This window comes from Rhodoferax sp. XS2R6, assembly GCF_056521365.1.
Map to the genome: position 1 here is coordinate 340,857 of NZ_JBWMAY010000001.1, position 450,581 is coordinate 791,437.

Annotated in this window: 424 protein-coding genes, 3 tRNA genes, 1 other RNA gene and 4 riboswitches (2 of these 432 cut by a window edge); of the genes, 189 read left to right on the plus strand and 239 right to left on the minus strand. The window is 62.1% G+C overall.

Features of this window, described 5'->3' with window-relative positions; genetic code table 11:
• The 3 genes in view from AC097A_RS01595 to AC097A_RS01605 are tightly spaced (each overlapping or abutting the next) and all read right to left on the minus strand, a layout consistent with a single transcriptional unit that may run on beyond the window.
• Nucleotides 1–491: the 5' portion of a glycosyltransferase family 4 protein gene (locus AC097A_RS01595; protein WP_479619496.1), read on the minus strand. It extends 580 nt beyond the left edge of the window; 491 of the gene's 1,071 nt are visible here — the first part of the coding sequence; it begins with the start codon at nt 489–491; its stop codon lies beyond the left edge, outside the window.
• Entirely contained in the window at nt 488–1,357 is an 870-nt protein-coding gene (locus AC097A_RS01600; protein ID WP_479619497.1) for a UDP-2,3-diacylglucosamine diphosphatase, read from the minus strand. Before AC097A_RS01600 ends, AC097A_RS01595 begins: the two co-directional genes overlap by 4 nt.
• The gene (locus AC097A_RS01605; RefSeq protein ID WP_315494797.1) at nt 1,357–2,184 is read right to left on the minus strand and encodes a GNAT family N-acetyltransferase; all 828 of its coding nucleotides are present in this window, start codon (nt 2,182–2,184) and stop codon (nt 1,357–1,359) included. The genes AC097A_RS01600 and AC097A_RS01605 overlap by 1 nt, the downstream gene beginning before the upstream one ends.
• 142 nt (nt 2,185–2,326) lie before the next feature.
• Between AC097A_RS01605 and AC097A_RS01610 the strand changes: the two genes are divergently transcribed.
• The 5 genes from AC097A_RS01610 (at nt 2,327) to arsH (ending at nt 5,266) form a co-directional block, all read left to right on the plus strand.
• On the plus strand, nt 2,327–2,671 hold the full coding sequence (locus AC097A_RS01610; protein WP_315849667.1) for an ArsR/SmtB family transcription factor: 345 nt from the start codon (nt 2,327–2,329) through the stop codon (nt 2,669–2,671).
• A gap of 112 nt (nt 2,672–2,783) precedes the next feature.
• A complete protein-coding gene (locus tag AC097A_RS01615) occupies nt 2,784–3,284 on the plus strand; it encodes an arsenate reductase ArsC (protein ID WP_479619498.1) in 501 nt (166 codons plus the stop codon).
• Nucleotides 3,281–4,135 carry an aquaporin gene (locus AC097A_RS01620; RefSeq protein ID WP_479619499.1) on the plus strand — a complete coding sequence of 285 codons (855 nt, stop codon included), beginning with the start codon at nt 3,281–3,283 and terminating at the stop codon, nt 4,133–4,135. Before AC097A_RS01615 ends, AC097A_RS01620 begins: the two co-directional genes overlap by 4 nt.
• Nucleotides 4,132–4,551, plus strand: coding sequence for an arsenate reductase (glutaredoxin) (gene arsC / locus AC097A_RS01625; RefSeq protein ID WP_479619500.1), 420 nt, complete (start codon nt 4,132–4,134; stop codon nt 4,549–4,551). The genes AC097A_RS01620 and arsC overlap by 4 nt, the downstream gene beginning before the upstream one ends.
• The gene (gene arsH, locus AC097A_RS01630) at nt 4,529–5,266 is read left to right on the plus strand and encodes an arsenical resistance protein ArsH (RefSeq protein ID WP_479619501.1); all 738 of its coding nucleotides are present in this window, start codon (nt 4,529–4,531) and stop codon (nt 5,264–5,266) included. Before arsC ends, arsH begins: the two co-directional genes overlap by 23 nt.
• 730 nt (nt 5,267–5,996) lie before the next feature.
• Here the strand turns inward: arsH and AC097A_RS01635 are convergent.
• Entirely contained in the window at nt 5,997–6,158 is a 162-nt protein-coding gene (locus AC097A_RS01635) for a hypothetical protein (protein ID WP_479619502.1), read from the minus strand.
• Nucleotides 6,159–6,342: 184 nt separating this feature from the next.
• Here AC097A_RS01635 and AC097A_RS01640 point away from each other — a divergent pair, with 184 nt between their 5' ends.
• Entirely contained in the window at nt 6,343–7,911 is a 1,569-nt protein-coding gene (locus AC097A_RS01640; protein ID WP_479619503.1) for a putative bifunctional diguanylate cyclase/phosphodiesterase, read from the plus strand.
• A gap of 122 nt (nt 7,912–8,033) precedes the next feature.
• On the opposite strand, the gene AC097A_RS01645 is transcribed toward AC097A_RS01640, so the two are convergent.
• From AC097A_RS01645 to AC097A_RS01665, 5 genes are all read right to left on the minus strand, one after another.
• On the minus strand, nt 8,034–8,534 hold the full coding sequence (locus tag AC097A_RS01645; RefSeq protein ID WP_479619504.1) for a GNAT family N-acetyltransferase: 501 nt from the start codon (nt 8,532–8,534) through the stop codon (nt 8,034–8,036).
• Between the two features lie 5 nt (nt 8,535–8,539).
• Nucleotides 8,540–9,871: a phosphoglucosamine mutase gene (gene glmM / locus AC097A_RS01650; RefSeq protein ID WP_479619505.1), complete on the minus strand. Its 1,332-nt coding sequence runs from the start codon at nt 9,869–9,871 to the stop codon at nt 8,540–8,542.
• Between the two features lie 29 nt (nt 9,872–9,900).
• A complete protein-coding gene (folP, locus tag AC097A_RS01655; RefSeq protein ID WP_479619506.1) occupies nt 9,901–10,776 on the minus strand; it encodes a dihydropteroate synthase in 876 nt (291 codons plus the stop codon).
• Between the two features lie 69 nt (nt 10,777–10,845).
• Nucleotides 10,846–12,759: an ATP-dependent zinc metalloprotease FtsH gene (gene ftsH / locus AC097A_RS01660; protein WP_105259692.1), complete on the minus strand. Its 1,914-nt coding sequence runs from the start codon at nt 12,757–12,759 to the stop codon at nt 10,846–10,848.
• Nucleotides 12,760–12,892: 133 nt separating this feature from the next.
• On the minus strand, nt 12,893–13,579 hold the full coding sequence (locus AC097A_RS01665) for an RlmE family RNA methyltransferase (protein WP_105259693.1): 687 nt from the start codon (nt 13,577–13,579) through the stop codon (nt 12,893–12,895).
• Between the two features lie 18 nt (nt 13,580–13,597).
• On the opposite strand from AC097A_RS01665, the gene AC097A_RS01670 reads away from it, so the two are divergent.
• Nucleotides 13,598–14,071, plus strand: coding sequence for a YhbY family RNA-binding protein (locus tag AC097A_RS01670; protein ID WP_105259694.1), 474 nt, complete (start codon nt 13,598–13,600; stop codon nt 14,069–14,071).
• Nucleotides 14,072–14,120: 49 nt separating this feature from the next.
• Here the strand turns inward: AC097A_RS01670 and AC097A_RS01675 are convergent, their stop codons facing one another.
• The 21 genes from AC097A_RS01675 to rpsB form a co-directional block, all read right to left on the minus strand.
• Nucleotides 14,121–14,561, minus strand: a complete 441-nt coding sequence (locus AC097A_RS01675; RefSeq protein ID WP_479619507.1) for a DUF4149 domain-containing protein — start codon at nt 14,559–14,561, stop codon at nt 14,121–14,123.
• Complete coding sequence (greA, locus tag AC097A_RS01680) at nt 14,561–15,037, minus strand: transcription elongation factor GreA (RefSeq protein WP_105259696.1); 477 nt, start codon at nt 15,035–15,037, stop codon at nt 14,561–14,563. The genes AC097A_RS01675 and greA overlap by 1 nt, the downstream gene beginning before the upstream one ends.
• 113 nt (nt 15,038–15,150) lie before the next feature.
• Entirely contained in the window at nt 15,151–18,405 is a 3,255-nt protein-coding gene (gene carB / locus AC097A_RS01685; RefSeq protein WP_479619508.1) for a carbamoyl-phosphate synthase large subunit, read from the minus strand.
• Between the two features lie 37 nt (nt 18,406–18,442).
• Complete coding sequence (leuE, locus tag AC097A_RS01690; RefSeq protein ID WP_105259698.1) at nt 18,443–19,111, minus strand: leucine efflux protein LeuE; 669 nt, start codon at nt 19,109–19,111, stop codon at nt 18,443–18,445.
• A gap of 5 nt (nt 19,112–19,116) precedes the next feature.
• Nucleotides 19,117–20,286, minus strand: a complete 1,170-nt coding sequence (gene carA, locus AC097A_RS01695; RefSeq protein WP_479619509.1) for a glutamine-hydrolyzing carbamoyl-phosphate synthase small subunit — start codon at nt 20,284–20,286, stop codon at nt 19,117–19,119.
• A gap of 146 nt (nt 20,287–20,432) precedes the next feature.
• Nucleotides 20,433–21,209 carry a TrmH family RNA methyltransferase gene (locus tag AC097A_RS01700; RefSeq protein WP_479619510.1) on the minus strand — a complete coding sequence of 259 codons (777 nt, stop codon included), beginning with the start codon at nt 21,207–21,209 and terminating at the stop codon, nt 20,433–20,435.
• Nucleotides 21,206–21,841, minus strand: coding sequence for a ribonuclease HII (rnhB, locus tag AC097A_RS01705; protein WP_105259701.1), 636 nt, complete (start codon nt 21,839–21,841; stop codon nt 21,206–21,208). The genes AC097A_RS01700 and rnhB overlap by 4 nt, the downstream gene beginning before the upstream one ends.
• Nucleotides 21,813–22,988 (minus strand): lipid-A-disaccharide synthase, encoded by a 1,176-nt coding sequence (gene lpxB, locus AC097A_RS01710; protein WP_479619511.1) that lies wholly within the window; start codon nt 22,986–22,988, stop codon nt 21,813–21,815. Before lpxB ends, rnhB begins: the two co-directional genes overlap by 29 nt.
• A gap of 18 nt (nt 22,989–23,006) precedes the next feature.
• Nucleotides 23,007–23,801, minus strand: a complete 795-nt coding sequence (gene lpxA, locus AC097A_RS01715; protein WP_479619512.1) for an acyl-ACP--UDP-N-acetylglucosamine O-acyltransferase — start codon at nt 23,799–23,801, stop codon at nt 23,007–23,009.
• A 9-nt stretch (nt 23,802–23,810) separates the two neighbouring features.
• Nucleotides 23,811–24,251, minus strand: coding sequence for a 3-hydroxyacyl-ACP dehydratase FabZ (fabZ, locus tag AC097A_RS01720; protein WP_479619513.1), 441 nt, complete (start codon nt 24,249–24,251; stop codon nt 23,811–23,813).
• Complete coding sequence (gene lpxD, locus AC097A_RS01725) at nt 24,248–25,237, minus strand: UDP-3-O-(3-hydroxymyristoyl)glucosamine N-acyltransferase (RefSeq protein ID WP_479619514.1); 990 nt, start codon at nt 25,235–25,237, stop codon at nt 24,248–24,250. The genes fabZ and lpxD overlap by 4 nt, the downstream gene beginning before the upstream one ends.
• Before the next feature lie 30 nt (nt 25,238–25,267).
• The gene (locus tag AC097A_RS01730) at nt 25,268–25,777 is read right to left on the minus strand and encodes an OmpH/Skp family outer membrane protein (protein WP_479619515.1); all 510 of its coding nucleotides are present in this window, start codon (nt 25,775–25,777) and stop codon (nt 25,268–25,270) included.
• Nucleotides 25,777–28,074 carry an outer membrane protein assembly factor BamA gene (gene bamA, locus AC097A_RS01735; RefSeq protein ID WP_105259705.1) on the minus strand — a complete coding sequence of 766 codons (2,298 nt, stop codon included), beginning with the start codon at nt 28,072–28,074 and terminating at the stop codon, nt 25,777–25,779. The genes AC097A_RS01730 and bamA overlap by 1 nt, the downstream gene beginning before the upstream one ends.
• A gap of 47 nt (nt 28,075–28,121) precedes the next feature.
• Nucleotides 28,122–29,498, minus strand: a complete 1,377-nt coding sequence (gene rseP / locus AC097A_RS01740) for an RIP metalloprotease RseP (RefSeq protein ID WP_479619516.1) — start codon at nt 29,496–29,498, stop codon at nt 28,122–28,124.
• Nucleotides 29,499–29,516: 18 nt separating this feature from the next.
• Nucleotides 29,517–30,716, minus strand: a complete 1,200-nt coding sequence (gene ispC / locus AC097A_RS01745) for a 1-deoxy-D-xylulose-5-phosphate reductoisomerase (RefSeq protein WP_479619517.1) — start codon at nt 30,714–30,716, stop codon at nt 29,517–29,519.
• Entirely contained in the window at nt 30,713–31,558 is an 846-nt protein-coding gene (locus tag AC097A_RS01750) for a phosphatidate cytidylyltransferase (protein WP_479619518.1), read from the minus strand. The genes ispC and AC097A_RS01750 overlap by 4 nt, the downstream gene beginning before the upstream one ends.
• 11 nt (nt 31,559–31,569) lie before the next feature.
• Nucleotides 31,570–32,295, minus strand: coding sequence for a polyprenyl diphosphate synthase (gene uppS, locus AC097A_RS01755; RefSeq protein ID WP_479619519.1), 726 nt, complete (start codon nt 32,293–32,295; stop codon nt 31,570–31,572).
• 14 nt (nt 32,296–32,309) lie between these two features.
• On the minus strand, nt 32,310–32,870 hold the full coding sequence (frr, locus tag AC097A_RS01760) for a ribosome recycling factor (RefSeq protein ID WP_105259710.1): 561 nt from the start codon (nt 32,868–32,870) through the stop codon (nt 32,310–32,312).
• A gap of 42 nt (nt 32,871–32,912) precedes the next feature.
• The gene (gene pyrH, locus AC097A_RS01765; protein ID WP_105259711.1) at nt 32,913–33,635 is read right to left on the minus strand and encodes a UMP kinase; all 723 of its coding nucleotides are present in this window, start codon (nt 33,633–33,635) and stop codon (nt 32,913–32,915) included.
• A gap of 42 nt (nt 33,636–33,677) precedes the next feature.
• The gene (gene tsf, locus AC097A_RS01770; protein WP_105259712.1) at nt 33,678–34,601 is read right to left on the minus strand and encodes a translation elongation factor Ts; all 924 of its coding nucleotides are present in this window, start codon (nt 34,599–34,601) and stop codon (nt 33,678–33,680) included.
• 84 nt (nt 34,602–34,685) lie between these two features.
• Nucleotides 34,686–35,438, minus strand: a complete 753-nt coding sequence (gene rpsB / locus AC097A_RS01775; protein WP_315478390.1) for a 30S ribosomal protein S2 — start codon at nt 35,436–35,438, stop codon at nt 34,686–34,688.
• Between the two features lie 282 nt (nt 35,439–35,720).
• On the opposite strand from rpsB, the gene AC097A_RS01780 reads away from it, so the two are divergent.
• Genes AC097A_RS01780 through AC097A_RS01795 form a run of 4 tightly spaced genes read left to right on the plus strand, consistent with a single transcriptional unit; the run spans nt 35,721 to nt 40,226 of the window.
• Entirely contained in the window at nt 35,721–36,980 is a 1,260-nt protein-coding gene (locus tag AC097A_RS01780) for an FAD-dependent oxidoreductase (protein WP_479619520.1), read from the plus strand.
• 59 nt (nt 36,981–37,039) lie between these two features.
• Nucleotides 37,040–37,882, plus strand: a complete 843-nt coding sequence (locus AC097A_RS01785) for an HDOD domain-containing protein (RefSeq protein WP_315473270.1) — start codon at nt 37,040–37,042, stop codon at nt 37,880–37,882.
• A gap of 12 nt (nt 37,883–37,894) precedes the next feature.
• On the plus strand, nt 37,895–38,782 hold the full coding sequence (locus AC097A_RS01790) for an MBL fold metallo-hydrolase (protein WP_479619521.1): 888 nt from the start codon (nt 37,895–37,897) through the stop codon (nt 38,780–38,782).
• Nucleotides 38,766–40,226 (plus strand): NAD(P)H-hydrate dehydratase, encoded by a 1,461-nt coding sequence (locus tag AC097A_RS01795; RefSeq protein ID WP_479619522.1) that lies wholly within the window; start codon nt 38,766–38,768, stop codon nt 40,224–40,226. Before AC097A_RS01790 ends, AC097A_RS01795 begins: the two co-directional genes overlap by 17 nt.
• A 107-nt stretch (nt 40,227–40,333) precedes the next feature.
• Here AC097A_RS01795 and rnr read toward each other — a convergent pair whose 3' ends face one another.
• Nucleotides 40,334–42,592 carry a ribonuclease R gene (gene rnr, locus AC097A_RS01800; protein ID WP_479619523.1) on the minus strand — a complete coding sequence of 753 codons (2,259 nt, stop codon included), beginning with the start codon at nt 42,590–42,592 and terminating at the stop codon, nt 40,334–40,336.
• A gap of 269 nt (nt 42,593–42,861) precedes the next feature.
• Between rnr and AC097A_RS01805 the strand changes: the two genes are divergently transcribed.
• Nucleotides 42,862–42,948: transfer RNA gene (locus AC097A_RS01805), tRNA-Leu, on the plus strand.
• Nucleotides 42,949–43,043: 95 nt separating this feature from the next.
• Here AC097A_RS01805 and rimO read toward each other — a convergent pair.
• From rimO to AC097A_RS01820, 3 genes are all read right to left on the minus strand, one after another.
• Nucleotides 43,044–44,447 (minus strand): 30S ribosomal protein S12 methylthiotransferase RimO, encoded by a 1,404-nt coding sequence (gene rimO / locus AC097A_RS01810; protein WP_479619524.1) that lies wholly within the window; start codon nt 44,445–44,447, stop codon nt 43,044–43,046.
• Nucleotides 44,448–44,497: 50 nt separating this feature from the next.
• Nucleotides 44,498–44,947: a polyhydroxyalkanoate synthesis repressor PhaR gene (gene phaR, locus AC097A_RS01815; RefSeq protein WP_105259720.1), complete on the minus strand. Its 450-nt coding sequence runs from the start codon at nt 44,945–44,947 to the stop codon at nt 44,498–44,500.
• 118 nt (nt 44,948–45,065) lie between these two features.
• Nucleotides 45,066–45,142: transfer RNA gene (locus AC097A_RS01820), tRNA-Val, on the minus strand.
• A 153-nt stretch (nt 45,143–45,295) separates the two neighbouring features.
• On the opposite strand from AC097A_RS01820, the gene AC097A_RS01825 reads away from it, so the two are divergent.
• Entirely contained in the window at nt 45,296–46,054 is a 759-nt protein-coding gene (locus AC097A_RS01825) for an SDR family NAD(P)-dependent oxidoreductase (RefSeq protein WP_315478396.1), read from the plus strand.
• Between the two features lie 30 nt (nt 46,055–46,084).
• Here AC097A_RS01825 and AC097A_RS01830 read toward each other — a convergent pair whose 3' ends face one another.
• Nucleotides 46,085–46,984, minus strand: coding sequence for a DMT family transporter (locus AC097A_RS01830; protein WP_479619525.1), 900 nt, complete (start codon nt 46,982–46,984; stop codon nt 46,085–46,087).
• A 30-nt stretch (nt 46,985–47,014) separates the two neighbouring features.
• Nucleotides 47,015–47,797, minus strand: coding sequence for an SDR family oxidoreductase (locus AC097A_RS01835; protein ID WP_479619526.1), 783 nt, complete (start codon nt 47,795–47,797; stop codon nt 47,015–47,017).
• A gap of 136 nt (nt 47,798–47,933) precedes the next feature.
• Here AC097A_RS01835 and AC097A_RS01840 point away from each other — a divergent pair, with 136 nt between their 5' ends.
• Nucleotides 47,934–49,625 (plus strand): electron transfer flavoprotein-ubiquinone oxidoreductase, encoded by a 1,692-nt coding sequence (locus tag AC097A_RS01840; protein WP_479619527.1) that lies wholly within the window; start codon nt 47,934–47,936, stop codon nt 49,623–49,625.
• Between the two features lie 25 nt (nt 49,626–49,650).
• Here the strand turns inward: AC097A_RS01840 and AC097A_RS01845 are convergent, their stop codons facing one another.
• The 4 genes from AC097A_RS01845 to AC097A_RS01860 form a co-directional block, all read right to left on the minus strand.
• Entirely contained in the window at nt 49,651–51,168 is a 1,518-nt protein-coding gene (locus AC097A_RS01845) for a SpoVR family protein (protein ID WP_479620184.1), read from the minus strand.
• 113 nt (nt 51,169–51,281) lie between these two features.
• Nucleotides 51,282–52,550: a YeaH/YhbH family protein gene (locus AC097A_RS01850; protein WP_479619528.1), complete on the minus strand. Its 1,269-nt coding sequence runs from the start codon at nt 52,548–52,550 to the stop codon at nt 51,282–51,284.
• Nucleotides 52,551–52,574: 24 nt separating this feature from the next.
• Nucleotides 52,575–54,497: a PrkA family serine protein kinase gene (locus tag AC097A_RS01855; RefSeq protein WP_105259727.1), complete on the minus strand. Its 1,923-nt coding sequence runs from the start codon at nt 54,495–54,497 to the stop codon at nt 52,575–52,577.
• A gap of 168 nt (nt 54,498–54,665) precedes the next feature.
• On the minus strand, nt 54,666–55,382 hold the full coding sequence (locus tag AC097A_RS01860; protein WP_479619529.1) for a lysophospholipid acyltransferase family protein: 717 nt from the start codon (nt 55,380–55,382) through the stop codon (nt 54,666–54,668).
• A 154-nt stretch (nt 55,383–55,536) separates the two neighbouring features.
• Nucleotides 55,537–55,639: riboswitch (glycine riboswitch) on the plus strand.
• Between the two features lie 16 nt (nt 55,640–55,655).
• Nucleotides 55,656–55,777: riboswitch (glycine riboswitch) on the plus strand.
• A gap of 63 nt (nt 55,778–55,840) precedes the next feature.
• On the opposite strand from AC097A_RS01860, the gene gcvT reads away from it, so the two are divergent.
• The 6 genes from gcvT (at nt 55,841) to AC097A_RS01890 (ending at nt 63,886) form a co-directional block, all read left to right on the plus strand.
• Nucleotides 55,841–56,989: a glycine cleavage system aminomethyltransferase GcvT gene (gcvT, locus tag AC097A_RS01865; protein ID WP_479619530.1), complete on the plus strand. Its 1,149-nt coding sequence runs from the start codon at nt 55,841–55,843 to the stop codon at nt 56,987–56,989.
• A gap of 90 nt (nt 56,990–57,079) precedes the next feature.
• Nucleotides 57,080–57,448, plus strand: coding sequence for a glycine cleavage system protein GcvH (gene gcvH, locus AC097A_RS01870; RefSeq protein ID WP_315473283.1), 369 nt, complete (start codon nt 57,080–57,082; stop codon nt 57,446–57,448).
• 20 nt (nt 57,449–57,468) lie between these two features.
• Complete coding sequence (gene gcvP / locus AC097A_RS01875; RefSeq protein ID WP_479619531.1) at nt 57,469–60,360, plus strand: aminomethyl-transferring glycine dehydrogenase; 2,892 nt, start codon at nt 57,469–57,471, stop codon at nt 60,358–60,360.
• Between the two features lie 58 nt (nt 60,361–60,418).
• A riboswitch (glycine riboswitch) is annotated at nt 60,419–60,513 on the plus strand.
• A gap of 11 nt (nt 60,514–60,524) precedes the next feature.
• Nucleotides 60,525–60,637, plus strand: a riboswitch (glycine riboswitch).
• Between the two features lie 61 nt (nt 60,638–60,698).
• A complete protein-coding gene (locus AC097A_RS01880) occupies nt 60,699–61,979 on the plus strand; it encodes a D-amino acid dehydrogenase (RefSeq protein ID WP_479619532.1) in 1,281 nt (426 codons plus the stop codon).
• Complete coding sequence (locus tag AC097A_RS01885) at nt 61,960–63,348, plus strand: L-serine ammonia-lyase (protein ID WP_479619533.1); 1,389 nt, start codon at nt 61,960–61,962, stop codon at nt 63,346–63,348. The genes AC097A_RS01880 and AC097A_RS01885 overlap by 20 nt, the downstream gene beginning before the upstream one ends.
• Nucleotides 63,349–63,436: 88 nt before the next feature.
• Entirely contained in the window at nt 63,437–63,886 is a 450-nt protein-coding gene (locus AC097A_RS01890; protein WP_479619534.1) for a hypothetical protein, read from the plus strand.
• A 28-nt stretch (nt 63,887–63,914) separates the two neighbouring features.
• On the opposite strand, the gene AC097A_RS01895 is transcribed toward AC097A_RS01890, so the two are convergent.
• From AC097A_RS01895 to AC097A_RS01920, 6 genes are all read right to left on the minus strand, one after another.
• Entirely contained in the window at nt 63,915–64,124 is a 210-nt protein-coding gene (locus AC097A_RS01895) for a hypothetical protein (protein WP_479619535.1), read from the minus strand.
• A 233-nt stretch (nt 64,125–64,357) separates the two neighbouring features.
• Nucleotides 64,358–65,062, minus strand: coding sequence for a CPBP family intramembrane glutamic endopeptidase (locus AC097A_RS01900; RefSeq protein ID WP_479619536.1), 705 nt, complete (start codon nt 65,060–65,062; stop codon nt 64,358–64,360).
• Nucleotides 65,063–65,723: 661 nt separating this feature from the next.
• Nucleotides 65,724–66,857 (minus strand): methyl-accepting chemotaxis protein, encoded by a 1,134-nt coding sequence (locus AC097A_RS01905; protein ID WP_479619537.1) that lies wholly within the window; start codon nt 66,855–66,857, stop codon nt 65,724–65,726.
• Between the two features lie 101 nt (nt 66,858–66,958).
• Entirely contained in the window at nt 66,959–68,662 is a 1,704-nt protein-coding gene (locus AC097A_RS01910; protein WP_479619538.1) for a cation:proton antiporter domain-containing protein, read from the minus strand.
• Nucleotides 68,663–68,668: 6 nt separating this feature from the next.
• On the minus strand, nt 68,669–69,223 hold the full coding sequence (locus AC097A_RS01915; protein ID WP_479619539.1) for a helix-turn-helix domain-containing protein: 555 nt from the start codon (nt 69,221–69,223) through the stop codon (nt 68,669–68,671).
• A 202-nt stretch (nt 69,224–69,425) separates the two neighbouring features.
• Nucleotides 69,426–70,205, minus strand: a complete 780-nt coding sequence (locus AC097A_RS01920) for a DODA-type extradiol aromatic ring-opening family dioxygenase (protein WP_479619540.1) — start codon at nt 70,203–70,205, stop codon at nt 69,426–69,428.
• Nucleotides 70,206–70,348: 143 nt separating this feature from the next.
• Between AC097A_RS01920 and AC097A_RS01925 the strand changes: the two genes are divergently transcribed.
• The 3 genes from AC097A_RS01925 (at nt 70,349) to AC097A_RS01935 (ending at nt 73,201) form a co-directional block, all read left to right on the plus strand.
• Nucleotides 70,349–71,434: a calcium:cation antiporter gene (locus AC097A_RS01925; RefSeq protein ID WP_479619541.1), complete on the plus strand. Its 1,086-nt coding sequence runs from the start codon at nt 70,349–70,351 to the stop codon at nt 71,432–71,434.
• An 18-nt stretch (nt 71,435–71,452) separates the two neighbouring features.
• Nucleotides 71,453–72,355, plus strand: a complete 903-nt coding sequence (locus AC097A_RS01930) for a LysR family transcriptional regulator (RefSeq protein ID WP_479619542.1) — start codon at nt 71,453–71,455, stop codon at nt 72,353–72,355.
• Nucleotides 72,356–72,481: 126 nt separating this feature from the next.
• A complete protein-coding gene (locus AC097A_RS01935) occupies nt 72,482–73,201 on the plus strand; it encodes a substrate-binding periplasmic protein (RefSeq protein WP_479619543.1) in 720 nt (239 codons plus the stop codon).
• On the opposite strand, the gene aroQ is transcribed toward AC097A_RS01935, so the two are convergent.
• From aroQ to aroC, 3 genes are read right to left on the minus strand one after another with little or no spacing between them, the layout of a single operon-like run.
• Nucleotides 73,198–73,647 (minus strand): type II 3-dehydroquinate dehydratase, encoded by a 450-nt coding sequence (gene aroQ, locus AC097A_RS01940; protein ID WP_315496177.1) that lies wholly within the window; start codon nt 73,645–73,647, stop codon nt 73,198–73,200. The genes AC097A_RS01935 and aroQ overlap by 4 nt on opposite strands.
• Nucleotides 73,648–73,671: 24 nt before the next feature.
• Nucleotides 73,672–74,883, minus strand: coding sequence for an MFS transporter (locus tag AC097A_RS01945; protein WP_479620185.1), 1,212 nt, complete (start codon nt 74,881–74,883; stop codon nt 73,672–73,674).
• A gap of 5 nt (nt 74,884–74,888) precedes the next feature.
• Nucleotides 74,889–75,983 carry a chorismate synthase gene (gene aroC / locus AC097A_RS01950; protein ID WP_479619544.1) on the minus strand — a complete coding sequence of 365 codons (1,095 nt, stop codon included), beginning with the start codon at nt 75,981–75,983 and terminating at the stop codon, nt 74,889–74,891.
• A gap of 114 nt (nt 75,984–76,097) precedes the next feature.
• Here aroC and AC097A_RS01955 point away from each other — a divergent pair, with 114 nt between their 5' ends.
• Nucleotides 76,098–76,520, plus strand: coding sequence for a cupin domain-containing protein (locus AC097A_RS01955; protein WP_105259746.1), 423 nt, complete (start codon nt 76,098–76,100; stop codon nt 76,518–76,520).
• Nucleotides 76,521–76,603: 83 nt separating this feature from the next.
• Here the strand turns inward: AC097A_RS01955 and AC097A_RS01960 are convergent, their stop codons facing one another.
• Entirely contained in the window at nt 76,604–77,260 is a 657-nt protein-coding gene (locus tag AC097A_RS01960; RefSeq protein WP_315494752.1) for a glutathione S-transferase C-terminal domain-containing protein, read from the minus strand.
• 124 nt (nt 77,261–77,384) lie between these two features.
• On the opposite strand from AC097A_RS01960, the gene AC097A_RS01965 reads away from it, so the two are divergent.
• Nucleotides 77,385–78,602, plus strand: a complete 1,218-nt coding sequence (locus AC097A_RS01965) for a polyhydroxyalkanoate depolymerase (RefSeq protein ID WP_479619545.1) — start codon at nt 77,385–77,387, stop codon at nt 78,600–78,602.
• 111 nt (nt 78,603–78,713) lie between these two features.
• Here AC097A_RS01965 and AC097A_RS01970 read toward each other — a convergent pair whose 3' ends face one another.
• Nucleotides 78,714–79,175, minus strand: a complete 462-nt coding sequence (locus AC097A_RS01970) for a CBS domain-containing protein (protein WP_479619546.1) — start codon at nt 79,173–79,175, stop codon at nt 78,714–78,716.
• Between the two features lie 102 nt (nt 79,176–79,277).
• On the opposite strand from AC097A_RS01970, the gene AC097A_RS01975 reads away from it, so the two are divergent.
• The 6 genes from AC097A_RS01975 to AC097A_RS02000 all read left to right on the plus strand — a co-directional run bounded on the left by AC097A_RS01975 (nt 79,278) and on the right by AC097A_RS02000 (nt 85,364).
• The gene (locus AC097A_RS01975; RefSeq protein ID WP_479619547.1) at nt 79,278–80,591 is read left to right on the plus strand and encodes an O-acetylhomoserine aminocarboxypropyltransferase; all 1,314 of its coding nucleotides are present in this window, start codon (nt 79,278–79,280) and stop codon (nt 80,589–80,591) included.
• The gene (locus tag AC097A_RS01980; protein WP_479619548.1) at nt 80,591–81,412 is read left to right on the plus strand and encodes an alpha/beta fold hydrolase; all 822 of its coding nucleotides are present in this window, start codon (nt 80,591–80,593) and stop codon (nt 81,410–81,412) included. Before AC097A_RS01975 ends, AC097A_RS01980 begins: the two co-directional genes overlap by 1 nt.
• Nucleotides 81,413–81,480: 68 nt before the next feature.
• The gene (locus tag AC097A_RS01985) at nt 81,481–81,822 is read left to right on the plus strand and encodes an Mpo1-like protein (protein WP_479619549.1); all 342 of its coding nucleotides are present in this window, start codon (nt 81,481–81,483) and stop codon (nt 81,820–81,822) included.
• Nucleotides 81,823–82,242: 420 nt separating this feature from the next.
• Nucleotides 82,243–83,754, plus strand: coding sequence for a DUF2779 domain-containing protein (locus AC097A_RS01990; protein WP_479619550.1), 1,512 nt, complete (start codon nt 82,243–82,245; stop codon nt 83,752–83,754).
• Nucleotides 83,755–83,764: 10 nt separating this feature from the next.
• The gene (locus AC097A_RS01995) at nt 83,765–84,736 is read left to right on the plus strand and encodes a helix-turn-helix transcriptional regulator (protein WP_479619551.1); all 972 of its coding nucleotides are present in this window, start codon (nt 83,765–83,767) and stop codon (nt 84,734–84,736) included.
• The gene (locus tag AC097A_RS02000) at nt 84,720–85,364 is read left to right on the plus strand and encodes a hypothetical protein (RefSeq protein WP_479619552.1); all 645 of its coding nucleotides are present in this window, start codon (nt 84,720–84,722) and stop codon (nt 85,362–85,364) included. The genes AC097A_RS01995 and AC097A_RS02000 overlap by 17 nt, the downstream gene beginning before the upstream one ends.
• A gap of 129 nt (nt 85,365–85,493) precedes the next feature.
• Here AC097A_RS02000 and AC097A_RS02005 read toward each other — a convergent pair whose 3' ends face one another.
• The 4 genes from AC097A_RS02005 to AC097A_RS02020 all read right to left on the minus strand — a co-directional run bounded on the left by AC097A_RS02005 (nt 85,494) and on the right by AC097A_RS02020 (nt 89,253).
• On the minus strand, nt 85,494–85,643 hold the full coding sequence (locus AC097A_RS02005) for an HAD domain-containing protein (protein WP_479619553.1): 150 nt from the start codon (nt 85,641–85,643) through the stop codon (nt 85,494–85,496).
• Between the two features lie 337 nt (nt 85,644–85,980).
• Nucleotides 85,981–86,826: a hypothetical protein gene (locus AC097A_RS02010; RefSeq protein ID WP_479619554.1), complete on the minus strand. Its 846-nt coding sequence runs from the start codon at nt 86,824–86,826 to the stop codon at nt 85,981–85,983.
• A 362-nt stretch (nt 86,827–87,188) separates the two neighbouring features.
• On the minus strand, nt 87,189–88,415 hold the full coding sequence (locus tag AC097A_RS02015; RefSeq protein WP_479619555.1) for a YihY family inner membrane protein: 1,227 nt from the start codon (nt 88,413–88,415) through the stop codon (nt 87,189–87,191).
• 46 nt (nt 88,416–88,461) lie between these two features.
• Nucleotides 88,462–89,253: a substrate-binding periplasmic protein gene (locus tag AC097A_RS02020; RefSeq protein ID WP_479619556.1), complete on the minus strand. Its 792-nt coding sequence runs from the start codon at nt 89,251–89,253 to the stop codon at nt 88,462–88,464.
• Between the two features lie 148 nt (nt 89,254–89,401).
• Here AC097A_RS02020 and AC097A_RS02025 point away from each other — a divergent pair, with 148 nt between their 5' ends.
• From AC097A_RS02025 to AC097A_RS02045, 5 genes are all read left to right on the plus strand, one after another.
• Nucleotides 89,402–89,818: a DUF2069 domain-containing protein gene (locus AC097A_RS02025; protein WP_479619557.1), complete on the plus strand. Its 417-nt coding sequence runs from the start codon at nt 89,402–89,404 to the stop codon at nt 89,816–89,818.
• Complete coding sequence (locus tag AC097A_RS02030; protein ID WP_479619558.1) at nt 89,815–91,239, plus strand: FAD-binding oxidoreductase; 1,425 nt, start codon at nt 89,815–89,817, stop codon at nt 91,237–91,239. Before AC097A_RS02025 ends, AC097A_RS02030 begins: the two co-directional genes overlap by 4 nt.
• An 86-nt stretch (nt 91,240–91,325) precedes the next feature.
• The gene (locus AC097A_RS02035; protein WP_479619559.1) at nt 91,326–92,483 is read left to right on the plus strand and encodes an MFS transporter; all 1,158 of its coding nucleotides are present in this window, start codon (nt 91,326–91,328) and stop codon (nt 92,481–92,483) included.
• 43 nt (nt 92,484–92,526) lie between these two features.
• Nucleotides 92,527–93,375, plus strand: a complete 849-nt coding sequence (locus AC097A_RS02040) for a thymidylate synthase (protein WP_479619560.1) — start codon at nt 92,527–92,529, stop codon at nt 93,373–93,375.
• A 2-nt stretch (nt 93,376–93,377) separates the two neighbouring features.
• Entirely contained in the window at nt 93,378–93,887 is a 510-nt protein-coding gene (locus AC097A_RS02045) for a dihydrofolate reductase (RefSeq protein ID WP_479619561.1), read from the plus strand.
• Nucleotides 93,888–93,900: 13 nt separating this feature from the next.
• Here AC097A_RS02045 and AC097A_RS02050 read toward each other — a convergent pair whose 3' ends face one another.
• Nucleotides 93,901–94,116 carry a glycine zipper 2TM domain-containing protein gene (locus AC097A_RS02050; protein WP_315473315.1) on the minus strand — a complete coding sequence of 72 codons (216 nt, stop codon included), beginning with the start codon at nt 94,114–94,116 and terminating at the stop codon, nt 93,901–93,903.
• A gap of 188 nt (nt 94,117–94,304) precedes the next feature.
• Here AC097A_RS02050 and AC097A_RS02055 point away from each other — a divergent pair, with 188 nt between their 5' ends.
• Nucleotides 94,305–94,706, plus strand: coding sequence for a response regulator transcription factor (locus AC097A_RS02055; RefSeq protein ID WP_479619562.1), 402 nt, complete (start codon nt 94,305–94,307; stop codon nt 94,704–94,706).
• A 5-nt stretch (nt 94,707–94,711) separates the two neighbouring features.
• On the opposite strand, the gene AC097A_RS02060 is transcribed toward AC097A_RS02055, so the two are convergent.
• Nucleotides 94,712–95,344: a response regulator gene (locus tag AC097A_RS02060; RefSeq protein WP_315473317.1), complete on the minus strand. Its 633-nt coding sequence runs from the start codon at nt 95,342–95,344 to the stop codon at nt 94,712–94,714.
• 56 nt (nt 95,345–95,400) lie between these two features.
• Here AC097A_RS02060 and AC097A_RS02065 point away from each other — a divergent pair, with 56 nt between their 5' ends.
• The 6 genes from AC097A_RS02065 to AC097A_RS02090 all read left to right on the plus strand — a co-directional run bounded on the left by AC097A_RS02065 (nt 95,401) and on the right by AC097A_RS02090 (nt 102,090).
• Complete coding sequence (locus AC097A_RS02065) at nt 95,401–96,756, plus strand: CHASE3 domain-containing protein (protein ID WP_479619563.1); 1,356 nt, start codon at nt 95,401–95,403, stop codon at nt 96,754–96,756.
• 120 nt (nt 96,757–96,876) lie between these two features.
• Nucleotides 96,877–97,041: a DUF1328 domain-containing protein gene (locus AC097A_RS02070; protein ID WP_105259781.1), complete on the plus strand. Its 165-nt coding sequence runs from the start codon at nt 96,877–96,879 to the stop codon at nt 97,039–97,041.
• Between the two features lie 87 nt (nt 97,042–97,128).
• On the plus strand, nt 97,129–97,443 hold the full coding sequence (locus tag AC097A_RS02075) for a BON domain-containing protein (protein WP_105259782.1): 315 nt from the start codon (nt 97,129–97,131) through the stop codon (nt 97,441–97,443).
• Between the two features lie 58 nt (nt 97,444–97,501).
• The gene (locus tag AC097A_RS02080; protein WP_479619564.1) at nt 97,502–97,726 is read left to right on the plus strand and encodes a CsbD family protein; all 225 of its coding nucleotides are present in this window, start codon (nt 97,502–97,504) and stop codon (nt 97,724–97,726) included.
• Nucleotides 97,727–97,846: 120 nt separating this feature from the next.
• On the plus strand, nt 97,847–101,197 hold the full coding sequence (locus AC097A_RS02085; RefSeq protein WP_479619565.1) for an EAL domain-containing protein: 3,351 nt from the start codon (nt 97,847–97,849) through the stop codon (nt 101,195–101,197).
• Between the two features lie 119 nt (nt 101,198–101,316).
• Nucleotides 101,317–102,090, plus strand: a complete 774-nt coding sequence (locus AC097A_RS02090; protein WP_479619566.1) for an exodeoxyribonuclease III — start codon at nt 101,317–101,319, stop codon at nt 102,088–102,090.
• A gap of 93 nt (nt 102,091–102,183) precedes the next feature.
• On the opposite strand, the gene ntrC is transcribed toward AC097A_RS02090, so the two are convergent.
• The 7 genes from ntrC to AC097A_RS02125 form a co-directional block, all read right to left on the minus strand.
• The gene (gene ntrC / locus AC097A_RS02095; protein ID WP_315478433.1) at nt 102,184–103,731 is read right to left on the minus strand and encodes a nitrogen regulation protein NR(I); all 1,548 of its coding nucleotides are present in this window, start codon (nt 103,729–103,731) and stop codon (nt 102,184–102,186) included.
• A gap of 28 nt (nt 103,732–103,759) precedes the next feature.
• Entirely contained in the window at nt 103,760–104,830 is a 1,071-nt protein-coding gene (gene glnL / locus AC097A_RS02100; protein WP_105259786.1) for a nitrogen regulation protein NR(II), read from the minus strand.
• Nucleotides 104,831–104,878: 48 nt separating this feature from the next.
• Nucleotides 104,879–105,391 carry a hypothetical protein gene (locus AC097A_RS02105; protein ID WP_105259787.1) on the minus strand — a complete coding sequence of 171 codons (513 nt, stop codon included), beginning with the start codon at nt 105,389–105,391 and terminating at the stop codon, nt 104,879–104,881.
• A 182-nt stretch (nt 105,392–105,573) separates the two neighbouring features.
• The gene (gene glnA / locus AC097A_RS02110) at nt 105,574–106,989 is read right to left on the minus strand and encodes a type I glutamate--ammonia ligase (RefSeq protein WP_105259788.1); all 1,416 of its coding nucleotides are present in this window, start codon (nt 106,987–106,989) and stop codon (nt 105,574–105,576) included.
• Between the two features lie 222 nt (nt 106,990–107,211).
• Nucleotides 107,212–108,021, minus strand: coding sequence for a competence/damage-inducible protein A (locus AC097A_RS02115; protein ID WP_479619567.1), 810 nt, complete (start codon nt 108,019–108,021; stop codon nt 107,212–107,214).
• Complete coding sequence (locus AC097A_RS02120) at nt 108,018–108,869, minus strand: EI24 domain-containing protein (RefSeq protein ID WP_479619568.1); 852 nt, start codon at nt 108,867–108,869, stop codon at nt 108,018–108,020. Before AC097A_RS02120 ends, AC097A_RS02115 begins: the two co-directional genes overlap by 4 nt.
• Nucleotides 108,870–108,872: 3 nt before the next feature.
• On the minus strand, nt 108,873–109,622 hold the full coding sequence (locus AC097A_RS02125) for a 16S rRNA pseudouridine(516) synthase (RefSeq protein WP_479619569.1): 750 nt from the start codon (nt 109,620–109,622) through the stop codon (nt 108,873–108,875).
• Between the two features lie 69 nt (nt 109,623–109,691).
• On the opposite strand from AC097A_RS02125, the gene AC097A_RS02130 reads away from it, so the two are divergent.
• Both AC097A_RS02130 and AC097A_RS02135 read left to right on the plus strand, forming a co-directional pair.
• Nucleotides 109,692–111,224 carry a DUF3369 domain-containing protein gene (locus tag AC097A_RS02130; protein WP_479619570.1) on the plus strand — a complete coding sequence of 511 codons (1,533 nt, stop codon included), beginning with the start codon at nt 109,692–109,694 and terminating at the stop codon, nt 111,222–111,224.
• Between the two features lie 70 nt (nt 111,225–111,294).
• On the plus strand, nt 111,295–111,993 hold the full coding sequence (locus AC097A_RS02135) for a DUF2726 domain-containing protein (RefSeq protein ID WP_105259793.1): 699 nt from the start codon (nt 111,295–111,297) through the stop codon (nt 111,991–111,993).
• A gap of 36 nt (nt 111,994–112,029) precedes the next feature.
• Here the strand turns inward: AC097A_RS02135 and AC097A_RS02140 are convergent, their stop codons facing one another.
• Together AC097A_RS02140 and AC097A_RS02145 are read right to left on the minus strand one after the other, a co-directional pair.
• Complete coding sequence (locus tag AC097A_RS02140) at nt 112,030–112,698, minus strand: transaldolase family protein (protein WP_479619571.1); 669 nt, start codon at nt 112,696–112,698, stop codon at nt 112,030–112,032.
• Between the two features lie 11 nt (nt 112,699–112,709).
• Nucleotides 112,710–113,147: an RbsD/FucU family protein gene (locus tag AC097A_RS02145; protein WP_105259795.1), complete on the minus strand. Its 438-nt coding sequence runs from the start codon at nt 113,145–113,147 to the stop codon at nt 112,710–112,712.
• Between the two features lie 334 nt (nt 113,148–113,481).
• Between AC097A_RS02145 and AC097A_RS02150 the strand changes: the two genes are divergently transcribed.
• Nucleotides 113,482–114,402, plus strand: a complete 921-nt coding sequence (locus tag AC097A_RS02150; RefSeq protein WP_479619572.1) for a PfkB family carbohydrate kinase — start codon at nt 113,482–113,484, stop codon at nt 114,400–114,402.
• Between the two features lie 2 nt (nt 114,403–114,404).
• Here the strand turns inward: AC097A_RS02150 and AC097A_RS02155 are convergent, their stop codons facing one another.
• Nucleotides 114,405–114,554, minus strand: a complete 150-nt coding sequence (locus tag AC097A_RS02155; protein ID WP_201740776.1) for a hypothetical protein — start codon at nt 114,552–114,554, stop codon at nt 114,405–114,407.
• 60 nt (nt 114,555–114,614) lie between these two features.
• Here AC097A_RS02155 and arfB point away from each other — a divergent pair, with 60 nt between their 5' ends.
• A complete protein-coding gene (arfB, locus tag AC097A_RS02160; RefSeq protein ID WP_105259798.1) occupies nt 114,615–115,019 on the plus strand; it encodes an alternative ribosome rescue aminoacyl-tRNA hydrolase ArfB in 405 nt (134 codons plus the stop codon).
• A gap of 52 nt (nt 115,020–115,071) precedes the next feature.
• On the opposite strand, the gene ssrA is transcribed toward arfB, so the two are convergent.
• From ssrA to ompA, 4 genes are all read right to left on the minus strand, one after another.
• Nucleotides 115,072–115,448: a transfer-messenger RNA gene (gene ssrA, locus AC097A_RS02165) on the minus strand.
• 12 nt (nt 115,449–115,460) lie between these two features.
• Nucleotides 115,461–116,132 carry an HAD family hydrolase gene (locus AC097A_RS02170; protein WP_479619573.1) on the minus strand — a complete coding sequence of 224 codons (672 nt, stop codon included), beginning with the start codon at nt 116,130–116,132 and terminating at the stop codon, nt 115,461–115,463.
• Complete coding sequence (gene ubiG / locus AC097A_RS02175) at nt 116,132–116,851, minus strand: bifunctional 2-polyprenyl-6-hydroxyphenol methylase/3-demethylubiquinol 3-O-methyltransferase UbiG (protein WP_105259813.1); 720 nt, start codon at nt 116,849–116,851, stop codon at nt 116,132–116,134. The genes AC097A_RS02170 and ubiG overlap by 1 nt, the downstream gene beginning before the upstream one ends.
• A gap of 73 nt (nt 116,852–116,924) precedes the next feature.
• Complete coding sequence (ompA, locus tag AC097A_RS02180) at nt 116,925–117,569, minus strand: outer membrane protein OmpA (RefSeq protein ID WP_479619574.1); 645 nt, start codon at nt 117,567–117,569, stop codon at nt 116,925–116,927.
• A 234-nt stretch (nt 117,570–117,803) separates the two neighbouring features.
• Here ompA and gyrA point away from each other — a divergent pair, with 234 nt between their 5' ends.
• From gyrA to crcB, 13 genes are all read left to right on the plus strand, one after another.
• Nucleotides 117,804–120,443, plus strand: a complete 2,640-nt coding sequence (gyrA, locus tag AC097A_RS02185; RefSeq protein ID WP_315473327.1) for a DNA gyrase subunit A — start codon at nt 117,804–117,806, stop codon at nt 120,441–120,443.
• Nucleotides 120,444–120,526: 83 nt separating this feature from the next.
• Nucleotides 120,527–121,654, plus strand: a complete 1,128-nt coding sequence (gene serC, locus AC097A_RS02190; RefSeq protein ID WP_479619575.1) for a 3-phosphoserine/phosphohydroxythreonine transaminase — start codon at nt 120,527–120,529, stop codon at nt 121,652–121,654.
• Between the two features lie 10 nt (nt 121,655–121,664).
• The gene (gene pheA / locus AC097A_RS02195) at nt 121,665–122,747 is read left to right on the plus strand and encodes a prephenate dehydratase (RefSeq protein WP_479619576.1); all 1,083 of its coding nucleotides are present in this window, start codon (nt 121,665–121,667) and stop codon (nt 122,745–122,747) included.
• Between the two features lie 21 nt (nt 122,748–122,768).
• Nucleotides 122,769–123,644 carry a prephenate dehydrogenase gene (locus AC097A_RS02200; protein ID WP_315473330.1) on the plus strand — a complete coding sequence of 292 codons (876 nt, stop codon included), beginning with the start codon at nt 122,769–122,771 and terminating at the stop codon, nt 123,642–123,644.
• A complete protein-coding gene (locus AC097A_RS02205; protein WP_479619577.1) occupies nt 123,644–125,641 on the plus strand; it encodes a bifunctional 3-phosphoshikimate 1-carboxyvinyltransferase/cytidylate kinase in 1,998 nt (665 codons plus the stop codon). Before AC097A_RS02200 ends, AC097A_RS02205 begins: the two co-directional genes overlap by 1 nt.
• A 132-nt stretch (nt 125,642–125,773) precedes the next feature.
• Entirely contained in the window at nt 125,774–127,456 is a 1,683-nt protein-coding gene (rpsA, locus tag AC097A_RS02210; RefSeq protein ID WP_105259820.1) for a 30S ribosomal protein S1, read from the plus strand.
• A gap of 119 nt (nt 127,457–127,575) precedes the next feature.
• Nucleotides 127,576–127,887, plus strand: a complete 312-nt coding sequence (locus AC097A_RS02215) for an integration host factor subunit beta (protein ID WP_105259821.1) — start codon at nt 127,576–127,578, stop codon at nt 127,885–127,887.
• 28 nt (nt 127,888–127,915) lie between these two features.
• Nucleotides 127,916–128,230 carry a LapA family protein gene (locus AC097A_RS02220; protein ID WP_479619578.1) on the plus strand — a complete coding sequence of 105 codons (315 nt, stop codon included), beginning with the start codon at nt 127,916–127,918 and terminating at the stop codon, nt 128,228–128,230.
• Entirely contained in the window at nt 128,220–129,377 is a 1,158-nt protein-coding gene (lapB, locus tag AC097A_RS02225) for a lipopolysaccharide assembly protein LapB (RefSeq protein WP_479619579.1), read from the plus strand. Before AC097A_RS02220 ends, lapB begins: the two co-directional genes overlap by 11 nt.
• A 17-nt stretch (nt 129,378–129,394) precedes the next feature.
• Complete coding sequence (gene rfaE1 / locus AC097A_RS02230) at nt 129,395–130,324, plus strand: D-glycero-beta-D-manno-heptose-7-phosphate kinase (protein ID WP_479619580.1); 930 nt, start codon at nt 129,395–129,397, stop codon at nt 130,322–130,324.
• A complete protein-coding gene (gene rfaD, locus AC097A_RS02235; protein ID WP_479619581.1) occupies nt 130,321–131,343 on the plus strand; it encodes an ADP-glyceromanno-heptose 6-epimerase in 1,023 nt (340 codons plus the stop codon). Before rfaE1 ends, rfaD begins: the two co-directional genes overlap by 4 nt.
• Nucleotides 131,344–131,370: 27 nt before the next feature.
• Complete coding sequence (locus AC097A_RS02240; RefSeq protein ID WP_479619582.1) at nt 131,371–131,661, plus strand: ComEA family DNA-binding protein; 291 nt, start codon at nt 131,371–131,373, stop codon at nt 131,659–131,661.
• The gene (gene crcB / locus AC097A_RS02245; RefSeq protein WP_479620186.1) at nt 131,661–132,056 is read left to right on the plus strand and encodes a fluoride efflux transporter CrcB; all 396 of its coding nucleotides are present in this window, start codon (nt 131,661–131,663) and stop codon (nt 132,054–132,056) included. Before AC097A_RS02240 ends, crcB begins: the two co-directional genes overlap by 1 nt.
• Here crcB and AC097A_RS02250 read toward each other — a convergent pair.
• Nucleotides 132,053–133,654, minus strand: coding sequence for a methyl-accepting chemotaxis protein (locus tag AC097A_RS02250; protein ID WP_479619583.1), 1,602 nt, complete (start codon nt 133,652–133,654; stop codon nt 132,053–132,055). The genes crcB and AC097A_RS02250 overlap by 4 nt on opposite strands.
• 116 nt (nt 133,655–133,770) lie before the next feature.
• On the opposite strand from AC097A_RS02250, the gene nhaD reads away from it, so the two are divergent.
• The 4 genes from nhaD (at nt 133,771) to AC097A_RS02270 (ending at nt 137,974) form a co-directional block, all read left to right on the plus strand.
• Nucleotides 133,771–135,054 carry a sodium:proton antiporter NhaD gene (nhaD, locus tag AC097A_RS02255; protein ID WP_315493851.1) on the plus strand — a complete coding sequence of 428 codons (1,284 nt, stop codon included), beginning with the start codon at nt 133,771–133,773 and terminating at the stop codon, nt 135,052–135,054.
• Between the two features lie 157 nt (nt 135,055–135,211).
• Nucleotides 135,212–135,751 carry a TRAP transporter small permease subunit gene (locus tag AC097A_RS02260; protein WP_105259829.1) on the plus strand — a complete coding sequence of 180 codons (540 nt, stop codon included), beginning with the start codon at nt 135,212–135,214 and terminating at the stop codon, nt 135,749–135,751.
• A gap of 76 nt (nt 135,752–135,827) precedes the next feature.
• Nucleotides 135,828–137,390, plus strand: coding sequence for a TRAP transporter large permease subunit (locus AC097A_RS02265; RefSeq protein ID WP_315473334.1), 1,563 nt, complete (start codon nt 135,828–135,830; stop codon nt 137,388–137,390).
• A gap of 71 nt (nt 137,391–137,461) precedes the next feature.
• Nucleotides 137,462–137,974 carry a hypothetical protein gene (locus AC097A_RS02270; protein WP_479619584.1) on the plus strand — a complete coding sequence of 171 codons (513 nt, stop codon included), beginning with the start codon at nt 137,462–137,464 and terminating at the stop codon, nt 137,972–137,974.
• A gap of 58 nt (nt 137,975–138,032) precedes the next feature.
• Here the strand turns inward: AC097A_RS02270 and AC097A_RS02275 are convergent, their stop codons facing one another.
• The 4 genes from AC097A_RS02275 to AC097A_RS02290 form a co-directional block, all read right to left on the minus strand.
• A complete protein-coding gene (locus AC097A_RS02275) occupies nt 138,033–139,112 on the minus strand; it encodes a TRAP transporter substrate-binding protein (RefSeq protein ID WP_105259832.1) in 1,080 nt (359 codons plus the stop codon).
• 204 nt (nt 139,113–139,316) lie between these two features.
• A complete protein-coding gene (dxs, locus tag AC097A_RS02280) occupies nt 139,317–141,212 on the minus strand; it encodes a 1-deoxy-D-xylulose-5-phosphate synthase (RefSeq protein ID WP_479619585.1) in 1,896 nt (631 codons plus the stop codon).
• Nucleotides 141,213–141,280: 68 nt separating this feature from the next.
• Nucleotides 141,281–142,234, minus strand: a complete 954-nt coding sequence (locus tag AC097A_RS02285) for a farnesyl diphosphate synthase (protein ID WP_315493854.1) — start codon at nt 142,232–142,234, stop codon at nt 141,281–141,283.
• Nucleotides 142,234–142,476 carry an exodeoxyribonuclease VII small subunit gene (locus tag AC097A_RS02290; RefSeq protein ID WP_479619586.1) on the minus strand — a complete coding sequence of 81 codons (243 nt, stop codon included), beginning with the start codon at nt 142,474–142,476 and terminating at the stop codon, nt 142,234–142,236. The genes AC097A_RS02285 and AC097A_RS02290 overlap by 1 nt, the downstream gene beginning before the upstream one ends.
• A 200-nt stretch (nt 142,477–142,676) precedes the next feature.
• Between AC097A_RS02290 and AC097A_RS02295 the strand changes: the two genes are divergently transcribed.
• Both AC097A_RS02295 and AC097A_RS02300 read left to right on the plus strand, forming a co-directional pair.
• Nucleotides 142,677–143,852: an aromatic ring-hydroxylating oxygenase subunit alpha gene (locus AC097A_RS02295; protein WP_479619587.1), complete on the plus strand. Its 1,176-nt coding sequence runs from the start codon at nt 142,677–142,679 to the stop codon at nt 143,850–143,852.
• A gap of 79 nt (nt 143,853–143,931) precedes the next feature.
• A complete protein-coding gene (locus tag AC097A_RS02300) occupies nt 143,932–144,819 on the plus strand; it encodes a DMT family transporter (RefSeq protein WP_479619588.1) in 888 nt (295 codons plus the stop codon).
• A gap of 110 nt (nt 144,820–144,929) precedes the next feature.
• On the opposite strand, the gene AC097A_RS02305 is transcribed toward AC097A_RS02300, so the two are convergent.
• A complete protein-coding gene (locus AC097A_RS02305) occupies nt 144,930–145,355 on the minus strand; it encodes a hypothetical protein (protein ID WP_479619589.1) in 426 nt (141 codons plus the stop codon).
• Nucleotides 145,356–145,568: 213 nt separating this feature from the next.
• Here AC097A_RS02305 and AC097A_RS02310 point away from each other — a divergent pair, with 213 nt between their 5' ends.
• Both AC097A_RS02310 and AC097A_RS02315 read left to right on the plus strand, forming a co-directional pair.
• Nucleotides 145,569–146,438 carry a sulfurtransferase gene (locus AC097A_RS02310; RefSeq protein WP_479619590.1) on the plus strand — a complete coding sequence of 290 codons (870 nt, stop codon included), beginning with the start codon at nt 145,569–145,571 and terminating at the stop codon, nt 146,436–146,438.
• A 57-nt stretch (nt 146,439–146,495) separates the two neighbouring features.
• Complete coding sequence (locus AC097A_RS02315; RefSeq protein ID WP_479619591.1) at nt 146,496–148,637, plus strand: ATP-binding protein; 2,142 nt, start codon at nt 146,496–146,498, stop codon at nt 148,635–148,637.
• 7 nt (nt 148,638–148,644) lie between these two features.
• Here AC097A_RS02315 and AC097A_RS02320 read toward each other — a convergent pair whose 3' ends face one another.
• The 9 genes from AC097A_RS02320 to polA form a co-directional block, all read right to left on the minus strand.
• A complete protein-coding gene (locus AC097A_RS02320; protein WP_315473343.1) occupies nt 148,645–151,749 on the minus strand; it encodes an efflux RND transporter permease subunit in 3,105 nt (1,034 codons plus the stop codon).
• Nucleotides 151,750–151,761: 12 nt separating this feature from the next.
• The gene (locus AC097A_RS02325) at nt 151,762–152,979 is read right to left on the minus strand and encodes an efflux RND transporter periplasmic adaptor subunit (RefSeq protein WP_479619592.1); all 1,218 of its coding nucleotides are present in this window, start codon (nt 152,977–152,979) and stop codon (nt 151,762–151,764) included.
• Between the two features lie 41 nt (nt 152,980–153,020).
• Nucleotides 153,021–154,436 carry an efflux transporter outer membrane subunit gene (locus AC097A_RS02330; RefSeq protein WP_479619593.1) on the minus strand — a complete coding sequence of 472 codons (1,416 nt, stop codon included), beginning with the start codon at nt 154,434–154,436 and terminating at the stop codon, nt 153,021–153,023.
• Between the two features lie 50 nt (nt 154,437–154,486).
• Nucleotides 154,487–155,206, minus strand: coding sequence for a CerR family C-terminal domain-containing protein (locus tag AC097A_RS02335; protein WP_479619594.1), 720 nt, complete (start codon nt 155,204–155,206; stop codon nt 154,487–154,489).
• An 82-nt stretch (nt 155,207–155,288) separates the two neighbouring features.
• Entirely contained in the window at nt 155,289–155,666 is a 378-nt protein-coding gene (locus tag AC097A_RS02340) for a hypothetical protein (RefSeq protein WP_479619595.1), read from the minus strand.
• Nucleotides 155,667–155,690: 24 nt separating this feature from the next.
• Nucleotides 155,691–156,518 (minus strand): ZIP family metal transporter, encoded by an 828-nt coding sequence (locus tag AC097A_RS02345; RefSeq protein ID WP_479619596.1) that lies wholly within the window; start codon nt 156,516–156,518, stop codon nt 155,691–155,693.
• The gene (locus AC097A_RS02350; RefSeq protein ID WP_201740801.1) at nt 156,515–157,390 is read right to left on the minus strand and encodes a dienelactone hydrolase family protein; all 876 of its coding nucleotides are present in this window, start codon (nt 157,388–157,390) and stop codon (nt 156,515–156,517) included. The genes AC097A_RS02345 and AC097A_RS02350 overlap by 4 nt, the downstream gene beginning before the upstream one ends.
• 121 nt (nt 157,391–157,511) lie before the next feature.
• The gene (locus AC097A_RS02355; protein ID WP_479619597.1) at nt 157,512–159,317 is read right to left on the minus strand and encodes a methyl-accepting chemotaxis protein; all 1,806 of its coding nucleotides are present in this window, start codon (nt 159,315–159,317) and stop codon (nt 157,512–157,514) included.
• A gap of 69 nt (nt 159,318–159,386) precedes the next feature.
• Nucleotides 159,387–162,203 (minus strand): DNA polymerase I, encoded by a 2,817-nt coding sequence (gene polA / locus AC097A_RS02360; RefSeq protein ID WP_479619598.1) that lies wholly within the window; start codon nt 162,201–162,203, stop codon nt 159,387–159,389.
• Nucleotides 162,204–162,365: 162 nt separating this feature from the next.
• Between polA and AC097A_RS02365 the strand changes: the two genes are divergently transcribed.
• The 3 genes from AC097A_RS02365 to AC097A_RS02375 are packed head-to-tail and all read left to right on the plus strand — an operon-like array spanning nt 162,366 to nt 164,892.
• Nucleotides 162,366–163,361 carry a homoserine kinase gene (locus tag AC097A_RS02365; RefSeq protein WP_479619599.1) on the plus strand — a complete coding sequence of 332 codons (996 nt, stop codon included), beginning with the start codon at nt 162,366–162,368 and terminating at the stop codon, nt 163,359–163,361.
• Nucleotides 163,358–164,137 (plus strand): BPSS1780 family membrane protein, encoded by a 780-nt coding sequence (locus AC097A_RS02370; protein WP_479619600.1) that lies wholly within the window; start codon nt 163,358–163,360, stop codon nt 164,135–164,137. Before AC097A_RS02365 ends, AC097A_RS02370 begins: the two co-directional genes overlap by 4 nt.
• On the plus strand, nt 164,134–164,892 hold the full coding sequence (locus AC097A_RS02375; RefSeq protein WP_479619601.1) for a FecR family protein: 759 nt from the start codon (nt 164,134–164,136) through the stop codon (nt 164,890–164,892). Before AC097A_RS02370 ends, AC097A_RS02375 begins: the two co-directional genes overlap by 4 nt.
• A 27-nt stretch (nt 164,893–164,919) precedes the next feature.
• Here the strand turns inward: AC097A_RS02375 and AC097A_RS02380 are convergent, their stop codons facing one another.
• Complete coding sequence (locus tag AC097A_RS02380; RefSeq protein ID WP_479619602.1) at nt 164,920–165,378, minus strand: tetratricopeptide repeat protein; 459 nt, start codon at nt 165,376–165,378, stop codon at nt 164,920–164,922.
• 136 nt (nt 165,379–165,514) lie between these two features.
• Here AC097A_RS02380 and AC097A_RS02385 point away from each other — a divergent pair, with 136 nt between their 5' ends.
• Complete coding sequence (locus AC097A_RS02385; RefSeq protein ID WP_479619603.1) at nt 165,515–167,731, plus strand: PhoX family protein; 2,217 nt, start codon at nt 165,515–165,517, stop codon at nt 167,729–167,731.
• A gap of 119 nt (nt 167,732–167,850) precedes the next feature.
• Here AC097A_RS02385 and AC097A_RS02390 read toward each other — a convergent pair whose 3' ends face one another.
• Nucleotides 167,851–169,728 (minus strand): serine/threonine protein kinase, encoded by a 1,878-nt coding sequence (locus tag AC097A_RS02390; RefSeq protein ID WP_479619604.1) that lies wholly within the window; start codon nt 169,726–169,728, stop codon nt 167,851–167,853.
• A 164-nt stretch (nt 169,729–169,892) separates the two neighbouring features.
• Between AC097A_RS02390 and AC097A_RS02395 the strand changes: the two genes are divergently transcribed.
• Together AC097A_RS02395 and AC097A_RS02400 are read left to right on the plus strand one after the other, a co-directional pair.
• Nucleotides 169,893–170,531, plus strand: a complete 639-nt coding sequence (locus AC097A_RS02395; RefSeq protein WP_479619605.1) for a choice-of-anchor C family protein — start codon at nt 169,893–169,895, stop codon at nt 170,529–170,531.
• A 20-nt stretch (nt 170,532–170,551) separates the two neighbouring features.
• Nucleotides 170,552–171,190, plus strand: a complete 639-nt coding sequence (locus AC097A_RS02400; protein WP_479619606.1) for a choice-of-anchor C family protein — start codon at nt 170,552–170,554, stop codon at nt 171,188–171,190.
• A gap of 55 nt (nt 171,191–171,245) precedes the next feature.
• On the opposite strand, the gene AC097A_RS02405 is transcribed toward AC097A_RS02400, so the two are convergent.
• The 3 genes from AC097A_RS02405 to AC097A_RS02415 all read right to left on the minus strand — a co-directional run bounded on the left by AC097A_RS02405 (nt 171,246) and on the right by AC097A_RS02415 (nt 174,827).
• On the minus strand, nt 171,246–171,560 hold the full coding sequence (locus tag AC097A_RS02405; RefSeq protein ID WP_479620187.1) for an antibiotic biosynthesis monooxygenase family protein: 315 nt from the start codon (nt 171,558–171,560) through the stop codon (nt 171,246–171,248).
• A gap of 34 nt (nt 171,561–171,594) precedes the next feature.
• A complete protein-coding gene (locus AC097A_RS02410) occupies nt 171,595–174,036 on the minus strand; it encodes a UvrD-helicase domain-containing protein (protein ID WP_479619607.1) in 2,442 nt (813 codons plus the stop codon).
• 491 nt (nt 174,037–174,527) lie between these two features.
• Nucleotides 174,528–174,827, minus strand: a complete 300-nt coding sequence (locus AC097A_RS02415) for a hypothetical protein (RefSeq protein ID WP_479619608.1) — start codon at nt 174,825–174,827, stop codon at nt 174,528–174,530.
• Nucleotides 174,828–175,169: 342 nt separating this feature from the next.
• Here AC097A_RS02415 and AC097A_RS02420 point away from each other — a divergent pair, with 342 nt between their 5' ends.
• Both AC097A_RS02420 and AC097A_RS02425 read left to right on the plus strand, forming a co-directional pair.
• Complete coding sequence (locus AC097A_RS02420) at nt 175,170–176,147, plus strand: GMP reductase (protein WP_479619609.1); 978 nt, start codon at nt 175,170–175,172, stop codon at nt 176,145–176,147.
• A gap of 106 nt (nt 176,148–176,253) precedes the next feature.
• On the plus strand, nt 176,254–177,123 hold the full coding sequence (locus AC097A_RS02425; protein ID WP_479619610.1) for an NAD(P)-dependent oxidoreductase: 870 nt from the start codon (nt 176,254–176,256) through the stop codon (nt 177,121–177,123).
• Nucleotides 177,124–177,193: 70 nt separating this feature from the next.
• Here AC097A_RS02425 and AC097A_RS02430 read toward each other — a convergent pair whose 3' ends face one another.
• Nucleotides 177,194–179,125 carry a DEAD/DEAH box helicase gene (locus tag AC097A_RS02430; RefSeq protein WP_479619611.1) on the minus strand — a complete coding sequence of 644 codons (1,932 nt, stop codon included), beginning with the start codon at nt 179,123–179,125 and terminating at the stop codon, nt 177,194–177,196.
• A 230-nt stretch (nt 179,126–179,355) separates the two neighbouring features.
• Complete coding sequence (gene orn / locus AC097A_RS02435) at nt 179,356–179,937, minus strand: oligoribonuclease (RefSeq protein WP_479619612.1); 582 nt, start codon at nt 179,935–179,937, stop codon at nt 179,356–179,358.
• A gap of 36 nt (nt 179,938–179,973) precedes the next feature.
• On the opposite strand from orn, the gene AC097A_RS02440 reads away from it, so the two are divergent.
• From AC097A_RS02440 to rsgA, 3 genes are read left to right on the plus strand one after another with little or no spacing between them, the layout of a single operon-like run.
• Nucleotides 179,974–181,266 (plus strand): M48 family metallopeptidase, encoded by a 1,293-nt coding sequence (locus AC097A_RS02440; protein WP_479619613.1) that lies wholly within the window; start codon nt 179,974–179,976, stop codon nt 181,264–181,266.
• A gap of 1 nt (nt 181,267) precedes the next feature.
• Nucleotides 181,268–181,606: a 4a-hydroxytetrahydrobiopterin dehydratase gene (locus AC097A_RS02445; RefSeq protein WP_479619614.1), complete on the plus strand. Its 339-nt coding sequence runs from the start codon at nt 181,268–181,270 to the stop codon at nt 181,604–181,606.
• 9 nt (nt 181,607–181,615) lie between these two features.
• Complete coding sequence (rsgA, locus tag AC097A_RS02450) at nt 181,616–182,545, plus strand: ribosome small subunit-dependent GTPase A (RefSeq protein WP_315493881.1); 930 nt, start codon at nt 181,616–181,618, stop codon at nt 182,543–182,545.
• A 111-nt stretch (nt 182,546–182,656) separates the two neighbouring features.
• On the opposite strand, the gene AC097A_RS02455 is transcribed toward rsgA, so the two are convergent.
• From AC097A_RS02455 to rpsP, 6 genes are all read right to left on the minus strand, one after another.
• Complete coding sequence (locus tag AC097A_RS02455; RefSeq protein ID WP_479619615.1) at nt 182,657–183,577, minus strand: cobalamin biosynthesis protein; 921 nt, start codon at nt 183,575–183,577, stop codon at nt 182,657–182,659.
• 13 nt (nt 183,578–183,590) lie between these two features.
• Nucleotides 183,591–184,226, minus strand: coding sequence for a CoA pyrophosphatase (locus AC097A_RS02460; protein ID WP_479620188.1), 636 nt, complete (start codon nt 184,224–184,226; stop codon nt 183,591–183,593).
• A gap of 141 nt (nt 184,227–184,367) precedes the next feature.
• Nucleotides 184,368–184,739, minus strand: a complete 372-nt coding sequence (gene rplS / locus AC097A_RS02465) for a 50S ribosomal protein L19 (protein WP_105260385.1) — start codon at nt 184,737–184,739, stop codon at nt 184,368–184,370.
• A 115-nt stretch (nt 184,740–184,854) separates the two neighbouring features.
• Entirely contained in the window at nt 184,855–185,601 is a 747-nt protein-coding gene (gene trmD / locus AC097A_RS02470) for a tRNA (guanosine(37)-N1)-methyltransferase TrmD (protein WP_479619616.1), read from the minus strand.
• A gap of 11 nt (nt 185,602–185,612) precedes the next feature.
• Entirely contained in the window at nt 185,613–186,176 is a 564-nt protein-coding gene (gene rimM, locus AC097A_RS02475) for a ribosome maturation factor RimM (RefSeq protein ID WP_479619617.1), read from the minus strand.
• A gap of 54 nt (nt 186,177–186,230) precedes the next feature.
• On the minus strand, nt 186,231–186,482 hold the full coding sequence (gene rpsP / locus AC097A_RS02480; protein ID WP_105259868.1) for a 30S ribosomal protein S16: 252 nt from the start codon (nt 186,480–186,482) through the stop codon (nt 186,231–186,233).
• A gap of 118 nt (nt 186,483–186,600) precedes the next feature.
• On the opposite strand from rpsP, the gene AC097A_RS02485 reads away from it, so the two are divergent.
• Both AC097A_RS02485 and AC097A_RS02490 read left to right on the plus strand, forming a co-directional pair.
• Nucleotides 186,601–187,134, plus strand: coding sequence for an N-acetyltransferase family protein (locus AC097A_RS02485; RefSeq protein ID WP_479619618.1), 534 nt, complete (start codon nt 186,601–186,603; stop codon nt 187,132–187,134).
• Complete coding sequence (locus AC097A_RS02490; protein WP_479619619.1) at nt 187,131–187,604, plus strand: TM2 domain-containing protein; 474 nt, start codon at nt 187,131–187,133, stop codon at nt 187,602–187,604. The genes AC097A_RS02485 and AC097A_RS02490 overlap by 4 nt, the downstream gene beginning before the upstream one ends.
• Here the strand turns inward: AC097A_RS02490 and AC097A_RS02495 are convergent.
• The 7 genes from AC097A_RS02495 to AC097A_RS02525 form a co-directional block, all read right to left on the minus strand.
• Entirely contained in the window at nt 187,585–188,595 is a 1,011-nt protein-coding gene (locus AC097A_RS02495) for an inorganic phosphate transporter (protein ID WP_315493887.1), read from the minus strand. The genes AC097A_RS02490 and AC097A_RS02495 overlap by 20 nt on opposite strands.
• Nucleotides 188,596–188,614: 19 nt before the next feature.
• Nucleotides 188,615–189,262 carry a DUF47 domain-containing protein gene (locus AC097A_RS02500; protein ID WP_315473374.1) on the minus strand — a complete coding sequence of 216 codons (648 nt, stop codon included), beginning with the start codon at nt 189,260–189,262 and terminating at the stop codon, nt 188,615–188,617.
• A 93-nt stretch (nt 189,263–189,355) separates the two neighbouring features.
• Entirely contained in the window at nt 189,356–189,724 is a 369-nt protein-coding gene (locus AC097A_RS02505) for a DMT family protein (RefSeq protein ID WP_479619620.1), read from the minus strand.
• Nucleotides 189,725–189,804: 80 nt separating this feature from the next.
• Nucleotides 189,805–192,402 carry a bifunctional aconitate hydratase 2/2-methylisocitrate dehydratase gene (acnB, locus tag AC097A_RS02510; RefSeq protein ID WP_315473375.1) on the minus strand — a complete coding sequence of 866 codons (2,598 nt, stop codon included), beginning with the start codon at nt 192,400–192,402 and terminating at the stop codon, nt 189,805–189,807.
• 65 nt (nt 192,403–192,467) lie between these two features.
• Nucleotides 192,468–193,043: a hypothetical protein gene (locus AC097A_RS02515; protein ID WP_315495830.1), complete on the minus strand. Its 576-nt coding sequence runs from the start codon at nt 193,041–193,043 to the stop codon at nt 192,468–192,470.
• Between the two features lie 14 nt (nt 193,044–193,057).
• On the minus strand, nt 193,058–194,107 hold the full coding sequence (locus AC097A_RS02520; RefSeq protein WP_479619621.1) for an HpcH/HpaI aldolase/citrate lyase family protein: 1,050 nt from the start codon (nt 194,105–194,107) through the stop codon (nt 193,058–193,060).
• Between the two features lie 12 nt (nt 194,108–194,119).
• The gene (locus AC097A_RS02525; RefSeq protein WP_315473378.1) at nt 194,120–195,106 is read right to left on the minus strand and encodes a malate dehydrogenase; all 987 of its coding nucleotides are present in this window, start codon (nt 195,104–195,106) and stop codon (nt 194,120–194,122) included.
• Nucleotides 195,107–195,294: 188 nt separating this feature from the next.
• Between AC097A_RS02525 and AC097A_RS02530 the strand changes: the two genes are divergently transcribed.
• The 19 genes from AC097A_RS02530 to accD all read left to right on the plus strand — a co-directional run bounded on the left by AC097A_RS02530 (nt 195,295) and on the right by accD (nt 214,742).
• Entirely contained in the window at nt 195,295–196,101 is an 807-nt protein-coding gene (locus AC097A_RS02530; protein ID WP_479619622.1) for a GntR family transcriptional regulator, read from the plus strand.
• Nucleotides 196,102–196,204: 103 nt separating this feature from the next.
• Nucleotides 196,205–196,648, plus strand: a complete 444-nt coding sequence (gene sdhC, locus AC097A_RS02535; RefSeq protein WP_315473379.1) for a succinate dehydrogenase, cytochrome b556 subunit — start codon at nt 196,205–196,207, stop codon at nt 196,646–196,648.
• 13 nt (nt 196,649–196,661) lie between these two features.
• Nucleotides 196,662–197,027: a succinate dehydrogenase, hydrophobic membrane anchor protein gene (sdhD, locus tag AC097A_RS02540; RefSeq protein ID WP_105259878.1), complete on the plus strand. Its 366-nt coding sequence runs from the start codon at nt 196,662–196,664 to the stop codon at nt 197,025–197,027.
• 27 nt (nt 197,028–197,054) lie between these two features.
• A complete protein-coding gene (gene sdhA, locus AC097A_RS02545; protein ID WP_479619623.1) occupies nt 197,055–198,845 on the plus strand; it encodes a succinate dehydrogenase flavoprotein subunit in 1,791 nt (596 codons plus the stop codon).
• Nucleotides 198,846–198,856: 11 nt separating this feature from the next.
• Complete coding sequence (locus AC097A_RS02550; RefSeq protein ID WP_105259880.1) at nt 198,857–199,561, plus strand: succinate dehydrogenase iron-sulfur subunit; 705 nt, start codon at nt 198,857–198,859, stop codon at nt 199,559–199,561.
• 21 nt (nt 199,562–199,582) lie between these two features.
• The gene (locus tag AC097A_RS02555) at nt 199,583–199,861 is read left to right on the plus strand and encodes an FAD assembly factor SdhE (protein ID WP_105259881.1); all 279 of its coding nucleotides are present in this window, start codon (nt 199,583–199,585) and stop codon (nt 199,859–199,861) included.
• 10 nt (nt 199,862–199,871) lie between these two features.
• A complete protein-coding gene (gene gltA, locus AC097A_RS02560; protein WP_315493892.1) occupies nt 199,872–201,182 on the plus strand; it encodes a citrate synthase in 1,311 nt (436 codons plus the stop codon).
• Between the two features lie 239 nt (nt 201,183–201,421).
• A complete protein-coding gene (locus AC097A_RS02565; protein WP_479619624.1) occupies nt 201,422–202,354 on the plus strand; it encodes a LysR family transcriptional regulator in 933 nt (310 codons plus the stop codon).
• Nucleotides 202,355–202,380: 26 nt separating this feature from the next.
• A complete protein-coding gene (leuC, locus tag AC097A_RS02570) occupies nt 202,381–203,829 on the plus strand; it encodes a 3-isopropylmalate dehydratase large subunit (protein ID WP_479619625.1) in 1,449 nt (482 codons plus the stop codon).
• Nucleotides 203,830–203,855: 26 nt separating this feature from the next.
• Nucleotides 203,856–203,984, plus strand: a complete 129-nt coding sequence (locus tag AC097A_RS02575; protein ID WP_105259885.1) for an entericidin A/B family lipoprotein — start codon at nt 203,856–203,858, stop codon at nt 203,982–203,984.
• On the plus strand, nt 203,981–204,631 hold the full coding sequence (gene leuD, locus AC097A_RS02580) for a 3-isopropylmalate dehydratase small subunit (RefSeq protein ID WP_315473384.1): 651 nt from the start codon (nt 203,981–203,983) through the stop codon (nt 204,629–204,631). Before AC097A_RS02575 ends, leuD begins: the two co-directional genes overlap by 4 nt.
• A gap of 80 nt (nt 204,632–204,711) precedes the next feature.
• Nucleotides 204,712–205,782, plus strand: a complete 1,071-nt coding sequence (gene leuB, locus AC097A_RS02585; RefSeq protein WP_479619626.1) for a 3-isopropylmalate dehydrogenase — start codon at nt 204,712–204,714, stop codon at nt 205,780–205,782.
• Nucleotides 205,783–206,093: 311 nt separating this feature from the next.
• Nucleotides 206,094–207,224, plus strand: a complete 1,131-nt coding sequence (gene asd / locus AC097A_RS02590; protein ID WP_479619627.1) for an aspartate-semialdehyde dehydrogenase — start codon at nt 206,094–206,096, stop codon at nt 207,222–207,224.
• A 272-nt stretch (nt 207,225–207,496) separates the two neighbouring features.
• Nucleotides 207,497–210,022 carry a motility hub landmark protein FimV gene (locus tag AC097A_RS02595; protein WP_479619628.1) on the plus strand — a complete coding sequence of 842 codons (2,526 nt, stop codon included), beginning with the start codon at nt 207,497–207,499 and terminating at the stop codon, nt 210,020–210,022.
• 40 nt (nt 210,023–210,062) lie between these two features.
• Nucleotides 210,063–210,845 carry a tRNA pseudouridine(38-40) synthase TruA gene (gene truA, locus AC097A_RS02600; protein ID WP_315493897.1) on the plus strand — a complete coding sequence of 261 codons (783 nt, stop codon included), beginning with the start codon at nt 210,063–210,065 and terminating at the stop codon, nt 210,843–210,845.
• A complete protein-coding gene (locus AC097A_RS02605) occupies nt 210,842–211,621 on the plus strand; it encodes a phosphoribosylanthranilate isomerase (RefSeq protein ID WP_479619629.1) in 780 nt (259 codons plus the stop codon). Before truA ends, AC097A_RS02605 begins: the two co-directional genes overlap by 4 nt.
• A gap of 76 nt (nt 211,622–211,697) precedes the next feature.
• Nucleotides 211,698–212,957: a tryptophan synthase subunit beta gene (trpB, locus tag AC097A_RS02610; RefSeq protein WP_479619630.1), complete on the plus strand. Its 1,260-nt coding sequence runs from the start codon at nt 211,698–211,700 to the stop codon at nt 212,955–212,957.
• A gap of 2 nt (nt 212,958–212,959) precedes the next feature.
• Nucleotides 212,960–213,784, plus strand: a complete 825-nt coding sequence (gene trpA / locus AC097A_RS02615; protein WP_479619631.1) for a tryptophan synthase subunit alpha — start codon at nt 212,960–212,962, stop codon at nt 213,782–213,784.
• An 85-nt stretch (nt 213,785–213,869) separates the two neighbouring features.
• Nucleotides 213,870–214,742, plus strand: coding sequence for an acetyl-CoA carboxylase, carboxyltransferase subunit beta (gene accD, locus AC097A_RS02620; RefSeq protein WP_105259893.1), 873 nt, complete (start codon nt 213,870–213,872; stop codon nt 214,740–214,742).
• A gap of 65 nt (nt 214,743–214,807) precedes the next feature.
• Here accD and AC097A_RS02625 read toward each other — a convergent pair whose 3' ends face one another.
• Nucleotides 214,808–215,380 (minus strand): YggT family protein, encoded by a 573-nt coding sequence (locus AC097A_RS02625; protein ID WP_479619632.1) that lies wholly within the window; start codon nt 215,378–215,380, stop codon nt 214,808–214,810.
• Nucleotides 215,381–215,495: 115 nt separating this feature from the next.
• Here AC097A_RS02625 and lysS point away from each other — a divergent pair, with 115 nt between their 5' ends.
• From lysS to AC097A_RS02640, 3 genes are all read left to right on the plus strand, one after another.
• Complete coding sequence (lysS, locus tag AC097A_RS02630; protein WP_479619633.1) at nt 215,496–217,043, plus strand: lysine--tRNA ligase; 1,548 nt, start codon at nt 215,496–215,498, stop codon at nt 217,041–217,043.
• Between the two features lie 61 nt (nt 217,044–217,104).
• Nucleotides 217,105–217,638, plus strand: coding sequence for a YgjP-like metallopeptidase domain-containing protein (locus tag AC097A_RS02635; protein ID WP_479619634.1), 534 nt, complete (start codon nt 217,105–217,107; stop codon nt 217,636–217,638).
• Between the two features lie 9 nt (nt 217,639–217,647).
• Nucleotides 217,648–218,208 carry a pseudouridine synthase gene (locus AC097A_RS02640; protein WP_105259896.1) on the plus strand — a complete coding sequence of 187 codons (561 nt, stop codon included), beginning with the start codon at nt 217,648–217,650 and terminating at the stop codon, nt 218,206–218,208.
• 3 nt (nt 218,209–218,211) lie between these two features.
• Here AC097A_RS02640 and AC097A_RS02645 read toward each other — a convergent pair whose 3' ends face one another.
• From AC097A_RS02645 to AC097A_RS02660, 4 genes are read right to left on the minus strand one after another with little or no spacing between them, the layout of a single operon-like run.
• Nucleotides 218,212–218,427, minus strand: a complete 216-nt coding sequence (locus tag AC097A_RS02645) for a putative quorum-sensing-regulated virulence factor (RefSeq protein WP_315473395.1) — start codon at nt 218,425–218,427, stop codon at nt 218,212–218,214.
• Nucleotide 218,428: 1 nt separating this feature from the next.
• Entirely contained in the window at nt 218,429–218,794 is a 366-nt protein-coding gene (locus AC097A_RS02650) for a translation initiation factor Sui1 (protein ID WP_479619635.1), read from the minus strand.
• A 20-nt stretch (nt 218,795–218,814) separates the two neighbouring features.
• Entirely contained in the window at nt 218,815–219,432 is a 618-nt protein-coding gene (locus tag AC097A_RS02655) for an OmpA family protein (RefSeq protein ID WP_479619636.1), read from the minus strand.
• Nucleotides 219,429–219,887, minus strand: a complete 459-nt coding sequence (locus tag AC097A_RS02660; protein ID WP_315478995.1) for a FecR family protein — start codon at nt 219,885–219,887, stop codon at nt 219,429–219,431. The genes AC097A_RS02655 and AC097A_RS02660 overlap by 4 nt, the downstream gene beginning before the upstream one ends.
• Before the next feature lie 168 nt (nt 219,888–220,055).
• Between AC097A_RS02660 and AC097A_RS02665 the strand changes: the two genes are divergently transcribed.
• Both AC097A_RS02665 and AC097A_RS02670 read left to right on the plus strand, forming a co-directional pair.
• Nucleotides 220,056–220,283, plus strand: coding sequence for a hypothetical protein (locus AC097A_RS02665; protein ID WP_315478505.1), 228 nt, complete (start codon nt 220,056–220,058; stop codon nt 220,281–220,283).
• A 409-nt stretch (nt 220,284–220,692) separates the two neighbouring features.
• Nucleotides 220,693–222,513, plus strand: a complete 1,821-nt coding sequence (locus AC097A_RS02670; RefSeq protein ID WP_479619637.1) for a S8 family peptidase — start codon at nt 220,693–220,695, stop codon at nt 222,511–222,513.
• On the opposite strand, the gene rrtA is transcribed toward AC097A_RS02670, so the two are convergent.
• Together rrtA and nagZ are read right to left on the minus strand one after the other, a co-directional pair.
• Entirely contained in the window at nt 222,445–223,050 is a 606-nt protein-coding gene (rrtA, locus tag AC097A_RS02675; protein ID WP_479619638.1) for a rhombosortase, read from the minus strand. The genes AC097A_RS02670 and rrtA overlap by 69 nt on opposite strands.
• A complete protein-coding gene (nagZ, locus tag AC097A_RS02680; RefSeq protein WP_479619639.1) occupies nt 223,043–224,146 on the minus strand; it encodes a beta-N-acetylhexosaminidase in 1,104 nt (367 codons plus the stop codon). The genes rrtA and nagZ overlap by 8 nt, the downstream gene beginning before the upstream one ends.
• A gap of 234 nt (nt 224,147–224,380) precedes the next feature.
• Here nagZ and AC097A_RS02685 point away from each other — a divergent pair, with 234 nt between their 5' ends.
• Complete coding sequence (locus tag AC097A_RS02685; RefSeq protein ID WP_146097282.1) at nt 224,381–225,025, plus strand: hypothetical protein; 645 nt, start codon at nt 224,381–224,383, stop codon at nt 225,023–225,025.
• On the opposite strand, the gene acpS is transcribed toward AC097A_RS02685, so the two are convergent.
• From acpS to AC097A_RS02790, 21 genes are all read right to left on the minus strand, one after another.
• On the minus strand, nt 225,022–225,429 hold the full coding sequence (acpS, locus tag AC097A_RS02690; protein WP_479619640.1) for a holo-ACP synthase: 408 nt from the start codon (nt 225,427–225,429) through the stop codon (nt 225,022–225,024). The genes AC097A_RS02685 and acpS overlap by 4 nt on opposite strands.
• A gap of 20 nt (nt 225,430–225,449) precedes the next feature.
• Nucleotides 225,450–226,199: a pyridoxine 5'-phosphate synthase gene (locus AC097A_RS02695; RefSeq protein ID WP_479619641.1), complete on the minus strand. Its 750-nt coding sequence runs from the start codon at nt 226,197–226,199 to the stop codon at nt 225,450–225,452.
• Nucleotides 226,200–226,213: 14 nt separating this feature from the next.
• A complete protein-coding gene (gene recO / locus AC097A_RS02700) occupies nt 226,214–226,963 on the minus strand; it encodes a DNA repair protein RecO (RefSeq protein ID WP_479619642.1) in 750 nt (249 codons plus the stop codon).
• Between the two features lie 124 nt (nt 226,964–227,087).
• Nucleotides 227,088–228,047, minus strand: a complete 960-nt coding sequence (gene era / locus AC097A_RS02705; protein WP_479620189.1) for a GTPase Era — start codon at nt 228,045–228,047, stop codon at nt 227,088–227,090.
• Between the two features lie 92 nt (nt 228,048–228,139).
• On the minus strand, nt 228,140–228,826 hold the full coding sequence (rnc, locus tag AC097A_RS02710) for a ribonuclease III (RefSeq protein WP_479619643.1): 687 nt from the start codon (nt 228,824–228,826) through the stop codon (nt 228,140–228,142).
• A gap of 1 nt (nt 228,827) precedes the next feature.
• Nucleotides 228,828–229,181 carry a DUF4845 domain-containing protein gene (locus AC097A_RS02715; RefSeq protein ID WP_479619644.1) on the minus strand — a complete coding sequence of 118 codons (354 nt, stop codon included), beginning with the start codon at nt 229,179–229,181 and terminating at the stop codon, nt 228,828–228,830.
• Nucleotides 229,182–229,215: 34 nt separating this feature from the next.
• A complete protein-coding gene (gene lepB / locus AC097A_RS02720) occupies nt 229,216–230,181 on the minus strand; it encodes a signal peptidase I (protein WP_315493915.1) in 966 nt (321 codons plus the stop codon).
• Nucleotides 230,181–231,992, minus strand: a complete 1,812-nt coding sequence (gene lepA / locus AC097A_RS02725; protein ID WP_479619645.1) for a translation elongation factor 4 — start codon at nt 231,990–231,992, stop codon at nt 230,181–230,183. Before lepA ends, lepB begins: the two co-directional genes overlap by 1 nt.
• Before the next feature lie 476 nt (nt 231,993–232,468).
• A complete protein-coding gene (locus AC097A_RS02730) occupies nt 232,469–233,938 on the minus strand; it encodes a Do family serine endopeptidase (RefSeq protein ID WP_479619646.1) in 1,470 nt (489 codons plus the stop codon).
• A 61-nt stretch (nt 233,939–233,999) separates the two neighbouring features.
• On the minus strand, nt 234,000–234,986 hold the full coding sequence (locus AC097A_RS02735) for a MucB/RseB C-terminal domain-containing protein (RefSeq protein WP_479619647.1): 987 nt from the start codon (nt 234,984–234,986) through the stop codon (nt 234,000–234,002).
• 5 nt (nt 234,987–234,991) lie between these two features.
• Nucleotides 234,992–235,579, minus strand: a complete 588-nt coding sequence (locus AC097A_RS02740) for a sigma-E factor negative regulatory protein (RefSeq protein WP_479619648.1) — start codon at nt 235,577–235,579, stop codon at nt 234,992–234,994.
• Nucleotides 235,580–235,590: 11 nt separating this feature from the next.
• The gene (gene rpoE, locus AC097A_RS02745) at nt 235,591–236,211 is read right to left on the minus strand and encodes an RNA polymerase sigma factor RpoE (protein WP_105259916.1); all 621 of its coding nucleotides are present in this window, start codon (nt 236,209–236,211) and stop codon (nt 235,591–235,593) included.
• The gene (locus tag AC097A_RS02750; protein WP_479619649.1) at nt 236,208–236,630 is read right to left on the minus strand and encodes a hypothetical protein; all 423 of its coding nucleotides are present in this window, start codon (nt 236,628–236,630) and stop codon (nt 236,208–236,210) included. Before AC097A_RS02750 ends, rpoE begins: the two co-directional genes overlap by 4 nt.
• Nucleotides 236,631–236,711: 81 nt before the next feature.
• A complete protein-coding gene (fabF, locus tag AC097A_RS02755; RefSeq protein WP_479619650.1) occupies nt 236,712–237,956 on the minus strand; it encodes a beta-ketoacyl-ACP synthase II in 1,245 nt (414 codons plus the stop codon).
• 95 nt (nt 237,957–238,051) lie between these two features.
• Nucleotides 238,052–238,291 carry an acyl carrier protein gene (gene acpP, locus AC097A_RS02760; RefSeq protein WP_094479684.1) on the minus strand — a complete coding sequence of 80 codons (240 nt, stop codon included), beginning with the start codon at nt 238,289–238,291 and terminating at the stop codon, nt 238,052–238,054.
• 100 nt (nt 238,292–238,391) lie between these two features.
• On the minus strand, nt 238,392–239,138 hold the full coding sequence (fabG, locus tag AC097A_RS02765; RefSeq protein ID WP_479619651.1) for a 3-oxoacyl-ACP reductase FabG: 747 nt from the start codon (nt 239,136–239,138) through the stop codon (nt 238,392–238,394).
• Nucleotides 239,135–240,085, minus strand: a complete 951-nt coding sequence (gene fabD, locus AC097A_RS02770; protein ID WP_479619652.1) for an ACP S-malonyltransferase — start codon at nt 240,083–240,085, stop codon at nt 239,135–239,137. The genes fabG and fabD overlap by 4 nt, the downstream gene beginning before the upstream one ends.
• Nucleotides 240,086–240,137: 52 nt before the next feature.
• Nucleotides 240,138–241,115: a beta-ketoacyl-ACP synthase III gene (locus AC097A_RS02775; RefSeq protein ID WP_479619653.1), complete on the minus strand. Its 978-nt coding sequence runs from the start codon at nt 241,113–241,115 to the stop codon at nt 240,138–240,140.
• A 27-nt stretch (nt 241,116–241,142) separates the two neighbouring features.
• The gene (gene plsX, locus AC097A_RS02780; RefSeq protein WP_479619654.1) at nt 241,143–242,168 is read right to left on the minus strand and encodes a phosphate acyltransferase PlsX; all 1,026 of its coding nucleotides are present in this window, start codon (nt 242,166–242,168) and stop codon (nt 241,143–241,145) included.
• 113 nt (nt 242,169–242,281) lie between these two features.
• Nucleotides 242,282–242,464: a 50S ribosomal protein L32 gene (rpmF, locus tag AC097A_RS02785; RefSeq protein ID WP_105259923.1), complete on the minus strand. Its 183-nt coding sequence runs from the start codon at nt 242,462–242,464 to the stop codon at nt 242,282–242,284.
• A gap of 110 nt (nt 242,465–242,574) precedes the next feature.
• The gene (locus tag AC097A_RS02790) at nt 242,575–243,123 is read right to left on the minus strand and encodes a YceD family protein (protein WP_315473419.1); all 549 of its coding nucleotides are present in this window, start codon (nt 243,121–243,123) and stop codon (nt 242,575–242,577) included.
• A 27-nt stretch (nt 243,124–243,150) separates the two neighbouring features.
• Between AC097A_RS02790 and AC097A_RS02795 the strand changes: the two genes are divergently transcribed.
• Nucleotides 243,151–243,753, plus strand: coding sequence for a Maf family nucleotide pyrophosphatase (locus AC097A_RS02795; protein ID WP_479619655.1), 603 nt, complete (start codon nt 243,151–243,153; stop codon nt 243,751–243,753).
• Complete coding sequence (locus AC097A_RS02800; protein ID WP_479619656.1) at nt 243,750–244,538, plus strand: SAM-dependent methyltransferase; 789 nt, start codon at nt 243,750–243,752, stop codon at nt 244,536–244,538. The genes AC097A_RS02795 and AC097A_RS02800 overlap by 4 nt, the downstream gene beginning before the upstream one ends.
• A 38-nt stretch (nt 244,539–244,576) precedes the next feature.
• Here AC097A_RS02800 and AC097A_RS02805 read toward each other — a convergent pair whose 3' ends face one another.
• Genes AC097A_RS02805 through AC097A_RS02820 form a run of 4 tightly spaced genes read right to left on the minus strand, consistent with a single transcriptional unit; the run spans nt 244,577 to nt 247,779 of the window.
• A complete protein-coding gene (locus AC097A_RS02805) occupies nt 244,577–245,560 on the minus strand; it encodes a S49 family peptidase (protein ID WP_479620190.1) in 984 nt (327 codons plus the stop codon).
• A 46-nt stretch (nt 245,561–245,606) separates the two neighbouring features.
• Nucleotides 245,607–245,987: a Rieske (2Fe-2S) protein gene (locus tag AC097A_RS02810; RefSeq protein WP_479619657.1), complete on the minus strand. Its 381-nt coding sequence runs from the start codon at nt 245,985–245,987 to the stop codon at nt 245,607–245,609.
• A 10-nt stretch (nt 245,988–245,997) separates the two neighbouring features.
• Nucleotides 245,998–246,672 carry an HAD family hydrolase gene (locus AC097A_RS02815; protein WP_479619658.1) on the minus strand — a complete coding sequence of 225 codons (675 nt, stop codon included), beginning with the start codon at nt 246,670–246,672 and terminating at the stop codon, nt 245,998–246,000.
• 24 nt (nt 246,673–246,696) lie between these two features.
• Nucleotides 246,697–247,779, minus strand: coding sequence for an RluA family pseudouridine synthase (locus tag AC097A_RS02820; protein ID WP_479619659.1), 1,083 nt, complete (start codon nt 247,777–247,779; stop codon nt 246,697–246,699).
• A gap of 495 nt (nt 247,780–248,274) precedes the next feature.
• Between AC097A_RS02820 and AC097A_RS02825 the strand changes: the two genes are divergently transcribed.
• Complete coding sequence (locus AC097A_RS02825) at nt 248,275–251,307, plus strand: Rne/Rng family ribonuclease (RefSeq protein ID WP_479619660.1); 3,033 nt, start codon at nt 248,275–248,277, stop codon at nt 251,305–251,307.
• Nucleotides 251,308–251,357: 50 nt separating this feature from the next.
• Here AC097A_RS02825 and AC097A_RS02830 read toward each other — a convergent pair whose 3' ends face one another.
• From AC097A_RS02830 to hemC, 5 genes are read right to left on the minus strand one after another with little or no spacing between them, the layout of a single operon-like run.
• A complete protein-coding gene (locus AC097A_RS02830) occupies nt 251,358–252,434 on the minus strand; it encodes a GGDEF domain-containing protein (RefSeq protein ID WP_105259931.1) in 1,077 nt (358 codons plus the stop codon).
• Nucleotides 252,435–252,466: 32 nt separating this feature from the next.
• Nucleotides 252,467–253,744: a heme biosynthesis HemY N-terminal domain-containing protein gene (locus AC097A_RS02835; RefSeq protein ID WP_479619661.1), complete on the minus strand. Its 1,278-nt coding sequence runs from the start codon at nt 253,742–253,744 to the stop codon at nt 252,467–252,469.
• Between the two features lies 1 nt (nt 253,745).
• Nucleotides 253,746–254,801, minus strand: a complete 1,056-nt coding sequence (locus AC097A_RS02840; RefSeq protein WP_479619662.1) for a uroporphyrinogen-III C-methyltransferase — start codon at nt 254,799–254,801, stop codon at nt 253,746–253,748.
• Entirely contained in the window at nt 254,798–255,592 is a 795-nt protein-coding gene (locus tag AC097A_RS02845; protein ID WP_479619663.1) for a uroporphyrinogen-III synthase, read from the minus strand. The genes AC097A_RS02840 and AC097A_RS02845 overlap by 4 nt, the downstream gene beginning before the upstream one ends.
• Nucleotides 255,593–255,596: 4 nt before the next feature.
• On the minus strand, nt 255,597–256,517 hold the full coding sequence (gene hemC / locus AC097A_RS02850; RefSeq protein WP_479619664.1) for a hydroxymethylbilane synthase: 921 nt from the start codon (nt 256,515–256,517) through the stop codon (nt 255,597–255,599).
• A 99-nt stretch (nt 256,518–256,616) separates the two neighbouring features.
• Here hemC and ppc point away from each other — a divergent pair, with 99 nt between their 5' ends.
• Complete coding sequence (gene ppc, locus AC097A_RS02855) at nt 256,617–259,439, plus strand: phosphoenolpyruvate carboxylase (protein ID WP_479619665.1); 2,823 nt, start codon at nt 256,617–256,619, stop codon at nt 259,437–259,439.
• Between the two features lie 3 nt (nt 259,440–259,442).
• Here ppc and AC097A_RS02860 read toward each other — a convergent pair whose 3' ends face one another.
• From AC097A_RS02860 to AC097A_RS02870, 3 genes are read right to left on the minus strand one after another with little or no spacing between them, the layout of a single operon-like run.
• On the minus strand, nt 259,443–260,213 hold the full coding sequence (locus AC097A_RS02860) for a substrate-binding periplasmic protein (RefSeq protein WP_479619666.1): 771 nt from the start codon (nt 260,211–260,213) through the stop codon (nt 259,443–259,445).
• On the minus strand, nt 260,210–260,974 hold the full coding sequence (locus AC097A_RS02865; RefSeq protein WP_315493935.1) for a response regulator: 765 nt from the start codon (nt 260,972–260,974) through the stop codon (nt 260,210–260,212). The genes AC097A_RS02860 and AC097A_RS02865 overlap by 4 nt, the downstream gene beginning before the upstream one ends.
• Nucleotides 260,971–262,008 carry a sensor histidine kinase gene (locus AC097A_RS02870; protein WP_479619667.1) on the minus strand — a complete coding sequence of 346 codons (1,038 nt, stop codon included), beginning with the start codon at nt 262,006–262,008 and terminating at the stop codon, nt 260,971–260,973. The genes AC097A_RS02865 and AC097A_RS02870 overlap by 4 nt, the downstream gene beginning before the upstream one ends.
• A 39-nt stretch (nt 262,009–262,047) precedes the next feature.
• On the opposite strand from AC097A_RS02870, the gene argH reads away from it, so the two are divergent.
• Nucleotides 262,048–263,481, plus strand: a complete 1,434-nt coding sequence (argH, locus tag AC097A_RS02875; RefSeq protein ID WP_479619668.1) for an argininosuccinate lyase — start codon at nt 262,048–262,050, stop codon at nt 263,479–263,481.
• A 7-nt stretch (nt 263,482–263,488) separates the two neighbouring features.
• A complete protein-coding gene (locus tag AC097A_RS02880; RefSeq protein ID WP_479619669.1) occupies nt 263,489–264,502 on the plus strand; it encodes a hypothetical protein in 1,014 nt (337 codons plus the stop codon).
• Between the two features lie 81 nt (nt 264,503–264,583).
• Here the strand turns inward: AC097A_RS02880 and AC097A_RS02885 are convergent, their stop codons facing one another.
• Complete coding sequence (locus tag AC097A_RS02885; protein ID WP_479619670.1) at nt 264,584–265,642, minus strand: threonine aldolase family protein; 1,059 nt, start codon at nt 265,640–265,642, stop codon at nt 264,584–264,586.
• Between the two features lie 82 nt (nt 265,643–265,724).
• Between AC097A_RS02885 and AC097A_RS02890 the strand changes: the two genes are divergently transcribed.
• Entirely contained in the window at nt 265,725–266,321 is a 597-nt protein-coding gene (locus tag AC097A_RS02890) for a helix-turn-helix domain-containing protein (RefSeq protein ID WP_479619671.1), read from the plus strand.
• Nucleotides 266,322–266,383: 62 nt separating this feature from the next.
• Here AC097A_RS02890 and AC097A_RS02895 read toward each other — a convergent pair whose 3' ends face one another.
• A complete protein-coding gene (locus AC097A_RS02895) occupies nt 266,384–269,428 on the minus strand; it encodes a bifunctional diguanylate cyclase/phosphodiesterase (RefSeq protein WP_479619672.1) in 3,045 nt (1,014 codons plus the stop codon).
• Nucleotides 269,429–269,566: 138 nt separating this feature from the next.
• A complete protein-coding gene (locus AC097A_RS02900; RefSeq protein WP_479619673.1) occupies nt 269,567–270,457 on the minus strand; it encodes a LysR family transcriptional regulator in 891 nt (296 codons plus the stop codon).
• 129 nt (nt 270,458–270,586) lie between these two features.
• Here AC097A_RS02900 and AC097A_RS02905 point away from each other — a divergent pair, with 129 nt between their 5' ends.
• The 3 genes from AC097A_RS02905 to AC097A_RS02915 are packed head-to-tail and all read left to right on the plus strand — an operon-like array spanning nt 270,587 to nt 272,410.
• On the plus strand, nt 270,587–271,453 hold the full coding sequence (locus tag AC097A_RS02905; RefSeq protein ID WP_479619674.1) for an MBL fold metallo-hydrolase: 867 nt from the start codon (nt 270,587–270,589) through the stop codon (nt 271,451–271,453).
• Between the two features lie 53 nt (nt 271,454–271,506).
• Complete coding sequence (locus tag AC097A_RS02910) at nt 271,507–271,755, plus strand: hypothetical protein (protein WP_315493942.1); 249 nt, start codon at nt 271,507–271,509, stop codon at nt 271,753–271,755.
• Nucleotides 271,756–271,774: 19 nt separating this feature from the next.
• Nucleotides 271,775–272,410, plus strand: coding sequence for a DsbA family protein (locus AC097A_RS02915; RefSeq protein WP_479619675.1), 636 nt, complete (start codon nt 271,775–271,777; stop codon nt 272,408–272,410).
• Between the two features lie 19 nt (nt 272,411–272,429).
• Here AC097A_RS02915 and AC097A_RS02920 read toward each other — a convergent pair whose 3' ends face one another.
• The 3 genes from AC097A_RS02920 to AC097A_RS02930 form a co-directional block, all read right to left on the minus strand.
• Entirely contained in the window at nt 272,430–273,083 is a 654-nt protein-coding gene (locus AC097A_RS02920) for a DNA-3-methyladenine glycosylase I (protein WP_479619676.1), read from the minus strand.
• A gap of 96 nt (nt 273,084–273,179) precedes the next feature.
• Complete coding sequence (locus tag AC097A_RS02925; protein ID WP_105259949.1) at nt 273,180–273,722, minus strand: DUF3455 domain-containing protein; 543 nt, start codon at nt 273,720–273,722, stop codon at nt 273,180–273,182.
• Nucleotides 273,723–273,726: 4 nt separating this feature from the next.
• The gene (locus AC097A_RS02930) at nt 273,727–274,125 is read right to left on the minus strand and encodes a c-type cytochrome (RefSeq protein ID WP_105259950.1); all 399 of its coding nucleotides are present in this window, start codon (nt 274,123–274,125) and stop codon (nt 273,727–273,729) included.
• Between the two features lie 435 nt (nt 274,126–274,560).
• On the opposite strand from AC097A_RS02930, the gene AC097A_RS02935 reads away from it, so the two are divergent.
• A complete protein-coding gene (locus tag AC097A_RS02935; RefSeq protein ID WP_479620191.1) occupies nt 274,561–275,154 on the plus strand; it encodes an RNA polymerase sigma factor in 594 nt (197 codons plus the stop codon).
• Nucleotides 275,155–275,164: 10 nt separating this feature from the next.
• A complete protein-coding gene (locus AC097A_RS02940) occupies nt 275,165–275,956 on the plus strand; it encodes an anti-sigma factor (RefSeq protein ID WP_479619677.1) in 792 nt (263 codons plus the stop codon).
• A gap of 6 nt (nt 275,957–275,962) precedes the next feature.
• Here AC097A_RS02940 and AC097A_RS02945 read toward each other — a convergent pair whose 3' ends face one another.
• On the minus strand, nt 275,963–277,390 hold the full coding sequence (locus AC097A_RS02945) for a HipA domain-containing protein (RefSeq protein WP_479619678.1): 1,428 nt from the start codon (nt 277,388–277,390) through the stop codon (nt 275,963–275,965).
• Entirely contained in the window at nt 277,387–277,695 is a 309-nt protein-coding gene (locus AC097A_RS02950; RefSeq protein WP_479619679.1) for a helix-turn-helix domain-containing protein, read from the minus strand. The genes AC097A_RS02945 and AC097A_RS02950 overlap by 4 nt, the downstream gene beginning before the upstream one ends.
• Before the next feature lie 448 nt (nt 277,696–278,143).
• Here AC097A_RS02950 and AC097A_RS02955 point away from each other — a divergent pair, with 448 nt between their 5' ends.
• Together AC097A_RS02955 and AC097A_RS02960 are read left to right on the plus strand one after the other, a co-directional pair.
• Nucleotides 278,144–278,683 (plus strand): HEPN domain-containing protein, encoded by a 540-nt coding sequence (locus AC097A_RS02955; RefSeq protein WP_479619680.1) that lies wholly within the window; start codon nt 278,144–278,146, stop codon nt 278,681–278,683.
• 64 nt (nt 278,684–278,747) lie between these two features.
• A complete protein-coding gene (locus AC097A_RS02960) occupies nt 278,748–279,122 on the plus strand; it encodes a hypothetical protein (protein ID WP_479619681.1) in 375 nt (124 codons plus the stop codon).
• Between the two features lie 25 nt (nt 279,123–279,147).
• Here the strand turns inward: AC097A_RS02960 and AC097A_RS02965 are convergent, their stop codons facing one another.
• From AC097A_RS02965 to AC097A_RS02975, 3 genes are read right to left on the minus strand one after another with little or no spacing between them, the layout of a single operon-like run.
• The gene (locus AC097A_RS02965; protein WP_479619682.1) at nt 279,148–279,810 is read right to left on the minus strand and encodes a cupredoxin domain-containing protein; all 663 of its coding nucleotides are present in this window, start codon (nt 279,808–279,810) and stop codon (nt 279,148–279,150) included.
• A gap of 10 nt (nt 279,811–279,820) precedes the next feature.
• Entirely contained in the window at nt 279,821–280,267 is a 447-nt protein-coding gene (locus tag AC097A_RS02970) for a group I truncated hemoglobin (protein ID WP_479619683.1), read from the minus strand.
• A gap of 24 nt (nt 280,268–280,291) precedes the next feature.
• Nucleotides 280,292–281,221, minus strand: coding sequence for a DUF3034 family protein (locus AC097A_RS02975; RefSeq protein ID WP_479619684.1), 930 nt, complete (start codon nt 281,219–281,221; stop codon nt 280,292–280,294).
• A 145-nt stretch (nt 281,222–281,366) separates the two neighbouring features.
• On the opposite strand from AC097A_RS02975, the gene AC097A_RS02980 reads away from it, so the two are divergent.
• Together AC097A_RS02980 and AC097A_RS02985 are read left to right on the plus strand one after the other, a co-directional pair.
• Nucleotides 281,367–287,372: an alpha-2-macroglobulin family protein gene (locus AC097A_RS02980; protein WP_479619685.1), complete on the plus strand. Its 6,006-nt coding sequence runs from the start codon at nt 281,367–281,369 to the stop codon at nt 287,370–287,372.
• 1 nt (nt 287,373) lies between these two features.
• On the plus strand, nt 287,374–287,751 hold the full coding sequence (locus tag AC097A_RS02985) for a hypothetical protein (RefSeq protein ID WP_479619686.1): 378 nt from the start codon (nt 287,374–287,376) through the stop codon (nt 287,749–287,751).
• On the opposite strand, the gene AC097A_RS02990 is transcribed toward AC097A_RS02985, so the two are convergent.
• Both AC097A_RS02990 and AC097A_RS02995 read right to left on the minus strand, forming a co-directional pair.
• Nucleotides 287,748–288,215 carry a hypothetical protein gene (locus AC097A_RS02990; RefSeq protein WP_479619687.1) on the minus strand — a complete coding sequence of 156 codons (468 nt, stop codon included), beginning with the start codon at nt 288,213–288,215 and terminating at the stop codon, nt 287,748–287,750. The genes AC097A_RS02985 and AC097A_RS02990 overlap by 4 nt on opposite strands.
• On the minus strand, nt 288,212–288,844 hold the full coding sequence (locus AC097A_RS02995; RefSeq protein WP_479619688.1) for a TetR/AcrR family transcriptional regulator: 633 nt from the start codon (nt 288,842–288,844) through the stop codon (nt 288,212–288,214). The genes AC097A_RS02990 and AC097A_RS02995 overlap by 4 nt, the downstream gene beginning before the upstream one ends.
• Before the next feature lie 86 nt (nt 288,845–288,930).
• Between AC097A_RS02995 and AC097A_RS03000 the strand changes: the two genes are divergently transcribed.
• Nucleotides 288,931–289,290, plus strand: a complete 360-nt coding sequence (locus tag AC097A_RS03000; RefSeq protein ID WP_479619689.1) for a DUF1304 domain-containing protein — start codon at nt 288,931–288,933, stop codon at nt 289,288–289,290.
• A gap of 21 nt (nt 289,291–289,311) precedes the next feature.
• Here AC097A_RS03000 and AC097A_RS03005 read toward each other — a convergent pair whose 3' ends face one another.
• Both AC097A_RS03005 and AC097A_RS03010 read right to left on the minus strand, forming a co-directional pair.
• Nucleotides 289,312–289,830, minus strand: a complete 519-nt coding sequence (locus AC097A_RS03005) for an SLOG cluster 4 domain-containing protein (RefSeq protein WP_479619690.1) — start codon at nt 289,828–289,830, stop codon at nt 289,312–289,314.
• A 26-nt stretch (nt 289,831–289,856) separates the two neighbouring features.
• Nucleotides 289,857–290,960, minus strand: a complete 1,104-nt coding sequence (locus AC097A_RS03010) for an NADH:flavin oxidoreductase (protein WP_479619691.1) — start codon at nt 290,958–290,960, stop codon at nt 289,857–289,859.
• A 10-nt stretch (nt 290,961–290,970) separates the two neighbouring features.
• Here AC097A_RS03010 and pbpC point away from each other — a divergent pair, with 10 nt between their 5' ends.
• A complete protein-coding gene (gene pbpC / locus AC097A_RS03015; protein WP_479619692.1) occupies nt 290,971–293,346 on the plus strand; it encodes a penicillin-binding protein 1C in 2,376 nt (791 codons plus the stop codon).
• A gap of 23 nt (nt 293,347–293,369) precedes the next feature.
• Here the strand turns inward: pbpC and AC097A_RS03020 are convergent, their stop codons facing one another.
• The gene (locus tag AC097A_RS03020; RefSeq protein ID WP_479619693.1) at nt 293,370–293,855 is read right to left on the minus strand and encodes an SRPBCC family protein; all 486 of its coding nucleotides are present in this window, start codon (nt 293,853–293,855) and stop codon (nt 293,370–293,372) included.
• On the minus strand, nt 293,830–294,165 hold the full coding sequence (locus AC097A_RS03025) for an ArsR/SmtB family transcription factor (RefSeq protein ID WP_479620192.1): 336 nt from the start codon (nt 294,163–294,165) through the stop codon (nt 293,830–293,832). Before AC097A_RS03025 ends, AC097A_RS03020 begins: the two co-directional genes overlap by 26 nt.
• 107 nt (nt 294,166–294,272) lie before the next feature.
• Here AC097A_RS03025 and AC097A_RS03030 point away from each other — a divergent pair, with 107 nt between their 5' ends.
• From AC097A_RS03030 to AC097A_RS03045, 4 genes are all read left to right on the plus strand, one after another.
• Nucleotides 294,273–295,037 (plus strand): hypothetical protein, encoded by a 765-nt coding sequence (locus tag AC097A_RS03030; RefSeq protein WP_479619694.1) that lies wholly within the window; start codon nt 294,273–294,275, stop codon nt 295,035–295,037.
• A gap of 65 nt (nt 295,038–295,102) precedes the next feature.
• On the plus strand, nt 295,103–295,633 hold the full coding sequence (locus AC097A_RS03035) for an anti-sigma factor domain-containing protein (RefSeq protein ID WP_479619695.1): 531 nt from the start codon (nt 295,103–295,105) through the stop codon (nt 295,631–295,633).
• Between the two features lie 9 nt (nt 295,634–295,642).
• Complete coding sequence (locus AC097A_RS03040; protein WP_479619696.1) at nt 295,643–296,194, plus strand: methylated-DNA--[protein]-cysteine S-methyltransferase; 552 nt, start codon at nt 295,643–295,645, stop codon at nt 296,192–296,194.
• Between the two features lie 195 nt (nt 296,195–296,389).
• Nucleotides 296,390–296,848: an RcnB family protein gene (locus AC097A_RS03045; protein ID WP_479619697.1), complete on the plus strand. Its 459-nt coding sequence runs from the start codon at nt 296,390–296,392 to the stop codon at nt 296,846–296,848.
• Here AC097A_RS03045 and AC097A_RS03050 read toward each other — a convergent pair.
• Both AC097A_RS03050 and AC097A_RS03055 read right to left on the minus strand, forming a co-directional pair.
• A complete protein-coding gene (locus tag AC097A_RS03050) occupies nt 296,832–298,259 on the minus strand; it encodes a DUF3999 family protein (protein ID WP_479619698.1) in 1,428 nt (475 codons plus the stop codon). The two genes, AC097A_RS03045 and AC097A_RS03050, sit on opposite strands and share 17 nt — an antisense overlap.
• The gene (locus AC097A_RS03055; RefSeq protein WP_479619699.1) at nt 298,256–301,150 is read right to left on the minus strand and encodes a DUF2339 domain-containing protein; all 2,895 of its coding nucleotides are present in this window, start codon (nt 301,148–301,150) and stop codon (nt 298,256–298,258) included. Before AC097A_RS03055 ends, AC097A_RS03050 begins: the two co-directional genes overlap by 4 nt.
• A gap of 146 nt (nt 301,151–301,296) precedes the next feature.
• Here AC097A_RS03055 and AC097A_RS03060 point away from each other — a divergent pair, with 146 nt between their 5' ends.
• A complete protein-coding gene (locus AC097A_RS03060) occupies nt 301,297–302,442 on the plus strand; it encodes an alpha-hydroxy acid oxidase (RefSeq protein ID WP_479619700.1) in 1,146 nt (381 codons plus the stop codon).
• Between the two features lie 34 nt (nt 302,443–302,476).
• Here the strand turns inward: AC097A_RS03060 and AC097A_RS03065 are convergent, their stop codons facing one another.
• Nucleotides 302,477–303,910, minus strand: coding sequence for an ABC transporter substrate-binding protein (locus AC097A_RS03065; RefSeq protein ID WP_479619701.1), 1,434 nt, complete (start codon nt 303,908–303,910; stop codon nt 302,477–302,479).
• A gap of 43 nt (nt 303,911–303,953) precedes the next feature.
• Here AC097A_RS03065 and dinB point away from each other — a divergent pair, with 43 nt between their 5' ends.
• Nucleotides 303,954–305,168, plus strand: coding sequence for a DNA polymerase IV (gene dinB, locus AC097A_RS03070; RefSeq protein ID WP_479619702.1), 1,215 nt, complete (start codon nt 303,954–303,956; stop codon nt 305,166–305,168).
• Here the strand turns inward: dinB and AC097A_RS03075 are convergent.
• Nucleotides 305,165–305,620, minus strand: coding sequence for a DUF1569 domain-containing protein (locus AC097A_RS03075; protein WP_479619703.1), 456 nt, complete (start codon nt 305,618–305,620; stop codon nt 305,165–305,167). The two genes, dinB and AC097A_RS03075, sit on opposite strands and share 4 nt — an antisense overlap.
• A 228-nt stretch (nt 305,621–305,848) precedes the next feature.
• Here AC097A_RS03075 and AC097A_RS03080 point away from each other — a divergent pair, with 228 nt between their 5' ends.
• From AC097A_RS03080 to AC097A_RS03095, 4 genes are all read left to right on the plus strand, one after another.
• Nucleotides 305,849–307,408 carry a methyl-accepting chemotaxis protein gene (locus AC097A_RS03080; RefSeq protein ID WP_479619704.1) on the plus strand — a complete coding sequence of 520 codons (1,560 nt, stop codon included), beginning with the start codon at nt 305,849–305,851 and terminating at the stop codon, nt 307,406–307,408.
• Between the two features lie 30 nt (nt 307,409–307,438).
• Nucleotides 307,439–310,057: a sensor domain-containing protein gene (locus AC097A_RS03085; RefSeq protein ID WP_479619705.1), complete on the plus strand. Its 2,619-nt coding sequence runs from the start codon at nt 307,439–307,441 to the stop codon at nt 310,055–310,057.
• Nucleotides 310,058–310,121: 64 nt separating this feature from the next.
• Complete coding sequence (locus AC097A_RS03090) at nt 310,122–311,207, plus strand: TRAP transporter substrate-binding protein (protein ID WP_479619706.1); 1,086 nt, start codon at nt 310,122–310,124, stop codon at nt 311,205–311,207.
• Nucleotides 311,204–313,861 (plus strand): bifunctional diguanylate cyclase/phosphodiesterase, encoded by a 2,658-nt coding sequence (locus AC097A_RS03095; protein WP_479619707.1) that lies wholly within the window; start codon nt 311,204–311,206, stop codon nt 313,859–313,861. Before AC097A_RS03090 ends, AC097A_RS03095 begins: the two co-directional genes overlap by 4 nt.
• Nucleotides 313,862–313,909: 48 nt before the next feature.
• Here the strand turns inward: AC097A_RS03095 and queF are convergent, their stop codons facing one another.
• From queF to yaaA, 4 genes are all read right to left on the minus strand, one after another.
• The gene (gene queF / locus AC097A_RS03100; RefSeq protein ID WP_479619708.1) at nt 313,910–314,755 is read right to left on the minus strand and encodes an NADPH-dependent 7-cyano-7-deazaguanine reductase QueF; all 846 of its coding nucleotides are present in this window, start codon (nt 314,753–314,755) and stop codon (nt 313,910–313,912) included.
• Nucleotides 314,752–315,651, minus strand: a complete 900-nt coding sequence (locus AC097A_RS03105) for an alpha/beta fold hydrolase (RefSeq protein ID WP_479619709.1) — start codon at nt 315,649–315,651, stop codon at nt 314,752–314,754. The genes queF and AC097A_RS03105 overlap by 4 nt, the downstream gene beginning before the upstream one ends.
• Before the next feature lie 240 nt (nt 315,652–315,891).
• Nucleotides 315,892–316,410 (minus strand): ATPase, encoded by a 519-nt coding sequence (locus AC097A_RS03110; protein ID WP_479619710.1) that lies wholly within the window; start codon nt 316,408–316,410, stop codon nt 315,892–315,894.
• 49 nt (nt 316,411–316,459) lie between these two features.
• Nucleotides 316,460–317,233: a peroxide stress protein YaaA gene (gene yaaA, locus AC097A_RS03115; protein ID WP_479619711.1), complete on the minus strand. Its 774-nt coding sequence runs from the start codon at nt 317,231–317,233 to the stop codon at nt 316,460–316,462.
• A gap of 173 nt (nt 317,234–317,406) precedes the next feature.
• Between yaaA and AC097A_RS03120 the strand changes: the two genes are divergently transcribed.
• From AC097A_RS03120 to moaC, 3 genes are read left to right on the plus strand one after another with little or no spacing between them, the layout of a single operon-like run.
• The gene (locus AC097A_RS03120) at nt 317,407–318,783 is read left to right on the plus strand and encodes an esterase-like activity of phytase family protein (protein WP_479619712.1); all 1,377 of its coding nucleotides are present in this window, start codon (nt 317,407–317,409) and stop codon (nt 318,781–318,783) included.
• A 37-nt stretch (nt 318,784–318,820) separates the two neighbouring features.
• Entirely contained in the window at nt 318,821–319,714 is an 894-nt protein-coding gene (locus tag AC097A_RS03125) for a MaoC family dehydratase (RefSeq protein ID WP_479619713.1), read from the plus strand.
• 22 nt (nt 319,715–319,736) lie between these two features.
• Nucleotides 319,737–320,249, plus strand: coding sequence for a cyclic pyranopterin monophosphate synthase MoaC (gene moaC, locus AC097A_RS03130; RefSeq protein ID WP_479619714.1), 513 nt, complete (start codon nt 319,737–319,739; stop codon nt 320,247–320,249).
• A gap of 19 nt (nt 320,250–320,268) precedes the next feature.
• Here moaC and AC097A_RS03135 read toward each other — a convergent pair whose 3' ends face one another.
• The 15 genes from AC097A_RS03135 to AC097A_RS03205 form a co-directional block, all read right to left on the minus strand.
• Nucleotides 320,269–320,760, minus strand: coding sequence for a cupin domain-containing protein (locus AC097A_RS03135; RefSeq protein ID WP_479619715.1), 492 nt, complete (start codon nt 320,758–320,760; stop codon nt 320,269–320,271).
• Between the two features lie 75 nt (nt 320,761–320,835).
• On the minus strand, nt 320,836–321,252 hold the full coding sequence (locus tag AC097A_RS03140) for a ribonucleotide reductase subunit alpha (RefSeq protein ID WP_479619716.1): 417 nt from the start codon (nt 321,250–321,252) through the stop codon (nt 320,836–320,838).
• A gap of 24 nt (nt 321,253–321,276) precedes the next feature.
• Nucleotides 321,277–322,536, minus strand: a complete 1,260-nt coding sequence (locus tag AC097A_RS03145; RefSeq protein ID WP_479619717.1) for an NnrS family protein — start codon at nt 322,534–322,536, stop codon at nt 321,277–321,279.
• Nucleotides 322,533–324,974 (minus strand): adenosylcobalamin-dependent ribonucleoside-diphosphate reductase, encoded by a 2,442-nt coding sequence (locus tag AC097A_RS03150; RefSeq protein ID WP_479619718.1) that lies wholly within the window; start codon nt 324,972–324,974, stop codon nt 322,533–322,535. The genes AC097A_RS03145 and AC097A_RS03150 overlap by 4 nt, the downstream gene beginning before the upstream one ends.
• A complete protein-coding gene (locus tag AC097A_RS03155; protein ID WP_479619719.1) occupies nt 324,971–325,429 on the minus strand; it encodes a putative zinc-binding protein in 459 nt (152 codons plus the stop codon). The genes AC097A_RS03150 and AC097A_RS03155 overlap by 4 nt, the downstream gene beginning before the upstream one ends.
• Nucleotides 325,377–326,087 carry a carbonic anhydrase gene (locus AC097A_RS03160; protein WP_315473486.1) on the minus strand — a complete coding sequence of 237 codons (711 nt, stop codon included), beginning with the start codon at nt 326,085–326,087 and terminating at the stop codon, nt 325,377–325,379. Before AC097A_RS03160 ends, AC097A_RS03155 begins: the two co-directional genes overlap by 53 nt.
• Complete coding sequence (locus tag AC097A_RS03165; protein ID WP_479619720.1) at nt 326,084–326,929, minus strand: peptidylprolyl isomerase; 846 nt, start codon at nt 326,927–326,929, stop codon at nt 326,084–326,086. The genes AC097A_RS03160 and AC097A_RS03165 overlap by 4 nt, the downstream gene beginning before the upstream one ends.
• Nucleotides 326,930–326,942: 13 nt before the next feature.
• Nucleotides 326,943–327,674 (minus strand): respiratory nitrate reductase subunit gamma, encoded by a 732-nt coding sequence (gene narI / locus AC097A_RS03170; RefSeq protein WP_479619721.1) that lies wholly within the window; start codon nt 327,672–327,674, stop codon nt 326,943–326,945.
• Nucleotides 327,671–328,348: a nitrate reductase molybdenum cofactor assembly chaperone gene (narJ, locus tag AC097A_RS03175; RefSeq protein WP_479619722.1), complete on the minus strand. Its 678-nt coding sequence runs from the start codon at nt 328,346–328,348 to the stop codon at nt 327,671–327,673. Before narJ ends, narI begins: the two co-directional genes overlap by 4 nt.
• 15 nt (nt 328,349–328,363) lie before the next feature.
• A complete protein-coding gene (narH, locus tag AC097A_RS03180) occupies nt 328,364–329,896 on the minus strand; it encodes a nitrate reductase subunit beta (protein ID WP_315473490.1) in 1,533 nt (510 codons plus the stop codon).
• 22 nt (nt 329,897–329,918) lie between these two features.
• Nucleotides 329,919–333,725 carry a nitrate reductase subunit alpha gene (locus AC097A_RS03185; RefSeq protein ID WP_479619723.1) on the minus strand — a complete coding sequence of 1,269 codons (3,807 nt, stop codon included), beginning with the start codon at nt 333,723–333,725 and terminating at the stop codon, nt 329,919–329,921.
• A 97-nt stretch (nt 333,726–333,822) separates the two neighbouring features.
• Nucleotides 333,823–335,451: an MFS transporter gene (locus AC097A_RS03190; protein WP_479619724.1), complete on the minus strand. Its 1,629-nt coding sequence runs from the start codon at nt 335,449–335,451 to the stop codon at nt 333,823–333,825.
• Between the two features lie 10 nt (nt 335,452–335,461).
• Nucleotides 335,462–336,730: an MFS transporter gene (locus tag AC097A_RS03195; protein ID WP_479619725.1), complete on the minus strand. Its 1,269-nt coding sequence runs from the start codon at nt 336,728–336,730 to the stop codon at nt 335,462–335,464.
• Nucleotides 336,731–336,889: 159 nt separating this feature from the next.
• Entirely contained in the window at nt 336,890–337,564 is a 675-nt protein-coding gene (locus AC097A_RS03200) for a response regulator (protein WP_479619726.1), read from the minus strand.
• 17 nt (nt 337,565–337,581) lie between these two features.
• Nucleotides 337,582–339,477: a type IV pili methyl-accepting chemotaxis transducer N-terminal domain-containing protein gene (locus tag AC097A_RS03205; protein WP_315473495.1), complete on the minus strand. Its 1,896-nt coding sequence runs from the start codon at nt 339,475–339,477 to the stop codon at nt 337,582–337,584.
• A 243-nt stretch (nt 339,478–339,720) separates the two neighbouring features.
• Here AC097A_RS03205 and AC097A_RS03210 point away from each other — a divergent pair, with 243 nt between their 5' ends.
• The gene (locus AC097A_RS03210) at nt 339,721–342,651 is read left to right on the plus strand and encodes a valine--tRNA ligase (RefSeq protein WP_479619727.1); all 2,931 of its coding nucleotides are present in this window, start codon (nt 339,721–339,723) and stop codon (nt 342,649–342,651) included.
• Nucleotides 342,652–342,717: 66 nt separating this feature from the next.
• Here AC097A_RS03210 and AC097A_RS03215 read toward each other — a convergent pair whose 3' ends face one another.
• The 3 genes from AC097A_RS03215 to cysM all read right to left on the minus strand — a co-directional run bounded on the left by AC097A_RS03215 (nt 342,718) and on the right by cysM (nt 344,518).
• Nucleotides 342,718–342,945, minus strand: coding sequence for a sulfurtransferase TusA family protein (locus tag AC097A_RS03215; protein ID WP_105259997.1), 228 nt, complete (start codon nt 342,943–342,945; stop codon nt 342,718–342,720).
• A gap of 31 nt (nt 342,946–342,976) precedes the next feature.
• The gene (locus AC097A_RS03220) at nt 342,977–343,528 is read right to left on the minus strand and encodes an NUDIX domain-containing protein (RefSeq protein ID WP_479619728.1); all 552 of its coding nucleotides are present in this window, start codon (nt 343,526–343,528) and stop codon (nt 342,977–342,979) included.
• An 87-nt stretch (nt 343,529–343,615) separates the two neighbouring features.
• Nucleotides 343,616–344,518 (minus strand): cysteine synthase CysM, encoded by a 903-nt coding sequence (cysM, locus tag AC097A_RS03225; RefSeq protein ID WP_315473498.1) that lies wholly within the window; start codon nt 344,516–344,518, stop codon nt 343,616–343,618.
• 41 nt (nt 344,519–344,559) lie between these two features.
• Here cysM and AC097A_RS03230 point away from each other — a divergent pair.
• The 3 genes from AC097A_RS03230 (at nt 344,560) to AC097A_RS03240 (ending at nt 347,531) form a co-directional block, all read left to right on the plus strand.
• Nucleotides 344,560–344,644 (plus strand) — tRNA-Leu (locus AC097A_RS03230).
• A 152-nt stretch (nt 344,645–344,796) separates the two neighbouring features.
• Complete coding sequence (locus tag AC097A_RS03235; protein WP_479619729.1) at nt 344,797–345,261, plus strand: (2Fe-2S)-binding protein; 465 nt, start codon at nt 344,797–344,799, stop codon at nt 345,259–345,261.
• Complete coding sequence (locus AC097A_RS03240; protein WP_479619730.1) at nt 345,258–347,531, plus strand: xanthine dehydrogenase family protein molybdopterin-binding subunit; 2,274 nt, start codon at nt 345,258–345,260, stop codon at nt 347,529–347,531. Before AC097A_RS03235 ends, AC097A_RS03240 begins: the two co-directional genes overlap by 4 nt.
• A 27-nt stretch (nt 347,532–347,558) precedes the next feature.
• On the opposite strand, the gene AC097A_RS03245 is transcribed toward AC097A_RS03240, so the two are convergent.
• Entirely contained in the window at nt 347,559–347,963 is a 405-nt protein-coding gene (locus AC097A_RS03245) for an META domain-containing protein (protein WP_315478586.1), read from the minus strand.
• A gap of 128 nt (nt 347,964–348,091) precedes the next feature.
• Between AC097A_RS03245 and AC097A_RS03250 the strand changes: the two genes are divergently transcribed.
• Nucleotides 348,092–348,802, plus strand: coding sequence for a phosphatase PAP2 family protein (locus tag AC097A_RS03250; RefSeq protein ID WP_479619731.1), 711 nt, complete (start codon nt 348,092–348,094; stop codon nt 348,800–348,802).
• Here AC097A_RS03250 and AC097A_RS03255 read toward each other — a convergent pair.
• Nucleotides 348,791–349,711, minus strand: a complete 921-nt coding sequence (locus tag AC097A_RS03255) for an NAD-dependent epimerase/dehydratase family protein (RefSeq protein WP_479619732.1) — start codon at nt 349,709–349,711, stop codon at nt 348,791–348,793. The genes AC097A_RS03250 and AC097A_RS03255 overlap by 12 nt on opposite strands.
• Before the next feature lie 44 nt (nt 349,712–349,755).
• Here AC097A_RS03255 and AC097A_RS03260 point away from each other — a divergent pair, with 44 nt between their 5' ends.
• A complete protein-coding gene (locus AC097A_RS03260; protein ID WP_479619733.1) occupies nt 349,756–350,808 on the plus strand; it encodes a CDP-6-deoxy-delta-3,4-glucoseen reductase in 1,053 nt (350 codons plus the stop codon).
• A gap of 16 nt (nt 350,809–350,824) precedes the next feature.
• On the opposite strand, the gene AC097A_RS03265 is transcribed toward AC097A_RS03260, so the two are convergent.
• From AC097A_RS03265 to AC097A_RS03305, 9 genes are all read right to left on the minus strand, one after another.
• Nucleotides 350,825–351,211, minus strand: a complete 387-nt coding sequence (locus AC097A_RS03265; protein WP_479619734.1) for a hypothetical protein — start codon at nt 351,209–351,211, stop codon at nt 350,825–350,827.
• Nucleotides 351,212–351,380: 169 nt separating this feature from the next.
• Nucleotides 351,381–352,100 (minus strand): ABC transporter ATP-binding protein, encoded by a 720-nt coding sequence (locus AC097A_RS03270; protein WP_105260006.1) that lies wholly within the window; start codon nt 352,098–352,100, stop codon nt 351,381–351,383.
• 9 nt (nt 352,101–352,109) lie between these two features.
• Nucleotides 352,110–352,880: an ABC transporter ATP-binding protein gene (locus AC097A_RS03275; protein WP_201740780.1), complete on the minus strand. Its 771-nt coding sequence runs from the start codon at nt 352,878–352,880 to the stop codon at nt 352,110–352,112.
• Between the two features lie 60 nt (nt 352,881–352,940).
• Nucleotides 352,941–354,026, minus strand: coding sequence for a branched-chain amino acid ABC transporter permease (locus tag AC097A_RS03280; RefSeq protein WP_201740781.1), 1,086 nt, complete (start codon nt 354,024–354,026; stop codon nt 352,941–352,943).
• A gap of 13 nt (nt 354,027–354,039) precedes the next feature.
• Nucleotides 354,040–354,969 (minus strand): branched-chain amino acid ABC transporter permease, encoded by a 930-nt coding sequence (locus AC097A_RS03285; RefSeq protein ID WP_105260009.1) that lies wholly within the window; start codon nt 354,967–354,969, stop codon nt 354,040–354,042.
• Between the two features lie 222 nt (nt 354,970–355,191).
• The gene (locus AC097A_RS03290; protein WP_479619735.1) at nt 355,192–356,487 is read right to left on the minus strand and encodes a replication-associated recombination protein A; all 1,296 of its coding nucleotides are present in this window, start codon (nt 356,485–356,487) and stop codon (nt 355,192–355,194) included.
• 20 nt (nt 356,488–356,507) lie between these two features.
• Nucleotides 356,508–357,140, minus strand: a complete 633-nt coding sequence (gene lolA, locus AC097A_RS03295) for an outer membrane lipoprotein periplasmic chaperone LolA (RefSeq protein ID WP_479619736.1) — start codon at nt 357,138–357,140, stop codon at nt 356,508–356,510.
• 57 nt (nt 357,141–357,197) lie between these two features.
• Nucleotides 357,198–359,522 carry a DNA translocase FtsK gene (locus tag AC097A_RS03300; RefSeq protein WP_479619737.1) on the minus strand — a complete coding sequence of 775 codons (2,325 nt, stop codon included), beginning with the start codon at nt 359,520–359,522 and terminating at the stop codon, nt 357,198–357,200.
• A gap of 45 nt (nt 359,523–359,567) precedes the next feature.
• A complete protein-coding gene (locus tag AC097A_RS03305; RefSeq protein WP_105260012.1) occupies nt 359,568–360,242 on the minus strand; it encodes a Crp/Fnr family transcriptional regulator in 675 nt (224 codons plus the stop codon).
• A 137-nt stretch (nt 360,243–360,379) separates the two neighbouring features.
• On the opposite strand from AC097A_RS03305, the gene trxB reads away from it, so the two are divergent.
• The 3 genes from trxB (at nt 360,380) to rpmG (ending at nt 361,975) form a co-directional block, all read left to right on the plus strand.
• Complete coding sequence (gene trxB, locus AC097A_RS03310; protein WP_315478595.1) at nt 360,380–361,330, plus strand: thioredoxin-disulfide reductase; 951 nt, start codon at nt 360,380–360,382, stop codon at nt 361,328–361,330.
• A 227-nt stretch (nt 361,331–361,557) separates the two neighbouring features.
• On the plus strand, nt 361,558–361,791 hold the full coding sequence (rpmB, locus tag AC097A_RS03315; RefSeq protein WP_315478596.1) for a 50S ribosomal protein L28: 234 nt from the start codon (nt 361,558–361,560) through the stop codon (nt 361,789–361,791).
• A gap of 13 nt (nt 361,792–361,804) precedes the next feature.
• Nucleotides 361,805–361,975, plus strand: coding sequence for a 50S ribosomal protein L33 (gene rpmG / locus AC097A_RS03320; RefSeq protein WP_029707149.1), 171 nt, complete (start codon nt 361,805–361,807; stop codon nt 361,973–361,975).
• Between the two features lie 280 nt (nt 361,976–362,255).
• Here rpmG and AC097A_RS03325 read toward each other — a convergent pair whose 3' ends face one another.
• Nucleotides 362,256–363,470: a DesA family fatty acid desaturase gene (locus AC097A_RS03325; RefSeq protein ID WP_479619738.1), complete on the minus strand. Its 1,215-nt coding sequence runs from the start codon at nt 363,468–363,470 to the stop codon at nt 362,256–362,258.
• A gap of 147 nt (nt 363,471–363,617) precedes the next feature.
• The gene (locus tag AC097A_RS03330; RefSeq protein WP_479619739.1) at nt 363,618–364,889 is read right to left on the minus strand and encodes an RsmB/NOP family class I SAM-dependent RNA methyltransferase; all 1,272 of its coding nucleotides are present in this window, start codon (nt 364,887–364,889) and stop codon (nt 363,618–363,620) included.
• A gap of 16 nt (nt 364,890–364,905) precedes the next feature.
• Between AC097A_RS03330 and AC097A_RS03335 the strand changes: the two genes are divergently transcribed.
• On the plus strand, nt 364,906–365,145 hold the full coding sequence (locus AC097A_RS03335) for a DUF1653 domain-containing protein (protein ID WP_479619740.1): 240 nt from the start codon (nt 364,906–364,908) through the stop codon (nt 365,143–365,145).
• 39 nt (nt 365,146–365,184) lie between these two features.
• Here the strand turns inward: AC097A_RS03335 and AC097A_RS03340 are convergent, their stop codons facing one another.
• Entirely contained in the window at nt 365,185–366,309 is a 1,125-nt protein-coding gene (locus AC097A_RS03340) for an ATP-binding protein (RefSeq protein ID WP_479619741.1), read from the minus strand.
• 170 nt (nt 366,310–366,479) lie between these two features.
• Nucleotides 366,480–367,220, minus strand: coding sequence for a response regulator (locus AC097A_RS03345; RefSeq protein WP_479619742.1), 741 nt, complete (start codon nt 367,218–367,220; stop codon nt 366,480–366,482).
• 244 nt (nt 367,221–367,464) lie between these two features.
• Here AC097A_RS03345 and xopAW point away from each other — a divergent pair, with 244 nt between their 5' ends.
• The 5 genes from xopAW (at nt 367,465) to AC097A_RS03370 (ending at nt 373,188) form a co-directional block, all read left to right on the plus strand.
• On the plus strand, nt 367,465–368,307 hold the full coding sequence (gene xopAW, locus AC097A_RS03350) for a XopAW family type III secretion system calcium-binding effector (protein WP_479619743.1): 843 nt from the start codon (nt 367,465–367,467) through the stop codon (nt 368,305–368,307).
• A 159-nt stretch (nt 368,308–368,466) separates the two neighbouring features.
• The gene (locus tag AC097A_RS03355) at nt 368,467–369,894 is read left to right on the plus strand and encodes an efflux transporter outer membrane subunit (protein ID WP_479619744.1); all 1,428 of its coding nucleotides are present in this window, start codon (nt 368,467–368,469) and stop codon (nt 369,892–369,894) included.
• Nucleotides 369,891–371,222, plus strand: coding sequence for an efflux RND transporter periplasmic adaptor subunit (locus tag AC097A_RS03360; RefSeq protein ID WP_479619745.1), 1,332 nt, complete (start codon nt 369,891–369,893; stop codon nt 371,220–371,222). Before AC097A_RS03355 ends, AC097A_RS03360 begins: the two co-directional genes overlap by 4 nt.
• Nucleotides 371,219–371,980: an ABC transporter ATP-binding protein gene (locus tag AC097A_RS03365; RefSeq protein ID WP_479619746.1), complete on the plus strand. Its 762-nt coding sequence runs from the start codon at nt 371,219–371,221 to the stop codon at nt 371,978–371,980. The genes AC097A_RS03360 and AC097A_RS03365 overlap by 4 nt, the downstream gene beginning before the upstream one ends.
• Nucleotides 371,980–373,188 carry an ABC transporter permease gene (locus AC097A_RS03370; protein WP_479619747.1) on the plus strand — a complete coding sequence of 403 codons (1,209 nt, stop codon included), beginning with the start codon at nt 371,980–371,982 and terminating at the stop codon, nt 373,186–373,188. Before AC097A_RS03365 ends, AC097A_RS03370 begins: the two co-directional genes overlap by 1 nt.
• 64 nt (nt 373,189–373,252) lie before the next feature.
• On the opposite strand, the gene purN is transcribed toward AC097A_RS03370, so the two are convergent.
• Nucleotides 373,253–373,843, minus strand: a complete 591-nt coding sequence (gene purN, locus AC097A_RS03375) for a phosphoribosylglycinamide formyltransferase (protein WP_479619748.1) — start codon at nt 373,841–373,843, stop codon at nt 373,253–373,255.
• A gap of 13 nt (nt 373,844–373,856) precedes the next feature.
• Here purN and AC097A_RS03380 point away from each other — a divergent pair, with 13 nt between their 5' ends.
• The 4 genes from AC097A_RS03380 (at nt 373,857) to AC097A_RS03395 (ending at nt 377,260) form a co-directional block, all read left to right on the plus strand.
• Nucleotides 373,857–374,522, plus strand: coding sequence for a YceH family protein (locus AC097A_RS03380; protein WP_479619749.1), 666 nt, complete (start codon nt 373,857–373,859; stop codon nt 374,520–374,522).
• A gap of 65 nt (nt 374,523–374,587) precedes the next feature.
• Nucleotides 374,588–375,769 carry an acyl-CoA dehydrogenase family protein gene (locus AC097A_RS03385; protein ID WP_479619750.1) on the plus strand — a complete coding sequence of 394 codons (1,182 nt, stop codon included), beginning with the start codon at nt 374,588–374,590 and terminating at the stop codon, nt 375,767–375,769.
• A 16-nt stretch (nt 375,770–375,785) separates the two neighbouring features.
• A complete protein-coding gene (locus AC097A_RS03390) occupies nt 375,786–376,901 on the plus strand; it encodes an acyl-CoA dehydrogenase family protein (protein WP_479619751.1) in 1,116 nt (371 codons plus the stop codon).
• 53 nt (nt 376,902–376,954) lie between these two features.
• The gene (locus AC097A_RS03395; RefSeq protein WP_479619752.1) at nt 376,955–377,260 is read left to right on the plus strand and encodes a DUF3892 domain-containing protein; all 306 of its coding nucleotides are present in this window, start codon (nt 376,955–376,957) and stop codon (nt 377,258–377,260) included.
• Nucleotides 377,261–377,407: 147 nt separating this feature from the next.
• Here AC097A_RS03395 and AC097A_RS03400 read toward each other — a convergent pair whose 3' ends face one another.
• The 4 genes from AC097A_RS03400 to AC097A_RS03415 all read right to left on the minus strand — a co-directional run bounded on the left by AC097A_RS03400 (nt 377,408) and on the right by AC097A_RS03415 (nt 380,558).
• On the minus strand, nt 377,408–378,319 hold the full coding sequence (locus tag AC097A_RS03400) for a restriction endonuclease (protein ID WP_479619753.1): 912 nt from the start codon (nt 378,317–378,319) through the stop codon (nt 377,408–377,410).
• Nucleotides 378,320–378,590: 271 nt separating this feature from the next.
• A complete protein-coding gene (locus AC097A_RS03405) occupies nt 378,591–378,983 on the minus strand; it encodes a VOC family protein (protein WP_479619754.1) in 393 nt (130 codons plus the stop codon).
• A 118-nt stretch (nt 378,984–379,101) separates the two neighbouring features.
• A complete protein-coding gene (locus AC097A_RS03410; RefSeq protein WP_479619755.1) occupies nt 379,102–380,130 on the minus strand; it encodes an AI-2E family transporter in 1,029 nt (342 codons plus the stop codon).
• A gap of 38 nt (nt 380,131–380,168) precedes the next feature.
• Entirely contained in the window at nt 380,169–380,558 is a 390-nt protein-coding gene (locus AC097A_RS03415; RefSeq protein WP_105260032.1) for a methylglyoxal synthase, read from the minus strand.
• Nucleotides 380,559–380,770: 212 nt separating this feature from the next.
• On the opposite strand from AC097A_RS03415, the gene AC097A_RS03420 reads away from it, so the two are divergent.
• Nucleotides 380,771–382,966 (plus strand): catecholate siderophore receptor Fiu, encoded by a 2,196-nt coding sequence (locus AC097A_RS03420; protein ID WP_479619756.1) that lies wholly within the window; start codon nt 380,771–380,773, stop codon nt 382,964–382,966.
• Nucleotides 382,967–383,030: 64 nt separating this feature from the next.
• Entirely contained in the window at nt 383,031–383,711 is a 681-nt protein-coding gene (locus AC097A_RS03425) for a Fe2+-dependent dioxygenase (RefSeq protein WP_479619757.1), read from the plus strand.
• Nucleotides 383,712–383,736: 25 nt separating this feature from the next.
• Here the strand turns inward: AC097A_RS03425 and AC097A_RS03430 are convergent, their stop codons facing one another.
• From AC097A_RS03430 to AC097A_RS03465, 8 genes are all read right to left on the minus strand, one after another.
• A complete protein-coding gene (locus AC097A_RS03430) occupies nt 383,737–385,149 on the minus strand; it encodes a sulfite reductase subunit alpha (RefSeq protein ID WP_479619758.1) in 1,413 nt (470 codons plus the stop codon).
• Nucleotides 385,150–385,184: 35 nt separating this feature from the next.
• Nucleotides 385,185–386,120: an FAD:protein FMN transferase gene (locus tag AC097A_RS03435; RefSeq protein ID WP_479619759.1), complete on the minus strand. Its 936-nt coding sequence runs from the start codon at nt 386,118–386,120 to the stop codon at nt 385,185–385,187.
• 160 nt (nt 386,121–386,280) lie between these two features.
• Nucleotides 386,281–387,177: a DUF4198 domain-containing protein gene (locus AC097A_RS03440; RefSeq protein ID WP_479619760.1), complete on the minus strand. Its 897-nt coding sequence runs from the start codon at nt 387,175–387,177 to the stop codon at nt 386,281–386,283.
• A 20-nt stretch (nt 387,178–387,197) separates the two neighbouring features.
• Nucleotides 387,198–387,710 carry a DUF2271 domain-containing protein gene (locus AC097A_RS03445; protein WP_479619761.1) on the minus strand — a complete coding sequence of 171 codons (513 nt, stop codon included), beginning with the start codon at nt 387,708–387,710 and terminating at the stop codon, nt 387,198–387,200.
• 22 nt (nt 387,711–387,732) lie between these two features.
• Nucleotides 387,733–388,371, minus strand: coding sequence for a PepSY-associated TM helix domain-containing protein (locus AC097A_RS03450; protein WP_315473536.1), 639 nt, complete (start codon nt 388,369–388,371; stop codon nt 387,733–387,735).
• Nucleotides 388,372–388,535: 164 nt separating this feature from the next.
• Complete coding sequence (locus tag AC097A_RS03455; protein ID WP_479619762.1) at nt 388,536–389,948, minus strand: efflux transporter outer membrane subunit; 1,413 nt, start codon at nt 389,946–389,948, stop codon at nt 388,536–388,538.
• A 2-nt stretch (nt 389,949–389,950) separates the two neighbouring features.
• Nucleotides 389,951–391,924 carry a MacB family efflux pump subunit gene (locus tag AC097A_RS03460; protein ID WP_315473538.1) on the minus strand — a complete coding sequence of 658 codons (1,974 nt, stop codon included), beginning with the start codon at nt 391,922–391,924 and terminating at the stop codon, nt 389,951–389,953.
• Nucleotides 391,921–393,660 carry an efflux RND transporter periplasmic adaptor subunit gene (locus AC097A_RS03465; protein ID WP_479619763.1) on the minus strand — a complete coding sequence of 580 codons (1,740 nt, stop codon included), beginning with the start codon at nt 393,658–393,660 and terminating at the stop codon, nt 391,921–391,923. Before AC097A_RS03465 ends, AC097A_RS03460 begins: the two co-directional genes overlap by 4 nt.
• Nucleotides 393,661–393,856: 196 nt before the next feature.
• On the opposite strand from AC097A_RS03465, the gene AC097A_RS03470 reads away from it, so the two are divergent.
• On the plus strand, nt 393,857–395,377 hold the full coding sequence (locus tag AC097A_RS03470; protein ID WP_479619764.1) for an ATP-binding protein: 1,521 nt from the start codon (nt 393,857–393,859) through the stop codon (nt 395,375–395,377).
• Nucleotides 395,374–396,057, plus strand: coding sequence for a response regulator (locus AC097A_RS03475; RefSeq protein ID WP_105260043.1), 684 nt, complete (start codon nt 395,374–395,376; stop codon nt 396,055–396,057). The genes AC097A_RS03470 and AC097A_RS03475 overlap by 4 nt, the downstream gene beginning before the upstream one ends.
• Before the next feature lie 4 nt (nt 396,058–396,061).
• Here the strand turns inward: AC097A_RS03475 and AC097A_RS03480 are convergent, their stop codons facing one another.
• The 6 genes from AC097A_RS03480 to AC097A_RS03505 form a co-directional block, all read right to left on the minus strand.
• Nucleotides 396,062–396,892: a metal ABC transporter solute-binding protein, Zn/Mn family gene (locus tag AC097A_RS03480; protein ID WP_479619765.1), complete on the minus strand. Its 831-nt coding sequence runs from the start codon at nt 396,890–396,892 to the stop codon at nt 396,062–396,064.
• A 107-nt stretch (nt 396,893–396,999) separates the two neighbouring features.
• Nucleotides 397,000–397,902: a metal ABC transporter permease gene (locus tag AC097A_RS03485; RefSeq protein ID WP_479619766.1), complete on the minus strand. Its 903-nt coding sequence runs from the start codon at nt 397,900–397,902 to the stop codon at nt 397,000–397,002.
• Nucleotides 397,902–398,648 (minus strand): metal ABC transporter ATP-binding protein, encoded by a 747-nt coding sequence (locus AC097A_RS03490; RefSeq protein WP_479619767.1) that lies wholly within the window; start codon nt 398,646–398,648, stop codon nt 397,902–397,904. Before AC097A_RS03490 ends, AC097A_RS03485 begins: the two co-directional genes overlap by 1 nt.
• Nucleotides 398,645–399,577, minus strand: a complete 933-nt coding sequence (locus tag AC097A_RS03495; RefSeq protein ID WP_479619768.1) for a metal ABC transporter solute-binding protein, Zn/Mn family — start codon at nt 399,575–399,577, stop codon at nt 398,645–398,647. Before AC097A_RS03495 ends, AC097A_RS03490 begins: the two co-directional genes overlap by 4 nt.
• 24 nt (nt 399,578–399,601) lie before the next feature.
• Nucleotides 399,602–400,213: a DUF6162 family protein gene (locus AC097A_RS03500; protein WP_479619769.1), complete on the minus strand. Its 612-nt coding sequence runs from the start codon at nt 400,211–400,213 to the stop codon at nt 399,602–399,604.
• Nucleotides 400,210–400,542, minus strand: coding sequence for a hypothetical protein (locus tag AC097A_RS03505; RefSeq protein WP_315473546.1), 333 nt, complete (start codon nt 400,540–400,542; stop codon nt 400,210–400,212). Before AC097A_RS03505 ends, AC097A_RS03500 begins: the two co-directional genes overlap by 4 nt.
• Before the next feature lie 168 nt (nt 400,543–400,710).
• On the opposite strand from AC097A_RS03505, the gene AC097A_RS03510 reads away from it, so the two are divergent.
• Entirely contained in the window at nt 400,711–401,847 is a 1,137-nt protein-coding gene (locus AC097A_RS03510) for an alpha-hydroxy acid oxidase (protein ID WP_479619770.1), read from the plus strand.
• A gap of 36 nt (nt 401,848–401,883) precedes the next feature.
• On the opposite strand, the gene AC097A_RS03515 is transcribed toward AC097A_RS03510, so the two are convergent.
• Entirely contained in the window at nt 401,884–402,441 is a 558-nt protein-coding gene (locus tag AC097A_RS03515) for an HNH endonuclease (RefSeq protein WP_479597334.1), read from the minus strand.
• Between the two features lie 177 nt (nt 402,442–402,618).
• Between AC097A_RS03515 and AC097A_RS03520 the strand changes: the two genes are divergently transcribed.
• The 4 genes from AC097A_RS03520 (at nt 402,619) to AC097A_RS03535 (ending at nt 408,790) form a co-directional block, all read left to right on the plus strand.
• Nucleotides 402,619–403,605, plus strand: a complete 987-nt coding sequence (locus AC097A_RS03520; protein ID WP_479619771.1) for a bifunctional riboflavin kinase/FAD synthetase — start codon at nt 402,619–402,621, stop codon at nt 403,603–403,605.
• Nucleotides 403,606–403,696: 91 nt separating this feature from the next.
• Nucleotides 403,697–406,585 carry an isoleucine--tRNA ligase gene (gene ileS, locus AC097A_RS03525; protein ID WP_479619772.1) on the plus strand — a complete coding sequence of 963 codons (2,889 nt, stop codon included), beginning with the start codon at nt 403,697–403,699 and terminating at the stop codon, nt 406,583–406,585.
• Nucleotides 406,585–407,091 (plus strand): signal peptidase II, encoded by a 507-nt coding sequence (gene lspA, locus AC097A_RS03530; RefSeq protein ID WP_315478633.1) that lies wholly within the window; start codon nt 406,585–406,587, stop codon nt 407,089–407,091. Before ileS ends, lspA begins: the two co-directional genes overlap by 1 nt.
• Nucleotides 407,092–407,131: 40 nt before the next feature.
• Nucleotides 407,132–408,790 carry a Na/Pi cotransporter family protein gene (locus tag AC097A_RS03535; protein ID WP_479619773.1) on the plus strand — a complete coding sequence of 553 codons (1,659 nt, stop codon included), beginning with the start codon at nt 407,132–407,134 and terminating at the stop codon, nt 408,788–408,790.
• 54 nt (nt 408,791–408,844) lie between these two features.
• On the opposite strand, the gene AC097A_RS03540 is transcribed toward AC097A_RS03535, so the two are convergent.
• Both AC097A_RS03540 and AC097A_RS03545 read right to left on the minus strand, forming a co-directional pair.
• Entirely contained in the window at nt 408,845–409,756 is a 912-nt protein-coding gene (locus AC097A_RS03540) for an outer membrane protein (RefSeq protein ID WP_479619774.1), read from the minus strand.
• A gap of 22 nt (nt 409,757–409,778) precedes the next feature.
• Entirely contained in the window at nt 409,779–410,774 is a 996-nt protein-coding gene (locus AC097A_RS03545; RefSeq protein WP_479619775.1) for a quinone oxidoreductase family protein, read from the minus strand.
• 105 nt (nt 410,775–410,879) lie between these two features.
• Here AC097A_RS03545 and AC097A_RS03550 point away from each other — a divergent pair, with 105 nt between their 5' ends.
• Entirely contained in the window at nt 410,880–411,782 is a 903-nt protein-coding gene (locus tag AC097A_RS03550) for a DMT family transporter (protein WP_479619776.1), read from the plus strand.
• 15 nt (nt 411,783–411,797) lie between these two features.
• Here the strand turns inward: AC097A_RS03550 and AC097A_RS03555 are convergent, their stop codons facing one another.
• Nucleotides 411,798–412,967 (minus strand): MFS transporter, encoded by a 1,170-nt coding sequence (locus AC097A_RS03555; protein WP_479619777.1) that lies wholly within the window; start codon nt 412,965–412,967, stop codon nt 411,798–411,800.
• A 172-nt stretch (nt 412,968–413,139) separates the two neighbouring features.
• Here AC097A_RS03555 and AC097A_RS03560 point away from each other — a divergent pair, with 172 nt between their 5' ends.
• Nucleotides 413,140–414,105 (plus strand): helix-turn-helix transcriptional regulator, encoded by a 966-nt coding sequence (locus tag AC097A_RS03560; RefSeq protein ID WP_479619778.1) that lies wholly within the window; start codon nt 413,140–413,142, stop codon nt 414,103–414,105.
• A gap of 431 nt (nt 414,106–414,536) precedes the next feature.
• Here the strand turns inward: AC097A_RS03560 and AC097A_RS03565 are convergent, their stop codons facing one another.
• Genes AC097A_RS03565 through AC097A_RS03575 form a run of 3 tightly spaced genes read right to left on the minus strand, consistent with a single transcriptional unit; the run spans nt 414,537 to nt 417,210 of the window.
• Nucleotides 414,537–415,331, minus strand: coding sequence for an SDR family oxidoreductase (locus AC097A_RS03565; protein WP_479619779.1), 795 nt, complete (start codon nt 415,329–415,331; stop codon nt 414,537–414,539).
• Nucleotides 415,332–415,353: 22 nt separating this feature from the next.
• Entirely contained in the window at nt 415,354–416,298 is a 945-nt protein-coding gene (locus tag AC097A_RS03570) for a DMT family transporter (RefSeq protein ID WP_479620193.1), read from the minus strand.
• Nucleotides 416,299–416,322: 24 nt separating this feature from the next.
• A complete protein-coding gene (locus tag AC097A_RS03575; protein WP_479619780.1) occupies nt 416,323–417,210 on the minus strand; it encodes a DUF808 domain-containing protein in 888 nt (295 codons plus the stop codon).
• Nucleotides 417,211–417,341: 131 nt separating this feature from the next.
• Between AC097A_RS03575 and AC097A_RS03580 the strand changes: the two genes are divergently transcribed.
• From AC097A_RS03580 to istB, 4 genes are all read left to right on the plus strand, one after another.
• On the plus strand, nt 417,342–417,872 hold the full coding sequence (locus tag AC097A_RS03580) for a 3'-5' exonuclease (RefSeq protein WP_479619781.1): 531 nt from the start codon (nt 417,342–417,344) through the stop codon (nt 417,870–417,872).
• 93 nt (nt 417,873–417,965) lie between these two features.
• Complete coding sequence (locus AC097A_RS03585) at nt 417,966–418,436, plus strand: SRPBCC family protein (RefSeq protein ID WP_479619782.1); 471 nt, start codon at nt 417,966–417,968, stop codon at nt 418,434–418,436.
• A 640-nt stretch (nt 418,437–419,076) separates the two neighbouring features.
• Nucleotides 419,077–420,600 (plus strand): IS21 family transposase, encoded by a 1,524-nt coding sequence (gene istA, locus AC097A_RS03590; RefSeq protein ID WP_479619783.1) that lies wholly within the window; start codon nt 419,077–419,079, stop codon nt 420,598–420,600.
• A complete protein-coding gene (gene istB, locus AC097A_RS03595; RefSeq protein WP_479619784.1) occupies nt 420,593–421,426 on the plus strand; it encodes an IS21-like element helper ATPase IstB in 834 nt (277 codons plus the stop codon). The genes istA and istB overlap by 8 nt, the downstream gene beginning before the upstream one ends.
• Before the next feature lie 183 nt (nt 421,427–421,609).
• Here the strand turns inward: istB and AC097A_RS03600 are convergent, their stop codons facing one another.
• Complete coding sequence (locus AC097A_RS03600; RefSeq protein ID WP_479620194.1) at nt 421,610–421,972, minus strand: hypothetical protein; 363 nt, start codon at nt 421,970–421,972, stop codon at nt 421,610–421,612.
• 713 nt (nt 421,973–422,685) lie between these two features.
• Entirely contained in the window at nt 422,686–423,702 is a 1,017-nt protein-coding gene (gene ahr, locus AC097A_RS03605; protein WP_479619785.1) for an NADPH-dependent aldehyde reductase Ahr, read from the minus strand.
• Nucleotides 423,703–423,869: 167 nt separating this feature from the next.
• Here ahr and AC097A_RS03610 point away from each other — a divergent pair, with 167 nt between their 5' ends.
• Nucleotides 423,870–425,003 carry a beta-ketoacyl-ACP synthase III gene (locus AC097A_RS03610; protein WP_479619786.1) on the plus strand — a complete coding sequence of 378 codons (1,134 nt, stop codon included), beginning with the start codon at nt 423,870–423,872 and terminating at the stop codon, nt 425,001–425,003.
• Here AC097A_RS03610 and AC097A_RS03615 read toward each other — a convergent pair.
• Nucleotides 424,984–425,511, minus strand: a complete 528-nt coding sequence (locus AC097A_RS03615) for a GNAT family N-acetyltransferase (protein WP_105260071.1) — start codon at nt 425,509–425,511, stop codon at nt 424,984–424,986. The genes AC097A_RS03610 and AC097A_RS03615 overlap by 20 nt on opposite strands.
• An 83-nt stretch (nt 425,512–425,594) precedes the next feature.
• Here AC097A_RS03615 and AC097A_RS03620 point away from each other — a divergent pair, with 83 nt between their 5' ends.
• The 12 genes from AC097A_RS03620 (at nt 425,595) to AC097A_RS03675 (ending at nt 438,628) form a co-directional block, all read left to right on the plus strand.
• Nucleotides 425,595–425,921, plus strand: a complete 327-nt coding sequence (locus tag AC097A_RS03620) for a 2Fe-2S iron-sulfur cluster-binding protein (protein WP_315473563.1) — start codon at nt 425,595–425,597, stop codon at nt 425,919–425,921.
• Between the two features lie 113 nt (nt 425,922–426,034).
• A complete protein-coding gene (locus AC097A_RS03625; protein WP_479619787.1) occupies nt 426,035–427,726 on the plus strand; it encodes an AMP-binding protein in 1,692 nt (563 codons plus the stop codon).
• Nucleotides 427,727–427,769: 43 nt separating this feature from the next.
• Nucleotides 427,770–428,504, plus strand: a complete 735-nt coding sequence (locus AC097A_RS03630) for a c-type cytochrome (RefSeq protein WP_479619788.1) — start codon at nt 427,770–427,772, stop codon at nt 428,502–428,504.
• Nucleotide 428,505: 1 nt separating this feature from the next.
• A complete protein-coding gene (locus AC097A_RS03635) occupies nt 428,506–429,816 on the plus strand; it encodes a c-type cytochrome (RefSeq protein WP_479619789.1) in 1,311 nt (436 codons plus the stop codon).
• 21 nt (nt 429,817–429,837) lie between these two features.
• A complete protein-coding gene (gene ushA / locus AC097A_RS03640; RefSeq protein ID WP_479619790.1) occupies nt 429,838–431,472 on the plus strand; it encodes a bifunctional UDP-sugar hydrolase/5'-nucleotidase UshA in 1,635 nt (544 codons plus the stop codon).
• Complete coding sequence (locus AC097A_RS03645) at nt 431,473–433,680, plus strand: hybrid sensor histidine kinase/response regulator (protein ID WP_479619791.1); 2,208 nt, start codon at nt 431,473–431,475, stop codon at nt 433,678–433,680.
• Nucleotides 433,664–434,329, plus strand: a complete 666-nt coding sequence (locus AC097A_RS03650) for an RluA family pseudouridine synthase (RefSeq protein ID WP_479619792.1) — start codon at nt 433,664–433,666, stop codon at nt 434,327–434,329. Before AC097A_RS03645 ends, AC097A_RS03650 begins: the two co-directional genes overlap by 17 nt.
• A gap of 22 nt (nt 434,330–434,351) precedes the next feature.
• On the plus strand, nt 434,352–435,206 hold the full coding sequence (locus AC097A_RS03655) for a 3',5'-nucleoside bisphosphate phosphatase (protein ID WP_479619793.1): 855 nt from the start codon (nt 434,352–434,354) through the stop codon (nt 435,204–435,206).
• Nucleotides 435,207–435,242: 36 nt separating this feature from the next.
• Nucleotides 435,243–435,866, plus strand: a complete 624-nt coding sequence (locus AC097A_RS03660) for an L-threonylcarbamoyladenylate synthase (RefSeq protein ID WP_105260078.1) — start codon at nt 435,243–435,245, stop codon at nt 435,864–435,866.
• 40 nt (nt 435,867–435,906) lie between these two features.
• Nucleotides 435,907–436,575, plus strand: coding sequence for a site-2 protease family protein (locus AC097A_RS03665; protein WP_315473569.1), 669 nt, complete (start codon nt 435,907–435,909; stop codon nt 436,573–436,575).
• A gap of 31 nt (nt 436,576–436,606) precedes the next feature.
• Nucleotides 436,607–437,911 (plus strand): tryptophan--tRNA ligase, encoded by a 1,305-nt coding sequence (locus AC097A_RS03670; RefSeq protein ID WP_479619794.1) that lies wholly within the window; start codon nt 436,607–436,609, stop codon nt 437,909–437,911.
• A 78-nt stretch (nt 437,912–437,989) separates the two neighbouring features.
• Entirely contained in the window at nt 437,990–438,628 is a 639-nt protein-coding gene (locus tag AC097A_RS03675; protein ID WP_479619795.1) for an FABP family protein, read from the plus strand.
• Nucleotides 438,629–438,686: 58 nt separating this feature from the next.
• Here the strand turns inward: AC097A_RS03675 and ppk2 are convergent, their stop codons facing one another.
• The gene (gene ppk2 / locus AC097A_RS03680; RefSeq protein ID WP_479620195.1) at nt 438,687–439,553 is read right to left on the minus strand and encodes a polyphosphate kinase 2; all 867 of its coding nucleotides are present in this window, start codon (nt 439,551–439,553) and stop codon (nt 438,687–438,689) included.
• Nucleotides 439,554–439,716: 163 nt separating this feature from the next.
• Nucleotides 439,717–440,754 (minus strand): diguanylate cyclase, encoded by a 1,038-nt coding sequence (locus AC097A_RS03685; RefSeq protein WP_315496640.1) that lies wholly within the window; start codon nt 440,752–440,754, stop codon nt 439,717–439,719.
• Nucleotides 440,755–440,892: 138 nt separating this feature from the next.
• On the opposite strand from AC097A_RS03685, the gene AC097A_RS03690 reads away from it, so the two are divergent.
• Nucleotides 440,893–442,128 carry an NAD(P)H-dependent flavin oxidoreductase gene (locus tag AC097A_RS03690; protein ID WP_479619796.1) on the plus strand — a complete coding sequence of 412 codons (1,236 nt, stop codon included), beginning with the start codon at nt 440,893–440,895 and terminating at the stop codon, nt 442,126–442,128.
• Between the two features lie 88 nt (nt 442,129–442,216).
• On the opposite strand, the gene AC097A_RS03695 is transcribed toward AC097A_RS03690, so the two are convergent.
• Together AC097A_RS03695 and AC097A_RS03700 are read right to left on the minus strand one after the other, a co-directional pair.
• Nucleotides 442,217–443,851: a GGDEF domain-containing response regulator gene (locus AC097A_RS03695; RefSeq protein WP_479619797.1), complete on the minus strand. Its 1,635-nt coding sequence runs from the start codon at nt 443,849–443,851 to the stop codon at nt 442,217–442,219.
• Nucleotides 443,852–443,869: 18 nt separating this feature from the next.
• On the minus strand, nt 443,870–444,616 hold the full coding sequence (locus tag AC097A_RS03700) for a 2OG-Fe dioxygenase family protein (protein WP_479619798.1): 747 nt from the start codon (nt 444,614–444,616) through the stop codon (nt 443,870–443,872).
• A gap of 165 nt (nt 444,617–444,781) precedes the next feature.
• Between AC097A_RS03700 and AC097A_RS03705 the strand changes: the two genes are divergently transcribed.
• Both AC097A_RS03705 and AC097A_RS03710 read left to right on the plus strand, forming a co-directional pair.
• Complete coding sequence (locus tag AC097A_RS03705; protein WP_479619799.1) at nt 444,782–445,285, plus strand: hemerythrin domain-containing protein; 504 nt, start codon at nt 444,782–444,784, stop codon at nt 445,283–445,285.
• A gap of 114 nt (nt 445,286–445,399) precedes the next feature.
• Nucleotides 445,400–446,440: an NADP-dependent oxidoreductase gene (locus AC097A_RS03710; protein ID WP_479619800.1), complete on the plus strand. Its 1,041-nt coding sequence runs from the start codon at nt 445,400–445,402 to the stop codon at nt 446,438–446,440.
• Nucleotides 446,441–446,523: 83 nt separating this feature from the next.
• On the opposite strand, the gene AC097A_RS03715 is transcribed toward AC097A_RS03710, so the two are convergent.
• Together AC097A_RS03715 and AC097A_RS03720 are read right to left on the minus strand one after the other, a co-directional pair.
• Nucleotides 446,524–447,546, minus strand: a complete 1,023-nt coding sequence (locus tag AC097A_RS03715; protein WP_479619801.1) for a methionine synthase — start codon at nt 447,544–447,546, stop codon at nt 446,524–446,526.
• 24 nt (nt 447,547–447,570) lie between these two features.
• On the minus strand, nt 447,571–448,434 hold the full coding sequence (locus tag AC097A_RS03720) for an ion transporter (RefSeq protein WP_479619802.1): 864 nt from the start codon (nt 448,432–448,434) through the stop codon (nt 447,571–447,573).
• A gap of 298 nt (nt 448,435–448,732) precedes the next feature.
• Here AC097A_RS03720 and AC097A_RS03725 point away from each other — a divergent pair, with 298 nt between their 5' ends.
• Together AC097A_RS03725 and AC097A_RS03730 are read left to right on the plus strand one after the other, a co-directional pair.
• Entirely contained in the window at nt 448,733–449,767 is a 1,035-nt protein-coding gene (locus AC097A_RS03725) for an amino acid ABC transporter substrate-binding protein (protein WP_105262545.1), read from the plus strand.
• Between the two features lie 114 nt (nt 449,768–449,881).
• Nucleotides 449,882–450,581 carry the 5' portion of an amino acid ABC transporter permease gene (locus AC097A_RS03730; RefSeq protein ID WP_479619803.1) on the plus strand. It continues 476 nt past the right edge of the window, so the window shows 700 of its 1,176 coding nt (coding positions 1–700); it begins with the start codon at nt 449,882–449,884; its stop codon lies off the right edge, out of view.

The window sequence follows — 450,581 nt, forward strand, 5'->3', positions numbered from 1 at the left end:
ACATCCACGCCATGGGTCCAGCTGCGCAGCTTGCGGAAACCCTGCGCATCCAGCATGCGCAGCACGCTGGGCGTGGGCACCATCACGCCCGACGATGGCTTGTGGAAGTGGCGGAACAGCGCATAGCCCATCCACAGCGGAATCTTGAGCGCGGCTTGCAATATTTCGGGAAAACGCGTGTGGTACGCCGTGGTGAAGGCCAGCTTGTGCTTGCGGCAGTAGCTGCGTGCAGCCCAGCCCAGCGGACCTTCAGTGGCCAGGTGGATGGCATCGTGTGCACCCGCGTCCAGCATCTGCGCCAGGGCCTTGCCCGGTCGTACCGCCAGATCAATGCCGGCGTAGCCCGGGCAGGGCCGGGTCTTGAACAGACCGGGGTGGATCACCTCCACCACATGGCCTAGCCCTTCAAGCTCGCGCACCAGTTCCACCAGGGTGGTCACCACCCCATTGACCTGGGGTTGCCATGCGTCGGTAATCAGGGCGAGTTTCATGCGTGGGTTTCCTGCAAAGCGGGGGTAGCCACCGCGGTGGCCGATGGGGTGGGCGTGCCCGCCCAGGTAATGAGTTCGAGCTGGCCGTCCAGGTGCTCCACCAGCGCAGTGCGGCTCTCCACCCAGTCGCCGTCATTGCAGTACAGCGTGCCGTCGATGGTGCGCATCTCTGCGCGGTGGATGTGGCCACACACCACGCCGTCATGGCCCCGTTGGCGCGCCTCGTGGGCCACGGCTTTTTCAAAGTCGGTCACGTAGTTCAGCGCCTTTTTGACCTTGTGCTTGAGGTAGGCCGAGAGGGACCAGTACGGCAAGCCCATACGGGCGCGCAAGGTGTTGAGGTAGCGGTTGAGCTTGAGGGTGAACTCGTAGGCGTTGTCACCCAGGTAGGCCAGCCACTTGGCGCACTGGATCACACCGTCAAAGTAGTCGCCGTGCGTGACCCACAGGGTGCGGCCGTCAGCCGTGGTGTGCACCGTGTCTTCGTGTACCTCAATGCCGCCAAACTGGTGGCCCACAAAGGCGCGGGCGAACTCGTCGTGGTTGCCGGGGATGAAGACTACGCGGCAGCCCTTGCGCGCGCGGCGCAGCAGCTTTTGCACCACGTCGTTGTGCGCCTGCGGCCAGAACCAGCGGCGGCGCAGCTGCCAGCCGTCCACAATGTCGCCCACCAGGTACAGGTGGTCGCTGGGGTGGTGCTTCAAAAAGTCCAACAGCGCCTTGGCCTGGCAACCCGCGGTGCCCAGGTGGATGTCGGACACAAACACCGCGCGGTAGCGGCGATGGCCCACCTCGTCGTCGTCAGCTTCGGCGCCTGGCGCCAAACCCTGCCAGTTGGCGCCCAGTGCGTCGAAGGCGGTGCGCATCAGGCCCCCAGGAAGTGTTTGCGGTAGCGGGCGGGCAAATCGGCGATGCGCATCAGCATCGGCAAGTCGGCCGAGTTGAAATCCGGGTCCCAGGCCGGCGCGCCCAGCACCTTGGCGCCCAGGCGCAGATAACCCTTGATGAGTGCGGGGGGCTCCACGTCCAGCGTGCTGTCCAGCTGCTCAATGGGCAGCGGCAGGCGGGGACGCACGTGGTATTCGATGGGGGCCAAGTGTGTGGCCTCTACCTGGCGCCAGATGCTGGCGGCTACGTCGCCACCGACCACACCGTTGTGCAGCATAGGGATGCTGGCGCAGCCAATCATGGTGTCGAGCTGGTTGCGCACCATGAACTCGGCCAGTGCGCCCCACAGCGCCATGATGACGCCGCCGTGGCGGTGGTCCGGGTGCACGCAGCTGCGGCCCAGCTCCACCATGCGCTCGCGCATGCTGCGCAAGCGGGTCAGGTCAAATTCGGTGTCGCTGTAAAAGCTTCCAACACGTTTGGCCTGGGTGGGGGTGAGCACGCGGTAGGTGCCGACCACCTGGCCGCTGGCCTGGTCGCGCACGATCAGGTGTTCGCAGTAGTTGTCAAACAGGTCCACATCGTGGCCTGCAATCGGGGTATTGAGGCGGGCGCCCATCTCGCCGGCAAACACATCAAAGCGCAGGCGCTGGGCGGCGCGCACTTCGTCCTGGTGGCTGGCCCAGGAGACTTCGATGCCGTTGCGCGCGGGCGCGGTCAGAGCCTCGGGGGCGGTTTGCACCGCGATCGGGTGCAGCGTGGGTGCGGCCAGTGTTGGCACGGCAGTGGCGGATATTGTTGGCATTCTTGTCCCCTTCCTTGAGCGTGATTGCACTGACCGGGAAGTGTGGGGAACCGCCGTGACCCATCTGCGGCAGCGGCGTGAAGTTTTTGTGACAGTCGGTCTGCGGCAATTTTTATTTCAATATTTCAAGTATTATTGAAACATGAACACCAGCACCTTCGACGAAACCCAGGCCCTCAAAGCCCTGACCGCCCTGGCACAGGCCCAGCGCCTGCGCGCCTTCAAGGCCTTGGTGGTGGCCGGCCCCGAGGGCCTGACCCCCGGCACGCTGGCCCAGCAGTTGGACAGCGCCCCCAGCGCCCTGTCCTTTCACCTCAAGGAACTGGCCCACTCCGGCCTGGTGGACATCGAACAGCGCGGGCGCAACCTGATCTACCGCGCCAACTTTGCCCAAATGAACGGCCTGCTGGCCTATATGACCATGCACTGCTGCCAGGGCGAAAGCTGCGCGGTGACCGAAAGTGCTGCAGGCTGCACCAGTTGTTAGCCCCAGACGTGCATTTACAAGCCAAATAGGCCTCTAGCCCTTGTTGAATATGCGCAAGCAGCTACTGAATTTATAGCAAATACCCCATTCCCTATTTGATACAGGAACCGCCATGTCCCCATCCCCCCTCAACGTTCTCTTCTTGTGCACCCACAATTCGGCCCGCAGCATCCTGGCCGAGGCCACGCTCAACCACATCGGTGGCGGCCGTTTCAAGGGCTTTTCGGCCGGCAGCAGCCCGCGTGACAACCAGCAGCCCAACCCCATCGGCCTGCAAACCCTGCGCAACGCTGGCATTGCCACCGACGGTCTGCGCAGCAAAAGCTGGGATGAATTCGCCCTGCCCGACGCACCGCACATGGACCTGATCATCACCGTGTGTGACAACGCGGCCGGTGAGGTCTGCCCATTCTGGCCCGGCAAACCGGCCACCGCCCACTGGGGGTATGCCGACCCGTCTGCCGGTGACGGTAGCGATGCGGAAAAAGCCGAAGCCTTCAAACACACCCTGCACGCCATCCGCCGCAGGCTGGACCTGCTGGTGAACCTGCCCGCCGACAAACTGGAAGCCATGGCCATCCAACAAACCGCGAAAGACTTGGCGAAAGCATGAGCGAACCCACGAAGATGAAATCGAGTCGCAACGCCACGCCGGGCGCCTGGGCGGCAGAGCGTTCTGCGCAGGTAAAGGAGGAGCCTGCGCAGCGGGCGGGGGACACGGAGCAGAACGCTCTGCCGCCCAGGCGCCTCGCACCGAAGGCACTCCCACAGCCACTCTCCCAACAGCTACTCGCCGAATTCACAGGCACAGCAGCCCTCCTCTGCGCCGTCATCGGCTCCGGCATCATGGCCCAGCGCATCAGCGGCGGCAACGACGGCGTGGCGCTGTTGGCCAACACCCTGGCCACGGTGTTTGCACTGTATGTACTGATTGAAACCCTGGGGCCGGTGAGTGGCGCCCACTTCAACCCGCTGGTGACGCTGGTTATGTGGTCAAAACGGCAGTTAGCGCCCGAGAACACTGCGCAAGCAGCTACGCTTTTCATAGCAGCACAACTCTCCGGCGCAGTCGCTGGTGCTGCCCTAGCCAACGCCATGTTCGAGCTGCCCCTGCTGCACATCAGCGAACACCTGCGCGGCGGCTGGGACGCTGCCGGCCAGTTCACCGGCTGGGGCCAGTGGGTGGCTGAAGCGGTGGCCACCGGTGGGCTGCTGTTCACCATCCTGCGTGCGCCGGAAGGCAAAGCCAGCGCGCTGGTGGCTTGTTACATAGGCGCGGCCTACTGGTTCACCGCCAGCACCTCGTTTGCCAACCCTGCGGCCGTTTTGGGCCGCATGTTCAGCGACAGCTTTGCCGGCATTGCACCAGCCAGTGCGCTGGGCTTTGTGCTGGCGCAAACCGTGGGTGCTGCGCTCGGCGTAGCCTTGGCCCAAGCACTTTCCTCCAAGAAACCCTCTGTATGACCATCACCATCTTTCACAACCCCGCCTGCGGCACCTCGCGCAACACACTGGCCATGATCCGCAATAGCGGCGTGGAGCCCACGGTCATTGAATACCTCAAGACCCCGCCCACCAAGGCCCGCCTGCAAGCACTGCTGACGGCCATGGGCACCGGCCCCCGCGAGCTGCTTCGCGAAAAAGGTACGCCTTACGCCGAGCTGGATTTGGCGAACGAGAAGTGGACGGACGACGAGCTGCTGGATTGCATGCTGGCCCACCCCATCCTGATCAACCGCCCCGTGGTGGAAACGCCCCTGGGCACCCGCTTGTGCCGCCCGTCCGAGCTGGTGCTGGACCTTCTGCCCAACGCACAACAAGCCGCCTTCACCAAAGAAGACGGCGAAGCGGTGGTGAATGACAAGGGCGAACGTGTCTGAGCTGACCCACACCCTTCCCCAGCTGGAGGCTGCGCACTTCCGCCTGCCCGATGCGGCGGCGCTACGCCCGGCACCATCCACCCACGCGCCACGCATTGCGCTGCTCTACGGTTCGTTGCGGCCCCGCTCGTTCAGCCGGCTGCTGACCGAAGAAGCCGCCCGCCTGCTGCAAGCCATGGGCGCCGAGACCCGCATCTTCAACCCCAGCGGCCTGCCCCTGCCCGATGACGCGCCTGACACCCACCCCAAGGTGCAAGAACTGCGTGAACTGACGCAGTGGAGCGAGGGCATGGTCTGGACCTCGCCCGAGCGGCATGGCGCCATGACCGGCATCATGAAAGCGCAGATCGACTGGATACCACTCAACAGCGGCGCGGTGCGCCCCACCCAGGGCAAAACGCTGGCGGTGATGCAGGTCAGCGGCGGCTCGCAAAGCTTTAACGCTGTCAACCAAATGCGCGTGCTGGGCCGCTGGATGCGCATGCTCACCATCCCCAACCAAAGTTCGGTGGCCAAAGCCTTTATGGAGTTCGGCGACGACGACCGCATGAAACCATCAAGCTACTTTGACCGCGTGGTCGATGTGATGGAGGAGCTGATGAAGTTCACGCTGCTCACGCGCGATGTGTCGCCCTACCTGGTGGACCGCTACAGCGAGCGCAAAGAGAGTGCAGAAAAACTGATGCAACGGGTAAATCAACGCTCCATCGGATAATTACGCAAGCGAATTTAGTTATTCGCTGACCTGCTAAAGTGCAGACATGACACTGCTATCCGCAAGGCTCATTTCGCGGCTGGATCGAAGCGCTTTTTTCAAGTCCGATGCCCATGTTGAACACAAGTCATATGTCCAACATGGCCGCACTGAATTTTGGCAGTCAACGCATGCGTAACTCTCTAGCCCTGTGCTTTGGTGACCCCAATGCGACTGCCGCCGTTGCTGCGCAATACCGCACACGCCAATTTCAAGAGGTTGCCAAACAGTTGCCACTCGCAACGTTTAGCACTTTCACGATTGTGATTGCTAGCTTGCTCGTTGCACTGCGTGCAGACCGACATGTGGCTCTGGTCGCTGCCTGCGGGCTGGTGTTGACCTTACTGGCCACCATCCATCTGATTACCTGGCGGCGCCACCGCAGACCGACAGAAGCTCAACCACAGAAGACGGTTTCACCAAGCACTGCGGTGTGGCTGAGCGCTAATTTGGGTACCGGCGCGTTCCTCTACGGCGTGATCACCTTGTGCATGTTTGACGCACTCACGGAGTCGGAGCGTGTGATTTTGACGGGCACCGTAGCCGCAGTCATTGCCATTGGCGCTTGGATGTTTTCTGCACTCCCGTTGGTGGGGCTGCTCTGGTCTTTCCTTTTCTGCGCAGTAGTCGGCGTTGGCTTGATCAGTTTTTTCTGGCAAGACTATGGTGTTCTGGCAGCGCTGCTAGCGTTTTATGCATTCTTTTTAATCAGCGGCGTACTGATGACGTCGCGGCGTTTTGTAGAAAGTTTGATCGCTGAAACTGAAATCTCCCGCCAACGAGAAATCGTTGGATTGCTGTTGCGCGACTTTGAAGAGAATGCCAATGACTGGCTATGGGAAACAGACTCCATGGGTCGCTTGTGCCATGCATCCGTCCACTTGGTCGAAGCAGCAGGCAGCAAACAGCCCCTTTTGGGTCGAAATTTTGTAGACGTACTGGGTTCACTCATACCGGTATCCAACCAAGAACAAGTGCGATTGCTGGCGCGCTTGGAGCTGCTCCTGGACCAGCGTAAGCCTTTCCGCGCAATCCTGGTGGAAATACGAATCCAAGACCAGCAACGCTGGTGGTCCCTCACCGGCAAACCCCAATTTGACTCGGCGGCCCGCTTTACCGGCTGGCGGGGGGTGGGCTCGGATGTCACCACCGCACACCTGCACGATCTGGAGATGACCCAGTTGGCGCGGTTTGACCCGCTCACAGGCCTGGCCAACCGGCACCAGTTCCACCAGCAGCTGGCGGCGTACTTTCCTGCCGATGGCGCTGCCCTGCCTTGCTCACTGTTCCTGCTGGACCTGGACAACTTCAAGACGGTCAACGATTCACTGGGGCACACCGCTGGCGACGAACTGCTGCGCGAAGTGGCCAAGCGCTTGCGCGCAGCCGCCGGTGGGCGGGGCCTGGTTGCACGCCTGGGAGGCGATGAGTTTGCTTGGCTGATACCAGGCAACCTGCCCCGTGAAGCCATCGAGGAAAGCCATCGCTACCTGCGCAAGGTGTTGTCGCAGGCTTGGCAATACCAGGACTACAGCATTGCGGTGCATGGCAGCATTGGCGTGAGCTTTGCCCCGGCAGATGCCCGGGCGGCGGCGGACCTGATGCGCAGCTGCGACATGGCACTCTATGCGGCCAAGGCCGCGGGGCGTGATGCGCTGTGCTACTTTGACCCCGCCATGGAGGTGCAGGCCAGCCAGAAGCTGGGCCTGTTGGGAGATATGCGCAAAAGCCTGGAAGCGGGCGACTTTCGCGTGTACTACCAACCCCAGATCGATATGGGCAGCGGGACCCTCTCCGGCTTCGAAGCCCTGGTGCGCTGGCAGCACCCCAAACGCGGGCTGGTGCCGCCCGCGGAGTTCATTGCACTGGCTGAGGACAGTGGCCTCATCGTGCCACTGGGCGCCTGGGTACTGGCCCGAGCCTGCCACGATGCAGCCACCTGGCCCCCCACGCTGCGGGTGGCGGTGAATGTCTCTGCGGTGCAAATCGAGCGTGCGGACATGTATGCCACCACACTGGCCGCCTTGCAGCGCAGTGGGCTGTCAGCCCAGCGGCTGGAGCTGGAGCTCACGGAGTCCAGCCTGATGCGGGATGCCGACGCCGCGCAGTCCCTGCTGCGGGCCCTGCGGGCCAAGGGCGTACGGATCGCGCTGGATGACTTTGGCACCGGTTACTCTTCGCTCTCTTACTTGCGCAGCTTCCCCATGGACAAGCTCAAGATCGACCGCTCTTTTGTTTGCATCCTCGATGAAGCGGGCTCCGACGGCAGCGCGGCGGCCATTGTCCAGACCATCGTCCAGTTGGCGCGCACGCTGCACCTGGAAACCACGGCTGAGGGGGTAGAGACCGAGGCCCAACTCGAGGCCCTGTCACAGATTGGCTGCACCTATGGCCAGGGCTACCTGCTGGCCCACCCCATGGCGGCTGACCAGGTCATTCCCTTTATTGAGCGCTGGACCGGGGAACGGGTGGCGCCCCTGTCCCGCCTGACAGCACCATCACCATCACCATTGGATGAAGCGGCGCTGCGCCAGGCATCGCAGGAGGCCCAACCCTCGCAATCACAGCGGCTGGTTTTGCACACCGGGTGGAGCCCCTTGATCTAGGCCCTGCGCGGGCAAGCGATCGAGATTACGCTGCTTGGTAGACCAAATATGCTATAGAAACAATAGCTGTTTGCGCAGCACCTACGGGCACCAGAGGCAAATAAGGCTTAAAAATCAGCCCTTCAAGCCAGCCACTTCTGCATAAACCCGGCCTGCCCCATGGCCGGGTCCAGTTCGTAATAGGCAAAACCCACACGCTCGTAGAGCTTGACCGCGCCGCCATTGCCCGACAGCACTTCCAGCGTCAGCTTGCAGGCGCCACGCTCCACGGCGATCTGCTCCACCAACGCCAGCATCTTCTCGCCAATGCGCTGGCCACGGTAGCCGGGCAACACGGCCACATCGTGCACATTCACTAGCGGCTTGCAGGCGAAGGTGGAGAAACCTTCGATGCAATTGATCAGGCCTACCGGCGTGGCGTCATCATCCGACGCAAACGCCAACACGCTGAAGGCCTGTGGGCGTGCCGCCAGCGATGGCACCAGGTTGGCCTTGGCAAAATCGTTCAGGCCTTCGCCACCACCCATGGGGTCGCTGGCATAGGCGTCCAGCAGCATCACCAGTGCAGCGGCGTGCACGGGGTTGGCGTAGTCAGCACGGACCACGCGGATCACATTCGTCATGGGATTCACACTTTCAGGGTATCGGCAATACGCTGGGCGCAGCTTTGGGCTTGTGCGGCATCGCGCGCTTCCACCATCACACGCACCAGTGGTTCAGTGCCACTGGCGCGGATCAACACACGGCCGCTGTCGCCCAACGCGGCTTCAGCCGCTTTGGTTTCCTCAGTCATACGGGCGTTGTTCTTCCAGTCCTGGCCGGGGGTCAGGCGCACATTGATCAGGGTTTGCGGGAACAGCGTCACGTCGCCCAGCAGCTGCGCCATGGTCTTGCCGCTGCGCACGCAGGCCTGCAGTACCTGCAGGGCCGATACCAGGCCGTCGCCCGTGGTGTGTTTGTCCAGCGCCAGCAGGTGGCCGGAGCCTTCGCCGCCCAAAATCCAGTGGTGCTTTTCCAGCTCTTCGAGCACATAACGGTCGCCCACCTTGGCGCGCACGAATTGCACGCCGCGTTTCTTCAGCGCCACTTCCACGGCCATGTTGGTCATGAGTGTGCCCACCACGCCGGGCACATGCTCGTCACGGCCCAGGCGGTCATCGGCCATCAGGTACAGCAGCTCGTCGCCGTTGTAAAGGCGGCCGTCCGCATCCACCAGTTGCAAGCGGTCGGCGTCACCATCCAGCGCAATGCCAAAGTCGGCCTTGTGGTCCTTCACGGCCTGCACCAGCGCCTCGGGGTGGGTCGCGCCCACACCCTTGTTGATGTTCAGGCCATCGGGTGCGCAGCCGATGGCAATGACCTCGGCGCCCAGCTCGTGGAACACCTTGGGCGCAATGTGGTACGCCGCGCCATGGGCCGCGTCCACCACAATCCTCAGGCCCTTCAGGGTCAGGTCATTGGCAAAGGTGCTCTTGCAAAACTCGATGTAACGACCTGCGGCATCGTCCAAGCGGCGCGCTTTGCCCAAGCTGGCAGAGTCCACCCAGACAGGGGGCTTTTCCAATTCGGCCTCTACCGCCAGCTCCCAGGCATCGGGCAGCTTGCTGCCTCTGGCGCTGAAGAACTTGATGCCGTTGTCGGCAAACGGGTTGTGGCTGGCGCTAATGACCACGCCCAACGAGGCGCGCTGAGCGCGCGTGAGGTAGGCCACGCCCGGTGTGGGCAGGGGCCCTAGCAGCACCACGTCTACGCCAGCGGAGTTAAAGCCGCTCTCCAGGGCGCTCTCCAGCATGTAGCCGGAGATGCGTGTGTCCTTGCCGATCAGCACCGTGGGGCGTGCCTCGGTTTCCTTGAGCACATGGCCCACGGCGTGCGCCAGGCGCAGCACAAAGTCGGGGGTGATGGGGGCTTGCCCCACGGTACCGCGAATGCCGTCGGTGCCGAAATACTGTCGTCCCATTTGAATTCCTGTTGTGTTGTTGTTGGTTGTTATGAACGTGCAGCTTGCATCGCGGCCAGTACCTTGAGGGCACTGACCGTGTCACGCACATCGTGCACCCGCACCACGTTCGCACCGTTCTGCACGGCCAGCACGGCAGCGGTCACGCTGGGTGCGCGGCGCTGGTCCACGTCCATGCTGGCGGCGTTGCTAAGCGACGTCTGGGTGACTGCAGCCAGCGACGACTTGCGTGACCAGCCCGCCAGCACCGGATACCCGGTGGGCACCGCCTGCGTCTGGCGCGCCAACAGCGCAAAGTTCTGCTGCACGGTTTTGCCAAAACCAATGCCCGGGTCCAGGCAAATACGGGTCGAATCGACCCCTAACCCATGTAAACGCTGCGCGAGTAGCTCTAAAAACGATAGCACCTGCGGCACCACATCCCCTTCCATGGGCGCCACCTGCATGGTCTGCGGGTCGCGGTGCATGTGCATCAGGCAGACGCCGCAGTTGGGATGGGCCGCCACCACGGATTCACCCGTGGGACCGCCCTGCCCGTCGCGCCAGCGCAGCGCCCAGACGTCGTTGACGATGTCCGCACCCAGGTCCAACGCCGCCTGCATCACCGCAGGTTTGTAGGTGTCCACCGACACCGGTACCCCCAAGGTCACGGCATGGCGGATGACGGGCAGCACCCGGTCGAGCTCTTCTTCCAGCGCAACCGGTGGTGCACCGGGCCGGGTGGATTCGCCACCGATGTCCAGCATGTGGGCACCGTCCTTGAGCATGCGTTCGCAATGCGACAAGGCGGCGCTGTGTGAGGCGTGCAAGCCGCCATCCGAAAACGAATCGGGCGTGACATTGACGATGCCCATCACCCGGGGGGTGGACAGGTCAATCGCAAAGCGGGTGGTTTGCCAATGCATGGGAGGGATTATGCAAGCCTGAAACGCACACAGGGCCCGAAGGCCCTGTGGGTTCAGCGCAGCCTGGGGTCAGGCGGCTGTGGGTGCTGGGTCTGCCGCCACGGCTGGGGCTCCGCCGCTGCCACCACCCCCGTTGTTCGGGGTGCGCGGTGTCCAGTCCTTGGGCGGACGGGGTTCACGGCCCGCCATGATGTCGTCCAGCTGCTCGCTGTCAATGGTTTCCCATTCCAGCAGGGCCTTGGCCATGGCGTGCATCTTGTCCTGGTTGTCTTCGATCAGTTTGCGCGCCAGGGCGTACTGCTGGTCGATGATGCGGCGCACTTCCGAGTCCACCTTCTGCATGGTCTGTTCGCTCATGCTGGTGGTCTTGGTCACGCTGCGGCCCAAAAACACTTCACCTTCGTTCTCGGCGTAGACCATGGGGCCCAGCGCGTCCGTCATGCCGTAGCGGGTCACCATATCGCGGGCGATGGAGGTGGCACGTTCAAAGTCGTTGCTGGCGCCGGTGGTCATCTGGTTCATGAACACTTCTTCGGCAATACGGCCACCGAACAACATGCTGATCTGGTTCAGCATGAATTCGCTGTCGTAGCTGTAGCGGTCTTGCGCGGGCAGGCTCATGGTCACACCCAGGGCACGGCCACGGGGAATGATGGTGACCTTGTGCACCGGGTCGCACTTGGGCAACAGCTTACCAATCAGCGCGTGGCCGGACTCATGGTAGGCCGTGTTCTTGCGCTCCTCTTCGGGCATGACCATGCTCTTGCGCTCGGGGCCCATGAGGATTTTGTCCTTGGCCTTCTCGAAGTCCTGCATTTCCACCAGGCGCGCGTTGCGGCGCGCGGCCATCAGGGCGGCTTCGTTGCACAGGTTGGCGAGGTCGGCACCGCTCATGCCGGGTGTACCGCGGGCAATGGTCATGGCACTCACGTCCTGGCCCAAGGGCACTTTGCGCATGTGCACGTTCAAAATCTGTTCGCGGCCGCGGATGTCGGGCAGCGTCACATAGACCTGGCGGTCAAAACGGCCGGGGCGCAGCAAAGCGGCGTCCAGAATGTCAGGGCGGTTGGTGGCAGCCACCACGATCACGCCGACATTGGTCTCAAAACCGTCCATCTCGACCAGCATCTGGTTCAGGGTTTGCTCACGCTCGTCATTGCCACCGCCCAGGCCTGCGCCACGCTGGCGGCCCACAGCGTCAATTTCGTCGATAAAGATGATGCAAGGGGCATTCTTCTTGGCGTTCTCGAACATGTCGCGCACACGGGATGCGCCCACGCCGACAAACATTTCCACAAAGTCAGAACCCGAGATGCTGAAGAACGGCACCTTGGCTTCGCCGGCAATGGACTTGGCCAGCAAGGTCTTGCCGGTACCGGGAGGGCCAACCAGCAACAAACCACGTGGAATACGACCGCCGAGTTTCTGGAACTTGCTGGGGTCTTTGAGGAAGTCCACGACCTCCTTCACTTCTTCCTTGGCTTCGTCGCAACCGGCCACATCGGCAAAGGTCACGGTGTTGGTGTTTTCGTCCAGCAGGCGAGCCTTGCTCTTGCCGAAACTGAAGGCTCCGCCCTTGCCGCCGCCCTGCATCTGGCGCATGAAATACACCCACACGCCGATCAGCAACAGCATGGGGCCCCAGCTGACCAGCAGGGTCATGAGCAGGGAACCTTCTTCGCGGGGTTTGACGTCGAACTTGACGTTGTTGGCGATCAGGTCGCCGACCAGACCGCGGTCCAGGTAGGTGGCGGTGGTACGCACCTTGCGGTCATCCGAGGTGACGGCCAAAATTTCGGTACCGCCCTGCCCCTCTTGGATGAGCACGCTCTTGATCTGGTTGTTACGCACCTGTTCCAGGAAGTCGGAATAACCAACTGTGCCCGACGCTGCAGCGCGCGTGTCAAATTGCTTGAACACGGTGAACAGCACCAAGGCCACCACCAACCACACTGCAATTTTAGAAAACCACTGATTATTCAAGCGAAGCTCCAATACTGGCGCAAGTAAACGAACCTTGCGTACTTGGGACCCATTTTAGGCGTTTCAAGCGATGAAAGCCGATATTTCAAGGTTTACGGCCTCAGAAACAGCATGGGAATAGGGTGACAGCCTGTCAGGCCTTTTTCAGGCCCATGCCCACCAAAAAAGTTTCTGACGAACGGTCCCGCGAGGCCTTGGGTTTAAACGGTTTGACCGTGACAAAGGCCGCCTTGAAACGCTGCACCACATCGTTGTAACTGCCACCGTGGAACACCTTGGCCACCAACGCCCCCTGGGGCTTCATGTGGTTTTGGGCAAATTCAATCGCCAGTTCCACCAGGTATTCAATACGCGCCGCGTCTGCGGACGATATACCCGACAGGTTGGGCGCCATGTCCGATACCACCAGATCGGCCTGTTTGCCACCCAAAGCGGTCTCCAGCAGCGCCAGGGTGTCGGCCTCGCGGAAATCCCCCTGGATGAAGGTCACACCCTCGATGGGCTCCATGGGCAGCAGGTCCAACCCGATGATGGTGCCATTCATCTCCCCCACGGCAGCCCCGTTGGGCGACATGCGGCGGCGCAGGTACTGGCTCCACGCACCGGGTGTGCAACCCAGGTCCACCACCAATTGGCCCGCCTTCACCAGGTGCAAGGTTTCGTCGATTTCCTTGAGTTTGTAGGCTGCGCGCGCGCGGTACCCCTCCTTGTTGGCCAACTTCACATAGGGGTCGTTGATATGGTCGTGTAACCAAGCCTTGTTGACCTTTTTGTTGCCGGCCCTGTTATCCGGCTTGCTACTTTTGCTCTGCGTATTCATTGCGTCGATAATACCCACATGCCCCAAATACAACTAACTCCCGCCCAGCGCAAGGATCATCGCGCTGAAGCCCACCACCTGGACCCCGTGGTCATGGTGGGTGGCGATGGCCTGACGGCCAACGTCAAAAAAGAAATCGATGCGGCCCTCAACGCCCACGGCCTGATCAAGGTCCGCGTGTTTTCGGACGATCGCGCCGCCCGCGAAGAGATGTTCAAAACCCTGGCGGACGAGCTCAATGCCGCGCCCATCCAGCACATCGGCAAGCTGTTGGTGCTGTGGCGCCCCCAGCCCGAGAAGGAAAAAGTCGTCTCCGAGGACCGCAAGCCGGGCCCACGTGATTTCAAGGTCTTGAAGTTTGGCCGCCCCGGCCAGCGCCCCGAGGTGAAAACCCTGCGCGTGCTGGGCAACCAGCGCCTCACGCCCGGTGGCAACGTCAAACGTGCCAAACCGAAGCCCAAAACCAGTCTGAAGAAACGCAGCCAGACCTGAAATTCGGGTCTGTTGAACATGACAACCGGAGCCTGGTGCTCCGGTTTTTTTATGCCGATTCGGAAGGTGTGTGTGGCGCGTGAATCGCAGCCGCCGCCAGTTTGCCAAACACGACCAATGCACACACCCACTGCCCCACATACATGGCCGTGCCCACCCGGTGCCAGAGCGCCAGGTTGTCGCGTGCCACGATGCGAGGCGCCACCGCCAGCTCCACCAGGAGCGCCAGCAAGACACCAGCCACTACAAAAAGAGTAGCTGCTCGCGCAGTATCCACGGGGGTTAGTGCACGATTTGATCTAAAAACCATGAGCAACAAGGCGCCACACACGACCGACACCCAGGTCTGCGCGGCAAACAGTTTGGCGGCCATCTGCCCCGCCAGGGCCGGTGTTGGCAGGTACACAAACAACATCGGCACCACCATCAAACCCAGCACACCCAGGCTCATGGCCCAAGCCGCAGCCAGCCAAACGGGCAGTTGGCGCATCAGATGTACTGAACCGCCACAACCTCGTAGGCACGGTCCCCACCGGGCGCCTGCACCACGGCTGTGTCGCCTTCCACCTTGCCGATCAGGGCGCGGGCAATCGGACTGCCGATGTTGATCAGGCCTTGCTTGAGGTCGGCCTCGTCTTCGCCCACGATCTGGTACTTCACGCGCTGGCCAGAGTCTTCGTCTTCCAGCTCCACGGTGGCGCCAAACACCACACGGCCGTCGGCCTGGATGCTGGAGGGATCAATCACCTGGGCGGCGGACAACTTGCCCTCCACTTCCTGGATGCGGCCTTCGATAAAGCCCTGGCGTTCCTTGGCTGCGTCGTAGTCGGCGTTTTCGCTCAGGTCGCCCTGGGCACGCGCCTCGGCAATGGCCTGGATGACGGAGGGGCGCTCGACGGTTTTGAGTTTGTGCAACTCGGCCTTGAGCATGTCAGCGCCGCGTTTGGTGATGGGATAGGTTGCCATGGAGTCTCTAACTAGGTATTTTGGTGGCCTCAAAGTACAAGGACAGTGCGGCGCTTGCGCGCGGCACTGTCCTATGCGGTTGGCAAGATTATGCCAACTTATCCGCCCATCATTCAAGCCTGAAGTTCAGCGTGCATTTCCTGCACAGAGATGACACCCAGGTTGTCCAGGTACTTCATGCCTTGCACCGCGGCTTCGGCACCGGCGATGGTCGTGTACGTGGTGACACGGGCCAGCAAAGCCGAGGTGCGGATCTGGCGGGAATCGGCGATCGCGTTGCGGCGCTCTTCCACGGTGTTGACTACCATGGAGATTTCTTCGTTCTTGATCATGTCCACGATGTGCGGGCGGCCTTCGGCCACCTTGTTCACCACACCACAGGCCACGCCGGCTGCGTTGATAGCGGCTGCCGTGCCCTTGGTGGCCACGATCTCAAAGCCCATGGCCGCCAGGCTGCGCGCCACTTCCACAGCGCGCGGCTTGTCGGTTTGTTTGACCGAGATAAAGGCCTTGCCGCCGCGTGGCAACTTGGCGCCTGCGCCCAGCTGCGACTTCACAAAAGCTTCGCCAAAGGTCTTGCCCACGCCCATCACTTCGCCGGTGGACTTCATCTCGGGGCCGAGGATGGTGTCCACACCGGGGAACTTCACAAACGGGAACACGGCTTCCTTCACGCTGAAGTACGGCGGTGTCACTTCCTTGCCGATGCCCTGGCTGGCCAGCGTCTGGCCGGCCATACAACGTGCGGCCACCTTGGCCAGTTGGATGCCCGTGGCTTTGGAAACGAAAGGCACGGTACGGCTGGCGCGAGGGTTCACCTCCAACACGTAGATCACGTCCTTGCCGTCCACGTTCTGGATGGCGAACTGCACGTTCATCAGGCCCACCACGTTCAGGGCACCGGCCATGGCCTTGGTCTGGCGCTTGATTTCGGCCACAGTGTCAGCACCCAGGCTGTAGGGAGGCAGCGAGCAGGCAGAGTCACCACTGTGCACGCCCGCTTGCTCGATGTGTTCCATCACACCACCGATGAAGGTGTCGCCCGAACCATCGCGGATGCAGTCCACATCGCACTCGATGGCGTCGTTCAGGAAACGGTCCAGCAGCACAGGTGAGTCGTTGCTCACCTTGACGGCTTCGCGCATGTAACGCTCCAGATCACGCTGCTCGTGCACGATTTCCATCGCACGGCCGCCCAGCACGTAGCTGGGACGCACTACCAGGGGGTAGCCCAGGGCGGCAGCTTTTTCCAGCGCTTCAGGCTCGGTGCGGGCCGTGGCGTTGGGCGGCTGGCGCAGCTTCAGTTCGTGCAGCAGCTTCTGGAAGCGCTCACGGTCTTCGGCCGCGTCAATCATGTCGGGTGTGGTGCCGATAATGGGCACGCCGTTGGCTTCCAGATCGAGTGCGAGTTTCAAAGGCGTTTGGCCACCGTATTGCACGATCACGCCAACGGGTTTTTCCTTGTCCACGATTTCCAGCACGTCTTCCAGCGTCAGCGGTTCGAAGTACAGGCGGTCGGACGTGTCGTAGTCGGTGGACACCGTTTCTGGGTTGCAGTTGACCATGATGGTCTCGTACCCGTCCTCGCGCATCGCTAGCGCTGCGTGCACGCAGCAGTAGTCAAACTCGATACCCTGGCCAATGCGGTTGGGGCCACCGCCCAGCACCATGATCTTCTTCTTGTCCGTCGGCGCTGCTTCGCACTCGGAGCCTTCGGCCTCGTAGGTCGAATACATGTAGGCCGTGTTGGTGGAGAACTCGGCCGCGCAGGTGTCCACGCGCTTGTAGACAGGGCGCACGCCCAGGGCGCGGCGCTTTTCGCGCACAGCCTTGTCAGTCGTCTTGAACTGGCGCGCCAAACGGCGGTCCGAGAAGCCTTTTTGCTTCAGGGCACGCAGGGTGGGCGCATCGATGTTGTCCAGGGCGCTGCCCACGGCAGGCTGGGGCAGGCGCTCGATTTCGAGCTCCAGCTTCACGATCTGCTCGATCTGCACCAGGAACCAAGGGTCGATCTTGGTCAGCGCGAACACTTCGTCCACGCTCATGCCCTGGGCAAACGCATCGCCCACATACCAGATGCGCTCTGGGCCGGGTTCGCCCAGCTCTTTTTCCAGCACTTCGCGGTCCTGGGTCTTCTCGTTCATGCCGTCCACGCCCACTTCCAGGCCGCGCAGGGCCTTCTGGAAGGATTCCTGGAAGGTGCGGCCCATGGCCATCACTTCACCCACGCTCTTCATCTGCGTGGTCAGGCGGCTGTCGGCAGTAGGGAATTTCTCGAATGCAAATCGTGGGATCTTGGTGACCACGTAGTCGATGGAAGGCTCGAACGATGCAGGGGTAGCACCGCCGGTGATGTCGTTGCGCAGCTCGTCCAGGGTGAAGCCAACAGCCAGCTTGGCTGCCACCTTGGCGATCGGGAAGCCGGTAGCCTTGGACGCCAATGCAGAGGAACGCGACACGCGCGGGTTCATCTCGATCACGACCATGCGGCCGTCGACCGGGTTAATGGAGAACTGCACGTTCGAGCCGCCGGTGTCCACGCCGATTTCGCGCAACACAGCCAGCGACGCATTGCGCAGGATCTGGTATTCCTTGTCGGTCAGCGTTTGCGCAGGGGCCACGGTGATGGAGTCACCCGTGTGCACGCCCATGGGGTCCAGGTTTTCGATGGAGCAGACGATGATGCAGTTGTCCGCCTTGTCGCGCACCACTTCCATCTCGTACTCTTTCCAGCCGAGCAGCGACTCTTCAATCAGCAGCTCGTTGGTAGGCGAGGCTTCCAGGCCGCGCTTGCAAATGGTCTCGAACTCTTCGGAGTTGTAGGCAATGCCGCCGCCCGTGCCACCCAGCGTGAAGCTAGGGCGAATGACGGTGGGAAAGCCCAGCGTCTTTTGCACAGTCCAGGCTTCTTCCATGCTGTGGGCAATACCCGAGCGTGCGGAACCCAGACCGATCTTGGTCATGGCGTCTTTGAACTTCAGACGGTCTTCGGCCTTGTCGATGGCCTCAGGTGTGGCACCAATCAGCTCGACCTTGTACTTGTCCAACACACCGTGGTGCCACAGGTCCAGCGCGCAGTTCAGCGCGGTCTGGCCGCCCATGGTCGGCAGGATGGCGTCGGGTTTTTCCTTGGCGATGATCTTCTCGACCGTCTGCCAGGTGATGGGCTCGATGTAAGTGACGTCGGCCGTGGCCGGGTCGGTCATGATCGTGGCGGGGTTGCTGTTGATCAAAATGACCTTGTAGCCCTCTTCACGCAATGCCTTGCACGCTTGCACGCCGGAGTAGTCGAACTCACAGGCCTGGCCAATGATGATGGGGCCGGCGCCGATGATGAGAATGCTTTTGATGTCGGTACGTTTTGGCATGGTGAGACTCGTAGCTTTTAGGCTCTTTACGTTTTAATTAATTCAGGCTCGCGGTGGCCAGCTTGGCGCCGAACCACACAAACAGGCCGCCCACGGCACTGGACAGGCTGGCGCTCAGGCGCTTGCGGCGACCAAAGCCCTGGGCCAGGCGGGCGCCGGCAAAAATCAGGGCAGACAAATACAGCGCGCTGAACACCATGATGATGGCGCTCAGGATCAGGAAGGGCACGGCCGGCGTGTCGTAGCTGGGGTCGATGAACTGCACGAAGAAGGACAGCAAGAACAGAATCGCCTTCGGGTTCAGCAGGCTGATGACCAGGGCGCGCTTGAAGGGCTGCTGCAGGTTGGCAGTAGCTTCTGCCACCGCGGCGTCTGCCGACAGATCCACCTTGCTGTGGCTGCGCCATTTCTTCACAGCAGCAATGAACAGGTTCACACCCACCCAGGTCAGGTAGGCCGCGCCTGCGTACTTCACGACCATGAACAGGGCCGGGTAGGTGCGCAGCAGGCTGGCAGCGCCCAGCGCGGTGAGCAACAGCAAAATCGTGTCACCCACAAACACACCCATGGCACCCTGGTAGCCTGCCTTGACGCCGCGCACGGTGGCCACCGACAGAACAAACAGCGAGTTGGGGCCGGGCAGCAAGATGATGCCCAAAGCGCCTATCACGTAGGTCCAAAGGTCGGTGACACCGTAGAAGCTCATGCTGCTTATCCTGCCTTCTTTTCCATCTCGGTGATGAAGCGGTCGAACAGGTAACCGATGTCGTGCGGGCCGGGCGATGCCTCGGGGTGGCCCTGGAAGCAGAACGCGGGCTTGTCGGTGCGCTCCAGCCCTTGCAGCGTGTTGTCAAACAGGCTGATGTGCGTGGGGCGCAGGTTGGTGGGCAGGGTCTTCTCGTCCACCGCAAAACCGTGGTTCTGGCTGGTGATCGACACGCGGCCGCTGTCCAGGTCTTTCACCGGGTGGTTGGCACCGTGGTGGCCAAACTTCATTTTGAAGGTCTTGGCACCGCTGGCCAAGGCCATGATCTGGTGGCCCAGGCAGATGCCGAAGGTGGGCGTACCGGTTTCGATCAGTTCTTTGGCCGCGGCAATGGCGTAGTCGCACGGCTCGGGATCGCCAGGGCCGTTGGACAGGAAGATACCGTTCGGGTTGAGCTTGAGCACCTCGGCAGCGGATGTTTGCGCAGGCACCACAGTGACTTTACAACCGCGCTCAGCCAGCATGCGCAGGATGTTTTTCTTCACGCCGAAGTCGTACGCGACCACATGGAACTTGGGGGCGGTTTGTTGGCCGTAGCCTTCGCCCAGTGTCCATTCGGATTCGGTCCAGCCATAACTCTCGGTGCTGGAAACGACCTTGGCCAGATCCAGGCCGGCCATGCTGGGTGCGCCCTTGGCAGCGGCCACAGCCTTTTCAATGGCTTCTTTGGTCACCGACTCGCCGGCAGCCAACGCCAAGATGCAGCCGTTTTGCGCGCCCTGGGTACGCAGCTGGCGCGTCAGTTGGCGGGTATCGATGTTGGCAATCGCCACGGTGCCCTCGGCGACCAGGTACTCGGTCAGCGTCTGGGTTTTGCGGAAGTTGCTGGCCACCAGCGGCAGGTCTTTGATGATCAAGCCGGCTGCGAAGACTTTGTGGGACTCCACGTCTTCGGGGTTGACACCGTAGTTGCCGATGTGGGGGTAGGTCAGGGTGACGATCTGCTGGCAATAACTGGGATCGGTGAGGATCTCCTGGTAGCCGGTCATGGAGGTGTTGAACACGACTTCACCGACGGTGGAGCGGGCGGCTCCAATGGAATTGCCAATGTAGACCGTGCCGTCTGCGAGCGCCAAGATGGCGGGTGGGGTAGTTCCCTTGAGAGACAAAAGCACTGGTTTCTCCGGATGGGTTACGGGTACGCCCAAACGCGCTCAAGAATGGCTCTTGGCGGGTGCTGCTGTGAGGGGAAGTTCAGAGGTGCGCTTGGGACGGCTGTTTTCTGGATAGCCTCCAATTATAGCCGAGGCCTCAGCGAAATTCAGTTGCAGGCAAGCTTCAAACTGCTTGCATGCAGGCAAATGGCTGCTGCTGCTGCCACGTTAAGCGACTCCTCGCCCCCGGGCTGACCGATACGCGCAAACACACTGGCGCGGGCCATCAATTCAGCCGAGACGCCCTGCCCTTCGTGGCCCATGGCCCAGGCGCAGGGGTGGGGCAAGTCCAGTTTTTGCACCAGATCGCCCTGATGGGAGCTGGTGACCACCAGAGGAACGGCCAAGGCATCCAGATCGGACAGCGCCAGCCCCTCCACCAAGTGCAGACCAAAGTGCGCGCCCATGCCGGCGCGGAGCACCTTGGGACTCCAGAGCGCCGCCGTGCCCTTGAGCGCCAACACCTGGCGAAAACCGAATGCCCCGGCGCTACGCAGGATGGAACCGACATTGCCCGCGTCCTGCACACGGTCCAGGATGACCGTAGCCGCGCCCGGCTGCAACACGGTGTTGAGCGGCAGGTCCAGCACAAAGCCCACCTTAGCGGGCGACTCCAGACCACTCAACTCGCGGAACAAGGCGTCCGGAATTACTATGATTTTTATAGCTGCTTGCGCATACTCCACGGGGGCTAGAGGCCAAAATGACTCTGAAACTACCAGTACAGAGGGCTTCAAGCCGCGGTGCAAAACAGCGCTACACAGGTGGTCGCCCTCCACCCAGAAGCGCCCCGCCTTGCGGTAGGCCGTGTTGTCGGTGCTGAGCTTGCGCAGCTCCTTGAGCAGCGTGTTCTCGCGCGAAGTGACAAAAACAGGTTCGCTCATGGGAAAGCCTGCAACACCTGGGTGACGGGAGCAAAAGTTTTGCGGTGCTCGGGGCAGGCGCCATGCGCCTTGAGGGCCGCCAGGTGCTCGGCCGTCCCATAGCCTTTGTGGCCCGCAAAGCCATACTGCGGGTACTGCTGATCCAGCGTGGCACACCAGCGGTCACGCGTCACCTTGGCCAGAATGGATGCAGCGGAAATGGCAGGTACCGTGGCGTCGCCGCGCACGATGGCCTCGGCCAGCACATCCAGCACCGGCAGGCGGTTGCCATCCACCAGCACCTTGGCGGGTTTAAGGCGCAGGCCCTCCACGGCGCGGCGCATGGCCAGCATGGTGGCCTGAAGGATATTGATTTCGTCGATTTCCTCCACGCTGGCCTGCGCAATCGAACAGCACAGCGCCTTGGCGCGGATTTCGTCGAACAGCTTTTCGCGCCGCAGTGCAGTGAGCTTCTTGGAATCGTTGAGGCCGGCAATCGGATTGAGGTCATCCAGAATCACCGCAGCGGCCACCACGGGCCCGGCCAGCGGGCCGCGGCCGGCCTCGTCCACGCCGGCAATTAACCCGGGCAAGTCCCAGACAAAGGCGACCTGCTGGGCAGGCTCAGGCTTGGAGGACTTTTTCGATGGCATCGGCGGCAAGGGTGGCGGTGTCGCGCTGCAAGGTGGCATGCAGCGCGGTGAAGGTGGTATGCAAGGCTGCTATTTTCGCAGGATCAGAAGTGCGCGCATCCAGCCAGGCCAACACTTCGCGCGCCAGTGCCTCGGGCGTGGCAGCGTCCTGCAGCAGCTCGGGCACCACAAAACGCTGGCACAGAATATTGGGCAAGCCCACCCAGGGCTGCAGACGCTTGCGCCGCATGATCTGCCAGGACAGCCAGGCCATGTGGTACCCGATGACCATGGGGCGCTTGAACAGCGCGGCCTCCAGCGTGGCGGTGCCGCTGGCAATCAGCGTGACGTCGCAAGCCGCCAGTGCGGTGTGGGACTGGCCAGTGAGCAACTGCAAGCGACCTTGCATGCCGCTCTGCTGCGCCAAAGCTTCGATCTCGGGTAGCAGGCCGGGCACGCACGGTACTATGAATTTTGTAGCTGGCTGCGCAGATTGGACGAGGGCTGCAGCCTGAAAGAAGCGTAAGGCCAGATGGCGAATCTCGGACTGACGGCTGCCCGGCAGGATGGCGACGACCGCATCGTCATCTGTGAGGCCCAAGGCGCGGCGAGCCGCAGCCCTATCCGGCTCCATGGGGATGACGTTAGCCAGAGGGTGGCCCACATAGGTGGCGGCAATGCCGTGGGCTGCCAACAACTGGGGCTCGAACGGGAAGATGCACAACACATGGTCGGTGCTGCGGCGGATTTTTTCCACCCGCTCGGGGCGCCAGGCCCAGATGGACGGGCAGACGAAATGCACGGTCTTGACGCCCTGCCCTTTGAGCCGCGCTTCCAGGTCCAGATTGAAGTCGGGCGCGTCCACGCCGATGAACACGTCGGGCTTGTGCGCCAGCAAACGGTCACCCAGCTGCCGGCGGATGCCCACGATTTCGCGGTAACGCTTGAGTAGCTCCCAGCTAAAGCCGTGCACGGCCAGCTTGTGGTGCGGCCACCAGGCCAGAAAGCCCTGCTTGGCCATCTGCGGGCCGCCTATGCCCTGTGCGACTGCTGTAGGCCAGCGCTGGTGCACACCACCGAGCAGCAAGCCGGCCAGCAGGTCGCCCGATGCCTCCCCCGCCACCATGGCCACCGTGGGGGCGCCAACAGGGGCGTGGGACGGGCTCATACCTGGACGAAACTGTGCTTAGCGAACGATGCCGCGCTGGGCGGACACGGCACTGAGGAAGCCATTCATCATGGCCACATCGGGTGCCGTTTCTGGTTGCATGGCTTCAAGTTCGGCAATGCGCTGCTTGGCCTGCTCCAGCGTCAGGTCGTCGCGGTACAGGGCCTTGTGCATGGCCTTGACCCCCGAAATGCGCTCAGGCGAGAAGCCACGGCGGCGCAGGCCTTCAAAGTTCATGGAACGGGCCGCAGCCGGTTGGCCCTGGCACATCACAAACGGCGGCAGGTCAGCGAACAACAACGAGCACATGGCCGTCATGCTGTGGGCTCCGAGGCGCACAAACTGGTGCACCACGGTAAAGCCGCCCAGGATCACCCAGTCGCCCACGTGCACGTGGCCAGCCAACTGCGAGTTATTGGCAAAAATCACGTTATTGCCTATCAGGCAGTCGTGCGCAAGGTGCACATAAGCCATGATCCAGTTGTCATTGCCCAGCACCGTCTTGCCCACATCGCCGGGCGAGCCGATGTTGAAGGTGCAAAACTCGCGGATGGTGTTGCGGTCACCAATGATCAGCTCGCAGGGCTCGCCCGCGTACTTCTTGTCCTGCGGAATCGCACCCAGCGAGTTGAACTGGAAAATGCGGTTGTCTTGGCCAATGGTGGTGTGGCCTTCGATCACGCAGTGCGGGCCTACCGTGGTGCCGGCACCAATGCGCACATGCGGGCCGATGACGGTGTAGGGCCCGACGGTCACCGAGCTGTCGAGCTCGGCCTTGGGGTCGATGATGGCAGTGGCGTGAATAGCAGACACGCGCACCTCTCAGGCAATCGCGCGCATGGCGCAGGTCAGCTCGGCTTCACAAGCCAGCTCATCACCGACGGTCGCGCGGGTCTTGAACTTGAAAATACCGGCTTTCATGCGCAGCAACTCCACGTTCAAAATCAGTTGGTCACCCGGCTCAACCGGGCGCTTGAAACGCGCGCCATCAATGCCCGCAAAGTAATACACCATCTGGTCATTGGGCGAGGTGTCCAAAGCATCAAAGGCCAGCAAGGCCGCGGCCTGGGCCAGCGCCTCCAGCATCAACACGCCCGGCATCACGGGACGGTGCGGAAAGTGGCCTTCAAAAAAAGGCTCGTTGATGGTGACGTTTTTCAAGGCCTTGATGGTCTTGCCCTTGTCCAGCTCCAGCACGCGGTCCACCAGGAGGAAGGGGTAACGGTGCGGCAGTTGCTTGAGAATTTTGTGGATGTCCATCATTTAGGTAACTCTTTTTCCAAGGTTTTGATACGGTCGCGCAGGCTGTGCAACTGCTTCAGCGTTGCAGCATTGCGCTCCCACGAGGCGTTCTCGTCAATCGGGAACATGCCGGTGTAATGACCGGGCTTCAAAATCGATTTACTGACTACCGTGGCAGCCGAAATATGCACATTGGCACCCAGCGTCAAATGGCCCAGCACAATGGCGCCACCGCCAATGGTGCAATTGGGTCCGATGGTGGCGGACCCCGCCACGCCCACGCAACCGGCCATGGCCGTGTTGCGCCCCACCCGCACGTTGTGGCCGATCTGGATCAGATTGTCCAGTTTCACGCCGTCTTCAATAACCGTGTCTTGCAAGGCACCGCGGTCGATACAGGTGTTGGCGCCAATTTCCACGTCGTCACCAATCTGCACCGCACCGAGCTGCTCAATCTTCTCCCAGCGCTCGCCATCCTGGGCAAAACCAAAACCATCCGCGCCGATGACCACGCCCACGTGCAGGATGCAACGTGCGCCCACCACGCAGTCTTCGCCCACGGTCACACGGGACTTGAGCACGGTGTGGGCGCCAATACGCGCTCCGGCCTCCACCACACACAGCGGACCGATGCGGGCCGTGGGATCCACCACCGCCGTAGCATCGACCACCGCACTGGGATGCACCAATGACACCGCCTTGCCGGACCCATCGCCCCCGGCCAAGTCCCGCTGCTGTTTCCACAACTGGGTGACCTTGGCGAAATACAGATACGGCTGGGCAGTGACGATGCAGGCACCGCGTGCCAGCGCAGCATCGCGCAGGGCTGGCGACACAATGACACAGGCGGCCCGGGAGGCCGCCAGCTGTTGTTGGTATTTGGGGTTGCTCAGAAAACTCAGGTCTTGGGGGGTAGCTGCCTCTAACGAAGCCAGCCTCGTGATGACGCATGCTGCATCACCGTGCAGCTCCCCACCCAACACCCGCACTATGGAAGCGAGGTCCATGCCTTCCCCCCGCATGCGGCAATCCAAGGCTTACTTGGCGCCAGAATTAAGAATCTTCAGAACCTTCTCGGTGATGTCATGGCGTGCATTGCTGTACACCACTTCCTGAATCACCAGATCGTACTTCTCGGCCTCCGCCACTTGCTTGACGGCCTTGTTGGCTTTGTCCAGCACCTGCTGCAACTCTTCATTGCGGCGGCCGTTCAGGTCTTCCTGAAACTCGCGCTGCTTGCGTTGGAAGTCGCGGCTTTGCTCAGCAAATTCTTTCTGGCGGGTGACACGTTGCGTCTCGGTCAGCGTAGGCGCATCACGTTCAAAACGGTCGCTCATGGTCTTCAGGGCCGTTTGCTGGTCGCCAAGCTCTTTCTGGCGCTTGGAGAACTCCAACTCCAGCTTGGCCTGGGCGGCTTTGGCAGGCCCAGACTCGGTGGTGATGCGCTGGGTGTTGATGTAGCCAATCTTGGAGTCTTGGGCATAGGCACCCACGGAGGCCAACGCCAGAACCAGTGCGACACCCCACATTGCTTTAACGTGTTTCATTAGAAAGTTGTTCCGATTTGGAATTGAAGACTTTGGATTTTATCGCCTTCAAATTTGGTGATAGGACGGGCGAAGGCCAAGCGCAGAGGCCCGACTGGAGAAATCCAGCTGATACCGACGCCAAACGAGGAACGCATATCGCCCAACTGAATGGACTCATCAGCGCCATAAATACCGCCTGCATCGACGAAACCGTAAACGCGCAGGGTGCGGTCGTTGCCGCCGCCTGGCAAAGGCGCCAACAATTCACCGTTGAAGGTAATCCGCTTGGTGCCACCAGTTGCAGTCAAAGAGCCAGCGCGTTGCGCTGCGGTGGTCAAGCTACCCTGCTCAAACCCGCGCACCGACCCCAAACCGCCTGCGTAGTAATTTTTGAACACCGGATAGGTGGTGTTACCAGTTGCAGCGCCCATGGCAATTTCCGAGTTGAAAGCAGCCGTCACCTTGCGGGAAATGGGAAAAAACTGCTGGTACTGGGCAGTACCACGTGCATAACGCAGATCACCGCCCACACTCCACTCCGCACTGGTGCGTAAAACCTTGCCGGTGCTGGGTACCAAGGCGCTATCACGCGTATCCCGCGACCAACCCAGCGTCAAAGGAAGCGCCGTGCTGCTGTAACCAAACTCGTTGGCATAGTCTTGGTACACGGTAGGCAGGAGTGTCCCTGGAATGATGCGGGTGCGGTCGGCGCCTACACCGAGGTAGATGGTGTCCGAATCGGTAAACGGAATACCAAACCGCACAGCGGCGCCGGTAGTTTCGATGGCATAGGTGTCAACGTCGTCATAAGGACGGGACGTGCGCTGGTACACATCAATAGAGCGTGAAACGCCGTCTTCGGTGAAGTAAGGATTGGTCGTACTGAACACCACCGTACGGTTGGTTTTGCTGGTGTTCACTTCAACTCCGAGGGAGTTGCCAGAACCAAAGGCGTTTTCCTGCTTGAAGCCGAAAGACAAACCTAGACCATCCGAACTCGAAATGCCAGCACCCAAGCTGATGCTGCCCGTGGGTTTCTCCGCAACGTTCACCGTCAAGTCCACCTGATCCGGCGCACCAGACACCTCCTGGGTTTCGATGCCAACTTCGGTGAAATAGCCCAACCGGTCCACCCGGTTGCGGGACTGGCGGATCTTCTCACCGTCGTACCACGCGGCCTCCAACTGACGGAACTCCCGGCGAATCACTTCGTCACGGGTTCTGTCGTTACCTGCCACATTGATGCGGCGCACATACACACGGCGCGATGGCTCCGCCACCAGAGTAAGCGCCACGCGGTTGGTGCTGCGGTCAATGTCAGTGCGTGCCTCAGTTCTGGCAAACGCATAGCCGAAGTTAGCGAAGTAATCGTTGAACGCCTTGGTCGTTTGTGTCACCTCACTGGCGTTATAAGCCTCTCCAGCCTTGATGGTAATTAGGGACTGGAACTCTTCATCTTTGGCCAAGTAGTTGCCGGCCAGCTTGATGCCGGACACAACAAAACGTTCACCCTCAGTCACGTTGATGGTGATGTCAATGTCTTGTTTGTTCGGCGAGATAGCAACCTGGGTCGAATCAACTTTGAACTCAAGGTAACCACGCGACAGGTAGTACGAGCGCAAGGACTCGATATCGGCATTGAGTTTGGTACGGGAGTAACGGTTGGACTTGGTGTACCAGCTCAGCCAATTGCCGGTATCGGAGTCAAACAAGTCCCGCAGAGTGCTTTGGGAAAAGGCCTTTGCCCCCGCAATCTTTATGTCATTGATCTTGGCGGTATCACCCTCAACAACCGCAAAGCTCAGGTTGACACGGTTGCGCTCAATCGGTGTGACTGTGGTGACCACCTCGGTCGCGTACATACTCTTATTGATGTACTGACGCTTCAGTTCTTGCTCGGCACGATCCACGAGCGCCTTGTCAAAAGGACGCCCCTCTGTCAAACCAGTCTCACGCAGTGCTTTTTTGAGCACGTCCTTGTCAAACTCCCGGGTACCTGTGAAATCCACATCTGCGACCGTAGGGCGCTCTTCCACAATGACCACCAACACCCCATTGTTGGCCTCAATCCGAACATCCTTGAACAAGCCCAAGCCAAACAGGGCACGAATGGAGGCTGCCGCCTTGTCATCGGTATAGGTATCGCCCACACGCACAGGCAGTGATGCAAAAATGGTTCCGGCTTCGACCCGCTGCAATCCTTCCACCCGGATGTCACGCACCGAGAATGGCTCCAATGCCATGGCTGCCTGGGCAAGCACACCAAGTGCCAAGGAACATGCCACAGCACGCAAAGAAGATCGTTTGAAATACATAGTTGCCAGTTCTAATAGTGTGGACTGCACGGCCTGGTGGCTCGCGCTCAACTCAACAGTTGTGCCACATCGTTGAATACCGCAATCGACATCATTGCCAAGAGCACACCCAAGCCAGCACGTTGCAGGTAACCCATCCAGGCGTCTGACACCGGGCGCCCTGTCAACGACTCCCAAAGATAATACATCAGGTGTCCTCCATCGAGCACGGGGATAGGCAGCAAATTGAGCACCCCCAGGCTGATGCTGATCAAGGCCAAAAACACCAGGTACTGGGACCACCCAACTGCAGCCGACTTGCCTGCGTAATCAGCAATCGTCAGCGGGCCACTCAGGTTCTTGAGGGACGCCTCGCCCACCACCATCTTGCCCATCATCTTCAGTGTCAACAACGACACCTCCCAGGTACGTGCCAAAGAGCGCGTGAACCCTTCCCACACACCGTAGCGTACAACCACCGTAGCGGGTTTGGCCCCCACCATGGCGTTCACACGTCCAATGGCCACCCCTTGCACCAACTCTCGGCGTGGTGTCACGGGCAGCAACAGCTGCCGCCCCCCGCGATCCAGCTGCCAACGCTGGGCAGCCATTGGCTCTTGCTCACCTGCAGTACGAATCAACTCGCGCAGCTGCGCTGCATCGGCCATCACCACACCATCCACAGAGATGACCAGATCGCCGGCTTGCAAGCCGGCCTCCGCCGCCGCACCATCAGGCATCACTTCACCAATCTGTGGCGCAGACAAAGGACCTTGCCATCCAATGGCCATGAACAAACTCGCATCAGCAAAACGGGTATCCAGCGTCTCCAGTTTCAGGGTTTTACGCAGCACCGTGTCTACCGCAGTCTGCGTCGGGCCAGGCTCACGGTGCTCGACAATCAAGCTGTTTTTTGCCAATGCCGCCTGCGTCAACCACCAGCGAAAATCCTCAAACGAACGCACGGGCTCCAGAGCACCTGCATCGGTCCCCGCAGCCAATACACGCTCGCCGCCCGTAAATCCGGCTTGGGCCGCAACGGAACCCGCCAAAGGCCGAGACAGCACCGCGTCCAGTTGGGTTGACCCCGACCAATACACAACGCAGTAAAGCAAGATTGCCAAAACCAAGTTCGCAATAGGACCCGCTGCCACGATGGCCGACCGCGTTCTCAGGCTCTGGGTGTTAAAAGCACGGTGTGATTCGGCAGGATCCACGGGGCCTTCCCGCCCATCCAGCATTTTGACGTACCCGCCAAGCGGCAAGGCGCACAGAACAAACTCCGTTCCCGTGCGCGCCGAGGTCTTGCCCCACAGCTTGGGACCAAAACCAATCGAGAAACGCAACACTTTGACGCCGGAGGCCACGGCCATGCGGTAGTGCCCCCACTCATGCACCGCAATCAGAATCGCGATGGCAAAGATGAAGGCGGCAATGGTCAGCATGGCGGCAATCCTTGGGGTTCAGCGCGCCAGTCTGCGCACCACTTGCTCAGCAATGCGTCTGGCAGAGCCATCAATTTCCAGAAGATCCTCAATCGAAACAGGGAGTCCAAACTGGGTTGCAGCCATCGTCTCCAAGTTCACTTGGTGGATGTGGTCAAAACGGATCTGGCGATTCAAAAAAGCTGCGACAGCAATTTCGTTGGCGGCGTTGAGTACTGCCGTAGTTCCCTGGGGTCCTGCCATCGCATCCCATGCCAGTTGCAAACCGGGAAAACGCTCCTGGTGCCCGTGCGCATGAATGGCCTCAAAACTCAAACCAGCCAGTTGGGAAAAATCGATGGCGGCGGAGCCAGAAACCACACGTTGTGGCCAAGACAACCCATAAGCGATGGGGCCACGCATATCGGGTGTGCCAAGCTGCGCCACCACCGAGTGATCAACAAACTGCACCATGGAGTGAATAACACTCTGCGGGTGAATCACCACTTCAATACGTTCCGGTGGCACACCAAACAGGTACCGTGCCTCTATCACTTCGAGTGCCTTGTTCATCATGGTGGCAGAGTCCACCGAGATTTTCCGCCCCATCACCCAATTGGGGTGGGCGCAGGCCTCTTCCGGAGAGACATCACACAACGTCGAGGGCGCTCGGGTACGGAAGGGTCCACCAGACGCCGTCAAGATGATTTTGTCCACAGTGGAGGCCCACAGTGAGCGACTCTCGGGCAAGGATTGAAAAATCGCCGAATGCTCACTGTCGATGGGCAACAGGGTGGCACCACCGGATTGCACCGCGTCCATAAACAACTGCCCGCCTACGACCAGTGCCTCCTTGTTGGCCAGGAGTAGGCGCTTACCCGCCCTGGCTGCTGCCATGCAGGATGGCAAGCCAGCCGCGCCCACAATGGCCGCCATCACCGTGTCGGCCTCTGGGTGTGCAGCCACTGTTTCAAGTGCGGCAGCGCCACTGAGCACTCGGGTAGGTACATCGACTGCCTGCAAACGGGTTTGTAATTCCAGCGCATGCTGCTCGCTCACCATCACGGCAAACTGCGGACGGTGGTTCACACACTGCGCCAGCATCACCTCTACATTGGTGGAGGCCGTTAGTGCGAACACCTTGAACTGGGCAGGATGCCGCGCGATCACATCTAGCGTATTCACGCCAATGGAACCGGTCGAGCCCAACACGACCACGTGACGTAACAAGGCACTCATAGCGACTGCAACATCATGGCCATGGGGAGCACAGGCAACAGCGCATCCAGACGGTCCAACACGCCGCCATGGCCGGGCAGAAGGTTGCTGCTGTCTTTGACGCCAGCGCTACGCTTGATCAGGGACTCAACCAAGTCCCCGACCACACTCCAAGCTGTCAACCATATGATGGCAATGGTCATGACCACCCCACCATGCTGCCATAACTTGCCGTAAATGCTGACGCTGTCCAGCACGACCCGCTGCTCCACCTGCATCCAGAACAACGCACACAGTGCCACACCTAGCAAACCACCCAAAACACCTTCCCAGGTTTTGCCTGGGCTGATGGACGGCGCCAATTTGCGCGTGAACAGTTTTCCACCCAGCAGGCGACCTGAAAAATACGCACCGATGTCGGCCACCCACACCAGAACCATCACCGAGAAAAGGAAGTTGATACCAATCACCCGGGCCTGGGTGACAGCCAACCAGGCAGCACACAGACAGGCCACCCCAACCAACCAGCGCACCACTTTATGCACCAGGACCCAACCCGCGGCACCACGGGCCAACAACCAGCTCCCGCCCAAAATCCAGACGGCAGTGACTGTGAGCCATAAAGCCCCGGCACGCACAGGCCCCTGCGTGTAATACAGGAACGCCGCACACACCGCACCGCAGACGGCGCCTGTGGCCAAGGCCCCTTGTGAGCCCAACTGATTCAATCGCGCCCACTCCCAGCCACCCGCGGCAATCAGCAGTGTTGCCACTGCAGCAAACGCCACTGGCTGAGGGTAAAAAACAGCGGGGAGCAGCACTGCCAAAAGCAGCACCGCGGTGATGACTCGTTGCCGCAGCATGGGCAGTCCTTTTAAACGGGGGAAACGCTAGCGTGCGTCACTTGCGCAGAGGTTTTACCAAACCTGCGCTCACGCGCATGGTATTCGGCAATCGCCTGGTCCAGTGCCTGTTCATCAAAGTCCGGCCAGAAAGCGGGGCTGAAATACAGTTCGGTGTACGCAGACTGCCACAGCAGAAAGTTGCTCAGACGGAACTCCCCGCCCGTGCGAATCAACAGATCGGGATCCGGCCCAGAGCCTAGTGCCATCGCCTGGGACAGGGAGGTTTCGGTGATCGGCTCGCCACGCGCAGCCAATTGGGCAGCCGCCTGGGCAATCTCCCATCGGCCACCGTAGTTGAAACACACATTCAGTGTCAGCACGTCATTGTCGGCAGTATCCAGCTCCGCACGTGACAAGCCCACGCGCACGCGCTCTGACAAACCAGACCGATCGCCCACAAAGCGCAGGCGCACACCGTCTTGTTTCAGTTGAGAAACTTCGCGAGCCAACGCACCCGCAAGCAGATCCATCAGACCCGAGACTTCTTCTTCGGGCCGATTCCAATTTTCTGACGAGAACGCAAACACCGTCAGGACAGCGATGTGTCGCTGGGCGCAGGCGCGCACGATCCGCTTGAGGGTGTCAACGCCTTGTTTATGCCCTGCAAGGCGCGGCAAAAATCGTTTGGATGCCCAGCGCCCATTGCCATCCATCACGATGGCCAGATGGTGTGGCCCGGCATCGGGGTGTGCCATAAAACGATGCGCCGTCAAACAGCCATAATGTCTTGCTCTTTGGACGCGACGAGCTTGTCTACCTCGGCAATGTGCCGATCGGTGAGTTTTTGCACATCCGCTTCCGAGCGTTTCTGGTCATCTTCCGAGGCCAGTTTGTCTTTCACGAGCTTCTTCACTGCTTCGTTGGCATCACGGCGCAGGTTGCGCACCGCAATTTTGGCCGCTTCGCCTTCGGAACGAACCACTTTGGTCAATTCACGGCGGCGCTCTTCGGTCATCGCGGGCATAGGCACGCGAATCAAATCACCCATGCTGGAAGGATTCAAGCCCAAATCGCTTTCACGAATGGCTTTTTCGATCTTGGCGCCCATGCCTTTTTCCCAAGGCTGAACGCTGATCGTGCGTGCATCGATCAAGGACAGGTTCGCGACCTGGCTCAAGGGCAACATCGAACCGTAATAGTCGACCTGCACCGTATCCAGCAGTGCAGGGTTGGCGCGCCCTGTGCGGACTTTGGTCAAGTTGTTCTTGAAAGCCGCGATGGATTGGTCCATCTTGTTTTCAAGGTTGGTTTTGATATCGGCGAGTGACATGGTGACTTCCTTGGGTACAGGCGAATGAGGCTTGTAGAGGTATCAAACGTGAACCAAAGTGCCTTCGTCCTCACCCATCACAACGCGCTTCAGTGCACCGTGTTTGAAAATAGAGAAGACCTTGATCGGCAGCTTTTGGTCGCGACATAGCGCAAATGCAGCGGCGTCCATGATCCCTAGGTTCTGGGTCATGGCTGCATCAAAAGTAATTTTCGAATAACGCGTGGCAGCAGGGTCTTTCTTTGGGTCCGCACTGTAGACGCCATCCACCTTGGTGGCTTTGAGCACGATCTCAGCACCGATTTCGGCACCACGCAGGGCTGCGGCCGTGTCCGTCGTGAAGAAAGGATTACCAGTACCGGCAGCAAAAATCACGACCTTGCCTTCTTCCAGGTACTGCAAGGCCTTGGGACGCACATAGGGCTCCACGACCTGCTCAATGCCAATCGCGGACATGACACGTGCAATAAGTCCCGCCTTGTTCATGGTGTCACCCAAGGCCAAGGCGTTCATCACCGTTGCCAGCATACCCATGTAATCGGCAGTGGCGCGGTCCATTCCGACAGAGCCACCAGCGACCCCCCGAAAAATATTCCCGCCACCAATCACCACCGCAACCTCAACACCCAGACGGGTAACTTCGGCAATTTCGTCCACCATGCGCACGATGGTGTTGCGGTTAATGCCGAACTGGTCGTCGCCCATGAGTGCCTCGCCCGACAGCTTCAGCAAAATACGCTTGTAGGCAGGACGGTCTTGGCTCATGGGTGACTCCGAAAGGTAGGGGTGGTAATTGGCAAGGCTGGATCAAGCCGCTTGCTTGGCAGCGGCAACTTGTGCAGCCACTTCTGCCGCAAAGTCGTCCACTTTTTTCTCAATGCCTTCGCCCACCACGTACAAGGTGAAGCCCTTAACAGTGGTACCGACTGCCTTGAGCATTTGCTCCACGGTTTGTTTGTCGTTTTTGACGAAAGGCTGGTTGAACAAAGAAACTTCCTTGAGGAACTTCTGCACACCGCCTTCAATGCGCTTGGCGACGATTTCAGCGGACTGAACAGGCTTGCCAGCAGCAGTGGCCACCGCAGCGTCTTCGGCAGCCTTGGCAGCGGCCACAGAACGCTCGCGCTCCACCAACTCGGCGGGCACTTGGTCAGAAGACAAAGACACGGGCTTCATGGCCGCCACGTGCATCGCCACGTCCTTGGCGGCGACTTCTTCACCATCAAACTCCACCACCACACCAATGCGGGTACCGTGCAAGTAAGAAGCCAGCTTGGTCGAACCGTCAAAATGCTTGAAACGGCGGAAGGTCATGTTCTCGCCGATCTTGCCGATCAGGCCTTTGCGCACGTCTTCCAGCGTGGGGCCAAAACCGTCTTGCTCGTAGGCCAGCGCGCTCAAAGCCGCCACATCGGCGGGATTGTGCTTGGCGACCAACGACGCTGCGGCATTGGCCAAAGCCAAAAAGCTGTCATTTTTGGTCACGAAGTCAGTTTCGCAGTTCACTTCGATCAGCGCCCCAGCAGCACCTTCAATGCTGGTGGCAACCACGCCTTCGGCTGTCACGCGGGCCGCAGCCTTGCCGGCCTTGCTGCCCAACTTGACGCGCAACAGTTCTTCAGCTTTGACCATGTCGCCTTCGGCTTCGGTCAATGCTTTTTTGCATTCCATCATGGGGGCATCGGTCTTGCCGCGCAGTTCTGCCACCATGCTTGCTGTAATTGCTGCCATTTGGATTCTCCGTAATTCAGTAGTTTAAGTAAGAGCTAAAAAAAAGGGGCAACAAAGCCCCCTTTTGAAGGGTGACGCAGCGCCTTAGGCGGAGGCTTCACTCACTTCAACGAATTCGTCTTCGCTTTCAGCAGAGACTGCCTTGACCACGTCGTCCACGGCGTTGGCGCGACCTTCCAGGATCGCATCGGCGATACCACGGGCGTACAAAGTCACCGCCTTGGAAGAGTCATCATTACCAGGAATCACGTAGTCGATACCTTCTGGGGAGTGGTTGGAGTCCACCACACCGATCAGGGGAATGCCCAGCTTCTTGGCTTCAGCGATGGCAATCTTGTGGTAGCCCACGTCGATCACGAAAATTGCGTCAGGCAAGGTGTTCATGTCCTGGATGCCACCGATGTCTTTTTCAAGCTTTTCCAGTTCACGGGCAAACATCAACTGCTCTTTTTTGCTCATGCTGTCCAAACCAGCTTCTTGCTGAACCTTCATGTCCTTCAAGCGCTTGATAGAGGTCTTGACGGTCTTGAAGTTGGTCAACATGCCGCCCAACCAGCGCTGATCCACAAAGGGAACACCTGCGCGCTGCGCTTCGGCCGACACGATTTCGCGAGCCTGGCGCTTGGTACCCACCATCAGAATGGTGCCGCGCTTGGCAGACAGTTGGCGGACAAACTTGGCCGCTTCCTGGAACATCGGCAGGGATTTTTCCAGGTTGATGATGTGAATTTTATTGCGGTGGCCGAAGATGAACGGTGCCATCTTGGGGTTCCAGAAGCGGGTTTGGTGTCCAAAGTGAACGCCGGCTTCCAGCATTTCGCGCATAGTAACTGCCATGATTAACTCCAAAGGTTAGGTCTTAAATCCGGTCCGCACATCGCCCCTGCTAAGCAGGCGCAACACCTTGGCTGGACCGGTTTGTGATTGCTATTGCCGGGCACGGATGCACCCCTAGCAAAGCCAGTCGAGTATACCACGCAGGCGCTTTGCGCAAAAGACCCGGCCGTGGGGGCTTTTTCATGTACAAACTGCGGCCACACGGCAGATCTGGCCCATGCTTGTGAAAAAATAGCCTGCAGCGCAAGCGCAAGGTTTGCGACAAAGTATCTGAAAGTAACGATGAAAATAGCAGTAGTGGGCGCCGGTGTAGTCGGTATCGCCACAGCCTATGAGCTGGCAGCGGACGGGCACACAGTCACAGTTTTTGACAAATCAGCGGCGGCCTGCGAGGAAGCCAGCTTTGCCAACAGTGGCCTGGTCGCCCCCAGCATGCAATTGCCCTTTGCCTTCCCTAGTGAAAAGGGGAATGCAACGATGCGTTTCCTGGACACGGGACGGCGACTGACCCGAAGCCCATGGCGCGCCCTACAAGAGATGAAGTCCTTGTGGCGCTGGACGCACCCCCACGGCCCATATACGCATGCGAAACAATATGCGTCAGCGCAACAGCTGGGACGTTACAGCGCGGAGCGCCTGCAATACGTCATCGAGCGCAGCCAGATGGAGATAGAACGCAGTGAAGGCCAGTTAGTGCTGGTGCGCACCGAACAAGCCTTACAACGCCTGCAGCCGACATTGGATGCCCTCAAAACCCAAGACATCGCCTGCAAGGTGCTGAGCCCCGAGGAGGCCCGCAAACAAGAACCATCCTTGCACAGCGAAGCCCCCTTTCACGCAGCCCTGTGGCTCCCCGGAGACCAGGTAGCCAACTGCCGCCAGTTCGCCCTGGAATTGAAAACCGTCACCCAAAAAATGGGGGTGAACTACCAGTTCGGCGCAGATGTCCAAGACCTGAACCTGCAGCCACGGCCCACTTTGACAGTAGCAAACAGCCAGGGCACCGAAGTGGTCACCGCAGACCATGTGGTGTTATGTACCAACCGGGCACCGCGGAATTTGTTGCTCAAGCACCCCCTGAATATCCCCATGGTGGAGTTGCATGGATACGCCTTGAGTGTTGCGATTCGCGAACCACTGAATGCCCCCCGCAGCGCAGTGCACGACTTGCACGACAACCTGGTCATCAACCGCCTGGGTAACCGCATCCGTGTGAGTGCGGGAGCAGAACTGGGCCCCAAGCCGGAAACCAAGAATGCAAAGGTTGTCAACGCCATGTACCGAGCGCTGGAGCTGTACTTCCCTGGTGCTGCCAATTACCCGGCGGGCACCCAAGTCTGGCATGGCACACGCCACACCATCGCCGACGGACTGCCAGCCATTGGCCCCAGCGGACTGCCTCACCTGTCGCTAAACATCGGGCATGGCGCCTGCGGTTGGACCTGGGCCTGCGGCTCAGCGCGCTTGCTGGCCGACCAGATAGCTGGGCGGCTCGCGGCTATGACGATGGATCCGATGCTGCCAACCCGATTTCTCCGCTAAAAACTGTTGTCGACGCCCGCACAGTGCTGACACAATGGGACGAGGGAGATGCTTTATCCATGAGTCCTGAACTTTCGCAAAAACTGACCGCTGCCGTGGACGGCATGCCCGCGTTTCCCAAAAGCGTGCAACGCATTCTGGAGCTGACGGGTGACGTCAACAGCACCCCCAAAGACCTCGTGGACGTCATCGACAAGGACCCTGTGGTGACCGTCAAGGTCCTCAAGGTCGTGAACTCGGCGTACTACAGCCTGCCCAAGCAAATCACCTCGATTGGCCACGCCGTGGTGTACCTGGGCTTCAACACCATCAAAAATCTGGCCTTGAGCATTGCGGCCATTGGCATGCTGCCCAAGGACAACGCGGCAGGCTTTGACGTGCAGCAGTACTTGCTGCATTCACTGGCCACCGCGGGCATCGCCAAGCAGCTGGCGCTCAAGGTGGACGACGCAGACCCCATGGACTGCTTCATTGCGGGCCTGCTGCACGACTTTGGCAAGGTGGTGTTTGCCCAGTTCATGCCCATCGAATTTCGGGCTGCACTGCACATGAGCGAGGATGGACAGAGCTCGCTCCACACAGCACTGCAAATGACGATTGGTGCGGACCATGCCGTTGTTGGCGCCATGCTGGTCGAGAAATGGCGCTTTGCCCCCCATTTGATCGATACCATACGGCACCAGCGGGTGGACGACCTCAAAGACACGGACATGATTGCCTGTGTGTTTGCGGCCAACCAGATCAGCAAGAAGTTGCAGTACGGCTTTGCCGGCAACTACAAGGTGGAAGAACTCCCGGCCGCAATTCAAAAGCGTCTGGGCGGCGATCTGGACACGGTGATTGCCTCCATGGGCAATCTGGACACCCTGTTTGCAGAAGCACAGGTTTTTGCCAAACTGTAAAAAGGAGACGGCATGAAGGTGAAGTTTTGGGGAGTTCGTGGGTCCATCGCTTCGCCGGGCCCGAAAACCGTGCGCTACGGCGGCAATACCACCTGCATCGAAATCCGCACGGACAACAACGAACTCATCATCCTGGATGCGGGTACCGGCATTTTCCCGCTCTCGCAAACGCTGCTGGCCGAGATGCCCGTCACCGCCAATGTGCTGATCACCCACTCCCACTGGGACCACATCCAGGGCCTGCCCTTCTTCATTCCCAACTTCATTCCTGGCAACACACTGCGCCTGCATGGTTGCTTCGACCCGGTATCGGGCAAGGGCATTGAGCAGGTCATGGCAGTGCAGCTGCAGTACAGCTACTTCCCGGTGCGCGAAGCTGAAATGAAGGCCCGCATCGAGTACGTCACCCTGATGCCGGACCAGCCCATCCAGATTGGATCGGCCACCGTGACGCCCTGCTTGCTGAACCACCCGGTCATCGACTTTGGCTACCGCATTGAATGCAACGGCAAGTCGGTATTTTTCACGGGTGACCACGAGCCGCCCTACAACATCTACGAACCTGGCGACGAGGCCTACGACGAGTACCAGGTGTTTGTCGATGAGAAAGAACGCGCCATCCAGGGGGCTATCCGCGGCGTGGACGTCTACATTGCCGACAGCTCCTATACCGACGCTGAATATCCCGCCAAAAAAGGCTGGGGGCACGGCACCTTCAGCACCAGCATTGCCAGCGCGCACGGCGCGGGTGCCAAGCTGCTGTTTTGCACCCACCACGAGCCCACGCGCAGTGACGATGCGCTTGAAGTGGCATTTGCCGAGGCACTGAGCACCAACGCTGCAATGGCGCAAGGCATGGACATCCGATTGGCCCGCGAGGGTGATGTCTACGAATTCTGAGTGGCTACTGGGCCCGCAAGGGCCATTGCGCCCCACGCCCTACCCGCTGCTGGGCACTGCCGCGCTGCGCGCGCTGGAGGCCCATGCCGCCAGTCTCCTACCCGCCCATACATTGATGCAGCGCGCAGGGCTGGCCTTGGCGCGGCTCACCCTGGCCTACGCGCCCCACGCCCAAACCGTTTGGGTGGCCTGCGGCCGTGGCAACAATGGGGGCGACGGCTTCGAGGCAGCCATGCACCTGCAACGCTGGGGCAAAACCGTGTGGCTGTCTTTGCCCGAATCTGCCCGCCCCCTGCCTGCCGATGCAGCAGCCTCTCTGCAAAACGCCCAGGCAGCGGGTGTGGCCATCCACTCCGGTGCACCACCGCACTGGGATGTGTGCATCGACGCATTGCTGGGTATCGGCCTACAGGCGGCGCCCCGCGGCGCAACACTGGACGCCATCCAGGCCATGCAGGCTGGTGATGGCCCCATCGTGGCGGCCGATGTGCCCAGTGGCTTGGTAGCCGACACGGGCCACACTCCGGGCGCCTGTGTGCGGGCGCGGGCCACGCTGTCGTTTCTGGCCCTCAAGCCAGGGCTATTCACCGCCCAGGGACGCGATGTCTGTGGCGACATCTGGCTGGACAACCTGGGAACTACCGTCCTCCAGACTCCCGATGCCTGGCTGAACACCGCCCAGCACAACACCCCGCGCCAGCATGCGTCCCATAAAGGCAGCTTTGGCGATGTGGCCGTGGTGGGAGGCGCCACCGGCATGGTGGGGGCAGCCTTGCTGGCAGGCACCGCCGCCCTGCATGGTGGTGCAGGGCGCGTCTACCTGACCTTGTTGGACCCGGAGGATCACCATGCGGTATTCGCCACCCACCCAGCCCTGATGCAGTGCGGCGCAGCGCAACTCGCCATCGAAAACATGGCTGTGGTGGCGGGGTGTGGCGGCGGGGACGCCATAGCCGCCAGTTTGCCCCGGCTCCTGGCTAGCGCCCGGCAACTGGTGCTGGACGCCGACGCCTTGAACGCCCTGGCCCGAAGCCCGGCCTGGCACCCTGCGCTGGTGGCCCGCAAGGCGGGCACCACCGCGCTCACGCCCCACCCCCTGGAAGCCGCACGCCTGCTGGGATGCAGCACCACAGAGGTGCAGGCCAACCGCCTCGCCTGCGCCCAAGCACTGGCACACACTTTCCAATGCGCCGTCGTGCTGAAGGGATCGGGAAGCATCATCACCAGCCCGACAGAAGTGCCACGCATCAACCCCACCGGTAACGCACGGCTGGCAACGGCCGGCACTGGCGATGTGCTGGCCGGACTCTTGGGCAGCCTGATGGCACAGGGCTACGGTAGCTTTGAGGCAGCCTGCCACGCCTGCTACCGGCATGGCCACGTGGCAGACCAATGGGCCATGACTTCAACGCTGACTGCCCCTGACCTGGCCCGCCATATTTAAGCAAAAGAAGCCTCTAGCCCAAGTGGCATATGCGCAAGCAGCTATCTTTTATATAGCACACCCAGCCTGAGCACCAGACGCCCCAGGCGCCTGGGGGCCGTCCCGACCTAGCGTCGTTGCTTCTTGGCTGCCTTTTTGGAGGCACCCGAGGCTTTCTCGTTGGCGCGGGCACTGCGTGGGGCCTTGGCGCTGGCGCGCTGCCGGGCTTTGCCCTTGAATGCCCCACCACCATCGGACTCCACGCGGTCGCCAAACTCCGGACGCCCTTTGGCTTCCCGCGGTGCGCCCTTGTCGGCCACCGCACGCGGCTGCAGACTCTGGCCTTCCTGCACCAGACGGAAGTCAATCTTGCGGCCATCCAGGTCCACACGGCTCACCTGGATACGCACCCGCGTGCCAATGGCATAACGGATGCCGGTGCGCTCACCGCGCAATTCCTGGCGCAACTCGTCAAAGCGGAAATACTCCCCACCCAGCTCGGTGATGTGCACCAAGCCTTCCACATACATGGCGTCCAACGTGACAAACAGGCCAAAGGTGGTAGCCGAGCTGACCACCCCCGCGTACTCCTCGCCCAAATGCTCGCGCATGTATTTGCATTTGAGCCAGGCCTCCACGTCGCGGCTGGCCTCGTCGGCGCGACGTTCGTTGGCGCTGCAATGCAGGCCGGCCGCTTGCCAGGCGGTGCCTTCGGCATTCATTTTCTTAGGCTTGGTGCCGGGTTCTGCCACGCGACCGGCCAGGTTTTTCTCCAGCCGGCGTGCCAACTTGGCATGCGCCTCGCCCGGTGTCGGCAGCGCAGGCAACTGGTACTTGGCCTTGGCCAAAATCGCCTTGATAACCCGGTGCACCAGCAGATCGGGGTAACGGCGGATCGGGCTGGTGAAGTGGGTGTAGGCGTCAAAGGCCAAGCCAAAGTGGCCGCTGTTGATGGGCGTGTAAATCGCCTGCGACATGGAGCGCAGCAACATCGAGTGGATTTGCTGCGCATCGGGCCGGTCTTTGGTCGCCATGGCAATGGCCTGGAACTCGCCGGGCGCGGGCTTGTCGCTGATGCTCATGCCAATACCCGAGGCCTTGAGGTAGTTGCGCAGGGTTTCCTGCTTCTCGGGTGTGGGGCCTTCGTGCACCCGGAACAAACCGGGGTGCTTGTTTTGCGCAATGAAATCAGCACTGCACACGTTGGCCGCCAGCATGGCCTCTTCAATCAGGCGGTGGGCCGTGTTGCGGGTGCGCGGCACAATTTTTTCAATTCGGCCGTTTTCATCGCACACGATCTGCGTCTCGGTGGTTTCAAAGTCCACCGCGCCGCGCTTGTGGCGCGACTTCAGCAAGGCCTGGTAGACGCCGTGCAGGTCCAGCAACTGCGGCACCAGATCGCGCCGCTTGCTGGCCTCTGGGCCACGCGTGTTGCCCAAGATGGCTGCCACCTCGGTGTAGGTAAAACGCGCGTGGCTCCACATCACCGCCGGGTAAAACTGGTAGGCATCCACCTCACCCTCGGTGGTCACGAACATGTCGCACACCATGCACAGGCGCTCCACCTCGGGGTTCAGGGAACACAGGCCGTTGGACAGCTTCTCGGGCAGCATAGGAATCACGCGGCGCGGGAAATACACGCTGGTCGCGCGGTCGTAGGCGTCCACGTCGATGGCCGAGCCGGTCTCTACATAGTGGCTTACATCGGCAATGGCTACCAGCAGACGCCAGCCCTTGAGGGCGGTCTTGCCACGGCCTTTGGTGGCAGGCTCGCAGTACACCGCGTCGTCAAAGTCGCGTGCATCTTCACCGTCGATGGTCACCAGCGGGATGTCGGTCAGATCAATGCGCTGCAGCGTGTCCTGCGGGCGTACCTTGTCTGGCAGCGTACGCGCCAGCGCAATGCAGGCGTCCGAAAATTCATGCGGCACGCTGTATTTGCGCACGGCAATTTCAATCTCCATGCCGGGGTCATCCACCTCGCCCAGCACTTCCTTGATACGGCCCACGGGCTGACCAAACAACGCGGGCGGCTCCACCAGCTCAACCACCACCACTTGGCCAGGTTTGGCCGCACTGGTTGCACCTTTGGGAATCAGTACGTCCTGGCCATAACGCTTGTCTTCAGGCGCTACCAGCCAGACACCACTCTCTTGCAAAAGGCGGCCGATGATGGGCTGCGTGGAACGCTCCATGATCTCCACCACACGCCCCTCGGGGCGACCCTTTCGGTCGCTGCGCACGATGCGCACCTTGACGCGATCCTTGTGGAGCACGGCGCGCATCTCATTGGGGGGTAAATAAATGTCGGAAGCACCATCGTCGCGCGACACAAAACCGTGTCCGTCGCGATGGCCTTGCACGACGCCCTCAACTTCGTCCAGCATTTCGCTGGAATGGTTAATGTTTTTGATAAAACCCTCGCTCTTTCCCAAGGTGCCGTGACGGCTGAGTTGGATACACGGTTATAAGTATGCGCTAGAAATGTTGCGAAATTGACAGCACACCAACGCCGCCGAACCGCAATGCTATTTTGTGGAAGCAGCCGCTGTGCCGCAACAAATCCATCCATCGGCACAGCGGTTCTACGTCAATCGCAAAAAAGTTGTGCGACCAGGCAAAAGAGCGAAAAGACTAGTGCTATAATTTGAGACTTGCCCAGGTGGCGAAATTGGTAGACGCACTAGCTTCAGGTGCTAGCGGTTGCAAGACCGTGGAAGTTCGAGTCTTCTCCTGGGCACCACTAAAAGATAAGGCCTGTGACGAAAGTCACAGGCCTTTTTCTTTTGCCTCATCCATGCCACTGACCGGTTGTTGTATCGGTCAGCAGCGCTGAATTTAGATGGGCAAGGCCACCAGATCGTGCCCTTGTGCACTCACAATGCGCGCCTTGGTGAACTCACCCACTTTGAGGGTCTTGCTGATCTTTTCGGGTGGCAGCAAACGCACCACACCGTCAATCTCGGGAGCATCCGCGTAACTGCGCCCCACCCCACCCTTGCGACCGAGAGCTGGTGCGGAATCCACGAGCACCTGCATCACCGAACCCACGCGACGCTGCAGGCGCGCAGCCGACACTTCTTCGGCTACAGCCATGAATCGGGCACGACGCTCCTCGCGCAACTCGATGGGCAACATGCCTGGCAAATCATTAGCCGTTGCCCCATTCACCGCGCTATAGGCAAAACAACCGGCGCGGTCGATCTGGGCTTCACGGATGAAGTCCAGCAAATGCTCGAACTCGGCTTCGGTTTCACCTGGGAACCCGGCAATGAAAGTGCTGCGCACTACAAGTTCAGGACACGCCTCACGCCACTGCTGCAGGCGATCCAGATTTTTCTCGCCACTGGCGGGGCGCTTCATACGGCGCAGCACATCCGGGTGACTGTGTTGCAGCGGCACATCCAGGTAAGGCAGCACGCCGCCGGTCGCCATAAAAGGAATGATGTCGTCCACACTGGGGTATGGGTACACATAGTGCAAACGCACCCAGGCGCCATAGGGTTCGGCAATATCGCCCAGCGCCTGCACCAGCTCCAGCATGCGGGTCTTGACGGGCTTGCCATCCCAGAAGCCTGTGCGGTATTTCACATCCACACCGTAGGCAGACGTGTCCTGGCTGATCACCAGCAACTCTTTCACGCCACCTTCGAACAGCGCCTTCGCCTCGCTCAGCACATCCCCAATCGGGCGGGACACCAAGTCTCCACGCATGCTGGGAATAATGCAAAAGGTGCAACGGTGGTTGCAGCCTTCGCTGATCTTCAGATAGGCATAGTGGCGCGGAGTGAGCTTGATGCCCGCCACACCGAAGGACTGCGGCACCAGATCCAAAAATGGATCATGGGGCTTGGGCAAGTTCAGGTGCACCGCATCCATCACCTCTTGCGTGGCATGCGGGCCGGTAACGGCCAAGACCTTGGGGTGCATTTGGCGCACCATATTCTCACCACCATCGGTGGTTTTGGCACCCAGGCAACCGGTCACGATCACGCGTCCGTTTTCGGCCAGTGCTTCACCAATCGTGTCCAGGCTCTCCTTGACCGCATCGTCGATGAAACCACAGGTATTCACGATGACCAAGTCCGCACCCTGGAAGGTTTTGGAGGTTTGGTAACCCTCCGCGCTCAGTTGCGTGAGGATCAGTTCAGAGTCGGTCAAAGCCTTGGGACAACCCAGGCTGACAAAACCGACTTTGGGCGCGGCGTGCGCGGGTTGGCTGGGGGTCAATATGTCTGTCATATCCATCAATCCATAGAAGCAACCCCGCCACCCACCCAACCTGAATACGACTAGCGCTTCAGGCCAAAGGTGCCGAGGAACTGCTCTGTTTGTTTCTGCATTTGTTCCTGCATTTGCTGGAACACGTTGTTGCTCATGACACCCTGCACCATGGGTGCCTGCATGTCCATCAGCGCTTGCATGTTCTTCTCCAAGTACCCACCCATCATGCCCTGCATGGCATGGCCATAAAAGCGAATGATGTGCGAAAGCACTGGTGTGGTGAACATGGGCGAACCATTCGCCTCTTCTTCCAGAATGATCTGCAACAAGATGCTGCGCGTGATGTCTTCACCCGACTTGGCATCCACCACAGAAAACACTTCACTGTCCATCACCAACTGCTTGATCTCTGCCAACGTGATATAGGTCGAGGTGTCGGTGTCGTAGAGGCGGCGATTGGGGTATTTTTTGATGACCCGCTGCGACTTCTTGGAATCTTTGGAAGAGGTTTTTTGCATTGCGATCGCTCGTCACTCAACGTGGGAGCCAAAATGGTGTTGCACTGCAGCACATTCTAGGGAGTGACCGCCTGGCATTGACCTAGGATAACCCTAGGAGCAGGAGATATTGGAAATTTGGTAGGCGCAATTGGACTCGAACCAACGACCCCCACCATGTCAAGGTGGTGCTCTAACCAGCTGAGCTATGCGCCTACATATATCCGAGAGGCCGAAGTATAGCAGCAAACTTGGCCCATCCCTGACTGACGCGTGCGAAAGCTGGCATTGGCCGCGCAACGCTGCGCCATAATTGACGTTTACGTAAACGTAAACGTAAACAAATCCAACTAACCCAAGGAGTTCTCTATGGAAATCGCAGGCAAAGTCTTTATCGTCACAGGCGGCGCATCCGGTTTGGGCGAAGGCACCGCACGCATGCTGGCGGCCAAAGGCGGCAAGGTGGTGATTGCCGACATGCAGGCCGAAAAAGGCGAAGCCATTGCCAAAGACATTGGCGGCGCGTTTGTGAAATGCGACGTGAGCAACGAAGCTGACGGCCAAGCCGTGGTGGCCAAGGCCGTATCCCTGGGCAAGCTCATGGGCCTGGTGAACTGCGCTGGCATTGCCCCCGCAGAAAAGACTGTGGGCAAAAACGGTGCGCACGCATTGGCATCCTTCAGCAAGACCATCACCGTCAACCTGATTGGCAGCTTCAATATGATTCGCCTGGCAGCAGACGCCATGAGCAAGAACGAACCCGAAGCCACGGGTGAGCGTGGCGCGATGATCTCCACCGCTTCGGTGGCAGCCTACGATGGACAAATTGGCCAGGCCGCTTACAGCGCTTCTAAGGGTGGCGTAGTGGGCATGACCTTGCCGATTGCGCGCGACCTGGCACGCAATGGCATCCGCAACATGACGATTGCCCCCGGCATTTTTGGTACGCCCATGCTGTTCTCTATGCCACAAGAAGTGCAAGATGCACTCGCTGCCGGCGTGCCCTTCCCTTCGCGCCTGGGCACACCGCAAGACTACGCCAAACTGGCGGTACACATTTTTGAAAACGACATGCTCAACGGCGAAGTCATTCGCCTCGACGGCGCCATTCGCCTGGCACCGAAGTAAGTCACCAGTGCCATCCGGGGCACTCGCTTTTTAGCGATGCGCCCGGATGGAAGCGACGATACCCAGCACAAACACTGCGCTGGCTACCAGTTGCAGCCAGTGCGGCCAGACGCCGTAGCCCACAAACGCGTAAAGCAAGGCGAACAGCGTCTCGCTCACAATCAACTGGCCGCACAGGCTGGCACTCAGTCGGCGGCTCGCGATGTTCCACAGTACCGTGGCCAGCCATGCTGACCCCACGCCAGTTGCTATACAAACCATAGCTGCTTGCGCAATATCCTCCTGGGCTAGCAGCACTTTTGGCTCTGAACCCAGCACCAGCCAGAGCGCAACCGCACCGAGTCCGGAGGCCACACCTAGCCAGTTGGTCCAGTCCGTCACGTTCACGTCATGGTGGTGTTTAAGCCAAGCCGAGTTCAGCACCGCAAACGCGGTCCAGCAGACCATGGACAAGAGCGCGAAGCCAATACCGTGCCAATACACCCAGCCCTGCGCGGCCTGCGCTGCGGCACCTGCCGTCTCTGTACCCATCATCAACAGCACACCGGTAATGGTGAGCAGCAAACCCGGCAGCAGGCTGCGCCACAGCAGATGCTCGGGCTTGCCCAGCAGCATCACCCAAATGGGAATGGTGCCAATGATGAGCGTGGGCACTTCTACACCCGCGTCGCGGATGGACAGCACCAGTAGCAGGTAGTAGCCCGAGAAGCCCAACACGCTCAAGCCCAGTGCTGCACCCAGCTGGCTCACAGTGGGCCAGCGCCGCTTGCCGCGTGCGAACAGCATCACCAGTAGCGCCGTGAGGCCATAGCTGGCAAAGCGGCCCGCGGCCAGATCTACCGCAGCCAAGCCCGGCGCCAGCGCCGGGGCCACAAACACCAGGCCCCACAACGCGCCCGCCGCCAACCCGGCCAGAATGCCGACTAGCAAACCCGCACCCGACGCTTCAAACGCAAGCCCTCAAATACCAAAACCATCGTCTGCAGCAATCACGGCTCCATTGATAAAGTGGCTTTGGTCCGAACACAACGTAACCAGAATGGCGTCCAGGTCTTGCGGGTGGCCAATGCGTTTGCGCGGCAGCATCTGCACCAGCTTCTGGCCCGCATCGGTCTGCCAGTGGTGGTGGTTGATTTCGGTATCGATGTAGCCCGGACACAGCGCGTTGACGTTGATGCCGAACTTGCCCCACTCCAGCGCCTGCGCCTTGGTCATCTGGATGATGGCGGCCTTGCTCATGCAATACACCCCGATTTGTGGCAACACCCGCAGCCCCGCCATGGACGCAATATTCACAATACGCCCGCCCGTGTAACTGCCAGGCGCCGAGCCCTTGGCGCGGGCCAGCATGCGTTTGCCCACCTCTTGCGCCACGAAAAAAGCGCCCTTCACATTGGTGTCGAACATGAAGTCATAGTCTTGGGGCGATACATCTTGCAGGCGCTGCGTGGTGCTCACGCCGGAGTTGTTGATCAGGATGTCGATCGAACCCACTCCCGTCTCCGCGTGGGCCACGGCTGACTTGATGGAGTCGTGGTCGGTCACGTCCAGTTCCACCACATGGGCATCGCCCCCCTGCCCGGTGATTTCGGCGCGCAGGTCTTTGAGCTTGTCCACTCGGCGACTGGCCAGCACCACCGCCGCGCCCGCGGCCGCCAAAGTTTTGGCGAACTGCGCCCCCAGTCCACCGGATGCGCCCGTGATGAAAGCGACACGCCCTGAGAGATCGATGCTGTAAGCCATTTAGAGTGCCTCCTCAAAATAAAAAGAACGACCGTTCTTTTTTGTGAATTCAGCGAATAAAATCCCACTCCAGTTCGGTACACCTTTGCATGCGCAGGCCGATCAGAAGACCACCCATTATTAAGCGAGACACCCCATGACAAACCAGGAAATTCTGGCCCAGTTCGGCCCCCGTGAATCCATGGAATACGACGTGGTCGTTGTGGGTGGTGGCCCTGGTGGCCTGGCCACCGCAATCCGCCTGAAACAAAGGGCGGCGGAGCAGGGCAAAGACATCTCGGTGGTGGTGCTGGAAAAGGGCTCCGAGCCCGGCGCGCACATTTTGTCGGGCGCCATCATGGACCCCAAGGCGCTGACCGAACTGATCCCGAACTGGAAAGAACTGGGCGCCCCGCTGAACCAACCCGTGACCGACGATGCCTACATTTTCTTGGGCGAAAAAACCGGCGTGCGCGTGCCCAATATGGTCTTGCCTCCGTTTGCCCACAACGATGGCAACTACATCGTCAGTCTGGGTGCCGTCACCAAGTGGATGGCAGAACAGGCCGAAGCCCTGGGTGTAGAAATTTTCCCCGGCTTCACAGCGGCCGAAGTGCTTTACAACGAGGACGGCTCTGTCAAGGGCGTAGCCACCGGCAATATGGGTGTGGGCAAAGACGGCGAACCCATGGAAAGCTTCCAGCTCGGCATGGAGTTGCTGGGCAAATACACCGTATTTGCAGAAGGTGCACGCGGCCACCTGGGCAAACAACTCATCGCCAAGTACCAACTCGACGAAGGCCGCGATCCGCAAAGTTTTGGTATCGGTATCAAGGAGCTGTGGGAGATTGACCCCAGCCGCCACAAGCCCGGCTTTGTGATGCACACCGCGGGCTGGCCGATGGAATCGGACACATACGGCGGCGCGTTCCTGTACCACCTGGAAGGCAACAAGGTGGCACTGGGCTTCGTTACCGGCTTGGGTTATACCAACCCCTATCTCAGTCCGTTTGAAGAATTCCAGCGCTGGAAGACCCACCCCAATGTGCGCTACTACTTTGAGAACGACAAAGGCGAAGTCACGGCCAAACGCTTGGGCTACGGTGCACGCGCCATCAACGCCAGCGGCATCAACGCGCTGCCCAAGACCGTATTCCCCGGCGGCTGCCTGATTGGTTGCAACGCAGGCTACTTGAACGTGGGCCGCATCAAGGGCAGCCACGCTGCCATCAAGACCGGCATGCAGGCCGCTGAGGCTGCGTATGACGCCGTGGTGGCCGGCCGCCAGCATGACGAGCTGAGCGCCTACCCCGAAGCGTTTGAGAAGAGCTGGTTGCACACCGAGCTGAACAAGGACCGCAACTTCAAGAACTGGTTCAAGTATGGCCTGACGGTGGCAACCCTCATGAACGGCTTTGAGCAGTTCGTGCTGCGTGGCCACATTCCCTGGACGCTACGCCGGGACAAGCCCGACCATGCCTACCTGAAGCCCGCGGCCGAGTGCAAACCCATCGTCTACCCCAAGCCCGACGGCAAGCTCACGTTCGACCGCCTCTCCAGCGTGTTCATCAGCAACACCAACCACGAAGAGCAGCAACCCGCGCACTTGACGCTCAAAGACGCGTCGGTGCCCGTGAGCATCAACCTGACCAAATATGCTGGCCCGGAAGCCCGCTACTGCCCGGCTGGTGTGTACGAGTTTGTGAAGAACGAAGACAACACCGACCGCCTGCAGATCAACGCGCAAAACTGCGTGCACTGCAAGACCTGCGACATCAAAGACCCCACACAAAACATCGTGTGGGTCACGCCCGAAGGTGGCGGTGGCCCCAACTACGCGGGGATGTAAAAAACGGGGCTGACAGCCCCTTTTTTTATGCCGGTGCCGCCACGCTCCACTGCCGCGTGACCTCGCCCGCACTGTTCACGCTCTCCAGCGCCACGCCAAAGCCCCAGAGCCGGGCCGTGTGCTTGAGCACCTCCAGCGTGCTCTCACCCAAAGGTCGGTTTTGGTACTGCGTGTGCCTCAGCGTGAGCATGCGATCACCGCGCAGATTCACGTTCCAGACCTGGATATTGGGTTCCTGCGTACCCAGGTCGTACTGCTGGGACAGCGATTGGCGCAGCTCGCGGTAGCCAATCGCGTCGTGGATGGCCGCCACTTCCAGCTGTGTATTTTTCTCGTCGTCGTGGACAGCAAACAGCCGCATGTCGCGCATCAACTTCGGGCTCAAAAACTGCCCGATAAAGCTCTCATCCTTGAAGTTGCGCATGGCGTGGTCCAGCGTGGGCAGCCAGGGACTTCCGGCAATGTCGGGAAACCACGCGCGGTCTTCGTCAGTCGGTGCGTCGCAGATGCGCTTGATGTCGGTGTACATGGCAAACCCCAACGCATAGGGATTAATGCCGCCGTAGGCCCGGTGTCCCACGGGGGGCTGAAAGATCACGTTGGTGTGCGAGCTCAGCCACTCCATCATCATGCCGTTGCTCAGGTGGCCATCGTCATACAACGTGTTGAGCAGCTTGTGGTGCCAGAACGTGGCCCAACCCTCGTTCATCACCTGGGTCTGGCGCTGCGGGTAAAAGTACTGCGCGATCTTGCGCACCAGGCGTACCACTTCACGCTGCCAGGGCTCCAGCAAAGGCGCATTCTTCTCAATGAAGTACAGCAGATTCTCCTGCGGCTCTGGCGGAAAGCGCTGGCTCTCGGGCGCATCGTCAGGCTTGTCTGCCCCTTTGGGCACGGTGCGCCACAAGTCATTGACCTGTTGCTGGGCATAGGCTTCGCGGGCCTTGCGCGCACTGAGCTCCTGCGCCAAGCTCTTCTTGCTGGGTCGGCGGTAACGGTCCACCCCAAAGTTGGCCAGTGCGTGGCAAGAATCCAAAAATAGCTCTACCGTCTCCAGCCCATAGCGTTCCTCGCATTCGCTGATGTAGCGGCGCGCGAACACCAGGTAGTCGATGATGCTGGAGGCGTCCGTCCACATGCGGAACAGGTAGTTGCCTTTGAAGAAGCTGTTGTGGCCATAGGCCGCGTGCGCAATCACCAGCGCCTGCATGGCCGTGGTGTTTTCCTCCATCAGATAGCTGATGCAGGGGTCGGAATTGATGACGATTTCGTAGGCCAGGCCCATGTGTCCACGGCGGTAACGTTTGTCGGTGGCGATGAACTCTTTGCCGTAGCTCCAGTGCCGGTAGTTGATGGGCATGCCCACGCTGGCGTAGGCGTCCATCATCTGCTCGGCCGTGATGATCTCCAGCTGGTTGGCGTAGGTGTCCAGGCCAAAGCGGGCCGCGGTCTCGCGGATCACATCGTGGTAGCGCTCGATCAGCTCAAAGGTCCAATCGCTGCTATCTGGTAACGGCTCCTTCGCGCGCGGCGGCGCTGGCATGGGCTCTTGCAAGACGATGCGCGTACGGCGCTCGCCGCTGGGCGGAATGCGGGCTGGGTCGTCCAGATGCCGATGCTCCACCGGGCGCTGGGCAAGGATGGGAAGCAGGTCGCTCATGCGGTTTCTCCTTCCTTCTTGAACAGGTCGCGGAACACCGGGTAGATGTGCTCGGGTTCGGTCACCTTGCGGATGGCAAAGTTGGCGTGTTCCTCCGCCAGTTGGGCGTACTCCTGCCACAGGTCTTGCTCGGTGTCGGCCACCTGCACATAGGCAAAGTAGCGGCACAGCGGCAGCAGCGCGTCAGCCAGCAGATCGCGGCAGCGCTCGCTGTCGTTGCTGAAGTTGTCACCATCACTGGCCTGGGCGCCATAAATGTTCCACTCGGCCGCCGGGTAGCGTTGCTCCAGAATCTTTTGCATTAGCTCCAGCGCACTACTGACCACCGTGCCGCCGCTCTCGGTGGCGTGGAAGAAGGTGTTCTCGTCCACCTCTTGCGCCTGCGTGTGGTGGCGGATGAAAACGATGTCGATTTTTTCGTAGTGGCGCGTCAGAAACAGATACAGCAGAATGAAAAACTGCTTGGCAAGGCCCTTGCGCTCCTCGTCCATGGAGCCGGACACATCCATCAGGCAAAACATCACCGCCTTGGAGGTAGGCACGGGCGTTTTGACCCGGCCGCGGAACCGTAAATCCACGGGATCCAGAAATGGAATTTTCTTGATTCGCAGCTCTAGCTCCTGGATTTCCTGGCGCAGCGTGCGTATCTCGCGCTCATGCCCCCCAGGCGTGCGTTCCAGCTCTGCCAGCAGCCGCTTCTTTTGTGCCAGCTCACGCCGTGCGCCGGTGCCCAAGGCCAGCCGACGGCCCAGCGCACCGCGCATGGAGCGCAGGATGTGCAGGTTGTTGGGCGTGCCGTCGCGTGTGTAGCCCGCACGATGGGTTTTCCATTCGGGCGTATCGCCAATCTGGGTACGCATCAGGTGGGGCAAGGCCAGTCCTTCGAAGAACACTTGCATGAACTCTTCTTTGCTCAGCGTGAAGACAAAGTCGTCTTCACCCTCCCCCGAATCGCTAGCCTGCCCCTTGCCGCCACCTGCACCACCCTGCGGGCGCTTGATGCGGTCGCCACGCAGGTGATCGGTATTGCCGGGGTGCACGGTGTCGCGCACGCCGCCCTCGCCGTGGTGAAAGACAGGCTCGCTGATGTCTTTCTTGGGGATGGTGATGTTCTCGGCCTGCTCGATGTCGCGGATGCCGCGGCCTGTCACGGCCTTGCGCACGGCCTCGCGGATCTGCTCCTGATGGCGACGCAAAAACCGCTCCCGGTTGCCAATGGACTTGTTCTTGCCCGCCAGCCGGCGGTCAACAATTTGCAGGGCCATTTTCAACCTTTCGTACCGGACTCCTTACGAACTCTTGCGCACCCGCAGGTACCACTCGCACAGCAGGCGCACCTGCTTGGCGGTGTAGCCCTTCTCCACCATGCGCGTCACAAAGTCTTCGTGCTTCTTGGCCTCGTCCGCACTGGCCTTGGCGTTGAAGCTGATCACGGGCAGCAGCTCTTCGGTGTTGGAGAACATCTTCTTCTCGATCACCTGGCGCAGCTTCTCGTAGCTGGTCCATGCCGGGTTTTTGCCCTGGTTGTTGGCACGCGCCCGCAGGACAAAATTGACGATCTCGTTGCGGAAGTCCTTGGGGTTGGCAATGCCCGCAGGCTTCTCGATCTTCTCCAGCTCGGCATTCAGAGCCACGCGGTCAAACACTTCACCCGTATCGGTGTCGCGGTACTCGTTGTCCTGGATCCAGTAGTCGGCGTAGGTCACGTAGCGGTCAAAAATGTTTTGCCCGTATTCGCTGTAGCTTTCCAGATAGGCTTTCTGGATTTCCTTGCCGATGAACTCGGCATAGCGCGGGGCCAGCAGCTCCTTGATGAAGCCGGTGTACTTCTGCTCCAGGTCAGCTGGGAACTGCTCGCGCTCGATCTGTTGCTCCAGCACATACATCAGGTGCACCGGGTTGGCCGCCACCTCGGCGCTGTCAAAGTTGAACACCTTGGACAAAATCTTGAACGCAAAGCGCGTGGACACGCCGTTCATGCCCTCGTCCATGCCCGCGTAGTCGCGGTACTCGTGGTAGCTCTTGGCGCGCGGATCGGTGTCCTTCAGGCTCTCGCCGTCGTACACCTCCATCTTGCTGTACAGGCTGGAGTTTTCCGGCTCCTTCAGCCGGGTCAGGATGGCAAACTGGCTCATCATCTTCAGCGTGCCCGGGGCGCATTTGGCCTGACCCAGTGAGGAATCGCGAATCAATTTTTCGTAAATCTTGATCTCTTCGCTCACGCGCAGGCAGTACGGCACCTTGACGATGTAGATGCGGTCCAGAAACGCTTCGTTGTGTTTGTTGTTGCGGAAGGCCTTCCACTCGCTCTCGTTGCTGTGGGCCAGCACAATGCCATCAAACGGAATCGCCCCAAAGCCCTCGGTGCCTTTGAAGTTGCCCTCCTGCGTAGCAGTCAGCAAAGGGTGAAGCACCTTGATGGGCGCCTTGAACATCTCCACAAATTCCAGCAGCCCCTGGTTTGCCAGGCAAAGACCGCCCGAGAAGCTGTAAGCATCGGGGTCGTCCTGCGAAAAGCTCTCCAACTTGCGAATGTCCACCTTGCCCACCAGGGATGAAATATCCTGGTTGTTTTCGTCGCCAGGCTCGGTCTTGGCCACGCCAATCTGGCGCAAGGTGTTGGGGAACCGCTTGACCACCTTGAACTGGCGGATGTCCCCACCAAACTCGTCCAGACGCTTCACGGCCCAAGGCGACAAAATGCGTTGCAGGTAGCGCGGCGGAATGCCATAACTCTCTTGCAACACCGGGCCGTCTTCCACCGCATCAAACAGGCCCAACGGACTTTCGTTCACCGGCGAGCCTTTGATGGCATAAAACGGCACTTGCTGCATGAGGTGTTTGAGGCGTTCGGCCAGCGAACTTTTGCCGCCGCCTACCGGGCCCAGCAAGTAGAGGATTTGCTTGCGCTCTTCCAGCCCTTGCGCCGCATGGCGGAAGTAGCTCACCACCTGCTCGATGGCGTCTTCCATGCCATAAAACTCGGAGAAGGCGGGATACACCTTGATGAGCTTGTTGGCAAAGATGCGCGAGAGCTGCGGGTTGTTCCGCGTGTCCAGCACCACCGGTTCACCGATGGCAGCCAACATGCGCTCAGCCGCTGTGGCGTAAGTGAGCGGGTTGCGTTTGCACTCAGCCAGATACTCGTCCAGAGTCATCTCTTCTTCGCGGCTGCGTGCGTGGCGGGCTACGTAGTTACCAATGGCGTCCATAAGACCTCCGGGCTGGAACAACAAACCTGAATCCCTAGCGGCAGATTCTCGATTTCAGTATATGCCTTGGACTGCGGCGCAGTCCAGTTGGTTCCCCACCCGGATGTTGTTTGGAAAGCGAATAAACGCGCTGCAATGCCCCCGCTTATTGCAGGACTCTGTGGCGCACTAGGCCAGCTGTGCGTCCAGTGTGTCCAGGCAGGCCGCCATCTGTGTGCGGCAGCGCTCCATCAGCGCGGGCATGTCGTCCAATGTCATGCCAGTGGTGACGATAGGCGGCAAGGTGTGGATGACGATGGTGCCGCTGTGCCAGCGGTTGAGATTCATGCTGTTTTTGTAGTTGCTGCAGCACAGGGGGATGATGGGAACGCCCGCATTGATGGCCATCTGGAAGGCCCCTTTCTTGAACGGGAGCAAACCCTGGCCCAGGTTACGTGTACCCTCCGCAAACACCCAGATCGAGGTGTCCTCGTGCTGCATCACATCGGTGGTTTTGAGCATGGCCTGCTTGGCCTTGAAGGCATTGCCCCGGTCAATCAGGATATTGCCAGCCAACCAGTAGATCTGGCCAAAGAAGGGAACCCACTTCAGGCTCTTCTTGCCCAGCGACACCGTGCGCCGTGGCACCGAGCAGCCCAACACAAACAGGTCCCAGTTGGACTGGTGGTTGGCCACAATGACAAAGGGATTGGGCTGCGCCAGCATGCCAGCAGTCTCCAGCCGCACCCTGAGCCCCAGGATGCGCAAGGCCGGCGCCGAATACATCCAGCCACACAGGCGCGAGTTGTCGGGGTTGAACGGGCGGGCAAAACAAATGACGAAATTGATCGCCGAAGCCACCAGAAAGTAGAGGCCCAGCATGGCAAGGCGGAGGATGTGGAGCATGCAGGCGCGGCCCGTAAGGAAGATGAAATGCCGCTGGCGATGTGGCGGCGCGAACGTACAGGAGTTTAGGCCAGCCCGCGTGGGCAGACTTTGCGGCACATCAGATCAGCCGCGCCCAATTGGGGCCGATACCCAACAGCGGCTGGTTTAGAATCCTGCCCAGTCAGGAGAGAGCTTCCCCCGCGGAAGCCGCCGAAGGCGCAGGACGGCTGATTGCAGCGGTCTGAACGCTCAGGCAAAAGGACTGACACCCGTTGGCGGCTTGGCTACCAACGACACCCCACTGGAGAGAGGCTGCAGACCTTGCAGCCCACCGAAGGAGCAACCCGCAGTCTGCGCACACCGTGCACGCAGGCCCGGCGAATCTCTCAGGTAAAGCGGACAGCGGGGGCAGCACCGGGCGGGCGCAGTCATGCAATCGCCCCGGGTTTTGACTTGCCCCTACCTGGATTGCCGCCATGTCCGCCACCGACACCGCTTTGTTGACCACCCCGCTGAACGCGCTGCACATTGAGCTGGGCGCCCGCATGGTGCCGTTTGCCGGCTATTCCATGCCCGTGCAGTACCCCGCCGGCCTGATGGCCGAGCACCACCACACCCGCAACGCCGCGGGCCTGTTCGATGTGTCCCACATGGGCCAGCTGCGCTTGGTCGGCCCCGATGCGGCGGCGGCGTTCGAAACGCTGATGCCCGTGGACGTGATGGACCTGGCCGTGGGCAAGCAGCGCTATGGCCTGCTGCTGACCGACGAAGGCACCATCATTGATGACCTGATGTTCTTCAACAAGGGGAACAACGAGCTCTTCGTCATTGTCAACGGCGCTTGCAAGGTGGGCGACATCGCGCACATCCAGGCCAAGATTGGCAGCCGCTGCCAGGTCATTCCCCTGCCCGACTACGCGCTGCTGGCGCTGCAAGGGCCGCACGCCGTGACCGCCCTGTCCCGCCTGGCGCCCGGTGTGGAGAAGCTGGTGTTCATGACCGGTGGCAATTTCACCGTCGACACCGGCACGCAAAAGATTGATGTGTTCCTGACCCGCAGCGGCTACACCGGCGAAGACGGCTTCGAAATCTCGGTCCACAACGACCACGCCGAAGCCCTGGCCCGCGCCTTGTTGGCCCAACCTGAAGTCAAGCCGATTGGCCTGGGCGCACGCAACTCGCTGCGCCTGGAAGCGGGCTTGTGCCTGTATGGCAACGACATTGACACGACCACCACGCCAGTCGAAGCCAGCCTGCTGTGGGCCATGCAAAAGGTGCGCCGAGCCGGTGGTGCGCGTGAAGGTGGCTTTCCAGGCGCTACAAAAATACTAGCTGCTCTCGCAGACTCCACGGGGGCTGGAGCCCGGAAACGCGTAGGACTGATCGCCCTGGAACGTATCCCCGTGCGCGACCACACCGAGCTGCAGGACGGCGCCGGCAACAAGATCGGCGAAGTGACCAGCGGCCTGCTCGGCCCCACCATCGACAAGCCCGTGGCCATGGGCTATGTGGATGCGGCCTGGGCGGCTGTGGGCAGCAAAGTGGTGGCCATCGTGCGCGGCAAGCCCGTGCCCATGGAGGTCAGTGCCATGCCCTTTGTGCCCACGCATTACTACCGCGGCTAAACCCGGCGCCGGGGCGGCTAAAGTCTGTCCTGGCAGGTTCGTTTTTATTGTTTTTATTCCTTTCAATCATCCGTTTTTCAGGAGCTCTCCATGCCCATCCAGTACACCCCCGACCACGAATGGCTCAACGTTGAAGGTGGCATCGCCACCGTGGGCATCACCCACCACGCGCAAGACGCGCTGGGCGACGTGGTGTTTGTGGACCTGCCCGAAGTGGGCGCCTCTATCGACGCCAAGGCTGTGGCCGGTGTGGTGGAGTCCGTCAAGGCCGCTGCCGACGTCTACATGCCCGTGACTGGCGAGATCACCGAAGTGAACGAAGCCCTGCGCGCCGATCCCAGCCTGGCCAACACCGACCCGCTGGGTGCCGGCTGGTTCTTCAAGGTCAAGCTGTCCAACCCCTCTGAGTTGGACGGCCTGATGGACGAAACCAGCTACACCGCCTTCTCCGCCAGCTAAACACTTGCCCCCTGCCTGCCATGCCAACGACCTCTGCCCCCACCCTCGCCCAGCTGGAAAACGCCAGCGAATTCCACGCCCGCCATATCGGCATTGATGCCGCCGACGAAGCGCTGATGCTCAAGGCCATTGGCGAGACCTCGCGCCGTACGCTGATCGACAGCATCGTGCCGCGCTCGATTGCGCGATCCAGCAAGATGGACATTCCCGCTGCGATCACTGAAGCCGCTGCGCTGGCCGAGATCAAAGTGCTGGCGGGCAAGAACAAGGTGCTCAAGAGCTTCATTGGCCAGGGCTACTACGGCACGCACACGCCCGGCGTGATCCTGCGCAACATCCTCGAAAACCCCGCCTGGTACACCGCCTACACACCCTACCAGGCCGAGATTTCCCAGGGCCGCATGGAAGCGCTGGTGAACTTCCAGACCATGGTGTGTGACCTGACCGGCATGCCCATGGCCAATGCGTCCATGCTGGACGAAGCCACCGCCGCCGCCGAAGCCATGACGCTGGCCAAGCGCAGTGTCAAAAGCAAGAGCAACGTGTTTGTGGTGGCTGGCGACTGCCACCCGCAAACCATCGAAGTGATCCAGACGCGCGCTGCGCCGCTGGGCATCACCGTCCTGCTTGCCAACTCCGCACCCGAGTGGGAAGCCGCGCTGGCCGGTGACTACTTTGCCGTGCTGGCGCAATACCCCGCCACCAGCGGCCGTATTGACGACCTGCGCGCCGACGTGGCGCTGGTGCACGGCAAACAGGCTGCCTTCATCGTGGCCGCCGACCTCCTGGCGCTCACGCTGCTCACGCCACCCGGCGAGTTTGATGCCGACATTGTGGTCGGCACTACCCAGCGCTTTGGCATGCCGCTGTGCAACGGTGGCCCGCACGCCGCCTACATGGCCTGCCGTGACGAATACAAACGCTCCATGCCCGGCCGCATTGTGGGCGTGAGCATCGACACGCATGGCAACCCAGCCTACCGCCTGGCGCTGCAAACGCGCGAGCAACACATCCGCCGCGAAAAAGCCACCTCCAACATCTGCACCGCGCAGGTGCTGCCAGCCGTCATTGCCAGCATGTACGCCGTGTACCACGGCCCCGAGGGCCTGACCCGTATCGCCCAGCGCGTGGCCAAGTTCACCGCCATTCTGGCCAAGGGTCTGGAGCAACTGGGCGCCCCGGTGCGCGCCCAGGCTACCTTTGACACGGTCACGCTGAAGACCGATGGCGCTACGAATTCGATAGCTGCTCGCGCAGTATCTGCGGGGGCCAACCTGCGAATTTACTTTGAAAACTACCTGTGCATCAGCTTGGACGAAACCACCACGCGTGACGACCTGGCGCTGGTGTGGAGCCTGTTCGCCAAGCCCGGCCAGGCCCTGCCCAGCTTGGAAGCGCTGGAAGGCACGGCCGAATCGCTGATCCCCGCCGCGCTGCGCCGCACCAGCAAGTTCCTCACGCACCCGGTGTTCAACACCCACCACTCCGAGACCGGCATGCTGCGCTACATCCGCATGCTTTCCGACAAGGATCTGGCGCTGGACCGCAGCATGATTCCGCTGGGCTCCTGCACCATGAAGCTCAACGCCACCAGCGAGATGATCCCCATCACCTGGCCCGAGTTCGCGAACATCCACCCCTTCGCCCCCGCCGACCAGCGCCAGGGTTACACCGAGCTGGACGCGCAACTGCGCGCCTGGCTGTGCGCGGCCACCGGCTACGCCGGCATCAGCCTGCAGCCCAACGCGGGCAGCCAGGGCGAGTACGCGGGCCTGTTGGTCATTCAGGCGTACCACGCCAGCAAGGGCCAGGCACACCGCAACATCTGCCTGATCCCCAGCAGCGCGCACGGCACCAATCCGGCCAGCGCGCAGATGGTGGGCATGCAGGTCGTCGTCACGAAGTGCGACGACAACGGCAACGTGGACATGGCCGACCTGCAAGCCAAGTGCGAACAACACAGCGCCAACCTGGCCGCGGTGATGATCACCTACCCCAGCACCCACGGCGTGTTTGAAACCAGCGTGAAAGAGCTGTGCGCCCTGGTGCACCAGCATGGCGGCCGTGTGTATGTGGACGGCGCCAACATGAACGCACTGGTGGGGACGGCTGCCCCCGGCGAGTTTGGCGGCGATGTGAGCCACCTGAACCTGCACAAAACCTTCTGCATCCCCCACGGCGGTGGCGGCCCCGGTGTTGGCCCTGTGTGTGTGGTGGCCGACCTCGTGCCCTTCCTGCCTGGCCACGCCACCGGCGGTGTGCCTGGCACCGGTGCGGTCAGCGCGGCGCCCTTGGGCAACGCAGCCGTGCTGCCGATCAGCTGGATGTACTGCCGCATGATGGGCGCTGACGGCCTGCAGCACGCAACCGAAGCGGCCATCCTGGCGGCCAACTACATCAGCGCGCGATTGACAGACCACTACCCCACTCTCTACGCATCGGCCAACGGCCATGTGGCGCACGAATGCATTCTGGATCTGCGTGGCTTCAAGGACACCTGCGGCGTGATGGCTGAAGACGTGGCCAAGCGCCTGATGGACTACGGCTTTCACGCGCCCACGCTAAGCTTCCCCGTGCCCAACACGCTGATGGTGGAACCTACTGAAAGCGAAACCCTGGCCGAGCTGGACCGCTTTATTAGCGCGATGATCGCCATCCGTGGCGAAATTGCACAAGTCGAAGCCGGAAGCTGGCCACAAGACAACAACCCTTTGAAGCATGCTCCCCATACCGCCGCCAGTTTGCTGGGCGCCGAGTGGGATCGTCCTTACAGCCGCGAGGTGGGCGCCTTCCCGGTGGCCAGCCTGAAGGCGGTGAAGTACTGGCCCAGTGTGGGCCGGGTGGACAACGTGTATGGCGACCGCAACCTGTTCTGCAGCTGCGTGCCATTGTCGGAGTACGCTGAAAGCTAAGTTGGAAATTTCAGGGTGGCACTGCATTGCATGCAGCCGCCCTGGCCAGGTTGGACCTGGCATCGCAGCGGGAGAGCCTGGCGCCTAAACAGCGCCAGCGCCGAAGGAGCAACCACCCCGGAAACTCTCAGGCAAAAGGACCGCTGCGATAGGGATGTTGAATCCCAGAGCACTCTGAAGAGCTGCCGTGGCTTAGTCACCCGGCACACCGCAGGAGCAAGCCACTGGCCCACAAGGCCAGTGGTGAATCTCTCAGGTCTCAAACAGAGGGGGTCGTCACCTGCACATGGTGTGTGGGGCGGCGACTTCTATGTTTGCGACTGTTGTGCGAGAGCTCTATGAAACACATTGCCATCATTGGCGGCGGCATCACCGGCGTCACCAGCGCCTACACCCTGGCCCAGGCGGGTTACCAGGTCACCCTGATCGAAAAGAACCGCTACGCGGGCATGGAAACGTCGTATGCCAACGGCGGCCAGCTATCGGCGTCCAACGCCGAGGTCTGGACCCACCCCAGCACCATCATTAAGGGGCTGAAGTGGATGTTCACCAAGGACGCGCCGCTCTTGATGAACCCCACGCCCACCTGGCACAAGCTGAGCTGGATGGCGGAGTTTGTGGCCGCCATACCCAAGTACCGCGACAACACCGAAGCGACCACCCGCCTGGCCATCGCCGCACGTGAGCACCTGTTTGGCTGGGCCGAGAAAGAAGGCATTGACTTCGACCACAAACGCAAAGGCATCTTGCACATCTACCGCAACAAAGCGGGTTTTGACCACGCCGGCACCGTGTCCACCATGCTGGCAGCCGGCGGCCTGCCGCGCCGTGCCGTCACCCCCGATGAAATGCGGGCGATTGAACCTACGCTGCAAGGCCAGTACTACGGGGGTTACTACACCGAGAGCGATTCGACCGGCGATATCCACAAATACACCCATGGCCTGTCCCAAGCCTGCGCGCGCTTGGGCGTGAAGTTTCTGTACGGTCATCAGGTACACAGCGCTGCCGCCGATGGCCACAGTGCGCAGCTGGCGCTGCAGCACGAAGGTGGGACCGAGACGCAGGTGTTTGACGGTGTGGTGGTGTGCGCCGGTGTACACGGCCGTGGCATTGCCGCGCAACTGGGCGACCGGCTCAACATCTACCCGGTCAAGGGCTACTCCATCACCGTGCAGCTGGATGACGAAGCCAGCCGACAGGCCGCGCCGCAGGTGAGCCTGCTGGACGACGAAACCAAGCTGGTGACCAGCCGGCTGGGCCAAGACCGCTTTCGCGTGGCGGGCACGGCCGAATTCAATGGCCTGAACCAAGACATCCGCGCCGACCGCATCCGCCCGCTCATCCAATGGGTGAACCAGTGCTTTCCGGGCGTGAGCACGCGCCGTGCGGAACCCTGGGCTGGCCTGCGGCCCATGCTCCCCAACATGCTGCCGCGCGTGGGCCGGGGCAAGCGCGCCAACGTGTTCTACAACACCGGCCACGGCCACCTGGGCTGGACACTGTCGGCCATCACCGCACACCAATTGGTGGGGCATGTGCACCAGCACTTTGCAACGCAAGCCACTTCATCCACACTTCACCCATTAGGAGCACCCCATGGCAGTATCCGTATTTGACCTCTTCAAGATCGGTATCGGCCCCAGCAGCTCGCACACCGTGGGGCCTATGCGGGCGGCGCGGCAGTTTGTGGCGCGGTTGCAGCACAGCGGCGTGCTGACGCAGACCGCCACGGTGCGCTGCTGGTTGCATGGCTCGCTGGGCGCCACCGGCAAGGGCCACGCCAGCGATGTGGCCGTGCTGCTGGGCCTGAGCGGCCATGAGCCCGACACGGTGGAGGTGGACGTGATCCCCGCGCTGCTGGCCGAGGTGCGCAGCAGCCAGCAGCTCACGCTGGCCGGCACACACCGCATTGCCTTCCACGAGAAAGACGACCTGCTCTTTATGCGGGCGCCCCTGCCCTTCCACGCCAACGGCATGCGTTTTGTGGCGCTGAATGCCGCGGGGAACGAACTGTCGGAGCGCATCTACTACTCGGTGGGTGGTGGCTTCATCGTGAGCGACGAGGTGGCGGCCGACGGCACGCGGCAAAAGGTGATTGCCCCCGATGCCACCGTGCTGCCCCTGCCCTTTACCAGTGGCGACGCGCTGCTGGTGCTGGCACAACAGCATGGCCTGAGCATCGCGCAAATCATGCGGCGCAACGAGCAGCACTGGCGCAGCGATGCCGAGATTGACACAGGCTTGCTGCGCATCTGGCAGGTGATGCAAGACTGCGTGAAACGCGGCTGCGCCACCGACGGCGTATTGCCAGGCGGCTTCAAGGTCAAGCGCCGCGCCAAGGCCCTGCTGCAGGCCCTGACCGCCAACCCTGAACACGCCCTACGCGACCCGCTGCAGGTGATGGACTGGGTGAACCTCTACGCGCTGGCCGTGAACGAGGAAAACGCCGCCGGCGGCCGCGTAGTCACCGCGCCCACCAACGGCGCGGCAGGCATCATCCCCGCCGTGCTGCACTACTACACGCGTTTTGTGCAGGGTGCCACCGACGCAGGGGTGATCGACTTCCTACTCACCGCGGCGGCCGTCGGCATCCTCTACAAAGAGAACGCCAGCATCAGCGGTGCCGAAGTAGGCTGCCAGGGCGAAGTGGGCGTGGCCTGCAGCATGGCCGCCGCCGCCCTGTGCGCCGTGATGGGCGGCACGCCGGAGCAAGTGGAAAACGCCGCCGAGATTGGCATGGAACACCACCTGGGCCTGACCTGCGACCCGGTGGGCGGGCTGGTGCAGATTCCGTGCATCGAACGCAATGCGATTGCCTCCGTCAAGGCCATCAACGCCGCCCGCATGGCGCTGCGTGGCGACGGCAGCCACTTTGTGAGCCTGGACAAGGTCATCAAGACCATGCGCGAAACCGGCGCCGACATGAAGACGAAGTACAAGGAAACCGCGCGCGGCGGGCTGGCGGTGAATATTGTGGAGTGTTAAGGGCAGAGGTGGGCATGACCCGCGAGGTCATGGCGCGGATGCGCAGCAGCGCTGAAACTTGGTATTCGTTCACCACCCCAAGCCTCGTATGCACCAAGTGAAAACACCCATTCAGTTCTGGACCCGTTGGCTCCAAGTTGTCACGCTGGCGGTTATGGGGTTTGGCCTCATCCTCGTGCTCTTTCCACAGCTCACGCGCGCTGGTTTCTCTTTGCTGGTGTATGGCGACCCCGCGCGCATCGCTTCCTTCGACCCCAAGGCGGTGGAATACATCTCGCTCGTGCACGCGGTGCTGGGCGCTGTCATGGTGGGCTGGGGCACCGCCTTGTTGCTGGTGGTGCGCGGGCCCTTTGCGAGTGGCGCTATGGAGGGCTGGCACATCGTTGCCGTGTCAGTGGCCGTGTGGTTCGTCCCAGACACCCTGTTTTCGTGGTGGTCTGGTTTCTGGCAAAACGCCGTGTTGAACCTTGTGTTCGTTATCTTGTTCACCATACCACTGGCGGCGTCTTACAAAACATTCCACGCGGCCCCCACCTGACTCGGCGGGCCACCACACAACGCCCCGCTCAATCCTTGAGTTCCACCCCCAGGGCATTCAGCTTTTTTGCAAACGAATCCCGGCGTTTTGCGGCCTTCGCCGCTGTTTCTACAGCCGCCTGAATCGCCTTGGGCCCCTTGTTGGCAACCACTTGGATCAATCCGAACTTGTGCGCAGCATCGGCCTGTGCCCTCTTGAAAGTGGCAATGAGTTCGGCATGGGCAGGGGATGGATTCACAGGGGCCTCGTGGTGTAGAGCGCTATTTTCTGCGCTTTCTGGCGCTCACAACTGTTGAGTAGGGGGTTGTGTTGCAGAGTTGGAATTGGTTGGAAAGAAACACTCAGCCGCCGCGATTGGGCTGAAACGAATCTCTGCTTTGGGCCAGAACCTGAGGCTTCTACAGACTGACAGCGGGCATTTGCAGCACTAAACAGCAGTCGTCAACGTGGAAGGAAGGATGCGACGCGGTTTCATCCCGGCGCGTGCCATCTACTGTAGGGTTCGGCACCAAAGCGCCACCAAGCAACGATGAAGGCGAGCGCCGAGCATAGGAACACTGGCCGCAACACATCTGGAATTGGAGTGCTGAGATAAGGACCGAAGGGCCATATGCCGTCATAAAGTGCATGGATGGCCACAACCGTGAGCAGTGAGCCGCTGCGGATATAGATGAGACCGAGCAGTAGAGACATGCTCGTGCATTCGGTAAGCCAAAGTAAGGTGAAGGGTTGCGCGCCATAGTGGTACACGGTGAAGATGGCTGACGAGCAAAGCAGAGCGCCAATAACGCCAATACGTGGCTGCAGGAGATTCAGTAGTACAGCGCGATAAAGAAGCTCCTCGCGCGCGCCAACGGCGATGCTGGTTAGGCTAAAAACGATGGCCGTACCCAAGCCGCCCTCGGGTGACCAGCCGCTAAAGAGGAGTGGGATTGCCAACGCAGTGGCTATGCTGAGGACTAAGAGTGGATGCCGAAGTGTGTGCGACGCCTTGGCCCGAGACCGGACGAGGTCCTGAAACAAACCCCAATACACGACGATAGTTGCAATGCGAAAAGCCGATACGGTCAATTCAAGGTAAACCCCGTCAAAGTGATGGCGAAGCCAAGTGCGAGTGAAAACGGCGTAAGCAACTTCGACGGCAGTTGCGAAGATAACTTTGTGTCGCATCAGCATGTGAATTTCCTTGGTACCGGACTTAATGTAGCCCACAGAACTTGCGAGATATTTTGGGTACAAATTACGCCGAAAATTTTCTCGCAACGTCGATTTCAGAAATTTTCATGTGCGTTTGTACATGTATAAAAATTCCGATAAACCCCACAGGTTGTAAGAAATTTCATGTGTCGCAGATTGCGCAATTCTCAAGTCAGAGTCGATGTCTGAATATCCCCTGTTCGGGGGGATTGAGGCGGTGCCCAGGCCGACACATGCTTTCGGTTAGCGGAGCGGTGTCCGCAGCGGCTGGCGAACCAGCGCTATGTATTCTGTGACCGAGCTGGCGCAAGCGTGGCCTTGAGCGGCCTAACGAATAATCTGTGTGGCGCTCACCAGAATCGTATCAAACTGAGCCTTACTACTGGACGTCTGCTTCCGCCGCATTTCGGCTGTTGATCGTACCCGCTTGGTCTTCCAGTTCTGGAGGTCCGCTTTACGGTCATGAATCCAGGTTGTTCGAAGACCACTTTGGGTCGACTGATGAACCTATCTCTCCAGCATCACCTCACCCGCCATCGCCTGACGTGCATACCTCAGCAAACACCCACTCCTAATTCAATAGCTACTCGCGCATACGCCAAGCGGGCTAGAGCCCTAAATCATGCAAAATCGGGAGGCCTTACACCTTGAACTGATCCACCGCGCTCTGCAGCGCGCGCACGCGCTCGCTCATCGCGGTGGCGGCGGTGGCGGTGTGGCCCACCTGCTCGGTGTTGTGGCGTGTCTCGGCCTGCATGTGCACCACAGCCTGGCTGGCCTGCAACACGCTCTGGCTTTGCTGGGCCGACGCGGCAGAGATATCGCCCAGCAGGTCCGTCACCTGGCGCACCGCGGTGACGATGTCTTGCATGGTGGCGCCGGCGCGGCCCACCAGTTGGGAGCCCGCGTCCACCTGCTGGGCCGAGTGGCTGATGAGTTGGCGGATTTCCTTGGCGGCATCGGCGCTGCGGCCGGCCAGGCTGCGCACCTCGCTGGCTACCACAGCAAAACCACGGCCCTGCTCGCCAGCGCGGGCGGCTTCCACCGCCGCGTTCAGCGCCAGGATGTTGGTCTGAAACGAGATGCCCTCGATCACCGCAATGATGTCCACCACCTTGCGCGAACTGTCGGTGATGGCGTGCATGGTTTGCACCACCTCGCCCACCACCTCGCCGCCGCGCTGGGCAATGCTGGAGGCGTTGACCGCCAGCGCGCTGGCGCTTTGCGCGCGCTGGGCGTTTTCCTGCACGGTGGAGGTGAGCTCGGTCATGCTGGTGGCCGTGGCATGGAGCGCGTCGGCCTGCGCCTGGGTATGTTGCAGCAGGTCGGTGCTGGACTGCACGATGTCCGCGGACGACGCGGTCAGCGGCTCGGTGCTGTCCTTGATTTGGGTGACCAGGTCGGTCAGCGTGTCTTCCATGGTGCCCATGGCGTCCAGCAGGCGGCCAAACTCGCCGCCACGAGTGTTTTCAAAGTCGTGACTCAGGTCGCCCGCGGCCACGGTCTCGGCAATCTGGATGGCATCGGCCAGGGGCAGCGAGATGCTGCGCACTTGGCTCAGGGTGGACCACACCCCCACCACCACGGCCAGCACCGCCATTAGCACCATGCTGTTTTGCGCACTGTGCACCTGGGGTTGAAACTGGCTGGCCTGCCTGGCCACGGCACTGAGGGCGCTGTAGCCGGTGTACAGCACCGCGAGCAAGAGGGCGAGAACGGTGGCGGAGGTTAGCGATAACCGGGTGCCGACCGAGAGGGACTTGAGGAACTGCATACGCTTCCAATGCTGGGGTGAAAGTTCTTGGCGTTACCGCAGCGCAGTGTAGCCCCGCCCTGGACAGGCGGCGTGCAACAACCCCATGAGAGGGCTGCACCTCAGTGGCGTGAAGCCCCCACCGGCGGCACCACCTCCAGCACGCTGGCAATCATCGCCTTGGCCAGCTCGTTCTCGCCCACAAACACGGTGCCCGCCCCGTCGTTCTCCAGCCGCTCGGCCTCCTCCACGTTGTGGCTGCGCACGATGACATGGATCAGCGGGTTCAGCGTGCGGGCCACCTCCACCATGCCGCGCACCTGGATGGTCTCGGGCGTGGCGATGACCAGGGCACGCGCCTCGCGGATATGCGCCTGCACCAGCACCATAGGCTCCGTCGCATCGCCCCACACAGCGGGGATGCCCTGGGCGCGCAGCGCCTCCACCGCGTCACGGTTGGATTCGGCCACCACAAACGGAATACCCTGTGCCGTCAACGCCTTGGCAATGAGCTTGCCCACACGCCCCCAGCCGACGATGACCACCTGGTTGGCCAGGTACTTGGCATCGGTGCTCATGGGCAGCTCGGCCAGCGGGTTGGCAGCCAGCTCCAGCCGCGCGGCCAACCCGGGGTGGCGCTGCAGCCAGCGCAGCACCGGTTGCACCGCGCTAAACACCAGCGGGTTCAACGCAATCGAGATCAGCGCGCCGGCCAAAATCAGGCTGTTGCCCTCGGTGGGCAGCAGGCCCAGCGCCATGCCCAGGCCCGCCAGGATGAACGAGAACTCCCCCACCTGCGCCAGGCTGGCCGCCACCACCAGCGCCGTGCGCGCCGGGTAGCCCAGGGCCAACACCAGCACCACCGCGGCCAGGGTTTTGCCAAAAATAATGACCGCCACCGTGGCCAGCACCCGCAGCGGCTCCTGCACGATGACCATGGGGTCAAACAACATGCCCACCGACACAAAAAATAACACGGCAAACGCGTCTTGCAGCGGCAGCGTTTGCTCCGCCGCGCGGGCGCTGAACTCCGACTCGCGCAGCACCATGCCCGCAAAAAAAGCCCCCAGCGCAAACGACACGCCAAACAGCGCCGCCGAGCCATAGGCAATGCTGACCGCCGCGGCCACCACGCTCAGGGTGAACAACTCACGCGAGCCGGTTTTGGTGACCTGCCACAGGATCCACGGGAACAGGCGCCGCCCCACCACCAGCATGAAGGCGACAAAACCACCCACCTGCGCCAGCGTGATGACGATGGTCATGGCCGTGCTGCGGCCGGTGTCTATGGCACTGCCCCCCAAAGAAGGCGCCAGGGCCGGCAACAGCACCAGCACCAGCACCATGGCCAGGTCTTCCACCACCAGCCAGCCAATGGCAATGCGGCCATCGGTGGCGTCGGTCAGGCCCTGGCTCTCCAGCGCCTTGAGCAGCACCACGGTGCTTGCCACCGACAGCGACACCCCAAACACCAGCGCCGCACCCAGTGACCAGCCCCAGAACAAGGCCACGCCCGCGCCCAGCACAGTGGCCACCCCAATCTGCACCACCGCGCCAGGCAAGGCAATCTTGCGCACGGCCATCAGGTCGTCAATGGAGAAATGCAGGCCCACGCCAAACATCAGCAGCATTACGCCCACCTCGGCAAGCTGCGAGGCAATCTGCGCGTCGGCCACAAAACCCGGCGTGGCCGGGCCAATCACGATGCCGGCCAGCAGGTAGCCCACCAGTGCGGGAAACTTCAACTTCACCGCGACAAAACCCAAGATGAGCGCCAGGCCAAAGCCGGCGGCCAGGGTGGTAATCAGACTGACAGAGTGTTCCATGGCGATTCAGGGCAAAGGGGTTGGGCGCGGCGGCTGGGCGTGGGCACGCAGGTAGGCATCGACCGCCTGCTTGGCAATGCGGCGGTGGCCGCCCTCGGAGCGGGTCACCTCCCCCAGCTTGCCCTGGTCACACAACATGGACACATACGGCCGGCTCATGCCCAACTGGATGGCCACCTCGGCGGTGGTGAGCAGGTCGCCGGTGGCATCTGCACGGCGAGCGGTGCTTTGCGCCGGGGGTGTGCCGGCGGTGGCCTCCAGCAAGGCCAGGGCGCTCACCAGCTCCATGCGTTGCCGGGTGCCCTGGGCCGAGCCATCGGTCAGCGCCGTAGTGATGCCAAACGCTGCCACCTCCGCCAGCCGTTCACACACCGTGTCCACCAGGGTTTGGGAGCTGCCCACCGCGGGCGGCAGCGGCAGCTCCAGTCCGGCCACGCGCAGCACACGTGTTGGGGGGCCGTCTGCCACCTCCACGTGTTGCGCAAAGGTGGTTTTCAGTTGCTCAAACAGCCCGTGTAATGCGGGGAGCGTGTGGCTGGGTGCTGCGCTGGTGTGGGGCATGGACGAAGGCGCATGGTGTGCGCAAGGTGTTCAGGCCTCCATTTTCACAAAGAAATATGACAAATTCGAAATAATCGAAAATAAATCAAACCCTATGTGCCCAGTGGTAACCACCCCTCGCCTGCAAAAACGCTCCTGAATCAGGAGCTGCTTGCGCATATTCCACGCGGGCTAGAGGCACTTTTGTCACTTAAACCGGGGCTCACTGCAGCGTGAACGCGTCCATCGCCAGCATGCTGTACATCACCTCGCGGCTCAGGTAGCTGGGCCGCGCATCGGCCCCCGCGGCACCCAGCGCGAAGAACAGTGGCAGGAAATGGTCTTCACTCGGGTGGGCACGGCTGGCGTGCGGCGCTTGGGCGCGGTAGGCCAGCAGCGCGTCCAGGTTGCCGGTGCTCAGCTGCGTCTCGATCCAGCGGCTGAACTCGGTCACATAGGGCGCCACGGCGCGTTCGCCACCAAAAAACTCACCCAGGTTGTGCGTCATGCTGCCCGACCCCATGACCAACACCCCCTGCGCGCGCAGACCGGCCAGGGCCGCGCCCATGGCATACACCTCGCGCGGGCCGTAGCCTATGGGCAGGGCCACTTGCACCACAGGCACGTTGGCCTGCGGCAGCATGTGCATCAGCGGTACCCAAGTGCCGTGGTCCAGCGGGCGCTGGTCGTCGGGCTGGGCGGTGATACCTGCGACTTGGAGCGCCGCCATCACCTCCAAGCCCAGCGCAGGGCTGCCCGGTGCGGGGTACTGCAACTCGTACAACGCGGGCGGAAAGCCGCCAAAGTCGTGCCAGGTGCTGGGCTGCGGCGTGGTCATCACCGCGGGGCTGCGCGCCATCCAGTGGGGCGACATGATCACAATACCGCGCAGGTCGGCCGGCAACGTGGCGCCCCAGGCCTGCAGTGCGGGGCCGGTGGTGCCAGCGTCCACCGCAAACAGCGGCGCGCCATGGGAGACAAACAGGCTGGGCAAGGTGGTCATGGCAACATCCTTCAAGGGTTCAAAAGTGATGACTGCACTGTAAAAGCCCACAAACCAAAGATAAATAAGCAAACTATTGATTCAATGTCCTTGTTTTATTGACAATAGGCCTATCCAGCCCGTTTTCTGAAGAAAGACCACCCATGCAACAACAAGCCCCCCTCCCCCTTTGGTCCGTGGCCTGGCCCGTGGTGGGCTGGGTGTTGCTGGGTGGCAGCCTGCTGGGTGTGGCCGGTGGCTGGTGGGTGGCGCTGTTGGCGGCTGGGCTGGTGGGCACGGTGCTGTCCGCCGTGCACCATGCCGAGGTAGTGGCGCACAAGGTGGGCGAGCCTTATGGCACGCTGGTGCTGGCGCTGGCCATCACGGTGATCGAAGTGGCGCTGATCGTCTCCATGATGTTGGCCGGCGGCCCCGAAACCACGGCGCTGGCGCGTGACACCGTGTTTGCCGCGGTGATGCTGATCTTGAACGGCATCGTGGGCATTTGCCTGCTGGCCGGCGGCAGCCGCTACCGCGAACAAACCTTTGGCCAGCTGGGCGTGAGTGCATCCCTCACCACACTGGCCGCCATTGCGGTGCTCACGCTGGTGCTGCCCAACTACACCACCAGCGTGGTCGGCCCAGTCTACAGCCCCAGCCAGTTGGCCTTTGTCGCCATCGTCTCGCTGGTGCTGTACGGCACCTTTGTGCTGGTGCAGGCCGTGCGCCACCGCGATTACTTTTTGCCCCCCGACGCCAAGACCGACGAAGAAGCCCACGCCAACCCACCCAGCGGCAAACTGGCTGCCACCAGTGCGGGCCTGCTGTTGCTGGGCCTGGTGGCCGTGGTGCTGTTGGCCAAGGCGCTGGCCCCCACGATTGAGGCCGCCGTGGCCGGCGCCGGCGCACCCAAGGCCGTGGTGGGCATCATCATTGCCATGGTGGTGCTGTTGCCCGAAGGCCTGGCCGCCTACCGCGCAGCCCGTGCCAACCGCCTGCAGACCAGCCTGAACCTGGCGCTGGGTTCGGCCCTGGCCAGTATTGGCCTCACCATCCCCGCCGTGGCCATCGTGTCGCTGGCCACCGGCTGGACATTGACCCTGGGCCTGGACATCAAGTCCAGCGTGCTGTTACTCCTGTCGTTGTTTGTGTCCAGCCTGTCGCTCAGCACCGGGCGCACTACCGTACTGCAGGGCACAGTGCACTTGGTGCTGCTGGCCACCTATTTGTTCACCACCATCGTGCCCTGAGGCACAACAGCCGCAGCCATGGACCAGTTTCGCCAGATGCAGGCCTTTGTGGCCGTGGTGCAGGCCGGCAGTTTTGTGCAAGCCGCCCAGCGGCTGGATACCTCCAAAGCCGTGGTCTCGCGCCTGGTGTTGGAGCTGGAAGCGGCCCTCAACACCCGCCTGCTGAACCGCACCACACGCCGCCTCTCGCTCACCGATGCGGGCAGTGAGTATGTGGAGCGCTGCCGCCAGATTCTGGAAGACGTGAACGATGCCAACGCGGCCGTGAGCGCGGGTACCGGCGTAGTCAGCGGGCGCCTGAAGATCAACGCGCCGCTCACTTTTGGCAACCTGCACCTGGCGCCACTGTGGGGTGAGTTTTTGAAGCTGCACCCGCAGGTGGAACTGGACATCACCCTGACCGACCGCGTGGTGGACCTGGTGGACGAAGGTTTTGACATGGCGGTGCGTATTGCGCTACTGGCCAGCTCGTCCCTGGTGTCGCGCACGCTGGCGCACGACCAGGTGCTGCTGTGCGCCTCCCCCGCCTACCTGCGCGCCGCGCCGCGCATCACCACGCTGGACGATGTGGCGACGCACAGCGTGATGGCGTACTCGTGGTGGTCGGGTGGTGATGTGTGGACACTGACCGACGCCCAGGGCCAGCCTCACAGCGTGGCCACGCACCCGCGCCTGCGCGCCAACAGCGGCGACACCTGCCGCGCCGCCGCGCTCGCCGACCAGGGCCTGATTTACCAGCCCGGTTTTCTGGTGGGCGACGACGTGCGCGCGGGGCGATTGGTGCGGGTGTTGCCACATCTGCAAGGTCCCACGCTGGGCGTCCATGCGGTGTACCCCACGCGCAAACATTTGCCGGGCAAGGTGCGCGCCATGGTGGACTTTCTAGCCCAGGCCTTCCAGACGCCCGCGTGGAAACCCTGAGCCCTCTTCTGCCCACAGTTTTTGGTGCCAGAATGGCCCATCCATCGGTTTAATTTTTTGGAACGTCTGATACCCCGCCCGACTTGGTGCCAACCGCTGCGTTGGGCACTGCTGTGCAATGTGCTGTTGGCATGGAGCGGGATCACCGCCGCCAACGCCGAGGAAGTCCAACTCACCACCTTGGACTGGCCGCCCTACTCCGGCGCCATTGCCCAGCAAGGTTTTCTGTCCGTGGTGCTGCGCCAGGCCTATGCCCACAGCGGCCACACGGTGCAGGTACAGGTCTACCCCTGGAACCGTGCGGTCAAAGCGGCCATGAGCGGTGGCAACACCGTGTTGGGCTTCTACTCCGCCTCACGCGCCGAATGCAGCGCAGCCAAAGGGCTGACCTCCGACCCGATTGGCTACTACCAGTTTGGCCTGGCACAGCGCAAAGGCCACCGCCAGCAATGGCAAACCGCCAAAGACCTGCAGGGCAAACGCATGGGCGTGGTGGAGGGTTACGACAACGGCCCGGAGCTCACCGCGCTGATGGAAAACAAAGCGGTGCAGGTGGATGTGGCCATGAACGATTTGGCAAACCTGCGCAAGGTGCTGGCGCAGCGGGTGGACTATGCGTCGGTCGACACCCAGGTGTTCAACTACCTGCAGCGAGAACATGACCTGCACGGCCTGGAGCTGGCCAAGCAGCTCACCACGTCGCGGCTGCCGCTGTATGTGTGTTTTAACTCTGGCACACGCGCACAGACCATGCTGCAGGCACTGAACGCGGGGCTCAAAAAGGTGGACATCAACGCGCTGGCACAAGCCTATGTGCGCGCCACCACCGCGGGCAAGCGCCCTTAGGCCTGCATGCCGGCCAGACCGGCCACGGCCAGCGCATACCCGTTGACGCCAAAACCCGCCATCACGGCCTTGGCCGCGGGCGAGATGTAGGAGTGGTGACGGAAGACCTCGCGCGCATGCACATTGCTGATATGCAACTCGATCAGCGTGATGCCCGTGCCCTTGATGGCGTCATGCAGCGCCACGCTGGTGTGCGTGTAGGCACCCGCGTTCAAAATCACACCGGCCAGTTGGCCTTTGGCATGCAGCTGTCCGGCTTCGTGCAGCCAGTCCACCAGCGTGCCCTCGTGGTTGCTCTGGCGAAAGTCCAGCGTGAACCCATGGGTCTGGCAAGCGCGCTCACACAAGGCCTGCACATCGGCCAGGGTTTGCGAACCGTAGACCTGGGGCTCGCGGGTGCCCAGCAGGTTGAGGTTGGGGCCGTTGAGGATGAGCGCTGTTTTCATGAAAACGTCCTTGAAGAAAAAGGTTTACGCGGCGGGCAGTGCCGCCGGGTGGCGCAGGCGCCAAACTTTGTAGGCACAGCCGGTGGCCAGCACGGCCATGGCCGAGGTGCCCCAGAACACACTGTCCAGCCCCCAATGCTGGCTGAGCTGGCCACCCAGCAGCCCACCCAACACGCCGGGGATGCCATAACCAATGATGATGTACAGCGCCTGGCCCCGCCCGCGCAGGCTGCCCGGAAAGTGGTGCGACACCAGCGCAATGCAGGCACTGTGGTGGGCCGCAAAGGTGAGCGCATGCAGGGCCTGCGCCAGCACCAGCACCCACAGCACCGAGGCCAGCGAGGCGGTAACCGCCATGCGAAACACCATGACCACCGCACATAGCACCAGCCAGCCGGTCAGGCTGACCTTGGGCATCCAGCGGCTCTGGGTAAAAAACCAGCCAATCTCCACCGTCACCGACACCGCCCACAGCAGGCCAATCATGGTTTTGCTGTAGCCCAGCGAGTCCATGTAGAGCGAAAAGAAGGTGTAGATACCCATGTGCGAGAGCACATGGAAAAACACCGAGGCAAACAACCAGCGCACGGCCGGCTGCGCCAGCACTGGGCCGATGGGCAGCGAGGCAGCACCCGCCGTGGCGTGGTGCGCCTCTTTCACATCGGGCATGCGGTAGGCAAACACCACCAGCACCGCCAGACTCACCGTCACGATGAGCGGAAAGCTGCGCATACCCACGTGCTCAAACCAGGCCCCGGCCCCCAGCACCGCCAGCATAAAACCCAGCGAACCCCACAGACGCACACGGCCATAGAGCTTGGTGTCGAAGGTGCCGCCCTGGCTCACCACATGGGCCACCGCCGCCTCGGTCATGGGCATCATGCCGCTGGTCTGGGTGAACATCACCAGCAACACCACCGCCAGCCACCACACACCGCCGTCGAACCATAGCCCGGCCGAGGCCACCAGTGCAATCACCGCACCCCAGCGCAGCAGCTTGGCGCGCTCACCAGTGCGGTCGCTCAGCGTGCCCCAGGCATAGGGCGCAAACATGCGTGTGGCCGCCTGCACCGAGGTCAACACACTGATGACCACCAGGCTCAGACCCAGGTCTTTGAGCCAAAGCGGAAGAAAAGGATTGAAAAAGCCCGCGTGGGCGCAGTAGGCCGCGGTCAGCGCGGCAAACGGCAAAATCTGGCGCCGCTGCTGGCCGGGCTGCGCCGGGGACGCGGCCACCGTACTCAAATGCTGCCTGCGATGGGCGTGAGCGCAGGCACCACGTCACCGCACTGCGCGCGGTGGCGCAGCACGTGGTCCATCACCACCAGGGCCAGCATGGCCTCGGCAATCGGCGTGGCGCGTATGCCCACACAGGGGTCGTGCCGGCCTTTGGTGATCACCTGCGTGGGGTTGCCCTGCGAGTCAATCGAGTCGCGTGGCGTGATGATGGAGCTGGTGGGCTTGATGGCAATGCTCACCTCCAGGTCTTGCCCGGTGGTGATGCCACCCAACACACCGCCGGCGTTGTTGCTGGCAAAACCGTTGGGTGTGAGGCTGTCGCCGTGCGTGGTGCCGCGCTGCGACACGCTGGCAAACCCGGCGCCAATCTCCACGCCCTTGACCGCATTGATACCCATCATCGCGTAGGCAATTTCGGCGTCCATTTTGTCAAACAGCGGCTCGCCCAGGCCCACGGGCACGTTGGTGGCGCTCACACGGATCTTGGCGCCACAGGAGTCGCCCGCCTTGCGCAGCGCGTCCATGTAGTCTTCAAGCGCCTGCACATCGGCCATGGGGGCAAAAAACGGGTTGTGGGGCACATGGTCCCAGCTCTCAAACGCAATCGGCAGCTCGCCCACTTGGGTCATACAACCGCGGAATTCGGTGGCGTATTTTTCCTTGAGCCACTTTTTGGCCACCGCACCGGCGGCCACCATGGGCGCGGTCAGGCGCGCGCTGGAACGGCCACCACCGCGTGGGTCGCGGATGCCGTATTTTTGGAAGTAGCTGTAATCGGCATGCCCGGGGCGGAAGGTCTCCAGAATGTTGCCGTAGTCCTTGCTGCGCTGGTCGGTGTTCTGGATCAACAGCGCAATCGGCGTACCCGTGGTCTTGCCTTGGTAAACGCCACTCAAAATTTGCACCGCATCAGGCTCGTTGCGCTGGGTCACGTGGCGGCTGGTGCCGGGGCGGCGGCGGTCCAGGTCGATCTGGATGTCGGCCTCCGTCAGTTCCATGCCCGGGGGGCAGCCATCAATGATGCAGCCAATGGCCGGGCCGTGGGATTCACCAAAGTTGGTGACGGTGAAAAGGTGTCCGAAGGTGTTGCCGCTCATAGTGGCCGAATTATCCCAGACCGCGCCGCACCACCCTGCGGGCTGGAACACTTTATGCATCGTGCTGCAGCGCACCATTTCAGTATTTTCAGCTTGTTTGAACAGGAGTGAGCCATGCTAGACCGCACCACCACGCAGTTTTCCCACGTCAAGCCCGAAGACACACAGTTTGTCTCTGGCGGACTGCGCGATTTCTTTTTGTACAAGGACCTGGGCATTGCCGAGGCCACCCATGGCAAAGTGATTGCGCACCTGGTTAAGGCGAACATGGCACCAGAAACAGGCACCGGCTGGCACCGCCATGAGGCAGATTTCCAGATTGTCATCATGACCAAGGGCTGGGCCAAGTTCATGTACGAGGACAAAGAAACCCTGGTGCAGGCCGGTGACGTGGTGCACCAGCGCCCCGGCATTCGCCACTTCCTATTCGACTACTCGCCCGACATGGAGTACCTGGAAATTGTCTCCCCGGCAGACTTCAAGTCGATTGACGTGGACCCGGTGTGTGCGGTGCCAGCGCCCACGCCCTGGGCGTGAACGGCAATTCCGCGCCGGGCCGCCCCAAGCGGAATTAGCCCCCTCGGGGGGCAGCGACCCGCTCAGCGGTGGAGCGTGGGGGCTTAAAACTCCGCGTCGAGCTCGTCAATTTCCTCGGGCTCGGCCTTGGCTGCGGCCACCCACTCTTGCATGGCGGGCAGCGCCATGATGCGTTTGCAATAGGCCGCAGCCTCTTTGTCGATGGCCACGTCGTAGGTCAGAAAACGCGTCACCACCGGGGCGTACATCGCGTCGGCCACGCAGGGTTGTTTGCCAAACAGGTAAGGGCCGCCGTAGTGCTGCAAGCAGTCTTTCCAGATCGCCAGCACGCGGTCAACATCGGCCTGCGCGCGCGACCACACCTTGAACTTGGGAAAGTGCGCCTTCAGGTTCATGGGCAGCGAGCCGCGCATGGAGGCAAAGCCCGAATGCATTTCGCCGCACACCGCGCGGCAATGCGCGCGCGCCTTGATGTCGGCCGGCAGCAAACCAGCCTTGGGTTTGATTTCGTTAAGGTATTCGCCAATGGCCAGCGTGTCCCACACGGTCACGCCGTTGTGCTGCAAAAACGGCACCAGCATGCTGCTGGAGAGCAGCAACATCTCGGCCTTCATGGCAGGGTCGTCCGGAGAAATCACTTTTTCGGTGAAATCCAAGCCTGCCAGCTTGGCCATCAGCCAGCCCCGCAAAGCCCAAGCACCGTAGTTTTTGCTGCTGATGGTCAGTACTGCCTTGGCCATGGAAAACCCCTCCTGCGGGAAAGTGATGCCCATTCCGTCGCAAGGCTTGTGCCAACACATTGGCCCATAACTTGCCTGCGCATAGGCCATCCGGCCACAAGCCGCTTTGACCCCAGGACCCACCATGCTGTACCAGGCTTACCAAACCCAGTCCGACTTCACCTCTCCCCTGCGGCTGATGGCGCAAAGCCTGGGCGCCACGCTGTGGATGAACCAAACCGAAGGCAGCATGCTGCGCAAGATGGCGGCCAGCATGGAAGTGCTATCGCGCCTGCGCCTCACCCACACCCGCCCGGCCTATGGCATTGACAGCGTGAAGGTGGGTGAGCGTGACATCGCGGTGGCGGAGCAGGCCGTGCTGACCATGCCCTTCGGCACCCTGCTGCACTTTCAAAAGCAGGAGCCCACCGCCGAGCCCCAGCCCAAGGTGCTGCTGGTGGCACCGCTCTCCGGCCACTTTGCGACGTTGCTACGTGAAACCGCATGCACCCTGCTGCAAGACCACGACGTCTACATCACCGACTGGCACAACGCCCGCGATGTGGCGCTGCGCCATGGCGCCTTCGGGCTGGACGACTACATCGACCACATGATCCGTTTCACCCAAACCATTGGGCCCGGCACGCATGTGATTTCGGTGTGCCAGCCCTGTGTGGCGGCACTGGCGGCCACGGCCATCATGGCCGAGGACGACGACCCGGCCCAGCCACGCAGCCTGACGCTGATGGCCGGCCCCGTGGACTGTCGCGTGAACCCCACCGAGGTGAACAAGCTGGCGGTGAGCAAACCGATTGAATGGTTCGAGAAAAACCTCATCAGCCATGTACCGCTGCCACACGCGGGTTACATGCGCCGCGTCTACCCGGGCTTTGTGCAGCTCAGCGCGTTTTTGAGCATGAACCTGGACCGGCACAAGCAGTCCTTCAAAGACCTGTACCAGCACCTGGTGAATGGTGATGTGGAGAAGGCCAACATCATCCGTGTGTTCTACGACGAGTACCTGGCCGTGAACGACCTGCCGGCCGAGTTCTACCTGGAGACGGTGGAAAAGGTCTTCCAGACCTACGACCTGCCGCTGGGCAAGCTCAGCTACAAAGACCGCATCGTCAACCCCGCCGCCATCCGCCGCACGGCGCTCATGACGGTGGAAGGCGAGCGCGATGACATTTGCGCCGTGGGCCAGACGGTGGCAGCGCAAGACCTGTGCAGCAGCGTGCGCCCGTATAAAAAAACACACCATGTGCAAACCGGTGTGGGGCACTATGGTGTGTTCAGCGGGCGCAAGTGGAACCAGCAGATCTACCCGCGTGTGCGGGACATGATCCACGCCAGCGAAGGCTAAAGGATTGCCCCCACGCTCCGCCGCTGCGCGGGTCGCGGCCCCCCGAGGGGGCTAATTTGCCTTGGTGCGGCCCGGCGGCAAATTGCCCCGTGGCGTGGCAGCCAGGCTGGCTTAGTCGGCCTTGGCGGCGGCGTCTTCGCCTTCGGGCCAGTCACGGATGTAGGCCTTGAGCATCTTGTTCTCGAAGTTCTGGCTGTCCACCACGGCCTTGGCCACGTCGTAAAAGCTGACCACGCCCATGAGCATGCGGTTGTCGATCACGGGCATGTAACGCGCGTGGCGGTCCAGCATCATGCGGCGTACCTCGTCCATCTCGGTTTCCATGGTGCAGGTCAGCGGGCCGGGGTCCATGGCGCGGTACACAGTGGTGGTGCCGAAGCTGCCACCGTTTTTGACGACCGCCTGGATCACTTCGCGGAAGGTCAGCATACCGACCACCAGGCCGTGCGAAATCACCACCAGGGAACCAATGTCTTTTTCGGCCATGAGCTGGGCGGCATCGGCCAGGGTGTCTTCCGGCGTGGTCGTGTAAAGCGTACCGCCTTTAACGCGCAGGATATCGCTGACTTTCATGGGGACTTCCTCGTGACACTGGGGTTGAAACTGAGCATCAAATATAGCCCACAATGCCCCAGTTTCATCCCGATTACCAAGTGACTTTCACCGGAGAACCCCATGCCTGGTTACGCTGACCCCGGCTTTGACACCCTGGCCCTGCACGCCGGTGCCGCGCCCGACCCCACCACCGGTGCCCGCGCGGTGCCCATCCACCTGACCACCTCGTTTGTCTTCGAGTCCAGTGAACATGCGCAGTCACTGTTCAACCTGGAGCGTGCGGGCCACGTCTACAGCCGCATCAGCAACCCCACCAACGCCGTGTTTGAGCAACGCATGGCCGCGCTCGAAGGCGGCATTGGCGCCATTGCCACGTCCAGCGGCCAGGCCGCGCTGCACCTGGCCGTGGCCACGCTCATGGGCGCAGGCGGCCACATCGTCGCCAGCACCGCGCTGTATGGCGGCTCGCAAAACCTGCTGCACTACACGCTGCGCCGCTTTGGCATCGACACCACCTTTGTGAAACCCGGCGATGTGGACGGCTGGCGCGCCGCCGTGCGGCCCAACACACGCCTGTTTTTTGGTGAAACCGTGGGCAACCCCGGGCTGGACGTGCTGGACACGCCCACCATTGCGCAGATTGCGCACGAGGTCGGTGTGCCGCTGCTGGTGGACTCCACCCTCACCTCGCCCTGGCTGGTGCAACCCTTCACGCAAGGGGCCGATCTGGTCTACCACTCGGCTACCAAGTTCCTGAGCGGCCACGGCACGGTGATTGGTGGCGTGGTGGTAGACGGCGGCAGCTTTGACTGGGCCCGCGCCCATGCGGCGACGGGCCGTTTTGCCGAACTGGCCGCGCCCTACGAGGGTTTCCACAACATGAACTTCAGCGAGGAAAGTACCGTGGGCGCCTTTCTGTTGCGTGCACGGCGTGAAGGCCTGCGTGACTTTGGCGCCTGCATGAGCCCGCACAGCGCCTGGCTGATTCTGCAAGGCATAGAAACCTTGGGCCTGCGCATGGCGCGCCACATCAGCAACACCGAGAGGGTGGTGGAGTTTCTGGCGAGCCAGCCTTTTGTGGGCCGCGTGGGCCACCCGCTGCTGGAGAGCCACCCTAGCCACGCACTGGCGCAAAAGCTGCTGCCCAAGGGCGCGGGCTCCGTCTTCAGCTTTGACCTGAAGGGCAACCGCGAACAAGGCAAAAAGTTCATTGAAACCCTCAAGGTCTTCAGCCACCTGGCCAATGTGGGCGACTGCCGCAGCCTGGTCATCCACCCCGCCAGCACCACCCACTTCCGCATGAGTGACGAGGCGCTGGCGGCCGGGGGCATCACCCAGGGCACGATCCGCCTGTCCATTGGCTTGGAAGACCCGGATGATTTGATAGATGACCTGAAACGCGCGCTCAAGGCCGCAGAAAAGGCAGGTGCGTAATGCAGCTCACCGTCAACGGCGCCACCGCCTATTGCTACACCGGTGGCAAACCTTTTGATGCCGCCAAACCCACCGTAGTCTTCATCCACGGCGTGCTCAATGACCATAGCGTGTGGGCACTGCAGAGCCGCTACCTGGCAAACCACGGCTACAACGTGCTGGCCGTGGACCTGCCCGGCCACTGCCGCAGCGGGGGTGAAGCACCATCCTCCGTAGAAGAAGCGGCTGATTTCATCGTGGCGTTGCTCGATGCTGCAGGCATCAACAAAGCCGCGCAGGTGGGCCACAGCTGGGGCTCGCTGATTGCACTGGAAGCGGCTTCACGCCTGAAAGAACGTGCCACCCATCTGGTGCTGGTGGGCACGGCCTACCCCATGAAGGTGTCGCCCGCGCTGCTGGAGACCTCGCTCAGCGCCCCGATGAAAGCGCTGACCATGGTGAACGTGTTTTCGCGCAGCACGCTGGCCGCGCCGCCCTCCGCGCTGGGGCCGGGCACCTGGGTCTATGGCACCAGCATGGCGCTGGGCCGCCGGGTGCTGGCCAGCAACACGGCCGTTAATGTGTTCCACCGCGGTTTCTCGGCCTGCAACAACTACGCGCGGGGCGAAGAGGCCATGGCGCAGGTGCTGTGCCCGGTACTGTTTGTGCTGGGCGAACAAGACCAGATGACCACGCCCAAGGCCGCGCAGGTTTTGCTGGCAGCAGCCCGCCAACGCGCAGCCCGCACCGAGCTGCAGATGGTGCCCGTGGGCCACCACCAGATGACCGAAGCCCCGGAGCAAACCCTGTCCGCCATGCGACAGTTTTTGGCCAGCCCCTAGGGCAAGTGCGCTTGCCAAGTGCAAGCGCTGTGCACGACCATGGTGCACTACCGATCAGGAGAGCGACCATGGACGCCACCAACACCCCCAGCCCCACCGCCGTAGACCCGCGCAGCTTCCACAGCTTTGCGGAGTTCTATCCCTTTTATTTGGGCGAACACAGCAACACCACCTGCCGCCGCCTGCACTTTGTGGGCTCCACGCTCACGCTGGTGTGCCTGGCCATGCTGCTGGCCACCGGCAAACCGCAGTACCTGCTGTACGGCCTGTTGTGCGGCTACGGCTTTGCCTGGGTCGGCCACTTCGGGTTTGAGAAAAACAAACCCGCCAGCTTCAAACGCCCGCTCTACAGCTTTATGGGCGACTGGTGCATGTACCGGGACATCTGGACCGGGAAGATCAGGTTTTGAGACGGACAGCTGAGCAAATCTGATCGCACACACTGCTATTTATTTCGTAGCTGCTTGCGCATATTCCAAGGGCGCTAGAGGCTTGTTTTCTTTAAATTTGGAACAGTGAAACCTACGATCTGCGAACAAGGTTCAATGCTTGCTAGCCAGACGCCTTCTCCGGGCCAGTTGCCGACAGTCACGAATGCCCGGTATCTGGCAGCTGAAATATTTCTACGGAAGCGGGGGATGTCCACCTTTCAAGAATCCACACGCATCGATGAAGCTCCCTCGACCATGGAAATGACACCGCAACTTACAGTGGTTCTAAGCAACGAAATATGCGTCACAAATCGACGCATCATGAACGATACTTCAATCTATAAATGCAAAAACAAATGGAACTGGTCGTATTGACCACCCAATCAATCGAAGAGTGCAATGGGAGAAAATTTGCGTACGTTTTCGAAATCAAAGCTGTTGGCACTGCGCCAATGCCCCAAGCGCTTTTGGCTAGAGGTGCACCACCCCGAGTTACGAGACGACTCTGATTCCACGGAAACCAGCTCGCAGATTGGCCACCAGGTAGGTGAACTCGCACGTCAGATCTATGACCCAGAAAATCATGGTGCGCTCATTGATATAGAAGCTGAAGGCTTCAAACGCGCTTTCGAGCGTAGTCTTGAATTGCTACAGAATCGCCAACCTGTATTTGAAGCAGGCTTTTCCGTAAACGGCGCTTTAGCCTTTGCGGATGTCATGCTTCCTGTTCAACACGACGAAAAAGCCATGTGGCGCATGGTAGAGGTCAAGTCATCCACCAGTGTCAAAGACTACTACCGTGATGACATTGCAATACAGGCCTACTTGGCCCGGTCCGCTGGCGTTGCATTGCATCGTATTTCTTTGGCACATATAGATAGCAGCTGGGTCTACCCTGGCAATAAAGACTATCGCGGTCTGCTCAAAGAATGCGATTTGACTGACGAGGCGTTTGGTCGCGATGAAGAAGTCAAAGAGTGGATTGCGCAGGCACAAAGCATCTGCGCAAATCCTGCAGAGCCCACGCAGGAAACGGGCGTCCATTGCAGCCAACCTTTTGATTGCGGCTTTTACAGTTACTGCACCTGCAACGACCCCAAAGCCGAACAGCCCATCTTTTGGTTGCCACGCTTTCCGTCTGCCAAAGTACGGGAAATGGCGAAGCAGGGAACGATTGAGATGAAAGACGTTCCGGATGAAGCACTGAATGCAAAGCAACGCCGCGTTAAGGCGCACACGTTGGCCGGCACGATGTACTTTGATCAAACGGGGGCAGCCGCCGATCTTTCGGTCTATTCCTTGCCTGCCTACTTTCTGGACTTTGAAAGCATTAACCCGGCAATACCTTTCTGGGCGGGAACTCGGCCCTATCAGCAGAACTGTTTTCAGTTCAGCCTTCACATATTGGGCACCGACGGCCAATTGCTACACAAAGAGTTTCTGGATCTTTCAGGAAGTGATCCGTCTGCCGCCTTTGCTCAGGCATTGATTGTCTATTGCGGTAACAGCGGTCCGGTGTATGTGTACAACGCAGCGTTTGAAACCACACGCATATGCGAACTTGCGCAACGCTACCCGAACCACAGCGATGCGCTACTGGCAATCAACGCCCGCATAGTGGACTTGCTACCCATTGCGCGGGAGCGGTACTACCACCCCAGCCAAGAAGGAAGCTGGAGTATCAAAAAGGTATTGCCAGCCGTGGTGCCAGAGCTGAGCTACGCAGACCTGGACGGCGTGCAAGACGGCGGTAAAGCGCAAGAAGCATTTATGGAGGCTATCCACCCCAACACTAGCACTGAGCGCAAAAGCCAGCTGGAGCGCCAATTGCTCGCGTATTGCAAGCTAGATACCTACGCCATGGTTCGGCTGTGGCAGGTGTTTGCGAACCGCACCGAGTTGAAGCTCTGAAAGACGCAGCATGGCAGAACGCAAAGAAAACATGGAAGGCCTGGTCATGACGCTTGAACTACTCAAGCGAATACCGTCCAGCCGCTGGGTCACCATCAAAGACGTACAGGCAGAGCTGCAGGAACAAGACGCACGGTTTATTCGATCAGAGCGCAACTACCAAAAGATGTTTCGCAAGCTTGTCAACGAAGGTTTGATTGACGAAGACGACTCGTCCAAGCCGCACCGCTTCAAGAGCAACGAGACCAGCAAGCGCCTGACAGTGCGCAACCTGAATGCCAAAGAAGCGTTGCTATTGACGCTGGCGGAACGGCAGCTTCGTCCATTGTTGCCTGCCAAATTGATGAAATCGATGGACAGCTTCTTTGTTGAAGCGCGTAGTCAGTTGTCAGAAAAGGCACCAGCGCAGTTAGAGCGAGAGTGGCTTGCCAAGGTACGCACTATCTGCACGACACAGCCGCTGTTGCCGCCAAAGGTTGATGGAGAGGCTTTTCAGCAAGTAAGCGATGCGCTGTTTGGTAACCAATGGCTGGACTTGATCTACAAAAGCGCAAACGGCAAAAAGGCGAATAACTACAAAGTTATGCCCCTGGGTCTTGTGCAACAAGGGCCGCGCATGTATCTGGCCTGCCGGTTTGACGGATATGACGACAACCGCAGCTTGGCGCTTCACCGCATGTTTTCGGCCAAGGCATCAACCTTGAATTTTGAACGCCCCAAAGATTTTGATTTGGACAATGTAAATGAAGACCTGAGTTTTAGCGATGGACCACCAAAAATGGTTCGATTGAGCTTTGTAATTGACAAAGCAAATGGGTTGCACATTGTTGAATGTCCGTTGTCAACAGATCAGCAAGTTGTCGAGCTAGACGATGGGTACGAGATCACCGCTACGGTGGCGGATACCGATGTGCTTGATCGATGGTTGTCCAGTTTGAAGACCATAAAAAATATTAGGACTAAAAATGCAAAATTCACTTAAACAGTTACTTGTCGAACTTGAACGGACCTATCAAGGCTCTCAGATTTTCCGAGCAGCATCAGCTGAAAACAAAAGCTGGTCCTATTCACTTGTTGATGGATATTGCTCAACGAATCAGCCACTTCTGATCGGATTCAACTGGGGTGCCGGTAAGAATATTTCCTACAAACCTCAGAACCTGGACGACGACAAAGCCTTCGCGCCACCTGATCTTGGGGGGTCCATGTCCAGAGTCCGGCAGTACTTGGCAACGCACTTTCCAAATCATCAGATTGAGAATATGAATCAGACGAACTATTGCTTTTTTCGCTCTGAAACTGAAAGCCAAATTGATGAGTCCGATTTGGTGCGGTGCCAACCCATATTTAAAAAGTTGATTGATCTATTGAAACCCTCCGTTGTCATCTGCTTTTCGAGCAAACTTCGAGATTACTTGCTGAGTGCAAAACTAGTTTCTATCGAAGATTCCGACAAATTGACTATTAACTTCGACCGAGGTCGATTGAAATCCACCTACACGGTGATGAAGGGGCGGTTTGAATCTGGTGTGGTCGTAAATTTCTTACCACACCCCAACTACCCGATGACACGTGACGCCAGAGTTATGGCATGGGAATTTTGTTTTTGAGTTGTGCAGTGAAGTTGCTTCTGTCATCCCCCAGTTCGGACGAGGTAACGTCAATTAAAAATTGGTAGCTCGGTGCAACTCCAATAATGCGCGCTGCGATGTCAGGTGAAAACCTATTTTTCATATTAGTCAAGTGGAACTGATCACAACCTGTACCGCCGGGAAGTCACGCATGACACGTTCAAACCGAGACAGATGGCAGAAGGCCACATATGCCGGAACGACTTGGTCTTCGTATTGGGGATGAAGCACTCCATCGAAGTCCAGAAACAAAATCATCAGTAGGTTCGCTCCATGAATACCAAGTTACAGAGAGAGATTTTTCACCGCTACGCAAATCTCTATCGCGCTCCTGGTGAAGATTGCGTTAAGCCGATAGATGAGCCTTGAATTGAATGCGGGGATGCATGGTTTGCGCAGGTGGATGAACTCAGCTGCGCTTGCGAGGCCGAAATTCAGTCGCTCATTGGCAAAGGGATTTCTGCAAAGCATTGGCCACGAATTGCACAGATTAAAGAGAAATTGGGTGGTCTGCGCTTTTATGTCGTCGGCAATTTGTCGGAAGACCTGAGGGATCGAATCTTGTGGGTTGAGCAAGCTACAAGCTTTTGAGTTTTCACTCGCCACGGTTTTTTGTCGCCAGCACGGCGACCGTGTATTGGCTTTGTAGTGTGTTGTTTACCGTTGCCGCGTATATGACAAAGGCGTTGGGTTGCATCTGGGCGCGGACAAGACCCATCGAATTTCTAGCGATACGGGCTATACCGTGCATATTCATTGCAGGTGTTTCGACAATGACCAAGGCCGCAGTTGCTTGGTTTAGCCACTGCGGACCAGGTAACGGTTGTGATGTATCTACCAATAGATGCGCTTCGATTTCGTATGCACATTCACAGCCTTGCCGAAAAATCTGGGTGCACAGATCTTCGAAGTCAATTCCAATCAAGCTGGCATCCAATGCCGATTTAGCAATGGAAATACACACTCGAATTCCGTTGTTGATGCCTGCCTGGTCGCCGCCCCACGAAAGAGGGATGACCGCCTTCGATGCATTTCTGTAGGTATCTGCGTTTCTTCGCACTCCCACAAGTGGTTGCGCATCCAACGGATTGGTTGGCGATAGTGCTATGCAACAGGTGAAAACACTCTGCGCTTGTAGTGTTGTTGCCACAAGCACTGCGAGTGACAAGTCAGTTTCGAGGTCCGCAATCAGAAAGACAAAGTCGAGGTCGCCTGCGTGCAAAAACGATGCCTCTAGCGCTGTTTGAACTGTAAAAGCACGGTGAATGAACGGTGGGAAATCTAACGAAAGACTGTCTTTGTTCAGCGCACGACTAACGCAATCTCCGACAAAGACAATGCCAAACTGTTTTTCGCCCTGAAAGGCGGCAGACAGTGTTGCACTGTCTATTGGGTTCAGAGCATCGATGCAATGTTTGGTCTGGATGTTTGATTTTTTCACGATGTGCGTCCACGGTTTGAAGACGAACAATTGTCAAACGGGGTGCGTCGCAATGTGACGGGTGTAGCGAATGGTGAAGCGTAGATGCGAGAACTGTCACGATGCGTTCGTTGTATCTATGGATTTCAGCCACTTTCAGAGACGGCTCCTGGTCATCACGCGAAGTCCGGTATCCAAATCAAGCTTCTCTGAAGCGGTCGTTCATTGTCTGCAGTTCAGCGCACCTAAATGACCGCTGCCAGGCGACCAGTCGATCCATCGCTAGGACCGCTTTGGGGCGCTTGCCGTCGAACTCCGGTCAGTCCAAGTGAGAAGCGGGAACTACAGCCCTCTAAAAACCCCCGACTGCAGCCTAACAACCGCTACTCTTTCTGTAGCGCCTCGCGCAATGTAGTCGAGGGCCAGCGGCCAATTTTCCATAAATTCTCAGTCACCGCATCGGGCTTGAGCAGGGCCGCACGCATCAGCGGCTCCAGCACGGTGGTGTCCAGGTCTACCAGCAGCACGTAACGCGCCTGCACATCGTGCACGCCCTCTTCGCTGAGCTGCCCCACCCAGTCCAGTTCCACCAACATTTGCAGCACCGGCTCCAGCCGCAGCGGGTCCACCTGCATGGTGGTGCGGAGCTGGGTCAGGGTCAGGCCTCGGTCTACGCCACTCCGGGCGCGCTCCAGCAGTTGCAGTGATTCCAGCGCCAGCTGGAACTGCCAGCCATGGCCCAGGCGGCGGCGTGGCACACCGGCAATCAGGCTGGGCAGATAGGCCGTCAGCGCTGCGCCCAGCAACACAATCACCCAGGCCACGTAAATCCAGACCAGCAGAATGGGCACCGTGGCAAACGCGCCGTAGACCACCGAATAGGTGGGCACCTTGCTCAAATACAGGGCCAGGCCCTTGCGCGCCAGCTCCATGCCGGCGGACACAAACAGCCCGCCCATCCACGCGTGGCCCCAACGCACCTGGGTGTTGGGCACAAAGTGAAACATGGCCGCCATGCCCGACGCCACCAGCACAAATTGCAGGCTGTCCAGCAGCAGGCTCACCCCACCGGGCAAGCCACCCACCAGCCCCTTGGAAGCCGACACGGCGTACGACGTGAGCGACAGGCTGGCCCCCAGCAACAACGGCCCCAGCGTGATGGCGGCCCAGTAGATCAACACGCGCTGGCCCAGGGGGCGGCGTTTGCGCACGCGCCAGATGCTGTTGAGCGTGCGGTCAATGGTAAAAATCAGCGCCAGCGCCGTGCCCAGCAGCACCGCCAGGCCGGCCACGCCCAGGCGGCTGGCCTTGCCAGCAAACTGGTTGAGGTAACCCAGCACCTGGCGCGCAATGTTGTCGGGCACCAGGCTTTCGATCAGCCACTTCTGCAGCACATCCTGAAACTTGGCAAACATGGGAAAGGCGGTGAACACCGCCAGCGCTACGGTAATAAATGGCACCAGCGCAATGGTGGTGGTGAAGGTGAGGCTGCTGGCCGTCAGACCCAGGCGGTCTTCGCGAAAGCGCTCGCGCAGGGTGATGGCAGCGTCCCGCCAGGGGATGCTGGCCACGTCGCGCAGCCAGGGTTTCAGACGTTCGATCAGTTGCATCCCGCCATCATGCCATCAGCGCCGGCGCAGACGGCCGGGGGAAAACCTACTTCTCGGCCAGGGTGGGCTGAGACTTCCACTTCTGAAAACTCATACGAATCAACTCATCCAGCACACCGTTTTTCTTCAGCAAGGCCAGGCGCGCGTCGATCTGTTCCAGTTTGTCCGCACACTTGCCATTGCGCGTGAGCACGATGTAGTTGGGGCTGTCCACCAGATACGGCTCCTTGACCACGAAACGCTCTTCGTCCCCGCGCTTGAGCAGCAGCGCCATTCCGGTGTAGTAGCCGGTGATGAAGTAGTCGATGCGACCCAGCGCCAGCTTCTCAAAATTGCTCTCGGGGCTGTTGGACTCCTGGATGGTGAGCTTGTCCCTGAGGTACTCGTCCACCCCGCCGCCAAACACGTTGCCGCGCGTGATGCCTCCGCGCAGCTTGATCAGGTCGGCGCGGTCACGGAATTCAAACGGGTGTTCACGCGCGCCGAACACGGCCACCGGGTTGGAAAGGGCAGGCGTCTTGGGGTACAGCAAGAAGGCCTCACGCTCCGGCGTCTTTTTCAGCGTGGCAATCATGTCCACCTCGCCACGCTCAGCCAAGGTCATGATCCGTGGAAACGGCCCCTGGTAGCGCACCTCGTAGGGAATTCTCAGTTCGGTCAGCACGCGCTTGGCAATTTCAATGCTGGCGCCCTGCAGGGTGTTGCCGTCATACCAGTGCAGGGGCGGGTAAGACGGGTCGGCCGTGAGCACCACGCGGTTGCACTGCGCCTGCGCCCCCACGGCCAGCCCCAGCCACAGGCCACTGATCCATCCCCATTGACGCAGGTGCAAGCTCATTGCCAGTACTCCAAGCCACCGACGGTGCTGAGTCAGCCTATCCCTATCACCGGCTGCCAGCAAGAGGGGAAAACCGGCCCTCTGCCGGGGCTTGGCCCCGTGCTGCCCGGCCGCGGCTGGCATTTGTTTTAAGCTACGCGGCTTACCTATGCAAGCAACTCCCCCCACTCCCTCCTCTTCCCACACCGTGCAGCTCAGCCGATGGGTCGCCGTCACCAGCACCGTGGGCCTGATCCTGCTGGGCCTGCTCTGGGAGCTGTGGCTGGCACCTACCGGCACGGGCACCTTGGCCCTGAAGGTGCTGCCGCTCTGTATTCCACTGGCCGGCCTGCTAAAAAACCGCATGTACACCTACCGCTGGGTCAGCCTGATGGTGTGGCTGTATTTCACCGAAGGCGTGGTGCGCGCCTGGAGCGACAAGGCGCCCGGCAACTGGCTGGCGCTGCTGGAGGTGCTGCTGTGTATCGTGCTTTTTGTGGCGTGCACTGCCCATATCCGCCTGCGCCTCAAACACGCCAAGCTGGCCGCAGCCCCTGACGCACCAACCATCCGCCCTGCCCCATGACCGAACCCCAAGCCCTGCGCGCCACGTTGCGCACCCTCGTGGGTGATGCCCATGTGCTCACCGATGGCGACCTGACTGCGTATGAGCAGGACTGGCGCAAACGCGAACGCGGGCGCGCCCTGGCCGTAGTGCGCCCCGGCACCACTGCCGAGGTGGCTGCGGTGGTGAGCGCCTGCGCGGCCGCCGGCGTGAGCCTGGTGCCCCAGGGTGGCAACACTGGCATGGTGGTGGGTTCCATCCCCGATGCCAGCGGCACCCAGGTGCTGCTGAGCCTGCAGCGGCTGAACCGCATCCGCCACATTGACGCGGCCAACCTGACCGTCACGGTAGAGGCCGGCTGCGTGCTGCAGACGCTGCAAGAGGCGTGTGAGAAAGAAAGTTTTCTGTTCCCGCTGAGCCTGGCCGCCGAAGGCAGTTGCACCATAGGTGGCAACCTGGCCACCAATGCGGGCGGCACGCAGGTGGTGCGCTACGGCAACACGCGCGAGCTGTGCCTGGGCCTGGAAGTGGTGACGGCGCAAGGCCAGGTGTGGGACGGCCTGACCGGCCTGCGCAAAGACAACACGGGGTATGACCTGCGCCACCTGTTTATTGGCTCCGAGGGCACGCTGGGCGTGATCACCGCGGCCACGCTGCGCATGTACCCGCTGCCCGCGGCCCAGCTCACGGCCTTTGCCGCCGTGCCTTCGCTGGAAGCCGCGGTAGAACTGCTGGGCCTGGCCCACCAGCACCTGAATGCGGGGCTGACCGGTTTTGAAGTGATGGGCGACTTTGCGCTGGGCCTGGTGCGCAAACATTTTCCGCAACAGAACGTGCCGTTTGGCGGAATGAGCCCTTACTGCGTGGTGCTGGAAAACTCCGACCACGAGTCCGAGAGCCATGCGCGCGGCCAGTTTGAGCGCCTGCTGGAAGCCGCGCTGGAGCAAGGCTGCGTGCTGGACGCCGTAGTGGCCGAGAACATCGCCCAGGCCCGCGCCCTGTGGCACATCCGCGAGAGCATTCCGCTGGCGCAGGCCCAAGAGGGGCTGAACATCAAACACGACATCTCGATTGCGGTGTCGCGCATCCCCGCCTTTGTGCGCGAGACCGATGCATTGCTGGCGCAGCACTTTCCGGGCGCGCGACTGGTCAACTACGGCCACCTGGGCGATGGCAACCTGCATTACAACGTGCAGGCCCCGGATGGCGCCGATGCCGAAGCCTTTTTGCGCGACCAGGAGGGCCCCATCAACGCCTTGGTGTACGAGGTGGTCGACCGCTACCGGGGCTCCATCTCGGCCGAGCACGGCATTGGCAGCTTGAAGCGCGAGAAACTGGCGCACCACAAATCGCCGGTGGCGCTGCAAGCCATGCGTGCCATCAAGGGTGCGCTGGACCCGCACAACCTGCTGAACCCGGGCCGGGTGCTATCAATAGAGTAGCTGCTTGCGCATATTCCACGGGGTCTATAGCCTTATTTGATGCCTAAAACCTGCACTCCCTTTATTTGACTTTTCAGAGCGTCACCGTGTTACACCTCATTCTTCTGGGCATTGTGTATGTGTCCTTCATCAGCCTGGGGCTGCCCGACGGCATTCTGGGCGTGGCCTGGCCCGCCATCCGCGCCGACATGGGCCAGCCGCTGGCGGCCGTCGGGGCCATCACCATCGCCATGACCATCAGCTCGGCCACGGCCAGCTACTTTGCCGGGGCCATTGCCAAGCGCATAGGCACCGGTGCGGTGGTGGCCACCAGTTGCCTGATGACAGCGCTGGCGCTGATCGGTTTTGCCTATGCACCCTCGTTTGGCTGGCTGGTGGCACTGGCGGTTCCGCTGGGTCTGGGGGCCGGCGCGGTGGACGCGAGCCTGAACCACTTTGTGGCGGCGCACTATTCATCCCGCCACATGAACTGGCTGCACGGTTTTTGGGGCGTGGGCGCCACCACCGGCCCATTGATCATGGGCATGGCACTGGCTAGCAGCACCGGCTGGACGGCCGGCGCGCAAACCATTGGTCTGATTCAGCTAGGCCTGGCCGTGGTGCTGTGGTGCACCTTGTCGCTCTGGTCCAAAGAACACTCCAAGCCCCCGGCCGAGGACAGCGAACACGGTGCCACCACCTTCAAGCCGGTACGCACGCTGGCGCTGTGGCTGGCACCGCTGACCTTCCTGTTCTACGTGGCGGCCGAGATGGGCACCGGCCTGTGGGCCGCCAGTATTCTGATGACCGACCGCGGCCTGTCGCCCACCGACGCAGGCATCTGGGTGTCGGTTTACTTTGGCTCCATCACCGCGGGCCGTTTTGGTGTGGGCCTGGTGGCCAACCGCCTGGGCAACCGCAAGCTGGTGCAGCTGGGCTTGGCCGTGGCCACCGTGGGGGCGGCCGTGTTTGCCGCCCACGGGCTGCTGGGCGCGGCATCCCAGTTGGGGCTGGTGCTCATGGGCCTGGGCTGTGCGCCGGTGTTCCCCTCGCTGATGCACGAAACCGCACGGCGTTTTCCGGATGACATAGCCCGCACCGTGATTGGCCGCCAGATGACGTTTTCCTACATCGGCGGCTCCGTGGTGCCCGCCGCCTTTGGCCTGCTGGCCACCTGGGCGGGCCTCTCTGCGGTGATGCCAGTGGTGGTGGTCTTGCTGATCGCGCTGCTGGCGCTGACCACAGCCCTCAACCGAATGACCTAAGCGCCACAGGCGTACCCTTCCACCCTGCCTCTAGAATTCCGCCATGACCAGCCCATCCTCCGTGCGCCCGGTGCGCAGCCAATACGAAGACTTCATGCGCCATGTGTACACCACGGGCGTCTTCAAATCTGACCGCACCGGCACCGGCACCAAAAGTGTGTTTGGTTACCAGATGCGCTTTGACCTGAATGAAGGCTTTCCGCTGGTGACGACCAAGAAGGTGCACCTGCGCTCCATCATCCAGGAGCTGCTGTGGTTCCTGACCGGTTCCAGCAACAACAACTGGCTCAAAGAACGCGGCGTGAGCATCTGGGACGAATGGGCGAATCCCGAAACTGGGGACCTGGGCCCCGTGTACGGCGTGCAATGGCGCAGCTGGCCCACGCCGGATGGCGGCCACATCGACCAGATTGCCGACGTCATCAAGACCCTGAAGACCAACCCCGACAGCCGCCGCATCATCGTCAGCGCCTGGAACGTGGCCGAGCTCAACAAGATGGCGCTGATGCCCTGCCATGCGTTCTTCCAGTTTTACGTGGCACCGGCCGAGACAGAGGGTGGCAAGGGCAAACTCAGCTGCCAGCTGTACCAGCGCAGCGCCGACATCTTTTTGGGCGTGCCCTTCAACATTGCCAGCTACGCGCTGCTCACCCATATGGTGGCGCAGCAGTGTGACCTGGACGTGGGCGACTTCATCTGGACCGGCGGTGACTGCCATATCTACAGCAACCACCACGAGCAGGTGGAGCTGCAACTGAGCCGCGCACCCCTGGCCTACCCCACGCTCAATATCAAGCGCAAGCCCGAGAGCATCTTCGACTACCAGTTTGAAGATTTTGAGGTGCTGGGCTACGAGAGCCACCCCGCCATCAAGGCGCCCGTGGCGGTGTGAGCATGACGAACGCTGCTGCCTCAAGCCCGCGCCTGCACCTGATTTATGCGCGTGCCGCCAATGGTGTCATTGGCGTGAACGGCACCCTGCCCTGGCATTTGCCCGAAGACCTGGCGCACTTCAAGCGCACCACGCTGGGCTGCCCCGTGATCATGGGGCGCAAGACCTGGGATTCGCTGCCGCCGAAGTTTCGCCCGCTACCGGGGCGCACCAACATTGTGGTGACGCGCCAGCCAGATTGGCATGAAACAGGGGCCCAGCCCGCACCAGACCTGCGCAAGGCGCTACAACTTTGTGAGCAATCTGCGGATGTGTGGGTGATTGGAGGGGCCCAGCTGTACGCACTGGCCGAGCCGCTGGCCAGCACTGCGGTGGTGACCGAGATCGAGCAAGAATTTGCGGGTGATGCCTTTGCACCCACCTTGGGTGAGGCCTGGAAAGAAACCGCCCGCGAGCGCCACGTAGCGGCGAGCGGGCTGGCGTTCAGCTTTGTAACTTACACCCGCGGCTGATACCGTCGGCGGCTTACTTTTTGGTGGCTTGGTGGCCAATGACGCCACCGGCCGCCGCACCTGCCGCGGTGCCCAACACGCCGCCCCCGATGACATTGCCCGCCACGCCACCAATGACGGCACCAACGGCGGTGTTTTTCTCTCGGTTGGTCATGCCGGCGCAACCGCTCAAAACCAGCAGGGCCAGCACAACAGCAGTGCTACGCAGGGAAGTGGAAGTGTTTTTCATGGAACGACCTTGGTATAAAACATCAGCAAACTCTGATGCTTGAAGTATCTGTACGCCACAGTGCGGTGGGTAGCAGACAGCGCCGCAAATAGCCGTAGGTCTTGTCCTACACACAGTCGGGCTGGCGACCCATGGCCGGGGCTCCGGTTTGCAGGCACACTGGGCCACTAGACCAATATCAAGCCGCCATGCCCGTGCTCACCACGTTTCTCGTCGAAGACAGCCCGGTCATTCAGCAGAGCCTGATTGCCACGCTGCAAGAACTCACCCCCGTCACCGTGGTGGGTGTGGCGGAGGACGAACAGGCCGCCCTGCAGTGGCTCTCCGAGCCTGCCCACGGAGTGGATCTTGTGATCGTGGACATTTTTCTGCGCAGCGGCTCAGGCTTGGGTGTGCTGCGTGCGGCCCGGCAGCGCTGGCCACAGCGGCATCTGGTGGTGCTGAGCAACTACGCCACGCCCGACATGCGCACTGTCTGCCTGGCGCTCGGTGCCCAGCAAGTGTTTGACAAATCTACCGAGATTGAGGCGCTGATTCTGTACTGCCAAACCCTGGCGAGTGACAACGTGGCCAACGCGCCCGCCTTCTGATGCCACTACTGGATCAACCCGTTTTTGAGGCCGTAGTAGGTCAGGTCGCTGTTCGACTCCAGGCGCATTTTTTCCATCACCCGGGTGCGGTAGGTGCTCACCGTTTTCACACTCAGCGACATGCTGGTGGCAATGTGGCCCACCGTCTCGCCCCGCGCCAGGCGCAAAAAGACCTGCAGCTCGCGCTCGGACAGCTGGGTGTGCAGCGGTTTGTCGCCCCCATCGGCCAGGCCGTCGGCCAGCAGCTCCGCCACACCGGGCGTGATGTACTTGCGCCCGCGGTGCACGGTGCGGATCGCTTTGACGATGTCCTCGGGGTCGCAGTCCTTGTTGAGGTAACCGCTGGCGCCCTGGCGCAGCAGGGTGGTGGCGTAGTGCACCTCGGCAAAACCGCTCAAGATCAACACCGGCAGGTCGGGCGCCCGCGCCTTGATGGCCACCAGCGCGTCCACCCCGCTGTGGTCGGGCATGGAAATGTCCATCACCATCACGTCCACCTCGCCCTGGCGCACGATGTCCAGCGCTTCGCGGCCGTTCACCGCCTCGGCCACCACCTGAAAGTCCGGCTGGTCGGCAAAAAACTGGCGCAGCCCGGCGCGCACCATGGCGTGGTCGTCAACGATGGCAATCCGAATCATGGGCACGGGAAATTAGTCATGCGGCATGATCCCACAGTTCTCCCCGCGACCGGTCCATGAAAACACTCACCGTCTTTCAACGCAACCCTTGGGTCATGGGGCTGGCCTTCGCCGCCGCCGCCGCCACGGTGTTTATCAGTGAGGCTTCGTACTGGCGCTCGGCCGGCACCTTGCAAGAGCTTAGCGCCATGGGCGCGGCGCGCACCCAGATTCAGGTGTTGGAACGCAGCATGCTGGATGCAGAAACCGGCCAGCGCGGCTACCTGCTGACCCACCGCAAGGAGTACCTGGAGCCATATGCCCAGGCGCTGCTGCGCATTGAAGAGGCCTACCGGGTGCTGGACGCCTATTACGGCAACGACCCCGAATCCCAAGCGCTGCTGCAGCGCCTGCACGGCCTGACCGAGACCAAGCTCTCCGAGCTGGCCCTGACCCTGCGGCTCAATGAAGAAGGCCGCGGCAAGGCGGGCCAGGAAATTCTGATGACCGACATCGGGCGCGAGAAGATGGACGCCATCCGCGCTACCAGTGCCGAGCTGCTGGAGTACCAGACCCGCGCCGTGAGCGCGAGCCGTGCCGAGCTGGATGTCACGCTGGCGCTGGGGCGCTTTGGGGTGGCGCTGCTGAGTGCAATCAGCCTGCTGGCGCTGTTTTTCTACCTGCGCCAATCGCAGGCCCTGAAGCTGCAGCAAATGGAGTTGCAACGTGTGGTGCAGCTGGAACGTGACCGGCTGGAAGTGGAAGTGGCGCACCGCACGGCCGAACTGATCGAGCTGGCGCAGCACTTGCAAACCGCCCGCGAAGACGAACGTCAGCGCCTGGCGCGCAACCTGCACGATGAGCTGGGGTCGCTGCTGACCTCGGCCAAACTGGACGCCGCTCGTATCAAGTCGCGCCTGGCCAACACCGCCCCCGAAGCCCTGGAGTTGCTGGTCCACCTGGTGGGTACGCTCAATACCGGTATTGCACTGGGGCGGCGCATCATCGAAGACCTGCGCCCCTCGTCACTCAGCAACCTGGGTCTGGTGGCCACACTGGAGATTTTTGCCCGCGAGTACGCGGCCCAATCGGGCGTGGCGGTGCATTGCCAGCTGGAACCTGTGCCCCTGCGCCCATCGGCCGAACTGGTGGTGTACCGGCTGGTGCAAGAGGCCATTACCAACATCACCAAGTACGCCCAGGCGCGCAATGTCTGGATCGAGCTGTGCAGCCGCGCCGGCCAGGTGGAGGTGTCGGTGCGCGACGACGGTCTGGGTTTTGACACCGGCACCAAACCCCAGTCGGCCTACGGCCTGGTGGGCATGCGTTTTCGGGTGGGGGCCGAAGGTGGCAGCCTGCATCTGCAGTCCCGCCCCGGGCAGGGCACGCAGATTCTGGCGCGCCTGCCGCAGCACACACCACCGCCGGCCTGAGCCTGTCAGATTGGTCCTACGCGCACCTGCGCGCTTGGCCCACACGCACACGGCGGGCTGCCTGATCGCCATTCCAGCCCATGGCAAGCACACTGGGGCATCCCTTTTAGGAGCCCCGAAATGCTGCACTACGCCGTTGTCTTTTTTGTCATTGCCCTGATCGCTGCCCTGTTTGGCTTTGGTGGCATCGCCGCCAGCGCGGTCGAGATTGGCAAGATTTTGTTCTTTGTGTTCCTGGTGCTCGCCGTGGTGAGCTACCTGTTCGGGTTCTTCCGAAAAAACTGATCCCTTCCCGTGTGCCCACCGGTAGTGGGGCCCTTTCACTACCTTGTCCATCCGGACGTCTATTCACCCATCCATTGGAGATTCACCATGAACTTTCGCACTATCCTCGCCCTGACCTTTGCCGCCCTGCTCACCCTGACTGCCACCGGCTGCGCCGTCCAACGCGGGCAGTCCACCGTGGGCGCCTATGTCGATGACACGGCCATCACCACCGCCGTGAAGAGCCGCTTTGTAGAAAACAAGACCGTCGATGCCGCCGCCATCAGCGTGGAAACGCTCAACGGCACCGTGATGCTGTCCGGCTTTGCCAAGAGTGGCGACGAGAAAGCCACCGCCGCCACGCTGGCTTGGGGCGTCAAGGGCGTGAAGGCGGTCAAGAACGAAATCACCGTTCGTCCTTGATCCTGGGGGGCCGTCGGCCCCCGTTTTCCTCTCTCTATCACTTCACCAAGGGAACACCATGAACTGGGATCGCATTGAAGGTAACTGGAAACAACTGACCGGCCGCGCCAAAGAACAATGGGGCCAACTCACCGACGACGACCTCGACGTCATCGCCGGGCGCCGGGACCAGCTCGCAGGCAAGATCCAGGAGCGTTACGGCGTTGCCAAAGACGAAGCCGAGCTGCAACTGGCCGCCTGGGAACGCAAGGCGACCGACGCCTGGTTTGTCAAAAAAGACTAAGCCAGCCAGGCCCGCACGCCCTCCATACCGCAAGGCATGGAGGGCGTTTTTCCATGTTGGACCGCCCCGGGCATCTGATGCAGAATGGACGCGTCACACATTGCAGGTTGGGAACATTCTGTGTACTCACGCTCCAGCTTTGAAACCAAGGTGCTCGCCGCATTTGTGGCCGCTGCCTGTGTGGTCTCTGCACTCATCACAGCCGCCTGGAAGCTGGCCCAAGACGCCACCGACGCCGCCAGTTTGGTGGCGCACACCCACCAAGTGCTGGGTAATGTGGCCTACATCCGTGCGGACACCCTCCAGATTGAACTGAGCACGCAGAGCTTTCGGGTCTCTGGTGACCCAGCCCACATCACAGAGCGCGACCTGCGCATTGCGGCCCGCGAGAAGACACTGGCCCAACTGCAACAGCTGACCCTGGACAACCCGCCACAACAGGCGCGCTGGTCCCAGCTGCGGGCCGTGATCGACCAACGCTTGGCCATTTCCAGGCAGGTGGAGATGCTGCGCAAAACACAAGGCATGGAGGCCGCCAACGCCTTTGTCGCCAGCGCCCCCTTGCGCGAGACCCGTGCGCTGGTCAATCACTTGTTGCAAGCCCTGGAGCAGGAAGAAAACCGCTTGCTGTCGGCGCGTGACAAGGAGCAGTCCGCCACCCGGGCCGTGATGGTTTACATGGGGCTGCTGGTGGCTGGGCTGTTGTTCGCCTTGCTGGCGGCCACCTATGTGCTGATACGGCGCCAGCTGCAAGACACCCGGGCCAGCCAGCGCGCCCTGGCGGACAACGAAAGAAACCTGGCCACCACGCTGAATTCGATTGGCGACGCGGTGCTGGCGACCGATTTGCAAGGCCGTGTCAGGCGCATGAATCCGGTGGCGGAGCAACTGACTGGCTGGGACCTGGAGGCCGCTGTCGGCAAACCCGTGACCGAAGTTTTTTACATCGTCCACGAATACACGCGTGCCCCCGCGCCTGACCCGGTGGCCCAGGTACTGGCGACCAACGAAGTGCAGCAACTGGCCAACCACACGGTCCTGGTAGCGCGCGACGGGCGTGAATGCCCCATTGCCGACAGCGCAGCGCCCATCCGCAACGGCGAAGGCCAAATGACGGGGGTCGTGCTGGTGTTTCGCAATGAAACAGTGGCACGCCGGGCCCAGCGTGCCATTCATGACTACAACACCTTGTTGGAACAGCGGGTGCAGGAGCGAACGCTGCAATTGCATGAGAGTGAAGGCCATTTGCAAAGCGTGATCAGCAATGTGCCCGCCATGATTGCGTATGTGGACGCGCAGCAGCGGTATGTGTATGTCAACCAGCAGTACCGCGAACGGTTTGCCCCGGAGCACGCCGACATCACCTGCTGCACCGTGCGCGAAATTTTGGGGGAAGCACGCTACGCGATTGCCGCCCCGCTGATTGCCAAAGTGCTGGCGGGAGAAAACCAGACCTATGACTGGCAGCCCTTTCCCGGTGTGTGGCAGGTCATTCAATACATCGCCAAACGCAATGCCCCGGGCGAGGTGAGCGGCTACTACGTGCTGGGCAATGACATCACCGCACGCAAGCGGGCGGAGGAAGATATTCAGTCGCTCAACACCACGCTGGCACAGCATGTGCGCCAGCTGGAACATGCCACCCGCGCGCTGAAAACCCTGAGTGCAGGCAACCGCGCCATGTTGCGAGCCACCACCGAGCAAGACCTGCTGAACCATATGTGCGAGGCCATCGTGAACGCAGGTGGCTACGGCATGGCCGTTGTCTGGTACCGGCTGGATGATCCCCAGCAGTCGCTGCTGGCCATGGCCGAGAACGGCTACCCCGATGGCATCGCCGCCTTGCGGCAGCTCAAAGCCACCTGGGCAGACAAGCTCCACGGCCAGGGGGTCGTGGGTGCTGCCATACGCAGCGGCCAAACGCAGGTGGTGGCGGATATGGCCACCGATGCCAGCTACGCGCCCTGGCGCGCGCAGGTGCGCGGTGCAGCGTCGGCCCTGGCATGTCCTATTTGGGTAGACGGCATCGTCATCGGCGCCATGGCCATCTACGACGTGGAGGCCGACACCTTTGGTACGGACGAGGTGGCGCTGCTCGGCGAATCTGCCGACGACCTGGCCTTTGGCATTACCACCTTGCGGGCGCGCGCCGAGCAACAGAGAACCCAGGACGCGATGTACCAACTGACACGGTATGACGCGCTAACGGGGCTGCCCAACGAGACCCAATTCACCGAACTGCTGTCCACCACCATCGCGTCCAGCACACGCAGCGGGCAGTCTTTTGCCGTGCTGCAGGCCAATATTGAACGCCTGAGCGAAATCAACGATGCCCTGGGCTTCAGCCATGGGGACCATATGCTGCAGCAGTTTGGGGAGCGCATCAGCGCCGCAGCACCGGCACACGCCAGTGTGGCCCGGCTGCGCGGGGACGAGTTCGCCATCCTGCTGCCCGGCAGTGACACCGCGTCAGCGCTGGCAGTTGTGCAACGGCTTAACGACTTGCTGGCCCGACCATTCCCGGTGGCAGATATCGCACTGCAGGTGTCCGCCCGCATAGGGGTGAGCCTGTTCCCGGCGCACGGAAACACCCCACACGACCTGTACCGCCACATGGACATTGCGGTGCACCAGGCCAAGAAAACGGGCATGCCCCATGTGGTGTTTGACCCGCACCAAAGCCAGGACCAGACCCAACGCCTGAACCTGGCAGGAGAGCTGCAGCGCGCGATCGCGGCTGGCGATTTGATGCTCTACCTGCAACCCAAAGTCGAGATGCAGACCGGCCGTGTGTGTGGTGCCGAAGCCCTGGTGCGCTGGAAACATGCCGAGCGGGGGATCATTCCCCCAGGCGAATTCATTGGCTTGGCCGAACATACAGGCCTGATTAAGCCGCTCACGGAGTGGGTGATCCAGAGCGGTGTGCGGCTTCTCAAACAGTGGGAAGAGCAGCAAAGCGCCATGCCGATTGCCATGAACCTGTCTGCCCGCAACTTGCGGGACGAGACGCTGCTGGAGCAGATCCGGAACTGGCGTGCCGCTGCGGGGCTGCGCACCGGGCTGCTGGAGCTGGAGATCACCGAGAGCGCAGTGATGGAAGATGCCGAGCTGGCCCTGCGGGTGCTACAGGGCCTGCAAGCCGACGGTATACCGCTCTACATCGACGACTTTGGCACGGGTTATTCGTCCTTGAGCTACCTGCAGAAATTGCCCGTGAGTTACATCAAGATCGACCAGTCTTTCGTGCGGCAGATGCAGACCAACAAGGACTCTGCCCTGATCGTGCGCTCCACCATCGACCTGGTGCACGACCTGGGCCGCCATACCGTCGCCGAGGGCGTGGAGACGCAGGAACAGTGGGACCTGCTGCTCGCCATGGGCTGCGACATCGCGCAGGGCTACTTCATCGCCAGGCCCATGCCGGCGGAAATGTTTCAGGATTGGGTGCGCAGCTACCAAGCGCAACGCTGAGCCAGGCCACCAGGTCCGGGTAGCGGCAAGGGCCAGGTGCCTCTGGCATGGTGCGAAAATGCGGTGCTGATACTACATGCGTCGACCTCCACGCCCCTCACCCGATACTGCCCACCGCCATGAAACTTGCCACCTGGAACGTGAACTCTTTGGGCGTGCGCCTGCCGCAAGTGCTGGACTGGCTGGCCGCCAACCCTGTCGATGTGCTGGCCCTGCAGGAGCTCAAACTCACCGACGACAAATTCCCCGCCGACGCCTTTACCGCCGCAGGCTACCAGGCCCAGTGGTTTGGCCAGAAGACCTACAACGGCGTGGCCTTGCTCACCCGTACCCCCGCCACCGATGTGCTCAAAAACATCCCCGGCTTTGACGACGACATGGCGCGTGTCATCACCGGCACGGTGGACGGCATACGCGTGATTGGCGCCTACTTCCCCAACGGGCAGGAGCCCGGCAGTGACAAGTTTGAGTACAAGATGGAATGGCTCACCGCGCTGCGCCGCTGGGTCAAGGACGAGCTGACCCGGCACCCGCAGCTGGTGCTGATGGGCGACTACAACATCACCTTTGACGACGACGACGTGTGGGACCCCGAAGCCCTGTTCGAGACCATCCACTGCACCGAAGAAGAACGCTACCACCTGCGCGCACTCATCTCCCTGGGTCTGCACGACAGCCACCGCTTGTTCGACCATCCGCCCAAGAGCTTTAGCTGGTGGGACTACCGCGACGCGGGCTTTCGCCGCAATCGCGGCCTACGCATCGACCACATTCTGGTGAGCGAAGCCCTGCGCTCCCGCGTGACCGCCTGTGCGATTGACAAACAGCCCCGCAAAAACGAACGCCCCAGCGACCACGCGCCGGTGGTGGTGGAGATAGCGCCGGCCGCATAAACAAAAAGCCGACGCATGCGCCGGCTTTTTGCTATGGTTTCAGGAGCTGCTCGCGCAGTATCCATAAGGTCTAGAGCCCTAAATTGCTCTAAATTACTCCAAGCCCAACTCCTGGATCTTGCGGGTGATGGTGTTGCGGCCAATGCCTAGCTTGTGCGCCGCCTCGATGCGGCGGCCCTTGGTGTTGGCCAGTGCCGCCAGAATCAGGCGCGACTCGAAGCGGCGGGTCAACGTGTCCCACACCTCGGGCTGGCCGGAGCCCAACAAAGCCACGGCCTCGGTCTCCAGCTCGGCCTCCCAGCCTTCCAGCGGGCCATGCGCAGCCGCGGCCCGGGCCAGCACATGCGACAGGTCTTCGGACTCGTGTGCAGCGGCAGGCACATGGGTGTGCGGGTCCAGCGGCACATCCTTGAGCTGGGCTTCGGGCGCTGCGGTAAGCACAGGCTTGGCCTGCAGGGGCTCGCCGGACTCCGAACGGCCCAGGCTCACCTCAGGCGGCAAGTCCTTGCGTTCAATCACCTGGGCCGGGGCCATCACGGTGAGCCAGTGGCAGATGTTCTCCAGCTGGCGCACGTTGCCGGGGAAGCCAAAGCCCTCCAGCCAAGCCAGCGCCAAATCAGAAATACGCTTGGGCTCCACGCCCAGTTGTTTGGCGCTTTGCTGCAGGAAGTGGCGTGTCAGCATAGACACGTCTTCCTTGCGCTCGCGCAGCGCGGGCAGGCGCAGACGGATCACGTTCAGGCGGTGGAACAAGTCCTCGCGGAACACGCCGTCTTTGACGCGTTGTTCCAGGTCTTGGTGGGTCGCAGCAATCACGCGCACATTCGATTTAACCGCGCTGTGGCCACCCACGCGGTAGAAATGGCCGTCGCTCAAGACGCGCAGCAAACGCGTTTGCAGCTCAAACGGCATGTCGCCAATTTCGTCGAGGAACAGCGTGCCGCCATCGGCCTGCTCAAAACGACCACGGCGCATGGTTTGTGCACCGGTGAAGGCGCCGCGCTCATGGCCGAAGAGTTCGCTCTCCAGCAGGTCTTTGGGAATGGCGGCGGTGTTGATAGCCACAAACGGGCCATCGGCGCGCGGCGAATGTTTGTGCAGCGCACGCGCCACCAGTTCTTTGCCGGAGCCCGATTCGCCGGTGATCATGACCGTCACATTGCTCTGGCTCAGGCGGCCAATGGCGCGGAACACGTCCTGCATGGCGGGCGCCTGGCCCAGCATCTCGGGCGACTCGGCCATGCGCTCTTCGCTGACCTCTTCGCGCTGGCTTTCTTCCACCGCGCGGCGGATCAGCTCCACTGCTTTGGGCAGATCAAACGGCTTTGGCAGGTATTCAAACGCGCCGCCCTGGAAGGCGCTCACAGCGCTGTCCAGGTCCGAGAAGGCCGTCATGATGATGACGGGCAACCCAGGGTGTTTGGCTTTGACTTTCTCTAACAGGTCCAGGCCCGAACCACCGGGCATGCGAATGTCGCTGACCAGGATTTGGGGGCCTTCATCGTCCGCGGCCGTGGCCAGGGCACTCAGTACATCGCGTGGATTGGAAAAGCTGCGCGTGGGCAAATGCTCGCGCAACAGCGCCTTCTCCAGCACGAAGCGGATGGACTGGTCATCATCTACGATCCAAATCGGCTTCATGTTGTGGCGCACCCTTGTGTTCTTGTGTTTACGGTAACGGAATCAGAATTTTGAAGTCCGTTCGGCCCGGCACGCTATCGACTTCGATCAGACCGTGGTGTTGCTGAACAAAGGTTTGCGCCAATGTCAGCCCCAGCCCCGAACCACCCTCTCTGCCCGACACCAGCGGGTAAAAAATGCGGTCCCTGATCGAATCTGGCACGCCAGGTCCGTTGTCGATCACATGCAATTCCAATGCCAACCGATAACGCTGCTTACCGAACGTTACTTGCCGGGTCACACGGGTGCGAAACGTGAGGTTGGCATCCCCAGCGGCAATGCGCTCTGCGAGCGCCTGGCAGGCGTTGTGGGCGATGTTGAGCACGGTCTGGATCAGCTGTTCGCGGTCGCCTCGAAACTCGGGAATGGACGTGTCGTAATCACGCACGACACGCAAGCCGCGCGGGAACTCCGCGAGGATGAGGGAGCGCACACGCTCGCACACTTCATGGATGTTCACGTCGCCCACGAGGTGCGGGCGGCGGTGTGGGGCCAGCAGGCGGTCCACCAAGCTTTGCAGGCGGTCCGCTTCGTGAATGATGACCTGCGTGTATTCGATCAGCTCGGGCGACTCCATCTCCATTTCAAGCAGCTGCGCGGCACCACGGATGCCGCCCAACGGATTCTTGATCTCGTGGGCCAGGTTGCGGATCAGTTCTTTGTTGGTCTGGGCCTGCTCGGCCAGGCGCTCTTCGCGGTCCTGGCGGGCCTGCTGCTCCAGCGGCACCATCTCGATGATGATGTCTTCCGATTGTTCGGTGCGGGTCACGATCACATGCACGGGCATGGGTTCATGCGCAGCACGCTTGAGCCAGGCGTCGTAGCGCAGCGCGGCAAAGGCGTTCTCTGAGGCGCCTTCCAAGGCGCTTTGCAAAGACGCGGGCTCGGTAAACAGCTCGGCAAAACTGGAGCCCAACAGCATGCGGCGGGAGGTACCCAAGGCGTCCTCCAGGGCGGCATTGGAGAACAACACACGGGCATCCACATGGACCACGGCTACCAAAGTGGCGAGCAGGTCAAAAGACGCAAAGTATTCAGAAACGAATTCGGGTCGGTTCACGGCAAGAGACTTGGGAAGGCTGCGCGCAGTAGGCACGCAGCGACAGGCTTATTTGACGGAGGCCAGGGGCGCGTTGGATGCGGGCACACGGCCCAGTTCGCGGCGAATGCCGGCAATGTCGCTCTCGTTGCGGGCAATGGCGGCCTTAAGCTCGGCCACCCGGTCCAGGTATTTTTGGTGGTTGCGCGCCTCAGGCCCTAGCTTTTCGGGCTCGCCATTGTTGTATTCCTTGACGAGCTCAATCTGGCGCGCCTCGGCCTTTTTCAGCTCAGCTTCCAGAATCAAGCGGGCATCGGAGTCCTTGGCACGCTGGTCGGACGAATCAATACGTGGCGCCGCAGCTCCGCCACCGCTAGAAGCGACTTTGACTCCAGCGCTGGCCGCTGGCTTGGTGGACTGCACCACGGTCACATTGCCCCCGGAGACCAGCTTGCAGTTTTTGGCCTGCGCTTCAGTCACCGTGTTGGTGTACTCGTTACCACACCGGTAAATGCGGTCCTGCGCCAACGCAGAAGTGGCGCACGCCAAGGTCATCCAGGAAATCAAAAAGGTGGTTTTCATGCAGTGTCCGCGCCAACAGGGCCTAAGCGCTAGATTCAGTATGCGCCAAAAAGTGCCCAAAAACAAAAAGTGCCCCAGTATCCATGCGGATTGGACCGGAATCTGTGTCACTTTGTTCGCAAAAAAAAGGACGGCTTGCGCCGTCCTTTTGTCCTGCAGCGCTGCCATAACGGCAGCAGGCATTACAGGGAGTAGTACATGTCGTACTCAACAGGGTGCACCGACATGCGGTAACGGGTCACTTCTTGCATCTTCAAGTCGATGTAAGCATCGATCATGGAGTCAGTGAACACACCACCCTTGGTCAGGAACGCGCGGTCCTTGTCCAGATGCTCCAGCGCTTGGTCCAGGCTGTGGCACACGGTTGGGACTTTTGCATCTTCCTCGGGAGGCAGATGGTACAAGTCTTTGGTAGCAGCTTCGCCGGGATGGATCTTGTTTTCCACGCCGTCCAGACCCGCCATCAACAGGGCAGCAAAGCCCAGGTAAGGGTTCATCAATGGATCGGGGAAGCGGGCTTCCACGCGACGGCCCTTGGGGTTCGCCACAAAGGGGATGCGGATCGATGCGGAACGGTTCTTGGCGGAGTACGCCAGCTTGACCGGGGCTTCGAAGTGAGGAACCAGACGCTTGTAGCTGTTGGTGCCGGGGTTGGTGATGGCGTTCAGGGCACGTGCGTGCTTGATGATGCCGCCGATGTAGTACAGCGCGAAGTCGGACAGACCTGCGTAGCCGTCGCCGGCGAACAGGTTCTTGCCGTCTTTCCACACGGACTGGTGCACGTGCATGCCGGAACCGTTGTCACCGTGGTAAGGCTTGGGCATGAAGGTGGCGGTTTTGCCGTAGGCATTGGCCACGTTGTGCACCACGTACTTTTGCAGCATGGTCCAGTCAGCGCGTTCCACTAGGGTGGAGAAACGGGTGCCGATTTCGTTTTGGCCAGCGCCCGCCACTTCGTGGTGGAACACTTCAACCGGGATGCCCAGGGATTCGAGGATCAGGGACATCTCGGCGCGCATGTCTTGCGTGCTGTCGACAGGAGGTACGGGGAAGTAACCGCCCTTGGTGGTGGGACGGTGGCCGCGGTTGCCGCCTTCGAGCTTGGTGCCGGTGTTCCAGGGTGCTTCGTACTCGTCCACTTCGTAGAACGTGTGGTTGGGGTCAGTGCTCCAGCGGACGCCGTCAAAGATGAAGAATTCTGGCTCAGGACCGAAGTAGGCTGCATCGCCAATACCGGAGGCCTTCAGGTAGGCTTCAGCGCGCTTGGCAATGGAACGGGGGTCGCGGTCATAAGACTTGCCGTCCGAAGGCTCAACCACATCACAGTTCATGATGATGGTGGTTTCTTCGAAGAAGGGGTCGATGTTGGCGGTGTTGGGATCGGGCATGAGCAACATGTCCGACGCTTCAATGCCTTTCCAGCCAGCGATGGAAGAACCGTCGAATGCGTGGCCGGAAGTGAACTTGTCTTCATCAAAATGCGAGACGGGCACGGTGGTGTGCTGCTGCTTGCCACGGGTATCGGTGAAACGGAAGTCAACGAATTTGACCTCGTTTTCCTTCACCATCTTCATTACGTCTGCGACGGTCTTGGCCATCAAATACTCCTGTTGCACGGTTGTAAAAAGAATTGCCCTGCCCACAATGCAGCTTTTGTGCCAAAGGCCACGGCCCCGGCAATTAGGCAAACGTCCTTATTTTGCCCTGAGAAAACCCGCATTTTCGACAGTGCACCGTAAAGAAGCGCGCTGGTAACCCCCTGCGATGCCAACAAAGCACCAATTTGGTGCAATCAAAGAATGCACCAAAGGCATGCCTGTTTAGTTGCGCACCAATTCGGGGCCCAATGACATACCCATGTTTTGAAGGGCCATACGCAGTGCAGCAAAGGCCGGCTCCACCACTGCAGGTGCGCCCTTGACACCCAACTCGATGTGGCGCCCCCACTCGGGGTGGTCCACGCTGGGCAGACTGAACACCTTGATGGCGTAGTCGCGCTCCAGGGTTTCCATGAGCGGCGTGAGGGCCGACTCCATGGCACCAAAAACAATCACGGAACGCTCCAGATGCGCCTCACGCACAAACAGGTGGGCATAACGCGCATCCAGCACGGAGGCCACCATGGGCCAGGCCATCACCGGAAAACCGGGGACAAAGTGGACATGGCCGCCACCCTGGCCCAGACAACTGAAGCCCGGAATCTTGTTGTAGGGGTTGGGAATGATCTCGGCCCCCTGCGGAAACGTGCCCATGTTGAGCCGGTGCACATTGTCGGCACGGTCGGGTTCATATGGCAGGCCTTGCTCCTGGGCCACGTCTTGCATACGTTCGCGTATCAGCACCTCCGCCTGCGGATGCAGCACCAGCGGCAGGCCCAGCGCCCGGCCTGCACACTGGCGGGTGTGGTCATCGGGCGTGGCGCCAATGCCGCCAAACGAAAACACCACGTCCCCCGAGGCAAAGGCGCGCTGCAGGGTCTGGGTGATGCGTTCAGGGTCGTCGCCCACATAGTCGGCATAGGCGACAGACAGGCCTCGCGCCGACAGCAGCTCGATGGCTTTGGCCAGGTGTTTGTCGGCCCGTTTACCCGAGAGGATTTCGTCCCCGATGATGACCAGCCCAAAATTCATGGCAACTCCAACACATCCGCCACCGGCAAGGGTTCCTGCACAGCCACTGCGGCCTGTTCCAGCCGCAACTGCTGCAGCGCCGCCAGGCAATAGTGAGTGAACCAGAGCGACGAGAACGCAAAGATCAATGTGTACAGCCAAATGGAAAGGGGCACCAGCACCGGGGCCAGCGCCACCGCCACAAAACCGATCGACCACACCAGGCTGGGCGCAGCACCCAGGTAACCCGTGAAGATGCCCATGCCCAGCAACCACCAGCGGTGGCGGCGCATCAGGGTGTGGCGCTCCTCGGTCGTGGCGTGGTCTGCCAGCGCGTCAAACGCCAACACGCGGTAAGTGAGCCAGCCCCAAATGAGCGGAGGCAGCACCAGCACCAGCGGTGGCACAAACCACAGGGGCATGGACAGCAGCAAGAGCACCAGCGCGATGAGGCTGGCGCTCAGGCCCCACAACACGCTCACCAGGTACGACGCGCCCCCCGTGCGCTCCAGCGCGGGAAAGCGGCGTTGCGTGACCAGCCGCACGATCATGGGGGTCATCAAGGTAGCCACCAGCAGCAGGCTGGCAACCACAATCATCGGCGTGGCCAGTGCAATCACGATCAGCGGCACCAACACGGTCTTGAGCTTGCCCGCGCCAATGGATTCGAGCCAGGCCCAGAGCTGGTTGAGCAGGTCCGAGGATTCCAGCAGCCCCTGCACGGCGGCCAGCGCGGGGTCCATGTAGAAATAACCCAGGCCGGCGATCAGACCAATCACCAGCAACAGCGGCAGCAGGGAGAGCCCGATCACCTTGGGGTGCAGGCAGTAGGCAACCGAGCGCCAAAACGCATCGAGCATGGCATTCATGCTTTACTCCTTGGCTTGCACAGCCACCAGCTCTTCGGCGCTGAGCCAGCGCCATTGGCCAGGGGCCAGATCGGCAGGCAAGGCCACACCACCGATGCGGGAGCGGTGCAAGCCCTCCACGCGGTTGCCCACCGCGGCCAGCATGCGCTTGACCTGGTGGTACTTGCCTTCGGTCAGGGTCAGGCGCAGGTGAAATTCGCTCACAGCCTCGCAGGCAGCGGCGCGCACCGGTGCCGGGTCGTCGTCCAGCACCACACCGGCTAGCAGCTTTTGCACTTGACGCTCGTCCAGCGCATGCTTGACGGTGACTTCGTAGACCTTGGGCACATGGTGTTTGGGTGAACTCATGCGGTGGATGAACTTGCCATCGTCCGTGAGCAGCAGCATGCCAGTGGTGTCCTGGTCCAGCCGGCCCACCGCCTGCACGCCCTGCACTGCCGCTTTTTGCGGCCGCAGGCGCAGAGGCGATGGCAGCAAGGTGTAAATGCTGGGGTAGGTCGAAGGTTTTTGCGAACACTCGGTACCGGCCGGTTTGTGAAGCACCAGATAGGCCTTCTCAAAGTACTGCCAGTCCACACCCTGCACCTTGAAGCGCAGGCCCTCTGCTACAAATTCTGTAGCTGCTTGCGCAATAGTGACGGGGGCTAGAGCACTATCTGGCATATAAACCTGAACCAGACCCTGTTGGATCAAACCGGCGCAGACCCGGCGCGTGCCAAAGCCCTGTGAATAGAGAATTTCCTGAAGCTGCATGGTCCCTAGTATCGCAGCCACAATCCGATAAACTGCAAAGCGTCCCCCCGCCCAACGAAAGCCCGCCTCATGTCTGATGATTTGGTGTTTAGTGACGAGCAAGCCGAAACCAGCAGCCGCAAGGCCCTGCCGCCCTGGCAGATTCTGGTGGTGGACGACGAGCCTGCCGTGCACGAAGTCACCAAGCTGGTCATGTCGGACTTTGAAATGGACGGGCGTGGCCTGCACTTCACCCACTGCTACAGCGCCGCCGAAGCCCGCATCGTGCTGGCAGAACGCACCGACATTGCGCTAATCCTGCTCGATGTGGTGATGGAATCGGAACACGCCGGGCTGGAGCTGGCGCGCCACATTCGCGAAGACCTGGGCAACCTCAATGTGCGCATCATCCTGCGCACCGGCCAGCCCGGGCAGGCGCCCGAAGAGCAGGTGATCCGCGATTACGACATCAACGACTACAAGGAAAAAACCGACCTCACGCGGCGCAAGCTGATCACGGTGTTTTACGCCGGGCTGCGCGCCTACCGCGACCTGATGCGCATCGAACAGGCCAGCCTGGGGCTGCGCCGCTCCATCGAGGCCATCAGCCAGGTCTGCGACTCACGCAATCTGCGCAGTTTTGCATCGGCGGTGCTGGAGCAGGTGAATTACCTGCTGGACCTGCATGGCGAGGGCCTCTGCGCCAGCCGCGTCTCCGCCTACACCGCCAACGCCACCCAAGGGCAGCTCAAGGTGCTGGCCGCCACCGAAGCCTATTCCCAACTCATGGTGGATGAAGAGGTGCGCAACCTGCCGGAGGGTGTGCAAACGGCCATTACCCGGGCGCTGCTGGAGAAGGTCAGCCACCATGGCGAGCGTTATTACGCGGGTTATTTCAAAACCAAGGCCGGCAGCGAGAGCCTGATCTACATGGAGTTTGCCGAGGCGGTGAGTGAGCAGGCCCGGGAGCTGCTGGAGCTGTTTTCCCGCAACGTGGCCATCACCTACGACGGCCTGCTGCTGCGCGATGACACCGAAACCGCGCAACGCACCACCATCTGCATTCTGGGTGGTGCCATTGAGAAACGTTGCAATGAATCGTCGTCCTTGCATTTGCAGCGCGTGGGGGACATTGCAGCCCTGCTGACCGCGGCCACAGGCGGTACCGAACAAGAGGTGGAGCTGATGCGGGTTGCGGCCACCTTGCACGATGTGGGCAAGGCCTGCATTCCCGACCACATCCTGACCAAACCCGGCCCCCTGACACCGGAAGAATGGGCCACCATGCAAACCCACGCGCAAGAGGGCCATGCGCTGTTGTCGCACTCCCGCTCCCGCGTCCACACGCTGGGCGCCCAAGTGGCACTGGAACACCACGAGCGCTGGGATGGCAGCGGCTACCCGCAGGGCCTGGCTGGCAACGCGATCAGCCTGGCCGGGCGTATTGCGGCAGTGGCGGATGTGCTGGACTCGCTGGTCTGCGCCAGTTGTTACAAACCGGCTTGGCCCTTACCCGACGCGCTTAACTACCTGTTGGCGCAATCAGGCACCCACTTCGACCCCCAACTGGTGGCATTGGTACAGGCCCAGCGACAGGCCATTGAGGCTATATACGCGGGCTGAAGCGCCATGTAAACTTTCATCCAAATAACTGAGCCACACAAAGATGGCGTCATTTACAGGGTGGTGTTTGATGTTGCTTTCTTTTGTTTTGGGGGTTTTGGCGGGTGCCGCTCTGCTCTTGTGGCGCAACCGCTACGTGGAGCGACAGCGTCGCCGCATTCCCTCCAGTTGGCCCCTCAAAACCCGCCCTCTCGTCAACACCCAGGAACGGCGTGTCTGGATCTGGTTGACCAAGGTGATGTTCGACCAGCACATCCTCATCAAACTGCCCGTCACCCGCTTCACCGCCCCCGCCAACCAAGCCGAAGCGACCCACTGGTACAAGCTGCTGAACGGCGTGTACTGCACCTTCACCATCTGCAGCCTGGACGGCAAGGTCATCGGCTGTGTGGATGTTCCGGGCCCCAATGGTCTGTCCATGGGCAACCAGACCCTCAAGCACAGCCTGCTGGACCAGTGCAGCATCCGCTATTGGGTGGTAGACCCGAGCAACCTGCCGCACCTGAGCCAAATCCGCGCGGCCTTTTTGGGCGAGCAGGCCGCCCAGACCACAGCCAGCCAGCCACTGGACTCACGGTTTCAGGATGTGCGCGAGCACTTGCATGCGGTGGTGACACGCCGCCGTCAAAGCAAAGGCAACGACGCCACACCCTCGGGGCTCACGCCTTTGACCATGCCTGAATTCCCGGAGAGCCGCTTGGCCTCCGGCTGGGAGCTCAATTCCTTTGTGAGTCCCTTAGACAGCCGTATTGACGAACTCAAGCACTGAACAAGGCAGGCGGGGCGGCGCCTATTGCCTGCTCGGTCAGGCACTACGTAAGCTGGCCTGTACGTCCCGGTCAAACTGCTGAATGGCGGCCTGGGTCAAGGCATCGGTGCTCCAGGCCAGCAAGCTGGCGGGCGGCAAGGTCACCGCCGCAGCCCCCAATCCCATCAGTTGGGCCAATACGTCGGGAGACTTGATGCTCGCGGCCAGCAACTGTGGACCACTGCCCTGCTGCGCCACACACGCCTGCATCAGCGCCCACACATTGCGCCCATCGTTGACCAGGCGCCCCACATAGGGCGCCACGTAGTCGGCCCCCATGTCACGGGCCCAGAGCAGTTGGACAGGGTTGGACAAACCCGTCAGCAAGACATCTTGTCCCTGTGCCTTGACCCACCGAATACAAGCCTCCCAGTCGGGTGCGCAGGGCAACTTGACTGTCAGCTGCACGGACAAGCGCTGCGACAGCTCCCGCAAAGACCCCAGCCACGATTCCGCCTGTGTGAGGTCGCTGCTGGGGAGCTGCAGCATGAGCTCGGCAAATGCATGGTCCGCCGCCGCCCGCAGCAAATCGATATAGGTTGGCAGGTTCACGGGCAGCCCAGCCTGGTGCACCAGGCTAGGGTTGGTCGTGACACCACGCACAGCCGGGCAGCCCGAAGGCAGCTTCCAACTGCCCACGTGGGCTGAATCCAGGTAAATCTTCACAGCGCTGTCCTTTAAAGAATCACACCCTTGCAATACATCGCGTTGCCGTAGGCGGTGGCTTCACCACTCTGCACAATCAGGCTAGCACCCTTGATCTTGTCGTAAAACGCAAACCGCTCTACCGGCTCGACTCGCGCGGAAGGCAGACCCTGCGTCTGCAGCAAATGCACGATAGCCTGCTGTGCGTCCGTGCGATGGCTGTCGGGCTGGTGACACACCCGCATATAGGCAGCCGGGCTGGCCACATCTTCTGCCAGAGGAATGACCGACAACACCGCGCGGCTCACCCGCTCCAGCGAATGGCCCGGCAAACGCACCAGCGGTTTGCCGGCACTCAAAAAATCGGCCGTGAAGTTGGCATCCACCACGGCCACCCACTCCCCGTGCCCCATGGCAGACAAATGCATGAGAAGTTCCGGGGTCAAGAGCGGATCGATACCTTTTAACATGCGATAAGCTCCAAAGAAACCAGATACTGGATATTCAACGTATCAAAAGAGTAAGCGAGACGAATGAGGGTGGGATGCATGAAAAACCTGTGGTGAGATCGTGCCTGAGCATGCCAGACACAGCATTCCAATCATATTAGTAAAACTACTTGATTTATTTATAGGTTTTTTTGGTGTAATACACAACAACCTTTTATAAGGTCGATCAAGCGCACATTTGCGCAAAAGCGTACCAACAATCAAAGCCAGCGGCATAACCAAGTGCACAGTGCTGGTTTAAGCTGCAGCGCTTGGCCGGGCCACGCCACTGAGCAGCAAACAGAACGAGAAACACATGACCGCATCAATTTGGGTATTGGGCGAAGCCCTGATGGACTGCGTAGCGCAAGCAGATGGAACGCTACGCCCTTTTATGGGTGGCAGCCCTTTTAATATGGCACGTGCCGCTGCGCTGCGGGGTGCTTCGGTGGGATATGCCAACCCATTGTCGACAGACCAATTCGGGCAACGCATGCACCAGCAGTTGGTGCAAGACGGGGTAACTCCCATGAGCCCGCCCAGCGCTCTGCCCACCTCACTCGCCGTAGTGCAAATCAACAACGGCCAGCCAAGTTACGGCTTTTACCGCGAAGGCATTGCAGACCGGGACTACACGGTCAACGCGGTATTGCAACGCCTGCAAACGCAACCTCGCGGCGTTTTACACACGGGCTCACTGCTCTTGGTACCACCCGAACACCACAAAGTGCTGGAGATACTGCAAGGCGCCAAGTCACTGGGCTGGACCATCAGCGTGGATGTGAATCTGCGCCCCAAGCTGGCAGCCAACTTGGCGGAATACATCGAGGCCGTTCAGGCCATTGCCCAACATGCGGACTGGCTCAAGGCCAGTGATGAAGATCTGGAGTTGCTGGGCTTTACCAACCCGACACGGGCGGACGGCGCCAAAATTTCGGCCCATTTCACCGCACAAGGCACAAGCCGTGTGGCGCTGACCTTTGGTGCACAAGGCGCTTGGTTGGGCGTGGATGGCACGGCTGCACAAGCGGATGTTCCTGCCACGAAGGTGGTGGACACCGTGGGTGCCGGAGATACCTTCTGGGGGAACTGCCTGGGGGATTGGGTGTTGAACCCGGACGGTGCCAACCAACGAGTGGCCAACACCTTGCAAGAGGCCATGCGCGCTGCCGCCATCAACTGCGAACGCGCGGGCTGCCAGCCCCCGCGTTATGCAGAAGTACAGGCCACTGGCTAAACCTATTTGTTTTTGAGCTTCCCGCGGGGAATCACCGCAGTGGTGACCGTGGTACGCACGGGATCCACAATCCCGCTGGAAGGTTTAGGCGGTGAAGTGTCCTTTTTAGGCTTCTTCGATTCTTTGTTGGATTTTTGCTGACCTTTGGCCATGGTGGCCTCCTTGGTGTTGGTGGTAATGTCAAACCAGTTTAACTGCCCCAACCCCTGCCCATGCCAAAACAGATTCAAATTCAAGAAGCAGAGGTAGAAACTACAGCGATTCGTGCCCAAGGTGCCGGCGGTCAAAACGTCAACAAGGTGTCCAGCGCCATTCACCTGCGCTTTGACATTGGAGCATCGTCACTGCCGGACGATGTCAAAGAGCGACTCTTGGCGTTGCAAGACAGTCGTATCACACGCGAAGGCGTTCTGGTTCTCAAAGCCCAACAATTCCGCACCCAGGAACTCAACCGGCTGGATGCCTTTGAGCGCTTGCACACCCTGGTCAACAGCGTGGCCACGCCACCCAAGCCCCGCAAGGCAACCCAACCCACTTACGCCTCACGGCAGCGCCGCCTTCAGTCCAAAACCCAGCGCTCGGCGATCAAAGCCCAGCGCGGCAAACCTGTGGAGTAGGCAAGAAAAAAGCCACCAACTATTGCTAGCAGGCGGCTTTGGTCTGGGGGTATGGTGGAGCTGGGGGGATTTGAACCCCCGTCCGCAAACCTTCTTCGAACAGTTCTACATGTGTAGCCATCTGGTTTGGATCTCGCTCCTTGCATCGCGCAGTGGCACGCTATGCAAGACGCCAGCAACCTATTGTCTCGACCCACCCTAAGTTACCCAAGGCAGGCCCAGCCGAATGAAATTAGCCCACAGCCTGGATGGCTTGCGCCACCCTTGCCCAGCCTATCGGCTTGCTGTTGTGAGCCTCACGTGCAATTAAGCAGCGAGTGCGAAACGTTCGTCGTTTGCAGTTAGTTTGTTTGAATCTGTTTTACGAGCGCATTCAGCTCGACATGCCCTGCTGCGCGTCCGAATCCACGTCGAAACCAGTGCAGCCCCTCAGCCTCTATTTTAGGTGCCAGGCAGCAATTGCAAGAGGGCCAGGGGAGATTTAATTTCGGCGTCCGCCTGCCAGGCCGCCGTATCGAGTTGGCTGCCGAGGTAACCGTAGGTCGCGGCAACGGTGCGCATGCCAGCGGCACGCCCCGCCACGATGTCGCGCTCGTCATCACCGACGTAGATGCAGGCCTGCGGGTCTACCCCCAAGCGCCTGGCCGCTTCCAGCAGCGGGGCGGGATGCGGCTTGGCGTGGGGGGTTGTGTCTCCACTCACGATGGCGCCCGCACTGGCAAACAAGGGCATGGATTGGGTCAGCGGATTGGTAAAACGCTGGGACTTATTGGTCACCACGCCCCAAGGAAGTTGGCGCTGTTCCAAAGCGTGTAATAAGGCCGGAACGCCCTCAAACGCATAGGTGCTGTGCGTCATGCAGCGCTCGTAATTGACAAAAAACTCTTCCCGCATCGTCTCAAAATCAGGGTGTTGTGGTGACATGCCAAACGCCACTTGCAACATTCCACGCGCGCCGGCACCCGCCATAGGGCGGTAAAGCGCAGACGGCAGGGAGGGCAACTCACGGTCTACCCGCATCTTGTCGGCAGCGGCGCCCAGATCGGGCGCACTGTCGATCAACGTGCCATCCAGATCAAACAGCACGGCACATACGTTGGAAAATGTAGGCATCAGGTGGTCACCAGTGGTTTACGGGTCGCAACCAAGTAATTGACCTGGGTGTTGCTACTCATGGCATAACGACGGGTCAGCGGGTTGTAACCCAGGCCACAGCTGCTTTGCAGATCCAGGCCCGCACGCCGACAAAACAAGGCCAGCTCACTGGGACGGATCATCTTGGCGTACTCATGTGTTCCACGCGGCAACAAACCGAGCAAATATTCGGCACCCACGATGGCTTGAAGAAACGCCATCGAGTTTCGATTCAACGTCGAGAAGAACACCCAACCACCCGGCTTCACCAAAGTGGAACAGGCTTGCACGACGGAGGCTGGATCTGGCACATGCTCCAGCATTTCCATACAAGTCACTACATCGTAAGCCGCAGGCTGCTCGGCAGCCAAGGCCTCCGCACTGATCTCTTGATAACCAACATTGGGGGTTTGTGCCTCCAGCGCGTGCAGCTGAGCCACACGCAAAGCCTTGGAGGACAAATCAATACCGGTAACCAATGCACCTTTGCGGGCCATGGAGTCCGCCAGAATGCCTCCGCCACATCCAACATCCAGCGCCGTTTTGCCCTGTAGTAGTGCAAACGACTGAATCCAATCCAGACGTAAAGGATTGATCTGGTGCAGTGGGCGAAACTCACTTTCCAGATCCCACCAACGGTGGGCCAGTTCAGAAAATTTGGCCAATTCGGCCGGATCGGCATTCAAGGTGGGGTTCATAGTGCGATGGTGGCATAGACAAGAAAAAACCCGCCGAAGCGGGTTTTTTCAGAAAACCATGGGGATGGTCGAATTATTTGGCGCGAGTGCCAACCACTTCGATTTCCACGCGGCGGTTTTTAGCCTTGCCTTCTTTGGTCTTGTTGTCAGCAACGGGTTGCTTTTCGCCCTTGCCTTCAGTGTAAACACGGTTCTTTTCAATGCCCTTGGACACCAAATAAGCCTTCACAGCTTCGGAACGTGCCACAGACAGCTTTTGGTTGTACGCATCATCACCGGTGGAGTCAGTGTGACCCACTGCAATGATCACTTCCAGGTTGATACCCTTGACCTTGCTGACCAGATCGTCCAGCTTGGCTTTACCTTCAGGCTTCAACACAGACTTGTCAAAGTCAAAGAAAGCGTCAGCGGCGTAAGTGACTTTGCTGGCAGCGGCAGCAGCGGCTGGTGCTGCAGCGGCGGCTGGGGCAGCAGCTGCGGGCTTGGCAGCAGCAGGAGCTGTTGCAGCAGCGGGAGCGGCAGGAGCAGCAGCCAAAGCGCCATCACAACCAGCGGCTGCAGTGGCAGGAGTCCAGCTGGCATCACGCCAGCATTGGCCGGAAGCGTTCTTCCAGACATCACCAGCAGCACTGCGCCAGTTGTGGATTTCTTGGGCACCAGCGGCAGTCGCCAAAGCGGCGGTAGCGATCAGGATTGCTACTTTGTTCAATTGTTTCATGAGACCTTCCTTTATCGGGACAAACTGCAGCATGGCTGCGACTAATTGTGTGACGCCCTAGGCCTTGTGCACCAAAGACGTTCGCACTATTGTGCCATAGCGCAGGGCCGCTTTTGAAACATCTGTATCACGCATGTAACTCCATCAGCAGGGAGCCCGTGTTTGTTGCTCTGATGCCACAGCAAGGCGGCCGTAGAATCGAGAGCTGTCCATGACACCGTCCACAGTCTATCCATGACCCAGTTCGCCAAAGAAACCCTGCCCATCAGTCTTGAAGAGGAAATGCGTCGGAGCTACCTCGATTACGCCATGAGCGTGATCGTGGGCCGCGCCCTCCCCGATGCGCGGGACGGCCTGAAGCCGGTGCACCGCCGTGTGCTGTTTGCGATGCATGAGCTCAACAACGACTGGAACCGCGCCTACAAAAAGTCGGCCCGTATCGTTGGTGACGTCATTGGTAAATACCACCCGCACGGTGACCAGTCGGTGTACGACACCATTGTCCGCATGGCGCAGGATTTCTCCATGCGCCACATGCTGGTGGACGGCCAAGGTAACTTCGGTTCGGTGGACGGCGACAACGCAGCGGCGATGCGGTACACCGAAATCCGCTTGTCCAAAATGGCCCACGAACTGCTGGCCGATCTGGACAAGGAAACGGTGGACTTCGGGCCCAACTATGACGGTTCCGAAAAAGAGCCGCTGGTATTGCCCACCCGCATCCCCAACCTGCTGGTCAACGGTTCGGGCGGTATTGCCGTGGGTATGGCGACCAACATCCCACCGCACAACCTGAATGAGGTGGTGGATGCCTGCCTGCATTTGCTGAAAAACCCGGGTGCTTCCATCGACGAATTGATGGAAATCATCCCCGCGCCAGACTTCCCCACCGCCGGCATTATTTACGGCATCAATGGCGTGAAGGATGGTTACCGCACGGGCCGTGGCCGCGTGGTGATGCGCGCCAAGTGCCACTTTGAAGACATCGACAAGGGCCAGCGCCAGGCCATCATCGTGGACGAGCTGCCCTACCAGGTCAACAAGAAGACGCTGCAAGAGCGCATGGCCGAACTCGTACATGAGAAGAAAATCGAAGGCATCAGCCACATCCAGGACGAGTCCGACAAGTCCGGCATGCGCTTGGTGATTGAACTGAAGCGTGGCGAAGTGCCCGAAGTGGTGCTGAACAACCTGTACAAGCAAACGCAGTTGCAGGACACCTTCGGCATCAACATGGTGGCGCTGGTGAATGGCCAGCCCAAGCTGTGTAACCTGAAGGACCTGATCGAGGTCTTCATCGGCCATCGCCGCGAAGTGGTGACACGCCGCACCGTGTTCAACCTGCGCAAGGCGCGCGAACGCGGCCATGTGCTGGAAGGCCTGGCCGTGGCCATGGCCAACATCGACGAGTTCATTCGTATCATCCGCGAATCACCCACACCACCCGTGGCCAAGCTGGAGCTGATGAACCGCCCTTGGGACAGCAAACTGGTGCGTGAGATGCTGACCCGCACCCGCGCTGACGGCGGCGTGGTGAATGCAGACGACTACCGCCCTGATGGCCTGGAAAAAGAATTTGGCATGGGCAAGGACGGCCTGTACCGCCTGAGCGACACACAAGCGCAGGAAATTCTGCAGATGCGCCTGCAACGCCTGACCGGTCTGGAACAAGACAAGGTGGTGGCCGAGTACAAAGAGGTGATGGGCGAGATCGAAGACTTGCTGGACATTCTGGCCAAGCCCGAGCGCGTCTCCACCATCATTGGTGAAGAGCTGGGCCATGTGAAGCAGGAATTCGGCCAAACCAAACTGGGCGCACGCCGCAGCCTGGTCGAACACTCCTCGTTTGACCTCTCCACCGAAGACCTGATCACCCCCACCGACATGGTGGTGACGATGAGCCACAGCGGTTACATCAAGAGCCAGCCGCTCAACGAATACCGTGCACAAAAGCGTGGCGGCCGTGGCAAACAGGCCACCGCCACCAAAGAAGACGATTGGGTCGACCAGTTGTTCGTGGCCAATACGCACGACTACATCCTGTGCTTCTCCAACCGCGGCCGCCTGTACTGGCTCAAGGTCTGGGAAGTACCACAAGGCTCGCGCGGTTCGCGCGGCCGCCCCATCGTCAACATGTTCCCACTGCAAGAGGGCGAAAAAATCACGGTGGTGCTGGCACTGACCGGTGAAAAGCGCACCTTCCCGGCCGACCAGTATGTGTTCATGGCCACCAGCATGGGCACGGTCAAGAAGACGGCGCTGGACGAATTCAGCAACCCGCGCAAGGGCGGCATCATTGCCGTGAACCTGGACGAGGGTGACTACCTGATTGGCGCCGCACTGACCGATGGCAAACACGACGTGATGCTGTTCAGCGACGGCGGAAAGGCGGTGCGCTTTGACGAAGACGATGTACGTCCGCTGGGCCGCAATGCCCGTGGTGTACGCGGCATGTCGCTGGACGTGGGCCAAAGCGTGATTGCCATGCTGGTGGCTGAAGACGAACAGCAAAGCGTGCTGACCGCGACCGAAAACGGCTACGGCAAACGCACCAGCATCACCGAATACACCCGCCACGGCCGTGGCACCAAGGGCATGATTGCGATCCAGCAGTCCGAACGCAACGGCAAGGTGGTTGCCGCCACGCTAGTGCATGTGGACGACGAAATCATGCTGATCACGGACAAGGGCGTGCTGGTACGTACCCGTGTCAGCGAAATTCGTGAACTGGGCCGTGCGACACAAGGCGTGACGCTGATTGGCCTGGACGAGGGCTCCAAGCTCAGTGGCCTGCAACGTATTGTGGAAAACGACGCCAATCCGTCCGACGCAGAGTCGGGCGAGGATGCAAGCGACGAGGCCGAAGGCGCGTAAGCATAGCAAAACGCTCCTGAATTGATAGCTGCTGGCGCATATTTAACGTGGGCTAGCGCCCTATTTAACCCATAAACCTGCGAATGCAACGTCCCTACAATTTCTCGGCCGGTCCGGCCGCCATGCCAGCCGAAGTGCTGGCGCAAGCCGCCGACGAGATGCTGAACTGGCCCGACGCCAGTGGCCAGCGTTGTGGCATGGGCGTGATGGAGATGAGCCACCGCGGCAAAGAGTTCCAGAGCATTTACGAGGCCGCAGAAGCCAGCCTACGTGAGCTGCTGGCGGTGCCCGCGCAGTTCAAGATCCTGTTCATGCAGGGTGGCGGGCTGGCCGAAAACGCCATCGTGCCGCTGAACCTCAGCGCGTTGCGGGCGCCAGCGGGACAAGCCGGTGTGACGAACTTTGTGGTGACCGGCAGCTGGAGCGAAAAGTCGCTCAAGGAAGCGGGCAAGTACAGCCAGGCCCATACGGTAGCGTCGGGCAAAGACGGAGGTTTCACGGCCATTCCGCCCGCCAGCAGCTGGCACCTGAGCACAGATGCCAGCTACGTGCACCTGTGCACCAACGAAACAATCAACGGCGTGGAGTTCCAGGCCCTGCCAGACCTCAAAGCCCTGGGCTCCAAGGCGGAGCTGGTGATCGACTTCTCGTCCCACGTGGCCTCGCGCCCGGTGGACTGGAGCAAAGTGGGCTTGGCCTTTGGCGGCGCCCAGAAGAACCTGGGCCCTGCGGGCCTTACCCTCGTGGTGGTGCGCGAAGACCTGCTGGGCCATGCCCTGCCGGTCTGCCCCAGTGCCTTCAATTACCAAACGGTGGCCGACAACGGCTCCATGTACAACACACCCCCCACCTACGCGATTTACATGGCGGGTCTGGTTTTCCAGTGGCTCAAGCGCCAGGGCGGCATTACTGCCATGGAGGCGCGCAACATCGCCAAGGCCGAGCTGCTGTACGGCGCGATTGATGCCACGGGTTTCTACATGAACGGTGTCGCCCGCGGGGCCCGCTCGCGCATGAACGTGCCCTTCTTCTTGCGCAACGAAGCGCTCAACGACGCCTTCTTGGTCGGTGCCAAAGCCGCAGGGCTACTGCAGCTCAAAGGCCACAAGTCCGTCGGCGGCATGCGCGCCAGTATTTACAACGCCATGCCCATCGAAGGCGTGCAAGCGCTGGTGCAGTACATGCAAGAATTTGAACGCACCCACGGCTAAAACACCCACCATGGCACGCACCCTCCCCGAACTCCGAGTCCTGATCGACGCCGTCGACCAGGAGCTGCTGACCCTGCTCTCTCGCCGTGCCGCACTGGCGCACGAAGTGGGCGAAATCAAGAAGATCGAAGGCTCAGCTGTCTTCCGCCCCGAGCGCGAAGCCCAGGTAATCCAAAACCTGCAGCAGGCCAACCAGGGCGCGCTGAAGAGCGAGAGCGTAGCCGTCATCTGGCGTGAAATCATGTCGGCCTGCCGCTCACTGGAAGCGCCGCAGCGCGTGGCATATCTGGGCCCCAAGGGCACCTTCAGTGAAGAAGCCGCGGTCCGGTTCTTCGGCTCCAGCATCACCCATGTGCCCTGCGCCAACTTTGACGAGGTCTTCCACGCGGCCACCGCAGGTTCGGCCGAGTTTGGTGTGATCCCCGTGGAAAATAGCACCGAGGGCGTGGTGACACGCTCATTGGATCTGTTGCTCAACTCCCCGCTGCACATCGTGGGCGAAATCAGCCTGCTGGTGCGCCACCACCTGTTGCGCAGCACCGCGTCGCTGGACGGTATTGAGGTCGTATTGGCCCACCCGCAGGCGCTGGCCCAGTGCCAGCAGTGGCTGAGCACCCATTTGCCGAACGCCGAACGCCGCGCAGTGTCCAGCAACGCCGAAGGCGCGCGCCTGGCCGCCAGCAATCCGGCCTGGGCAGGCATTGCCAGCGAACGTGCAGGTTCCGAATTTGGCCTGCACATTGCATCCCACGCCATCCAGGACGAGGCTTTCAACCGCACCCGTTTTGTCGTCGTCTGCCTGCCCAGCGTGCTGCCCGCGCCCGAGGCTTCGGGCAAAGACTGCACCAGCCTGGTGGTTTCCGTGCCCAACAAACCCGGCGCGGTACATGACATGCTGGTGCCGCTCAAACGCCACGGCGTGTCCATGACACGTTTTGAATCCCGGCCCGCACGTTCCGGCCAATGGGAATACTATTTCTACATCGACTTGCAAGGCCACCCGTCCCAGCCCCCTGTGGCGGCGGCCCTGAAAGACTTGTCCAGCCTGTGCGCCTTCTACAAGGTGCTGGGAACCTACCCGCTGGCCGACTGATGCACACCTGCAGGACCCTTTATGTTTGAACAGCTTGGCTTGATTGGATGTGGCTTGATGGGCGGCTCGTTTGCCCTGGCCCTCAAACGGGCTGGCCTGGTCAAACGCGTGGTGGGCTACAGCAAGTCGCCCTCCACCACCGAACGCGCGCGCCAAATGGGCGTGATCGACATCGAAGCACCGTCGGCCCTGCTGGCGGTATCGGGTGCCGACATCGTGCTGATTGCCGTTCCGGTGTCGGCTACCGAGGCCACCTTCAAGGCCATCAAACACCTGGTCACCCCCAGCATGCTGATCATGGACGTGGGCTCCACCAAACGCGACGTGATCGACGCGGGCCGCCGTGGCCTGCGCGAGCACATTGGTTCGTTTGTGCCGGCCCACCCGATTGCCGGCAAAGAGTTATCGGGCGTGGAACATGCCGATGCGGACCTGTACGCCGGCAAACAAATTATCTTGACCCCCATCGAGCGCACCCTGACCACGCAGCTGCAAAAAGCGGTGGACGTTTGGACTGCGCTGGGCTGCCGCGTGCTCAAGATGTCGCCCGAGCAGCATGACGCCGCCTTTGCCGCCGTGAGCCACCTGCCGCACCTGATTGCGTTTGCGCTCATGAACGCGATTTCCAGCCAACCCCAAGGCAAAGACTACCTCTCGCTGGCCGGCCCAGGCTTCCGCGATTTCACGCGTATTGCGGCGGGTGACCCCAAGATCTGGCGCGACATCATGGTCTCCAACCGAGAAGAACTGTTGGAACAAAGCAAGGTGTTCCAGCGCACCCTGCAGGCCATGGAACTCATGATTTCCAGCGGCAATGGCGATGCGCTCGAAGGCCTGATCGAACAGGCAAGCAACACCCGCGCCCACTGGACCATGGCGTCCAAACACAATAAATAATGTTCTCCACCGCCTTCCTGGACCTCCCCCCCCTCGCCCATGCGGCGGGTACTGTCACCCTCCCCGGCTCCAAAAGCATTTCCAACCGCGTGCTGCTGCTGGCCGCCATGAGCGCGGGCACCACCACCATCCACGACCTGCTGGACTCCGACGACACCCGCGTCATGCTGGTGGCACTGCGCACGCTGGGCTGCGGCGTGGAAGAATCCGGCGCCATCGTGCGCATCACCGGCCTGGGCGGTCAGTTGCCCAACGCCTCGGCCAAACTGTTCCTGGGCAACGCCGGCACCGCCATGCGCCCGTTGACCGCCGCGCTGGCCGTGCTGGGTGGTGATTTCGAACTCAGCGGCGTACCGCGCATGCACGAACGCCCCATTGGGGATTTGGTGGATGCACTGCGCCAGCTGGGCTGCCAGATTGACTACCTTGGCAACGACGGCTACCCCCCGCTGCGCCTGGGCCGCCCCGCCCTCAAGCTGGATGCCCCCATTCAGGTGCGCGGTGATGTGTCCAGCCAGTTCCTCACCGCCTTGTTGATGGCGCTGCCGCTGGTAGCCACCAAAGACATCGTGATCGAAGTGGTTGGCGAACTCATCTCTCGCCCCTACATCGAGATCACGCTCAACCTGCTGGCGCGCTTTGGCGTGCAGGTGCAGCGCGACGGCTGGCAACGCTTCACCATTCCCGCAGGCTGCCAGCTGCAGTCGCCCGGTGACATTCACGTCGAGGCCGACGCTTCCAGTGCTAGCTATTTAATAGCGCTTGGCGCAATATCTACGGGCTCTAGTGGCCAAAATGGCATAAAAATCCAGGGTGTGGGCGCCGATTCCATCCAAGGCGATATCCGCTTCATGGAGGCCGCCCAGGCCATGGGCGCCCAGATCGACAGCGGCCCCAACTGGCTGCAGATCCAACGCGGCGCCTGGCCCCTGAGGGCCATCGACCTGGACTGCAACCACATCCCCGATGCGGCCATGACCCTGGCCGTGATGGCGCTTTACGCCGACGGCACCACCACACTGCGCAACATCGCCAGCTGGCGCGTCAAGGAAACCGACCGCATCGCCGCCATGGCCACCGAGCTGCGCAAGCTGGGGGCTACCGTGGTCGAAGGCGCGGATTTCATCCGCGTGACGCCGCCCGCTTCCATAGAAGCATGGACCACCGGCAGCATCCACACCTACGACGACCACCGCGTCGCCATGTGTTTCTCGCTGGCCGCGTTCAACCCGGCCGGCCTGCCCATCCGCATTGAAGACCCCAAATGCGTGGCCAAAACCTTCCCTGACTACTTTGAGGCGCTGTTTTCGGTCGCTACGGCTGACACGGCGGCCATTCCGGTAGTCTGCGTGGACGGCCCCACGGCTTCGGGCAAAGGCACTCTGGCCGCCGTATTGGCCGAAAAGCTGGGCTACCACTTTCTGGACTCCGGCTCGCTCTACCGCATCACCGGGCTGGCCGCGACGCGCGCCGGCATATCGCTGGATGTGGCCAACGAACAGGCCATCGTGACCCTGCTGCGCAGCCTGCCCATCCATTTCGAAGGCAGCCACATCTGGCTCGCCAACGAGGATGTGAGCGAAGCCATCCGCACGGAAGAAGCAGGCATGAACGCCTCCAAAGTGTCCGCATTCCCGGCAGTTCGGGCCGCTTTGATCGATTTGCAGCGCAATTTCCGCAAACTCCCAGGCCTGGTGGCCGACGGACGTGACATGGGCACGGTGATCTTCCCGGACGCCCCGCTCAAGGTCTACCTGACCGCCAGCGCCGCCTGCCGGGCCGAGCGGCGCTATAAGCAGTTGATTTCAAAGGGAATTCAAACTACAATCGACAGTCTTCGCGCGGACCTGGAGGCGCGCGACGCCCGGGACTCGTCCCGCACCGTCGCCCCCTTGAAGCCCGCAGAAGATGCCCAGTTGCTGGACAACTCGGATTTAACAGTCGAATCGTCTGTTGAAACGGTGTTGGCCTGGTGGCAAAGCAAACTGCCTTTTTAGCCCCTGGTTAGTTAGGCAGTTGTAGAAAACAAAGGCTGATGCCTTTGTGTGGTCCCCATAGCTCCTCTCGCGCGTCTGCGCATCGGCTGTGGGGTTCAATAACTTAACCCCGCGGTGCAAACCGCAAAACTCATGTCTGAATCTTTCGCAGCCCTATTTGAAGAATCGCTACAACGCTCGGAAATGCGCACCGGCGAAGTCATCACCGCTGAAGTCGTCCGCATCGAGCACAGCTTCGTCGTTGTCAACGCTGGCCTCAAGTCCGAAGCCTACGTGCCAATCGAAGAATTCAAGAGCGACAAGGGCGAAATCGAAGTCCAAGTGGGCGACTTCGTGTCCGTGGCCATCGACTCCGTGGAAAACGGCTATGGCGACACCATCCTGTCCCGCGACAAGGCCAAGCGTCTGGCTTCCTGGATGAGCCTGGAAAAGGCCCTGGAATCCGGCGAATTCGTGACCGGTACCACTTCCGGCAAGGTCAAGGGCGGTCTGACCGTTCTGGTCAACGGCATCCGCGCCTTCCTGCCCGGTTCGCTGGTCGACACACGTCCTACCAAGGATCTGTCTCCGTACGAAAACAAGACCCTGGAATTCAAGGTTATCAAACTGGACCGCAAGCGCAACAACGTCGTGTTGTCTCGCCGTGCCGTGGTCGAAGCCTCCATGGGCGAAGAGCGCGCCAAGCTGATGCACACCCTCAAAGAAGGTTCTGTGGTGCAAGGCGTGGTCAAGAACATCACCGAATACGGTGCGTTCGTGGACCTGGGCGGTATCGACGGCCTGCTGCACATCACTGACATGGCATGGCGCCGCGTCCGTCACCCATCCGAAGTGGTGACCGCTGGTCAAGAGATCACCGCCAAGATCCTGAAATTCGACACCGAAAAGAACCGCGTGTCTCTGGGTCTGAAGCAAATGGGCGACGATCCTTGGATGGGCGTGAACCGCCGTTACCCCCAAGGTACCCGCATGTTCGGCAAGATCACCAACATCGCCGACTACGGCGCGTTTGTGGAACTGGAACCCGGAATCGAAGGTCTGGTGCACGTGTCCGAAATGGACTGGACCAACAAGAACGTTGCACCTTCGAAGATCGTTGCCCTGGGTGACGAAGTCGAAGTCATGGTTCTGGAAATCGACGAAGACAAGCGTCGCATCTCCCTGGGCATGAAGCAGTGCAAGGCCAACCCATGGCAAGAATTTGCTCAGAACACCAAGCGCGGTGACCGCGTGAAGGGCCCCATCAAGTCCATCACCGACTTCGGCGTGTTTGTGGGTCTGGCTGCCGGTATCGACGGCCTGGTGCACCTGTCCGACCTGTCTTGGAACGAGTCTGGCGAAACCGCCGTGCGCGAATTCAAGAAGGGTCAAGAAGTTGAGGCTTTGGTCTTGGCTGTGGACGTGGACCGCGAGCGCATCTCCCTGGGTATCAAGCAGTTGGATTCCGATCCTTTCACCACCTTCGTGTCGGTTAACGACAAGGGCCAGATCGTGACCGGCAAGGTCAAGACTGTGGACGCTAAGGGTGCTGAAATCGACCTGGGCGAAGACATCCTGGGTTACCTGCGCGCTTCCGAAATCAGCCGTGACCGCGTGGAAGATGCGCGCAACGTGCTGAAAGAAGGCGACGAAGTGACGGCTGTGGTGGTGAACGTGGATCGCAAGACCCGCAACATCCAGTTGTCCATCAAGGCGAAAGACATGGCTGACCAAAACGAAGCCATGCAATCCCTGAGCCAGCAGTCTGCCCGCGAAAACGCCGGCACGACCAGCCTGGGCGCTTTGTTGCGTGCCAAACTGGACAACAACTCCTAATCAGTTGGGGACAGAACTAAATTCTGTCCCACACAACATCTGATATGTTGCTGACCTGAACGAACGACCGGCTCCCTTGGGGTGCCGGTCGTTTTTTCTTCTCCCTAGCCTAAACACCCATGACCCGCTCCGACCTTGTTGAAGAACTGGCCAACCGTTTCCGCCAACTGACCCACCGCGACGCCGAGTTCGCCGTGAAGGCCATTCTGGACGCCATGAACGACGCCCTGGTCCGGGGACACCGCATTGAAATCCGTGGTTTTGGCAGCTTCTCCATCAACCGCCGCCCGCCCCGCATGGGCCGCAATCCGCGCAGTGGAGAGAGTGTGGCGATTCCCGAAAAACGCGTGCCTCACTTCAAGCCTGGCAAAGCCCTGCGCGAAGCCGTGGACCAACGCACCGCCGAGCTGGAATCCAAGACCAATCCCTGAGTAGAATCTCCGGGCACCGAGGAGATGAATGAAACAGCTCGTATGGCTCTTTAAGTGGCTACTTAAAGCGGCCATTTTTTTTACCCTGTTCGCTTTTGCCCTGAACAACCAGGGCGATGTCACCGTGCAGTTTTTCTTTGGCACACGCTGGACCGCGCCCATGGTGCTGGTGGTGCTGATCACCTTTGCCGCCGGTATAGCCATTGGCGTACTGGGCATGGTGCCGCGTTGGTGGCGCCATCGCCGCGCTGCCAAGCAGGCCCGTAACCAAGCTGCCACCGCACTGGCCGCCGTAGCCGCAGAAGCCGACAAAACCCCAACACCGCCACCACATGGACTTTGATATCACCCTGATCCTCATGGGCCTGCCCGTGGCCTTTGTGCTGGGGTGGCTAGCCTCGCGCATGGACCTGCGCCAGCTGCGCATGGAAAACCGCCAGGCTCCCAAGGCCTATTTCAAGGGCCTGAATTTCCTGCTCAACGAGCAGCAAGACCAGGCGATTGATGCCTTCATCGAAGCGGTGCAAAACGACCCGGACACCTCGGAGCTGCACTTCGCGCTGGGCAACCTGTTTCGCCGCCGTGGCGAGTACGAACGTGCGGTGCGTGTGCACGAGCACCTGCTCTCGCGTGGTGACCTGAGCGAAGACGACCGCCACCGGGCCCAACACGCGCTGGCACTGGACTACCTCAAGGCCGGCCTGCTCGACCGCGCAGAAGACGCCCTGCTCAAGCTCGAAGGTACCCGTTTTGAAGCCCAGGCCCGCTTGGCCCTACTGGCCAATTACGAACGCTCGCGTGACTGGGAACATGCGGCGCTGGTGGCGCAGAAGCTCGAATCCAGCGGCCAGGGTAGTTTTAAGGGGCGCCTGGCCCACTACCTGTGCGAACAATCGGCAACCCTGGCCACTGCGGGCCACACCGAGGAAGCCAACGTGCTGCTCAATGAGGCCATTGCCACCGCCCCGGAGGCCCCGCGCCCGCGCATGGACCTGGCCCAGCTGCAAAGCAAGGCAGGCCACTCAGCCCAGGCCTGCACCACACTGACGGACGCCATGCACGCAGCCCCCACGGCCGTTGGTTTGATTGCACCGCTGCTTGCTCAGCAGGCGATTGCAGCAGGGCAAGAGCCCAAAGCCTTGGACTTGCTGAAAAAAGTCTATGCCCATGGGCACTCGCTGGACGTGCTGGACGCGATCGTGGCGCTGGAAGCCGCCAGTACCCACACTACACCCACAGCGCGTGAGTGGTACGCCCGCCATCTGGAGACCGAACCCTCGTTGGTGGCTGCCGCCAAGTGGATTGCCGGCGAAAAGCTGGAGCATGAAGCCTTCCACCCCCATGTGCAGCGCGCATTGGACCACGCCGTCAAACCCCTCACACGGTACCGCTGCGCCGCCTGCGGCTTCGAAGCCAAAGTGCACTTCTGGCAATGCCCTGGCTGCCAAGCCTGGGACAGCTACCCCGCACGCCGTGTAGAAGAACTCTGAATCGCTATAACAAGACCATGACGATTTCCAAACTGACTCTGTCAAAAGCCCGCGTGTTGGTCGTGGGTGATGTGATGCTGGACCGCTACTGGTACGGTGCGGTAGACCGCATCAGCCCCGAGGCGCCGGTGCCGGTGGTGCGTATCACGCGCGAAGAAGAGCGTTGCGGCGGTGCCGCCAACGTGGCTTTCAACGCGGCCACGCTGGGGGCTCAGGCATCACTGCTCACCGTGGTGGGCGACGACGAGGCCAGCCACAAACTCGAAGCGCTGGTGGCCACCACCGGCATCCGCACCCACTTTGGCCGCGATGCCGACCTCAAAACCACGGTCAAGCTCCGCGTCATTGGCCGCCAGCAGCAGCTGATTCGCCTGGACTTTGAAAACACACCCAAGAGCGAGATCCTGGCCACACAAACCGCCACGTTTGCACAGCTGCTGCCCGAGCACGATGCAGTGCTGTTTTCCGACTACGGCAAAGGCGGCCTGGCCCATGTGAGCGACATGATTGCGCGTGCGCGCGCCGCCGGCAAACCCATCCTAATTGACCCCAAAGGCAGCGACTACTCGCGCTACCAAAACGCCAGCGTGATCACCCCCAACCGGGCCGAGCTGCAACAGGTGATTGGCGGCTGGAGCAGCGAGGACGACTTGCGCACCAAAGTGCAGAACCTGCGCGCGCAGTTGCAGCTCGACGCCGTGCTGCTGACCCGCAGCGAGGAAGGCATGACGCTGTTTGATGCAGAAGGCCAGTTGCACGTGAGCGCGCAGGCGCGCGAGGTGTTTGATGTGACCGGTGCCGGCGATACGGTGATTGCCACCATGGCCACCCTGGTGGGCGCGGGCCTGAGCCTGCGTGACGCGGTGCCTCTGGCCAACCGCGCCGGTGGTCTGGTGGTGGGTAAATTTGGCACCGCCACGGTGTCTTACGAGGAGCTTTTTGCATGACACGCATCGTGGTCACCGGCGCAGCCGGTTTTATTGGCAGCAACATCATTGCCGGGCTCAACGCACGCGGCCTGACCGACATCATTGCGGTGGATGACCTCAAGCAGGGCGACAAATTCCGCAACTTGGCGGATCTGCAGATTGCCGACTATGTGGACGCCGACACCTTCTACGACGAGTTTGCGGGCGGCCACTACGGCCAGGTCGAAGCCGTGTTCCACGAAGGCGCCTGCAGCGACACCATGGAGCAGGACGGCAAGTACATGATGGCGAACAACTACACGCTGTCCTGGCACCTGTTCCAGGCCTGCCAGAAGCGCGGCGCGCGCCTGCTCTACGCCTCCAGCGCAGCCACCTATGGCGGCTCGGACACCTTCCGCGAAGACCCTGCCTTCGAGGCGCCACTCAATGTCTACGGCTACTCCAAGCTGCTGTTTGACCAGCGCATGCGCCGCGAATGCGGCAACGACTTTCAGCGCACCAAGGCCGGCAAGACCATGCAGGTGGTGGGCTTTCGCTACTTCAATGTGTATGGCCCACGCGAGCAGCACAAGGGGCGCATGGCCAGCGTGGCTTTCCATCAGTACCACCAGTTCAATGCTGAGGGCAAGGTCAAGCTGTTTGGCGAATACGGTGGCTATCCGCAGGGCGGCCAGATGCGCGACTTCGTCTTCATCGACGATGTGGTGGCAGTGAACCTCTGGTTCTTTGACAACCCTGGCCAAAGCGGCATCTTCAACCTCGGCTCGGGTCGGGCCCAACCCTTCAACGACGTGGCCAGCTCGGTGGTCAACGCCATGCGCGCCCTTAAAGGCGAAGCAGCGCTGCCATTGAACGACATTGCAGCCCAGGGTCTGGTGGAGTACATCCCCTTCCCCGATGCGCTGCGCGGCAAGTACCAGTGTTACACCCAGGCCGATCTGTCTGCGCTGCGCGCCACCGGTTGTGACCATGCGTTTGTGGATGTGCAAACCGGTGTGGCCCAGTACGTGCAGTGGCTGGCCCAGCGCAAAGCCTGATTCCCACACCCCACCCCAGGAGTGCTTATGTCGATCCCACGCCAGCTTGTCCTGTGTGCCTTCAGCGTCTTGATCAGCGCCTCGGCCTGGGCACTCGACGTCAACAGCGCCACCGAGGCGCAACTCGACAGCGTCAAAGGTCTGGGGCCCAGCAGCACCGGGCGCATTTTGCAGGCGCGTGAGGCCGGCCCCTTCAAAGACTGGGCAGACTTCATGGCCCGCGTCAAAGGCATCAAAGGGTCTGCGGCCAGCAAACTGTCCGCCGAAGGCCTGACCGTCAATGGCGCACCGTTCAACACCAAAGGCACCTCACCGTGATGCCGCAGGTACTGGCCATTTGCCTGGGTGCGTGTGTAGGCGCGCTGGCCCGCTGGCAGTTGGGCCTGTGGCTCAACCCGGTGGCCACCGCAGGCACCGTACTGCCCTGGGGCACGCTGGCGGCCAACCTGCTGGGGGGTTACCTGGTGGGCGTGTGTGTGGCGGTGTTCCAGGCCCTGCCGCAGCTGGACCCGGTCTGGCGCCTGGCCCTGGTCACCGGCTTTCTGGGCGCGCTCACCACGTTTTCCAGCTTCTCGGCCGAGGTGGTGGCCATGCTGGGCCAGCAGCGTTACGCGCTGGCGCTGGGCACCGCAGCACTGCACCTGCTGGGCTCTTTGTTGTTGACCGTGGCTGGCCTGCGATCTGCTACTTATTTTATAGCTACTCGCGCTTAATTCATAAGGGCTAGAGGCCTATTTGGCATCAAAGTCAGCGGCTGCGTATCCAGCTGAAACACCCGCACCGCGGCGCGCAACTGCTGGGTCTCTTGGGCCAGGCTCATGGCACCGGCTGCCGACTCCTCCACCATGGCCGCGTTTTGTTGCGTGGCCTGGTCAATGCCTCCCATGGCAGTGTTGAGAGCGCCAATGCCTTGCAGTTGTTCATGTGCAGCAGCGCGGATGCTCTCGATCACGCCCACCACCTGCCCCACCCCCGCCACCATCTCGCGCATGGTCTGACCGGCCTGGGCCGCCAGCGCCGAGCCCTGGTCAATTTTTTCGACCGAGGCGTGGATGATGGTTTTGATCTCGCGCGCGGCCTGGGCCGAACGCCCGGCCAGTGAACGCACCTCGCTGGCCACCACCGCAAACCCCCGCCCCTGCTCGCCCGCACGGGCCGCTTCCACCGCCGCATTCAGCGCCAGGATATTGGTCTGAAAAGCGATGCCGTCAATCACCGCAATGATGTCGGCGATCTTGCGGGAGGCGTGGTTGATGTCCTGCATGGTGTGCACCACCTGGTTCACCACCGCGCCACCCCGCTGCGCCACTTGCTGGGCCGCATCTGCCGAACCCACCGCCTGGGTGGCCGAATCGGCCGTGTGGCGCGCCGCCAGCGACAGCTGCTCAATCGACGCCACCGTGCGCTGCAGCGCCGCTGCGGCCCGCTCGGTGCGTTCGGACAACTCGCCATTGGCCATGGCAATCTCGGCGGTGTTGTCCCCCACCACCTCCACACCGGTGCGCACCTGCCAGACCAGTTGGCTCAGTGCGGCGTGCATGAGCCCCAGATCTTGCTGCACCTGCGCAATTTCGTCCCGGCCCTGCGCCTGCACGGTGGCCGTCAAATCCCCCTGGCCCCAGGCCTTGGCGGTGGCCTGCAGAACCTGCATGGGGCGCACGATAGACCGCACAATCGCCAGCACCAGCAGCGTGGCCAGCGCCGCCACCGCCGCAGTGGCAGCCAGCACCACCCAGGGAGCTTGGCCGCCCGTGCGGGCCAGGCTGGCACGGCGCTCACTGGCGCGTGTGGCAATGGCCTGGGACACCGCCACCAACGCCTGCTCCGTGGCCTGCATATCTGCGGCCAGGGGCGCCATGGCCGCATTGGCCGCCCACGGGTCGTGCAACTCCCCCCGCGCCAGCTTGCCCAATATGTCCTTGAACCCCGCCTCATACACACGCAGGCGCCGCGCCATCTCCCCCAAGGCTGCGGCCTCCGCCGCCTGCGCCAGCGTTTGGACCTGCGCCAGCGACTGCTGTGTGGCCGCCAGCGACTGGCTCCACAACAGGCTGAAGCGTTCGGTGGCCACCTCGTCGCCCATGGTCAGCAACACATCCTTCTCAAAGCGGCGCGCATCACCCATGTGCGTGCGCACCGCACCCAGCACCTGCAGCGACTCAAACTCCGAATCGATGAAGTCGGTGGCACGCGTGGCCTCGCGGTCTATGGTCCACGCCGCAAAGCCGCCCACCGCGGCCAGGGCCAACACAGAGAACACCAGCAACACCAGTAAACGGGATCGAATCCGCAAACGCGCAAGCCATGCCATACCGCCCTCCTATGGCATGAAATGCTCGCTGGTCCGCATGACGTCGGTGTGACACAGCCATTACACTGCCACCCCGGTGCGCTAACCGCCACCGCCGAACCTTGAAAGCCCCTCCGATGCTGACTGCCCTGATCCTGGTGTTCGTTCTTGCCTACCTCGCGATTGCGCTGGAGCACCCGCTCAAAGTCAACAAGTCCGCCACCGCCTTGTTGGGTGCCGGGCTGATGTGGACGCTGTATGCCCTGGGCCAGGACAACCCGCAAGCCCTGAATGCACAGCTGGGCGAATCGCTGATGGGCACCGCCCAGATCGTGTTCTTCCTAATGGGTGCCATGGCCATCGTCGAGGTGGTCGATGCGCACAATGGCTTCGAAGTCATCACCTCGCGCATCCGCACCACACGCCTGTCCAAGCTCATGTGGCTGGTCGGTGGTGTGTCTTTCTTCCTGAGCTCCATCCTGGACAACCTGACCACCACCATCGTCATGGTGTCCCTGATGAAGAAACTGCTGGACCGCCGTGAGGACCGCCTGTTCTTCGCCGGCATCATCGTCATCGCCGCCAACGCAGGTGGCGCCTGGACCCCGATCGGGGACGTCACCACCACCATGCTCTGGATAGGCGGACAAATCACCGCCACAGAAATCATGAAAGGCCTGTTCATCCCTTCGCTGGTCAATCTGCTGGTGCCCCTAGCGGTCACCAGCGCCTGGCTGGGCCAGCGTCCGGTGATCGCCCCCCAGCAACACGCAGACGACATTCCGTTCGAAACCAGCGCCTTCGAGCGCAACTTGATGTTCTTCATGGGTCTGGCCATTCTGGTGCTGGTGCCGGTGTTCAAGACCGTGACCCACCTGCCCCCTTTCATGGGCATTCTGCTGGGCCTGGGCCTGCTGTGGCTGGTAGGCGACCTGGTGCACCGCAAAGAAGAAGACTTGCGCAAACAACGCCTGACGCTGGCCCGTGCGCTCACGCGCATCGACATGAGCTCCATCGTATTTTTCATCGGCATTTTGCTCAGTGTGGCGGTGCTGGAGCATGCCCATGTGCTGTCCTCCATTGCCCACTGGCTGGACACCACCGTGGGCCGGCAAGACCTGATCGTGCTGCTGATTGGCCTGGTCAGTGCGGTAGTGGACAACGTACCCCTGGTGGCAGCCAGCATGGGCATGTACAGCCTGGCGCAGTACCCCACCGATAGCTTTTTGTGGGAGTTTTTGGCCTACTGCGCAGGCACGGGTGGCTCCATCCTGATCATCGGATCTGCAGCAGGTGTGGCCGCCATGGGGTTGGAGAAAATCGACTTTCTCTGGTACGTCCGCAAGATCAGCGGCCTGGCCTTGCTGGGCTACATTGCGGGCGCACTGACCTACCTGGCACAGCAGCACTGGCTGGCCTGAACCAGCGCAGCCAGCGCAGCACACGCAACGGATTTAAGGGTAAACACCAAGCCGTCGCGTCAGGTTTTCTACAGGGGATTTAGGGCACTATTCCCCTGTTGATGCAGCGGGGCTCTCCCCGCCCGTGTCCATCGCTATTACAGATTGGAGACTTCCCGTGGCAATCCTTTTGAAACTCGCACTCGGCATGGACTGGGTCAGCGAAAAATTCGGCACGCTCGCATCCTGGACCGTGTTATTCGCAGCACTGATCAGTGCCGCCAATGCTTTTGTGCGGTACGGATTTGACTGGAGCTCCAACTCCTTCATCGAAATCCAGTGGTACCTCTTCGCCTACATGGTGATGGTGGGTGCGCCGCTAGTGCTCAAGCTCAATGAACACGTCCGGGTCGACCTGATCTACGGCAAGATCAAGGGCAACAAGCCGGTCTATGTCGACCTGTTTGGTCTGGTGGTGTTTCTGCTGCCGGTCATCACCCTGCTGATGGTCCTGTCCTGGGGTTACTTTGTGAACTCCTGGACCTCCGGCGAAATGTCGCAAAACGCTGGTGGTCTGATCCGCTGGCCCGCCGTTTTGGCCATGCCCCTGGGCTTTGGCCTGGTGGTACTGCAAGGCCTGGCCGAAATCATCAAACGTGTCGCCTACTTGCAAGGCAAGTACCAGATGGACACGCACTACGAAAAGCCTTTGCAATGATGCGCTGATCGCCCGCTTCAGCTGCTGCGCCCTTGCCTTGTAGGCACGCCCCCGTTTTGAGATTCAGGAACTAGATATGCAAATGGAACACTTCCCACCCATCATGTTTGCGGGGCTGGTCATCATCATGTTGATCGGCTTCCCGGTCGCCTTCTCGCTGGCGGCCCTGGGGCTTGCCAGTGGCTTCTACGCCATCGAGATGGGCTGGTTCCCCGCCGCCTTCATGGGCAACCTGCCCATTTCCATCTTCTCCATCCTGAACAACGAATTGCTGCTGGCGATTCCGTTCTTCACCTTCATGGGCACCATCCTGGAGAAGTGTGGTCTGGCCGAAGACATGTTGGACTCCATGGGCCAGCTGTTTGGCCCCATGCGCGGCGGTGTGGGTTATTCGGTCATCATCGTGGGCTTCATCCTGGGTGCCATCACCGGCACCGTGGCGGGTCAGGTGATCGCCATGGCCCTCATCTCACTGCCCGTGATGATGAAGTACAACTACAACATGCGTTACGCCACCGGCGTGCTGGCTGCCTCGGGCACCATCACGCAGCTGGTGCCACCGTCGCTAGTGCTGGTGGTGCTGGCCGACCAACTGGGCCGCCCCGTGGGTGACATGTACAAGGGTGCCTGGGGCCCCTCGCTCATGCAAGTCGGCATGTTTGCGCTCTACACCTTCCTGCTCACCCGCATCAAACCCAACTACCTGCCCGGTATCCCCGTGTCCGAACGCACCCTGAACGGCTGGGCGCTGTGGAAGAAGTGCCTGCGCGGCATCGTGCCCTCAGCCATCCTGATCTTCACCGTGTTGGGCTCCATGGGTGGCCTGCCGTTCCAGAACCACGCCATTGCCACCCCCACCGAAGCCGGTGCCATGGGTGTGGTCGGCGCCATGATCTTGGCCGCCATGTCCAAACGCCTGAGCAAGGCCCTGATCTGGGAAGCCATGGCCGGCACCATGCGCCTGACCGCCATGGTGGTGTTCATCCTGATCGGTTCACGGGTGTTCAGCCAGGTGTTCCAGGGGGTGGACGGCGCCAAGTGGGTCGAACACCTGCTCACCGGCCTGCCAGGCGGCCAAACCGGCTTCCTGATTGTGGTGAACGTGTTTGTGTTCTTCCTCGCGTTCTTCCTGGACTTTTTCGAAATCGCCTTCATCATCGTGCCCATGCTGGCACCCGTGGCCGACAAAATGGGCATCGACCTGATCTGGTTCGGTGTGTTGTTGTGTGTGAACCTGCAGACCAGCTTCATGCACCCGCCGTTTGGTTTTGCACTGTTCTACCTGCGCGGCATTGCCGACACGCTGTTCAAGGACAAACGCATTCCCCGTCCGGTGCTGTCCAACGACATCTACCTGGGCGCCATTCCCTGGGTGATCATGCAAATCATCCTGGTGGTCATCGTGATCTTCGTACCGCAATCGGTCACCATGTTCCTGGACGAAAAGATCGACGTGGACGTGGACAAGGTAGTCATTGAAATGCCCGTTGAGGAGCCCGCCCCCGGCATGGAACTCAAGCCCGGCGAACTGCCCATGCCCAAAGAAGGCGAACCGGTGGACGAAGCTGCCGCCGACAAAGCGGCAGAAAAAGCCGCCGATGACGAGCAGAAAAAAATCGACGAGCTGTTCAAGAAATAAACGCCCTCTGGCCAACCCGGCCCACCAGCCCCGTCCTCGGATGGGGCTTTTTTTATGGAACCTTTACGCCCATGAGTGATACCCCCACGGACGACGCCGGCCAGCGCACCGACACCAGCACACCTGCCACCCTGCAGTTTGCCCCCCAAGGGGGCGACATGGTCGCCCCCGCCTACAGCCCGGTGTTCAAGGGCATTGCCCTGATTCTGATGGTGCTGGCCAGTGCCTGGGCCTGGAAAATGCAAATGGGTACAGGCCCCTTGACCGCGCAGAACACCGTGTTCTGGATATGGGCGCCCTGGGCCCTGATGGCCTACACGGTCTGGTTTGTGGTGACCGGCACCACCCGCCTCTCCAGCACAGCGGTGGAACAAAGCTGGATGTGGAGCAAGCGGGTGGAATTGCACAACCTGGCCTATGCCAAAGTGATTCGCATACCCGGCCTGGAATGGCTGATTGCCCCACGGTTCTACACCAAGACGTTTGGTGGCAAGCTGGTCATTTTCTACACCGCCCAACCGGCGATGCTGAGCGAATTCAAACGACTGGAAGACGCCCTGAACGCGCTCAAACAAGCACGCTGAGCGAATGTGCAGACGAAAAAAAACCGCGCCGTAGCGCGGTTTTTTTAATGGGGCCGAATCACAGCTTCTGCGTTTGCATGAAGGTGTCGAACTTGGCTTCGGTGAAACGGAACCACAGATTGGAATCGGCACGGAACTTGGAGTAGTCCGCGTAGATTTTTTTCCAGTCTTCGTTGGTATCGCTCAGCTTGGTGTACAGCGACATGGCTTCCTTGAACGCCGCGGCCAGCACGTCGTTGGGGAACGGACGCAGCTTGGTACCGGCACCCACCAGTTGCTTCAAGGCCATGGGGTTACGGCCGTCGTACTTGGCTTGCATGTCCACGTGGGCATAGGTCGAAGCGGCTTCGATGATGGCCTTGTTTTCGGGCGACAGCGCATCGTAGGCCTTCTGGTTGACGAACAGGTCCAGCTGGGGACCGCCCTCCCACCAGCCAGGGTAGTAGTAGTACGGTGCCACCTTGTTGAAGCCCAGCTTCTGGTCATCGTAAGGACCGACCCACTCGGCTGCATCAATCGTGCCTTTTTCCAGCGCGGTGTAGATTTCACCGCCGGGAATGTTTTGTGGCACGCCACCCATGGGCTCAAACACCTTGCCGGCAAAGCCGCCAATGCGCATTTTCAGACCCTTGATGTCTTTCAGCGACTTGATTTCCTTGCGGTACCAGCCACCCATCTGGGCACCTGTGTTGCCCATGGGGAAACTGATCATGCTGTACTTGGCGTAGAACTCACGCATCAGCTTCAAGCCGTTGCCTTCGTACATCCAGGCAGTCATCTGGCGGCTGTTCAGGCCAAAGGGCACTGCGCAACCCAAAGCAAACGCTTCGTTTTTGCCGAAGAAGTAATACGGTGCTGTGTGAGCGCACTCAATGGCGCCGTTTTGCACCGCATCCACCACGCCAAAGGGCGGGGTAATTTCACCACCAGCGTGCACCGAGATTTCAAACTTGCCGCCGGACATGGCTTTCACTTGCTTGGAGAAAACTTCTGCCGCGCCATAGATGGTGTCCAGGGCTTTGGGGAAGCTCGACGACAGGCGCCAGCGCACTGCCGCTTGCGCATGAACCGCTGGTGCCGCGCCCGCGGCCAGCACGCCAGCGATACCAGCGTTTTTGATAATTGAACGACGATCCATTCGGTGTACTCCGGTAATTGTGTTGTAACCATCTTGCGACCCAGTTGTTCCAAGGCACAAGGACTGCAATAGTCAAGCGCGATTGTAGGAACGCGGTGCCCCCCTTTCGTGGGGGTTTTCCCTCGACACGGACGGGCTGAAGCGCCGCATTCAGGATTCTGCAAGCCAGCGCATTGCACGCTGGCTTTTTAACTGACTGGTGGCTTACGCAGCGCGCGCAGCAGGCGCCAACAATGCACCAAAACGCTGCGCAATCGAGGCCTGCATGCCAGCAGCATCCAGCCCCTGCAACTTGAGCAAATAGGCCGGGTCGCCATGCTCGGTAAAGGTGTCGGCCAAGCCCAGCTGCAGCACGGGCAACTCCACGCCTGCGGCCTGCAAGGCCTCCAGCACCGCACTGCCCGCGCCGCCCATGGTGGCGCCCTCTTCCACCGTCACCAGCGCCTGGTGGCTGGCCGCCACTTGCAGCAGCAGCGCAGTGTCCAGCGGCTTGGCCCAGCGCATGTTCACCACCGTGGCGCCCAGTGCCTCGGCCGCCACCAGCGCGGGTTGCAACAGCGTGCCAAACGCGAGGATGGCAATGCCCTGGCCCTGCTTGCGAATCTCGCCCTTGCCAAACGGTAAACCGTCCAGGCTGGCCGGCACCGCCACACCGGCACCACTGCCACGCGGGTAACGCACGGCCACCGGGTGGTTTTGGGCAAACGCGGTGCTCAGCAACTGGCGGCACTCGGCCTCATCGGCCGGGCAGGCAATGCTCATGTTGGGAATGCAGCGCAGGAATGGAATGTCATAGGCGCCCGCATGGGTAGCGCCGTCTGCGCCCACCAAACCGGCGCGGTCCAGTGCAAACACCACGGGCAGGTTTTGCAGCGCCACGTCGTGGATCAGCTGGTCATACGCACGCTGCAAAAAGGTGGAGTAAATCGCCACCACGGGCTTCAGCCCTTCGCAGGCCAGACCACCGGCAAAGGTCACCGCGTGTTGCTCGGCAATGCCCACATCAAAGTAACGCGCCGGAAAGCGTTTTTCAAACTCCACCATGCCCGAGCCTTCGCGCATGGCCGGCGTGATGCCCACCAGGCGCTGGTCGGCCGCAGCCATGTCGCACAACCACTGGCCAAACACCTGGGTGAATGTGGGCTTGGCCACGGCGGTGGACTTGACCAGCCCCACAGCCGGGTCGAACTTGCCGGGGCCGTGGTAGGCCACAGGGTCGGCCTCGGCCCGCTTGTAACCCTGGCCTTTTTTGGTCACCACATGCAGAAACTGCGGGCCCTTCAAATGCTTGATGTTTTCCAGCGTGGGGATCAGCGAATCGAGGTCATGGCCATCGATGGGGCCGATGTAGTTGAAGCCAAATTTCTCGAACAGCGTGGCCGGCACCACCATGCCCTTGGCCTGCTCTTCGATGCGTTTGGCCAGTGCAAACAGCGGCGGCGCGCCCTTGAGCACACTTTTGCCCACGTTTTTGGCGGCGGCGTAAAACTGGCCGCTCATCAGCTGAGCCAGGTAGCGGTTCAGCGCGCCCACGGGCGGGCTGATGCTCATGTCGTTGTCGTTCAGGATGACCAGCAGCTTGCAGTCTTCCACGCCTGCGTTGTTGAGCGCTTCAAACGCCATGCCGGCCGTCAACGCGCCGTCACCAATCACGGCCACCGAGTAGCGGTCTTCGCCCTTGATGCGGGCGGCCAGCGCCATGCCCAGCGCGGCCGAGATGGAGGTGCTGGAGTGCGCGGTGCCAAAGGTGTCGTAGGCGCTCTCGTCACGACGCGGAAAGCCGGACAAGCCACCAAACTGGCGCAGGCTGTGCATGCGGTCACGCCGGCCGGTCAAAATTTTGTGCGGGTAGGTCTGGTGGCCCACATCCCAGACCACGCGGTCTTCGGGGGTGTTGAACACATAGTGCAGCGCCACGGTCAGCTCCACCGTGCCCAGGTTGGAGCTCAGGTGCCCGCCGGTTTTGGCCACGCTGTTGAGCAGGTAGGTGCGCAGCTCGTCGGCCAAGGCACGCAGCTGCGCACGGGGCAGCTGGCGCAGCGTCGCGGGGTCGTCGATGGTGGAGAGCAAAGACGAAGGAGTCAGATCGGTAGAGGGCATTTGCTATCTTTTTAGTAGCTGCTTGCGCATATTATTCGGGGGCTAGAGGCCTATTTGACTCTTAAATCCTAGCTTGCGCGGTGCACCACCATGCCGGCCAGGGCCTGCAGGGCGCGGGTGTCGGCCAAGCCGCTGGCCTGCAGCGCATCCAGCGCTTGCTGCAACAACTGGGCCGCATAGGCCCGGCTGGCGTCCAGCCCCATCAGCGACACATAGGTGGGCTTGTCATTGTCAGCATCTTTGCCCGCGGTCTTGCCCAACGTGGCCGAGTCGGCGGTCACGTCCAGAATATCGTCCACCACCTGGAAGGCCAGGCCGATGGCCGCGCCATAGGCTTCCAGCCCCTTGAGCGCCTGGGCCGAGGGGGCCGCACAATGTGCCCCCATGACCACGCTGCCCTGCAGCAGAGCACCGGTCTTGAGCTGGTGCATCTCGCGCAGCTGGTTTTCGGTCAGTGGCAGGCCCACGCTGGCCAGGTCAATCGCCTGGCCACCGGCCATGCCGGAGCTGCCAGCGGCACGTGCCAGCAGGCCGCAGAGTTTGGCCTGCGTCGTGCAGGGCACCGATTCGTCCTGCGGCGTCAAAAACTCAAACGCCAGCGCCTGCAGCGCGTCCCCGGCCAGCAAGGCACTGGCCTCGCCAAACTGCACATGCACCGTGGGTTTGCCCCGGCGCAGCACGTCGTTGTCCATGCAGGGCATGTCGTCGTGCACCAGTGAATAGGCGTGGATCAGCTCCACCGCACAGGCCGCACGCAGGGCGGCGGCTGGGCAACCATGGCCTTCGGTGGCCACGGCCTCGTGGGCCGCCAGCACCAGCAGCGGGCGCAGGCGTTTGCCGCCGTCCAGCACCGAGTAGCGCATGGCCTCCACCAGCGCGGCGGGCGCGCCGTGGTCTACGCCCTGGGGCGCATCGGCAGTAATCCAGGCTTCCAGCGCACGCTCTACCTGCTGCAGGCGTTCGCGGCTCCAGCCGTCCAGGTCAAATGGGGCCACGGCTTGGGGGGCAACAACGGCGTGCATCAGGCTTTCCAGGGTTTGAGGGCACCGTCGTCCAGTACCTTGATTTGTTCTTCCACCGCCTGCAGCTGCTCGCGGCAGAACTGCAGCAGCGCCGCGCCGCGCTGGTAACCGCTCAACAATTGGTCCAGCGGCAGTTCGCCCGACTCCAGACGGCCCACCAGGCCTTCCAGTTCCTGCATGGCCGCTTCGTAGCTGGCGGGCAGAGGGGCGGTGGTGGGGGATGGAGCGCTGGCCTTGGGCATGGAATGGGGATTCAAAAAGCAAACCGCGATTTTAGGCCCAAGCCCCGGTGCTTTTGCCTAGGCGAATGCCCCAAGCAGGTACAATCGCCCCTCCCGCATCCGGCCTCCCGCTTCTGGGATGGACGGCTCCCATTTACCGCGCGCGCCATGCGCACCCTATGGCGCACCCCCCTGTGGGGAGTCTTCAGGTCAGGTCACCCATGTCTGATTTAAGTCTTCAACTGCAGCAGGCACACAGCCAACTACCAGTTTCAAGCTACTTTGACCCGGCGCTCTACGCGCTTGAAATGCAAAGTATCTTTCAGCAAGGGCCCCGCTACGTGGGGCACTCCCTGAGCGTTCCCAACGTGGGGGACTACTACGCCCTGCCGCAAGAGAACGAGGGGCGCGCACTGGTGCGCAATGCCGGCGGGATCGAACTCATCTCCAACGTCTGCCGCCACCGCCAGGCCATCATGCTCAAGGGCCGCGGCTCGCTCACACACGACGACAAGGGCATGCAAAGCGGCAACATCGTCTGCCCGCTGCACCGCTGGACCTACAGCGGCGCCCACGCGGGCCACAACGGCAGCCAAAGCGGCACGCTGATCGGCGCGCCCCACTTCGCCCAAGACCCCTGCCTGAGCCTGAACAACTACAAGCTGCAGGAGTGGAACGGCCTGCTGTTTGAAGCCAACGGCGTGGATGTGGCCGCGCAACTGGCGAACATGGGCCCGCGCGCCGACCTGAGTTTTGAGGGTTATGTGCGCGACAAGGTCGAGATGCACGTGTGCAACTACAACTGGAAGACCTTCATCGAGGTCTATCTGGAGGATTACCACGTAGGGCCCTTCCACCCGGGCCTGGGCCAGTTTGTGACGTGTGACGACCTGCGCTGGGAAATGCACGAGAACTATTCGGTGCAAACCGTGGGCGTGGCCAACCGTCTGGGCAAGGCCGATGCCACCGGCGGCTCCCCGATTTACGAACGCTGGCAAAACGCGCTGCTGGACTACCGCGGCGGCGTGCCCCCCAAGCAAGGCGCCATCTGGCTCACCTACTACCCCCACATCATGGTGGAGTGGTACCCGCATGTGCTCACCGTGTCCACCCTGCACCCCATGGGGCCGAACAAAACCATGAACATGGTCGAGTTCTACTACCCCGAGGAAATTGCCGCCTTCGAGCGCGAGTTCGTCGAAGCCCAGCAGGCCGCCTACATGGAAACCTGCATCGAGGACGACGAAATCGCCGAGCGCATGGACGCGGGCCGTGCCGCCCTGCTGGCGCGCGGCGACAACGAAGTTGGCCCCTACCAAAGCCCCATGGAAGACGGTATGCAGCACTTCCACGAGTGGTACCGCGGCAAGGTGGACCTCTCAGGTCTGCCCGCCTGAGCCCTACATCACTATTAATTTCATAGCTGCTTGCGCAATATCCATGCGCCTTAGCACCCTATTTGACTGGTAAAAACCCATGCAAGCCTTGTGGATGGTTCTCGCCTCGTTCTGGTTTGCGCTCATGGCCGTGGGCATCAAATATGCGTCCAACAGCTTTGAAACGCTGGAGCTGGTGTTCTACCGGGGCCTGGTCAGCATGGTGTTCATGGCCATCGTGGTGCGCGCCCGTGGCGCCACGCTGCGCACCCCCGTGCCCATGATGCACGTCTGGCGCAGCACCATCGGCGTGCTCTCGCTCAGCGCCTGGTTCTACGCCATTGCCCACCTGCCCCTGGCCACCGCCATGACGCTTAACTACATGAGCGGCGTGTGGGTGGCTGCCTTCATCGTGGGCGGCGCCCTGCTCTATGGCGACGCACAAAAACAAGGCCCATTGCTGGGCACGGTGCTACTGGGGTTTGTGGGTGTGGTCATGACCTTGCGCCCCACCATCGACCAGAACCAGCTGTTCGCCGGTGTCATCGGTCTGCTATCGGGCATGGGCGCGGCGCTGGCCTATATGCAGGTCACCGCGCTGGGCAAGGTGGGCGAGCCCGAAGAACGCACAGTGTTTTATTTCTCGGTAGGCACCGCCCTGGTCGGCGCCGTGGGTCTGCTGTTTACCGACGTGACACCTTGGTCCGAGGTGCGCCTGCAGGACGCGCTGTGGGTCATCCCCATCGGTATCCTGGCCTCGCTAGGCCAATGGTGCATGACACGCGCCTACCGCAAGGGCGCCACGCTGGTCGTGGCCAGCATGCAGTACTCCGGCATTGTGTTTGCCGCCCTGTTCAGCCTGCTGCTGTTTGGCGACAAGATCGCCCCCATGGGCTGGCTGGGCATCGCCGTGATTGTGGTCAGCGGTGTGCTGGCCACCGTGCTGCGGTCTCGGGCTATGCCGAATACACCGGCGGAAGAGCATTGAGCGGTTCGGACTGACTGCAGACATTCACTGAGCTCGGAAGCGGTTGTTGACGCCGAAGTTATGGGGCTGCGTTGCCGCATCATAAGAACGACCTGTTGTAATGCATGCCCTCAATCAATAAACGGGCCATCGCAGGTGAATTCAAAAGCCGGTGACGTTACGGACCAAGTCCAATCTACAGACTGAACCGTACCTAGAGCCCGGATGTTGCCCCCGCCCATGAACGCAACCATGAGGTCTCCATTTCGGTAAAGAGAAACCTCAGACACCGCGGATGTATTCGTTAGTGAAAGTAGCTGGCTTCCAACAAGCAACGCCTGTTTTGATTCCTTTTCGAGCTCAGTCTGTCCAGTTGCAGCAAGTTCTGCAGCGACCAAGACCATTTCGTCTCTACCTTCAAACTGCAACTCCCAATAAGTGACCGCATAGGTCACCTTCTGCAGATGACTCCCGACAAGTGACGCTCGAATGTGATTTTCCGTGTCAGCGCGAGTTCTCACCATCCTGTGCTCCTCATGCATTCTGATGTCGGCCATGATAGTGGCGACGCTGAAGGTCTGCTTCCGCCCCATACCGGCCGTCAACCTCGATACTCTTCATATCGTAAGCCCCAACACCCAGGCTATGTGGCGCTTACCCGGTAGCCGATTTCCCGGCTGCGCAGCAGACGGATGAGGCCACCGGGTATACGCCACGTAGCCCAGCGCGCGCAAGCAACAGTACCTCAGCGAATAGATAATGAGATCACTATGGCCTACACCACCCTCATCTCCGTCGCCCAACTCCAAGCCCTGCAAGCCAGCGCCACACCTGCCGTCATCTTCGACTGCAGCTGCGACCTGATGCAGCCCGCACAAGGCCCGGCGCAGTACGCCGAGAGCCACATTGCCGGTGCACTCTACGCACACTTGGACAACAACCTCAGCGCCAAAGGCGACCCAGCCGTCACGGGTGCCACATCGGGTGGGCGCCACCCCCTGCCCGCGCGTGAAAAGTTTGCTGTATGGCTGGGCAGCGTGGGCTTGCGCAGCAGCGACCAGGTGGTGGTGTACGACCGCCAGGGAGCCAACTACTGCGGCCGCCTGTGGTGGATGCTCAAGTGGCTGGGCCATGCCAATGTGGCGGTGCTGGACGGCGGCTTTCAGGCCTGGCAAGCGGCGGGCGGCGCGGTGGCCAGTGGTGCCGAGGCGCCCCGCGCGACCACCACCTTTGCCGTGGCCGACCCGCTGGTGACGCTGGTGGGTGTGGACACGGTGCTGCGCAATCTGGGCCAGAACCACCAACACATCATCGACGCGCGCGGCGCACCGCGTTTTCGCGGTGAGGTGGAGCCAATCGACCCGGTGGCCGGCCATATTCCCGGCGCGCTGAACCGCGTGTTCAGCAGCAACCTGGGGCCCGATGGCCTGTTCAAACCCGCGGCGGTGTTGCGTGCCGAATTTGAAGCCCTGCTGGGCCAGCGCCCGCCGCAAGACGTGGTGCACCACTGCGGCAGTGGCGTGAGTGCCGTGCCCAATGTGCTGGCCATGGAGATTGCGGGCCTGGGCGGCACCGCACTGTTTGCCGGCAGCTGGAGCGAGTGGTGCAGCGATGCCACGCGCCCGGTCGCGCAGGGCTAAACCGGCCAAAGCCCCCGGACTTTCGCTGCTGCACGGGCAGCACTACACTGCGGGACCATGGCGCCCGAGTCCCACCCCTCGCCCACTCCGGGCAGCAAGCCGCTGCCTGATGTGCTGGTGTTGGCCTTTGTGCTGGGCATTGGCACGCTGTGCAGTGCTCTGGCCTTTGTGGGCCTGCGGCAAACCGAAGCACTGCGCCTGCAAAACATCCACACCGCCAGCGCGCGCACCGTGCAAGACGTGCTGGAGCTGGACATCCACCGCACCGTGGAAGCCACCCACAACATCAGCCTGGTGGTGGAGAGCCAGCCCCAGGTGCAGCGCAAACAGTTCGACTTGCTGAGCCGACGGGTCATGGCAGACCTGCACACGCTCTCTGCCATTCGCTGGTTGCCCGCCGGTGGCAGTGAGGCGGCCCATGAGCAGCAGGCACGTGTGATTGGCAGGCCGGTGGCGTCGGCGGTGTTTCCGGTGGTCAGCCCCAGCCACGACGGTGCCGGGGTACCCGCCATTGCCATAACTGCGCCGGTATACGAACGGGATGTCACCACCGACGCCATCGTGCGCCACCGTGGGTTTGTGGAATCTATCGTGCCCCTGCACGCCCTGCTGCGCGATGCCGGCAACCGCGCAAACCTGGTTGGCATGGACCTGATGGTTTACGACCTGGAGGGTGCCGCACGCGCCCACACCGAAGCGATTTATGCGCGACTGGGCACTGCCGCCGAAGACACCCCTAGCGAGGCCCACCGGGCAGAAAAAAACCACAACGACTTTGTGGTGGCGCTGGACGTGGCCACCCGCCCCTGGCAGGTGGTGCTGCACCCCCGGCCCGCGTTTTATGCGGACCTGACCTCCAGCTACGCGCCCTATGTGCTGGGCGCGGGCCTGCTGCTCACCGGGCTCATTACGGCCGCGGTGTGGCGGGCCCAGCGTTACCGGCGCAGCATCGAATTCGCACGGCACCGTGCCTCGCGCGCCCGCGAGGCACTGGCGTTGGAGCAAAGCCGCCTGCAAAACATCATGGAAGGCACGGGCGTGGCGAGCTGGGAGTTCAACTACGCCACGCGCACGCTGCAGGTCAGCGAACGCTGGGGCACCATGGCCGGCTACACCACGGCCGAGCTGGGCCCCAACCTCTACGCGCGTTGGCTGGAACTGACCCACCCCGACGACCTGCAGCGCTTCTTTGTGGCACTGAACGAGCACTTTGCGGGCAAGACCACGCATTTCGATTACGAATACCGCATCCGCCACCAGCAAGGCCACTGGATCTGGATTGGCGCACGTGCCCGGCTGCTGGAGCGTGATGCCGATGGCAAACCGCTAGTCCTGGGCGGCACCAACCTGGAGATTACCGAGCGCAAGGAAACCGAAGAGCGCATCCGCCAGCTCAATGCATCGCTGGAGCAACGCATGCAAGAAGAGGTGACCCGCAGCGAGGCGCGCGCCACGCTGGGCACGCTGATTGCCAGCGTCTCCCACGAGATGGGCACACCCATGGGCAACAGCCTGATGACCGCCAGCACCCTGGCCGACCAGGCCCGGCACTTTCAGACCCTACTGGACTCCGGTACCCTGCGCCGCTCCGCTTTAACCGAGTTCATCACCCAGGTGCGCGAGGGCAATGCTCTGCTGATGCGCAACCTGGAGCGTGCCGTGGCCCTGCTCAAAAACTTCCGCCAGGTAGCGGCCGACCAGGCCAGCGAACAGCGCCGCGAGTTTGACCTGCGCAAAGTGCTGGGCGAAGTGCTGCACACGCTGACGCCCAGCCTCAAGCGCGAGGCCCATGCCGTGACGCTGGACGTGCCCGAAGGCATCACCATGGACAGCTACCCCGGCCCGCTAGGCCAGGTGGTCATCAACTTGGTGAACAACGCCTACCTGCACGCCTTTGAGGGCATGGCCCAGGGCACGGTGCAACTGCGCGCCAGTGCCACCGACAGCGAGGTGACGCTGGTGTGCCAAGACAACGGCCGCGGCATTGCACCCGAAACGCTGGAGAAGATGTTCATGCCCTTCTTCAGCACCCGCATTGGCAGCGGTGGCACCGGCCTGGGCATGTCCATCGTGGACAACCTGGTCAAGTCCACGCTGGGCGGCAGCCTGCATGTGGACTCGGTGCAAGGCGCGGGCACCACCATCACCATCACGCTGCCGCGTGTGGCGCCAGCGCCGCACAGCGACGCTGAAGACTGACACCCACTCAGTGCGACTCGGCCACCGCGGCCGGGACCGCTGGCACTGCGGGCTGGCGCAACACCAGGCGCTTGAGGCGGCCGACAAAGTGTTCGATGTCGTCCACGATGGTGAAGAAGCTGGGGGTGACCAACAGGCTCAAGATGGTGGAGGTGATGAGGCCCCCAATCACCGCCGCCGCCATGGGCGCGCGGAAGCTGTTGTCGGCACTACCCAGACCCACCACCAGCGGCAACATGCCGGCCACCATGGCGATGGTGGTCATGATGATGGGACGGGCACGCTTGTGGCAGGCGTCAATCAACGCGTCAAAACGGGTCATGCCCAAGTCACGGCGCGCCATGATGGCGTACTCCACAAGCAGAATCGAGTTCTTGGTCGACACCCCAATCAGCATCACCAGCCCGATGAACGACGGCATGGACAACATCTTGCCAGTGACCAGCAGGCCGATGAAGGCACCACCAAACGACAGGATCACCGCGGGGATGATGGAGATCGGGTGCAAGAAGTCCTTGAACAGCAACACCAGCACGATGTAGATACACAACACGCCAGTCAGCATGGCCAGGCCAAAACCGGCCACCATCTCGGCCTGCACTTCGGCGTCGCCCACCTCCAGCTGCTGCACGCCAGCCGGCATGTTCACGATGCTGGGCAGCTTGGCCACAGCCTCGGTCACCTCGCCCAGCGGCACGCCGGAGAGTTCCACTTCAAAGTTCACGTTGCGCACGCGGTTCAGGCGGCTGATCACGGCGGGACCGCCCGACATTTCGAGTGCCGCCACCTGGCTCAGCATCACCGGGCCCTTGACGCCGGGCACCATCAGGCGGCCCAGCAGTTCCAGGTCCTGGCGCGCATCGGTGTCGAGCTTAACGACGATAGGCACCTGGCGCTGGCTCAGGTTGAGCTTGGACAGCGCCGACTCGTAGTCACCCACGGTGGCAATTCGCAGTGTCTCGGCAATCGCGCTGCTGGTCACGCCCATGTCGGCGGCCTTGCCGAAGTCGGGGCGGATGGCGATTTCGGCGCGTGTCAGGCTGGCGCTAGAGCTGATGTTGCCCAGGCCCGGAATCTTGCGCAGGTCGCGCTCCACGGCGGCGGCGGCTTGCGCTAATGCTACGGGGTCTTCACCCTTGAGGGCGAGCTGGTACTTCTCGCCCGAACCACCCAGGCCCACCTTGAAGCGGGCCCCTGGCAACTCGGCCAACGCGCTGCGCATCTGGCTCTCGATCACTTGTTTGACCGGGCGTGCACCGCGTTCGTCCAGCAGCACGGTCAGCGTGGCCTTGCGCACCTCGCTGGTGGAGCCGCCCTGGAACGGATCCGACCCTACGGCACCACCACCAATGGTGGTGTACACCGTCTTCACATGCTCAACCTTGCCAATCAGGCTGCGCGCGTGTTCGGCCGCGGCATAGGTCTGGCTCAGGGTGCTGCCTGGGGCCAGTTCCACATAGACCTGGGTTTGCGAGTTGTCGTCGGGCGGAATAAAACCGCTGGGAATCAGGGGTACCAGGAACAAGGAGCCGACAAAAAATCCGATGGCCGCAAACATGGTGATCCAGCGGTGGCTCAGCGTCCAGCGTGTCATGCGCAGGTACAGCGGCATCCACACCGGCTCTTCGTGCACATGGGTGGAGGGTTTCATGATGTAGGCGGCCATCATGGGCGTGAGCACCCGCGCCACCACCAGTGATGCGAACACCGCAAACACCGCGGTCCAGCCAAACTGCTTGAAGAACTTGCCGACCACACCACTCATAAAGGCGGTGGGCAGAAACACAGCAATCAGCGCAAAGGTGGTGGCGATCACGGCCAGGCCAATTTCATCGGCCGCTTCCATCGCGGCCTGGTAGGGCGTCTTGCCCATACGCAGGTGGCGCTCGATGTTTTCCACTTCCACAATCGCGTCGTCCACCAAAATGCCGATGACCAGCGACAGCGCCAAGAGCGTCACGATGTTGGTCGTGAAGCCCATGTAGTTCATGCCTATGAAGGCAGGAATGGCGGACAGTGGCAAGGCCACAGCAGACACCAGCGTGGCACGCCAGCTGCGCAGGAAGAACCACACCACAATCACCGCCAGCACCGCACCTTCGTACAGCATGGTCATGGAGGCGTCGAACTCCTCCTGCACCGGTGTCACAAAGTCAAAGGCCTGGGTCAGTTCCAGATCGGGGTGTTGCACCTTCAGCTCCGCCAGTGCCTTTTGCACAGCAGCGCCCACTTCCACTTCGCTGGCGCCTTTGCTGCGGGTAATCTCAAACCCCACCACCGGCTTGCCGTTGAGCAAAGCCAGGCTGCGCTGCTCGGCAACCGTGTCCTTGACAGTGGCCACCTCGTCCAGGCGCACGCGTTTGCCGCTGGACAGGCTCAGCTCCAGGCGCGATAACTCTTCCACCGTGGCCACGGTGGCCAGGGTGCGCATGGGTTGCTCCGATCCACCCAAGTCGGCACGGCCGCCAGCACTCTCGGTCTGCACGGCCTTCAGCTGGCGCGAGATGTCAGCCGCGGTGGCGCCCAGCGCCTGCAGCTTGATCGGGTCCAGTGCCACTTGCACCTCCCGCGTCACACCACCCACGCGTACCACCGAGCCCACACCGCGCACGCCCAGCAGAGCGCGCGAAATGGTGTTGTCCACAAACCAGCTCAGCGCCTCGTCGTCCATGTTGCTGGAGCGGATGGTGAACGCCAGGATGGGCGCGCCCGACAGGTTCATCTTGCTCACGATGGGGTCGCGCACATCGCTGGGCAGGTCGCTGCGCACCTGCTGCACCGCGCTACGCACATCGTCCACGGCCTCTTGCGTCGCCTTCTCCAGGCGGAACTCGGCGGTCACCGACACATTGCCGTCGGAGACGCGGGTGTAGATGTTTTTCAACCCCTGCAGCGGCGCAATGGCGTTTTCCAGTTTGCGCGCCACTTCGGTTTCCAGCTGCGCCGGCGCGGCACCGGGCAGGCTGGCGGACACGGTGACGGTGGGCAGCTCCAGATCGGGGAACTGCTGTACCTTCATGGCGTTGAAGGACATGATGCCGGCCAGCGTCAGCAGCACAAACAGCATGACCGCCGGTATCGGGTTTTTAATGGACCAAGCAGAAACATTCATATGTTTTGCTCCTTATTTAGTAGCTGCTTGCGCAGTATTGGCGGGCACCACAGCCTCTTTTGGCTTGGAAACCGCCTTGGGCGCCTCCACCACCTTGACCAGGTCACCTTCGCTCAGGAAGCTGCCACCGGTGGCCACCAGCTTGTCCTCGGGCTTCACGCCGCTTTGCACTTCAATCTGGTCGCCAACCACACGGCCGGTCTGTACCTTGAGCTGGGCAATGCGGTTGTCCGCACCCACGCGGTACACATAACTGAAGCCATCGCGCACCACCACCGCGGTCTGCGGCACGGTCAGCGCACCAGAGCTGCCGAGTTCGAATTCACCGCGCGCATACATGCCGGGTTTGAACGCGCCCGGCGCGGCCTTGGCACCCACCGCAGCGCCCGTCAGGTCCACATACACCGTGCCGTTGCGGGTGGCAGCGTCCACCGTGGGCGCAAGCATGCGCACCCGGCCCTTGAGCTGCGCGCCGCTGGGCGAGGTGACCAATACGTTGGTGCCCACGGTAATGCGGCCCAGTTCGGCCGAGGTCACTTCACCGCGCCACTCCAGGCGGCTCTGGCGGATCAGCTTGAACATCTCGGTACCCGCGCCCACCACGGAGCCGACCGAAGCGGTGCGTGAGGAAATAGTGCCGCTGTCGGGGGCCAGCAGTTGGGTGTGCTTGAGACGCAGCAGCTGCGAATCGAGCTGGGCCTTGGCCGACTCCACGCGCGCCTTGGCGGTGAGTTCGGCGGTGAGGTACTGGTTGACCTGCTGGGCGCTCAAGGCGCCGGTGCCCTGCACGGCACGGGCACGGTCGGCGTTAGCCAGGGCTTCGGCCGCATTGGCCTGCGCTTCAGACACCGCGGCGCGGGCCAGCGCTACATCGGCCTGCACACTCTCGGCAGCAAAGGTGGCCAGCACCTGGCCGCGTTGCACGTGGTCGCCCACGGCGGCGTGCAGCTCCTGCACACGCAAGCCACTCACCTCGGTCCCCACGCTGGCTTCTTGCCAGGCGGCCACGCTGCCATTGGCGGCCAGCTTGATGGGCAACATGCCGCTCTGCGCCTGGGTAGTGACCACGGTGAGCGAGGGCTTGGTGGCGGTGCTGGCACCGGGTTTGGCCTCATCAGCCGCCTGGCTGCGTGTGGCAAACAGGCCCAGGCCGGCCAGGGTGAGCAGACCCGCAGCCATCAGGCCCAGGGGTAGCGGTTGGAAAGAGAGGCGGTTCAAAAGACGGTTCATGGTGAGGTCTCGCTAAAAATCAATCAGACAAAAAGTGGAATTCAGTTGGCAGGCTCAAAACCGCCACCCAGGGCGCGGTACAGCGCGACCCAGGCGCGGTTGCGCTCCAGGGCCAGGGACAGCTGGGCCGACTGGGAGGCCAGCGCCGAGCGGCGGGCGTCTTCCAGTTCCACCAGGTTGGCCAGGCCCTGGCCATAACGCGACTGCGTGGCCGCCAGCGATTCGGCATAACCCTGGGTGGACACCTCGGAGTCCTGCTTGCGCGCATCGGTGCTTTGCAGGTTGACCAGGGCTTCTTCCACCTCGCGCACGGCCTGGCGCACCTTGGCGCGGTACACGGCCACGGCCTGGGTGTAGCTGGCCTCGGCAGCCACCACATTGGCCTTGCGCGCACCGCCGTCAAAGATCGGCAGGGTCAGCGCCAGCGGGCCAAAAGACCAGGTGTCCAGGTTCGTCTCGGTGCCCATGCTGCTGTAACGCAGGGCGCCCACATTGCCGCTCAAGGTCAGGCGCGGATAACGCTGGGCCTTGGCGCTGCCCACCTGGGCACTGGCCACCACCACATCGCGCTCGGCGGCGAATACGTCGGGGCGCTGGGTGAGCGTCTGGGCCGGCACACTTGCTATCGAAAGAGGAGCTGCTTGCGCAGGTTTGGCAAGGGCTAGGGCCAGTTTTTTCTTCAAATCTGCTTCGGCTACACCGGTCAGTGCCACCAGGGCTTTGGTGTCAATCTCGCAGGCCGCAGCTTGCTGCGTCACACGGCTGCTGCCATCGGCCGCGCTGGCGCGGGCCAGGGCCGACACCGACGGTGCGGTGAAGCCGGCCTTGGCGCTGATGTCGGCCAGGCGCGCTGTTTCCTGGCGCGAGGCCGCGTCTTTGCGGGCCACGTCCAGCAGCTGGTAGCAGGTGGACAGGCTGTAGTAGGTGTTGGCCACTTCGGCGGCTACGGCCACGCGGGCATCGTGCCACTGGGCCTGGGTGCCTTGCAGCTGGGCGTCGGCGGCTTTGCTCACGGCGCGGTTGGCCCCCACCAGGTCCAGCTCCCAGGCGGCTTGCAGGCCGATGGTTTGGGTGGTGGCGACGGGCACATTGGGCTGGCTCACGCCACGGCTGGCCGCCACCGAGGCATCCACCTTGGGCAACAAGGCCGCACTGGCGGTGGTGCGCTGGGCGCGGGCCGACTCCACCCGGGCCATGGCCTGCGCCACCGAGGGGCTCACCGCTTGCGCGGCTTCGATCAGCTCCACCAGCACGGGGTCGCCCTGCTGCTGCCACCACTGGGCCAAACTGCCCACGGTGCCCTGGTGCGGCAAGGGCGCCTGCCACTGCGCGGTGACCGGGGCGTCCACCTGGGTGGCGGGCATGGTGATGGCGCAGCCGGAGAGTGCGAGCACACACGCCGACAAAACCAAACCAGAGAGGTGGCGGGGCGTGCCGCGCGAAGCAAGGAGTTGCATGGGGGTGCGTGGGTGCAAATGAAGTGCCATGGGGGTAGAGAAAGGTCGGGTTACGGTAAAGCGGCGGTGGACGACAGGGCCTGGCGGTGGCGCGCTTCGCCCTCCACCATGGACAAGGCTGCTACCAGCATGTGTTCGGCGTAGGCGTCAATCGCCGCAGGCGAGCCAATCAGCGCGGGGCGGATGGCCTGGATCACGTCGCTGCCCACATGCAAGATCATGCCCAGCCCGACGATGGAGAAGGCCAGGCGGTGCACATCGTCGTCGGCCTGTGTGACACCCAGATGGCGGCACAACATCTGCACCAGCGCCATGTGGGCGGGTTTGATGTTGTCGTCAATCTCGGCCTGCCACAGGCCGGTGGGCTCCAGCATCTCGCGGATGTGCAGCTTCATGCAGTTCTGCATGGCCACGCCGTTTTTCATGGGTTCGGTGAAGGTGTCCAGCATGGCACGCAGCGAATCCGCCAAACTTTGGTCGGGGTGGTCGATGCTGGCAGGCTCCACACTGGGGTTGCTGCGCGGGTCGGTGAACACGGCGCGGTACAGGCCGGCCTTGTCGCCAAAGTAATAACTGATGGAGGCCACATTGACCTGGGCGGCCAGGGCGATTTCGCGTGTGGACGTCTTGGCAAACCCCTTGTCGGCAAACAGCACCAGCGCCGCATCGAGCAAGCGGGTACGGGCCTCCTGGCCATCGCTGCGCAGCGGTTTGGGCGTGGCGCTGCCCGCGGGAAGTGCGCTGGTTTCAGAATTCGGGGCAAGGGACATGCCGCGGATTCTAGCCAAATAAATCAAACGATTGATTTAACTAGACTCAAAAACCCTGTTTGAAAACCGGGATTTTGCTGTTTCAGCAGGCGTAGGACTCGCGAAACCGGGGCTCCGCCACAAAGCGGCATTGCCATGCCTGTGCGGTGAGCTGCAGAACCGCGCCATTGGCAAAACGCAGATGGAGTTCGGTAAGGCCCTGTCCACCACCGGGCAGCGGCAAATGCGCGAGCGGCTGGCCCGCCGGGCTAAGGCGCCCTTCGGCGATGCGGCCCAAGGCGTGTGTGTCGTACTGCTGCACGTTGGCCTGCTCCAGGTCCAGCGCCACAACCAGGGCATAGCCCCAGCTGGAGGGCGCGCCCAGGGCCCGTGCCGTCACGGCAGAAAGGTGCAAACACACCCGCTCCCCCTGCTGCTGCACCTCGGCCAGCTCACTGTCTGCCAGTTGCCATTGCCACATCAGCAACCTGCGTATCGGTGTGCGCTAGTGCGCGTGGGCCAGGCCGCTGACCAGCGTGACCAGGGCAATGCCGGCCAACAGCCAGGCGATCTGCGCCGTGGTTTCGCGCGCGCTCAGGCGTTTTTGTAGCTGCGGAATCAGGTCGGCCAGTGCCACATAAATGAAGCTGCTGGACGCCACCACCAGAAAAAACGGCAGGTAGTCCTGCAACTGATCCACCAGCCAATAACCGGTGAACCCGCCAATGGCGGTGACGGCACCAGCCAAGGACACCTTGGTCAGCGCTGCGCGGCGGCTGGCGGTGCCAGCCCGCAGCACCACCAGGTCGCCCATGTGGTGCGGCACCTCATGGGCCAGCACGGCCAGCGAGGCAATCACGCCCAGGCGCATGTCCGCCATAAATGCCGAGGCGATCAACACCCCATCGCCAAAACAATGCACGCTGTCCCCCGCCAACACCGCCCAGGCGCCGGCCGGGCGATTGGTTGCGGCATGCGCATGGCCGTGGTGATGGTGGTCGTGTGCCCCATGCCCATGGTCGTGGTCCGCCGGGCCTGCGTCTGCCGCGTGGTGGTGGTGCTCATGGCCGTGGTGCCACAGCTCGGCCTTGTCCAGCAAAAAGAAAAATACCAGCCCCACCAGCAGCACCAGAAACAGGTCCCGCGCACCGGCCTGACTCTCAAAGGCCTCGGGCAACAGGTGCATGAAGGCCGTGGCCATCAAGGCCCCGGCCGCCAGGCTCAACATGTGCTGGGTGTAGCGCCCCAGGGCGCCAAAACTCAGGGCGGCGGCCAGCCACACACTTCCAATGCCGGCCGCCAGGGTTCCCATCAAGATTGCAATCAGCGTCAAGCCACACCCTTCGCTTTGAACCAGGCCAGCGCGCGCGCAAAACCGTCCTCTGCCGCATCTTTGCGGAAGCTGGGGCGGTAGTCAGCATGGAAGGCGTGGGGCGCCGTGGGGTACACCACAAACTCGGAAGCCTGCGCCGCCGCATTGCCCTTGGCCGCGGCCAACGCATCCTTCATTTCATTCACGGTGGTCAGCGGAATGCCGCCGTCCTGGCCGCCGTACAGGCCGAGGACAGGTGCTTTCAGCGAAGCGGCCAGTTCCACCGGGTGTTTGGGATTCACTGCGTTGCTGGCACCGACCAAACGGCCATACCAGGCCACACCGGCTTTGACGTTTTTGTTGTACGCGGCATACAACCAGGTAATGCGACCACCCCAGCAGAAACCGGTGACAGCAACTTTCTTGACGTTCCCCCCGTTTTCACCAGCCCAGGCTATCGCCGCATCCAGATCGCCCATGACCTGGTCATCCGGTACCTTGGACACCACTTCAGCAATCAGCTTGCCAATGTCGGTGTACTTGGAAGCGTCACCCTGGCGGGCGAACAAATCGGGGGCAATGGCGAGATAACCGGCCTTGGCAAAACGACGGCAGGTGTCGGCGATGTATTCGTGCACACCAAAAATCTCTTGCACCACCAACACGATGGGCAGGTTCTTTTTGCCCTCCGGTGCGGCGTAATAAAAGGGCACCGTAAAACCATCCACATCAAAAATACCCTCTCCCGCGGCCAAACCGGTGGCAGGTGTCTTGATGGCGGTTTGCGCCATGATGGGCATAGCGGTGGCGGCATAACCCACGCCCAGCGCCGCCTTGAGGGCGGTACGGCGGGTGGCCCCGTCTTCGGTGGATTGACCGGGCAACAGGGACATCACTTCATTTTTCAAAGCATCGAGCACAGCATTCTCCTTGGGTTGAAACAGCGCAGCCCGCAGTGTAGGCACAAGCCTGATGCGGGTGCTGGCCGCGGGTCTTTGGCAGACCCTTGGCGTCTCAAAAAGTTTCCCAATCCTCGTCGCCACCGGCAGGCGTTACCCGGGTAGAGGTGTGGGGCACCACCTTGGCGGTGGTGTTGACAGGGGGCACCGGTTTTTTGGCGGCAGGCGCTTTGGCCGGGGCAGGTTTGGGCGACGCTGCCCGTGCGGCAGGACCGGCATCAGCCGCGCTGCGGCGCTCTGGCCCCTTGAAAGGCGGCACCTTGGGAGCCTGCGAACGCACCGGAACCGCCGCCAGCACCACCCCACGCTCAGAGGCAGCCCCCAACTTGAACACCGCCACCGCCTGTTTCATGCGGTCGGCCTGCTCACGCAGGCTCTCGGCCGCGGCGGCACTTTCTTCCACCAGTGCGGCGTTTTGCTGCGTCATCTGGTCTAGGTTGCCAATGGCTTGGTTGACACCGGCAATGCCAGCGCTCTGCTCGTTGGCGGCCGCCGTGATTTCCCCAATCACATCGGCCACGCGGCGCACGCTTTGCACAATCTCCTGCATGGTGGCGCCCGCGTCGGTCACCAGCTTGGTACCGGACTCAACCTTCTCGACCGAGGTGCTGATGAGGCCCTTGATTTCCTTGGCCGCTTCGGCGCTGCGCCCGGCCAGGCTGCGCACTTCGCTGGCCACCACCGCAAAACCACGGCCCTGCTCACCGGCACGCGCGGCTTCCACCGCCGCGTTCAGCGCCAGGATGTTGGTCTGGAAGGCAATGCCGTCGATCACACTGATGATGTCGGCGATCTTTTTGCTGCTGGCATCAATTTCCTGCATGGTGCTGACCACCTGGGTCACCACCTCGCCACCGCGCTGGGCCACGCTGGAGGCGCTGGCGGCCAGGCCGCTGGCTTGGCGGGCGTTGTCGGCACTTTGTTGCACGGTAATGGTCAGGCCGTCCATGCTGGAGGCGGTGGCCTGCAGGTTGCTGGAGGTTTGCTCGGTGCGCTGCGCCAGGTCGTTGTTGCCGGTAGCAATTTCGGCACTGGCAATGGCAATGTTGTCGGTGCTGCTGCGCACCTGCGACACCATGCTGGCCAGCGACTCGTTCATGGCGCGCAGCGACACCAGCAGGGTGCCAAATTCGTCGGCGCGGTTGGTGGAAATGACTGAGCTCAAGTCGCCCTGGGCAATACGCGCAGCCAGGTCATTGGCCTGGGCCAGGGGCTCACGGATGGAGCGCACCAGCCAGGCGGTGCCCGCAAAAATCATCGCAATGATCACGGACAGCCCCACCATGATGCCCATGCTGTTGGCACCGCGGCGGCGCTCGGTGGTTTCCTTGACCTCGTTGAGCTGCTTTTTCTGCAGTTCCACCATCTCCTTTTGGGCCCCGATGTAGGCGGCCATGGTCGGCAGGTACTGCGCATTCATGATCTTCAGGGCTTCTTCCGCGTTGCCCGCCGTCTTGGCGTCGCGGGCCTTGGTACGCAGGTCAATCACGGCCTTGCGCAGGTCCCCGATCTTCTTCATCTGCGCCTTGTCCGCCTCGGTGAGCGGCATGGCCTCAATCTTTTTCTGTAGTTCGCCAATCTGGGCACTGGTGGCGGTAATCGGGTCCTTGAACGAATCGTTCACCGCAGAACCTTCGGCCAGCATGATGGCCTGGTTGCGTGCCGCATTGGTCATGGTCAGGCCATTCCATTCGGTGGAGATTTGCACCAGCTCTTCCACCTGGGCCTGGTGCGCTCGCCCTTCCGCCAAAATGCTCGCGCTGCGCAGCAAGCCCACAATGGCCACCGCACAGATAGCGGCAATCACCAACACAATAAATGCCCACAGCTTGGTGGCAATCTTCAGTCCATTGAGTCCCATACGTCGACCTCTTTAGTTTAGTTATTCGCTACCGTGCGGCGGGTGGGCGCCGCCAGCACATCGTCTACCTTAATGCGCCTTGTCCCAATTAGGGCCAACCCCAACCTCGGCCAGCAGCGGGACCTTGAGCGCGGCTACCTCGGCCATGATGCGAGGGATCTCCGTCTTGAGCCAGTCCACCTCGGCGTCAGGCACTTCAAACACCAGTTCATCATGCACCTGCATGATCATTTTGGTCGCTTTATTCTGGCTGTCCAGCACCTGCTGCACCTTGACCATGCTCAACTTGATGAGGTCGGCCGCCGTACCCTGCATGGGCGCGTTGATGGCCGCACGCTCCAGCCCGGCCAGCAGTGCGCCTTTGGCGGTCTGGATGCCCGCCAGTTGCAGGCGCCGGCCAAACACGGTTTCCACATAACCCTGCTCTTTGGCCAGCGCGCGGGTGGACTCCATATAGAGCTTCACGCCGGGGTAACGCTCAAAATAACGCGCGATGTAGTTTTTGGCCGCGGTGTTGTCGATGCCCAGGTTGCGCGCCAAGCCAAACGCACTCATGCCATAGATCAGGCCGAAGTTGATGACCTTGGCGTAACGCCGCTGCTCGCTGCTTACCTGGTCTACCGGCACACCAAACACCTCGGCCGCAGTGGCACGGTGCACATCCAGGCCGTCATGGAAGGCGCGCAACAGCGCTGCGTCATCGCTGATGTGGGCCATGATGCGCAGCTCGATCTGGCTGTAATCGGCGCTGGCAATCACGCTGCCTGCAGGTGCCACAAACGCCTCGCGCACACGCCGCCCTTCCGCGGTGCGGATGGGAATGTTCTGCAGGTTGGGGTCGTTGCTACTCAGGCGCCCGGTCACCGCCACGGCCTGGGCGTAGTGTGTGTGCACACGGCCCGTGCGTGGCAGTGCCAGCAGCGCCAGTTTGTCGGTATAGGTGCCCTTGAGTTTGGCCAGCCCCCGGTGCTCCAGCAGCTTGGCGGGCAACGGGTAGTCCTCGGCCAATTTCTCCAGCACCTCTTCGTCGGTGCTGCGTGCGCCGGTGGCGGTCTTCTTGACCACCGGCATGCCCAGCTTGTCGAAGAAGATTTCGCCCAGTTGTTTGGGGCTGCTCAGGTTAAATGGCTGGCCGGCAATCTCGTAGGCCTCGGTCTCCAGCTGCAGGATGCGCTGGCCCAGTTCGTGGCTTTGTTTGGCCAGCGTGGGGGCGTCAATCAACACACCATTGCGTTCAATACGGTACAGCGCTTCGCTGCTGGCAATTTCCAGTTCGTAGATGAAGGTCAGCTTGGCGTCGGCAGCGAGTTGCGGCCATAACACCAGGTGCACATCCAGCGTCTGGTCCGAGTCTTCACACGAGTACTCGGAGGCCTTGGCAATCTCCACCTGGTCAAAACTGATCTGGTTGGCACCCTTGCCACACAGGTCTTCGAAGCTGATGCCGCTGCGGCCCAGGTGGCGCTCGGCCAGTCTGCTCAGACCGTGGGGCTTGTGCACTTCCAGCACATAACTCTGCAGCATGGTGTCATGCACATAACCCTGCACCTCAATGCCATGGTTGGCAAACACATGGCGGTCGTATTTGATGTGCTGGCCCAGCTTTTTGGCCTGCGGGTTTTCCAGCCAGGGTTTGAGTTTGGCCAGCACCTCTTCGCGGTTGAGCTGCTCGGGCGCATCGGGGTAACGGTGGGCGACCGGGATGTAGGCGGCATGGCCCACCGCCACACTGAAGCTGATGCCCACAATCTCTGCGCGCATTTCATCCAACGAGGTGGTCTCGGTGTCCAGCGCCACCAACTCTGCCACTTGCAGCTTGGCCAGCCAGGCGTCAAAGGACTCCCAGGTCAGCACGGTGTCGTAGTTCAGGTTGCTGGCGCGGGGGGCTGATTCCTGCGCAGGGTCGGCCGGCTCATCAAACAGCCCGGGGGCAGCGGCCGACGCTTTAGGTGCCTTGGGCGCCTTGGCCGCGGGCGCAGGGGCCTCACCAGCACTGGCGGCACCGGCGGCTTTGGCCAGGCCCTTGAAGCCATATTTCTCATAAAAAGTGACCAAAGCCCCCGTATTCTCTGCGCCAACAGCTATCGAATCCATAGCAGGAAGGCCGGGCAACCAGTCCTTCAAATCACAATCGGTTTTGATGGTGAGCAGCGCACGGCCCGTGGGCAGCCAGTCCAGCGTCTTGCGCAGGTTCTCACCCACCACGCCGCCAATCTTGTCCGCGTTCTCCACCACGGCCTGCAGCGAGCCGTATTCCAGCAGCCACTTCACGGCGGTCTTGGGGCCTACCTTGGGCACGCCAGGCACGTTGTCCACGGTGTCACCCACCAGGTTCTGGTAGTCCAGCATCAGGTGGGCGGGTATGCCGAACTCGGCCTGCACCCCGGCCAGGTCGCGGCGTTTGCCGTTCATGGTGTCGATGATGGTGATGCGCTCGTTAACCAGCTGCGCCAAATCTTTGTCACCGCTGCTCACGATCACCTCGATGTCCTGCTGCGCGGCCATCACGGCCAGCGTGCCAATCACATCGTCGGCCTCCACACCGGGCACGTCCAGCACGGTCCAGCCCAGGTGGCGCACGACCTCGTGGATGGGCGCGATCTGGCTGCGCAGATCGTCGGGCATGGGGTCGCGGTGGGCCTTGTACTCGGGGTAGATGGCGTCGCGGAAGGTGGGGCCCTTGGCGTCGAACACGCAGGCCACGTAGTCGGCCGGCACTTCCTTGCGCAGGCTGTTCATCATGTTGATCATGATGCGGATGGCGCCGGTCTTTTGCACCGTGCCATCGGGCAGCGTGATGCTCATGGTCTCGCCGCCAGCAAAGAAGGCGCGGTACAGGTAGCTGGAACCATCGACCAGCAGCAGGGTTTTACGGGGTTCGCTCATGCATGTATTGTGCCCCCACGCAAGTACTGATAGCCCCCACGCTCCGCCGCTGCGCGGGTCGCTGCCCCCCAAGGGGGCTAATTTTGCTTGGGGCGGCCCGGCGCAAAATTGGCCTTCGCCCGCAGCGACTGTGCGAGTGGCCTGCCCCCTACAATTGCGCCCATGGCGGTTTATACAGAGGTCTCGCTCGACGAGGCCAGCACTTTCCTCACATCCCTCAAGCTCGGCAACCTTCAAACCCTGGAAGGCTGCGCGGGGGGCATTGAAAACACCAATTACTTTGTCACCACCGACCAGGCGCCTTATGTGCTGACCCTGTTCGAGCGGCTCAGTGCGGAGCAGTTGCCGTTTTACCTGCGGCTCATGAAGCACCTGGCCTTCCACGGCATTCCCGTGCCCGACCCCGCTGCCAACCGCGATGGCGATGTGCTGCACAGCCTGAACGGCAAACCCGCGGCCGTGGTGAACCGCCTGAAAGGCAAAAGCGAATTGGCCCCGGGTGTGGAACACTGCCGCCAGGTGGGCGCCACGCTGGCGCGCATGCACCTGGCCGGGCGCGACTTCAGCATGCAGCAACCCAATCTGCGCGGCCTGTCCTGGTGGAATGAGACCGTGCCCGTGGTGCTGCCGCACCTGGAACCCGCACAGGCCCAGCTGCTGCAGGCCGAAATGGCTTACCAAAACCACATTGCCGAGGGCAGCGCCTACACCGGCCTGCCGCGTGGCGCTATCCACGCCGACCTGTTCCGCGACAACGTGATGTTTGACCGCGTGGATGGCGCCCCGGTGCTGAGCGGTTTTTTTGACTTCTACTTTGCCGGCACCGATGCCTGGCTGTTTGACCTGGCCGTGTGCCTGAACGACTGGTGTATTGACCTGCCCACCGGCGTGGCCGACCTGGAACGCTCGGCCGCGTTTGTGCAGGCCTACACCAGCGTGCGCCCGCTGACCCCGCAAGAGCGCGAACTGCTGCCCGCCCTGCTGCGCGCCGGCGCCCTGCGTTTCTGGATCTCCCGCCTTTGGGATTGGTATTTGCCGCGAGAAGCTTCCATGCTCAAACCCCATGACCCCACCCACTTTGAGCGTGTGCTGCGCCAGCGTGTGGCCCAGCCCCTGACCCTGGCCCAGCTGGAACAGAACGCGGCGGTGGCCGCATGAAGCTGCGCATGGTGCCGGCCCGCCAGGGAGCCACGTGGGTGAAGATGGGTGTGCGCACCTTCTTCAAGCAGCCCTTGGCCCTCACGGGTTTGTTTTTCCTGTTTATGGCGGCCATGTCGGTACTGAGCCTGGTGCCAGTGCTGGGCAGCGTGATTGCGCTGGCCCTGCTGCCCGCCGCCACACTGGGCCTGATGGCCGCCACCCAGGAAGCCAGCAAAGGCAAGTTCCCCATGCCCACGGTGCTGGTCAGCGCCTTCCGCGCCGGGCGCCAGCAGCTGCGCGGCATGTTGGTGCTGGGCGGGCTCTACGCGCTGGGTTTTTTGCTGGTCATGGGCCTGTCGGCGCTGGTGGACGGTGGGCAGTTTGCCCGCCTGTACCTGGTGGGCGGTGAACTGAGTGCCGAGCTGCTGATGCAAAGCGACTTTGAGGCGGCCGCCCTGGTCGCCATGGCGCTGTACCTGCCTTTGTCGCTGCTATTTTGGCATGCCCCGGCCCTGGTGCACTGGCATGGCATTTCGCCCTTGAAAAGCCTGTTCTTCAGCCTGGTGGCCTGTGGGCGGAACTTCTGGGCCTTCACGGTGTTCGGACTGACCTGGATGGCGGCCTTTCTGGGCATGGGTCTGGTGGTGGCAGTCATCTCCGCACTGCTGGGCAGCCCGCAGTTGGTGGGTGCCATACTGCTGCCAGCAGGTATGGCCATGGCAGCCATGTTTTTTACCTCGCTTTATTTCACGTTTGACGACTCGTTTGAAGTCAGCACAGGAGACCCCGCATGACCCAGCACACCCTTGACGGCCGCAGCGACAGCGAAGTTCTGTGGTTCCAGCGCCGCGGCTTTTTGCAGGCCGCCGCCGCCTGGACCAGCATGGGTGGTTTTACCGCCGCCCACGCCCAGTCGCGCAGCAACGTGGTGGAGCTGGTGGGTGATGCCACCGTGAATGGCCGCCGGCTGCTGACCCAGCAAGGTGTGCAAAGTGGCGATGAAATTGTGACCGGCCCAGACTCGCGCCTGGTGTTTGTGATTGGCAACTCCGCCTTCCATGTGCGCCAAAACTCGCGCATGACCGTGGAGCGTGGTGCCAGCCTCAATGCAGTGAGCCTGTTGCGCCTGGTCACGGGTGCCGTGGTCAGCGTGTGGGGCAAGGGCAGCAACCGCCAGATCGTCACCCCCACCATGACGGCCGGTATCCGCGGCACGGGTGTCTACACCGAGATTTTTGAAAACCAGGGCGGGCGCAGCTACTTCTGCAACTGTTATGGCACGGTGGACATGTCGTCCGGCCGCGACAAAACCGTGAGCCGCGCCAACTACCACCAGGCCTTCTGGGGTGAAGTGCAGCCCAAGGATGGGCGCAGCCTGACCCCGGCCAAAGCCCTGAACCACACCGACGAAGAGCTGGAGTTTTTGGCCCAACTGGTGGACCAACGCACCGCCTGGCAGGTGCTGGGCCGCAAGGGTGTGAAAGACGGCAAGGGTTACATGGACGAAAAACCCGACCAGCCCCACCCGGCTGAAAAGCTGATTTCCTGAGCTGTTAAACCGCAGTGCCCTGGCGCGTCAGGGCTTGGCCTTGCGGTAGGCCGCCAAGGCGTGGGCCAGATCCAGATATTCCTCGCACACGCGGTTGCCGCAGATTTGCTCCAGCGCTGCCAGATGGTGTTCCGCCATCTCGGGCTTGTGGTCCAGGAGATAGGCTTCACCAATGTACTCGTGCGCGCCCTTGTGCTGTGGGTTGAGCTGCAAGGCGATTTTGTAATGCTCAAACGCCTGGGCAAGGTCAGGCTGGCTTTGCTTGCGGTAGGCGTAGGCCAGCAGGTTGTGGGCATCGGCATGGCCGGGTTCGTCCGCAATCACTTTTCCCGTTTCATATTTGGCAATGCGCCAGTCGGACTTGGCGATCGCCTCCCGCGCAGCTTTCATGCGTTGGTTCAGGGTCGGTACATTCATGACCGGCACATCCGCGGCCTGGCATACGCCGGCACAGAGAAGCACCCACAGCAACAGTTGTGTCTTCATGGTTCGCCTGCAAAAAAAGATGAAAGAGTGTGCAATGTAGCGGCTCTGCAATACCCGAGCGTCCACCCCACTTGTCACACAGCTGAAACATCACCGCCGCATGCTACGAGGGCTTGTTTAACTTGAGGCCCCTTGCATGACCGACACCACCCGCTCCTCCAGCGACATCTTCAACAACGAAGACTCCAACACCACTGCCAACCCGCATATCGACCACATCATGACCGCCCGCCTGAACCGCCGCGGTTTGCTGCTGGGCGGTATGGGTGCAGCTGCCACGTCACTCTTCGGCGCGGGCGCCCTGACTGGCTGTGCCACGGCATCGACCAGCGCCGGCACCGCCGCCGCCATGAGCGCCCCCCTGAGCACCTTGGGCTTTGCCGCTGTGGGCAAGAGCCTGGCCGACAAAGTGGTGGTGCCCGCTGGTTACAACGTGCAGGTGATCTACGCGCTGGGTGACCCGCTGAAGGCCGGCACCGCCGCCTTCAAGAACGACGGCACCGATACCGACTGGGACAACCGCGCCGGTGACCACCATGACGGCATGGAGTACTTTGGCCTGGACGCCAGCGGCAAACCTTCTGCCAACGGCATCACACGCGGCCTGTTGGCCGTGAACCACGAAGCCACCACCGACCAGAAACTCAGCTCCTTCTTCATCCACAGCAACGGTGGCACCTCCACCCTGCCCCGCCCTGCGTCGGAAGTGGACAAAGAACTCGCCATCCACGGCCTGTCCGTGGTGGAAGTGGCTGCACAAAACGGCCAGTGGACCTACAAACCGGGCTCCAACTACAACCGCCGCATCACCACCATGACCGAGGTGCTGATCAGCGGCCCCGCCAAGGGCAGCGAACACCTGGTCACCCAGTTCAGCCCCGACGCCACCCGCGCGCGCGGCACACTGAACAACTGCGGCACCGGTAAAACACCCTGGGGCACCTTTGTGTCGGGCGAGGAAAACTGGTTTGGTTATTTCCACCGCGATGCCAAAGACGACGACCGCCGTGGCAAAAAAGACAAACAAGTGGCCGGCCTGGTGCGTTACGGCCGCCCCGCCGGTGCCGCCAGCCGCCACGGCTGGGAGAGCGCAGGCAGCGACGACAAGTTTGTGCGCTGGAACAATGGCGCCCTGGCTGCCAACGCCAAAGCCGACTACCGCAACGAGATGAACACCTTCGGTTTTGTGGTGGAAATGGACGCCTACGACGGCAGCCAGCCCGTGCGCAAGCGCACCGGCCTGGGCCGTTTTGCCCACGAAAGCGTGAGTTTTGCCAAGGCCGTGTCCGGCCAGCCCATCGTGGCCTACATGGGTGACGACTCACGCGGCGAATACATGTACAAGTTTGTGTCCGCCGCCAAGTGGGACGCCGCCGATGCCAACGCCAGCAACCGCATGGCCGTGGGTGACAAGTACCTGGACAAGGGCACGCTGTTTGTGGCCAGCTTCAAGGACGACGGCACTGGTACCTGGATTGAGCTGTCCATGAACAACCCCGTCGTGGCCGCCAACCCTGATTTCGAATTCAAATCCGATGCCGACGTGGCCATCTTCACCCGCCTGGCGGCCGATGGCGTGAGCGCCACCAAGATGGACCGCCCTGAGTGGGGTGGCATCAACCCCCGCACCGGCGACTTCTACATGACGCTGACCAACAACAGCAACCGCACAGTAGACGGCGACATGGGTGCCGACGCGGCCAACCCACGCGTCTACAGCGACATGAAGGGCAACAAGGAAAGCAAGGGCAACGTGCACGGCCACATCATCCGTGTGGCCCAGGCCAACCCGGCCGACACTGCATTCAAGTGGGACATCTACCTGTTTGCGTCCGAAGCCGATGCCGACAAATCCAAGGTAAACCTGTCCAACCTGACCGACGAAAACGACATGTCCGCTCCCGACGGTTTGGCCTTCAGCCAGGCCACCGGCCTGTGCTGGATCCAGACCGACGACGGCGCCTACACCGACAAGACCAACTGCATGTTGCTGGCCGGCATCCCCGGTAAGGTGGGTGACGGCGGCAAGAAGACCTTGAGCTACAAACGCCCCGATGGCAGCGAAAAACGCATCGACACCTACATGGGCAAGTCCCAGTCGCCCGACATCCTCAAGCGCTTTTTGGTCGGCCCGGTGGACTGCGAAATCACCGGCCTGTGCGAAACCCCGGATGGCAAAGCGATGTTCATCAACATCCAGCACCCCGGTGAAACCACCCCCATGGCCGAGGTGAACAACCCTGCCAAGTACACCAGCCAGTGGCCTGCCAACGCCGGTTACGGTGCCGGCCAGCGCCCCCGCTCGGCCACCATCGTCATTACCAAAAAAGACGGCGGTGTGATCGGTAGCTAAACCCCTTGCCACGCCCTGCGGGGCGGCAAGACCAGCGGGTTGCAGTAATGCAACCCGCTATTTTTTTGATAGCTGCTTGCGCAGTATCCACGAGGGCTAGGGCCCTATTTGACTTTAAATCAGAGCGTGGGCTTGAGTTTGAGGCAGCTGTTCTCGGGGATGCGCTTGGCACCGGCTTTGCTGCGGGCATCGTCATCGGCCTCGCAGGCGAAGAGCAGGCCGTAGTACATGCGGCGCCAGTAGACATCGTCGCCGGGCGCGTCTTTCTGCAGGTTGGCAATGAAGACAGTTTCCACTTGGCGCAGCACGTCTTTGCGCTGGGCCAGGCTCCAGTCCTGCTTGAGGGGCTGCTCCAGAAACAGGCGTTCCAACTCAGGCACATCGCGGCTGTGACCCCACAGCGTGGGGCTGGAGGCCAGCACTACTTTTTCATTCAACACCACGCGGATCAGCATGGAGCGGTAGAGACATTCCCGCGCGTTGCGGTGAAAGGAGTCCGCACTGGCCTTGAGCGTGACCAGCTGGTTGGCAATGACAGAGGGCGACATGTATTTCACAGCGCGCACGCGTTGCTCTAGCTGGGCGACCGTCATACGGATCATGGGGCTGTCGTCGTACACACTCAGCTGCGGGCACTCGGGCATTTCGCCGGAAGATCGCGCCGGGGCGGCTGGCTCCTCACTGTCCGGCTCTGCCGTCTGGCGAGCCACTGCAGGCGCAGCTTGCGCGGTCGTGGGACCCGGGCGTGGCTGGGTGGCAGACGCGGCTGGATTGGCCGGGCGCGTACCTGGTATGTCGGGTGGTGGCACGGGTAGGGTCGCAGGCCTGGGCACCGATGCCACCGCAGCGGCAGCAGGTGCCTGCACCGGCGCACTGGTGGCGGGCACCACCGCGACCACTGGCTGCTCCGGTGCCGCGGCCACGGGTGGGCGCCGATCCAACGCCACCCACAAAGCCGTGGCTGCAAGGCCTACGGCCAACGCGCCCACCAGCACCGCCAACCAGACGCTGGCACGCATTTGCAAAAAGGTTTTGCGCCCAGGGCGTGGCAGTTGCACGGGCTCGCGCACGTCGCTGCCGGAGGCCTCCGGGCTTTGGGCAAAACTGGGGCGCGAACGGCGCCGCACGGGGACCGACTGGCCCCACCACTGCGGCGCATGCAAGGCCTTGAGCTCGGTCACCAGCGCCTGCATGGTCTGGATACGCTCGGCCGGGTCTTTGGCACAGGCCTGGGCGATCAGCGCGTCCAGCGCCGGGTAGTCGCGCAAGGGCTGCACGTCACGCAGCAGCGGTACCGGGTCGTTGAGCTGGGCCCACAGCAGCTGCGAGGTGTTGTCGCGGTCAAAGGCTTCGCGCCCGCTGAGTGCCTCGAACAACACCAGACCCAACGCGTACACATCGGTGCGCGCGTCCACCGTTCCGGCGCTGATTTGTTCGGGCGCCATGTAGCGTGGCGTGCCGGCCACCCCGCCCTCCATCGTCAGGCGCGTGGCCATCTCGTCCATCACGCGGGCAATGCCAAAGTCCAGCACCTTCACATGCCAGCCGGCCAGGTCGCGCCGCACGCGGATGTTCTCGGGTTTGATGTCACGGTGCACCACGCCCTTGGCATGCGCAAAGGCCAGGGTTTCGGCCACCTTGCAGGCAATCTCTTGCGCATCGGCAAAGGCCAGCGCGCCTTCGCGGTCCAGCAGGGTGGAGAGGTCATCCCCCTCCACATACTCAAAGGCCAGGTAGAGGTGCCCGTCCTCGTCCACCCCCGTGTCCAGCAACTGCGCCGCACCGGGGTGGCTCACCTCCAGCGTCAGCGCCGCTTCGCGCTCAAAACGCTTGCGCAGCTGCGGGTCGTCGGACAAATGCGCCGGCAAAAACTTGAGCGCCACCTGCTTGCCCACCCCCAGCTGCTTGGCCAGGTACACCGCGCCCATGCCCCCGCTGCCAATCTTGCGCAACAACTGGTAGCGCCCCGCCACTACCTGCAGGGAGGGGCGGGACAAAGAATGGGCAGAAGGCGAGGAATCTCGGGACATGGGCAGGCAGGACTATAGAGGAGCGTTGCACCTAGTCCGGACGGACTATGGCCGACCGGGGGTAAACCCTGGAGAATCCTGCAAGTGTGCAAAGCCTATGCGGCTCTGCCCTATCAAATACAGGGATGGTTATGAAAATTTCTAAGCAATGGTTGGCCGGTATGGCTTTGGTGGCGCTCTCTCCGTTTGCCGCAGCAGCGCCCAATCTGATCACCAACGGCAGTTTTGAATCCAATGGTGCGGACTTCACCAACGGCGGCTTTACCACCTTTGCCGCCGGTTCTAGCGCTCTGACTGGCTGGAACATCACCGCAGGCAGCGTGGACCTGATCAAGTCGCATTGGCAACCCTCTCAAGGCAATTACAGCCTGGACCTGAGCGGTGGATCTGACGGCACCATTGCCCAGAGCTTTGCCACGGTGATTGGCCAGAAATACGTGGTGTCCTTCGACATGGCAGGCAACCCAGACGACACCGACGCCTTGAAGTACTTGCAAGTGGGCCTGAGCCAGCAACCGATCTACACCTTCGACACCACTGGTAAGAGCCGTGCTGACATGGGCTGGACTACCAAGAGTTTTGTGTTCCAGGCTGTCAGCACCCAAAGCACCCTGCACTTTGCAGGCCTGCAGGACTCTCCCTACGGTGTGGCGCTGGACAACATCTCGGTGTCCGCAGTGCCAGAACCCGAAACCTTCGCCATGCTGCTGGCCGGTCTGGGGCTGATTGGTGCTGCAGCACGCCGCAAGCGCCAAGCTGCGGCCCAGTGAACTGAACAAGGGAATACACAATGCAAAAAATTCACGCTCTCACACTGGCCGTTGCCCTGCTGGCAGGCGCTACCCAAGCCAATGCCACCAATTTGGTTGCCAACGGCGGCTTTGAATCCCAAACCGTGCTGAACACCGGCGCGGGTTTTGACACCTTCAACAGCATCTCCCAAGGCTTGACTGGGTGGACCGTGAACCTGCGTACCGTGGACTTGGTGAGCAACGCTTACTGGACCGCCGCATCGGGCAACAACAGCTTGGACCTCAATGGCCTGGGCAAAGGTGTGATCTCCCAGGTACTGAGCACCGTGGTTGGCCAGGTCTACACCCTCTCCTTCGAATTGGCTGGTAACCCCGTTGCTGGCCCAGCGATCAAAGGTCTGTCAGTGAACTTGGGCCCTATCGGCCTCTACAGCTTTGACACCACAGGCCACTCCACGACCAACATGGGTTGGACCCGCTACACCACGCAGTTTGCTGCGGTCAGCACCAGCACCACTCTGAGTTTTGCCAGCCAAGTCAGCGGCCCGGCCGGACCAGCACTGGACAATATTTCTGTGAGTGCCGTGCCAGAACCTGAAACCTATGCCCTGCTGCTGGCAGGCTTGGGATTGATGGGCACTGTGGCACGTCGCCGTCAGTTGCGCAAAGCCGCCTGATTCGTCATCGCTGCGGTACAAGGCCTGTCGTTGACAGGCCTTTTTTATTGGCCACTCACAGCGCGTAATCGCGCTCCACCCGCGCAATGCGGGTCTTGAAGGCGGCGTACCATTTTTCGTGGCCTAGTTTTTGGGCCACCTGGTGCTCGGCGTTGGCCTTCCAGGCGCGGATGGATTCGAGGTCCGCCCAGTACGACACCGTGATGCCCAAGCCATCGCGCGCGGACTCCACGCCCAAGAAGCCCGGTTGCTGCGCGGCCAGCGCCACCATCTTCTCGGCCATGTCGCCATACCCCTCGTCCACAGCGGTGCGCAGATTGGTGAAGATGACCGCGTAATAGGGCGCGGGCGGAGTGTTGGCAATTTCCAGGCTCATGGGCGGTGCTTTCTGAAAGGTCTGGGAATCAAGGAACTGGTGTGAGTTTGGCCACGCTCAGCGCCAGCCACTTGGTGCCGTGACGGGGGAAGTTGATCTGCGCACGTGCGTCGTCGCCCGCACCTTCCAGCGTAAGCACCGTGCCTTCGCCAAACTTGGCATGGAATACCTTCTGGCCCTTGCGCAGGCCGGTGGGTTCTTCCTTGCGGACCACTTCCTTCTGCGGTGCAGAATAAGAGCCAAATTGGCCTCCAGCCCCCGTGGAATATGCGCGACCAGCTCCTGAATTAGGAGCATATCCGCCGCCCCCCCAACTGTTGCCGGAGCCGCCACTGCCGCCGTACCCACCGCTGAAGCCGCCCCCGAACCCGCCGCCCGCAAGCATGGGCTGCTGTTTGGGCGTGAGGTACTTCAGGCACTCCTCCGGCAGCTCGTCAAAGAAGCGGCTCTTGAGGTTGAACCGCGTCTGCCCGTGCAGCATGCGGGTCTGCGAATGGCTGAGGTACAAGCGTTTGCGCGCGCGGGTGATGGCCACATAGGCCAGGCGCCGCTCTTCCTCCAGCCCGTCGTGGTCGCTCATGGAGTTCTCGTGCGGGAACAGGCCCTCCTCCATACCGGTGATAAACACACAGTCAAACTCCAGGCCCTTGGAGCTGTGCACGGTCATCAACTGGATCGCGTCCTGCCCAGCGGCCGCCATGTTGTCACCGGCCTCCAGCGCCGCATGGGTCAAGAAGGCCTGCAGGGGCGACAGGGTTTCGCCGGTGTCGCCAAACTCATCCGGAGTGGTATCCAGCGCAGCGCCGCTCAGGCCCTGGCTCGCAGGGCTTTGGCTCAGGGCCTCGGGTGAACTCACCAGCGCGGTCATGCCCGGTGCTTCGCGGCCAAAACCTTCCTGCATCACAAAACTTTCGGCGGCGTTGACCAGTTCGTCCAAGTTCTCCACGCGGTCTTCGCCTTCACGCTCGTTGCGGTAATGCTCCAGCAGGCCGCTGTTGTCCAGCATCAGCTTGATGATGTCCTTGAGGTTCAGGTTCGCGGTCTGCTCGCGTATGACATCCAGCTTGGCCACAAAACCCGCAATCACCGCGCCGGGGCGGCCGCTCAGCGTGCTCACTGCATCATGCAGCGAGCAGCCCGTGGCCTTGGCCACGTCCTGCAACTGCTCGATGCTGCGCGCGCCAATGCCGCGCGCAGGAAAGTTCACCACGCGCAGAAAACTGGTGTCGTCGTTGGGGTTCTCCAACAGGCGCAAGTAGGCCAGCGCGTGTTTGATTTCGGCCCGCTCGAAGAAGCGCAGGCCGCCATACACACGGTAGGGAATGCCCGCGTTGAACAGGCCGGTTTCAATCACCCGGCTCTGCGCATTGCTGCGGTAGAGCACCGCAATTTCCTTGCGCTCCACATCCTCGCGAATGAGTTGTTTCATCTCATCCACCATCCACTGCGCCTCGGCAAAGTCGGTGGGTGCCTCGTACACGCGCACCGGCTCACCCGCGCCCTGCACCGTGCGCAGGTTCTTGCCCAGGCGGCGGCTGTTGTGGCTGATCAGTGCGTTGGCGCTGTCCAAAATGTTGCTGTAGCTGCGGTAGTTTTCTTCCAGCTTGATCTGGCGCTGCACGGCAAACTCGCGCACAAAGTCGGTCATATTGCCCACGCGCGCACCGCGAAAGGCGTAGATGCTCTGGTCATCATCCCCCACGGCCAGCACAGCGCCCCCACCGCCGTTCAGCAGGCCATCACTGCCCTGCCCCGCAATCATCTTGACCCAGGCGTACTGCAGCTTGTTGGTGTCCTGAAACTCGTCGATCAGGATGTGGCGAAAGCGGCGCTGGTAGTGCTCGCGAATCGGCGTGTTGTCGCGCAGCAGCTCATAACTGCGCAGCATCAGTTCGCCAAAGTCCACCACGCCCTCGCGCTGGCATTGCTCTTCGTAGAGCTGGTAGACCTCGACCTCCTTGCGTGTGTCGGGGTCGCTGGCCACCACGTCCTTGGGGCGCAGGCCTTCTTCCTTGCAGTTGCCAATGAACCAGCCCAGCTGCTTGGGCGGAAAGCGCTCCGTGTCGATGTTGTACTGCTTGCACAGGCGCTTGAGGGCGGACAGCTGGTCCTGCGTATCCAGAATCTGGAACGCCTGCGGCAGACCGGCGTTCTTGTAATGCGCGCGCAAAAAGCGGTTGCACAGGCCGTGGAAGGTGCCAATCCACATGCCATTCACATTCACCGGCAACATCGCAGACAGGCGCGTCTTCATTTCTTTGGCCGCCTTGTTGGTAAAGGTGACCGCCAGAATGCCACCGGGCGACACATAACCGTTCTGCAACAGCCAGGCAATGCGCGTGGTCAGCACCCGGGTTTTGCCCGAACCCGCCCCCGCCAGGATGAGCGCGTGCTCGGCCGGCAGCGTCACAGCGGCCAGTTGCTCGGGGTTGAGGTTGTGAAGCAGGGGGGGCACGTTCGTCAAGGACATCCCCCCATTAGGGATCGCGGGCCGGGTTGGTTGAGACTTCTCTGAATCCGCTCGTCGTTGGGCTTGAAGCAAGTCGTCAGCTTCTTTTTTTCTCTTTTGTGCGTCGGCTCTTTCAGCGTTTGCCGCTTCATCTCGCGCCCGCTCGTCCTCCAACCACTCCGTGTCGCGAATTTCCTTTTGCGCTTTCAACCTAGCTCTTGCCGCTTTTACAAGCGCAAACCCTTCTTGATGAAAAATCCACGTCACTTTGCTAGCGTTGCTCACCACATCGTTAGCAGTGGCAGCGCTAGTAACGGTATCAATCGAAGCTCTTGGAACTTGTATTTCCACAGCTTCTATGCGCCGATTCGTAAGAAACTCAATTTTTTGAGAGCTAGGCTTGCTACTGACGGTCACTTCCACCCATAACTCACGGCCATCATCAAATGTGAGTACCACATCCGGACGAAACCCTTCGATAGGCTTTTCAATCTCGACACTTGAAATGGCATTTAATGGAAAGGGAACAAAGACCTCTTCGCGAAGGAAACTTCCGTCCAAACACTGTTCAGAAACCATTCGCCGAAAATCCAGACCGGCAATCGTTTTAATACCAACAAACCACAATTTGGCTGCGCGATGCCATTCGGTTTCTTCTGCGCCTCCCAGGCTCGAATACCACGAGCAATTGCCCGGAGCGACGTCGTGGCGAAAGTAGTGCGCCCTGACATCGCCCTGAGCTGCAACGAGTAGCCCATCGCATCCCGGGCAAACACACCCACAGTCCTTTCCCCGAGGCACTGAATCGACATGGACCAAACTGCCATTTTTCAAAGCAAAGGGATTGGTGAAATGCGCGCCGTCAACGATTTTGGTCATTAGCTGAAGTGGTGGGCAAGTGTCATAAGAGCACTAGCTGTTTCGGTTTAATAGCCGATTGTAGAAACCCTAACCAAATCACCCCGGTAGCCGGCCCCTCCCCCTAACAACCACTTGTTTGGCACCCATATAAAAAACCATATACCGCCCTGCCCCCAACCCGCCTAGAATCAAGCACCGGGCCCAAGCAATTGGCACCCGGTTTTTTTATGGCCGGTGTCAGTCCAAGCGCCCAGTGTTTTTGAACCTGAAAACTTTGGATAGGAGCTTGGGCCATGGAAATTTTTGACTACGACAACATCCTCTTGCTGCCCCGCAAATGCCGGGTGGAGAGCCGTTCCGAATGCGATGCCAGCGTCGAGCTGGGCAGCCGCAAATTTCGCATTCCTGCCGTACCCGCCAACATGAAGACCGTAGTGGACGAGTCCATCTGCGAATGGCTGGCACAAAACGGCTACTTCTACGTAATGCATCGCTTTGACTTGGACAACGTCAAGTTCACCCAAGCCATGCACGCCAAGGGCCTGTTTGCGTCCATCTCGCTGGGCGTCAAAAAGCCGGACTACGCCACCGTAGACCAATTGGTGGCACTGGGCGTGACGCCCGAGTACATCACCATCGACATCGCCCACGGCCATGCTGACAGCGTGCGCGACATGATCATTTACCTGAAGAAACACCTGCCGCGCAGCTTTGTGATTGCCGGCAACGTGGCCACACCCGAAGCCGTGATTGACCTGGAAAACTGGGGTGCGGATTCGACCAAAGTGGGCGTGGGCCCGGGCAAGGTCTGCATCACCAAGCTTAAGACCGGTTTTGGCACCGGTGGCTGGCAGCTGTCCGCGCTGAAATGGTGTGCCCGTGTGGCGACCAAGCCCATCATTGCCGACGGTGGCATCCGCAGCCATGGTGACATTGCCAAGAGCATCCGCTTTGGCGCCAGCATGGTGATGATCGGCTCGCTGTTTGCGGGCCACGAAGAAAGCCCTGGCAAGACCGTGGAAGTGGACGGCGCCCTGTTCAAGGAGTACTACGGCTCGGCCAGCGACTTCAACAAGGGTGAATACAAACACGTCGAAGGCAAACGCATCTTGGAGCCCATCAAGGGCAAGCTCGCCGACACGCTGGTGGAAATGGAGCAGGACGTGCAAAGCTCCATCAGCTATGCGGGTGGCAAAAAGCTCATGGACATTCGCAAGGTCAACTACGTGACGCTGGGCGGTGACAACGCGGGCGAACACCTGCTGATGTAAACAAGGGGTTGAAGGCTGTCAGGGATTCGACAGCCTTTGAATACCCTCTGCCACCCGCCTTGCGGCGGGTGGCGCTATTCTTGTGCCGAGGAGCACAAGAGTCACCATGAAAATAGCATTACTCGGCATTGGCCTCATGGGCCTGCCCATGGGTCGCCGCCTGTGTGAAGCCGGGCACTCGGTTCACGTCTGGAACCGCACACGGCACAAAGCCGAACCACTGGTGCCCCTGGGTGCCACGGTGCACACCACCCCGGCCCAAGCCGTCAAAGACGCCGAGCTGGTCATCCTCATGCTGGACCATGGGGGTGTGGTGGGCCACGTGTTGTTCGAACTGGGGGCCGCGGCCGGTATTGCACCCGGCACGCTGCTGGTCGACATGTCGTCCATCAAACCGATTGAAGCGAAAGACCACGCAGCCCGCCTGAGCGAGCTGGGTGTGGACTACCTGGATGCGCCCGTGTCGGGCGGCACCGTGGGGGCTGAACAAGGCACACTGGCCATCATGGTGGGCGGCAAAGCCAGCAACTTTGAGCGTGCGGCGCCGGTGCTCAAAGTGTTTGGCCGCCCGACCCATGTGGGCCCCATTGGCTCCGGGCAACTGACCAAGCTCGCCAACCAGATGATCGTGGGCGCCACCATTGGCGTGGTGGCCGAGGCCTTGCTGCTGTGTGAACGCGGCGGTGCCGACATGGGCAAGGTCAAGGAAGCGATTACCGGCGGTTTTGCCGACAGCCGCATCCTGCAAGTGCATGGCCAACGCATGGTGGACCGCGACTTTGCGCCGCGTGCGCGCATGACGGTACAAATCAAGGACTTGCGCAATGCGCTGGCCACGGCCAACGAAGTGGGGTTTGATGCGCCCATTACCGCCCTGTTTGAACAGCTCTACGCCCAGGGCATAGACCACGGCCTGGCCGACCTGGACCACGCGGGGCTGTTTGTGGAACTGGCCAGCCGCAACGGCATGGCCTGACAAACTACCATCGTGCGGACGAAAAAAAGGCCTCTTACGAGGCCTTTTTTACTGGGCGAACCGGAACAGGTTAGTCCGTGTTGCGTGCAGGGCGCTTCTTGGCGTCACGGGGTACAAACACTTTGCCGCCGTTGCCGGGCTTGGCAAAACCGGTGGGCTTGCCAAAGGCAGGCTTGCGGGCACCAAAGTCGCCACGCGGCGCACCGAAGTCACCACGGGGAGCGCCAAAGTCACCGCGAGGGGCTCCGAAATCGCCACGGGGGGCTTGGAAGTCACCACGCGGCTGGAAGTCACGTGGAGGACGTGCATCACCGCGGGGAGCGCCTTGGCCGGCAAAGCGGTCGTTGAAACCGCCCTTGCGTTCGTAGCTGAAGCCTTCTTTGGCTGCACCGCCGAAGTCACGGGAGTTTTCACCGAAACCACGGGGGCCACCGGCTGGTGGGCGTCCGCCGAAACCACCGCCATTGCCGCGGTTGCCACCAAAACCACCTTCACGGGGGCCGTTGCTGAACTTGCGGTCACGATCGCCGCCAAAGCCGCCACCGTTGCCACGGCCTGCAAAGGCGGGGCGCGATTCAGGTGCGCGTTGTTGGGGTTCCAGGCCAGGAATCGTTTCAGCCTTGATGGGCTGGCGTGTGTAGGCTTCAATGTCGAAAATCTTGCGACGGTCGCGCATTTCAGCAAACGTGATGGCCAGGCCATCGCGACCGGCACGGCCGGTACGGCCAATGCGGTGGGTGTAGTCCTCGGCCTTCATCGGCAGGCCGAAGTTGAACACGTGGGTGATGGTGGGCACGTCGATACCGCGGGCCGCCACATCGGTGGCCACCAGGAATTGCACCTGGCCTTGGCGCAGCGCCATCAGGCGGCGATTGCGCAGACCTTGGCTCAAGGCACCGTGCAGGGCCACGGCGTCAAAGCCGTCTTGTTGCAGGTCGTTGGCCAAGCCGTCGCATTCGATCTGGGTGCTGGCAAAAATGATGGCTTGGTTGATGCCGGTATCACGCAACCAGTGGTCCAGCAGCTTGCGCTTGTGCTGGGCGTTGTCAGCCCAGTGCAGCACTTGCTTGATGTTGACGTGTTTTTCTTGCGGGTTGTCGATGGTCACGCGCTGGGGTTCGCGCATCACGCGGGCAGCGAGCTGCTGAATGCGGGGAGCAAACGTGGCGCTGAACATCATGGTTTGCTTGCGGCCAATGGTCAGCTGGTTGATTTCAGCCAGGTCATCGGAGAAGCCCAGGTCCAACATGCGGTCGGCTTCGTCCACTACCAGGAACTGGACTTGGTCCAGTTTGATTTGCATGGAGCGTTGCAGGTCCAGCAGACGGCCAGGGGTAGCCACCACCAGGTTGGCGTTTTGCAGCTTGGCGATTTGCAACTGGTAAGGCATACCGCCCACGATGTTGGCAACGCGCAGACCGCGGCAATGTTGCACCAGGTCGATAGCGTCGTGTGCTACTTGCTGGGCCAGTTCGCGGGTGGGGCAAACGATCAGGGCGCCAGGCGTAGGGGCCTTGAAATTGCGGACGTTGGTGGGGTCCTTGCGCTTGGCGCGCTTGGGAGCAGGCTCACCTTTCTCCAGGGCTTCGGCGGTCAGGCGCTCAAACTCGGCGCGCTCGTCGGCTTCGGCTTGGGCCAATTGGGTCAGCAGGGTGTGCAACACAGGCAACAGGAAGGCGGCGGTTTTGCCGCTACCGGTCTGGCTGGACACCATCAGGTCGATGAATTTGGCCGCCTGGTCTTTGGTCGCGCCGGAGCCCATGGCCAAAGGAATGGCCTTGTTTTGCACCACGGTGGGTTGGGTGTAGCCCAGGTCTTTACAGGCTTGCACCAGTTCAGGGGCCAGGCCCAGTTCAACAAAGCCGTTGGGGGCTTCGACGGTTTCCACGGCGTCAGCAGCGTCCAGCTCGGCGGTTTCGCCCAGGGACTCCACAGTGTTGGAAGGCATGGAAATGTTTTCGGCAGGCGCGAATTCGCCTGTCACTTCAAAAGCGTCAGTCATATTTTTTCTCACACGCGAGCGCCGCAGGTTGTGCGACTGCTCCGTCAATGGTTAAAAAACATCAACCATCAAACGGAACCTGCTCTGCCCGCCATGGGGGTCTCAGTGCTGGGGGCGTATATCGCTTGGAAAAGCGAGCCCGGTGAATGAAGGGAGATGTACAAAATTCGCTGGCCGCAACATGCGTTACCAGCGAAGCCTGCGATTATGGCACGGATTCGGGTTTCTACCTAATCCAATTTCAAAAAGTGGGTTCGGTAGTGCGCCAACTCGTCGATGGACTCGTGCACATCGGCCAGCGCCGTATGTTTTTGCTGTTTCTTGAAGGACTCGGCCACACCGGGCTTCCAGCGCTTGGCCAGCTCCTTGAGCGTGCTCACGTCCAGGTTGCGGTAGTGGAAGAAGGCTTCCAGCTTGGGCATGTACTTCACCAGAAAGCGGCGGTCCTGGCCGATGCTGTTGCCACACATGGGCGAACCGTTGGCAGGCACGTACTGACTCAGGAAGGCGATCAGTGCCGCCTCAGCCTCGGCTTCCGTGGTGGTGGACGCCTTGACCTTGTCGATCAGCCCGCTCTTGCCATGGGTACCCTTGTTCCAGGCGTCCATGGTGTCCAGTTGCGCGTCGGTCTGGTGGACCACAAACACCGGGCCCTCGACCCGGTTGCCTAGGTGGGGGTCGGTCACGATGACGGCGATCTCGATGATGCGGTCGGATTCCGGCTCCAGACCGGTCATTTCGCAGTCCAGCCAGACGAGGTTTTTGTCGGATTTTGCCAATACGGCGCTTGTGGGGGTGTTGGATTCAGCCATGCCGGCATTGTCGCCGATGGCCTAAACTCTGGCGCCATGACCGATGCCTCCCCCGTGCCCAACTATTCCGTGCTGATGACCGCCGCTTTCGCCCTGGCCTTGGTGGCCAGCGTCATGCTCAAATTCTGGCTGTCCACGCGCCAGATGCGCCATGTGGCCCAGCACCGCGACACTGTGCCCGCCGCCTTTAGCGCGCAAATCAGCTTGGAAGCCCACCACAAAGCCGCCGATTACACCATCGCCCAAGGCCGCCTGGGCCTGCTGGAACTGGCGTTTGGCACGGCCGTAGTGCTGGGTTGGACGCTGCTGGGTGGCTTGTCGTGGCTCAATCAGACCCTGCTGCAATGGATGGCGCCCGACGTGCTGCAACAGGTCGCCTTGCTGGCCGCATTCATGCTCATCGGCTCCGTGCTGGACCTGCCCTTTACGCTGTACCGCACCTTTGTGCTGGAGCAGCGCTTTGGCTTCAACAAAACCACGCCCCAACTCTGGCTGCAGGACCTGCTCAAGTCCACGTTGGTAGGGGCCATCATTGGCCTGCCGATTGCGGCGTTGGTGGTCTGGATGATGGGCGCCACCGGTGCTTACTGGTGGGTCTGGACCTGGGGCGTGTGGATGGGTTTCAACCTACTCATGTTGCTGGTCTATCCCACCTGGATCGCCCCCTTGTTCAACCAGTTCAAACCGCTGGACGACGCGGCACTCAAAGACCGTGTGTCGGCCCTGATGGCACGCTGTGGCTTCACCTCCAAAGGTTTTTATGTGATGGACGGCAGCAAACGCAGTGCGCACGCCAATGCCTACTTCACCGGTTTTGGCGCCTCCAAACGTGTGGTGTTTTACGACACCCTGCTGGCCCAGTTGAGCCCTGCCGAGGTGGACGCTGTACTGGCACATGAGCTGGGGCACTTCAAACACAAACACATCGTCAAACGCATGGTGTCACTGTTTGGCTTGAGCCTGCTGGGTTTTGCGCTCTTGGGCTGGGTCAGCCAGCAGGTGTGGTTCTATACCGGCCTGGGCGTGGTGCCCAGCATGACGGGAGCCAACGACGCGTTGGCTCTGCTGCTGTTCATGATGGTGCTGCCGCTATTGGGCAGCTTTGTCGGCCCGGTCTTTGCGCAGCTGTCGCGCAAACACGAGTTCGAGGCCGATGCCTACGCCGTGGCCAATACCAGTGGTGCCGATTTGTCGTCGGCCCTGCTCAAGCTCTACAAGGACAATGCATCCACACTCACGCCCGACCCGGTGTACGTGAAGTTTTACTACTCACACCCGCCCGCCTCCGAGCGCCTGGGCCGCATGCGCTCCCCTGCTGCAGGAACCTGATATGACCCTTGATTCAGAACAAAAAGTGCCTCCAACCCCCGTCCGTACTGCGCTAACAGCTACACAAATCATAGCAAACCTGGCCAAGGTGGAAGGCTGGAAACTGCATGGCGACGGCGCCGATGTGGCCATCGAAAAGACCTACCGCTTCGACAACTTCCTCAAGACAATGGCGTTTGTGAATGCCCTGGCTTACATTGCCGAGCAGCAAGACCACCACCCCGAACTGCTGCTCACCTACGGCAGCTGCAGCGTACGTTTCAATACACACGATGTGCATGGCGTGTCGCGTTCCGACTTTGAATGCGCCGCGCTGGTTGACGCGCTGCTGCCCGCCTAGGCCCCCGTTTTGGCTGCGCCCCAACTGGAACCCGGAATTGTCGTGGCAGGCCACGGCCGCCACGTGTGGGTGGAAACGCCCGATGGCCGCCGCCTGATCTGCCATCCACGTGGCAAGAAGAGCCAGACCGTGGTCGGCGACCAGGTGCTGTGGCAGGCCACGCAGGACGAGGGCACCATCGAGAAGGTGCTACCGCGCCGCAACCTGTTTTACCGGCAAGACGAAATCCGCACCAAGTCCTTTGCCGCCAACCTGGACCAGGTGCTGATCCTCATCGCCGCCGAACCCGAGTTCTCCGAAAGCCAGCTGTGCCGCGCACTGATTGCCGCCGAGGCCGAGAAAATCCGGCCCATCATCGCGCTGAATAAAAGTGATTTGACCGAACCTTTTGGCCGCGCCTGGGAACGTATGGGTGTGTACCGCGACATGGGCTACCAGGTGGTGCCGCTCGCCCTCAAACCCAAGGCAGAGGACATCAGCGCCACCGAACTGGACGCACTGATGCCTTTGATGCAGGGCAAGACAACCCTGGTGCTGGGGCCGTCCGGCTCGGGCAAGAGCACGCTGATCAACCGGTTGATTCCCAACGCGCAGGTGCTGACCAACGAAATTTCCACAGCGCTGAACTCCGGCAAACACACCACCACCAGCACCAACCTGTACTGGGTAGATGCGGCCCGAACCACGGCGGTGATCGACTCACCGGGGTTTCAGGAGTTTGGCCTCAACCACATTGAACCCATGCACCTGGCCAGCCTGATGCCCGACATCAAGGCCCATGCCCAGGCCTGCAAGTTCTACAACTGCAGCCATTTGCACGAGCCGGGTTGCGGGGTGATCACCAAGGTCAAAGAGGGCGCTGTACCGCATGGAATCAGCGCGAACCGCTATAAAATTTATAACGACCTCTTCGCCGAACTCTCGCAGACCCGTTACTGAAGTGGCAATTTTCTGCAGGGCCGCCCCAAAGCTCACGTAGTGCGGCGAAGCCAAAATTAGCCCCCTCGGGGGGCAGCGACCCGCGTAGCGGTGGAGCGTGGGGGCGACGTCTCAGCCGATCAGGCGCGCCAGCGAGAGCAGCGCCAGAAACACCATCCACATCACCACGGTGCGCCACACCAGGCCCACCACGGCGCGCAAATGCGCCAGCTCCGGCACCAGGCCGCTAGCAGCTGGATCGTTCTCACCCAGGCGCACATTCACGGCACCAGCCGTAGCGGCCAGCACCACACCATCGTTGTCCAGCGGGTGCACCGCCTCATGGCGGCGCCAGCTGTCCACCGCCTCTTCAAAGCTGCCCACAAAGGCAAAACTCAGCGCGGTTACGCGTGCGGGCAACCAGTCAATCACCGCCCATGCCCGCTGCGCCTGGCTGCGCACGGCATCACTCACAGGCGCAGCTTCGGGCCGCGGTGTGCGCTTGGCAAACACCGCCACATACTCGCTCACCCGATAAAACACGGCACCGGCCGGCCCCAGGCCCAGCGCAGTGAGCAAGGAGTACCAGGCAAACACCCCAAACACATGGCGGTGGGCGCTGAGCACGGAGTGTTCGATCACATGGCGCACCATCTCGCTGCGTGGCAAGGCACTGGTGTCGATGCGCATCCACTGCGCCAGGGCCTCGCGGGCCGCGGCTTCGTCGCCTGCATGCAGGGCGTCACGCACCAGCGTGAAATGGTGGCTGAACTGGCGAAAGCCGAGCGTGGCGTACAGAATGGCCACGTTCCACACCACGGCCAGCGCCCAGCCGAACTGCCACACCAGCAGCCAGTGCACGGCCAACACCGCCAGACTGGGGCCGAACACGGCCAGCGACCAGGCCAGCCAGCCATGTTGGGGCTTGCCCGCATCAAAGTTGCGCATGACCCAACGCACCCAGTTGCGCACCACGTTGTGCACCGGATTGATTTGCGGCAGAGGCTTTGCTTGCTCCAACAAGAGCGCGAGAAGGATGGCGATGAAACTCATGCGGCAATCATAATCAGTGCGCCTGCAGGAAACGGTACAGATTGCGCAGCATGCCCGCCGTCGCACCCCAAATAAAGTGTTCCATCTGCCCATCGTGGTAGGGCATGGAGAACCACTCTCGTTCCTGCCCTTCCCACTGCACGCGGTGGCGGCGGTGGTTGGCTGGGTTCATCAGAAACGGCAGCGGCACTTCAAACACCTGGGCCACCTCGTGCGGGTTGGCTTCAATCACCATGGCCGCATTCACCAGCGCCACCACAGGAGTCACCACAAACGCGCTGCCCGTGGTGTACGTGGGCATGGTACCTAGGACCTCAACGCACCCAGGTGCCAAGCCAATTTCCTCCTGGGCCTCACGCAATGCCGTGGCCACCGCATCAGCATCTTCCGGATCCGCCTTGCCACCAGGAAATGCAACCTGCCCCGAATGGCTGGACAAGTGGCTGGTCCGGTGGGTCAGCAAGACAGTCAATGCCTCCCGCATCACCAGGGGCACCAGCACCGAGGCCTGGGTCGGGGTACGGCTGGAAAAGGCAGGCTCGGCGCGTAACTCTGGCGACCACACGGGCGGGACCGCAAAATGCCGGCGCAAAGCGTCGGCCTGCAAAGCCTGGGGAGAAACAGCCGGTAGATGGGCGTCACGCCCCATGACGGGGACCGCACGCGGGTCAAACAAGGGTGGGTTGCTCACTCCATGCCACTCCAGAATACGAAATTAGGCCAGGCCATGAAAAAAGCCGCCACAGACAAATGCTGGGGCGGCTTTTTTGCCAAGAAACAGTGCGTTGAATTACGCGGCTGTCTTCTTCGCTGGCAGCTTTTCCTTGATACGTGCCGACTTACCGCTGCGGTCACGCAGGTAGTACAGCTTGGCACGGCGCACATCACCGCGGCGCTTGACTTCGATGCTGGCGATCAGGGGGCTGTAGGTCTGGAATGTGCGTTCCACGCCTTCGCCGCTGGAGATCTTGCGCACGATGAAGCCGCTGTTCAGGCCGCGATTGCGCTTGGCAATCACCACACCTTCGTAAGCCTGCACGCGCTTGCGGGTGCCTTCAACGACGTTCACGCTCACCACCACGGTGTCACCGGGGGCGAATTCTGGGATGGTTTTACCCAGGCGAGCAATTTCTTCTTGCTCAAGAGTTTGGATCAGGTTCATGATTTCCTTCGTGATCTTGCAAGCGCCGGCACCGGAATTGGTACCAACCACAGACTTCCCAAAGAAGCGTGGCCTGGCCGAGCAGAGGATCGGTTAGCCCACCATTATAACAAGCTCAAGGCTTGTCGGCCAAATACTGTTCATCGCGCTTGTCCAAAAGCCCCTGCTGGCGCGCTGTATCCAGCAAATCGGGCCGGTGTTGTGCCGTCAGTGCCAGGCGCTGCTGGCGGCGCCAACGCTCGATCTGCTCATGGTGGCCGGACATCAACACGGCAGGCACGGGCTGCTCGGCCCAGGTATCGGGCCGGGTGTAATGCGGACAATCCAGCAGGCCATCCAATGCGGGGTTAAAGCTGTCCTGGTGGTGGCTGTCGGCATCACTCAGCACACCGGGCTGGAGGCGTGCGATGGCATCCAACATGGCCATCGCAGCAATCTCACCGCCCGACAGCACAAAGTCGCCCAAGCTGATTTGCCCATCGACATAACGGTCGATAAAACGCTGATCGATACCCTCGTAGCGGCCACAGACCAAGATGGCGCCTTCACTGGCCGACCAGCGCTCCACGGCTGCGTGGCTCAGGGTTTGGCCAATCGGAGAGAACAACAAGACAGGCGCCTGGTCCTTGCGGCTGGCGCGTATCGCCAGCAACGCTTTTTCCAGTGGTTCGGCCATCATCACCATGCCTGGGCCGCCGCCGAAGGGGCGATCGTCTACGCGGCGGTAGTTGCCGCTGGCAAAGTCTCGGGGGTTGGTGAGCTCGACCTGCACCTGCCCGGTTTCGTAAGCACGGCGCGTGATGCCGACCTTGAGAAAAGGATCAAACAACTCAGGAAACAGCGTGATGACGTCAAAGCGCATACACACGCCGCTCAGTAGTCAGCGAGCCAGTCCACACGGATGTTTTTGGCGGCAATGTCCACCGCATCCACATACGCGGAGACAAACGGAATCATGCGCTCCTGCACCTTGCCATCCACCACATACTCAATCACCAAGACAGTTTGTGGCCCTGTGGACAGGAGTTCACGCACTGTGCCTAGCGCCTCGTCCTGGCGGTTGGTAACCTGCAGTCCGATGAGGTCGACCCAGTAGTACTCGTCATCCGCAGCAGCAGGAAAACTAGAACGGGAAATAAAAATACGCGCGCCCCGCAAGGCTTCTGCAGCGTTGCGGTCCAATACGCCTTCGGCACAGGCCACGACGGTGTCGGAATGCGTTTTCGCTTCTTTGACAGACAGCGAAGCCGTACCCACAAAGGTTTTGACACCTTTTTCGGTAGGCAGAAGAAACCAGCGTTTGGAAGAAAACAGTGCTTCCGGGTCGGCACTGTAGGGGAGGACTTTGAACCAGCCCTTGATGCCCCAGGCATCCGCGATGCGGCCGACCTCTATGGCGTCCGCTGGCAATTCAGCAACGTCAAGACCGGGCAACATGGTATGCAGAAAACGCTGGAACCCGCGGACTGGCCACGCGTTCCAGCTTTACCATTAAGCGGCTTTTTTGGCAGCTTGGTTGATCAGGCGTTCCACGGTGGGAGACGCTTGGGCGCCAACGCCTTGCCAGTAAGTCAGGCGATCCTGCGCAATGCGGATGCTTTCTTCGCTGGCCGTAGCGATGGGGTTGTAAAACCCGATACGCTCGATGAAGCGGCCGTCACGACGGGTGCGCTTGTCAGCCACAACAATATTGAAAAACGGGCGAGCTTTTGCACCGCCACGGGCGAGTCGAATGACGACCATGATTTATCCTTTGGGTGACTGACATAAATCAGCCATTTAATTCAGAGTTGAGACACGCAACTGACCACCCGGCCAGTGACACTCTGAATAGCTCTCCATTATAACGTTTTCCATCTTCATGACAAAAATTCGCCCCAGCACCGATGCCGACGTCGGCGCCATGACCGCCATTTATGCCCACCACGTGCTCCACGGCACCGGGACTTTCGAGATCACGCCCCCCACGGAAACCGACATGGCGAGTCGGCGCGCAGATGTGTTGTCCAAGGGACTGCCCTACCTGGTATTGGAGGATGGCACGGGCGTCATCGGATTTGCCTACTGCAACTGGTTCAAGCCCCGCCCGGCCTACCGTTTCTCGGCTGAAGACTCGATTTACCTGGCACCCGCAGCTGCGGGCCGAGGCCTGGGTCGCCTGCTGCTGCAAGAACTGATGGCGCAAGCCGAACGTGCCGGGGTGCGCAAACTGATCGCGGTGATTGGAGACTCCGCCAACCAGGGCTCCATCGGTGTGCACCGCAGCTGTGGCTTCCAGTCGGTGGGCGTGCTGTCCTCGTGTGGCTGGAAGTTTGACCGCTGGCTGGATGTGGTGCTGATGGAGCGTTTTATTGGTGCCGGCAACAGCACCCCCGCAGCGGATACCACCGCATGAAGAGCAAAACCATTGCGGTCTGGCTCACTCTGGTGCTGGGCTCGTTGGGTCTGCACCGCCGCTACCTCTTGGGACGATTTGACACTCTTGGCCTGTTGCTACCCCTACCGACCCTGCTGGGCTGGTACGGCGTGCTGCGTGCCCGCGCGCTCGGGGTGGACGATCCATGGAGCTGGGTGCTGATGCCTTTGCTGGGTTTTACGCTGGCCGGGTGTGCGCTCACGGCCATCGTCTACGGGCTGATGTCCGCCGAACATTGGAACCGGAAGTTCAACCCCCAGGCCTCCGAAGACGCCGCCGAGGGCAGGAGCAACTGGATCACCATCATCGGCTTGGGCCTGGCCCTGATGCTGGGAACCACGGTGCTGATGGCCAGCCTGGCCTTCAGCATCCAACACTACTTTGAGTACCAGATGGAACAGGCCAGCAGCCTGTCCCAAGGCACTGCACTTAAAAAATCTGCAGACTGACCCAGTAGGCAATGGCAGCTACAAAAGCTGCCGCGGGAATGGTCAACACCCAGGCCCATACGATGTTGCCCGCCACGCCCCAGCGCACGGCGCTGGCGCGCTGGGTTGAGCCCACACCCACAATGGCACCGGTGATGGTGTGTGTGGTCGACACGGGAACCCCCAATGCGGTTGCCAAAAACAGGGTCATGGCACCACCGGTTTCGGCGCAAAACCCACCGACGGGCTTGAGCTTGGTGATCTTCTGGCCCATGGTCTTCACAATGCGCCAACCACCAAACATGGTGCCAGCACCAATCGCCGCATAACAGGACACGATGGTCCAGGTGGGCGGCGCGGTATCGGATGCCGCCACATACCCGGTGGCAATCAACATCATCCAGATGATGCCAATGGTTTTTTGCGCGTCATTGCCCCCGTGGCCCAGGCTGTAAGCCCCGGCGGACACCAGTTGGAGGCGACGGAACCATTTGTCCACTCGGGATGGCCGCGATCGGCGGAACACCCAGGCCACGATCACCATCATGACCGAGCCCAGGGTAAAGCCCAGCAAAGGTGACACAAAAATGAAGGCAACCGTCTTGATGATGCCGCTGGACACCAGGGCCCCTGCGCCCGCCTTGGCAATCACGGCCCCCACAATACCGCCAATCAGGGCGTGCGAAGAGCTGCTGGGAATACCATAGTACCAGGTGATCACGTTCCAGGTAATGGCGCCAACCAGCGCACCAAACACCACATGGGTATCCACCACGCCGGGCTGCACAATGCCCTTGCCCACGGTGGCCGCCACACTGAGGTGGAAGACAAAGATGGCGATGAAATTGAAGAATGCCGCAAACAAGACCGCCTGCCCCGGCTTGAGCACGCCCGTGGAGACGACCGTAGCAATGGAGTTGGCGGCATCATGAAAGCCGTTCATGAAGTCAAATAGCAGTGCCAGCACCACCAGCAACATTACGACCCACAGGGCTGCCTGTACGTTTTCCATAGTGATTCCAGCCGCGCGATCAGGAGTTTTCGAGGATGATGCCCTCGATCACATTGGCCACGTCTTCACACTTGTCAGTGATGGTTTCCAGCAATTCGTAAATGGCCTTGAGTTTGATCACCTCCCGCACATCGGGTTCCTCGCGGAACAGCTTGCTCATGGCGGTGCGCATCACGCGATCGGCGTCGGACTCCAGCTTGTCAATTTCCTCGCAGGTTTTCAACGCTGCTTCGGCTGTGTGGGGGTCTGCAATGTTCCCCAGCAGCTTGACGGCATCACGCAAGCGCTCGCAGCACTTCACGCTTAGGTCGGTCAGACGGGTAATCTCTTCCGTCATGTGGCGCACGTCGTACAGCGCCATGGTCTCGGCCGAATCCTGGATCAAATCGGCCACATCGTCCATGGTGTTGATCAGCGAGTGGATCTGCTCGCGGTCAATCGGCGTGATGAAGGTGATGTGGATCGCCTTGTTGCACTCGTGGGTCACGCGGTCGGCGGCACGTTCCGCATCGTCCACTTCCTGGTTGTACTTGGCGCGCAAGTCCAGGTCGTTGTAATTGGCGACCAGCTTGGAAAACGCGTGCGCCGCTTCGACGATGCGGTCTGCATGCTGGTTGAACATTTCAAAAAAATTGCCTTCACGCGGCAACAACTTTCCAAACAGCATCGCTGGCTCCTAACAAATGAATATGTCGGTTTTGTGACTAAATCCGGACTGCGCGGAGTGTAACCGCCCCTCACCCGGGGGCATTTGAGGCCTTTAGGGGGTCCGAAAAATAAAGTACACCGCACCCACCATGCACAAACCCGCCCACACAAAGTCCATTTTGAAGGGCTGCTTCAGGTACACCATGGCAAACGGCAGGAACACCAGCAGCGTGATCACCTCCTGCATGATCTTGAGCTGCGCCACCGAAAATCCGGCTTGCTGAAAACCGATGCGGTTGGCAGGCACCTGCAACAAATACTCAAACAGCGCGATCCCCCAACTCACCAGCGCCGCGGTGTACCAGGGCACCGCCGCCAGACTCTTCAGGTGGCCGTACCAGGCGAACGTCATGAACACATTGCTGGCAACCAACAGCAGAATGGTTTGCCACGAAAGGGGGATGGAAGAAAGAAAACTCATGGCCCCAATTATCCCGTGACCATGTAAAAAGCCCCGCAGCTTGCGCCGCGGGGCTTTTGTCTCTTCCGGCCGTGGGGTGCTTACGCGCTCACGGTCGCAGCAGACTCGGTGTAATCCTCGATCTTGTCAAAGTTCAGGTACTGGTACACCTTGTCGCTGGCAGCGGTCAACACACCCATGTCAGCCAGGTACTCTTCCTTGGTCGGAATACGGCCCAGCTTGGAGCAGATGGCAGCCAACTCGGCCGAGCCCAAATACACATTGCTGTTTTTGCCCAGGCGGTTGGGGAAGTTACGGGTGGAGGTGGAGAACACGGTGGCGCCCTCCTTCACCTGCGCCTGGTTGCCCATGCACAAGCTGCAGCCCGGCATTTCCATACGGGCACCGGCGCTGCCCAACACACCGTAGTGGCCTTCGTCGCTCAGTTGTTTGGCGTCCATCTTGGTCGGTGGGGCGACCCACAGCTTGACCGGGATATCGCGCTTGTTTTCCAGCAGCTTGGACGCTGCGCGGAAGTGGCCGATGTTGGTCATGCAAGAGCCGATGAACACTTCGTCGATCTTGGCACCGGCGACGTCGGCCAAGGTTTTCACATCGTCCGGGTCGTTGGGGCAGGCCACGATTGGCTCATGAATATCGGCCAGGTCGATCTCAATAACCGCTGCGTAGTCCGCATCGGCATCACCCTTAAGCAACTCGGGGTTCTTCAACCAGGCTTCTTGCGCGGCAATACGGCGGGCCAGCGTGCGAGCATCGGCGTAACCATTGGCAATCATCCACTTCATCATGGTGATGTTGCTGTTGACGTACTCGATGATCGGCTCTTTGTTCAGGTGCACGGTACAACCGGCAGCAGAACGCTCAGCTGAAGCGTCGGACAACTCAAACGCTTGCTCCACCTTCAGGTCTGGCAGACCTTCAATTTCGAGAATACGACCGGAGAAGATGTTCTTCTTGCCCTTCTTTTCAACGGTGAGCAGACCAGCCTTGATGGCGTACAACGGAATCGCATTGACAAGGTCACGCAGAGTCACGCCGTTTTGCATCTTGCCCTTGAAGCGCACCAGCACCGATTCAGGCATGTCCAAAGGCATCACACCTGTCGCTGCAGCAAACGCCACCAAGCCTGAGCCTGCGGGGAAGGAAATGCCGATAGGGAAACGGGTGTGGCTGTCGCCACCAGTGCCCACGGTGTCGGGCAGCAGCAGGCGGTTCAACCAGCTGTGGATCACGCCGTCACCAGGACGCAGCGAAATGCCGCCGCGGGTGCTGATGAAGTCAGGCAACTCGTGGTGCATCTTCACGTCCACAGGCTTGGGGTACGCAGCGGTGTGGCAGAAGGATTGCATCACCAGATCGGCACTGAAGCCCAGGCAAGCCAAGTCTTTCAACTCGTCACGGGTCATGGGGCCGGTGGTGTCTTGCGAGCCAACCGAGGTCATCTTGGGTTCGCAATAGGTACCAGGACGCACACCTTGTTGCTCGCCGTTCACCACGGGCAAACCACAGGCACGGCCCACCATTTTTTGCGCCAGGCTGAAACCCTTGTGGGTGTCTTCAGGGTTGGTGGGCAAACGGAACAAGGTAGAAGGCGCCAAGCCCAAGGCTTCGCGCGCCTTGGCAGTCAGGCCACGGCCAATGATCAAGGGGATACGGCCACCGGCACGCACTTCGTCAAACAGCACATCGCTCTTGACGGTGAACTCGGCAATCACTTGGCCGTTCTTCAGCGCCTTCCCGGCGTAAGGCAGCAGCTCGACCACGTCCCCCATGTTCATCTGGTTCACGTCCAGCTCGATGGGCAAAGCGCCCGCATCTTCCATGGTGTTGTAGAAAATGGGGGCGATCTTGGTGCCCAGGCAGACACCACCAAAACGCTTGTTGGGCACGTAAGGAATGTCTTCACCGGTGAACCACAACACGCTGTTGGTGGCGGACTTGCGGCTGGAGCCGGTACCGACCACATCACCCACGTAGGCGACCAGGTTGCCACGGGCGCGCAGGTCTTCGATGAACTTCACCGGGCCACGCTTGCCGTCTTCTTCGGGCGTGATGCCGTCGCGCTTGTTCTTCAGCATCGCCAACGCGTGCAGCGGGATGTCGGGGCGGCTCCAGGCATCAGGTGCAGGCGACAGGTCGTCGGTGTTGGTCTCGCCGGTCACCTTCAGGATGGTGACGGTGATGCTTTGTGGCACTTCGGGGCGGCTGGTGAACCACTCGGCATCGGCCCAGCTTTGCAACACGGCCTTGGCAAACGTATTGCCTTTGTCAGCCTTTTCCTTGACGTCGTGGAACTGGTCGAACATCAACAGGGTTTTCTTCAGGCCTTCGGCGGCCTCGGCAGCCACGGCTGCGTCGTCCAGCAGGTCGACCATGGGGCTGATGTTGTAGCCGCCCAGCATGGTGCCCAGCAGTTCGGTGGCACGGGCGCGGGAGATCAGGGCACAGGTTTCGGTGCCGTGGGCCACTGCGGCCAAGTAGCTGGCCTTGACCTTGGCGGCATCGTCCACACCGGCGGGCACGCGGTGGGTGATCAGGTCCACCAGAAAGGCTTCTTCGCCCGCGGGAGGGGCTTTGAGCAGCTCGATCAGTTCACCGGTCTGCTTGGCAGACAAGGGCAGCGGGGGAATGCCCAGCGCGGCGCGTTCGGCCACATGGTCACGGTAGGCTTTTAACATCATTTTCTCCTTCAGTAACAATAAAATACCGCGCAAACCCTTATGGAATATGCGCAAGCAGCTATCTAATTAATAGCAGTTCGGACTACGCCGGCCTGTGGCTCGGCAGGGTCCGCAACGGCGGCGGGGGGCATCGGCAAAGGTTCAAGCAAATTGGGTGCCGGTGAACGTGCCATGGCATCGGCCACCACCACCTGCTCGGCATTCATGCAGGCGTCGGCCAGGCGACGCCCCTGCTTTTGGTCCATCAGCATCGACTTGTTGGCCAGCTGCAGCCACACGGCGCCGCTGGCAGCGTCTTCCAGGCGGATGGCACCCGTGCTGGTCAACACCGGCACCATGTGGAATGTGTACCGGCCATGCGCCAGCACAAAGCGGCCTGGCACCGTCTGGTGGGCGGACACGGCAACGTGTGCGCCCAACTCACAAGGCACCTTGCCCAGCACCACACGCTGGGCCACGGCCAAATACTCCTCCGACAGGGCAAGTGGTTGCTCCACTGGCGGGGTGGCAACCGGCAACTGCTTGGCGGGTTTGGCCTTCACCAGCGGCTTGCTGCGCGCTTTCGGGGGCTCGCCGGCTTGCACGGTGGCCCCACACAAACCCAGCGCCAGCAGACCTGCGACCAGAGACTTCAACATGGTGGACTCCAACATCAATGCACCACGGGCAAAAAGTAAGAAAGCACGCCATCGGGCAACACACGCCCGGTTTGGTGCGCACGTTCCAGCACCTGCCAAAAATAGCGGTAGCTGGCCCGGTCGTGCAGCTTGCCATCCACAGAAATCGGTGCCCACTCGGCACACTGGGCTTGTTGCACGATGTGTGCGGCCAAGGCCACCTCTTCCGCATCCGGCGCCAGCGCGTCCACGATGGGACGGATCTGGTCCGGGTGGATGCTCCACATGCGCGTGTAACCCAACGCACGCGACGCGCTGCGCGCGGCACGCTGCAGGGCCGCCACATCCTTGAACTCGGTTACCACACAGTGCGAGGGCACCTTGCCATGGGCGTGGCAAGCGCTGGCAATGTCCAGCTTGGCGCGCAGCACCAATGGGTGGTGAAACTGGTCCAACGTGTCGCTGTCGTCCGAGCGCCGCACGCCCATGGCCGACGATGGAATGGCACCGCCGTGGCTGGAAACAAAGTCCATGAGGCCAAAACTGATGGACTGTACGCGCGGGTGAGCCGCAATCTCAAACGCCCGGTGTACGGCGGCGGGTGATTCAATCAACACATGCAAGGGCAAGGGCGCAACACCTGGTGCGGTCGCCGCATCCATGGCCGCCACGGCACGCTCCACATCCCACAGCGTTTCCACTTTGGGCACCATGAGGTAACTCAGCGTGGCACCGGCCAAGCCCACCACGGTTTGCACATCCGCCGCAAACTCCGCGTGGTCCACGGCATGCACACGCACACCAATGCGGCGGCGCAGACCTTTTGCTACCAAATTAGGAGCTGCTTGCGCAGCATTGGCGAGGGCTACGACCATATTTGCATGGTCATCCTCACCCCCAACCGGGGCGCCATCCTCGCAGTCCAGGGTCACGTCAAAGACGCAGGCCCCGAACTCCTCGGTCATCTCGGCCTGCAGTTGCAGGCTTTTGACCATCCGCGCTTCGACACCGCTGTAATGGTCGCAAACAGGCAATATGCCTGCCGCGCCCTGGGCGCCTAAGAGTACGTCGCGCGGATGGGGCACTTCAGCAGCCGTTTACAGCAGGTGGGCGACGCCAGCCTGCTCGTCTTGCAGTTCTTTCAGCGTGATGTTGATGCGCTCTTGGCTGAACGCGTCGACTTCCAGGCCTTCCACCAGCTTGTACTCGCCACCTTCGCAGGTGACGGCAAAGCCGAACATAACGTCCTTGGGGATGCCGTACTGACCATCCGAGGGAATACCCATGGTGACCCACTTGCCATTGGTGCCCAGGGCCCAGTCGCGCATGTGGTCAACGGCTGCGTTGGCGGCAGATGCTGCGGACGACACACCACGGGCCGCGATGATGGCCGCACCACGCTTGCCCACGGTGGGCAAGAAGGTGTTGGCATTCCACTCCTGGTCATTGATCATGGCCTTGACGCTTTCGCCATTGATGGTGGCAAAGCGATAGTCGGCGTACATGGTGGGCGAGTGGTTGCCCCACACGGTCATTTTTTCGATGTCGGCCACGGCCTTACCGGTCTTGGCGGCGATCTGGCTCAGGGCACGGTTGTGGTCCAGGCGCAGCATGGCGGTGAAGTTCTTGCGTGGCAGGTCAGGCGCGCTCTTCATGGCGATGTAGGCGTTGGTATTGGCGGGATTGCCCACCACCAGCACCTTCACATTGCGGCTGGCCACGGCGTTCAGGGCCTTGCCTTGTGCGGTGAAGATTTCGGCATTGACGGCCAGCAGCTCGGCGCGTTCCATGCCAGGGCCACGGGGGCGAGAACCGATCAGCAGCGCGTAGTCCACGTCCTTGAACGCGGCCAGCGGGTCACTGTGCGCCTCGATGCCCACCAGCAGGGGGAATGCGCAGTCTTGCAGCTCCATGATCACGCCTTGCAGGGCTTGCTGGGCTTTTTCCACGGGAACTTCTAGCAGGCTCAGAATGACGGGCTGGTCTTTGCCCAGCATTTCGCCAGAGGCGATGCGGAACAGAATGGCGTATCCAATTTGGCCTGCTGCGCCGGTAACGGCAACGCGGACGGGTTTCTTGCTCATGGTAAAACTCCAGGAAGTGTTGTGAAAACGGCGTGGGGCCAGCGCATTGTGCAATCCGTGTTGCGCTGCAGAATGCGCAGGAGTTTACTCCCGATTTCTGCGCTGCGTCAATTTGTCTTATGTCTTATATAAGATATGATTGGGGTTAATTTCGAGACTGACTTGTAGCTGACGCAACCCCTCGCACCATGGCCGCCCTCCCCCCCCCTTCGAGCGACCCCTCTGCCTCCGCAGAGGCCGAAACGGGCGCGGCCAGCGGGCCCTCGTTCACCCCCGCATTCAGCCCGCTGTACCAGCAGATCAAAGTGCTGATGTTGCAAAGCCTGCAAAGCGGTGAATGGAAACCCAGTGCCGCCATCCCCAGCGAACTCGAACTGGCGGCACGTTTCAAGGTCAGCCAGGGCACGGTGCGCAAGGCGATTGACGAACTGGCCGCCGAAAACCTGTTGGTGCGGCGCCAGGGCAAGGGCACCTTTGTGGCCACCCATGCCGAGCACCATGTGCAGTACCGCTTTCTCAAGCTCTTCCCCGACAACGGCGACCCCAACAGCGAAGGCCCAGCCCAGCGCAAGATCATTGATTGCAAGCGCCTGCGGGCATCTGCAGAAGTGGCACGCGCATTGGCGCTGCGACCGGCCGATGCCGTGTTGCAAGTACGACGCGTACTGTCGTTTGCCGGCGTGCCCACGATTCTGGAAGACCTGTGGTTGCCGGGCACCCCCTTCAAAGGGCTGACGGCCGAGCGCCTGGCCGACTACAGCGGCCCCATGTACGCCCTGTTTGAAACCGAATTTGGCGTGCGCATGGTGCGCGCCGAAGAAAAAATCCGCGCCGTATTGCCGGACGCGGACCAATGCAAGCTGCTGCACACAACGGCACAGACGCCGCTGCTCAGCGTGGAGCGCACGGCTTATACCTACAACGACACCCCCATGGAGATGCGCCGCGGCCTGTACCTGACCGACACACACTACTATCGAAATGCGCTAAATTGACCCGCTGCACCGTGCAAGACCAATGTCAGATTGGTGCGGTGCAATAGAATTTTGGCTGGCTGCGCCAAAATTACATACCAGTTACAACCAAGAAAGCCCATCCATGACTGAGCTCACCTCCGCAAGCAAACGCCCTCGACCCGAATTTCGCAACATCAACGCTCTGTCGGACCTGCCCACCTACCGTCTGCCGCCCGCAGGCTGGGTGTCCATCCTGCACCGTATCAGCGGCGCCATCATGTTCATCCTGATGCCGTTCATTATCTGGATGTTCGACACCTCTATTTCCTCGGAAATCTCATTTGCAAAGTTCAGCAGCGTATTTAGCGTGGGCGTAGGCGTGGTGCCAGGCTGGTTCTTCAAACTGGTGGCGCTGGCCATTCTGTGGGCTTACCTGCACCACTTCATCGCTGGCATGCGCCACCTGTGGATGGACATCAACCACGCAGTCAGCAAAGAGTTTGGTCGCTCTTCGGCCATCGCGACCCTGGGCCTGGGCACCGCATTGACGCTGGTGCTCGGTTTGAAATTGTTCGGCGCCTACTAAAGGAAATACAAAAATGGCAGTGAATTACGGTTCCAAGCGTGTCGTCGTTGGCGCGCACTACGGTCTGCGCGACTGGCTGGCGCAACGCGTCACCGCAGTGTTGATGGCTCTGTTCACCCTAGTGGTGCTGGCCCAGGTGATTTTTTCCAGCGGCCCCATCGGCTACGACAAATGGGCTGGCATTTTCTCCTCCCAGTGGATGAAGGTGTTGACCTTCTCGGTCATCGTGGCCATGCTGTACCACGTGTGGGTCGGCATCCGTGATATCTGGATGGATTACATCAAACCCGTGTCCATCCGCCTGTCTTTGCAGGTGTTCTCCATTGTGTGGCTTGTCGGTTGCGCCGGCTGGGCCATCCAGGTCCTGTGGCGTCTCTGATCTCCCCTCATACCAGGCAATCCATTCATGTCTTACTCCGTATCCAAACGCAAATTTGACGTTGTCATCGTCGGCGCCGGTGGCTCCGGCATGCGCGCGTCCCTCCAGCTGGCACGCGCCGGTCTGAACGTCGCCGTCCTATCCAAAGTGTTCCCCACCCGTTCGCACACCGTGGCTGCCCAAGGCGGCATCGGTGCCTCGCTGGGCAACATGAACGACGACAACTGGCACTACCACTTCTACGATACCGTCAAGGGATCCGACTGGCTCGGCGACCAGGACGCCATCGAATTCATGTGCCGCGAAGCGCCCAAGGTCGTCTACGACCTGGAACACATGGGCATGCCGTTTGACCGCAACCCTGACGGCACGATTTACCAACGCCCGTTTGGCGGCCACACCGCCAACTACGGTGAAAAGGCTGTCGAACGCGCCTGCGCGGCAGCCGACCGTACCGGCCACGCCATGCTGCACACGCTGTACCAGCAAAACGTAGCCGCCAAGACCAGCTTCTTTGTGGAGTGGATGGCGCTCGATCTGATCCGTGACGCCGAAGGCGATGTGGTCGGTGTGACTGCACTCGAAATGGAAACTGGCGACATCCACATTCTGGAAGCCAAGACCACGCTACTGGCTACTGGCGGTGCAGGCCGCATCTTTGCCGCCTCCACCAACGCCTTCATCAACACCGGCGACGGCCTGGGCATGGCGGCGCGTGCTGGCATCCCACTGGAAGACATGGAGTTCTGGCAGTTCCACCCCACCGGTGTGGCCGGTGCTGGCGTGCTGCTGACCGAAGGCTGCCGTGGCGAAGGCGCGATTTTGCTGAACAGCAATGGCGAACGCTTCATGGAGCGTTATGCGCCCACCTTGAAAGACTTGGCCCCGCGCGACTTCGTGTCCCGCTCCATGGACCAGGAAATCAAGGAAGGCCGTGGCTGCGGTCCGAACAAGGACTACGTGCTCTTGAAGCTGGACCACTTGGGTGCCGACACCATCCACAAACGCCTGCCTTCGGTGTACGAAATCGGCGTGAACTTCGCCAACGTGGACATCACCAAAGAACCCATTCCCGTGGTGCCCACCATCCATTACCAAATGGGCGGCATCCCCACCAACGTGAACGGCCAGGTGGTCGTGCAAAACGGTGATGTGCACAACCAGGTCGTCAACGGCCTGTACGCCGTGGGCGAATGTTCTTGCGTGTCGGTGCACGGCGCCAACCGCCTGGGCACCAACTCGCTGCTGGACTTGCTGGTGTTCGGCCGCGCAGCCGGCAACCACATCGTCAACTACATCAAGACCAGCAAGTCGCACAAAGACTTGCCCAAGGATGCTGCCGACCGCACGCTGGCCCGCGTTTCCCGCCTGGACAACGCCACCAGCGGCGAGTACGCCCAGGACGTGGCCAACGACATGCGCGCTTCCATGCAGCAACACGCCGGTGTGTTCCGCACGCAGAAGAGCATGGACGAAGGTGTGACCAAAATCGCCGCCCTGCGCGACCGTGTCAACGCGATCAACCTCAAGGACAAGTCCAAGGTGTTCAACACTGCGCGCATCGAAGCACTGGAAGTCGAGAACCTGATCGAAGCCGCCCAGGCCACCATCGTGTCCGCCGCAGCGCGCCACGAGAGCCGCGGCGCCCACACCGTGGATGACTACGCGGATACGCCCGAGCACCCGAACGGCCGCAACGACCAAGACTGGCACAAGCACACGCTGTGGTACAGCGAAGGCAACCGCCTCTCTTACAAGCCTGTCCAGATGAAACCTTTGACGGTTGACTCTGTGCCACTCAAAGTCCGGACCTTCTGAGAGATATTGATATGACCAAACGCACTTTCTCCATCTACCGCTACGATCCGGACAAGGACGCCAAGCCTTACATGCAAGACATCGAGGTGGAACTCGATGGCCACGAACGCATGCTGCTAGACGCCCTGATGAAGCTCAAGGCCGTGGACCCCACCATCTCCTTCCGCCGCTCCTGCCGCGAAGGCGTGTGTGGCTCGGACGCCATGAACATCAACGGCAAAAACGGTCTGGCCTGCCTGACCAACATGCTGACCCTGCCCGGCAAGATTGTCTTGAAGCCCCTGCCCGGCCTGCCCGTCGTTCGCGATCTGATCGTCGACATGACCGACTTCTTCAAGCAGTACAACTCGGTCAAGCCTTACCTGATCAACGACACCGTGCCGCCCGAAAAAGAGCGTCTGCAGTCCCCCGAAGAGCGCGAAGAGCTCAACGGCCTGTACGAATGCATCTTGTGCGCCAGCTGCTCCACCTCCTGCCCCAGCTTCTGGTGGAACCCCGACAAGTTCGTGGGCCCCGCAGGTTTGCTGCAGGCCTACCGCTTCATTGCGGACAGCCGCGACCAAGCCACCGGTGAACGCCTGGACAACCTGGAAGACCCCTACCGCCTGTTCCGCTGCCACACCATCATGAACTGCGTGGACGTCTGCCCCAAGGGCTTGAACCCCACCAAGGCGATTGGCAAGATCAAGGAAATGATGGTCCTGCGGACCGTCTGACCTTTACCCGGTAAACCGCACGTGACAGAAGCACTGATTGACGAACGGGCCCTGAGCAAGCTGCAGTGGCGTTGCCGCCGCGGTCTGCTGGAAAACGACCTCTTCATTGAGCGCTTCTTCCAACGGTTCAGCCCCTCTTTGACGGTCCGCCAGGGCGATGCCTTGGCAGCCCTGATGGACCTGAGCGACAACGACTTGCTGGACGTGCAACTGGCACGCAAGTCGCTGGCCCAGGTGGATGCGCAGCTGGACCGCGCGGACGTGCACGAAGTTTTGAAAATGTTGAGAGAACCTCTCTGAAAGGCGAAAGATGAAACTAGCTGACAACAAAGCCACCCTGTCGTTCAGTAACGGCAGCCCCAGCGTCGACCTGCCCGTGTACCAGGGCAATGTGGGTCCCGATGTCGTGGACATCCGCAAGCTGTACGCGCAGACGGGCATGTTCACCTACGACCCGGGCTTTTTGTCGACGGCTTCCTGCCAGTCGGCCATCACCTACATCGATGGCGACAAGGGTGAGTTGTTGTACCGCGGCTACCCCATCGAACAGCTGGCCACCAACTGCGACTTCCTGGAAACCTGCCACCTGCTGCTGTACGGCAACCTGCCCGACGCCGCTGGCAAGGCCGACTTCACCAAACGCGTGACCAACCACACCATGGTCAACGAGCAAATGCAGTTCTTCCTGCGTGGCTTCCGCCGCGATGCGCACCCCATGGCCATCATGACCGGCCTAGTTGGCGCCATGTCAGCCTTCTACCATGACAGCACCGACATCAACAATCCGGAACACCGCGAAATCTCGGCCATCCGCCTGATTGCCAAGATGCCCACGCTGGTGGCCATGGCCTACAAGTACAGCGCTGGCCAACCCTTCATGTACCCCAAGAACGACCTGAGCTACGCGGGCAACTTCTTGCACATGATGTTTGCCACCCCCTGCGAAGAGTACAAGGTCAACCCCGTGATCGAACGTGCGCTGGACCGCATTTTCATCCTGCACGCCGACCACGAACAAAACGCCTCCACCTCCACCGTACGCCTGTGCGGTTCGTCCGGCACCAACCCGTTTGCGGCCATTGCAGCCGGCGTGGCGTGCCTGTGGGGCCCGTCGCACGGCGGCGCCAACGAAGCCTGCCTGAACATGCTGGAAGACATCCAGCGCATGGGTGGCATCAGCAAGGTCGGCGAATTCATGAACCAGGTCAAGGACAAGAGCTCCGGCGTCAAGCTGATGGGCTTTGGCCACCGCGTGTACAAGAACTACGACCCCCGCGCCAAACTCATGCAAGAGACTTGCAAGGAAGTGCTGACCGCCCTGGGCCTGGAAAACGACCCGCTGTTCAAGCTGGCTATGGCCCTGGAGAAGATTGCCCTGGAAGACGACTACTTTGTCCAGCGCAAGCTCTACCCCAACGTGGACTTCTACTCCGGCATCGTGCAACGTGCTATCGGCATCCCCGTGAGCCTGTTCACCGCCATCTTCGCGCTGGCCCGCACCGTGGGCTGGATTGCCCAGCTGAACGAAATGATTGGTGACCCCGAGTACAAAATCGGCCGTCCCCGCCAGTTGTTCACTGGCTCTGTCAAACGTGACGTGACGCCTATCGGCCAACGCTGATCGCCGGCAGCCCTGCTCGCTGCCAAAGACCCAAAGCCCCGCCGCCAGCAATGGCCGCGGGGCTTTTTTATATGAAAAAGACCTCTAGCCCCGGTGGAATATGCGCCAGCAGCTACTCTTTTCATAGCACCTTGGGTCATAACCACTGCCGACACAAGACATCGCCAACCACGATGCCTAAACTGCGATTTAGGTAGGAAAATAGCGAAGGCAATCGCAAATGGCGATGGCATACCTCCATGAAATCCGCCCCTCCCAACCTCACCCGTCGCCTTGACTTGGCCTCGCTCCAGCTCTTTGTGGCCGTCTGCGAGTTGGGCAGCATCGGCAAGGCCGCGGAGCGGGAGTTCATTGCGCCATCCGCACTGAGCAAGCGCCTGAGCGATCTGGAAGCGACCTTGGGGACCGCACTGCTACACCGCCATTCCCGCGGCGTGCACCTCACCCCCGCCGGGCAAAACCTGCTGCACCACGCACGCAGCGTGTTGTTCAGCCTGGAACGTATGCAGTCCGAACTCAGCGAATATGCCGACGGCGTGCGCGGCCAGGTGCGCATGCATGCCAGCATTTCGGCCACCGTGCAGTTTTTGCCCGAAGACCTGGGCGCCTTTATCCGCGCGCACCAGGGCATCAAGATTGACCTGGAAGAACACCTGAGCAGCGAAGTGATCCGCGCGGTGCAAGAAGGAGCCGCGGATCTGGGCGTCTGCAACACGGCCGATGGTGTGGGCGAACTGCAAACCCGGCCCTACCGGCAAGACCAACTGGTGCTCGTCGTCCCCGTGGGCCACGCACTGGCCGACCAGGGCACGGTGGCCTTTGAAGACACGCTGGCGTTTGACCACGTCGGACTGCACTCCAACAGTTCCATCTACGTGGCCATGCGCCAGGCCGCTGCCGCGCTGGGGCAAAGTATCCGCTTGCGCATCCAGGTCACCGGGTTGGACGCCATGGGCCGCATGATCCACAACGGCCTGGGCATTGGTGTGATGCCCCTGCGCGCCTTCACCCTGATGCACAGCACGGGCGAGCTCAGCGCCATCACCCTGTGCGACCCCTGGGCCACCCGCCAGATCGAGCTGGTCGCCCGCGACTTCTCTACCCTGCCGCGCACCGCGCGGCTGTTGGTGGACCACCTCACCGCTATGGCCCCACAGGGAGCCAAGGCCTAAAATTGAATTTCAAAAGGAAGACATCCATGGCACGCACGCTTTACGACAAACTCTGGGACGACCACGTCGTCCACACCGAAGAGGACGGCACGTCCATCCTCTACATCGACCGCCACCTGGTCCACGAAGTGACCAGCCCCCAGGCCTTTGAAGGTCTGCGCGTGGCGGGCCGCAAGGTCTGGCGCGTCAGTTCCATCGTGGCCACCGCCGACCACAACACCCCCACGACCGGCTGGGAGTTGGGTTATGACGGCATCACCGACCCGACCAGCAAAGAGCAGGTGACCACGCTGGACGCGAACATCAAGGAATTCGGCTCTGCAGCCTTCTTCCCCTTCCTGTCCAAACGCCAGGGCATCGTCCACGTCATCGGGCCCGAGAACGGCGCTACTCTGCCCGGTATGACGGTCGTCTGTGGCGACTCGCACACCTCCACTCACGGCGCGTTTGGCGCGCTGGCCCACGGCATTGGCACCAGCGAGGTGGAGCACGTGATGGCCACGCAAACGCTGCTGGCCAAGAAGGCCAAGAACATGCTGGTGAGGGTAGAAGGTACCGTCGCCCAGGGCATTACCGCCAAGGACATCGTGCTGGCCATCATCGGCAAGATCGGCACCGCAGGCGGGACCGGTTACACCATTGAATTTGGCGGCGCAGCCATCCGTGCACTATCCATGGAAGGCCGCATGACGGTCTGCAACATGGCCATCGAAGCGGGCGCACGCGCCGGCTTGGTGGCCGTGGACGAGAAGACGATTGACTACGTCAAGGGCCGCCCCCTGGCCCCTGGCGCCAACGCCGCCAGCCCTGAAGCTGCAGCCGTCGAATGGGACCAGGCTGTGGCGTTCTGGAAAACACTGCACTCCGATGCAGGCGCACATTTCGACACCGTGGTGGAACTGGACGCCAGCCAAATCGTGCCGCAAGTGACCTGGGGCACCTCGCCCGAGATGGTGCTGGGCATTGATGCCCGCGTGCCTGACCCTGACAAGGAAAAAGACAGCAACAAACGCGGCGCCATTGAGCGCGCACTCACCTACATGGGCCTGGAGCCCGGCAAGGCGCTGGACGATCTGTTTGTCGACAAGGTGTTCATCGGTTCCTGCACCAACAGCCGCATCGAGGACATGCGCGAAGCGGCCACCGTGGTGAAGAAGCTGGGCCAAAAAGTGGCCAAGAACATCAAGCTGGCCATGGTAGTGCCCGGCTCCGGCCTGGTGAAAGAGCAAGCCGAGCGTGAAGGCCTGCACGAGATCTTCAAGGCCGCGGGCTTTGAATGGCGTGAACCTGGCTGCTCCATGTGCCTAGCCATGAATGCCGACCGGCTGGAGCCTGGCGAACGTTGCGCCTCCACCAGCAACCGCAACTTCGAAGGCCGCCAGGGTGCCGGTGGACGTACCCACCTCGTCAGCCCCGCGATGGCCGCCGCTGCCGCCATCCATGGCCATTTTGTTGATATCCGCAAGTTCTCCTGAACCTGCTCCACCAAGGACACACCACCATGAAAACCATTGTTTACGCTGTGTGCGCATCTGCCCTGTTGTTGCTGACCGCCTGCAACACCGTCAAAGGCGTGGGCCAGGACATCCAGAAGGCCGGCGAAAAAATCGAAGGCGCTGCCAAAAAATGAACAAATTCACCATCCACAAGGGACTGGTCGCCCCCATGGACCGCGAGAACGTGGACACGGACGCCATCATCCCCAAGCAATTCCTCAAGTCCATCCGTAAAACCGGCTTTGGCCAGAACCTGTTTGACGAGTGGCGCTACCTGGATGCGGGCTTTCCCGGCCAGGACCCCGCCAGCCGCAAGCCCAACCCGGACTTCGTGCTGAACCAGCCGCGTTATGCGGGCGCAAGCATCCTGCTGGCGCGCAAGAACTTCGGCTGCGGTTCGTCGCGCGAACATGCGCCCTGGGCGCTGGACCAGTATGGCTTTCGCGCCATCATTGCGCCCAGCTACGCCGACATCTTCTTCAACAACAGCTTCAAGAACGGCATGCTGCCTATCGTGCTGACAGAAGCCCAGGTGGACCAGCTGTTCAACGAGGCGCTCGCGTTCCCTGGTTACCAGCTCACCATCGATCTGGAGCGTCAGGTCATCGTGAAACCCCAGGGCGAAGAGATTCCTTTCGACGTGCAAGCCTTCCGCAAGTACTGCCTGCTCAACGGCTTTGACGACATTGGCCTGACCCTGCGCCACGCCGACAAGATCAAGGCCTTTGAGGCCCAACGTTTAGCACAAAAACCATGGTTAGCCCGCACGATGACTGCGTAAACAGCTACTAAAACTATAGCAACTCAGGTAGGGTATGGCGCATGGCACCAACCTGCCCCCACCAAATTTAAAGTCTGAATATGAAAATCGCAGTATTGCCAGGTGACGGCATTGGCACCGAAATCGTCGCGGAAGCCGTCAAGGTTCTGAACGCGCTGGCCCTCCCCCTGGAAATGGAAACCGCCCTGGTCGGCGGCGTGGCCTATGACGCGCATGGCCACCCCCTGCCCGAGGCCACGTTGAAGCTCGCCAAAGAAGCGGACGCCGTGCTGTTCGGCGCCGTGGGCGACTGGAAATACGACAAGCTGGAACGCCAGTTCCGCCCCGAGCAGGCCATCCTGGGCCTGCGCAAGAGCCTGGGCCTGTTCGCCAACTTCCGCCCCGCCATTTGTTACAAGCAACTGGTGGACGCATCCAGCCTCAAGCCCGAGCTGATTGCGGGCCTGGACATCCTCATCATCCGCGAGCTGACCGGCGATATCTACTTCGGCCAGCCGCGCGGCCGCCGCATTGCCACCGATGGCCACTTCCCCGGTGCCGAAGAAGCGTTTGACACCATGCGCTACAGCCGCCCCGAGATCGAACGCATCGCCCACGTGGCCTTCCAGGCCGCCCAGAAGCGCAGCAAGCGCGTGACCAGCGTGGACAAGAACAACGTGCTGGAAACCTCGCAGCTGTGGAAAGACGTGATGGTCGAAGTCGGCCAGCAGTACCCCGACGTGGAGCTGGACCACATGCTGGTGGACAACGCGGCCATGCAACTGGTCAAGGCGCCCAAGAAGTTTGACGTGCTGGTCACCGGCAATATGTTTGGCGACATCCTCTCGGACGAAGCCTCCATGCTGACCGGCTCCATCGGCATGCTGCCATCGGCCAGCCTCAACAGCAGCAACCAGGGACTGTACGAGCCCAGTCACGGCAGTGCGCCTGACATTGCGGGCAAAGGCATTGCCAACCCGCTGGCCACCATCCTGAGTGCGGCCATGATGCTGCGCTTCAGCCTGAACCAGGAAGCCGCTGCGTTGCGTATCGAAGCCGCAGTAAAGAAGGTGCTGGAGCAAGGTTTCCGCACCGCCGACATCTACAGCGAAGGCACCATCCGCGCGAGCACCAAGGAGATGGGCGACGCCGTGGTGAAAGCATTGGCGTAACGACCCTCCGCAGGGCGACACACGGCGTTGTTGCCCTGCCACGTCAAAACCAATTCAGTCCGCGCGGGGCAAAAAATTCCTGTTTTGGGCTACAATAAAGCCATGTTTGCCGCCCGCCTCCTCTCCCTGAGCATTGCTTCTGCCGCCTTGGCAAGCAAGGCCGCGCGCGCAACCATCACCAAAACCACGACCATTAAGGGCTGACCCAGCCTGGTTCGTCGTGCGCCCACCCGGCCAGACGAGCCGGGCAAACAGTCCATAAACAGCCGTGTAAGAGCATCGTTTGTTTAACTATTTGAAAAGGCGTTGATATGAGCAAGTTGGTAGGTTTGGTTGGCTGGCGCGGCATGGTCGGCTCGGTATTGATGGACCGCATGGCGCAGGAAAAGGATTTCGACCTGATCGAACCCCTCTTTTTCTCCACCAGCAATTCCGGCGGTAAAGCCCCGGCCTGGGCCAAGAACGAAACCACGCTGCAAGACGCCTTCAACATTGACGCGCTCAAGCGCTGCGACATCATCATCACCGCCCAAGGTGGCGACTACACCACCGAAGTGTTCCCCAAGCTGCGCGCAGCAGGTTGGAACGGCCACTGGATCGACGCCGCCTCCACACTGCGCATGGACAAAGACGCCGTCATCATCCTGGATCCGGTCAACCTCCCCGTCATCCAGGACGCGCTCGCCAAGGGTGGCAAAAACTGGGTGGGCGGCAACTGCACCGTCAGTTGCATGCTGATGGGTGTGGGCGCACTCTACAAGGCCGGTTTGGTCGAGTGGATGAGTACCCAGACCTACCAAGCAGCCTCGGGCGGCGGCGCCCAGCACATGCGTGAGCTGCTGACCCAGTACGGCACCCTGAACGCTGAAGTGAAGGCCCTGCTGGACGACCCCAAGAGCGCGATTCTGGAAATCGACCGCAAGGTGATCGCAAAGCAACGCGCCCTGACTAGTGCTGAAACCGCAAACTTTGGCGTCCCCCTGGGCGGCTCGTTGATCCCGTGGATCGACAAAGACCTGGGCAACGGCATGTCCAAGGAAGAGTGGAAAGGCATGGCCGAAACCAACAAAATTCTGGGCATGGGCGAAGGCTTTGGCTCTAGCGCCATCCCCGTGGACGGATTCTGCGTGCGTGTGGGCGCCATGCGTTGCCACAGCCAGGCGCTGACCTTCAAACTGAAGAAGGACGTGCCTCTGGCCGACCTGGAGGCCATGATCGCGGCCGACAACGAATGGGTCAAAGTGGTACCCAACACCCGCGAAGCCACCATCCAGGACCTGACACCGGTGGCCGTGACCGGCACCATGACCATCCCCGTGGGCCGTATCCGCAAGCTCGCCATGGGTCCGGAATATGTGGGCGCCTTCACGATCGGCGACCAGTTGCTGTGGGGCGCCGCAGAGCCTTTGCGCCGCATGCTGCGCATTCTCCTGGGCGCGTAACACGCCGTTACAGCTCGTTGTCGACAGGCAACACAAACTTCAGCAGCGGATAGCGAAGGCACCCGGCTTTTAAAGTTAAAACGTTTCTTAGCTTGTCAGGCTAATACATTGATGCTATTGTACTTTTTACGTTTTGAGAGTCGGGCTTGTTCGCCTGAAAACTGATAAGTTAATTGCCGCTCGACCGAGCACCGGAGGCTAATAAATTGATTGCTAAGTCACATCGTTGGCAGAAGACCGCCCTGGCGGCTGCAGCCCTTGCGCTACTAGGCTTGTCGGGAACCGGGGCTTACGCGCTTTCGCTCGGTCGGCTCACGGTCCAGTCAGCGCTTGGCGAGCCTTTGCGTGCGGAAATCGACATCCCTGAAATCACCGCCGAAGAGGCTGCATCGCTCAAGGCGGGTGTGGCGCTGCCAGACGCGTTTGTTGCAGCAGGGCTGGAATACAGCCCCGCCATGTCCAGCCTGCAGGCCACCTTGCAGCGCCGTGCGGATGGCCGTGCTTACCTGCGCTTGAGCAGCGATCGCACGATCAATGACCCCTTTGTGGACTTGATCCTGGAGGCTACTTGGGCCCAAGGCCGCATCGTTCGCGACTACACCCTGCTGTTTGATCCCCCTGCGCTGCGCAAAACCCCAGCGGCGCCCACCCTAGCGCAGGTGCCGACGGCTCCCGTGGTCACTACATTGCCATCCCGCACCGCTGCGGCAACGCCGACGGCTTCAGCCACAGAACCCTCTGCCCGCACCACAAGTCCTGCAAAAACGGCAGCACCAAAGGCCACTGCGCCAGCCACGCGGCCAGCCACGGAGTCCAGTGGCCAGCAGTTGACTGTGAACAAAGGGGATACCGCCAGCAAGATTGCAAACAGCATCAAGCCTGCAGACGTCTCCCTGGACCAGATGTTGGTGGCCATGTTGCGCAGCAACCCCGATGCATTTGTCAATGACAACCTGAACCGCATTCGTGCCGGGGCCGTCCTCAACGTCCCCACCCCGGAACTGGCACAAAGCGTTTCACCCGCCGAAGCCTCAAAACTGGTGGTAGCGCAGAGTAAAGACTTCAATGACTTCCGTCGCAATTTGGCAGCCAATGCACCTGTTGCAGCTGTAGCGGCAGCGGACCGCAAAGCCAGTGGCACGGTCGAAGCAAAGGTGGAAGACAAAAAACCCACCAGCCCCACGCCCGACAAGCTCACGCTGTCCAAAGGTTCTGTGCAGAGCAAGGCAGACGAGGCCAAGATTGCCAAAGAGCGTGAAGCCAAAGACGCGGCAGCTCGCGCGGCAGAAATTTCCAAAAACATCACTGAGCTGAGCAAAATTGGAACGGCAGCAGCACCCGTGGCTGGCAGCTCGGCCCCAGCGGCAGCCGCACCAAGCACCCCGGCAGTGGCCGTAGCGGGGCTTCCTGCCCCTGCAGCATCTGCACCCACACCCGTTGCGGCGGCGTCAGCACCGATTGAGGCGGTGGCCCCACTGGCTGCGGCATCAGAGCCACAGGTCGCAGCCTCTGCACCGGTCAAGCCCAAGGTCGCAGTACCGGTACCCGTGTCGGAAGAACCAGCCTTGCTCGACGAGCTGCTGGCAGACCCTCTGGTTCCCGCCGGTGCCGCTGGTTTGATTGCGCTGCTGGGCGGCTATGCGGTTTACCGTATTCGCCAACGCAAGAAAAACTCTGCACAGGTTGACAGCGCTTTCCTGGAAAGCCGTTTGCAGCCCGACTCATTTTTTGGCGCCAGCGGCGGGCAGCGCGTAGACACCAACCAGAATGGTCCGTCCAGTGCGTCGTCCATGGTGTACTCCGCCAGCCAACTGGATGCCGCAGATGATGTGGATCCCGTGGCAGAGGCCGATGTCTACTTGGCCTATGGCCGCGACTTGCAGGCCGAAGAAATTCTCAAGGAAGCCGTTCGAACCAATCCGGGACGCCTGGCCATCCACACCAAGCTGCTGGAAATCTTCAGCAAACGCCGTGATACCCGCAGCTTTGAAAGCACGGCGGCACAGGCCTACAAATTAACCGGTGCGACCAGCCCAGACTGGACCCGCATTTGTGAAATGGGCTTGGCCATTGACCCAACCAATCCCCTGTACCAGCCCGGTGGGGCCCCTGCATCCGCAGGGGGTGCGCCAGCACCCACCAGCAACTCCAGCTTCGGCAATAACACGGTGCCCCAGTCAGCCCATGCAGAATTGGGCTCCGCTGGCGCAGCCGGCATGGACCTTGATTTGGACCTTGATTTTTCGCTGGACGACGAACCCGCGGCCAGTGCGATCAGCGATGTAACGGGTGGCACGATGGCCCCCGCTGCCGACCGGACTGTCAAGATGGCGGCACAGCCGCAAGACAACTCTTTGGACATGGACTTTGACCTGCCCGACGTGCAGCCCTTGGCAAAAACAGCACCTGAGCCAGTCGCATCCATGCCTGAGATTTCCTTGTCGATGGACGACCTGGAAACCCCCATGCAGGACGACGAGCCACAGGCCCTCAAGTTTGAAGCCACAGGCCCCTTGCCTGTCGCACCACAAGCCATGCCGTCGCAAACCGCCGACACTGGTCTGATGGAGTTCGACTTGGGCTCTCTCTCACTGGACCTGGAATCCCCTGCCGACGGCCCTACTCAGGCTCCCGACAGCATGAACGAAGACCCCTTGGAAACCAAACTGGCCCTGGCCGAGGAATTCATCTCCATCGGAGACGAAGACGGTGCCCGTGCGCTGATCGAAGAAGTGGTGTCCGAGGCCAGCGGCGACATGCGCGCCAAAGCCCAACGCGCCCTGGCCAAACTGAGCTAAGCCCCTCACGGGGCTTGGCACATCGCAGGATCCAGAGCTTGTGCGCATTGCGTTAGGCGTTAGCTACAACGGTGGGGCCTACCAGGGCTGGCAAAGCCAGCGCTCTGGCCTCACTATCCAAGACAAACTAGAAACCGCGCTGGGCAAGTTCACTGCCCAGCGCGTTTCTACCTTGTGCGCGGGCCGCACTGATGCGGGCGTGCACGGCCTCATGCAGGTGGTGCACTTTGACACCGAACTGGACCGCGACACTTACTCGTGGGTGCGTGGTACCAACGCCAACTTGCCGCGCGACATTGCCGTGCAGTGGGCGATCAAAACCCCCGATGAATTCCATTGCCGCGCCTGCGCGACATCGCGCCGCTATGCCTATGTGTTGCTCGAATCAACCATCCGCCCCAGCGTGGAGTTTGGCCGCGTAGGCTGGACCTTTGGCGCCCTGGACCACGACGCGATGCGCCAGGCGGCTGACATTTTGCTGGGCGAACACGACTTCACCTCCTTCCGCGCCTCGCAATGCCAGGCACTGAGCCCGGTGAAAAACCTGCTGGAGATCAGCCTGCACAAGCGTGGAGCTTACTGGCGCATCGAATTCGAAGCCAATGCGTTTTTGCACCACATGATCCGCAACATCATGGGTTGCCTGGTGCAAATTGGCCAGGGCAAGAAGCCGCCTGAATGGATGGCCGAGGTGCTGGCTGCACGCGACCGCAACGCTGCAGCACCCACCTTCTCCCCGGACGGCCTGTATTTCCTGGGCCCGCGCTACGACGCCAAGTGGGGCATACCCGACCGCACGCCTGCGTATGATGCGTTGCCATGACATTTACCCCCACGCTTGTGACTCCGTCTGCTGCGCTGCCCCCCGAGGGGGCGCAATCCGCCTTGGGGCGGCCCGGCGGCGGATTCACCACGTTTAATAGAACCCGCATCAAGATTTGCGGCCTGACCCGCGAGCAAGATGTCGATGCGGCAGTGGCGGCAGGTGCAGACGCCATTGGTTTTGTGCTGTACCCGAAGAGCCCACGCGCTGTGACGCCGCAGCGCGCAGCCGAACTGGCCAAGCGTTTGCCACCTTTCATCACCCCCGTACTGCTGTTCGTCAACGCATCTGCTATAGAAATAGGAGCTGCTTGCGCAATGATTGCGGGGGCTACAGCCCAATTTCATGGCGATGAAAGCCCGCAAGACTGCCTGGATGCGACTGGCCACGGTGCCCGCCCCTACCTGCGTGCAGCCCGCATTCCGCTGGGGGATGACGCGCAGGCGTTTGACCTCGTAAAATATGCCCACGATTATTCGAACGCCCAAGCCATCCTGCTAGACGCCCATGTGGACGGCTACGGTGGTGGTGGCAAAACATTCAATTGGTCACTTCTTCCTCCAAGCGTCAACGCTCACCTCGTCTTGAGTGGTGGACTCACCAGTGCAAACGTGGGCGATGGCATCACGTCGGTACGGCCGCGCTGTAAAACGCTGGCCGTGGACGTGAGCTCCGGCGTGGAAGCCGTCGACGCTCAGGGCAAGCCCCTCAAGGGCATCAAAGACCCCGAAAAAATCCGCCAGTTTGTGGCCGCCGTGCGCGCTGCAGACCGATAAACCTCCCTCACTTGCGCGGCAGCGCCCCAAACGCCACACCGGTGGTGGCAGACGCTGTCCTGAATGGATACACACCATGTACGACTACCAACAACCCGATGCCAAAGGCCACTTTGGCAAATACGGTGGCAGCTTTGTCTCAGAAACGCTGACCCACGCCATCAATGAACTGAAAGACGCTTACGCCAAGTACCAGCACGACCCGGCCTTCCTGGCCGAGTTCCAGTCCGAGCTGGCCCACTACGTAGGCCGCCCCTCCCCGGTCTACCACGCAGACCGCATGAGCCGTGAAATGGGCGGCGCGCAAATCTTTCTGAAACGCGAAGACCTGAACCACACCGGCGCGCACAAGGTCAACAACACCATCGGCCAGGCCATGCTCGCCAAACGCATGGGCAAGCCGCGCGTGATTGCCGAAACCGGTGCAGGCCAGCACGGTGTGGCCACCGCCACCATCTGCGCGCGCTACGGCCTGGAATGTGTGGTCTACATGGGCAGCGAAGACGTGAAGCGCCAAAGCCCCAACGTCTACCGCATGAAGTTACTGGGTGCGACCGTAGTGCCCGTGACCAGCGGCAGCAAGACGCTGAAAGATGCGCTGAACGAAGCCATGCGCGACTGGGTCGCGAACGTGGACAACACCTTCTACATCATCGGCACCGTGGCCGGCCCCCACCCTTACCCGATGATGGTGCGCGACTTCCAAAGTGTCATCGGCAACGAATGCCTGGTGCAAATGCCCGAGATGCTGGCCGCCGCGGGTTGCAAGACCGAGCAGCCCGACGCGGTGATTGCCTGCGTGGGCGGTGGATCGAATGCCATGGGCATCTTCTTCCCCTACATTCCGTTCGAGAACACGCGCCTGATCGGCGTCGAAGCCGCCGGCGAAGGCCTGGACAGTGGTAAACACAGCGCCAGTATCCAGCGCGGCAGCCCGGGCGTTTTGCACGGCAACCGCACCTATGTGCTGCAGGACGACAACGGCCAGGTGACTGAGACGCACAGCATCAGCGCCGGCTTGGACTACCCTGGCGTAGGCCCGGAACACGCCTTCCTGGGTGATATCGGCCGTGCGGAGTACGTGGGCATCACCGACAAGGAGGCGCTGGACGCTTTCCATTACCTGTGCCGCACCGAGGGCATCATCCCTGCGCTCGAATCCAGCCACGCCGTGGCCTATGGCATGAAGCTGGCCAAGACCATGCGCCCGAATCAATCAATTCTGATCAACCTGTCAGGCCGGGGCGACAAGGACATTGGTACCGTGGCCGACCTGTCGGGTGACGACGTGTACGACCGCCCGTCGATGCGCGGCCACGTGGTGAAGGGAGCATGAGCATGGGACGCATTGACTCCACTTTCTCCACACTCAAAACCCAGGGTCGCAAAGCGCTGATTCCTTTCGTCACGGCGGGCTACCCCTACGCGGACGTGACACCCGAACTCATGCACGCCATGGTCGCGGGCGGTGCCGATGTGATTGAGTTGGGTGTGCCCTTCTCTGACCCCAGCGCCGACGGACCGGTGATCCAGAAGGCTGGCGACAAGGCCTTGGCCTTTGGCATTGGCTTGGTGCAGGTGCTGGCCATGGTGCGCGAGTTCCGCAAGACCAATAGCACCACACCCGTGGTGCTCATGGGCTACGCCAACCCGGTAGAACGCTACGACCAGAAACACGCCAAGCCTGGCACCAGCAACCCGTTCGTCAAGGACGCGGCAGAGGCTGGCGTGGACGGCGTGCTGATCGTCGACTACCCGCCTGAGGAGTGCGAGGCTTTTGCCGCTGACCTGCGTGTGCATGGCATGGACCTGATCTTTTTGCTGGCCCCCACGAGCACTGATGAACGCATGGCCCAGGTAGCCCGTGTGGCCAGCGGTTATGTGTATTACGTGTCGCTCAAGGGCGTGACCGGCTCGGGCGCGCTGGATGTGGGCGCGGTGGAGGCCATGTTGCCGCGCATCCGCCAGCACATCAGCACACCGGTGGGCGTGGGCTTTGGCATTCGGGACGCGGCCACGGCCCAGACGATTGCCAAGGTGTCGGACGCCGTGGTGATTGGCAGCAAGATCATCCAGTTGCTGGAAGACCAGCCGCGGGACCAGGTAGGCCCTACGGCGCAGGCCTTCCTGCGCGAGATCCGCACGGCGATGGACCAGGGCTAAGCTCTAAAAAGCACCGGGGGCGGTTTCGCGGATAATCGCCCCCTGTTGGTTGGACGCCCGTTTGGGCACTGCAAGGAGACCTGAAATGAGCTGGTTGGAAAAACTGCTACCCCCGAAGATTCAGCAAACCGATCCTGCGGACCGCCGCAGCGTGCCGGAAGGCCTGTGGATCAAGTGCCCCAGCTGCGAAACCGTGCTCTACAAGACCGATCTGGAACAAAACCAGAACGTCTGCCCCAGCTGCAGCCACCACCACCGCATTGGCGCCCGCGCGCGCCTCAACGCCTTTCTGGACAACGAAGGCCGTTTCGAAATCGGCCAAGAAGTCCTGCCGGTGGATGCCCTCAAGTTCAAGGACAGCCGCAAATACCCCGAACGCTTGAAAGAGGCGCTGGAAAACACGGGCGAGACCGATGCGCTGATCGTCATGGGCGGCGCCGTGCACGGCATCAGCCTGGTGGCCGCGTGTTTTGAATTCGAATTCATGGGCGGATCGATGGGCTCCGTGGTCGGCGAGCGTTTTGTGCGTGGCGTGGAAACTGCCATCGAGCAAAAAGTGCCCTTCCTATGCTTTACCGCCACCGGCGGTGCGCGTATGCAAGAAGGCCTGCTCTCGCTCATGCAAATGGCCAAGACCAATGCTGCGTTGACTCGCTTGGCCAAGAAGGGCCTGCCTTATATCAGCGTGCTGACGGACCCTACCATGGGCGGCGTGAGTGCCGGTTTCGCCTTCCTCGGCGATGTGGTGATTGCCGAACCCAAGGCGCTGATCGGTTTTGCCGGCCCACGCGTGATTGAATCCACCGTGCGCGTGACGCTGCCTGAAGGCTTCCAGCGCGCCGAGTTCCTGCAGACCAAGGGCGCTATCGACTTCATTTGCGACCGCCGTGAGCTGCGCAAGACCGTGGCCGACACGCTGGCCATGCTGCAACGCCAGCCGGCCGATGCAGTGATCTAAACCCAACCGACGCTCCAAAGAGAAAGAGGCCCAAAAGGGCCTCTTTTGCTTGGCACCAGCAGGGTCTATCCAGCAGTGGCCACCAGCACCATGGCCTGCAACGAACCCAGCACGATCAACGCGATCTGGATTAACACCAGCAACACCAGCGGTGACAAATCAACGCCCCCCACCAGCGGCAACACGCGGCGAATGGGAGTCAAGGGCGGCTGCACCAAACGGTCCAGCAAATCGGCCAAATACGACTGGGTTTGCACCCACGACAGAATGGCGTAGACCAACACCAGCGCCGTCATGCCAGACAGCGCCATGCGCACCACGCCAAACAGCGCCAGCACCAGTACGGACACCAGGCTGGCGCCCAGGCCATTGAGCAGCCACAGGATGGAGAACTGCGCCAGTTGGATCAAAAACGCGCCCACCAGGCTGGCCGTGTCCCAACGCCCCATTGCCGGCAGCACCCGGCGCAGCGGCAACACCAGCCAGTCGGTCAGCGCGAACACAAAGCGGCCTAGTGGGTTGCCCGAGCGCGCGGACAGGGGAATACGCTGATGCTGCATGTACAGGCGCAGCAGGCAGGTGCTGGTGAGCAGGCCAGCGGTAACTTCGAGCAACAGGGAAATGATTTGGTAGAGCATGGCGAGATGGGGGCAGTGCCCGCGCATCATAGCGGCAGCCACCCCTCTTACAATGGAGGGTTACGGCCAAAGCCCCACGGCTTGGCTGGTTCTGCCACCGTACACCTACCACCCCATGTCTGACCAAAACCAAGCTGCTCCCGCCCCGCAAGACGAAAACCAGTTGATCCTGGAGCGCCGCGAAAAACTCAAGGCCTTGCGCCAGCAGCAGGCCGAGGGCAAGGGCGTGGCCTTCCCCAACGACTTCCAGCCTGAGAACAAAGCGGCGGAGCTGTTTGAGGCCTACAACGAAAAGACGGCCGAAGAGCTGGTGGCCCTGGGCACCACGGCCAAGGTGGCCGGCCGCATGATGCTCAAGCGCGTGATGGGCAAGGCCAGCTTCTGCACGCTGCAGGATGCCTCCTTCGGCCCCAGCGGTGGCCGCATCCAGCTGTATGTGCGCGGCGAAGACGTGGGTCTGGAGCTGTACGCTGCGTTCAAGCATTGGGACCTGGGCGACATCGTGGCCGCCGAAGGCACGCTGTTCAAAACCAAGACCGGTGAGCTGTCCATCCACGCCACCAGCATCCGCCTGCTGACCAAGAGCCTGCGCCCCATGCCCGACAAGTTCCATGGCATGGCCGATCAGGAAGTGAAATACCGCCAGCGCTATGTGGACCTGATGACCGACGTGGAGACCCGCAAGCGCTTTGTGGCACGCAGCAAGGCCGTGAGCGCCCTGCGCGAGTTCATGGTGGGCCACAACTTCCTGGAAGTGGAAACGCCCATGCTGCACCCCATTCCCGGTGGTGCCAATGCCAAGCCCTTCAAGACCCACCACAACGCGTTGGACCAGGAAATGTTCCTGCGCATCGCGCCTGAGCTGTACCTCAAGCGCCTGATCGTCGGTGGCTTTGACCGCGTGTTCGAAATCAACCGCAGTTATCGCAACGAAGGCATTTCGGTACGCCACAACCCCGAGTTCACCATGATGGAGTTCTACGCAGCGTACTGGAACTACCAGGACCTGATGGACTACACCGAAAAGCTGATCCGCGATGCGGCCCAGCGCGCCACCGGTTCGCTGCAACTCACCTACGCCGACAAACCGGTGGACCTGAGTAAGCCCTTCGAGCGCCTGACGATTGTGGAAGCCATCCGCAAGTACACAGAAGCCGGTGACAACGTCGAGAACGCCGAGTGGCTGACCAACGCGCTGAAGAAGTTGGGCCTGAACGAAGCCAAGAACAAGCTCGCCGGCCGCACGCTGGCCAGCCTGCAGGTGCTGTACTTTGAAGAGACCGTGGAAGAGAAGCTGTGGAACCCCACCTTCATCATGGAGCACCCCACCGAAATCTCGCCACTGGCCCGTGCCAACGACGACCGCCCCGAAGTGACCGAGCGTTTTGAGCTCTACATCACGGGCCGCGAATTCGGCAACGGCTTCAGCGAACTGAACGACGCCGAAGACCAGGCCGCGCGCTTCAACGCGCAGGTGGCCGCCAAGGACGGTGGCGATGACGAAGCCATGTTCTACGACCACGACTTTGTGCGCGCACTGGAATACGGCATGCCCCCCACCGGCGGTTGCGGCATCGGTATCGACCGCCTGATGATGTTGCTGACCGACAGCGCCAGCATCCGCGACGTGATCCTGTTCCCGGCCCTGCGCCGCGAGGTTTGATTCAGATTTGAAGCCAAATCGGCATCTAGCCCCCGCGGAATCTGCGCGAGCAGCTATCAAAATGGTAGCAACTCCCACGCTGCGCTACCTGAACGGCTACCCCGCAGAGACGCTGGACCAGGTGCAACGCATGCTGATTGATGGCCGCGTAGGCAGCTGGTTGACCCAGCGCTACCCGCAAGCCCACGGTGTGCGGACCGACAAAGTGTTGTACGACTACGTGCAGGACCTCAAGTCTGACTACCTGCGTAGCACCGAGCCGCTGAGCAAGGTGGCCTTTGACAGCAAGCTGCATGTGGTGAAGAACGCGCTAGGCACGCACACCACCGTGTCGCGCGTGCAGGGCAGCAAACTCAAAAGCAAACGCGAGATCCGGGTGGCCAGCCTGTTCAAAGACACACCTGAGCCTTTCCTGAAAATGATTGTGGTGCACGAGCTGGCCCACCTGCGCGAGCGCGAGCACGACAAGGCCTTCTACAAGCTCTGCACCCACATGGAACCGAGCTACCACCAGCTGGAGTTTGAGGTGCGCATCTACCTTACGCACCTGGAGGCTACGGGTGAGCGCTTGTGGGCCACTGCCGCAGCTGACTGAGCCTTTAGCATGGTTGCACCAACCGACTCCCGCCTGATCTGCTTCAACAAACCCTACGGGGTGCTGAGCCAGTTCACGCCCGAGGGGCGCTGGCGCGGGCTCAAGGACTTCATCGACATCCCGGGGATCTATGTGGCGGGCCGGCTGGATGCCGACAGCGAGGGCCTGCTGCTGCTCACCAACGACGGCAAGCTGCAGGCCCGCATCAGCGACCCGCGCTACAAGATGGAGAAGACCTACTGGGTGCAGGTGGAAGGCGAACCCGATGACGCGGCCCTGGTGGCGCTGCGCCAAGGTGTGCAGCTCAACGACGGCCTCACGCTGCCCGCCCGCGCGCAATTGATCGCAAAGCCCGAAGCACTCTGGGAGCGCGACCCGCCGGTGCGCTTTCGCCAGTCTATTCCCACGCGCTGGCTAGAGTTGGGGATCCGTGAAGGGCGCAATCGCCAGGTGCGCCGCATGACCGCGGCGGTGGGCTACCCCACCCTGCGCTTGATTCGCGCGGCCATTGGACCCTACACGCTGGAAGACCTGGCACCCGGCACCTTGCGTGACGTGCCGCTGCCTTAGCAGTTAGCGTGGCTTACGCAACGGCGTGAGCAAGTCGCTCAGCCCGTTGTGGTCGATCTCGTGCATCAGCTGCAGCAAGCGGCCAATCTCGCTCTTGGGAAAGCCCTCGCGCGCAAACCAGTTCAGGTAGTCGCCAGGCAGGTCGGCAATCAGGCGGCCTTCGTATTTGCCAAAGGGCATGGCACGCTCCACCAGTTTTTGTAAATCCTCTGGCTGCATCTCAGCCCCCCGCCCGTTTGACCTTGTGCCCCTGCGCCTGCAGCAGCTGCATGACGCGCTCCACATGGTCGCCCTGCACTTCAATCACGCCGTCTTTCACCGTGCCGCCCGAGCCGCAGGCCGCCTTCAGCTGCTTGCCCAGTACCACCAGTTCCGCGTCATCCAGCGGCACGCCACGCACCAGGGTCACCCCCTTGCCAGCGCGGCCCTTGGTTTCACACGAGACGCGCACCACGCCATCACCCACCGGGCGCTTGGGGGAGTTGCAGGTGCAGGCAGTGATGGCCTGGCGGCACACCGGGCAGGTGCGGCCCACCTCGGTGGAGTACACCAAGCCACCCAGATCGGACAAAGAAAGTTTGGCCATGGCCTAGCTGGACAGAGAAATTAGCGAAGGATGATTTCCGCGCGGCGGTTGCGCGGCTCGTCCACATTGGGCTCGGTGGGTACCACGGGCTCGCGTTCGCCACGGCCCACAGCCTCCACCAACTCGGGTTGGAAGCCCTGCGCCAGCAACAACTCACGCACCGCTTGCGCGCGTTGCAGCGACAAAATGTCATTCGCCTGCGGCGATCCCGTGCGATCGGTATGGCCCACCACCACCAGCTCACCACCTGGCAGTGCGCGCGCCTGCACCAGGATGCCGGGAAGCTGCGCCTGCGACTCGGGCGTGAGCGTGGCCGTGCCCGGCTCAAACTGCAGCACAAAGCGCTGTACACCCGGTGGCTGGAGCGCCAGCAAGGCGCCGTGGCGTTTTTGCACGTCATCGGCCGTGGTCTGGGCGCGGTCCACCGCGCCCGAGCGTTGCACGGCAGCCACGGCATAGGGCTGGTCCAGCCGTTGGGTGCCACCAGCTGTGCCTTGCACCAGCACTGCCGTGCCGCGCCCATCGGCTTCGGGCAACAGGGTCACGCGGCTAAGCGGTGTGCAGGCCGAGAGGATGGACACCAAAAACGCCAGCAGCACGGGTACCCGCATACGGGGAAACATCGGCGCGCGCATCATGGCACCTCCACAATGAAATCGGTGCCGCGTACGCTCACCGTGGACGAGGGTGTTTGCACCTTCACATTGTCGGGTTGCAACTTGCCCAGCAAGCCAGTCACCATGCGGATGGTGCCCAGCAGCACTTGCACGGTCAGGCTACCGGTCTGGGTGGTGGCATCGAACTGGAAACGGGTGATGTCCACCTGCGAATTGGGGCCAATGGTGATCTGTGTGCCGTCACGCAACAGGAGCATCGCAGAGCCCTGGGGTCCGGTCACAATGCGCTCAGCTTCGGCCACCCCGCCGCCCGGTGCCGCGGGGCGCAATGCCTCACCTTTGCCCACCTGCACGTTGCCTTGCACGCTCTTGAGCGTGCCACTGCGCACCTCTTGGGCCCAAGCTCCTTGGCAGGCCCAGCACACCAAGCCCAGCAACACTGCGCTACGCAGCCTCCCAACGCCTTGATAACCCATCACGCCGCACTCCCTGAATTTGGAGCGGCAATGGTAACGGATGTGCACGGCCCCATTGGCCGTTCACATCCACCATTCGCTATCATTTTGATAGCTATTTGCGCCGTATGGACATACCCCGTGTGCCAAAATGTTGCCCATATTCAAAATAAGGGAGTCGAGCACACCATGAATCGCCAAAGCCTATGGGCCACCAAAGTGGCCACCTTGATCCAGGGAGGCAACAGCCAGGCCGCCCTGGCGCAAATCAAGGTAGCACCTACCGTGAAAGACCTGCAGCAACTGCGCAGCCTGCTCACCACCAAGGGCCTGCTCAGCAAAAATCGGCTGGTGGATGAAGCCACGGCGGATCAAATTGTGGCGCTGTCGGCACCGAGGCTGCACCGGTCGCCGTGACACCCGTGCCACGCAGACGCCGCTGGGCGCAACTGAGCATTGGCGCAGTACTGTTTTGGCTCGCTGCTCACCATTCGGCTTCCGCACTGGGCCTCGCCCCCAAAGAACCCGCCCCCCTGCGGTGCATTGTGGCGCTGAGCGACGCATCCGCCCCCAATGCACCCGAAACTTTAAAAATGCTGTCGGAGCATGCACAGGCCCCGGTCAGCTACTTGGACAGTGTTTCCAGTACCACCCATATTTACAGCGTGCGGATTGCTGCGAACCAAGATATTTTTGCGATGCTTGCACGGCTGCGCACTGCGCCTCAAGTACGGCACGTCTCCTTGGATCAGCAACGCCAGCGCCACTGAATACGACCATGCATTTACCTCCCGTTTTCCAAGCCTCTACGTCCCTGCTTATCGCCATGGCAGCATTTTTCACCGGCTCTGCGAGTGCCTATGAATCTGCTACTCGGTTGCTAGTGCAATACAAACCAGCGGTTTTCACGCAAGAAGCAGATACCTCTGGAGGGCGGACGCGCCTGGAGGCCTTTGCCACGCAACAGCAACACAAGCGCGCGCAAGGCAGCGCGGCATCGGAGATCAACTATCTCAAAGCGATTGGACCCAGAACCCACGTTGCGGTGGCTTCAAAACGTCTGTCGACTGCAGAAATAAATGCACTGGTACAAAGCATTCAGTCGGACCCGCAAGTAGAGTCCGTCCGCGAAGACCGCAAACGTTTTGCCCACTACACCCCCAACGACACACATTTTGCATCGCAACAGTGGGCCCTGAAATCTGCGGCGCTAGAGGCTGGCAGCGCCAACCTGCCCAATGCCTGGCAACGCACTACGGGCGCAACGCCTGTCAACGGTAGCGGGGTAATCGTAGCCGTGCTGGACACGGGATACCTGGGCCACACGGACTTGGCAGCCAACATCCTCGCCGCAGGGGGATATGACTTTGTAAGTGACATAGCCAAGTCCAACGACACCGATGGCCGCGACAGTAATGCATCGGACCCCGGCGACTGGAGCATTTCCACGTCGGGCTGCGCCGTAGAAGACTCTTCCTGGCATGGCACCAAAGTAGCAGGCGTGATCGCCGCTGTAAGCAACAACAACACTGGGGTTTCCGGACTTGCCTACGGTGCCCGCATTCTTCCGCTGCGCGTACTGGGCGTGTGTGGCGGCTGGGACAGCGATATTCTGCCCGCCATGCGCTGGGCTGCCGGCCTTTCTGTAGCAGGCTTGTCAAACAACACCAACATTGCAAAGGTCATCAATCTCAGCCTGGGCGGAACAGGCAGCTGCGACCCGCTCTACCAGACGGCGGTGAACGATGTGCTGGCCGCCGGTAGTGTCATCGTGGTTTCCACCGGAAATGAAGCCAGCACAAGTATTTCATCGCCTGCAAACTGCACCGGAGTGATCGCCGTCACGGCTCACACCCGCGTAGGCGACAACGCGGACTACGCCAATATCGGCGCCGGCACTACGATCAGTGCACCTGGCGGAGGAAGAGGACAAAGAATTACCGGCGACAACAGCGGGATCTACAGCACGAGCAACACGGGCCTGACCACACCCTCGGCCGACACCTACACCAGTGCGCGAGGAACCAGTTTCTCTGCCCCCCATGTAGCCGCGGTCGCCGCGTTGCTGTTTCAGATCAAGCCAACACTTACGCCGGCACAAATCAGCAGTTACCTCACGTCCAACAGCCGTCCATTTCCTGCGGGCACCTACTGTGCAAACCGCACAGATTGCGGAGCGGGCATGCTGGACGCTTTCCGCAGTGTGAATGCGCTACTTCTTGCAGAAGGTGGCTCCAACAGCACGCCGACCTTGTCACCGATTGCGCAACAAACCGCTCCTGTGCTCACCACTTTGCAATTCACGGCAGCGGGCTCTGATGCAGATGGAGATCAACTTATCTACACGGGCAGCAACCTTCCCAGTGGCGCCAGCTTGAATACCGCCAGTGGTGTGTTCAGCTGGAGCAACATTCAAGCTCCGGGCACCCACACCTTCACCATCCAGGCGAGCGATGGTGCAGCAAGCAGCGGGGCACAAACGGTCTCCGTCTTTATATCTGGCTCCCTACCAACCACACCATCCAGCGGCGGTGGCGGAGGTGGTGGCGGTTCTTTCGGCTGGCTGGAGCTGGGCGGGCTAGTGACCTTGCTGGCTGCGGCGTGGGGACTGAGGCGACGCACCAGCCAAGGCCAAGGCAGTCGCTAAACCACCCAGCGCCCCCGCCCAATGGGCGGGGTGGTACACCGGGAAGCCGGGGTCTGGCAGCGCCCCGCCAAACCACCAGGGAAGCAGCAGCTTGAGCACGAGCAGGACACCGCAGGCAGCGCCCCAACTGCGGGGCCCGCGCAACAACAGCAACGCGGCCCCGCCAGCCCAAACGCCGTGCAGGGCTCCCGAGGAACCCGCGTAGTACTGGCATTGCGCGTCCCAGAGCAGCACGGCAGCCACACCCACCAACCCGCCGGCATGCACCACCAAGAGACTCCGCACAGACAGGGAAGATCGCAGCGCCCCCCACAGAACTACAAATGCGAGCACATTGCCCAGCCAGTGCCCCCAACCCAAGTGCACCCACTGGGCGGTAAGCAACTGCCACCAAGCCCCCTGCGCCCATGCCATGCGCTGAAACTGCAAGGCCATGCCTGCAGTCTCCAGCCCCTGGGCAGTGGCACACACCGCAGCAAACACCAGCCCCCACACCACTATGGGGCGCATCAGGGCTGGCGCAAGTGCTTCAGGCAATCCAGTCCAGCGCCTGCATGTAATAGGGGTGCACCATGAGCTCATCCCAGGCCAACGCGGGTGTGCTGGGCAGCAGGGCACGGCGACGGGCTTCGCTGGCTTCCAGTGCCTGCCACTGACCTTTCAGTTGGGCTTCGGTCAGCCCTTCAATCAATTCATCTACCGCTTTGCCACCGCCTTCGGCGCTGGGCAGGGACTGGTTACACAGCAGCACCAGGTCGCAGCCCGCATTCAGTGCGACCACGGCCGCTTCGGTGTAGCTCACTTGTTGGCCGTCAATCAGGCGCGCACCGGCCATGGAAAGGTCGTCGCTGAAGATAGCACCAGTGAAGCCCAACTGGGCACGCAGAATGTTGTTGAGCCACAGGCTGGAGAAGCCGGCGGGCCGTGCGTCCACCTTGGGGTAAATCACATGGGCGGGCATGACGCTGCTGGTCACGGTATTGAGCCAGCGGTAGGGGGCAGCGTCGTCGGCCAGGATGGCCTTGAGGCTGCGTTTGTCGACCGGGATCTCGGTGTGCGAATCGGCCTTCACGAAGCCGTGACCCGGGAAGTGTTTGCCACAGTTGGCCATGCCGCTTTTCTGCAGGCCATGCATCAGGCTCTTGGCCAGCAGGCTAACCACGCGCGGGTCGCGCGCAAAGGCACGGTCGCCAATCACGCTGCTTTCGCCATAGTCCAGGTCCAGCACCGGGGTGAAGCTCAGGTCCACGCCACAGGCACGCAGCTCGGCACCCAGCACATAACCGGTGGCCGTGGCCGCGTTGGTGGCGTCCAGCGGACCGGCTTTTTTGGCCGACACCGTGCCCGCTGGTTCACGCAGCCAGGTCTCGCCCAAGCTGCGCATGGCAGGCAGATGCGTAAACCCATCGGTCTTGAAACGCTGCACCCGCCCGCCTTCGTGGTCCACACAAATCAGCAGGTCGGCACGCACCTTCTTGATGTCGCGGCACAGGGCGGTGAGCTGCTCACGGTTCTGCCAGTTGCGGGCAAACAAAATCATACCGCCCACCAGCGGGTGTTTGAGGCGCTGGCGGTCCTGCTTGGTCAGGCTGGTGCCTGCGATGTCGATGATGAGAGGGGCGTGAAAGGTCATGGTGTGCGCTTTGAATTGCTATGTATTTAGGAGCTGCTTGCGCATATTCTATGGGCACCAGTGGCATTTTTGATGCCCAAAGCAGACGAAAAGGAGTACGCATGAGGCCTGGGGCGCAACGCGTCCCGCACCAATTTGTTACAGGTTGCCCCAAAAGCTGCTGATAGACTCATTCCCACTTGCGGCGCCCTGTGCACCGCCCCAACCACCGCAGCCCTGGAAACGCCCCTAACCGTGTTTGGATTCCTCAAAAAACGTGAACGCAGCACACCAATTCAGGCCGTGTTGCTCGAAGAGCCTGTCGTACGGCGCATGGAGCTGGAAGAGCGCATGGCGTACCGGCGCGAGCGCCTGTACCAGTCGATCCGCGAAACGTTTCTGTCCATGGAAGTGGTGTCCCATATGTACCGCTTCAAGGTCATGCCGGTGGATGAGCGGCACCACCGCTTCATTGCCATGATTGATGTGGCCAAGTCCTTTGTAACCGGCGCCAACAGCAAAACCAAAAGTTTTGCAGCGATGGAGCAAAGCATGCGCATCAACACCTACAAGCGCTTTGGCATCCTGATTGATGGCATCTACTGGCGCGTAAGCGAAACCGAAGAGCAGTTTGAACGCCATGCGCGTGCCAGTGACCCGGCACGCAGTGGCGACTTTGCCCCCATGGGACAGGACCACCAGGACCAACGCCCCGGCAGCAAGCTGTCACGGGCGGGCTACCAGGCCATTTCGGTGGAAGAGCAAGCCGCGTTTATGGAAGCGCTGCAACGCGGCGCCACCCTGCCCGCAGTGCATGTGGGCGATCTGGAGTACCAGTCAGACTTGGCGCCGCTGGATGGCGGCATCATGATAGGCGGCACCCAGTACGGCAAGCTCTAACCAGTGCGCTCGGACGTGGTTTCCACCACGCAAAAGCTGGCCGCGTAGTCGGTCTCATCGGTCACAGTCACGTGTACCGTCAACGCCCGGGCCTCAAACCAGTCTTTGAGCCCACCGTGCAACACGATGGTGGGTTTGCCGCTGCGCTCGTTGGCAATCTCGCAAAGCTTCCAGGTCATGGGCATGCGCATGCCCAGCCCAATGGCTTTGCTGAAGGCCTCTTTGGCGCTAAAGCGGGTGGCTAAGTAACGCACACCACGCTCCGGCCAACGGGCGCTGCGCGCTTTCCATATGTTGAATTCGGCGTCGCTCAGCACCTTGGCCGCAAAGCGGTCACCATGCTTGTCCAGGCTGGCGCGGATGCGACGCACATCACAAATATCGGTGCCTATGCCGTAGATCACGCCCTACCCCTCACTGTGTTTCACTGCCCCAGGCAGGCCAGGTAGGCCTTGACGGTGGCCTCGTAGCCAAGTTCCAGCGCGTCGGCAATCAGCGCGTGGCCAATCGAGACCTCTTGCAGCCCCGGCACTTGCTGCGCAAACGCGGCCAGGTTGTCACGGTTCAGGTCGTGGCCTGCATTCACGCCGAGCTTCACATCCAACGCAGCTTGTGCTGCTGCAGCAAACCGCGCGAGTTGCGCGCCCTGCTCTGCCGTGCCCCAGGCGGCGGCATAGGGCTCGGTGTAGAGCTCAATACGGTCTGCCCCCACCGCCTTGGCGGCGGCCATGGCAGCCGGGTCGGCATCCATAAACAGGCTCACGCGCAGGCCCAGCGCGTGGGCATCGGCAATCAAGGGCTGGAGGCGCGCCGCGTCATCGGGGAACACCCAGCCGTGGTCGCTGGTGAACTGGCCCTCAGAGTCCGGCACAAAGGTCACCTGGTGCACCGGCAGGCCACGCTCGCGCAAATCGCGCACGCAGTCCATGAGGTTGTGAAAGGGATTGCCCTCGACGTTGTATTCGCTGTCGGGCCAGGCCTGCAGCAACTCGGCCAGGTCCAGCACGTCCTGCGCGCGGATGTGGCGTGCGTCGGGCCGCGGGTGCACGGTAATGCCTGCCGCGCCGGCTTGCAGACACACCGTGGCCGCGCGCGTGACGCTGGGGATGCCCAGGTGGCGGGTGTTGCGCACCAGCGCGACCTTGTTGAGGTTGACTGAAAGATGGGTTTTCATAGTCGGGGACCTAGCTACAGAGCCTGAATGTCGATCATCATCTGCCGCGTGCGCAGCGTCTTGACGCCGCAATGGTAGTGCAGCAGCGCGCGCAGCTGGGGTTTGAGGGCGCCCATCAGTTCAGCACAGGCACGCAGCGTAGTGGTGAAAGGAGCATCGTCATGCAAGGCAGCCTGCAGGCGCAGCCACTGTGCGCCGGTCAGGCTGGCCCGGTCTTCGGCATGGGCCTGGCGCAGCCCACCTTCGGGCACCAACACGTAGTGGTCGTCGGCATGCAGCGCCCCCAGAGTCATGGTCTGTACATCCAGCCGGGGCAAAAAACCCACCTCACGCAACAACAGCAGCTCGAAGGTGCGCAGCGCACCTTGCAACACCTCGCCATGTTCACTGGCGATGATCTGCACCACATTGGCATAGACATCGAACAACACCGCATGCGGGTCGTCACGCGCCAACAGGGTCAGCAGCAATTCATTGAGGTAATAACCCGAGAGCAACGCATCGCCCGTGGGCATCACATGGCCGCCCTGCCACTCGGCACTGCGCAGGGTGCGGATCTCGGCATCGCCCCCGTAGGCCACATGCAGGGGCTGCAGCGGCAGCAAAATGGGGCGAAAGCTGGAACTGGGTTTCTTCGCCCCCTTGGCCACCAGCGCAATGCGCCCGTAGTGGCGAGTGAACACTTCCAAAATCAGACTGGACTCGCTCCAGTCGTAGCGGTGCAGCACATACGCGGGCTCGTCAGCAATACGTTTGGTCGCCACGACTCAGGGGCAGGACGTGAGAGTGGGTTTCAGCGCCGGGCCGCCCCAAGCTGTGGACTTGGGGTTTTGCCAAACGTGCCCCCCTGGGGGGCAGCGACCCGCACAGCGGCGGAGCGTGGGGGCACTATTCATAACCGAAAGAACGGACGCGGGCTTCGTCATCGGCCCAGCCGGAGCGCACTTTCACCCACATCTCCAAAAACACTTTGGCGTCGGCCAGCTTTTCCAGTTCCACCCGGGTCTCCATGCCGATGCGCTTGATGCGCTCGCCCTTGTCGCCAATCACCATGGCCTTGTGTGTATCGCGCTCCACCACGATGGTGGCGGCGATGCGCAGCAGGCGTTTTTGGCCTTTTTTCTGCGGTGGCTCTTCTTCAAACTTGTCGATGATGACGGTGGAGGTGTAAGGCAGCTCGTCCCCTGTGAGGCGGAAGAGTTTTTCGCGCACCAGTTCGCTGGCCAAAAACTTCTCGCTGCGGTCGGTCAACTCGTCTTCGGCGTACCACCAGGCCTGCTCGGGCAGGTACTTCTCACAGATCGTGAGCAAGCGGGGAATGTCTTTGGCATTCTTAGCCGACATGGGTACGAACTCGGCAAACGCGTGTTTGTCGGTCATGGTCTGTAACCAAGGCGCAATGTCGCCACGGCGGTGAACGTTGTCCAGCTTGTTGGCAATCAGCAGCGTGGGAATGTCTTTGCCCAGCAAGGTCAGCACACGCGCATCGGCAGGCGTAAAGCTGCCAGCCTCCACCACAAACAAAATCAAATCGACATCGGCCACGGCACCTTGCACGGCTTTGTTCAATGACTTGTTAAGCGCATTGGCGTGCAGAGTCTGAAAACCCGGGGTATCCACAAACACAAACTGGGTGTTGCCCAGGGTGTGCATGCCGGTAATGCGGTGGCGTGTGGTCTGCGCCTTGCGCGAGGTGATGCTGATCTTCTGGCCGACCAGGGCATTCAGCAGCGTGGACTTGCCCACGTTGGGTTTGCCCACAATGGCCACCAGGCCACAACGCTGACCAGCACCGTCGGCACCAGGGAGGGCCAGCTTGGGCGTGCTCTTGAGCAGGCCTTGCAGCATGGCATCCAGGTCTTCCTGGACTTCGGGTTTGGAGTCTTTTTGGCCCTTAGCCCCCGTGGATTCTGCGCCAGCAGCTATTTTTTTAGGAGCATTCATGGTTTGACCTTTGACTTGATGGTTTGCAGCATGGCCGCCGCAGCGGCCTGTTCTCCGGCTCGGCGTGATCCGCCAATACCGCGCTCGGACAGGCGGAGTTCGGGGATCTCGCATTCCACATCAAAGCTTTGTTTGTGGGCCGCGCCCAGGGTGCCCACCACGGTGTACACCGGCAACTTCATTTTGCGACCCTGCAGCCACTCCTGCAACTCGGTTTTGGGGTCCTTGCCAATGGCCTCCATTTGCGGAGTGATCTCTACCGCCTCAAACAGCCGATGCACCAGCGCTTGGGCCTTGGCAAATCCGGCGTCCAGGTAGACCGCGCCAATGATGGCTTCGAGGGTATCGGCCAGGATGGAGGCGCGCTTGGGTCCACCCGAGCGCATTTCGCCCTCGCCCAACTTGAGGACATCGGGCAGCCCCAAACCCAAGGCAAGCTGGTGCAATGTGTCTTGTTTGACCAGGTTGGCGCGCACCCGGGACAAGTCACCCTCTGGCAGTGCGCCCAAACGGGCGTAGAGCAAATCGGAGATGGCCAGCCCTAAGACCGAGTCACCCAGAAACTCCAGGCGCTCGTAGTGGTCGGCCGAAAAGCTGCGGTGGGTCAGTGCCCGCGACAGCAGGGAAACGTTCGAAAACTGGTGTTGCAGGCGCTGCTGCAACGCGGTTAAGCCATCTGCCACGTTATTTGGATTGCCCGGTGTACTTGAGCGTCAGAAACGCGGGGCCCACCAGATGGATCTCACGCTGGTAGGCAAACTTCACCACCACCTTGTCGCCCTGTTTACCCACTTCCAAGTCTTTGCCTGTGATGGAGCTGATGGCATCCACTTCCGTTTGCTTGTCAAAGAGGGAACGCACTTCCACCACCGACTGGCCTGCCGCCGCGCGCTGCACTGCTTTTTGCACGGCCATGAATTCGAGCATGGTGGGAAACACCTGCGCGGCCACCACGCCGGCCATAGCCAACACACCACCAACAAAAATCAGGCCGATGAAGGAAATGCCGCGTTGTTTGGATTTGGTTTGCACTGTCATTTTTTATCCCTACCCCATGGTTTGCGTTGAAACGTCAATTGAATCCGCCGATGCGCTTGAGGTTGCCAAAGTTCATCCAGACAAAAAATGCCTTGCCCACAATGTTCTTATCCGGCACAAAGCCCCAGTAGCGCGAATCCAGTGAATTATCGCGATTGTCACCCATCATGAAATAGTGGCCCTCAGGCACTTTGCAGGTCACGCCTTCCACGGTGTAACTGCAAGCCTCGTAGCCTTCGAACTTGTCCGCACCGGGTACAAAGGCCGGGCGGTCCGTGTCATTGAGGACGCGGTGTTTCTTGTCGCCAAAAGTTTCTTCAAACTGCTTGAAGTACCGCATGGCGTCTTCGTCGAAGAACTCTGGCAAAGCAGTGGTTTCCACCGCTTTGCCATTGATGGTGAGGCGTTTGTTCAGGTAGGCCACCGTATCACCCGGCACGCCGACCACCCGTTTGATGTAGTCCAGGCTAGGCTTGGGGGGGTAACGGAACACCATCACATCCCCACGCTGGGGCTTGTTGCCTTCGGTGACCTTGATGTTGAGCACCGGCAGGCGAACGCCGTAGGTGAACTTGTTCACCAAAATCAGGTCCCCCACCAGCAGCGTAGGGATCATCGAACCCGAGGGAATCTTGAAGGGTTCGAACAAAAACGAACGCAACAAAAACACCACAATGATGACCGGGAACAAACCCGCGGTCCAATCCAGCCACCAGGGCTGCATCAGCAGCTTGACCTTGGCTTCGCTGATATCACCGTCCACCTGGGCAATGCCCATTTTGCTGAGTTCGGCACGGCGCTGGAGGTCGTTGGCCTCTAGCACCGCCACCGCCTGCTGGCGCTGCGGCAGGAAATAGAAACGCTCCGCCAACCAATACAGGCCGGTGACCACCGTAGCCAAAAATAACAACAGGGCGAAGTTGCCGTCTACCAAGCCAAAGTACCAGGAGCCCGCGTAGAGCCCAAACGCCGCGAGAACGGCTGCCGTCAAAGCTTGCATCAATCTTCCACCTGCAAAATGGCCAAAAATGCTTCCTGTGGCACTTCCACGGAGCCGATCTGTTTCATGCGCTTCTTACCTGCTTTTTGTTTTTCAAGGAGCTTGCGTTTGCGTGAAATATCACCGCCATAACACTTGGCCAACACGTTCTTGCGCAGCGCTTTGATTGTCTCACGCGCAATAATATTGGCCCCAATGGCGGCCTGGATCGCCACGTCGTACATCTGGCGCGAAATGATCTCGCGCATCTTGCCCACCACAGCCCGGCCACGGTACAGGCTTTGGCTGCGGTGCAGCATGATGGACAGGGCATCCACCTTCTCACTGTTCAGCAAAATGTCGACCTTCACAACGTCGGCCGCGCGGTATTCCTTGAAGTCGTAGTCCATGGAGGCATAACCCCGGCTCACGCTCTTGAGTTTGTCAAAGAAGTCCAGCACGATTTCAGCCAGCGGCATTTCATAGGTCAGCACGACCTGGCGGCCCTTGTAGGCCATGTTCATCTGCACGCCGCGCTTCTGGTTGGCCAAGGTCATGACCACGCCCACATACTCTTGCGGCATGTAGAGGTGCATGGTGACGATGGGCTCGCGGATCTCGGCCGTCTTGCCTACCTCGGGCATCTTGGAGGGGTTCTCCACCATGATGACTTCACCGTCGTTCTTCATTACCTCGTAGACCACGCTGGGCGCGGTGGTGATCAGGTCCTGGTCGAACTCGCGCTCCAGACGCTCCTGCACAATTTCCATGTGCAGCAAGCCCAGGAAGCCACAGCGGAAGCCAAAGCCCAGCGCTTGTGACACTTCAGGCTCGTAGTGCAACGAGGCATCGTTGAGTTTGAGTTTTTCCAGCGCATCGCGCAGCGAGTCGTACTCGCTGGCCTCGGTCGGGTACAAACCGGCAAACACCTGCGGCTGAATTTCCTTGAAGCCCGGCAAGGCTTCGGTGGCGGTAAACGCCGCACCGCCTGTGCCCTGCTTGATCAAGGTCACGGTGTCGCCCACCTTAGCGGCTTGCAGTTCCTTGATGCCAGCAATGATGTAACCCACCTCACCCGCTTCCAGCGACTGGCGTGGCTGGTTGGCGGGAGTGAACACACCCAAGTTGTCGGCGTTGTAGGTGGCACCGGAGGCCATCATCTTGATGCGCTCACCCTTGCCCAGGCGGCCGTCCACCACACGCACCAGCATCACCACACCTACATAGCTGTCAAACCAGCTGTCGATGATCATGGCGCGCAGCGGGCCCTGGGGGTTGCCCTTGGGCGATGGAATCTTGGCAACGATGGCTTCAAGAATGTCGTCGATACCCAGACCGGTTTTGGCGGAGCACACGATCGCATCGGTGGCGTCGATACCAATCACATCTTCGATCTCGCTGCGCGCGTTGTCCGGGTCGGCGTTGGGCAGGTCAATCTTGTTCAGCACCGGCAGCACTTCCACACCAAGGTCCAGTGCGGTGTAGCAGTTGGCCACCGTCTGTGCTTCCACACCTTGAGAAGCATCGACCACGAGCAATGCGCCTTCACATGCAGAGAGCGAACGACTCACTTCATACGAGAAGTCCACATGCCCGGGCGTGTCGATCAAGTTGAGGTTGTAGACCTGTCCATCCTTGGCCTTGTACTGCAGCGCGGCGGTCTGCGCCTTGATGGTTATCCCACGCTCTTTTTCGATGTCCATCGAGTCCAGAACCTGGGCCTCCATCTCACGCGCCTCCAACCCTCCGCAACGCTGGATCAAGCGATCAGCGAGCGTGGATTTGCCGTGGTCAATGTGGGCAATGATCGAGAAATTTCTGATGTGATTCATCAACGACGAGCTTCAAGTGATTGAATTAAAACGAGCAGACAAGAAAAAAGGGCGCATCGTAAGACGACGCGCCCTGAACCAACAATCTTTGGCAACTGCGAAGGTTGGAAGCCCATTGTAGGCAAAAAGTCCAGAGAGCACAGCCCAAAAAACCTGATTCAGGGGGAGTTGCGACACCGCAACAAAATACTTATCAACAACTTATTAACAAATCTACAGCATAAGCATGGGACAACATGTGGGAGAGTTGTGGATCAACTGTGGGGTTCTTTCCACCGTCCCATATGATGGACTTTGGGCCCATACATATATCCAATGACTTCCGTAGAAGCCCCGTATTCTAACCAGTGCTTTCAACAAGCCTTGGAAGTTAGCGGCCACCCACATTTCTACGAAAACAGTGGGCAGCCTCAAAAAGGAGGCAAAACCAGCGAACAACCCCAAACCCAACTGTGGTTTAGGGTCATGGAGCAGGCTTAACGGGTGGGGCGGATCACTGCAAACTGCGTCCATTCCCCACGACGGAACAGCACATTCAGCGGTTTGGACTTCTCCAGTTTGCCCAGCGCCGCTTCAAACTCCTTGACGGAGCCGACTTCCGCATTCGCCGCCTGGACAATCACATCCCCCTCGCGCAAACCGGCACGTGCAGCCGCATCCGTAGCGGCCTCCACCCGCACGCCACCTTTGAGGTTCGCTTCTTTTTTCTGCGCCTCTGTCAGATCCGCCACTACCAAACCAAACGCCTGCGCGGCCGTGGACGCACGCGGCTTCTCTTCTTTGGCTGCGGCCTTGGCCACGGGTTTGTCACCCTCTACCTCCGCAATCACCACACTCAGGTCTTTGCTGGCACCACGGCGAAACACTGTCACCGTGCTTTTGGAGCCTGGCTTGGTGCTGCCCACCACGCGCGGCAAGTCGCTGGACTTCTCAATCGTCTTGCCATCGAACTTGGTAATGATGTCGCCGGCCTCCACCCCCGCCTTTTCTGCGGGTGAACCGGTTTCCACGCCACGTACCAGTGCGCCAATGGGTTTGCCCAAACCAATGGACTCCGCCACTTCTTTGCTGACCTGGTCAATCTGCACACCAATACGCCCCCGCGTGACACGGCCGTTGCTGCGCAACTGGTCACTGACCCGGACCGCCTCATCCATGGGGATGGAGAACGAAATGCCCATGGAGCCGCCCGAGCGCGAGTAGATCTGGCTGTTGATGCCCACCACCTCACCACGCATGTTGATCAGCGGGCCGCCCGAGTTGCCAGGGTTGATCGCCACATCGGTCTGGATGAAAGGCAGGTAGTCACCCGTGTCACGCTGCTTGGCACTCACAATGCCGGCGGTCACGGTGTTGTCCAGGCCAAAGGGGGAACCAATCGCCATGACCCACTCCCCTACGCGCAGGCGGCTCACATCGCCCACCTTCACGGCCGGCAGGCCCGAGGCATCAATCTTCACCACCGCCACATCGGTGCGCTTGTCTGCGCCAATGATGCGGGCCTTGAACTCGCGCTTGTCGGTCAAAGTCACCAGCACCTCATCGGCGTCCTCAATCACATGGGCGTTGGTCATGATAAGACCGTCCGAGGTCAAAATAAATCCGGATCCCACACCACGCGGTTGTGGCTCTTCTGGTTGCTGCGGACGGTTCTGCCGCGGGGCTTGGCGTGGCACATTGGGAATGGGCAGACCGAAACGGCGGAAGAACTCCAGCATTTCCTCTTCGCCCGGTGCGCCTGTTGGGGCACGCGTGCTCACCTTCTCCAGGGTGCGGATGTTCACCACCGAAGGACCGACCTGGTCCACCAGGTCCGTGAAGTCAGGCAAGCCTCTGACGGCCTGCGCGGAAGCCGACGTGACGGGCACTATCGTCCCCACTGCCACCAGGCAAAACGATGCAGCTACCCAAAGGGCTCGCAAAGGTTTCAATTGCATAGATTTCATTGCTCCAGTTTCCCTTCAATCTGTCTTTGCCTTCAACGCAACGTCCATGGCAAACGATGACTCATTTCTTGCGTTCCAGGCCTTGCACAAACAGGGCCAAGGTCGGCGCCGGGGCCTCGCCTACCGCCGTAATCCACCAGGCTTCCAGCCGCCGTGTGTGTGTGCGCGTAGCGCCACCAAGTTCTGTTGCCCCCTCACGGCTGTGGCGGCGCGCATCAAAGGCCTCCACAAACAACGACACCGTGGCCAATCCATCGGAGAACATCCACTGCATGGTTTGTTCGGTACGCCCCGCAGCACCGGCCAGCAGGGCCACCGGGCGCGTGTAACAGCCCATGGGCTTGAAGCCGGGCACCGACTTGGCCATATCCCAGCCCTGCGCCTTGGCCGTGGTCTTTTGCAGGTCACGGCGCTCCACGCGGTAGCCCTCCGTGGCCGCCATCATTTGGGTGAGTTTCGCTTTGTTGACAGGCGCATCCAGCTGCAGCTCCGAAAAGGCGGCTTGCTCCAACACCTTGCCTTCAGGGTCAAGGGTTTGCAGTTGCACTACCAAGCCGGATCGCTTTTCACTCCACACCCGATAGCCATAACGCAAGGCATCTTTGGGGACCAGCTGCACCACCTCAGCGTCCAGCCCCGCAATACGCTCGCTCCCCACCGGCTTCATGAGGTAGTGCTCAGCAATGCCCGCGGTATTGGACTTGAGCAGGTTGGGAAACAGCCCCAGGGACTCGCGGCTTTCTGCCACCGCCACCTTGGACTCAGGAAAAAACGTCACCACCTCGTCGTTACGGCGAAAGGTCGCACGCGGGGTTCCGCTTAACGACTCCACGCGCTCCACCTGCTGCTCCCCATCACAGACATGCCAAATACGCGCACTCGTCATCTGCCCGGCGGCTGAGACCACAAAGGTGCCGGTGTAGGTGCGATGCCGCGATGCCTCATGCAGACGCATCAACCAGGCATTGATAGAGGGCTCTTCCGCAACAGCCCCCAGTGGCAGCAAGCCCCCAACCAGTGCCAGCACGCCCGCAACGATCAAACGCATGGTTTTCACCGCGCAGGCCTTTCGTAGGTGGCATTGCGCAAAAAGCCCGATGGCATCTGCCAAGCCGAATGGCCTCCAAGCTGCTGGTGGGCGGCCATCAACGCATCCAGCTCCGGGTCACGCAGCATGACAGCGGGCGCCTGCAGGGCAACCGGCGCGGCACCCTGCACGGGTACCACCGCCAGTTGTGGTGCAGACGCAGGCGCAACCGCCTCCCACATGCTGATGGACAACACACCCACCAAGACCGTGAAGGTGGCACCAGCCACCCAGCGCCACGGGCCATTGGCAGGTGCACGTTGGGGCGCCTGCCCGGCAGAAACAGGACGCACAGGCTGCAGCAACACGGCAGGCGAGCCGCCCTCTTGGACCAGGCGCTGTTCCAAACGCCCCAAAAAAGCCAGGTCTGCACGCTGTGGCGCCAAGGCGCTGCTGCGCAGCACATCACCGGCCAGATGGTAGAGGTGCCAATCGTTAGCAGACGAATCCTGCTTCGCCATGTCATCCAGCAGCACGTCCAGCTCGGCTGCAGGCAAGTCTCCGTCCATCAAGGCGGAAATACGCTCGTTCAAGGGCTGGCTCTGCGTGTTCATAGATTTCATTCCTACCAACGTTTCCCGGTCTGCTTTTCCAGTAGGGGTTTCACTTTTGCCGAAATCGCCTCGCGGGCCCGGAAGATGCGGGAACGCACGGTGCCAATGGGGCAGTCCATGGCCAACGCAATCTCGTCATAACTCAAACCTTCGATTTCGCGCAGCGTAACGGCTTGGCGCAACTCCTCTGGCAAAGCATCCATGGCGGCATTCACCACCCCGGCAATCTCCTTGGCCGCCAGCTCAGATTCCGGGGTTTCTTCGGTGGTTGGTTCGTATTTCGGGCCAGAAGTTTCATCTTCGTCCGCAGAGGACAGAAAACTCTCCGACATCGTCGGGTTGCGCTTGAGTTCCAACAGGAATTTTTTCGCGGTGTTTACCGCAATGCGGTATAGCCAGGTATAAAACTGGGCATCCCCTCTGAACTGGTGCAAGGCGCGGTAAGCCCGGATAAAGGTCTCCTGGGCAATGTCTTCCACCAAGTCCACATCCCGCACCATCCGGCCCACCAGGCGTTGGATACGGCGTTGGTACTTCAGTACCAGCAGGCCGTAGGCACGCTGGTCTCCCGCCAGAGTACGTTCCACCAACAGCAAATCGGTATCGTTGGGAGTGGTCAGCGGCTCAGTCATGGCAACAGGCCCTCCGGATCGGTAGACTGCGACGGTGCCCGCAAACCATGTTGGGTGGAATGCACCAAGGCACGGCGCAACGCCAGCCAACTGTGGGGCGTGCCATGCACCGGCTCCAGCCACAACCACAGAAGCGGCTGCCCCGCGCGTTGCAGCGACACGAGCACCAGGCGCTGAAAATCGAACACGATGCGCAGACCGGAAACCGGCTGGTCTTGGGATGCCACCCACAACCAGTGCTCACCATCCCAGCGCAACGTCCCTACAGGGGAGAGACGCCACGCCACAACAGCGCCGATACCCGCCAGCAGGACCAACAAAGCTTGCACCCACACAGCCCAGGCCGGAAATTCAGTGTCCGCGGCCCATGCAAATGGGAACAGGCTCAACAATGCCAGCGACATGCAAGCAACCAGCACGGTGGCATGCCAACGCGAACGGCCTACCAGGAAACTAACCGCAGGAGGCCGGTGCATCGTCCCTTGGGGAAATGGCGAAAATCAAATGCGCTTGAACACCAGCGTGCCGTTAGTCCCACCAAAGCCGAAGTTGTTCTTCACGGCTACGTCGATCTTCATGTCCCGTGCGGTGTTGGCACAGTAGTCCAGGTCGCATTCGGGGTCCTGGTTGAAGATGTTGATGGTGGGTGGGCTCTTCTGGTGGTGAAGAGCCAGCACGGTGAACACTGACTCCAGGCCACCCGCACCACCCAAAAGGTGACCGGTCATGGACTTGGTGGAGTTAACCACCATCTTCTTGGCGTGGTCACCCAGCGCAGCCTTGATCGCGTTAGTTTCGTTGATGTCGCCCAACGGGGTGGAGGTGCCGTGCGCGTTCAGGTAGTCCACCTGGTCCGGGTTCACACCGGCGTTGCGCATGGCGCTCAGCATGGCGCGGCGTGGGCCGTCCATATTGGGGGCGGTCATATGGCCAGCATCGGCGCTCATGCCAAAACCCGCCAGCTCGGCGTAAATCTTGGCGCCACGGGCCTTGGCGTGTTCGTACTCTTCGAGCACCATCACGCCGCCGCCCTCACCCAGCACAAAACCGTCGCGGTCTTTGTCCCAGGGGCGTGATGCAGTTGCGGGGTCGTCGTTGCGGGTGGAAAGTGCGCGCATGGCGGCAAAGCCGCCAATGCCCAGAGGCGACACCGTGGCTTCCGAGCCACCGGCAATCATCACGTCGGCGTCGCCGTACTCGATCATGCGACCAGCTTCACCGATACAGTGCAGGCCAGTGGTGCAGGCGGTCACGATGGCGATGTTCGGCCCCTTGAAGCCAAAACGCATGGACACGTGGCCGGCCGTCATATTGATGATGGAGGCCGGCACGAAAAATGGGGAAATGCGGCGGGGGCCGCGGTTGGTGTACTCGGCGTGGGTGTTCTCGATCATTGGCAAACCGCCAATGCCGGAGCCGATCACACAGCCGATGCGGGTGGATTCTTCTTCACCCAGTGCATCACCGGTCTTCAAGCCACTGTCGTTCACTGCCTGCACCGCTGCGGCAATGCCGTAATGGATAAAGGTATCCATGGTGCGGGCTTCTTTGGAGCTCATATAAGACTCCAGATCGAAGTTGCGCACCTCACCGGCGATCTTGCAGGCAAACGCCTCGGGATCGAATTTGGTGATCGTGGCGATGCCCGACTTGCCAGCCAGCACGTTTGACCATGCCTCGGCCACCGTATTACCCACGGGACTGATGCAACCTAAACCTGTAACAACGACGCGGCGACGGGACATAGAAATCTGAAATTCAGCAGTTCGTCAATGAAATACCGCCAGCAGCGGCAGCATGCGGGGATGCGGCAGCACCCCCAGGGTGCTGCCCAAGCCGATTAGGCCTTTTTGTGGGACGTCGCGTAATCGATCGCGTTTTGCACGGTCGTGATTTTTTCCGCGTCTTCGTCGGGGATCTCGATCCCGAATTCGTCTTCCAAAGCCATCACCAGCTCCACGGTGTCCAGGGAGTCGGCACCCAGATCGGCCACAAAGGCTTTTTCGTTGGTGACTTGAGACTCTTCAACGCCGAGCTGTTCAGCAATGATTTTTTTGACACGGACTTCGATATCGCTCATGGGTTCCCTCTAAGGGTTGTAAAAGAATCCGAGATTTTACCCGCCCTAGAGACTTGTCTCTAACCGGGCCGCCGCTCAGACATCGGCGGGGTTGAATCACTTACATGTACATGCCGCCGTTGACGTGCAGTTCCTGCCCCGTCACGTAGCTGGCCTGGGGCGAGGCCAAGTAGGCCACCGCGTGCGCAATGTCGCTGGGTTTGCCCAGATGACCCAAGGGAATTTGGCCCAGCAAGGCTTTTTGCTGCTCTTCGCCCAGACCGGCGGTCATGTCGGTCTCAATGAAACCGGGGGCCACGCAGTTGACGGTGATGTTGCGCGAGCCCAGTTCACGCGCCAGTGCGCGGGTCATGCCCGCCACGCCGGCCTTGGCCGCGGCATAGTTGGCTTGGCCGGGATTGCCGGAGGCGCCCACCACCGAGGTGATGCTGATGATGCGGCCGTAGCGCTGTTTCATCATGGTACGCAGTACCGAGCGGCTCATGCGGAACACGCCCTTGAGGTTGGTGTCCAGCACGGCGTCCCAGTCGTCATCCTTCATGCGCATGGCCAGCGTGTCGCGGGTAATACCGGCGTTGTTCACCAACACGTGCAGGCCGCCCTGCTCCTTGGCAATGGCGTCTACCAACGCGTCGCCGGCGGCACCGTCCGTTACGTCCAGTGTGCGGCCGTCGCAACCGGGAAAGGCGGCCAGGGCTTCGCGGATCTTGGCTGCGCCTGCATCAGACGTGGCCGTACCAATCACTTTGACACCCTTGCGGGCCAGTTCCAGCGCAATGGCCGCACCAATGCCGCGCGAGGCGCCGGTCACCAGGGCCACTTGGCTTTCAAATTTCACTTCACTCATGCCAATACTCCCTTGACGTCTTCCAGGCTGGCGGGGTCGAACAGTGCTGCGCCGGTCATGTCCGCATCGATGCGCTTGACCATACCGGCCAGCACCTTGCCGGGACCGCACTCTACCAAGGTGGTCAGACCGCGCGCCTTGATGGCCTGCACACACTCCACCCAGCGCACCGGGCCAAAGGCCTGGCGGTACAGCGCGTCGCGGATACGGTCGGCATCCACTTCCACCGCCACATCGATATTGTTGATAAGAGCCATCTGAGGCGCAGCGATCTCGATGTCTTCCAGCCGCGCCTTGAGCTTCTCGGCCGCAGGCTTCATCAAACTGGAGTGAAATGGCGCCGACACGGGCAGCAGCAGCGCGCGTTTTGCGCCATTGGCCTTGAGGATTTCGCAAGCCTTATCCACGGCGGCCTTGCTGCCGGCGATCACGGTTTGGGCGGCATCGTTGAAGTTCACAGCTTCCACCACTTCGGTGCTGTTGGGGCCGAAAGCCCCCGTCGCCTCTGCGCAACCAGCTATCACTTTCGCAGCATCCATACCGAGGATGGCCGCCATGGCGCCCACGCCCACGGGCACGGCTTCCTGCATGGCCTGGGCGCGCAGGCGCACCAGCGGCGCCGCTTGCGCCAGCGTCAACGACCCGGCGGCCACCAAGGCGGAGTACTCGCCCAGCGAGTGGCCGGCCACCGCCTGAGGGGCCTCGCCGGTCTCGGACATCCAGACGCGGTAAGCCGCCACCCCCGCCACCAGCATTACGGGTTGGGTATTGGTGGTCAGGGCCAGCGCCTCTTTGGGGCCTTCGTGGATCAGTTGGGCCACGTCTTCGTCCAAAGCGTCTGACGCTTCGCGCAGGGTTTGAGCCACCACGGGGTGGTCGCCCCAAGCGTCCAGCATGCCCACCGCTTGGGAGCCTTGACCGGGAAATACAAATGCAAATGGTTTCATAGAAATTGGCAATGAAATAGGGCTCTAGCCCTCATGGAATATGCGCGAGCAGCTACAAAGTCAGGAGCACAGCACCCCAGGTGAAACCGCCGCCCACGCCTTCGAGCATCAGCGTCTGGCCGGGCTTGACCTGCCCTGTCCGCACCGCCGCGTCCAGCGCCAGCGGAATCGAGGCCGCTGAGGTGTTGCCATGTTGGTCCACCGTCACCACCACTTTATCCATGGGAAGTTTCAGTTTTTTGGCAGTGCTCTGCATGATGCGGATGTTCGCCTGGTGGGGAATCAGCCAGTCAATATCCGCCTCGGTCTTGCCAGCCTTGGCCAGCGTGGCGCGGGCCGCACTTTCCAGCACGCCCACGGCCAGCTTGAAAACGGCCTGGCCATCCATCTTTAATAGAGGGTCGCCCAGAATGTGCCCGTTGGCCACATGGCCGGGCACGCATAGGATGCCCACGTGCTTGCCATCGGCATGCAGGTCGCTGGCCAGAATGCCGGGCGTGTCAGAGGCCTCCAGCACCACGGCGCCTGCGCCGTCGCCGAATAGCACGCAAGTGGTGCGGTCGTTGAAGTCCAGCAAGCGGGAGAACACTTCAGCCCCCACCACCAGCGCTTTGTTGGCAGCGCCGGTCTGGATCATGGCGTCGGCCACGGTCAGGGCGTAAACAAAACCGCTGCACACAGCCTGCACGTCAAACGCCGCGCCACCGTTGGCGCCCAGCTTGTTCTGCAAGATACAAGCGGTGGATGGGAAGACCATGTCCGGGGTGGACGTGGCCACAATGATCAGGTCAATGTCTTTGGCTTCCAGGCCTGCGGCCTGCAGCGCGCCTTTGCAGGCCTCCAGGCCCAGGTCGCTGCTGTACACGCCGTCGTCCACAAAGTGGCGGGCGCGGATGCCGGTGCGCTCCACGATCCACTCGTCCGAGGTTTCCACGCCTTTGGCTGCCAGCTCGGTCACCAGGTCGGCGTTGCTCAGGCGGCGGGGAGGCACATAACTGCCGGTGCCGGTGATTCGCGAATATCGTCTCATGGGTGTTATGGCGGGCACCCGTTCAGGCTATTGCGTTGCGTCAGACACAGCCAATAAGGGGGCTGCATGGGCAATGCGGACCTGAACGCGGTCCAGCAAGTTGTTTCGGGCTGCATCATACGCCCGGTTCAATGCGTTGCTGAAGGCCAGCACGTCGGCCGAGCCATGGCTCTTGAACACCAAGCCACGCAGACCCAACAAGGCCGCACCGTTGTACCGGCGGTGATCCACGCGATTTTTAAGCGCTGTTAACACCGTGTAGGCCGCAATAGCCGCCATTTTGGTGAAGATATTTTTGGAGAACTCGGCCTTTAGGAAGTTACCGATCATGGATGCCAGGCCTTCGCTGGTCTTGAGTGCCACGTTGCCGACAAAACCGTCACACACGACGATATCGGCCGTACCTTTGAAAATATCGTTGCCTTCGACATTGCCCACAAAGTTCAAATCGCCAGACTTGGCTGCATTTCGCAGCAATTCACCTGCTTTCTTGATAACTTCGTTACCTTTGATGACTTCCTCACCAATGTTGAGCAGCCCCACCGACGGTGATTCCTGGTTGGTCAGCACTGACACCAGCGCCGAGCCCATGACCGCGAACTGCAGCAGGTGCTCTGCCGTGCAGTCCACATTGGCGCCCAAGTCCAGCACCGTGGTGGCGCCGCCGGTCGCATTGGGAATTTGACCCGCGATGGCCGGACGCTCAATGCCGTCCATGGTTTTGAGGATGTAGCGAGAAATGGCCATCAGCGCGCCGGTGTTACCGGCCGAGACGGCAGCCTGGGCGGCGCCGTCCTTGACCTGCTGGATGGCCACGCGCATGGAAGAGTCCTTCTTCTTGCGCAGAGCCACTTCCAGCGGGTCGTCCATGGTGACAACTTCAGTCACCGTGACCAAGGTAGCACGCGGGTGGGAAAAACCTTTCAACGCCTCGGGCAAACCCACCAAAACCAGGGCGGCCTCGGGGTGCTGCTCCAGAAAGTGGGTGCAGGCGGGCAAGGTGACCTGGGGACCGTGGTCTCCCCCCATGCAATCGACGGCGACAGTAATCATGCGTGCATCATTCCAACGACAACGAAGTCAAACTTCCGAATATAGAGGCCATAAATGACAAAAGCCCGTCGCTACAGGCACTGTAGCTTCGGGCTTTTGGAGATTCAGGGGAATCAGGCTTCGGACTTGGTCTTCAGCACCTTGCGACCACGGTAGAAACCGGTGGGGCTGATGTGGTGACGCAGGTGGGTTTCGCCGGTGGTGGATTCCACAGCAATACCGGGCACCACCAGAGCGTTGTGCGAACGGTGCATACCGCGCTTGGAAGGAGATTTTTTGTTTTGTTGAACGGCCATGGTCGGCTCCTGAGCAAAAGTGCTGCACAGGGTGTGGCAACACGGGTTAGGTTGGTAAAACGCGGCGGATTTGCGCGCGAAGCCTCGGATTATAGCCCAAAGCCGGCCTGTTAGCCAAGGCCCTTGTCTTTGAGCTTTTGAAGCGCCGCAAACGGATTGGGCTTGTCCTCTGCCGTCGCGTCAAAATCCGGGTCCACGGCCTCCAGCTTGACGGACTGGGGGCAGGTCTCGTGTTTGGGCACTGGGGGAATGGACATGAGCAGCTCGTCCTCCACCAAGTCCAGCACATTAAATTCGCGGCTCAACACCAGCACATCCTCTTCCGACTCTTCGTCTTCAATCTCGGCCAGGGCTTCGGTGGCCACAAAACGGAAGTCACGGGTGAACGCGATGCCCACATCCACCGGCGTGAGGCAGCGCTGACAGGTCATGGTCAGGGTGGTGTGCCCATTCAGATGCAACCAGGGTTCATCAACCCCGGCCGCGTCCGCACGGATGTCGCCCTGGGCGTCAAAATGCACGGCTACGGTATCCATCGCGCCTTGGGTTTCTTCACGCAGGCGCGGCATGTGGGCCAAAGGCACCTGGCCCTTCAACTGCCCTTCGCTCTTGGCGAAAGTCAGGATGTTCAGGCTGTTGGCTGAATATTCATATGTCATGGGCGCAGTGTAAGAGAATCGCCCCATATGCAAGACTCCGCCCCCCGAAAACTCGTTTTAGGCTCCACCTCCGCCTACCGCCGCGAACTGCTGCAGCGCCTGCGCGTGCCCTTTGCCGTGGCCGCGCCCGATGTGGACGAAACACCCCAACCCCATGAAACCCCACTTGCCCTGGCGCGCCGGCTGGCGCTGGCCAAGGCCCAGGCCGTAGCGCAGCGATACCCCGACTGTGTGGTGATTGGTTCTGACCAGGTGGCCGATCTGGACGGCGAACCGCTGGGCAAACCCGGCACCCACGAACGTGCAGTGGCCCAGTTGCAAAAAATGCGTGGCAAAACCGTGGTCTTCCAGACCGCGGTGGCCGTGGTCTGCCAGGCCAGTGGCTTTGTACAGGAAGACGTGGCGCCGGTGCGCGTGGTGTTCCGCGACCTGAGCGATGCCGACATTGAAAACTACCTGCGCGCCGAAACACCCTATGACTGCGCCGGCAGCGCCAAGAGCGAAGGCCTGGGCATTGCGCTGCTGGAATCCATCGACAACGATGACCCCAGCGCCCTGGTCGGTCTGCCACTGATCCGCACCAGCCGCATGCTGCGTGCGGCTGGCATCACGCTGCTGGGGCCGGTATGACACAGGCGCCCTCTTCCGTCAAAGGCACGCTGTATTTGGTGCCCGCGCCGCTGGACTTTGGCTGTGCCACCCAAAGCCCGTTGGACCAGAGCATGCCCGCCCACACATTGGCCGTGACCGCCAGCCTGAGGCACTGGATTTGTGAGAACGCAAAAAGCACGCGTGCCTACTTAAAACGCGTAGACACCAGCCACCCGCTGGGCGTGGCCCTGCAGGAACTGGCTATTCAGGAACTTCCGCGCGAAGTGCATAAAAAAGGCGACCACTTGACTGGGGCAGCGGGTGGCTTTGACGCCACGCCGCTGCTGGCCGCAGCCCTGCAGGGCCACCACGTGGGCCTGGTCAGCGAAGCCGGCATGCCGGCTATCGCAGACCCGGGCTCATCCGTGGTACGCGCCGCGCACGACCTGGGCTTGCGCGTGGTGCCCTTGGTGGGGCCCGTGTCGCTGTTGCTGGCGCTGGCCGCCAGCGGGCTCAATGGGCAGAACTTTGCGTTTGTGGGTTATGTGCCAGCCGACCCGGCCGAGCGCAGCAAACGTATCCGCGAGCTGGAGTCACTGGCGCTGAAAACCGGGCAAACCCAGCTTTTTATCGAGACGCCCTACCGCAACACCGCGCTGCTGCAGGGCCTGCTGCAAACCCTGCAACACAACACCCGGCTGGCCACTTCCAGCGGGCTCACGCTGGACACAGCCAGCACCCACAGCAACCTGGTGAAACAGTGGAAGCAGAGTGGCTGGTCGCTGGACAACGCCACGCCCACGGTGTTTGCGATCGGCCGTTAGGCAGCGCCCCGCGCAAGCAGAGGAGCCCGGGGAGTTATTTAGTGAATGGCTGGCAAGGAACGCAGTGCGCGCACCGCGCCATCACCAATCGACGCACCAAAACGTTTGACCAGGCGCTCGGCCACGTTGTCCTTGCGGGTGTAGTCGATGATGTCTTCGGCCTTCACCACCTCGCGCGCCACATAGTCCAGGTTGCCCAACTGGTCGGCCAGGCCCAGCTCAATGGCTTGCTGGCCGGTCCAGAACAGGCCACTGAACATCTCGGGGGTTTCTTTCAGGCGTGTGCCTCGGCCGTCTTTGACCACGGCAATGAACTGCTGGTGAATCTGGTTCAGCATGGCCTGGGCGAAGGCGCGCTGCTTCTCAGTCTGCGGGCTGAAGGGGTCTAAAAACCCCTTGTTTTCACCGGCCGTCATCAGGCGGCGCTCCACACCCAGCTTGTCCATCAGGCCGGTAAAACCAAAGCCGTCCATCAGCACGCCAATGCTGCCCACAATACTGGCCTTGTCGACAAAAATCTGGTCGGCGGCCGCGGCAATGTAGTACGCCGCCGAGGCACAGGTTTCTTCCACCACGGCATACACGGGTTTGTTGTACTGGGCCTTGAGGCGTTTGATCTCGTCGTTAATGATGCCGGCCTGCACCGGGCTACCACCGGGTGAATTGATCAGCAACACCACCGCCTTGGCGCCATCGTCCTCAAAGGCAGTGCGCATGGCCGCCACCACAAATTCGGCGCTGGCATCGGCACCCGCGGCGATCTCGCCCTGGATGGAGACCACCGCCGTATGCGGCATGCTGACATCGGTGGTGGTGCCCCCTTGCTGCAGGCCGAGCCACAGCAGGGCCGACAGAAACACCAGCCAGGCAATACGGATGGCATTGCGCCAGCGCCGCGCAGCGCGCTGCTCCACCAGCGTCGCCATGGCCAGTTTCTCCAGCGTGGCCCGCTCCCAGCCAGGAGCCGAGTTTGCTACGTTATTGATAGCTGCTTGCGCATAATCGGTGTGCTCTGGAGGCATATTGGAGCCAGAACCGGGCGGTGGAGGAAACGAAGATTCGGACATATCAGAAGGCGACAGGTTGTAAGTTGTGGGCAGTATGCCAGTGCACGACACCATCCACTTCCGTGAGGGCAATGGAGACCAGGCCGCCACGGCAGGGGCCGGTGCGGCATTGGCCGGTTTGTGGGCTGTACATGGCGCCGTGGGTCGCGCATATCAACCAGTGGCCGGTCATGTCAAAAAACCGGTTGGGCTGGTAGTCCATTTCCATGGGCACGTGGGAGCAGCGGTTCAGGTAGGCGTAGACCTTGTCGGCATACCGGATGGCAAATCCGTAGCAGGTCTGGCCGCAATAAACCACATCAAACGGCACAGCGTCACCGCTGTTGACCAAATCAGCGCTGTTGCACAGCGCAATCGCCACACCTGCGGGTCCCAATGTCATGGCAACTCCCTCAGGCGTGGGCCAGCAGCCAGGTGTGCAGCTCGGCCACCGAATGCGCCACATGCCGCGGTTGCAGTGGCGCAAAGGCCGTGTGCTCGTGCGCACCGTAACTCACGCCGACACTGGCACAACCGGCATTCAGGGCCAGTTGCAGATCGTGGGTGGTGTCGCCAATCATCAGCATCCGCTCGGGCGGTACACCAAATTCGGCCATCAGCTCCTGCAGCATCAGCGGATGCGGCTTGCCCGCGGTCTCGTCGGCAGTGCGCGAGCCGTCAAACACACCGCGCAGCTCAACCGCCTGCAAGGCCTCGTTGAGCCCCGAGCGGCTTTTGCCAGTGGCCACGGTCAGCAAATGGCCTGCACCCTTGAGCGCGTCCAACATGGGCAACACGCCGTCAAACAGGCTGATGTCGTTCTGGTGCAGCACATAGTGGTGTTTGTAACGTGCGCCCAGCAACGGGTATTTCTCCTTGGGCACATCGGGCGCAGCGTGGGCCAGCGCCTGCATCAGGCCCAGGCCAATCACGTAGGCGGCGTCTTTGTCGCTCGGCACGGTGCCGCCCACATCGGCCACCGCCGCCTGGATACAGCGGGTGATGATGCCAGTGGAGTCGAACAGGGTGCCATCCCAGTCAAAGGCGATCAGGTCAAACTGGCGAGTGCGGGTCGGGTTGGAAGACATAAGAAACAGCAGGTTCGGTGGAAATCAGGTCGCGGCCGGTACGGCCAGCCGCAGAAAATCGGCCAGTTCAGGTGGCAACGCGGCAAACAACTCGATCTTGTCGCCAGTGAGCGGGTGCCGGCACTGGAAGCGCCAGGCGTGTAAAAACATGCGCTTGAGCGCCACCGGCGCCATGCCCCGCGCCAATTCCTTGTTCAGGTCAAAGTCGCCGTATTTGTCGTCGCCGGCGATCGGCATGCCCTCCGACGCCAAATGCACGCGGATCTGGTGGGTGCGCCCGGTCTTGATGGTCACCTCCAGCAGGGAGTAACCGCGCTGGCCGATGGCATCGGCGACCGCTGGCACACCAGAGGTGGCCCGGACCTTGACCAAGGACAGCGAGGGCATGGCGTCGGGGTGGTCCTTCTCGACCACCTTCACGCGGCGCTCACCCGCATCCGCACCACCGTCCTTGCTGGCCAACAAGTATTTGTGCAAGGATTTGTCCAACACCTTCTTATTTGTAGGCCACTGCCCCACCACCAAGGCCAGGTAGGTTTTGCCGGTTTCACGTTCGCGGAACTGGTCCTGCAAATTTTTGAGGGCGCTGCGCTTTTTGGCGATCAGCAAAATGCCACTGGTTTCCCGGTCCAGGCGATGCACCAGCTCCAAAAACGTGGCCTGGGGTCGCGCCATGCGCAACTGCTCAATCACCCCGAAACTCACGCCCGAGCCGCCATGCACCGCCACCCCGGCGGGTTTGTCGATCACCAGAAAATGGTCGTCTTCAAATAACACCGGGAAGGTTTTAGCTGGCGTGCGGCTGGCCGCCTGCGCCACCACCTGCTCGGCCATGGCTTGGGCTTTTTGCTCCACACGTTCGGACATGCGCACCGGTGGCACCCGCACCACATCCCCCACCGCGACCCGGGTGTCGGCGCTGGCGCGGCCCTTGTTCACGCGCACCTCACCGCTGCGGATGATGCGGTAGACATGGGTTTTGGGCACACCCTTGAGCTCACGCATCAGGAAGTTGTCCAGGCGTTGGCCGGCGCTGTCTTCGTCCACCGTCACGGATTTGACTTGCGGCAGGGCTGAGGCTGGATTGCCCCCTATAATGTGTTTCACTAGCGTCGCGCCGTAAGTGGTTGATTTGTCTGGAGTTTAGTCCACACCCCACCAAGCGCTGCGCTGGAAGGTCGATGCCGCCACACTGCCTTGCTTGCAAATCACACGCCACCTGCCTGTGATGGCCCGCAAACAACATGGTCAAGCCGACGAATTGAAACCCTGAAACGGAATACCCCAAATTCGTAAACCCACGGTTTGCGAATGGAATGAAACGAGATGTTTGTGTTGCTAAGCCTGATGACCTTGTGCCTGCGGAGCGTTTACGCCCCGTTGGGTGGCACATATCGGCCTGCAGCCCCGGTACAACCTGCGCAACGAGCTATCCTTTTGATAGCAAGTTCACAAACGCACCCCCTCGTCCCCATCCCTGCGCCTACGCTTCGTCACCTCGTGTGACCTGAAGTTCTCCGGCAATTCCACCTCACTTCAATTCGTCAGTCCGGCACCGTACGCCCAATTCGGGCATGTGCTTATTGAAGAAGGATGCAATCCATGAAACGGATGCTGATCAACGCCACGCAGGCTGAAGAACGCCGCCTGGCTATCGTCGACGGACAAAAACTCCTCGACTACGAAATCGAAATTGAAGGGCGCGAACAGCGCAAGGGCAACATATACAAGGCCGTCGTCACCCGCGTAGAGCCGTCGCTGGAAGCCTGTTTTGTCGACTACGGCGAAGACCGCCACGGCTTCCTGCCGTTCAAGGAAATCTCCAAAACCTACTTCCAGCAAGGTGTCTCCGCCGGCAACGCCCGCATCCAGGACGCCATCCGCGAAGGCCAGGAACTGTTGGTGCAAGTGGAAAAAGAAGAGCGTGGCAACAAGGGCGCAGCCCTGACCACCTTCGTCTCGCTGGCTGGCCGTTATGTGGTGCTGATGCCCAACAACCCCCGTGGCGGTGGCGTATCGCGCCGTATCGAGGGTGACGACCGTGCGGAACTCAAAGAAAACATGGACCAGTTGGAATACCCCAACGGCATGTCCATCATTGCCCGTACCGCAGGTATTGGCCGCAGCGCGCCTGAACTGCAGTGGGACTTGAACTACCTCTTGAAGCTGTGGACCGCGATTGACGGCGCCGCCAAGGGTGGCAAGGGTGCTTACCTGATTTACCAAGAGTCGTCCCTGGTAATCCGCGCGATCCGCGATTACTTCAACCACGACATCGGCGACATCCTGATCGACACCGACGACGTGTACGAACAGGCCCAGCAGTTCATGGCCCACGTGATGCCAGAGCACGCAGCCCGCGTGAAGCGCTACCGTGATGACGCGCCGCTGTTCAGCCGCTTCCAGATCGAACACCAGATCGAATCAGCCTACGCCCGCACGGTGCAACTGCCTTCCGGCGGCGCCATCGTGATCGACCACACCGAAGCTCTGGTGTCCGTGGACGTCAACTCGGCCCGTGCCATCAAGGGCGGCGACATCGAAGAAACCGCGACCCGCACCAACTTGGAAGCCGCCGACGAAGTGGCGCGCCAGATGCGCTTGCGCGACTTGGGTGGCCTGATCGTGATCGACTTTATCGACATGGAAGAGTCCCGCAACCGCCGCGAAGTGGAAAACCGCTTGCGCGATGCGCTGCGCCAGGACCGCGCCCGTGTGCAGTTCGGCACCATCTCCAAGTTCGGCCTGATGGAAATGAGCCGCCAGCGCCTGCGTCCGGCTCTCTCTGAAGGTGCGTCGATTCCTTGCCCCCGTTGCGGCGGCTCCGGCCACATCCGCGACACCGAATCCAGCGCTTTGCAGATTCTGCGCATCATCCAGGAAGAGTCCCTCAAGGACAACACGGCCTCGGTCATGTGCCAGGTGCCCGTCGATGTAGCCTCGTTCCTGCTGAACGAAAAGCGCACCGAAATCGCCAAGATCGAACTCAAGCAGCGCATCAACGTGCTGATGGTGCCCAACAAGACGTTGGAAACGCCCAACTACAAGCTCGAACGCCTGAAACACGACGATCCGCGCCTGGACCACATCGAAGCCAGCTACAAGATGGCCGATGACATGGAAGAAGCCACCGGCGTGACCCGCCGTTCGCAAGAGCCAACCAACAAACAAACGCCCGTGATCAAGGGCGTGTTGCCCGACGCACCCGCCCCCATCGCGCCGCCCAAGCCCGAAGTGGCCAAACCCCAGGCTGCAGCGCCTGCGGCAAAGCCCGCGGCAGCAGCGCCTGCACCTGCCAGCAAAGGTTTCTTTGGTTGGATCAAGGGCCTGCTGGGCATGGAAGAAGCCGCACCGGTGGCCAAGCCCGCACCGGCAACGGCCAAGACCGACGACAAGCGCGAAGGCCGTGACGGCCGGGGCCGCGATGGCAACCGCAACGGTGGCCGTGGTGAACGCAACGACCGCGGTGGCGAGCGTGGTGAAGGCCGCAACAGCCGCGGTGGCCGCAATGAGCCCCGCGCCGACGGCCGTGGCCCGCGCGACGAAAACCGCGGTGAAGCCCGCCCCGAAGGTGGTGCAGAGCGTGGTGAACGCGGTGGCCGCAATGGCCGCAACCGCGGCGAACGTGGTGAGCGTGGCGAACGCCAAGGCGGCGCCCAGCGCAACGAACGCATGGACGCTGGCGCTACCGTAGCAGGCCAGGATGTCCAGGTGTCTGCAGGCGCCGACAACGGCAACGCGCCACGTGGCGAAGGCCGCGGTGAGCCCCGCCAGGACCGTGCCCCGCGTGGTGAAGGCCGTGGCCGCAACCGTGGCGAAGGCCGTGGCCCGCGCGAAGAAAACACAGAGCGCAACACCGAGCAACGCCAGGACACACGCCACGAGGAAACCACAGACGCACGCCCCGAAGGCGCCGCGGACGTGAATACCGAAGCCCGTGGAGACGGTCGTGAAGGCCGTGGCCGTGGACGCAATCGCAATGGCCGCCGCGATGAACGTGGCCCCCGTCAGGACGACGGCAACCGCGCTGACGCAGAACCCCAATCTGCACTCGCCTTTGCCGACACGGCCCCGACAACCCAGGCCGATGTGAACCAAATCGATGGCGAAACTGCCGCCCAGGCCGAAGGCCGCAATGCTGGCGATGGCCAGCGCCGCTCACGCGACCGTTATGGCCGTGACCGTGGCAATCGCCAGGAACGTGGTGAACAAGCTGCAGCCCCGCAGCACACCGAAGAAGCACCACAAGCCGCTGCTGCGTCCGTCAGCATGGAGCCAGTGCAGCCTATCGTGGCAGCAGCCCCAGCACCGGCTGCCTCAGTGGTGGCCGTGGTTGCGCCTGTCGCTGCACCCGCCCCTGTGACCACCGGCAGCATGCCCAAGGTCGAAGGTTATGCCCTGCCTACTGCATCCTTGCAGCAAGTCGCCCAAGGTTCGGGCCTGCAGTGGGTGAATTCGGATGCTGCCAAGATTGCTGCCGTGCAAGCGGCGATTGCCGCCGAACCCAAGCCCGTGCATGTGCCCCGCGAGCGCCCGGCCCCTGTGGTGGTGGACGCTGGCCCGCTGGTGCTGGTGGAAACCCGGCGCGACTTGCGCAACATGAGCCTGCCGTTTGAAGAGAACAACGCGGGTTAAATAAAAAGGGGCACCACGGTGCCCCTTTTTTTGGCCTGTCGGCAGCTGGTTTAAAACAGGTCCACAGCACCTATCTTCAGCGCATCGCCAAAGAAGCCCTTGCGCACCAGCTCTGCGTGGCTGAACACCTTGTTGCGGCCGTTGTGCTGCGCATAGTCCACCGCGCGCTCGGCATGCTCCAGTGCCGTGCTGGGGGAGTCGTCCGGCGTGATACGGGTAAAGCCGGCACAAATGGTGACCCGCCCCACCTGCGGAAAGTTAAATTTTTCGATATTGGCCCGAAAGCGCTCAAACGCGGCCAGCACCAGAGCCTCGTCAGGGCAGTGCATGAGCACAGCAAACTGCTCGCCACCCAGGCGGTACAGCCGGTCGTAGGTGCGAAAGGTGTTGTTCATGATGCGCGCCACCAGCAGCAGCACTTCTTCGGCAATCAGGTGGCCGTTTTTGTCATTGAGCAAGCCAAAGTTGTCGATGCTGATGGTGCCCATCCAGTAGTTGGGCGGCACCCGGTGGCGGCGCTCCTGGCCAGGCGCCACAGCCGCCTTCAAAGCCTCCGACTGCGGCTCGGGCCCCTCGCCCAGCTCATCGAGCACGGCACTGTAGAACGTGTCATCCAGGGACTTGCGGTTGAGCAAGCCGGTGAGTGCATCGCGGTCGCTGTAAGCCAGCAGGTGGTACATATTGCGAAACACATGCTGGACCTGGGCCAGGGTTTGCAACTGCTCCTGCGTCAGCGGGGATGCAGAGTGAATCTCCAACGCCCCTTCATCGTCGTTGAGGGTCTCAGCAAACAGCGGAAAGTAGGTGATGCGGGGCCCGTCTTCGCCGGCCCAGGCGATCTCGATGCGCTCGCGGTTTTGCAGGGCTCGCAGGCGATCGCGGTTGTCGTCCAACAAAGGTAATTTCTGAAAGTCCACGCGGAGCGGGTCCACCACCTTGCCGCCGCCCTTGGCGTCCAGTGTGGCCACTTCCAGCCAGCGCTTGATGCCTTCTTCACTCACCACCCGCGCGACGATGACGCGCTGGATGGGCACCAGGTCAATCAATGCCTTGGACAGGGTGAGCTCCAACAGGTCGCGGTCGCGGTGGTCTGTGAGCTTGATCAGGTGGTCGATGAGTGTGGCCATGGGGCGGATAATAGCCCCGAAAGTTCAGCACGTCACGCTTTGGAGGCTTCCTTGTAGGCCTGTGCGGCGGCGGCCGTATCCTGCCTGTGTTCGGCCAGTTCGGCCAGGGCGCGCCAGGCGTCTCGCTTGAGGTCCGCATCCTTGAGCATGGTCAAGGATTGGCGCAGCATCTGCTGGGCTTTGCCCCACAACTCCAGCCGCGCGCACATCACACCGGCCAGGTACTGCAGCAAGGGGTCACCCGGGTTGGCCAACTGCAGCGACTCGATGCGCTGCAGCCACGGCGCATCGGGCGTGCCGGTGGCCTGGGCAAAACCTTTTTCCAGCACGCGCACCACACGCACGCGCAGCGCCGGGCTCAATGCATCCAGGCGTTCGCCCATGGCCACCCACAGCGGCAGCACCCACTGGCGTGACAGGGCCACATCGCCGCCCAGTTGCAGACAACGCTCTGCGGCTTCCAGTGCCACCTCGGGCATGTGTTTTTCTGCCGTCTCCAGTGCCTCCCAGGCGCGTTGCAACTGCATGGGGTCATGGGCCGAGCGCAGGATTTCAAGCGCCAGCCCGCGGGCAATACCGGCACCCGCCACTTCCGAGAACGCCCGGTGTTTGGTGAGCAGGCGCACCGCATCCAATGCCGCACGCGCCTGGCCAGCCAGGCGCGCCGCCTTGAGGCGCAAACGCAGGGCAATAGTGCGGCGGGCTGTGCCTTGGGGCAATTGGTCCAACCACTCCAGCGACAAAGAGGCGTCACGGTCCTCAAACGACCAACGTGCTGCGCGCATCAGCACGCCATCGCGACCATCCTGCGCGTCGCGCGGCCGGGTCAGCTCCAGTGCGCTCTGAAAATGTTGCTCACGGCGGCTGCGGTCTTGCAGCGCATGGGCACTTTCGGCAGCAATCAGGTGGGACATGGTGCGCAGGCGCACGCCGTGTGCCGTGTGTTCTTCGCTGCTGCGCAGCGACTCTTCGAGCGTGACCACCAGCTCGGCCGCCTTGCGGGCCCGCACAAAACGCCCAGCCACCAGGTTGGACAGAGAGTCCAGCAGCGCCTCGTGCATGGCGCGCTCTTTGTAGAGCAGGCGCCAGCGCTTGGCCTGCACCGGAATGTGCAGCAGGCCCGAGAGTGCGCGCAAAGCCAGGTGCAGGGTCACAAACACCAGGGCCAGCAGCACCAGCACCAGGTTGAGTGACAGGTCCACCCGGTACGGTGGCCAGTACAGGGTCACCGTGCCCTGGTTGTTACCGGCAAACAAGGCGGTGGCCACCGCCACCGCAAACAGGGCAAGAAGCCAAAGTGCGGCCCGCATCTCAGCGCCCCGCTGCGGCCGTGGTCAGCGCCGCCAGGGTGTCATCCACGCGCGGCAGCTCCAGCGCACGCATTTGGCCTTGCAGTTGCTGCAGCAAGGCTTGGGCAGCCTGGGTCTTGCGCGAAGACACATCAAAGTAACGCGCCATGGCCGCGGAGGCGGCAGCCAGATCCGAACGCGCCGAATCGTTGTGCCGTGTGAGCAGGCCCAGGCGAGCGTTCAGCAACTTGAGCTTGAGGTTCTCGCGCAGAAAGAAGGACTGCTCGGGTGTGAGCAAGACGGCATCGGGGTTGTCGATGCGGCTTACGCGCACCAGGCTTTGCAATTCGGCATGCACCACCGCAATGGCGCGGTTCCACCAGCCGGCCATGGATTCGGCTTCCTTACGCTTGAGGCTCTCGGCCGGACGCGCCACCGACACGGCATTGGCCACGGGCAGCTCGTCCGTCATCTGCACCAGTTCATCGAGCTTGACCAGCAAGGCGGGCAAATCGGCCAATGCCGTGGCCTTGATACGGGCCACATCTTTGGCAATGGCGCGCTGCACCGGGGTCAGGCGCGGCTGCGCGGCTCGGGCCACGCGCAGTTCGGCAGTTTTGAGGGCGGCCAACAGGGGCTCAGCACTGCCGGTGAGTTGGGCCTGTTGCTGGGCCAGGCGCACAGCGGATTCAATGTCCACCACCAGGTTTTCGTCGCGCGAGCGGGACAGGCTTTGCATCAGCTCTTCGAGCTGGCTGCGCTGCAAGGACACTTCGCTCAGCCGCGCTTCGGTCATGGCGAGTTTGGCCGCGGTTTCAATGGCCAGCTCCTGCGCCTGGCGGGCGATGGCCCGCGCTTCGTTGGCCTGGGAACCGGTGTCGGCGCTCTGGCGCGCCAACTGCTCCTGGATAGTGCTGAGTTTTTGCCACAACAAGGCGCTGCCCACCAAACCCACCACCGCCACCACGGCCACGCCACGCAACCAGCGGCGCGACGACTTCACCGTGGGCAGCAAGGCTGCAGGCGGTGCCTGTTCCGCAGGGGATGTTTCGGGTGGGGCGGCGGACTCGGCGTTCATTGCAGCGATTCTATCGACGCCATCAGCGCCGGCAGCGCTGGGCGTGACTCGCGCACCACACCAAAGCCCGCCTCACGCGCGGCCTTGCCAATACGTGGATGGGTAACAACGGCACGGGCGCCCTGCCAGAGCTGCGCAGGGCATTGGGCCTGCAAGTTGGCAATCGCTTCCGAACTGCTGAACAGCCACACCGTGCCATCGCTGGCCGCAATCTGCGCCTGGGCCTGCTGCTGGGGGTCGAGTTGGGGTTGCTGACGCTGGTAGGCCACCACAAAATCCACCTGGGCCCCGGCCGCCGTGGCCTGCTTGGCAAACCAGTCGCGCCCCACCCCCTCGTCGCCGGCCGCGCCGTCCACGGTGGTACCACGGACAATGAGCAAGCGAAAGCCTGGGCGCATCTGGCCGCGCACCACATGCCATAGAGCCTCCGAGTCAAACAGCCCAGCGGTATGGTCGGGGGAGTCGATGCACGAGGCCTCAGCGCCCACACGCAGCAAGGCGGAATAGCTGCCTGGGCCGGTCACATACGCTCTACTTTTGATAGCTGCCTGCGCAGAAAATACGAGGGTTTCAACCGGTTTTAATGCAAAAAAGTGGTCCACCGCATTGCGACTGACAAACATCGCGGCATCCCACTGCGCGATCTGCTGCCAGGCCTCATGCACCGCTTGCGGCTGGGTGGCTGGCAGCACCTTGATCAAAGGCAGACTCAAGGCCTGGTAACCCGCACTCTGCAGGGTGCTGACCCACTTCTGGGCTTCGCCTTCGGGACGGGTAACGATCACACGCATGGCATCAGACTCCTGCTTGCGGCAAAGCCCGTACACCGGCCTGCAACTGCAGGGCGACCTGTTCGCCCAACGCGGTGGCATCAGCCAGGCTGTGTACGGAGCCTTGCGTCTGGGCGGTCACCAGCGGGTGCCGTCCCTCGGCATCGCCCCAGGCGGCGCGGATGTGCAGCTGCGTGCCCTCAAGCGTGGCGTAAGCCGCCAGCGGCATGGAACAGCTACCACCCATCATGCGGCTTACCGCGCGTTCGGCGGCCACGGCCAGCCAGGTGGGTTGGTGGGCCAGGTGCTGCAGCGCGTCGCGCACATCGTCGCGGCCCGTGCGCACCTCAATGCCCAAAGCCCCCTGCCCGGCAGCCGGCAGCATCTGCTCCACCGCAAAGGTGCTGCGGATGCGAGACGCCAGCCCCAAGCGCTTGAGTCCGGCGGCGGCCAACACGATGCCGTCGTACAGGCCTTCATCGAGTTTGCGCAAACGGGTGTCCAGGTTACCCCGCAAAGGTTCAATCTTCAGGTCTGGGCGCATGGCCCGCAGCAGCGCCACACGGCGCAAGCTCGACGTGCCCACCACCGCGCCTTGCGGCAGATCCAGCACACCCGCATAACGGGTAGACACCCAGGCGTCGCGTGGGTCCTCACGCTCCATCACGCAGGCCAGCTCAAAACCCGCGGGCAACTCCATCGGAACGTCTTTGAGCGAATGCACGGCGAGGTCGGCGCGGCCTTCTTCCAAGGCCACTTCCAGCTCTTTGACAAACAGGCCCTTACCGCCCACTTTGCTGAGCGAGCGGTCCAGGATTTGATCGCCCTTGGTCGTCATACCCAACAGGGTGACGGCGGCGCCTTGCTGCTCCAGCAAGGCCTTGACGTGTTCTGCTTGCCAAAGGGCCAGCCGGCTCTCGCGTGTGGCGATCGTAAAATGGGGCAAAGTCGTAACCTGCTAGTAATCGGTGGAATGCCTTCGATGCTAGCATGGGCGCGATCCTTGCTTCATTCGAAGCCCCCTCTCCCACCTCCATCCAGACCCATGAAAAAAGCACCTGCCGCAGAGACGGCCAAGCGCAGCAAAGACAACGAGCGTCCCTTGGTTGAAGACATCCGCCTTTTAGGGCGAATTTTGGGTGATGTGATTCGGGAGCAAGAGGGCGTAGAGGCCTACGAACTGATCGAACAGATCCGCACGCTGTCGGTGGCGTTTCGCCGCGATGCCGACCACGAAGCCGACAAGGCACTGAAGAAACTACTCAAGGGCCTCTCGGGCGACCAGACCGTGAGCGTGATCCGCGCCTTCACTTACTTTTCGCACCTGGCCAACCTGGCCGAAGACCGCCACCATATCCGTCGCCGTGCCATCCACGAACGTGCCGGCGACACGCAAGAAGGCAGCATCGAGGTCGCCATGTCGCGCCTGCGCTGGGCCGGCATTGCACCAAAGACCATCTCGCAGACGCTGGCGCAAAGTTTTGTGTCGCCCGTGCTCACCGCCCACCCCACCGAAGTGCAACGCAAGAGCATTCTGGATGCCGAGCGCGACATCGCACAGCTGCTGACCACGCGTGATGAAATCAAGCTGCGCGCCGTCTCGGTGGACAGCAAAAAAGACGCGCTAACGCCCAAGGAACTGGCAGCCAACGAAGCCCAGATGCGCGCCCGCGTGATGCAGCTCTGGCAGACCCGCCTGCTGCGCTTCAGCAAGCTCACCGTGGCCGACGAGATTGAGAACGCGCTGAGTTATTACGAGTCCACCTTCCTGCGCGAGATTCCCAAGCTCTACGCCGACCTGGAAGACATGCTCGGCACCCAGCCCGTGCACAGCTTTTTGCGCATGGGCCAGTGGATTGGCGGTGACCGCGACGGCAACCCCAACGTCAGCGCCCAGACCCTGGAATACGCGCTGCGCCGCCAGGCCGAAGTGGCGCTGCGCCACTACCTGACCGAGGTGCACTACCTGGGCGGTGAGTTGTCCATCTCTGCCATGCTGGCCGACTGCACCCCCGAGATGCAGGCCCTGGCCGAACGCTCGCCTGACCAAAACGAACACCGCAAAGACGAACCCTACCGCCGCGCCCTGACCGGCATGTACGCCCGCCTGGCCGCCACCCTGAAAAGCCTGACCGGCACCGAGGCCGCACGCCACGCCGTCGCGCCACAAAACCCCTACCTGCAGGCGCAGGACTTGGTGGCCGACCTGCGCACCATCGCCGCTTCGCTCAAGGCCCACCACGGCGGCGCCCTGATCAAACAACGCCTGCACCCGCTGATCCGCGCGGTGGACGTGTTCGGTTTTCACCTGGCCACAGTGGACTTGCGCCAAAGCTCGGACAAACACGAAGAAGTGGTGGCCGAACTGCTGGCCACGGCCCGCGTGGAAGCCAACTACAGCGCACTGGACGAAGCCGCCAAACGCAGCCTGCTGCTGGGCCTGCTCAACGACGCGCGCCCCCTGCGCGTGCACGGCGTGGAGTACTCGGCCCACGCCCAGGGCGAGCTGGCCATCTTTGCTGCCGCCAAGGTCATGCGTGAACGTTTTGGCCACGAAGCCATCCGCCACTACATCATCAGCCACACCGAAACCGTGAGCGACTTGCTCGAAGTGCTGCTGCTGCAAAAAGAAGTGGGCCTGATGCGCGGCACGCTGGACGCGCAGGCCACGGCCGACCTGATCGTGGTGCCGCTGTTTGAAACCATTGAAGACCTGCGCAACGCCGCGCCCATCATGCGGGAGTTCTACGCCCTGCCTGGCGTGGCCGAGCTGGTCAAACGCAGTGGCTCCGAGCAGGACATCATGCTGGGCTACTCCGACTCCAACAAGGACGGCGGCATCTTCACCAGCAACTGGGAGCTGTACCGCGCCGAGATCGCGCTAGTCGAGCTGTTCGACGTGCTGGCCGCCCAACACAAGATCCAGCTGCGCATGTTCCATGGTCGTGGTGGCACGGTGGGGCGTGGCGGCGGCCCCAGCTACCAGGCCATCCTGGCCCAGCCCCCCGGCACGGTACGCGGCCAGATCCGCCTGACCGAACAGGGCGAAGTGATTGGCTCCAAATACGCCAACCCCGAAATCGGCCGGCGCAACCTCGAAACCCTGGTCGCCGCCACGCTAGAAGCCACGCTCCTGCAGCCCACCAAATCGGCCACCAAGGCCTTTCTGGAAGCCGCCGCCGAGCTCTCGCAAAACAGCATGTCGGCCTACCGCGCGCTGGTGTACGAAACCCCCGGTTTCACCGAATATTTTTTCAGCTCCACCCCGATCCGCGAGATTGCCGAGCTCAACATCGGCTCACGCCCTGCCTCTCGCAAGGCCTCGCAAAAGATCGAAGACCTGCGCGCGATTCCCTGGGGCTTCAGCTGGGGCCAGTGCCGCCTGACACTGCCAGGCTGGTTCGGCTTTGGTTCTGCGGTGCAGAAGTTCATCAGCAACGGCACTGCGGCCGAGCAGAAAGAGCGTTTGGCGCTGCTGCAGAAGATGTACAAGCAATGGCCCTTCTTCGGCACCCTGCTGTCCAACATGGACATGGTGATGGCCAAGAGCGACCTGGCCCTGGCCTCACGTTATGCCGAGCTGGTGGGCGATGCGCGCCTGCGCAAGAAGATCTTCACGGCCATCGAGACCGAATGGCACGCCACCGCGCAAGCGCTGGCCACCATCACCGGTGAAAAGAACCGCCTGGCCAACAACGCGGCCTTGCAGCGCTCCATCCGCCACCGCTTCCCCTACATCGACCCTTTGCACCACCTGCAGGTGGAACTGGTGCGCCGCTACCGCGAAGGCAAGGCCGACGAACGCGTGCAGCGTGGTATCCACATCTCGATCAACGGGATTGCCGCCGGACTGCGCAACACGGGGTAATTTTCAGCGCCAACGGGCTTCAATACGGGCGTATTCGCCCGATTGGCGCACCCGCTCCAGGCCCGCGTCAAAGCGGGCAATCAAGGCCTCCAGGCCCGGCATGCGTTTTGTAAACGAGATGTACAGCAAAGGCTCCACCAGCACACCCCGCTGCGTGAAGCCCTTGGCCAACTCCGGGTGCACACTGGCAATCTGCTGCGCCACCCGGTCAAACACCAGCGCATAGTCCACCCGCCCGGCCACCAGCTTGCGCAGGGATATCAGGTCAGACGGCGCCACGTCGCGCTGCATACGCGCGTCGTTGTCAAAGGCCTCCCCGTAGTCGTAGCCATTGGTCACGCCAATGCGAAACCCCAGCAGGCCCGCAGCATCCACGGGGCGCGTGTTGTGCGCATTGCTGCGCCCGTAAATGGCGATGCGCGCCTTGAACAGAGGCCGTTTGTGCCAGAGGTAACGGGCTTCTGTGCGAGCGTCGCGCAGGGTGTCAAAGCAGCCGGCCAGCGTGCCGTTGTCCACCTCTTTCATGCAACGGGCATAGGGCAGTGGCACCAGTTCCAGCTCGATACCGGCTGCAGCCCAGGCCGCACGTGCCAAGTCCACCGCAAAACCTACAGGCTTGCCCTCCACCACATAGGAGTAAGGGCGCCAATCGTCCTCGGCGCCAATACGAATGCGCTCCGCTGTCGCACTACCGGCCCCAGCCACACCAGCCGTCCAGCAAAAGAGGACAACGCGGGCCACCTGCCACCATTGGGGGCGCTGGGCAGGCTTCATTGGGCAATCAGGCTGCGCACTGCGGCCAGCTGGCGGCGCGAGACCGACAGCAGCTCATCGACCCCCTGCAAGCGTACTGCCCAGCCTTCACCCTCTTCGGCGTCGTAATGTTTCTCCAGCGCGCGGATGGCCCAGCGCGCCACGATGGCGTTGCGGTGGATGCGCAGGTAATGCTCGGCGTATTTGGCCTCCAGGTCATTGAGGGCCCCGTCCAGGATGTAGCTGCGCGCCGCAGTGCGCACCGTGATGTATTTCAGCTCGGCCTTGAAATACAGCACCTGCTGCAGCGGCACGCGCTCTGTGCGGTGCCGCTCCTGGATGACCAGCACCTCGTCTGAAGCAAAAACACCACCCAGCCCTGATGGAACATGCGCAAGCCGCTCTGCTTTTTGTAGCGCTGTTTGCAGCCGCTCCAGCCGCACGGGTTTGGTCAGGTAGTCGGCGGCCTCCAGGTCAAAGGCCTGCAAGGCGTGCTCGGCATGTGCGGTTACAAACACCACCACGGGTGGCTGCGGCAGTGTTTTGAGGGTTTGCGCCAGCGTCAAGCCATCGGCACCGGGCATGTGGATGTCCAGAAACACCACATCCAGGCGGCGCCCGCGCAACAGTTCCAGGGCCTGGCCGGCGTTGGCGGCTTCGGCCACCACCTCGGCACCGGGGTTGTGGCAGTCACCCAGCAGGGTACGCAGGCGCGAACGGGCCAGGGCCTCGTCATCCACCACCATCACCTGCAGGCGACGCATAGGGGCAATTGCAGTCATGCGGGGAACTCCATGCGAACCTGGTACACGCCGTCTTTCAAGCCACAGCGAAACTGGGCCTGCACATCGTGCAGCAGGGCCAGGCGATCTTGCACATTGCGCAGGGCCAGGCCATGGCCCTCAGAACCCTGCCCGGCGGGCACCGTGTTGGTTACCTTCACCACCACGGAGGAGCCCCGGCGCTGGGTGGAAATGCGGATGGCCGCGCCGGTGGCACTGGGCTCTACCCCATGGCGCACCGCGTTTTCCACCAGCGGCTGCAGCAACAGCGGGGGTAGCTTGGCCTGTTCGGCTTCGGGGTCCAGCGCCCATTGCACATCCAGGCGCTCGCCAAAACGCACCTGCTCGATGGCCAGGTAACGCTGGGCCAGCGCAATCTCGTCGGCCAGGGTCACGGCCGTGCCCTGGTCCATCAGCGCATGGCGAAACAGATCACTCAGGTCTTCCAGCAGCGCCTCGGCCTTGGCCGGCTCGGCGCGCACCAGCGCAATGGCGCTGTTGAGGGTGTTGAACAAAAAGTGCGGGCGGATGCGCGACTGCAGCTCGGCCAGGCGCGCCGCCGTATCGGCCGGGGTGCGCCCCTTGGCACGCATCACCAGCGCCGCTACCAAAATAGACGAGAGCAAAGCCCCGCTGCTGGCGCTGCCCACCCAGGGCGCATCGGGCAGCAGCCCCGAGATGGCGAGCAGTCCACAGCCATACAGCCCCGCCACCGCGCCCAAACCAATGGCGACCGAATACTGTGCCGCAGGTTTGAGGCGCGCCAACCAGCGCTTGGCCATGCAGGCCGAGAGCAGCCAGGCCAGCGTGGCCGGTAGAGCTCCGCCGGTGACGAGCGAGAAGCGCAGCACCCAGCTCCACATCGTGGTAGACGCGAACATGGCCGCCACCGCCACCCCCAGCTCCACAAACAACACCGCCCGCAGCACCACACCCATTTGGCAGGCGTCGAACACCAGGGCCGGGGCCTTGGCGTCCGTCGGCTGCGCTGGGGCCAGCTCCTGGAACGTCGATAATATTTGGGTGTCGTTCATGTTCACCGGATTTTGACTCCATTCTGCAAAGCGTCTCCCATGTCCCAAAACCAATTCGATAAAAAGTCCCAGGCGTGGTCCGCGCTGTTTTCTGAGCCCATGAGCGATCTGGTCAAACGCTACACCTCCAGCGTGTTCTTTGACAAGCGCCTTTGGCAGGCCGACATTACCGGCAGTCTGGCGCATGCCGACATGCTGGCCGCGCAAGGCATCATTGCCGCCGAAGACCACGCTTCCATCCAAAAAGGCATGGCCCAAATCTGGGGCGAGATCGAATCCGGCGCCTTTGAATGGAAGCTGGACCTGGAAGACGTGCACCTGAACATCGAAGCGCGCCTGACCCAGTTGGTGGGCGACGCTGGCAAGCGCCTGCACACCGGCCGCAGCCGCAACGACCAGGTCGCCACCGACGTGCGCCTGTGGCTGCGCAGCGAAATTGATTTGATCGGCGAACTGCTGGTGGACCTGCAAAAGTCGCTGGTGGATGTGGCCGAGGCGAATGCCGAGGTCATCCTGCCTGGCTTCACGCACCTGCAGGTAGCCCAGCCCGTGAGCTTTGGCCACCACATGCTGGCCTATGTGGAAATGTTCAGCCGCGATGCCGAGCGCTTTGCCGAGGTGCGCCGCCGCACCAACCGTCTGCCGCTGGGCAGCGCCGCGTTGGCTGGCACCAGCTACCCGCTGGACCGCGAGCGCGTGGCCAATACCCTGGCCATGGATGGCGTGTGCCAGAACAGCCTGGACGCAGTAAGCGACCGCGACTTTGCGATCGAGTTCACCAGCGCCGCCAGCCTGACCATGATCCACATCAGCCGCATGAGCGAAGAACTCATCATCTGGATGAGCCAGAACTTCGGCTTCATCAAGATTGCGGACCGCTTCACCACGGGCTCGTCGATCATGCCGCAGAAGAAAAACCCCGACGTGCCCGAGCTGGCACGCGGCAAGACCGGCCGCGTGGTCGGTCACCTGATGGGCCTGATCACCCTGATGAAGGGCCAGCCCCTGGCCTACAACAAGGACAACCAGGAAGACAAAGAGCCGCTGTTCGACACCGTGGACACCTTGAAGGACACGCTGCGCATCTTCTCCGAGATGATTGGCGGCCAGGTGAACGCCGCCACCGGTAAAAAAGAAGGTGGCATCAGCGTGAACGCCGAAGCCATGGAACGCGCCGCACTCAAGGGCTACGCCACCGCCACCGACCTAGCCGACTACCTGGTGAAGAAGGGCCTGCCCTTCCGCGACGCGCATGAGACGGTAGCCCACGCGGTGAAGGCGGCGCAGTCGCATGCCTGTGACCTGTCCGAGCTGCCACTGGCCGTGCTGCAGGGCTTCCATGCCAGCATTGAGAAAGATGTCTACGAATGCCTGAGCCTGCGCGGCTCGCTGAACGCGCGCAACATTCTGGGTGGCACTGCACCGGCCCAGGTGCGTGCGCAGATTGCTCGGCACCGCGCCCGCTTGGTCTGAGGCGCCCATGCTGCGCCGCCATCTGGGACTTCTGGCCCTGTGCCTGGCCGGCAGCAGCTGGCTGGGCTTGGCCCAAGCCGCCGAGCCCGCGCTGCAGTTTTTGAACCGCAGCGAAGCTGCCACCCTGATGGCAGGCCCCGGCGCACAGACCTACTTCGACGCCATGCAAGGCCCCGAGCTGGTGGCCAAAACCCGGCTGGACCTGCTGAACCTGCCGCTAGCCGCCGCGCGTGAACAAGCCCGCGCCCACTATGCCAGCGAGGTGCAAGAGTTTTCTGCCGACGAGCAGGCCATGTTGCGCTGGGCCGTGGGCACGCTCTGGCCCACGCTGACCGAGAAAGCCCCGCTCTACGCCCGCACGCCCTGGAAATTTGCCAAAGTCAGCGACAAGGTGGAAGGCGGCTTGCCGCATACACGCGGTGACACCATCGTGTTCAGTGCCGGCCTCATGCAAAACCTGCTGGCGCCCTACCGCGCGGGCGATCGGTCTGGGCTGCTGGGCTTTTTGGGCTACCTGCTGGTGCACGAGCAAACCCATGTGCTGCAACGCAACCAGGCCGCGCTTTTTGACACCCTGGCCACCCAGGTGCTGGGCTTTACGCGCATTGCCGCACCGCAAACACCAGCGCTGTTGGCGCGCGGTGTGGTCAACCCTGATGCGCCGCTGAGCGAGTGGATCTTCCCGCTGCCCGATGCGCCGGGCCAGGCGGTACTGCCCTACCTGCAACTCAGCAATCTCAAAACCCCCAGCATGCCGCGCGACTTCCAGATGGTGGCCGTGATGTACCGCCAAGAACAGGGCGAGTGGCGCCTGCAAGAGCGCGAGGGCCAACCCGTAACCCAGCCCCTGCTGGGCGTGGCAGCGTATGTGAACGCCTTCCCCGATCGCAGCGGGCTCTACCACCCCTACGAGATGGCAGCCGATCTGCTGAGCTACTGGCTCGGTGGCCGCGCCGACGCCAGTGCCCGCCACACGGTGCGCCTGGCCCTGCAAGCCTGGGCCGCCAAGGCGCTTCAATAGTTTTTTACAAACCAAACAGGCCTCTAGCTCCCGTGGAATATGCGTGAGCAGCTATTAAATCAGTAGCATCCGCCGTACCACTCAACCCGCCAGCGCCCGCTCCAGGTCATGCGCCAAATGGTCCACCGCCTCTTCGGTGGTGGCCCAGGAACACATGAAGCGCGCACCGCCGCCGATGAAGGTGTAGAAGGTCCAGCCCAGGGCCTTGAGGCGGGTGATGGCCGGCTCGGGCAGGTTCACAAACACGCCATTCACCTCGGTGGGCAGCAGCAATTCGGCGCCGGCAATGCCAGCCACCTTGTCAGACAGACGCTGCGCCATGGCGTTGGCGTGCGCCGCGTGGCGCAGCCAGGTGCCGTCGGTCAGCATGGCCAGCCAGGGGGCCGACAGGTAGCGCATCTTGGAGGCCAGTTGCCCGGCCTGCTTGCAGCGGTAAGAAAACTCCTCGCCCAGCTTGCGGTCAAAAAACACGATGGCCTCGCCAATCGGCAGGCCCATCTTGGTGCCGCCAAAACACAACACGTCCACGCCCGCACGCCAGGTGATGTCGGCCGGCGCCACCTTCAGCGCGGCCACCGCGTTGGCAAAACGTGCGCCGTCCATATGGACCTTCAGGCCATGCTCCTGCGCGATGCGGCTGATGCCGCTGATCTCGCCCTTTTGGTAGACCGTGCCCATCTCCGTGGACTGGGTCAGCGTGACCACCTTGGGCCGTGGGTAGTGCACATCGGTGCGGCGGGTGATGACTTCCAACACACCGGCCGAGGTGAGCTTGCCGTGGCGGTGTGGCGCCGACAGCAGCTTGGAGCCGTTGGAAAAGAATTCGGGGGCGCCGCACTCGTCCGTCTCCACGTGCGCCGTGTCGCTGCAAATAACGGCCTGGTAAGACTGGCACAACGAAGCCAGCGCAATCGAATTGGCCGCCGTGCCGTTGAAGACGAAGAACACTTCAGCGTCCGCCTCGAACACCTCGCGCAGCCGGTCGCAGGCCAGGCGTGTGGCGTCGTCATTGCCGTAGGACGCGGCAAAACCCGTGTTGGCCGCGGCAAAGGCCTGCATGGCCTCGGGGCAGATGCCGGAGGTGTTGTCGCTGGCGAATTGCAGGTAGTAGCCGGGGTGCAGGGGGGTGGCGGTGGTCATGGTGGCGTGGGCGGTGTAAGATTGGATTAGCGGATATTTCCGGTATATCGAACAAAAATCCATTTTACCGACCAAAACCACCATGGCGCAAGTCCCCTCCTCCATTCCCCTCACCGACGGCCCACCGGCCGTCGGCTCCAAGCTGCAGGAGATCCGCAAGGCGCAACAACTCTCGCTGGACGAACTATCCAAGCGCGCGGGGGTGTCCAAATCCATGTTGTCCGAGGTGGAGCGCAATCAAGCCAACCCCACGGTGGGCGTGTTGTGGCGCCTGGCTACCGCACTGGGTATCAACCTGACCGACCTGCTGGCCGGTGGCGTGGCCGACAAGGCCGCCCCCACGGTAGAACTGGTGGCCGCGCACAGCATCCCCGTCACCACCAGCAACGACGGCAAGTGCACGCTGCGCATCCTGGGGCCCATTGCGCTGGCCGGCAAGGTGGAGTGGTATGAGCTGGCGGTGGAGGCCGGTGGTGTGCTGGCGTCCGAACCGCACGAGGCGGGGGCCAAGGAACATTTGTCAGTACTGAGCGGCACGCTTACCGTGCAAGCGGCCGACAGCAGCAAGGTGCTGAAAGCGGGCGACAGCGCACGCTACGCGGTGGACGTGCAACACGCGATTCGCAATACCGGCAAGGGTCTGGCCAAGGCGCTGCTGGTGGTGGAATACCTGAGCTAAAAACAAGCCAAAGTGGCCTCCAGACCCCGCAGAATATGCGCAAGCAGCTATTAAAACAGTAGCTAACCGGCCTGCGCCGCCGCTTCGTGGGCTCTGACTGTCCACTCCACCGGGGGCTTCCACGTGGCGCACCAGGCCAGCACCTGGTCGGCCGGCATGGGGCGCGCAATCTCATAGCCCTGGCCCAGGTGGCAGCCCAGTTCAATCAGGCGCTGGCCGTGGGCCACACTCTCCACGCCCTCGGCAATCACCTCACGATGGAAGGCTGCGGCCAGCCCGATCACGCCGTTGACGATGGACAGGTCGTTCTGGTCGTCCAGCATGTCGCGCACAAAACTGCGGTCGATCTTGAGCACTTCCACCGGCAAATGGCGCAGGTAGGTGAGCGAGGAGTAACCGGTGCCAAAGTCGTCAATCGCAAAACGCACACCCAGGCGGTGGCAATCTTGCAAGGTGGTGGTAATTGAGTTCAGGTCGCTCAGCGCGCTGGTCTCCAGCACCTCCAGCTCCACATGGCTGGGGTCCACCGCGGGGTGTTTGGCCAAAAGCCCAGCCAGGTGGTGGGCAAAGTCCGGGTGCTGCAGTTGCCGCGCCGCAATGTTGATGCTCACCGGCAGCGTCAGGCCTTGCGCGTTCCACACGCCCATTTGCCGCAACGCGTCATTCACCACCCAGGCACCCAGGGCCTCACTCAGCGGGTGTTTCTCGATGGAAGGCAGAAACGCATCGGGCGACAGCAGCCCTTTTTGGGGATGCTGCCAGCGGATCAGCGCTTCCACCCCCACGATGGCACCGGTACGCATGTTCACCTTGGGCTGGTAGTGCAACACAAACTCGCGCTGGGCAATGCCCAGTGCAATCAGCTCCTGCAGCAGGCTGCGGCTCTTGACCTCGGCGTCCTGGGCGGAGTCAAACATGTGGAAGCGGTTTTTGCCACTTTGTTTGGCCTCGTACATGGCCTGGTCGGCGTGGCGCATCAGCTGCTCGGCCTCGGCGTTGTCCTGCGGGTACATGGTGACGCCGATGCTGGCGGTCACCTTCAGATCGCGCCCCTCGATGTGCACCGGCTCCGAGCAGGCCAGCAACACACGTGTGACCATCTGGATGCAATCCTGGATGTTTTCCACATTGGTCAGCACTGCCACAAACTCATCGCCGCCCATGCGGGCCAGGGTGTCCACATCGCGCAGCGCAGCCTGCATGCGCCGCGACACGGCCACCAGCAAGGCGTCGCCCGCCTCGTGGCCAAACTGGTCGTTCACCGCCTTGAAGCCGTCCAGGTCCAGGTAGAGCACCGCCAGGCTCCGGCCATGGCGCTGGCACATGGTCATGGCCTGGTGCAGGCGGTCTGACAGCAGCAGGCGGTTGGGCAAATCAGTCAGCGCATCAAAGTGGGCGCCGTGCTCCAGCTCTTCCTGCTGCAGCTTGAGCACGGTCACATCGGAGAACAGCGCCACGTAATTGCGCACCTTGCCCGAGCTGCCCCGCACCTTGCTCACCGTGAGCCAAGCCGAGTAGGCCTCGCCATCTTTGCGGCGGCTCCACATCTCGCCCTTCCACTCGCCCTGCCGCAGCAGCGCGCGGCGCAAGTTCTGGAACACCTCCGGCCCCTGCCGGCTGGAACGGAACATACCGGGGTCGTTGCCCAAAACATCTTCGCGGCTGTAGCCCGTGATGCGGGTGAACGCCTCATTCACTTCCACAATCAGGCCGGCCCGGTCGGTGATCATGATGCCCTCACCCGTGTTGTTGAACACGCTGGCGGTGAGCCGCAATTGCCGGGTGGCCATCTTCTGGGCGGTGATGTCGCGGGCAATTTTGGAGGCCCCAATCAGTTGGCCAAAGCTGTTGCGAATCGGCGAGATGGTGACGGAGACATTGATCTCGCGCCCGTCCTTGCAAACACGCACCGTTTCAAAGTGTTCGACCCCATCACCGCGCCGAATTTTCTCCAGAATGACGGCCTCTTCCCCCAGCCGCTCTGTAGGTAACAGCCGCAGAATGGGCTGGCCAATCATCTCGGCGGCCGCGTAGCCAAACATGCGTTCGGCTCCCGGGTTCCAACTGGTGATGATGCCGTCCAGGGACTTGCCGACGATGGCCTCGTCGGTGGAATGGATGATGGCCTCAGAACGGCGCGAGAGCGTCAGGGCGCGCATCAGCGCGGAGCTCATGGCCAAGCTGACGATGGACAGCAATACGGCCAAGGCGGCGAAGATGGCGGTGTGCCGCCGCCAGGGTGCCAGCAGGTCCTCTTTGCTGGCGCTGACGTACACCACCAGCGGGTAGTCGTCGACCCGCGAGAAAGTGACCAGCCGTGGCCGGTTGTCAAACAGGCTGACCGCAGATTCATACACCCCCTTGGCCATCACGCTCATGTAATTGCCCCAGGCCTGGCCTTTGGCAATCGACTGGCCAATCGTCTTGGGGTCCATGGGGCTGCGAAACAACACCGTGCCATCAGTGCGCACCATGCCAATCGTGCCCGCCGGTTTTATGCGCTCGGCGTCAAACACACTGTCGATACGCTCCAGCTCAATGATCACCAGCACCAGCGCAACATCACCACCAGCGCGGTCCACCGGGGCCGAGATGGGGATCACCCACTTTTTGTTGACGCGCCCCACAAGGGGCTGCCCGATGAACAGGCCACGGGTTGTCGGGTCGCGCTGGGCCAGAAAATAATCGCGGTCCGCCACGTTGACGTTTTGCCCCTGCCCCTGGTCAGGCAGAAAACGAATTGTCCCGCTGTGGGTGATCAGGCGCACATCGAGCAGTCCATTCGAAGCTTTGCGCAACTTGTCGACCTGGGCAATGAAATCGGAGCTTTTGGAGGGGTCCTGGTTGGGGTGGTCGGCCATCCAGTGGCTGGTGACGATGAGCAGCGACTCCGCCTGCTTGAACAGGCTGTGGGTCTGTGCCTGCACAGCGACGGTAAGCTGCTGCAGCACCCGGGTGTTGGAGCTGATGGTGTTGGTGTACTCCCACCAGGACCAGAACCCGACAAACCCCCAAATGCAAATCAGCAGCCCACCCAGGAGCCCAATGACTTCACGGTGGTTGTGTGCGCCCAAACGCTGAATCAATCGTTGCCAGATCGGTTTCACAAGGCTTTTCCCGCAGGGGGTTGAGAGGCCAATTGGTCCGTTTGGCAGGTTGCCCTGCCGTCACGTCCATTCTGCGGGGGTGTCCCCCCACATGCCTATCCCCCAAACGGGTGAATTTGCGCCCCTTTACCAAACTTGTTACCAGGGCACGGTGGCAAAGCGCGCCACCAGAAAGTCCAGCAACGCCCGCACCGCCGGCGACAAATGTTTGCGCGAGGGGTAGAGCGCGTAGATCGCCATGTCCGGCAACGCCCAGTCGGGCAGCACCACCTGCAAGCGGCCGTCGGCCAGGTGCGGACTGGCCAGGTAGGTGGGCTGCAGGGCCACGCCGCCGCTGGCCAGGGCCGCACACATCAGCGCCGTGGCCTCGTTGGCGCTGAAGTGGCTGCCTACGCGCACCTCCGCATGCTCGTCACCCTGTTGCAGCTTCCACACACTTTTGCCAAAGTTGGCATAGCTCAGGCAGCGGTGGGCGGCCAAGTCGGCCGGCTGCTGCGGTGTGCCGTGCTGCGCCAGATACGCGGGCGACGCCACCAGCACGGAGGTACAGGGCGCCAGCATGCGGCCGATGAGCGCCGGATCCGGCTCCGCGCTGATGCGGATGGCCAGGTCGATGCGCGCCTCCACCAGGTTGAGCGCGCCTTCGCTGGCGTTGAGGTCGATCTTGAGCTGCGGGTGCTGCGCCAAAAAGTCTGCCACCGCCGCCGCCAGCTGGGCGTAGGCAAACGACATGCTGCAGGTGATGCGCAGCTGGCCACGCAGCGCACTGCCGTGGTGGCTGGTTTCCTCTTCCACGTTTTCCACCAGCGCCAGCATCTGCTGGCTGCGGCGTAGGCAACTTTCACCCGCATCGGTCAGCGTCACGCTGCGCGTGGTGCGCTGCAGCAGCCGCGCGCCCAGCCACTGCTCCAGCTCGCCCACATACCGCGTGACCATGGCACGCGACATGTCCAGCTTGTCAGCCGTAGCGCTGAAACTGCCGCTTTGGGCCACCTCCACAAACACCTGCATGGCAGTTAGTCGGTCCATGATTTGCGCATTTTATGAAACAGTTATGCGCGAATTATCAGGTTTATCTGCGCGATTATTGAAACTAAAGTTCACTCCACCGCTGACGGGATGTTCTCACAGCGTCCCATCCACCTTCAGGAGTTCCCCATGATCCGCACCACCGTTATTGCCGCCTCTCTGGCCATCGCCTTTGTATCTGCCCACGCGCAGCAGCCGCTCACCGTCAAGGTTTACAACGCCGACGGCAACAGCTTCAACGTCAACTCCACCCTGGTCTACGGCCAGAAAGACGCCATCGTCATCGACGCCGGCTTCACCCGCGCCGACGCCCTGCGCATTGCCGCCAATGTGCTGGACAGCGGCAAGCAGCTCACCACCATCTACGTGAGCCAGGCCGACCCCGACTACTACTTTGGCGTGGAAGCGCTGAAAGAAGTATTCCCCCAGGCTGACGTGGTGACCACGCCTGCCGTGTTGGCGAAGCTGTCGCCCAAGCTGTCCGGCAAGGTCGCGTTCTGGGGCCCCAAGATGGGCGCCAACGCACCGCGCAAACCCGTGGTGCCCCGCGCACTGGAAGGCACCACGCTGACGCTGGAAGGCCAGACCATCGAGATCCGCGGCACGCAGGGTCTGCTGGCCCACCGCCCCTACGCCTGGATTCCGTCCATCCAAGCCATCGTGGGCAACATCGGCGTGTTCGGCAACATGCATGTCTGGACGGCCGACACGCAGACAGCCGCCGAGCGCGCCGCCTGGGTAGCCCAGCTGGACGAGATGGCGGCACTGAAGCCCACGCTGGTGATCCCCGGCCACATGAAGGCCGGCACCCAGGTGGACGCCAGTGCCATCACCTTCACCAAGGACTATCTGCAGACATTTGAGAAAACCCTGGCCGCGAATAAAACCAGCGCCACGCTGATCCCGGCCATGAAGCAGGCCTACCCCGCCTTGACAGACGGTGCCCTATCGCTGGACATTGGCGCCAAAGTCAACACTGGCGAAATGAAGTGGTAAACCCAGCCACCATGCAGTAACGCAGGCATGCCGCTTGCGCCCAGGAGCCCACCATGACCATGCTTCACCAAGTTTTGCAAGACCTGCACGCAGGGCGCTGGAACGCTGCACACGACCTGGTGCAAAAAGATAGCTCCATGCTGGGCGCGTGGTTGCACGGCATCCTGCACCTGCAGGAGGGCGATCTGGAAGACGCAGAGAACTGGTACGACCGCGCCAACCGCCACTTCCGCAGCCGTGGCACGCTGGAAGAAGAACTGGCGCTGTTTGAAACAGCACTTGCACAACACCCCACACCCTGACCCCGAAAGGCACACATCCATGTCAACCCAAGTCACCTATTTGTTCGACCCCCTGTGCGGCTGGTGTTACGGCGCCGCCCCTGCCATCCAGCAGCTGGCGCAAGACGCATCGGTCTCGCTGGCGCTGGCGCCCACCGGCATGTTCTCTGGCGGCGGGCGCACCATGGATGCGGCGTTTGCCGACTACGCCTGGTCCAACGACCAGCGCATTGCCAAGCTCACCGGCCAGCGATTCACCGAGGCCTACCGCGCCAACGTGCTGGGCAAGCTGGGCAGCCGCTTTGACTCCACCACCAGCACACTGGCGCTCTGCGCCGTGGCGCTGACGGAGCCAGCCCGAGAGCTGGAAGCGCTGAAGGTGCTGCAAGAGGCGCGTTATGTGCAGGGCCTGGACACGGCCGATGTGGAGGTGGTGGTGCAGCTGCTGCGCACGCTGGGCCTGGCCACAGCGGCCAAGCGCTTGCTGAACCCCGATGCCGACTTGCACGAAGCCCACGCCACCCGTGTGCAGGCCGCACAGCGCCTGATGCGCCAGCACCGCGCGCAAGGCGTGCCGGCACTGGTGGTGCACAGCGCCGCGGGCGACCGGCTGCTGCAGGGCAATGCCTTGTACGGCAGTGTGGAGAATTTGCGGGCGGCATTGGCCCAGGCTTAGGGCCACACCGCCTGCCGCGTCATGCGCGCGTCGGCACATTGAAAACCTGGCGCGCCTGCAGCGCACGTTCGCGCGCGTGGCAGCCTTCCAGGTGGTCATTCACCAGGCCCATGGCCTGCATGAAGGCGTACATGGTGGTGGGCCCGACAAAACTCCAACCGCGTTTGCGCAGGTCTTTGGACAGGGCAATGGATTCGGGCGAGGTGGTCACGCCGCTCAGGGTCTGGCGTGTGATCTGGCTGGGGCGCGTAGTGGCCTCGGGCTCGAAGCGCCAGAAATAGGTGGCCAGCGAGCCAAACTCCTGGCGCAACTCCATCGCCTTCTGCGCGTTGTTGATGGTGGAGACAATCTTGCCGCGGTGGCGCACGATGCCGGCGTCCAGCACCAGGCGCTTCACATCGGCGTCGTCAAACGTGGCCACCTTGTCCATGTCAAAACCGGCAAAGGCCGCGCGAAAACCCTCGCGTTTGTTCAGGATGGTGAGCCAGCTCAGGCCTGCCTGAAACCCTTCCAGGCAAATCTTTTCGAACAGGCGCGTGTCGCTGCTGACCGGAAAACCCCACTCGTGGTCGTGGTAGTGCTGGTAGTGCGGTGTGGCACGGCACCACACGCAGCGGGTGACCTGGGTGTCGTCGGCAAACAGGCCGGTAGGCGCAGTGGTGTCGTCAAGCATGGAAGGGCTCCCTGTTCAAAATGCAAATACTGTTTTTAAGAACAGTATATTGCAGCTTCGACGCAGCACCTTCCGTGCCTGACTGCGGCGCAGCGCTTACATGGCTTTGTAAAGGATGTAGTCCGCCTGGTACTGCACCACTTGCTGGGCACCTTCGTTGGCCTGGGCGCACGCGGCCTTGGGGGCAATGCCACCCACGGTGGCCACGCGCTGGATGTAGCTCACGCCTTGCATGGCGCCCATGCCCGTGGCGGGGTTGGCTTTCACCAGTTGCAGCGGAATGTTGGCGTCGCCATTGGGGGCCACGGCCACTTGGGTTGCGGTCACTTTGGAGCCGTCGGTGCTCTCCCAGGTGGCGGGCGGGCCGTAGTACTTGCCCACTGTCTTGCCGCTGCGGTCCTTCAGGCCGGCGGCTGGCCCCACAAACACCCATTCAAACTGGCCGGCCATGTCTTTCTTGGCGCGGCACTGGTAGGTAATGTCGCCTGCGGCGGCTGTTTCCATGGCCACGGTGTGGCCTGTGGGCACCTTCACGGCGGCGGGCAGGCTGTCTTGGTTAAACGGTGCGCGCATGGGCTGGTTGGCACAGGCGGCCAGACCAGCAACGAGCAAGAGGGACAAGGCGGTACGTGTTTTCATGGTTCTACTTTCTGGGGGTGGAGGAAATGGGGGAAATGGGAGGTGCGGGCGATACGGAAGCGAGGTAGGCCACCATGTCGTCGCGGTCTTGGGGCATGTCCAGGCGGTAGTTCATGTCCTGCCCGGGCACCACGGTTTCGGGGTTGGTCAGCCAAGCCTTGAGTTGGGGCACATCCCACACATGGGTGGCCGCGGCCATGGCCTCGGAATAAAAATAGCCATTGGCCTTGCCCGCCGCGCGGCCCAGCACACCACGCAAAGCGGGCCCCGCGCGGTTGGCGTCCAGGCTGTGACAGGCTGTGCAGCGGCTCTCAAACAGCGCCTGCCCGCGCGCCACCGACTGGGCCTGGGCTGCAATGCCAAGACCCAACAAGCCCAGCAGCAAACCCACAGGCCATCGCATGCGGCCGCTCACGCACCAAAAGACAAAGCGCCCACAGGCCACATGCCCGTACGGCCCATGCAAGCACTGCGTGAAGCCTGGGCAGAAACCGCAGTCGAGGGGTGAATCAGGGGCGCCATGGTGTTGTCCTTTGCATCGGTAAGGGCGGAAACGAGGGAGACCGTAGGGCACGAAAAAAACCGTCCCACGCTGCCAATACGCAGTCCGCGCCCCACTGGATTCAGATTGCCCCCGCGCCACAGTCGGGCATTCCCTGGCTGAATCCGGCGGCGCCCGCATTGCGTACCCAGTACAAGCCCTGTTGGCTTGCAACCCTGGTAATTCAGCATGTTTTTGCCCTCTAGCCCCGGTACAACCAGCGCGAGCAGCTCCTCTTTTCATAGCAAGCTACGCAGCTTTGTGCGCAAGCCGCAGCGCCCCACTGCGGTACCACGCATGCCAGACAATGGCAGCATGACCACCGACAACCACGACGCCCTGCTCATCGTCCTGCTGGACCGCATTGCCCACCAGGACGAAGCCGCACTGAAAGCCCTGTACGACCAGTGCGCCAGCAAACTCTATGGCCTGGCCCTGCGCGTGGTGCCCCAGCGCGAGCTGGCCGAAGACGTGTTGCAGGAGGCGTTTTTGACCGTATGGCGATCGGCCGCCGACTACCGCGCCTCTTTAAGCCCCCCCATGGCCTGGCTGGGCCTGATCGTGCGCAGCCGTGGCCTGGACATGTTGCGCCGCCGCGCTGCCGAGCGCAGCCACCTCACCGACGAGCTGGACGAGGTATTGGCCGACACCCTGCCTGGCGACGGCCCCACCCCCATGGACACCGCGCAAGCCAGCGAACAGGCCTGGGCCCTGCACCAATGCCTGGGCAAGCTGGAAAACAAACAACGCGAGGTGGTGAGCCTGGCCTATGTGCGCGACCTGAGCCACAGCGAGCTAGCCCAGCAACTCAGCCTGCCACTGGGCACGGTCAAAACCTGGATCCGCCGCGGGCTGGACCAACTGCGCCTGTGCATGGCGCGCTTTGCCTAAGGAGCCCGGCATGAACCTGATGCAACACCCCGAACTGCTGGACCGCCTGGCCAGCAGCTACGCCCTGGGCACCCTGCGCGGTGGCGCCCGCCGCCGCTTTGAAGCCCTGGCCCGCGAACAAGCCCCCGTGCGCGCCGCCGCCCTCATCTGGCAAAGCCGCCTGGCCAGTCTGAACGAACTGCAACCGCAGGCCCAGCCCAGCGGCGCGGTGTGGACGCGCATTGACAACCTGGTGCAGGGCGAAAAGCAAAGTGCGGTGCAGCAAGCCGTGCGTGCGCAAGCCGCTGCTGCGGCCGAAGCCACGGGCCTGGGCGGCTGGCTGCGCAGCCTGACCGTGTGGCGCACCGCCACCGCAGCGGGCGCCTTCGCCACCATCGCCGCCGTGTCGGTGGGCATTGGCATGCGCGAGGAACTGGGCGGCGAAATTGCCCGCCTGCAGACGCAGCTGCAAAGCGCGCCGCAAATCGAATACGTGGCCGTGCTGGCCGACGACAAGGCCGCCGCGTCCATGCTCGTCACCTTCGACCCCAAGGCCAAAAAGCTCACCCTGCAACGCGTGGGCGCCTACCAAGAGGCCGGCGACCGCTCCCTGCAACTCTGGGCCCTGCCTCCCTCCGGCGGCCCCAAGTCACTCGGCGTGCTGGGCAGCGACAAGCTGCTGCGCCTGACCGCCGGTGAGAGCGATGTGCGCGAAGTACCCACTCTGGCCATCAGCCTGGAGCCCAAGGGCGGCGTGCCCAGCGAGACTGGGCCGACCGGGCCGGTGCTGTTCAAGGGGGCGTTGATTCAGAAGATGCTGTGAGGCGAGTCAGAAGGCGTCTTTCTTGAAGCGGGGGATGTCTTTCACCAGCGCCTTCAGCAGGGTTGCCCGCTGCACCACGAATGCGGCAATGCGCTGCACGGTCTCCCGCTCGTCATCGGCGTAGGCGGGGTCTTGCGCTTGCAACGGTGCTTGCGCCAGCGCGCTGGAGCAAATGTTGTCGAGCTCGCGGGCAAAAAATGCTCGGCTGATGCCACAGCGCTCGCAAAAATCCGCCAGGGCAAAAGACTTCACGGCGTCCAGCTCAAACACATCGCCAAACGCCATCGCCAGGGAATGCTCCAGCTTGGCCGGGTCGTACTGCATCACACTTACCAAGTCATACAGCTGCGCCACATTGAGCCCGGCGCGGCCCACGTGGAAGGAAATGTTTTTGCCATGCGCATCGCTATTGCCCAAGAGCAAGGTGGAGGCCACCCACAGCACCAGGCGCTGTAGGCCGGCCGCTGGTGTCTCCAGGTGCGCCCGGGTGGCGAAGATTTTTTCAAAGCTCGCGCCATCCCGGATGTGGGCCACATCTTTGCCATTGCCCAGGTTACGCTCGTACTTGGCCGCCACCGACAAGTCAGCGGCCTGGCAGCCGTCAATGATGTGAAGGCGCTGCTGCACATCCATGGCCAGAGTCTGTCCGGTAGGCACACCGTCGGGCGCCAAGACTTGCACTGGCTGGGCGTGTTGTGTCGCCTGGCGGTCAAATCGCTGGATGGACAGCACCGGGGAAGGCACCCGCAGGATGTTCACCTGCGCCACATGGCTTTGCCGGTAGCGCTGCAGGCTGATGCGTGCAAGCAGTTGCATGCAGAAGTGCTCGTTGGCTACCATGTGCACCAAGTCCGCGTTCACCGGCTCCGGTTTCAAGATGTGGGTGGACGACAGCGCGCCCTCCGCCAAATACCAGCGCCCCAGGTGCTGGTGCACCAGGAGCTTGTCCTGAAACCCAGCCACCGACATGCGCACCTTGCTATCCCATACCGTGAACGGCACCTGGTTGCGGCGGGCGATGCGCTCTTGCAGTTCGTCAGGCGTGATCTCGCGAGCCGTGGGCGTGAGCGACGTTGGCGTCTGCCCGGCTGGCAGAAACGTGAGGCCGCCGGTGGTCTCACGGCCCAGGTACCGAATGAGACCAAAGATATTGTTCTTCTGGATGTTGCTGTGCACAGACGCCACATCCAGTGCCCGTCCCTCGGGCAGCAGGTTTTCCAAAAAGCGTCGAATGGCGTGGGTGTCCGCAGCCTGCCCCCAGGGCAAGTGGGGCGAGAGTGCATACCCCTCTGCCGAATTTTGCCAAGCCTGCGTGTATTGCAGGTGGTAGCGGTCCGCGTTTCTGTCCAAGCCCAGGCGGGCCACATGGGCACCACCAGCGTAGATGTCGAGCGCGTAATCGAGGTCCTGAAAATCCAGGTCACTGGTGCTCATGACGCGACCTCCTGCGGCGCTTGCAGCTGCTGCATGGCAGGCTCCAGCGCCGCCACCTGCCGCGCCGTGAAGGCCATCAGGTGCACGCCCAGCCCCTGCAAAATCAGCAGCAATTTGTCCAAGGTGACGGGCTTGCCGTTCTCCAGACGCGACAGCACGTCGGAAGACACGCCACACAAGGCCGCAGCATCGTCAATGCGCAAGCCATGCAGCGCCCGCTGGTTGCGCACCAGCTTGCCCAGCGCGGCAATGTCGCTGATGCGGGGCGAGGTGTCCGGGTCAACGGTAGGAAGTTTTCGGGACATTGTTTCGCTTTAACGGAATTAATGAGGCTTCGCTGTATTTTGACCTATTAGTTACGGAAAACCGAAACAATTAAGTCTAACAGCCTATTTTGATCGTTTATTTCGTTATTCCGAAACTAATCGAGCAAACCCGGTATGCCACCATTGCAGTGCAAAATTTGGTCGATATTGAGCTCTATCCCTCGTGGAATATGCGCGAACAGCTACTGAATTTATAGCAAATTCTTGTCATTGATCTTGATCGGGAGGTGTGGGCGCGCAGAGCCGGGGCTATGGACCCCCGCCTCATACTGTCAAATGCCCAGAAATCGGCGGGGACCCATAGCCCCAGCTCTGCGGGTGAGGTTGTTGTGGCTCACCCGATTGGGGGATGGGCAAGCAGATGTGGGAGCGTCAAAATCACTCTGGACGGCCACTCATCGAACTTAAAAGATAGAACCCATTGAACATGTCAAAAGCACTTGCCTCCTTTGAAGGCTCCATAAAAGACGCGGAAGATCTGCTGGCGCACTTTGATGCAATGCCGAAGCCTCCACCAGACAACGCGGAAGTTCTCAAACGAGCTGGGCTGGTCATGGCACTGACTGCATGGGAAACATACGTCGAAGATCGAGTGCGGGAAGAAGTTGAGAAACGCCTCCAAGTGGTGCGCGGCAGCTATGTAGGAATGTTCGTTGCCAAACGGCTGGAAGATGAGCTGAAGCGTTTTCACAACCCAACCGCCGAAAAGACAAAGAAGCTTTTTCACGATTTCTTGGAAGTTGATGTTGCAGCAGGGTGGGAATGGGCCAACTACGACAGCGCAAAAGCAAAAAAGACACTCGACGATCTCATTTCAAAGCGCGGTGACGCAGTGCACCGCTCCAAAGCATCGATGCCGGGAACGCCACCTGGGCCACACTTGGTCAAACGCGAGGAACTCGAAAAAGCGATTCGTTTTCTCAAAAGCCTGGTTACAGCAACTGATAAAGCGCTACTCACAGCGTAAGCCACTGATAGGCCACTCCGAACGCACGTACGCATACTAAATGGCAAACCGAATGCCGATGAGCATGAAACACCTACTCTGGATTGACTGCACCGCCGGTGCGCTTGCCGGTGTCGCCATGCTATTACTGCTGGACTGGCTTGCCGCGCTGTACGGCATGCCCACAGAGCTCTTGGTATTTATTGGCGTCGCCAACGTGCTCTATGCGAGCTACTCGTTGTCACTGGCCATCCGCCGCACACGCACCCAACTGTTGCTCAACGCTCTGATCATCGCCAACGGCGTTTGGGCGCTGGTGTGCGTGGGGCTGGCCGTGCGCTGGGCTGGAACGGCCACACTGTTTGGCATGGCGCACCTGCTGGCCGAGGCTTTGTTTGTGGGCAGGCTGGCGAGCCTGGAGTGGAAGTGGCGTGGGTTGCTTTTGGCACCTGGCCGCTAAGCGCCAGGCACCACTCCCCGCACGGTCAGCTGCGCCGCCGTGGCGCAACGTCCAGCTGAAACGTCACCTTCGCGGGTGCGCCCGACACATTCACCTGCAGCGGCGTTTTCTCCACCAGCTGCGCGGCGTGCCAAACCTTGATGCTGGCGGCGCCCTCCGGCACCTCCTCCAACACAGCCACACCCTCGGCATTGGTTTTCACCGTCCAGGGTGACTCCGCCACGTAGATGGCGCCGCCCATGCGGCTGTGAATAAAGCAGCCCAGCAGGGCTGCGCCGATGGCGCCGGGTTTGTCCATGGTGAAGACGGCGGCGCTGGCGGGCTTGCCGTCTGCCTTGCCTTCCAGCAAGGCGGATTGCCCGTCTGACGCGCCCACCGCAGCGCCAGCCGTGCCCACACGCACATGGTGGTTCCACGGGTCGCTATTGATGAAACGCACGCGGGCGCCCACGGCCACCACGGTGACGGCGGGTGCAAACTGCTGCTTCTCTTGGTTAATGACCGCGCTGTTGGGCAGCGGTGTTTTGGGCTGGCCTTTGGCGCTGGGGGTGACGATCACCACGACATCGGGGGTGGGTTTGCCATCGCGGTCCAGCACCAGCACCTCCAGCGTGCCGGCCGCAGCGGCCCCGCTGGCGGCCAGGACCCAGGCCGCGCAGGTGGCGGCCATGCTCACAGTTAAACGCATGGTGTGGTGCTCACTTGGCGGTGATGACATCGCGGTGCATGGGCGCCAGGCGGGCCAGCAGCTGGTTTTGCGTGGCAAACGGGATGTTGCGCACGTCCATGGCCACCTGCAGCACTTCCACCAGCGCGTTGAACTGCGCCTTGTTGATTTCCATGCCCGCGTGGGCGGCCTTCATGTCGGCGCCCTGGTATTTGCAGGGGCCGCCGCTCACCACACAAAACTGGTCCACCAGCTGCTCTTGCAGGTACGACGATTTGGTGTCTTTGAACTGCACACCAATACGCGGGTCGGCCTTGAGGCCGGCCACAAACACTTCCATCAATGCCTGCAGGCCAGGCTTGGCGCCCAGGGCTTGGTAGAGCGTGTCGTTTTGCGCAGGAGCGTTGCTTTGCGCCATGGCGGGGGCGGTGGTCAGGCCCAGGGTGGCCAGGGCGAGTGTGATGAGGAGGTGTTTCATGTCAGATCCTTGCTGTGTTTCAAATCAAAACGCCACTTGGGCCGAGAGGTAGTAGCCGGATTGGCTGCGGTTGGCGGTGACGCCGGGCAACACGCGGCCCAAATCCACATAGGCCAGGGTGATGGAGGTGTTTTTGTTGGGCGCCCAGGCCACAAAGAGGTCTTTCCAGGCGTCTTCCTGCAAGCCTTCGCCCAGGCCGGCGGACTGGCCTAGTGCGCGCAGGTTGTTGGGCTTGGCGCGGTACTCGGCGCCGATGGCCAGGTTCTTGCTCAGCAGGTAGGCGACCGACACCTCGGGTACCCAGCTGCCTTCGTTGGTGCCCGGCGCTTTGCTGCCAAATCCGACCAGGCCGTTCTGGTTGGCGTTGGTATAGCGCAACGTGCCGTTGACCAGCAGGCTTTGGCCCAAAAACAGCTTGGTGGCGCTCACATAAAAGTCGGTGCCTGTGGTCTTGGCCCCCAAGAAGTCCAGCACCGGCTTGATGGAGCCCGCATCCACCGACTTTTGCTGCACGCCCACGGCGATCTGGGGCATCCAGCTGTCGCTGTCCAGCACGGCGTCGCCGGCCACTTTCACCTTCACGCCCAGCACGTCCATCTTCACGCGCTGGCCGTTTTGCACCGCAAAACCCAGGCCGTTCAGCGCGGTGACAGGCGAAGCGTCAAAGTCTTGCCGCGCCAGCGAGATTTCCAGCCGGTCGTTAAAGGCAAAGGCCACGCCCATGGTGTTGAGGCTGTAGTCCTGCGTGGTGGCGCGGCTGACGTGGGCGGACACACCCATCTCGCCCTCGGTGGCGTTGGTGCCAATCACGGCCCAGGGCGTCAGGCCCCCGCCGGCGGCGCCATCTATGGAGCTGACGCCCCCGGTGAGCAGGAGTTTGCCGGTGTCGGCAGAGGCCAGGCCGCTGCACAGGCTGGCGGCGCTGACCAGCAATGCGATGCGAAGGTGGTTCATGGGTTTTCCAATCGAAATGGTGGTGAACATGCCGCCCCAGGGAAAGTGTTGCGACTTGTTACAGGTACGCAGACCGCCGCCGCTTGGATTCAACTCAATTGAAAAAATTTTCGGCTACCCTCCAAGCTGCTTTTCGGGAGCCCGCGTGAAAACATCAAAAATCATCATCGCCTGCGGCCTGGCCGCGTCCTCTTGGGCCGCGCTGGCCCTGCAAATCACCAGCCTGTCCCCCCAGGGTGAAGTCGCCCAGGTGCGCCAGCTGGTGGCCAAATTTGACGAAAGTGCCGTCAACTTTGGCGACCCCAAGGCCGAAGCCCCGCTGACGCTGAGCTGCAGCGACGCCCAGGTGACCCAGGGCACCGGCCGCTGGGTGAACGACCGGGTGTGGGCGTTTGACTTTGAGAACGACCTGCCACCCGGCATCAGCTGCACCGTGCAGGCCAAAGCAGGCTTCAAATCGCCCAAAGGCGCAGATCTGACGGGCGCGAGCAGCTACAAATTTAATAGCGGTGGCCCGTTTGTGCAGAGCATTCGCCCCTACTCAGGCAACCGCATTGACGAAGAGCAGTTTTTCACCCTGCGCCTGAACGGCGCGGCCACGCTGGAGAGCGTGCAGGCCAATGTGTGGTGCGCAGTGGAGGGCCTGGGTGAACGCGTGGCGGTGCGCCTGCTGAGCGGCAAGGAGCGCGACGGCCTGTTGCAAGCCCAGGGCATGGAGCACGAGGCCAAAGCCAACCCGCTGTCCATCGTGACGCTGGCGTGCAATCGCAAGCTGTCCTCGTCGGCCAAGGTGCAAATTGTGTTTGGCAAAGGCGTGGCTACGCCCGCGCGTGGTGGCACCGCCACGGGCGTGCCCAACAGCGTGGAAAAACGCTTTAACTTCCAGGTGCGCGAGCCGTTTGCCGCCACCTTTAGCTGCGAACGCGAAAACGCGCAGAGCGCCTGCCTGCCGATTCGCCCAATGACGCTGAACTTCAACGCGCCAGTGCCGGTGAAGCTGCTGCAAGGCATCCGCCTGGTGGGTGGCAAAGAGAGCTTCAAGCCCAACCTGGGGGAGAACGAAGATGAGGATGGCGTGGTCAACGGCATCAGCTTCGCGGCGCCACTGCCCGAGCAAACGCCGTTCACCATCGAGCTGCCCAAAAACTTCAAAGACGCCTCGGGCCGCACGCTGCGCAATGCAGACAGCTTTCCGCTCAAGACGGCCACCGCCGCCATGCCACCGCTGGCCAAGTTTGCAGCGTCGCCCTTTGGCATCGTGGAGCGTTTTGCCGAACCCAATGGCGTGGCGCTGCTGCCGGTGACGCTGCGCAATGTGGAAGTTGCCCTGAATGTGAAGGGGCTGAACACCGAACAGGCCAAAGCCGCCGCGCCCAAAGCACCGGCCGGCAAGGTCAGCACCTTCCAGCCCGGTACCGACGCCGACATCATTGCCTGGTGGCGCAAGCTGCAGCGGTATGACAGCTACACCGTGACACGCAAACAGGCCGCGGCCGATGTGCAGGGCCCCCTGCCCAAGGTCGTGAGTGATATGGACACGCACTATGTGCAGACGCGCATGGTGTCGCTCTTGCAGGGCCGCCCCAACGTGAAGACGCTGGACCTGCCCAAACCCGAAAACAAGGACCCGCGCCCGTTTGAGGTGGTGGGCATTCCGCTCACCCCCGGCTTCCATGTGGTGGAGATTGCCTCGCAAAAGCTGGGCACCAGCCTGCTGGACGAACGCCACGGCGACGGCCGCACCATGTATGTGCGCACTTCGGCCCTGGTCACCAACCTGGGCGTGCACTTCAAGCTGGGGCGCGAGAACGCGCTGGCCTGGGTCACCTCGCTGGACAAGGGCGTGCCCGTGGCCGGTGCCACGGTGCGGGTGTCGGACTGCCGTGGCAAAGAGCTGGCCACCGGCGTGACCAATGCGCAGGGTGTGGCCAACTTTGAAGGCCTCTCGCCCCAGCCGCCACGCTGCAATGGCGAAGAGGGTTATGGTCAAGCCTATTTTGTGAGCGCACGCGCCACCCAACCTGCGGGCGACGGCAAAGGCACGGTGCAAGACCTGGCCTTTACCTGGAGCGACTGGAACCGCGGCATCGAGCCCTGGCGCTTTAACGTGCCCACCAGCCGCGATGTGGTGCCCGATGAACGCGCCCACACTGTGTTTGACCGCACGCTCTTACGCGCGGGCGAAACCGTGTCCATGAAACACCTGCTGCGCACCGAAACATCCAAAGGCTTTGGCCTGCCCGCGCAGCAACCCGACACCCTGCTGATCACCCACGTGGGCAGCGGCCAGCAATACGAGCTGGACCTGACATGGCGCAAAACCGCCACGGGCGGCCTGAGTGCCGAGAACAGCTTCTCCATCCCGCCCGCGGCCAAGCTGGGTGTGTACCAGGTGCAGCTGTCGGGCCGCAGGGAAGAGCAGGACTTCTACACCGGCCAGTTCCGCGTGGAAGAGTTCCGCCTGCCGGTGCTAGAGGGCCGCGTGACACCGGCCGAGAAGAAGGCACTGGTGAGCGTGGACAAGGTGCCGGTGGATGTGCAGATCAACTACGTGTCGGGCGGCGGTGCGGTGAACCTGCCGGTGCGTGTATCGGCGCTGGTGCGCAGCAAATACCTGAGCTTTTCGGATTTCAGTGAGTTCAACTTCTCCGCCCCGCGTGGCAACCAACAGGCCAGCAGTGGTGAAGGCGAAGAGGACGCCAACGCCAGTGCGGACAACCGTGTGATTGCCGACAAGCTGCCGCTCACGTTGGACAAAAACGGCGCAGGCAAGCTCACGCTGGAGCAAGTGCCAAAAAGTCGCCAGCCGCAAGACCTGCTGCTGGAAGCCACCTACTCCGACCCCAATGGCGAGGTGCAAACCATCCGCAGCACACAAACGCTGTGGCCCGCCCATGTGGTGGCCGGCATTCGCACCGAGGGCTGGGTGTCCAGCGGGCAAAAAATCAAGTTCCGCGCGCTGGCGCTGGACCTGACGGGCAAGCCCCAAGAAGGCGTGGCGCTGGAGGTAAAAGCCACCGCCCGCATCACCACCACCACACGCAAGCGCATGGTGGGCGGCTTCTACACCTACGACAACAAAACCAGCACCAAGGAAATGGGCGGCGTCTGCAGCGGCAAGAGCGATTCGCGCGGCCTGCTGCTGTGCGAAACCGAGCTGAACGAAGCCGGTGAAGTGGAGCTGGTGGTGACTGCCAAAGACAGCAGTGGCAACAGCATCCAGGCGGCCAGCAGCGTGTATGTCACCAAGCAGGGCGAGCTGTGGTTTGGCGGTGAGAACACCGACCGCATCGACCTGCTGCCCGAGAAAAAGAGTTACCAACCCGGCGAGACCGCCAAGTTCCAGGTGCGTATGCCTTTTCGTTTTGCCACCGCCCTGGTGTCTGTGGAACGCGAAGGCATAGTGCACAGCGAGGTGGTGCAGCTCAACGGCCAAGACCCCACCATCAGCCTCAAAATTCAGGAGGGCTGGGGCCCCAATGTGTATGTGAGCGCGCTGGTGCTGCGCGGCCGCCTGCGCGAGGTGCCGTGGTACAGCTTCTTCACCTGGGGCTACAAGGCACCGCGTGAGTGGTGGACCAGCTTCTGGTACGAAGGCCGCGAGTACGTGGCGCCCACGGCGCTGGTGGACTTGAGCAAGCCCGCATTCCGTCTGGGCGTGGCAGAAATCCGCGTGGGCACCAAGGCCCATGAGCTGGCGGTGAGCGTGAAGGCCGACAAGGAAAGCTACGCCGTGCGCAGCCAGGCCAAGGTCACGATCAGCGTGAAACTGCCCAACGGCCAGCCTGCAGCGGGCGCCGAAGTGGCGCTGGCCGCCGTGGACCAGGCGCTGCTGGAGCTGATGCCCAACGGCAGCTGGAATGTGCTGGACGCCATGTTGCAGCGCCGAAGCTGGGGCGTGGAAACATCCACCGCGCAGATGGAAATCATTGGTCGGCGCCACTACGGCCGCAAGGCCGTGGCACCCGGTGGCGGTGGTGGCCACAGCGGCGCGCGTGAACTGCTGGAGACCCTGCTGCTGTGGAACCCCAGCGTGAAGCTGGACGCCAACGGCCAGGCCGTGGTGACCGTGCCGCTGAACGATGCACTCACCACCTTCAAGATCGTGGCCGTGGCCGATGCCTTCACCGGCATGTTTGGCACCGGCTCCACCAGCATCCGCGCGACGCAAGATTTGCAGATCATCAGCGGCCTGCCGCCCCTGGTGCGCGAAGACGACCAGTACCGCGCGCAGCTGACCCTGCGCAACACCACCAAGCAGGCGATGAAGGTGCTGGTGACGCCGCGCGCCACCTTGCTCACCCTGGAGCCACAAACGGTGGACATCCCCGCGGGTGATGCGCGCGAAGTGGCGTGGAATGTGACCGCCCCTGCACAACTGGCGCTCACGCGCAACGAAGCCATCCTGTGGGAGATTGAGGCCAAGGACACCCTCAGCGGCGCACGCGACGCGCTGAAGGCGCGCCAGCGCATCATCCCGGCGGTGCCGCTCACGGTGCAGCAGGCAACTTTGGTTCAAGTGGATGGACCGTTCACCCTGGACGTGAATGCCCCAGCGGACGCCCTGCCCGGCCGCGGCGGCCTGAAGATGGCGCTGCAGCCCAAGCTGGCCGAAGGCCTGCCCGGTGTGCGTGACTGGTTTGCGCTGTACCCGTTTGCTTGCCTGGAGCAAAAGACCAGCAAGAGCGTGGGCCTGCGCGACGGCAAGCTGTGGCAGACCGTGGCCACGCAGATCCCCAGCTACCTGGACAGCGATGGCCTGGCCAACTACTTCCCGCCGCGCGACGGCGAGGCCAACCGCGGCAGCGACACGCTGACCGCCTACCTGCTGGCCGCCACGCATGAAGCCTCCACCATCAACCCTGCGTTTGCGCTCAGCGACGAGATTCGCGCGCCCATGGAGCGCGGCCTGATCGCCTTTGTGGAGGGCCGCATTCAGCGCGATTTCTGGAGCCCACGCAAGGACTTGGACATGCGCAAGCTGGCCGCCATCGAAGCCCTGTCGCGCTACGGCAAGGCGCAGGGCCGCATGGTGAACAGCATCACCATCGCGCCCAACCAGTGGCCCACACATGCGGTGATTGATTGGCTCAACATCCTGAAGCGCGTGAACGATGTGCCCGAGCGCGACAAACGCATCGCAGAGGCCAACCAGATCCTGCGCAGCCGCATCAGCTACCAGGGCACCAAGATGATCTTCAGCAGCGAGAAGGACGACTACTGGTGGTGGCTGATGCAAAACGGCGACGTGAACACCGCGCGCCTGATCCTGAGCGTGCTAGACGACCCGGCCTGGAAAGACGACATGGGCCGCCTGGCCAACGGCTTCATCAGCCGCCAACAGAACGGCGCATGGCACACCACCACGGCCAACCTGTGGGGTGGCCTGGCCCTGGAAAAGTTCAGCGCCAAGTTTGAAGCCGTGCCGGTGGCGGGCACGACCAAGGCCAGCATGAGCACGGGTGCGGCCAGCGTGGACTGGAGCAAGGTCGAACGCATCAAGACCACCGATGCGTCAGGCGCTGCGCACCAGACCAGCATGTTTGGCGCGCCCGCATCGCCGGGCAACCTGAAGAACAACACCATGTTCCTGCCCTGGGGCAACACCGCCGCCAAAGACACGCTGAACGTGACCCACCAAGGCGCAGGCAAGCCCTGGCTCACGCTGCAGTCCGTCGCGGCGGTGCAGCTGAAGGCGCCGTTCTTTGCGGGTTACCAGATCAAGAAGACGGTGACCCCCGTGGAGCAGGCCAACAAGAGCCTGCCCGCCGGCAGCTACACGCGCGGTGACGTGCTGCGCATCAGCATCGAGGTGAACGCCAGCGCCGACATGACCTGGGTCGCCATCACAGACCCCGTGCCCGGCGGCGCCACGATTCTGGGCAGCGGCCTGGGCCGCGACAGCGAGATTGCCACGCAAGGCGAGAAGAAAGAAGGCTACGGCTGGGCCGCGTTCGAGGAACGCAGCTTCGAATCCTTCCGCAGCTACTACGAGTACCTGCCCAAGGGCGTGGTGAAGATGGAATACACCATCCGCCTCAACAACGTGGGCGAGTTCTCGCTGCCACCGTCACGCGTGGAAGCGATGTATGCGCCGGAGATGTTTGGGGAGGCACCGAATGCGCGGGTGAAAGTGGTGGGGGCGAAGTGAAATGATCGATTGGCAAGTAACCATTGATGGACAGTTCCCAAACGGGTGGGATCAGCACAAAGATGGTTGCTGGTTTCCCGATTTCGACACGCAGACGTATCTACTGCCGTACTTCGATGTGGGAGACCGACCAATTGACGAATATGGATCCACTGTCTTTGACAACGCATCCATTAAGCGTTTGCGTACACATCTTCAGTGGCAACGCAGCTATTGGGAGGGTAAGACACCGACGTGGCAAGTCACGGAAACCAGTGAAGGAGGTCGCCATTCATATGAGGTCAATCGCGACATCGTTATTGCAATCATCGATAAAACGGTTGAGATGATTGAAGTCGCCATGAAGTTGAATGGGGAACTTGTATTCAGAGGCGACTAAACCTGCACCACCACCTCACCAAACCTCAGGTGGTGCAAGCACTCCCGCAGAATCACCATCGCCGCATAAAACTCCGGCGCAGTAGGCAAAGCTTCCTGCCCGCTGGGCCGCCCCTGGCTCACCATGGCGATGCGGTTGAACAGGTCTTCCACTTCGTCCAAACTCCATCGCGGCGTTGCATCCAGCGCTGCACCCACACCTTGCAGAATCAAGGCAGCGCCCTCCCCGCGGAACTGCAACTGCTCCGTGCGCACCAGCTTCGCGGCCAGGGGCATCACCACGTCTTCGGTCTGCTCGATCGCATGTTCAATGTCCAGCGGGGTGGGTGGTGTGTGGCGCATCCATAGGCGCGCCAGCGATGCGGTGCCGAGCTGCAGTTCTTTCTGCAGAACGACTTGGCCGTCTTCGGTACACAGCACTGTGCTGGTTTCGGCACCGAGCTGAAGTGCGGTCTGTACGGTCATAACGCGTCCTTGTTTCGCAATCCATCGAGCATGGCAATCAAGCATTGCCGCGTATCCGCCAGCGCATCCTGAACACCCGTTTCATCTTCGGGCAATGATTCCATGCCGCCATACAGCGCGCCCAACACGATGCGCGCCAGCCGCTCCGCATCGTGCCCCTGAAAAATGCCGTGTGCCTGGATAGCGGCAATGCTGCCCCGCATGGCGCCCAGGCCTTGCCGTTGCCGAATCTCACCCCACACCTGCGCGCCCAGCACGGCGGGTGCGTCCACCAGCATCAGGCGGCGCAGCGGCGCGTTGGTGCCAGACTGCAGCACGGTGTCGATGGAGGCCAGAAACGCTTCCCAAGCGCTGCCACCGCCGTCAATGACCGCCTGGCGTGCGCCCAAGGCTTGCTGCACCAGCCCGGCATCCACCTGCTCCACCACGGCGGCAAACAGGCCTTTTTTGTCGCCGTAGTGGTGGTACAGCGCGCCCACGGTCACGCCGGCATCGGCGCAGATGCTGCCCACGGGCGCCTTTTCAAAGCCCTGCGCGCCGAACCAGCGCAGCGCGGCCATCTGCAGCGCGGCCTGGGTGGCGCTGGCGTTTTCTTTGCGGCCGTCGCGTTTGGTGGGGGTTTCAGCCATGGGTAACGTGGGAGACAAGGGATAGCTTTACAAACATAACGTGATTATGTATTCTTCGGTTCACTTCATCAACCAGAGATTTTTCCATGCACATCCTTGCCCAAATCCTCATTGCCGTGGTCTGCCTGATTCACGTCTACATCTTCCTGCTGGAAACCGTGTTGTTTGAGTCGCGTGGGGTCAAGGTGTTTGGCATCCCGAAAGCCGAGGTGGCCATGCGCAAGGCAGCCATGTCCAACCAGGGCTGCTACAACGGCTTTCTGGCTGCGGCCTGCCTGCTGGGCCTGGTCTACCCCGACTCGGCCATTGCCAAGGCCTTTGCCACCTTTGGACTGGCCTGTGTGGCGGTGGCAGGCATCTGGGGCGCAGTCACGGTGATGGTGCGCATTCTCTACATCCAGACCGTGCCCGCGGTGTTGGGCTTGGCCGCGCTGTACCTGCTGTAAAAGCGCCTGGCGCTGCAGGCGCTAAGCCTGCACCAGGCCCAGGGCGCGCAGCTGTTGCTCCAGCGTGTCCACGCTGTTCCAGGGCAGGATGAGTGAGTTTTTGCGTTCGTCGGGCGGGTTCTGTTCCAGCTGGTCAGACCAACCACCACAACCCGTGAGCGGCAACAAGGGGCGCTTGTGCAGCCAGGCCAGACACACCTCCGAGATAGTGCCAGCGCGGCCACCAATCACCAGACAGGCATCCCCTGCCAGCGCCATCAACAGGTTGCGTGCATCGCCCACACCCGAAGGAATCACCACCGTCGCCGGCCAGTCCGCAGCGGGCATTTCCCCTTCGGGAATGATGCTCACCACCGTGCCACCGGCCGCCATGGCACGCTCTGCGGCAAACCGGGTGGCCGGGCTGCCGCACCCACTGACCACGGTAATGCCCAAGCGGGCCATCAACTCCCCGGCCTGCCCTGCGAGGTCGTAGGCCGCAGAGCCGGGCTCTGCACTTCCCAATACACACACCTGTTTGCGGCGAAGTAGTTTCTGCATGCAATGCTCCTTGTGGGCACCTGGGCCTAAACCAAACTCGCCAAGGCCGCCGGCGAAAAGTCCGACAGCTCGTCCATGCGCCCCTCGCGCACCTTCAGCGCCCAATCCGGATCGCTGATGAGGGCGCGGCCCACGGCCACCAGGTCGAAGTCACCGCGGTCAAAGCGGCGCAGCAGCTCGTCCAGCGATGCGGGCTTGGAGCTTTCGCCGCCAAAGGCCGCGATGAACTCGCCGCTCAGGCCGACCGAGCCCACGGTGATGGTGGGACGGCCGGTGAGCTTCTTGGCCCAGCCGGCAAAGTTCAAATCGGAACCATCAAACTCCGGCTCCCAGAAACGGCGTTGCGAGCAATGGAAGATGTCGGCGCCCGCATCGGCCAGGGGCTGCAGCCAGGCGGCCATCTCGTCGGGGTTTTGCGCCATGCGCACGCTGTAGTCCTGCTGCTTCCACTGCGACAGGCGGATGATGACCGGGTAGTCTGGCCCCACTTCGGCGCGCACGGCTTTCAGAATGTCGGCTGCAAAACGGCCACGTGCCACCAAGTCGCTGCCGCCAAAGCGGTCGCTGCGCTGGTTGGTGCCTTCCCAGAAAAACTGGTCGATCAGGTAGCCATGGGCGCCATGCAACTCGATGCAGTCAAAGCCCAAGCGTTTGGCGGCGCCAGCGGCCTTGGCAAAGGCGGTGATGGTGTCGGCAATATCCGAATCGCTCATGGGCGCGCCAAACTGCTTGCCGGGGCGTGACAGGCCAGAGGGCGAATCGACAGGCGACGGTGCGACCCAGGTGGTGCGCGGGTTGCGCGCGGCGCCCACGTGCCAGAGCTGCGGCGCCATCACGCCACCGGCGCCGTGCACGGTGTTGATAACGTCTTGCCAGCCAGCCAGCGCGGCATCGCCCCAGAAGTGCGGCACATCGGGGTCGTTGGCAGCCGACGGGCGCTGCACTACCGTGCCCTCGGACACGATCAGGCCCACGGCGGATGCGGCACGCTTGCGGTAATACTCACTCACCTCTTTGGTGGGCACACCACCGGGCGAAAACGAACGTGTCATGGGTGCCATGACAATGCGGTTGGCGAGCGTGAGGCCCTTGTAGGTGAAGGGCTGGAACAACGGAGCGGCGTGGGACATACAGACAGGGATGGATAAGTTGCAAGAGAAACCAGTTTACGGGCGCGCGCCCAACCCATGGGGCCGCAGGGTCACCAAGGCTACAGGCCCTGTGGGCCGGGGTGGGCGTGGATTTCTGCAGTTTTCCGTCCGGGCAATTGCTACTTTTTTTGTAGCTGCTTGCGCTTATTCCACGGGTGCTGCAGCCACTTTTAATGAGATAAAATCGGGCTACCAGTCGTCCGACACCCACATCCTCTCGCGCGAAGGCGAGCTGCTGCACCGCCTGCGCACCGACGCCACCGTGCGGCGTGGGCAGTGGGTGGCGCTGGCCGATGTGTCCCCCGCCCTGCGCACTGCGCTGGTGCTGTCGGAGGACAAACGCTTTTACGAACACAGCGGGGTGGACTGGCGCGCTGTGTCGGCCGCGGCCTGGGGCAACCTGTGGAACACCAAAACGCGGGGCGCCTCCACCATCACCATGCAGCTGGCCGGCCTGCTAGACGAAGACCTGAAGCGCGGCAACGGCGGGCGCAGCGTGGTGCAGAAGCTGGGCCAAACTTGGTCCGCCCAGAGCCTGGAGCGCGGCTGGCGCAAGGACCAGATTCTGGAGGCCTACCTGAACCTGGTGCCGTTTCGCGGCGAGCTGGTGGGCATTGACGCCCTGAGCCAGACCCTGTTTGGCAAGGCCGCCCACGGGTTGGACAACCGCGAAGCCGCCGTGGCCGCCGCCCTGGTGCGCGCGCCCAACGCCAAGGAGCCGCAAGTGGTGCAGCGCGCCTGCAGCGTACTCAAAAGTCTGGAGACGGCAACAGCCAACTGCGGGGCACTGGACCTGTTTGTGACCGGTGCGCTGCAGCGGCGCGACTATGCGGCCAGTGAAGGCGTGGCGCCACATGTGGCCCGACAACTGACGGCCGTTCGCCCTGAGCCTGTCGAAGGGTTGCCTAACCTCAAGGCTTCGACGAGCGCAGCCCGAACGGCAACAATCCGCACCACCCTGCGTGCCCCGCTACAGCGCTTTGCCGTGCAAACGCTGCAAAGCCACTTGCGCGAACTGGCCGGCCGCCATGTGGAAGACGCGGCCCTGCTGGTGCTGGACAACGCCACGGGCGAGGTGCTGGCCTGGGTCGGCTCGAGTGGCCCGCTAAGCAGCGCGGCCGATGTGGATGCGGTGACCGCGCTGCGCCAGCCCGGTTCCACACTCAAGCCTTTTTTGTACGCACAGGCCATTGCCGAACGGCGCATCACCGCGGCCTCGCTCTTGGAAGACTCGGCCACGCAGATCCAGACCACGGGTGGCCTCTACATCCCACAAAACTACGACCGGCATTTCAAGGGCTGGGTGTCGGCGCGCACGGCACTGGGTGCCTCGCTCAACGTGCCCGCGGTGCGCACGCTGGTGATGGTGTCGCCCGATGCGTTTCAGAAACAACTGGTGCGCCTGGGCCTGCCGCTGAAGGAAAGCGGCGACTTTTACGGCTACAGCCTGGCGCTGGGCAGCGCCGAGGTGTCGCTGTTGAACCTGACCAATGCCTACCGCGCGCTGGCCAACGGCGGGCGCGCCAGCCCCTCCACGCTGCTGCCCGGCAAGCCAGCGCCTGCCACCCAGGCACTGGACGCGCGCGCCGCTTTCATCGTGGGCGACATCATGAGCGACCCCATGGCCCGTGCCCGCACCTTTGGCACCGACAGCGTGCTGGCCACACGCTTTTGGAGCGCGGTGAAAACCGGCACCAGCAAAGACATGCGTGACAACTGGGCCGTGGGCTACAGCCAGCGCTACACCGTGGGCGTGTGGGTGGGCAACGCCAGCGGCGCGCCGATGTGGGACGTAAGCGGCACCACGGGCGCGGCGCCCATCTGGGCCGCGATGATGAATTTTCTGCACGCCAAGCAGCCCAGCCGCGCGCCCAAGCCGCCTGCCGGGGTAGAACAAAAACGGGTGCAGTTTGCCAACACCCCCAGCGCCCCCAGCCTAGAAGCTGCGCGCAGCGAGTGGTTTGTCAGCGGCACGCAGCAAGCCAATTTCGCTATGGATTCAGGAGCTGCTCGCGCAATATCCACGGGGGCCGGAGGCCAGGACTTGGGGTTTCGCCAAAAAGGCTTAAAAAATGGCTCAGCACCCACCGCCCGCATCACTGCGCCCACCAACGGCACCATCATCGCCCTGGACCCCGACATCCCGCCCCAGGCACAGCGCCTGACGCTGCAGGCCGAGGGCAGCAACCTGCGCTGGCTGGTAGATGGCAAACCGTTTGCCAAAGGCAATGCCACCCAGTGGCCCATCTGGCCAGGCCGGCATCTCATCCAGATTACCGATGCCAAAGGCCAGGTGCTGGACCAGGTGCGGCTGGAAGTGCGCGGGGCGGGGGTGAAGGGCTCACAGCGCGCGGCAGCGCGCTAGCCACGCCAGCGCGCGCGTCGGCTTTAGGCCGCTGGTGCCCTGGGCAGCACGTGCCCGGTTTCCAGCAGCGTCTTCAGGTTCGACAGCACCGCAGGCCAGCCGCCCGAGATGCCTTCCAGCATCTTCGGGTCGCGCTCCAGGTCGACATGGCTGACGGTCAGGCGCACCAGGCCGTCGATGCGTTGCTCGATGTCGATCTCCACCCGCGAGTGTTTGGACGCATCCGCGGCATCGCCGGGCCGTGCCCAGGTGTAGACCAGACGGCTTGGCGGCGTGCACTCCACCACCGTGCCGCAGATGTCGACCGTGCGCGCGGCGTCCAGGCGCTGGTGCTCCCAGACGGAGCCGACCTTCCAGTCCGACACGTTGACGCGGGCGCATTCCGATGTCGGGCCGACCCAGTACTGGGCCATCACGTCGGTGTCCATGAAGGCCTGCCACACCTTCTCGGGCGTGGTTTGGATATAGCTCACGTAGACAAAGCTAGGTTTTGCGGTTGTCGTTGTCATCTTTGGGTCCTTCCAGTGTTTTCTTCAGGTGATGCAAGGCGTCAAGTCGGCCATGCTCGAACTTGGCGATCCATCGCGTGTGGATCTCGTGCAGGGGCACGGGGTTGAGGTAGTGCAGCTTCTCCCGCCCCTGCCAGACCACCGCCACCAAGTTGGCGTCTTCCAGCAGTTGCAAATGCTGCGTCACGGCCTGGCGCGTCATGTCCATGTGCTCGCACAGGGCAGACAGGGTCTGGCCGTTCTCCTTGTGCAACTGGTCGAGCAGACGCCTGCGGGTCGGGTCGGCCAGTGCTTTGAATACCTTGTCGATGGGCGGCCTTTCTAGTCGGGGTGGAACAGGGTTGGGATGACTGGATGCAGTATATGCAGGTATTTACTTGCATGTCAATAATCCAGCGCTGGCGCTAGCATTGCGCCATGACCCGCCATGTCCGCATCACCCGTTACCTTGCCATCGTTCGCCTGCAGCGCCAGTTGGAGCTGGGCACCTATCCGCGCCTTCAGATGGGGCTGATCGTGGCGCTCACGGGGGTGGCGGGCTGGCTGCTGTCCGCCCTCTTGTTAGCGCTGGGTATGGACCAGATGGCGCTGCGCTACCCGGTGGCATTGGGTGGGGCCTACCTCGTGTTTCTGGGGCTGCTGTGGTTGTGGCTGCGTACCCAGGCGCAGGACTACCAAGACATCCCCAATCTTGTGGAAGTGAATTCCTCAAGTGGCTGCGATAGTGGCGCGGGCGAAGTGCGGCTGCCATCGATGCACAGCGGGGACGGTGGAGACTTTGCGGGCGGTGGCGCCAGTGGCAGCTTTGATACGCAGGCCGCGTTGCCTGCGGACGAGCCCGGCGTGCTGTCGTCGGTCGGCGATGCGGTGGGCGATGCAGACGAATTTGCCATTCCGCTGCTGGCCATTGCCTTGGCCGTTGGTCTGGCGTTTGCGTCGCTGTATGTGGTTTACCTGGCGCCCGCGCTGTTTGCCGAGCTGCTGTTTGACGGCGTGCTTTCGTACACGCTGTACCGCCGCCTGCGCAACGCCGACAGCAGCCACTGGCTCAGCACGGCGTTTAGGCGTACTGTGTTGCCCTTTGCGCTAACCGCAGTGTTTGTGGCACTGGTGGGCGCGGGTTTGACTGCCTACGCACCAGGCGCGCAAACTTTGGGCCAGGCGCTGCACGCCGCGGGCTGAGTGGCTGTGCCCCTGCCTGACCAAAGGACTACGATGCACACCTGCACTAGCCCACTGCCACACCCATGAACGAAACGTCCCCCACCTCGTCTGACTCCACCGCGCTACGCCCAGGCGTAAGCCCCTGGTGGCGCGCTGGCGCCATCACCCTGGCGGTGTTGCTGGCCACGCTGATCGCAGGCACGGCCAGCATGTTCGAACAGTTCAAGGCCCAGATTGCCCACCAGCAGCAACAACTGGCACAACAGCCCCAAATTCGCACGCTGGTAGTGCTGCTGGACGCCGCGCAGGCCCCGGCGCTGCTGGTCACCCACGACCCCGCCAGCGGTGTGCTGCAGCTGCAGCGCCTCAATGCCGTGAAAGAGGGGCGCGAAGACAGCATGCAACTTTGGGCGCTGCGCCAGGGGCAGGCTCCGCAATCGCTGGGGGTGCTGGGCAGCAAGGCCGGCACGCTGACACTGCCCGCCAGCGCCGACCCCCTGCAGGGCGTGGCGCAGCTCGCCATCAGTGTGGAAGACAAGGGTGGCGTGCCCAGCGAACGCGGCCCGCGCCTGCCCTACCTGTTCCAGGGCGCGGTGGTGCAAAAGGCTATCTAAGCCACGGCGATGACCACCACAGCCTTTGCCTTGTTTGCCACCGCGCTGGGCCACTGCGGCATTGCGTGGGGCGCCAAGGGATTGACCGGTGTGCAACTGCCCGAGGCCGATGAAGCCACCACCCGGCTGCGTATGCAGGCCCGCTTCCCGCGCGCACCCGAAGCCGCACCGCCGCCAACCGTGCAAGCTGCCATGGATGCCATCACGGCACTGCTGGCAGGTGAGCCCACCGAACCACGCGACCTGAGCCATCTGGTGCTGGACATGGAGGGTGTGCCGCCCTTTCACCAGCGCGTCTACACGCTGGCGCGCCACATTCCACCCGGAGAAACACTCACCTATGGCGAGCTGGCGCACCTGCTGGGCGAGCCCGGTGCGGCACGCGCAGTGGGCCAGGCACTGGGTGCCAACCCGTTTGCCCCAGTGGTGCCTTGCCACCGCATCCTGGCAGCCCAAAGCGGCGCAGGTGGTTTCTCGGCGCCTGGGGGCGTGAACACCAAGCTGCGCATGCTGCTGGCCGAGCGGGCCCACTTCAACGGGCCGGGTTTGTTTGACGACTGAGCCCGTCCAGTCGGGCACATTTCGCTATCAATTCAGTAGCTTTTTGCGCATATTCCACAAGGGCTAGAGGGTGATTTGAATGCCAAACGGGGCACCACAGCGTGCAACCATTGCTTGCACAAAAGCGCAAAGGCTTTACATGCCCGACACCTGCGCGGGGGACTATGCAAGCTCCTTCACTTCCATAGGCCCCTTATGAAATCCACCGCCATTGTGTGCACCATCGTCATCGCCAGCATGGGGTTTGGCACCCTGGCGCAGGCGCAGGACCGTGGTCGGCACGGGCCGGACGACGAGCGCTGGAGCCAGCAAGACCGGGGACGCCACGACAACGGCCGTGGCCATGGCCGCAACGACGCCCGCGATGACCGCCGGGATGACCGATACGACAACCGGCACGATGACCGCCGCGATAGCCGAGGGAACAAGCACTGGGATGGACACCCCGGCTACTACGGCGCCCGCGGGCCCGACTTCCGCCGTGGCGGCTACATGCCGCACGAATACCGCCGCCCGATTTACGTGGTGAACAACTACTACGGCCACCACCTGCCCGCGCCACGCCGTGGCCAACAGTGGGTGCAGGTGGGCGGCGACTATGTACTGATCGCCATCGCCACCGGCATCATTGCGCAGATCATTTTGAACCAGTGATCTGGCGCAGCAGGCCATAGGCCACTGCTGCCAACACCAGCACCCCGGCCACCAGCACCAGCCACAGCGCGGCGGTGCGCAGGCTCACGCCGCTGGGCAGCAGCTTGGCGGCCCAGAGCTGGGGCGCATCGGGCGGATCGGCCCGTAGCTGCTGCACCGCAGCGGCGGGCAATTCGGCCAACTTGGCCGGGGAGACAGCCCCCAACACACTGGCTTCCACGGCCGCCGATGCAGTGTTGGCGCGGCCTACGGCCAACGTGAACGGCCCGGTACCCGAGGCCAGCAGGGCCAGTTGCAGCGGGGCAAATTCCACCGTGGCCTTCAGCCCGCCCGCAGGCAGCGGCTGGCCATTGCTGGCTTCCACGCGCAGCGCCCGTACCGATGTAGGTGGCAAGGTCAGCGCGCTGTTGCTGCTGCCCTGGCCCACCGTGTCCAGCCGGTAGACCACCGCCGATGCCAAGGCACGCCAGGGCTGGGTCGCATCGCTGCGGCCCGAAATGCGCACCGGCACTAGGGTGTTGTCTTGTGCGGCTTGCAAATGCAGGGCCATCAGCGGTGTGGCAAAAGGCAACGTCCACACCAGGCTGTTGCCATCGGCTGTTCCTGCCGGCAAGGCGGCGCGCACACGCGGGGGCTGCGTATGGGGTGTGGCCACCTGGCCGGTCAGCGCGCTGACCTGCACACCGTCCTGCCCGGCCCAGCCCAGGCGCAGGTAGCGGCCTTTCACATCGAGTGGCTGCTGCAGTTCCAGCAGCGTGCTGTTAGGCGCGTCAGCACCGTCAAAACGAAACAGTGGCCCTTTCACGGGCACGGTCTGCCAGTCTTGCAGGTTGGCACTGCTCTCCAACTGCAGGTGGACCAGCGCATTGCGCGGCAGCTCTGCCTTCAGGCGCAGCGCGGACAGCGTGTGCTGTTCGGCCCGGGTGTCAAACAGGGCGGCCTGCAACGGCTGCGCATCGGCAGGCAGTGCGGCACTGGCCTTGTCACCTGCCTTGCCTGCTGTATCCCAGCGCACCCAGGCGCTGCCGGGAGTGGCACTGTCGGCCGACACACGCACCTCTACCGCACCGCGTGCGGCCGGGGCACCGGCGGCGGTGGCAAACAAGGGGTAGGCCGGGTAAGCGCGGGTTTGCACGGCCGGGGCGCTGCGCTCCAGGTCGGCCGGGCGCAACAGTGCGTAGGGCACCACGGCGCCGTCGGCATTGAACACACGCACGTCATGGCCAGCGCTGCTTTGCATGCGCAGCAAGGCCTCCACCGGCAGCTCGGCTCGCACCAGGCTGGCACCGACTGGCAGCACCAGCTGGCCGCGCCAGGCAAATTCGGCGGGCGTGGGGGCATCTGCCGCCCACGCCATGTTCATCACACTGCACAGGGCCAGCAACGCGCGGGCGATTCGGGGCGTGCTCATGCGGTGCTCCCTTCTTCACCATCTTGCGCAGGCGGCTTGGCAGCGGGTGGGATGGGCGCAAAGTAGCCCACCACCAGCATCATCACGCCCACGGCAATAAAGGCCACGATGCGTTCGGAGCCACCGCGGTTGCTCAGATCCACCAGGAACAGCTTGGCCACTGTGAGCCCCAACAGGGCCGCACCCCCCATCCACACCGGGCGCGCATGGCGGCGGTGCGCCACCAGCATCAGGCCCAGGGCCAGCAGCGTCCACAAGATGGAGTAACCGGCCTGCACCAGGAAGGACTCAAACAGGCGCTCGGCATCCCAGGGCACACCCGCGTACTGGTGCGCCACGCGCAGCCATACGGTGTTGACGGCCACAAACCCCAGCGCGCACAGTAGCAGCGTCCAGCGCCGGTCATGCACCCAGGCAAGCACCGGCAAATCACTCTGGCGCACCCGCGTGAGCCACAGGGCCGTGGCCAGCAGCGCCAGCGCCACGGTCAGGTCGGTGGGGTTGAGCAAGGGCACATACGGCAAGGGGCGTGCATTGCCGTTGGACGACACCGCTACCAGCAAAGCCCCCAGGCCCACGGCCACCGCCAGCGGTGCGGCGGCGTGCCACAAATACGACATGGCAAAACGGTCCAGCGGCCAAGCCTGGCGCACACGGCTGCCCGCGTCATACAGGCTGCGTGTGCACAGCGCCAGCAGCACCAGCACACTGGCCACCAAAAAGATGACGCTGGCCCAGGCGGTGCCACCCAGTTGGGCCTGGCCCACGGCCCAGACCAGCAGGTTGCCCACCAGCAGGGCCAGCAGCCACACACCACCGGTGTGCACTGCGCGCCACCAGGGCTGGGGCGCCAGTGCATCGAGCTTGCGCAGGGTCACGGCATGCAGCACCAGCGTGAGCGGCCAGACCAGCCAGCCCCAGGCCTGGAACACATGGTCCAGCGCCACCACGCCCTCCAGCGCAAACAGCGCCATGATGGGCAGCGAGAACCAGGTCGGTGTGGCCGCAATGGCCCAGGGCTTGGCGCGTGTGGGCAGGGCCCAGCGGTGTGCCACCCAGGCGCTGGCCACCCAGCCCAACATCTCCAGGTGCGACTGCAGCGCGCTGCTCAGTACCGGTGCCCAGTTGCCATCGGCCCCGGGCAAGGCACGTTCAATGTCATGCAGCAACGCGAACTGCCACCACAGAAAACCCACCCAGAACAACACCGGCGACAACCGCTGTTCCAGCTTGGCCAGCAGCCAGCTGGCGCCGGAACCCGACGCAGCAGGCTCGGCAGCAAAACGTGTCCAGTGCGCCAAAGCCAGGGCGGAAGCGGCGAGCAACACCGCGCCGATGAAAGCCGGGTTGGCAATCGGCCAGGCGCTGGTGTGCATCTGGTCCAGGCCCTGCAGGTAGCTGCCCGCGGCCAGCACCTGCAGCACCAAACCTGCCAGGCGCGCGAGCCAGCGGCCCTGGCGTTGCCCCATCCAGTACACGGCCGCACCTTCGGCAGCCCACACGGCGCTGGTCCAGCGCGCGTCCAGTGCCAATGGCACGGCCAGCGTCACAAAACCCAGGCCCAGCACCGCAAAACACTCGGCCAGCCACTGGCCCACGGCCTGGTTGGCGCCTTGGCGCTTGACGGCCCACCAGCCGAGGCCCAGGTACAAGGCGCCCAGCGCCAGCGCCGAGAAGGCCGTGGCGTATTCGATGTGTTGCACCAGCGCGGCCTGCAGGCCAAAGGCGACCAGCGGCGTGCCGAACACCAGCGTGGCGTCCACCGCCTGTTTGGGCGCCAGCGAATGGCGCGTGGCATAAAGCAGGCTGGCCAGCAGGTAGATGGCGAAGAAGGCCAGCAAAAACGGCTCGGTGCTGGCAAAGTGTTCGGGCTGGTACTTGAGCGCCCCCCAGGCCGTAGCCACGCCAAAGGTGGCAAAAAAGCCCAGCAGGTTCAGCGGGCGCCAGGCGCGCAGCCAGGCCACCGCCACGATGGCCAGATTCAGCACCAGGTAATAACTGAACAGACCCACGTGGTTGCCCTGCCCCGTGGAAACGAGGATGGGGGCCGCAAACGCACCCGCAAAACCGATGAAGGCCATGGGCATGGCGTTTTGCATCAAGGCAATGGCGGTAGAAAACGCACACACCAGCGCCAGCACACCAAACGCCGCACCGGCAGGTAAAAACTGGTACAGCCGGAAAGCCGCAAACACCGTGAGGTAGAGCACACCCACCCCGGCGCCCTGCAGCGTCAGCGCGTAGGCCAGTTTCTCGGGCTGGCGGCCACGCAGGCGAAAGCCGAAGACAAACAAGGCAATACCCGCCGCGCCAATGGCGGCCAGGCGCAGCTCGGGCGGCAGCAGCGCGTTGTCCATGGCGAACTTGGCCAGAAATGCCAGCCCCACAAACAGCACCAGCACACCCGCGCGCACGATGGTGTTACCGCCCAGCAGCCAGCCCTTGGCTTGCGCCACCAGGCGAATCAACACGTCGGGCGGCTGAGCCACCCATTCGTCGGTGTCGGGCAGGTCTTCCACGCGGCCCACGCGTTCGCGGGCGGTAGTGGGTTGCGGTGCACGTGGCAACGGCGCATCCAGAAATTCGTCGGGTTCTTCGTCCGCACGCTGCAGTCCGGGTAGCGCGGCAGGCACGGCAGTGGCCGGCGTGGGAATGGCTGCAGCGGCTGCAGGCACTGGGGACTGCTCGGCGGCCGTGGCGCGTGCCGCGGCAATGACGTCTGCCACAGGGGCCTTGGTTTGCTGCGCGGCAATCTCACGGCGCACCGCCATGCGCAGGGTCAGGCCCGCAATGGCTCCCAGGATGGCGCCGATGAACAGGCCCACCTCCTCGTCGTACTCCACCGTGAGGTAACCCACGATGGCCCCCCAGATTGCGCCCCATATCACCATGCTGTGACTCCCTGTGCTTGTTGTCTGCCGTTGTGGCGGGCCAGTCTAGCCCAAGACCGGCGCAAATAATTTCAATCGACCCGGGGGTGATTTCACGCACCGTTTGTCCCTGCGCCGCTACCATTTGCGCCATTACAGGAGACTCCATGCCCGTTATCACCAATATTGAAGACCTGCGCGTGCTGGCAGAAAAGCGCGTGCCGCGCATGTTTTACGACTACGCCGACTCCGGCTCGTGGACCGAAGGCACGTACCGTGCCAATGAAGACGACTTCCAGAAGATCAAGCTGCGCCAGCGCGTGGCGGTGAACATGGAGAACCGCAGCACGGCCACCAAGATGATTGGCATAGACGCCAAGATGCCGGTGGCCATTGCCCCCGTGGGCCTGACCGGCATGCAGCATGCCGACGGTGAGATCCACGCGGCGCGCGCGGCCGAGAAATTTGGCATTCCCTTCACGCTGTCAACCATGAGCATCTGCTCGATTGAAGACATTGCCGAACACACCAGCGCGCCCTTCTGGTTCCAGCTCTACATGATGCGGGACCGCAGTGCCATGGTGAAGATGATCGAACGCGCCCGCGCCGCGCGCTGCAGTGCCCTGGTGCTGACGCTGGACCTGCAGGTGATTGGCCAGCGCCACAAGGATTTGAAAAACGGCCTGACCGCCCCGCCCAAACCCACGCTGGCCAACATCATCAACCTGGCCACCAAGCCGCGCTGGTGCCTGGGCATGCTAGGCACCAAACGCCACACCTTCCGCAACCTGGTGGGCCATGTGGAGGCGGTGAGCAATATGTCGTCGCTGGCCGCCTGGACCAACGAGCAGTTTGACCCGCGCCTGTCGTGGGACGACGTGAAGTGGGTCAAAGAGAAATGGGGCGGCAAGCTGATTCTGAAGGGCATTCAGGACGTGGAGGACGCGCAGCTGGCCGTGGCCAGCGGAGCCGATGCGATTGTGGTGAGCAACCACGGTGGCCGCCAGCTCGACGGCGCGCCCAGCAGCATCAGCGCCCTGCCCGCCATCGTGGCCGCCGTGGACTCGCAGATTGAGGTGTGGATGGACGGCGGCGTGCGCAGCGGGCAAGACGTGCTCAAGGCCTGGGCCCTGGGCGCCAAGGGCACCATGATTGGCCGTGCCATGGTCTATGGCCTGGGCGCCATGGGCGAAGCCGGTGTGACCAAGGCCCTGCAAATCATCCACAAGGAGCTGGACGTGACCATGGCCTTTTGCGGCCACACCAACATCCAGAATGTGGACCAGGGCATTCTGATTCCCGGCACGTACTAAGTTCACCGCCAAGCCGCGGTAGGGCGGCCTGCCTTCAGCGGTAGCCCGCAGCCACCATGATGTCGGTCACCCGGCCCAGAATGGCACCCAGCGCCTGGTCGGGCGGGAGGGCACCGGTGAGTCCCTGGTGCACGGCAGCCCCCAGCGGCCCGGTGTTGATCTCATCCCACGGGGCGATGATGGGGCGCCAGTCCGGGTCGGCATGGCGCAGCTGCTCGCGCAGCAGGGTGAATTCGGGATACCGCCGCACCAGCTCAGCATCGCGCAGGGTGGACAGGCGCATGGGCGCCGCCCCCAAGTGGCAGACCGCCTTGTCTTGCGCTTTGGACGTGAGCCACTGCATCAGCAAAAACGCTGCATTGGCACGTTCGGACGTGCGGGCCAGCGCCAGGCCCAAACCGCCCGCCTGCGAAGCCATGCGGGTGCCGCGCGGGTGCAAGGCATAGGCCACCTTGCCAGCAACCTTGGAGAGCGGCGAACTGCGCACCGCGCCGAACACGGCCGTGGAGTCCAGGTACATGGCGCTGCGCCCTTCCAGAAAGGTGTGCAGCATCTCGTTGTAGTCAAAATTGCCCATGCCTGCGGGGCCGGTGTCGGCAATGTCCTTGAGCAATTGCAGCGCCTGCACACCGGGTGTTTGGTGAAAGGTCGGAACCCAGCGCGCATCAAACACCTGCCCGCCCAGTGGGTTGAGGTGCAACAACCAGGCGTGTACGCAGTTGTGCCCGGCCTGCCCGCGCGAGGTGAGCGCGGCCATGCCCGCCTTGTCCCGCAACACGGGCAGCAGGCGGCGCAGCTGGGTGTAGGTGCTGGGTGGCTGCAGTTTCAGCGCGGCAAACACATCGCGCCGGTAGGCCAAGAGTGAGGTTTCTGCGCCATACGGCAGGCCATACAGGCGCGCGCCGGGGCCGGGCAGGTAGCCTTTGGGGCCACCCACCAAACCCATGTTTTGCAGGTACCCGGGCACCACATCGGCCAGGTCAAACGTCGGGTCGGCCAGCGCCGGATCGCTCAGGAAAGGCTGCAACGGACGGATAAGCCGGTGGTGCACGTACTCGCTTTTCCAGGTGACCACATAGGTCACCAGATCGAGTTTGCTCTGGGCCTGCGACATTTCGGCCATTTGCCGGTGCTTCATGCGCAGGATGTGCTCGCGCGCCAGTTCCACCTTGATGCCGGTTTCTTCGGTAAACCGCGGCAGCAGCTTGACCATAGCGTCATAGTGCGGGTGGTCTGGAATGCTGAACGCCACGGTCTGACCACGGTACTTAGCATACCGGTCCGCCGCGCGGCTGCTGGCCAGGGGCAGAGCGGCACCAAACACGGCCACAGCATTTTTTAAGACCTGGCGACGTGGCCGCAGGTTCACGGGCTTGGGCGGTAACAACGACGTCATGCTGGCAATGGGAATAAAGGGTTTCACCCGCCCGTATTGTGACACCGGACGCTTGTTATCCTCGGGTGCCATGCGTGCCCCAACCCTTCCGATACGCCGTATCGCCCATCTCGACATGGACGCCTTCTACGCGTCGGTGGAGCTGCTGCGTTACCCGCAGCTCAAGGGGCTGCCGGTGGTGATTGGCGGTGGACGCCGTGCGCTGGACGATGCACTGCGTGACGCGTACGCCGAGCTGCCGTTGCATGAGATTCCGGTAGCGGCCTTCCCCCTGCTGCGCGACTACACGGGGCGCGGCGTCATCACCACCGCCACCTACGCCGCGCGGCAGTTTGGCGTGGGCTCGGCCATGGGCATGATGAAGGCGGCCAAGCTGTGCCCGCAAGCCATCCTGCTGCCGGTGGACTTTGCGCAGTATCGCCACTACTCGCAGCGCTTCAAAACCTTCATCACCGAGATTGCGCCGCTGATGGAGAACCGTGGCGTAGACGAGGTTTACATCGACTTCACCGAGGTGCCCGGTGGCCAGCGCGAAGGCGGGCGCGTGCTGGCGCGACTGATCCAAAAAGCCATTTTTGACGACACGGGCCTGACCTGCTCGGTGGGCGTGGCACCCAACAAACTGCTGGCCAAGATGGCCAGCGAGTTCAACAAGCCCAACGGCATCGCCATCGTCTATGACACGGACGTGGAAACCATGATCTGGCCGCTGGCCTGCCGCAAGATCAACGGCATAGGCCCCAAGGCGGACGCCAAGCTCAAGGGCCATGGCATAGAGACCATCGGCCAGCTCGCGTCCAAAGACCTGCAGTGGCTGATGGACACCTTTGGCCAGCGCACCGGCGCCTGGATGTTTGATGCCGCACGTGGCTTGGACGACCGGCCCATCTCTCTGGAGAGTGAGCCGGTCAGCATCAGCCGCGAAACGTCTTTTGAGCGCGACCTGCACGCGGTGCGCGACAAGGCCGAGCTGGGCGCCATCTTCACGCGCCTGTGCGAACAATTGGCCGACGACCTGCAGCGCAAGGGTTATGTGGGCAAAACGGTGGGCATCAAGCTCAAGTACGAGGACTTCACCGCGGTGACGCGTGACATCACCATCGAGCGCCATATCGACAACGCCAAGGAAATCCGTCGCGTGGCCGGCCTGTGCCTGAAACGCGCGCCGCTGCAAAAGAAGCTGCGCCTGCTGGGCGTGCGCATGGGTGCGCTGCTGAGTGCCGAGGAAGCCCTGAATTACAAGCAAAATAGGCCTCTAGCCCCCGTAGATATTGCGCAAACAGCTATCAATTCAGGAGCAGAAGACACCCTAACGGGGCAGCTGTTTTAGGCCACCAAGATCTCGTCCTGGTGGTTGGCAATGTGCAGCGCATGCGCCAGCGCGAAGTCGGTGCGGCTCAGCGCGCCATAGGCAAAGTGCGGTTGCAGCGGGCCGGTATGGGCCTGAAAACGCTGCACCGCCGTGCGCAGGCGGGCCACGCCGGGTTTCCAGCCCTCGGTCTGCGGCAAGCTTGGCGCACCAGGGATGGGCTCGGTCAATCCATGCGTCATCTGGCCGCGCAGGCGGAACACCGCAAACGCGGCCGAACCCAGCGTGGCCTGAAACAGCGCGCTTTTGGGCTGTGGAAACCCATCCAGACTCATGTCCACGCTCTGCGCCATGTGCTCGAGCACGGCGGACATTTTCCAGACCGTCGTGCTCTGTACCTGGTTGGCGCGGTCCAGCTTGTCCAGCCAGCGCAGCACATCGTCCAGCGACTGGACCTTGGGGGTATCGGCCATGGTGGCTCCGGTGGTGAAAGCGAGGGGGGCGATGAGGAAGTGACGGCGTTGCATGGCAAAAATCATACCGCCTGCTGATTAGAAGTCAGACTGGAAAAAAGCTTGATCCAAGTCAATTAGGCAGCACACGCCAGCGCCATCCGGGTTGACGCGCCCCCCGAGATTGTTGCTAAATGTTTTTGCGGTTGATCAAGAACAGTTTGTCCAAACAACTAGGGAGAAGATCTGATGCGCACCAACCTACCGGTAACCCAGCGGGAGTACGAGTACCCGGCCGACCAGATGCTGGTGTCCATGACGGACACCAAGGGCATCATCACCCATTGCAACCATGCTTTTGTAGAAACCAGTGGGTTCACCTACGAAGAACTCATAGGCCAACCCCACAACCTGGTGCGCCACCCCGACATGCCGCCCGAGGCCTACAAGGACATGTGGCAAACCATAGGCCACGGCCACCCCTGGACCGCCCTGGTCAAAAACCGCCGCAAAAACGGCGACCACTACTGGGTGCAGGCCAACGTCACCCCGATTCTGGAAAACGGCAAGCCCAAGGGCTACATGTCGGTGCGTATCAAACCCAGCCGCCAGGACGCCCAGGCTGCCGAAGCGCTGTACGCACAGATGCGGGCCGATGCACAACAAGGCGGTGGATCGATCTACCTGCGTGGTGGCGAGGTGCGCTACAAAGGCCCGCGCGGCTGGTTTAGCGCCCTCACGCGCATTACCCTGACGGCCCGCCTGGGTCTGGCCCTGCTGGGCATGACCCTGCTGGCCATGGTTCCGCAGTTCCTGGGCATGCAGGGCTGGCAGGCGGTGGCCGCACAGCTTGCCTCTCTGTTGCTAGGGGCGGGCTGCGTACTGGCCTGGTTCCAACTGCGCTTTGCCGCCGCGATTGGTGCGGCCGAAACCTTTGCCGATGACCTGGCCGGCTGCAACCTGACCACCACGGTGGACGGCCAGTACCCGCCGCCCCTGGGCACCATGATTCGCGCGCTGCGGCAGATCCAGATCAATCTGCGCGCCGTGGTGGGTGATGTGCGTGGGGAGATTGCGATCTTCACGCGCTCCGCCGCCGAGATTGCCGAGGGCGGCATGGACCTGTCCTCGCGCACTGAATCCCAGGCCAGCAGCCTGGAAGAAACCGCCGCCTCGATGGAAGAGCTCTCCAGCACCGTCAAGCAAACCGCCGAGACAGCCAACCGGGTGTCGGGCCAAAGCGCCAAGAGCACCGACATTGCAACCCAAGGCGGTGCAGCCGTGCACCAGGTGAGCCAGGCCATGCAGGCCATTGACGCGTCCTCCGGCAAGATGCGCGACATCATTGGGGTGATCGAGGGGATTGCCTTCCAGACCAACATCCTCGCGTTGAACGCGGCGGTGGAAGCCGCACGTGCCGGTGAACAAGGGCGCGGCTTTGCCGTGGTGGCCACCGAGGTACGGGCCCTGGCCCAGCGCAGCGGCGTGGCGGCCAAGGAAATTCGTGAGCTGATTGCCCAATCGTCCGAGCAAATTTCGGCCGGTTACCAGCAGATGACCGGCGCCGGCCGCACCATTGACGAGGTGGTGAAGTCCGTCAAAGAGGTGGGCGAGTTGATCCAGCAAATCAGCAATGCCACCAAAGAGCAAGCGGTGGGGATTGCGCAGGTGAATGAAGCCGTCACCCAGCTCGACACCGTGACCCAGCAAAACGCAGCGCTGGTGGAGGAGTCGGCCGCCTCCGCAGCGGGTCTGAATTCCAGCGCCGCCACCCTGGCGCGCTCGGTGCAGGTGTTCAAGCTGCCATAAGCAGGGGTCAACACGGCTACAGTGTTGACCATGTCCGCTTCGCTGATCAACACCCTCCCCCCTGGCGATCTGCAGCGCCTGCTGGACGCGGTGCCGGTGCCGCTGTTCATCAAAAATGCGCAGGGCGAAGTGCTGTTTCTGAACCAAGCCTGGCGCAACACGCTGGCGCTGGGCGATGCCCCCATGGCGCCCAGCACCGACGCGGCGTTTTTCACCCCCGCCCAAATGGCGCGGTTTGCGGCCCAGGACCAGGCGGCCTTCGCCCAGGGCCATGCCATCAGCAACGAAGACCTGGTCTGGCAGGCCGATGCAGTGCACCGCCGCCGCATGCACACCACGCTGGCCCCGGTCTTTGATGCCGCGGGTGCGCCGCAATTTTTGGTGGGTACCACCCAGGACATCACCGAACAACGGCACCTGGAACAGCAAGCCCACTCCGAACGCAAGCTGCTGGAAATGCTGGTCAGCCAAGCCACGCTGGGCGACATCATGCACAGCTTCATCACCGACTTTGAGGCCACCTTTGCGGACGTGCACTGCTCGGTGCTGCTGCTGGACGACGATGGCGTGCACCTGCGCCACGGTGCCGCCCCCAGTCTGCCCGCCGCCTACTGCGCGGCGCTGGACGGCACGGCCATTGGCTTGGGGGTGGGCTCCTGCGGCACGGCGGCTTTCACGGGCCAGGACGTGCTGGTGGCCGACATTGCCAACGACCCCATCTGGGCCGCGTTTCGTGACCTGGCGCTGGGCCACGGGCTCAAAGCCTGCTGGTCCATCCCGATCCGATCCTCGCAGGGTCGCACACTGGGCACCTTTGGCAATTACTACCAACATGTGCGCTCGCCCTCACAGGCCGAGCTGGGGGCCATCCAGCGCAGTGCTTACTTGCTGGGCCTGGCCATCGAGCGGGACCGCAACCTGCGCCACATGGACGCCACCCGGCACGCGCTAGAGGATGCCGGACGCTACCGCCAGGCGATTCTGGACAGCATGGTGGACGGCCTGCTCACGGTGGACCGGTGGGGTCGCATCCTGAGCCACAACAATGCCGCCGGCCACATGCTGGGGCTGCAGGCCCCTCGGGCGGAGCCAAGGCCGCTGTCGGATCTGCTGGCCACCCCCACCGACGTTCTGGCGCTGCTGCAAGAGGTAGACAGCCTGGGCGGTAGCGGCAAAACCGTGGAAGCCCGGGCCCACCACCACAACGGGCACACGTTTCCGGTGAGCCTGTCTTTCTCCAAAATCCCGCATGCCACACACCAGAGTTACGTGGTGCTGCTGCGCGACATCACCCAGCAGCGCCAGGACGAGGAAGAAATCCGCCGCCTGGCGTTCTACGACCCGCTGACCGGCCTGCCCAACCGCCGCCTGCTGCTGGACCGGGTGCGCCACGCCATGGCCAACGCCGCACGGCTGCAGCAGCATGGCTCGCTCATGTTTCTGGACCTGGACCACTTCAAGGTGCTCAACGACACCCTGGGCCACGACGTGGGCGACGAACTGCTGCAGCAGGTAGCCACACGCCTGCGCAGCTGTGTGCGCGACGGGGACAGTGTGGCCCGCCTGGGCGGTGATGAGTTTGTGGTGCTGCTCGAAGGCCTGAACGCCCACGCCAGCGAGGCCGCCACCCAGGCCGAGCTGGTGGCCCACAAGATTCTGGAAACCCTGGCCCAGCCCTACAGCCTGCGCCAACACAGCTACAGCAGCACACCCAGCATTGGCATTGTGGTGTTCATGCAAGACGTGGAGAGCATGGACGACCTGCTTAAAAAAGCCGATGTCGCCATGTACCAGGCCAAAGCCGCCGGGCGCAACACCGCACGCTTCTTCGACCCCGTGATGCAGGCCGCCGTGGCCACCCACGCCGAGCTGGCCAAGGAAATTCGCCAGGGCCTGCAGCGCCAGGAGTTTGTCCTGCACTACCAGGTGCAGGTGGACCAGCAGGGGCGCTGCCTGGGCGTGGAGGCTCTGGTGCGCTGGAACCACCCGACACGCGGCTTGGTAGCACCCAACCAGTTCATCGGGCTGGCTGAAGAGACCGGCATGATCCTGCCGCTGGGCCAGTGGGTGCTGGAAACCGCCTGCTCCCAGCTGCTGGCCTGGAGCCAGCAGCCTGCCACCGCCCACTGGACGGTAGCCGTCAACGTGAGCGCATCACAACTCGCGCAGACGGAATTTGTCTGCAGCGTGGGCAGGGCTCTGCGCCAGTCGGGCGCGCCAGCGGCGCAACTCAAGCTAGAAATCACCGAAAGCATGTTGGTCAACGACATGGAAGACATCATTGAGAAGATGGGTGCCATCCAGGCGCTGGGGGTGAGTTTCTCGCTGGACGACTTTGGCACCGGGTACTCCTCGCTGTCTTACCTCAAGCGTCTTCCGCTGTCGCAGCTCAAGATCGACCAGTCTTTTGTGCGCGATGTGCTGACCGACCCCAGCGATGCGGTGATTGCGCGCACTGTCGTGGCGCTGGGCCACAGCCTGGGCCTGCATGTGATTGCCGAAGGTGTGGAGTCGGCAGCCCAGCGCGATGCGCTGGCCGAGATGGGCTGCGACGCCTTTCAGGGCTACTTTTTGGGCCGCCCGGCACCCGCACGGGAACTAGATGTTCAGGCGCTGGCAGACCCGCTAGACTTGGCGCCAGGAAGATAACCGGGCCCAAGCTGTGCCACAGAGCGCAGGCAGGTCAGCACCCGACCAAGCGCGAAAGGTCGTCATGAACACACACACCACCGCGGGCTTACGCACCCTGGCACTGGCACTGGCACTGGCACTGGGGAGCGCGCTGACCGCCTGGGCGCAAACCCCCAGCAGCCCCGCGCCGCCCCAAAAACTGCGCATTGTGGGCGGGCTGGCCGGCCTGAACCAGTACACCCGCAACGAAGAACCGTTCTGGACCAAGGAGCTGCCGCGCTTGACGCAGGGCCGCTACACCGCCGAAATTGCGCCGTTTGACCGTGCTGGCGTGCCGGGCACCGAAATGCTGCGCCTCATCCAACTGGGGGTGGTGCCCTTTGGCACGGCATTGCTGAGCAATATCTCGGCCCAGTACCCCGAGTACGCGGCCCCCGACCTAGCGGGCCTGAACCCCAACATTGCCACACTGCGCAAAACCCTGGCGGCGTTTCGCCCTTACCTCGAAAAATCGCTGCGCGAGCGCCATGGCATCGAGGTGCTAGCGGTATATGTGTACCCGGCGCAGGTACTGTTTTGCAAACGTGCATTGGCCTCGCTGACTGACCTGCAGGGCCGGCGCGTTCGCGTGTCGTCTGCCACCCAAGCCGACTTCATGACCGCACTGGGTGCCATCCCGGTACTGGTGGGCTTTGCACAGCTCTTGCCCAATATGGCATCGGGCAACACCGAGTGCGCCATCACGGGCACCATGTCTGGCAACCTGCTGGGCCTGCATGAGGTCACCACCCATGTGCACACCCTGCCGGTGACCTGGGGCCTGGCCGTGTTTGGCGCCAACCTGGCCGCCTGGCAGGCCCTGCCCGGTGACCTGCGGGCGGTGCTCTCACACGAGCTGCCCAAGCTGGAAACCGCCATCTGGGCCGAGAGCGAACGCGAAACCGCCGAGGGCCTGGCCTGCAACCGCGGCCAACCCAGCTGCACCACCGCCCGCAAGGGCAGCATGACCGAAGTGGCCAGCACCAAGGAAGACGAGCGCTGGCGCAAGGAAATTCTTGTGGGCACGGTGCTGCCGCGCTGGTTGCAGCGCTGCAACCAGCGTTGCAAAGAGTTGTGGGACCAAACCATCGGACAAGCCCACGGCATCGTGGCACCAACCCCCAAGTGACACGACTGGTATCGTCCCGCGCCACCCGGGCCGTCATCGGTTCGGTGCTGTTTTTTGCCATCACCGTGGTGGTGCTGGCTGCACTGCTGGTGCGCGACAACTACCGCACCACGCTGGCCAACAGCGAGGGCCAGGCCCTGCGTTTTGTGGCTGGCGCCGAGGCCGCCGTCAACCGCAACCTGCTGGGCGTGGACGTGTTGCTGGCCAGCCTGGACAACCTGCTGGGCCTGTCCAACCTGCAGCGCGAATGGATTGACGGCCCGCTGGCCAGCCGCCTGATCCAGGGGGCGCTGCGGCAAAACCTGCTGGTGCGCCATGTGGCATTGCTGGACGCGCAGGGCCAGATGCTCGCGTCGTCCGACCCACGCGGTGCCGAGCTGGTGCTGGCCACGCCAGAAGGCTTTGTTGCGCAGGCGCTGAACCAGCCGGTCTCCAGCCTGGCCATCAGCGCACCGGTGGTGAACTTCAACAGCTCCGAACAGGTCATGTACCTGGCACGCCACATCCGCCTGGCCGATGGCTCCAAGGTGCTCGCCATCGCGGAGGTGCAGGTGTCCCTGCTCGCCACCATCCTGGTGCAGGGTGTGGACATTGAACGGCTGGAGGCCACGCTGGAGCGTGGCAACGGCCAGCTGCTGGCCAGCGTGCCCGCCATGGACTCGCTCTCTGGCACGCTGCTCAAGCCCGCGCTGGGCGGGCGGGCCACGCTAGACGGCGCGCTGCGCATGCCGGCACGCCTGAGTGGTGCCCCCGCCCTGGTGGTGCAGCGCAATATGCTGTACCACGACATTCTCATCACGGCCAGCATTCCCATGGACACGGTGCTGGGCGAGTGGCGGCGCGAGAGCTGGCTGATGGCCGGCGTCACCACCGTGTTTGTGCTGATGATTCTGGGGGCTGGCGTGGTGGCTCTGCGCTACTTGCAGCGCATGGCCCAGGCCCAGCGCGACATCTCGGAGGCCAAGTCCACCATGGACCAGGCGCTGGAGTCCATGGACAACGGTTTCCTGCTGCTGGACGCACAACACCGCGTGCTGAGCTGGAACCGGCGCTACCTGGAGATTTACCCCTGGCAGCGCGAACACATCGCCGTGGGCACGCCGTTTGAAACCCTGCTGACCGCCACCGCCAGCATGACGCTGCCCCAGGCCAGCGACGAGGTGCAGCGCGCCTGGATTCTGGAACGCATGGCCCTGCTGCACCAACGCCTGCACAGCCACGAGCGCCACCTGCCCAATGGCCATGTGATCGAGATCACTGAACGCTCCACCGCCGCCGGGGGCGTGGTCATCGTTTACCAGGACGTGACCCACATCCGCCGCGCCAGCGCCGAGATCGAGCAGCTCGCGTTTTTTGACCCGCTGACCGGCCTGCCCAACCGCCGCCTGCTGAGCGACCGGCTGCAGCAAGCCATCATGGCCAGTGCGCGCAACGGCTACAGGGGGGCGCTGTTGTTCATGGACCTGGACCACTTCAAGACCCTGAACGACACGCTGGGCCACGACATAGGCGACCTGCTGCTGCAGCAAGTGGCCCAGCGCGTGAAGGCCTGTGTGCGCGAGACCGACACGGTGGCCCGCCTGGGTGGCGACGAGTTTGTGGTGATGCTGCAAGACCTGAGCATGCACGCCATGGAAGCCGCATCACAAGCCAAGATGGTGGGTGACAACATACTGGCTGCGCTGAACGAACCCTACGAGCTCAACGGCACCGTGTACCGCAGCACCTGCAGCGTGGGCGCCACGCTGTTTGGCGCCACCCAGCAGCCCAGCTCTGACCTGCTCAAGCAGGCCGACATTGCCATGTACCAGGTGAAAAATGCGGGGCGCAATGCGCTGTGCTTTTTTGACCCCCAAATGCTGGCAGCCATCGAGTCGCGTGCCGAGCTGGAGCGCGACCTGCGCCAGGCACTGGCACTGGACCAGTTCCAGCTGCACTACCAGTTGCAGGTCACCCGCCAAGGCGAACCCGTTGGGGCCGAGGCACTGGTGCGATGGAGCCACCCGGTGCGCGGCATGGTGTCCCCCCTGACATTTATTGGCCTGGCCGAAGAGACCGGGCTCATCGTGCCACTGGGGGCGTGGGTGCTGCGCACCGCCTGTGCGCAACTTGCACTGTGGGCGCAACACCCTTTGCGCGCCGAGCTGCAAATGGCGGTGAACGTGAGCGCACTCCAGTTCCGGCAAGAAGACTTTGTGGACCTGGTGCGCACCGCACTGCAAGACACCGGCGCCAACCCGCACCTGCTCAAGCTGGAGCTGACCGAAAGCCTGGTGCTGGACAACGTGCAAGACACGATTGAAAAAATGCAGGCCCTGAAGGCGCTGGGCCTGCGTTTCTCAATGGACGACTTTGGCACCGGCCAGTCTTCGCTGACCTACCTGACCAAACTGCCGCTGGACCAGCTCAAGATCGACCAGTCCTTCATCCGCAACCTGGGGGAGCAGGCCGCCGACGCCGTGATGGTGCAAACCATCATCGGCATGGCAGAGACCCTGGGGCTGGAGGTGATTGCCGAAGGGGTGGAAACCGAAGACCAGCGCGACTTTCTGGCTGCCCACGGCTGCCACCTGTTCCAGGGCTACCTGTTTGCGCGACCTCTGCCTGCCGCCGGGCTGGAAGTCTTGCTGAATCAGAAGGAAATCGCGGCCTAGCGCCCGCGCCATCTTCGCAAGCAGCTCCTAAAACAATAGCAACCCAGCCTATTGGCGGGCTGTGCGCGTATTGCCCGGCAGGGCCTGTGGGTGGCTGGTGCGGAAGGGGTTGATGTCCAGCCCGCCGCGGCGCGTGTAGCGCGCATACACCGTCAGCTTGGTGGGTTTGCAGCGCGTCCAGATGTCCATGAAGATGCGCTCCACGCACTGCTCATGGAATTCGTTGTGGTTGCGAAAACTCACCAGGTACTGCAGCAGCCCCTCCTGCTGGATCGGCAGGCCCGCGTAACGAATCTGCACGCTGCCCCAGTCGGGCTGGCCGGTCACCAGGCAGTTGCTTTTGAGCAGATTGCTCACCAGCACCTCGTCCACAGCGCCCTCATCGGGCACGGTGGTCAGCAGCTCGGGCGCAGGCTGGTAGTGGGTGCATTCCACGTCGAGCCGGTCCAGGTTCAGCCCGTCCAGCTCGTGCACGGGCTCGCGGTCAAACAGCGCAGCGTCAATGAGCTTCACCCCGATGGAGCTTTGCACCACGCCGCCGCGCCACACGGCTTCAGAGATGTCGGTGCGCAGCCGCTCCAGCACCTCGGTGGCATCGGCAAAGCGGGTGTTGTTGAAGCTGTTGAGGTAGAGCTTGAAGGACTTGCTCTCCACGATGTTGGGCGACTCACACGGAATGGTGAAGTGCACCAGCGCCACCTGCGGCTTGCCGCGCAGGTTGAGCCAGCTCAGCTCAAACGCAGTCCACATGTCGGCACCAAAAAACGGCGCGGCGCCGGTGATCCCAATCTCGACGCGCTTGCCCGCACGCGGGATGGGGAACAGCAGCGAGGCGTCGTACTGGTCCACATAGGCCGAGGCCTTGCCAAGCTGGGATTGTTCGGGGGTGTTCATGCGGTGGCTTTCAAATGGGGGATCAGCGCGGCCAGGATTTGGCGCACCGGTTCGGGCGGCAGGTCGTGGCCCATGCCGTCAATGACGAGCAGCTGGGCGCCCGGAATGCGACGTGCGGTGTCTTCGCCACAGGCCAGCGGCACCAGCGGGTCGGCTTTGCCGTGCACCACCAGCGTGGGCGCGGTGATGCGCGAGAGCAGCGCGGCACGTGTGATGTCGGCCACCACGGCCAACATCTGGCGCGCGGTGCCCACGGGGTGAAAGGCGCGTTGCACACTGGCGCGCACGCGTGTGTGCAGTTCGGTTTCGGGCGTGGGGTAGCCAGGGCTGCCAATGGTCTGAAACAGGCGCACCGAATGGGCGACCACGGCATCGGTGCCACTCCCCGCCGGGCGGCTAATGAGAGCGCGCACCACCTCAGGCGCCGCCTGCGGCAGGCCGCGCGCGCCACTGGTGCTCATGATGCTGGTCAGGCTCAAGGTGCGCGCGGGTGCCGCCAGCGCCACGCGCTGCGCAATCATGCCGCCCATGCTCACGCCCACTACGTGGGCCTTGTCGATCTTGAGCGCGTCCAGCACACCAATCGCATCCGCCGCCATATCGGCCAGGCTGTAGGGCGCAGCAGGCACCAGGCCCAGCTTGTACTTGAGGCTGGCCCACAGCAGATTGGGCTTGCCCAGTGCATCGAAGTGACTGGAGAGGCCCACATCGCGGTTGTCAAAACGCACCACGCGGTAGCCCGCCTCTTCCAGCGCGTGCACCATCTCCGGCGGCCAGGCAATCAGCTGCATGCCCAGGCCCATGATGAGCAGCACCGCGGGTTTACTGGCGAACGACGCATCCATCTGGGCGCTGTCTTCCACTTCAATGTCGATTCCGTTTGCTCTTATTTTCATAGCTGCTCGCGCAAGTAATTCGGGGGCTTAGGCCCTATTTGGTTTCAATTTTTCCTGGCGAAATGCGTACAACATGGCCCGCGCGCGCAACGATCAAATCGGTTCCCGTTTGTTGCGCAATCTGCCGCGCACGTTGTGCCGCGCGGTGCATGGCAGCCTGTGCCCCCGCCATGTCGGACTTGGCGTCTGAAACGCTTGGCCCATAAGAAGGCTGGGGTTCATTGACTTGAGGTGGCTTTGTCATGGTTTGTCACTCCAATCTATCAGTTGGGGCTCATCGCCCGCGTTGTCATACACCGCCCATTGGTCTACCGACGGTTGGTAGACCGTACGCAACAGTTGCAGTCCGGAATCGAACCGACGGCGGATGGTGTCTTCGGGAATGTGGTGGCCGCCCTGGCGCACACGCTCCGCAACACGTTGAACCGCCATATCAGCAGTCGGAAGACTCAAAAAGAAAAGCTCCACCAAATATCCTGCTTTGCGCCACTGGGGAATCTGCCGTGCATAACCCCTCCCGGACAAGGTGGTCTCAAACGCAAAACTCTCCCGTCTCGCCACATGCTGCGCAATCGCATCCAGCATCAAGCGCGCCGCCTGGATGGCGGCCTGCTCAGGTGCAAAAGGCGACAAACCGGCAGCAATCAAGTCCGCATTCACAAACACCGGACACGCAGCCTCATTGGGCAAGAACTCCCGTGCAAAGGTCGTCTTTCCTGCGCCATTGGGTCCCGCAATGATGATGATCTTGGGCTGCACTGGTCATTGCTCCTGTTTTAGTAGCTGCTCGCGCAAGTAATTCGGGGGCTTAGGCCTGTTTTCGTCTAAAAACCAGGCGCTCGGGGGTGGACTCAGCGGCGGCGTAGGCGTAGCCGTCCACGTCAAAGGCGCGCAGTTGGTCGGGCGTCATCAGGCGGTGTTCGATGGCGTAACGCGCCATCAGGCCACGTGCCTTTTTGGCGAAAAAGCTGATCACCTTGTACTGGCCGTCTTTGTACTCCTGGAATACACACTCCACCACGCGGCCTTTGAGCGCCTTGCGGTCCACCGCCTTGAAGTACTCGTTGGAGGCCAGGTTGATGACCACAGGCGACGCGTCCTTGCGCAGGCGGGTGTTCAGGTAGTCGGCAATCTGGCTGCCCCAGAAGTGGTACAGGTTGCTGCCGTGCGACCCTTGGAGCGTGGTGCCCATTTCCAGCCGGTAGGGCTGCATCAGGTCCAGCGGGCGCAGCACGCCGTACAGGCCGCTCAAGATGCACAGGTGGTCCTGCGCCCAGGCCAGGTCGTCCGCGCCCAGGGTTTTGGCCTGCAGGCCGTCGTACACATCGCCGTCAAAGGCCAGCGCCGCCTGGCGCGCGTTTTTGGGCGTGGCGCGGGACGACCAGGCCGCATAACGCGCGACGTTCAACGTGGACAGTTTGTCGCTCAGGTCCATGAGCCCGGCAATTTGCTGCGGGGAGTAGTCGCGCAGCAGAGTGATGAGTTCTTTGGACTGTTTGACGAACAGCGGCGCGGTGTGCGGCTGGCCGTTCAACGGGGTGTCGTAGTCCAGGGATTTGGCGGGAGAAAGCAGAAACAGCATGGTGGTGAGGGCAAGGCAGGCAGGGTGCGCCAGAGGGAGTGCGGGGCAGTTTAGCGTGAAAGGCATGGCCAGAGGGGCGGCGGGGCTTGTGCCACGGCGGGCAGTCACGGAGGTTTCACATGGGGCGCCTAGGCTTCGCCGCTTGTTCATCACCACCGGGAATTCTCTTGACCATGCGCACTTTCAACCCGACCCACCTGGCCCTGGCCGCGGCCCTGACCCTGGGCGCCGCTGCGGCATCCGCCCAAACCGAGGTCACCGCCACCCTGGCCGGCCACGCCGCCCTGCCCTCCAGCACCGCCGTGACCGCACCCAAGTCGGCCGGCAAGTTTTTTGAAACCGCGGGCAAGTTTGCCGCCGCCAACCGCCAGCGCACCGAGGTGCTGAACAGCATCGACGGCATCAGTTTTGTGGGCGACCCCAAGTACCCGCGCAAGTCCGGCGGCACCCTGCCCATCAAAGGCCAGGCCGTGCAAGGCTTCTCGGGCATCGTGTCGCTGGGCAAGGGCGAATTTTTGGCCCTCACCGACAACGGCTTTGGCAGCAAGATCAACTCCCAAGACGCACTGTTAATGGTGCACCACGTCAAGGCCGACTGGGCCCAAGGCAGCGTGAAGCGCCAGCAGACCACCTTTCTGCGTGATCCCGACCGCAAAGTGCCCTTCGCCATCCAGAACGAAGCCACGGCCGAACGTTTCCTGACCGGCATCGACTTCGACCCCGAGTCCATCCAGGTGGTGGGCAACGAGTGGTGGATTGGTGACGAATTTGGCCCCTACATCCTGCGCGTGGACCCCAAAGGCAAGGTGCTGGGTGTGGTGGAAACGGTGGTGGGTGGCAAGGCCCACCGCAGCCCCGATCACTACATGAACGGCCGCCTGCCCAACTACCCGGGCGACGCCGGTTTCGAGACCCGCCGCAGCGGCGGTTTTGAGCCCATGGCCAAGGCGGTAGACGGCAAAACCGTGTACCCCATGTTCGAATGGCCGCTGTGGGACGCCGCCGCCAAGGCCCAGGAAAGCCGCAACGGCAAGCCTTTCACGCGCATTCTGGAGCTGGACGTGGCCACCCGCACCTATGGCACGCGCCAGTGGAAGTACAGCTTTGAAGAGGCGGGCAATGTAGCCGCCGATTTCCAGATGCTGGACGCGACCACCGGCCTGGTGATCGAGCGCGACGACGCGACGGAAGGTTCGGGCAACGTCTGCAAGGACGAGCCACGCACCGATTGTTTCACCCGCCCTGCCAAGTTCAAGCGCATCTACAAGATCGACCTGTCGCAGCTGGATGCCGATGGTTTTGTGAAGAAAGTGGCCTTTATTGACCTGACCAAAATCGCCAACCCGAATGGCAAAGCCAAACGCGGCCCCAACGAAGCCAACTTTGTGCTGCCCCACCTGGGCCCTGAAGGCCTGAGCGTGGTGGACGCGACGCACATCGTGGTAGTGAACGACAACAACTTCCCCTACTCCAGCGGCCGCACGCTGGGCCAGCCGGACGACAACGAGCTGACGCTGCTGGACATCAAGGCTCTCGTCGAAGCCAAGTAAGACGATTCGGACATGGTCGCCATGCACAATGGCGGCCATGTCCGACGCACCCATTTCCCTTCAGTACCAAGCCCCGCCCCGCAACGGCGGGGCCTTGGTGCGCAGCCTCTTTGCAGGCCGCCCGACCCAGGTAGCCCCAGCGCAGCAGGCCATCCGTTTTGACGCTCGCTGGCAAGGCGCCCGCGCCGATGCCACCCGACTGACGCAGTACCGCCAGGTCTGCGAGCTGCCCGACACCGGCACCCTGCCCCTTCTGTATCTGCACGCCATGGCCATGCCACTGCACATGGCCATCCTCAGCCACGCGCGTTTTCCGCTGCGCCTGCTGGGCCTGGTGCACTGGAGCAACCAGCTGGAGAGCCTGCGCCCCATCGCCAATGGCGAAGCCGTGGACATGCATTGCACGCTGGACGGCATCCATACCACCGAGCGCGGCCAGTGCTTTGCCATCCACACCACGCTGAGCACCGGTGGCACGGTCGCCTGGCGCGAGACCAGCACCTTTCTGTCGCCCCTGGCACGCAGCAAGAGCGGCAAAAAGTCCGTGGCCGACGGCAGCGAACCCGACTGGGGCCCGCCCGTCGCCCAGTGGGCTGTGGCTGGGAACGCCGGGCGCCGCTTTGCCGGCCCTTCGGGTGACTGGAACCCCATCCACGTGAGCGCGCTGACCGCCCGCCTGTTTGGCTACCCGCGCGCCATCGCCCACGGCATGTTCAGCGCCGCACGCTGCCTAGCGCTGCTGCAAAACGACCTGCCCGCCAACGCGCCGGTGGCGCTGGACCTGCGCTTCAAACGCCCGCTGTTGATTCCGGGAAAAGTGGCCTTACATACGGCACAGGACGCGACCGAAGACTCGGGCGCCACCCGCTTTGTATTAAGAGTCCAGCCCAGCGGCGAGCCGCATATCGACGGCGCGCTGCGTCCGCTGTAAGCCATAGACGACAGGATTGACCATGACCGACACCAACCCCTCTGCCCTCACCCACTTCGACACCAAGGGCGACGCCCACATGGTGAACATTGGCGGCAAGCCGCTGACCGCACGCAAGGCCGTGGCCGGTGGCCGCATCCAGATGAAACAGAGCACGCTGGACCTGATCCAGAACGCCCAGGCCGCCAAAGGCGATGTGCTGGGCGTGGCGCGTGTGGCCGGCATCATGGCCGCCAAGCGCACCAGCGACCTGATCCCGCTGTGCCACCCCATCATGCTGTCACGCGTGGCCATCGAGTTTGAAGTGGTACCCGCCACCGCCACCAGCAGCCCCGCCGTGCAGTGCCTGGCAATTGCCGAAACCACAGGCGGCACCGGCGTGGAAATGGAAGCCCTGACCGCCGTGCAAATCACCCTGCTGACCATCTACGACATGTGCAAGGCCGTGGACAAAGGCATGGTGATGACGGACGTGAAGCTGCTGGAGAAGCACGGCGGCAAGTCGGGCACCTACCTAGCCGCCCCCACCACCTGACGAAAAGACGGCCTGCGCCTCAATAGGGCGTGCCGTCCTTGTGCACAAAGCGCCATTGGCCGGTGGCGACCAAGAGGGCCTTGAGGTCGTCGTCTGGGTAGCTGCCCTCATCGCCCGGCGTGCGGTCGCCCACCTCCAGGTACACCACCTCTTCCGCCGTGCGGTTCTGCAGGCAATGGCCATTGCCCGTACCGGCCTTGAAGCCCGCACACATGCCGGGCGCCAGCGGTGTATCGCCCTCGTCTGTCTGCAAGGTGGGGTGGCCCTGCAGGATGTAGACGAATTCGTCCTGCTTGGTGTGCGCATGGCGCAGGGACGACACGGAGTGCGGCGCCAGCCGCACCAGGTTCACACCAAAGTTGCTCAGGCCAAAGATATCGCCCAATTGGCGCTTCTCGCGCCCGGCCATGCGTGAGGCAAAGGGCTCGGGGTAGTTGGACGGCTTGGTGCGCGGTGCCACCTCGGTGGCAACTACGGCAATGGGCAGGCGAAACTGGGACGGGTCGGGCATGCGCGCCTCCTGGAACAGTCAACAAAGGTTGGGAGCCCAAGCTTAGCCTGCCCCGTGCGGCCCTGCCCGCCGCACTCAGGCCTGCAGGGGCACCGCCACCCCGTCGCGCGTGAAAGCCAGGGTCTGGGCCAGCACCTGGTCCATGCGGCCGGCCTGGATCAATCCCAGCAAGCGCTCCAGCGCTTCGTCCACCGAGGCATCGCTGGGCGCCTGCCCCTGCGGACCCGACAACGCGCCCGCCAGCACCACCCGCCAGCCGCTGTGCTGGCCATCGGCTTCGGCACACAGCGCGGCAAAGGATGCCAACTCCTCGGGCCGCTTGTCCACACACATCAGCGGCACCAGGGCGCCGCCCAGCCCCGCCTCAAACTGAGCGCGCTGCGCGGGCGTGGCATCGTCTGGCAGCTCGGCCCCGACAAACACCAGCAGCAGGCACTGCGGCACGGCCTGGGCACGGGCGGCCTGCAGCAAATCGTCAAAGTTAGAAATCATCGAAACACGTCCTCGCTTGAAAAGTTATCCGGCACGCCCATCCGGGCGCAGCCGTCCGTACCAGCTAGCCAACGGGCCACCCCACAGCGCCATCAGGCCAAACCACGCGCACGCCGCCAGCCAGAGCAGCCATGCACCATAGCCGCTGGGCCAGGCGGCCAGCACACGCAGCAACGTGACGGCCTGCAGCAGCAAAAACAGCACCCACACCCGGCCATCTGCCACCAGCGCGCGGCCGCTGTGGCCGGCAGACACGCGGGTCACCATGGCCAGCATGAGCGAGGCCAGGCAGCCCATGGTGAGCGCATGCAAGGCACCCAGCGGCAGCACTGGTGTCCCCATGCCCCAGCTGAGCCACTGGCTGGCGCCCCCCAATAGCAGGGCCAGGCCCAGCCAGACAAAGCCGATGTGCAGCATGGCCAGCAAGCGGTTTTTCAGGCTCTGCACCAGGCCCCAGATGCAAGCCAGCCACAGCAGCACGGCACCGGCCGCCAGCTCCAGCGTGCCGCGCAGCAGCTGCCACACCATGCCCCAGGCCGTGCCCGCGGGCTGCAGCAGGTCCAGCCAGGCAGCCAGGACCTCCAGCGCTACCACCGACAACATCAGACCCAGCGCCCAAAACGGCCGCCACGCGGCCAGCTGCGGCATGGCGCTGGAGGTGAAAAAGGGAATCATGCGGTGGGCCACCACCACGTAGACCGCCACCACAAAGCCCCACAAGCCGGTGAGCACACAGGCCAGGGCCACGGCATCGGCCCCGGCCCATACGCTGGCGGTCAGGCCTAACAGGCTGGCACAGCCCACGCCGCAGGCCTGCGCAATCACCAATGCGTGCAGAGTGTCCACCACCGGGCTGCGCGCCAGCAGACGCCAGAACAGGGCACTCATCCACAGCAGCCCCGCACAGGCCAAGGCCAAGCCGCTCAGCCCCAACGCCAGGTGCCAATGCGCACCGGCCAGCCACAGCAGCCAGCCGCTGGCCTGCAACAGCAAGGGCGCCAGCAGCTGCGGTGCCGCAGGCGGCGCCACGCCCAGCCACTTGGGGCCCGCCGTGAACAAAAAGCCGGAGAAGAACAGCGGAATAAAGCCAAACGTCATGACCGCGCCATGCACCAGCGAGGGCGAGAGCACATAGGCCAGGCCCAGCGTGCCGCTGAGCCGGTCCCACTGCACCAAGGCCCACCACAGGCCGGCGCACCACAGCAACACCATTGCTAGAAAAAACCCCAAGCGGTGCGGCGCCAGCAGCAGATGGCGAAGACGCCAAGGCAGTGCGGCGCTCATCCGCAGGTCCCTACATGGCCGCACTGGGTGCAGTAGTCGCAGCCGTCCTTGCGGATGACGGCATAGGCGCCGCATTCGCCACACTTCTTGCCCACCATGACCGGGCTGGCAGACGGAGTGCTCAGGCCCAGGCTGTCGTCGTCGGCCGCGTCCGCCGTTTGCGGTGCATCGGCCTGCGCTTGGCGGCGCGCAATGATTTGCTGCAGTGCGTAGGCAATGGCGGCCACTTCGGAGTCATGCCACAGCGGTACCTGACTACCATCTTGCTTGGTGTAGTGGCCCAGGCGCACCGGGCCGCGGTCCCAGGCCACCTTGCGCATGTCGCGCAGGGCCCGCTCCAGAAAGCCCCCGCGTGCGGCCAGCGACAGCAAGCGCATGCTGGAGGTGATCCACTGCTGCGACTCGCCGCTCTGGCCCAGAGGCATAAAGAACTCGATGGCGCGCTCCACCATGCCGGTGCCATCGGGCGTGGGCACCGGCAGAAAGGACACCAACAGGTACAGGGTTTTGTGGCCCTCCTGCGTCCAGTACTCCACCTTCTCAGCCACTGCGGCCAGAGCCCCTTTGGGGCGTTTTTCGATCACAGCCCTCATGGGATCTGCGCGATTAGCTATCAAATCAGGAGCATTCTGCACCGCTGCTGCAGGAGCAGGTGTGACCTGCAGCACGGAGCCAAGGATGGCATTGGGGCGGTAGGTGGCCAGGCCCTTGAGCCGCGCCTGCCAGGCCTGCAGGTACAGGCCCTTGAAGTCTTCATAGGGGTAGTCAGCGGGCACGTTCACGGTCTTGGAGATGGCCGTGTCCACCAGCGGCTGCACCGCCTCCATCATGGCAATGTGGTCTTGCGCAGCCATCTCCAGCGCAGACACAAAGCTGGCGGGCAACTGGTTTACATCGCCGCCCTGTGCGCGGTAAACGCGCCAGGCGTGGTCCTCCACCGCGTATTCGCTGGTGCTGCCATCGGCCTCGCGCTTTTTGCGGGTGTAGGTCCAGGAGAACGCAGGCTCGATGCCGTTGGAGGCGTTGTCGGCAAAGGCCAGGCTCACCGTGCCGGTGGGGGCGATGGAGAGCAAATGGCTGTTGCGAATGCCGTGCGTGCGGATATCGGCTTGCAGATTGGCGGGCAGGCGGCTGGCAAAGGTGCCCTCCGCCAGGTAGCCGTCTGCGTCAAACCGGGGAAAGGCGCCCTTCTCCTGCGCCAGTGCCACGGACGCCGCGTAGGCACTGTCGCGCATGCAGGTGGCAATCTGCAAGGCCAGGGCGCGGCCCTCGGCACTGTTGTAGCGCAGGCCCAGCAGGGTCAGCGTGTCGCCCAGCCCGGTAAAGCCCACACCGATGCGGCGCTTGGCAGCGGCCTCAGCCTGCTGTTGCGGCAGGGGCCACACCGTCACGTCCAGCACATTGTCCAACGCACGCACCTGCAGCGCCACCGAACGGGCAAAGGCCGCCATGTCAAACGCCGCCGTACCACCCGCGCCCAACGGGTGCTGCACAAAACGCGGCAGGATGATAGGCCCCAGGTCGCAACAACCGTAGGCCGGCAGCGGCTGCTCGCCGCAGGGGTTGGTGGCTTCTATGGTTTCGCAATAGGCCAGGTTGTTGTCCTGGTTCATGCGGTCCAGAAACAGGATGCCGGGCTCGGCAAAGTCGTAGGTGGAGCGCATCACCGTGTCCCACAGGGTGCGGGCCGGTACGGTGGTGTAGACCCAGCGCCCGTCGGCACGCTGATGTGCGCCCTGCGCCAGCAGCGCCGCGCCAGGCTTGGCACGGTGCACCAGCTGCCAAGGGGCATCGGCCTGCAGGGCCTGCATAAAGGCGTCGGGCACGCCCACCGAGACATTGAAGTTGTTCCATCGCCCGGGTGTGCGCTTGGCGGTGATGAACTCCAGCACATCCGGGTGGTCGATGCGCAGCACGCCCATTTGGGCACCGCGCCGCGCGCCTGCACTCTCTACTGTGGAGCAGGACTGGTCGAACACATTGATGTAACTGCAGGGGCCCGAAGCCAGCGAGGCCGTGCCCTTGACGTCGGCCCCGCGCGGGCGGATGCGCGAGAAGTCGTAGCCCACACCGCCGCCGCGGCGCATGGTCTCGGCCGCTTCGCGCAGGGCTTCGTAAATGCCGGGGTAGCCGTCGTCGTCCGCCCCCTGGATGCAATCACCCACCGGCTGCACAAAGCAGTTGATCAGGGTGGCCTGGATGCTGGTGCCCGCCGCACTCATGATGCGGCCTGCACCAATGGCACCGGCCCGCAGATTGTCCAGAAACAACGCCTCGTAATGTGCCTGCTGCTCCGGCGCTTCTGCGCTGGCCAGGGCCCGCGCCACGCGGCGGTACACATCGTCGGCACAGGTTTCGCCGGCTTTGAGGTATTTCTCGGCCAACACATCCTGGCTGATGGGCTGGGGCTTGTCGGCGTTCAGGCCGTGGGAGGTCATAACGTTTCTTCCTTAGGAATCAGGTCCGCAGATGCGGACACAAGGGTCTGTTGCAGGGCCGGCAGCACCACGGCGGTCCATACGGCCTCGCTCTCAGCGCTGCCGGGCAGGCGGTGCAAATCTTTGCGCACGCCGTGGACCGACAGGTCCACATGCACCGTGGGCTGCACACCCTGCTGGGCCAGCGCGTGGCGCACGCAATGCAGCGGGCAGCCATCCAGCGCCAGGATGGGCCGACCGGACCGGGCGGTGCGCGCCAGCGGCTTGACGCCAGCGCCGTATGGTCCAGGCGCAGCGCCATCTGGTTGGACAACTGGGCTGCACTGGAGCAGCCCGAGCAGGCATACACGAGGGGGAGCTGGGCATAACGGAGTTGCTGGGCCCGCAGGCGGGCGGCTTCGCTCATGGCAGTTCCTCCTCGGGCACCGTGAAGGCCTGGCCGTCGTACTCCACATAGGGCTGGTAGGGCCCAGTGCCGCTGTTCGAGGCCGTGGAGGCCGGCACAAAGCCGGCCTGTTGGGCGTCAAACACATGGATCTCGCCGTCTTCAATCACGTAGTGCCAGCCATGCAGCGTGAGCCGACCGGCCTCCACCTCGCGGCGCACCATGGGGTAGTCCATCAGCCGCTCCAGCTGCAGCACCACCGAACGTTGCTCGGTCCGCAGCAGGGCTTCGGGACTGCTTTGTACGGGTAGCAAAGCTTCTTGCGCGAGCTTGAGCCAAGCCTGCAGGGCCCGGGCTTCGTCGGGGACCCCGTCGTAGGCGGCGCGGATGGCGCCACAGTGGCTGTGGCCGCAGACGATGATGCGCTCCACATGCAGGTTCAGCACGGCGTACTCGATGGCCGCAGTCGTGCCATGCAAGCCATGCGAACCGTCGTAGGGCGGCACAAAAGCACCGACATTGCGCACAATGAACAGCTCGCCTGGGCCTGCGCCGGTCAGCAGGTAGGGCACCAGGCGCGAATCGGAACAGCCGATGAACAGGGTCTTGGGGTGCTGCCCGTCTGCCACCAGGTCCTGGAAGCGCTGCTGGTGCAACGGAAAGTAATTGGAATGGAAGCGACGCAGCCGCAGCAGCAGCTCGTCAGGGGCTGTCGTCGCTTCGTTCATTGCACCAGGGGGGAGTCGGCCCGCTCCAGGCTCACCCCTTCCACCAGAGCCTCGCCCACCAGCAGGCTCATGTACTGGTGCAAGGCCTTGGCACGCGACTGCAGCGTGAGCTGCGCGGCAATGCGTTCCCGCACCTCCTCATACGGGGCCTGCTTGCCCTTGCGGCTGCCCAGCACCTGGATGATGTGAAAGCCAAACCGTGTGTGAATGAGCCGCGGGTGCACGCCCAGCCCCAGCCCCTGCTGGGTCTGGTGGAACAACTCGTTGGCCAGCTCGGGGGCACAGTCGTGGGGCTGCAGCCAGCCCAGGTCACCGCCCTGGGTGCTGGTGGGGCAGTTGGACAGCTCGGCCGCCAGTGCGGCAAAGCGGTCGGGCGCCACGTCCTTGCCCAGCAATTCAATCAAGGCCTTTTCAGCCCGCACGGTGAGGGCGTGCACGTTCACACCGGGGGTTACCGCAAACAGAATGTGCCGCACATGCACGGCCTGCCCCACCACAAACTGCGCCTTGTTGGCCGTGTAGTAGCGCTGGCATTCTTCTTCGGTGGGCTGTGGACTGGTGACGGCGGCGTCCACCATGCCCTCCAGCACTTGGCGCTCTGCGTCGTTCAACACCGGTGCACTCAGGCCCTTGCTGCGTGGCAGCAGGCCGGCTTTGACCGCCTGCTGGCGCAGCATCTCGGTGTAGGCCAGCTCCTGCAGGGTCAACGGATCGGGCTGCTCGCCGGGTGCATGCAGGCTGATGCCATTGATGCTGGCCAAAGGCACGGCATTGGAGGCTGCTGCAGCGCACTGGCAGCTGCCGCTGCCGCAGCCGCCGGAATGGGAGGTGGAGGCGTTCATGGAGCGTGTCCTTTCAACGGTGGGTATGGCTGCGACTCATGGGCTCGCGCGGCGTCATGCCAATGCGGCGGCTGCGCACCAACTGGTAAGGGCGCACCAGGTAGGCCACGGTGCCAAAGCCGCTCCACACATGCACCAGGCGGGTGAAGGGGAAGACCAGGAAGATGGACATGCCGAGGAACATGTGGGCCTTGAAGATCCAACCCGCCTCGGCCAGCAGCTCGGGAGCACCGACGCGCAGCGTCATGATGCGCTGGGCCCATTCGGCCAGCTTCATCATCATGCTGCCGTCCAGGTGCTGGGCCGACAAGGGAATGGTGGCTAGGCCCAGGGCCAGTTGCAGCCACAGCAGCACCAGCAACACGATGTCGCTGGTTTTGGAGTTGGCCCGAATACGCTCGTCACTCAGTCGACGGTGCAGCAAGAGGCTGACCCCGATGAAACCCAGCAGGCCGAACGCACCGCCCGAGACCATGGCCACCAGTTGTTTGGCACCGGCGCTGATGAAGGGTTCGTACAAAAAGTGCGGCGTCAACATGCCAAAGCTGTGGCCGAAGAACAGAAACAACACGCCCACATGGAACAGGTTGCTGCCCCAGCGCAGCTGGCCGGCGCGCAACAACTGCGAAGAGTCGCTTTTCCAGGTGTACTGGTCGCGGTCAAAGCGCAGCAGGCTGCCCAGCAGGAAGACGCTCAAACAAATGTAGGGGTAGATGCCGAAGAGAAAGCTGTCGAGGTAGTTCATACAGAGACTCCTTGCGCGGCCGGGGCCTTGCGCACAATGTGAATAGGCTGAGCCTCGCCCGGGCGAGCCTGGCCTTTGGTACTGCAACCATCGAAAGCTTGGGGCTCAGACCAGCTCTCATCCAGCGGCTCATCGGCCGCAAAGGGCACAGCCTGCACGCGCTGACCTGCCAGCTCCAGCACGGCGGCCACTGCAGCGGCGTAGGGGCTTCCGCGCTTGAGCAAGGCGCTGAAGATAGAGGTGAGGATGTGGGCCATTTCGCCCAAAAAGTCTTGGGCCACTTGCGGCGGCTGGGTGGATGCAAACTCCAGCACCACACACAGGTGATCAGGCAACTCTTCGGGCGCCAGGTACAAGCCAGCCTTGTCGTAGGTCTGCGCCAAATCCACCATGGCAGGGCCGCGGTCGCGCGAGTCGCCATGCACATGCTCGAACAGGTGCAGCGAGGTGGCGCGGCCCCGGTCAAAGGTTTCCACATACTGGGCTTCCACGTCCAGTGGGTCGCGGCGGCTCAGATCGGCGGCCAGACTGCGCAGCTCGGCACGGCGCTCGGCGGGCACAGTGCCCTCCTGGTCCAGCACGTCCATCAGGGCGGGCAATTGGGCACGCAGCGCAGCGTCGGGGTAGCCCAACAGCAAGGCCAGGGCACGCAGGGAATAGCGGTTGTCTTTCATGAAGATTCTCCTGGATCAGAGCATGGACTTGATGGGGATGGTGCGCGCCTTGCTACCACCAAACAGGCTGGTCTCGGTGGCGCCGTCCGAGCAACCATTGCCAAACGAGAAGCCGCAGCCGCCGCGCAGGTCAAACGCGTTTTCGGCGTACTCGCGGTGGCTGCTGGGGATGACGAAGCGGTCTTCGTAGTTGGCAATCGCCATGATTTGGTACATCTCCTCCACCTCGGCCACGGTCAGGCCGGCTTGCTGCAGCACGGCCAGGTTTTCGGTCTGGTCCACATGCTTGCTGCGCTGGTAGGCACGCATAGCCAGCATGCGCTCCAGCGCCCGCACCACGGGGCCGCAGTCACCGGCGGTGAGCAGGTTGGCCAGGTACTGCACGGGGATGCGCATCTGGGCAATGTCGGGCAGCTCGCCATTGGGGCCGATGTGGCCGGCATTGGCTGCAGAGGTGATGGGCGAGAGCGGTGGCACGTACCACACCATGGGCAGCGTGCGGTACTCGGGGTGCAGGGGCAAAGCCACCTTCCACTCCACCGCCATCTTGTAAACAGGGCTCTTGCGCGCGCCTTCCAGCCACGCCTCGGGAATGCCGTCCAGGCGGGCTTGCTTGATCACCTCGGGGTCGTTGGGGTTGAGGAAGATGTCGAGCTGGGCTTGGTACAGGTCCTTCTCGTTCTCCACACTGGCGGCCTCGGCAATGCGGTCGGCGTCGTACAGCACCACACCCAGGTAGCGGATGCGGCCCACGCAAGTTTCAGAGCACACAGTGGGTTGGCCGGCTTCAATGCGGGGGTAGCAGAAGATGCACTTCTCGGCCTTGCCGCTTTGCCAGTTGTAGTAAATCTTCTTGTAGGGGCAACCCGACACACACATGCGCCAGCCGCGGCACTTGTCCTGGTCGATCAGCACGATGCCGTCGTCCTCGCGCTTGTAGATGGAGCCGCTGGGGCAGCTGGCCACACACGCCGGGTTGAGGCAATGCTCACACAGCCGGGGCAGGTACATCATGAAGGTGTTCTCGAACTGGCCCACCATGTCCTTCTGGATCTGGTCGAAGTTGGCAAGGTTGGCGTCCTGGCTGCGCTTGCTGAATTCGCCACCCAGAATTTCCTCCCAATTGGGCCCCCACTCGATCTTCTCCATGCGCTTGCCGGTGATCAGCGAGCGTGGCCGTGCGGTGGGTGCGGCCTTGGTTTCCTTGGCCGTCTGCAGGTGGTCGTAGTCGAAGGTGAAGGGCTCGTAGTAATCGTCAATCTGCGGCATGTTGGGGTTGGCGAAGATGCGCATGAGCAACTTCCACTTGCCGCCCTGCTTGGGCTCAATGGAGCCATCCGCCTTGCGAACCCAGCCGCCGTTCCAACGGTCCTGGTTTTCCCAGTCCTTGGGGTAGCCAATGCCGGGCTTGGTTTCCACGTTGTTGAACCAAGCGTATTCCACACCGGGGCGGCTGGTCCAGACGTTTTTGCAAGTGACCGAGCAGGTGTGGCACCCGATGCACTTGTCCAGGTTCAGCACCATGCCGATTTGTGCGCGTACTTTCATTGTGTTTCTCCTTGGGTGCGCGTTATTTCTGAACCGTATCGGTGCCTTCACCGTCCAGCCAGTCGATCTTGCGCATCTTGCGCACCACCACAAACTCATCGCGGTTGGTACCGATGGTTCCGTAGTAGTTGAAGCCGTAGCTGAACTGCGCGTAGCCGCCGATCATGTGGGTGGGCTTGGTCACGATGCGGGTCACCGAGTTATGGATGCCGCCGCGGGTGCCGGTGATTTCGGCGCCGGGAGTGTTGATGATTTTTTCCTGGGCGTGGTACATCATCACCATGCCCACTTTCACGCGCTGGCTCACCACCGCACGGGCTGCAATGGCACCGTTGGTGTTGAACAGCTCGACCCAGTCGTTGTCCACAATGCCGGCGCTCTTGGCGTCGTCTTCGCTGAGCCAGATGACCGGGCCGCCGCGGTTGAGCGTGAGCATCATCAGGTTGTCGGTGTAGGTGGAGTGAATCCCCCACTTCTGGTGTGGCGTGATGAAGTTGAGCGAAATTTCGGTGTTGCCATTGGGCTTGCGGCCCATGATGTCGCCCACGGTCTTCAGGTCCACGGGTGGGCGGTAGCTGGTCAGCCCTTCGCCAAATGCGATCATCCAGGGGTGGTCCAGGTAGAACTGCTGGCGGCCGGTGAGCGTGCGCCATGGGATCAGTTCATGCACATTGGTATAGCCCGCGTTGTAGGACACGGTCTCGCTCTCAATGCCGCTCCAGGTGGGTGAGCTGATGATCTTGCGTGGCTGGGCCTGGATGTCGCGGAAGCGGATCTTCTCGTCCTCGCGGTGGATGGCCAGGTGGGTGTGGTCGCGACCCGTTTGTTTGCCCAGCGCCTCCCAGGCCTTCACGGCCACATGGCCATTGGTCTCGGGGGCCAGCTGCAGCACTACTTCGCAAGCATCAATATCGGTTTCGATTTTGGCCATGCCTTGGGTCACGCCCGCGGTGTGCACCTTGCCGTTGAGCTCCTTGAGTTGTGCCACTTCGGTCTGGGTGTTCCAGCCAATCCCCTTGCCGCCGTTGCCCACTTTGTCCAGCAAAGGGCCCAGGGCGGTAAAGCGGGCATAGGTGTTGGGGTAGTCGCGCTCCACCACCTGGATGCTGGGAGCCGTCTTGCCAGGAATCAGCTCGCACTCGCCCTTGCTCCACTCGGCCACGCCAAAGGGCTGGGCCAGTTCGGCGGGCGTGTCGTGCATTAGCGGGGTCAGCATCACTTCTTTTTCCACACCGAGGTGGCCCACGCACACCTCGCTAAAGGCCTTGGCAAAGCCTTTGTAAATATCCCAGTCGCTCCGGCTCTGCCAGGCCGGGTCCACCGCAGTGCTCAAAGGGTGGATGAAGGGGTGCATGTCGCTGGTGTTGAGGTCGTTTTTCTCGTACCAGGTGGCGGTGGGCAACACGATGTCGGAGTACAGGCAGGTGGTGCTCATGCGGAAGTCCAGCGTGACCAGCAGGTCCAGCTTGCCTTCGGGGGCCTTGTCGTGCCACACCACTTCGGTAGGTTTGGCTTCTTCGGCACCCAGGTCTTTGCCCTGCACACCGTGGGTGGTGCCCAGCAGGTGCTTCAAAAAGTACTCATGCCCCTTGCCGCTGGAGCCCAGAATGTTGGAGCGCCACACAAACATATTGCGCGGCCAGTTGAGCGGGTTGTCCGGGTCTTCACAGCTCAGTTTCAGGCTTCCGTCCTTCAGCGACTGCACCACATGGTTCTTGGGGTCCAGCCCTTTGGCCTGCGCGTCTTTCACTACTTGCATGGGGTTGGTCTGCAACTGCGGCGCACTGGGCAACCAGCCCATGCGTTCGGCGCGCACGTTGTAGTCAATCAGGCTGCCGCCAAACTTGGCCTTGTCGGCCAGGGGCGACAAGATTTCGTCCACGCCCAGCTTCTCGTAGCGCCACTGGTCGGTGTGGGCGTAGAAGAAGCTGGTGCTGTTCATCTGGCGTGGTGGGCGCACCCAGTCCAGCGCAAAGGCCAGGGCAGTCCAGCCGGTCTGGGGGCGCAGCTTTTCCTGGCCCACGTAGTGCGCCCAACCGCCGCCACTTTTGCCGATGCAGCCACACATCATCAGCATGTTGATGATGCCGCGGTAGTTCATGTCACTGTGGTACCAGTGGTTCATGGCCGCACCGATGATGACCATGCTCTTGCCCTGGGTCTTGTCGGCGTTGTCGGCAAACTGGCGCGCCACGGCGATCACCTGATCGCGCTTCACGCCGGTGATCTTTTCCTGCCAGGCGGGGGTGTAAGGGGTGTCGTCGTCATAACTGGTGGCCGCGTTCTCACCAGCGATGCCACGGGCCACGCCATAGTTAGCCACGGTCAGGTCAAACACAGTAGCGACTAACGCGTACCGTTCTTCACCGGCCTTGCCCAGCTTGACGCGGCGTACCGGTACCTTGCGCACCAGCACATCGCCCACGGCGGCGCTTTGTTTGTTGGCGTCGAAGTTGGGGGTGTCTATGCCGCCAAAGTACGGGAAGCCCACCTCGCCCACCTCGTAGTCGGCAGCGGCACCATTCGCGCCGGCCTCCATCAGGCTGAGCTTGAGCGTGACCTCGGTGTCTCCCCGGGCCTCTTTGTTCTCGAGGTTCCACTTGCCCAAATCCTCACGCTCGGCCGCGCCCCAGCGGAAACCGATGGAGCCGTTGGGCAACACCATCTTGTCGTTCTGGTCCAGCGCCACGGTCTTCCACTCGGGGTTGTTGTCCTGGCCGAGCTTGCCGTTGAAGTCGCTGGCGCGCAGGTAGCGGCCGGGCACCATGACTTTGCGGCCATCGGGCAGCGTGCGCTCCTCCAGTTGCACCAGATTGGGCATGTCGGTGTAGCGGCGCACGTAGTTGTCAAAGTAGGCGCTGCGTTTGTCAAAGTAAAACTCTTTGAGGATGACGTGGCCCATGGCCATGGCCACGGCGGCATCCGTCCCCTGCTTGGGGTGCATCCACAGGTCGGCGAGTTTGCTGATCTCGGCGTAGTCGGGGGTGATGGCTACCGTCTTGGCGCCCTTGTAGCGCACCTCGGTGAAGAAGTGGGCATCGGGCGTACGGGTCTGGGGCACGTTGGAGCCCCAGGCAATGATGAAGGTGCTGTTGTACCAATCGGCACTCTCGGGTACGTCGGTTTGCTCGCCCCAGACCTGCGGGCTGGCCGGTGGCAGGTCGCAGTACCAGTCGTAAAAGCTCATGCACACACCACCGATAAGGCTGAGGTAGCGGCTGCCCGCGGCGTAGCTCACCATGCTCATGGCCGGAATGGGCGAGAAACCGATGATGCGGTCCGGGCCGTATTTCTTGGCGGTGTAGACGTTGGCGCTGGCGACCAACTGGTTGATCTCTTCCCAGGTGCTGCGCACAAAGCCACCCAGGCCACGCTGCTTTTGCCACTCCAGGCGCGCTTCGGGGTTCTCCACGATGCTGGCCCACGCGTCTACCGGGCTCTTGGCCACCAGCAGGGCCGCACGCCAGTGTTTGAGCAGGCGGGCGCGGATCATGGGGTACTTCACGCGGTTGGCGCTGTACAGGTACCAGCTGTAGCTGGCGCCGCGGGCGCAGCCACGCGGTTCGTGGTTGGGCAGGTCGGGCCGGGTGCGGGGGTAGTCGGTCTGCTGGGTTTCCCAGGTGACGATGCCGCCCTTGACGTAAATCTTCCACGAGCAGGAGCCGGTGCAGTTCACGCCGTGGGTGCTGCGCACGATTTTGTCGTGGGCCCAGCGGTCGCGGTAGGCGTCTTCCCAGGTGCGGTCCTCGCCGGTGGCCACACCATGGCCATCGGCAAATTCCTCTTTGGGAGCCGAGAAGTGGCTCAGGCGGTCCAGAAAATGGCTCATAGGGATACCTCTGCAGTCGATTTTTTGAATGAAATCGGGCCATAGCCCAGGTGAAATATGCGCAAGCAGCTATACATTTGGTAGCACTTTGAATGTCTCAGGGATTCTGAATCTCGGCGCCCTTGCGCAGGTAGAACCACCAGTTCAACACCAGGCACACGGCGTAGAACACGGCAAATCCGTAAAACGCGTACTGCGGTGTGCCGGCCTTGATCTGCTGGCCAATCAGCACCGGGGCGATGAAGGCGCCGTAGGCCGCCACCGCGGAGGTCCAACCCAACACAGGGCCAGCCTGCTGGCGGTCAAAGATGAAACCCACGCTGCGGAAGGTGGAGCCATTGCCAATGCCGCTGGCGGCAAACAGCACGATGAACAGGCCCATGAAGGCCATGAAGTGCTGCTCGGGCGTGGGCGACTGGTAGGCCTGCAACATCACGTAACCCACCGCAGCCGAGGCCAGCACCATGATGGCGGAGATGATTTGCGTGACGATGGAGCCACCCACCTTGTCCGAGATCCAGCCGCCCACGGGGCGCACCGCGGCGCCCACAAAGGGACCGATCCAGGCGTAGGTCAGGGCCGAGGGTGCGTTGGGGTTTTTGAGCGTGTGCTGCAACACGCCTGCGGCATCGGGGATGTGCTGAAAACCGAAGATCACGGTGATGGCCAGCGGCAGCGCCATGGAGAAGCCAATGAAGCTGCCGAAGGTGACCACGTACAGCGCGGTCATGCTCCAGGTGTGTTTGTTGCTAAAGATGGCGAACTGCTTTTGCACGTTCTCCTTCATGGCACCAAAAGCGGCCAGGCGCATTACCACCAAGGCTGCCACGATGTCCAAGGGGATGGCCACCCACATGTTCAACAGGCCCAGGCCGGTGGGGGCCGGCAGGTACAGGTACAACATGCCGATGGACGGGATGAAGGCCAGCGAGTACAGGTAGGTGATCTTGGCAAACGCAACGACCGGGTTGCCGGTAGCGGGCGATACCGTCTTGAGGTTGCTCATGCCCCACCAGCAGAGGACGGACAAGGGAATGAGCGACAACACCCAGGCAAAGCCGGCGTTCTGGATGTAGGTGGGGGTACCCGCGGCAATCTTGCCGAAGATCCAGCCGCTGTCTTTCACCAGCGCCTTGGCTTCACCACCGAAGGCGCCAAAGATGCCAACGGTCATCACCAGCGGGATGACGATCTGCATGGTCGTCACCCCGAAGTTGCCCAGCCCTGCGTTCAGGCCCAGGGCCGTGCCCTGCAGGCGCTTGGGGAAGAAGGTGCTGATGTTGGACATGGAGCTGGCAAAGTTGCCGCCGCCCACGCCCGACCACAGCGCCATGAGCTGGAACACCCACAGCGGCCACTCGGGGTGCTGCAGCGCCACACCGGTGCCAATGGCCGGGGCCAGCAGCATGGCGGTGGTCAAGAAGATGGTGTTGCGCCCGCCCGCCATACGGATCAGGAAGGACGCGGGGATGCGCATGGTGGCACCCGAGATGCCGGCAATGGCGGTCAGCGTGAACAACTCGGCCTGGGTGAAGGGGAAGCCCAGGTTGAGCATCTGCACGGTGATGATGCCCCACATACCCCACACGGCAAAGCCGCACAGCAGGGCCGGAATGGATATCCACAGGTTGCGATACGCGATCTTTTTGCCCGTGCTTTCCCAGAAGCGCTCGTCTTCCGGTTGCCAGTGGGCAATGTCCGCGCGGGATGGACTGTTGGTAGTCATATGCAGAGTCCTAGTTCTGGAGGGAAAAGTTCTTGGCGTTGTGGCCCATGACTTCGGCCTTGCGCACCTCGGTCCAGTACATCCAGATGAGCGAGACCCAGACTACGCCGTACATCAACATAAAGGCGCTGGAGCGAATGCCGGTCAGGTCCATCAGCACCCCAAACAGGATGGGCAACACAAAGCCGCCCAGACCACCGGCCAGGCCGACGATTCCGCTGATGGCACCGATGTTGTGGCTGTAGTCGTCGCTGATGTACTTGAAGACGCTGGCCTTGCCGAAGGCCCAGGCAATGCCCAGGATGAACATCAGGCCAGTGAATACATAGACGTTGAGACCGATGTGGAAAGTGGCGGGGCCATTCACCGTCATCACGGTGAAATCGGTCTGCGGGTAGGACAGCAGGAACAGGCAAATCCAGCTCACCCACAACACCCACCAAGTCACGCTGTGGGCGCCGTATTTGTCGGACAACATGCCACCGAAGGCGCGCAGCACACCACCCGGCAGCGAGAAGCAAGCCGCCAACAGCGCCGCGACCCGAATGTCCAGACCGAACTCCCCCACGTAGTACTGCACCATCCACAGGGCGAGTGCCACATAACCGCCAAACACGATGCTGTAGTACTGGCAGTACTTGATGACCTTGGGGTCCTTCAGTGCTTTGAGCTGGTCCTTGAAGCTGACGTTGTTGGGCACCAGGTGGGCCGGGTCGCTGTGGCTGAACATCCAGAACAGCACCAGCGTGCCCAGCATGATGGCCGCATACACCTGCGGCACCATGCTCCAGCCAAAGGCCACCAGAATCACCGGTGCGACAAACTTGTTGACCGCCGAGCCAGAGTTACCCGCGCCATAAATGCCCATGGCCGTGCCCTGCTTGGCTTTGGGGAACCAGCGCGCCACGTACGGGGTGCCCACCGAGAACGAGCCGCCGGCCAGGCCCACAAACAGGCCGATGGTAATGAAGTGCCAGTACGCGGTGGCATAGGCCATCATCCAGATGGCGGGCACGGTGATGGCCATCAGCACCGCCATGACGATGCGGCCGCCAAAGCGGTCGGTCCAGATGCCCAGGGGCACACGGATCAGCGAACCGGTGAGCACCGGTGTGGCGGTGAGCAGGCCGAACTCAGTGGCGTTGAGGTTCAGCATCTTTTTGATCGGGATGCCGATCACGCCAAACATCATCCAGACCATGAAGCACACGGTGAACGCCAGCGTGCTGACGATGAGCACCGACCAGGCTTTGCGTGCGTTGCTTAAATCAGAGGCCATATTCCATCTCCTAGGGATGGAATGACTGTCGCGTTTTGGGGGCCTGCTGCCCATCCCCCATTGGGACGAGTGGCACCCTGCAAAAGAACTAGGCCCGCCGGGGCGGGCCTAGTTCCAAAGGCGTAGTGGGCGTGTTATCCACACGCGACCTGATCTGGATCAAACCAGGCCGTGGGCGGCGGCGTATACCGCAGCCTGCACCCGCGAGCTGAGCTGCAGCTTGCGCAGGATGCCTTGCACATGCACCTTGACCGTAGCCTCGGCAATGTCCAGCTGGCGGGCAATCAGCTTGTTGCTGTGGCCGTGTGCGACCAGCAGCAGGATCTCGCGCTCGCGGGCAGACAGCGTTTCTTGCAAGCCGGGCGGTGGCGCCGCTGGCGAGGCCTGCACCGGCAGGCTGGCGTGTGGCTTGGTGCGAAAGGCCGCCACAAACTTCGTCATCATCTCGGGGCTGATGACCGGCTCACCCGCCAGCACCCGCACGATGGCCTGGCACAGCTGGTCCGACTCCACAGTCTTGAGCAGGTAGCCATCGGCCCCGGCCTGCATGGCGGCGGCCAGGTCTTCCTCGTTCTCGCTCACCGTGAGCATGAGGATCCGGGCACGGCCAAAGGCCTGCTTGAGTGCGCCAATGCCGTCAATGCCGCGCACACCGGGCAGGTGGTTATCCAGCAAGATGAGGTCCGGCTGTACCTGCCCCGCACAGCGCAGCGCCTGCCCCAGGTCCGCAGCCTCGCCCACCACGTCAAAGCGCCCATCCTGCTTGAGCAGTGCAATCAACCCGCGGCGAAAGAGGTTGTGGTCGTCGACCACTAGCAGTTGGATCAGGGGCATGGGAAGTTCCAGAACAGTCAAAGGGCCTGGGCGGCCGGAGTGGTCACGGGGTGCTCAGGCAAGCGCAGTTGCACGCAGGTGCCCTGCCCTGGCTCAGAGCTCAGGTGCACGGTGGCCCCAATGGCCTGTGCGCGCTCTTGCATGATGTGTCGCCCCACATGCTGGCTGCCCAGCACCGCGTCAGGGGCAAAGCCGCTACCGTTGTCCTGCACCGTGAAAGTCCAGAACTGACCTTTCTCTACCCGCAGCGCCACCGACGTGGCCTGGGCATGTTTGCGCACATTGGACAGGGCCTCTTGCACCACATGCAAGACCTGCACCTGCACGTCGGAGGGCAGCGGCAGGCCGGTACCGTTGACGGTCAACTCCGTGTGCAGTCCGGTTTGGTGGCGGAACTTTTGCAGCGTCTCCTGCAAGGCTGCCTCAATGTCATCGGTGTTGGTGCGGGTGCGAAAGTGCACCAGCAGCTCCCGCACATCGCCAATGCTTTCTTTCAGGCCCGCGTCCAGCTCGTCCAGCGCGACCTGCATCTGCGGGCCCTGCGCCTTGTCGGCCGCGCTGCGCAGCAGCTGCACCTGGATTTTCAGGAAGGCCAGCGACTGCGCAATGGAGTCATGCAGTTCACGGGCAAGCAGGGTGCGCTCTTCTCCCACCGCCGCCTCGCGCTCCAAGGCCGAGGCCCGCAGCCCCTCCAGCGCACTGGCCAAGTGGCTGGCCAGGGCATCGAGCAGCACCTCTTCGTCCTTGGAGAGTTCCAGCGTCTTGCGGTAGAACAGGTCCACCTCGCCCATCAGGCGGCTTTGCAGGCGGATGGGCACGCTCACCAAGCTCTCGTAGCCCGCCTTCACGCAATGGCGCATGGGCGCGGCCTCGGCGCTCTGGATCGGGATCACCCGCGTGCGCGCCTCCTGCAGGGGGCTGCCACAGGCACAGGCCCCGGCCAGCAGGCTGCGCTCTTCATCCAGCATGTCTTGCGGAAAACAGTCGGACGCCAGCATCAGGTAACGCTGGTTGGCCTCGTCCGACCAGCGCACGGTCACCGCGTCGGCCCCCATCACCTTCCGCAGACGCTGGGCAAAGCCGCGTGACATCTCTTCAATCGAGTTCACCCCTGCCAGGAAGGCACTGAAGTCGTACAGCGTCTCGATGCGCGCACGCTGCGCTTCGATGTGCTGGGTCTTGGCCCGCACCTGCGCCTCCAGGCCATCCACCATGTCCTGCAGCCGCACCGCCATGCCATTGAAGCCCTGCGCCACCAGGCCAAACTCGTCCTTGCTGTCCACCTCGATGCGGACCTGGAAATCCCCCTCCTCCACACGGCGCAGCCCTTGTTGCAGCTGGTCCAGCGGGTTGATGACATACAAGTACCCGGTGTAGAGCATGACCACCGCAGCAAAGATAGCCAGCACCATCATCACGAACTGAAACAGGTTGAGCACCGCGGTGAGCTTGGCCAACTGCTGCTCAATCGCGCTGACCAGCCCATCAATAGCCTCTACCAACGCATGGGTCGACGGAAGAATGGTGCCCGGCTGCGCCGCCGCGCCCGACACCCAACCGGCCCGCTGGGCCCGCCACAGCGCCTGCACTGCGCTGAACTTGCCGCGCACCACCGGGTCCCAGGGCACAAACAGCGGGCGCGAGGGATCGCCCTGCTCCAGCACCCACAGGTTCTGGTCAAACTCGGCAATACGCGCCATGCGCTGGTCCTCGGCAATGCCGGCCTGGATCTCGCTGGCCATGCGCCAGGTCTGCATGCGCATGCGTCCGGCCTCGTTGACCGAGGCGGCCCCGCCTTCCAGCTGCCAGGTCACCCAGAGCGTGAGCCCAATGGACGTAAGCGCCACCACCAGCAAGGCCACGCCAATGCGCACCAGCTTGCTGGACAGGGAGGTCGCGTGGGTGTGGAACATGGCGATGTGGCAGGAAGGATGGCCGGATTGTGGGGACTGCCCCGCCGCACCCGCTTGATACAAGTCAAGCAAGCGGTATCTACCTGCGGTGATCCGGCAGAGCCGCCCACCGCAGCTATTTTTGGCATCAAATTGGCACCTAGCCCTCGTAAATACTGCGCCAACAGCTCCTAAAACAATAGCACCTTACGGGCCGTAGCCCTGCCCCGGTAAAATCGCCGCTCGCTCTTAGAAGAACCCCCCATGTCTGACACCGCCTCCACGCCCTCCACCGCCGCCCCCACAGCCCCCGAACAACCGGGTCTACAGTCCCTGTCCAAATCGTTTGAGCCCGTCGCGCTGGAAGCGCACTGGGGCCCCGAATGGGAAAAGCGCGGCTATGGCGTAGCGGGCTACCGCGGCACCCAGGCCCCGCAGGCCGGCCAGCCCGCCTTTGCCATCCAGCTGCCACCGCCCAATGTGACGGGCACGCTGCACATGGGCCACGCGTTCAATCAGACCATCATGGACAGCCTGACGCGCTACCACCGCATGGCCGGTTTCAACACCGCCTGGATTCCGGGCACCGACCACGCCGGCATTGCCACCCAGATCGTGGTGGAGCGCCAGTTGCAAGAGCAAAAGATCAGCCGTCACGACCTGGGCCGCGAAGCCTTCACCGCCAAGGTGTGGGAGTGGAAGGAAAAATCCGGCAATACCATCACCGGCCAGATGCGCCGCATGGGCGACAGCGTGGACTGGAGCCGTGAGTACTTCACCATGGACCCCAAGCTGTCCAAAACGGTGACCGAAACCTTTGTGCAGTTGTATGAACAAGGCCTGATCTACCGCGGCAAGCGCCTGGTGAACTGGGACCCCATCCTCATGAGCGCGGTGAGTGACCTGGAGGTGGAGAGCGAAGAGGAAGACGGCTCGCTGTGGCACATCCGTTACCCGCTGGCCGATGGCAGCGGCGACATCACCGTGGCCACCACCCGCCCCGAGACCATGCTGGGCGACGTGGCCGTGATGGTGCACCCCGAGGACGAGCGCTACACGGCGCTGATCGGCAAGATGGTGAAGCTGCCCCTGTGCGACCGCGAGATCCCGGTGATTGCCGACGACTACGTGGACAAGGCCTTTGGTACCGGCGTGGTGAAGGTCACGCCCGCGCACGACCAGAACGACTATGCCGTGGGCCAGCGCCACAAGCTGCCTCTGATCTGCGTGCTGACGCTGGACGCCAAGATCAACGAGAACGCCCCCGCGCCCTACCAGGGCCTGGACCGTTTTGTGGCGCGCAAAAAAGTAGTCGCCGATCTGGAAGCCAGCGGCTTCCTGGTGGAAGTAAAAAAGCACAAGCTGCAAGTGCCGCGCTGCGCACGCACCGGCCAAGTGATCGAACCCATGCTGACCGACCAGTGGTTCATGGCCATGAACACCGTGGGCAAGGGCGACGCCACGGGCAAGTCCATCGCGCAAAAATCTATCGACGTGGTGCAGAGTGGCGAGGTGAAGTTTGTGCCCGAGAACTGGGTCAACACCTACAACCAGTGGATGAACAACATCCAGGACTGGTGTATCAGCCGCCAGCTGTGGTGGGGTCACCAGATTCCGGCCTGGTACGACGAAGACGGCAAGGTGTATGTGGCGCGCAACGAGGCCGAAGCCCAGGCGCAAGCCCCCGGCAAAACGCTCAAGCGCGACCCGGATGTGCTCGACACTTGGTACTCCAGCGCCATGGTGCCCTTCTCCACCATGGGCTGGGGCAATGAAGGCGCGGGCACCGGCGCCACCGACGACTACAACCTGTACCTGCCCAGCAGCGTGCTGGTGACGGGCTACGACATCATCTTCTTCTGGGTTGCCCGCATGATCATGATGACCACGCACTTCACGGGGCGTGTGCCGTTCAAGCATGTCTACATCCACGGCCTGGTGAAAGACGCGCAGGGCAAGAAGATGAGCAAGTCCGAGGGCAATGTGCTGGACCCGGTCGATCTGATCGACGGCATCTCGCTGGCACCCCTGCTGGACAAGCGCACCACCGGCCTGCGCAAGCCAGAGACCGCACCCCAGGTGCGCAAGAACACCGAAAAGGAATTCCCCGAGGGTATTCCGGCCTACGGTGCGGACGCGCTGCGTTTCACCTTTGCGGCGCTCGCGTCGCTGGGCCGCAGCATCAACTTCGACAGCAAGCGCTGCGAGGGCTACCGCAACTTCTGCAACAAGCTGTGGAACGCCACGCGCTTTGTGCTGATGAACTGCGAAGGCAACGACTGCGGGCTGAACGAGCACACCAAGGAGCAGTGCGCACCCGGTGGCGAAGCCCATGGTTACCTGGAATTCAGCCAGGCCGACCGCTGGATCGTCTCGCTGCTGCAAAAGACCGAGGCCGAAGTGGCCAAGGGCTTTGCAGACTACCGCCTGGACAACGTGGCCAACACGATTTATGACTTCGTGTGGAACGAGTTCTGCGACTGGTACCTGGAAATTGCCAAGGTGCAAATCAACACCGGCACCGACGCCCAAAAACGCGCCACCCGCCGCACGCTGATCCGCACGTTGGAAGTCATCCTGCGCCTGATCCACCCCATCACACCCTTCATTTCTGAGGAGCTGTGGCAAAAAGTGGCACCGGTGGCAGGCCGTGCAGGTCCCTCGGTGGCCGTGGCCGCCTACCCCGTCAGCCAGCCTGAACGCATCGACGAAGCTGCCATTGCCCATGTCGCCAAACTGAAGGCCCTGGTGGACGCCTGCCGCAACCTGCGCGGCGAGATGAACGTGTCGCCCGCCGCACGCCTGCCGCTGTTTGTGGTGGCCCACAGCGCGGCAGAAGGCGAATTCTTGCAGGCATCCGCCGCCGTGCTGCAGTCGCTGGCCAAGCTCAGCGAGGTGAAGGTGTTTGCGGATGAGACCAGCTGGCAAGCCGCCGCCCAGTCCGCCCCCGTGGCGGTGGTGGGCGAGGCGCGTGTGTGCCTGTTTGTGGAAGTGGATGTGGCCGCCGAAAAGATCCGCCTGGGCAAGGAAGTGGCCCGCCTGGAAGAGCAGATCACCAAGGCCAGCGTCAAGTTGAGCAACGAAGCCTTTGTGGCCAAGGCCCCTGCCGCCGTGCTGGAGCAGGAACGCAAGCGCGTGGCCGACTTTGCTGCCACGCTGGAGAAGGTGAAAGAGCAACTGGCCCGCCTGAACTAAGCAGCGCGTCCATAAAAAAAAGCCGCCGGGTTGCCCTGGCGGCTTTTTTCTTGGGGGTACAAGAAACTAGCGCCTGCGCAGCACGTGGATGTATTCCGCACCCACGGTTTCCTGTTCCAGCAGCTCGTTGCCGGTTTGCTTGGCAAAAGCCTGAAAGTCGCGGATGGAGCCGGGGTCGGTGGCCACCACTTTGAGCGTCTGGCCGCTCACCAGCTCGGCCAGGGCCTTCTTGGCCTTGAGGATGGGCAGGGGGCAATTCAGGCCGCGGGTGTCAACTTCTTTGTCGGTGTGCATGCAATGGGGCTTTCTGGCGTAGGGGCCAATTTTAAGTCGCCAGCTTCTCGGCGTCCTGGCGCCACACCGGGTCGATGAAGGTGGGCTCATGCCCACGTGAGCGCAAAAACTCGGCCAGCGCATAACCAGTGCCAGCGGGCCAGCATTTCACATCTTCCAGGTTGTAGAGGCGGTAGTCCACCAGCTCGGGGCTCAGCTTCACATCCCCATGGCAGACAGCGTGGTAGGCAATGATGACCTGGTTCATGCGCTGGAAGTCGTACGCACCCAGCAGCTTCAGCGCGCTGGTGGTCAAGTTGGTCTCTTCAGAAATTTCGCGCGCAATGCCCTCTTCGGGCGTCTCGCCGGCCTCCATAAAGCCGGTGATCAGCGCGTACATCTTGCCGGGCCACGCCGCGTTGCGTGCCAGCAAAATTTGACCGTTGTACTCAATCACCGCCGCCAGCACCGGCGTGGGGTTGTTCCAGTGCGTGAAGTCGCAGGCCGGGCAGCGCAGGCGGGTCTTGTCGCCACCGTCTTCGGCCAGCGTGATGTGCTCCAGCGCCGTGGCGCACTGCGGACAGAACTTGAAAGCTGCTGACATACCCACCCTTTTACCGATTTATTTGCTATGCATTCAATAGCTGCCCGCGCATATTCCGCGGGAGCTAGAGGCCAATTTCATTCAAATTCAGGCGGGGAATACACCTGTGGAGAGGTAGCGGTCACCGCGGTCACAGACCACAAACACAATCACCGCATCGCGCTCGCGTTTGGCAATTTCTTGCGCCACCCAACAGGCACCGGCGGCCGAGATGCCGCCAAAGATGCCCTCTTCGCGCGCCAGGCGACGGCACATGTCTTCGGCATCGGCCTGGCTCACGTAGACCAGCTCGTCGACGTTTTTGGGGTCGTAAATTTTGGGCAAATAGGCCTCAGGCCATTTGCGGATGCCGGGAATGCGGGAGCCCTCGGAGGGCTGAGCGCCAATGATGCGGATGGCCGGGTTCTTTTCTTTCAAAAACCGTGACACGCCGGTGATGGTGCCCGTGGTGCCCATGGCGCTGACAAAGTGGGTAATGCGGCCGTCGGTTTGCTTCCACAGCTCGGGGCCTGTAGTTTCGTAGTGGATGCGGGGGTTGTCGCCGTTGGCAAACTGGTCCAACACCCGACCTTTGCCATCGCGTTGCATTTGCTCGGCCAGATCCCGCGCGTACTCCATGCCACCGCTCTTGGGCGTGAGGATGAGTTCGGCGCCAAAAGCCTTCATGGTCTGGGCGCGTTCGATGGACAGGTCCTCCGGCATGATCAAGACCATGCGGTAGCCCTTGACCGCCGCGGCCATGGCCAGCGCAATGCCGGTGTTGCCCGAGGTGGCTTCAATCAGCGTGTCGCCGGGCTTAATGTCCCCGCGCTCCTGCGCACGCTGGATCATGGACAGGGCCGGGCGGTCTTTGACCGAGCCGGCGGGGTTGTTGCCTTCGAGCTTGCCCAGCACCACGGTGTTGCGGGACTGGTTGTCGTTGGCCTGGATGCGCTGCAGTGCGACCAAGGGGGTGTTTCCGATGGCGTCTTCGATGGTGGGAAATGTCATGCCCATAAATGTGCCATAATTCGCGCTTCACAGAATACCCTGCCCGGGTGGTGAAATTGGTAGACTCAGGGGACTCAAAATCCCCCGCCGCAAGGCGTGCCGGTTCGAGTCCGGCCCCGGGCACCACATACAAGCCAGACGTTCGCAAGACGTCTGGCTTTTTGTTTGGGCGCTCTAAAAGCCCTCATGGATTACCCGCTGTGTGGCCCTGCGTGACACAAGGGCGCGGGCGCCACCTCTATGATGCGGGCCACAAGAACCCGCAAGGAGTGCGCCCCATGGAACTCAACATCAATGGCAAGGCCGTCACGGCCGACGTCCCACCCGACATGCCCCTGCTCTGGGTGCTGCGCGACACCCTGAACATGACCGGCACCAAGTTTGGCTGCGGTGTCGCCGCCTGCGGTGCCTGCACGGTCCATGTGGATGGCCAGCCGGTACGCTCCTGCGTCATGCCAGCCTCTGCAGTGGTAGGCCAAAAGATCACCACCATCGAAGCCCTGGGCAGCCCCGACAAGCTGCACGCCCTGCAAACCGCCTGGATTGCCGAGCAGGTGCCCCAGTGCGGCTACTGCCAAAGCGGCATGCTGATGGCCGCCGCCGCCCTCTTGGCGCGCAAACCCAAACCCACCGATGCCGACATCGACGAGGCCATGACCAACATCTGCCGCTGCGGCACCTACCAGCGTGTGCGCGCCGCCATCCACCGCGCTGCCGGCCAACTGCAAGGAGCCGCAGCATGAAGCGCCGCACCTGGATACTGAGCGCCCTGGGCGCAACCGGTGCCTTGGTGGTGGGCTGGGGCGTGCTGCCCGCCCGCTCCCGCATGGGCAGCGCCGAACTGATGCTGCCCGAAGGCGGCGAAGTGGCCCTGAACGGCTGGATCAAGGTGGCCACCGATGGCACGGTGGTGCTGGCCATGCCCCGCAGCGAAATGGGCCAGGGTGTGCACACCGCCCTGTCCATGCTGGTGGCTGAAGAGTTGGACCTGCCGCTGGCCAAGCTGCGGCTGCAACAGGCCGGACCTGACACCATTTATGGCAACGTGGTCATGCTCACCGCCACCCTGCCCTTCCACCCGCTGGAATCCGAGGGCGGCAGCAAACCCACCAAAGTGAAACTCGGCGAATGGTTTGTGGGCAAGATTGCACGCGAGCTGGGCATCAATGCCACCGGCGGTTCGTCCAGTGTGGCCGATGCCTGGGAACCCCTGCGCACCGCTGCCGCCACAGCGCGCGCCGCCCTGCTGGAATCTGCAGCGAAGCAATGGCAAGTGCCGGCCTCCGAGCTGCGCATCACAGCAGGTGTGGTGCAACACGCCTCCGGTAAGACGGCCCATTTTGGAGAGTTGGCCGCGGGTGCGGCCGGTGTCAGCCCCAAGAATGTGAGCCTCAAGGCCCGCGAACAATGGACTCTCTTGGGCAAGCCCACCCCGCGTGGCGACATTCCGGCTAAGACCACCGGGGCCGCGCAGTTCGGCATTGACGTGCGCCAGCCCGGCATGCTGTTCGCGAGCCTGCGTTTGGCGCCACAAATCGGCGGCAGCGTCAAAGCCCTGGATACCCAAGCGGCCCTGGCCCTACCCGGTGTGCACAAGGTGGTGCCGCTAGAGGCCCTGGGGGGCTCCACCGCCGGTTTTGCCGTAGTGGCCCAGACAACCTGGCACGCCCGCCAGGCCGCGCAGGCGGTGCAGGCGCAATGGGCAGCCCCGCCCAATGGGGCCCTGGACACCCAGGCCATTGAGGCCCGGATGCTGGAGGCGCTGAAGGCGGAAGACGGTTTTGCCTTTTACGAGAAAGGCGACGCCAACCAGGCCGAAGCGTCAGCCGCCAAGCTCGTAGAAGCGAGCTACCAGGCCCCCTACCTGGCGCACGCCACCATGGAGCCCATGAACTGCACTGCTCAAGTGAAGGACGGCAAGGTCACCGTGTGGGCTCCCACCCAGGTGCCCGAAATGGCGCGCGCCATGGCCGCCAAGGTGGCCGGTGTGGATGCCAAGGACGTGGCGCTGCACGTCACCCTGCTGGGAGGCGGCTTTGGGCGCCGGCTGGAGGTGGACTATGTCGCCCAGGCCGTGCAGGTCGCCATGGCGTGTGACGGCAAACCGGTGCAACTGGTCTGGTCGCGCGAGGAGGACATGACGCACGACTTCTACCGCCCCATGCACGTGGCACAGCTGCGCGCAGCGGTGGATGCACAAGGCCAGGTCAGCAGCCTGCGCATCAAATCGGCCGGTGATGCCATCAGCCCGCGCTGGATGGCGCGGGGCCTGCCCGCCCTGTCGGGCCCGGTGGACATGCCGGACAAAACCACGGCCGAAGGCCTATTTGACCTGCCCTATGGGTTTGCCCACCAGCACATGGCCCATGTGGCCACGCGCATGGAGGTGCCCGTGGGCTTCTGGCGCTCCGTGGGCCATTCACACAACGCATTCTTCTCGGAAAGTTTTATCGACGAATTGGCCGCGGCCACCCAGAAGGATCCCTTGGGTTTCCGGCTGGCGCTGCTTAAAGACGCACCACGTTACGCCGCTGTGCTGCAGCTGGCGGCCGACAAGGCCCGCTGGGGCAGTGCTCTGCCCAAGGGGCATGCCATGGGCGTGGCTTTGCATGAGTCTTTTGGCTCCATCGTGGCGGAAATTGCCGAGGTGTCGCTGCAGGAGGGTGTGCCGCGTGTGCACCGCGTGGTGTGCGCGGTGGACTGCGGCACCGTGGTCAACCCCGACACCGTGGCCCAGCAGATGGAAAGCGCGGTGATTTTTGGATTAAGCGCTGCGCTCTACGGCAAGGTCGACATCCAGGACGGTGTGGTGCAGCAAACCAACTTTCCCACCTACCCGGTGGTGCAGCTGGCGCAAGCGCCCAAGGTGGAAACCTACATCGTGCCCAGCACCCGGGCGCCCGGTGGAGTCGGCGAACCGGGGGTGCCGCCGATTGGCCCTGCCGTGGCGAATGCGGTGTTTGCACTCACCGGGCAACGCCACCGGCGCTTGCCTTTGGTCAAAGCCACCTGACGCCTCGCTTGGCAGCAGTCAGCGCGTTTATTTTTTGGCAAAACGGGCCAGGGTCTGGCCCGCTGCATCTTGCAGCACCAGTTGCCCGTCCACCAGGCGCACGGTGTGGGCCGACTCCAGCACTTTGAAGAAACGGTCTTCCTGACCACCCTGGGGCAGCACCACGCACAGACGGCCCGTGGCTGCCAGGCGACCGACTTGCAGCGCCCCTTGGTTCACCACCGCACGGCCGGCAAAGGCATTGCAGCCACCGGAGCCCGAAATTTGCTCGGCAGATGACCAGCGCAGGCGCGGCACAGGCTCCGCCAGCGCCGCAACCCCGGCAATCTGGACGGCCACCCACTCGTTGCCCACCAAGGCAGCGCCGGATGTCGGCAGCCCCGTCAACTGCGGCGATGGCACTACACAGGCCGACAAAAGCAGCACCAACATACTGGGTGTCATCCAACGACAAAAGAGAGACAAAGCCATACAACGGACAGGTAATGAAAGAACGCACATCTTAAACACCAGGTGAATTGCCGCACAATCACCGACTTTCTGCCCCAAAACCGCACACCATGCCCACCGATACCGCGAGCCCGGCCCCTACCACACCCCGTCTGTTTCTCGCGGTGCTGGCGCTGTCCGTGGTGGCCGCGCTGTTGCCCACCGTATGGCCTGTGGCAGATTTGGCGCTGGCCGGTTTGTTCACCGGTACCTCTCCGACCATTGCCTCCGCAGGCTGGTGGTGGGTTGTTGGCATCAACCTGTATGTTCCTGCCTTGTTTCGCATCGGTCTGGCCCTATGTTTTGTGGCCTGGCTGGTTGTGACCTTTGGCAAGCGCTGGAAAACCTGGCGCCTGCCACTGGCCTTTGTGGTGGTGGCCGGCATCATGGGCCCGGGCGTGGTGGTCAACGCAGTGTTCAAGGAACACTGGCAGCGTGCACGCCCCTACCAGGTTGAAAACTTTGGCGGAGCCCAGCAATTCACGCGCGCCGCGGTCATGACCGATCAATGCAACAACAACTGCTCTTTCGTCAGCGGCCATGTGGCGTGCGGTTTTTTCTTTGCAACATTGTTGCTGGTGCACCGCCGTCGCCAGGTCGCGTGGGCACTGGTGGGAACGTCCGCAGGCTTGGTCGTTGGGTTTGCGCGTATGTCAGACGTGGCGCACTGGTTCAGCGATGTGCTGTGGGCTTACCCGATCACCCTGGCCACGAGCTGGCTGGTGTGGCGCGGGCTGGTGTACGCCTACCAATGGCGCGACGGGCGCCCCTCAAGCACCTGACAGCAGACCGGTGTGCACGCTGGGATAGCGCAGTTGCAAGCGCAACTCCTGCACCATGCGCGTGTTCACCAGCCGGCGCGACTCGTCCATGAAACTGAGCAACATCACTGGCAGCTGATCGCGCGCGGTGCTGCGCGATACGCGGGGCGGGCGTGGCAGACCATATAGATCGGCCGCCAAGTCAAAGTAATCGCCCATCTTGAGCTCGGAATGGTCACTCACGTTGTACAGGCGCTGGGGCAGACCCAGCCAGAGCGCACGCCAGCAGGCGCGGGCCAGGTCATCGGCATGGATATGGTTGGTGTAGACGTCTTCGGCCGGTAGCAGCACGGGTGTGCCCTTGGCCAAACGGGATTGTGGTGTGCCACCTTCCCGGTCAGGCGCGTAGATGCCCGGAATACGCAGCACCGACACCCGCACCCCACTGCTGCGCCCCCAGAAACGCATGGCGTACTCGGCTTGTACGCGGCGCTGGGCGCGTGGCGTCTGGGGTGCCAGTGCACGTGTTTCGGCCACCCGCGCACCCTGGCAGTCGCCATACACCCCGCTGGTGGACGCGTACACCACACTGCGGGGTGCACTGCGGCGGCGCAAGATGCGGGTCAAAGCCAGGGCGCGGGGGTCCGTCCAGCCCTCGGAGGGCGGCGGTGCCAGGTACACCACCCGCTGGGCCAGACCCGCCAGGCGGCGCAGGGTCTGGGCCCTGTCCAGATTGCCCACCAGGGGCGTGGCCCCCAATGCGCGCAAGGCAGGAATGCGCTCCACGGTCGACGTGAGTGCCAGCCAACGGCCCTGCGGGCGCTGGGCCTTGAGCAAACGTACCCCCACGTCGCCACAGCCCAGCACGAGCACCCGCTCTTTGCGAAAGCGGGAGGGCAAGGCGCCGAGGGGGGATTGGTTTGAAGGCAAAATTGAGGGTTGATGACTTGAGAGTCCCCGAGGATACCCAAAAGATGACCGTTTCCCCCGCCAGCCAGGCCGCCTTCTCCATCACTGTACAGCCCAGCGGCCGGGTGTTCACGGCAGACTCCGATGAAACCGTGCTGGCCGCTGGCATCCGCCACGGCATTGGCCTGCCGTATGGCTGCAAAGATGGCGCCTGTGGCTCCTGCAAATGCAAAAAAATCAGTGGCGAGGTAGTACACGGCCCGCACCAGGCCAAGGCCCTGAGTGCCGAAGAAGCAGCGCAAGGCCTGATCCTGACCTGCTGCGCCGTGCCCCAGAGTGATGTGGTGCTCGAATCGCGCCAGGTGACCGAACAAGGCGCCTTGCCGATCAAGAAGATGCCCACCCGCGTAACGACCATGACACGCCTGTCCGATGACGTGATGGTGCTGAACCTGCAGCTGCCGGCCAACGACAGCTTTCTGTACCGGGCGGGCCAGTATGTGGAGTTCATCCTGCGCGATGGCGCACGCCGCAGTTACTCGATGGCGAACACACCGGGCCAAGCCAATGCGCTGGAGCTGCACATTCGCCATATGCCCGGGGGCAAGTTCACCGACCATGTGTTTGGCGCCATGAAGGAAAAAGAAATTCTGCGCATCGAGGGGCCGTTTGGCTCATTCTTTCTGCGCGAGGATTCCGACACGCCCATGGTGTTTCTGGCTTCGGGCACCGGTTTTGCACCGATCAAGGCGCTGCTGGAGCACATGCAGGTCCATGGCATCCAGCGCCCAGTCACCGTCTACTGGGGTGGCCGACGGCCCGCCGATCTGTACATGGACTCCTGGCTCCGGGCCCAGCAGGAAAACATGCCGCAGCTGCGTTATGTGCCCGTGGTGTCGGACGCACAGCCTGAAGATGGCTGGACGGGCCGCACTGGTTTTGTGCACCGTGCGGTGCTGGAGGATCTGCCCGATTTGTCAGGCCACCAAGTCTATGCCTGCGGTGCCCCTGTCGTGGTGGACTCCGCCCGCCGCGACTTCACACAAATGGCAGGGCTGTCGGAAGACGACTTCTTTGCCGATACGTTCACCTCCGAGGCGGACAAAGCCGCCCCGTAGGGCGCGCACCTCGCGATCAGGAACCGGCCGTCGAGGCGCGGTGTTTGCGATCCCGCTTGCCGTTGTGGTTCAAATCGGTTTGGCGGTCGTGTTTTTGCTGGCGCACGTCCTTGCTTTGCGCCTGCTGCAGGTGGCCAATACGCTTGCGTTCCTTGGCCGTGACCACACCGTCCGCAGCCGCATGCGCCTGTGCACGGTCCACCAAAGCATCCTCGCGGTTCAAACGCTTGGTCTCGTGCGGGGTGAGCTGACCGGAGGCCACGCCCTGCTCCACACGTTTTTCCATATTGGCTTCGCGCTGGTCAATCTTAGGGGTCGCCAGTGGGTCTTTGGGCGTACCCTGCGCGAAAACAGCGCCCGAGGCCAACAGCACCAAACTGGTCAACAAAGCATGGACTTTCATCGTGAACTCCTGGGTTGTGCATGGAAAAACTCCATGTGCTTACAACGCAGGCCACGATGCCAGCCATGACATCGGCAATGCAAAGCCAAGTAACAAGGTGTAGCTTGGCAAAATTGCCAAGCTACACCTTGTGGGGGTTCCGGAGCGGACTCCGGAAATTGAAGCGGGCTTACTCGCCGAGGTACGCGGCGCGCACCTTGGGGTCGGTCAACATGTCGGATGCCTTGCCCGTCATGGTGACGATGCCCGACTCCATGACATACCCCCGGTTGGCAATGGACAGGGCGCGGCTGGCGTTTTGCTCCACCAGCAGCACGGTCACGCCCTGGGCGTACACGTCTTTCACCACTTCAAAAATCTTGTCCACCATGATGGGGGACAGTCCCATGGACGGCTCGTCCAGCAGCAGCACCTTGGGGCGGCTCATCAGGGCACGGCCCATGGCCAGCATTTGTTGCTCGCCACCGGACATGGTGCCGGCCAACTGGTCCTTGCGCTCACGCAGGCGCGGGAAGATGGTGAACATTTTTTCCATGTCCGCCGCGATGCCATCCTTGTCGTTGCGGATGTAGGCACCCATCTGCAGGTTCTCGATGATGGTCATGCGGGTGAACACACCGCGACCTTCCGGCACCATCGCCAGGCCTTGTTTGACCAAGTCCCAAGGGCCCTGGCCCTTGATGCTTTTGCCGAGGTATTCGATGTCACCGGCGTTGATGGGCAAGGTGCCCGTGATGGCCTTCATGGTGGTGGTCTTGCCGGCACCGTTGGAGCCGATCAGGGACACCAATTCACCTTCATGGACTTCGAAATCCACACCTTTGACGGCCTGGATGCCGCCATACGAGACCTTCAGGCCTTTAACTTTGAGCAGAGTCTGGGTTGTCATGCGTATTCCTTAGTGGCCGCTCGTGCCCAAGTAGGCCTCAATCACTTTTGCGTTCTTCTGTACTTCGGCAGGGGTGCCCTCGGCAATTTGTTTGCCGTAGTCCAGCACCGTCACGCGGTCGCACAGGCCCATCACCAGCTTCACATCGTGTTCGATCAGCAGGATGGTGCGGTTGTCGTTGCGGATGCGGTCAATCAACTCGCGCAGCATGACCTTTTCGGTGGCGTTCATGCCGGCGGCGGGTTCGTCCAGCGCAATCAGCTGCGGGTCGGTGGCCAGGGCACGGGCGATTTCCAGGCGGCGCTGGTCACCATAACTCAGCGTGCGGGCCTTGTAGTCGGCAAACTTGCCAATGCCCACGTAGTCCAGCAGCTCTTGCGCGCGCTTGGCAATGGCCAACTCTTCGGCCTTGAAGCCGGGGGTGCGAAACACGGCGCCCAGCAAGCCGGAGTGGGTGCGGATGTGGCGACCCACCATCACGTTTTCCAGCGCCGTCATTTCAGCGAACAAACGGATGTTCTGGAAGGTGCGGGCAATACCGGCTTTGGCCACGGTGTGCACCGCGGTGGGCTGGTAGGCCTTACCAGCCAACTCGAAGCTGCCGCTGTCGGGGGTGTAGAGCCCCGTCAGCACGTTGAAGAAGGTAGTCTTGCCGGCGCCGTTGGGGCCGATCAGGCCATACACCTGGCCACGTTCAATTTTGATGCCGACATCGCTCAGGGCTTGCAAACCACCAAACCGCTTGGAAACGCCGGAGACGTTAAGTACTGTATCTGTCATGTTGGATTCCATTCAGTGAAGGGCAGCCGCGTGCGCATGCGCTGGGCTGCCCTGCAAGATTCAGGTTTTGGCGCTTTGCAAAGACTTGCCGTGCTCTGGCGCAGGCCACAAGCCGCGCGGGCGCAGCAGCATCACGCTGATCATGGCCAAGGCGATGAGCAGCTGGCGCAGGATGGAGGCATCCAGACGGCCACCGGTCATGGCTTGCAAAGGACCGGCCACATAACGCAGCACTTCAGGCAAGGCGGAAAGCAGGATGGCGCCCAGAATGACACCAGGCAAATGGCCCACGCCGCCCAGCACCACCATGGCCACAATCATCACCGACTCCATCAGGCTGAAGGACTCAGGCGAGATGAAACCCTGGAAGGCAGCGAACATGGCACCCGACACACCACCGAAGGTGGCGCCCATGCCGAAAGCCAGCAGCTTGGCGTTGCGGGTGTTGATGCCCATGGCCTTGGCGGCAATTTCGTCTTCACGGATCGCCATCCAGGCGCGGCCTACGCGGGACAGCTCCAGGCGGTGGCAGATGATCACGCTAACCACCACCAGGGTGAGGAACAGGTAGTAATACAGCGTGACAGAGGACAGCTCAAAGCCGGCAATGTTGAGCCGCTTGCCCAGGCTGATGCCAAAAAACTGGATCGCGTCGATCTGGCCAATGCCTTTGGGGCCGTTGGTGATGTTGACGGGGTGGTCCAGGTTGTTCAGGAACACGCGGATGATTTCACCAAAACCCAGGGTCACGATAGCCAGGTAGTCACCACGCAAGCGCAAGGTGGGCGCACCCAGCAAGATGCCCAGCACCCCCGCCAAGGCCGCCGCTAGCGGAATCACGACCCACAGCGGAGTGTGCAGCCCGTTGGGGAACATGGCGGCAATAATGGGGAAGGTTTCTGGCAAATGGGGCGATGCCATCAGGCCAAACATATAGGCACCAATGGCGAAAAATGCCACGTAACCCAAGTCCAGCAGACCGGCGTAGCCGACCACGATGTTCAGGCCCAGGGATAGCAGCACAAACAGCAGCGCCATGTCGGCAATACGCACCCAGGCGTTGCCAAAGCCTTGCAGCACCAGTGGCAGGATCAGCAAGCCTGCTGCAGCCACCAGCATGGTAATCAGTCGTTTTTGAGAATTCATGTGTTGGGTCTCCTTAGGCGCGATCGGCTACACGCTCACCCAGCAAGCCGGAGGGGCGCAGTGTCAACACGATGATCAGAACAACAAAAGCAAAGATGTCGGAGTAATGGCTGCCCAGCACGCCGCCGGTCAGGGCGCCGATGTAACCGGCGCCGATGGACTCGATCAGGCCCAGCAAAATGGCACCGACCACGGCACCCGCCAGGTTGCCGATGCCACCAAACACCGCAGCAGTAAAGGCCTTCAGGCCTGGCAAGAAGCCCATGGCATGTTGTGCGGTACCGTAATTGGAGGCGTACATCACACCGGCAATGGCGGCCAACACGGCACCAATGATGAAGGTGGCAGAAATCACCATGTCAGGTTTCACACCCATCAGACCCGCGACGCGGGGATTCTCAGCGGTAGCGCGCATGGCACGACCCAGCTTGGTGTAGTTCACCAGCCACATCAGCAACGCCAGGGACACAGCCGTTACGCCTAGGATCATGACTTGCGTTGGAGTGATCACCGCGCCGGCAATGTCAATGGGGGTGTTGGGCAACAGCGTGGGATAGGACTTGTAGTTGGGCTTCCAGATGATCATGGCCAGCGTTTGCAGCAAGATAGACATGCCGATGGCAGTGATCAGGGGGGCCAGTTTGGGACTGTTGCGCAGGGGGCGGTAAGCCACCTTCTCAATCACAAAGTTCAGCGTAGCAGCAACCACGCAGGCAATGATGAGGGCCAGGAAAAGGATGATGAAGCCGGGGGTACCGGGCATCGCATCCTGCATGAGACCAATCATGGTCCAACTGGTGAGGGCTCCTACCATCACCACTTCGCCGTGGGCAAAGTTGATCAGGTTGATGATGCCGTACACCATCGTGTAGCCCAGCGCGATGAGCGCATACATGCTACCCAACACCAGACCGTTGATGATCTGCTGTATCAAAATATCCATAGAAAACTCCGTTGTTCTTGGGTGCGAACGGCATGGCCGTTAACACTGGTGGCGTTAGACCATCGAAAGCAATAAGCCTGCCACGTCAGGTTCACTGGCGGTGCAGGCCAAAGCAGTGCCGCGATTCTAGCGAGGTCGCGTTGGGGGGTCTCGGGGCTGCGGGGTGGGTTTACCCTTGAGTGCCATGCCGATTTGGCAACTCATGCCGCATTTCATGCACTATTAGTTTTTCTTCTGATTGCGTGTTTTCAGCTCGCGCAGCTTCTCACCAATACGAATCTCCAGCCCCCGCTCGACCGGTCGGTAAAACTGCGTATCAGCCATGCCATCCGGCAGGTACTGCTCACCCGCAGCAAAGCCACCTTCTTCGTCATGCGCGTAGCGGTAGCCCTTGCCGTAGTCCAGCTCTTTCATGAGTTTGGTGGGGGCGTTGCGCAAATGCATGGGCACCGGGCGGGTACCGTCTTTCTTCACAAACGCCTTGGCTTCGTTGAAGGCTTTGTAGACGGCGTTCGATTTAGGGGCCACTGCCAAATAAATCACGCACTCGGCCAGGGCCAGTTCACCTTCGGGACTGCCCAGGCGCTCGTACACATCGGCCGCATCCAGCGCCATGCGCAACGCGCGCGGGTCGGCCAGGCCAATGTCTTCGGCCGCCATGCGAATCAGGCGGCGTGCCATGTAGCGCGGGTCGGCCCCGCCATCCAGCATGCGCACCAACCAGTAGAGCGAGGCATCCGGGTCTGATCCGCGCACGCTTTTGTGCAAGGCCGAGATAGTGTCGTAAAACTGCTCGCCACCCTTGTCGTAGCGGCGCATGCGCTCGCCCAGCACCTTCAGCAGCCAGACATCGGTGATCTCTCCCACCTTCTCCTGCACCGCAGCCACCGCCAGCGTCTCCAGCGTGTTGAGCAGGCGCCGGGCATCGCCATCGGCGTAGGCGATGAGTCGATCAGTCGCTATGGTTTCGATAGCTGGTAGCGCAGACTGCGCCTGGGCTCGGGTTACTATTTGCTTTAAATTGTCGGCATCCAGGGGCTGCAGCACATAAACCGCGGCGCGCGACAGCAAGGCCGAGTTCACCTCGAACGAGGGGTTCTCGGTGGTGGCGCCGATGAAGGTGAACAAGCCGCTTTCCACATGCGGCAAAAACGCATCTTGCTGGCTTTTGTTGAAGCGGTGCACCTCATCCACAAACACAATGGTGCGGCGTTGCTCCAGCCCGTCACGTGCCAGCAGGGCCTGCTCCACCGCCTCGCGGATGTCTTTGATGCCGCCCAGCACGGCGCTGATGGTGATGAACTGTGCGTCGAACGCATCGGCCATAAGCCGCGCAATCGTGGTCTTGCCGACACCGGGTGGCCCCCAGAGGATGCAGCTGTGCGGCTGGCCTGACTCAAACGCCAGGCGCAGCGCCATGCCATCACCCAGCAAGTGCTGCTGACCAATCACCTCGCCCAACGTCTTGGGGCGCAGCAGCTCGGCCAGGGGTTGGTGTTTGGATGGCGAAGGTGCCATGGGACCGGGGGGCTAGTTGTTTACTGCCGCACCACATCCGCACCCACCGGGGGCTTGAATGTGAAGGCGCCGGCGTCTAGCGCCGCGTTGGGTTGGAAGCCCACAAAGCTCAGCACCGAGCGCTGGCCAAAGCTGTCCAGGATCTCCAGCACCGCCAATTGGTCCTGTTTAAAGCCCACACGCACCTGCTGCAGTTGGCTGTCTTTGGCTGTGGGCGTGCCTTGCACCCACTGCAGGCCGTCTTTGTCGGGCGCGTCGGCCAGCGCGAAGTCGGCTTGCAAGGCTTTCAAATCGGGTGCCGCCGCAATCAGCGCGGCGGGCGTGGAGCCCAGCGCGGACGACTGTTTGCGCGCCGTGACCTGGTTCAGGTCCACATCAAACAGCCACAGCGTCTGGCCATCGGCCACGATGGTTTGTTCGAACGGTTTTTTGTAGACGAACTTGAACCGGCTAGGCCGCGCAAATTCAAAACTACCACTGGACACCTTGTTGCGCGCGACCTGCCCCTCCTTGGCGGGGGACGTCACCACCTGGGAGAACTCGGCCTTGCCACTTTTCACCGTCCTCACGAAGGTTTCCAAGCTTTCCAGGCCTCCAGCCCTCGCCGATATTGCGCAAGCAGCTATCAAAAGAAGAGCAATTTGTTTGATCATGGTCTACTCAGTTGGGGTCAGAGCACGTGTGCTGCGCACAGTGGTCTGATCCACAAGTTATTCGGAACGGGCCGGCACCAAAATCTCACGCTGGCCGCTGCCACTCATGGAACTCACCAGTCCGGCTTTTTCCATGTCTTCCACCAGCCGCGCGGCGCGGTTGTAGCCAATCTTCAGATGGCGCTGCACCAGCGAGATACTGGCCTTGCGGTTTTTCAGCACCACTTCCACGGCCTGGTCGTACATCGGGTCTTTCTCGCCGCTGGCGTCGCCACCACCGCCCTCGCCGTCTTCACCATCCACCGTGCCACCTTCCAGCACGCCTTCGATGTAGTCAGGCTCGCCTTGGCTCTTTAGATAACTCACAACGCGGTGCACCTCTTCGTCGCTGACAAACGCGCCGTGTACACGCACGGGCAGACCGGTACCGCTGGGCATGTAAAGCATGTCGCCCATGCCCAGCAAGGCTTCAGCGCCCATTTGGTCGAGGATGGTGCGGCTATCGATCTTGCTGCTGACCTGAAAGGCGATACGCGTGGGAATGTTGGCCTTGATCAGGCCGGTGATCACATCCACGCTGGGGCGCTGTGTGGCCAAAATCAGGTGGATGCCCGCCGCGCGCGCCTTCTGCGCCAGGCGCGCGATCAGCTCTTCAATCTTCTTGCCCACCACCATCATCAGGTCGGCCAACTCGTCGATCACCACCACGATGTGCGGCAGGCGGTTCAGCGGCTCGGGGCTCTCGGGCGTCAGGCTAAAAGGGTTGTAGATGAACTCGCCCTTGGCCTTGGCATCGTCAATCTTGACGTTGTAACCCGCCAGGTTGCGCACGCCCATCTTGCTCATGAGCTTGTAGCGCTTTTCCATCTCGGCCACGCACCAGTTCAGGCCGTGCGCGGCCTGGCGCATATCAGTCACCACGGGCGCCAGCAGGTGCGGAATGCCTTCGTACACCGACATTTCCAGCATCTTGGGGTCGATCATCAAGAGGCGCACATCGCGCGCTTCGGCCTTGTAGAGCAGCGACAGAATCATCGCGTTGATACCGACCGATTTACCGGAACCGGTCGTACCCGCCACCAACACGTGCGGCATCTTGGCCAGATCGGCCACCACGGGGTTGCCGATGATGTCCTTGCCCAGACCCATGGTCAGCATGGACTTGGCCTCGTTGTAGACCTGCGATCCCAAAATCTCAGAGAGCTTGATGCTCTGGCGCTTGGCGTTGGGCAATTCCAGCGCCATGTAGTTTTTGCCGGGGATGGTTTCCACCACGCGGATAGAAACAAGACTGAGCGAACGCGCCAAGTCCTTGGCCAGGCCCACAATCTGCGAGCCCTTCACGCCTGTGGCAGGCTCGATCTCGTAGCGCGTGATCACCGGACCGGGTTGGGCCAGCACCACCCGCACTTCGACGCCGAAGTCTTTGAGCTTTTTCTCGATCATGCGGCTGGTCATTTCCAGCGTCTCGGGCGCCACGGTTTCCTGGCGCAGTTGCGCACCGTCCAGCAAATCGACCTGCGGCAGCTTGCTGTCGGGCATTTCGGTGAACAACGGCTTCTGCCGTTCCTTGGCCACGCGCTCGCTGCGCGGCAGCTCCACGATCACGGGCTCAATCAGCACCGGCGTGGGGTGGTGAATTTCTTCTTCCTCGCGCTCTTCCAGGAACACCTCTTCGCGCTCGCGCACGGCCAATTGGCCCAGCTCACGGTCCTGGGCCTCCTCGCGCTTCTCACGACGAGACTCCAACAGCGAATCCAGCCGAGCACCAATGCGCTCCGCCGTACGCGTCCAGGAGAAACCAAACACCATCGCCGACCCCAACACTCCCAGCGCAATTGCCACCAAACCCGCACCTGCAAAGCCCAACCAGCGCAACGCCCAGGGTCCCACGAGTTGCCCTAGCGCACCACCACTGCTGCCTGGCAAAAATGCTTCCAGGCGGTACAGGCGGGCCCACTCCAGTGAGGTGCTGGCACACAGCAGCAGCAGCAAACCCACACCGACAATCCAGGCGCCGTGTTTGGCAAGCCCCGGAACCGGGGCATTCGCCCCCTCACCGCGCAAACGGCTGGCCAGCAGGGACAACCAGACGCGCCAACCGGCAGCCACACACCACCAGACCGAAAAGCCCAACACAAAGTAGCTCACATCAGCCATCCAGGCGCCTAATCGACCCACCTGGTTATGCATGGCCATGCCGGTACCCGAGGTAGACCAGGCTGGGTCCTGAGGCGAATAGCTCAAGAGGGCAATCACCCACAGCAGCAAGGCGATAAACCCCGCGACCAAGGCGATTTCATTGACGAAGCGCACAGCCCCCGAGGGCGGGCCGGACGCCTCTTGCGAAGCAGAATTCAAGGTATGGAGTGAATAGGTCATTTCGTTCGCTGGTACTTCACCAGCTGCTACCAATAGGGAGGCGGCTTACCGCGGCTTGGAGCGACGCTCCCAGACACGCAAGCCACCTTCTTTGAGCGTTTGCACAAAGCCCTGCTCTTCAAAATCCTTCATAACACGGCTCACCATTTCGCGGGAGGCCCCCACCATCTTGGCCAGATCCAGGCGCGATATTTTTTCGCGAATCAGCAACTCGCCATGCTCGTTGGGCTCGGCGGTGTCCAGCAGCACGTTCGCCACACGTCCATAGACCCCCATCAGCGCCAGCGAGACGATTTTTTGGTCAGCATTGCGCAGGCGTTGCACCAGACCGCGCATGACCGCAGAGGCGATGGCCGTGTTTTCGCTGACGCAGCGCGTGAAATCGTCGCGCCCCAGCACCAGCACATCCATTTGCGTATCAGCCACCACGGTCGCCGAATGCGCCTCGTTGTCAATCAGGCTCATCTCGCCAATATAGTCGCCGGCTTTGAGCGTGGCCACAATCACTTCACGGGCCTTGCTGTCGGTCATGACCACATGCGCCCGCCCTGCCAATATGAGGAACAGGGCATTCGAATTCTTCCCCTGCTCCACCACATTGGAGCCCCGCTTGATGCGCTCCTTGGCCACATTGGCGGCCAGGGAGTCGACTTGTGCAGGGGTGAGCATGGCAAACAGCGGCACCCTGCGTATCAATTCCTGGTTACTCAGCATTGCCATTGGTCTGGTCCCTGAATTTTGAATGCCGGTTTCTTACAATCGAACGGTTCGATACAACGCAGTCCCTTGATTCACCAAGGGCCGCACCGAAATGTACACGGCCAGCCACCCGGCTTTCCGACCACAAAGGTTACAACATGTCCTCTACCAAACACGCCAAGGTCCTGATCTTGGGATCTGGCCCCGCAGGCTACACCGCAGCGGTCTATGCCGCCCGCGCCAACCTCAATCCCGTGCTGATCACCGGCATGGCCCAAGGTGGCCAGCTCATGACCACCACCGAAGTGGACAACTGGCCTGCCGACGTGCACGGCGTGCAGGGCCCCGAGCTGATGCAGCGCTTTCTGGAGCACGCCGAGCGCTTCAAAACCGAGGTGGTGTTTGACCACATTGGCGCCGTGGACCTGTCCAAGCGGCCCTTCACCCTGACCGGCGACAGCGGCACCTACACCTGCGATTCGCTGATCATCTCTACCGGCGCCTCTGCCAAATACCTGGGCCTGCCGTCCGAGACGGCCTTTATGGGCCGCGGCGTGTCCGGCTGCGCCACCTGCGACGGCTTCTTCTACCGCAACGAGATCTGCTGCGTGGTGGGCGGTGGCAACACTGCTGTGGAAGAAGCGCTGTACCTCTCCAACATCGCCAGCAAGGTCTACCTGGTGCACCGCCGCGACAAGTTCAAGGCCGAGCCTATTCTGGTGGACAAGCTGATGGAAAAGGTCGCCGCGGGCAAGATTGAGCTGAAAACCTTCCAAACCCTGGACGAAGTGCTGGGTGACGCCTCTGGCGTAACCGGCATCCGCCTCAAGAGCACCACCGACGGAACCACCGAAGACATCACGCTCAAGGGTTGTTTCATCGCCATCGGCCACTCGCCCAACACTGACATCTTCCAGGGCCAGTTGGAGCTGGAAAACGGCTACATCGTGACCCAGGGCGGCCTGAAAGGCTTTGCCACACAAACCAGCATCCCCGGCGTGTTTGCCGCCGGTGACGTGCAGGACCATGTGTACCGCCAGGCCATCACCAGCGCCGGTACGGGCTGCATGGCAGCCCTGGACGCCCAGCGTTTCCTGGAACAAGACTGAGCCATTTGCGCCCTCCGGGCCAAAACCGCTATAATCCAAGGCTTTGCTGAGTTCGCCCCGTGAGGGGCCTGCCTTTCTCGGGCGCTCTGTGAGTTCCGCCAATGACCTTGGCGGGGGGTTACCGCCACCCTTTTTCATGGCGAGGTGAGGTTTGAGCGAGATCGGGCAGGTTTGTTTTTCAAGCCGTTTGGATCGTCAGTGAAAACCGTTTATATCGGAGTGTCCACATGGCACGCGTATGTGAAGTAACGGGCAAAGGCCCAATGGTCGGAAACAATGTTTCCCACGCCAACAACAAAACCAAGCGCCGGTTCCTGCCGAACCTGCAATACCGCCGTTTCTGGGTCGAGACTGAAAACCGCTGGGTGCGTCTGCGCATTTCCAACGCCGGTTTGCGTCTGATCGACAAAAACGGTATCGATGTTGTGCTCGCCGATCTGCGCGCACGTGGTCAAGCTTAAGGAGTAGAGCACCATGGCAACCAAAGGCGGACGCGAAAAAATCAAGCTGGAATCCACAGCTGGTACAGGTCACTTCTACACGACCGACAAGAACAAGAAAACCATGCCCGAGAAAATGTTGATCAAGAAATTTGATCCCGTTGCTCGTAAGCATGTGGACTACAAGGAAATGAAGCTGAAGTAATTCAGGTTCTTCCGGTCCCGAAAAAGCCCGCTCTGTGCGGGCTTTTTTACGTCCCGAATTTATGGATAAGCCGTGTGAACTTGAGGCGGCCCTTCTTTCGCCCGCATCAGGCAGGGTTTGTGCGTTTTGCGTAGGTAAAGGAGGAGCCCGAAGGCCGGGGGACACGAAGTAAAGCGCACACCCCGGCGGCTCTGAAGCCCGCAAAAGGCCCCAAGCTGCAAAACAAACACGCGCAAAAAAGCCCGCACAAGGCGGGCTTTTAGGAATCGAGCGGAACGTATTAAACGTGAGCCGCGCGCAGCTTCATGGAGAAGTCACGCAGCGCGGTAATGCCGCTCTCTTCAGCGCGGTGGCACCAGGCTTGCAGATCCTTGGCCAGTTGCTCGCGCGACACATGGGTGTTGAGCCACATCTGGCGCAGCTCTTCGCGCATGGTCACCATCTTGTCCAGCACCGGGGATGCGGCGCGGGCCTGGGCCAGTTGGGGGGCGGCAGCGGCAGGCACCTTTTCTTCATCACGGTGCATCCAGCGCTTGGCGGCTTTCACCACGGCGGCGTCTGCACTACGGGCCTTGACCGACTCGAACTCGTCACGGGCAGCCTGGCGCACGCCCTTGGCGTAAGCAGCCATGATTTCGTAGCGGTTGGCGATCAGCGCTTCCAGGGTCTTCTCGTCCGCCACGGGGCGGATGTCGCCATACGCGGCCTTGGGAGGCGTCTTTTTGACCTTGGCCAAGCCAAGAGCTTGCATGATGCTGATGTACATCCAGCCAATGTCGAACTCGTAAGGCTTGACCGACAGCTTGGCCGAGGTGGGGTAGGTGTGGTGGTTGTTGTGCAACTCTTCACCGGCAATGATGATGCCCCAAGGGGAAATGTTGCGGCTCTGGTCGGCTGCTTCAAAGTTGCGGTAACCCCAGTAGTGGGCGGCGCCATTGATGATGCCAGCGGCGGTAATCGGGGTCCACGCCATTTGCAGGGCCCAAACAGCCAGACCAGCGGCACCGAACAGGAACAGGTCGATGATCATCATCAGGCCCACGCCCTGCCAAGAGTAGCGGGTGTACAGGTTGCGTTCAATCCAGTCATCAGGGGTGCCGTGACCAAAACGGGCCATGGTTTCCTTGTTCTTGGACTCGGCGCGGTACAGCTCGGCACCTTCAAACAGCACTTTCTTGATGCCGTAGACGTGCGGGCTGTGGGGATCTTCGGCCTGCTCGCACTTGGCGTGGTGCTTGCGGTGGATGGCCGCCCACTCCTTGGTCACTTGGCCGGTGGTCAACCACAGCCAGAAACGGAAGAAATGCGATGCGATGGGGTGCAAGTCCAGGGCGCGGTGCGCCTGGTGACGGTGCAGGAACACGGTCACGCTGATCATGGTGACGTGTGTCAGGGCCAGCGTGAACAACACGATTTGCCACCAGGCGATGTTCCACATGCCATGGGCCAGCCACTCAATTGCTGCGTTCAGCACAGCCCAATCAGGTAACAACATAGTCGGTTCAATCTCTCAACGAGGTTTGGTTATTTATGAATCAGGGGCAACGTGCACCCCTGTACACCCCAGATTTTAGGTGCTGCAGTCTTTTTTGGCTAGTTAATTCATCTGCAAGTTAAAAGGTCTTAACTTACGTCAACTATTTCACTTCTTTTCCCAAATAGCCGCAAAGAATCCATCGGTCGCATGCCGATGCGGCCACAGGCGCAGGTAAAGCTGGCCGTCTTCACCACCAGCGCACAGGCTTGGTGCGTTCTCGACCTTCAACCCAGCCAGCACCTCGCCCGCGGGCAGGGCCACAAAGTCGGGGTTGGCCGCCGCAAAGGCTGCGGCAATCGCCTCGTTCTCCTGGGGCAGCACGCTGCAAGTTGCGTACACCAGCCGTCCACCCGACTTCACCATGCGCGCAGCGCTTTGCAGAATGGCGGCCTGCTTGACTGCCATCTCCTCCACAGCTTGGAGGTTTTGGCGCCATTTCAAGTCCGGGTTGCGGCGCAAAGTGCCCATACCGGTACAAGGAGCATCCACCAGCACCCGGTCCATCTTGCCGGACAGGCGTTTCACCCGGTCATCGCGCTCATGGGCGATGGCGGCGGGGTGCACATTGGACAGGCCACTGCGCGCCATGCGGGGCTTGAACGAATCCAGACGATGGGCCGAGGTGTCAAAGGCGTAGAGGCGGCCGGTGCTGCGCATAGCGGCACCGATGGCCAGGGTCTTGCCGCCGGCACCGGCGCAAAAGTCCACCACCATCTCGCCGCGCTTGGCGTCCAGCAACATGGCCAGCAGCTGCGAGCCCTCGTCCTGCACCTCAAAGTCGCCGCGCACAAAGGCTTCGTTCTTGTTCAGTGCGGGTTTGCCCGCAATACGCAAGCCCCAGGGAGAGTAAGGCGTGGGCACGGCCTTGATACCGGTCTGTTGCAGCTCCTTTTGCACATCGGCACGCTTGGCCTTGAAGGTGTTGACGCGCAAATCCAGGCCTGCGCCCAGGTTCAGGTGCTCGACCAGCGGCCAGAACTCGTCGCCCAGCTGCTCCTTGAGCGGCTGCACCAGCCACTCGGGCAGGTTGTGGCGGTGGCGCTCCATCAGATCTTCGGGCTGGACCTTCTCGCACTGGTCCAGCCAGTTTTTCTCTTGGTCGCTCAGGGCGCTGCGCAGAAAGTCGCCCGGGCCGTAGAAACCCAGAATAGCCATGCGGCGCTCTTTGGGGCCACTGCCGCTAGGGGCCAGGTGGTCAAACAACAGCTTTTTGCGCAACACGGTGTAGGCGGTTTCGGCCAGGGTGGCCCGCTCGCGCGGGCCCAGGCCGCGGTTGTCGCGGAAGAAACGCGAGACGATGGCGTCCGCAGGGTGGTCAAATTTAAGGACGAGCCGGACCAATTCGGAACAGGCGTCAAGCAGGGCTTTTGGATGCATAGCCTAGGATTGTCCCATGAGCACTGAAAACCTACCCCCACTAATTAGTACACCGACCGGCCGCTACCGCCACTACAAGGGCATGGAATACCAGGTGCTGGACACTGTGCGCCACAGCGAAACGCTGGAACCCATGACCCTGTACCGTGCGCTGTACGGCGAACAGGGCCTGTGGGTGCGGCCCGCCGCCATGTTTCTGGAAACGGTGGTGATTGCGGGCGTGGCCCAGCCTCGTTTTACCCGGATTGGGGACTAAATTGGCCTCTAGCCCACGTGGAATATGCGCGAGCAGCTCCTAATTCAGGAGCATTTTTGCATCTACCGCTTGGCGAGGCAGCCGCAGCTCGGCCTGCAACCCTCCGCCCACGCGGTTGCGCAGCGTGATGCCACCGCCATGCTGGCGCGCAATGTCACTGGCCGAGGCCAGGCCCAGCCCTACCCCGCCCGTGTTGCGGTTGCGTGAGGCCTCGACCCGGTAAAACGGCTGCAGCACCTGTGCCAGCTCGGCTTCGGGAATGCCGGGGCCGCGGTCCAGCACCGTCACGCGCACGCCTTGCGCGTCTTCGCTCAGCCGCACTTGGGCAGCACCGCCGTAGCGGGCCGCGTTGTCCAGCAGGTTGCTGATGCAGCGGCGCAAGGCGGAGGCTTGGGCCCGTACAGGGGCCAGCGCAACGCTGCCGCCGGATTCAACGGCCACATCGTGGCCCGCCTCCTGCTGGTCTTGCACCAGGCTGTCCACCAGCGCGGCCAGGTCCATCGCCACCCAGGGCTCGGCGTCGGCCGCACCGCGCAGGTAGTCCAGCGTGGCGCGGATCATGGTGTCCATCTCGGCAATGTCCCGGCCAAAGCGCTGGCGCTCCCCTGCATCTTGCAAGGATTCGACGCGCAACGCCAGGCGCGTGAGCGGCGTACGCAGGTCGTGTGATACCGCCGCCACAAACTGGTCGCGATGCTCCAACTGGGCGCGGATGTGCTGCTGCATCTGGTTGAACACGCGTGTGGCTTCGCGACACTCCAGTGTGCCGGCCTCGGGCAGCGGCGCGCGGTGGATGTTGTGGCCCAGCTCACGCGCGGCACCGGCCAGGCGGCGTATGGGGTCGCTGAGCCAACGCGCGCCCACCCAGGCCGCCAGCAGCAATGCGCCCAAGCGCACCGCAATGTCCAACAGCAGGCCCAGCGTGGGCGGGCCCGGAGGGCCGTCGGGAGGCCCAAAATGCGGCGGCGTGGAATTCGGAGGCGCATGCGGTGGTGCCTGGCCTATGCTCCAAGGCGGCGGACTAGAGACCCCCATGGTCTGGGGCGGTGGGGCCATACCGGGCCGCGGGTGCAGCTCAAACATCAGCGTCAGCGCCAGCACATGGCTGGTAACCACGGCCACGCCCAACAACAGTGCCAAGCGGCCAAACAGGCTGTCGGGCACGAGTTTGGCAAGCCAGTTTTTCCGCAGGGCCGCCCCAAACTGCGCCCCCGAGGGGCCGAAGGCTGCGGCTCCAAAGCCACCTGCGTGGCTTTGGACAGCCTGCGGAGCCCAAGCCTCCGGCTGGGCCCGTTCAGCGACCCGCGCAGCGGCGGAGCGTGGGGGCGATGTTCTCAGGCCCGCCACGCCATGCGCCCCTGGACGGATTGCACATTGAACATATAGCCCGCGCCACGCACGGTCTTGATCATGGAAGGCTCGTCCGGGTCGTCGGCCAGCTTTTGCCGCAGGCGCGAGACCAGCAGGTCGATGCTGCGCTCGAACGCATCCATGGCCCGGCCGCGGGCCTGCTCCATGAGCTGGTCGCGGCTGAACAGGCGTCGCGGGGTTTGCAAAAAAGTGGTGAGCAGGCGGAACTCGGCATTGGACAGCGCCACCACCAGCCCCGTGGGCGAGACCAGGTTGCGCGCGTCGCGGTGCAGCTCCCAGCCGTCAAAACACACCACATCGCTGCGCGCCAGAATGGGCGTGCAGTCCTTGTTGCCCGAAGCGCGACGCAGCACCGTGTGGATGCGGGCCACCAGCTCGCGTGGCTCAAACGGCTTGCCCATGTAATCGTCGGCGCCGTTTTCCAGCCCCATGATGCGGTCGAAGGTGGTGGTGCGGGCGGTCAGCATGATGACGGGTATCTGTGAGCGCTCGCGGATCTCGCGCGAGAGCGTGAGCCCGTCGGTGCCGGGCAACATCACGTCCAGCACCACCAGATCCACGTGCTGGCGCGCGAGCTGCTGGCGCATGGTATCGGCATCACAAGCGGTGTGGACCTCGAAATTGAAGCGGGCCAGGTACTCGCCCAGCAGCGCGGTGATGTCGACGTCGTCGTCAACGAGGAGGATGGAGATTTTGGTGCTCATGGGGCGGTCCTGGCAGCCGGGGGGCAGTCCTTGCGGCCGGTCCAGTGTAAAAAAAGCCCCTCCGCCTGAATCCCCGAATTGGCCGGCAAGCGCCCCCCAGTTGCGCGCTTGGGATGGGCTTTTGTACCAGGCTTGGTACACAGACGACAAACCCACGATACCTGCGCTGCCAAGAATCGGTGGCGTCGCTCGGTGTTTTGTTTTCCGGGTGGCAAACCCACCACCATCCAGAAAGGAAGTGACCATGAGCACCATCAGCGGGGTGAGCGGCTCCAGCAATGCCTGGGCTGCCCTGAACACCCAACGCAGCCAGCACCAGGCCAAGATGTTCGCCAAAGTCGACACCGACGGCAGCGGCGGCGTCGACCAGACCGAACTCGGCAGCATGCTGAGCAAGATCAGCGAAAAAACCGGCGCCAGCGTGGGCGACGCTAAAGAGCTATTCACCCAGATGGACAGCAACAGCGACGGCAGCCTCTCCAGCGACGAGCTGGACGCGGGCATGCAGGCCCTGATGCCGCCCCCGCCCAGCACCATGGAGTTTGCCCAGTCGCGCGGCATGGGCGGCAGCGGGGGCAGCCAGGACGACCTGTTTGCCAAGGTGGACACCGACGGGGACGGCTCGGTCAGCCAAGACGAACTCCAGGTGCTGACCGACAAGATCAAAGAAGACACCGGCCAGGACGTGAGCCAGGACTTTGCCAAGCTCGACACCGACGGTGACGGCCAGCTCAGCCAGACCGAATTTGAAGCTGGCCGGCCGCAACCGCCCGAAGGCGGCCAAGCGGCCCAAGGCCCCGGCGGGCCTGGGGGGGCGCGCGGGCCGGGTGGCCCAGGTGGTGCACAGGGTGCCGCCTCCAGCGACACCACTTACGACGCGTTGGACACCAACCAGGACGGCACCGTGTCCGAGGTGGAGCGTATGGTGGGCGAGCTGAAAGAAGCGATTGCCGGGCTGAGCAGCAGCGATGAGGCCAGCAACACCGCCACCAACCAGCAGATTGCCGAACTGGCGCAGAAGATCTATGCCCAGGTAGCCCAGAGCCTGACTGAGACCAGCGCCAGCAACCTCAGCGTTACCGCATGATTTAGGCCTCTAGCCCTTTTGGATTCTGCGCGAGCAGCTCCTGAATTCATAGCAATCACGCGCCGGGCCACAGCCATGTGGACCCGGCGTTGTGCCGTCTTTACCGGTCTTTACACACAGGGCACGAAGGCGAAACCCGTGGCCGGCACCATCAGGGCCATGCCACCTCACCCTTCATCTTTTTTGCACCGCCCACGATTGCGCCACGGTGTTGCAGCCTGCCTGCTGGCCCTGGCCACGCTGGGCAGCCAGGCGGCCACCGCCCTGCCCGACACCCCGCCCCTGCCCGCCAGTTGGTCACAAGCCAGCAGCGCCACGCCCGACAGCCTGGCCCAGTGGTGGGACAAGTTCAACGACACCCAGCTCTCCGCCCTGGTGACCCAGGCGCTGCAGGCCAACCCCAGCCTGCGCAAGGCCGAGGCCGCGCTGCAGCAAGCCCGCGCCCTGCGCGACGCCAAACAGGGCGCCCTGCTGCCCAGCCTAAACGCCAGCGGCTCCGGCCAGCGCAGCCAGACCAATGAACAGGCCGCCACCAACGTCTTCAAGGCCGGGCTGGACGCGAGCTGGGAGCCCGACCTGTTTGGCGGGAAACGCCAAGCCCTGAACGCGACGGAGGCCGATGCCCAGGCCCAACAGGCCACACTGGCCGATGCCCAGGTGTCGCTGGCTGCCGAAGTGGCCCTGGCTTACTTGCAATTGCGTGGCCAACAAAGCCAGCTCGCCATCGCACAAAACAACCTGGCCAGCCAGCAAGAGACCTTACAGCTGACCGACTGGCGCGCACAGGCCGGACTCACTACCAGCTTGGAGGTGGAGCAGGCCCGCACCGCAGTGGAGCAAACCCGCGCCGAGATTCCCACCTTGCAGGCCAGCATGGCCGCCAGCCAGCACAGCCTGGCCGTGCTGACCGGGCAGGCGCCCACCGCGCTGACCGAGCAACTGACCGCAGCCGCCCCCATCCCCGGCGCGCCCGAGCAGCTGGCCCTGGCCTTTCCGGCCGATACCCTGCGCCAGCGCCCCGACATACGTGCCGAAGAAGCCCGCATTGCCGCCGCCCTGGCACGTGTGCAAGTGGCCAATGCCGCGCGTTACCCCAGTTTTTCCATCAGCGGCTCGCTCGGCCTCAGCACCCTCACGCTGGCCGGCCTGACCAATGGCGCCAGCGTGCTCAGCAGCCTGCTGGCCAGTGTTTCCATGCCGGTGTTTGACGGTGGCGCCACGGCAGCCACCTTGCGCGCGCAAGAAGCCGCGCTGGTGCAGGCCCAGGCCAGCTACCAGAGCACGGTGCTCACTGCGCTGCAAGAGGTGGAAGACGCCCTGGCCGCCCTGCGCGGCCACCGTGCGCGCCTGCAGCATCTGCAAAGCGCAGCCACCGCGGCCGAACTGGCCGCCCTGCTGGCCCAGCAGCGTTATGCCAGCGGCCTGATCGACTTCCAAACCGTGCTGACCACGCAACGCACGCTGCTGAGCGCGCAAAACAGCGTAGCCAGCACCCGCACCGACCTGGGCACCGACCATGTGCGCCTGTACAAGGCGCTCGGCGGTGGCTGGCAGCCCACACCCCCCTCTTCCGCAGGACAACCATGAGCTCCGACACCACCCCCATCTCTTCCGCCGTGCCCAGCACCGCCGACATCCAGGCCCTGCTGCACTCCGCCCCCAACCGCCCCTGGTGGCGCCGCCCCGTGGTGCTGACCAGCGTGGCCGCTGTGCTGCTGGCCCTGGGTGCCACCTACGCATTGCAGGCCCGCAGCCAGGCCCAGGCCGCGCCCAGCTATGTGAGCGACACCGTGCAGCGCGGCAACCTGACCCTGAGCGTGTCGGCCAACGGCACGCTGCAGCCCACGCGTTCGGTCAACATCGGCAGCGAGCTCTCGGGCACGGTGCGCAATGTGCTGGTGGACGTGAACGACCGCGTGCGCAAAGGCCAGCTGCTGGTGGAACTGGACACCGCCAAACTCAACGACCAGCTCACCAAAACCCGTGCCACGCTGAGTGCCGCGCAGGCCAAGGTGGCGCAAACCGTGGTCACCGTGAAAGAGGCGCAGGTCAGCCTGGCGCGGCTGGAAGAGGTGTCGCGCCTGTCGGGCGGCAAGGTACCGGCGAAAAGCGAGCTGGATGCCGCCCGCGCCACGCTGGAACGTGCCCAGGCGGACGAGGCCAGCGCCCGTGCCAACGTCACCGAAGCGCAAGCAGGCGCATCGAGTGATGCGACCAACCTGTCCAAAGCGTCGATCCGCTCGCCCATCGACGGTGTAGTGCTCACGCGTACTGTGGAGCCCGGCAACGCCGTGGCCGCCTCGTTACAAGCGGTCACGCTGTTCAGCGTGGCCGAAGACCTGAGCAAGCTGCGCCTGCAGGTGAATGTGGACGAGGCCGACGTGGGCTCGGTGAAGGTGGGCCAGAAGGCCAGCTTCACGGTCAGCGCGTACCCCTCGCGCAAGTTCCCCGCCACCATCACGCGCGTGGCCTACGGCTCCACCACCACCGAAAACGTGGTCACCTACATCACCTACCTGGAGGTGGACAACAGCGACCTCACGCTGCGCCCCGGCATGACGGCCACGGCCACCATCACCGCCACCGAACGCAAAGACGCGCTGCTGGTGCCCAACACCGCGCTGCGCTACAGCCCCAGCACCACGGCCAGCACCGGCAAACCTGCGGCCCAAAGCAGCAGCATTGTGGGCAGCCTGATGCCGCGCATGCCCGGTGGCAGTGGCACCCGCAAAAGCGCGGGCAACGCGGCCACAGGCGGCAGCAAGCAGGTCTGGGTGTTGCGCGACGGCGCCCCGGTGGCGGTACCGGTGCAGACCGGCATCAGCGACGGCCGCATGACCGAAGTCACCGGCGGCGAGCTGACGGCCGATATGCGCGTCATCACCGACCAGCGCAGCGGTGGAGCCAGCAAATGAGCACGGCCGCAACCGTGAACGCTATGGCCCCGCCCCTGATCGAGCTGCGCGGCGTGACCCGCACCTACGGTCAGGGCGCCACCGTGCTGCAGGCGCTCAAGGGCGTGGACCTGCGCATCGAGGCCGGTGACTTTGTCGCCATCATGGGCCCCAGCGGCTCGGGCAAGTCCACCGCGATGAACACGCTGGGCTGCCTGGATACACCCACCACGGGCGAGTACCTGTTCCAAGGTGTGCATGTGGAAACCCTGGGCCGCGACCAGCGCGCCCAGCTGCGCCGCCACTACCTGGGTTTTGTGTTCCAGGGCTTCCATCTGCTGCCGCGCACCAGCGCACAAGAGAACGTGGAGCTGCCCCTGCTCTACCGCGGCGAATCCGCCAGCGCGCGGCGCAAGGCCGCATCACGCGCGTTGGAGCAAGTCGGCCTGCAGGGCCGTGAGCACCACACCCCGGCCGAACTGTCGGGCGGGCAACAGCAGCGCGTGGCGATTGCGCGTGCCATCGTCACCGAGCCCACGGTGCTGCTGGCCGACGAGCCCACCGGCAACCTGGACAGCCAGCGCAGCGCCGAGATCATGGAGCTGCTGCAGGACCTGAACGTGCAGCACGGCATCACGGTGCTCATGGTCACGCACGAGCCCGACATGGCGGCCTATGCCAAGCGCATCGTGCGTTTTGTGGACGGCGTGATCGAGAGTGATGTGGTGAACCCGCACCCGGTGCGGCGCCACGCAGCAAGCCAGGAAGCGGTGCACTGATGTTCCTCAACACGATTTGGCTCGCGCTGCGCTCCATCCGGCGCAACCTGATGCGCTCCTTCCTCACCATCCTGGGCATCGTGATTGGCGTGAGCGCCGTCATCACCATGGTCACGCTGGGCAACGGCGCCACCCAGGCCGTGCAAACGCAAATCTCCAGCCTGGGCACCAACCTGCTGCAGATTCGCCCTGGCCAGCGCATGGGCCCGGGCGCCGGCGGCGGCAGCTCGCCCTCGTTCAAGGAGGTGGATGCCACCGCCATCGCCAGCCAGATCGGCGGCATTGCTGCCGTGGCACCCGAATCGCGCGCCAGCGTGACAGTGGTGGCCAACGGGCGCAACTGGGCATCGAGTGTGGTGGGCAGCAACAATGGCTGGCTCACCACCGGCAACTGGCAACTGAAAGAAGGCCGCGAGTTCAGCGACGACGAATTGCGCGCCGGCTCGGCGGTCTGTGTGATCGGCGAGACCGTGCGCCGCGAGATGTTTGGCAGCACGCCGGCCCTGGGCCAGGCGCTGCGCGTCAAACAGGTGTCCTGCGAGGTGGTGGGCATCCTGGGCTCCAAGGGCCAGGGCAGCTTTGGCAACGACCAAGACGACGTGGTGCTGGTGCCGCTCAAAACCCTGCAACGCCGCATCACCGGCAACACGCGCGTCAACACCCTGCTGGTCTCGATGGCCGAGGGCAGCGACGCCACCCGCATCAAGAGCGGCATCACCCAGCTGCTGCGCGAGCAGCGCAAGCTGGCCGATGGCGTAGAGGACAACTTCAACGTGCTGGACACCAAGCAGCTGGCCGACACGCTCTCGGGCACCACGCAGATCATGACCACGCTGCTGGGCGCCGTGGCCGCCGTGAGCCTGCTGGTGGGTGGCATTGGCGTGATGAACATCATGCTGGTGAGCGTGACCGAGCGCACCCGCGAGATCGGCCTGCGCCTGGCTATTGGTGCGCTGGAGCGCGAGGTGCTGTTGCAGTTCCTGATCGAGGCGGTGGTGCTCGCATCCCTGGGCGGCCTGCTGGGCGTGGCGCTGGCCACCGTGGCCTCGCTGGGCCTGGCCGCACTGATGCAGATTCCCTATACCTTTGACCTCGGGGTCAACCTGATGTCGTTCGCCTTCTCGGCGGCGATTGGGGTGGTATTTGGCTACGTGCCAGCGCGGCGTGCGGCGCAGTTGGACCCGATTGAGGCGCTGCGACACGAATAAACACACGGAAGCACTTTTAAGCAAAAAGTGCCTCTAGCGCTTATAGAACCTGCGCAAGCAGCTCCTATTTCAATAGCAATTCACGCAGCGCCTGCGGATAAATCAGGTGTTCCTGCGTAAGCACGCGCGCCGCCAGGGTGTCGGCGGTGTCGTCGCGCAGCACGGGCACCACGGCCTGCTGCAGGATGGGGCCGTGGTCCAGTTCCGCGGTGACCAAGTGCACCGTGGCACCGGCAAACTTGCAACCGGCCTCGATGGCGCGCTGGTGGGTGTGCAGGCCGGGGAAGGCGGGCAACAGCGAGGGGTGGATGTTGGTGAGGCGGCCGGCGTAGTGCGTGGTGAAGCCGGGTGTGAGGATGCGCATGAAGCCGGCCAGCACCACCAGCACCGGCGCTTCGGGTGTGGTGTGGCTGTCGATCTCGGCCATTAGCGCGGCGTCAAAGGCCTCGCGGCTCTCAAAGGTCTTGTGGTCCAGCACGGCGGTGTCTATGCCCTGCTCTTTGGCAAACACCAAGCCACCGGCCGTGCCTTTGTTGCTGATCACGGCGGCAATACGGGCGCCGAATTGGCGCTCCCAGTCCTCGCGCTGGGCCGCACGCACGATGGCGGCCATGTTGGAGCCGCCGCCAGAGATCAAAATGACGATGTTTTTCATAACTGGCTGAATTATGACCACCCCCGTTCTCTTGACCCCTGTTGAAGCCCGCGTGCTGGCCACGCTGATGGAAAAAGCACGCACCGTGCCCGACAGTTACCCGCTCACCCTGAACAGCCTGCTCTTGGGCTGCAACCAGAAAACCAGCCGCGAGCCGCTGATGGAACTGAGCGAGGCCGAAGTCAGCAGCGCGGTGGACACGCTGCGCGAAGCCGGCCTGGTGCACGAGACCACGGGCGGGCGCACCACCAAGTTCACCCACAACGCCCAGCGCGGCATTGGTGTGCCCGAACAATCGGCCGTGCTGCTGGGCCTGCTGGTGCTGCGCGGCCCGCAAACCTCGGCCGAGCTGCGGCTCAACGCCGAACGCTGGTACCGCTTTGCCGACACCTCGTCGGTGGAGGGTTTTCTGGAAGAAATGCAGGACCGGCGCGAAGAAAAAGGCGGCCCGCTGGTCATCAAGCTGGACCGCGCACCCGGCGCCCGCGAGCAGCGCTGGGCCCACCTGCTGTGCGGGCCGGTGGACGCCAGCGCCGCCGCGGTCAGTCGCATGGCCACGCCTGCCAATGCCGACCTGCAGGCCCGTGTGGCGCAGCTGGAGACTGAGCTGGCCGAGCTGCGCGCCACGGTGCAAAAGCTGTGCGCCGAACTGGGGATGTCACAACCCGGACAACCATAAACGAACGACCGTGCTAAAAACTGTCTTGTAAACGGCCTAGGGCCGATCAACCGGAGACTTTTCCCATGGATTTGGCATTCACCCCCGAAGAGCAGCAGTTCCGCGAAGAGATCCGCGCCTGGGTCCGCGCGAACCTGCCTGCTGACATCGCCCACAAGGTGCACAACGCCCTGGAGCTGACCCGCGACGATATGCAGCGCTGGGCCAAGATTTTGGGCAAAAAAGGCTGGTTGGGCTTTGGTTGGCCCAAGCAATTTGGCGGCCCCGGCTGGAACGCGGTGCAAAAGCACCTGTTTGAAGAAGAATGCGCATTGGCCGGCGCGCCGCGCATCGTGCCCTTTGGCCCGGTGATGGTGGCGCCGGTCATCATGGCCTTTGGCACGCCCGAACAGCAAGAGCGCTTTTTGCCCGGCATTGCCAGCGGCGAAGTGTGGTGGAGCCAGGGCTACAGCGAACCCGGTTCGGGCTCCGACCTGGCCTCCGTCAAAACCAAGGCAGAGCGCCAGGGCAACAAGTACCTCGTCAACGGCCAAAAGACCTGGACCACCTTGGGCCAATACGGCGACTGGATCTTTTGCCTGGTGCGCACCAGCAACGAAGGCAAACCCCAGACCGGCATCAGCTTCCTGCTGATCGACATGAAGAGCCCCGGCGTGACCGTGCGCCCCATCATCATGCTGGATGGTGGCCACGAGGTGAATGAGGTGTTCTTCGACAACGTGGAAGTGCCGGCCGAGAACCTGATTGGCGAAGAGAACAAGGGCTGGACCTACGCCAAACACCTGCTGAGCCACGAACGCACCAACATTGCGGACGTGAACCGCAGCAAGCGCGAGCTGGAACGCTTGAAGCGCATTGCCAAGCGCGAAGGTGTGTGGGAAGACACCCGCTTCCGCGATGAAATTGCCAAGCTGGAAGTGGACGTGGTGGCGCTGGAGATGATGGTGCTGCGCGTGCTCTCGGCCGAGAAGAGCGGCAAGAACTCGCTGGACATTGCCGGCCTGCTAAAGATTCGTGGCAGCGAGATCCAGCAGCGCTACAGCGAGCTGATGATGCTGGCCGCCGGCCCCTTCGCCCTACCCCTGGTGCGCGAAGCCATGGAAGCCGGCTGGCAAGGCGACTTCCCCGGCGGTGAAGTGGGCAACGCACCCTTGGCCTCCCACTACTTCAACCTGCGCAAGACCACCATCTACGGTGGCAGCAATGAAGTGCAACGCAACATCGTCTCCCAGGTCGTCCTGGGTTGAACAAGGAGATACACAGATGGACTTCGATTTCTCTGACGACCAGGAACAACTGCGCGACGCCGTACGCAAGTACGTGGACAAGGGTTACACCTTCGAGCGCCGCCGCGCCATTGAGAAGGCGGGAGGCTTTGACCGCACCGCCTACACCGAGCTGGCCGAACTGGGCCTGACCGGCCTGTATGTGCCCGAAGACGATGGTGGCATGGGTATGGGCCCGATTGAGGGCATGGTGGTGATGGAAGAGCTGGGCCGCGGCATGGTGCTGGAGCCCCTGGCCCAGGCGCTGATTGCAGGCGCCGTGATTGCCGGCTACGCCGACGCCGCCACCAAGGCCGCTTGGCTGCCCGGCGTGGCCAGCGGCGAAAAGCTGGTGGTACTGGCCTACCAGGAGCGCGCAGCGCGCTACCGGCTCGACGCTTGTGAGGCAAAAGCCACGCAAGCCCCCGGTGGCTATGTGCTGAATGCTACAAAAAGCGTAGTGCCCGTGGGTGACCAGGCCGATGCCTTCATCGTCCCCGCCAAGGTGAACAGCCAGCTCGCGCTGTTCCTGGTGGAGCGTGAATCAGCTGGCGTGACCACACGCGGCTACGGCACGCAAGACGGCGGCCGCGCCGCCGAAGTGGTGCTGAAGAACGCGCCCGCCACGCTGCTGACCACGGACGGCCTGACCGCGCTGGAACATGCTGTGGACATCGGGATTGCCTGCGTCTGCGCAGAGGCCGTGGGCGTGATGGACAAGACCATGGCCATCACCGCTGAATACCTGAACACACGCAAACAGTTTGGCGTAACCATCGGCAGCTTCCAGGCCCTGCGCCATCGCGCGGCCGACATGAAGATGCAACTGGAACTGGCCCGCAGCATGAGTTTTTATGCCAGCCTGAAGCTCAACGCCCCCGCGCCCGAGCGCCGCGCTGCCATGGCACGCGCCAAAGTCCAGTTGGGCCAGAGCATGCGTTTTGTGGGCCAGCAGTCGGTGCAGCTGCACGGCGGCATTGGCGTGACGGACGAGTACATCGGCAGCCACTACTTCAAGAAACTCACCCAACTGGAAATGACCTTTGGCGACAGCCTGCACCATCTGGGCGAAGTGTCGGTGCGCATGCAAGATACGGCTGGCGTGTTTGCCTAAACAAGCCAGGGTCTGGGCGGCATACCAGCGCCAGACCCTGCCTTGAAACCACCATGGCGGTCTATCTCCAATGTGTGGCCAAGCGCATGCGCGGCGGCTACAAACACGAGCACATCAACCTTTTGTGGTGGGTGCAGGTGGTGGACGGCAAGCCTACCCAAGAGACCGGTTTCTCCACCCACACGCAGTTGATCGACTTCGTCGAATCCAGCGGCCCCCAGGCCCTGTGGTGCCCCGCCTCCAAGCCCGGCCAACCCGGCGCCTGGGTCGGCGTGCAAACGCTGGGGCGTAAAAAGTACCTGCAGGCCATGCGCGATGGACGCCCTACCGAAGACCTGCTTTCGCTGCCGGACAAATGAGTTGTGCTTTACTTTGCGCGGGCGCCCTCTAATGCTCACGCTAGCGGGCGGCTGCCGCGAAGCTTGTAGACGTCCTGTTTAACAACCAGTTAGGCCGGGGGCGCAAGGGCACTGGGTTGCACTTGCTATGTGACCTCATATATCGCGTTAGTTTTCCTCGAAATAGTCGGAGTCAATGCGTTTGACAACATACGAAGCAGCTGCGGAAACGCCAACGTCGAAGTCAATCATGAGAGCGGAAAGCTGCTTGCCGTCGATGAGAACGACCTTTGTGTCAATGCGCGATGCGTAGTCAATCGCATCAGCCGTGTAGAAAGACGTTGTAATAAAAACGCCTTTCCGAGCTCGTTGGCCTTGCAGGGCCCCAACGAATTTCTGTATCTCCGGCCTTCCGACCGATCCTTGCCAGCGTTTAGCTTGAATGAAAATCGTGTCGAGGCCAAGCCGATCTTCTTTAATGATGCCGTCAATGCCACCGTCCCCGGTTTGGCCGATTCGCTCCCCTGCATCTCGACGCGACCCGCCATAGCCCATTTTTACAAGGAGCTCTACGACAAGCTGCTCAAAGAACGTAGGCGAGCAAGACAAAATTCTTGCCAGCAACTCTTGAGCCAGTTGCTCTCTTAGGCCCTGATACGCAAGCTCAATGGCTTCTTCTGGCGTAGTGGTTGTTAGTGGCAATTCAGTCGGTTGCGTTTCCTCAGTGCCGCCCTTGGATAGGTCCCGAAATTCGATGAACTCAGGCCATTGCTCAAGAAGCTTGGCATCGATCCGAGCTGGATTTGACGCCAATGTTTTAAGGCCCCGCTCGGTGATTTTGAACACGGCCCGCTTCGGAGCTTCTATCAGCACGGCCTTCTTCAGATACGTCCGGGCCCAGCCAATTCGGTTTTTAAAGATGCCTTGCTGCCCACTGGGCAGCAGCTCGGCTCTCTCTGTGGGCGTTAGGTTGAAATGTTCAGCAAGGGCCTGTTCAGCGTCTCTCAGTGAATGTTCGTTGCCGTCGGCCAAATGGCGCAGGAACGGAAGCATGCAGGTTTGGTAATCAGGTATGGCCATATGCGGAGGATACTTGCAGCGAACAGTTCAGGCGAAAAAAGGCGGGAGTATCAATGGTCAGGACTTCGCCACATTGCTGGTTGAGGCGGCCAACTGCCTAGCGTCCCCATGATCCTTGAATCCGCTGGAAGCAACACTAGCCGCGGCACGATATCAGCGATCAGTTCGGGCTTTGCACCGGGTACTCGTACTTCGAACATATGGTTACCAGTTTGCAAGCCCGCTTTCGTCCATGCAGAAGCCACCCCCCTTTGCAGATGCGAATAAACGCTCACTCCTCCGCCTCATGGCAAGCCACACACAGCTTGTTCCCCTCCGTGTCCTGGAAGTAGGCGCCGTAGTAATTGGCGTGGTACTCAGGCCGCAGGCCGGGAGCGCCTTCGCTGCTGCCCCCAAAGGCCAGTGCGGTTTGGTAGACCGCATCCACCTGCGCGCGGCCGTCCGTCAGAAAGGCGGCCATCTGGCCGTTGCCCGCCGCATGGTCCCCATCAAATGGTTTGCCGATAAGGAACAACGGGCGCGCCACGCCTTCGGTCTGCCAGCCGGCCCAAGGGCGGCTGCGGTCCACAAAGCGTTGTTGCTGGCCCAGCGCCTGCATCAGCGGTGCGTAGAAGCGCAAGGCGCGCTCGAAGTCGGCCACGCCGACAAAGATGTGGGAAAACATGGGCTCCTCCGGTGGGCTGCCCCGCCGGTGGGCGAGTGCAGCAGCCTCAAAATGCTATCAAAACAGAAGCTGCTCGCGCAATATCCACGGGGGCTATAGGCCTAAAAGGCTTAAAACTCTAGACCAAGCCCTCTTCCAGCAGCTCCCGCTTCACATAGGCGTAGTACAGCGGCGCGGCCACCAGGCCGGCCACGCCAAAGATGGCTTCGCCCACAAACATCACGGTGAGCAGCTCCCAGGCCGACGTGCCGGTGCGTTTGCCCACCACCTTGGCGTTGATGACGTACTCAAACTTGTGGATGGCAATGAGAAACATGAGGCAGGCCAGGCCCACCATGGGCGCCACCGACACACCGGCCAGTGTGAGCACACCGTTGCACAGCAGGTTGCCCACAATGGGGATGAGGCCGGCAAAAAAGGTGAGCGCCACCAGCATGCCGCTGTAGGGAATAAACACGTCAAACAGCGGCAGCGCAGCAAACAGGAACAGCGCGGTGCACACGGCGTTGAACGCCGCAATCCAGAACTGGGCCACCACAATTTGGCGGAAGGCCTGGATGAAATGCGCCGCCCGCGTGCGCATGGCGGCGCGCAGGGGTGCAGGTTGCCCCACGGCCGGTGTGCCGACCACGAGCGCACCAATGACCAGCCCCACATAGGCCAGCAACCCGCCTTGCAGGCCCGCAGAGCCCCAGCCCGTGAGGGCGCGCGCCTGCGACTGCAGGTAAGCCGCCAACCAGGCCTGGGCGGCAATCAGCTCGTCCGGCAGATGGGCGGCCAGGTTGGGCGGTAGTTTTTGGCGAATCTCCAGCACGGTGCGGGCCAGGTGGTGCAGCAGGGCTTCGTACTGCGCCACAGCCCCCACCAGCATGCCCTGGGCATTGGCCAACACCAAGGCCAGGGCCAGCAGTGGCAGCACAATGACCACGGTCGCAGCCCAGAACGGCGCCGGCTTGAACCGCCCCAGGCGCCGGCTGTGGGTCAGCGCCTGGGTGGCCATATAGCCCAGGCACACCGCCAGCAGGCCCGGCAACAGGCCGTAACACAGGGTAAGCAAGCACAGCAGCAGCGCAAGTACTTGGGCAGCGGTGGTCACAAGGCGGGGAAGGATACGCGCGGTACGCGGGGTGGCAGAGGGATGCGTCATGGGTGACGGATGGTAACAAGCATGCCCTGCGTCAACCGCTATCCTTTCAAGAGCATTTGTGCCAGCACCAAGCGCGCGCTCGATAAGTTGGTGGCGCAGGGCACATCGTGCACGTCGCAGGCCCGCACCAGGGCGTTGATATCGGGCTCGTGCGGCTGCGGGGTCATGGGGTCGCGCAGGAAGATCACCGCGTCCACCTCGCCCACCGCCAGGCGCGCGCCAATTTGCAAGTCGCCGCCCCAGGGGCCGCTCAGCATGCGCTCCACACTCAACCCAACTTCGTCCACCAACCGGCCACCCGTGGTACCGGTGGCCATCAGGGTGCATTGCTGCAGGTAGGGGGCGAACTCACGGGCGAGTTCCACCATGGTGTCTTTCTTGCGATCGTGGGCGATCAGGGCAATCCGCGGGCGTGTGTTTTGGCTCATCCCTGCATGCTAAATCACCAGACCCACACCGTTGCACGCAAACACGGCGTTTCAGATTTGCAAAGAAACGCAAAGAAATACAAATGAGAATGATTCTGATTTGATACAATTGACGCAGTAGCCAGCTAAGCCTCCGGCCTGCCACGTTCTGATTCCGTGCCATGGAGATGCCTGCAAGCCAAAAACAATAACGCATCTCCTTGGACCTTTTCATGAAGCACATTCGTAGCCGCAAACACGCCAACCACCTGCATCTCCTGGCCCTCGTGGCCGCATCTGTTCCCTCTGCCGGCATGGCACAACAGGCAGCCGCCACCCTGCCCACCGTGACCATCACGGAAACCGCAGATGTGCCCTTCAAGGCAGACAAATCGGCAAACCCGAAAATCACCCAGCCCCTGCTGGACACGCCCAAGACCATCCAGGTCATTAAAAAAGAAACACTGGCAGAACAAGGCGCCATCACCCTGATGGAGGCCCTGCGCAACACGCCCGGCATCACCATGCAGCTCGGTGAAAACGGCAACACGTCGGCCGGCGACACCTTCCAATTGCGTGGTGCGTCGCTCCAGCAATCCACTTTTGTGGATGGCATTCGTGACCTGGGCGCCGTCACGCGTGACACCTTCAACCTGGAGTCAGTTGAAGTGGTCAAAGGCGCAGCCGGCGCCGAGACTGGCCGGGGCGCTGCCACGGGCTACATCAATCTGATTTCCAAACAAGCACACCTGGGCGACGAGAGTAGCGTGAACGCGACTGTGGGCACTGCTGACAAAAAACGGGCCAGCGTGGACCTGAATCGTCAACTAAGTGAAACATCCGCCGTCCGTATCAATGCCACGACCCAGGACAGTGGCGTGGACGGTCGCAGCACGGTGAAAAACAAGGGACAGGGATTGGGCCTGTCCTACGTGGATGGTCTGGGTACTCCCACCCGCATCCACTTGTTCAGCCAACATATCCGCCAGAACAACATTCCTGACGGGGGCATTCCTTCGATTGGTTTTGAAGGTTTTTACAACGCAACAGCAGCCGTTCAAAACGCGGCCAAAGTGAACCGCAGCAATTACTACGGCAGCATCAACGACTATGAAAAAGTTACCGCTGACATGGTGACCGCCAAAGTCGAACATGATCTTGGCCAAGGTACAACGGTACGCAACGTGACCCGCTGGGGACAGACCCGGATGGATCGGGAGCTTACAGGTATCAACACCATCACTGCACCCGACGTAAACAACCCCTCTAGCTGGACACTTAGTCGCTCACGGCAAAAAGTCGACCAGGTGAATACCATCTTGGCCAACCAAACCAGCGTGAATAGCGCCTTCAACGCAATGGGGTTGGAACACAGTCTTGCCGCTGGCGTCGAACTCATGCACGAAAAGCAAGAAGTGACTGGACACACTGCAGTGGGCACAACATCTGCAGCCAATTTGTACAACCCGAATTCGAATGACGCATTCGGTAGCTTTGTAGCCAGTGGTGCAGAAACCAACGGTTTTACGACCACGCTCGGTGCCTACGTTTTTGATACCGTCAAGTTCAATGAACAGTTTTCCATCAACGGTGGTGTTCGCGTTGATCGCTACAAGCTCGGAACGCGTAATATTTCAACAGCCAACGCAAAGACCACGCTGGATGACGAACGCACCCTGTTGAACTGGAGCATCGGTGGTGTGTATAAGCCTGCACCAAATGGCAGCATCTACGCCTCTTACGCCGACTCCAAAACGCCCCCTGGCGGAAATAACTTCCAGTTGAGCGCTACGGCAAACAATCAGTCTAATGCTGCCTTGGATCCTCAAACTACCAAAACTTTGGAAGTAGGTAGCAAATGGGAGCTGCTGAACAAACGACTCAATGTAGCTGTAGCGCTGTTCCAATCCGTCAATGACGGACAAACCACAGTTGACCCCGTCACCAGCGCTGCTACACAGTACGGAAAAACCGAAGTCAAGGGGATTGAATTTTCTGCGGTGGGCCAACTCACCAACTTCTGGCAAATCTCCGCTGGATTGGCAAAGACCCAAACGCGCCAGATTGACCAACGCAGCGCCACAACCGTCACCGACAGCGTACGCTGGTCGCCAGACTTGACTGCAACGCTTTGGACCTCTTACCAGCTGGACAAACTCACGATGGGTATTGGGGCGCGACACGTATCTGAACAAAAACGGTTAATTACCGAAGGTACAAATGCCGCCACAACAACTATGCCAAGCGTTCCGGCCTATACCGTGTTTGACATGATGGTTTCTTACAAGTTGGCAAAAAACACTAACCTGCAGTTCAACGTCTACAACCTGTTCGACAAAGAGTACCTCAGTACTCTGAACAACGGTGGCGCACGCCTCGTACTAGGTGCCCCACGCTCTGCCACACTGACTGCCGTCTACAATTTCTAATTGCCAGACGTCGGTTCACAAAAGGCCCGCCTTGGCGGGCCTTTTTTATATTCTGGAGTCTTTCATGCTGCTGCACATTCCCCAAGTCCTCAGCCAGACCGATGTGGAACAAATCCGCCATGCGCTGGATACCGAAGGCTGGGTCGATGGTCTGGTATCGAGTGGACCACAGGCATCTGGTTTCAAGCGCAACGTGCAGCTTGATACCCAATCACCGGTCTTTGGCCCACTGTCCCAGCGCATCGCGCAAGCGCTCAAAAAGCACCCGCTGTTCGTCTCAGCCGTGCTGCCCAAAACCATGTTGCCGCCGATGTTTAACCGCTACGAGGGCGGGGGCCACTACGGCAACCACATTGACAACGCGATCCAGACCGACCGTTTTAGCGGCCAGCAGGTACGCACCGATGTATCCACCACGGTGTTTTTGAACGATCCGGATGCTTACGAAGGCGGAGAGCTTGTGGTTGAAGACAGCTATGGCACCCACGAGGTCAAACTCGATGCGGGTGATGCCATCGTCTACCCCTCCACCAGCCTGCACCGTGTGGAGCCGGTCACCCGCGGTGTGCGGGTAGCGTCCTTTTTATGGACACAAAGCCTGGTGCGCGATGCCTGGCGTCGCTCTATGCTGCACGCGCTGGACATGACCATCCTCAAGCTGCGCCACCTACACGGGGACACGGCGGAAGTCGTCGCCCTGACAGGGCATTACCACAAGCTATTGCAGCAATGGGCGGAGGTGTGACCCTGCGGCCCGTGCGCGCCAGCGGTCAGTAGACGTCACGCCGGTAGCGGCCTTCGGTTGCAAGGTGTTGCAAGGTTGGCTCGCCCAAGATGGTTTGTAGCGCCTGGTCTACTTCGCCCGCCATGCCTTCAAGGCTGCCGCAGACGTACACGGCAGCGCCATCCGCCACCCACGCACGCACCGCATCGCCCGATTCCTTCAGCACATGCTGAACGTAGCGGCGCTGGACTTGGTCGCGTGAAAACACCCAGTCCACCCGTGTGAGCCAACCCTGTTGAGCCCAGGGATCAATCTCTTCGCGGTAGTGCGCATCACACGTAGCATTGCGCTCACCAAACAGCAACCACATTGGCGCCACCGCAGTGGGGCGCGGCACCTGTTGGGTACTGTTAAGTCGACCCGCAGCGGCCAAGCGGCCCCTAATATGGCTGCGCAAGCCCGCCAGCCCTGTGCCGTTGCCAATCAGGATGAGGGGGCGATCCGCGTTATCACCGATGCGAAACCCGCTGTGTGCGCGCGCACGTAACATGACCTTGCCGCCAAGATCAACACCTTGGGTCAGCCAGCCGGAGGCCTGACCGGGAGTGCCGTCGGAGCGGCGTGTTTGGCGCACCAAGAGGTGTACTGCGCCGTCCTGCGGAACCGACGCAATGGAGTAGTCACGCAGAGCACCGGGGGCGCCAGGTGCCTCGACCTGCACCAAGTCACCTGCCTGCCAATCGGGCAAGGTAGCACCGCCCTCGGGCACCAGCTCCAGGTGGTGCACCTCCTCGCCCGCGCTGCCTGGGTTCAGGTGCCGGCGAGCACGCAGGGACCAAGCCTCCAGGGTAGGCACCTCCCACTCCGGCAAATCGCTGGTTCCAACCAGGTGCCCCAATTGGCGGCGCCAGTGCTGCAAGGCGGCGGGGTCACTCTTGTCAACCTCAATACGGTCAAAGAGCGGCTGCGCGCCACGGGCCATCAGCCACTGGTCTAAGGCGCGGCCAAAGCCGCAAAACTGGGCATAGGTCTTGTCCCCCAAGGCGAGCATGCCCACGTGCAGGTGGGACAGCGAAGCATCCGTACCCGCCATGACTTGGCGGGCAAAAGACACGGCGCTGTCGGGGGGGTCACCTTCGCCATAGGTACTGGCAATGCATAGCAAGTGATGGGCCTGTTGCAGGTCGGGCAGACTGATTTGGCCCAGCGGTGCCAGGCGCACAGATACACCTGCAACGTGCAGGGCTTGTGCGGTCTGCAGCGCCAGCTCTTCGGCCTGGCCTGTCTGGCTGGCATAAGTCACCCACCACGTGGGAACACCGGGCGTGGCGGGCAGCAGCGCTTCGACACGGCGTTGCGCTGCACGCTGTCGGTTGCGGTGCTGCCAGGCAACTGCAGCACACAGCAGTGCGTAACACAGCACCGTGGCCAGGGTGTAAACAATCTTTTCACTACTCATTCGCAACACTCGTACATCACTTACCGGCGTGCCGCTTAATCGGCAAGTGCATGCATCGCCGGGCTGATGCTTTCGGACAAATTCCCATCGGCTTCGCGTTGCACAAACAGTGCCGCAATGCCGTGCTCAGTGGCCAGTGCCATGCCGTCCTCACGTCCCAACACAGTCAGCGCGGTCGACCAGGCATCGGCCCACAGGCACTCGGGGTGCAGCACACTGACCGAAGCCAGACCGTGCCCCACAGGGCGCCCATTGCGAGGGTCAATGGTGTGCGGCCAGCGCGTACCTGCTTGGGTATACACACGGCGGTAGTCGCCCGATGTCGCTACGCTCAGCCCGTGCAGCGCTACACGCGTGGTGGGCAAGACATTAAGACCCGGTGCCATGGGCGGTGCCTCCAAATCTACCCACCAAGGCTGCCCCCCCAAGTGCATGCCCTGCCCGCGCAGTTCCCCCCCCACTTCGACCAAGGTGTGCTGCAAACCCATGCCCGCCAGACGCTGGGAAACACGGTCTACCGCATACCCTTTGGCAATGGCAGAGAAATCCAGCAATACACCACCGGGCTGATGCAGCTGACGGTGGGCACCGTCCCAGCACAAGCTGCGCCAATCGTTAGAGGCCAGCGCATGCTGCACAGCTTCGTTTGTCGGCAACACAAAGTCTGGATCGGTATAACGCAGCCTGGGACCAAACCCCCACAGGTTAACAAGAGCACCCGCCGCGGGGTTAAAAGCGCCGCCAGAGACATCTGCCAGCCACAGTGCTGCCTGCAGCACCTCGGCCATGGCCTCGGGCACGGCGTGCTGCGTGCCCGCATCGGCTCGGTTGAAGCACTCCAGATCGGAGTTTGGCAACCAAGTGCTCATCTGATTCACCACCAGATCGAGCTCCTGCTGCACGGCTGCACGTACGCGGTCCTCCGGCAGTGGCCCAAGTGCCACCCACCGCACCTGCCAGGTGGTGCCCATAGTCTGGCCGTCCAGGCGGTGCGCCAGAGCTCCCCAGAGAGGGGCAGCATTGTCAATCTGCTGCGGCAATAAAACGCGGTTCATGCGGCAACGCACCCTTGGCCAAAGACCGCCCCCACCCGTTTGCGCTGCGGAGGCAGATCGGTGTGCGCCCCAAACATCAGCGTGGCAACACTTCCAGGGTGAGGCTGTAGCCCGAGCGGCGAACGGGCTCTGCCAGCGTACCGGCGGGGCCGGTGGGCGCTGGGCGTGGAGCACCCGCTGCGGCAGGCGCCGCTTGGGCATCCGGGCCAGCCATGCCAGGCGCACGGGGGGGGGCAATGTTCACCCAGTACATGCCAGCGGCAGGCCACTTGACCTTGATTTCACCCTTGTCATCGGTCGTGAGGCGAATTTCACCGAGTTCGCTGCGGTAACGCAGGCCCGCAAGAATCACCGTAGCCGCGTAGCCGGCGGCGGGTTTGCCGTTGTCAATGAAGCGGAACGTGGCGGTATCACCCTCCACCAGATCATTCGGGTGTGTCACGGGCACCAGTTCTATACCGCGACCTGTAGGCTTCAAAGCATCCGTCGTCGGCTTGCCAGAGGTGACGAAGGTCTCCACCCGGTTTTGCGCTTGGCTCACACGCAGCTCTTGTGCATCTGCCGGAATTTCCTTGGCCAAGGACTCTGCAGTCCCACGCAGGCGTTTGGTTTCGGTTCCGGATTTGAAGCTGGCCATGATGGCGTCATTCACCAACGCAATACGGTAAGTTCCCTGCTGCCCCAGCTTCACGTCGAACACGCTGCGGTAACGACCTTTGGCCTGGTTTTCAGCCTGCACAGGCTGACCATCAGGACCAATGACAACCAGGTTGTCCAAACCAGCGGCGTTGTGCTCGTAGTAGAAGATGTCATTGGAGACTGCGGCATCCACCGACACCCAAGGCTGCTGCCCAGAGTAGATGGTGCCCGAGGGCAAAAGCCAGGAACGGTGTGCGTGCACAGCCGCGGGCAAGGCCAGTACAGCAGCGGCAACCAGCGTGAGGACGCGTGCACGGGTGGAAATATTTTTCATGAAAGTCTCCAGTATTTGAATCAGGGTTTAACAGTAACGCTCACTGCGCCGAGCTCGTGCTGCCCGAGGGCTTGTGTGGTCGTGGCGGCTTTGGGTGGCCAAACAAAAGGCACTTTCACCACTTCACGGCCTCCCACTTCGCGGGTGGCTTCCAGCACCAGTGAGTACTCGCCCGGGGCCAGCTTGGCCAAAGCGGCTGCATCCGTGAACTGAACGGTGTGCTCACCCGGCGCACGCGTGGCGCCACTGATGCCGTCAACCGGCATCGACAGCTCGCGACCACTCTTGCGCCACCAGGTGCGCATGTCTTTGAGCCACTTGGTTCCCTCGTTATTGCGCATCTTGATGTCGTACCAGACAGCAAGGTTGCCCGCAAACGACTGGTCCGGCTTTTCAAGCCAGATCGCAACATAAGGACGGTGGTACTCCGCAACAGCCAAGCGCGGGATTTCAACCTTGAGTGCCAAATCGGCGGCCATTGCAGGCCAAGCAAATCCGGCTGCAGAAATAGCAGCGACGTATCGAATCATCATGAGAGTGCAACTCCTCCAAAAATCAATGGATAAAAAGAATGATCAACAAGAGAGGCGCCACCAGGCCCATGCCCACCATGGGCCAGACCGTGGGGCGATTGGCGGCATGAAACTTGAGGATGAACAGGCCGGTGATGCAGAACACCAAACAAGCTACCGAAAAAATATCAAGAAACCACTTCCAGACACCCCCTGTGTGGCGCCCCTTGTGCAAGTCATTCAAGTACGAAATCCAACCGCGGTCGGTGCGTTCGTATTCCACGCTGCCCGAGTCACGTGCGATGCGCAACCATGCGTCACCACCCGGCCTCGGCAATGAAAGATAAATCTCCTCTGGCGACCATTCCGCAGCGGTCTCCGGCAGGGCTACATCCAACGCCTTGGTCAGCCAGCTGTGCACGTCGGCTGGCAACACTGCGTTCTGCGGCTCATCGTCTTTCACAGCCAGTGCATTGCGCAGAGACTGCGGGAGTTGCACCTCCTTCTGCTGCACCTGAGGTTGCGCGGCAATGTCTGCTGCGTGGTTGAGGGTGATGCCTGTCAAGGCGAACAAGAGCATGCCGATCAGGCACAGCGCAGAGCTGATCCAGTGCCACTGGTGCAGAGTCTTGAGCCAATAGGCACGGCTGGAGGCCACTTGTGCGGCAGAGCGGTTATTCACGGGAATCGGGGTAGTGCAGAAACAGTTTGCGGATCAGAGGACATCGGGCTATCGCCAAAGCAATGCGCACAATTCATCGTAATGTTAATTATAACTATTCTCATTTAGAGATTGACCTATATCACTTGAAAAACTCTTGCCATGCGATACCGCAATCGATTTGCTCAGGACAAAGGCGGAGGTTCGGCCCAGTCGCCACCCAAGGCTTTGTACATGTCCAACGCAGCACTGAGGCGGGCTAGACTTTGCGTAGCCAGTGTGTCGAGCGCGGAAAAGAGTGTGCGTTGCGCATCCAACACAGATAGCAGATCCCCACTGCCTGCGCGGTAGCGCAACTCGGCCAACTGCAGAGAACGCCGCGCCTGCGCCACGACCTCGCGCTGCATGGTTTCCTGGCGCTGGCTCCGGTCGACAGTGCCCATGGCATCGTCCACTTCCTTGAGCGCTGTGCGGATCGCCTTGCCATAATTTTCAATCAACACGACCCGCTGCGACTGGCTGCTGCGAATCTGCAAGCGCTGTTGACCACCATCAAAAATGGCCTGGGCCAGCGACACACCGAGTGAAAAACTGCGTGTCGGATCCGCAAGATCCAGCAATGTCGCGGAACTCAGACCCAATGAGCCCGACAGTGACAAAGTCGGGAACAACGCCGCGCGTGCAGCTGCCACATTGGCATCGGCCGCAGCCAACTGCGCTTCCGCAGCGGCCAAGTCAGGGCGCCGTGCCAGCAGCGCTGTCGGCAAGCCGGGCAGGAGTTCGGGCACCTTGAGCTGGCTGAATTCACTGGCACGAGGCGCATAGCCCTGGGGAATTTTCCCCAACAACAAAGCCAAGGCAGAGGCGGCTTGGCGCTGCTGCAGTTCCAGCGGAATCAATGCGGTACGCTGGGAAAGCACCGTGGTGCGTTGTTGCGACACTTCCAAGGCGGTAGCCACTCCGTTGCGCTGCCGGGCTTCGACAATGGCCAGAACGCGCTCGGAAATCACTAGGTTGTCCCGGGCAATACGCATCCGCTCGCCCACATTGAGCCAAAGGAAGTAGCTGTTCGCCACACCATGCAACAAGGTCAGGCGAGCAGCCTCCCAGTCCTGCTGGCTCGCCTTGAAAGAAGCCTCACCCGCCCGCACACCAGCCGCCACACGACCCCAGAGGTCGACCTCGTAGCTCACGGAGAGACCGGCACTGCTGGTGCGGCGCATCTCTCCCTGGGCCGTCGGCGTGTCTGTGCGCGACACCGTGGAGCCTGCCGTCCCCCGAACCGTGGGCAGACGCGATACGCCGCCCAGCTGCAATGCGATATCTGCCTGACGCATCCGCTCCATGGCGATGCGCATATCTGCGTTGCCTGCCTGCGCTTCTCCGATCAGACGCTCCAACTCCGGGGAACCAAAGGATTTCCACCAGTCGGCGCGAAGCTGCGCTACATCGGCAGCCGGGGCAGCACCATCCCAAGACTGGGGCAGAACGACCACAGGTACGGTACGCGGCTCGGAAACAGCACAGGCCTGCAAAACCAGCACCGCACACAGTACCCAGGGCCGGGCAAGCAAAGGAAGAGAAAACATCATCAACATGCTCATTCAGAAGACAGGGCCACCACCGGATCAAGTCGCGCAGCCTTGCGCGCCGGCAGATAACCAAAGACCAACCCAGTGGCAAATGCACAACCAAAGGCCAGCAACACAGGCATCAAGGTGTATTTCACCGCCGTGCCCGTAGCGCCAATCACAAACGCAACACCCAAGCCAATCACCACACCGATCAGTCCGCCCAAGGCAGACACCACCAGCGCCTCAATCAGGAACTGCTGCAAGATATTGCGCATGCGCGCACCTGTCGCCATGCGGATACCAATCTCCCGCGTGCGCTCGGTCACACTGACCAGCATGATGTTCATCACCCCGATCCCCCCCACCAGCAAGGAGATGGCGGCAATGGAGCCCAGCAGCACCGTCATGGTGTCCTGGGTTTCGGTCGCTGTGTCGATAATCGAAGCCATATTTCGGATCTGAAAATCGATCACCCCGTGGCGTTCGGCGAGCAGAGATTCCACCGCCGATTGCGTCTCGTCGATCCGCTCCACATCGGTTACGGCGACCGTTACATTGCGCAGAAAACGCTGACCCGAGAGACGCAACTGGCTGGTCTGGTAAGGCACCAGCACCACATCGTCCTGGTCATCCCCATTGGGAGAGGCCCCGCGCGAGCTCATCACGCCCACAATCTGGAAACTCAGGTTACCCACCAGCACGAACTGACCCAACGGATCCTGACCACCGGGAAACAGCGCCTTGGCCACGGTCGTACCCAGCACCGCCACCGTGGCGTACTCTTGTTCGTCATCCTCGGTAAAAAAGGTGCCGCGCCCTACTTTCCATTGGCGTGCCAGCGGAAATTTTGAGGACGTCCCCATGACGCTGCTGGAGTAATCGGACTCCCCATGGCGCAAGGTAGCGGTGCTGCGCTGCTCAGGCACAGCCGCCAACACGTTGGGAACCTCCTTGTCGATGGCATGCACGTCTTCCAGCACCAACGTCGCCGTGTTGGAAAAACCCCGCTGGTTGGGTGCACCAGGGCGCACCAGCAAGAGATTGGAGCCCATCGCGCTGATCCGATCGATCACGACTTGTTTGGCCCCATCGCCGATGGCCAACATGGCGATGACAGAGGCGACGCCAATCACAATTCCCAGCAGCGTCAAGATGGCGCGAAAAACGTTGGCCTTGAGTGCCCGCAGAGCAGTCTTGGCAGCCTCCAGCACATCGCTCCAATGCGAAACCCGCCCCACACGAGGCATCCAGGCACGGGCCGCCATGGCAGTTGCACCTTCAGGGGGGCGTGGCCCCGGGTCGGCCACGATGTGGCCGTCTTTGATCTCGATGATCCGTTGGGCATGCTCGGCCACCTCGGCGGCATGGGTGATCAGAATCACGGTGTGCCCGCGCGCAGCCAAATCCTTCAGCAGCGCCATGACATCCGCACCACTCTTGCTATCGAGCGCGCCCGTCGGCTCATCGGCCAAAATGATCCGACCGCCATTCATCAAAGCCCGCGCGATGGACACCCGCTGCTGCTGCCCACCCGACAGCTGGTTCGGCCGGTGATGGGCCCGGTCATTCAACCCCAATGAAGCAAGGAGCTCCAGCGCCCGTGCATGTCGCTCGGCCGGCGGAATCCCCGCGTACACCGCAGGCACTTCCACGTTGTCTGCCGCCGATCCCGTGGCAATCAGGTTGTAACTTTGGAAAACAAAACCAAAGGCCTCGCGACGCAACTCCGCCAACTCATCACGCTCCAGCTCCGAGACATCACGCCCCATAAAGCGGTAACGTCCCGTCGTGGGCCGGTCCAAACACCCCAAAATATTCATCAAAGTCGACTTACCCGAACCCGACGCACCCATGATGGCCACGAGCTCGCCCGGATAAATCTGCAGATCAATCCCGTGCAACACCTCCACCGCGAGATCACCATTGGTATAGGTTTTGGTGATGCCGCTCAGGTCAATCAAGGGTATCCGCGCATCGTCCAACTCAACCGGAGATGTCATCGCCGTGCACCACCGCTTGCGCTGCCAGGGGCATTGCCCGATGGTGCACCAGGTGCGCCAAAGTTTTGGTTCTGCGACTGGCCTACCCCAGCCCCTTGCTGGTTGTTGGCTCGGCGTGGCTGCTCCGCCTCACGCATGCCCGCCACAACACGCTCCCCCTCTTTCAAACCGGAGAGCACCTCGGCATGCACGCGGTTGCTGATGCCGATAGTGACTTCACGCTCCTCCAGAGAGCCATCCTCCAGCATGACTTTGACCTTGGCCTGGCGCGGACCACGCGCAGGCCGGACGGACTCACTCGGCGCCCCATTTGCCTGGGGCGGTGCCGTGCGCGCAGGCGCATCGCGCCGGTCGGCCGAGCCCGATGCGTTGGCCGCTGGATTGCGCAGCGTGTCACGGGCTTCCGCACCTGGCAGGCGCTCACGCTTCGGTGAAGACGCAGAGGTGCCAGGCGGCGGCGACACAGCATCTGCGCCTGCGGCCTGGTCACGCTGCCGGCGGCGCTGCTCACGCAGACGCTGGCGCTCTTCTTCCGACAAATTCTGGAACGCTTCACGGTCCATGCGGGGCATCCCGCCAGCACGGCCTTCATTGGATGGACCATCGGCAACCCGAATGAACCCCGACTCCAACCGGGTGGAAGTCGGCATCAGCGCGGGACGGGCTCCAGATGCCGGTGCTCCCCCCTCAGGCGGGCGTTCTGTGGCACCGCCCTTGGGTCCACGCGCCCCACGCTGTATTGTCAAAGCCGACATGGGCACCATGAGCACATCACGCGCCTCGGCAACTACGAAAAACACCTGTGCAGTCATCTGCGTCATCAGGCTGCGATTGTTATTAGGGACCTCGAACAAGGCGTTGTAAAGCACCACGTTGTTCGTCACGGTGGGTGTAGGTTCAATTCTCTTGAGCTGCCCGTACCAGCGCCGCCCTTGGCCACCCAGGGTGGTGAAATACACCGGCATCCCGGTGCGCAGCTTGCTGACGTCAGCCTCAGAGACCTGGGTCTGCACGGTCATCATGGAAAGATCCGCCACACGCAAGAGCGTAGGTGCAGACTGGTTCACATTCAGCGCCTGCCCCTGACGGGCCGTGATACTAACCACCGTGCCCGCCATGGGGGCATAAATACGCGTGAACTTGAGATTGGCCTCCTCAATCCGCATGCTGGCCCGCAATTGCTCCATCTGCGCCTTGAGAGACTGAATCTGGACACGCGCGGTATGTACCGCAGTCTCGGCATTCTGCAAAGTCTCTGCCGTTGTGGCTTCTTCCGCCATCAGATTCTTCTGCCGCTGCAGATCCCGTTCAGCCTTGACCAACGTCAGCTCGCGCTCCGCCATCTGGGCGTCCTGGGAGCGCAGCTGGGCACGGCTGGCCTCCACCTTGGCAATAGAGGTCTCTGCATCGATCTCTGCCAATACGTCGCCTTCGCGAACTTCGGTCCCCACTTCAACCAGTAGCTTGCGCAACTGCCCAGACACTTGGGCTCCCACATCCACATAATTCCGCGGCTGCAAAGAACCCGTGGCGCTGACTTGGTCTTCGATATCACCCCGTTGAATCGTCGCGGTGATGTAGGCGCTCTCAGCCTTGGCGCCAGGCCCCCAGCGCTTCCAGCTAACCCACGCGCCCCCCAACAGACTCAAAGAGATGAGGGACACCAGCATCCACCACCAGCGACTGCGTCCGCGGACCCCGGAGGCAACCGCCTCCACCTGTTTCACTTGCTTCATATCGAATAATTGGTTGAGTAAGGCATGCCAAGAACCACATCCCGTGCACTACCCTTGCATGCTGCCCGCAGAATATGCAAAGAATGTGGACAAACCCTCGCAGAATGCAGGCCAGTCCCCTTGCGCCAGGCAAACTTGCACAATTCTTGAAACATTGGGCGCTAGGCTAAGACCTGCTGACCTATTCCACACTCCTATGCCCCCTCCAGCACTCCGTCGCATTGGCATCGCCCGCTTTGACACCTTAGGCGTCAAGCTCTTTTTGGCGATCGCGGGTGCCAATATCGTGCTCGTCATGTCTGCCTACCTGATCTACAGCTGGAGCTTTGACAAAGGCCTGGTCGAGTACCTCAACAAAGCCGACGAAACCCGATTGCGACCACTGGTAACCCACTTGGGAGAGAGGTACCAGCAAGAGGGCAGTTGGGAGTGGATTACTTCCGACCGCCAGCGCTGGCAGGACCTGACACGCGAAACCTTGGGGTTGGGTCGCTCACCGCGCCGCGCGACGGATGGTCCTCCGCCCGACGGCCGTCCCGCACCTGCCAATCAACGCACAGCGTCCGAACCGGCAGCACCACTGCCCGGCCTGGCCGCACAGAATCCCATCAACACCAGCCCACCGTTGACGATCGACCGCCGGCTACTGCTGTTCAATGCACAGCGTCAACTTATCGTGGGTCCTGAAGAGCGCAGCGAGCAGGCAGTGCTCAAGCCGATCTTGGTGCAGGCGCAGACGGTTGGCTACCTGGGCTACATCCCACGCTTGCAAATGGTGGCCTCGCTGGAGCATGTGTTCCAGGCACAGCAAGCACGCTCCTTTTCCGCCATCGCACTCGGCCTGCTGGCGGCGGTTGTCCTCAACGCAGCACTGATCGCGCGCTGGCTGTCACAGCGTTTGCGGCCACTGGGCGCAGGCGCTGCCGCTGTGACCCGGGGTGACTACGGCGTGCGCCTGCCCGTGCAAGGGCACGATGAACTGGCCCAGTTGGCGGATGACTTCAACCACATGAGCCGTGCACTGGAAGCCGCGCAACAGGCCCGTCAGCGCTGGATTGCCGACATCGCCCACGAGCTGCGTACACCGCTGGCCTCGCTGCGCGCCGAAATCGAGGCCATGCAAGACGGTGTTCGCCAGCCCAGCCTGGACAACCTTGACTCCTTGGCACAAGAGGTGAACCGCCTTACCCGCTTGGTCGAAGACCTGCGCCTGCTATCGCTGTCGGATTTGGGTGGTCTCCACTATCGCTTCGAAACCATCGACTTGGGACGCTTCGTCGACGACTTTTTAGATGACGCAACCGGGCAGGACAACGACACTCTGCAAATCGACCGCGAACTGGTCCTCGGCCTGCGGGTTCGGGCCGACGACGATCGACTGACCCAGGTACTGTCCAACCTGCTGCAAAACACCCGTCGCTACACGGCAACCCCAGGGCGTCTTCATGTCCGGCTCAGTCGCAGCCAAAACCAGGCGCTGCTGAGCTGGGAAGACAGCACGCCGGGCGTACCTTCAGAAGCGCTACCGCGCCTCAAAGACCGGCTCTTCCGTTTGGACCCTTCGCGCGACCGCAGCTCGGGGGGGTCCGGCCTCGGCCTGTCCATTGCCAGTGCAATTGTCGAAGGCCATGGTGGGCACATGCAAGCCAGTTCCAGCGTGCTGGGTGGCCTGCGTTGGGAGCTGCTTCTGCCATTACACGACGAGCGTCAGCCATGACTGAGCGCATCCTGATCGTCGAAGATGAAAGCAAGATGGCCAGAGTCCTGCTCGAATACCTAACCCAATCGGGCTACCAAACCCACCACCTCACACGCGGCGATGAAGTCGAAGCCTGGCTGGAAGGGAATCCGGTCGATCTCATCCTGCTTGACCTCATGCTGCCAGGCAAAAGCGGCCAGGACATCTGCCGCACACTGCGTGCCAGCCCGGCCGGGCCCGCCATCATCATGGTCACGGCGCTGGTTGAGGAGATCGACCGCCTGCTCGGTCTTGAATTAGGCGCGGACGACTACATCTGCAAACCCTTCAGCCCGCGTGAAGTGGTCGCACGGGTGAAGGCTGTTTTGCGCCGCACCACCCCACACACAACTCCGCCTGCCGCAGCACATCATCTGGATCTGGACGATGCCCGATGGCGCGCCACGCTGGGGGGAAGAGACTTGGGATTGACTGCAGTGGAATACCAACTACTCAAAGTCATGAGTGGCCGCCCCGGTCGCATCTACTCGCGTGAACAGCTCATGGATGCCATGTACCAGGACGAGCGCATCGTCTCCGACCGGACTGTCGATAGCCACATCAAAAAGTTGCGTCGCAAAATTCAGCAGCTACTGCCAGAGCAGGAGCTCATCCAATCGGTCTACGGACTTGGTTACAGATTTGACACTCCCACCTGACAGCTCAAGGCGCAGCGATGACACCCAAACGCCGACTGTTCTCGCGTAGCTCTCCCAATGGGTCGCGGCCTTCAGTTATTAACACGATGATCAACACACCGGCTTGTTGCATTGCCTGTGCCAGCGCAGGCGGCAACTCTCGGTGGCTCAACACCGCCCGCACCGAAGCGCTACGCAAGCGCAGCACCAGCGCGCCCAGGGCTTCGGTCGTCCAGGCCTCATCGTCCCGTGCATCCACACCCATCAAATCAAGATTGAAGCCACTCACCAAGTAGTCCAACCGATCGGACAGGCTGAACACGGCAAGGTTGTTCGCACCGGCCAAACGTGCTTCGCTCTGGGCCGTGGTGGCGAGGATTTGCTGACGCAACGTGGTCGCATTGGCTTGCAAACGCAACTTCGCCGAAGGTGCAAGACGTGCAAGGTCACCAGCAATCACGTCGACCATTCGTCCCAAATTCACCGGGTCAAGCCAAGGCAGCGCATTTGCGGAAGCACCCAGCTCCTGCAAGGCCATGCCAGGCAACGAAGCATCAAGCGGCCTGGCTGCATCGATTTCAATGAGACGAATGTTTTGGCGGCGTGCCAATGGGAAAAGTGGATCGTCTGGCCAGATAGAGCGCAGGCCAATCACGGCATCAGCCTGACGTGCAGCATCGCCCAATGCCACCGCCCCTCGGCCTGCAAAAAAAGCCTGTTGCCGGTTGGCCGGCAGCGTTTCTGGTACTGGCCGCAACACCACCATGCCGGTATCTCGCACCAGTGTATGGGTCAGCGCAGCCACCACAGGATGGGCCACCAGCAACCGCACGGGTGCAGTCGCCTGGGCTGCCACAGCAGATGCGGGAGCGCTCTGCGCCAGCGCAGACGTTGAAATAGACGCGGTGGCGGCAAGCGCCAAGAGTGCGGCCAAACACCAAGAGGAAGAAATACGACACGCGGTCATCCGGCATGCCCTTTCAAAGACGGAGTTAGCCCCCGAATGACTGCCGCGAGCGCGAAGAAACAACCGGCGGTAAGAATGATGGCGGCACCTGAGGGCACGGGCAATTCGAGTTCAATCGGCACCAAAATACCTATTTGCGTGCTCGCCGTGGCGAACAACACACTCAACCAGAAGAACCCCCGCAACGAAAGGCTCAGCAGGCGCGCTGCGGCAGCAGGAATGATCAGCAACGCCCCCACCAGGATGGCGCCAATCACCTTGACCGATGCCACGGTGACAATGGTTACCAGCACCACAAACAGATAGTCCAGCAGCTTGACCCGTACGCCGCGTACGGCAGCAAGCTGAGGATTGAAGCTGGCGAGCATGAACCGGTTGTATAGCGGCACGGTGAGCAACACCACCAGTGCCCCCACCACCGCCAACACCAACAAGTCACCAGCGTCCACGGTCAATACGGAGCCGAACAGCACGTTTTCAAGAATGTGGATGTTCACGCGACCGGAAAGCATGAGCAGAAGGCTCGCCCCCATCGCCAGGGAGACGGCCAAGAACACGCCAATCAGCGTGTCCGGCGAGAGCCCCGTGCGGTTGCGCAAGTAGTTCAGCAACAGACCGAACAGCAGGCAATACGCAAACAAACTGCCATAGGGCCCGGTGTAGGGCTCCCCCAGCAAAATGCCAATCGCCACACCCGTCAGCGCGGCATGCCCCACTGCCTCGGAGAAAAACGCCAACCGTTTGACCACCACCAGCGTTCCCAGACCACCGAGCACAGGGCCAATGCACAAACCGGCCAGCACGGCGTTGACCACAAAACCATACGCCAGCGAGGCAGGCAAGGTGCCCTGCTCGGCCATCAACTGGATCGCTTGACGAAAACTATCGAAACCACTCATCACGCCACCGCCTTGTCTTCTGCTTCTTCGATCCGGTGCCGGTTCGAAAACAGCGCCAGCACGCGTTGCGGGGTCAGTGTTTGTGCGGCAGGACCGTCAAACAACACCTGCCGACTCAGACCAGTGACCTGGTCCGCCAAACGCGTGACGGCATCCAGGTCGTGTTCGATCCATAACACCGTGACACGGCTTTCGCGCCAGTGCGCCAGCAGCGTTTCAAACGTATCCACGCCCGCCTCGTCCAGCGCAGACATAGGTTCGTCCAGCAAAATGAGATCGGACGCCGGAATCAGCGCCTGGGCCAGCAACACACGCTGCCGCTCCCCCCCCGAAAGCGCCCCCATGCGGCGATGGGCCTTCTCCAACATGCCAACCTGCTCCAAGGCACGCTCCACAGCCCCCCTCCAGTTCGGCGACAGGCCCAAAAACACAGGACGCCGCTGACACATGGCCCCCATGAAATCCATCACGGTCATGGGCAAACCGACATCAAACGCCAGTGCCTGCGGCACATACCCCGTAGTACCGGGCTGATCACCCGGCCACGCAATGCTGATCTCGCCACGGTGGGGCATCTGGCCCAGCAAGGCTTTGAACAAAGAACTCTTACCGCCTCCGTTGGGTCCCACGAGTGCATGCACGCTTCCCGGTGCCACGTTCAGGCTGACGTGCCGCAAGATGTCGGTGTGACCGAGCGTGAGGCTCACGGATTCGAAGGCAATGCCGGGCCCATATCCCTGCATCATGCGGACTCCCGAATGGCGCGCACCACCGTCGCCAGGTTGCGCGCGATTTCCTGTTCGAACTTCTCGGAGGTATACGGACCATGCGAAATATGGGTCAGGGCATAGAGTCGAACTCCGGTCTCGCGCCGGATGGTATCTACGTAGGCGGAGGGAAAGTCCATCTCGGAGAAGATGACTTTCACATCGAGTGAACGGATCTGGTCGATCGTGCGCTTGAGCTGCGAGGGGCTAGGCTCGATGCCGTGCGCGGGCTCCACCACAGCAGCGACTTCGAGACCGAACTCGCGCAACAGGTAGTCGTACGCGCCGTGAATCGTCGCGATGCGAAAGTTGGCGGCCGGGGCCTGGGCAAGTTGCCCCAACGCATCGGCGCGCAGCTTGCGCAATTTTTGCGCATAAGCGCGCGCATTGGCGGTGTAGGCGGTAGCGTTCGCGGTATCAATTTTCCCCAGCTCCCGCGCGATGGTATTGATCTGCGAGATGGACGCAGTCACCGACAAAAAGGTGTGCGGATTCACAACCTTGCCGGAAGTGCCACGCCCCTCGCCCACCGCGGCAAGCAGCGGCACCTGGGCGTTGGACTCAATCACCTTAAGATCGGGCCGCTCACTGGCCGCAATCATCCGGCCGGCGAAATCATCGTGCCCGACCCCGTTGATCACGATCGCATCCAGCGTCGCAATGCGCTTGATGTCTTCGGTACGTGGCTCGTAGGCGTGTGGATTGAAGCCCGCGGGAATGATGGGAACCACCTCCGCAAGGTTACCGACCACATTGGCAACATAACTGTAGTAGGGGTGCAGCGTCACACCTATGCGCAAGCGGCGCATCTGGGCTTGAACCCCTGCTGCGGCCAGCGCCAAAGGCGCCCACGCCAAGGTGCACAGCAACTGCCGACGGCGTTTATGGGTTGTGTAAAGGTCTTGCATAAATTTCTTCAAATAAAACGTCAGTTAGTGCACAGCGCCCTTGCGTGTCACGCCCGCGTCGTAACGTGCGACCACCTGACGCCATCCTTGGCGAGCGAGCGCGGCATCGTCCAGCTGCCCGGGCGCACTCTGCGGCCCCTCACGGTGCACCCACACTTGAAATTCGTCATCGTGGTCGTGCGCCTCTGGTGAAGACCCGATGGCTGCCGGCACCGGCAAACGCAACAAAAAAGAAGCCGCGACATCGGGCGCTGCGCTGCGGCCCACATAGGCCACATACCGCGCTTGCGCAGTAGTGCGCCACTCGTGCCCACCGCGTGTCACGGAAGTCATACCGCCAGCAAAAGGGGGCAAATCCATGGACCGCAGCTGCTCCACTGGGGGAAGCACCCGCTCAGCCTCCACCAGGGCAACGATCTCTTCGGCAGCCACCAACAAATCCCCGTGCAAGCCCTGCTCTGCAGCGTTGAGCTGTGTACGGGCGTCCACTTGGTGCGACGCCAACGCCGCCGCCGCCTGCGGCTTCGCGCGCGCGCTGACAAACAAGGCCGCCACACCAAGCACCAGAATGGCGGTCAGCAACACCCACAAAGTCTCATGGCCTGCACCCGCAGGTTTCACGACTTGGGTGTTCATGGTTTGACATCCGTGTGATCCACTTCAACCGCATGCTCGCCACCATCTTCCAGGCGGACAAAATATTCGGCTGTGGGCCGCTTGAACACCACGGCAGAGTCACTGCCAAGCGTGCCTTTGAACAACATGCGCTCGTCATACGCCTTCACGTGCACCGCCATGCCAGCCGCATCACTACCATCCGAAAATTCGCCCACGCAGCGGACCATGTCACCCGCAGCGGGGCGACAGGTGAGGAGCAAACTGTGGGCCGAAGCGAGTCCGGAAAAGGCAGTCACCCCCACCAGCAGGGCGACCTTGAGCAAAGAGGGACAATGAATTTCACGCATAAAAAAACGCTTCCTGAACCGCGACGCCCCACCCCCAAAAGGCAGGTCGAGAGGCAGATGAATTACAAATGAGAATTATTATCAATTATAAGTAACAATTCCAGGCAAACGGTTTTCCGGTTTACTTTTTTGCCGCCCCATCCCAGCGCAGAACCCCTCTTCATTGCCATGCACGTACCTCCCAGCCGCCTCGCGCCCCAGCCCCTCCCCGAGGGCGTGGTGTCCCTGCTCGACCACGCAACCCACGCCAGAAGCATCCTCGACGAGCCCACCTGGGCTTACCTGTTTGGCGGCGCTGCTGACGAAATCACGCTCGAAGGCAATTTGCACGCCTGGCGTCGCATAGAACTGTTGCCCCGCGTGCTGCGACCACTGGCAGGTGGACACACACGCGTGGAACTGCTGGGTCGCACCCTGGCCCACCCTATCCTGATCGCCCCCATGGCGTACCAACACCTGGCACACCCTGACGGAGAACACGCCACCGCACTGGCCGCGGCGGCACTGGGCGCAGGCATGGTGCTCAGCACACAGGCGTCGAGCCCTCTCGACGCCATTGCTACCACCTTCCTGCCCGTGCCAGGGCGCGGACCACTGTGGTTTCAGCTCTACCTGCAGGAGGACCGCGGCTTCACCAAGGAATTGGTGCATCGCGCAGAACGCGCGGGGTACGAGGCGCTGGTGCTCACCGTGGATGCACCGGTGCAAGGCGTGCGTGACCGGGAGCGACGTGCGGGCTTTCGCCTGCCCCCCGGGGTAAGCGCCGTCAACCTCGCCCATATGCGCACTACCGCCACACGCACACTGGACAGCGGGGAAAGTGCGCTGTTTGACGACCTGCTCACGCATGCCCCCACCTGGAACGACGTGGCCTGGTTGCGTTCCATCACACGCCTGCCCATCCTGCTCAAGGGCATCCTGCATCCCGACGATGCACGTGAGGCCCTGGCCTGCGGGGCAGCGGGCTTGATCGTCTCCAACCACGGCGGGCGCACACTGGACACCAGCATCACCACCGCCGCAGCCCTGCCCCGGATTGCACAAGCCGTGCGCGGCGACATTCCCATTTTGGTGGACGGAGGCATTCGCAGGGGCACCGATGTCCTAAAAGCCATGGCTTTAGGCGCCAATGCCGTGTTGGTCGGCAGACCGGTGTTACACGGCCTTACCAACGCGGGAGCCACGGGTGTGGCACATGTCTTACGGCTGCTACGTGACGAGCTGGAAATCGCCATGGCGCTGTGCGGCTGCCGCACCCTGGACCAAGCTGGCAGCGCGCTAAACAGTCACAACTCAGGAACCTAGAGGCGAGCGCCGACTCGCGGATCAGTGTCTACGCGCCTAATCCAGCAGGCGCGAAGACTTGGGCACATGCGCCATCAAAAACTCCATCTGGTCCGCCAGGATGCGGCGGTTGCGCAGGATGAAGTCTTCCCACAGGCTGGGCACATAGGGCGTGTAGAGCAGCGGCATGTGCGCCTGCTCGGGCGTGCGGTGGCTTTTGCGGTGGTTGCAGGGTTTGCAGGCCGTCACCACGTTCATCCAGGTGTCGATGCCGTGCTGGGCAAAGGGAATGATGTGCTCACGCGTCAACTCGCTCTCGTGAAAATGGCCACCGCAGTAGGCGCACACATTGCGGTCGCGGATGAAGAGCTTGGCGTTGGTCAGGCCGGGGCGCAGGTTGAAGGGATTGATATTGGGCACGCCGCGTGTGCCGATGATGCTGTTGACCTTGATGATGGACTGCTGCCCGGTCATGGCGTTGTGCCCGCCGTGGAACACGGCGACCTCGCCCCCCGACTCCCAGCGCACCTCGCCGGAAGCATAGTGAATCACCGCCTGTTCCAGCGAGATCCAGGACTGGGGAAGCCCCTGGGCCGACAACTTCAAGACTTTCACGCAACGCCTCCATCAACGGTAAAACCTACCACCAACACGGACTGCCAAATGTCTGCAAGTGCGCGCCAGACATGCGTCTGGGCCCTGCTAGGTGACAATATACAGTGTTTCCATGACAAATTGGCTTCAAGCCCCGGCAGCATTTGCGCGGCCTGCTATCAAAAAGATAACAACTCCATGAAGGTTTTCCGCGGTTTCAAGCACCCTGGCGTTGCCAGCGCGAGTGCGGTCACGATTGGCAATTTCGATGGTGTCCACCGGGGCCACCAGGCCATGCTGGCCCTGCTCAAGGGCGAAGCCCAGCAGCGCGGCGTGGCCAGCGTGGTGCTGACCTTTGAGCCCCACCCGCGCGACTATTTCGCCGAACTACACAAAAAACCCGACCTGGCCCCGGCCCGTGTGGGTACCCTGCGCGACAAACTGGAAGACTTGGCCCAGGCCGGCGTGGACCAAACCGTGGTGCTGCCGTTTGACGCCCGGCTGGCCAACCAAAGCCCCCTGGAGTTCATTGACCAGGTGCTGCTGGGCGGCCTGGGCGCGCGCTATGTGCTGGTGGGGGACGATTTCCGTTTTGGCAAGGCCCGGGCAGGCGACTACGCGCTGCTGGATGCCGCCGGTGATGCCCAAGGCTTCGATGTGGCCCGTATGAACAGCTACGAAGTCCACGGCCTGCGTGTCTCCAGCTCCGCCGTGCGCGATGCGCTGGGCCAGGGCCGCATGCAAGATGCGGCGCGCCTGTTGGGCCGGCCCTATTGCATCTCAGGCCACGTGGTGCACGGGCGCAAACTGGGCCGCACGCTGGGCTTCAAAACGCTCAATCTGCGCTTTGCCCACTGGAAACCGGCCGCCAGCGGCATCTTTGTGGTGCTGGTGCATGGTCTCTCAAGCAAGCCGCTACAGGGCGTCGCCAACCTGGGCGTGCGTCCCTCGCTGGACCCGACCGACGTGAATGGCGGGCGTGTGCTGCTGGAAACCCATTGCCTGGACTGGCCTGCTGAGCTGGGGCCCGAGGGGGCCTACGGTAAAATCATCCGCGTGGAACTGCTACACAAACTGCACGACGAACTCAAATACGACGGTCTGGACGCCCTCACCCAGGGCATACAAAAAGACCGCGACGATGCACGTGCCTGGCTTCAGTCTCACACCAGCACCCGAATTTGACGGGGCCGCCCGACGCACCTTGCCCCGCGTCTTGCCCCATCGCTTGCCGTGACGACCACCGCAGGCCGTTCCACTCCCTTTGAGATTTGCCATGACTGACAAAGTTGATTACCGCAGCACCCTGAACCTGCCCGACAGCTCCTTCCCCATGCGCGGCGACCTGCCCAAGCGCGAACCCGCCTGGGTGAAAACCTGGAACGAAGAAGGCTTGTATAAGAAACTGCGCGATGCGCGCCATGGTGCCCCGCTGTTCGTTTTGCACGACGGCCCGCCCTACGCCAACGGCAAGCTGCACATCGGCCACGCGCTGAACAAGGTGCTGAAGGACATGATCGTCAAGAGCAAGCAGCTCGCCGGCTTTGACGCGCAGTACATCCCCGGCTGGGACTGCCACGGCCTGCCGATCGAAAACGCCATCGAAAAACTGCACGGCCGCAACCTGAGCCGCGACGACATGCAGGCCAAGAGCCGCGCGTTTGCCACCGAACAAATCGACCAACAGCGCGAAGACTTCAAGCGCCTGGGCGTGCTGGGCGACTGGGAACGCCCTTACAAAACCATGAACCCGGCCAACGAGGCGGGCGAAATCCGCGCCTTCAAGCGCGTGATCGAACGCGGCTTTGTGTACCGTGGCCTCAAACCCGTGTACTGGTGTTTTGACTGCGGCTCATCCCTGGCCGAATTCGAAATCGAATACGCCGACAAGAAGAGCGACACGCTGGACGTGGCGTTTGAGTCCAACGACGCCGCCGGTTTGGCCCAAGCCTTCGGCCTGAGCGCCCTGCCTGCCGGCAAGCAAGCCTTTGCCGTCATCTGGACCACCACCGCCTGGACCATTCCTGCCAACCAGGCGCTCAATGCCCACCCCGAGCTGGAGTACGCGCTGGTGGACACGCCCAAGGGCGTGCTGCTGCTCGGTGCCAACCTGGTCGAGAAGTGCCTGGAGCGCTTCGGCCTGACCGGCGCGGTGCTGGCAACTGCCAAGGGCGAAGCCCTGCGCGGCCAGGTGTTCCGCCACCCCTTGTTTGATCTGCCAGAGAGCGGCAACGAATACAGCTACAAGCGCCTGTCGCCGCTGTACCTGGCGGACTATGTGAGCGATGGTGACGGCACTGGCATCGTGCACTCCTCGCCCGCCTATGGTGTGGACGACTTCAACAGCTGCATCGCCAACGGCCTGAAGTACGACCAGATCCTCAACCCCGTGTTGGGCAACGGCGTGTACGCCGAAGAGCTGCCCTTGTTCGGCGGCCAGCATATCTGGAAGGCCTGTGCCAACGTCATCAACACGCTGCGCGAACACGGCCGCCTGATGGCGACCGTGGGCATCAGCCACAGCTACCCACACTGCTGGCGCCACAAGACGCCAGTGATCTACCGCGCCGCCGCGCAGTGGTTTGTGCGCATGGACGAAGGCCCCGGCGTGTTCACCAAGGACAAGGCGCCCAAGACCCTGCGCCAGCTTGCGCTGGACGCCATCGAGCAAACCCAGTTCTACCCCGAGAACGGCAAAACCCGCCTGCGCGACATGATCGCCAACCGGCCCGACTGGTGCATCTCGCGCCAGCGCAGCTGGGGCGTGCCCGTGCCTTTCTTCCTGCACAAGGACAGTGGCGAGCTGCACCCGCGCACCATGGAAATCCTGGACCAGGCCGCCGATATCGTTGAACAAGGCGGCATCGAGGCCTGGAGCCGCGTGACGGTCGAGGAAATCCTCGGCGCTACGGATGCCCCCAGCTACACCAAGAGCACCGACATTCTGGAAGTCTGGTTCGACTCCGGCTCCACCTTCCAGCATGTGCTGCGCGGCAGCCACAAAGATGCGTATGACCGCGTTCCCTTCCACACCGAAGGGCCCGAGGCCGACCTCTACCTCGAAGGCCACGACCAGCATCGCGGCTGGTTCCACAGCTCGCTGCTCCTGGGCTGCGCGCTGTACGACCGCGCACCCTACCGTGGTTTGTTGACCCACGGCTTTGCGACTGACGGCCAAGGCCGCAAGATGAGCAAGAGCCTGGGCAACACAGTAGACCCACAAACCGTGACCAGCAAGCTGGGCGCCGAAATTGCACGCCTGTGGGTGGCCAGCACCGATTACTCGGGCGACCTGAACATTGACGACAAGATCCTGGCCCGCGTCGTGGACACCTACCGCCGTGTGCGCAACACGCTCAAGTTTTTGCTCGCCAACGTCTCCGACTTTGATCCGGCCAAGGACGCTGTGCCGCTGGACCAGTTGCTGGAGATTGACCGCTATGCGCTAAGCCGCGCCGCCCAGTTGCAAGCCGACATCTTGGCGCACTACAAGGTCTACGAGTTCCACCCCGTGGTCTCCAAACTGCAGGTCTATTGCAGCGAAGACCTGGGCGCGTTCTACCTCGACATCCTGAAGGACCGTCTATACACGACGGGTGCCAATTCGCTGGCGCGCCGCTCCGCACAGACCGCGCTGTGGACCATCACCCAGGCCATGTTGCGCTGGATGGCACCGTTCCTGAGCTTCACCGCCGAAGAGGCCTGGGCCGTGCTGGGTGCCGAGGGCAAGACGCCTGCGGCCACCAAGCTGTCCATTTTCATGGATGGTTATGTGAAGCTGGCTGCGGCGGATGAAGCCCTGCTGGCCAAGTGGGACCGCATCCGTGCCGTGCGTGAAGCGGTCAACAAGGACATCGAAACCCTGCGCGCTGCCGGCCAGGTGGGCGCATCGCTGCAAGCCGAAGTGACGCTGACCGTACCGGCCGACGAGTTCGCGCTCTTGAGCAGCCTGGGCGACGATTTGAAGTTTGTGTTCATCACCTCTGCTATCACTTTGGTAGCTGGTAGCGCACAAGCCATCAGCGTTACAGCCTCAAATGGCACAAAATGCGAACGCTGCTGGCATTACCGCAGCGACATTGGTGTAGATGCTGCCCACCCCACCCTGTGTGGCCGCTGCACCACCAACCTCTACGGCGCCGGTGAAACCCGGACGTTTGCCTGATGGCCCGCGGTTTCAAACCCGCTGGCGGCGGCAACAGCGGCTTGTGGCAGTGGCTGGGTCTGGCCTTTATCTTGCTACTGGCAGACCAGTTCACCAAAATCCTGATCCTGGGCTACTACCAGTTGGGCGACAGCACCTACGTGACGAGCTTTTTTAACGTGGTGCGGGTGCACAACACCGGCGCGGCGTTCTCGTTTCTGGCGGGCGCGTCGGGCTGGCAGCGCTGGTTCTTTACCGTGCTGGGCCTGGTGGCGGCGGTGGTCATCATCTGGATGCTCAAGTCCCACCCGGGGCAAAAGCTGTTCAGTTTTGCCATGGCCTGTATTTTGGGTGGCGCCATTGGCAACGTGATTGACCGCCTGGCCTATGGGTATGTGGTGGACTTTTTGGACTTCCACTGGCGGGGCATGCACTTCCCCGCCTTTAATGTGGCCGACAGCGCGATTTCGGTGGGCGCTGTTTGCCTGATACTGGACGAACTGCTGCGCGTGCGCAAAACCCGCTGAAACAGGGACACCCCACAGCGCGGCAGATGAAGGATTGTTTGTGACGCATTTGCTGAATCTGTTTGCCGCGATTGCCCTGCTGGTGTGGGGCACGCACCTGGTCCGTACCGGTATCCTGCGCGTGTTTGGCGCCAACCTACGCAGCATCCTCGCGCACAGCACCAGCAACCGTTTCACCGCCGTGGTGTCGGGCATCGGCGTCACGGCCGTAGTGCAGTCCAGCACCGCCACTGCGCTCATCGTCTCGGCGTTTGTCGGCCAGGGGCTCATGAGCCTGCCCTCGGCCCTGGCCGTGATGCTGGGTGCCGACATTGGCACCAGCCTGATGGCCGTGGTCTTCTCGCGCGACCTGTCTTGGCTCTCCCCGCTGTTCATTTTTATTGGGGTTGTGCTGTTTATTGCGCGCCCCTCCACCACGGTAGGGCGTGTAGGCCGGGTGCTGATTGGTCTGGGCCTGATGCTGCTGGCGTTGCGCCTGGTCACCCAATCGGCCACGGTGCTTACCCAATCGGCCGCTGTCAAAACCCTGCTGGGTACGCTGACCAGCGACATGCTGCTAGAGATTTTGGTGGGCGCCACGCTGGCGCTGGTGTCTTACTCCAGCCTGGCCATCGTGCTGCTGACCGCCACGCTGGCCACCTCGGGGGTGATTCCGGTAGACGTGGCGCTGGGCCTGGTGTTGGGCGCCAACCTGGGCAGCGGTGCGCTGGCCGTGTTGACCACCATGAATGCGAATATCGAGACACGCCAAGTGCCGCTGGGCAACCTGGTGTTCAAGGTGCTGGGCGTAGCGGCCGTGTTGCCGTTTTCGGGGGTGTGGATGCGTTATGCCAGCCCCTACCTCACCGACGAAGCCACGCTGGTGGTGGGTTTTCACCTGGCCTTTAACCTGGGGGTGGGCGTGGCCCTGATCGGCTTTACCCAAGTGGTGGCACGCTGGGTGGAACACTGGCTGCCCAAACCCCAAAAAACCACCGTGGCCGGCCGCCAGCGCCATCTGGACCCGTCAGCCCTGGCTACGCCCTCCTTGGCGATTTCGTGCGCCGTGCGCGAGGCCATGCACCAGGCCGACGTGGTGGAGTCCATGCTGCTGGGCACCCTGGCCGTGATGCGCGACAACGACCTGACCCTGGCCAAACAGCTGCGCACCATGGACGACACGGTGGACGAGTTGTACAGCGACATCAAATACTACCTGACCAAAATCTCGCGCGAGGCCCTGGGCGAAAACGAGGCCAAACGCTGGACCGACATCATCAGCTTCACCATCAACATGGAGCAGATCGGCGACATCATTGAACGTGTGGTCCAGGACGTGGAAGACAAAAAAATCCACAAGGGCCGTGAGTTCTCCGAGGCCGGCATGCGCGAGATTTGCGAATTACACAGCCGCCTGGTGGACAACCTGCGCCTGGGGATGAGCGTGTTTTTGAACGGCAATGTGCGCGATGCGCGCCGCCTGCTGGAAGAAAAAACCCGCTTCCGCGATCTGGAGCGCGAATACGCCGCCACCCACATCGAACGCCTGAGCGACAACACCCTGTCCAGCATCGAAACCAGCTCCTTGCACCTGGACCTGATCAGCGACCTCAAGCGCATCAACTCCCACATCTGCTCGATTGCCTACCCCATCCTCGACTCGGCGGGAGAGCTGGCACCCAACCGGCTGCGCATGAACGTGGAATCCAGCGGCAAATAAAAAAGGCCGGTGGTACCACCGGCCTTTTTGGATACAACGGAGAACGCGTTCCGTTTAGAAGCGGTAACCCACGGCAATCAGCAGTTCGTTGTAGGTGAAGCTGTGCGAGGCCTTGTCACCGCGCGCGCTGGTCACCACATCGGGCAGGTCCACATACCCAAACTTGTAGGCCGAGCGCACGAACACCGACTTGGTGAGGTCCACTTCCAGGCCGGCGCCAGCGCCCACACTCCAACCCGACACGTAGAACTGGTCATTGCGGGTCTGGCCAATCATATGCATGGTCGCATTGGTCTTGGGGATCACAATGCCCACACCCACCAGCCCAAACACCTTGGCACGGTCTGCGCCGAACCAATCCACTTTCTTCTGCTTCTCCAGCTCAATGCTCAAAATGTTCAGCCCGTCGGTGTGCTCGAAATTCAACCACTGGTCGCCAATCACCTGTTGGCCGTTGTTGCACACCTGCGGCGCTGCTCCGTTTTTGTAACAACCGGACATTTCTACTGACTGGTCTTGCACCACCACGTATTTCATGTGGTCCAAGTTCAGCGCAATGGCGGTGTCACCATCGAGCTGGTAAGCCACCCGCAGATTGGTTTGCGGGATGGTGATCTCGGCCGGGTTCAGGTAGTACTTGAAGATATCAGACAGACCAGTATTGGTCTGCAGATCGGTGGCCTTTACGTCCTTCAGGGTGAAGTCGTGGTCAGAGCCTTTGAAGTGGATGGTGCTGTTGGAGTAGTTGGAGCGGTTCCAGCCCCAGTAGATCGACCAGCGCCGGCTGTTTTCGGCATCGATCTGGGCTGCAGTCTTGTCAACAGCGGCAGGTGCCGGGGCGGCGGCAGCGGGCTGGGCTTGTGCCAGCACCACCGAAGACGTTTGGCCATGCGAAGCAGCCGCGGCCACCAGGCCCACTGCGCAAAGAAAGGATTTGCGCAGGAGCGCCGAGGAAGTCAATGTCATGCCGGGATTTTATCCTTACTGACTAAAGGGTCAGAATGGTACAGCCGGTTGTTTGACGTGCCTCAAGGTCTTTATGCGCCTGCTGCACGTTTTCCAGCGTGTAACGCTGGGCAATGTGGATCTTCACCGCACCACTTTGCACCACGGCAAACAGGTCATCCGCCATGGCCTGCGTGGCCTCGGGCGTAGCGATGTGGGTGAACAGGGTCTGGCGTGTCACATAGATGGAGCCCTTGGCGCCCAGCATGCCGGGCGCAAATGGGGCCACCGGACCGGAGGCATTGCCAAAACTCGCCATCAGCCCAAACGGTGCCAGACAGTCCAGCGACTTGTCCCAGGTATCCTTGCCCACCGAGTCATACACCACCTTCACACCCTTGCCGCCGGTGATCTCTTTCACGCGGGCCGCAAAGTCATCTGCTGCGTAATTGATAGCAAACTCCGCTCCATTGGCAAGCGCCAGGGCACATTTGGCATCAGAACCCGCGGTGCCAATGAGACGCAGACCCAGCGCCTTGGCCCACTGGCAAGCAATCAGGCCCACACCACCCGCCGCGGCGTGGAACAACACAAAATCGCCCGGGTTGAGCCCGCCCTGGGGCAAGGTACGCTTCAGCAAATACTGCGCGGTCAGGCCTTTGAGCATCATGGCCGCGCCGGTCTCAAAGCTGATGGCATCGGGCAGCTTGCAAACACATTTGGCGGGCAACACCCGCACCTCGCAGTAGGCGCCGGGCGGGTTGCTGGCATAGGCCGCACGGTCGCCCACTTTCAGGTGCGTCACGCCCTCGCCCACGGCCTCCACCACGCCTGCGGCTTCCATGCCCAATTGCACGGGCAGCTGCTGCGGGTACAGGCCGGTGCGCTGGTACACATCAATGAAGTTCAAGCCCACCGCGTGGTGGCGGATGCGCACTTCGCCAGGGCCGGGCTCGCCCACCGTCACCTGCACCAGTTGCAGCTGCTCGGGGCCCCCGTGTTGGGCGATGTGGATGGCGCGGGAAGAAATGGCGGTCATGGGCAGTCTCCAAAGTGGTGATGGGCTTGTGGGCGCAGATGGTGCCAGAAACCCGCGTCAGCCGCTCGCAAGCGAGGCCATGTCCGGCTTGCTACAGTCGCCCGCATGCACAAAGGCCTTACCCCCACCGCGATTGCGTTGCTCGTCATCCCGCCCCTCATGTGGTCGGGCAACGCCGTGGTAGGGCGACTGGTGGCGCCCATGGTGTCGCCCATGACACTGAACCTGCTGCGCTGGGGCATTGCCTTTCTGTTGCTGCTGCCACTGGCCGGTGCCGTGCTGCGGTCGGGCAGCGGCCTGTGGCCGCAGTGGCGGCGTTTTGCCTGGCTCAGCCTGTTCAGCATTGGCGGCTACAACGCGCTGCTCTACCTGGCGCTCAACACGTCTACGGCCATCAACGTGACGCTGGTGGGCGCCAGCACGCCAGTGTGGATGCTGCTGATTGGCCGCCTGTTTTTCAAGGTGGCGGTGACACGCCGCCAGCTGCTGGGGGCCGCCTTGTCCATGGCCGGGGTGGTGCTGGTGCTGGGCCGGGGCGACTGGGAGGTGATCACCCAGCTGCGCCTGGTGCCGGGTGACCTGTATGTGCTGCTGGCCTCGGTGGCCTGGGCTTTCTACAGCTGGCTGCTGGCCCACCCGACGCCGGAGTCGGCCACCATCCGTGCCGACTGGGCGCAGTTTCTGCTGGGGCAAATGGTGTTTGGCCTGGGCTGGTCAGCGCTGTTCACCGCGGGTGAATGGGCGCTGACCCCGGCGCATATCGACTGGAGCTGGCCGCTAGTGGCCGCCTTGGCTTTTATTGCAATCGGCCCGGCCGTGATTGCCTATGGCTCCTGGGGCGCGGGTGTGTCGCGCGCGGGGCCCGCCGTGGCAGGATTTTTCATCAACCTCACGCCGCTGTTCACAGCGCTGCTTTCGTCCCTGTTTTTGGGGGAGCCACCACGCCTGTACCACGGCGTGGCGTTTGTGCTCATCGTCTCGGGCATCGTCTTGTCGTCACGCAAGTAAGCATCCCCGCCCCACTCAGGTTTTTTCGGGCACGTGGTGGGCGCTCAGCGCCAGAATGGTGGCTGCAACCACCACCACGCCCATGGCCAGGGTGAGGGAGGCGTGCTGGGCAATGCCACCAATCAGCGGTGGCCCGATCATGAAGCCGCTGTACCCTATGGACGACACCGCCGCAATGGCTGCGGCCGGTGTGGTGCCCGGCACGCGGCTGGCCGCGCCGTACAAAATGGGCACCACCATGGCTAAGCCCGCGCCAATGAAGGCATAGCCCAACAGTGACACCCAAGGGCTGCCACTGAGCAGCACCACCGCCATAGCCAGCGCCGTGGTGGTGCCGCTGGCGCGCAGCAGGCGCTGCTCGCTGAAACGGGCGCGCAAGCTGTCGGCCACAAAACGCATGGTGGCCATGGCGCCAGAAAACGCGGCGTAACCCAGGGCCGCCTGCGCTTGGGGCATGCCCACTTCCTGCTGCAGGTACAACACACACCAGTCGTACATCACACCTTCGGCACTCATGCCAGCAAAAATCAGCAGGCCAATCACCAGCAGCGCACCACGCGGCCAGGCAAAGTGTGGCTTCTGGGCACTGGCTTCGGTGTCTGGTGCAGTGGGCAGCATCCAGCGCGAACCCACCAGCACCCAAGCCGCTATGCCCACCCCCACGGCCGTCAGTTGCCAGGGTGCGGGTACGCCGCCACGCAGCAAGCCGGCCGCCAGCGCAGCCCCAGCCATACCGCCCACACTGAACATGCCGTGCAAGCCCCCCATGATGGGTCGCCCACCGGCAGACTCCAGCGCCGAACCTTCGGTGTTGATGGCCACGTCGTACACGCTAAGGGACGACCCGAACACCACCATAGACAGCAACAACAGCGCAAAACTGGGCCACTGCAGTGCCATGCCCAAAGAAAACGCCATGACCAGCGCACACAGCGCCGCCGCATTACGCGCACCCAAGCGGCCAATCACCCGGCCCGCAAAAAACAGGGCCAGCACGGCGCCACTGGCTGCCGCCACCAGCACCAACGAGAGTGCGCCCTCGCCCAAGCCGTAGTGCGCCTTGACCGAAGGAATGTGCACCCCCCAGGCCGCACTGAGTACGCCCAAGGCGGCAAACAGCGAACGTGTGGCCCAGGTGGCCTGGCGGATTTGGGCGGGTGTGCCGTGTACGGCGGCAGCGCTCATGTGACGCTCCCGGGAACGCAGTGGGTAGCAAAAAACCGGGAATGGATACGAGGAATCTTGATTGGCATGAGAAATAACAGGGGTTCTGGAAACACAGGAGAATGAAAGCAATACTTCTGCGGTAGCGTACGAACTAGCGGCGCATAGGGCAACGTCTATCCATACCAGCAAAATGTCAAAAGTAGCAAAATTCTTTGAAACACCGGCACTGCCCGATTGCAGCTGCGTGGCCGCCATCTCGCCCGATGACCCGAGCGCCCCGGCACATGCGCAGCAAATGCGGGCGGTGCTGAACGACTTCATCCACCGGGCGGCCGACGGCCGTCTGCGGCTGGTGTCGCCCCCCGCACAAAGCGACTGGACCACCCGCGGCGCTGGGCACCTGCACCTGAACCCCGAGCTGTTTTTGCAGGTGCAGGGGCACACTACGTTCCGCTTCCCCGAGGGCGAAGTGACCCTACGCGCTGGCGAGGCCCTGCTGATGCCACCCAAGCTACTGCACGACGAGTGGGTGGCCGGAGACGGCGCACAGGCGTTTTCCAACCTGGTGATTTATGCCGACCACCAAGCCCTGTCGTGCCACCTGGCGCACGAGGACCGGCCGGGACACCCGGCCAACCTGTACCTGGAGGTGTACCCGCATGTGGAGGCTGCTCGCATTGAAGGCTGGCTGGGTGACGCCGCCAAGCCACCCGCGCAGGACGCGCACGGCCTGTGGGAGGTGCAGCAACGCGCGCTGGTGCTGACTGCCTTATCCGCTGTCTCGCGCCTGCTCGATGCGCCGCAAAAAACTGTCTCCAGCGAACCTGCACTGCTGGGCCAGCTGCGTGTGCTGGTGCAAAACCGCCTGGGCGAGGTGGACCTGACGGTGGCGAGCCTGGCAGACGAACTGGGCTGCACGGCAGACTACCTGTCGCACCTGTACAGCCGCAGCACGGGGGAACACCTGTGGCAGGTGGTGTTGCGTCAGCGTTTGGCGCGGGCGGCCCGGTTGTTGGCGGAAGATGGTTCGGCGATCAAGGAGGTGGCCTGGTGTTGCGGCTTTGCCAGCGCGAGTTATTTCATTCGCAGCTTCAAGCAGCAGTTTGGGCTCACGCCCAAGGTGTTTCGGGCGCAGGCGCAGGCTGGGGTTTCTTGACTTTTTTGCCATGGTGCTTTTTGCGCCTGCACCGCTTTTTTTGGACACCCACTCCCCCAGCCCCTCGCCCCGTCGGCGAGGGGAGCTTTTAACAGCCATATTTTGTGGCTGCACGCCGGACACGGATCAATGGAGTTAGGTCGCCACTGTTAGTTCGCTCTACGGCCTGCGCCAACGGTTGCGGATACCTCGGCGGGGTGTGTTTGCCAAAGCTGGCGGCTGCGCACGCCAGTGGTTCCGCGCCTGGACTTTCCCATTCACCACAACCGTTGGCACGGGCCGTGGAATACCTACCCGCTGGCAACCTATCTTCTGTAGCACCTTGGTCGGAGCAAAGTCATCAAATCGGCTGTTAAAAGGCTCCCCTCGCCGACGGGGCGAGGGGCTGGGGGAGTGGGTGTCAAAAAAAGCGGTGCAGCCCTACAAAAAACTCAATAGGTCCCCGGATAAGCCCCCCCATCCAGCAACACGTTCTGCCCCGTCATATACCCCGCCTGCTGGCTGCACAAAAACGCACACACCTGCCCAAACTCCTCCGGTGTGCCATAGCGCCCCATGGGAATCTGCGCCTGCTGCGCCGCACGAATGTCATCCACCGACTTGCCAGTTTTGGCCGCCGCAGCCTTCACCGTGGTCGCAATGCGGTCGGTATCGAACTTGCCGGGCAGCAGGTTGTTGATGGTCACACCCTTGGCTGCCAGGCTGCTGCGCGCCACGCCGGCCACAAAACCCGTGAGGCCGCTGCGCGCGCCGTTGGACAGGCCCAAGATGTCGATGGGTGATTTGACCGAGCTGGAGGTGATGTTGACAATGCGCCCAAAGCCGCGCGCCGCCATGCCGTCCACCGTGGCCTTGATGAGTTCGATGGGGGTGAGCATGTTGGCGTCCACCGCCTTGATCCAGGCCTCGCGGTCCCAGTCGCGGAAGTCGCCGGGGGGCGGGCCACCGGCGTTGGTGACCACAATGTCGAAGTCACGGCGCATGGCAAACACCGCCGCACGGCCGGCCTCGGTGGTGATGTCTTGGGCACAAAACAGCACCTCAGCCCCCGTGCTTACTGCGTAAGCAGCTTCCAAATTCATAGCACTGCGTTCCAGCGCCTCGGCACCACGTGCCACGATCAGCACGTTCACGCCCTCGGCCACCAGCGCCTGCGCGCAGCCCAGGCCCAGCCCCTTGCTGGCGCCACACACCAGTGCCCATTTGCCTTTGATACCCAAGTCCATTGCGTTGTCTCCAGAAAATAAATCAGTCGGCCACCGGTGCCGCCGCGCGCTGGCGGCTCACCACATACACCCCCAGCAGCACCAGCACCGTGCCGCCCACCACCCAGCCATTCATGGGTTCGTCCAACAGCAACACGCCCATGGCAATGGTGGACATGGGACCCACCATACCCACTTGGGCGGCCAGGCCGGCGCCAATGCGCTCAATCGCCATCATCACCATGAGCACCGGCACCACGGTGCAGGCGGTGGCGTTCAGCAGGGACAACCACAGCACCTCGGGTGCCACAGCAAAAGCCGTGTTCAGCGGGCGCAGCACCACAAACTGCGCAATACACAGCACGCAGGCCACACTGGTGGCCAAGCCCACCAAGCGCAGCGAGCCCAGGCGTTTGACCAGCTCGCCGCTGTACGACAGGTACAGCGCGTAGCTGATGGCGCTGCCCAGCACCAGCAGCGCACCCAGCGCCACGTCACCCCCGGCCAGCGTGACCTCATGGCCAAACACCAGCAGCACGCCGCCGTAGCTGATGGCCATGCCCAGCGCCTGCGGCGCGCTCACGCGCTTGCCGTACAGCGCTACGCCCAGCAACACCACCAGCGTGGGGTTGAGGTAGAGGATGAGCCGCTCCAGCGAGGCCGAGATGTAGGCCAGCCCCGCAAAGTCCAGAAAGCTGGCCAGGTAATACCCGGTAATGCCCAGGCCCAGAATGCCCCACTTGTCGTGTGCAGTGAGGCGCGGCAGAGCCACGCCCGAGAGGCGTGCCTTGCGCCCGGTCCACCACACAATGGCCAAGAAGAAAGGCAGCGCCATCAGCATGCGCAGCATGATCAGCGTGACCGCGTCCACCCCATGGCGGTAGGCCAGCTTCACGATGATGGCCTTGCCGCTGAAGGCAATCGCGCCTGCGATGGCCAGGAACAAACCAGTTGCTATGGATTTAGGAGCTGTTTGCGCACTGTGCATGAGGGCTGAAGGCACTTTTTACTGTTATTTCGGTTTAAAGATCTTGACCCCACGCTGCACCGCAATCACCCCCAGCAGCACCAGCGCGCCAGCGGCCACGCCCACGGCGCCTTCCCACAAAAATCCCAGCGGCAGGCCTTCAAGCAGGTGGTGCAAAAACGGCAGGCCGTGCACCAGAATGCCACCGCCCACCAAGAACATGGCCGCCGTGCCAGCCACCGACAGCAGCTTCATGAGCACAGGGGCGGTACGCAGCAGGCCGCGGCCAACCGCTTGCAAACCACTGCCAGATTGTCGGCTCAGGTACAGGCCCGCGTCGTCGATTTTCACGATGCCAGCCACCAGGCCATACACACCCACGGTCATCAGCAGCGCTATCCCGGCCAACACCGTGAACTGCGTGGCAAACGGGCTGGCTTGCACCGTGCCCAGGGTGATGGCAATGATCTCGGCCGAGAGGATGAAGTCGGTGCGGATGGCGCCTTTGATCTTGTCTTTCTCCAGCGCCAGCAGGTCCACCTCGGGGTTGGCCAGCGCCTGCATCAGCTCCGCCTCGTGGGCCTGGTCGTCTTCGGCGCGGTGCAAAAACTTGTGTGCCAGCTTCTCAAACCCTTCAAAACACAAAAAGGCACCGCCCACCATCAGCAGCGGTGTCACCAGCCAGGGCGCCACGGCGCTGATGGCCAGCGCCGCGGGTACCAAAATCAGCTTGTTGACCAGCGATCCCTTGCACACCGCCCACACCACGGGCAGCTCGCGGTCGGCGCGCACACCGGCCACCTGCTGGGCGTTCAGCGCCAGGTCGTCACCCAGCACGCCAGCCGTTTTTTTGGCGGCCACTTTGGTGAGGATGGCCACGTCGTCGAGGATGGTGGCAATGTCGTCAAGGAGGGCAAGAAGGCTGCTGGCCATGGCGTGTGGGGGTAGAAGTGAAAGAGGCGTCCATTGTCACCCGTTTGGCGTATGCGCCTTAGTGCTTACCCGTACAGGTTTGGCGCAGAGCTTGCTGGAGAATGGCACACAGCAGGCACCGCCTACCCCCAATGCACTCCTCCCCTTTGGCCCACCCCAAGCCCCCACTTCCCTTTGCCGCGCCCACGGTGCTGGACATTGAAGCCTCCGGCCTGGGCCGCAGCAGCTACCCCATCGAAGTGGGCTATGTGCTGCCCGATGGCCACGCCTACTGCACCCTGGTGCAGCCTGAAGACGACTGGACCCACTGGGACGAAAGTGCCGCCGCCCTGCACCGCATCACGCGCGACCTGCTGCAGGCCCGCGGCCTGCCCGCCAAAGACGTGGCACGGCGCCTGAACGAACAGCTGGCCGGCCAGACCGTGTACTCCGATGGTTGGGCCAATGACTACACCTGGCTCTCGGCCCTGTTTGAGGCGGCCGAGATGACCCCCCGCTTCAAGCTGGAGAACCTGCGCAGCCTGCTGACCGAACAAGAGGCCGACCAGTGGCACAACGTCAAGGCACAAATTGCCAGCGAACGCGGTACCCAGCGGCACCGTGCCAGCTCCGACGCGCGCCTGCTGCAACTCACCCTGCAACGCCTGCGTGGCCCGCACTGAAACCTGCGTGTTCTAGGCAGCTGGCTCCAGCCCGGCCGCGGCCAAGCGCAGTAACATGCGCCGACCACCATTTACAACGAGGAGACAGACACCATGGCCGTTACCGTAGAGATCAACCTGGGGTACGAATTTGAAGTGAAGGCCAAGGCGGCCGACGTGTTTGAGGTGTTGTCGGATGTGCCCACTTCGGCCAGCCACTTCCCCAAGGTCGACCAACTGGTGGACCTGGGCGGCGGCGCCTACCGCTGGGAGATGGAAAAGATCGGCATCGCTTCCATCAGCCTGCAAACCATCTACGCCTCTAAATACGTGTCCAACAAGGCCAAGGGTACCGTGGTGTGGACCCCGGTGAAGGGCGAAGGCAACGCACTGGTGTCCGGCAGCTGGAAGATCACCGACAACAAAAAGTCCACCAAGCTGGAGCTGGAGATTCAGGGCGAACTGACCCTGCCCCTGCCCGGCCTCATGAAGATGGTGGCCGGCCCGGTGGCCGAAGCCGAGTTCGAGAAGATGGTGGAGCAATACATCGACAACCTGACCAAGCGGTTTGGCGGGGAGGCCTAAAGCCTCAGTCGACCTCTTGCTTTGTTGGCATAGTGCATGGGAATGCGCTATTAAATAAGGAGCTGCTAGCGCACTATTTATATGGGCTAGCGGCTCTTTTTACATATAAATTGGGAGCGTTGCTGGATTTCGTCGTGAGAAACGGCTGGGTAGTTTCAATCACTGAAATGATGGCGTGCGAGCCGAAGCGGAATTAGGTGGCCTCAGACTCATCGGCGAATAACGGACATTCAGGACTGGCAAGCAAGGCGGGTACGATGGACAGCCGATATGCGGCGAAAGCGGACGCCCACACATTCACCCGTTTGGGGGATGGGCAAGGCAGTTTGGCAACGGCAGAATTGCGGCAAAACCAAATACATTGAACCGAAAATACGAGATGAAAGCTCTTCGCATAGTCCTAGCAACCGTCGCTCTTGCAGTTTCGTACCCTGCGTTTTCGGAGGTTGGTGAAACAAATGTCATTGATGCAATTGCATCAAAGCCTGATAAAAGCCATGCACTACTTTTGCTTCACCAGATGAGGTGTTGCCGCCGACCGAAAACTGACCACCTAACTGCGTAAGTGCCGATCCAAAATTGACCAGGGTGTTCCACTGACCTGCTGAAAACTTCAGCAGGAGAGCAGAAGGTGATCACCATGGAAATGATAGGCAAGGTCAGGCGCATGAAACTGCGCGACAAACTCTCCAACAGCGAGATCGCAAAGCGCACGGGACTGTCGCGCAACACGGTCAAGAAATGGCTCAAGGCGCCTGGCGACGTAGTTCCCAGGTACCGCAGGGAAAGCAGTGACGGCAAGCTGACCCCGTTCGAGGCCACGCTGGAACAATCACTCAAGGCCGACTCCCACCGCCCCAAACATGCCCGACGCACCGGCCGTGCCCTCTTCACCCAGATCCAGGCGCAGGGCTACCGGGGTGGCTACAGCCGGGTGACGGACTTCATCCGCGCCTGGCGTGAAGACTCTACCAAGACACCCTCAAAGGCATTTGTGCCCATGAGCTTCGAGCTGGGCGAAGCCTTCCAGTTCGACTGGAGCGAAGAAGGTTTGCTGGTGGGCGGTGTGTTCCATCACATGCAGGTGGCCCACCTCAAGCTTTGCGCCAGCCGCGCCTTCTGGCTGGTGGCCTATCCCAGCCAAGGCCATGAAATGCTGTTTGATGCCCACACCCGCAGCTTCCATGCGCTGGGCGGTGTAACGCGTCGTGGCATCTACGACAACATGAAGACCGCGGTGGACAAGGTCAAGAAGGGCAAGGGGCGCATCGTCAATGCCCGCTTCAACGCCATGTGCAGCCACTACCTGTTTGACGCCGACTTCTGCAACGTTGCTTCTGGCTGGGAGAAGGGAGTGGTGGAGAAGAACGTGCAGGACAGCCGCCGCCGGATCTGGATTGAAGCTGGCACCCGGCGCTTCGGATCATTTACCGAACTCAACGCCTGGCTGGCAGAACGCTGCCGATCGATCTGGGCCGACACCGCGCACCCCGAGCACAAGCAGTTCACGGTGGCCGAGATGCTGGAGCTCGAACGCGACCACCTGATGAGCATGCCCGAGCCGTTTGATGGCTATGTGGAGAAGCCGGCCCGTGTCAGCAGCACCTGTCTGGTGGCCGTCGCCCGCAACCGCTATTCGGTGCCCTGCGAATGGGCGGGCCACATGGTGAGCACACGTCTTTACCCAGGACGCATCGATGTGGTGGCCCAAGAGCAAATCGTGGCCAGCCACCCCCGCTTATTCAGCCGTGGTCAGACCAACTACGACTGGCAGCACTACATTGAGCTGGTTCAGCGCAAGCCTGGGGCACTGAGAAACGGCACGCCGTTCCTGGACTTGCCTACGCCACTGCTGCGACTGCGCAAGTCACTTCTGCGGCATGCGGGCGGCGATCAGGTCATGGCGCAGGTTCTGGCAGTGGTGCCGCAGGCTGGACTGGAGTCTGTACTGGTCGCAGTAGAACTGGTGCTGGAGACGGTGTCTCCCGGCGGTACGGTCAGCGTAGAGCATGTGCGCAATGTACTGGCCCGGCTCAACAGCCCGCAAACACCGGCGCAGGCCGAGACGGCGCTGCAACTTACCCACGAACCGGTGGCCAATACCGCACGCTATGACAGGCTGCGTCCAACAAACCTCGATGGTCTGGAGGTGCGCCATGCGTAACGCACCAAGAGATGTCGCAGCAGAGCTCAAGTCCTTCCGATTGCGCGGCATGGCCAGCGCCTGGGGTGACCTGATGGAGCAAGGTGGTGGTGGCAAGGAGCTGGAGTCATCACGCTGGCTGGTGGAGCACTTGCTGCAAGCTGAAGAGGTGGACCGTCACATGCGTTCCATTGCGTACCAGACCAAGGCTGCGCGCTTCCCGATTCATCGGGACTTGGCTGGGTTTGACTTCGAGGTGTCGCCGGTAGACAAGACCCTGATCCAGAAACTGGCGGATCTGTCGTTCACGGACGATGCGCAAAACGTGGTGCTGGTCGGTGGACCGGGCACGGGCAAGACCCACCTGGCCACGGCTCTGGGTATCTCAGGGCTGACCAACCATCGCAAACGGGTGCGGTTTTACTCAACGGTCGATCTGGTCAATGCCCTGGAGCAGGAGAAAGCCAGAGGCAAGGCAGGCCGCATCACGTTGAGTCTGATGCGCATGGATCTGGTGATTCTGGATGAACTGGGTTACTTGCCATTCAGCCAGGCCGGTGGGGCATTGCTGTTTCACCTGCTCTCCAAGCTGTACGAACACACCAGCGTCCTGATCACCACCAACCTGACGTTTGCAGAATGGTCCAGTGTGTTCGGAGACGCAAAGATGACTACGGCGCTATTGGATCGGCTGACCCATCACTGCCATATCGTGGAGACCGGCAACGAGTCCTACCGCTTCCGGCACAGTTCCAATGAGGCCAAGGGGCGCATCAAAAGCAGAGAGCAAACAAGGAAGAACGCTGGACGCCAGAGCGGCAAAGACAGTGATCCGGCAGCAGCCTGAAGATCAATCAACCCAATGACAAGGAGACTGGAATACCGACTTTAGATTTATAGTTATCCACAGTCAGCATTCAAACCGCTGGCAATAGCCCCTGGTCAAAATTCAATCGGCACAGGTGGTCAATATTGAATCGGCGCCGACAGCCTAGAGGTCAATTTGGCAAGAAAATAGGGGCCCCAACACTCACACCTTGAGTGTGCGCTCGATATCTGTGAGCTTGTAGCGCGCCAAGGCCAGGTTGCCTTTGTTCTTGTCCAGCACCAGGTACAAAAACAGGCCCGCGTTATTCGGCACCAGGCGAATCAGGTGGTACTGGTCGCCCAGGGTGATCAGGATGTCTTCGATGCCACGGCGCAAGCCCAGCGATTCCATGGTGGCGAGCTTGGCTTTCACCACTTGGCTGTTGCCCGCGGCGGCCAGCTCTAGGTTCATGCCGCCACCCGCTTGCGCCAGGCACATGCCGCTGCGGTAGTCGACCAGGGCGGCCGCCAGAGCGCCATCTATGGTCATGGTGTCGATCATGCATTGCTTCAAATTGGAACTCATATCGTCTCTCGGGGAAGGGGTAGGTTGAAGGGCCAAAAAATCCTTGAAGTTGAGCTTGCCCAGTTGCTCCATCAAGATGAACCACAGGGTCTGCGGGCTGCTGTCCGGCAGCTTGTAGACCTGGATACGTTGTGCTTGCGCAGGGGGGAGCGCCTTGAACACTGCCTCCTCCATGAGCGCATTGGGCATGAGGAAGGCCCAAATTTTGGGCGGCTCCACTGCGGCCAGCGACTCCAGCGCGGTGCGCAGGCGGTTGATGGAGCCCGGCCCCACCAGCAGGATGGCGGCGGCCGCGTCGGTGGCCACAGTGCTCAGGTCCAGCTCTTTGTCGGGGCGGTGCCAGTCCAAACGCAGCGGGATGGTGCCGCTGCCCAAGGCGATTTGCGGCCAAAAGCCGGGCCCGGAACTGTGGGGCACGCCCAGCTGGGTGAGCGCATGCAGCCCGAGACTGGCAGTGAGGTCAAAAACGGTAACAGTGGGGTGCGCCATAAAGCCCTTGCATGAATCGACCTGCAAGGACTTGATGAAAGCGCCAAGTTTTTGCGATGCCAGCTGCGGTTGAAAAGGGGCCAATCGTAGCGGCGCGCGCACTACCTTGGGTCGACCATCAAACTAACCCGAGGTAGATGCAAGGGTATACCCTAGTATTGCTATCGAATAAATAGCTGCTAGCGCAATATCCAATTGGGCTAGCAGCCCGTTTCATTCAAAAATCATGCGAAGTCGGCGTCCAGCACCACACGGTAGCGTGCCTTGCCGCTGCGCAGGTGGTCCAGCGCGTCGTTGACCTTGGACATGGGGAAATGCTCCACCTGCGGCGCAATGCCATGGCGGGCGCAGAAGTCCATCATCTTCATCAGCGTGGCCGGCGATGGCGTGGGCGATGCCGAGATGCTGCGCTGCCAGGACAGCAGGCCGCTGGTGCGCACCTTCATGGCCTCGGTCACCACACCCACCATGTGCAGGCGGCCCTTGGGGGCCAGCGTGCCAATCAGCGCATCCCACTCCAGGCTGGCGCCCACCGTCACCAGCAAAAAGTCCAGCTGGCCGGCATAGGCTTTGAGCGCTTTCACGTCCACGCTGGACACGGTGCGGTGCGCGCCCAGCAGCAGCGCTTCTTCCCGCTTGGACGGGCTGGAGGTAAAGGCTGTCACATCACAGCCCCAGGCCTTGGCGAACTTGACCGCCAGATGGCCCAGGCCACCGATGCCGACCACACCCACCTTGTCGGTCGGTTTGATGTCATGGATCACAAAGGGCAGAAAGGCCGTGCCGCCGCCACACATGAGCGGGCCGGCCGCCGCAGGGTCCAGCCCCGCGGGGATGGGCAGGGCCCAGCTCCAGTGTGCGCGCACCTTGTCAGCAAAGCCGCCATGGCGGCCGATGATGGTGGGCTGGCGCTTGCCACACAGGTTTTGCTCACCGCCCACACAAAAATTGCAGTGCAAGCAGCTCTTGCTGTGCCAGCCCAGGCCCACGCGCTGGCCTACGCTGCGGCCCTTGGCGTTGGGGCCCACAGCGACGATGGTGCCCACCACCTCGTGGCCGGGCACCACGGGGTAGCTGGTGGGAAACCACTCGCTGTCCACCATGGCCAGGTCGGAGTGACAGACGCCGCAGTACTCCACGGCAATTTCCACGTCCTCGGCGTCCAGGGCACCGGGGTCAAAGTCCAGGCGTTCTAAAGCGGCGCCGTTGCTGTGGGCGGCCCAGCCGCGAAATGGGGTCATGTGAGTCTCCTGCACGCCGGCGCCAACGGCCAGCCAAGTGCCAAGCCTAGCGCCTTGGCGGCCCCGCGAACAGAGGGCTTGTAACCCCCGGGACTGCCCGCACTTCGGCGGATAATCCGCCGGCGCCGGCAATCCGCGGGCGCGCCTAACCGACCAAGAAGTTCACCATGCACCGTGTCGCCATCAGCAGTACAGGCCTGTTCACCCCGCCCGACGTCATCACCAATGCCGAACTGGTAGCGGCCTACAACGCCTACGCCGCGCTGCAAAACGCCCAGCATGCCGACGCGATTGCGGCGGGCACGCACACGGCGCTGACCGACTCCAGCGTGGAGTTCATCGAAAAGGCCTCAGGCATCCAGCGCCGTTACGTGATGGAAAAAACTGGCGTGCTGGACCCCACGCGCATGCGCCCCCATTTCACACCGCGCCCCGACACCGAGATTTCGCTGATGGCCGAGATTGCCGTCAAGGCCTGCCAGGACGCACTGCAGGCCGCCGGCAAAACCGCCGCCGATGTGGATGGTGTGATCTGCGCCGCCGCCAATATGCAGCGCCCCTACCCCGCCATGGCAGTGGAGATTCAGACCGCGCTGGGCGTGCAGGGTTATGGTTTTGACATGAATGTGGCCTGTTCGTCAGCCACCTTTGCACTGGAACAAGCAGTGAACGCGGTGCGCTGCGGCACAGCGCGCGCCGTGCTGGTGGTGAACCCCGAAATCACCTCGGCCCACCAGGCCTGGATAGACCGGGACTGCCACTTCATCTTTGGCGATGTGTGCACAGCCATCCTCGTGGAGCGGCTGGACCTGGCGCCCGCAGGCGCGTTTGAGGTGCTGGGCACCAAGCTGCTGAGCACCTTCAGCAACAACATCCGCAACAACCACGGCTTCATGTGGCGCGCCGAAGACCGCAACCCGGACGACCGCGACCAACTGTTCCGCCAGGAAGGCCGCAAGGTGTTCAAAGAAGTGTGCCCCATGGCTGCAGAGCACATGGAAACACACTTGGAGAGTTTGGGGATGACGCCACAGAACGTGCGCCGTTTCTGGCTGCACCAGGCCAACCTGGGCATGAACCAACTGATTGCGAAGAAGCTGCTGGGTCGTGAAGCCACGCTAGACGATGCGCCGGTGATTCTGGACGAGTTTGCCAACACCGCGTCAGCCGGCTCCATCATCGCCTTCCACCGCCACCACGCCGACATTGCGGCGGGTGAGGTGGGGGTGATCTGCTCGTTTGGCGCCGGTTATTCGATCGGCAGCGTGGTGGTCAAACGCCTCAGTTCAGCGGACGCTTGAGGCGGATTTCCTCGATCTTGACGGTGCCGATGGGCACGGTCTTGGCAGTGGACATTTCACGCTTGAAACCCGCCAACTCGTGGAAACGCATGGCGCGCTCGTTGGCAATCGGCAACCACACGCTCACGTGAGTACAGCCTTCGTCTTGCAGGCCTTCGCGGGCCGCATCCCACAGGGCCAGGCCCACGCCCTTGTCCCAGTGGCTGGAGGCCACGTAAATGGCCCAAAGCTCACCCATGGTGGGTGGCGTGCCCTTGTCCCGCGAACGGTCGAAGCCCACAAAGCCGACGATCTTGTCGTCGTCCAAGGCAACTTGCACCTGGGGCTCGGCGTATTCGATGGCCTCACGCCAGTAAGCCTGGCGTTTTTCCAGGGGCACGGTGGGCACCGGGGTATCGGCCAGCATGCTCTTAAAAGCTTCGCGCACGGTGGAGTTGTGGAGCTCGGCGATGGCTTTGGCATCGCGCAGGGTGGCGGGGCGAACCTTGAAAGTAGTCGTATCGGACATGTCTAAACGCAAACTCACGCAAAATTGAAAAAAAGAGCGTGATTGTCGCAGCATTCGTAGAAACCCTCCCCTCCCCCACTTTGATGCCCGATTCCAACCCCTCTTCCACGCCACTGCCTGCGGTTTTTCAGGTGCGCATCGCACCCGATGGTTGGGTGTTTGCAGCCACACCCGCGCAGAGCGTGTTGCAAGCCGGGTTGGCCGCGGGCGTGGAGCTGGAGAGCTCGTGCCGCAACGGCACCTGCCGTACCTGCCTGTGCAGGCTGGTGCAGGGCGAGGTGGCCTATGCCATTGACTGGCCCGGTGTGAGTGCCGATGAAAAAGCCGAGGGCTGGTTTTTGCCCTGTGTGGCCCAGGCCCGCAGCGACCTGGTGGTGGAGCAACCCATGGCCTGGCCCACCGCACCGTGATGCCCACACCGTAAAAACACCAAGCTCGCGGAGCCACGTCACCTAGGGTCAACACCATTGCCGGTGGCTTGGCGAGCCCCAAGAATGGTCTTTCCATCCACAGGGAAGTGTCCATGACCACCATCACCGTCTCGCCCGGCGATTTGCCTTTGCAATGCCTGTACCGCTGGGAAAAAGAGCGTGGCCCGCAGGTCTACCTGACCCAGCCCACCGGCGGCGGTGCGGTGCTGGACATCACCTGGGCACAAGCCGCGCAGCAGGTGCGTTGTATGGCGGGCTGGCTACAGTCGCAGGGTTGGCCGCAAGGCAGCCGCGTGGCCATCATCGGCAAAAACAGCGCGCACTGGATCCTGGCGGACCTGGCCATCGTGATGGCGGGTTATGTGTCGGTACCCATCTACCCCACCTTCAATGCCGAAGCGCTGGCCTACATCCTGGCACACAGCGAGGCCAAGGCCTTGTTTGTGGGCAAGATGGACGACACCGCCAACATCAAAAACGGCGTCCCCTCAGGTTTGCCATTGGTGGCACTGCCGCTGGCCCCTGCCTTGGCGGCGCTGCAATGGGCAGATTTGGTCAAAAACAACGCCCCCCTGGGTGGCCAGCCAGTGGCCGATGGGGATCAGACCAGCACCATCATTTACACCTCGGGTACCACCGGCAAACCCAAGGGAGTGGTGCACACCTTCAACACCATGGCCTGGGGTGTGTCCAGCGCCACACACCGCGTGCGCATGGATGTGAACGACCGCTACATCTCCTACCTGCCGCTGGCCCACGTGGCCGAACGCATGCTAGTGGAGCAAGCCTCGCTGCGCTACGGTGGACGCATCTTTTTTGCCGAATCTCTGGACACCTTCTTAATGGATCTGCAGCGCGCCCGGCCCACCATCTTTTTCTCGGTGCCGCGCCTGTGGGTCAAGTTCCAGCAGGGCATCCACGGCAAGATTCCGGCGCCCAAACTCAAACGCCTGCTGGGCCTGCCGCTGATTGGCAACTTGGTGCGCAAAAAAATCCTCAAAGGCCTGGGCCTGGACCAGTGCCGCATTGCGGCCGGTGGTGCCGCGCCCATGCCGGCCGACGTGTTGCAGTGGTACCGCAACCTCGGGCTCGATTTGATTGAGGTGTATGGCATGACCGAAAACAGCGGTGTGTCGCACTCCACCCTGCCGGGCTCGCGCCAGACCGGATCGGTAGGCCTGCCCTACACCGGTGTGGAGAGCCGGGTGGACGCCGAAACCGGCGAGATCCAGATGCGCTGTCCGGCCCTTATGAAAGCTTACTACCGCGAAGAAGCCCAGACGGCAGAGGCATTCACGACGGACGGCTGGCTGCGCACCGGCGACAAGGGGCAGATCGATGCGCAAGGTTTCCTGAGCATTACCGGCCGCGTGAAAGACATCTTCAAAACCAGCAAGGGCAAGTACGTGGCGCCCGCCCCCATTGAAGACCGGCTGGTGCTGCACCCCGACATCGAAGCCTGCGCGGTCACCGGTGCCAACCTGGCACAACCGCTGGCTTTGGTGATGCTGTCACCCGACGCTGTGGCCCGCAGCCAAAGCAGTGAGGGCCGCCAGACCCTGAGCACCTCGCTGCAGCTGCACCTGCAGGCCGTCAACGCCATGCTGGAACCGCACGAGAAGCTCGACTGCCTGGCCGCAGTGACCACCGCCTGGACCCCCGAGAACGGCTTTGTCACGCCCACGCTCAAGGTCAAACGCAACAAAGTGGAAGAGGTGTATGCGCCCCACTTTGCCAGTTGGTTGGCGCAAGGCCAGTCCGTGGTCTGGGCCGACGCCCACTGAGGCAACACGCCAACACGCCAACACGCTGCGGTAAGCTCGCAGCATGTTTGTTTGGAGTTCCCCCGCTTCATGGCGCAGCCGGTGTGCCACCGGGCTGGCCATCTGGCTGCTGCTGGCCTGTGCCACAGCGGGGGCTGCTGATGCGCCCCACCCCATGGCCGAGCGCACCGCCGCCTGTACCGCCTGCCACGGCACGCAGGGCAAGGCCGGCCCCGATGGTTATTACCCCCGCCTGGCCGGCAAACCTGCGGGTTACCTGTACAACCAGCTGCGCAACTTTCAGGACGAGCGCCGCCATTACACGCTGATGGCCGGCCTGCTAGCGCCCCTGGGGCAGGACTACCTGCGTGACATGGCCACCTATTTTTCGGAACTGGAGGTGCCCTACCCGGCCCCAGCCCGCAGCGGCGCGCCCACGGCCGTGCTGGCGCGTGGCAAAAGCCTGGTGCTGCAGGGTGACCAGGCGCTGGGCATTCCGGCCTGTGTGGCGTGCCACGGCGCCACCTTGACCGGTGTACAACCCAATACCCCTGGCCTGCTGGGCCTGCCGCGTGACTACCTCAACGCCCAACTGGGTGGCTGGCAAACCGGCCAGCGCAAAGCCCACGCCCCCGACTGCATGGCTGGCATTGCACGCAAACTCAGTGTCGATGACGTGAATGCGGCCACCCAATGGCTGTCCTCCCAAACGCTGCCAACCAGCACCAAACCCGCCGCGCAGCGGCCGGCGGCATTGCCCGGCGCACTTGCGCTGCCACCGTGTGGAAGCGCGCCCTGACATGCCCACCCCATCGTCATCCTGGCGCAGACGCGTGGTGTGGACAGGGCTCGGCGGGCTGGTCCTTGCAGGCCTGCTGCTGGCGTATGTGGCCCTCACGCAGTTTCGCGCCCCCCAGGCGGCCAGCACCCCGCTGACCACCCCCACGGTACCGGCCATGGAAGCCGTACAACGCGGCGCCTACCTGGCACGCATTGGCAACTGCGCGTTGTGCCACACCGCACCGGGTGGCGCCAGTTACGCCGGCGGCAAGGGCATTCCCACACCCTTTGGCACGGTGTACACCAGCAACCTCACACCCCACCCGGATGCAGGGCTGGGCCGCTGGTCGGCCGAGGACTTCTGGCAGGCCATGCACAACGGTCGCTCGCGCGACGGGCATCTGCTTTACCCCGCCTTCCCTTACACCAGCTTCACCCAGCTGGCCCGTGAAGACAGCGATGCCCTGCTGGCCTTTTTGCAAACCTTGCCAGCCGCAGACCAACCCAACCAGCCCCATGCCCTGCGCTGGCCCTACAGCAGCCAGTGGGCGCTGGCCGTGTGGCGGGCCGTGAACTTTGCACCTGCAGAGCCGGTGGCCCAAGCGCCAGCGCAGACGGATGCCCTCCTGCGCGGCGCCTACCTGGTTAACGGCCTGGGGCACTGCAACGAGTGCCACGGCGCGCGCAATGTGTGGGGCGCACCGGACCTGCGCCAGACACTGTCCGGCGCCACACTGCCACAAAGCCTGTGGTACGCCCCCTCACTGCGCGCGGCAGACGAAGGCAGCGTGGCGGCGTGGACCCTGAAAGACACCGTGGCCCTGCTCACCACCGGGGCCAACCGCCACGCCACCACCAGCGGCCCTATGGCGGAGGTGGTGCACCACAGCACCCAGTACCTGCAGGCGGCCGATGCAGAGGCGATGGCCCGCTACCTGGCCCAGCTGCCCGAAACGCCCCGTGCCGCGGCCACCCCCTACAACACAGTGGCAGCCAACCTGACACTGGGCGCACGCCTGTACGAAGCCCAATGTGCCCAATGCCACGGCAAGCAGGGCGAGGGCCAGGCCGATGCCTACCCGGCCCTGGCCGGCAACCGCGCGGTGCAAATGACTCCCAGCAACAACCTGGTGTTGACGGTGTTGCAAGGCGGCTATGGGCCGGCCACCCAGGGCCGCCCGCAGCCGCACGGCATGCCACCGTTTGTGCTTGCCCTGAGCGATGCCGAGCTGGCCTCGGTGCTGAGTTACATCCGCAATGCCTGGGGCAATCAGGCCCCGGCCTTGAGCGAGTTTGATATAAACAAGTTTCGCAACCTCCAAGCCCCTTAAAGCCCTCCTGGAACCGCCACCATGCGCACCTCTGCCCTTCTCCTCAGTGTTACCGTGCTGGCCCTTGCGGGCTGCGCCCAGTGGGGTGGCCCGGGCCCGGACAAAGACAAGACCTACGCCATCACCATCCTGCACACCAACGACCACCATGGTCGTTTCTGGAAGAACCGCGATGGCGAGTACGGCATGGCTGCGCGCAAGACCGTGATCGACCAAATCCGCCAGGAAGTGAAGACGGCCGGTGGTTACAGCCTGCTGCTCGACGGTGGTGATGTGAACACCGGTGTGCCAGAGTCCGACCTGCAAGATGCCGTACCCGACTTTCGGGGCATGAACCTGCTGGGTTATGACGCCATGGCCGTCGGCAACCACGAGTTCGACAAGCCACCGATGGTGTTGCAAATGCAACGCGATCTCGCCACCTTCCCCATGCTATCGGCCAACATTTACAAAGATGGCAGCCGCATGTTTGCCCCCTACAAGGTGTTTAACCTGGGTGGCGTGCGTGTAGGCGTGATGGGCCTGACCACCGAAGACACGCAGAAGATGGTGCACCCGGACAACGTGCGGGGCGTGACCTTTGCCAATGTGCAAACCGAAACCACCAAGCTGCTGCCCGAACTTCGCACCAAGGCTGACGTAGTGATTGCCGCCACCCACATGGGCCACTACGAAGATGGCAAACATGGCGTGCAGGCGCCGGGCGATGTGGAGCTGGCCCGCGCCGTGAAAGGCCTGGACATGATTGTGGGCGGCCACTCCCAAAACCCGGCCTGCATGAAAGCCGAGAATGTGCTGGACCGGGCCTACGTGCCGGGCACCGAATGCAAACCTGACCGCCAGAATGGCACCTGGATCGTGCAAGCCCACGAGTGGGGCAAGTACGTGGGCCGCGCCGACTTCAGCTACCGCAACGGTGAATTCACGCTGGTGAAGTACACGCTGGTTCCCATCAACCTCAAGAAGGCCGTGAAAACCGCCGACGGCAAGACGGTGATGCAAACCTACGCCCCCGAAATTGCAGAGTCGCCCGAAATGCTGCAACTGCTCAAACCGTTCCAGGACTTTGGCCAGCAGAAATTGCTGGTCGAAGTGGGCAGCAGCGACGGCAAGCTCGAAGGTGACCGCACCGTGGTGCGCAGCCAACCCACAGCGTTGGGCGTGATGATTGGCAAATCCATGATGGACAAGACCCAAGCCGACTTCGCCATCGTCAACGCTGGCGGTGTGCGCGACTCACTGCCCGCAGGCAAGATCACCTACAAAGACGTGCTGACCGTGCACCCCTTTGGCAACACCGTGGTGGTGGTGTCCCTGAATGGCAAAGAAGTGCGGGACTACCTCGCAGCCGCCGCCAAGATGACGGCGGGCTCGGGCGCGTTTGCACAATTTGCCGGTATCCAACTGGTGATGGAAGCCGGACAGGTGGTGAGTGCCAAGGTGGCCGGGCAGGACATTGACCCTGCCAAGACCTACCGCATGGCCATCAACAACTTTGTGGCAGCGGGCGGCGATGGTTACCCCAAACTCAGCACCCACCCGGGTTATGTAGACACCGGTTTTGTGGACGCTGACGTGCTGCGCGCCTACATTGCGGCCAACAGCCCCCTCAAGTCCCAGGCCTATGCGCCTGGCAACAGCGTCGTGCGACGGTAAATGGCCCAACTCTCACGCCGCAAAGCCAAACCACTCTCCCCGCGCCAAGCCTCCGTGCCCACACGCCAGGGGCGTGCCGGGCAACACATGATCATCGACGGCTACGCCCCGTCGCAGATGATCGAAGACCTGCGCAAGTACCAGGCCGAGCTGGAAATCCAGAACAAGGCGCTGCGCTACTCCCAGCAAGAGGCCGAAGGCGCGTCGGAGCGTTTTGCCACGCTGTTCTCCAATGTGCCGCTGGCCCTGATGGTGGTGGACGAAGAAGGCCTGGTGCTAGCCAGCAATGCCATGGCGCTGCGCCTGTTCCAGCCGCTGGAGAGTGATGCGCCGCTGAACTTTTTGCTGCCCTTTGTGGGGCAGGACCATACGGACGAAGTGGCGGTGGCTTTTTCTAGTGCCCGGCAAGAAGGCACCAGCGAGGTCCATGAGGTGGAGTTTCTGGCTGGCTCGCGCGGCAAACTCACCGGGGACCTGCATATTGCACGGATCGAGAACCCGCTGGATGAGCTGGCGCACTTTATCTGCGCCATCATCGACCAGGGCCCTTTGCTGGCAGAACGCCAGGCCCTGCAAGAAAGTGCCGCCGTGCTGCGCCAGCGCAACGAAGACCTGTTGCTGAGCGAAAACCGCATGGCGGCCATCATCAACTCATCGTTGGACGCCATTTTGTGCATTGACGAAAAGCAGTGCATCACGGTCTTTAACCCGGCCGCCACCGCATTGTTTGAATGCCCGGCCGACCAAGCCTTTGGCGCCCGCCTGGGCCGCTTTCTGCCCGATGTGGAGCGCGCGCTGGAAAGCGGCAATGTGCCGGCCCAGGCCATGCTGGGAGAGTTCACGGCCACAACGCTGCGGGGCCAGCAGATTTATGTGGAAATCAGCGTCTCGCTGGAGCGGCGCCTGCGCACCCGTGCGCCGCTGCGTTCGCTGGACAGCGACCCGGTCGCCCGGCGCGGCCAGCACAGCGCACACGGCGCAGTCACTACCATTTTTGCGCGCGACCTGACGGCCAAAAAACTGGCCGAGGCCCAGCGCACCGCACTCGAAACCCAGCTGCGCGAGTCGCAAAAAATGCAGGCCATGGGCACCATGGCCGGTGGCATTGCGCATGATTTCAACAACATCCTGAGCGCCATTCTGGGCAATGTGGAACTGGCCAAGCAAGATACTGCACCCGATGCAAGTGCATTGATAAGCCTCCAGGAAATCGACAAGGCCGGTCGCCGCGCGCGCGACCTGGTGCGGCAGATTCTCACCTTCAGCCGCAACGAACCGCCCAAGCGCACGCCGATTCAGCTGGCCGAGGTGGTGCAAGAAACCGCACGCCTGGTCAAAGTCGCTCTCCCACCTGCCGTGGAGCTGCAGCTGCTGGTGCCCGATGGCATTCCCTCGGTACTGGCGGATGCCACCCAGGTGGAGCAGGCCCTGCTCAACCTCTGCACCAACGGCATTCTGGCGATTGGCAGCACCAAGGGTTCGGTCACCATCGAGCTCGGGCAGGCCGAGATCGAACTGCCCTTTAGCGACCGTCTGGGTGTGCCCGCGGGCCACTATGTGACCGTGCGGGTACGCGACACCGGGGGCGGCATGAGCGAAGCCACCATGCAGCGCATTTTTGAACCCTTCTTCACCACGCGCCAGGTGGGCCAGGGCACAGGCCTGGGGCTGTCGGTGGTGCACGGCATCATGCAGACCCACCTGGGCGCGATCGACGTGCACAGCGAGGTCGGGCATGGCAGCGTGTTCACCCTGTACTTCCCGGCCACCGAGCAAATGCCGCTGGGCGTGGCAGAGCCGGACCCGGTGCAGGAGGTAAAGGGCCGCGGCCTGCATGTCATGTACGTGGACGATGACCCGGCACTGGTGTTCCTGGTGTCGCGTGTGCTCACGCGCAAGGGCTTTGCCGTGACCACCTTCACTGACCCACATGAAGCCCAGGCGGCGCTGCACGCCAACCCCATGGGTTGCGACCTGTTGGTTACGGACTACAACATGCCCGGCTTCAGCGGCGTTGACCTGTTGCGGCAGGCCAAGCTCATTCGGCCAGACCTGCCGGTGGCGCTGGCGTCGGGTTATGTCACCCCGGAAATTGAGCAACGCGCGCTGCAGGAGGGTGCCAGTGCCCTGATCTACAAACCCAACGATGTGAACGAGCTGTGCGAAACCGTGCAGCGGCTGTTGTCCCACCATGATGTTGTCCACTGAAGACTTTGCCGCCCTGCCACTGGAGGTGGTGTTTGCCGACGATGCCATCGTGGTGCTCAACAAACCCTCGGGCCTGCTGACCGTACCCGGCCGTGGCCCCGACAAGGCGGACTGCCTGAGCAAACGCGTGCAAGCGCGTTACCCCGACGCGCTGATCGTGCACCGGCTGGACCGTGACACCTCGGGTCTGGTGGTGCTGGCGCGCGGCCTGCCGGCCCAACGCGTGCTCAACCTGGCGTTTGAACAACGCCGCGTGGACAAGCGTTACACCGCCGTGGTCACCGGGCTGCTTGCCCTGGACGGCCAATGGAAAGAGATTGACCTGCCCATGCTGGTGGACTGGCCCAACCGCCCCAAGCGCACCATCAACCACGCCGAAGGTCAAAGCGCCCTCACGCGCTGGCGCTGCACGGCCGTGGACGCCGCCGCCAACACCTCGCGTGTGGAGTTGGAACCCGTGACCGGGCGCACCCACCAGCTGCGCGTGCACATGCAGGCCATCGGTCACCCCATGGTGGGCGACACGCTGTACGCACCGCCCGAGGTGCAAGCCCAGGCCGACCGCTTGCTGCTGCACTCGGGCCTCTTGAGTTTTCCGCACCCGGTGACGGATGAGGTACACGAATACACCGTCGCCCCGGCGTTTTAGTGCCTGGGCCTAAAATGGTTTGGTGACTACCCTACTCAACGCCGACCTCCATTGCCACTCTGTGGTGTCCGATGGCACTCTGACACCCGAAGCCCTGGCCGAACGCGCCAAGACCAATGGGGTGGAACTGTGGGCACTGACCGACCACGATGAAGTGGGCGGCCTGGAGCGCGCACGCGATGCGGCCCATGCCCAGGGCATGCGCTACCTGACCGGCGTGGAGATCTCCATCACCTTTTTGAACCAGACCGTGCACATCGTCGGCCTGGGCTTTGATGCCGACAACGAAACATTGCGCCAGGGCCTGCGCCAGACCCGTGGTGGCCGCAAGGAGCGCGCCATGGAAATGTCGGATGGGCTGGCCAAGGTGGGCATCCAGGGCGCCTTTGAGGGCGCACTGAAGTTTGTCGGCAACCCCGAGCTGATTTCACGCACCCACTTTGCCCGCTTTCTGGTGGAAAGCGGCGTGTGCCGCGAGACCAACGAGGTGTTCCGCAAATACCTGACCGAAGGCAAACCCGGCTTTGTGGCGCACCGCTGGGCCACGCTCAAGGACGCCGTGACCTGGATCACGCAAGCCGGCGGCATGGCCGTGATTGCCCACCCGGCGCGCTACAAGTTCACACCCAACGAAGAGTTCGCGTTGTTCACCGAATTCAAGGGTTATGGCGGCCAGGGTGTGGAAGTGGTGACGGGCAGCCATTCGGTGCCCGAGTACCAGATCTACGCCGAGACCGCCAAGGAATTTGGCCTGGCCGCCTCGCGCGGCAGTGATTTCCACAGCCCCGATGAAAGCCACACCGAGCTGGGCACCCTGCCCGCTTTGCCCAGTGGCCTGACCCCCGTGTGGGAGTTGCTGAGCTCCCGTATCCAATAAAAACAAGAGGACAAGCGCGCAAGCGTTTGCCGTGCCATGGCGCAGTACTTCGAAGTTCACCCCCACAACCCGCAACCCCGCCTGCTCAAGCAGGCCGTGGGCCTGCTTGAAAAAGGCGGTATTCTGGCCGTCCCTACCGACTCCAGCTACGCGCTGGTGTGCCACCTGGACGACAAAGCAGCGGCCGACAAGTTGCGCAGCATCCGCGGGGTGGACGACAAACACCACCTGACGCTGCTGTGCCGCGACCTCAGCGAGCTGGCCAGCTACGCGCGTGTGGACAACACGCAGTACCGCCTGCTCAAGGCCGCCACACCGGGGGCCTACACCTTCATTCTGGAAGCCAGCAAGGAAGTGCCACGCCGCGTGAGCCACCCCTCGCGCAAGACGATTGGCCTGCGTGTGCCCGAACACAAGACGCTGCAGGAGCTCCTAGCCCTGCATGGGTCTGCGCTACTAGCTACTACTTTGATAGCATCAGGCGAGACCGAGCCACTCAACGATGCGCAGGACATTCGCGAGCGCTACGAGCACCAGATTGCCGCCGTCATCGACGCTGGGGCCTGCGCGCTGGAGCCCACCACGGTGATCGACCTGACGGGTGACACACCCGAAGTGATTCGCCAGGGTGGGGGCGACCTCGCTGCCATCGGACTGTAGCCTTGCGTTTCTTCCCCATTTCACTCTGAGACAATTGCCTGTGGACATTGCACAACTGATCCAAACCGTTGCCATCTACGCCCTGCCCGTGCTGTTTGCCATCACGGTGCACGAGGCCGCGCACGGCTACGCGGCCCTGCATTTCGGTGACAAAACCGCCTGGTCCCTGGGCCGCATCACGCTGAATCCGGCCAAACACATTGACCCGGTGGGCACCATCCTGATGCCGCTGTTGTTGTACTTCGCCACCTCGGGTGCATTTCTGTTTGGTTACGCCAAGCCGGTGCCCGTGCGCTTTGGCAACCTCAAGAACCCCAAGCGCGACATGATCTGGGTGGCACTGGCCGGCCCCGGCGCCAACCTCGCCATGGCGCTGGCCTGGGGCATTGGTCTGTACCTGCTGCAAGGCGCGGGCGTTGTCGAACCCTTCTTTTTGAAGATGTGCCAGGGCGGCGTGCTGGTCAATGTGGTGATGTTCGCCTTCAACCTCTTTCCGCTGCCGCCGCTGGATGGTGGCCGCATTCTGGTGGGCCTGCTACCCCTCAAGCAGGCCATGGCCGTGTCGCGCATCGAACCCTGGGGTTTCTTCATCGTCATGGCGCTGGTGATTGCCGGTGTGCTGAGCACCGTGTGGATGCAACCCGTCATGGCCCTGACCTTTGGCCTGCTGGACCTGGTGCTCACGCCACTGTCCCTGCTCACCCGCTGATTTTTTACTGTTTGTCTGACCGATTGTTTCCATGCGCACCACCCGCTTTCTCACCGGCATCACCACCTCCGGCACACCCCACCTGGGCAACTACGTGGGCTCGATCCGCCCGTCCGTGCGCGCCAGCCAAACCCCGGGCGTGGAGAGCTTTTACTTTCTGGCCGACTACCACGCGCTCATCAAGATCGACGAGCCCGCGCGCATCCAGCGCTCCACACTGGAGATTGCCGCGAGTTGGTTGGCCGCGGGTCTGGACCCAGCGCATGTGACCTTTTACCGCCAGAGCGACGTGCCCGAAATTCCCGAACTCACCTGGTTTTTGACCTGCGTGACCGGCAAGGGTGTGTTGAACCGCGCCCACGCCTACAAGGCCTCGGTAGACAAGAACACCGGGGCCGGTGTGGACCCGGATGCCGATGTGACCGCCGGTCTATTCATGTACCCGGTGCTCATGGGCGCGGACATTTTGATGTTCAATGCGCACAAGGTACCGGTGGGGCGCGACCAGATCCAGCACATCGAAATGGCACGCGACATGGCGGCCAGCTTCAACCACCGCTATGGCGAGCACTTTGTGCCGCCCCAGGCCGAGATTGAAGAGTCGGTTGCCACCCTGCCCGGCCTGGATGGCCGCAAGATGAGCAAGAGCTACGACAACACGATTCCGCTGTTCAGCAGCCGCGAGCAGCTCAAGAAGCTGATTGCCGGTATCAAGACCGATTCGCGCGCGCCCGGTGAGCCCAAGGACACCGAAGGCTCGGCCTTGTTCCAGATTTACCAGGCGTTTGCGTCTGAAGAAGAAACCGCCGCACTGCGCAAGGCGTACGCCGAGGGTATTGCCTGGGGGGATGCCAAGACCCTGCTGTTCGAGCGCATCGACCGCGAAATCGCACCCATGCGCGCCACCTACGAAGACTACATGGCCCACCCCGAAAAGGTGGAAGCGTTGCTGCTGGCCGGTGCGAAAAAAGCGCGCGCCATCGCCACACCCTTCATGACCCAACTGCGCAGCGCCGTGGGCCTGCGCGGCCTGGGCAGTGCGGTGCAAGCCAAGGCAGAAAAAAACAGCAAGGCTGCCCTCGCTGCCTTCAAGCAATACCGCGAAAAAGACGGCCTGTTCTACTTCAAGCTGGTGGACACGACTGGAGCCGTGCTGCTGCAAAGCAAAGGCTTTGAGTCGCCCAAGGTGGCAGGCCAGGCGATTGGCCAGCTGCAGCGTGACGGCACGGCCGGCTTGGCAGCATTGCAGCCCCAACTCGAAGCGCTGGACAGCAGCACCCACGCCAGCGCCGTGCAGGCTCTGTCGGCACTGGCCGAGGCCGCAGACGCCAAATAACGCTATTCATTTGCTAGCTGCTCGCGCATATTCCACGGGGGCTAGAGGCCTAAAACACTTCAAAATGACAGGTGCAGCATGAGTGACTACCCCAAGGACATTTACACCGAACCCCACCCCATGGATGTGGACACGCTGGCCAACCTGGGCCCGCTGCGTGCCATGGCCGGTGTGTGGGAAGGCCAGCGCGGTCTGGACGTGAAACCCAAGGCCGAAGGCCCCAAGAAGCAGATCTTTCACGAGCACATCGAGCTGCAACCGATCGACCCGCAAACCAACGGCCCGCAGCTGCTCTACGGCCTGCGCTACCACACCCACATCACCAAGCCCGACCAGGTCAAGACCTACCACGACCAGGTGGGCTACTGGCTGTGGGAACCGGCCACGGGCGCCATCCTCCACACGCTGACCATCCCACGCGGCCAAGTGGCCATGGCGGGCGGCCAGGCCACGGCAGACGCGACCGAGTTTGAACTGGTGGCCACACACGGACTGGACACCTATGGCATCTGCTCCGCACCGTTTTTGCAGCACGCCTTCAAGACCACGGAGTTCCGCATCAAGGTGACGATCAACGCCGATGGCACCTGGAGCTACGACGAGGACACGGTGCTGCAGATCCTGGGGCGCGATGAGCCGTTTCACCATACCGACCGCAATACGCTGACCAAGATTGCGGAGCCCACGCCGAATCCGCTGGCACGGGCTGCCGGCTGACAAGGGCTTCTTGCTATGTGCGCCGTCGAGTTTCTTGCACTGCTAGACGAACAAAAAATCAGTAAATCTCAGGAACAATAATGTCCTCCCGCACCGGCCTCCGCTCATAGTCCTCATGCCGCACCCGCGGCGGCAACACCACCAGCGGGTGCTCGGTTTCCTCATACGGCATCTGCTGCAACAGGTGGTGGATGCAATTGAGGCGCGCCTTCTTCTTGTCCACCGCCTGCACCACCCACCACGGCGCCTCGGCGATGTGGGTGCGCTCCAGCATCACCTCTTTGGCGCGGGTGTAGTCTTCCCAGCGGCTGCGGGACTCCAGGTCCATGGGGCTGAGTTTCCACTGTTTGAGCGGGTCATGGATGCGGCCCAGAAAGCGGCTGTGCTGCTCTTCGTCGGAGATGGAGAACCAGTACTTGATGACCTGGATGCCCGAGCGCACCAGCATCTTCTCGAACTCGGGCACGGTGCGGAAGAATTCTTCCAGCTGCTCGTCATTGCAAAAGCCCATGACGCGCTCGACACCGGCGCGGTTGTACCAGCTGCGGTCGAACAGCACGATCTCGCCCGCGGCGGGCAAATGGCTCACATAACGCTGAAAGTACCACTGCGTGCGCTCGCGGTCGTTGGGTGCTGGCAATGCGGCCACGCGGCAAACACGCGGGTTCAGGCGCTGGGTGATGCGCTTGATGGCGCCGCCCTTGCCGGCTGCGTCGCGCCCCTCAAAAATCACCACCACCTTGTGGCCCGTGGCCACCACCCAGTCCTGCAGCTTGACGAGTTCGCCCTGCATGCGAAACAGTTCCTTGAAGTACTGGCGGCGTGCGGCGCGGGCATCGGCATCGGGGACCTGGCCGCCCGCCAGGCGCTCCAGGTGCTGGTCGTCCAGCTCCATCTCCAGTTCCTCGTCATAACTGTCGAGCATGTCGTTCTGGATACGGCGGATCAATTCGTCTTCGCTGGCGCTCACGGGCAACTCCTGGTGGCTGGGTGTACCCCCCTAGCCTAGGCAAGTGTTGTGTCAGTTGCGTGAAAATTGCGTGACAAAGGCACCAAAGCCGTCGTACACGCCGAGAACGCCCGAAACGTTAGAACAGGTCCACGTCCATGCCCTCGGCCACCTGGTCCACCAGGTCGCCCGAGGCCACCAGCGCCTGGTAGCTGCAGACTTGGTTGCGGCCATGTTCCTTGGCGTGGTAGACCGCCTTGTCGGCGCGGCCAAAGGCACCGCTGGGCGTGTCGTGTGGCAGCAGCACCGAGAAGCCGATGCTCACGGTGATGGTGCCGACCTGCGGAAAGGCATAGGCCTGTACCCGCTCGCGCAGACGCTCCAGTGCCGCATGGGCATGGTCCACGCTGTCGCAGCGCATCAACACCACAAACTCCTCGCCCCCAAAACGGTACAGCTGGTCGTGGAAACGGAAGCAGCTGCGCATCAGGCGTGCCAGCAGCAACAGCACCTCGTCACCAATCAGGTGGCCATAGGTGTCGTTCACGCGCTTGAAATGGTCAATGTCCAGCACGGCCAGCCACACGCCCGCATCGGGATGCGGCTGGCGGCGTTCGCCGCCCTCGGGCAGGTCGTCGCCGTGTTGTTCAGCGGTGGCTTTGAAAAAGGCACCGTCAAAGGTTTTGCGGTTCAGCAGTTCGGTCAACGCATCTTTTTCGCCGTAGTCCAGCAGGCCCAGCAGGTTGTGGTAGGTCAGCAAAATGCCGTCTACCAGCTCCAGCGTGTGTGCGGACAGGTCTGTGGCAAAGCCCATTTCGAGCAGGCCCCAGGTGCCCTGCGGCGTCTGCAGCGGAATCACGCACGCGCCGGGGGGAGTGTCGGCATGTACTGCGCGCCCCTGCTCTACGGCCTGTTGGCGCAACGCAAAGCGGGAGAGATGGGGCAAGGTGGTCCAGTCAGTCCAGAGCAAGTCGCGGCTGATCTGGGTCTGGCCTGCATCCAGCCGGGCCTGTACCAGGCAGCGCCGGTCATCGCCCTCACCCACCACACGGATCAGGCTGGCACTGTGCACCGCCCCCTCGCTGCTGCTAATCACCAGGCGCACCAGTGCAGCATCGAGGGCATCGCGGTCACGCAGACCACTCATGGCCGCCAGACTTTGCACAAGCGCGTTCATTCTTGGTATTTACCTCTTTTGTGTCACGCACCGGGGGGTGCTGCCCAACTGCCAGCAAGTTGACCCACCTCAAAGCCGGACCGCAGGCCGCGCCCTAAGCTGTATGACTGTCCAACGCCCGCTATCTTAGAGCACACCATGACCCAAGCAAGTACCAAATGGCCGTTTTTAGCCCGCGAATCGGGCGATTGGCTGCGCGACAGCGGTCTGGGCGCCCTGCGCCTGGCCGGACGCACGCTGCTGCCCATTGTGCAGGGCGGTATGGGCATCGGCATCTCCGGCCACCGCCTGGCCGGCAGTGTGGCGGCCCTGGGCGGGGTGGGCACACTGTCCAGCGTGGACCTGCGCCGCCACCACCCCGACCTGATGGAGCAGACCCGCGAACTGGCACCGGGCGATGCGGCCAAGGCCGGCATTAACGCGGCCAACCTGATTGCGATAGACCGTGAAATCCAGGCCGCCCGGGCCCGCACCGGTGGACGGGGCCTGCTGGCCATCAACGTGATGCGCGCCGTGAGCGAGTACGCCGCGAATGTGACCCGGGCCCTGGAAGCCGGCATTGACGCCGTGGTGGTGGGCGCCGGCCTGCCGCTGGACCTGCCCGACCTGGCCAAGGACCACCCCAAGGCAGCGCTGATCCCCATCCTGTCGGACGCGCGTGGCGTGCAGCTGCTGGTGAAGAAGTGGGAGCGCAAGAAGCGTCTGCCCGACGCCATCGTCATCGAACATCCGCGCCTGGCCGGCGGCCACCTGGGCGCCGCCAAGATTGCTGATCTGCAGGACCCGCGCTTTGACTTTGAAAACGTGATCCCGCAGGTGCGCCAGTTCTTTAAAGACGCGGGTTACGAGCAACACATCCCGCTGATAGCGGCTGGTGGTGTGCGCAGCTTTGAAGACATTGCCCGCCTGCAGGCGCTGGGGGCCGATGCGGTGCAGCTGGGCACGGCCTTTGCGGTGACCGAAGAAAGTGATGCCCATGCCGAATTTAAACGCGTGCTGGCCGAAGCCCGGCCCGAAGACATGCTGGAATTCACCAGTGTGGCCGGCCTGCCCGCTCGCGCCGTGGCCACGCCCTGGCTACGCGCCTACCTGAAGATCGAACCCAAGCTGCAGGCCGTGGCCCACGTGAAGGCGCGCTGCACCAAGAGTTTTGACTGCCTGGCCCAGTGCGGCCTGCGCGACGGCCTGCCGGGCTGGGGCCAGTTCTGCATCGACAACCAGCTGGCTGCAGCGCTGCGCGGGGACACCAAAAAAGGCCTGTTCTTCCGCGGTGCGGGGGAGCTGCCGTTTGGCAGCCAGATCAAGACGGTGCGCGAGCTGGTGCAGCGCCTGTTGACACCCGGCATGGCCGCAGGGGATATGGCGGCGGCCTAAGCTACCGCTCGGCTTGCTATTCATTCAGGAGCTGCTTGCGCAGCATCCACGCGGCCTAGAGGCCGATTTGGCTTAAAAATGGGGCGTATCAGCCGGGCTGCAGCACCTGCACCTGGTTACGCCCTGCACGCTTGGCCTGGTAGAGCGCCTCGTCGGCGCGCTTGAGCAGGGCTTCCGAATCCAGATCCGGGTTCCACTGTGCAATGCCGCCCGAGAAGTTGGAGCTGAACCAGCCGTCGTCCACGGGGTGACGGATGCGCGAGAAGTCCACCCGGATGCGGTCCAGCACGGTGTGCGCCTGATCGGCCTGCGAGCCCGGCAGGATGACCACAAACTCTTCGCCGCCGTAGCGGCCCACGGCATCGCTCTTGCGCACGCGCTGCTTGAGCAACCACGACAGGCTGCGGATCACGTGGTCGCCCATGGGATGGCCGTAGGTGTCGTTAACCGACTTGAAGTGGTCAATGTCCACCATGGCCACGCACAGGCCGCTGCCGTCCAGGCGCGCGGCGTTGATGGCGCTTTGCAACTGCTGCTTGGAGGTGGTGTGGTTCAGCAGGCCGGTCAGGCTGTCGTGCAGCATGGTGCGGCGCAGCGTGCGGTAGCGGTCGATCTTGCTTTTGACCACGGCGTTGAGGATCACCGGGTTGAAGGGTTTGGTGAGGAAGTGGTCGCCGCCCAGGCGCAGCGCGTCCACCTGCAACGCCACATTGCTGTCACCCGAGAGGTAGACCACAGGTGTGGACAAAAACTCGGCATGCTGGCGGATCACGCGCGTCACTTCCACCCCCGTGCAACCGGGCATGTACATGTCCATCAGCACCAGGTCGGGCTGGAAGGAGGCCAGCGCGGTCAGCACGTCCTGCGGGCGCGTGATGGCCAGCGACTGCATGCCCGCCTCGGACAGGGTGCGGCGGATCATGGCACCAGCGGTCTTGGAGTCTTCCACCACCAGCACACGGTAAGGCGGTTCTTCCTCGTTGCTGCACAGCTTGACGATGCGCGCCATGATGGCTGCGTGCTGGGTGCCGGTGGCAAAACAGGCGTCGCAGCCCGCGCTCAGCGCCTGCTGCTGGCTCTCAAAGTCCACCCCCACGTTCAGGCCCACGATGTGGCTGGCCGAAAACTGGCCGCGCAGCGTCTGCACCTGCGCTACAAAGGCCGCCAGCGGGCGGCTGGCCGCGTCCACCAGCACCATGGCCGGCTCGGGCACCGAGGGCAGTGTCTGGGCTGTGCCCAGCAGTTCCACCTGCACGTGGAAGAAGCCAACCTGGGCCACCAGGTCTTTCCAGGCGGTGGGGGTGTCGGTTACAAAAACAATTTTCTTGGGCGACACCAGGGTGCTCACGGGCGTGGCGTCGTGGGGGACGTCTGGCGCCTGGCGGCGCTCGGCCTGGTGGGACGAGTGGCCCTGGATAAAAGCCTGCGCACGCGCGCCAAACTCCTGCACCTGCACGCCCAACAGCGTGCTGGCGCCGGCCGGCAGCGTGCCACCGGCAGACGGGTCCATGAGCTGGTCCATCAGCGAGAGTACTTTTTGCTCCAGCGAGTGCGCACTCTGGTGCAGGCCCGAGAGGCCGTGGCTTTCCAGAAACTCGGTCAGGCTGGAGACCGATACGGCAAATTCGACAAAGCTGTCCAGCCCGGACTGGCGCATGCAGGCCTGCCACTTGGCGGCCAGCTCCTGGCAGCGTTTGTTCAGATCTTCTGGGGTGCAGGACATAGGGTGTACGGCACCGCCTCAGCGGGCAGGTTCGCCCTGGAAGTTACCGGCCCGCAGGGTCACCACCAGCGTGTCGCGGTGGCCACCGTCCGCCACCGGCTGGATGGGGGTGGACTCATGGACCACACGCGGGTCGTCCAGCAGCAAGAGCGACCAGGGTTCGGTCAGCGTGAAGCGCTGGCCATTGGGGCCATCGGCCTCGAAGACGCGGGTTTCGCCGCCTTTCACGCCCTCGCGCCCCACCAGGAACACGGCCACCAGGTCCACGCCGTCGCGGTGGGCGCCCTCAGGCGTGGGGCGGCCAATGCCGTCGGTGGTGTCGATGCGGAACTGGTGCGCCTCGGTGTACCAGGTGTGCGGCCCTTTGAGCGCGCTGGCGACCTGGCCCAGCCAGGCCAACAGCTGCTGCCAGGCGGGCTGCGCCACCAGGGCCGCCTGCATGGGTTCAAAGTGGCGCTGCATGCCGCCGTGCAGGGCGTTGTATTCCACCGGCTGCCAGTGCGGGCGGTGCGGCGCCAGCGCCACGGCGCGGCTGTCCACCACAAAACAGGCATGGCGACGGTGGCGGTAGCGGCCACCATCGCGCAGGTAAGCGTCGGGCGGCAGGTCGTCCCACAGCGGGCGCCAGGCCAGCAGGGCGGCCAGGTCCAGCCCGGCCAGTGTCGCCACCTGCTGCGGCCTCACCACGGCATAACCCTGGGTACGCAGGGTGGCGTCCAGGTCCTGGGGGGCGGCAATGGCGGGGGGCGCAAAAGAAAGGGTCATGGCGGGCGTCAAGCAGGGTAAAGCCGGGAACAAGGCACCAAAGGGCGGCCACTGAGGGGCTGCGCGGCATTATCAACCCAGAAGAGTGCACACCGGCTGATGTGGGTCAAGACGCCCCGCAGCCGGTCTGGCTAATCTGGGAATCCCATTTCCGGAGACCCCGCCATGACCGCCACTACCGCCCTGCCCCACACCCTGGACACCCCCTTGCAATGGAGCGACGCCCTCGCCCTGGACATGCCGGTGATGGACGAAACGCACCAGGAGTTTGTGGCGCTGCTGGCCGAGGTGGTGCAGGCCGCGGACGACGCGCTGCTGCCGCACTGGTCGGCCCTGATTGCCCACACCCAAGACCACTTTGACCGCGAAGACCAGTGGATGCGGGCCACCGGTTTTGCCGCCGGCAACTGCCACGCCACGCAGCACAAGGTGATTTTGCAGGTGATGCGCGAGGGCGAGGCGCGCGGCCACGCGGGCGACCTGGCCGTGGTGCGCCAGATGGCGCGCGAGCTGGGCCTGTGGTTTCCGCAGCATGCGCAGAGCATGGATGCATCCCTGGCATTGCACTTGCGTTCGGCCGGCTACGACCCGCACACTGGCGCACTGGGCCAGCCCGATCGCCTGCCAGCCCAAGCTATCCACGGTTGTGGTGGCAGTTGCGGGGATTAGAGCCAGCCCCCCAACCGTTTGTCACCTTGGCTACCCCGCGGCGGTGAGTGCGGCGCTACCATGCGCTCCCCGGCTGGCACCCTGCGTGCCGCCCCCTTTTTTCAGGAGCCTGCCATGTCCCTCGCCCACCTCGTCAACCACCAAATCCGCCTGGCCGCCCGCCCCGTGGGCATGCCCACCGCGGCCAACTGGAGCCACACCAGCGAGCCCGTGGCCGAGCCGGCCGAGGGCGGCGTAACCCTTAAAACCCTGGCCCTGAGCCTGGACCCCGCCATGCGTGGCTGGATGAACGAAGGCAAGAGTTACATCCCGCCTGTGGGCATTGGCGAGGTCATGCGCGCCGGTGGCGTAGGTGTGGTGGTGGCCAGCAAGAACCCCAAGTACGCTGTCGGCGACCACGTGAGCGCCGGCTTTGGCGTGCAGGAGTACATCACCATTGCCCAAGACGAGATGAAGCGCAATGGCCTGGTGAAGATCGACCTGCGCGCCGGCACTCTGACCCAATGGCTCAACGTGCTGGGCATGCCCGGCATGACCGGCTACTTTGGCCTGATGGACGTGGGCCTGCCGCAAGCGGGCGAAACCGTGGTGGTGTCCGGCGCGGCGGGCGCTGTGGGCCAGACTGTGGGCCAGATGGCCAAGATCAAAGGCTGCCGCGTGGTGGGCATTGCCGGCGGTGCCGCCAAGTGCGAGTGGGTGGTGAAGGAGCTGGGTTTTGACGCCTGCATCGACTACAAGGCTGGCCCCGGTGCCGTGCGCGCCGGTTTGAAAGAGCACGCGCCCAAGGGCGTGGACATTTACTTTGACAACGTGGGTGGCGAAATTCTGGACGAGGTGCTGGCCCGCATCAACCGCAAGGCCCGCATCATCATCTGCGGCGCCATCAGCCAATACAACAACACCACCGCCGTGCAAGGCCCCAAGAACTACCTGAGCCTGCTGGTGAACCGCGCGCGCATGGAAGGCATCGTCGTCTTCGACTACGCCGACCGTTACCACCTGGCAGTGGCCGAAATGGCCGGCTACCTGAAGGACGGCCGCATGAAGAGCAAGGAAGACGTGGTGGTGGGCCTGCAGACCTTCCCCGACACGCTACTCAAGCTCTTCAACGGCGAAAACTTTGGCAAGCTGGTGCTGGAAGTGGCGAAGGGCTGAGGCTACAGTTTGCGCAGATTGCTACGTTTTTAGTAGCTGTCTGCGCAGTATCCACATGGGCTAGAGGCCTAAAACGTGTTAAATCACGCTCCGTAGCGCTGCCGCGCCAGCGCCGCGCCCTGTGCCAGCGCTTGGAGCTTCTTCACCGCTACCTCGCGGCTCATGGGGGCCAGGCCGCAGTTGGTGCAAGGGAAGATGCGGTGGCGCGGCACGTGCTGCAGCGCGATGCCTATGGTGTCGGCCACCTGTTCGGGCGTTTCAATCACCTCGCTGGCCACGTCGATCACGCCCACCATCACGTCCTTGTCTTTCAGCAGCGCCATCAGGTCAGGCGGCACATGCGAGTGGTAACACTCCAGGCTCACCTGCTTAATGCTGCTGGCGGCCAGCGCGGGAAACACCTGCGCATACTGGCGCCACTCCTGGCCCAGGGTTTCCTTCCAGTCGTTATTGGCCTTGATGCCGTAGCCGTAACAAATGTGCACGGCGGTGGTGCAGGTCAGGCCCTTGGCCGCAATCTCCAGAGCCTGCACGCCCCAGTCCACCGCGTCTTGCATGTAAACGTTGAAGCCCGGCTCGTCGAACTGGATGATGTCCACCCCATCGGCCTGCAGCGCCAGTGCCTCCTGGTTCAGCAGCTCGGCAAACGCGAAGGCCATCTTCTTCTTGTCGCCATAGAAGCGGTCGGCCACGGTGTCCACAATGGTCAGCGGGCCGGGCAGGGTGAACTTGAGTTTCTTCTTGGTGTGGGCACGGGCCAGTTGCGCCTCGAAGGCATGCACGCGGCCCTTGAGGCGCAGTTCGGCAATCACTTGGGGTACCTGCGCGTCGTAGCGGTTGTTGCGGATACCCATGGTGACCTTGTTTTCAAAGTCGATGCCGTCCACCTGCTCCAGAAAGCCGTGCACAAAGTGTTGGCGGCTTTGCTCACCGTCGCCCACCACGTCCAAGCCCGCGTCCTCCTGCGCCTTGATCCACAAGAGCGTGGCATCGGCTTTGGCTTGCTGCAGCTCGGGGCCGGCCAGCTTCCACTGGGGCCAGAGTTTTTCGGTCTCTGACAGCCAGGCGGGTTTGGGTAGGCTGCCGGCGATAGCGGTTTCGAACATGGTGTCTCCTTGTGGTTATAGGGGTCAGGGGTTTTCGCGCAGGTAGGCGGGCAAGTGGGCACCGCAGTGCAGGCAGTAGCGGGCCTCGGGCTGGTGGCCCTCGGTCAGGCATTCGTGGCAGGTGCGGGTGGTCGTGGGCTCAGCGGCCCGGCGGGCCGTCATCTCGGCGGTGACGATGCCAGTGGGCACGGCCAAGGTGCCCCAGCCCAGCAACATCATGCAAGAGGCAATAAACCGGCCCAGGTCGGTCTTGGGAGTAATGTCGCCAAAACCCACCGTGGTCATGGTCGTTACCGCCCAGTACACCGCGGTGGGAATGCTGGTGAAGCCGTTGGCCGGCCCCTCCACCACATACATCAGCGTGCCCATGACCAGCACAATCATCAGCACGGCCGAGAGGAACACCATGATCTTGCGCCGGCTCGCTGCCAGGGCGCGCCCCAGCGACTGGTACTCGGACACATAGGCCGTGAGCTTGAAGACGCGGAACACCCGCAGCAGGCGCAGCACCCGCACATCAATCAGCGCATGCACCTCCGGCACCAGCAGCGCCACATAGGTGGGCAGCAGGGCCAGCAGGTCAATCACGCCATAAAAACTCAGCGCGTAACGCCAGGGGTGGCGCACACAGGCCAGGCGCGCCAGGTACTCCAGCGTAAAGGCCACCGTAAACACCCACTCCAGCGCCGTAAACCAGGGGTAGTAGCGCTCCCCCACTCCCTGCACGCTGTCCACCACCACCGCCACCACACTGGCGAGGATGACCGCGATCAGCCATTGGTCGAACAAACGGCCGGCGCGGGTGTCGGCCTCAAAAATGATGGTGTAGAGGCGCAGGCGCCAGCCTTGTAAGGGCTTGCCCAGCGTGAAATCTTCAGAGGTTCGCATGGCCGCGATTCTGCCCTGTGCAGCACCCGCGCCACACCCACAACACAATGCGCATAACCTTATGCGAAAGAACCATAGCCATGCGCCAGAAGTGGGCGTTCGTGGCATGGATTCTGCTAACTATTTGGTACGGAGAGGCTGGATGCCCAAGAATCAGGTTATGACTTTTTTGCATCCGCCTCGATGGTAAACCCGGATGAGGGCACTTGCCCACCGGCGCTACAGTTCAGCGTCAGAATCGGGTGGCAGACACCAATGTGGTGCACCCTGCTGATTCATTTATTTGGAGAAACTATTTATGAGCATCAAGAAACTGAAAACCCTGGCCACCGTGGTCGCCGCGTTGGGCGCCGTATTGGCTGCACCCGCGCACGCCGGTAAAACCCTGGACGCTATCAAGGCGCGTGGTCAAGTGGTTTGCGGTGTGAACACAGGCCTGGCCGGTTTCGGTGCTGCCGATTCCAACGGCAAGTGGACAGGCTTGGACGTGGACGTGTGCCGCGCCGTGGCCGCTGCGGTGCTGGGTGATGGCGAAAAAGTGAAGTACGTTCCCCTGAACGCGCAAGCCCGTTTCACCGCCCTGCAGTCTGGCGAAATTGATGTGTTGTCGCGCAACACCACCTTCACGCTGACCCGTGATGCTTCCCTGGGCCTGACCCAAACCGCCGTGACCTACTACGACGGCCAAGGTTTCATGGTCCCCTTGAAAAGCAAGCTCAAGAGCGCCAAGCAGCTCAAGGGCCAGACCGTGTGCGTGCAGTCCGGCACCACCACCGAAAAGAACCTGACCGACTACTCCAAGGCCAACGGCCTGGGTATCAAGCCCATCGTGTTTGAAAAGCTCGAAGCCGCTGAAGGTGCCTACTTCGCTGGCCGTTGCGTGGCTTACACCACCGACGCGTCCGGCCTGGCATCGACCCGCAACAAGGTGGCCAAGAACCCCGCTGACCACATCATCCTGCCCGAGCTGATCTCCAAAGAGCCCCTGGGCCCCATGGTGCGCCGCGGTGATGACGAGTGGACCACCATCGTGAAGTGGACCATTTACGGTCTGCTGGAAGCCGAAGAAGCAGGCGTGACCTCCGCCAACGTGGACGACCTGAAGACCAGCAGCAAGGACCCCGTGATCGGCCGCCTGCTGGGTTCCACCGAAGACACCGGCAAGCTGCTGGGTCTGGACAAGGAATGGCTGGCACGCGCAGTGAAGACCACCGGCAACTACGGTGAAATCTTCGAGCGTAACGTCGGACCCAAGTCCTCTCTGCAACTGCCACGTGGTCTGAACAACCTGTGGAACAAGGGTGGCGTGCAGTACGCACCTCCCGTCCGTTAAGTCGGTGTTGCGAAGCGGTTAACACTGGCTTCGTTCTGAAAAAGGGCAGCCGCAGACACCATGCGCTGCCCTTTTCAACTGGTTGCGTGATTCTCTAGTTCATCAAAGGGCGCTATGTCCACCCCCTCCTCTCCTCCCAAGAAATCGTGGTCCTGGCGCAGCCAGGCGTTTCGCGGCCTGCTGTACCAAGTGATCGCCATCGTGGTGGTTTTGGTCACGGTGCTGTACCTGGCCCACAACACGACCACCAACATGAAGTTGCGTGGCATCCAGAGCGGCTTTGACTTTTTGTCCAGCCCTGCCGGCTTTGACATTGGCGAAAGCCTGTTTGCCTTCGATTCGGGCGAGTCCTACTGGCGCGCCTACCTGGTCGGTTTTGTCAACACCCTGCGCGTGGCGGTGGTGGGCATCATCCTCACCACCTTGCTGGGCGTGCTCATTGGCGTGGGGCGCTTCTCGCGCAACGCCCTGATCCGCGGCATGTGTGCGGTGTATGTGGAATTTTTCCGCAACATCCCGGTGCTGCTGCAATTGCTGATGTGGTACCTGCTGTTCACGGAAGTGCTGCCCGCATCGAACGAGCCCCTGACACTGGGGCCACTGTTCCTGAGCAAGGGCGGGCTGAACTTCCCCATCCCCGAATGGGCCAGTGGCCATGTGTGGGGTGCCTGGGGTCTGCTGGCTGGCGTGGTGGCAGCCTGGCTGTACCGCAAATGGGCTTACCGTGCGTTTGAGGCCACCGGCAAGGCCAAGAGCACGTTCTGGGTTCCTGTGGCCATCGTGCTCGCCTGTGGTCTGCTGGGCTGGATTCTGG

What these genes read in the sequence shown, in the direction of transcription:
- AC097A_RS01600 (WP_479619497.1), bottom strand. Translation starts at nt 1,357, where the DNA reads ATGCGCACCGCCTTCGACGCACTGGGCGCCAACTGGCAGGGTTTGGCG.
- AC097A_RS01605 (WP_315494797.1), bottom strand. Translation starts at nt 2,184, where the DNA reads ATGCCAACAATATCCGCCACTGCCGTGCCAACACTGGCCGCACCCACG.
- AC097A_RS01610 (WP_315849667.1), top strand. Translation starts at nt 2,327, where the DNA reads ATGAACACCAGCACCTTCGACGAAACCCAGGCCCTCAAAGCCCTGACC.
- AC097A_RS01615 (WP_479619498.1), top strand. Translation starts at nt 2,784, where the DNA reads ATGTCCCCATCCCCCCTCAACGTTCTCTTCTTGTGCACCCACAATTCG.
- AC097A_RS01620 (WP_479619499.1), top strand. Translation starts at nt 3,281, where the DNA reads ATGAGCGAACCCACGAAGATGAAATCGAGTCGCAACGCCACGCCGGGC.
- arsC (WP_479619500.1), top strand. Translation starts at nt 4,132, where the DNA reads ATGACCATCACCATCTTTCACAACCCCGCCTGCGGCACCTCGCGCAAC.
- arsH (WP_479619501.1), top strand. Translation starts at nt 4,529, where the DNA reads ATGACAAGGGCGAACGTGTCTGAGCTGACCCACACCCTTCCCCAGCTG.
- AC097A_RS01635 (WP_479619502.1), bottom strand. Translation starts at nt 6,158, where the DNA reads ATGGAGTCTGTTTCCCATAGCCAGTCATTGGCATTCTCTTCAAAGTCG.
- AC097A_RS01645 (WP_479619504.1), bottom strand. Translation starts at nt 8,534, where the DNA reads ATGACGAATGTGATCCGCGTGGTCCGTGCTGACTACGCCAACCCCGTG.
- glmM (WP_479619505.1), bottom strand. Translation starts at nt 9,871, where the DNA reads ATGGGACGACAGTATTTCGGCACCGACGGCATTCGCGGTACCGTGGGG.
- folP (WP_479619506.1), bottom strand. Translation starts at nt 10,776, where the DNA reads ATGCATTGGCAAACCACCCGCTTTGCGATTGACCTGTCCACCCCCCGG.
- AC097A_RS01665 (WP_105259693.1), bottom strand. Translation starts at nt 13,579, where the DNA reads ATGAATACGCAGAGCAAAAGTAGCAAGCCGGATAACAGGGCCGGCAAC.
- AC097A_RS01670 (WP_105259694.1), top strand. Translation starts at nt 13,598, where the DNA reads ATGCCCCAAATACAACTAACTCCCGCCCAGCGCAAGGATCATCGCGCT.
- AC097A_RS01675 (WP_479619507.1), bottom strand. Translation starts at nt 14,561, where the DNA reads ATGCGCCAACTGCCCGTTTGGCTGGCTGCGGCTTGGGCCATGAGCCTG.
- greA (WP_105259696.1), bottom strand. Translation starts at nt 15,037, where the DNA reads ATGGCAACCTATCCCATCACCAAACGCGGCGCTGACATGCTCAAGGCC.
- carB (WP_479619508.1), bottom strand. Translation starts at nt 18,405, where the DNA reads ATGCCAAAACGTACCGACATCAAAAGCATTCTCATCATCGGCGCCGGC.
- leuE (WP_105259698.1), bottom strand. Translation starts at nt 19,111, where the DNA reads ATGAGCTTCTACGGTGTCACCGACCTTTGGACCTACGTGATAGGCGCT.
- AC097A_RS01700 (WP_479619510.1), bottom strand. Translation starts at nt 21,209, where the DNA reads ATGAGCGAACCTGTTTTTGTCACTTCGCGCGAGAACACGCTGCTCAAG.
- rnhB (WP_105259701.1), bottom strand. Translation starts at nt 21,841, where the DNA reads ATGCCATCGAAAAAGTCCTCCAAGCCTGAGCCTGCCCAGCAGGTCGCC.
- lpxB (WP_479619511.1), bottom strand. Translation starts at nt 22,988, where the DNA reads ATGAGCCCGTCCCACGCCCCTGTTGGCGCCCCCACGGTGGCCATGGTG.
- fabZ (WP_479619513.1), bottom strand. Translation starts at nt 24,251, where the DNA reads ATGATGGACATCCACAAAATTCTCAAGCAACTGCCGCACCGTTACCCC.
- lpxD (WP_479619514.1), bottom strand. Translation starts at nt 25,237, where the DNA reads ATGGACCTCGCTTCCATAGTGCGGGTGTTGGGTGGGGAGCTGCACGGT.
- AC097A_RS01730 (WP_479619515.1), bottom strand. Translation starts at nt 25,777, where the DNA reads ATGAAACACGTTAAAGCAATGTGGGGTGTCGCACTGGTTCTGGCGTTG.
- bamA (WP_105259705.1), bottom strand. Translation starts at nt 28,074, where the DNA reads ATGTATTTCAAACGATCTTCTTTGCGTGCTGTGGCATGTTCCTTGGCA.
- rseP (WP_479619516.1), bottom strand. Translation starts at nt 29,498, where the DNA reads ATGCTGACCATTGCCGCCTTCATCTTTGCCATCGCGATTCTGATTGCG.
- ispC (WP_479619517.1), bottom strand. Translation starts at nt 30,716, where the DNA reads ATGAGTGCCTTGTTACGTCACGTGGTCGTGTTGGGCTCGACCGGTTCC.
- AC097A_RS01750 (WP_479619518.1), bottom strand. Translation starts at nt 31,558, where the DNA reads ATGCTGCGGCAACGAGTCATCACCGCGGTGCTGCTTTTGGCAGTGCTG.
- uppS (WP_479619519.1), bottom strand. Translation starts at nt 32,295, where the DNA reads ATGGCACACCCCGATGCCGGGCCACACCATCTGGCCATCGTGATGGAT.
- frr (WP_105259710.1), bottom strand. Translation starts at nt 32,870, where the DNA reads ATGTCACTCGCCGATATCAAAACCAACCTTGAAAACAAGATGGACCAA.
- pyrH (WP_105259711.1), bottom strand. Translation starts at nt 33,635, where the DNA reads ATGAGCCAAGACCGTCCTGCCTACAAGCGTATTTTGCTGAAGCTGTCG.
- tsf (WP_105259712.1), bottom strand. Translation starts at nt 34,601, where the DNA reads ATGGCAGCAATTACAGCAAGCATGGTGGCAGAACTGCGCGGCAAGACC.
- rpsB (WP_315478390.1), bottom strand. Translation starts at nt 35,438, where the DNA reads ATGGCAGTTACTATGCGCGAAATGCTGGAAGCCGGCGTTCACTTTGGA.
- AC097A_RS01780 (WP_479619520.1), top strand. Translation starts at nt 35,721, where the DNA reads ATGAAAATAGCAGTAGTGGGCGCCGGTGTAGTCGGTATCGCCACAGCC.
- AC097A_RS01785 (WP_315473270.1), top strand. Translation starts at nt 37,040, where the DNA reads ATGAGTCCTGAACTTTCGCAAAAACTGACCGCTGCCGTGGACGGCATG.
- AC097A_RS01790 (WP_479619521.1), top strand. Translation starts at nt 37,895, where the DNA reads ATGAAGGTGAAGTTTTGGGGAGTTCGTGGGTCCATCGCTTCGCCGGGC.
- AC097A_RS01795 (WP_479619522.1), top strand. Translation starts at nt 38,766, where the DNA reads ATGTCTACGAATTCTGAGTGGCTACTGGGCCCGCAAGGGCCATTGCGC.
- rnr (WP_479619523.1), bottom strand. Translation starts at nt 42,592, where the DNA reads ATGCTGGACGAAGTTGAGGGCGTCGTGCAAGGCCATCGCGACGGACAC.
- rimO (WP_479619524.1), bottom strand. Translation starts at nt 44,447, where the DNA reads ATGACAGACATATTGACCCCCAGCCAACCCGCGCACGCCGCGCCCAAA.
- phaR (WP_105259720.1), bottom strand. Translation starts at nt 44,947, where the DNA reads ATGCAAAAAACCTCTTCCAAAGATTCCAAGAAGTCGCAGCGGGTCATC.
- AC097A_RS01825 (WP_315478396.1), top strand. Translation starts at nt 45,296, where the DNA reads ATGGAAATCGCAGGCAAAGTCTTTATCGTCACAGGCGGCGCATCCGGT.
- AC097A_RS01835 (WP_479619526.1), bottom strand. Translation starts at nt 47,797, where the DNA reads ATGGCTTACAGCATCGATCTCTCAGGGCGTGTCGCTTTCATCACGGGC.
- AC097A_RS01840 (WP_479619527.1), top strand. Translation starts at nt 47,934, where the DNA reads ATGACAAACCAGGAAATTCTGGCCCAGTTCGGCCCCCGTGAATCCATG.
- AC097A_RS01845 (WP_479620184.1), bottom strand. Translation starts at nt 51,168, where the DNA reads ATGCCAGCGCCGCCGCGCGCGAAGGAGCCGTTACCAGATAGCAGCGAT.
- AC097A_RS01850 (WP_479619528.1), bottom strand. Translation starts at nt 52,550, where the DNA reads ATGGCCCTGCAAATTGTTGACCGCCGGCTGGCGGGCAAGAACAAGTCC.
- AC097A_RS01855 (WP_105259727.1), bottom strand. Translation starts at nt 54,497, where the DNA reads ATGGACGCCATTGGTAACTACGTAGCCCGCCACGCACGCAGCCGCGAA.
- AC097A_RS01860 (WP_479619529.1), bottom strand. Translation starts at nt 55,382, where the DNA reads ATGCTCCACATCCTCCGCCTTGCCATGCTGGGCCTCTACTTTCTGGTG.
- gcvT (WP_479619530.1), top strand. Translation starts at nt 55,841, where the DNA reads ATGTCCGCCACCGACACCGCTTTGTTGACCACCCCGCTGAACGCGCTG.
- gcvH (WP_315473283.1), top strand. Translation starts at nt 57,080, where the DNA reads ATGCCCATCCAGTACACCCCCGACCACGAATGGCTCAACGTTGAAGGT.
- gcvP (WP_479619531.1), top strand. Translation starts at nt 57,469, where the DNA reads ATGCCAACGACCTCTGCCCCCACCCTCGCCCAGCTGGAAAACGCCAGC.
- AC097A_RS01880 (WP_479619532.1), top strand. Translation starts at nt 60,699, where the DNA reads ATGAAACACATTGCCATCATTGGCGGCGGCATCACCGGCGTCACCAGC.
- AC097A_RS01885 (WP_479619533.1), top strand. Translation starts at nt 61,960, where the DNA reads ATGGCAGTATCCGTATTTGACCTCTTCAAGATCGGTATCGGCCCCAGC.
- AC097A_RS01890 (WP_479619534.1), top strand. Translation starts at nt 63,437, where the DNA reads ATGCACCAAGTGAAAACACCCATTCAGTTCTGGACCCGTTGGCTCCAA.
- AC097A_RS01900 (WP_479619536.1), bottom strand. Translation starts at nt 65,062, where the DNA reads ATGCTGATGCGACACAAAGTTATCTTCGCAACTGCCGTCGAAGTTGCT.
- AC097A_RS01905 (WP_479619537.1), bottom strand. Translation starts at nt 66,857, where the DNA reads ATGCAGTTCCTCAAGTCCCTCTCGGTCGGCACCCGGTTATCGCTAACC.
- AC097A_RS01910 (WP_479619538.1), bottom strand. Translation starts at nt 68,662, where the DNA reads ATGGAACACTCTGTCAGTCTGATTACCACCCTGGCCGCCGGCTTTGGC.
- AC097A_RS01915 (WP_479619539.1), bottom strand. Translation starts at nt 69,223, where the DNA reads ATGCCCCACACCAGCGCAGCACCCAGCCACACGCTCCCCGCATTACAC.
- AC097A_RS01920 (WP_479619540.1), bottom strand. Translation starts at nt 70,205, where the DNA reads ATGACCACCTTGCCCAGCCTGTTTGTCTCCCATGGCGCGCCGCTGTTT.
- AC097A_RS01925 (WP_479619541.1), top strand. Translation starts at nt 70,349, where the DNA reads ATGCAACAACAAGCCCCCCTCCCCCTTTGGTCCGTGGCCTGGCCCGTG.
- AC097A_RS01930 (WP_479619542.1), top strand. Translation starts at nt 71,453, where the DNA reads ATGGACCAGTTTCGCCAGATGCAGGCCTTTGTGGCCGTGGTGCAGGCC.
- aroQ (WP_315496177.1), bottom strand. Translation starts at nt 73,647, where the DNA reads ATGAAAACAGCGCTCATCCTCAACGGCCCCAACCTCAACCTGCTGGGC.
- aroC (WP_479619544.1), bottom strand. Translation starts at nt 75,983, where the DNA reads ATGAGCGGCAACACCTTCGGACACCTTTTCACCGTCACCAACTTTGGT.
- AC097A_RS01955 (WP_105259746.1), top strand. Translation starts at nt 76,098, where the DNA reads ATGCTAGACCGCACCACCACGCAGTTTTCCCACGTCAAGCCCGAAGAC.
- AC097A_RS01960 (WP_315494752.1), bottom strand. Translation starts at nt 77,260, where the DNA reads ATGGCCAAGGCAGTACTGACCATCAGCAGCAAAAACTACGGTGCTTGG.
- AC097A_RS01965 (WP_479619545.1), top strand. Translation starts at nt 77,385, where the DNA reads ATGCTGTACCAGGCTTACCAAACCCAGTCCGACTTCACCTCTCCCCTG.
- AC097A_RS01970 (WP_479619546.1), bottom strand. Translation starts at nt 79,175, where the DNA reads ATGAAAGTCAGCGATATCCTGCGCGTTAAAGGCGGTACGCTTTACACG.
- AC097A_RS01975 (WP_479619547.1), top strand. Translation starts at nt 79,278, where the DNA reads ATGCCTGGTTACGCTGACCCCGGCTTTGACACCCTGGCCCTGCACGCC.
- AC097A_RS01980 (WP_479619548.1), top strand. Translation starts at nt 80,591, where the DNA reads ATGCAGCTCACCGTCAACGGCGCCACCGCCTATTGCTACACCGGTGGC.
- AC097A_RS01985 (WP_479619549.1), top strand. Translation starts at nt 81,481, where the DNA reads ATGGACGCCACCAACACCCCCAGCCCCACCGCCGTAGACCCGCGCAGC.
- AC097A_RS01990 (WP_479619550.1), top strand. Translation starts at nt 82,243, where the DNA reads ATGGGAGAAAATTTGCGTACGTTTTCGAAATCAAAGCTGTTGGCACTG.
- AC097A_RS01995 (WP_479619551.1), top strand. Translation starts at nt 83,765, where the DNA reads ATGGCAGAACGCAAAGAAAACATGGAAGGCCTGGTCATGACGCTTGAA.
- AC097A_RS02000 (WP_479619552.1), top strand. Translation starts at nt 84,720, where the DNA reads ATGCAAAATTCACTTAAACAGTTACTTGTCGAACTTGAACGGACCTAT.
- AC097A_RS02005 (WP_479619553.1), bottom strand. Translation starts at nt 85,643, where the DNA reads ATGATTTTGTTTCTGGACTTCGATGGAGTGCTTCATCCCCAATACGAA.
- AC097A_RS02015 (WP_479619555.1), bottom strand. Translation starts at nt 88,415, where the DNA reads ATGCAACTGATCGAACGTCTGAAACCCTGGCTGCGCGACGTGGCCAGC.
- AC097A_RS02020 (WP_479619556.1), bottom strand. Translation starts at nt 89,253, where the DNA reads ATGAGCTTGCACCTGCGTCAATGGGGATGGATCAGTGGCCTGTGGCTG.
- AC097A_RS02025 (WP_479619557.1), top strand. Translation starts at nt 89,402, where the DNA reads ATGCAAGCAACTCCCCCCACTCCCTCCTCTTCCCACACCGTGCAGCTC.
- AC097A_RS02030 (WP_479619558.1), top strand. Translation starts at nt 89,815, where the DNA reads ATGACCGAACCCCAAGCCCTGCGCGCCACGTTGCGCACCCTCGTGGGT.
- AC097A_RS02040 (WP_479619560.1), top strand. Translation starts at nt 92,527, where the DNA reads ATGACCAGCCCATCCTCCGTGCGCCCGGTGCGCAGCCAATACGAAGAC.
- AC097A_RS02045 (WP_479619561.1), top strand. Translation starts at nt 93,378, where the DNA reads ATGACGAACGCTGCTGCCTCAAGCCCGCGCCTGCACCTGATTTATGCG.
- AC097A_RS02050 (WP_315473315.1), bottom strand. Translation starts at nt 94,116, where the DNA reads ATGAAAAACACTTCCACTTCCCTGCGTAGCACTGCTGTTGTGCTGGCC.
- AC097A_RS02055 (WP_479619562.1), top strand. Translation starts at nt 94,305, where the DNA reads ATGCCCGTGCTCACCACGTTTCTCGTCGAAGACAGCCCGGTCATTCAG.
- AC097A_RS02060 (WP_315473317.1), bottom strand. Translation starts at nt 95,344, where the DNA reads ATGATTCGGATTGCCATCGTTGACGACCACGCCATGGTGCGCGCCGGG.
- AC097A_RS02065 (WP_479619563.1), top strand. Translation starts at nt 95,401, where the DNA reads ATGAAAACACTCACCGTCTTTCAACGCAACCCTTGGGTCATGGGGCTG.
- AC097A_RS02070 (WP_105259781.1), top strand. Translation starts at nt 96,877, where the DNA reads ATGCTGCACTACGCCGTTGTCTTTTTTGTCATTGCCCTGATCGCTGCC.
- AC097A_RS02075 (WP_105259782.1), top strand. Translation starts at nt 97,129, where the DNA reads ATGAACTTTCGCACTATCCTCGCCCTGACCTTTGCCGCCCTGCTCACC.
- AC097A_RS02080 (WP_479619564.1), top strand. Translation starts at nt 97,502, where the DNA reads ATGAACTGGGATCGCATTGAAGGTAACTGGAAACAACTGACCGGCCGC.
- AC097A_RS02090 (WP_479619566.1), top strand. Translation starts at nt 101,317, where the DNA reads ATGAAACTTGCCACCTGGAACGTGAACTCTTTGGGCGTGCGCCTGCCG.
- ntrC (WP_315478433.1), bottom strand. Translation starts at nt 103,731, where the DNA reads ATGAAGCCGATTTGGATCGTAGATGATGACCAGTCCATCCGCTTCGTG.
- AC097A_RS02105 (WP_105259787.1), bottom strand. Translation starts at nt 105,391, where the DNA reads ATGAAAACCACCTTTTTGATTTCCTGGATGACCTTGGCGTGCGCCACT.
- glnA (WP_105259788.1), bottom strand. Translation starts at nt 106,989, where the DNA reads ATGGCCAAGACCGTCGCAGACGTAATGAAGATGGTGAAGGAAAACGAG.
- AC097A_RS02115 (WP_479619567.1), bottom strand. Translation starts at nt 108,021, where the DNA reads ATGAATTTTGGGCTGGTCATCATCGGGGACGAAATCCTCTCGGGTAAA.
- AC097A_RS02120 (WP_479619568.1), bottom strand. Translation starts at nt 108,869, where the DNA reads ATGAATGCCATGCTCGATGCGTTTTGGCGCTCGGTTGCCTACTGCCTG.
- AC097A_RS02125 (WP_479619569.1), bottom strand. Translation starts at nt 109,622, where the DNA reads ATGCAGCTTCAGGAAATTCTCTATTCACAGGGCTTTGGCACGCGCCGG.
- AC097A_RS02130 (WP_479619570.1), top strand. Translation starts at nt 109,692, where the DNA reads ATGTCTGATGATTTGGTGTTTAGTGACGAGCAAGCCGAAACCAGCAGC.
- AC097A_RS02135 (WP_105259793.1), top strand. Translation starts at nt 111,295, where the DNA reads ATGTTGCTTTCTTTTGTTTTGGGGGTTTTGGCGGGTGCCGCTCTGCTC.
- AC097A_RS02145 (WP_105259795.1), bottom strand. Translation starts at nt 113,147, where the DNA reads ATGTTAAAAGGTATCGATCCGCTCTTGACCCCGGAACTTCTCATGCAT.
- AC097A_RS02150 (WP_479619572.1), top strand. Translation starts at nt 113,482, where the DNA reads ATGACCGCATCAATTTGGGTATTGGGCGAAGCCCTGATGGACTGCGTA.
- AC097A_RS02155 (WP_201740776.1), bottom strand. Translation starts at nt 114,554, where the DNA reads ATGGCCAAAGGTCAGCAAAAATCCAACAAAGAATCGAAGAAGCCTAAA.
- arfB (WP_105259798.1), top strand. Translation starts at nt 114,615, where the DNA reads ATGCCAAAACAGATTCAAATTCAAGAAGCAGAGGTAGAAACTACAGCG.
- AC097A_RS02170 (WP_479619573.1), bottom strand. Translation starts at nt 116,132, where the DNA reads ATGCCTACATTTTCCAACGTATGTGCCGTGCTGTTTGATCTGGATGGC.
- ubiG (WP_105259813.1), bottom strand. Translation starts at nt 116,851, where the DNA reads ATGAACCCCACCTTGAATGCCGATCCGGCCGAATTGGCCAAATTTTCT.
- ompA (WP_479619574.1), bottom strand. Translation starts at nt 117,569, where the DNA reads ATGAAACAATTGAACAAAGTAGCAATCCTGATCGCTACCGCCGCTTTG.
- gyrA (WP_315473327.1), top strand. Translation starts at nt 117,804, where the DNA reads ATGACCCAGTTCGCCAAAGAAACCCTGCCCATCAGTCTTGAAGAGGAA.
- serC (WP_479619575.1), top strand. Translation starts at nt 120,527, where the DNA reads ATGCAACGTCCCTACAATTTCTCGGCCGGTCCGGCCGCCATGCCAGCC.
- pheA (WP_479619576.1), top strand. Translation starts at nt 121,665, where the DNA reads ATGGCACGCACCCTCCCCGAACTCCGAGTCCTGATCGACGCCGTCGAC.
- AC097A_RS02200 (WP_315473330.1), top strand. Translation starts at nt 122,769, where the DNA reads ATGTTTGAACAGCTTGGCTTGATTGGATGTGGCTTGATGGGCGGCTCG.
- AC097A_RS02205 (WP_479619577.1), top strand. Translation starts at nt 123,644, where the DNA reads ATGTTCTCCACCGCCTTCCTGGACCTCCCCCCCCTCGCCCATGCGGCG.
- rpsA (WP_105259820.1), top strand. Translation starts at nt 125,774, where the DNA reads ATGTCTGAATCTTTCGCAGCCCTATTTGAAGAATCGCTACAACGCTCG.
- AC097A_RS02215 (WP_105259821.1), top strand. Translation starts at nt 127,576, where the DNA reads ATGACCCGCTCCGACCTTGTTGAAGAACTGGCCAACCGTTTCCGCCAA.
- AC097A_RS02220 (WP_479619578.1), top strand. Translation starts at nt 127,916, where the DNA reads ATGAAACAGCTCGTATGGCTCTTTAAGTGGCTACTTAAAGCGGCCATT.
- lapB (WP_479619579.1), top strand. Translation starts at nt 128,220, where the DNA reads ATGGACTTTGATATCACCCTGATCCTCATGGGCCTGCCCGTGGCCTTT.
- rfaE1 (WP_479619580.1), top strand. Translation starts at nt 129,395, where the DNA reads ATGACGATTTCCAAACTGACTCTGTCAAAAGCCCGCGTGTTGGTCGTG.
- rfaD (WP_479619581.1), top strand. Translation starts at nt 130,321, where the DNA reads ATGACACGCATCGTGGTCACCGGCGCAGCCGGTTTTATTGGCAGCAAC.
- AC097A_RS02240 (WP_479619582.1), top strand. Translation starts at nt 131,371, where the DNA reads ATGTCGATCCCACGCCAGCTTGTCCTGTGTGCCTTCAGCGTCTTGATC.
- crcB (WP_479620186.1), top strand. Translation starts at nt 131,661, where the DNA reads ATGCCGCAGGTACTGGCCATTTGCCTGGGTGCGTGTGTAGGCGCGCTG.
- AC097A_RS02250 (WP_479619583.1), bottom strand. Translation starts at nt 133,654, where the DNA reads ATGGCATGGCTTGCGCGTTTGCGGATTCGATCCCGTTTACTGGTGTTG.
- nhaD (WP_315493851.1), top strand. Translation starts at nt 133,771, where the DNA reads ATGCTGACTGCCCTGATCCTGGTGTTCGTTCTTGCCTACCTCGCGATT.
- AC097A_RS02265 (WP_315473334.1), top strand. Translation starts at nt 135,828, where the DNA reads ATGCAAATGGAACACTTCCCACCCATCATGTTTGCGGGGCTGGTCATC.
- AC097A_RS02270 (WP_479619584.1), top strand. Translation starts at nt 137,462, where the DNA reads ATGAGTGATACCCCCACGGACGACGCCGGCCAGCGCACCGACACCAGC.
- AC097A_RS02275 (WP_105259832.1), bottom strand. Translation starts at nt 139,112, where the DNA reads ATGGATCGTCGTTCAATTATCAAAAACGCTGGTATCGCTGGCGTGCTG.
- dxs (WP_479619585.1), bottom strand. Translation starts at nt 141,212, where the DNA reads ATGCCCTCTACCGATCTGACTCCTTCGTCTTTGCTCTCCACCATCGAC.
- AC097A_RS02285 (WP_315493854.1), bottom strand. Translation starts at nt 142,234, where the DNA reads ATGCACGCCGTTGTTGCCCCCCAAGCCGTGGCCCCATTTGACCTGGAC.
- AC097A_RS02290 (WP_479619586.1), bottom strand. Translation starts at nt 142,476, where the DNA reads ATGCCCAAGGCCAGCGCTCCATCCCCCACCACCGCCCCTCTGCCCGCC.
- AC097A_RS02295 (WP_479619587.1), top strand. Translation starts at nt 142,677, where the DNA reads ATGTCTGATTTAAGTCTTCAACTGCAGCAGGCACACAGCCAACTACCA.
- AC097A_RS02300 (WP_479619588.1), top strand. Translation starts at nt 143,932, where the DNA reads ATGCAAGCCTTGTGGATGGTTCTCGCCTCGTTCTGGTTTGCGCTCATG.
- AC097A_RS02305 (WP_479619589.1), bottom strand. Translation starts at nt 145,355, where the DNA reads ATGGCCGACATCAGAATGCATGAGGAGCACAGGATGGTGAGAACTCGC.
- AC097A_RS02310 (WP_479619590.1), top strand. Translation starts at nt 145,569, where the DNA reads ATGGCCTACACCACCCTCATCTCCGTCGCCCAACTCCAAGCCCTGCAA.
- AC097A_RS02315 (WP_479619591.1), top strand. Translation starts at nt 146,496, where the DNA reads ATGGCGCCCGAGTCCCACCCCTCGCCCACTCCGGGCAGCAAGCCGCTG.
- AC097A_RS02320 (WP_315473343.1), bottom strand. Translation starts at nt 151,749, where the DNA reads ATGAATGTTTCTGCTTGGTCCATTAAAAACCCGATACCGGCGGTCATG.
- AC097A_RS02325 (WP_479619592.1), bottom strand. Translation starts at nt 152,979, where the DNA reads ATGAACCGTCTTTTGAACCGCCTCTCTTTCCAACCGCTACCCCTGGGC.
- AC097A_RS02330 (WP_479619593.1), bottom strand. Translation starts at nt 154,436, where the DNA reads ATGCAACTCCTTGCTTCGCGCGGCACGCCCCGCCACCTCTCTGGTTTG.
- AC097A_RS02335 (WP_479619594.1), bottom strand. Translation starts at nt 155,206, where the DNA reads ATGTCCCTTGCCCCGAATTCTGAAACCAGCGCACTTCCCGCGGGCAGC.
- AC097A_RS02340 (WP_479619595.1), bottom strand. Translation starts at nt 155,666, where the DNA reads ATGTGGCAATGGCAACTGGCAGACAGTGAGCTGGCCGAGGTGCAGCAG.
- AC097A_RS02350 (WP_201740801.1), bottom strand. Translation starts at nt 157,390, where the DNA reads ATGTCCCTGTTGCCCGGTCAATCCACCGAAGACGGGGCCACCCGCCGT.
- AC097A_RS02355 (WP_479619597.1), bottom strand. Translation starts at nt 159,317, where the DNA reads ATGGGACTCAATGGACTGAAGATTGCCACCAAGCTGTGGGCATTTATT.
- polA (WP_479619598.1), bottom strand. Translation starts at nt 162,203, where the DNA reads ATGAGCGAACCCCGTAAAACCCTGCTGCTGGTCGATGGTTCCAGCTAC.
- AC097A_RS02365 (WP_479619599.1), top strand. Translation starts at nt 162,366, where the DNA reads ATGGCGGTTTATACAGAGGTCTCGCTCGACGAGGCCAGCACTTTCCTC.
- AC097A_RS02370 (WP_479619600.1), top strand. Translation starts at nt 163,358, where the DNA reads ATGAAGCTGCGCATGGTGCCGGCCCGCCAGGGAGCCACGTGGGTGAAG.
- AC097A_RS02375 (WP_479619601.1), top strand. Translation starts at nt 164,134, where the DNA reads ATGACCCAGCACACCCTTGACGGCCGCAGCGACAGCGAAGTTCTGTGG.
- AC097A_RS02380 (WP_479619602.1), bottom strand. Translation starts at nt 165,378, where the DNA reads ATGAAGACACAACTGTTGCTGTGGGTGCTTCTCTGTGCCGGCGTATGC.
- AC097A_RS02385 (WP_479619603.1), top strand. Translation starts at nt 165,515, where the DNA reads ATGACCGACACCACCCGCTCCTCCAGCGACATCTTCAACAACGAAGAC.
- AC097A_RS02395 (WP_479619605.1), top strand. Translation starts at nt 169,893, where the DNA reads ATGAAAATTTCTAAGCAATGGTTGGCCGGTATGGCTTTGGTGGCGCTC.
- AC097A_RS02400 (WP_479619606.1), top strand. Translation starts at nt 170,552, where the DNA reads ATGCAAAAAATTCACGCTCTCACACTGGCCGTTGCCCTGCTGGCAGGC.
- AC097A_RS02410 (WP_479619607.1), bottom strand. Translation starts at nt 174,036, where the DNA reads ATGTCCTTGACGAACGTGCCCCCCCTGCTTCACAACCTCAACCCCGAG.
- AC097A_RS02415 (WP_479619608.1), bottom strand. Translation starts at nt 174,827, where the DNA reads ATGTCGATTCAGTGCCTCGGGGAAAGGACTGTGGGTGTGTTTGCCCGG.
- AC097A_RS02420 (WP_479619609.1), top strand. Translation starts at nt 175,170, where the DNA reads ATGGAAATTTTTGACTACGACAACATCCTCTTGCTGCCCCGCAAATGC.
- AC097A_RS02425 (WP_479619610.1), top strand. Translation starts at nt 176,254, where the DNA reads ATGAAAATAGCATTACTCGGCATTGGCCTCATGGGCCTGCCCATGGGT.
- AC097A_RS02430 (WP_479619611.1), bottom strand. Translation starts at nt 179,125, where the DNA reads ATGACTGACGCTTTTGAAGTGACAGGCGAATTCGCGCCTGCCGAAAAC.
- orn (WP_479619612.1), bottom strand. Translation starts at nt 179,937, where the DNA reads ATGGCTGAATCCAACACCCCCACAAGCGCCGTATTGGCAAAATCCGAC.
- AC097A_RS02440 (WP_479619613.1), top strand. Translation starts at nt 179,974, where the DNA reads ATGACCGATGCCTCCCCCGTGCCCAACTATTCCGTGCTGATGACCGCC.
- AC097A_RS02445 (WP_479619614.1), top strand. Translation starts at nt 181,268, where the DNA reads ATGACCCTTGATTCAGAACAAAAAGTGCCTCCAACCCCCGTCCGTACT.
- AC097A_RS02455 (WP_479619615.1), bottom strand. Translation starts at nt 183,577, where the DNA reads ATGAGTTTCATCGCCATCCTTCTCGCGCTCTTGTTGGAGCAAGCAAAG.
- AC097A_RS02460 (WP_479620188.1), bottom strand. Translation starts at nt 184,226, where the DNA reads ATGGGGCGTGACGCCCATCTACCGGCTGTTTCTCCCCAGGCTTTGCAG.
- rplS (WP_105260385.1), bottom strand. Translation starts at nt 184,739, where the DNA reads ATGAACCTGATCCAAACTCTTGAGCAAGAAGAAATTGCTCGCCTGGGT.
- trmD (WP_479619616.1), bottom strand. Translation starts at nt 185,601, where the DNA reads ATGCGCTTTGACGTCATCACGCTGTTTCCTGAGTTGTTTGATCCTTTT.
- rimM (WP_479619617.1), bottom strand. Translation starts at nt 186,176, where the DNA reads ATGTTGCCCGGTCTTGACGTTGCTGAATTGCCAGCGGACGCCATAGAG.
- rpsP (WP_105259868.1), bottom strand. Translation starts at nt 186,482, where the DNA reads ATGGTCGTCATTCGACTCGCCCGTGGCGGTGCAAAAGCTCGCCCGTTT.
- AC097A_RS02485 (WP_479619618.1), top strand. Translation starts at nt 186,601, where the DNA reads ATGACAAAAATTCGCCCCAGCACCGATGCCGACGTCGGCGCCATGACC.
- AC097A_RS02490 (WP_479619619.1), top strand. Translation starts at nt 187,131, where the DNA reads ATGAAGAGCAAAACCATTGCGGTCTGGCTCACTCTGGTGCTGGGCTCG.
- AC097A_RS02495 (WP_315493887.1), bottom strand. Translation starts at nt 188,595, where the DNA reads ATGGAAAACGTACAGGCAGCCCTGTGGGTCGTAATGTTGCTGGTGGTG.
- AC097A_RS02500 (WP_315473374.1), bottom strand. Translation starts at nt 189,262, where the DNA reads ATGCTGTTTGGAAAGTTGTTGCCGCGTGAAGGCAATTTTTTTGAAATG.
- AC097A_RS02505 (WP_479619620.1), bottom strand. Translation starts at nt 189,724, where the DNA reads ATGAGTTTTCTTTCTTCCATCCCCCTTTCGTGGCAAACCATTCTGCTG.
- acnB (WP_315473375.1), bottom strand. Translation starts at nt 192,402, where the DNA reads ATGTTAAAAGCCTACCGTGACCATGTGGCCGAACGCGCCGCGCTGGGC.
- AC097A_RS02515 (WP_315495830.1), bottom strand. Translation starts at nt 193,043, where the DNA reads ATGTTGAAGTCTCTGGTCGCAGGTCTGCTGGCGCTGGGTTTGTGTGGG.
- AC097A_RS02525 (WP_315473378.1), bottom strand. Translation starts at nt 195,106, where the DNA reads ATGAGCAAGAAACCCGTCCGCGTTGCCGTTACCGGCGCAGCAGGCCAA.
- AC097A_RS02530 (WP_479619622.1), top strand. Translation starts at nt 195,295, where the DNA reads ATGGCCGCCCTCCCCCCCCCTTCGAGCGACCCCTCTGCCTCCGCAGAG.
- sdhC (WP_315473379.1), top strand. Translation starts at nt 196,205, where the DNA reads ATGACTGAGCTCACCTCCGCAAGCAAACGCCCTCGACCCGAATTTCGC.
- sdhD (WP_105259878.1), top strand. Translation starts at nt 196,662, where the DNA reads ATGGCAGTGAATTACGGTTCCAAGCGTGTCGTCGTTGGCGCGCACTAC.
- sdhA (WP_479619623.1), top strand. Translation starts at nt 197,055, where the DNA reads ATGTCTTACTCCGTATCCAAACGCAAATTTGACGTTGTCATCGTCGGC.
- AC097A_RS02550 (WP_105259880.1), top strand. Translation starts at nt 198,857, where the DNA reads ATGACCAAACGCACTTTCTCCATCTACCGCTACGATCCGGACAAGGAC.
- gltA (WP_315493892.1), top strand. Translation starts at nt 199,872, where the DNA reads ATGAAACTAGCTGACAACAAAGCCACCCTGTCGTTCAGTAACGGCAGC.
- AC097A_RS02565 (WP_479619624.1), top strand. Translation starts at nt 201,422, where the DNA reads ATGAAATCCGCCCCTCCCAACCTCACCCGTCGCCTTGACTTGGCCTCG.
- leuC (WP_479619625.1), top strand. Translation starts at nt 202,381, where the DNA reads ATGGCACGCACGCTTTACGACAAACTCTGGGACGACCACGTCGTCCAC.
- AC097A_RS02575 (WP_105259885.1), top strand. Translation starts at nt 203,856, where the DNA reads ATGAAAACCATTGTTTACGCTGTGTGCGCATCTGCCCTGTTGTTGCTG.
- leuD (WP_315473384.1), top strand. Translation starts at nt 203,981, where the DNA reads ATGAACAAATTCACCATCCACAAGGGACTGGTCGCCCCCATGGACCGC.
- leuB (WP_479619626.1), top strand. Translation starts at nt 204,712, where the DNA reads ATGAAAATCGCAGTATTGCCAGGTGACGGCATTGGCACCGAAATCGTC.
- asd (WP_479619627.1), top strand. Translation starts at nt 206,094, where the DNA reads ATGAGCAAGTTGGTAGGTTTGGTTGGCTGGCGCGGCATGGTCGGCTCG.
- AC097A_RS02605 (WP_479619629.1), top strand. Translation starts at nt 210,842, where the DNA reads ATGACATTTACCCCCACGCTTGTGACTCCGTCTGCTGCGCTGCCCCCC.
- trpB (WP_479619630.1), top strand. Translation starts at nt 211,698, where the DNA reads ATGTACGACTACCAACAACCCGATGCCAAAGGCCACTTTGGCAAATAC.
- trpA (WP_479619631.1), top strand. Translation starts at nt 212,960, where the DNA reads ATGGGACGCATTGACTCCACTTTCTCCACACTCAAAACCCAGGGTCGC.
- accD (WP_105259893.1), top strand. Translation starts at nt 213,870, where the DNA reads ATGAGCTGGTTGGAAAAACTGCTACCCCCGAAGATTCAGCAAACCGAT.
- AC097A_RS02625 (WP_479619632.1), bottom strand. Translation starts at nt 215,380, where the DNA reads ATGCTCTACCAAATCATTTCCCTGTTGCTCGAAGTTACCGCTGGCCTG.
- lysS (WP_479619633.1), top strand. Translation starts at nt 215,496, where the DNA reads ATGTCTGACCAAAACCAAGCTGCTCCCGCCCCGCAAGACGAAAACCAG.
- AC097A_RS02635 (WP_479619634.1), top strand. Translation starts at nt 217,105, where the DNA reads ATGGTAGCAACTCCCACGCTGCGCTACCTGAACGGCTACCCCGCAGAG.
- AC097A_RS02640 (WP_105259896.1), top strand. Translation starts at nt 217,648, where the DNA reads ATGGTTGCACCAACCGACTCCCGCCTGATCTGCTTCAACAAACCCTAC.
- AC097A_RS02645 (WP_315473395.1), bottom strand. Translation starts at nt 218,427, where the DNA reads ATGCAGCCAGAGGATTTACAAAAACTGGTGGAGCGTGCCATGCCCTTT.
- AC097A_RS02650 (WP_479619635.1), bottom strand. Translation starts at nt 218,794, where the DNA reads ATGGCCAAACTTTCTTTGTCCGATCTGGGTGGCTTGGTGTACTCCACC.
- AC097A_RS02655 (WP_479619636.1), bottom strand. Translation starts at nt 219,432, where the DNA reads ATGATGCGCGCGCCGATGTTTCCCCGTATGCGGGTACCCGTGCTGCTG.
- AC097A_RS02660 (WP_315478995.1), bottom strand. Translation starts at nt 219,887, where the DNA reads ATGGGTTATCAAGGCGTTGGGAGGCTGCGTAGCGCAGTGTTGCTGGGC.
- AC097A_RS02665 (WP_315478505.1), top strand. Translation starts at nt 220,056, where the DNA reads ATGAATCGCCAAAGCCTATGGGCCACCAAAGTGGCCACCTTGATCCAG.
- AC097A_RS02670 (WP_479619637.1), top strand. Translation starts at nt 220,693, where the DNA reads ATGGCAGCATTTTTCACCGGCTCTGCGAGTGCCTATGAATCTGCTACT.
- nagZ (WP_479619639.1), bottom strand. Translation starts at nt 224,146, where the DNA reads ATGACCTTTCACGCCCCTCTCATCATCGACATCGCAGGCACCAGCCTG.
- AC097A_RS02695 (WP_479619641.1), bottom strand. Translation starts at nt 226,199, where the DNA reads ATGAAAACCCATCTTTCAGTCAACCTCAACAAGGTCGCGCTGGTGCGC.
- era (WP_479620189.1), bottom strand. Translation starts at nt 228,047, where the DNA reads ATGCTGCAAGGCCTGCTCAAGAGCACGCCCAAGCTGGCCCTCCCTGGT.
- AC097A_RS02715 (WP_479619644.1), bottom strand. Translation starts at nt 229,181, where the DNA reads ATGACAGTGCAAACCAAATCCAAACAACGCGGCATTTCCTTCATCGGC.
- lepB (WP_315493915.1), bottom strand. Translation starts at nt 230,181, where the DNA reads ATGCAAGCTTTGACGGCAGCCGTTCTCGCGGCGTTTGGGCTCTACGCG.
- lepA (WP_479619645.1), bottom strand. Translation starts at nt 231,992, where the DNA reads ATGAATCACATCAGAAATTTCTCGATCATTGCCCACATTGACCACGGC.
- AC097A_RS02730 (WP_479619646.1), bottom strand. Translation starts at nt 233,938, where the DNA reads ATGAAATCTATGCAATTGAAACCTTTGCGAGCCCTTTGGGTAGCTGCA.
- AC097A_RS02735 (WP_479619647.1), bottom strand. Translation starts at nt 234,986, where the DNA reads ATGCGTTTGATCGTTGCGGGCGTGCTGGCACTGGTTGGGGGCTTGCTG.
- AC097A_RS02740 (WP_479619648.1), bottom strand. Translation starts at nt 235,579, where the DNA reads ATGAACACGCAGAGCCAGCCCTTGAACGAGCGTATTTCCGCCTTGATG.
- rpoE (WP_105259916.1), bottom strand. Translation starts at nt 236,211, where the DNA reads ATGACTGAGCCGCTGACCACTCCCAACGATACCGATTTGCTGTTGGTG.
- fabF (WP_479619650.1), bottom strand. Translation starts at nt 237,956, where the DNA reads ATGTCCCGTCGCCGCGTCGTTGTTACAGGTTTAGGTTGCATCAGTCCC.
- acpP (WP_094479684.1), bottom strand. Translation starts at nt 238,291, where the DNA reads ATGAGCGATATCGAAGTCCGTGTCAAAAAAATCATTGCTGAACAGCTC.
- fabG (WP_479619651.1), bottom strand. Translation starts at nt 239,138, where the DNA reads ATGAGTGAAGTGAAATTTGAAAGCCAAGTGGCCCTGGTGACCGGCGCC.
- fabD (WP_479619652.1), bottom strand. Translation starts at nt 240,085, where the DNA reads ATGAAACCATTTGCATTTGTATTTCCCGGTCAAGGCTCCCAAGCGGTG.
- AC097A_RS02775 (WP_479619653.1), bottom strand. Translation starts at nt 241,115, where the DNA reads ATGAGACGATATTCGCGAATCACCGGCACCGGCAGTTATGTGCCTCCC.
- plsX (WP_479619654.1), bottom strand. Translation starts at nt 242,168, where the DNA reads ATGATTACTGTCGCCGTCGATTGCATGGGGGGAGACCACGGTCCCCAG.
- rpmF (WP_105259923.1), bottom strand. Translation starts at nt 242,464, where the DNA reads ATGGCCGTTCAACAAAACAAAAAATCTCCTTCCAAGCGCGGTATGCAC.
- AC097A_RS02790 (WP_315473419.1), bottom strand. Translation starts at nt 243,123, where the DNA reads ATGACATATGAATATTCAGCCAACAGCCTGAACATCCTGACTTTCGCC.
- AC097A_RS02795 (WP_479619655.1), top strand. Translation starts at nt 243,151, where the DNA reads ATGCAAGACTCCGCCCCCCGAAAACTCGTTTTAGGCTCCACCTCCGCC.
- AC097A_RS02800 (WP_479619656.1), top strand. Translation starts at nt 243,750, where the DNA reads ATGACACAGGCGCCCTCTTCCGTCAAAGGCACGCTGTATTTGGTGCCC.
- AC097A_RS02805 (WP_479620190.1), bottom strand. Translation starts at nt 245,560, where the DNA reads ATGCCTCCAGAGCACACCGATTATGCGCAAGCAGCTATCAATAACGTA.
- AC097A_RS02810 (WP_479619657.1), bottom strand. Translation starts at nt 245,987, where the DNA reads ATGACATTGGGACCCGCAGGTGTGGCGATTGCGCTGTGCAACAGCGCT.
- AC097A_RS02815 (WP_479619658.1), bottom strand. Translation starts at nt 246,672, where the DNA reads ATGTCTTCCAACCCGACCCGCACTCGCCAGTTTGACCTGATCGCCTTT.
- AC097A_RS02825 (WP_479619660.1), top strand. Translation starts at nt 248,275, where the DNA reads ATGAAACGGATGCTGATCAACGCCACGCAGGCTGAAGAACGCCGCCTG.
- AC097A_RS02830 (WP_105259931.1), bottom strand. Translation starts at nt 252,434, where the DNA reads ATGGCCACACTCATCGACCACCTGATCAAGCTCACAGACCACCGCGAC.
- AC097A_RS02835 (WP_479619661.1), bottom strand. Translation starts at nt 253,744, where the DNA reads ATGCGGGCCGCACTTTGGCTTCTTGCCCTGTTTGCGGTGGCGGTGGCC.
- AC097A_RS02840 (WP_479619662.1), bottom strand. Translation starts at nt 254,801, where the DNA reads ATGAACGCCGAGTCCGCCGCCCCACCCGAAACATCCCCTGCGGAACAG.
- AC097A_RS02845 (WP_479619663.1), bottom strand. Translation starts at nt 255,592, where the DNA reads ATGCGTGTGATCGTTACCCGTCCCGAAGGCGAAGCCCAGAAGTGGGTC.
- ppc (WP_479619665.1), top strand. Translation starts at nt 256,617, where the DNA reads ATGAAAAAAGCACCTGCCGCAGAGACGGCCAAGCGCAGCAAAGACAAC.
- AC097A_RS02860 (WP_479619666.1), bottom strand. Translation starts at nt 260,213, where the DNA reads ATGAAGCCTGCCCAGCGCCCCCAATGGTGGCAGGTGGCCCGCGTTGTC.
- AC097A_RS02865 (WP_315493935.1), bottom strand. Translation starts at nt 260,974, where the DNA reads ATGACTGCAATTGCCCCTATGCGTCGCCTGCAGGTGATGGTGGTGGAT.
- AC097A_RS02870 (WP_479619667.1), bottom strand. Translation starts at nt 262,008, where the DNA reads ATGAACGACACCCAAATATTATCGACGTTCCAGGAGCTGGCCCCAGCG.
- argH (WP_479619668.1), top strand. Translation starts at nt 262,048, where the DNA reads ATGTCCCAAAACCAATTCGATAAAAAGTCCCAGGCGTGGTCCGCGCTG.
- AC097A_RS02880 (WP_479619669.1), top strand. Translation starts at nt 263,489, where the DNA reads ATGCTGCGCCGCCATCTGGGACTTCTGGCCCTGTGCCTGGCCGGCAGC.
- AC097A_RS02885 (WP_479619670.1), bottom strand. Translation starts at nt 265,642, where the DNA reads ATGACCACCGCCACCCCCCTGCACCCCGGCTACTACCTGCAATTCGCC.
- AC097A_RS02890 (WP_479619671.1), top strand. Translation starts at nt 265,725, where the DNA reads ATGGCGCAAGTCCCCTCCTCCATTCCCCTCACCGACGGCCCACCGGCC.
- AC097A_RS02900 (WP_479619673.1), bottom strand. Translation starts at nt 270,457, where the DNA reads ATGGACCGACTAACTGCCATGCAGGTGTTTGTGGAGGTGGCCCAAAGC.
- AC097A_RS02905 (WP_479619674.1), top strand. Translation starts at nt 270,587, where the DNA reads ATGATCCGCACCACCGTTATTGCCGCCTCTCTGGCCATCGCCTTTGTA.
- AC097A_RS02910 (WP_315493942.1), top strand. Translation starts at nt 271,507, where the DNA reads ATGACCATGCTTCACCAAGTTTTGCAAGACCTGCACGCAGGGCGCTGG.
- AC097A_RS02915 (WP_479619675.1), top strand. Translation starts at nt 271,775, where the DNA reads ATGTCAACCCAAGTCACCTATTTGTTCGACCCCCTGTGCGGCTGGTGT.
- AC097A_RS02920 (WP_479619676.1), bottom strand. Translation starts at nt 273,083, where the DNA reads ATGCTTGACGACACCACTGCGCCTACCGGCCTGTTTGCCGACGACACC.
- AC097A_RS02925 (WP_105259949.1), bottom strand. Translation starts at nt 273,722, where the DNA reads ATGAAAACACGTACCGCCTTGTCCCTCTTGCTCGTTGCTGGTCTGGCC.
- AC097A_RS02930 (WP_105259950.1), bottom strand. Translation starts at nt 274,125, where the DNA reads ATGCGATGGCCTGTGGGTTTGCTGCTGGGCTTGTTGGGTCTTGGCATT.
- AC097A_RS02935 (WP_479620191.1), top strand. Translation starts at nt 274,561, where the DNA reads ATGCCAGACAATGGCAGCATGACCACCGACAACCACGACGCCCTGCTC.
- AC097A_RS02940 (WP_479619677.1), top strand. Translation starts at nt 275,165, where the DNA reads ATGAACCTGATGCAACACCCCGAACTGCTGGACCGCCTGGCCAGCAGC.
- AC097A_RS02945 (WP_479619678.1), bottom strand. Translation starts at nt 277,390, where the DNA reads ATGAGCACCAGTGACCTGGATTTTCAGGACCTCGATTACGCGCTCGAC.
- AC097A_RS02950 (WP_479619679.1), bottom strand. Translation starts at nt 277,695, where the DNA reads ATGTCCCGAAAACTTCCTACCGTTGACCCGGACACCTCGCCCCGCATC.
- AC097A_RS02955 (WP_479619680.1), top strand. Translation starts at nt 278,144, where the DNA reads ATGTCAAAAGCACTTGCCTCCTTTGAAGGCTCCATAAAAGACGCGGAA.
- AC097A_RS02960 (WP_479619681.1), top strand. Translation starts at nt 278,748, where the DNA reads ATGAAACACCTACTCTGGATTGACTGCACCGCCGGTGCGCTTGCCGGT.
- AC097A_RS02965 (WP_479619682.1), bottom strand. Translation starts at nt 279,810, where the DNA reads ATGCGTTTAACTGTGAGCATGGCCGCCACCTGCGCGGCCTGGGTCCTG.
- AC097A_RS02970 (WP_479619683.1), bottom strand. Translation starts at nt 280,267, where the DNA reads ATGAAACACCTCCTCATCACACTCGCCCTGGCCACCCTGGGCCTGACC.
- AC097A_RS02975 (WP_479619684.1), bottom strand. Translation starts at nt 281,221, where the DNA reads ATGAACCACCTTCGCATCGCATTGCTGGTCAGCGCCGCCAGCCTGTGC.
- AC097A_RS02985 (WP_479619686.1), top strand. Translation starts at nt 287,374, where the DNA reads ATGATCGATTGGCAAGTAACCATTGATGGACAGTTCCCAAACGGGTGG.
- AC097A_RS02990 (WP_479619687.1), bottom strand. Translation starts at nt 288,215, where the DNA reads ATGACCGTACAGACCGCACTTCAGCTCGGTGCCGAAACCAGCACAGTG.
- AC097A_RS02995 (WP_479619688.1), bottom strand. Translation starts at nt 288,844, where the DNA reads ATGGCTGAAACCCCCACCAAACGCGACGGCCGCAAAGAAAACGCCAGC.
- AC097A_RS03000 (WP_479619689.1), top strand. Translation starts at nt 288,931, where the DNA reads ATGCACATCCTTGCCCAAATCCTCATTGCCGTGGTCTGCCTGATTCAC.
- AC097A_RS03005 (WP_479619690.1), bottom strand. Translation starts at nt 289,830, where the DNA reads ATGCAGAAACTACTTCGCCGCAAACAGGTGTGTGTATTGGGAAGTGCA.
- AC097A_RS03010 (WP_479619691.1), bottom strand. Translation starts at nt 290,960, where the DNA reads ATGTCCCACGCCGCTCCGTTGTTCCAGCCCTTCACCTACAAGGGCCTC.
- pbpC (WP_479619692.1), top strand. Translation starts at nt 290,971, where the DNA reads ATGGATAAGTTGCAAGAGAAACCAGTTTACGGGCGCGCGCCCAACCCA.
- AC097A_RS03020 (WP_479619693.1), bottom strand. Translation starts at nt 293,855, where the DNA reads ATGACAACGACAACCGCAAAACCTAGCTTTGTCTACGTGAGCTATATC.
- AC097A_RS03030 (WP_479619694.1), top strand. Translation starts at nt 294,273, where the DNA reads ATGACCCGCCATGTCCGCATCACCCGTTACCTTGCCATCGTTCGCCTG.
- AC097A_RS03035 (WP_479619695.1), top strand. Translation starts at nt 295,103, where the DNA reads ATGAACGAAACGTCCCCCACCTCGTCTGACTCCACCGCGCTACGCCCA.
- AC097A_RS03040 (WP_479619696.1), top strand. Translation starts at nt 295,643, where the DNA reads ATGACCACCACAGCCTTTGCCTTGTTTGCCACCGCGCTGGGCCACTGC.
- AC097A_RS03045 (WP_479619697.1), top strand. Translation starts at nt 296,390, where the DNA reads ATGAAATCCACCGCCATTGTGTGCACCATCGTCATCGCCAGCATGGGG.
- AC097A_RS03050 (WP_479619698.1), bottom strand. Translation starts at nt 298,259, where the DNA reads ATGAGCACGCCCCGAATCGCCCGCGCGTTGCTGGCCCTGTGCAGTGTG.
- AC097A_RS03055 (WP_479619699.1), bottom strand. Translation starts at nt 301,150, where the DNA reads ATGGTGATATGGGGCGCAATCTGGGGGGCCATCGTGGGTTACCTCACG.
- AC097A_RS03060 (WP_479619700.1), top strand. Translation starts at nt 301,297, where the DNA reads ATGCCCGTTATCACCAATATTGAAGACCTGCGCGTGCTGGCAGAAAAG.
- AC097A_RS03065 (WP_479619701.1), bottom strand. Translation starts at nt 303,910, where the DNA reads ATGGCACCCGAGGATAACAAGCGTCCGGTGTCACAATACGGGCGGGTG.
- dinB (WP_479619702.1), top strand. Translation starts at nt 303,954, where the DNA reads ATGGACGCCTTCTACGCGTCGGTGGAGCTGCTGCGTTACCCGCAGCTC.
- AC097A_RS03075 (WP_479619703.1), bottom strand. Translation starts at nt 305,620, where the DNA reads ATGGCCGATACCCCCAAGGTCCAGTCGCTGGACGATGTGCTGCGCTGG.
- AC097A_RS03080 (WP_479619704.1), top strand. Translation starts at nt 305,849, where the DNA reads ATGCGCACCAACCTACCGGTAACCCAGCGGGAGTACGAGTACCCGGCC.
- AC097A_RS03085 (WP_479619705.1), top strand. Translation starts at nt 307,439, where the DNA reads ATGTCCGCTTCGCTGATCAACACCCTCCCCCCTGGCGATCTGCAGCGC.
- AC097A_RS03090 (WP_479619706.1), top strand. Translation starts at nt 310,122, where the DNA reads ATGAACACACACACCACCGCGGGCTTACGCACCCTGGCACTGGCACTG.
- queF (WP_479619708.1), bottom strand. Translation starts at nt 314,755, where the DNA reads ATGAACACCCCCGAACAATCCCAGCTTGGCAAGGCCTCGGCCTATGTG.
- AC097A_RS03105 (WP_479619709.1), bottom strand. Translation starts at nt 315,651, where the DNA reads ATGAAAATAAGAGCAAACGGAATCGACATTGAAGTGGAAGACAGCGCC.
- yaaA (WP_479619711.1), bottom strand. Translation starts at nt 317,233, where the DNA reads ATGCTGTTTCTGCTTTCTCCCGCCAAATCCCTGGACTACGACACCCCG.
- AC097A_RS03120 (WP_479619712.1), top strand. Translation starts at nt 317,407, where the DNA reads ATGCGCACTTTCAACCCGACCCACCTGGCCCTGGCCGCGGCCCTGACC.
- AC097A_RS03125 (WP_479619713.1), top strand. Translation starts at nt 318,821, where the DNA reads ATGTCCGACGCACCCATTTCCCTTCAGTACCAAGCCCCGCCCCGCAAC.
- moaC (WP_479619714.1), top strand. Translation starts at nt 319,737, where the DNA reads ATGACCGACACCAACCCCTCTGCCCTCACCCACTTCGACACCAAGGGC.
- AC097A_RS03135 (WP_479619715.1), bottom strand. Translation starts at nt 320,760, where the DNA reads ATGCCCGACCCGTCCCAGTTTCGCCTGCCCATTGCCGTAGTTGCCACC.
- AC097A_RS03140 (WP_479619716.1), bottom strand. Translation starts at nt 321,252, where the DNA reads ATGATTTCTAACTTTGACGATTTGCTGCAGGCCGCCCGTGCCCAGGCC.
- AC097A_RS03145 (WP_479619717.1), bottom strand. Translation starts at nt 322,536, where the DNA reads ATGAGCGCCGCACTGCCTTGGCGTCTTCGCCATCTGCTGCTGGCGCCG.
- AC097A_RS03150 (WP_479619718.1), bottom strand. Translation starts at nt 324,974, where the DNA reads ATGACCTCCCACGGCCTGAACGCCGACAAGCCCCAGCCCATCAGCCAG.
- AC097A_RS03155 (WP_479619719.1), bottom strand. Translation starts at nt 325,429, where the DNA reads ATGTGGAGTACGACGGCCAGGCCTTCACGGTGCCCGAGGAGGAACTGC.
- AC097A_RS03160 (WP_315473486.1), bottom strand. Translation starts at nt 326,087, where the DNA reads ATGAACGAAGCGACGACAGCCCCTGACGAGCTGCTGCTGCGGCTGCGT.
- AC097A_RS03165 (WP_479619720.1), bottom strand. Translation starts at nt 326,929, where the DNA reads ATGAACGCCTCCACCTCCCATTCCGGCGGCTGCGGCAGCGGCAGCTGC.
- narI (WP_479619721.1), bottom strand. Translation starts at nt 327,674, where the DNA reads ATGAACTACCTCGACAGCTTTCTCTTCGGCATCTACCCCTACATTTGT.
- narJ (WP_479619722.1), bottom strand. Translation starts at nt 328,348, where the DNA reads ATGAAAGACAACCGCTATTCCCTGCGTGCCCTGGCCTTGCTGTTGGGC.
- narH (WP_315473490.1), bottom strand. Translation starts at nt 329,896, where the DNA reads ATGAAAGTACGCGCACAAATCGGCATGGTGCTGAACCTGGACAAGTGC.
- AC097A_RS03185 (WP_479619723.1), bottom strand. Translation starts at nt 333,725, where the DNA reads ATGAGCCATTTTCTGGACCGCCTGAGCCACTTCTCGGCTCCCAAAGAG.
- AC097A_RS03190 (WP_479619724.1), bottom strand. Translation starts at nt 335,451, where the DNA reads ATGACTACCAACAGTCCATCCCGCGCGGACATTGCCCACTGGCAACCG.
- AC097A_RS03195 (WP_479619725.1), bottom strand. Translation starts at nt 336,730, where the DNA reads ATGGCCTCTGATTTAAGCAACGCACGCAAAGCCTGGTCGGTGCTCATC.
- AC097A_RS03200 (WP_479619726.1), bottom strand. Translation starts at nt 337,564, where the DNA reads ATGCCCCTGATCCAACTGCTAGTGGTCGACGACCACAACCTCTTTCGC.
- AC097A_RS03205 (WP_315473495.1), bottom strand. Translation starts at nt 339,477, where the DNA reads ATGTTCCACACCCACGCGACCTCCCTGTCCAGCAAGCTGGTGCGCATT.
- AC097A_RS03210 (WP_479619727.1), top strand. Translation starts at nt 339,721, where the DNA reads ATGTCTGACACCGCCTCCACGCCCTCCACCGCCGCCCCCACAGCCCCC.
- AC097A_RS03215 (WP_105259997.1), bottom strand. Translation starts at nt 342,945, where the DNA reads ATGCACACCGACAAAGAAGTTGACACCCGCGGCCTGAATTGCCCCCTG.
- AC097A_RS03220 (WP_479619728.1), bottom strand. Translation starts at nt 343,528, where the DNA reads ATGTCAGCAGCTTTCAAGTTCTGTCCGCAGTGCGCCACGGCGCTGGAG.
- cysM (WP_315473498.1), bottom strand. Translation starts at nt 344,518, where the DNA reads ATGACATTTCCCACCATCGAAGACGCCATCGGAAACACCCCCTTGGTC.
- AC097A_RS03235 (WP_479619729.1), top strand. Translation starts at nt 344,797, where the DNA reads ATGGAACTCAACATCAATGGCAAGGCCGTCACGGCCGACGTCCCACCC.
- AC097A_RS03240 (WP_479619730.1), top strand. Translation starts at nt 345,258, where the DNA reads ATGAAGCGCCGCACCTGGATACTGAGCGCCCTGGGCGCAACCGGTGCC.
- AC097A_RS03245 (WP_315478586.1), bottom strand. Translation starts at nt 347,963, where the DNA reads ATGTTGGTGCTGCTTTTGTCGGCCTGTGTAGTGCCATCGCCGCAGTTG.
- AC097A_RS03250 (WP_479619731.1), top strand. Translation starts at nt 348,092, where the DNA reads ATGCCCACCGATACCGCGAGCCCGGCCCCTACCACACCCCGTCTGTTT.
- AC097A_RS03260 (WP_479619733.1), top strand. Translation starts at nt 349,756, where the DNA reads ATGACCGTTTCCCCCGCCAGCCAGGCCGCCTTCTCCATCACTGTACAG.
- AC097A_RS03265 (WP_479619734.1), bottom strand. Translation starts at nt 351,211, where the DNA reads ATGAAAGTCCATGCTTTGTTGACCAGTTTGGTGCTGTTGGCCTCGGGC.
- AC097A_RS03270 (WP_105260006.1), bottom strand. Translation starts at nt 352,100, where the DNA reads ATGACAACCCAGACTCTGCTCAAAGTTAAAGGCCTGAAGGTCTCGTAT.
- AC097A_RS03275 (WP_201740780.1), bottom strand. Translation starts at nt 352,880, where the DNA reads ATGACAGATACAGTACTTAACGTCTCCGGCGTTTCCAAGCGGTTTGGT.
- AC097A_RS03280 (WP_201740781.1), bottom strand. Translation starts at nt 354,026, where the DNA reads ATGAATTCTCAAAAACGACTGATTACCATGCTGGTGGCTGCAGCAGGC.
- AC097A_RS03285 (WP_105260009.1), bottom strand. Translation starts at nt 354,969, where the DNA reads ATGGATATTTTGATACAGCAGATCATCAACGGTCTGGTGTTGGGTAGC.
- AC097A_RS03290 (WP_479619735.1), bottom strand. Translation starts at nt 356,487, where the DNA reads ATGGCACCTTCGCCATCCAAACACCAACCCCTGGCCGAGCTGCTGCGC.
- lolA (WP_479619736.1), bottom strand. Translation starts at nt 357,140, where the DNA reads ATGATCAAACAAATTGCTCTTCTTTTGATAGCTGCTTGCGCAATATCG.
- AC097A_RS03300 (WP_479619737.1), bottom strand. Translation starts at nt 359,522, where the DNA reads ATGACCTATTCACTCCATACCTTGAATTCTGCTTCGCAAGAGGCGTCC.
- AC097A_RS03305 (WP_105260012.1), bottom strand. Translation starts at nt 360,242, where the DNA reads ATGGCAATGCTGAGTAACCAGGAATTGATACGCAGGGTGCCGCTGTTT.
- trxB (WP_315478595.1), top strand. Translation starts at nt 360,380, where the DNA reads ATGTCCTCTACCAAACACGCCAAGGTCCTGATCTTGGGATCTGGCCCC.
- rpmB (WP_315478596.1), top strand. Translation starts at nt 361,558, where the DNA reads ATGGCACGCGTATGTGAAGTAACGGGCAAAGGCCCAATGGTCGGAAAC.
- rpmG (WP_029707149.1), top strand. Translation starts at nt 361,805, where the DNA reads ATGGCAACCAAAGGCGGACGCGAAAAAATCAAGCTGGAATCCACAGCT.
- AC097A_RS03325 (WP_479619738.1), bottom strand. Translation starts at nt 363,470, where the DNA reads ATGTTGTTACCTGATTGGGCTGTGCTGAACGCAGCAATTGAGTGGCTG.
- AC097A_RS03330 (WP_479619739.1), bottom strand. Translation starts at nt 364,889, where the DNA reads ATGCATCCAAAAGCCCTGCTTGACGCCTGTTCCGAATTGGTCCGGCTC.
- AC097A_RS03335 (WP_479619740.1), top strand. Translation starts at nt 364,906, where the DNA reads ATGAGCACTGAAAACCTACCCCCACTAATTAGTACACCGACCGGCCGC.
- AC097A_RS03345 (WP_479619742.1), bottom strand. Translation starts at nt 367,220, where the DNA reads ATGAGCACCAAAATCTCCATCCTCCTCGTTGACGACGACGTCGACATC.
- xopAW (WP_479619743.1), top strand. Translation starts at nt 367,465, where the DNA reads ATGAGCACCATCAGCGGGGTGAGCGGCTCCAGCAATGCCTGGGCTGCC.
- AC097A_RS03355 (WP_479619744.1), top strand. Translation starts at nt 368,467, where the DNA reads ATGCCACCTCACCCTTCATCTTTTTTGCACCGCCCACGATTGCGCCAC.
- AC097A_RS03360 (WP_479619745.1), top strand. Translation starts at nt 369,891, where the DNA reads ATGAGCTCCGACACCACCCCCATCTCTTCCGCCGTGCCCAGCACCGCC.
- AC097A_RS03365 (WP_479619746.1), top strand. Translation starts at nt 371,219, where the DNA reads ATGAGCACGGCCGCAACCGTGAACGCTATGGCCCCGCCCCTGATCGAG.
- AC097A_RS03370 (WP_479619747.1), top strand. Translation starts at nt 371,980, where the DNA reads ATGTTCCTCAACACGATTTGGCTCGCGCTGCGCTCCATCCGGCGCAAC.
- purN (WP_479619748.1), bottom strand. Translation starts at nt 373,843, where the DNA reads ATGAAAAACATCGTCATTTTGATCTCTGGCGGCGGCTCCAACATGGCC.
- AC097A_RS03380 (WP_479619749.1), top strand. Translation starts at nt 373,857, where the DNA reads ATGACCACCCCCGTTCTCTTGACCCCTGTTGAAGCCCGCGTGCTGGCC.
- AC097A_RS03385 (WP_479619750.1), top strand. Translation starts at nt 374,588, where the DNA reads ATGGATTTGGCATTCACCCCCGAAGAGCAGCAGTTCCGCGAAGAGATC.
- AC097A_RS03390 (WP_479619751.1), top strand. Translation starts at nt 375,786, where the DNA reads ATGGACTTCGATTTCTCTGACGACCAGGAACAACTGCGCGACGCCGTA.
- AC097A_RS03395 (WP_479619752.1), top strand. Translation starts at nt 376,955, where the DNA reads ATGGCGGTCTATCTCCAATGTGTGGCCAAGCGCATGCGCGGCGGCTAC.
- AC097A_RS03400 (WP_479619753.1), bottom strand. Translation starts at nt 378,319, where the DNA reads ATGGCCATACCTGATTACCAAACCTGCATGCTTCCGTTCCTGCGCCAT.
- AC097A_RS03405 (WP_479619754.1), bottom strand. Translation starts at nt 378,983, where the DNA reads ATGTTTTCCCACATCTTTGTCGGCGTGGCCGACTTCGAGCGCGCCTTG.
- AC097A_RS03410 (WP_479619755.1), bottom strand. Translation starts at nt 380,130, where the DNA reads ATGACGCATCCCTCTGCCACCCCGCGTACCGCGCGTATCCTTCCCCGC.
- AC097A_RS03415 (WP_105260032.1), bottom strand. Translation starts at nt 380,558, where the DNA reads ATGAGCCAAAACACACGCCCGCGGATTGCCCTGATCGCCCACGATCGC.
- AC097A_RS03420 (WP_479619756.1), top strand. Translation starts at nt 380,771, where the DNA reads ATGAAGCACATTCGTAGCCGCAAACACGCCAACCACCTGCATCTCCTG.
- AC097A_RS03425 (WP_479619757.1), top strand. Translation starts at nt 383,031, where the DNA reads ATGCTGCTGCACATTCCCCAAGTCCTCAGCCAGACCGATGTGGAACAA.
- AC097A_RS03430 (WP_479619758.1), bottom strand. Translation starts at nt 385,149, where the DNA reads ATGAGTAGTGAAAAGATTGTTTACACCCTGGCCACGGTGCTGTGTTAC.
- AC097A_RS03435 (WP_479619759.1), bottom strand. Translation starts at nt 386,120, where the DNA reads ATGGGCACCACCTGGCAGGTGCGGTGGGTGGCACTTGGGCCACTGCCG.
- AC097A_RS03440 (WP_479619760.1), bottom strand. Translation starts at nt 387,177, where the DNA reads ATGAAAAATATTTCCACCCGTGCACGCGTCCTCACGCTGGTTGCCGCT.
- AC097A_RS03445 (WP_479619761.1), bottom strand. Translation starts at nt 387,710, where the DNA reads ATGATGATTCGATACGTCGCTGCTATTTCTGCAGCCGGATTTGCTTGG.
- AC097A_RS03455 (WP_479619762.1), bottom strand. Translation starts at nt 389,948, where the DNA reads ATGTTGATGATGTTTTCTCTTCCTTTGCTTGCCCGGCCCTGGGTACTG.
- AC097A_RS03460 (WP_315473538.1), bottom strand. Translation starts at nt 391,924, where the DNA reads ATGACATCTCCGGTTGAGTTGGACGATGCGCGGATACCCTTGATTGAC.
- AC097A_RS03465 (WP_479619763.1), bottom strand. Translation starts at nt 393,660, where the DNA reads ATGAAGCAAGTGAAACAGGTGGAGGCGGTTGCCTCCGGGGTCCGCGGA.
- AC097A_RS03470 (WP_479619764.1), top strand. Translation starts at nt 393,857, where the DNA reads ATGCCCCCTCCAGCACTCCGTCGCATTGGCATCGCCCGCTTTGACACC.
- AC097A_RS03475 (WP_105260043.1), top strand. Translation starts at nt 395,374, where the DNA reads ATGACTGAGCGCATCCTGATCGTCGAAGATGAAAGCAAGATGGCCAGA.
- AC097A_RS03485 (WP_479619766.1), bottom strand. Translation starts at nt 397,902, where the DNA reads ATGAGTGGTTTCGATAGTTTTCGTCAAGCGATCCAGTTGATGGCCGAG.
- AC097A_RS03490 (WP_479619767.1), bottom strand. Translation starts at nt 398,648, where the DNA reads ATGATGCAGGGATATGGGCCCGGCATTGCCTTCGAATCCGTGAGCCTC.
- AC097A_RS03495 (WP_479619768.1), bottom strand. Translation starts at nt 399,577, where the DNA reads ATGCAAGACCTTTACACAACCCATAAACGCCGTCGGCAGTTGCTGTGC.
- AC097A_RS03500 (WP_479619769.1), bottom strand. Translation starts at nt 400,213, where the DNA reads ATGAACACCCAAGTCGTGAAACCTGCGGGTGCAGGCCATGAGACTTTG.
- AC097A_RS03505 (WP_315473546.1), bottom strand. Translation starts at nt 400,542, where the DNA reads ATGCGTGAAATTCATTGTCCCTCTTTGCTCAAGGTCGCCCTGCTGGTG.
- AC097A_RS03510 (WP_479619770.1), top strand. Translation starts at nt 400,711, where the DNA reads ATGCACGTACCTCCCAGCCGCCTCGCGCCCCAGCCCCTCCCCGAGGGC.
- AC097A_RS03520 (WP_479619771.1), top strand. Translation starts at nt 402,619, where the DNA reads ATGAAGGTTTTCCGCGGTTTCAAGCACCCTGGCGTTGCCAGCGCGAGT.
- ileS (WP_479619772.1), top strand. Translation starts at nt 403,697, where the DNA reads ATGACTGACAAAGTTGATTACCGCAGCACCCTGAACCTGCCCGACAGC.
- lspA (WP_315478633.1), top strand. Translation starts at nt 406,585, where the DNA reads ATGGCCCGCGGTTTCAAACCCGCTGGCGGCGGCAACAGCGGCTTGTGG.
- AC097A_RS03540 (WP_479619774.1), bottom strand. Translation starts at nt 409,756, where the DNA reads ATGACATTGACTTCCTCGGCGCTCCTGCGCAAATCCTTTCTTTGCGCA.
- AC097A_RS03545 (WP_479619775.1), bottom strand. Translation starts at nt 410,774, where the DNA reads ATGACCGCCATTTCTTCCCGCGCCATCCACATCGCCCAACACGGGGGC.
- AC097A_RS03550 (WP_479619776.1), top strand. Translation starts at nt 410,880, where the DNA reads ATGCACAAAGGCCTTACCCCCACCGCGATTGCGTTGCTCGTCATCCCG.
- AC097A_RS03555 (WP_479619777.1), bottom strand. Translation starts at nt 412,967, where the DNA reads ATGAGCGCTGCCGCCGTACACGGCACACCCGCCCAAATCCGCCAGGCC.
- AC097A_RS03560 (WP_479619778.1), top strand. Translation starts at nt 413,140, where the DNA reads ATGTCAAAAGTAGCAAAATTCTTTGAAACACCGGCACTGCCCGATTGC.
- AC097A_RS03565 (WP_479619779.1), bottom strand. Translation starts at nt 415,331, where the DNA reads ATGGACTTGGGTATCAAAGGCAAATGGGCACTGGTGTGTGGCGCCAGC.
- AC097A_RS03570 (WP_479620193.1), bottom strand. Translation starts at nt 416,298, where the DNA reads ATGCACAGTGCGCAAACAGCTCCTAAATCCATAGCAACTGGTTTGTTC.
- AC097A_RS03575 (WP_479619780.1), bottom strand. Translation starts at nt 417,210, where the DNA reads ATGGCCAGCAGCCTTCTTGCCCTCCTTGACGACATTGCCACCATCCTC.
- AC097A_RS03580 (WP_479619781.1), top strand. Translation starts at nt 417,342, where the DNA reads ATGCACTCCTCCCCTTTGGCCCACCCCAAGCCCCCACTTCCCTTTGCC.
- AC097A_RS03585 (WP_479619782.1), top strand. Translation starts at nt 417,966, where the DNA reads ATGGCCGTTACCGTAGAGATCAACCTGGGGTACGAATTTGAAGTGAAG.
- istA (WP_479619783.1), top strand. Translation starts at nt 419,077, where the DNA reads ATGGAAATGATAGGCAAGGTCAGGCGCATGAAACTGCGCGACAAACTC.
- istB (WP_479619784.1), top strand. Translation starts at nt 420,593, where the DNA reads ATGCGTAACGCACCAAGAGATGTCGCAGCAGAGCTCAAGTCCTTCCGA.
- AC097A_RS03600 (WP_479620194.1), bottom strand. Translation starts at nt 421,972, where the DNA reads ATGAGTTCCAATTTGAAGCAATGCATGATCGACACCATGACCATAGAT.
- ahr (WP_479619785.1), bottom strand. Translation starts at nt 423,702, where the DNA reads ATGACCCCATTTCGCGGCTGGGCCGCCCACAGCAACGGCGCCGCTTTA.
- AC097A_RS03610 (WP_479619786.1), top strand. Translation starts at nt 423,870, where the DNA reads ATGCACCGTGTCGCCATCAGCAGTACAGGCCTGTTCACCCCGCCCGAC.
- AC097A_RS03615 (WP_105260071.1), bottom strand. Translation starts at nt 425,511, where the DNA reads ATGTCCGATACGACTACTTTCAAGGTTCGCCCCGCCACCCTGCGCGAT.
- AC097A_RS03620 (WP_315473563.1), top strand. Translation starts at nt 425,595, where the DNA reads ATGCCCGATTCCAACCCCTCTTCCACGCCACTGCCTGCGGTTTTTCAG.
- AC097A_RS03625 (WP_479619787.1), top strand. Translation starts at nt 426,035, where the DNA reads ATGACCACCATCACCGTCTCGCCCGGCGATTTGCCTTTGCAATGCCTG.
- AC097A_RS03630 (WP_479619788.1), top strand. Translation starts at nt 427,770, where the DNA reads ATGTTTGTTTGGAGTTCCCCCGCTTCATGGCGCAGCCGGTGTGCCACC.
- AC097A_RS03635 (WP_479619789.1), top strand. Translation starts at nt 428,506, where the DNA reads ATGCCCACCCCATCGTCATCCTGGCGCAGACGCGTGGTGTGGACAGGG.
- ushA (WP_479619790.1), top strand. Translation starts at nt 429,838, where the DNA reads ATGCGCACCTCTGCCCTTCTCCTCAGTGTTACCGTGCTGGCCCTTGCG.
- AC097A_RS03645 (WP_479619791.1), top strand. Translation starts at nt 431,473, where the DNA reads ATGGCCCAACTCTCACGCCGCAAAGCCAAACCACTCTCCCCGCGCCAA.
- AC097A_RS03650 (WP_479619792.1), top strand. Translation starts at nt 433,664, where the DNA reads ATGATGTTGTCCACTGAAGACTTTGCCGCCCTGCCACTGGAGGTGGTG.
- AC097A_RS03660 (WP_105260078.1), top strand. Translation starts at nt 435,243, where the DNA reads ATGGCGCAGTACTTCGAAGTTCACCCCCACAACCCGCAACCCCGCCTG.
- AC097A_RS03670 (WP_479619794.1), top strand. Translation starts at nt 436,607, where the DNA reads ATGCGCACCACCCGCTTTCTCACCGGCATCACCACCTCCGGCACACCC.
- AC097A_RS03675 (WP_479619795.1), top strand. Translation starts at nt 437,990, where the DNA reads ATGAGTGACTACCCCAAGGACATTTACACCGAACCCCACCCCATGGAT.
- ppk2 (WP_479620195.1), bottom strand. Translation starts at nt 439,553, where the DNA reads ATGCTCGACAGTTATGACGAGGAACTGGAGATGGAGCTGGACGACCAG.
- AC097A_RS03685 (WP_315496640.1), bottom strand. Translation starts at nt 440,754, where the DNA reads ATGAACGCGCTTGTGCAAAGTCTGGCGGCCATGAGTGGTCTGCGTGAC.
- AC097A_RS03690 (WP_479619796.1), top strand. Translation starts at nt 440,893, where the DNA reads ATGACCCAAGCAAGTACCAAATGGCCGTTTTTAGCCCGCGAATCGGGC.
- AC097A_RS03695 (WP_479619797.1), bottom strand. Translation starts at nt 443,851, where the DNA reads ATGTCCTGCACCCCAGAAGATCTGAACAAACGCTGCCAGGAGCTGGCC.
- AC097A_RS03700 (WP_479619798.1), bottom strand. Translation starts at nt 444,616, where the DNA reads ATGACCCTTTCTTTTGCGCCCCCCGCCATTGCCGCCCCCCAGGACCTG.
- AC097A_RS03705 (WP_479619799.1), top strand. Translation starts at nt 444,782, where the DNA reads ATGACCGCCACTACCGCCCTGCCCCACACCCTGGACACCCCCTTGCAA.
- AC097A_RS03710 (WP_479619800.1), top strand. Translation starts at nt 445,400, where the DNA reads ATGTCCCTCGCCCACCTCGTCAACCACCAAATCCGCCTGGCCGCCCGC.
- AC097A_RS03715 (WP_479619801.1), bottom strand. Translation starts at nt 447,546, where the DNA reads ATGTTCGAAACCGCTATCGCCGGCAGCCTACCCAAACCCGCCTGGCTG.
- AC097A_RS03720 (WP_479619802.1), bottom strand. Translation starts at nt 448,434, where the DNA reads ATGCGAACCTCTGAAGATTTCACGCTGGGCAAGCCCTTACAAGGCTGG.
- AC097A_RS03725 (WP_105262545.1), top strand. Translation starts at nt 448,733, where the DNA reads ATGAGCATCAAGAAACTGAAAACCCTGGCCACCGTGGTCGCCGCGTTG.